This window comes from Vibrio alfacsensis (assembly GCF_019670485.1).
GTDB lineage: Bacteria > Pseudomonadota > Gammaproteobacteria > Enterobacterales > Vibrionaceae > Vibrio > Vibrio alfacsensis.
The window spans coordinates 2,191,519-2,652,891 of record NZ_AP024165.1 but is presented as its reverse complement, the minus strand read 5'-3'; the positions used below and the strand labels follow the sequence as shown (position 1 = coordinate 2,652,891).

Annotated in this window: 408 protein-coding genes, 12 tRNA genes, 1 other RNA gene, 6 pseudogenes and 1 riboswitch (2 of these 428 cut by a window edge); of the genes and pseudogenes, 276 read left to right on the top strand and 151 right to left on the bottom strand. The window is 44.7% G+C overall.

Annotated elements, in window-relative coordinates; all coding sequences use genetic code 11:
* From gshB to VA249_RS12130, 7 genes are all read right to left on the bottom strand, one after another.
* On the bottom strand, nt 1-208 hold the 5' portion of the coding sequence (gshB, locus tag VA249_RS12160) for a glutathione synthase (RefSeq protein WP_221068142.1). Its footprint begins 743 nt before the window's first position; 208 of the gene's 951 nt are visible here — the first part of the coding sequence; it begins with the start codon at nt 206-208; its stop codon lies beyond the left edge, outside the window.
* Nucleotides 209-222: 14 nt separating this feature from the next.
* Entirely contained in the window at nt 223-954 is a 732-nt protein-coding gene (gene rsmE, locus VA249_RS12155; RefSeq protein WP_221069946.1) for a 16S rRNA (uracil(1498)-N(3))-methyltransferase, read from the bottom strand.
* Nucleotides 955-1,089: 135 nt separating this feature from the next.
* Nucleotides 1,090-1,785, bottom strand: coding sequence for a deoxyribonuclease I (gene endA / locus VA249_RS12150; RefSeq protein ID WP_221068141.1), 696 nt, complete (start codon nt 1,783-1,785; stop codon nt 1,090-1,092).
* Nucleotides 1,786-2,039: 254 nt separating this feature from the next.
* A complete protein-coding gene (locus VA249_RS12145; RefSeq protein WP_221068140.1) occupies nt 2,040-2,537 on the bottom strand; it encodes a SprT family zinc-dependent metalloprotease in 498 nt (165 codons plus the stop codon).
* Between the two features lie 66 nt (nt 2,538-2,603).
* The gene (locus VA249_RS12140) at nt 2,604-3,401 is read right to left on the bottom strand and encodes a DUF2189 domain-containing protein (protein ID WP_221068139.1); all 798 of its coding nucleotides are present in this window, start codon (nt 3,399-3,401) and stop codon (nt 2,604-2,606) included.
* 284 nt (nt 3,402-3,685) lie between these two features.
* Complete coding sequence (metK, locus tag VA249_RS12135) at nt 3,686-4,840, bottom strand: methionine adenosyltransferase (RefSeq protein ID WP_128810146.1); 1,155 nt, start codon at nt 4,838-4,840, stop codon at nt 3,686-3,688.
* Between the two features lie 174 nt (nt 4,841-5,014).
* Nucleotides 5,015-5,209: a hypothetical protein gene (locus VA249_RS12130; RefSeq protein ID WP_128810147.1), complete on the bottom strand. Its 195-nt coding sequence runs from the start codon at nt 5,207-5,209 to the stop codon at nt 5,015-5,017.
* On the opposite strand from VA249_RS12130, the gene tkt reads away from it, so the two are divergent.
* Nucleotides 5,208-7,202: a transketolase gene (gene tkt / locus VA249_RS12125; RefSeq protein WP_221068138.1), complete on the top strand. Its 1,995-nt coding sequence runs from the start codon at nt 5,208-5,210 to the stop codon at nt 7,200-7,202. The two genes, VA249_RS12130 and tkt, sit on opposite strands and share 2 nt — an antisense overlap.
* Nucleotides 7,203-7,252: 50 nt before the next feature.
* Here tkt and VA249_RS12120 read toward each other — a convergent pair whose 3' ends face one another.
* On the bottom strand, nt 7,253-7,489 hold the full coding sequence (locus VA249_RS12120; protein ID WP_221068137.1) for a hypothetical protein: 237 nt from the start codon (nt 7,487-7,489) through the stop codon (nt 7,253-7,255).
* 199 nt (nt 7,490-7,688) lie between these two features.
* On the opposite strand from VA249_RS12120, the gene epd reads away from it, so the two are divergent.
* From epd to mscS, 4 genes are all read left to right on the top strand, one after another.
* Nucleotides 7,689-8,741, top strand: a complete 1,053-nt coding sequence (gene epd, locus VA249_RS12115; RefSeq protein WP_211915954.1) for an erythrose-4-phosphate dehydrogenase — start codon at nt 7,689-7,691, stop codon at nt 8,739-8,741.
* Between the two features lie 153 nt (nt 8,742-8,894).
* Nucleotides 8,895-10,058, top strand: a complete 1,164-nt coding sequence (locus VA249_RS12110; protein WP_221068136.1) for a phosphoglycerate kinase — start codon at nt 8,895-8,897, stop codon at nt 10,056-10,058.
* 152 nt (nt 10,059-10,210) lie between these two features.
* Nucleotides 10,211-11,287, top strand: a complete 1,077-nt coding sequence (gene fbaA / locus VA249_RS12105; protein ID WP_221068135.1) for a class II fructose-bisphosphate aldolase — start codon at nt 10,211-10,213, stop codon at nt 11,285-11,287.
* 493 nt (nt 11,288-11,780) lie between these two features.
* Entirely contained in the window at nt 11,781-12,647 is an 867-nt protein-coding gene (gene mscS / locus VA249_RS12100; RefSeq protein WP_128810152.1) for a small-conductance mechanosensitive channel MscS, read from the top strand.
* A 48-nt stretch (nt 12,648-12,695) separates the two neighbouring features.
* Here the strand turns inward: mscS and VA249_RS12095 are convergent, their stop codons facing one another.
* Nucleotides 12,696-13,178 carry a YbaK/EbsC family protein gene (locus tag VA249_RS12095; RefSeq protein ID WP_221069945.1) on the bottom strand — a complete coding sequence of 161 codons (483 nt, stop codon included), beginning with the start codon at nt 13,176-13,178 and terminating at the stop codon, nt 12,696-12,698.
* A 20-nt stretch (nt 13,179-13,198) separates the two neighbouring features.
* Complete coding sequence (locus VA249_RS12090) at nt 13,199-13,828, bottom strand: LysE/ArgO family amino acid transporter (protein WP_128810153.1); 630 nt, start codon at nt 13,826-13,828, stop codon at nt 13,199-13,201.
* 154 nt (nt 13,829-13,982) lie between these two features.
* On the opposite strand from VA249_RS12090, the gene VA249_RS12085 reads away from it, so the two are divergent.
* Nucleotides 13,983-14,879, top strand: a complete 897-nt coding sequence (locus tag VA249_RS12085) for a LysR family transcriptional regulator ArgP (protein WP_221068134.1) — start codon at nt 13,983-13,985, stop codon at nt 14,877-14,879.
* 202 nt (nt 14,880-15,081) lie between these two features.
* Nucleotides 15,082-15,777 (top strand): oxidative stress defense protein, encoded by a 696-nt coding sequence (locus VA249_RS12080; RefSeq protein ID WP_221068133.1) that lies wholly within the window; start codon nt 15,082-15,084, stop codon nt 15,775-15,777.
* Between the two features lie 111 nt (nt 15,778-15,888).
* Here VA249_RS12080 and serA read toward each other — a convergent pair whose 3' ends face one another.
* The 5 genes from serA to VA249_RS12055 form a co-directional block, all read right to left on the bottom strand.
* Nucleotides 15,889-17,118 (bottom strand): phosphoglycerate dehydrogenase, encoded by a 1,230-nt coding sequence (gene serA / locus VA249_RS12075; RefSeq protein WP_221068132.1) that lies wholly within the window; start codon nt 17,116-17,118, stop codon nt 15,889-15,891.
* A 257-nt stretch (nt 17,119-17,375) separates the two neighbouring features.
* Entirely contained in the window at nt 17,376-18,032 is a 657-nt protein-coding gene (gene rpiA, locus VA249_RS12070; protein WP_211915959.1) for a ribose-5-phosphate isomerase RpiA, read from the bottom strand.
* 52 nt (nt 18,033-18,084) lie between these two features.
* The gene (locus VA249_RS12065) at nt 18,085-18,684 is read right to left on the bottom strand and encodes a 5-formyltetrahydrofolate cyclo-ligase (protein WP_221068131.1); all 600 of its coding nucleotides are present in this window, start codon (nt 18,682-18,684) and stop codon (nt 18,085-18,087) included.
* Between the two features lie 4 nt (nt 18,685-18,688).
* Nucleotides 18,689-18,873, bottom strand: a non-coding RNA gene (ssrS, locus tag VA249_RS12060) — 6S RNA.
* An 8-nt stretch (nt 18,874-18,881) separates the two neighbouring features.
* Nucleotides 18,882-19,190, bottom strand: coding sequence for a cell division protein ZapA (locus VA249_RS12055; protein ID WP_128810159.1), 309 nt, complete (start codon nt 19,188-19,190; stop codon nt 18,882-18,884).
* Nucleotides 19,191-19,438: 248 nt separating this feature from the next.
* Between VA249_RS12055 and VA249_RS12050 the strand changes: the two genes are divergently transcribed.
* Genes VA249_RS12050 through VA249_RS12040 form a run of 3 tightly spaced genes read left to right on the top strand, consistent with a single transcriptional unit; the run spans nt 19,439 to nt 22,474 of the window.
* A complete protein-coding gene (locus VA249_RS12050) occupies nt 19,439-20,017 on the top strand; it encodes a YecA/YgfB family protein (RefSeq protein ID WP_128810160.1) in 579 nt (192 codons plus the stop codon).
* A gap of 41 nt (nt 20,018-20,058) precedes the next feature.
* Entirely contained in the window at nt 20,059-21,237 is a 1,179-nt protein-coding gene (gene ubiH / locus VA249_RS12045; protein ID WP_221068130.1) for a 2-octaprenyl-6-methoxyphenyl hydroxylase, read from the top strand.
* Nucleotides 21,238-21,265: 28 nt separating this feature from the next.
* Nucleotides 21,266-22,474 (top strand): FAD-dependent 2-octaprenylphenol hydroxylase, encoded by a 1,209-nt coding sequence (locus tag VA249_RS12040; protein WP_221068129.1) that lies wholly within the window; start codon nt 21,266-21,268, stop codon nt 22,472-22,474.
* 79 nt (nt 22,475-22,553) lie between these two features.
* On the opposite strand, the gene VA249_RS12035 is transcribed toward VA249_RS12040, so the two are convergent.
* From VA249_RS12035 to ygfZ, 3 genes are all read right to left on the bottom strand, one after another.
* Nucleotides 22,554-22,760 (bottom strand): DUF1107 domain-containing protein, encoded by a 207-nt coding sequence (locus tag VA249_RS12035; RefSeq protein WP_005449772.1) that lies wholly within the window; start codon nt 22,758-22,760, stop codon nt 22,554-22,556.
* Between the two features lie 620 nt (nt 22,761-23,380).
* Nucleotides 23,381-23,854, bottom strand: a complete 474-nt coding sequence (locus tag VA249_RS12030; RefSeq protein WP_128810163.1) for an aminoacyl-tRNA deacylase — start codon at nt 23,852-23,854, stop codon at nt 23,381-23,383.
* Nucleotides 23,847-24,815 carry a tRNA-modifying protein YgfZ gene (ygfZ, locus tag VA249_RS12025; RefSeq protein ID WP_221068128.1) on the bottom strand — a complete coding sequence of 323 codons (969 nt, stop codon included), beginning with the start codon at nt 24,813-24,815 and terminating at the stop codon, nt 23,847-23,849. The genes VA249_RS12030 and ygfZ overlap by 8 nt, the downstream gene beginning before the upstream one ends.
* Nucleotides 24,816-25,050: 235 nt before the next feature.
* Between ygfZ and VA249_RS12020 the strand changes: the two genes are divergently transcribed.
* Both VA249_RS12020 and VA249_RS24375 read left to right on the top strand, forming a co-directional pair.
* The gene (locus VA249_RS12020) at nt 25,051-25,311 is read left to right on the top strand and encodes an FAD assembly factor SdhE (RefSeq protein WP_128810164.1); all 261 of its coding nucleotides are present in this window, start codon (nt 25,051-25,053) and stop codon (nt 25,309-25,311) included.
* Nucleotides 25,271-25,702 carry a protein YgfX gene (locus VA249_RS24375; RefSeq protein ID WP_338062304.1) on the top strand — a complete coding sequence of 144 codons (432 nt, stop codon included), beginning with the start codon at nt 25,271-25,273 and terminating at the stop codon, nt 25,700-25,702. The genes VA249_RS12020 and VA249_RS24375 overlap by 41 nt, the downstream gene beginning before the upstream one ends.
* Nucleotides 25,703-25,728: 26 nt before the next feature.
* Here VA249_RS24375 and nadB read toward each other — a convergent pair whose 3' ends face one another.
* The gene (gene nadB / locus VA249_RS12015) at nt 25,729-27,336 is read right to left on the bottom strand and encodes an L-aspartate oxidase (protein WP_221068127.1); all 1,608 of its coding nucleotides are present in this window, start codon (nt 27,334-27,336) and stop codon (nt 25,729-25,731) included.
* Nucleotides 27,337-27,893: 557 nt separating this feature from the next.
* Here nadB and rpoE point away from each other — a divergent pair.
* The 11 genes from rpoE (at nt 27,894) to acpS (ending at nt 37,142) form a co-directional block, all read left to right on the top strand.
* On the top strand, nt 27,894-28,472 hold the full coding sequence (gene rpoE / locus VA249_RS12010) for an RNA polymerase sigma factor RpoE (RefSeq protein ID WP_128810166.1): 579 nt from the start codon (nt 27,894-27,896) through the stop codon (nt 28,470-28,472).
* Nucleotides 28,473-28,500: 28 nt separating this feature from the next.
* Entirely contained in the window at nt 28,501-29,127 is a 627-nt protein-coding gene (locus VA249_RS12005) for a sigma-E factor negative regulatory protein (protein ID WP_221068126.1), read from the top strand.
* Nucleotides 29,124-30,089, top strand: coding sequence for a sigma-E factor regulatory protein RseB (gene rseB / locus VA249_RS12000; RefSeq protein WP_128810168.1), 966 nt, complete (start codon nt 29,124-29,126; stop codon nt 30,087-30,089). Before VA249_RS12005 ends, rseB begins: the two co-directional genes overlap by 4 nt.
* On the top strand, nt 30,086-30,556 hold the full coding sequence (locus VA249_RS11995; RefSeq protein ID WP_221068125.1) for a SoxR reducing system RseC family protein: 471 nt from the start codon (nt 30,086-30,088) through the stop codon (nt 30,554-30,556). Before rseB ends, VA249_RS11995 begins: the two co-directional genes overlap by 4 nt.
* A gap of 153 nt (nt 30,557-30,709) precedes the next feature.
* Entirely contained in the window at nt 30,710-32,503 is a 1,794-nt protein-coding gene (lepA, locus tag VA249_RS11990) for a translation elongation factor 4 (protein WP_128810170.1), read from the top strand.
* A gap of 103 nt (nt 32,504-32,606) precedes the next feature.
* The gene (lepB, locus tag VA249_RS11985) at nt 32,607-33,506 is read left to right on the top strand and encodes a signal peptidase I (RefSeq protein ID WP_211915967.1); all 900 of its coding nucleotides are present in this window, start codon (nt 32,607-32,609) and stop codon (nt 33,504-33,506) included.
* 20 nt (nt 33,507-33,526) lie between these two features.
* On the top strand, nt 33,527-34,204 hold the full coding sequence (gene rnc, locus VA249_RS11980; protein ID WP_128810172.1) for a ribonuclease III: 678 nt from the start codon (nt 33,527-33,529) through the stop codon (nt 34,202-34,204).
* Nucleotides 34,197-35,159: a GTPase Era gene (gene era / locus VA249_RS11975; protein ID WP_128810173.1), complete on the top strand. Its 963-nt coding sequence runs from the start codon at nt 34,197-34,199 to the stop codon at nt 35,157-35,159. Before rnc ends, era begins: the two co-directional genes overlap by 8 nt.
* A gap of 130 nt (nt 35,160-35,289) precedes the next feature.
* Entirely contained in the window at nt 35,290-36,021 is a 732-nt protein-coding gene (gene recO, locus VA249_RS11970) for a DNA repair protein RecO (RefSeq protein WP_221068124.1), read from the top strand.
* Entirely contained in the window at nt 36,018-36,749 is a 732-nt protein-coding gene (gene pdxJ / locus VA249_RS11965) for a pyridoxine 5'-phosphate synthase (protein WP_128810175.1), read from the top strand. Before recO ends, pdxJ begins: the two co-directional genes overlap by 4 nt.
* A 12-nt stretch (nt 36,750-36,761) precedes the next feature.
* A complete protein-coding gene (gene acpS, locus VA249_RS11960; protein WP_221068123.1) occupies nt 36,762-37,142 on the top strand; it encodes a holo-ACP synthase in 381 nt (126 codons plus the stop codon).
* An 88-nt stretch (nt 37,143-37,230) separates the two neighbouring features.
* Here acpS and barA read toward each other — a convergent pair whose 3' ends face one another.
* Nucleotides 37,231-40,026 carry a two-component sensor histidine kinase BarA gene (gene barA / locus VA249_RS11955; RefSeq protein ID WP_221068122.1) on the bottom strand — a complete coding sequence of 932 codons (2,796 nt, stop codon included), beginning with the start codon at nt 40,024-40,026 and terminating at the stop codon, nt 37,231-37,233.
* 190 nt (nt 40,027-40,216) lie between these two features.
* Between barA and rlmD the strand changes: the two genes are divergently transcribed.
* From rlmD to rpoS, 13 genes are all read left to right on the top strand, one after another.
* On the top strand, nt 40,217-41,536 hold the full coding sequence (gene rlmD / locus VA249_RS11950) for a 23S rRNA (uracil(1939)-C(5))-methyltransferase RlmD (RefSeq protein ID WP_221068121.1): 1,320 nt from the start codon (nt 40,217-40,219) through the stop codon (nt 41,534-41,536).
* Between the two features lie 124 nt (nt 41,537-41,660).
* Nucleotides 41,661-43,880, top strand: coding sequence for a GTP diphosphokinase (gene relA, locus VA249_RS11945; protein ID WP_221068120.1), 2,220 nt, complete (start codon nt 41,661-41,663; stop codon nt 43,878-43,880).
* Between the two features lie 213 nt (nt 43,881-44,093).
* Nucleotides 44,094-44,885, top strand: a complete 792-nt coding sequence (gene mazG, locus VA249_RS11940; RefSeq protein ID WP_221068119.1) for a nucleoside triphosphate pyrophosphohydrolase — start codon at nt 44,094-44,096, stop codon at nt 44,883-44,885.
* Between the two features lie 157 nt (nt 44,886-45,042).
* The gene (locus tag VA249_RS11935; protein WP_221068118.1) at nt 45,043-46,683 is read left to right on the top strand and encodes a CTP synthase; all 1,641 of its coding nucleotides are present in this window, start codon (nt 45,043-45,045) and stop codon (nt 46,681-46,683) included.
* An 81-nt stretch (nt 46,684-46,764) separates the two neighbouring features.
* Nucleotides 46,765-48,066, top strand: coding sequence for a phosphopyruvate hydratase (gene eno, locus VA249_RS11930; protein ID WP_211915973.1), 1,302 nt, complete (start codon nt 46,765-46,767; stop codon nt 48,064-48,066).
* Nucleotides 48,067-48,410: 344 nt separating this feature from the next.
* Entirely contained in the window at nt 48,411-48,689 is a 279-nt protein-coding gene (ftsB, locus tag VA249_RS11925) for a cell division protein FtsB (RefSeq protein WP_128810181.1), read from the top strand.
* A gap of 4 nt (nt 48,690-48,693) precedes the next feature.
* Complete coding sequence (gene ispD / locus VA249_RS11920) at nt 48,694-49,401, top strand: 2-C-methyl-D-erythritol 4-phosphate cytidylyltransferase (RefSeq protein WP_221068117.1); 708 nt, start codon at nt 48,694-48,696, stop codon at nt 49,399-49,401.
* A 14-nt stretch (nt 49,402-49,415) separates the two neighbouring features.
* Nucleotides 49,416-49,892 carry a 2-C-methyl-D-erythritol 2,4-cyclodiphosphate synthase gene (ispF, locus tag VA249_RS11915; protein ID WP_025622860.1) on the top strand — a complete coding sequence of 159 codons (477 nt, stop codon included), beginning with the start codon at nt 49,416-49,418 and terminating at the stop codon, nt 49,890-49,892.
* Between the two features lie 46 nt (nt 49,893-49,938).
* Nucleotides 49,939-50,982 carry a tRNA pseudouridine(13) synthase TruD gene (gene truD / locus VA249_RS11910; protein ID WP_221068116.1) on the top strand — a complete coding sequence of 348 codons (1,044 nt, stop codon included), beginning with the start codon at nt 49,939-49,941 and terminating at the stop codon, nt 50,980-50,982.
* A complete protein-coding gene (gene surE, locus VA249_RS11905; RefSeq protein WP_221068115.1) occupies nt 50,982-51,758 on the top strand; it encodes a 5'/3'-nucleotidase SurE in 777 nt (258 codons plus the stop codon). Before truD ends, surE begins: the two co-directional genes overlap by 1 nt.
* On the top strand, nt 51,758-52,384 hold the full coding sequence (locus VA249_RS11900) for a protein-L-isoaspartate(D-aspartate) O-methyltransferase (protein ID WP_221068114.1): 627 nt from the start codon (nt 51,758-51,760) through the stop codon (nt 52,382-52,384). Before surE ends, VA249_RS11900 begins: the two co-directional genes overlap by 1 nt.
* Before the next feature lie 14 nt (nt 52,385-52,398).
* Nucleotides 52,399-53,322: a peptidoglycan DD-metalloendopeptidase family protein gene (locus tag VA249_RS11895; protein ID WP_221068113.1), complete on the top strand. Its 924-nt coding sequence runs from the start codon at nt 52,399-52,401 to the stop codon at nt 53,320-53,322.
* Nucleotides 53,323-53,402: 80 nt separating this feature from the next.
* Nucleotides 53,403-54,389 carry an RNA polymerase sigma factor RpoS gene (gene rpoS, locus VA249_RS11890; protein WP_221068112.1) on the top strand — a complete coding sequence of 329 codons (987 nt, stop codon included), beginning with the start codon at nt 53,403-53,405 and terminating at the stop codon, nt 54,387-54,389.
* Nucleotides 54,390-54,498: 109 nt separating this feature from the next.
* On the opposite strand, the gene mutS is transcribed toward rpoS, so the two are convergent.
* Nucleotides 54,499-57,060 carry a DNA mismatch repair protein MutS gene (mutS, locus tag VA249_RS11885; protein ID WP_221068111.1) on the bottom strand — a complete coding sequence of 854 codons (2,562 nt, stop codon included), beginning with the start codon at nt 57,058-57,060 and terminating at the stop codon, nt 54,499-54,501.
* Between the two features lie 84 nt (nt 57,061-57,144).
* On the opposite strand from mutS, the gene pncC reads away from it, so the two are divergent.
* From pncC to VA249_RS11800, 17 genes are all read left to right on the top strand, one after another.
* The gene (gene pncC, locus VA249_RS11880) at nt 57,145-57,627 is read left to right on the top strand and encodes a nicotinamide-nucleotide amidase (RefSeq protein WP_221068110.1); all 483 of its coding nucleotides are present in this window, start codon (nt 57,145-57,147) and stop codon (nt 57,625-57,627) included.
* A 200-nt stretch (nt 57,628-57,827) separates the two neighbouring features.
* Complete coding sequence (gene recA, locus VA249_RS11875; protein ID WP_221068109.1) at nt 57,828-58,868, top strand: recombinase RecA; 1,041 nt, start codon at nt 57,828-57,830, stop codon at nt 58,866-58,868.
* A 207-nt stretch (nt 58,869-59,075) separates the two neighbouring features.
* The gene (gene recX, locus VA249_RS11870; protein ID WP_221068108.1) at nt 59,076-59,543 is read left to right on the top strand and encodes a recombination regulator RecX; all 468 of its coding nucleotides are present in this window, start codon (nt 59,076-59,078) and stop codon (nt 59,541-59,543) included.
* A gap of 142 nt (nt 59,544-59,685) precedes the next feature.
* The gene (gene alaS / locus VA249_RS11865) at nt 59,686-62,283 is read left to right on the top strand and encodes an alanine--tRNA ligase (RefSeq protein WP_221068107.1); all 2,598 of its coding nucleotides are present in this window, start codon (nt 59,686-59,688) and stop codon (nt 62,281-62,283) included.
* Nucleotides 62,284-62,482: 199 nt separating this feature from the next.
* Nucleotides 62,483-63,670, top strand: coding sequence for an aspartate kinase (locus tag VA249_RS11860; RefSeq protein ID WP_221068106.1), 1,188 nt, complete (start codon nt 62,483-62,485; stop codon nt 63,668-63,670).
* A 92-nt stretch (nt 63,671-63,762) separates the two neighbouring features.
* On the top strand, nt 63,763-63,960 hold the full coding sequence (gene csrA, locus VA249_RS11855) for a carbon storage regulator CsrA (RefSeq protein WP_004415691.1): 198 nt from the start codon (nt 63,763-63,765) through the stop codon (nt 63,958-63,960).
* Between the two features lie 383 nt (nt 63,961-64,343).
* Nucleotides 64,344-64,435 (top strand) — tRNA-Ser (locus VA249_RS11850).
* A 36-nt stretch (nt 64,436-64,471) separates the two neighbouring features.
* Nucleotides 64,472-64,548, top strand: a tRNA-Arg gene (locus VA249_RS11845).
* A 29-nt stretch (nt 64,549-64,577) separates the two neighbouring features.
* Nucleotides 64,578-64,669, top strand: a tRNA-Ser gene (locus VA249_RS11840).
* 86 nt (nt 64,670-64,755) lie between these two features.
* Nucleotides 64,756-64,832: transfer RNA gene (locus VA249_RS11835), tRNA-Arg, on the top strand.
* Between the two features lie 58 nt (nt 64,833-64,890).
* A tRNA-Arg gene (locus VA249_RS11830) sits at nt 64,891-64,967 on the top strand.
* A 79-nt stretch (nt 64,968-65,046) separates the two neighbouring features.
* A tRNA-Arg gene (locus VA249_RS11825) sits at nt 65,047-65,123 on the top strand.
* 79 nt (nt 65,124-65,202) lie between these two features.
* A tRNA-Arg gene (locus VA249_RS11820) sits at nt 65,203-65,279 on the top strand.
* 79 nt (nt 65,280-65,358) lie between these two features.
* Nucleotides 65,359-65,435 (top strand) — tRNA-Arg (locus VA249_RS11815).
* 79 nt (nt 65,436-65,514) lie between these two features.
* A tRNA-Arg gene (locus VA249_RS11810) sits at nt 65,515-65,591 on the top strand.
* Nucleotides 65,592-65,670: 79 nt separating this feature from the next.
* Nucleotides 65,671-65,747, top strand: a tRNA-Arg gene (locus tag VA249_RS11805).
* 272 nt (nt 65,748-66,019) lie between these two features.
* Nucleotides 66,020-67,015: a transporter gene (locus VA249_RS11800; protein WP_221068105.1), complete on the top strand. Its 996-nt coding sequence runs from the start codon at nt 66,020-66,022 to the stop codon at nt 67,013-67,015.
* A 246-nt stretch (nt 67,016-67,261) separates the two neighbouring features.
* Here VA249_RS11800 and VA249_RS11795 read toward each other — a convergent pair whose 3' ends face one another.
* Genes VA249_RS11795 through VA249_RS11780 form a run of 4 tightly spaced genes read right to left on the bottom strand, consistent with a single transcriptional unit; the run spans nt 67,262 to nt 70,269 of the window.
* Nucleotides 67,262-67,828, bottom strand: a complete 567-nt coding sequence (locus VA249_RS11795; RefSeq protein WP_225923910.1) for a hypothetical protein — start codon at nt 67,826-67,828, stop codon at nt 67,262-67,264.
* A 23-nt stretch (nt 67,829-67,851) separates the two neighbouring features.
* Nucleotides 67,852-68,541, bottom strand: a complete 690-nt coding sequence (locus VA249_RS11790) for a C39 family peptidase (RefSeq protein ID WP_221068103.1) — start codon at nt 68,539-68,541, stop codon at nt 67,852-67,854.
* 5 nt (nt 68,542-68,546) lie between these two features.
* Nucleotides 68,547-68,876, bottom strand: a complete 330-nt coding sequence (locus tag VA249_RS11785) for a carbon storage regulator (RefSeq protein ID WP_128810198.1) — start codon at nt 68,874-68,876, stop codon at nt 68,547-68,549.
* A 22-nt stretch (nt 68,877-68,898) separates the two neighbouring features.
* Nucleotides 68,899-70,269 carry a dentin sialophosphoprotein gene (locus VA249_RS11780; protein ID WP_221068102.1) on the bottom strand — a complete coding sequence of 457 codons (1,371 nt, stop codon included), beginning with the start codon at nt 70,267-70,269 and terminating at the stop codon, nt 68,899-68,901.
* A gap of 566 nt (nt 70,270-70,835) precedes the next feature.
* On the opposite strand from VA249_RS11780, the gene VA249_RS11775 reads away from it, so the two are divergent.
* The 10 genes from VA249_RS11775 (at nt 70,836) to luxS (ending at nt 82,602) form a co-directional block, all read left to right on the top strand.
* Nucleotides 70,836-71,474, top strand: coding sequence for a helix-turn-helix transcriptional regulator (locus VA249_RS11775; RefSeq protein ID WP_221068101.1), 639 nt, complete (start codon nt 70,836-70,838; stop codon nt 71,472-71,474).
* Nucleotides 71,475-71,985: 511 nt separating this feature from the next.
* A complete protein-coding gene (locus VA249_RS11770; RefSeq protein WP_221068100.1) occupies nt 71,986-72,243 on the top strand; it encodes an oxaloacetate decarboxylase subunit gamma in 258 nt (85 codons plus the stop codon).
* 33 nt (nt 72,244-72,276) lie between these two features.
* On the top strand, nt 72,277-74,070 hold the full coding sequence (oadA, locus tag VA249_RS11765) for a sodium-extruding oxaloacetate decarboxylase subunit alpha (RefSeq protein WP_221068099.1): 1,794 nt from the start codon (nt 72,277-72,279) through the stop codon (nt 74,068-74,070).
* Between the two features lie 9 nt (nt 74,071-74,079).
* Nucleotides 74,080-75,210 (top strand): sodium ion-translocating decarboxylase subunit beta, encoded by a 1,131-nt coding sequence (locus VA249_RS11760; protein ID WP_221068098.1) that lies wholly within the window; start codon nt 74,080-74,082, stop codon nt 75,208-75,210.
* A 147-nt stretch (nt 75,211-75,357) separates the two neighbouring features.
* Entirely contained in the window at nt 75,358-76,308 is a 951-nt protein-coding gene (locus VA249_RS11755; RefSeq protein ID WP_221068097.1) for an NADP-dependent oxidoreductase, read from the top strand.
* Nucleotides 76,302-76,763, top strand: a complete 462-nt coding sequence (locus VA249_RS11750) for a YqaA family protein (RefSeq protein ID WP_221068096.1) — start codon at nt 76,302-76,304, stop codon at nt 76,761-76,763. The genes VA249_RS11755 and VA249_RS11750 overlap by 7 nt, the downstream gene beginning before the upstream one ends.
* A 9-nt stretch (nt 76,764-76,772) precedes the next feature.
* The gene (locus tag VA249_RS11745; protein ID WP_221068095.1) at nt 76,773-79,613 is read left to right on the top strand and encodes a M16 family metallopeptidase; all 2,841 of its coding nucleotides are present in this window, start codon (nt 76,773-76,775) and stop codon (nt 79,611-79,613) included.
* Between the two features lie 161 nt (nt 79,614-79,774).
* Nucleotides 79,775-81,343: a glutamate--cysteine ligase gene (gene gshA, locus VA249_RS11740; RefSeq protein WP_221068094.1), complete on the top strand. Its 1,569-nt coding sequence runs from the start codon at nt 79,775-79,777 to the stop codon at nt 81,341-81,343.
* Nucleotides 81,344-81,388: 45 nt separating this feature from the next.
* The gene (locus VA249_RS11735; protein WP_211915993.1) at nt 81,389-81,994 is read left to right on the top strand and encodes a transglycosylase SLT domain-containing protein; all 606 of its coding nucleotides are present in this window, start codon (nt 81,389-81,391) and stop codon (nt 81,992-81,994) included.
* An 89-nt stretch (nt 81,995-82,083) separates the two neighbouring features.
* A complete protein-coding gene (gene luxS, locus VA249_RS11730) occupies nt 82,084-82,602 on the top strand; it encodes an S-ribosylhomocysteine lyase (protein ID WP_221068093.1) in 519 nt (172 codons plus the stop codon).
* Nucleotides 82,603-82,721: 119 nt separating this feature from the next.
* On the opposite strand, the gene VA249_RS11725 is transcribed toward luxS, so the two are convergent.
* Both VA249_RS11725 and VA249_RS11720 read right to left on the bottom strand, forming a co-directional pair.
* Nucleotides 82,722-83,996, bottom strand: coding sequence for an HlyC/CorC family transporter (locus VA249_RS11725; RefSeq protein ID WP_221068092.1), 1,275 nt, complete (start codon nt 83,994-83,996; stop codon nt 82,722-82,724).
* Nucleotides 83,997-84,240: 244 nt separating this feature from the next.
* Nucleotides 84,241-85,035 carry a cytochrome C assembly family protein gene (locus VA249_RS11720; RefSeq protein WP_128810208.1) on the bottom strand — a complete coding sequence of 265 codons (795 nt, stop codon included), beginning with the start codon at nt 85,033-85,035 and terminating at the stop codon, nt 84,241-84,243.
* A gap of 213 nt (nt 85,036-85,248) precedes the next feature.
* Between VA249_RS11720 and ffh the strand changes: the two genes are divergently transcribed.
* The 5 genes from ffh (at nt 85,249) to rplS (ending at nt 88,828) form a co-directional block, all read left to right on the top strand.
* On the top strand, nt 85,249-86,628 hold the full coding sequence (gene ffh / locus VA249_RS11715) for a signal recognition particle protein (protein ID WP_128810209.1): 1,380 nt from the start codon (nt 85,249-85,251) through the stop codon (nt 86,626-86,628).
* Between the two features lie 209 nt (nt 86,629-86,837).
* Nucleotides 86,838-87,086 carry a 30S ribosomal protein S16 gene (rpsP, locus tag VA249_RS11710; protein WP_004410028.1) on the top strand — a complete coding sequence of 83 codons (249 nt, stop codon included), beginning with the start codon at nt 86,838-86,840 and terminating at the stop codon, nt 87,084-87,086.
* A gap of 27 nt (nt 87,087-87,113) precedes the next feature.
* Entirely contained in the window at nt 87,114-87,662 is a 549-nt protein-coding gene (gene rimM / locus VA249_RS11705) for a ribosome maturation factor RimM (RefSeq protein ID WP_128810210.1), read from the top strand.
* Between the two features lie 27 nt (nt 87,663-87,689).
* Nucleotides 87,690-88,433, top strand: coding sequence for a tRNA (guanosine(37)-N1)-methyltransferase TrmD (gene trmD / locus VA249_RS11700; protein ID WP_211915995.1), 744 nt, complete (start codon nt 87,690-87,692; stop codon nt 88,431-88,433).
* 41 nt (nt 88,434-88,474) lie between these two features.
* Nucleotides 88,475-88,828 (top strand): 50S ribosomal protein L19, encoded by a 354-nt coding sequence (gene rplS, locus VA249_RS11695; RefSeq protein WP_128810212.1) that lies wholly within the window; start codon nt 88,475-88,477, stop codon nt 88,826-88,828.
* A gap of 249 nt (nt 88,829-89,077) precedes the next feature.
* Here rplS and yacG read toward each other — a convergent pair whose 3' ends face one another.
* The 9 genes and pseudogenes from yacG to nadC form a co-directional block, all read right to left on the bottom strand.
* Nucleotides 89,078-89,272 (bottom strand): DNA gyrase inhibitor YacG, encoded by a 195-nt coding sequence (yacG, locus tag VA249_RS11690; RefSeq protein ID WP_211915996.1) that lies wholly within the window; start codon nt 89,270-89,272, stop codon nt 89,078-89,080.
* Between the two features lie 63 nt (nt 89,273-89,335).
* Complete coding sequence (zapD, locus tag VA249_RS11685; RefSeq protein ID WP_128810214.1) at nt 89,336-90,076, bottom strand: cell division protein ZapD; 741 nt, start codon at nt 90,074-90,076, stop codon at nt 89,336-89,338.
* 27 nt (nt 90,077-90,103) lie between these two features.
* Nucleotides 90,104-90,718, bottom strand: a complete 615-nt coding sequence (coaE, locus tag VA249_RS11680; RefSeq protein WP_221068091.1) for a dephospho-CoA kinase — start codon at nt 90,716-90,718, stop codon at nt 90,104-90,106.
* Nucleotides 90,719-91,588 (bottom strand): prepilin peptidase, encoded by an 870-nt coding sequence (locus VA249_RS11675; RefSeq protein ID WP_221068090.1) that lies wholly within the window; start codon nt 91,586-91,588, stop codon nt 90,719-90,721.
* A gap of 64 nt (nt 91,589-91,652) precedes the next feature.
* Nucleotides 91,653-92,144, bottom strand: a pseudogene (locus VA249_RS24325) (type II secretion system F family protein); the annotation flags it as partial.
* Nucleotides 92,145-92,206: 62 nt separating this feature from the next.
* Nucleotides 92,207-92,876: pseudogene (locus VA249_RS24320) on the bottom strand (type II secretion system F family protein); the annotation flags it as partial.
* Between the two features lie 33 nt (nt 92,877-92,909).
* Entirely contained in the window at nt 92,910-94,595 is a 1,686-nt protein-coding gene (gene pilB / locus VA249_RS11665; RefSeq protein ID WP_221068088.1) for a type IV-A pilus assembly ATPase PilB, read from the bottom strand.
* A 20-nt stretch (nt 94,596-94,615) separates the two neighbouring features.
* Nucleotides 94,616-95,068: a pilin gene (locus tag VA249_RS11660; protein WP_221068087.1), complete on the bottom strand. Its 453-nt coding sequence runs from the start codon at nt 95,066-95,068 to the stop codon at nt 94,616-94,618.
* Nucleotides 95,069-95,291: 223 nt separating this feature from the next.
* Nucleotides 95,292-96,179, bottom strand: a complete 888-nt coding sequence (nadC, locus tag VA249_RS11655; protein ID WP_221068086.1) for a carboxylating nicotinate-nucleotide diphosphorylase — start codon at nt 96,177-96,179, stop codon at nt 95,292-95,294.
* A gap of 92 nt (nt 96,180-96,271) precedes the next feature.
* On the opposite strand from nadC, the gene ampD reads away from it, so the two are divergent.
* The 5 genes from ampD to lpdA all read left to right on the top strand — a co-directional run bounded on the left by ampD (nt 96,272) and on the right by lpdA (nt 104,354).
* The gene (gene ampD, locus VA249_RS11650) at nt 96,272-96,829 is read left to right on the top strand and encodes a 1,6-anhydro-N-acetylmuramyl-L-alanine amidase AmpD (RefSeq protein WP_221068085.1); all 558 of its coding nucleotides are present in this window, start codon (nt 96,272-96,274) and stop codon (nt 96,827-96,829) included.
* Between the two features lie 395 nt (nt 96,830-97,224).
* Nucleotides 97,225-97,992 (top strand): pyruvate dehydrogenase complex transcriptional repressor PdhR, encoded by a 768-nt coding sequence (pdhR, locus tag VA249_RS11645; RefSeq protein ID WP_221068084.1) that lies wholly within the window; start codon nt 97,225-97,227, stop codon nt 97,990-97,992.
* A 53-nt stretch (nt 97,993-98,045) separates the two neighbouring features.
* Complete coding sequence (gene aceE / locus VA249_RS11640; protein ID WP_221068083.1) at nt 98,046-100,709, top strand: pyruvate dehydrogenase (acetyl-transferring), homodimeric type; 2,664 nt, start codon at nt 98,046-98,048, stop codon at nt 100,707-100,709.
* Between the two features lie 30 nt (nt 100,710-100,739).
* Complete coding sequence (gene aceF, locus VA249_RS11635; protein ID WP_221068082.1) at nt 100,740-102,665, top strand: pyruvate dehydrogenase complex dihydrolipoyllysine-residue acetyltransferase; 1,926 nt, start codon at nt 100,740-100,742, stop codon at nt 102,663-102,665.
* A gap of 258 nt (nt 102,666-102,923) precedes the next feature.
* Nucleotides 102,924-104,354: a dihydrolipoyl dehydrogenase gene (gene lpdA, locus VA249_RS11630; protein ID WP_211916006.1), complete on the top strand. Its 1,431-nt coding sequence runs from the start codon at nt 102,924-102,926 to the stop codon at nt 104,352-104,354.
* 164 nt (nt 104,355-104,518) lie between these two features.
* Here lpdA and VA249_RS11625 read toward each other — a convergent pair whose 3' ends face one another.
* On the bottom strand, nt 104,519-105,133 hold the full coding sequence (locus VA249_RS11625; RefSeq protein WP_128810226.1) for a LuxR/HapR/OpaR family quorum-sensing transcriptional regulator: 615 nt from the start codon (nt 105,131-105,133) through the stop codon (nt 104,519-104,521).
* A 323-nt stretch (nt 105,134-105,456) separates the two neighbouring features.
* Between VA249_RS11625 and hpt the strand changes: the two genes are divergently transcribed.
* Nucleotides 105,457-105,987 (top strand): hypoxanthine phosphoribosyltransferase, encoded by a 531-nt coding sequence (hpt, locus tag VA249_RS11620; protein ID WP_211916007.1) that lies wholly within the window; start codon nt 105,457-105,459, stop codon nt 105,985-105,987.
* Nucleotides 105,988-106,065: 78 nt separating this feature from the next.
* Here the strand turns inward: hpt and can are convergent, their stop codons facing one another.
* Nucleotides 106,066-106,734, bottom strand: a complete 669-nt coding sequence (can, locus tag VA249_RS11615; protein ID WP_221068081.1) for a carbonate dehydratase — start codon at nt 106,732-106,734, stop codon at nt 106,066-106,068.
* Nucleotides 106,735-107,008: 274 nt separating this feature from the next.
* On the opposite strand from can, the gene VA249_RS11610 reads away from it, so the two are divergent.
* The 3 genes from VA249_RS11610 to VA249_RS11600 all read left to right on the top strand — a co-directional run bounded on the left by VA249_RS11610 (nt 107,009) and on the right by VA249_RS11600 (nt 110,588).
* Entirely contained in the window at nt 107,009-108,679 is a 1,671-nt protein-coding gene (locus tag VA249_RS11610; protein ID WP_221068080.1) for a SulP family inorganic anion transporter, read from the top strand.
* 221 nt (nt 108,680-108,900) lie between these two features.
* A complete protein-coding gene (locus VA249_RS11605; protein WP_221069943.1) occupies nt 108,901-109,818 on the top strand; it encodes an ABC transporter ATP-binding protein in 918 nt (305 codons plus the stop codon).
* Nucleotides 109,818-110,588, top strand: coding sequence for an ABC transporter permease (locus VA249_RS11600; protein WP_128810230.1), 771 nt, complete (start codon nt 109,818-109,820; stop codon nt 110,586-110,588). The genes VA249_RS11605 and VA249_RS11600 overlap by 1 nt, the downstream gene beginning before the upstream one ends.
* A 127-nt stretch (nt 110,589-110,715) precedes the next feature.
* Here VA249_RS11600 and panC read toward each other — a convergent pair whose 3' ends face one another.
* The 7 genes from panC to sfsA form a co-directional block, all read right to left on the bottom strand.
* Complete coding sequence (gene panC / locus VA249_RS11595; RefSeq protein WP_211916010.1) at nt 110,716-111,624, bottom strand: pantoate--beta-alanine ligase; 909 nt, start codon at nt 111,622-111,624, stop codon at nt 110,716-110,718.
* 11 nt (nt 111,625-111,635) lie between these two features.
* A complete protein-coding gene (panB, locus tag VA249_RS11590) occupies nt 111,636-112,430 on the bottom strand; it encodes a 3-methyl-2-oxobutanoate hydroxymethyltransferase (protein ID WP_128810232.1) in 795 nt (264 codons plus the stop codon).
* A 24-nt stretch (nt 112,431-112,454) separates the two neighbouring features.
* A complete protein-coding gene (gene folK, locus VA249_RS11585; RefSeq protein WP_128810233.1) occupies nt 112,455-112,940 on the bottom strand; it encodes a 2-amino-4-hydroxy-6-hydroxymethyldihydropteridine diphosphokinase in 486 nt (161 codons plus the stop codon).
* A complete protein-coding gene (pcnB, locus tag VA249_RS11580; protein WP_420864268.1) occupies nt 112,937-114,298 on the bottom strand; it encodes a polynucleotide adenylyltransferase PcnB in 1,362 nt (453 codons plus the stop codon). The genes folK and pcnB overlap by 4 nt, the downstream gene beginning before the upstream one ends.
* Before the next feature lie 107 nt (nt 114,299-114,405).
* A complete protein-coding gene (gene gluQRS / locus VA249_RS11575) occupies nt 114,406-115,269 on the bottom strand; it encodes a tRNA glutamyl-Q(34) synthetase GluQRS (protein WP_221068078.1) in 864 nt (287 codons plus the stop codon).
* 109 nt (nt 115,270-115,378) lie between these two features.
* Complete coding sequence (gene dksA / locus VA249_RS11570; RefSeq protein WP_128810236.1) at nt 115,379-115,825, bottom strand: RNA polymerase-binding protein DksA; 447 nt, start codon at nt 115,823-115,825, stop codon at nt 115,379-115,381.
* Between the two features lie 137 nt (nt 115,826-115,962).
* A complete protein-coding gene (sfsA, locus tag VA249_RS11565) occupies nt 115,963-116,679 on the bottom strand; it encodes a DNA/RNA nuclease SfsA (protein ID WP_221068077.1) in 717 nt (238 codons plus the stop codon).
* 66 nt (nt 116,680-116,745) lie between these two features.
* Between sfsA and hrpB the strand changes: the two genes are divergently transcribed.
* The 4 genes from hrpB to acnB all read left to right on the top strand — a co-directional run bounded on the left by hrpB (nt 116,746) and on the right by acnB (nt 126,853).
* Nucleotides 116,746-119,214 carry an ATP-dependent helicase HrpB gene (gene hrpB, locus VA249_RS11560; protein WP_221068076.1) on the top strand — a complete coding sequence of 823 codons (2,469 nt, stop codon included), beginning with the start codon at nt 116,746-116,748 and terminating at the stop codon, nt 119,212-119,214.
* The gene (gene mrcB / locus VA249_RS11555; protein ID WP_221068075.1) at nt 119,207-121,597 is read left to right on the top strand and encodes a penicillin-binding protein 1B; all 2,391 of its coding nucleotides are present in this window, start codon (nt 119,207-119,209) and stop codon (nt 121,595-121,597) included. The genes hrpB and mrcB overlap by 8 nt, the downstream gene beginning before the upstream one ends.
* 87 nt (nt 121,598-121,684) lie before the next feature.
* Nucleotides 121,685-123,994 carry a patatin-like phospholipase family protein gene (locus tag VA249_RS11550; protein ID WP_221068074.1) on the top strand — a complete coding sequence of 770 codons (2,310 nt, stop codon included), beginning with the start codon at nt 121,685-121,687 and terminating at the stop codon, nt 123,992-123,994.
* Nucleotides 123,995-124,264: 270 nt separating this feature from the next.
* Entirely contained in the window at nt 124,265-126,853 is a 2,589-nt protein-coding gene (gene acnB / locus VA249_RS11545) for a bifunctional aconitate hydratase 2/2-methylisocitrate dehydratase (RefSeq protein ID WP_221068073.1), read from the top strand.
* Between the two features lie 88 nt (nt 126,854-126,941).
* Here the strand turns inward: acnB and VA249_RS11540 are convergent, their stop codons facing one another.
* The 3 genes from VA249_RS11540 to VA249_RS11530 all read right to left on the bottom strand — a co-directional run bounded on the left by VA249_RS11540 (nt 126,942) and on the right by VA249_RS11530 (nt 130,643).
* Nucleotides 126,942-128,075, bottom strand: coding sequence for a glycerate kinase (locus tag VA249_RS11540; RefSeq protein WP_221068072.1), 1,134 nt, complete (start codon nt 128,073-128,075; stop codon nt 126,942-126,944).
* Between the two features lie 17 nt (nt 128,076-128,092).
* Nucleotides 128,093-129,358, bottom strand: a complete 1,266-nt coding sequence (locus VA249_RS11535) for a GntP family permease (protein ID WP_128810242.1) — start codon at nt 129,356-129,358, stop codon at nt 128,093-128,095.
* A 133-nt stretch (nt 129,359-129,491) separates the two neighbouring features.
* Entirely contained in the window at nt 129,492-130,643 is a 1,152-nt protein-coding gene (locus VA249_RS11530) for a sugar diacid recognition domain-containing protein (protein ID WP_221068071.1), read from the bottom strand.
* A gap of 263 nt (nt 130,644-130,906) precedes the next feature.
* On the opposite strand from VA249_RS11530, the gene VA249_RS11525 reads away from it, so the two are divergent.
* The 6 genes from VA249_RS11525 to VA249_RS11500 all read left to right on the top strand — a co-directional run bounded on the left by VA249_RS11525 (nt 130,907) and on the right by VA249_RS11500 (nt 136,981).
* The gene (locus VA249_RS11525; protein ID WP_211916020.1) at nt 130,907-131,275 is read left to right on the top strand and encodes a YacL family protein; all 369 of its coding nucleotides are present in this window, start codon (nt 130,907-130,909) and stop codon (nt 131,273-131,275) included.
* 189 nt (nt 131,276-131,464) lie between these two features.
* The gene (locus VA249_RS11520; protein ID WP_005439398.1) at nt 131,465-131,803 is read left to right on the top strand and encodes a P-II family nitrogen regulator; all 339 of its coding nucleotides are present in this window, start codon (nt 131,465-131,467) and stop codon (nt 131,801-131,803) included.
* Nucleotides 131,804-131,828: 25 nt separating this feature from the next.
* Complete coding sequence (locus VA249_RS11515) at nt 131,829-133,058, top strand: ammonium transporter (RefSeq protein WP_221068070.1); 1,230 nt, start codon at nt 131,829-131,831, stop codon at nt 133,056-133,058.
* Between the two features lie 153 nt (nt 133,059-133,211).
* A complete protein-coding gene (locus VA249_RS11510) occupies nt 133,212-134,225 on the top strand; it encodes a Fe(3+) ABC transporter substrate-binding protein (RefSeq protein ID WP_221068069.1) in 1,014 nt (337 codons plus the stop codon).
* Between the two features lie 99 nt (nt 134,226-134,324).
* Nucleotides 134,325-135,950: an ABC transporter permease gene (locus VA249_RS11505; RefSeq protein WP_221068068.1), complete on the top strand. Its 1,626-nt coding sequence runs from the start codon at nt 134,325-134,327 to the stop codon at nt 135,948-135,950.
* Nucleotides 135,950-136,981, top strand: coding sequence for an ABC transporter ATP-binding protein (locus tag VA249_RS11500; protein WP_221068067.1), 1,032 nt, complete (start codon nt 135,950-135,952; stop codon nt 136,979-136,981). Before VA249_RS11505 ends, VA249_RS11500 begins: the two co-directional genes overlap by 1 nt.
* A 99-nt stretch (nt 136,982-137,080) precedes the next feature.
* Here the strand turns inward: VA249_RS11500 and VA249_RS11495 are convergent, their stop codons facing one another.
* From VA249_RS11495 to hemL, 14 genes are all read right to left on the bottom strand, one after another.
* Nucleotides 137,081-138,493 carry a phosphoglucomutase/phosphomannomutase family protein gene (locus VA249_RS11495; protein ID WP_221068066.1) on the bottom strand — a complete coding sequence of 471 codons (1,413 nt, stop codon included), beginning with the start codon at nt 138,491-138,493 and terminating at the stop codon, nt 137,081-137,083.
* Nucleotides 138,494-138,619: 126 nt separating this feature from the next.
* The gene (locus VA249_RS11490; RefSeq protein WP_221068065.1) at nt 138,620-141,028 is read right to left on the bottom strand and encodes a glycoside hydrolase family 94 protein; all 2,409 of its coding nucleotides are present in this window, start codon (nt 141,026-141,028) and stop codon (nt 138,620-138,622) included.
* A gap of 86 nt (nt 141,029-141,114) precedes the next feature.
* Nucleotides 141,115-143,034 carry a beta-N-acetylhexosaminidase gene (locus tag VA249_RS11485; protein ID WP_221068064.1) on the bottom strand — a complete coding sequence of 640 codons (1,920 nt, stop codon included), beginning with the start codon at nt 143,032-143,034 and terminating at the stop codon, nt 141,115-141,117.
* A gap of 2 nt (nt 143,035-143,036) precedes the next feature.
* The gene (locus VA249_RS11480) at nt 143,037-143,933 is read right to left on the bottom strand and encodes a glucosamine kinase nucleotide-binding domain-containing protein (protein ID WP_221068063.1); all 897 of its coding nucleotides are present in this window, start codon (nt 143,931-143,933) and stop codon (nt 143,037-143,039) included.
* Nucleotides 143,934-143,935: 2 nt separating this feature from the next.
* Nucleotides 143,936-145,675, bottom strand: coding sequence for a glycoside hydrolase family 9 protein (locus tag VA249_RS11475; RefSeq protein WP_221068062.1), 1,740 nt, complete (start codon nt 145,673-145,675; stop codon nt 143,936-143,938).
* Nucleotides 145,676-145,744: 69 nt separating this feature from the next.
* On the bottom strand, nt 145,745-146,740 hold the full coding sequence (locus VA249_RS11470; protein WP_128810253.1) for an ABC transporter ATP-binding protein: 996 nt from the start codon (nt 146,738-146,740) through the stop codon (nt 145,745-145,747).
* A 44-nt stretch (nt 146,741-146,784) separates the two neighbouring features.
* Nucleotides 146,785-147,768, bottom strand: a complete 984-nt coding sequence (locus VA249_RS11465; protein WP_221068061.1) for an ABC transporter ATP-binding protein — start codon at nt 147,766-147,768, stop codon at nt 146,785-146,787.
* A 2-nt stretch (nt 147,769-147,770) separates the two neighbouring features.
* Nucleotides 147,771-148,796: an ABC transporter permease gene (locus VA249_RS11460; RefSeq protein WP_221068060.1), complete on the bottom strand. Its 1,026-nt coding sequence runs from the start codon at nt 148,794-148,796 to the stop codon at nt 147,771-147,773.
* A 2-nt stretch (nt 148,797-148,798) separates the two neighbouring features.
* Entirely contained in the window at nt 148,799-149,785 is a 987-nt protein-coding gene (locus tag VA249_RS11455) for an ABC transporter permease (RefSeq protein ID WP_041058689.1), read from the bottom strand.
* Between the two features lie 170 nt (nt 149,786-149,955).
* Complete coding sequence (locus tag VA249_RS11450) at nt 149,956-151,638, bottom strand: ABC transporter substrate-binding protein (RefSeq protein WP_221068059.1); 1,683 nt, start codon at nt 151,636-151,638, stop codon at nt 149,956-149,958.
* Nucleotides 151,639-152,553: 915 nt separating this feature from the next.
* A complete protein-coding gene (locus VA249_RS11445) occupies nt 152,554-155,940 on the bottom strand; it encodes a response regulator (RefSeq protein ID WP_221068058.1) in 3,387 nt (1,128 codons plus the stop codon).
* A gap of 226 nt (nt 155,941-156,166) precedes the next feature.
* The gene (rsmC, locus tag VA249_RS11440; RefSeq protein WP_211916032.1) at nt 156,167-157,192 is read right to left on the bottom strand and encodes a 16S rRNA (guanine(1207)-N(2))-methyltransferase RsmC; all 1,026 of its coding nucleotides are present in this window, start codon (nt 157,190-157,192) and stop codon (nt 156,167-156,169) included.
* A gap of 107 nt (nt 157,193-157,299) precedes the next feature.
* A complete protein-coding gene (locus VA249_RS11435) occupies nt 157,300-158,385 on the bottom strand; it encodes an AI-2E family transporter (RefSeq protein ID WP_221068057.1) in 1,086 nt (361 codons plus the stop codon).
* A 398-nt stretch (nt 158,386-158,783) separates the two neighbouring features.
* Nucleotides 158,784-160,079, bottom strand: coding sequence for a glutamate-1-semialdehyde 2,1-aminomutase (gene hemL, locus VA249_RS11430; protein ID WP_128810258.1), 1,296 nt, complete (start codon nt 160,077-160,079; stop codon nt 158,784-158,786).
* A 237-nt stretch (nt 160,080-160,316) separates the two neighbouring features.
* On the opposite strand from hemL, the gene erpA reads away from it, so the two are divergent.
* The 3 genes from erpA (at nt 160,317) to VA249_RS11415 (ending at nt 165,034) form a co-directional block, all read left to right on the top strand.
* Nucleotides 160,317-160,658 carry an iron-sulfur cluster insertion protein ErpA gene (gene erpA / locus VA249_RS11425; RefSeq protein ID WP_211916035.1) on the top strand — a complete coding sequence of 114 codons (342 nt, stop codon included), beginning with the start codon at nt 160,317-160,319 and terminating at the stop codon, nt 160,656-160,658.
* A gap of 107 nt (nt 160,659-160,765) precedes the next feature.
* A complete protein-coding gene (locus tag VA249_RS11420) occupies nt 160,766-161,890 on the top strand; it encodes an efflux RND transporter periplasmic adaptor subunit (RefSeq protein ID WP_221068056.1) in 1,125 nt (374 codons plus the stop codon).
* A gap of 9 nt (nt 161,891-161,899) precedes the next feature.
* Nucleotides 161,900-165,034 (top strand): efflux RND transporter permease subunit, encoded by a 3,135-nt coding sequence (locus VA249_RS11415; RefSeq protein ID WP_221068055.1) that lies wholly within the window; start codon nt 161,900-161,902, stop codon nt 165,032-165,034.
* Nucleotides 165,035-165,065: 31 nt separating this feature from the next.
* Here VA249_RS11415 and VA249_RS11410 read toward each other — a convergent pair whose 3' ends face one another.
* Nucleotides 165,066-166,355, bottom strand: coding sequence for a peptidoglycan DD-metalloendopeptidase family protein (locus VA249_RS11410; RefSeq protein WP_221068054.1), 1,290 nt, complete (start codon nt 166,353-166,355; stop codon nt 165,066-165,068).
* A 129-nt stretch (nt 166,356-166,484) separates the two neighbouring features.
* On the opposite strand from VA249_RS11410, the gene tyrS reads away from it, so the two are divergent.
* Together tyrS and VA249_RS11400 are read left to right on the top strand one after the other, a co-directional pair.
* A complete protein-coding gene (gene tyrS, locus VA249_RS11405) occupies nt 166,485-167,672 on the top strand; it encodes a tyrosine--tRNA ligase (RefSeq protein ID WP_128810262.1) in 1,188 nt (395 codons plus the stop codon).
* A gap of 443 nt (nt 167,673-168,115) precedes the next feature.
* Entirely contained in the window at nt 168,116-168,961 is an 846-nt protein-coding gene (locus VA249_RS11400) for a magnesium transporter (protein ID WP_211916038.1), read from the top strand.
* On the opposite strand, the gene dacB is transcribed toward VA249_RS11400, so the two are convergent.
* Both dacB and VA249_RS11390 read right to left on the bottom strand, forming a co-directional pair.
* Nucleotides 168,940-170,364, bottom strand: coding sequence for a serine-type D-Ala-D-Ala carboxypeptidase (dacB, locus tag VA249_RS11395; protein ID WP_221068053.1), 1,425 nt, complete (start codon nt 170,362-170,364; stop codon nt 168,940-168,942). The genes VA249_RS11400 and dacB overlap by 22 nt on opposite strands.
* Before the next feature lie 117 nt (nt 170,365-170,481).
* Entirely contained in the window at nt 170,482-171,492 is a 1,011-nt protein-coding gene (locus VA249_RS11390) for a porin (protein ID WP_128810264.1), read from the bottom strand.
* 536 nt (nt 171,493-172,028) lie between these two features.
* Here VA249_RS11390 and greA point away from each other — a divergent pair.
* Nucleotides 172,029-172,502, top strand: coding sequence for a transcription elongation factor GreA (greA, locus tag VA249_RS11385; RefSeq protein ID WP_128810265.1), 474 nt, complete (start codon nt 172,029-172,031; stop codon nt 172,500-172,502).
* A gap of 69 nt (nt 172,503-172,571) precedes the next feature.
* Here greA and yhbY read toward each other — a convergent pair whose 3' ends face one another.
* On the bottom strand, nt 172,572-172,868 hold the full coding sequence (gene yhbY, locus VA249_RS11380) for a ribosome assembly RNA-binding protein YhbY (protein WP_009842966.1): 297 nt from the start codon (nt 172,866-172,868) through the stop codon (nt 172,572-172,574).
* Nucleotides 172,869-173,006: 138 nt separating this feature from the next.
* Between yhbY and rlmE the strand changes: the two genes are divergently transcribed.
* From rlmE to VA249_RS11295, 17 genes are all read left to right on the top strand, one after another.
* On the top strand, nt 173,007-173,636 hold the full coding sequence (rlmE, locus tag VA249_RS11375; RefSeq protein WP_128810266.1) for a 23S rRNA (uridine(2552)-2'-O)-methyltransferase RlmE: 630 nt from the start codon (nt 173,007-173,009) through the stop codon (nt 173,634-173,636).
* A 108-nt stretch (nt 173,637-173,744) separates the two neighbouring features.
* Nucleotides 173,745-175,724 (top strand): ATP-dependent zinc metalloprotease FtsH, encoded by a 1,980-nt coding sequence (ftsH, locus tag VA249_RS11370; RefSeq protein ID WP_221068052.1) that lies wholly within the window; start codon nt 173,745-173,747, stop codon nt 175,722-175,724.
* A gap of 52 nt (nt 175,725-175,776) precedes the next feature.
* Nucleotides 175,777-176,607 (top strand): dihydropteroate synthase, encoded by an 831-nt coding sequence (gene folP / locus VA249_RS11365; RefSeq protein WP_221069941.1) that lies wholly within the window; start codon nt 175,777-175,779, stop codon nt 176,605-176,607.
* A 20-nt stretch (nt 176,608-176,627) separates the two neighbouring features.
* Nucleotides 176,628-177,968 carry a phosphoglucosamine mutase gene (gene glmM, locus VA249_RS11360; protein WP_221068051.1) on the top strand — a complete coding sequence of 447 codons (1,341 nt, stop codon included), beginning with the start codon at nt 176,628-176,630 and terminating at the stop codon, nt 177,966-177,968.
* Between the two features lie 256 nt (nt 177,969-178,224).
* A complete protein-coding gene (gene secG / locus VA249_RS11355; RefSeq protein WP_128810268.1) occupies nt 178,225-178,563 on the top strand; it encodes a preprotein translocase subunit SecG in 339 nt (112 codons plus the stop codon).
* An 18-nt stretch (nt 178,564-178,581) separates the two neighbouring features.
* Nucleotides 178,582-178,665: transfer RNA gene (locus tag VA249_RS11350), tRNA-Leu, on the top strand.
* Nucleotides 178,666-178,721: 56 nt separating this feature from the next.
* Nucleotides 178,722-178,798, top strand: a tRNA-Met gene (locus tag VA249_RS11345).
* A 230-nt stretch (nt 178,799-179,028) separates the two neighbouring features.
* A complete protein-coding gene (rimP, locus tag VA249_RS11340; RefSeq protein WP_221068050.1) occupies nt 179,029-179,484 on the top strand; it encodes a ribosome maturation factor RimP in 456 nt (151 codons plus the stop codon).
* A gap of 36 nt (nt 179,485-179,520) precedes the next feature.
* On the top strand, nt 179,521-181,005 hold the full coding sequence (gene nusA, locus VA249_RS11335) for a transcription termination factor NusA (RefSeq protein ID WP_211916041.1): 1,485 nt from the start codon (nt 179,521-179,523) through the stop codon (nt 181,003-181,005).
* Between the two features lie 24 nt (nt 181,006-181,029).
* The gene (gene infB / locus VA249_RS11330) at nt 181,030-183,717 is read left to right on the top strand and encodes a translation initiation factor IF-2 (protein WP_211916042.1); all 2,688 of its coding nucleotides are present in this window, start codon (nt 181,030-181,032) and stop codon (nt 183,715-183,717) included.
* A 109-nt stretch (nt 183,718-183,826) separates the two neighbouring features.
* Nucleotides 183,827-184,243: a 30S ribosome-binding factor RbfA gene (rbfA, locus tag VA249_RS11325; RefSeq protein WP_128810271.1), complete on the top strand. Its 417-nt coding sequence runs from the start codon at nt 183,827-183,829 to the stop codon at nt 184,241-184,243.
* Entirely contained in the window at nt 184,243-185,187 is a 945-nt protein-coding gene (truB, locus tag VA249_RS11320) for a tRNA pseudouridine(55) synthase TruB (protein WP_211916044.1), read from the top strand. Before rbfA ends, truB begins: the two co-directional genes overlap by 1 nt.
* A gap of 150 nt (nt 185,188-185,337) precedes the next feature.
* Entirely contained in the window at nt 185,338-185,607 is a 270-nt protein-coding gene (rpsO, locus tag VA249_RS11315) for a 30S ribosomal protein S15 (protein WP_005380094.1), read from the top strand.
* Between the two features lie 320 nt (nt 185,608-185,927).
* Entirely contained in the window at nt 185,928-188,063 is a 2,136-nt protein-coding gene (pnp, locus tag VA249_RS11310) for a polyribonucleotide nucleotidyltransferase (RefSeq protein WP_128810273.1), read from the top strand.
* A gap of 175 nt (nt 188,064-188,238) precedes the next feature.
* Nucleotides 188,239-189,162 carry a lipoprotein NlpI gene (gene nlpI, locus VA249_RS11305; RefSeq protein ID WP_221068049.1) on the top strand — a complete coding sequence of 308 codons (924 nt, stop codon included), beginning with the start codon at nt 188,239-188,241 and terminating at the stop codon, nt 189,160-189,162.
* 99 nt (nt 189,163-189,261) lie between these two features.
* Nucleotides 189,262-189,675 (top strand): MarR family winged helix-turn-helix transcriptional regulator, encoded by a 414-nt coding sequence (locus tag VA249_RS11300; RefSeq protein ID WP_221068048.1) that lies wholly within the window; start codon nt 189,262-189,264, stop codon nt 189,673-189,675.
* 56 nt (nt 189,676-189,731) lie between these two features.
* A complete protein-coding gene (locus VA249_RS11295) occupies nt 189,732-191,078 on the top strand; it encodes an MATE family efflux transporter (protein ID WP_221068047.1) in 1,347 nt (448 codons plus the stop codon).
* A 141-nt stretch (nt 191,079-191,219) separates the two neighbouring features.
* Here the strand turns inward: VA249_RS11295 and VA249_RS11290 are convergent, their stop codons facing one another.
* The 3 genes from VA249_RS11290 to VA249_RS11280 all read right to left on the bottom strand — a co-directional run bounded on the left by VA249_RS11290 (nt 191,220) and on the right by VA249_RS11280 (nt 195,319).
* On the bottom strand, nt 191,220-192,098 hold the full coding sequence (locus VA249_RS11290; RefSeq protein ID WP_221069938.1) for a U32 family peptidase: 879 nt from the start codon (nt 192,096-192,098) through the stop codon (nt 191,220-191,222).
* Nucleotides 192,099-192,118: 20 nt separating this feature from the next.
* On the bottom strand, nt 192,119-193,132 hold the full coding sequence (gene ubiU / locus VA249_RS11285) for a ubiquinone anaerobic biosynthesis protein UbiU (RefSeq protein ID WP_128810278.1): 1,014 nt from the start codon (nt 193,130-193,132) through the stop codon (nt 192,119-192,121).
* 147 nt (nt 193,133-193,279) lie between these two features.
* Nucleotides 193,280-195,319, bottom strand: a complete 2,040-nt coding sequence (locus VA249_RS11280; RefSeq protein WP_221068046.1) for a putative bifunctional diguanylate cyclase/phosphodiesterase — start codon at nt 195,317-195,319, stop codon at nt 193,280-193,282.
* A 266-nt stretch (nt 195,320-195,585) separates the two neighbouring features.
* Between VA249_RS11280 and ubiT the strand changes: the two genes are divergently transcribed.
* Together ubiT and VA249_RS11270 are read left to right on the top strand one after the other, a co-directional pair.
* Nucleotides 195,586-196,113, top strand: coding sequence for a ubiquinone anaerobic biosynthesis accessory factor UbiT (ubiT, locus tag VA249_RS11275; RefSeq protein ID WP_164837146.1), 528 nt, complete (start codon nt 195,586-195,588; stop codon nt 196,111-196,113).
* Complete coding sequence (locus VA249_RS11270) at nt 196,097-196,600, top strand: GNAT family N-acetyltransferase (protein WP_221068045.1); 504 nt, start codon at nt 196,097-196,099, stop codon at nt 196,598-196,600. Before ubiT ends, VA249_RS11270 begins: the two co-directional genes overlap by 17 nt.
* Nucleotides 196,601-196,721: 121 nt before the next feature.
* Here VA249_RS11270 and VA249_RS11265 read toward each other — a convergent pair whose 3' ends face one another.
* Nucleotides 196,722-197,174, bottom strand: coding sequence for a hypothetical protein (locus tag VA249_RS11265; protein ID WP_221068044.1), 453 nt, complete (start codon nt 197,172-197,174; stop codon nt 196,722-196,724).
* Between the two features lie 63 nt (nt 197,175-197,237).
* Here VA249_RS11265 and VA249_RS11260 point away from each other — a divergent pair, with 63 nt between their 5' ends.
* The 10 genes from VA249_RS11260 (at nt 197,238) to deoD (ending at nt 207,317) form a co-directional block, all read left to right on the top strand.
* Nucleotides 197,238-197,636: a DNA polymerase III subunit psi gene (locus VA249_RS11260; RefSeq protein ID WP_221068043.1), complete on the top strand. Its 399-nt coding sequence runs from the start codon at nt 197,238-197,240 to the stop codon at nt 197,634-197,636.
* A 12-nt stretch (nt 197,637-197,648) separates the two neighbouring features.
* Entirely contained in the window at nt 197,649-198,104 is a 456-nt protein-coding gene (gene rimI, locus VA249_RS11255; RefSeq protein WP_221068042.1) for a ribosomal protein S18-alanine N-acetyltransferase, read from the top strand.
* 129 nt (nt 198,105-198,233) lie between these two features.
* Nucleotides 198,234-199,823, top strand: coding sequence for a peptide chain release factor 3 (gene prfC, locus VA249_RS11250; protein WP_211916050.1), 1,590 nt, complete (start codon nt 198,234-198,236; stop codon nt 199,821-199,823).
* A gap of 102 nt (nt 199,824-199,925) precedes the next feature.
* The gene (locus tag VA249_RS11245) at nt 199,926-200,093 is read left to right on the top strand and encodes a DUF5363 family protein (RefSeq protein WP_211916051.1); all 168 of its coding nucleotides are present in this window, start codon (nt 199,926-199,928) and stop codon (nt 200,091-200,093) included.
* Nucleotides 200,080-200,853 (top strand): TatD family hydrolase, encoded by a 774-nt coding sequence (locus tag VA249_RS11240; protein WP_221068041.1) that lies wholly within the window; start codon nt 200,080-200,082, stop codon nt 200,851-200,853. The genes VA249_RS11245 and VA249_RS11240 overlap by 14 nt, the downstream gene beginning before the upstream one ends.
* A 204-nt stretch (nt 200,854-201,057) precedes the next feature.
* On the top strand, nt 201,058-202,341 hold the full coding sequence (locus VA249_RS11235; RefSeq protein ID WP_221068040.1) for a NupC/NupG family nucleoside CNT transporter: 1,284 nt from the start codon (nt 201,058-201,060) through the stop codon (nt 202,339-202,341).
* A gap of 575 nt (nt 202,342-202,916) precedes the next feature.
* On the top strand, nt 202,917-203,693 hold the full coding sequence (gene deoC / locus VA249_RS11230) for a deoxyribose-phosphate aldolase (protein ID WP_128810285.1): 777 nt from the start codon (nt 202,917-202,919) through the stop codon (nt 203,691-203,693).
* Between the two features lie 99 nt (nt 203,694-203,792).
* Nucleotides 203,793-205,121 (top strand): thymidine phosphorylase, encoded by a 1,329-nt coding sequence (gene deoA / locus VA249_RS11225; protein ID WP_221068039.1) that lies wholly within the window; start codon nt 203,793-203,795, stop codon nt 205,119-205,121.
* A gap of 68 nt (nt 205,122-205,189) precedes the next feature.
* Complete coding sequence (locus VA249_RS11220; protein WP_221068038.1) at nt 205,190-206,410, top strand: phosphopentomutase; 1,221 nt, start codon at nt 205,190-205,192, stop codon at nt 206,408-206,410.
* Nucleotides 206,411-206,597: 187 nt separating this feature from the next.
* The gene (gene deoD / locus VA249_RS11215; RefSeq protein WP_128810288.1) at nt 206,598-207,317 is read left to right on the top strand and encodes a purine-nucleoside phosphorylase; all 720 of its coding nucleotides are present in this window, start codon (nt 206,598-206,600) and stop codon (nt 207,315-207,317) included.
* 93 nt (nt 207,318-207,410) lie between these two features.
* Here deoD and VA249_RS11210 read toward each other — a convergent pair whose 3' ends face one another.
* Complete coding sequence (locus VA249_RS11210) at nt 207,411-208,016, bottom strand: YtjB family periplasmic protein (protein WP_211916057.1); 606 nt, start codon at nt 208,014-208,016, stop codon at nt 207,411-207,413.
* Between the two features lie 90 nt (nt 208,017-208,106).
* Here VA249_RS11210 and serB point away from each other — a divergent pair, with 90 nt between their 5' ends.
* Nucleotides 208,107-209,087 (top strand): phosphoserine phosphatase, encoded by a 981-nt coding sequence (gene serB, locus VA249_RS11205; RefSeq protein WP_221068037.1) that lies wholly within the window; start codon nt 208,107-208,109, stop codon nt 209,085-209,087.
* A 92-nt stretch (nt 209,088-209,179) separates the two neighbouring features.
* Here serB and VA249_RS11200 read toward each other — a convergent pair whose 3' ends face one another.
* Nucleotides 209,180-211,528, bottom strand: a complete 2,349-nt coding sequence (locus tag VA249_RS11200; protein WP_221068036.1) for a PilZ domain-containing protein — start codon at nt 211,526-211,528, stop codon at nt 209,180-209,182.
* 149 nt (nt 211,529-211,677) lie between these two features.
* Here VA249_RS11200 and radA point away from each other — a divergent pair, with 149 nt between their 5' ends.
* Nucleotides 211,678-213,057 carry a DNA repair protein RadA gene (radA, locus tag VA249_RS11195; protein ID WP_221068035.1) on the top strand — a complete coding sequence of 460 codons (1,380 nt, stop codon included), beginning with the start codon at nt 211,678-211,680 and terminating at the stop codon, nt 213,055-213,057.
* A 202-nt stretch (nt 213,058-213,259) separates the two neighbouring features.
* On the top strand, nt 213,260-215,347 hold the full coding sequence (gene fusA / locus VA249_RS11190) for an elongation factor G (RefSeq protein WP_211916060.1): 2,088 nt from the start codon (nt 213,260-213,262) through the stop codon (nt 215,345-215,347).
* Between the two features lie 161 nt (nt 215,348-215,508).
* On the opposite strand, the gene VA249_RS11185 is transcribed toward fusA, so the two are convergent.
* Both VA249_RS11185 and chrA read right to left on the bottom strand, forming a co-directional pair.
* Nucleotides 215,509-217,200: an AMP-binding protein gene (locus tag VA249_RS11185; RefSeq protein WP_221068034.1), complete on the bottom strand. Its 1,692-nt coding sequence runs from the start codon at nt 217,198-217,200 to the stop codon at nt 215,509-215,511.
* A 249-nt stretch (nt 217,201-217,449) separates the two neighbouring features.
* A complete protein-coding gene (chrA, locus tag VA249_RS11180; RefSeq protein WP_221068033.1) occupies nt 217,450-218,589 on the bottom strand; it encodes a chromate efflux transporter in 1,140 nt (379 codons plus the stop codon).
* Nucleotides 218,590-218,703: 114 nt separating this feature from the next.
* On the opposite strand from chrA, the gene VA249_RS11175 reads away from it, so the two are divergent.
* Entirely contained in the window at nt 218,704-219,621 is a 918-nt protein-coding gene (locus tag VA249_RS11175; protein ID WP_221068032.1) for a LysR family transcriptional regulator, read from the top strand.
* Between the two features lie 203 nt (nt 219,622-219,824).
* Here VA249_RS11175 and ebgR read toward each other — a convergent pair whose 3' ends face one another.
* Nucleotides 219,825-220,829 (bottom strand): transcriptional regulator EbgR, encoded by a 1,005-nt coding sequence (gene ebgR, locus VA249_RS11170; RefSeq protein WP_221068031.1) that lies wholly within the window; start codon nt 220,827-220,829, stop codon nt 219,825-219,827.
* 405 nt (nt 220,830-221,234) lie between these two features.
* On the opposite strand from ebgR, the gene galE reads away from it, so the two are divergent.
* The 4 genes from galE to galM all read left to right on the top strand — a co-directional run bounded on the left by galE (nt 221,235) and on the right by galM (nt 225,848).
* Entirely contained in the window at nt 221,235-222,245 is a 1,011-nt protein-coding gene (galE, locus tag VA249_RS11165; protein WP_039986204.1) for a UDP-glucose 4-epimerase GalE, read from the top strand.
* Between the two features lie 167 nt (nt 222,246-222,412).
* Nucleotides 222,413-223,465 carry a UDP-glucose--hexose-1-phosphate uridylyltransferase gene (locus VA249_RS11160; RefSeq protein WP_009707482.1) on the top strand — a complete coding sequence of 351 codons (1,053 nt, stop codon included), beginning with the start codon at nt 222,413-222,415 and terminating at the stop codon, nt 223,463-223,465.
* Between the two features lie 111 nt (nt 223,466-223,576).
* Nucleotides 223,577-224,737 (top strand): galactokinase, encoded by a 1,161-nt coding sequence (gene galK, locus VA249_RS11155; RefSeq protein ID WP_221068030.1) that lies wholly within the window; start codon nt 223,577-223,579, stop codon nt 224,735-224,737.
* 52 nt (nt 224,738-224,789) lie between these two features.
* Nucleotides 224,790-225,848, top strand: coding sequence for a galactose-1-epimerase (gene galM, locus VA249_RS11150; protein ID WP_221068029.1), 1,059 nt, complete (start codon nt 224,790-224,792; stop codon nt 225,846-225,848).
* Between the two features lie 156 nt (nt 225,849-226,004).
* Here the strand turns inward: galM and VA249_RS11145 are convergent, their stop codons facing one another.
* Complete coding sequence (locus VA249_RS11145) at nt 226,005-227,003, bottom strand: substrate-binding domain-containing protein (RefSeq protein WP_221068028.1); 999 nt, start codon at nt 227,001-227,003, stop codon at nt 226,005-226,007.
* 185 nt (nt 227,004-227,188) lie between these two features.
* Nucleotides 227,189-227,740, bottom strand: coding sequence for a gamma-glutamylcyclotransferase family protein (locus tag VA249_RS11140; RefSeq protein WP_128810301.1), 552 nt, complete (start codon nt 227,738-227,740; stop codon nt 227,189-227,191).
* Nucleotides 227,741-227,963: 223 nt separating this feature from the next.
* On the opposite strand from VA249_RS11140, the gene VA249_RS11135 reads away from it, so the two are divergent.
* The gene (locus VA249_RS11135; RefSeq protein WP_221068027.1) at nt 227,964-229,148 is read left to right on the top strand and encodes an NnrS family protein; all 1,185 of its coding nucleotides are present in this window, start codon (nt 227,964-227,966) and stop codon (nt 229,146-229,148) included.
* 44 nt (nt 229,149-229,192) lie between these two features.
* Here the strand turns inward: VA249_RS11135 and mltC are convergent, their stop codons facing one another.
* The 3 genes from mltC to glpK form a co-directional block, all read right to left on the bottom strand.
* Nucleotides 229,193-230,308: a membrane-bound lytic murein transglycosylase MltC gene (gene mltC, locus VA249_RS11130; RefSeq protein WP_221068026.1), complete on the bottom strand. Its 1,116-nt coding sequence runs from the start codon at nt 230,306-230,308 to the stop codon at nt 229,193-229,195.
* A gap of 262 nt (nt 230,309-230,570) precedes the next feature.
* A complete protein-coding gene (glpD, locus tag VA249_RS11125) occupies nt 230,571-232,106 on the bottom strand; it encodes a glycerol-3-phosphate dehydrogenase (protein WP_221068025.1) in 1,536 nt (511 codons plus the stop codon).
* Between the two features lie 205 nt (nt 232,107-232,311).
* Nucleotides 232,312-233,832: a glycerol kinase GlpK gene (glpK, locus tag VA249_RS11120; RefSeq protein WP_221068024.1), complete on the bottom strand. Its 1,521-nt coding sequence runs from the start codon at nt 233,830-233,832 to the stop codon at nt 232,312-232,314.
* A gap of 207 nt (nt 233,833-234,039) precedes the next feature.
* Between glpK and VA249_RS11115 the strand changes: the two genes are divergently transcribed.
* Nucleotides 234,040-235,314 (top strand): cyclic di-GMP phosphodiesterase, encoded by a 1,275-nt coding sequence (locus tag VA249_RS11115; protein WP_221068023.1) that lies wholly within the window; start codon nt 234,040-234,042, stop codon nt 235,312-235,314.
* A gap of 51 nt (nt 235,315-235,365) precedes the next feature.
* Here the strand turns inward: VA249_RS11115 and VA249_RS11110 are convergent, their stop codons facing one another.
* Entirely contained in the window at nt 235,366-236,592 is a 1,227-nt protein-coding gene (locus VA249_RS11110; RefSeq protein ID WP_221068022.1) for a pyridoxal-phosphate-dependent aminotransferase family protein, read from the bottom strand.
* A gap of 210 nt (nt 236,593-236,802) precedes the next feature.
* The gene (allE, locus tag VA249_RS11105; protein WP_221068021.1) at nt 236,803-237,591 is read right to left on the bottom strand and encodes a (S)-ureidoglycine aminohydrolase; all 789 of its coding nucleotides are present in this window, start codon (nt 237,589-237,591) and stop codon (nt 236,803-236,805) included.
* A 230-nt stretch (nt 237,592-237,821) separates the two neighbouring features.
* Between allE and VA249_RS11100 the strand changes: the two genes are divergently transcribed.
* Complete coding sequence (locus VA249_RS11100; RefSeq protein ID WP_221068020.1) at nt 237,822-238,763, top strand: carbamate kinase; 942 nt, start codon at nt 237,822-237,824, stop codon at nt 238,761-238,763.
* On the opposite strand, the gene allS is transcribed toward VA249_RS11100, so the two are convergent.
* Nucleotides 238,749-239,678 (bottom strand): HTH-type transcriptional activator AllS, encoded by a 930-nt coding sequence (gene allS / locus VA249_RS11095; RefSeq protein WP_221068019.1) that lies wholly within the window; start codon nt 239,676-239,678, stop codon nt 238,749-238,751. The two genes, VA249_RS11100 and allS, sit on opposite strands and share 15 nt — an antisense overlap.
* Before the next feature lie 354 nt (nt 239,679-240,032).
* Here allS and fdrA point away from each other — a divergent pair, with 354 nt between their 5' ends.
* The 13 genes from fdrA to VA249_RS11030 all read left to right on the top strand — a co-directional run bounded on the left by fdrA (nt 240,033) and on the right by VA249_RS11030 (nt 255,423).
* Nucleotides 240,033-241,700, top strand: coding sequence for an acyl-CoA synthetase FdrA (fdrA, locus tag VA249_RS11090; protein ID WP_221068018.1), 1,668 nt, complete (start codon nt 240,033-240,035; stop codon nt 241,698-241,700).
* 9 nt (nt 241,701-241,709) lie between these two features.
* Entirely contained in the window at nt 241,710-242,978 is a 1,269-nt protein-coding gene (locus VA249_RS11085; RefSeq protein ID WP_221068017.1) for a YlbE family protein, read from the top strand.
* Nucleotides 242,979-243,027: 49 nt separating this feature from the next.
* Nucleotides 243,028-243,834 (top strand): oxamate carbamoyltransferase subunit AllH family protein, encoded by an 807-nt coding sequence (locus VA249_RS11080; protein ID WP_221068016.1) that lies wholly within the window; start codon nt 243,028-243,030, stop codon nt 243,832-243,834.
* Between the two features lie 133 nt (nt 243,835-243,967).
* Nucleotides 243,968-245,017, top strand: a complete 1,050-nt coding sequence (gene allD / locus VA249_RS11075; protein ID WP_221068015.1) for an ureidoglycolate dehydrogenase — start codon at nt 243,968-243,970, stop codon at nt 245,015-245,017.
* A gap of 42 nt (nt 245,018-245,059) precedes the next feature.
* Nucleotides 245,060-246,298, top strand: coding sequence for an allantoate deiminase (allC, locus tag VA249_RS11070; protein ID WP_221068014.1), 1,239 nt, complete (start codon nt 245,060-245,062; stop codon nt 246,296-246,298).
* Nucleotides 246,299-247,543 carry an MFS transporter gene (locus tag VA249_RS11065; RefSeq protein WP_221068013.1) on the top strand — a complete coding sequence of 415 codons (1,245 nt, stop codon included), beginning with the start codon at nt 246,299-246,301 and terminating at the stop codon, nt 247,541-247,543.
* 259 nt (nt 247,544-247,802) lie between these two features.
* On the top strand, nt 247,803-249,266 hold the full coding sequence (locus VA249_RS11060) for an allantoin transporter (RefSeq protein ID WP_221068012.1): 1,464 nt from the start codon (nt 247,803-247,805) through the stop codon (nt 249,264-249,266).
* A gap of 25 nt (nt 249,267-249,291) precedes the next feature.
* Nucleotides 249,292-250,002, top strand: coding sequence for a hypothetical protein (locus VA249_RS11055; protein ID WP_221068011.1), 711 nt, complete (start codon nt 249,292-249,294; stop codon nt 250,000-250,002).
* A 167-nt stretch (nt 250,003-250,169) separates the two neighbouring features.
* On the top strand, nt 250,170-250,655 hold the full coding sequence (locus VA249_RS11050) for an ureidoglycolate lyase (RefSeq protein ID WP_221068010.1): 486 nt from the start codon (nt 250,170-250,172) through the stop codon (nt 250,653-250,655).
* A gap of 46 nt (nt 250,656-250,701) precedes the next feature.
* On the top strand, nt 250,702-252,444 hold the full coding sequence (gene gcl, locus VA249_RS11045; protein WP_221068009.1) for a glyoxylate carboligase: 1,743 nt from the start codon (nt 250,702-250,704) through the stop codon (nt 252,442-252,444).
* 67 nt (nt 252,445-252,511) lie between these two features.
* Nucleotides 252,512-253,294, top strand: a complete 783-nt coding sequence (hyi, locus tag VA249_RS11040) for a hydroxypyruvate isomerase (protein WP_221068008.1) — start codon at nt 252,512-252,514, stop codon at nt 253,292-253,294.
* Between the two features lie 33 nt (nt 253,295-253,327).
* Nucleotides 253,328-254,215 (top strand): 2-hydroxy-3-oxopropionate reductase, encoded by an 888-nt coding sequence (gene glxR, locus VA249_RS11035; protein WP_211916093.1) that lies wholly within the window; start codon nt 253,328-253,330, stop codon nt 254,213-254,215.
* A 71-nt stretch (nt 254,216-254,286) separates the two neighbouring features.
* Nucleotides 254,287-255,423, top strand: a complete 1,137-nt coding sequence (locus tag VA249_RS11030) for a glycerate kinase family protein (RefSeq protein ID WP_221068007.1) — start codon at nt 254,287-254,289, stop codon at nt 255,421-255,423.
* A 205-nt stretch (nt 255,424-255,628) separates the two neighbouring features.
* Here the strand turns inward: VA249_RS11030 and dapD are convergent, their stop codons facing one another.
* From dapD to VA249_RS11005, 5 genes are all read right to left on the bottom strand, one after another.
* Complete coding sequence (dapD, locus tag VA249_RS11025) at nt 255,629-256,660, bottom strand: 2,3,4,5-tetrahydropyridine-2,6-dicarboxylate N-succinyltransferase (protein ID WP_221068006.1); 1,032 nt, start codon at nt 256,658-256,660, stop codon at nt 255,629-255,631.
* Between the two features lie 323 nt (nt 256,661-256,983).
* On the bottom strand, nt 256,984-257,967 hold the full coding sequence (locus VA249_RS11020; protein WP_221068005.1) for a GGGtGRT protein: 984 nt from the start codon (nt 257,965-257,967) through the stop codon (nt 256,984-256,986).
* 23 nt (nt 257,968-257,990) lie between these two features.
* The gene (locus tag VA249_RS11015; protein WP_005386501.1) at nt 257,991-258,683 is read right to left on the bottom strand and encodes an iron-sulfur cluster assembly scaffold protein; all 693 of its coding nucleotides are present in this window, start codon (nt 258,681-258,683) and stop codon (nt 257,991-257,993) included.
* 132 nt (nt 258,684-258,815) lie between these two features.
* Nucleotides 258,816-258,890, bottom strand: a riboswitch (Fluoride riboswitch).
* 156 nt (nt 258,891-259,046) lie between these two features.
* The gene (locus VA249_RS11010; protein ID WP_128810310.1) at nt 259,047-259,346 is read right to left on the bottom strand and encodes a YebG family protein; all 300 of its coding nucleotides are present in this window, start codon (nt 259,344-259,346) and stop codon (nt 259,047-259,049) included.
* Between the two features lie 147 nt (nt 259,347-259,493).
* Nucleotides 259,494-260,411 (bottom strand): LysR substrate-binding domain-containing protein, encoded by a 918-nt coding sequence (locus tag VA249_RS11005; protein WP_221068004.1) that lies wholly within the window; start codon nt 260,409-260,411, stop codon nt 259,494-259,496.
* 111 nt (nt 260,412-260,522) lie between these two features.
* Between VA249_RS11005 and VA249_RS11000 the strand changes: the two genes are divergently transcribed.
* From VA249_RS11000 to recD, 4 genes are all read left to right on the top strand, one after another.
* A complete protein-coding gene (locus tag VA249_RS11000) occupies nt 260,523-261,497 on the top strand; it encodes a TDT family transporter (RefSeq protein WP_221068003.1) in 975 nt (324 codons plus the stop codon).
* Between the two features lie 243 nt (nt 261,498-261,740).
* Complete coding sequence (recC, locus tag VA249_RS10995) at nt 261,741-265,214, top strand: exodeoxyribonuclease V subunit gamma (RefSeq protein ID WP_221068002.1); 3,474 nt, start codon at nt 261,741-261,743, stop codon at nt 265,212-265,214.
* A gap of 337 nt (nt 265,215-265,551) precedes the next feature.
* On the top strand, nt 265,552-269,190 hold the full coding sequence (gene recB, locus VA249_RS10990) for an exodeoxyribonuclease V subunit beta (RefSeq protein ID WP_221068001.1): 3,639 nt from the start codon (nt 265,552-265,554) through the stop codon (nt 269,188-269,190).
* Nucleotides 269,190-271,367, top strand: a complete 2,178-nt coding sequence (gene recD / locus VA249_RS10985) for an exodeoxyribonuclease V subunit alpha (RefSeq protein WP_221068000.1) — start codon at nt 269,190-269,192, stop codon at nt 271,365-271,367. Before recB ends, recD begins: the two co-directional genes overlap by 1 nt.
* 34 nt (nt 271,368-271,401) lie before the next feature.
* Here the strand turns inward: recD and VA249_RS10980 are convergent, their stop codons facing one another.
* Entirely contained in the window at nt 271,402-271,590 is a 189-nt protein-coding gene (locus VA249_RS10980) for a hypothetical protein (protein ID WP_128810334.1), read from the bottom strand.
* 242 nt (nt 271,591-271,832) lie between these two features.
* The gene (gene argA / locus VA249_RS10975) at nt 271,833-273,164 is read right to left on the bottom strand and encodes an amino-acid N-acetyltransferase (protein WP_221067999.1); all 1,332 of its coding nucleotides are present in this window, start codon (nt 273,162-273,164) and stop codon (nt 271,833-271,835) included.
* A gap of 162 nt (nt 273,165-273,326) precedes the next feature.
* Between argA and VA249_RS10970 the strand changes: the two genes are divergently transcribed.
* The 4 genes from VA249_RS10970 (at nt 273,327) to csdE (ending at nt 276,615) form a co-directional block, all read left to right on the top strand.
* The gene (locus tag VA249_RS10970; protein ID WP_223917779.1) at nt 273,327-273,770 is read left to right on the top strand and encodes a DUF2850 domain-containing protein; all 444 of its coding nucleotides are present in this window, start codon (nt 273,327-273,329) and stop codon (nt 273,768-273,770) included.
* A gap of 381 nt (nt 273,771-274,151) precedes the next feature.
* The gene (gene mltA / locus VA249_RS10965) at nt 274,152-275,255 is read left to right on the top strand and encodes a murein transglycosylase A (RefSeq protein WP_221067998.1); all 1,104 of its coding nucleotides are present in this window, start codon (nt 274,152-274,154) and stop codon (nt 275,253-275,255) included.
* Between the two features lie 101 nt (nt 275,256-275,356).
* Nucleotides 275,357-276,166 carry a tRNA cyclic N6-threonylcarbamoyladenosine(37) synthase TcdA gene (tcdA, locus tag VA249_RS10960; protein WP_211916104.1) on the top strand — a complete coding sequence of 270 codons (810 nt, stop codon included), beginning with the start codon at nt 275,357-275,359 and terminating at the stop codon, nt 276,164-276,166.
* Between the two features lie 20 nt (nt 276,167-276,186).
* Complete coding sequence (gene csdE / locus VA249_RS10955) at nt 276,187-276,615, top strand: cysteine desulfurase sulfur acceptor subunit CsdE (protein WP_221067997.1); 429 nt, start codon at nt 276,187-276,189, stop codon at nt 276,613-276,615.
* A 398-nt stretch (nt 276,616-277,013) separates the two neighbouring features.
* On the opposite strand, the gene csdA is transcribed toward csdE, so the two are convergent.
* The 4 genes from csdA to VA249_RS10935 form a co-directional block, all read right to left on the bottom strand.
* Entirely contained in the window at nt 277,014-278,225 is a 1,212-nt protein-coding gene (gene csdA, locus VA249_RS10950) for a cysteine desulfurase CsdA (protein WP_221067996.1), read from the bottom strand.
* Complete coding sequence (locus VA249_RS10945; protein ID WP_211916107.1) at nt 278,225-278,824, bottom strand: DJ-1 family glyoxalase III; 600 nt, start codon at nt 278,822-278,824, stop codon at nt 278,225-278,227. Before VA249_RS10945 ends, csdA begins: the two co-directional genes overlap by 1 nt.
* Nucleotides 278,821-279,711, bottom strand: coding sequence for a 2-dehydropantoate 2-reductase (gene panE / locus VA249_RS10940; RefSeq protein ID WP_221067995.1), 891 nt, complete (start codon nt 279,709-279,711; stop codon nt 278,821-278,823). The genes VA249_RS10945 and panE overlap by 4 nt, the downstream gene beginning before the upstream one ends.
* A 109-nt stretch (nt 279,712-279,820) precedes the next feature.
* Nucleotides 279,821-280,639, bottom strand: coding sequence for a nucleoside-specific channel-forming Tsx family protein (locus VA249_RS10935; RefSeq protein ID WP_221067994.1), 819 nt, complete (start codon nt 280,637-280,639; stop codon nt 279,821-279,823).
* 323 nt (nt 280,640-280,962) lie between these two features.
* Between VA249_RS10935 and VA249_RS10930 the strand changes: the two genes are divergently transcribed.
* The 4 genes from VA249_RS10930 (at nt 280,963) to VA249_RS10915 (ending at nt 284,268) form a co-directional block, all read left to right on the top strand.
* A complete protein-coding gene (locus tag VA249_RS10930; protein ID WP_128810341.1) occupies nt 280,963-281,559 on the top strand; it encodes an LON peptidase substrate-binding domain-containing protein in 597 nt (198 codons plus the stop codon).
* Nucleotides 281,556-282,932, top strand: a complete 1,377-nt coding sequence (locus tag VA249_RS10925; RefSeq protein ID WP_221067993.1) for a DUF4397 domain-containing protein — start codon at nt 281,556-281,558, stop codon at nt 282,930-282,932. Before VA249_RS10930 ends, VA249_RS10925 begins: the two co-directional genes overlap by 4 nt.
* Nucleotides 282,933-283,027: 95 nt before the next feature.
* Nucleotides 283,028-283,609: an RNA polymerase sigma factor gene (locus tag VA249_RS10920; protein ID WP_128810343.1), complete on the top strand. Its 582-nt coding sequence runs from the start codon at nt 283,028-283,030 to the stop codon at nt 283,607-283,609.
* Entirely contained in the window at nt 283,606-284,268 is a 663-nt protein-coding gene (locus VA249_RS10915; protein ID WP_221067992.1) for a ChrR family anti-sigma-E factor, read from the top strand. Before VA249_RS10920 ends, VA249_RS10915 begins: the two co-directional genes overlap by 4 nt.
* Nucleotides 284,269-284,435: 167 nt before the next feature.
* Here the strand turns inward: VA249_RS10915 and VA249_RS10910 are convergent, their stop codons facing one another.
* From VA249_RS10910 to VA249_RS10895, 4 genes are all read right to left on the bottom strand, one after another.
* Nucleotides 284,436-285,788 carry an AmpG family muropeptide MFS transporter gene (locus VA249_RS10910; RefSeq protein ID WP_221067991.1) on the bottom strand — a complete coding sequence of 451 codons (1,353 nt, stop codon included), beginning with the start codon at nt 285,786-285,788 and terminating at the stop codon, nt 284,436-284,438.
* Nucleotides 285,789-285,861: 73 nt separating this feature from the next.
* Nucleotides 285,862-286,407, bottom strand: a complete 546-nt coding sequence (locus VA249_RS10905) for a peptidylprolyl isomerase (protein WP_211916113.1) — start codon at nt 286,405-286,407, stop codon at nt 285,862-285,864.
* A complete protein-coding gene (locus VA249_RS10900; RefSeq protein WP_128810346.1) occupies nt 286,407-286,976 on the bottom strand; it encodes a YajG family lipoprotein in 570 nt (189 codons plus the stop codon). Before VA249_RS10900 ends, VA249_RS10905 begins: the two co-directional genes overlap by 1 nt.
* Before the next feature lie 114 nt (nt 286,977-287,090).
* Complete coding sequence (locus VA249_RS10895) at nt 287,091-288,248, bottom strand: methyltransferase (RefSeq protein ID WP_221067990.1); 1,158 nt, start codon at nt 288,246-288,248, stop codon at nt 287,091-287,093.
* Nucleotides 288,249-288,452: 204 nt separating this feature from the next.
* Here VA249_RS10895 and VA249_RS10890 point away from each other — a divergent pair, with 204 nt between their 5' ends.
* The 9 genes from VA249_RS10890 to nqrM all read left to right on the top strand — a co-directional run bounded on the left by VA249_RS10890 (nt 288,453) and on the right by nqrM (nt 296,524).
* Nucleotides 288,453-288,761, top strand: a complete 309-nt coding sequence (locus VA249_RS10890) for a BolA/IbaG family iron-sulfur metabolism protein (RefSeq protein ID WP_221067989.1) — start codon at nt 288,453-288,455, stop codon at nt 288,759-288,761.
* Nucleotides 288,762-289,221: 460 nt separating this feature from the next.
* The gene (locus tag VA249_RS10885) at nt 289,222-290,562 is read left to right on the top strand and encodes a Na(+)-translocating NADH-quinone reductase subunit A (RefSeq protein ID WP_128810349.1); all 1,341 of its coding nucleotides are present in this window, start codon (nt 289,222-289,224) and stop codon (nt 290,560-290,562) included.
* Nucleotides 290,563-290,565: 3 nt separating this feature from the next.
* A complete protein-coding gene (locus VA249_RS10880; protein WP_128810350.1) occupies nt 290,566-291,807 on the top strand; it encodes an NADH:ubiquinone reductase (Na(+)-transporting) subunit B in 1,242 nt (413 codons plus the stop codon).
* On the top strand, nt 291,797-292,582 hold the full coding sequence (locus tag VA249_RS10875; RefSeq protein ID WP_221067988.1) for a Na(+)-translocating NADH-quinone reductase subunit C: 786 nt from the start codon (nt 291,797-291,799) through the stop codon (nt 292,580-292,582). The genes VA249_RS10880 and VA249_RS10875 overlap by 11 nt, the downstream gene beginning before the upstream one ends.
* Entirely contained in the window at nt 292,582-293,214 is a 633-nt protein-coding gene (locus VA249_RS10870; RefSeq protein ID WP_005436651.1) for an NADH:ubiquinone reductase (Na(+)-transporting) subunit D, read from the top strand. Before VA249_RS10875 ends, VA249_RS10870 begins: the two co-directional genes overlap by 1 nt.
* A gap of 7 nt (nt 293,215-293,221) precedes the next feature.
* Nucleotides 293,222-293,818 (top strand): NADH:ubiquinone reductase (Na(+)-transporting) subunit E, encoded by a 597-nt coding sequence (nqrE, locus tag VA249_RS10865; protein ID WP_005436652.1) that lies wholly within the window; start codon nt 293,222-293,224, stop codon nt 293,816-293,818.
* Nucleotides 293,819-293,851: 33 nt separating this feature from the next.
* The gene (gene nqrF / locus VA249_RS10860) at nt 293,852-295,075 is read left to right on the top strand and encodes an NADH:ubiquinone reductase (Na(+)-transporting) subunit F (RefSeq protein ID WP_221067987.1); all 1,224 of its coding nucleotides are present in this window, start codon (nt 293,852-293,854) and stop codon (nt 295,073-295,075) included.
* A gap of 188 nt (nt 295,076-295,263) precedes the next feature.
* Nucleotides 295,264-296,268, top strand: a complete 1,005-nt coding sequence (locus VA249_RS10855) for an FAD:protein FMN transferase (RefSeq protein ID WP_221067986.1) — start codon at nt 295,264-295,266, stop codon at nt 296,266-296,268.
* A gap of 22 nt (nt 296,269-296,290) precedes the next feature.
* On the top strand, nt 296,291-296,524 hold the full coding sequence (nqrM, locus tag VA249_RS10850) for a (Na+)-NQR maturation NqrM (protein ID WP_005436655.1): 234 nt from the start codon (nt 296,291-296,293) through the stop codon (nt 296,522-296,524).
* Nucleotides 296,525-296,597: 73 nt separating this feature from the next.
* Here the strand turns inward: nqrM and VA249_RS10845 are convergent, their stop codons facing one another.
* Entirely contained in the window at nt 296,598-297,812 is a 1,215-nt protein-coding gene (locus tag VA249_RS10845) for a diguanylate cyclase (protein WP_221067985.1), read from the bottom strand.
* Between the two features lie 769 nt (nt 297,813-298,581).
* Here VA249_RS10845 and VA249_RS10840 point away from each other — a divergent pair.
* On the top strand, nt 298,582-299,508 hold the full coding sequence (locus VA249_RS10840) for a methyl-accepting chemotaxis protein (RefSeq protein ID WP_225927091.1): 927 nt from the start codon (nt 298,582-298,584) through the stop codon (nt 299,506-299,508).
* A gap of 380 nt (nt 299,509-299,888) precedes the next feature.
* Entirely contained in the window at nt 299,889-300,917 is a 1,029-nt protein-coding gene (gene dinB / locus VA249_RS10835) for a DNA polymerase IV (protein ID WP_242598069.1), read from the top strand.
* Nucleotides 300,918-300,930: 13 nt separating this feature from the next.
* On the opposite strand, the gene VA249_RS10830 is transcribed toward dinB, so the two are convergent.
* Nucleotides 300,931-302,856: a RecQ family ATP-dependent DNA helicase gene (locus VA249_RS10830; RefSeq protein WP_221067982.1), complete on the bottom strand. Its 1,926-nt coding sequence runs from the start codon at nt 302,854-302,856 to the stop codon at nt 300,931-300,933.
* A gap of 76 nt (nt 302,857-302,932) precedes the next feature.
* Here VA249_RS10830 and VA249_RS10825 point away from each other — a divergent pair, with 76 nt between their 5' ends.
* The 3 genes from VA249_RS10825 to VA249_RS10815 all read left to right on the top strand — a co-directional run bounded on the left by VA249_RS10825 (nt 302,933) and on the right by VA249_RS10815 (nt 305,792).
* The gene (locus VA249_RS10825) at nt 302,933-303,412 is read left to right on the top strand and encodes a GreA/GreB family elongation factor (protein ID WP_221067981.1); all 480 of its coding nucleotides are present in this window, start codon (nt 302,933-302,935) and stop codon (nt 303,410-303,412) included.
* 59 nt (nt 303,413-303,471) lie between these two features.
* Nucleotides 303,472-304,215: a YggN family protein gene (locus VA249_RS10820; protein WP_221067980.1), complete on the top strand. Its 744-nt coding sequence runs from the start codon at nt 303,472-303,474 to the stop codon at nt 304,213-304,215.
* Between the two features lie 212 nt (nt 304,216-304,427).
* Nucleotides 304,428-305,792, top strand: a complete 1,365-nt coding sequence (locus VA249_RS10815; protein WP_221067979.1) for a sodium-dependent transporter — start codon at nt 304,428-304,430, stop codon at nt 305,790-305,792.
* Between the two features lie 127 nt (nt 305,793-305,919).
* On the opposite strand, the gene VA249_RS10810 is transcribed toward VA249_RS10815, so the two are convergent.
* The 5 genes from VA249_RS10810 to tsaA form a co-directional block, all read right to left on the bottom strand.
* Nucleotides 305,920-306,111 (bottom strand): DUF4250 domain-containing protein, encoded by a 192-nt coding sequence (locus VA249_RS10810; protein ID WP_128810361.1) that lies wholly within the window; start codon nt 306,109-306,111, stop codon nt 305,920-305,922.
* A 2-nt stretch (nt 306,112-306,113) separates the two neighbouring features.
* Complete coding sequence (locus tag VA249_RS10805) at nt 306,114-306,317, bottom strand: YaeP family protein (protein ID WP_221067978.1); 204 nt, start codon at nt 306,315-306,317, stop codon at nt 306,114-306,116.
* Between the two features lie 111 nt (nt 306,318-306,428).
* Nucleotides 306,429-307,097, bottom strand: coding sequence for a tellurite resistance TerB family protein (locus VA249_RS10800; RefSeq protein WP_221067977.1), 669 nt, complete (start codon nt 307,095-307,097; stop codon nt 306,429-306,431).
* A gap of 163 nt (nt 307,098-307,260) precedes the next feature.
* A complete protein-coding gene (locus VA249_RS10795; protein WP_128810364.1) occupies nt 307,261-308,976 on the bottom strand; it encodes a proline--tRNA ligase in 1,716 nt (571 codons plus the stop codon).
* A gap of 110 nt (nt 308,977-309,086) precedes the next feature.
* Complete coding sequence (tsaA, locus tag VA249_RS10790; RefSeq protein WP_221067976.1) at nt 309,087-309,782, bottom strand: tRNA (N6-threonylcarbamoyladenosine(37)-N6)-methyltransferase TrmO; 696 nt, start codon at nt 309,780-309,782, stop codon at nt 309,087-309,089.
* A 360-nt stretch (nt 309,783-310,142) separates the two neighbouring features.
* Between tsaA and VA249_RS10785 the strand changes: the two genes are divergently transcribed.
* The gene (locus tag VA249_RS10785) at nt 310,143-311,729 is read left to right on the top strand and encodes an AbgT family transporter (RefSeq protein WP_221067975.1); all 1,587 of its coding nucleotides are present in this window, start codon (nt 310,143-310,145) and stop codon (nt 311,727-311,729) included.
* A 72-nt stretch (nt 311,730-311,801) separates the two neighbouring features.
* On the opposite strand, the gene VA249_RS10780 is transcribed toward VA249_RS10785, so the two are convergent.
* Nucleotides 311,802-312,245 (bottom strand): YaiI/YqxD family protein, encoded by a 444-nt coding sequence (locus VA249_RS10780; RefSeq protein ID WP_221067974.1) that lies wholly within the window; start codon nt 312,243-312,245, stop codon nt 311,802-311,804.
* Entirely contained in the window at nt 312,242-312,535 is a 294-nt protein-coding gene (locus tag VA249_RS10775) for a hypothetical protein (protein ID WP_221067973.1), read from the bottom strand. Before VA249_RS10775 ends, VA249_RS10780 begins: the two co-directional genes overlap by 4 nt.
* 897 nt (nt 312,536-313,432) lie before the next feature.
* On the opposite strand from VA249_RS10775, the gene VA249_RS10770 reads away from it, so the two are divergent.
* Nucleotides 313,433-313,918, top strand: coding sequence for a GNAT family N-acetyltransferase (locus tag VA249_RS10770; protein WP_164837242.1), 486 nt, complete (start codon nt 313,433-313,435; stop codon nt 313,916-313,918).
* Here VA249_RS10770 and VA249_RS10765 read toward each other — a convergent pair.
* Both VA249_RS10765 and VA249_RS10760 read right to left on the bottom strand, forming a co-directional pair.
* On the bottom strand, nt 313,878-314,177 hold the full coding sequence (locus tag VA249_RS10765; RefSeq protein ID WP_211916133.1) for a DUF3301 domain-containing protein: 300 nt from the start codon (nt 314,175-314,177) through the stop codon (nt 313,878-313,880). The two genes, VA249_RS10770 and VA249_RS10765, sit on opposite strands and share 41 nt — an antisense overlap.
* 13 nt (nt 314,178-314,190) lie before the next feature.
* A complete protein-coding gene (locus VA249_RS10760) occupies nt 314,191-315,228 on the bottom strand; it encodes a DUF3549 family protein (protein ID WP_221067972.1) in 1,038 nt (345 codons plus the stop codon).
* 76 nt (nt 315,229-315,304) lie between these two features.
* On the opposite strand from VA249_RS10760, the gene VA249_RS10755 reads away from it, so the two are divergent.
* Both VA249_RS10755 and truC read left to right on the top strand, forming a co-directional pair.
* Complete coding sequence (locus VA249_RS10755; RefSeq protein WP_211916135.1) at nt 315,305-315,619, top strand: YqcC family protein; 315 nt, start codon at nt 315,305-315,307, stop codon at nt 315,617-315,619.
* Nucleotides 315,620-315,624: 5 nt separating this feature from the next.
* Nucleotides 315,625-316,392, top strand: a complete 768-nt coding sequence (truC, locus tag VA249_RS10750; protein ID WP_221067971.1) for a tRNA pseudouridine(65) synthase TruC — start codon at nt 315,625-315,627, stop codon at nt 316,390-316,392.
* 95 nt (nt 316,393-316,487) lie between these two features.
* Here the strand turns inward: truC and VA249_RS10745 are convergent, their stop codons facing one another.
* The 3 genes from VA249_RS10745 to map form a co-directional block, all read right to left on the bottom strand.
* Nucleotides 316,488-316,871, bottom strand: a complete 384-nt coding sequence (locus VA249_RS10745; protein WP_128810373.1) for a DUF3461 family protein — start codon at nt 316,869-316,871, stop codon at nt 316,488-316,490.
* Between the two features lie 159 nt (nt 316,872-317,030).
* A complete protein-coding gene (gene glnD, locus VA249_RS10740; protein ID WP_221067970.1) occupies nt 317,031-319,655 on the bottom strand; it encodes a bifunctional uridylyltransferase/uridylyl-removing protein GlnD in 2,625 nt (874 codons plus the stop codon).
* A gap of 100 nt (nt 319,656-319,755) precedes the next feature.
* The gene (gene map, locus VA249_RS10735) at nt 319,756-320,634 is read right to left on the bottom strand and encodes a type I methionyl aminopeptidase (RefSeq protein WP_221067969.1); all 879 of its coding nucleotides are present in this window, start codon (nt 320,632-320,634) and stop codon (nt 319,756-319,758) included.
* Nucleotides 320,635-321,032: 398 nt separating this feature from the next.
* Between map and rpsB the strand changes: the two genes are divergently transcribed.
* From rpsB to VA249_RS10630, 21 genes are all read left to right on the top strand, one after another.
* Nucleotides 321,033-321,761 (top strand): 30S ribosomal protein S2, encoded by a 729-nt coding sequence (gene rpsB / locus VA249_RS10730; RefSeq protein ID WP_128810376.1) that lies wholly within the window; start codon nt 321,033-321,035, stop codon nt 321,759-321,761.
* A gap of 131 nt (nt 321,762-321,892) precedes the next feature.
* Entirely contained in the window at nt 321,893-322,738 is an 846-nt protein-coding gene (gene tsf / locus VA249_RS10725) for a translation elongation factor Ts (protein WP_128810377.1), read from the top strand.
* Nucleotides 322,739-322,943: 205 nt separating this feature from the next.
* Nucleotides 322,944-323,675, top strand: a complete 732-nt coding sequence (gene pyrH / locus VA249_RS10720; protein ID WP_010449750.1) for a UMP kinase — start codon at nt 322,944-322,946, stop codon at nt 323,673-323,675.
* Nucleotides 323,676-323,770: 95 nt separating this feature from the next.
* On the top strand, nt 323,771-324,328 hold the full coding sequence (frr, locus tag VA249_RS10715; protein ID WP_010449748.1) for a ribosome recycling factor: 558 nt from the start codon (nt 323,771-323,773) through the stop codon (nt 324,326-324,328).
* Nucleotides 324,329-324,423: 95 nt separating this feature from the next.
* Entirely contained in the window at nt 324,424-325,179 is a 756-nt protein-coding gene (locus tag VA249_RS10710) for an isoprenyl transferase (protein ID WP_211916139.1), read from the top strand.
* 12 nt (nt 325,180-325,191) lie between these two features.
* A complete protein-coding gene (locus tag VA249_RS10705; protein WP_221067968.1) occupies nt 325,192-326,034 on the top strand; it encodes a phosphatidate cytidylyltransferase in 843 nt (280 codons plus the stop codon).
* 51 nt (nt 326,035-326,085) lie between these two features.
* The gene (gene ispC, locus VA249_RS10700) at nt 326,086-327,291 is read left to right on the top strand and encodes a 1-deoxy-D-xylulose-5-phosphate reductoisomerase (protein WP_221067967.1); all 1,206 of its coding nucleotides are present in this window, start codon (nt 326,086-326,088) and stop codon (nt 327,289-327,291) included.
* Nucleotides 327,291-328,649 (top strand): sigma E protease regulator RseP, encoded by a 1,359-nt coding sequence (gene rseP, locus VA249_RS10695; protein ID WP_221067966.1) that lies wholly within the window; start codon nt 327,291-327,293, stop codon nt 328,647-328,649. Before ispC ends, rseP begins: the two co-directional genes overlap by 1 nt.
* Nucleotides 328,650-328,693: 44 nt before the next feature.
* On the top strand, nt 328,694-331,105 hold the full coding sequence (bamA, locus tag VA249_RS10690; RefSeq protein WP_128810381.1) for an outer membrane protein assembly factor BamA: 2,412 nt from the start codon (nt 328,694-328,696) through the stop codon (nt 331,103-331,105).
* Between the two features lie 13 nt (nt 331,106-331,118).
* The gene (locus tag VA249_RS10685) at nt 331,119-331,628 is read left to right on the top strand and encodes an OmpH family outer membrane protein (protein WP_164837150.1); all 510 of its coding nucleotides are present in this window, start codon (nt 331,119-331,121) and stop codon (nt 331,626-331,628) included.
* Between the two features lie 6 nt (nt 331,629-331,634).
* Nucleotides 331,635-332,666, top strand: coding sequence for a UDP-3-O-(3-hydroxymyristoyl)glucosamine N-acyltransferase (lpxD, locus tag VA249_RS10680; RefSeq protein ID WP_128810382.1), 1,032 nt, complete (start codon nt 331,635-331,637; stop codon nt 332,664-332,666).
* A gap of 157 nt (nt 332,667-332,823) precedes the next feature.
* Nucleotides 332,824-333,276, top strand: a complete 453-nt coding sequence (fabZ, locus tag VA249_RS10675) for a 3-hydroxyacyl-ACP dehydratase FabZ (RefSeq protein WP_009707417.1) — start codon at nt 332,824-332,826, stop codon at nt 333,274-333,276.
* Between the two features lies 1 nt (nt 333,277).
* Nucleotides 333,278-334,066, top strand: a complete 789-nt coding sequence (gene lpxA, locus VA249_RS10670; RefSeq protein WP_221067965.1) for an acyl-ACP--UDP-N-acetylglucosamine O-acyltransferase — start codon at nt 333,278-333,280, stop codon at nt 334,064-334,066.
* Nucleotides 334,067-334,291: 225 nt separating this feature from the next.
* Entirely contained in the window at nt 334,292-335,431 is a 1,140-nt protein-coding gene (gene lpxB / locus VA249_RS10665; protein WP_221067964.1) for a lipid-A-disaccharide synthase, read from the top strand.
* A gap of 9 nt (nt 335,432-335,440) precedes the next feature.
* Nucleotides 335,441-336,079 (top strand): ribonuclease HII, encoded by a 639-nt coding sequence (gene rnhB / locus VA249_RS10660; RefSeq protein ID WP_221067963.1) that lies wholly within the window; start codon nt 335,441-335,443, stop codon nt 336,077-336,079.
* 94 nt (nt 336,080-336,173) lie between these two features.
* A complete protein-coding gene (gene dnaE / locus VA249_RS10655) occupies nt 336,174-339,653 on the top strand; it encodes a DNA polymerase III subunit alpha (RefSeq protein WP_221067962.1) in 3,480 nt (1,159 codons plus the stop codon).
* Nucleotides 339,654-339,699: 46 nt separating this feature from the next.
* Nucleotides 339,700-340,659 (top strand): acetyl-CoA carboxylase carboxyl transferase subunit alpha, encoded by a 960-nt coding sequence (gene accA / locus VA249_RS10650; protein WP_221067961.1) that lies wholly within the window; start codon nt 339,700-339,702, stop codon nt 340,657-340,659.
* Between the two features lie 119 nt (nt 340,660-340,778).
* Nucleotides 340,779-342,113 (top strand): tRNA lysidine(34) synthetase TilS, encoded by a 1,335-nt coding sequence (tilS, locus tag VA249_RS10645; RefSeq protein ID WP_221067960.1) that lies wholly within the window; start codon nt 340,779-340,781, stop codon nt 342,111-342,113.
* A gap of 60 nt (nt 342,114-342,173) precedes the next feature.
* Entirely contained in the window at nt 342,174-342,488 is a 315-nt protein-coding gene (locus tag VA249_RS10640; RefSeq protein ID WP_221067959.1) for a c-type cytochrome, read from the top strand.
* 113 nt (nt 342,489-342,601) lie between these two features.
* Nucleotides 342,602-342,940, top strand: coding sequence for a nitrogen regulatory protein P-II (gene glnB / locus VA249_RS10635; protein ID WP_164837151.1), 339 nt, complete (start codon nt 342,602-342,604; stop codon nt 342,938-342,940).
* A 129-nt stretch (nt 342,941-343,069) separates the two neighbouring features.
* Nucleotides 343,070-343,915 carry an endonuclease/exonuclease/phosphatase family protein gene (locus VA249_RS10630; RefSeq protein ID WP_221067958.1) on the top strand — a complete coding sequence of 282 codons (846 nt, stop codon included), beginning with the start codon at nt 343,070-343,072 and terminating at the stop codon, nt 343,913-343,915.
* 27 nt (nt 343,916-343,942) lie between these two features.
* Here VA249_RS10630 and VA249_RS10625 read toward each other — a convergent pair whose 3' ends face one another.
* From VA249_RS10625 to gloB, 3 genes are all read right to left on the bottom strand, one after another.
* Nucleotides 343,943-344,629, bottom strand: a complete 687-nt coding sequence (locus VA249_RS10625; RefSeq protein ID WP_221067957.1) for a YIP1 family protein — start codon at nt 344,627-344,629, stop codon at nt 343,943-343,945.
* Complete coding sequence (locus tag VA249_RS10620; RefSeq protein ID WP_221067956.1) at nt 344,626-346,212, bottom strand: lytic transglycosylase; 1,587 nt, start codon at nt 346,210-346,212, stop codon at nt 344,626-344,628. The genes VA249_RS10625 and VA249_RS10620 overlap by 4 nt, the downstream gene beginning before the upstream one ends.
* Nucleotides 346,213-346,458: 246 nt before the next feature.
* A complete protein-coding gene (gene gloB, locus VA249_RS10615) occupies nt 346,459-347,217 on the bottom strand; it encodes a hydroxyacylglutathione hydrolase (protein ID WP_221067955.1) in 759 nt (252 codons plus the stop codon).
* 35 nt (nt 347,218-347,252) lie between these two features.
* Between gloB and VA249_RS10610 the strand changes: the two genes are divergently transcribed.
* A complete protein-coding gene (locus VA249_RS10610; protein ID WP_211916153.1) occupies nt 347,253-348,014 on the top strand; it encodes a class I SAM-dependent methyltransferase in 762 nt (253 codons plus the stop codon).
* A gap of 63 nt (nt 348,015-348,077) precedes the next feature.
* Here VA249_RS10610 and rnhA read toward each other — a convergent pair whose 3' ends face one another.
* On the bottom strand, nt 348,078-348,542 hold the full coding sequence (rnhA, locus tag VA249_RS10605; RefSeq protein ID WP_128810395.1) for a ribonuclease HI: 465 nt from the start codon (nt 348,540-348,542) through the stop codon (nt 348,078-348,080).
* Between the two features lie 58 nt (nt 348,543-348,600).
* Between rnhA and dnaQ the strand changes: the two genes are divergently transcribed.
* The 3 genes from dnaQ to VA249_RS10590 all read left to right on the top strand — a co-directional run bounded on the left by dnaQ (nt 348,601) and on the right by VA249_RS10590 (nt 351,183).
* Nucleotides 348,601-349,323 carry a DNA polymerase III subunit epsilon gene (dnaQ, locus tag VA249_RS10600; RefSeq protein ID WP_128810396.1) on the top strand — a complete coding sequence of 241 codons (723 nt, stop codon included), beginning with the start codon at nt 348,601-348,603 and terminating at the stop codon, nt 349,321-349,323.
* An 8-nt stretch (nt 349,324-349,331) separates the two neighbouring features.
* Nucleotides 349,332-350,582 carry a TIGR03503 family protein gene (locus VA249_RS10595; RefSeq protein WP_221067954.1) on the top strand — a complete coding sequence of 417 codons (1,251 nt, stop codon included), beginning with the start codon at nt 349,332-349,334 and terminating at the stop codon, nt 350,580-350,582.
* Nucleotides 350,583-350,919: 337 nt separating this feature from the next.
* On the top strand, nt 350,920-351,183 hold the full coding sequence (locus VA249_RS10590; protein WP_221067953.1) for a DNA polymerase III subunit epsilon: 264 nt from the start codon (nt 350,920-350,922) through the stop codon (nt 351,181-351,183).
* Between the two features lie 105 nt (nt 351,184-351,288).
* Here VA249_RS10590 and fadE read toward each other — a convergent pair whose 3' ends face one another.
* Nucleotides 351,289-353,733, bottom strand: coding sequence for an acyl-CoA dehydrogenase FadE (fadE, locus tag VA249_RS10585; RefSeq protein WP_221067952.1), 2,445 nt, complete (start codon nt 353,731-353,733; stop codon nt 351,289-351,291).
* A 357-nt stretch (nt 353,734-354,090) separates the two neighbouring features.
* Here fadE and lpcA point away from each other — a divergent pair, with 357 nt between their 5' ends.
* Both lpcA and VA249_RS10575 read left to right on the top strand, forming a co-directional pair.
* Complete coding sequence (gene lpcA, locus VA249_RS10580) at nt 354,091-354,666, top strand: D-sedoheptulose 7-phosphate isomerase (protein WP_128810400.1); 576 nt, start codon at nt 354,091-354,093, stop codon at nt 354,664-354,666.
* 60 nt (nt 354,667-354,726) lie between these two features.
* A complete protein-coding gene (locus tag VA249_RS10575; protein WP_221067951.1) occupies nt 354,727-355,572 on the top strand; it encodes a class II glutamine amidotransferase in 846 nt (281 codons plus the stop codon).
* A 394-nt stretch (nt 355,573-355,966) separates the two neighbouring features.
* Here the strand turns inward: VA249_RS10575 and purN are convergent, their stop codons facing one another.
* A complete protein-coding gene (gene purN, locus VA249_RS10570; protein WP_221067950.1) occupies nt 355,967-356,605 on the bottom strand; it encodes a phosphoribosylglycinamide formyltransferase in 639 nt (212 codons plus the stop codon).
* 164 nt (nt 356,606-356,769) lie between these two features.
* Nucleotides 356,770-357,810, bottom strand: coding sequence for a phosphoribosylformylglycinamidine cyclo-ligase (gene purM / locus VA249_RS10565; RefSeq protein WP_211916159.1), 1,041 nt, complete (start codon nt 357,808-357,810; stop codon nt 356,770-356,772).
* 178 nt (nt 357,811-357,988) lie between these two features.
* Between purM and upp the strand changes: the two genes are divergently transcribed.
* Complete coding sequence (gene upp / locus VA249_RS10560; protein WP_005445324.1) at nt 357,989-358,615, top strand: uracil phosphoribosyltransferase; 627 nt, start codon at nt 357,989-357,991, stop codon at nt 358,613-358,615.
* A gap of 129 nt (nt 358,616-358,744) precedes the next feature.
* Here the strand turns inward: upp and VA249_RS10555 are convergent, their stop codons facing one another.
* The gene (locus VA249_RS10555; RefSeq protein WP_128810404.1) at nt 358,745-359,998 is read right to left on the bottom strand and encodes a uracil-xanthine permease family protein; all 1,254 of its coding nucleotides are present in this window, start codon (nt 359,996-359,998) and stop codon (nt 358,745-358,747) included.
* A 235-nt stretch (nt 359,999-360,233) separates the two neighbouring features.
* Here VA249_RS10555 and VA249_RS10550 point away from each other — a divergent pair, with 235 nt between their 5' ends.
* Entirely contained in the window at nt 360,234-361,601 is a 1,368-nt protein-coding gene (locus VA249_RS10550) for a DUF2066 domain-containing protein (RefSeq protein ID WP_221067949.1), read from the top strand.
* 292 nt (nt 361,602-361,893) lie between these two features.
* Here the strand turns inward: VA249_RS10550 and VA249_RS10545 are convergent, their stop codons facing one another.
* The 4 genes from VA249_RS10545 to bepA are packed head-to-tail and all read right to left on the bottom strand — an operon-like array spanning nt 361,894 to nt 364,800.
* Complete coding sequence (locus VA249_RS10545; protein ID WP_221067948.1) at nt 361,894-362,349, bottom strand: DUF2069 domain-containing protein; 456 nt, start codon at nt 362,347-362,349, stop codon at nt 361,894-361,896.
* Nucleotides 362,350-362,408: 59 nt separating this feature from the next.
* Nucleotides 362,409-362,981, bottom strand: a complete 573-nt coding sequence (gene wrbA / locus VA249_RS10540) for an NAD(P)H:quinone oxidoreductase (protein WP_128810407.1) — start codon at nt 362,979-362,981, stop codon at nt 362,409-362,411.
* Nucleotides 362,982-363,332, bottom strand: a complete 351-nt coding sequence (arsC, locus tag VA249_RS10535) for an arsenate reductase (glutaredoxin) (RefSeq protein WP_221067947.1) — start codon at nt 363,330-363,332, stop codon at nt 362,982-362,984.
* A 16-nt stretch (nt 363,333-363,348) separates the two neighbouring features.
* A complete protein-coding gene (bepA, locus tag VA249_RS10530; protein ID WP_221069936.1) occupies nt 363,349-364,800 on the bottom strand; it encodes a beta-barrel assembly-enhancing protease in 1,452 nt (483 codons plus the stop codon).
* Between the two features lie 277 nt (nt 364,801-365,077).
* Between bepA and VA249_RS10525 the strand changes: the two genes are divergently transcribed.
* Both VA249_RS10525 and VA249_RS10520 read left to right on the top strand, forming a co-directional pair.
* On the top strand, nt 365,078-365,323 hold the full coding sequence (locus VA249_RS10525) for a sulfurtransferase TusA family protein (RefSeq protein ID WP_211916542.1): 246 nt from the start codon (nt 365,078-365,080) through the stop codon (nt 365,321-365,323).
* Nucleotides 365,316-366,389 carry an AI-2E family transporter gene (locus VA249_RS10520; RefSeq protein WP_128810410.1) on the top strand — a complete coding sequence of 358 codons (1,074 nt, stop codon included), beginning with the start codon at nt 365,316-365,318 and terminating at the stop codon, nt 366,387-366,389. Before VA249_RS10525 ends, VA249_RS10520 begins: the two co-directional genes overlap by 8 nt.
* A gap of 66 nt (nt 366,390-366,455) precedes the next feature.
* Here the strand turns inward: VA249_RS10520 and VA249_RS10515 are convergent.
* The 4 genes and pseudogenes from VA249_RS10515 to VA249_RS10500 form a co-directional block, all read right to left on the bottom strand.
* A pseudogene (locus VA249_RS10515) lies at nt 366,456-366,593 on the bottom strand (thioredoxin-dependent thiol peroxidase); the annotation flags it as partial.
* Nucleotides 366,594-367,127: 534 nt separating this feature from the next.
* A complete protein-coding gene (locus tag VA249_RS10510; RefSeq protein WP_176703610.1) occupies nt 367,128-367,754 on the bottom strand; it encodes a hypothetical protein in 627 nt (208 codons plus the stop codon).
* A 192-nt stretch (nt 367,755-367,946) separates the two neighbouring features.
* The gene (gene ltrA / locus VA249_RS10505; protein ID WP_176703910.1) at nt 367,947-369,419 is read right to left on the bottom strand and encodes a group II intron reverse transcriptase/maturase; all 1,473 of its coding nucleotides are present in this window, start codon (nt 369,417-369,419) and stop codon (nt 367,947-367,949) included.
* 593 nt (nt 369,420-370,012) lie between these two features.
* Nucleotides 370,013-370,228: pseudogene (locus VA249_RS10500) on the bottom strand (transposase); the annotation flags it as partial.
* Between the two features lie 235 nt (nt 370,229-370,463).
* On the opposite strand from VA249_RS10500, the gene VA249_RS10495 reads away from it, so the two are divergent.
* The 4 genes and pseudogenes from VA249_RS10495 (at nt 370,464) to VA249_RS10485 (ending at nt 372,176) form a co-directional block, all read left to right on the top strand.
* On the top strand, nt 370,464-370,700 hold the full coding sequence (locus VA249_RS10495; RefSeq protein ID WP_176703608.1) for a hypothetical protein: 237 nt from the start codon (nt 370,464-370,466) through the stop codon (nt 370,698-370,700).
* Nucleotides 370,701-370,724: 24 nt separating this feature from the next.
* Nucleotides 370,725-370,907 (top strand): annotated as a pseudogene (locus tag VA249_RS24110) (hypothetical protein); the annotation flags it as partial.
* Between the two features lie 125 nt (nt 370,908-371,032).
* Nucleotides 371,033-371,404, top strand: a complete 372-nt coding sequence (locus VA249_RS10490) for a hypothetical protein (protein WP_176703606.1) — start codon at nt 371,033-371,035, stop codon at nt 371,402-371,404.
* 376 nt (nt 371,405-371,780) lie between these two features.
* Nucleotides 371,781-372,176, top strand: coding sequence for a hypothetical protein (locus VA249_RS10485; RefSeq protein WP_176703605.1), 396 nt, complete (start codon nt 371,781-371,783; stop codon nt 372,174-372,176).
* 219 nt (nt 372,177-372,395) lie between these two features.
* On the opposite strand, the gene VA249_RS10480 is transcribed toward VA249_RS10485, so the two are convergent.
* Entirely contained in the window at nt 372,396-372,626 is a 231-nt protein-coding gene (locus tag VA249_RS10480; RefSeq protein WP_176703603.1) for a helix-turn-helix domain-containing protein, read from the bottom strand.
* Between the two features lie 83 nt (nt 372,627-372,709).
* On the opposite strand from VA249_RS10480, the gene VA249_RS10475 reads away from it, so the two are divergent.
* Entirely contained in the window at nt 372,710-373,270 is a 561-nt protein-coding gene (locus VA249_RS10475; RefSeq protein WP_176703601.1) for a hypothetical protein, read from the top strand.
* 43 nt (nt 373,271-373,313) lie between these two features.
* Here VA249_RS10475 and bcp (VA249_RS10470) read toward each other — a convergent pair whose 3' ends face one another.
* The 7 genes and pseudogenes from bcp (VA249_RS10470) to VA249_RS10440 form a co-directional block, all read right to left on the bottom strand.
* Complete coding sequence (gene bcp, locus VA249_RS10470; RefSeq protein WP_176703599.1) at nt 373,314-373,787, bottom strand: thioredoxin-dependent thiol peroxidase; 474 nt, start codon at nt 373,785-373,787, stop codon at nt 373,314-373,316.
* 114 nt (nt 373,788-373,901) lie between these two features.
* Entirely contained in the window at nt 373,902-374,399 is a 498-nt protein-coding gene (locus VA249_RS10465) for a bacterioferritin comigratory protein (RefSeq protein WP_176703597.1), read from the bottom strand.
* Complete coding sequence (locus VA249_RS10460) at nt 374,399-376,594, bottom strand: site-specific integrase (RefSeq protein ID WP_176703596.1); 2,196 nt, start codon at nt 376,592-376,594, stop codon at nt 374,399-374,401. Before VA249_RS10460 ends, VA249_RS10465 begins: the two co-directional genes overlap by 1 nt.
* Nucleotides 376,595-376,608: 14 nt before the next feature.
* Nucleotides 376,609-378,930, bottom strand: coding sequence for a hypothetical protein (locus VA249_RS10455; protein ID WP_176703595.1), 2,322 nt, complete (start codon nt 378,928-378,930; stop codon nt 376,609-376,611).
* Nucleotides 378,930-380,333, bottom strand: coding sequence for a tyrosine-type recombinase/integrase (locus VA249_RS10450; RefSeq protein ID WP_176703594.1), 1,404 nt, complete (start codon nt 380,331-380,333; stop codon nt 378,930-378,932). The genes VA249_RS10455 and VA249_RS10450 overlap by 1 nt, the downstream gene beginning before the upstream one ends.
* A 91-nt stretch (nt 380,334-380,424) precedes the next feature.
* Nucleotides 380,425-380,757: pseudogene (gene bcp / locus VA249_RS10445) on the bottom strand (thioredoxin-dependent thiol peroxidase); the annotation flags it as partial.
* 16 nt (nt 380,758-380,773) lie between these two features.
* Nucleotides 380,774-381,316 (bottom strand): glycine cleavage system transcriptional repressor, encoded by a 543-nt coding sequence (locus VA249_RS10440; RefSeq protein ID WP_221067945.1) that lies wholly within the window; start codon nt 381,314-381,316, stop codon nt 380,774-380,776.
* A 378-nt stretch (nt 381,317-381,694) separates the two neighbouring features.
* On the opposite strand from VA249_RS10440, the gene dapA reads away from it, so the two are divergent.
* Both dapA and bamC read left to right on the top strand, forming a co-directional pair.
* Complete coding sequence (gene dapA / locus VA249_RS10435) at nt 381,695-382,573, top strand: 4-hydroxy-tetrahydrodipicolinate synthase (RefSeq protein WP_128810413.1); 879 nt, start codon at nt 381,695-381,697, stop codon at nt 382,571-382,573.
* Nucleotides 382,574-382,639: 66 nt separating this feature from the next.
* A complete protein-coding gene (bamC, locus tag VA249_RS10430) occupies nt 382,640-383,659 on the top strand; it encodes an outer membrane protein assembly factor BamC (protein ID WP_128810414.1) in 1,020 nt (339 codons plus the stop codon).
* Nucleotides 383,660-383,823: 164 nt separating this feature from the next.
* On the opposite strand, the gene VA249_RS10425 is transcribed toward bamC, so the two are convergent.
* The 4 genes from VA249_RS10425 to VA249_RS10410 all read right to left on the bottom strand — a co-directional run bounded on the left by VA249_RS10425 (nt 383,824) and on the right by VA249_RS10410 (nt 386,331).
* Nucleotides 383,824-384,027, bottom strand: a complete 204-nt coding sequence (locus VA249_RS10425; protein ID WP_128810415.1) for a DUF2897 family protein — start codon at nt 384,025-384,027, stop codon at nt 383,824-383,826.
* Entirely contained in the window at nt 384,024-384,722 is a 699-nt protein-coding gene (locus tag VA249_RS10420; protein ID WP_221067944.1) for a M15 family metallopeptidase, read from the bottom strand. Before VA249_RS10420 ends, VA249_RS10425 begins: the two co-directional genes overlap by 4 nt.
* Before the next feature lie 106 nt (nt 384,723-384,828).
* A complete protein-coding gene (gene dapE / locus VA249_RS10415; protein ID WP_221067943.1) occupies nt 384,829-385,962 on the bottom strand; it encodes a succinyl-diaminopimelate desuccinylase in 1,134 nt (377 codons plus the stop codon).
* An 18-nt stretch (nt 385,963-385,980) separates the two neighbouring features.
* Nucleotides 385,981-386,331, bottom strand: a complete 351-nt coding sequence (locus tag VA249_RS10410; protein WP_221067942.1) for an ArsC family reductase — start codon at nt 386,329-386,331, stop codon at nt 385,981-385,983.
* Nucleotides 386,332-386,625: 294 nt separating this feature from the next.
* Between VA249_RS10410 and VA249_RS10405 the strand changes: the two genes are divergently transcribed.
* Nucleotides 386,626-386,913, top strand: a complete 288-nt coding sequence (locus tag VA249_RS10405) for a winged helix-turn-helix domain-containing protein (protein ID WP_128810419.1) — start codon at nt 386,626-386,628, stop codon at nt 386,911-386,913.
* Nucleotides 386,914-387,003: 90 nt separating this feature from the next.
* Here the strand turns inward: VA249_RS10405 and VA249_RS10400 are convergent, their stop codons facing one another.
* The gene (locus VA249_RS10400) at nt 387,004-387,336 is read right to left on the bottom strand and encodes a DUF4156 domain-containing protein (RefSeq protein ID WP_221067941.1); all 333 of its coding nucleotides are present in this window, start codon (nt 387,334-387,336) and stop codon (nt 387,004-387,006) included.
* A gap of 1 nt (nt 387,337) precedes the next feature.
* Nucleotides 387,338-387,685 (bottom strand): DUF2956 domain-containing protein, encoded by a 348-nt coding sequence (locus VA249_RS10395; RefSeq protein ID WP_211916173.1) that lies wholly within the window; start codon nt 387,683-387,685, stop codon nt 387,338-387,340.
* Between the two features lie 130 nt (nt 387,686-387,815).
* Between VA249_RS10395 and VA249_RS10390 the strand changes: the two genes are divergently transcribed.
* The 49 genes from VA249_RS10390 (at nt 387,816) to VA249_RS10150 (ending at nt 436,426) form a co-directional block, all read left to right on the top strand.
* Nucleotides 387,816-388,301, top strand: a complete 486-nt coding sequence (locus VA249_RS10390; RefSeq protein ID WP_128810421.1) for a DUF2919 domain-containing protein — start codon at nt 387,816-387,818, stop codon at nt 388,299-388,301.
* A 44-nt stretch (nt 388,302-388,345) separates the two neighbouring features.
* The gene (locus tag VA249_RS10385) at nt 388,346-389,248 is read left to right on the top strand and encodes a Dyp-type peroxidase (protein WP_221067940.1); all 903 of its coding nucleotides are present in this window, start codon (nt 388,346-388,348) and stop codon (nt 389,246-389,248) included.
* A 225-nt stretch (nt 389,249-389,473) separates the two neighbouring features.
* On the top strand, nt 389,474-390,607 hold the full coding sequence (locus VA249_RS10380; RefSeq protein ID WP_221067939.1) for a flagellin: 1,134 nt from the start codon (nt 389,474-389,476) through the stop codon (nt 390,605-390,607).
* Between the two features lie 263 nt (nt 390,608-390,870).
* Nucleotides 390,871-392,004, top strand: a complete 1,134-nt coding sequence (locus tag VA249_RS10375) for a flagellin (RefSeq protein WP_128810423.1) — start codon at nt 390,871-390,873, stop codon at nt 392,002-392,004.
* Nucleotides 392,005-392,294: 290 nt separating this feature from the next.
* Complete coding sequence (locus tag VA249_RS10370; protein ID WP_221067938.1) at nt 392,295-393,425, top strand: flagellin; 1,131 nt, start codon at nt 392,295-392,297, stop codon at nt 393,423-393,425.
* A gap of 75 nt (nt 393,426-393,500) precedes the next feature.
* A complete protein-coding gene (flaG, locus tag VA249_RS10365) occupies nt 393,501-393,935 on the top strand; it encodes a flagellar protein FlaG (protein ID WP_221069927.1) in 435 nt (144 codons plus the stop codon).
* Nucleotides 393,936-393,955: 20 nt separating this feature from the next.
* Nucleotides 393,956-395,959, top strand: coding sequence for a flagellar filament capping protein FliD (fliD, locus tag VA249_RS10360; RefSeq protein ID WP_221067937.1), 2,004 nt, complete (start codon nt 393,956-393,958; stop codon nt 395,957-395,959).
* Nucleotides 395,960-395,962: 3 nt separating this feature from the next.
* Nucleotides 395,963-396,268 carry a flagellar protein FliT gene (gene fliT, locus VA249_RS10355; protein WP_221067936.1) on the top strand — a complete coding sequence of 102 codons (306 nt, stop codon included), beginning with the start codon at nt 395,963-395,965 and terminating at the stop codon, nt 396,266-396,268.
* A 12-nt stretch (nt 396,269-396,280) separates the two neighbouring features.
* Nucleotides 396,281-396,691: a flagellar export chaperone FliS gene (gene fliS / locus VA249_RS10350; RefSeq protein WP_099079761.1), complete on the top strand. Its 411-nt coding sequence runs from the start codon at nt 396,281-396,283 to the stop codon at nt 396,689-396,691.
* 282 nt (nt 396,692-396,973) lie between these two features.
* Entirely contained in the window at nt 396,974-398,440 is a 1,467-nt protein-coding gene (locus tag VA249_RS10345; RefSeq protein WP_221067935.1) for a sigma-54 dependent transcriptional regulator, read from the top strand.
* 197 nt (nt 398,441-398,637) lie between these two features.
* Nucleotides 398,638-399,669, top strand: a complete 1,032-nt coding sequence (locus tag VA249_RS10340; RefSeq protein ID WP_221067934.1) for a sensor histidine kinase — start codon at nt 398,638-398,640, stop codon at nt 399,667-399,669.
* Between the two features lie 29 nt (nt 399,670-399,698).
* A complete protein-coding gene (locus VA249_RS10335) occupies nt 399,699-401,108 on the top strand; it encodes a sigma-54-dependent transcriptional regulator (protein WP_221067933.1) in 1,410 nt (469 codons plus the stop codon).
* Nucleotides 401,109-401,233: 125 nt separating this feature from the next.
* Complete coding sequence (fliE, locus tag VA249_RS10330; RefSeq protein WP_128810430.1) at nt 401,234-401,545, top strand: flagellar hook-basal body complex protein FliE; 312 nt, start codon at nt 401,234-401,236, stop codon at nt 401,543-401,545.
* A 15-nt stretch (nt 401,546-401,560) separates the two neighbouring features.
* Nucleotides 401,561-403,303 carry a flagellar basal-body MS-ring/collar protein FliF gene (gene fliF, locus VA249_RS10325; RefSeq protein WP_221067932.1) on the top strand — a complete coding sequence of 581 codons (1,743 nt, stop codon included), beginning with the start codon at nt 401,561-401,563 and terminating at the stop codon, nt 403,301-403,303.
* Nucleotides 403,296-404,351 carry a flagellar motor switch protein FliG gene (gene fliG / locus VA249_RS10320; protein WP_221067931.1) on the top strand — a complete coding sequence of 352 codons (1,056 nt, stop codon included), beginning with the start codon at nt 403,296-403,298 and terminating at the stop codon, nt 404,349-404,351. The genes fliF and fliG overlap by 8 nt, the downstream gene beginning before the upstream one ends.
* A 114-nt stretch (nt 404,352-404,465) precedes the next feature.
* Nucleotides 404,466-405,266, top strand: a complete 801-nt coding sequence (gene fliH, locus VA249_RS10315) for a flagellar assembly protein FliH (protein ID WP_221067930.1) — start codon at nt 404,466-404,468, stop codon at nt 405,264-405,266.
* Nucleotides 405,267-405,269: 3 nt separating this feature from the next.
* Nucleotides 405,270-406,589 (top strand): flagellar protein export ATPase FliI, encoded by a 1,320-nt coding sequence (gene fliI, locus VA249_RS10310; protein WP_128810433.1) that lies wholly within the window; start codon nt 405,270-405,272, stop codon nt 406,587-406,589.
* A gap of 6 nt (nt 406,590-406,595) precedes the next feature.
* On the top strand, nt 406,596-407,039 hold the full coding sequence (gene fliJ / locus VA249_RS10305) for a flagellar export protein FliJ (RefSeq protein WP_128810434.1): 444 nt from the start codon (nt 406,596-406,598) through the stop codon (nt 407,037-407,039).
* Nucleotides 407,040-407,328: 289 nt separating this feature from the next.
* Nucleotides 407,329-409,347: a flagellar hook-length control protein FliK gene (locus tag VA249_RS10300; protein WP_221067929.1), complete on the top strand. Its 2,019-nt coding sequence runs from the start codon at nt 407,329-407,331 to the stop codon at nt 409,345-409,347.
* Between the two features lie 100 nt (nt 409,348-409,447).
* Entirely contained in the window at nt 409,448-409,948 is a 501-nt protein-coding gene (gene fliL / locus VA249_RS10295) for a flagellar basal body-associated protein FliL (protein ID WP_221067928.1), read from the top strand.
* A gap of 7 nt (nt 409,949-409,955) precedes the next feature.
* Entirely contained in the window at nt 409,956-410,999 is a 1,044-nt protein-coding gene (gene fliM, locus VA249_RS10290; protein WP_211916184.1) for a flagellar motor switch protein FliM, read from the top strand.
* A gap of 102 nt (nt 411,000-411,101) precedes the next feature.
* Entirely contained in the window at nt 411,102-411,512 is a 411-nt protein-coding gene (gene fliN, locus VA249_RS10285) for a flagellar motor switch protein FliN (protein WP_128810436.1), read from the top strand.
* 1 nt (nt 411,513) lies between these two features.
* A complete protein-coding gene (gene fliO, locus VA249_RS10280; protein WP_211916185.1) occupies nt 411,514-411,927 on the top strand; it encodes a flagellar biosynthetic protein FliO in 414 nt (137 codons plus the stop codon).
* Nucleotides 411,914-412,783 carry a flagellar type III secretion system pore protein FliP gene (gene fliP, locus VA249_RS10275; protein ID WP_221067927.1) on the top strand — a complete coding sequence of 290 codons (870 nt, stop codon included), beginning with the start codon at nt 411,914-411,916 and terminating at the stop codon, nt 412,781-412,783. Before fliO ends, fliP begins: the two co-directional genes overlap by 14 nt.
* Nucleotides 412,784-412,810: 27 nt before the next feature.
* Entirely contained in the window at nt 412,811-413,080 is a 270-nt protein-coding gene (fliQ, locus tag VA249_RS10270) for a flagellar biosynthesis protein FliQ (RefSeq protein WP_128810438.1), read from the top strand.
* 8 nt (nt 413,081-413,088) lie between these two features.
* The gene (gene fliR, locus VA249_RS10265; protein ID WP_128810439.1) at nt 413,089-413,871 is read left to right on the top strand and encodes a flagellar biosynthetic protein FliR; all 783 of its coding nucleotides are present in this window, start codon (nt 413,089-413,091) and stop codon (nt 413,869-413,871) included.
* A gap of 24 nt (nt 413,872-413,895) precedes the next feature.
* Complete coding sequence (gene flhB, locus VA249_RS10260) at nt 413,896-415,026, top strand: flagellar biosynthesis protein FlhB (protein ID WP_128810440.1); 1,131 nt, start codon at nt 413,896-413,898, stop codon at nt 415,024-415,026.
* A gap of 203 nt (nt 415,027-415,229) precedes the next feature.
* Nucleotides 415,230-417,329, top strand: coding sequence for a flagellar biosynthesis protein FlhA (flhA, locus tag VA249_RS10255; RefSeq protein ID WP_221067926.1), 2,100 nt, complete (start codon nt 415,230-415,232; stop codon nt 417,327-417,329).
* A gap of 27 nt (nt 417,330-417,356) precedes the next feature.
* Nucleotides 417,357-418,946: a flagellar biosynthesis GTPase FlhF gene (flhF, locus tag VA249_RS10250; protein ID WP_221067925.1), complete on the top strand. Its 1,590-nt coding sequence runs from the start codon at nt 417,357-417,359 to the stop codon at nt 418,944-418,946.
* A 14-nt stretch (nt 418,947-418,960) separates the two neighbouring features.
* Entirely contained in the window at nt 418,961-419,848 is an 888-nt protein-coding gene (locus VA249_RS10245) for a MinD/ParA family protein (RefSeq protein WP_211916193.1), read from the top strand.
* A complete protein-coding gene (locus VA249_RS10240; RefSeq protein ID WP_128810443.1) occupies nt 419,841-420,575 on the top strand; it encodes an RNA polymerase sigma factor FliA in 735 nt (244 codons plus the stop codon). Before VA249_RS10245 ends, VA249_RS10240 begins: the two co-directional genes overlap by 8 nt.
* Nucleotides 420,576-420,619: 44 nt before the next feature.
* Nucleotides 420,620-420,988, top strand: a complete 369-nt coding sequence (gene cheY / locus VA249_RS10235; protein ID WP_020333593.1) for a chemotaxis response regulator CheY — start codon at nt 420,620-420,622, stop codon at nt 420,986-420,988.
* A gap of 120 nt (nt 420,989-421,108) precedes the next feature.
* Nucleotides 421,109-421,849: a protein phosphatase CheZ gene (locus tag VA249_RS10230; RefSeq protein WP_128810444.1), complete on the top strand. Its 741-nt coding sequence runs from the start codon at nt 421,109-421,111 to the stop codon at nt 421,847-421,849.
* Between the two features lie 9 nt (nt 421,850-421,858).
* A complete protein-coding gene (locus VA249_RS10225; RefSeq protein ID WP_221067924.1) occupies nt 421,859-424,150 on the top strand; it encodes a chemotaxis protein CheA in 2,292 nt (763 codons plus the stop codon).
* Nucleotides 424,151-424,179: 29 nt separating this feature from the next.
* Nucleotides 424,180-425,304 (top strand): protein-glutamate methylesterase/protein-glutamine glutaminase, encoded by a 1,125-nt coding sequence (locus VA249_RS10220; RefSeq protein WP_221067923.1) that lies wholly within the window; start codon nt 424,180-424,182, stop codon nt 425,302-425,304.
* An 8-nt stretch (nt 425,305-425,312) separates the two neighbouring features.
* Nucleotides 425,313-426,089 carry a ParA family protein gene (locus tag VA249_RS10215; RefSeq protein ID WP_211916197.1) on the top strand — a complete coding sequence of 259 codons (777 nt, stop codon included), beginning with the start codon at nt 425,313-425,315 and terminating at the stop codon, nt 426,087-426,089.
* Nucleotides 426,082-427,206, top strand: a complete 1,125-nt coding sequence (locus tag VA249_RS10210; protein ID WP_221067922.1) for a chemotaxis protein CheW — start codon at nt 426,082-426,084, stop codon at nt 427,204-427,206. Before VA249_RS10215 ends, VA249_RS10210 begins: the two co-directional genes overlap by 8 nt.
* A 35-nt stretch (nt 427,207-427,241) precedes the next feature.
* The gene (locus VA249_RS10205) at nt 427,242-427,736 is read left to right on the top strand and encodes a chemotaxis protein CheW (RefSeq protein ID WP_038864816.1); all 495 of its coding nucleotides are present in this window, start codon (nt 427,242-427,244) and stop codon (nt 427,734-427,736) included.
* A gap of 13 nt (nt 427,737-427,749) precedes the next feature.
* Nucleotides 427,750-428,241 carry a DUF2802 domain-containing protein gene (locus tag VA249_RS10200; protein ID WP_221067921.1) on the top strand — a complete coding sequence of 164 codons (492 nt, stop codon included), beginning with the start codon at nt 427,750-427,752 and terminating at the stop codon, nt 428,239-428,241.
* Between the two features lie 196 nt (nt 428,242-428,437).
* Entirely contained in the window at nt 428,438-429,055 is a 618-nt protein-coding gene (gene ccmA / locus VA249_RS10195) for a cytochrome c biogenesis heme-transporting ATPase CcmA (protein WP_221067920.1), read from the top strand.
* Between the two features lies 1 nt (nt 429,056).
* Complete coding sequence (gene ccmB, locus VA249_RS10190; protein ID WP_128810450.1) at nt 429,057-429,725, top strand: heme exporter protein CcmB; 669 nt, start codon at nt 429,057-429,059, stop codon at nt 429,723-429,725.
* 109 nt (nt 429,726-429,834) lie between these two features.
* Nucleotides 429,835-430,578, top strand: coding sequence for a heme ABC transporter permease (locus VA249_RS10185; RefSeq protein WP_211916201.1), 744 nt, complete (start codon nt 429,835-429,837; stop codon nt 430,576-430,578).
* 12 nt (nt 430,579-430,590) lie between these two features.
* Nucleotides 430,591-430,797, top strand: a complete 207-nt coding sequence (ccmD, locus tag VA249_RS10180) for a heme exporter protein CcmD (RefSeq protein ID WP_128810451.1) — start codon at nt 430,591-430,593, stop codon at nt 430,795-430,797.
* A complete protein-coding gene (gene ccmE, locus VA249_RS10175) occupies nt 430,794-431,279 on the top strand; it encodes a cytochrome c maturation protein CcmE (protein ID WP_211916203.1) in 486 nt (161 codons plus the stop codon). Before ccmD ends, ccmE begins: the two co-directional genes overlap by 4 nt.
* On the top strand, nt 431,276-433,258 hold the full coding sequence (locus VA249_RS10170; protein WP_221067919.1) for a heme lyase CcmF/NrfE family subunit: 1,983 nt from the start codon (nt 431,276-431,278) through the stop codon (nt 433,256-433,258). Before ccmE ends, VA249_RS10170 begins: the two co-directional genes overlap by 4 nt.
* 1 nt (nt 433,259) lies before the next feature.
* Nucleotides 433,260-433,814 carry a DsbE family thiol:disulfide interchange protein gene (locus VA249_RS10165; protein ID WP_221067918.1) on the top strand — a complete coding sequence of 185 codons (555 nt, stop codon included), beginning with the start codon at nt 433,260-433,262 and terminating at the stop codon, nt 433,812-433,814.
* Complete coding sequence (locus tag VA249_RS10160) at nt 433,811-434,296, top strand: cytochrome c-type biogenesis protein (RefSeq protein ID WP_221067917.1); 486 nt, start codon at nt 433,811-433,813, stop codon at nt 434,294-434,296. Before VA249_RS10165 ends, VA249_RS10160 begins: the two co-directional genes overlap by 4 nt.
* Nucleotides 434,296-435,513 (top strand): c-type cytochrome biogenesis protein CcmI, encoded by a 1,218-nt coding sequence (gene ccmI / locus VA249_RS10155; RefSeq protein WP_221067916.1) that lies wholly within the window; start codon nt 434,296-434,298, stop codon nt 435,511-435,513. The genes VA249_RS10160 and ccmI overlap by 1 nt, the downstream gene beginning before the upstream one ends.
* 133 nt (nt 435,514-435,646) lie before the next feature.
* Complete coding sequence (locus VA249_RS10150) at nt 435,647-436,426, top strand: MlaA family lipoprotein (protein WP_221067915.1); 780 nt, start codon at nt 435,647-435,649, stop codon at nt 436,424-436,426.
* Nucleotides 436,427-436,514: 88 nt separating this feature from the next.
* Here the strand turns inward: VA249_RS10150 and VA249_RS10145 are convergent, their stop codons facing one another.
* The 4 genes from VA249_RS10145 to VA249_RS10130 form a co-directional block, all read right to left on the bottom strand.
* On the bottom strand, nt 436,515-437,810 hold the full coding sequence (locus VA249_RS10145) for an outer membrane protein transport protein (RefSeq protein ID WP_221067914.1): 1,296 nt from the start codon (nt 437,808-437,810) through the stop codon (nt 436,515-436,517).
* Nucleotides 437,811-438,119: 309 nt separating this feature from the next.
* The gene (locus tag VA249_RS10140) at nt 438,120-439,403 is read right to left on the bottom strand and encodes an outer membrane protein transport protein (RefSeq protein WP_221067913.1); all 1,284 of its coding nucleotides are present in this window, start codon (nt 439,401-439,403) and stop codon (nt 438,120-438,122) included.
* A gap of 293 nt (nt 439,404-439,696) precedes the next feature.
* Nucleotides 439,697-440,431 (bottom strand): DUF3379 domain-containing protein, encoded by a 735-nt coding sequence (locus VA249_RS10135; protein ID WP_221067912.1) that lies wholly within the window; start codon nt 440,429-440,431, stop codon nt 439,697-439,699.
* A complete protein-coding gene (locus VA249_RS10130) occupies nt 440,424-440,930 on the bottom strand; it encodes a sigma-70 family RNA polymerase sigma factor (RefSeq protein WP_411912347.1) in 507 nt (168 codons plus the stop codon). Before VA249_RS10130 ends, VA249_RS10135 begins: the two co-directional genes overlap by 8 nt.
* Nucleotides 440,931-441,608: 678 nt before the next feature.
* Here VA249_RS10130 and fadI point away from each other — a divergent pair.
* Both fadI and fadJ read left to right on the top strand, forming a co-directional pair.
* Nucleotides 441,609-442,916: an acetyl-CoA C-acyltransferase FadI gene (fadI, locus tag VA249_RS10125; protein ID WP_221067911.1), complete on the top strand. Its 1,308-nt coding sequence runs from the start codon at nt 441,609-441,611 to the stop codon at nt 442,914-442,916.
* Entirely contained in the window at nt 442,916-445,030 is a 2,115-nt protein-coding gene (fadJ, locus tag VA249_RS10120) for a fatty acid oxidation complex subunit alpha FadJ (RefSeq protein ID WP_221067910.1), read from the top strand. The genes fadI and fadJ overlap by 1 nt, the downstream gene beginning before the upstream one ends.
* 243 nt (nt 445,031-445,273) lie before the next feature.
* Here fadJ and VA249_RS10115 read toward each other — a convergent pair whose 3' ends face one another.
* Together VA249_RS10115 and VA249_RS10110 are read right to left on the bottom strand one after the other, a co-directional pair.
* Nucleotides 445,274-445,525, bottom strand: a complete 252-nt coding sequence (locus tag VA249_RS10115) for a CG2 omega domain protein (RefSeq protein WP_221069925.1) — start codon at nt 445,523-445,525, stop codon at nt 445,274-445,276.
* Nucleotides 445,526-445,627: 102 nt separating this feature from the next.
* Nucleotides 445,628-448,489 carry an insulinase family protein gene (locus tag VA249_RS10110; protein ID WP_221067909.1) on the bottom strand — a complete coding sequence of 954 codons (2,862 nt, stop codon included), beginning with the start codon at nt 448,487-448,489 and terminating at the stop codon, nt 445,628-445,630.
* Between the two features lie 390 nt (nt 448,490-448,879).
* Between VA249_RS10110 and sixA the strand changes: the two genes are divergently transcribed.
* Nucleotides 448,880-449,344 (top strand): phosphohistidine phosphatase SixA, encoded by a 465-nt coding sequence (sixA, locus tag VA249_RS10105; protein WP_221067906.1) that lies wholly within the window; start codon nt 448,880-448,882, stop codon nt 449,342-449,344.
* Between the two features lie 139 nt (nt 449,345-449,483).
* Here the strand turns inward: sixA and smrB are convergent, their stop codons facing one another.
* Nucleotides 449,484-450,014 (bottom strand): endonuclease SmrB, encoded by a 531-nt coding sequence (gene smrB, locus VA249_RS10100; RefSeq protein WP_211916215.1) that lies wholly within the window; start codon nt 450,012-450,014, stop codon nt 449,484-449,486.
* A 61-nt stretch (nt 450,015-450,075) separates the two neighbouring features.
* Here smrB and prmB point away from each other — a divergent pair, with 61 nt between their 5' ends.
* Nucleotides 450,076-451,008 (top strand): 50S ribosomal protein L3 N(5)-glutamine methyltransferase, encoded by a 933-nt coding sequence (gene prmB / locus VA249_RS10095; protein WP_128810465.1) that lies wholly within the window; start codon nt 450,076-450,078, stop codon nt 451,006-451,008.
* A 253-nt stretch (nt 451,009-451,261) separates the two neighbouring features.
* Nucleotides 451,262-452,347 (top strand): chorismate synthase, encoded by a 1,086-nt coding sequence (aroC, locus tag VA249_RS10090; RefSeq protein ID WP_128810466.1) that lies wholly within the window; start codon nt 451,262-451,264, stop codon nt 452,345-452,347.
* A gap of 89 nt (nt 452,348-452,436) precedes the next feature.
* Here aroC and VA249_RS10085 read toward each other — a convergent pair whose 3' ends face one another.
* Nucleotides 452,437-453,060 carry a trimeric intracellular cation channel family protein gene (locus VA249_RS10085; RefSeq protein WP_128810467.1) on the bottom strand — a complete coding sequence of 208 codons (624 nt, stop codon included), beginning with the start codon at nt 453,058-453,060 and terminating at the stop codon, nt 452,437-452,439.
* Nucleotides 453,061-453,383: 323 nt separating this feature from the next.
* On the opposite strand from VA249_RS10085, the gene VA249_RS10080 reads away from it, so the two are divergent.
* The 3 genes from VA249_RS10080 (at nt 453,384) to VA249_RS10070 (ending at nt 454,844) form a co-directional block, all read left to right on the top strand.
* Complete coding sequence (locus VA249_RS10080) at nt 453,384-453,914, top strand: elongation factor P hydroxylase (RefSeq protein ID WP_221069924.1); 531 nt, start codon at nt 453,384-453,386, stop codon at nt 453,912-453,914.
* Between the two features lie 14 nt (nt 453,915-453,928).
* The gene (locus VA249_RS10075) at nt 453,929-454,192 is read left to right on the top strand and encodes a YfcL family protein (protein ID WP_128810468.1); all 264 of its coding nucleotides are present in this window, start codon (nt 453,929-453,931) and stop codon (nt 454,190-454,192) included.
* A 127-nt stretch (nt 454,193-454,319) separates the two neighbouring features.
* The gene (locus VA249_RS10070) at nt 454,320-454,844 is read left to right on the top strand and encodes an NADPH-dependent FMN reductase (RefSeq protein WP_221067904.1); all 525 of its coding nucleotides are present in this window, start codon (nt 454,320-454,322) and stop codon (nt 454,842-454,844) included.
* Nucleotides 454,845-454,978: 134 nt separating this feature from the next.
* Here the strand turns inward: VA249_RS10070 and mnmC are convergent, their stop codons facing one another.
* On the bottom strand, nt 454,979-456,997 hold the full coding sequence (gene mnmC / locus VA249_RS10065; protein ID WP_221067902.1) for a bifunctional tRNA (5-methylaminomethyl-2-thiouridine)(34)-methyltransferase MnmC2/FAD-dependent 5-carboxymethylaminomethyl-2-thiouridine(34) oxidoreductase MnmC1: 2,019 nt from the start codon (nt 456,995-456,997) through the stop codon (nt 454,979-454,981).
* 128 nt (nt 456,998-457,125) lie between these two features.
* On the opposite strand from mnmC, the gene fabB reads away from it, so the two are divergent.
* The 4 genes from fabB to VA249_RS10045 all read left to right on the top strand — a co-directional run.
* Nucleotides 457,126-458,337, top strand: coding sequence for a beta-ketoacyl-ACP synthase I (fabB, locus tag VA249_RS10060; protein WP_221067900.1), 1,212 nt, complete (start codon nt 457,126-457,128; stop codon nt 458,335-458,337).
* Nucleotides 458,338-458,655: 318 nt separating this feature from the next.
* Complete coding sequence (locus VA249_RS10055; protein WP_221067898.1) at nt 458,656-459,789, top strand: 4-phosphoerythronate dehydrogenase; 1,134 nt, start codon at nt 458,656-458,658, stop codon at nt 459,787-459,789.
* Complete coding sequence (locus tag VA249_RS10050) at nt 459,786-460,799, top strand: aspartate-semialdehyde dehydrogenase (protein ID WP_128810481.1); 1,014 nt, start codon at nt 459,786-459,788, stop codon at nt 460,797-460,799. Before VA249_RS10055 ends, VA249_RS10050 begins: the two co-directional genes overlap by 4 nt.
* A 199-nt stretch (nt 460,800-460,998) precedes the next feature.
* Nucleotides 460,999-461,373, top strand: partial view of a FimV/HubP family polar landmark protein gene (locus VA249_RS10045; RefSeq protein WP_221067897.1) — the 5' portion only. Its footprint extends 3,840 nt past the window's final position; 375 of the gene's 4,215 nt are visible here — the first part of the coding sequence; its start codon is at nt 460,999-461,001; the stop codon falls past the right edge of the window.

Sequence of the window (461,373 nt, the reverse complement as noted above, 5' to 3'; positions counted from 1 at the left end):
TGAATTCGTACCAACCGTTTGGATCTTCTTTTAGTTCTACTACTTTGGTATCTGCGATCGCTTTACCTTGGTCTAGGTGAAGGTCGTTCATTTCCATGTAGTGGATTTCGTAGCCGCGGCGTTGCGCTTCAAGCATCATGGCAAAGCTAGAGTCTTTTTTGATGTTAATGGACGAGATAGGGTCCATTACAATACCCATTTTGATCATTGTGTTTCTCCGTTTTAACCGAGATCGCCGAAACGAACTTGTAAAGCTGTAATTGCTGTCAGAGCTGCCGTTTCGGTGCGCAAAACGCGTGGGCCGAGCAGCGTCTCTTCAAATTGGTATTCGCGTGTCATGTCGATTTCATCTGCCGATAATCCACCTTCAGGGCCAATCAATAGGCGCACCTTTTCAACAGGTGTTGGCAGGGTGTTGATGGAATACTTTGCGCGAGGGTGCAAGTTCAGTTTTAAACCATCGTACTCTTCTTGGCACCACTCTTCTAAGCTCATGATTGGACGAATTTCTGGTACGACATTTCGACCACATTGCTCACAAGCACTTACTGCTATTTTTTGCCATTGAGCGAGTTTTTTCTCGAAACGTTTTTGATCTAGCTTGACTCCACAACGCTCAGAGATGAGTGGAGTAATGGTGTTTACGCCGAGTTCAACGGATTTTTGAATGGTAAACTCCATTTTATCGCCACGTGAAATCACTTGCCCTAGATGTAGATCTAGAGGCGACTCAATACTGTTATCTACACGCTCTGTAAGGTTAACCATGACACTTTTTTTGCTGACTTCACTAATAAGGGCAGGGAACTCTGCTCCGTTACCGTCAAAGAGCAGTACTTCTTGACCCTCTTTCATGCGAAGTACGCGCCCGATATGGTTTGCAGCGTCTTCACTTAAAGCAAGGGAGCCAAGTTGTGAAATGGTTTCTGGGTGATAAATTCGAGGGATACGCATCGTTTCGATTTCCTGCATACGCGAGTATTTAAACTCTAACATGGATGCTTTCTACCGAAAAAACAAGGGGCAAGAGGCGTGTAAATATCCACGCCTCGATTAGGTAATGGGCTAGTGCTCGTTTAAGTGAACAAATTACAGTGCACGGCAAGCTTCTTGAACAAATGGGTTGTGGTTGCCTTGGATCTTGGCAATACGTTCATCGCGTTTACATTCCCATTTATCGACAGGGTAGGTTTTGTTCCAGGCACTCATCAACTGGCTTTGTTGCTTGGACAGTTTGAAACCATATTCTTTGCTCATGTAAAGGTATGTTCGAGCAATAGAGCCTCGAGCACGATCGGGTGGCATTACCTTGCGTTGCTTGAAGTTGACCTGCATTTCACAGCGACCGTAGCTGACGCCGTCTATACCGTTCCATTGGCTGAAGTTGTAGTTCGAACGGTCACCGTTTACTTCACCAATCGCTGGTGTCAGGTTGTGGAGATCGGCTTCCATTGATTTGAATTGTTTGTCACGGCGAGAGCAATTCTTACGTCCGCCATCTTGCCAGCATTGTAGCTGGTGGCCGAATTGCCAAGCTGGGACCACATGTTCCCATTCAATGCGAGAAGCGCGGGTTTGTTGCTTGCGAACCTGATAGCCGCAAGAGGAAAGATCCGGAATGCCCTTTCGGCCCTGCCATTTGATGTCACAGCCACAGTAGAAACTTGTTGGATGATCGGCGTAGATTTTTACCGCTTCACGTTTGGCTGCGGAGAAAGAGCTAGGAGGCGCAGCAATTGCCGCACTAGAAAGCGCAAGTAAGAATAAAGAGAACAGGTATTTCATGATTAAAGTCTTTAAAAAGTATGACTTTACCAATTCTATCACGCAAAAATTAGTTTTAGTGATGAGTATGTTAACAATAGTGATTCAAAGAGAGAACCGAGTATGGAGTGTGATGCGCTTTTGATGAGCTGCTTTTGATGAGCTAAGTAAGAGAAATATGTTTAAGTATTTCAAAAATTGAAAATTAGGAGAATGGGTGATGAAAGATGCTAAGTGTAAAGAAAACAATTAAGTATAAAGAAACAAGCTAAGCGTTAAGAAAGCTGAGTTCCCGTAAAGCTCAACTTCTGGCGACATTTTTGACAAGAATATACCGCTTCTTTGCGGAGAACTTTATTGTGGCGTCGTATCGATAGTGGGTAAACCGTACAGGCGCAGCGGTACTCAAAGGTTTTACCTTGGACTGATGCGATATTAAAATTATGAGTGGTTTTAGCGGGGACGTTAAAGACGGCCTCCATAACACCTTGCCACTCTTTGCCGTGTGGCCTCACGCGACCATACACTTGATAGGTAACAAGATGTGCCACTTCATGAGGAATCACCTCTTGGAGAAAAGCCTTTGGGTTCTCTGAGAACAGTTTTGGATTTAAGCGAATCTCATTGAGTTGCAAATAAGCTTTGCCTGCCGCTTTGCCGCGAACACTAAAAGAGAGTGATGGCATGGGAAAAGAACGTTTGAATGCTTGTTCAGCCATCATGATGTAATCTGCCATCACTTGTTTGGCGTTATAGCTCAGTTCTATATCCACGACTTACCTCATTTAATCAACAAAAAGCCCCCGCGTGAGCGAGGGCCGGATCATAGCATCAGTTTTCTAAGGTGTGTGTTTTTTCTTAATGATGGCATGGTATGCATGCCAAGTACCGTAGCCTAAGATTGGCATCGTAAACAGCATACCAATACCATAAGTAGCAAAGCCAATTAAGATACCGCCACAAATAATCGCAGCCCAAACAATCATTGCAGGAATGTTGGATTTCACCGCGTTAAAGCTGGTAAATACGGCCGTCATCATATCCACGCGACGTTCCATCATTAAAGGTATGGAGAATGCGGAAATACTGAAAACCACACAAGCTAAAACAAAACCAACGAGCGAACCAATAACCAAGAAAGGTAAGAATTCAGTTAGCGGAGCGCCCTGTACAGATGGGTATAGAGCGTGAAGTAGGGCAGCGATACGCATCCAGAAAATCATGCATACTGCGAGCATTACCGCGAAAGCCCACTGCGATGTTGAGTTACGTCCGATGGCTTTCATTGAGTGGAATAAGCTGGGTTTATGCCCACGTTCTCTCTCCCAACTTGCATCATATAAGCCGAGTGCAAGAAAAGGCCCAATCAGCATATAAACGATAAGACTTGGCATCACGACGAGGTGGGTACCTTGCCACTGAACAAGGAGCACAATACCAATCGCTGCAGCCATAAAACAGATGCCGTAGAAAGCACTAATGATGGGCATTCGGACGAAGTCGTTCAACCCTAACGCTAACCAGTGAAATGGCGCGGTAAGGTTAATGGTATTGCAAGGGATGGTTCTAGCATATTCGTTGTCAGGGACTGCCTTATGTTTATTGTGGAAGTCTGACGGATTCACAGTACGAGGCATAATTCCTCCTTGATTTGCTCCCCTACGGGCTCAAATTCATCTTGAATGAAACGGACCGGATGCCTGACTGACGCATTATATGCCCCTCTAGCCACGTGAGTCTGCATCTTATTTCGAATAGTTATATGCATCGAGAAGTGCATTTAACATTACGTTAACTATTGATGGGGTTGGCGCAATTTACAAATAATTGCTGAAGTTTTGTTCGATGTAATGTGAAAGAGTGCAAATACAAAAAGCCCTCACCAAAAGGTGAGGGCTTAATTGATTCTTGCGAGATTTGATTATTTGATGCCAGCAAAATCGCGTAGAAGTTCAGCTTTATCAGTCGCTTCCCATGGGAATTCTTCGCGACCAAAGTGGCCGTATGCTGCTGTCTTCTTGTAGATTGGTTGAAGAAGGTTCAGCATTTCTTGCAGACCGTATGGACGTAGGTCGAAGAATTGACGAACGGCTTCAATGATGATGTCGTGTGATACTTTCTCAGTACCGAACGTTTCAACCATGATAGACGTTGGATCCGCCACACCGATAGCGTATGAAAGTTGGATTTCACAACGGTCAGCCATGCCTGCAGCTACGATGTTTTTCGCTACATAACGCGCTGCATATGCTGCAGAGCGGTCTACTTTCGATGGATCTTTACCAGAGAATGCACCGCCACCGTGACGAGCTGCGCCGCCGTAGGTATCAACGATGATCTTACGACCAGTCAGACCACAGTCACCCATTGGACCGCCAATAACGAAACGACCTGTTGGGTTAATGAAGAAGTTGGTGTCTTTGCTAATCCACTCTGATGGCAGTACTGGCTTGATGATTTCTTCCATAACCGCTTCACGTAGATCAGGTGTTGATACTGAATCACAGTGCTGAGTTGAAAGAACAACGGCATCGATGCCTACGATCTTACCTTGGTCGTACTGGAAAGTAACCTGAGACTTCGCATCTGGACGTAGGAAGTCTAGCTTACCGCTCTTGCGCACTTCAGCTTGCTTTTTCACTAGCAAGTGAGAGTAAGTAATTGGAGCTGGCATTAAAATTTCAGTTTCGTTCGTTGCGTAACCAAACATGATACCTTGGTCACCCGCGCCTTGCTCTTTAGGATCGGCTTTATCAACACCTTGGTTGATGTCTGGTGATTGCTTACCAATGGTGTTTAGAACAGCACAAGAGTTAGCATCAAAGCCCATGTCTGAGTGAACGTAACCGATTTCACGTACGGTTTCACGAGTCAGTTCTTCGATATCAACCCACGCAGAAGTTGTGATCTCACCACCTACCATAACCATGCCGGTTTTTACGTAAGTCTCACAAGCAACACGTGCCTTAGGGTCTTGCTCAAGAATAGCATCAAGAACTGCGTCAGAGATTTGGTCTGCGATTTTATCTGGATGACCTTCTGATACCGACTCAGAAGTGAACAGGTGCTTAGCCATGATAGCTCCAATCTAAAAGTTTACTCATGGCTAACTAACCCAAGCTGGCCACGAAAAATTCAATACTGTTTGTAGGTGTTTCTACATCTAGACGTCTATTTTAAATTTCCGTGTTCGAATTACAAGCTATTTTTCAGTTTGAATTCACACAGCATATTTCCCAAACGTTTGCTTTTAGTGTGGTGAATTTAAACAAAAAGCGGGATAACTAGAAAAAGATTGCGCTAAAACCTCAAAAATGGTGAGTAAAACGTTTGCAGTCGGATTTTTGCTTTGAGAGAATATTGCTCGCACTTTAACGCCCAACATGATTTGGGGTTGTGCCAACATTCCTTTATTAATTCGCTTAATGCACTCAGGAGCAGACATGTCTTCTCGTAAACATCTGGCTAATGCAATCCGCGCTCTAAGCATGGATGGCGTTCAACAAGCAAACTCTGGCCACCCAGGCGCACCTATGGGTATGGCTGATATCGCTGAAGTTCTTTGGCGTTCTCACCTAAATCACAACCCAGCAAACCCAGAGTGGGCTGACCGCGACCGTTTTGTTTTGTCTAACGGCCACGGCTCTATGCTGATCTACTCTCTACTGCATCTGAGCGGATACGAGCTGTCTATCGATGATCTTAAGAACTTCCGTCAGCTTCACTCTAAGACTCCAGGTCACCCAGAGTACGGCTACGCGCCTGGTATCGAGACAACGACGGGTCCTCTAGGTCAAGGCATCACTAACGCAGTTGGTATGGCAATGGCTGAGAAGGCACTAGCGGCTCAGTTCAACAAAGAAGGCCACGACATCGTCGATCACTTCACTTATGTGTTCATGGGTGATGGCTGTTTGATGGAAGGTATCTCGCACGAAGCATGTTCACTTGCTGGTACGCTAGGCCTAGGCAAACTGATTGCATTCTGGGATGACAACGGCATCTCTATCGATGGTCACGTTGAAGGTTGGTTCTCTGACGACACGCCTAAGCGTTTTGAAGCATACGGCTGGCACGTAATTCCGGCGGTAGACGGTCACGATTCTGAAGCAATCAATGCTGCAATTGAAGCGGCAAAAGCGGACCCTCGTCCTACGCTTATCTGTACTAAAACTATCATCGGCTTTGGTTCTCCAAACAAATCAGGCTCTCACGACTGTCACGGTGCGCCACTAGGTGCGGAAGAAATCGCAGCAGCACGTGAATTCCTAGGTTGGGAACACCCAGCATTTGAAATCCCAGCAGACGTATACGCACAGTGGGATGCGAAAGCAGCAGGAACTGAGAAAGAAGCAGCTTGGAACGCGAAGTTCGAAGCTTACGCAGCAGCTTACCCTGCAGAAGCAGCAGAGCTTAAGCGTCGTCTAAACGGCGAACTTCCTGCACAGTGGGAAGAGAAGACAAGCCAGATTATTGCTGACCTTCAAGCTAACCCAGCAAACATCGCATCACGTAAAGCATCTCAAAACGCACTAGAAGCGTTTGGTCAAATGCTTCCAGAATTCATGGGCGGCTCTGCTGACCTAGCGCCTTCTAACCTAACCATGTGGTCTGGTTCTAAGTCTCTAGAAGCGAACGACTTCTCTGGTAACTACATCCACTACGGTGTACGTGAATTCGGTATGACTGCGATCATGAACGGTATCGCTCTACACGGCGGTTTCGTTCCTTACGGCGCAACATTCCTAATGTTCATGGAATACGCACGTAACGCTATGCGTATGGCTGCTCTGATGAAAGTTCAGAACATCCAAGTTTACACGCACGATTCTATCGGTCTTGGCGAAGATGGCCCAACTCACCAACCAGTTGAGCAAATTGCTTCTCTACGTTTGACTCCAAACATGAGCACATGGCGCCCATGTGACCAAGTTGAGTCTGCAGTTTCATGGAAGCTTGCTATTGAACGTAAAGATGGTCCATCGGCACTTATCTTCTCTCGTCAAAACCTAGCGCAACAAGAACGTACTGCTGAGCAAGTAGCGGACATCGCGAAAGGTGCTTACATCCTGAAAGACAGCGATGGTAAGCCTGAGCTAATCCTAATCGCAACAGGTTCTGAAGTTGAACTAGCAGTGAAAGCAGCTGAGCAACTAACGGCTGAAGGTAAGAAAGTACGCGTTGTTTCAATGCCATCAACAGATGCATTCGACAAGCAAGACGCCGCTTACCGTGAATCTGTACTGCCATCAGACGTAACAGCACGTATCGCGGTAGAAGCGGGCATTGCTGATTTCTGGTACAAGTACGTTGGCTTTGACGGTCGCATCATCGGTATGACAACATTCGGTGAATCTGCGCCGGCTGACCAACTGTTCGAGATGTTTGGTTTCACTGTAGAAAACGTAGTGAACACAGCAAAAGAACTATTAGCGTAATTTAGCGCTAGAAATGAAAAACCGAGCGTTAGTGCTCGGTTTTTTTGTGCCTATTCAAATTCGTTTCCCCAGTTATCCTTCTCTTTGTGTCCACATTTCTTACAAGTGACATAACGATTCATATCGTAATAGTGGCCGCCGTTTATCAAGGTATGAGCCCAAAGCTTTAAGGTTCCAAGAATCGATTTATCCGCATCATAACGACTTGGTTTACGGACTAGCACCTCTGAGTGTGGTGTTTCTCTATTGCATCGCCTACAAAAGTGAGCGGCGGGAAAACCTGACATACGAATTTTCTTTTGGTGGTCAAACAAGGGATTAAAGTGTCAAGTGAAACACGTTGAGTCACTAATAAATATATTGAGGGGATGAATAGCTTGGGAAGTGAAAAGATAGTTTACCGCGAGGGAGATCACTTACTTAATGCGTTCTAACGTTCAATCAGTTACTATCTGTGACACGATTTTTTGGTGAGGCGAGGGAATCATGCTAAAGGTTGCGATCAATGGATTTGGGCGTATCGGTCGTAATGTACTGCGAGCAGTATATGAAAGCGGTAAGCATCAACAAATTAAGGTTGTTGCGGTCAATGAACTCGCACAACCAGAAGCCATGGCGCATCTTCTTCAATATGACACCAGTCATGGCCGCTTTGGAAAGAAAATCTCTCACGATCAAGAACACCTCTACGTTCATCATGGTTCTTGTCACCATGACAGTGGCGAATATGATTCCATTCGAATTCTTCACCTTGCCGAAATTGACCTGTTACCGTGGCGTGACTTAGAGGTTGATATTGTCCTCGATTGCACGGGTGTCTATGGCTCTCAGGCTGATGGGCAAGCGCATATAGAAGCTGGTGCCAAGAAAGTGCTGTTCTCACACCCTGGCGCGAGTGATATAGATAACACGATTATTTATGGTGTGAACCACGAAACCTTAAAAGATGAACATCGTGTTGTATCGAATGGGTCATGTACCACCAACTGCATTGTACCGATTATTAAAGTGTTGGATGAGGCATTCGGAATCGAGTCTGGAACCATTACCACCATCCATTCATCAATGAACGATCAGCAAGTCATTGACGCCTATCATAACGATTTAAGACGTACTCGAGCAGCCAGCCAATCCATTATCCCAGTAGACACCAAATTGCATAAAGGTATTGAAAGAATATTCCCGAAATTTTCTAACAAATTTGAAGCAATTTCGGTTCGCGTACCAACGGTAAATGTGACCGCGATGGATTTAAGTGTCACAATTAGTACAAATGTGAAAGTTAATGACGTAAATCAAACCATTGTTAACGCATCTCAGTGTACATTACGTGACATTGTTGACTATACTGAATCGCCACTTGTTTCTATCGATTTCAATCACGATCCGCACAGTGCGATTGTGGATGGAACGCAAACCAGAGTGAGTAATGGGCATTTAGTTAAAATGCTTGTTTGGTGTGATAACGAGTGGGGCTTTGCGAACCGGATGTTAGACACCGCATTAGCAATGCAAGCTTCTTCACAAGTGGATCAATAATGTTGAAGAAGCGATGGAGAAAATTTTTATTTCAAGCCTTGAAATAAATTAAACGTATCTCCATATCAGTAATCAGTTTGAAGAATTAACGGGCTTGGCAGGATTGCCGAGTTTTCAAAAACTTTAATTATTAAATATTTGAGAGGACACATCATGTCTGTAATCAAGATGACTGACCTGGATCTAGCAGGTAAACGTGTATTTATCCGTGCTGACCTTAACGTGCCAGTAAAAGACGGTAAAGTAACTTCTGATGCACGTATCATCGCATCTCTTCCAACTATCAAGCTATGTCTAGAAGCTGGCGCGAAAGTAATGGTGACATCTCACCTAGGTCGCCCAACTGAAGGTGAATACGCTGAAGAGTTCTCTCTACAACCAGTAGTTAACTACCTAAACGACGCACTAGATTGCGAAGTTAAACTAGCGAAAGATTACCTAGAAGGTCTAGAGCTAAACGCTGGTGAGCTTGTTGTTCTTGAAAACGTTCGCTTCAACAAAGGCGAAAAGAAAAACGAAGAAGAACTATCTAAGAAATACGCAGCACTATGTGACGTATTCGTAATGGATGCATTTGGTACGGCTCACCGCGCACAAGCTTCAACTCACGGCGTAGGCATGTTTGCTGAAGTTGCATGTGCTGGTCCTCTACTAGCAGCTGAACTAGAAGCACTAGGCAAAGCAATGAGCAACCCAGAGCGTCCTCTAGTTGCTATCGTTGGTGGTTCAAAAGTTTCTACTAAACTGACGGTTCTTGAATCACTATCTAAAATCGCTGACCAACTTGTTGTTGGTGGTGGTATCGCGAACACATTCATCGCAGCTGAAGGTCACAATGTAGGTAAGTCTCTGTACGAAGCTGACCTAGTTGAAACAGCACAAAAACTAATGAAAGAGTGTGCAATTCCAGTTGCGACTGACGTTGCTTGTGCAAAAGCTTTCGATGAGAACGCGGAAGCTGAAATCAAGAATGTTGCTGACGTTCAAGATGACGACATGATCTTCGACCTAGGTCCAGATTCAACGGCTGCTCTAGCTGAGATCATCGCAAACGCGAAAACTATCCTATGGAATGGTCCTGTAGGCGTATTCGAATTCAAAAACTTCGAAGCAGGTACTAAAGGTATCTCTGAAGCAATCGCTAAGTCTGCAGCATTCTCTGTAGCAGGTGGTGGTGATACGCTAGCAGCTATCGACCAATTCGGTATTAAAGCTGATGTATCTTACATCTCTACTGGCGGCGGTGCTTTCCTTGAGTTTGTAGAAGGTAAAGTACTTCCAGCGGTTGAAATGCTAGAAGCACGCGCAGCTAAGTAATATTCAGTAAAGCGGGAGACATCTCCCGCTTTCTTGTTTGCTGCAATGCGAAGCTAAGTCTGCTAGAATAGCCTCAGTTGTGAGCAAACGTTTGCAAGATTTTTAATTTAATAAGTTTTGTTTAAAAACGACAGATAAATAGGATTACATCCATGTCTAAGATCTTCGACTTCGTAAAACCAGGTGTTATCTCTGGCGATGACGTACAAAAAGTTTTTGAAGTAGCGAAAGAAAACAACTTCGCTCTTCCAGCAGTTAACGTTGTTAACACTGATTCTATCAACGGCGTACTTGAAGCTGCAGCTAAAGTTAAAGCTCCAGTTGTAGTTCAGTTCTCTAACGGCGGCGCTGCTTTCTTCGCTGGTAAAGGCGTGAAACTTGAAGGTCAAGGTACTCAAATCCTTGGTGCTGTTGCTGGTGCAAAATACGTTCACGCTGTAGCTGAAGCTTACGGTGTGCCAGTAATCCTACACACTGACCACGCTGCGAAGAAACTTCTTCCATGGATTGACGGTCTACTAGACGCGGGTGAAGAGTTCTTCGCTCAAACTGGTAAGCCTCTATTCTCTTCTCACATGATTGACCTTTCTGAAGAGTCTCTAGAAGAGAACATCGAAATCTGTGCTCAATACCTAGCGCGCATGGAAAAAATGGGTATGACTCTAGAATTTGAACTAGGTTGTACTGGTGGTGAAGAAGACGGCGTAGACAACTCTGATATGGATCAGTCTGAGCTATACACTTCTCCAGAAGACGTAGCTTACGCATACGAGAAACTAAGCCCAATCAGCCACCGTTTCACTATCGCGGCATCTTTCGGTAACGTACACGGTGTTTACCAAGCAGGTAACGTTGTTCTTACTCCAACTATCCTACGTGACTCTCAAGCATACTGTGCAGAGAAATTTGGTATCGCACCAAACGCTCTAAACTTTGTATTCCACGGTGGTTCTGGTTCAACTGAAGCTGAAATCAAAGAGTCTATCAGCTACGGTGTAATCAAAATGAACATCGATACTGATACACAGTGGGCTACTTGGGATGGTATCCGTCAGTACGAAGCTAAGAACCGTGATTACCTACAAGGTCAAATCGGTAACCCAACTGGTGAAGCTGCGCCTAACAAGAAATTCTACGACCCACGCGTATGGCTACGTGCAGGTCAAGAATCTATGGTTGCTCGTCTTGAGAAAGCTTTCGCTGACCTAAACGCAATCGACGTACTATAATTCGTCACATTAGATTGATTTTAAACCCGCTCATATGAGCGGGTTTTTTTGTGTCTGCATTTTGCTTATCGAATCTATATTTATCGTAAATCTGCGCTTTGTTCCCAAACGTTTTATCTATGCTGACTCTAAGTTTTGAATTTCGCTGATTGGTATAAATTGATGCGCTTTTTATATGCACTAGAGTGAGCTGAACAAAATTTTGTAGTCTGTTGCAACCTGGTGTCAAATGAATTAAAAAATGTGGCGAATTGTAATTTTGTTGCGTAATCTGTAACAGGTCAGCATCAATCACCTTTGGTAAGACACTGTTTTGCATCTCTTTGCAAAACTTTAACTTTGCAAAATGTTGGAATTGAGATATTGTGCCAAAATTCTGACGCAGTTCAGTAAAGTTATAACGAATTTACTTCAAATAAGAACGCATAAGAATTGCGATTCATATTTTATTAGCAACTAGATTGATATCTTTTTATTTTTGAGGATACAAATTATGGCAGGTGAATCGGTGAGCATCGATACCTCTTTGACAGAAGGTTTAAATGAAGCGCATTCATGGTTGAGCAATAACTCAGACCTATTAGTGCAGTATGGCATCAACATTATCTCAGCCGTACTGATTCTATTTATTGGTAACATCATTGTTAAAATGATTGCTAATAGCGTAGCGAAAGTGCTTGATAAGAAGAATATGGACAAGGCCGTTGTTGAATTTATTCACGGCATCGTTCGTTACCTTCTTTTAGTTATTGTACTTATTGCTGCACTAAGCCGAATTGGCGTTCAAACGGCTTCAGTGGTTGCGGTAATTGGTGCGGCAGGTCTTGCTGTTGGTCTTGCTCTGCAAGGCTCGCTATCTAACTTTGCTGCGGGTGTTCTTATTGTTGCTTTCCGTCCGTTTAAGTCAGGTGACTACGTAGAGATTGGCGGCGTGGCAGGCAGTGTAGAAGCGATTCAGATTTTCCAGACGGTTCTAAAAACACCAGATAACAAAATGGTAGTGGTTCCAAACTCTGGCGTAATTGGCGCACCTATTACTAACTACTCTCGTCACGCGACTCGTCGTGTAGACCTTGTAATTGGCGTGTCTTACAAAGCAGATCTAAAGCAAACTAAGCAGGTGATCCGCGAGACGCTAGAAAAAGACCCACGTATCTTAAAAGATCCAGATATGACGATTGGTGTGCTAGCTCTAGCTGACTCTTCAGTAAACTTCGTGGTTCGTCCATGGTGTAACACTGCTGATTACTGGGATGTTTACTTCGATTCTACTCAAGCAATCAAAGAAGCATTGGATGCAGCTGGCATCGAAATTCCATTCCCACAAATGGACGTTCACTTGAACAAAGTTGAAGCTTAATCACTTCGATTAAGAACATGAAAAAGCGAGGTGTTTTCCTCGCTTTTTTTATATCTCATAAAGGGGATTTTGGCCGGCTAAAAGTAGGCGTTTGAGTTCGTTGCCCGCAAAGCCAAAGGTAAAATTTGGTAAACCAGGGGTATAGAGCAATTCATCGTGCTGGTAGAGCCTGGTATCCACGATGATGATGATATGTTCTGGTAAGCCAATAGGGCAAACGGCTCCAGGCATACACCCTAACTGTTCAATCATCTCGCTATCAGGGCAAATCGATGGGCGCTTTCCTGTGATGATTTTTATGTGTTTTGCGTCCAAACGTGAGTCTTTATCAGTTAAGTACACGGCATAACCTTGTCCTTTTAACTTGAGGAAAAGACTTTTAGTGTGGGTGCCTGTCCATCCAAGCTCTGCTGCAACTTTGATGTCGGTTTCGAAGTCGAGAATGGCTTCATGTCGCCATTCTTGAAAAGGAATAGAGAGCGCGTTGAATCGCTCTCGATTGATTTGATAGATTTCTTGAAGTGACTTCATGTCGTGTTTCATTTCCATTCTTACCAATATTTTGTCAGCAGCTCGTTTGCAAGTACTGACGCAATAGTAAACATCATAACGGCTACTGCGATGTCGATGCCTTTTTTCACTTTCGGTTTTGATAGTGTAGGGCCTAGTTTCGCTGCGCCTAACGATAATGTATAGAACCAGACAAACGATGCCATAATGGTACCCATTGCAAAAGCGATACGATCGTTACCCTCAAATTGACCACCAATGGAACCTAAGATCACGACGGTATCTAAGTAAAGGTGCGGATTCAATACTGTGACAGCGAGTGCGCCAAGGATTACAGTACGGCGACCTCGTGCGACTACTTCACCTTTCGACTCGGATGCATCAGTAGGTTTGAGTGCGCTTTTTAGTGATAGTAAGCCGTAAATGCTTAAGAAAGCGATACCACCTAGCGTTACCGATGTAAGCAAAATTTCGTTTTGAGATAGGATAGCACCACCTCCAAAGATACCCAGAGAGATAAAGATCGTATCTAGAATGCTACAGATGGTTGCTGTTGTTAGATGATGTTGACGCTTAATACCTTGGTTAAGGACATATGCATTCTGCGCACCGATCGGAATGATCATCGTCGCACCTAATCCGAATCCTTGTAATAACACCCAAAAGCTCACAATACACCTCGAAAATCAGTTATAGAACAGCAGAGGAATGGAAGATATCGCTTTCATGTAAATAAGTATAATTAATGATTTTAATATATTATTAGCAATGCTTATTTAGTTAGATGTGCTTATTTGATTGAGTATTTATACGGAGGTAAAGCGCGTGCGAGGATTGGATTACAAATGGGTAGAATCGTTAGATGCGGTAGTGCACTTAGGCAGTTTTGAAAGGGCTGCAGAGCATTTGTTTGTTTCTCAATCAGCTATCTCTCAACGAATCAAACAGCTTGAAAAGTATCTTGCACAGCCCGTGCTTATTCGTGAACAGCCACCTAAACCCACTCCCATTGGAAAGAAATTACTCGGGCTCTATCGCCGTGTAAGGTTGCTTGAGCATGAAATTTTGCCAGAGCTAAAAAATGATACAACAACACGGCCTGTCCAGTTATCTTTAGCCACTAACGCTGACAGCTTAGCAACGTGGTTATTACCTGCTCTTCAAGATGTCATGAAACAGCGTCAAGTAGAGTTAAAACTGACGATATATGGCGAATCGCGTTCGATTGAAAAGCTGAAAAGTGGTGAAGTAGCCGGAGCTATAAGCCTAGAATCGCAAGCAATTTCCGGTTGTCGAGCGGATTATCTTGGACGTATTGATTACGTTTGTGTCGCGAGTCCGGAGTTTTATCAGCGCTACTTTATGGATGGAGTGAATAATCAGACGTTATTAAATGCACCAGCGGTTTCTTATGATCAATACGATGATTTGCATAAAACGTTTTTAACTGAACACTTTAACATTAGGCCTGACAGTGTTATCCACCACAACATCAGCAGTTCTGAAGCCTTTCTTAAGATGGCTTTAGCAGGTGTGGCCTATTGTTTGATTCCTCGCTTACAAATCACCGATGAGCTAGAAAAAGGCACTTTGATTGATATTACGCCCGGATTTTTGATGTCTTATCGAATCTACTGGCATCATTGGCAATTAGAAACAGGGGTACTGCAAGAAATATCTCAAGCGATTGTGGGGTATGCTCAAACGCACTTGCCGCAATAAGTTCCCTTATTTTCGATAACTTACCACGAAGTAACACAGTCAAAGTTGTGTTAGAAGTCGATGAAGATACTTGGATAATTATTAGAAGTTTCTATGATGAGGTTATAGAGTGTCACTCTGCCTCATCTAGAGCCCATCGTTAGGTATTCACCGTACGCTGGAGAGAGTGATCTTCGCCTTTCAATATGGATGGATGTATCAAATGAAACTGTCTTCAATTTTATTGGCTTCAGCACTGAGTTTTTCTAGCGCTTCTGTATTTGCTTACGATGTACCTAACTTTGCGCACGTTAACACGACAGGCTATGGAGAAGTTGTTGCCACACCTGATATGGCGACCTTTTCGGTAAAAGTGGTAGATACAACAATGACGGCGGAGCAAGCAAAGCAATCCGTCGACAAAACGGTAGAGACATTTCTGAATAGCTTAGCCGATGCGGGTCTATCAAAAGATAACATTACCAGCTCTAATCTGTACTTGGCGCCGCAATACCACTACCCGAAATCAGGGAAGTCTGAATTAGTAGGCTATCGTGCTTCTCGTAGTATTGATGTGACGGTAGAAGATCTAGCGAACTTAAATCAATACTTGGATATGGCTTTGAAAGCGGGCATCAACCAAGTCGATAACATCCAACTGAAAGTGAGCAATCAGGAAGAGTACCAACAAAAAGCACGCATGGCAGCGATTAAAGATGCTCAGAGTAAAGCGGCATCTTTAGCAACAGGTTTTGATAAGAAACTTGGGGATGTTTGGCAAATCAACTATAACCAAATGAATACTCGTCCAATTTTGTTGCGCTCAATGGCAATGGATGCAAAACAAAGCTCTAATAGCTACCAAGACTCGACACTGGTCATTCGCGACCAAGTGGATGTGGTTTACAAGCTCAAGTAATATCAGCCATAGCAAACAGCAGGTCATTCTGGCGGGTTATAACGCTTAGATAAAAGCAACAAGTAGAAAGGCAGGGGGTTCCCTGCCTTTTGTGTATTTTCCTATCAGTGATTAGTGAAGGATGCGAGCGCGAATGGTGCCCTCGATGCCTTTTAGTTTCACTAGTGCCTCTTCTGCACGAGAGGTTTCTACGTCGATCACAACATAACCAATTTCTGATGCTGTCTGTAGATACTGACCCGCGATGTTAATGCCCTCTTCTGCGAAGATGGTGTTAATTTGCGTCAGGATACCAGGGCGGTTTTTGTGGATGTGCAGTAGGCGAGAACATTCGCGATGCTCAGGCAATGATACTTCAGGGAAATTCACACTTGATAGTGTGGAGCCGTTATCTGAGTATTTCGCTAGCTTACCTGCGACTTCAACCCCAATGTTTTCCTGTGCTTCTTGCGTTGAGCCCCCAACATGTGGCGTCAGGATGACGTTGTCGAATTTTTGTAGTGGCGATTCAAATGAGTCTGCATTTGTCTGGGGCTCGACCGGGAATACATCAATGGCAGCGCCTGAAATATGTCCGGACTCTAAGCTATGACATAACGCTGGGATATCTACGACAGTACCGCGAGCGGCATTGATGAAAATCGCGCCAGGCTTCATGCGGGCAAACTCTTCTTCACCCATCATATTTTTTGTGTCTGGTGTTTCAGGGACGTGCAGAGAAATCACATCGCACTTATTGAGCAGTTCGCTCATCGTAAAGACTTGCGTTGCGTTACCGAGCGACAGTTTATTTTCAATGTCGTAGTAGTAAACGCGCATCCCTAAGTTTTCTGCAATGATCCCTAGTTGAGTACCAATATGGCCATAACCAATGATACCTAGACGCTTACCACGAGCCTCATAAGAACTATCTGCGCTCTTTTTCCACACTCCACGGTGTGCAAGTGCGTTTTTCTCTGGAATACCACGAAGGAGCAGCAGGATTTGACCCAGTACCAACTCTGCCACACTACGTGTGTTTGAGAACGGTGCATTAAAGACAGGCACACCACGTCGAGCAGCAGCGTTTAGATCGACTTGGTTGGTACCGATACAAAAACAGCCAATCGCAACTAGCTTGTTTGCCGCATTGATGACTTCTTCTGAAAGGTTGGTGCGGGATCGGATACCGATGAAGTGAACATCTTTGACTGCTTCAATCAGTTCGTCTTCAGAAAGGGAGCCTTTGTGATATTCAATGTTGCTGTAGCCAGCCGCTTGAAGAACTTCAACAGAAGATGGGTGAAGTCCCTCGAGCAAGAGGATTTTTATTTTTTCTTTATCCAGTGAAATTTTGGCCATTTTCTCGTCCTTAAAATGGAAAGGTGGGCTAATGTGGCGCACATAAAGCAAAACCATTAAAGAGGGAATAATTAACAGTTTTGTCGGAAGACAAACGTTTCCCTGTGCGTCTTCTGCTCAATAAAGTAGCAAAAAAAAATCGCTTTGGGTAAGAAAATTACGGAATAAGGTAGGCGTTTGTTAGAAAAGGGAAGAAAAAACGGTGCATTGAGCACCGTTTGTAATGAAATAACAGAAAACTTAAACCACTAAAGGAATTATTCTTCTATTTTTGCACCCTCTGGTGTGCCAGTGATAACCACATCTGCACCACGATGAGCGAATAAGCCAACTGTCACAACACCAGCGATGCCATTGATCTTGTCTTCCATCTCTTTTGGATTTGTGATTTGCATGTTGTGTACATCTAAGATCACGTTACCGTTATCTGTCACGACACCCTCACGGTATGCAGGATCACCACCAAGTTTCACTAATTCGCGAGCAACGTAAGAACGCGCCATAGGAATGACTTCCACAGGAAGAGGGAATTGGCCAAGAACGTCAACTGCTTTAGTGCCATCAACGATACAAACAAATTTGTTTGAGATAGCGGCTACGATTTTTTCACGAGTCAGTGCAGCACCGCCGCCTTTTATCATTTCGCGATCTGCGTTGATTTCATCTGCACCGTCAACGTAGATATCAAGCATCGCAACGTCATTGCACTCATATACTTCAATGCCAAGCTCTTTTAAACGCTCAGTTGAAGCAACAGAGCTAGAGACTGCGCCTTTGATGTCATCTTTGATACTGCCTAGGGCATCGATGAAGTGATTCACGGTAGAGCCAGTACCAACACCGACAATGCTGCCTTTCTCAACATATTTAAGCGCTGCCCAACCAGCCGCTTTTTTCATTTCATCTTGGGTCATGCCAATCTCCTGAATAGATGTTCGTTAACGTTTGCGGCGTGATTATAGCGGCTTATTTGGCACTTTCCCATTGCCAGATTTGGCTTGGAGTCACGATCTTAGGTAAAGGAACATCCCAATGTGCAGTAGGTAAAAGATCGACACGCTGACAATCGTGGGCAATACCAATAGGTTTTGCTCCAAGCCCGGTATTAAACCAGTGGGAAAGGGTGCGGTCATAATAGCCTCCACCCATTCCAAGGCGATGACCAAGGCTATCGAAACCCACTAAAGGCGTGCAGATTAAATCGAGTTCGTGGATAGGCTTAAGATGACGAATATCGAGCTTAGGCTCCAGAATGCCGTATTTGTTGTAAACCAATTGGTCATCGTGTAGATACTGTAAAAACAGCAAATGCCCTTTAGAGAATGGGTGGATCACAGGAAGATAAATGGACTTACCTTGTTGCCATAAGCATTCAATCAGTGGCTTGGTGTCAAGCTCACCATCAGCTGAGAGGTAAAGTGCGATGTGTTGAGCGCGTTGAATTTCAGGCAATTGTGAAAACTGAGTAATCAGATCGAGCCCAGCTTGGAACTGAGTGTCACTACACAGCGCATTACGCTTTTCACGAATAAGTTTGCGGAATTCTTGTCGAGATAGGTCTGACATAGAGGAATACCCCAGGGTGCCGTTGAGGATTATGGCCCTTGAACCAGCTGGTTCAAGGCGGATCAGCAATGATAACCGTAGGCTTCTCGGTACGAGCCAAGCTTGCTCAATAGCTATCAAGTACTAACCCTTTGGTATTGCTTATCGGCTCAGGGACTTAAATCCAACTGACAAACACCCCAGGGTAAATTTGGTATCTACTGCTGTCCTTGCGTTACTTTGCTAAGTGCGTTTTCTAAAGACGCGGTGAGCTTTTCCATTCGCTCCGTTATTTCTTGTTGCTGGCCACTCGATTCGTATGACTTGGTATGAAGTTCATAACAAATGTTCAGTGCCGCGAACGTTAATAGCTGAATTTCATTGGTTACCTTAGTACGTTCACTCATCTCTTGCAATCGGCGATCAAGATCTTTTGCCGCTGTCATCAGTGACTCTTCTTGCCCAGTTGGACAATTCACTCGTGTCATTTTGCCAAGGATTTCAACGTCGACCGCTTGATTGCTCATGATGAATAAACTCTATATTCGCGCTATCTAAGGCATTGCTTCATACAACTGCCGAGGAGGAAACTATAGAAAAACCGCTATTAAGATTCAAGCATTTCCCATCACAGAAAGAAAAATGGTGAAGTGATCACACAGGAATTGGACAAATTGAGCAATTCCTATCCAAAATTGAAATTGATAGCCGTTTCAGCCGACAGGGCTTGATGGTAGGATATGTCGTCTATTATTACGCAAAAATGAGCCGAGATATGAGTGAAATCACCCTTCCAGAATACCAAACCATTGCTGCCGAATTGAAATCAGCGAGCCTAGCTGTGACGCCTGCCGAATTACACGGCCTGCTTGTCGGTATGTTAAGTGGTGGATTGGCGATTAATGATCAAACCTGGCAGCCCATTCTTTTTGATTACACTAACGAGGGCATGGGATGGCCAGCAACGGCATTAGCGTGTGCGGATAGCGTTTTCAAAGTAACAGTAAGAGAGCTTACGGGCACCTCTATGGAACTGGAGTTTTTGCTGCCTGATGAACCTGGAGAAGAGGGTTTGTTTGCATTGGCTGATAGCTTGTCTGAGTTTGTTAACCACTTTATTTCAGGTCTTGGTTTAGCAGGCATTGCCCTAAATAAAGCATCTGATGATGCAAAAGAAGCCCTAGCGGATCTTGAAGAAATTGCTAAGTTGGGCATTGATGAAGATGACGATTTTGGTGAACAAGCTCAATTGCTAGAGCAAGTCATTGAGCATGTAAAAGCTTGCGTGTTAACCATTCATGCAGAGTTTGGCGCGCGCCCTGAAAGTAGCGATAGCCAAGCAACCATTCATTAATCAGTCCGATTTCATTTTTTGAATAGTTTCTAGAGGTTAGCATGATGCAATATGATGTTGTTATTGCTGGTGGCGCTATGGCGGGGGCAACGCTTGCGTTGGCGATTGAACATTTATCTAAAGGCACGCTCAATATTGCAGTCGTTGAACCTTTTAAAGTGCAGTCAGAGGGCCACCCAGGTTTTGACTCTCGCTCAATTGCACTGTCTTACGGCACGGTCAATATTTTACGTCATTTAAAACTTTGGCCAGCGATTGAACCTCATGCAACACCCATTGAACATATTCATGTTTCAGATCGTTCTCACGCGGGAATGACGGAAATTACCAAGCAAGACATTGGCATTGAAGCGCTTGGTTATGTGGTGGAACTAGCGGATGTTGGGCGTGTTTATCAAGGTTTATTCGAGCATAGTCAATCTATCACGCAGTTTTGCCCAAACTCGGTAGCCTCCGTTGAGCGGGAACAAGATAAGGTTCACATTGAACTCAGTGGCGGCGAAAAGTTAGAAGCAAAGCTTCTTGTCGCTGCGGATGGGGCCGTTTCTCAGTGTTGCCAGCAAATTGGTTTAGAGTTGTCTGAACACGATTTTGATCAAGTGGCGGTGATTGCCAATATAGTGACTCAGGAGCCGCATCAAGGTCGTGCTTTTGAGCGTTTCACGCCAAACGGGCCAGTAGCTTTGCTACCGATGAGTGACAACCGAATGTCACTGGTTTGGTGTTTGCGCCCAGAGGAAGCTAAAAGGGTTATGGCATTGCCTGATGGCGAGTTTTTAGAACGCTTACAAAATGACTTTGGATGGCGACTAGGAGCAATGAAAAAAGTCGGCCAGCGTGCGAGTTATCCACTGTTATTGCGTCATCGAAAACAGAATATATCGCATCGATTTGCCATCGTCGGTAATGCGGCACAAACGCTTCACCCTATTGCTGGACAGGGCTTTAACCTTGGCATTAGAGATGTGGCGTCACTGGCGGAAGAAATCGTCAAACAGAGTGATGACGTTGGTCGCTATCAAGGTCTAATGCGTTTTAGTGTGAGGCGTGAATCGGATCGTCAAGAAACCATTTGGCTAACGAGCTCTCTAGTGCATATATTTTCAAATGACTTACCCGCGATGCGAATAGGGCGTAATCTTGCTCTTGCAACGATGGATAACCTTTCTACTTTTAAGCAGCCGCTGCTACGCCATACACTTGGTATAGTGAAACGATGAACGGCAACGAATTAGGTAACAATAATCAATGATGCAAAGTGTAGATGTCGCCATCATCGGCGGTGGTATGGTTGGATTGGCATTGGCCGCCGCTTTTAAAGACAGTGATCTACGTGTGGCTGTCATTGAAGGCTCAGTGCCGGACGATACGTTGAATGAACTTCCGGATATTCGTGTATCAGCGTTGAGTCGCTCTAGTGAAACAATGCTGCGTAAACTCGGGGCGTGGCAAGGTATCGAGCAACGTCGAGCTTCCCCATACCAAGCAATGGAAGTGTGGGAACAAGACAGCTTTGCAAAAATAGCGTTTGATGCGCAAAGCATGGCGCAGCCAGACCTTGGTCATATTGTTGAGAACCGCGTGATTCAATTAGCGTTGTTAGAGCAAGTACAAAAGCTGGATAACGTGACGCTGTTTATGCCAGCACGCTGTGCAACGTTAGCCGTTGGTGAGCAAGAGAGCTGGCTAACGTTAGATAATGGCCAAGCGATGACCGCAAAATTGGTTGTGGGAGCCGATGGAGCGAACTCTTGGTTACGTAACCAAATGAATATTCCGCTTACGCGTTGGGATTACGGCCATAGTGCCTTAGTTGCGAACGTAAAAACAACGGATGCGCACGATGGCATTGCACGTCAGATTTTTACCCCAAATGGCCCGTTGGCTTTTCTACCGATGTCTGAGCCAAATATGTGCTCGATAGTGTGGTCTACTGATCCACTTCGTGCTGAACATCTATTGGCGATGGATGAACATGACTTTAATAAAGCACTAACCAGTGAATTTGACGTGCGTTTAGGCATGTGTGAAGTGATCGGCGAACGTGCGGCATTTCCTCTGAAGATGCGTTATGCACGTGATTTTGTGGTTGAGCGTGTGGCATTGGTTGGTGATGCCGCTCATACGATCCACCCATTGGCAGGGCAGGGTGTAAATCTTGGCTTATTAGATGCTGCGAGTTTGGCACAAGAAGTATTAGCACTTTGGAAACAAGGGCAAGATATCGGTACTAAACGGAACTTGCGTGGTTATGAACGTTGGCGCAAAGCAGAAGCTGCGAAGATGATTGCGGCCATGCAAGGTTTCCGAGATTTGTTTTCTGGTGACAACCCAGCTAAGAAATTCGTACGTGGTATTGGTTTGAGCCTAGCGGGTCAATTACCAGGGGCGAAAGATGAAATTATGAAACATGCGCTGGGCTTAAAAGGCAATTTACCAGAGCTCGCTCGTCAGTAAATGCTGCCATTGTTTCACCAAGCGAAAAACACAAAAAAGGCTGGTTGACCCAGCCTTTGTTATTTCATCGATGTTTTTGCTAAGCGTATGCGCATCTGAGCTTCATAATTTCTTGATTAATCTCTTTTACCGCCTGAAAGTGACGCTTCTCAGCTTTCTCTGGCAGCATTAACTTCCCGTTATCAAACTCGAACTTGCCGACTCCGTAAATATAGATTCTTCCCTTAAAAAGACGACTTATATGTTTAGCAATCATACCTGGTGTATAGCGCTTAAACAGTCTCATATTTACTTTTCCTTATCGTTTACCTAGCCAAGTGATTCTACGTTTTTCGAGTGAAAATTATTGTGACAGCAATAGTATTAAATGTAGGAGATAACTGCTGAGTTAGAGATTTGTGCTTTACTAGACAAAATTACAGCGCAATACCTCAAATAACGTGAGAGTTACCCCAAAAATATACGGTTAAAGGAACTTAAAACTCATTCTTTATACGTTACGGTGCGGTGGTGAGTTTGATTGGCTTAGAAACAAAGTTCGGTCTCTTAAGAAATGGTTTGGTCTCTTAAGAAATCGCTTGGTTTATGAAGAAGCTGCTTAGTTCATTGAGAAAGAGTTGGGTGGTTTAAAAAATAGAAAACAAAAAAAAGCCCGCAAAGGCGGGCGAATAGTCACAGATGCATTACACAAAAGTGGATAACTAACGTGCTGACGTTAGTCGATTCACTTTTTGTTGGTTAAGTGTTTGTTGAAAGCACAACCAACATAATCAGCATAGATGAGATTTTTATTTGTGACTATTTATGTTTTTAATGTGACTAAAAATTCTGGTAAAAATTACGATAGATATGAATGAAGTCACATTAGATTAGCGGTCTTGCATATTGTTGCATTTTTAACCGAAGTTAGCGGCAGATATCAGCCAAGGTTGGTTGACACAATTGGAGTAGATCATCGATAGACAGTGCAATACCCGCCATTCGATCTCCGCTACTGATGGTAATTTCTTTTTCTTCCAGTAGGCTTGGGTCAAAAACAATGGGCATATAACGTTTCAGCAATAGCGGGGTCACAGTCCCTACTTTGTACCCAGTAATGGCCTCGACATCCGCTTGATCTACACAGGTCATCCTGCGGCATTGTAATATCGCACGGACTTTCTTTGGGTCGACACTGCGATCTCCAGGGGCACAAGCCAGAGCATATTGATTGCCCATATCACGTAACAAAATGGCTTTAACCATTTGAGAAGCGCGAATGCCGCGTTGCTGGGCGGCATCCTCAATAGTTGTTGCTGGGCTTTGATGGGGCAGAAGACGAAACTCTATATTCTGATCCACCAAAAACTGCATCAAAGGGGTATGAATGGCATTACTCATCGTCAAGGCTGTATGGTAGCGCTGCGATTTCCCATTCACACTCTGGTTGGGCAACCAAACGTAGACGAGTGTCCTCGTCGAGGTTATTTGGCAATACGATTAGCCCCATCGCTTGGTTATCGTTGAATTGATAATGCGTTAGCAATGTACCCACTGAGCGCCAGTTTTCACCCACGCTACGTTCCAATTCAACTGCGCCCTCTTCCAACGCCTCTGAGGTTGTACCTCTCACAATATACATTGCACGTTTGTTCGTACCACGATACTTCGCGCGAGCGACCGTTTCTTGGCCTGTGTAACAGCCTTTAGTAAAGCTGATCCCTCCAAGTGCTTGTACATTGAGAGCTTGTGGGATGTGTTCATTTTGCGCTTGTGAACCGACGATCGGTAGCGCGGATTCAATATCGAAACGTGTCCAAAGTTCATGAGTGGTCAATGTAGCTTGGTTGTTATCAAGCAAAGTTTGTGTCGCTTCTTCCGTAAGAACCAGTAACCAACGGTTTGGTGCTGCTTTCACGGCACTACCGCCCTCAATAGAACGGACATCACCCGTTTCTGCACTTAAAGTAGAGATAAATGCATCCGCATTTTCACCGGCGACACCCAAAATGACATCGCTTGATTCTTCGATGGTCACTTTTGAAAACACGGCGTATTTTTTAATTTCTTTTAGTTCGACTTCAATGGCAGATTTTGGCTGAATCATGCCGTAACCATCGTTGTGATGGAACAAACGAAAGACACTCCACACTTTGCCTTTTGCATCACAATGGGCACCCAACGTTGATTGTGCTTTCTCAAGAGAGACGACATCGCAAGTGACTTGGCCATGAAGGTAAGACTTTTTATCATCTCCAACGATGGTAATCATGCCAAAGTTATCGAGTAGAGAGACAGATAACTCGGGTAGGGAGTCTTGTGTTGATAGGTTTAGAGGTGAAAAGCGAGTTTGCCATTCCATGATTCAATGCCTTTAGAAGATATTTTTCAACTATGTTAATTCCATAATCAGTATTTGTCAGCTTTCAATCAATCTGAGTCACTTGGGTAGGTTAGGGCGTTCGAGTGTCTTAATTATCAATTGCCATAAAGATTTGGAGCTACTTGGGTATATATTGTGACCCGCACACTAGTGGCGTTGCACATCCCTTGTTACACTCCGCACTAAGAACAAGACATCTATGAAGGAATACTGAATGTACACTGCGGAAGAAAAGGCACGTATTAAATGGGCTTGTCGTCGTGGCATGCTCGAGCTTGACGTGGTGATTATGCCGTTTTTTGAAGAGTGTTTTGATACGCTGACTGAGCAAGAACAGCGTGATTTCGTCTCTTTATTGGAATGTGATGATCCCGATTTGTTCACTTGGGTGATGGGACATGGTCGTAGTGAAAACCTAGGCCACGCTGCAATGGTTGATAAAATTGTCGCACATAACCTCAGTAAGGTTCGTTAACCTTACCGTTCACTCCTCACAATACGCCCAAGTTTTAAACGGCACGCTTCTTTTTGCTTTAACTTGGGCGATCGTTTTGTTGTCTCATGCCCCGCTAGTCATCTCTATTTATCTACTATTACTGATTATCAAAGCTCAAAGATGTGGTGGCTTTATCGCACCGTCCAGTCAAGGCAATTGGCATGTGCATCGCAATGGCATTGTTAGGCAAGATGAGAGCACATCTTTTATTACCAGCACTGATCTGTCTGTTCCAAGTATTAAAGTCACATTTGTATTGGCATCGAAAGATTCGATCACGATTTGGCGAGACAGTTGTCATGATGTCAAATATCGACAACTGTGTTTGATTTTACACCAGTGGAAAATGGGAGCCGAAGCTCCCGAATGATAAGCGTGTATCCTATCTGCTAAATGCTATTTGCTAGGTGTTAGGATGGTCGGGCCGCTATTTTCCAATTGATTTGGATAATCTAAGGTGTAATGCAGGCCTCGACTTTCTTTACGTTGCATCGCACAGCGAACCATCAACTCGGCGACTTGTAGTAGGTTACGCAGTTCTAATAAGTTATTTGAAACGCGGAAGTGACTGTAGTATTCGTGCGTTTCTTGTTGCAGCATTTGAATGCGGCGAAGCGCTCGTTCTAGGCGTTTGTCAGTACGAACGATGCCCATATAATCCCACATGAAAAGACGTAACTCATGCCAGTTATGCTGGATGATAACTTCTTCATCACTATTAGAGACTTGGCTTTCATCCCAGCAAGGAACACGAGCCGCTAATTTTGCATCTGCATGATGCGTTAAAATATCTTTTGCGGCAGACCAGGCATAAACGACACATTCCAACAAGGAGTTAGATGCCATGCGGTTCGCACCATGTAGACCTGTGTAGCTCACTTCACCAATCGCGTATAGATTCTTTAGATCAGTGTGACCGTTTTGGTCCACCATTACGCCACCACAAGTGTAGTGTGCGGCAGGAACAATTGGGATCGGCTCTTTGGTCATATCGATGCCTAAATCCATCAGTCGAGAATAGATAGTAGGGAAGTGCTTAGTGATGAAATCCGCTGGTTTGTGGCTGATGTCCAAGTACATGCAGTCTGCGCCTAGACGTTTCATTTCAAAGTCGATAGCACGCGCAACAACATCACGTGGTGCGAGTTCTTTGCGTTCATCGAAATCCGGCATGAAACGCGATCCATCAGGGCGACGCAGGTAAGCACCTTCACCGCGTAAAGCCTCGGTTAATAGGAAGTTACGTGCTTCTGGATGGAATAAGCAAGTTGGGTGGAATTGGTTGAACTCTAGGTTCGCAACACGGCAACCTGCACGCCATGCGATGGCAATACCGTCGCCTGATGATACATCCGGGTTAGACGTGTATTGGTAAACTTTAGAAGCGCCGCCAGTGGCAAGAACGACAAATTTTGCACGAACGGTTTCTACTTGCTCTGCATTACGGTTCCAGATGTAAGCACCGATCACCTTGTTTTTATCGCCACCGATTTTATCTTCAGTGATCAGGTCGAGTGCATTATGGCGTTCAAAGACATGAATATTTGGATGGTTATGAGCGTTATCTTGAAGCGAAGTTTGCATTGCCATGCCTGTTGCATCGGCGGCATGTAGAATTCGGCGACGACTGTGTCCACCCTCACGAGTCAGGTGATAACGTGGCTCATCATCCGAATCGTCTTCTTCTCGGTCGAATGGTACTCCCCCATCAATCAACCATTGGACGCACTCTTTTGAGTTTTCCGCGATGAACTTTACGGTCTCTTCATCACATATACCATCCCCAGCAATTTGGGTGTCTTCAACATGTGATTCGATGGTATCGGATTCATCGAAAACCGCAGCGATACCACCTTGCGCATAATAGGTGGCCCCTTCACTGCGAGTACCTTTGCTAAGTACAATTACCTTACAGTGATTGGCAACACGCAGAGCTAACGACAAGCCTGCTGCACCACTTCCCACCACTAATACGTCACATTCGTGATCACGATTTGTGTTCATATAACTTTTACAATCCCAAGCTAAGGTAACAAGGCTACCTTGTGTATATATTGCACATCATGTGCATTCCATTACTGCGATATCCATCGCCAAGCGCTAAGTTAAGTGAGCGTTCTATATCTCTGTAACTTTGGTGACTTAAGTCACTCTTATTGATATGCAGGTCAGTGACATGCAAATACTTCTTAAATCTATTTTAAATTGGATGGTGAATGGTTCTTCGGCATACCAATGAAAAGTAATAGTTTGTCAATGCCATTGCTTTTCTAGTGCCTACCCAGCACAATCTGGAGCAGACAATATTCATTATACCCATTTCCCCAATACTATGCTTGCTTGTCATTATTCGACTTAAGTCAAGCTAGAACAGGGATTTGGCTAGTGGCATCACACTGTGGAAAAACAATGATAAAAAATAAGAAAGTCATGGAACTTTCTTATTCATGTCACAGTCACAATAGTGCTCAAGTAAGCAGTGGTGTCAATACTACGTTTTGCATAATTAGTACCCATATCTGAGAAGAGTAGGGGCATAACAAATAGGAGTATCCGCTCGAATGAACGAGCAGCTGACCGATCAAGTATTGATTGAGCGAGTTCAGAATGGCGATAAGCAAGCATTTAATCTGTTGGTAATGAAGTACCAAAACAAAGTATGCAATCTTATTTCCAGATACGTAAGTAATCCTGGCGATGTTCCAGATGTAGCACAAGAAGCGTTTATCAAGGCTTACCGAGCTATCCCTAGTTTTCGTGGGGAGAGTGCGTTTTACACGTGGCTGTATCGCATTGCAGTGAATACTGCGAAAAATCACATTGTTGCACAAGGTCGTAGACCGCCAGCAACGGATGTCGATGCTGAAGAAGCTGAATTTTACGAAACAGGTAATGCGCTAAAAGAAATTTCGAACCCTGAGAACTTAACGTTGTCCAAAGAATTGCAACGGGTAGTGTTCAGTGCAATAGAAGCCTTACCTGAAGATTTAAAAACGGCAATGACTTTACGCGAGCTCGATGGCTTGAGTTATGAGGAAATTGCTGAAGTAATGGATTGCCCAGTGGGAACGGTACGATCTCGTATCTTCCGTGCTCGTGAGGCGGTGGAAAAGAAAATAAAACCTCTTTTACAGCGCTAGTACACAAGTGATAACTATGGTGAAAATAATGGCTGACAAAGAAAAACTTTCAGCGCTCATGGATGGAGAATTGGTCGATAAGGCTTTGATTCAAGAGCTAGAACAGGACCAAGAAAGCCGTGATGCTTGGCAAAACTATCATCTAATCGGTGATGTAATGCGAGGCGAAGCGCCAGCAAAACCTGAGTGGAATATTGCTGAAAGCGTAGCGTTAGCGTTAGAAGACGAACCTGCGCATCGTGCTATTGATTCACATAGTGCAAATGTGATTTCGATTCATGACGCACCAAAAGAGTCACAACCTGAACCGCAGCAAGCGAAACGCCAACTGCCAACATGGTTGACTCAGTTTGGTCAAGTTGCTGTTGCTGCTTGTGTCTCACTTGCGGTGATATTAGGTGTGCAGCAATACGGTGGTAGTGATCCAATGTCGCCACAGGTGGAACAACTCCCAGTGCTTCAAACGATCCCGTTTGCAGGCAGTGCAGAACCGGTGAGTTTGACGCGTGAATCTGTTGAGCGCTCTGTCGGTGAAGCAAATATGCAAGAGCAGCGTAAACGCGTTCATGCTATGCTTCGAGACTACGAACTTCAGCTACGAATTAACAGTGATGCCTCTCAGCAGGATGCACATCTGACTCCGGATATTGAATGAAAAAACTTCTGTTCAGCGCTTGCGCTCTGTTCAGTCTGATGTCTTCGCAAGCCTTTGCTGGTGATAAACCAGCGGAGGCTTTATTACATCAAATGAGCGAGGCGAGCAAAAATTTAAGCTATGAGCTCTCCTACATTCTTATTAAAAAGAACAGTATAGAACCTTTGCTGTATCGTCACGCGACTCATGGGGACGACCAATACGCGCATCTTGTGTATTTGAGTGGCCCTGTACGAGAAGTGATTCGTCGCGGCTCAGAAGTGAGTTACATTGAAACCGGAGCAGAGCCGTTTACGATTGAATCAGGCAAGATGGTCGCACCGATCATGCCAATGTTGAACACCAACATTGATGATTTAAATCTCTACTACGACTATGTTCAAGTTGGTCGAGCGCGTGAAGCGGGTGTTGCAACGCAAGTGCTGCGCATCGTTCCCAAAGATGGTTTACGTTACTCCTACATGTTGTGGATTGACGAAAAAAGTAAACTGCCGTTGCGTGCCGATCTCGTCGATAGAGACGGTGAAATGCTTGAGCAATATCGCACGATCTCATACACGGTGACCCCTCAAATTGCCGACCTGATGAGTGGATTGAAAGACGTTCAATTGCCGGCTGTACTAACAATGCCAAAAGGTGATATTGGTACGAGCAATTGGCACGTTGGATGGATACCTGCCGGCTTTCACCCAAATGAACTGAATCGCTACCGCATGGCAGTGACGGACCAATTGGTCGAAAGCCAAATGTATTCGGATGGGTTATTTAGCTTTTCTGTTTATGTCGCGAGCAAAGATGAGCATTCATTAAAAGGGCAATTGGTTCGCCAAGGCCGTCGTACTTTGCATAGTTTTGTTAGCGGCAACCATGAGATTTCGGTCGTGGGTGATATCCCACCGACAACGGCGCAGCGTATCGCTCAATCCGTGACGTTTAATGTTGCAAAGAGTGACGTGCAATGATGACTGCATTGGCTACCGTGACGGAAGTTCATCGTCACGGTAAGCATTACCATATTGATTTGAGTTGCGAGCAGCAAACCAGCTGCAGCAGTTGTTCATCGCAAAAAAGTTGTGGTACGGGCGTTGTTACTAAAGCCATTGGCAATAAATCGCTGTCATGGCATTTACGAACTGAGCAATCTGTCAAAGTCGGTCAGGTTGTCGAAATTGGTTTTCCAGAATCGAGCCTGATCAAATCAGCAATGGCGGTGTATCTTTTACCTCTATTTGGGTTAATCGTGGGGGCTCTTATTGGTCATTTGTTTTTTGCTCCTCTCATTGGAGGTGGCGAGGGAATGGTTATTCTCACTTCGGCACTATTTGTGTTAGGTGGGATGTTTGTCGCAAAACGCGTTTCCCGTCCTTTAGAAGAGGCGTCCAAAAAACAAGTCACACTTATTCGTATCCTTGGCGAGCCGATCCAATAGTTGCCCCCTCATTTCTGAGTCATTCCGGTATATACTTTAAAACAGGTGCGCCCGTTCACGAAATTGGGTAGAATCTGCCAACTTGATTGAAATGCCGTCAGCTGACGGCTTTCTTACTGTCCCTATTTGTAAAGAGTTAGTCACCCTAAATCTATGAAGCACATTCGTAACTTTTCGATTATCGCCCACATCGACCATGGTAAGTCGACCCTATCAGACCGTTTAATCCAAGTATGTGGAGGTTTAAGCGATCGTGAAATGGCCGCACAGGTTCTGGATTCTATGGATCTTGAACGTGAGCGTGGTATCACCATTAAATCTCAGAGTGTGACGCTAAACTACACCGCTAAAGACGGTGAAACATACCAGCTGAACTTCATCGATACTCCGGGACACGTTGACTTTGCGTACGAAGTATCACGTTCTCTAGCCGCTTGTGAAGGCGCGCTATTGGTGGTTGATGCAGGTCAGGGTGTAGAAGCTCAAACGCTCGCTAACTGTTACACCGCGATCGAAATGGATCTAGAGGTTGTGCCAATCCTTAACAAGATTGATCTACCTGCTGCGGATCCTGAGCGTGTAGCGGAAGAAATTGAAGAAATCGTTGGTATCGATGCAATGGAAGCAACCCGCTGTTCTGCGAAGACAGGTCTAGGTGTTGATGACGTGCTAGAAAATATCGTTTCAGCGATTCCGGCACCAGAGGGCGATCCAGACGCACCACTGCAAGCGTTGATCATTGACTCATGGTTTGATAACTACCTTGGCGTTGTTTCTTTGGTTCGTATTAAAAACGGCTCACTGAAGAAAAACGAAAAGATCAAAGTCATGAGCACAGGTCAAACTTGGGGCGTAGATCGTCTAGGTATCTTCACACCTAAGCAAGTCGATACTGATGTTCTTAATACTGGTGAAGTAGGTTGGGTGGTTTGTGGTATTAAAGACATCCTTGGTGCTCCTGTTGGTGATACGCTAACCCTAGCGAAAAACGGCAGTGAAAGCCCACTACCTGGCTTTAAAAAAGTAAAACCTCAGGTATATGCAGGTCTATTCCCAGTATCGTCTGATGACTATGAAAACTTCCGTGATGCGTTAGGCAAACTTAGCCTAAACGATGCGTCTTTGTTCTACGAGCCAGAAAACTCGGCGGCACTAGGTTTTGGTTTCCGTTGTGGTTTCCTTGGTATGTTGCACATGGAAATCATTCAAGAACGTTTAGAGCGTGAGTACGATCTTGACTTGATCACAACCGCACCAACGGTAGTTTACGAAGTTGAACAAACCAATGGCGATGTTCTGTATGTAGATAGCCCTGCTAAGCTGCCAGCCGTGAATGATATCGAGCACATTCGTGAGCCAATTGCGCGCTGTAATATCTTGGTACCAGCAGATTACCTAGGTAATGTTATTACCCTATGTGTAGAAAAGCGTGGTATGCAAGTTGATATGGTTTACCACGGTAACCAAGTTGCAGTGACATACGACATTCCGATGGCGGAAGTTGTTTTGGACTTCTTCGACCGTTTGAAATCAACGTCTCGTGGTTATGCATCATTGGATTACAACTTCCAACGCTTTGAAGAATCAAACATGGTTCGTGTCGACGTTCTATTGAACGGTGATAAAGTGGACGCGTTGGCGATCATCACTCACAAAGATCAAGCACAAAGCCGTGGTCGTTTGTTAGTTGAGAAGATGAAAGAGTTTATCCCTCGTCAAATGTTCGACATCGCAATCCAAGCGGCAATCGGTAACCACATCATCGCACGTTCGACAGTGAAACAGCTACGTAAGAACGTAATCGCGAAATGTTACGGTGGTGACGTGAGCCGTAAGAAGAAACTTCTGAAGAAACAGAAAGAAGGTAAGAAACGTATGAAGCAGATCGGTAACGTAGAACTGCCTCAAGAAGCGTTCTTAGCGATTCTTCACGTGGGTAAAGACTAGAGTTGAACTTTATCTCACTCTTGTCTGTCTTAAGACGTAGATAATAAAATAAGTGAAAGGGTTTCGGCTCTTTCACTTTCGTATTTTTAGATAAGGGAATTTAATGGCGAATACATTTTCACTGATCCTCGTTATCGTGACACTGATAACAGGTGTAGTTTGGCTACTTGAAAAACTGGTGTTTGCGAAAAAGCGTCAAGCCAAAGTTGCGGAAATCCAAGCTCAGACAGCTAATGGTTTGGATGCGGTGACACTTCAGAAAGTTGAAAGCCAACCTTGGTGGATAGAGAACAGCGTTTCTATCTTCCCTGTGATTGCATTCGTTCTTGTATTGCGTTCTTTTATCTATGAACCGTTCCAAATTCCATCAGGCTCAATGATGCCAACTTTGCTAGTCGGTGACTTCATCTTGGTGGAAAAATACGCGTATGGGTTGAAAGATCCAGTATGGCGTACTCAGTTAGTAGAAACTGGTAAACCTGAGCGTGGTGATATTGTGGTATTTAAGTACCCACCTCAACCAAACATTGATTATATCAAACGTGTTGTTGGCCTACCGGGCGATACTGTTCGTTACTCAGAGGGTAAAGATCTGTGTATCAAAACAAAAGGTGAGTCGGTTTGTAAGCCAGTGAAATTGAGCAATGTAGAGGAAAGCCCATTTATTCAAAACGGCATTCCTCTGATTCAAATGAACGAAAAGTTGGGTGACGTAGCCCATCAAATTTTGGTTAACCCACTGTCTCGAGATCGAGTGCAGAGCTACCAGCCACGTCCTGGCGTGAATGAGTGGGTTGTACCGCAAGGTCAGTACTTTGTGATGGGCGATAACCGTGACAACAGTGCTGATAGCCGTTACTGGGGCTTTGTACCAGAAGCAAACTTAGTCGGAAAAGCAGTCGCTATCTGGATAAGCTTTGAGTTTGAGCGCAGTGCAGACAGCGTTCTACCTTCATGGATTCCTACCGGTGTGCGTTTTAATCGCATCGGCGGTATTCACTAACCACTACATATCGAGAGAGTATGAATTCTCCAATTGATAAATTAGAGAGAAAGCTTGGCTATCAGTTTAATAATGCTGAGCTTATCCATCTGGCGCTGACTCACCGCAGCGCCAACAGTAAGCATAATGAACGTCTTGAGTTTCTGGGCGATTCAATTTTAAGTTTTGTCATCGCTGATGATTTGTACCATCGTTTTCCAAAAGTAAACGAGGGTGACATGAGCCGTATGCGCGCAACGTTGGTTCGCGGACACACATTGGCGGAACTGGGTCGTGAATTCGGTCTAGGAGATTATTTAAAATTAGGTCCAGGTGAATTGAAGAGTGGCGGATTCCGCCGAGACTCTATTCTAGCCGATGCGGTAGAAGCCATTATTGGTGCGATTTACCTTGATAGTGATCTTGAAGTTGTGCGTGGTATTGTACTGAGTTGGTACAACAGTCGTCTTGAGGCGATTAAGCCAGGCGTATCACAGAAAGATCCAAAAACTCGCCTACAAGAGTTCCTGCAAGGCAGAAGAAAACCACTGCCAGCTTACACAGTGACTAATATTAAAGGTGAAGCGCACAACCAAGAGTTCACGGTTGAGTGTGAAGTAGCAGGTGTGGATAAGCCTGTCATTGGTAAAGGCACCAGCCGCCGCAAGGCAGAACAAGCGGCTGCAGAAACAGCACTTGAGCAATTAACAAATGGCTGATAACGAATTCGATATCGATGCATATTTTGCATCACCTGGTGAGCAAAGTTCACCAGAGAACCAACATTGTGGCTTCATTGCTATTGTTGGCCGCCCTAACGTAGGTAAATCGACGCTTCTGAACAAAATTTTGGGTCAGAAAATTTCGATCACGTCACGTAAGCCGCAAACGACACGTCACCGAATTATGGGCGTGGATACGGACGGTGATTACCAAGCGATTTACGTTGATACACCAGGACTTCACATTGAAGAAAAGCGTGCCATTAACCGTTTGATGAACCGTGCGGCAAACTCCTCTCTGAGTGATGTAAACTTGGTGTTCTTCTTAGTTGATGGTACGCATTGGACCAAAGACGACGAGATGGTTCTGACTAAACTTCAAAAATCGAACTTCCCAGTTGTGCTTTGTGTAAACAAAGTCGATAACGTGCAAGATCGTAATGAAGTGATGATGCACATGGCAGACATGTCCAAGAAAATGGATTTTGTTGATGTTGTGCCAATCTCTGCGAAGCAAGGTAAGAACATTGACGTACTGCGTAAGCATGTGCGCGAGCACTTACCGAAAGCGACGCATCACTTCCCTGAAGAGTATGTAACAGACCGTTCTCAGCGTTTCATGGCGTCAGAAATCGTACGTGAAAAGCTGATGCGTTTTACTGGTGAAGAACTCCCTTACTCGGTAACAGTTGAAATCGAACGCTTCGATTACAACCCTGAAACCGACGGCTTCCACATCAATGCCTTGATTCTGGTTGAGCGTAACGGTCAGAAGAAAATGGTGATTGGTAAAGGTGGTGAGAAGATCAAGACCATTGGTCGCGAAGCACGCCTAGATATGGAAGAGTTGTTCGGTCGTAAGGTCTACCTTGAGACTTGGGTTAAAGTGAAATCAGGTTGGGCGGATGACGAACGTGCATTGCGCTCACTCGGTTACATTGACGACCTATAAGCTTGGTTACTCGGTAGCTTGGTAACGAAGAGACTTCGTTCCAACATCGACTAAAATGTAATATCGATTAGAATAAGGAGCCATTTGGCTCCTTATTTTTTATTCCACACTTGTAGGCACACAGATTGAAATGAGCAACCTGTCTTCAGAGGGGTTCCAACGTTGCTTTGTATTGCATCGTCGCCCGTACAGTGAATCAAGCTTGATCCTTGATGTTTTCAGCGAGGAGTATGGTCGTGTCACTTTGATGGCAAAAGGTGCCCGAGGTAAGCGTTCAAATTTGAAAGGTGCGTTACAGCCTTTTACCCCTTTATTGCTCAAATGGTCAGGTAAGGGTTCAATGAAGACTTTGCGTCAAGCAGAGCCTATTAGCCTTGGTTTACCTTTGAGTGGAATCCATCTTTATTCTGCGATGTATGTGAATGAGTTAATCGGTCGTGTACTGATGGCAGAAGTACCAATGCCCGCTCTATTCCACGATTATCTACATGCACTGACAGAGCTTGCTCAGTGTGATAATCCAGAGCCTGGATTACGCCGTTTTGAATTGGCACTGCTGTCTTCAATGGGCTATGGCGTCGATTTCTTGCACTGCGCCGGCACGGGTGAGCCTGTTGATCCTGATATGACCTATCGTTATCGAGAGCAAAAGGGATTCATCGCTTCAGTAAGGCGCGACAACCTGACATTTTTGGGTAATGAATTGATTGCGATTAGTGAACGGCGATTCGTCACTAAAGAACAATTAAAAGCGGCGAAACGCTTTACACGACAGGCATTAAAGCCGTATCTTGGCGGCAAACCTTTAAAAAGTCGTGAATTATTTATTCAGACATCCAGAGCACGGAGTAATGGAAAATGAGCTCAATCTACTTAGGCGTTAATATCGACCATATTGCCACTCTACGAAATGCACGTGGTACTAAATATCCAGATCCAGTGCATGCTGCAGAAATCGCAGAGCGCGCGGGCGCTGACGGTATTACCATTCACCTACGTGAAGACCGTCGTCATATCAATGATCGTGATGTACGCATCTTGCGTGAAACCATTCAGACTCGAATGAACCTTGAAATGGCAGTGACGGATGAGATGGTTGAGATTGCACTTCAAACTAAGCCTGAGTTCGTTTGTCTGGTACCTGAAAAGCGCGAAGAACTGACCACTGAAGGTGGTCTGGATGTGGTTGGCCAACTTGAGAAAGTGAAAGCGGCAACGCAAAAGCTAACCGATGCGGGCATCAAAGTCTCTCTGTTTATTGATGCTGACCGTCAACAGATCGATGCGGCAAAAGCTTGTGGCGCACCGTACATTGAGCTTCACACGGGTCACTACGCTGATGCGACTACAGAAGAAGATCAGCTTGATGAACTTAAGAAAATTGCGGCAGGCGCAAGCTACGCACACGATCTTGGTATCATCGTAAACGCAGGTCACGGTCTGACTTACCACAACGTAGCACCAATCGCGGCACTGCCAGAAATCTACGAGCTAAACATCGGTCACTCGATCATCGGTCGTGCGGTATTTGATGGCTTAGAAAAGTCGGTGGCAGAGATGAAAGCCATCATGGTTGCCGCGCGTAAATAATCAGATTTAAGTATGGCAATTTTAGGACTAGGCACAGACATTGCTGAGATTGAGCGCATTGAGAAAGCGCTCAGTCGAACTGGTGAGTCGTTTGCAAAACGTATATTGTCTGAGCAAGAAATGGCAAGATTTGCAGAGCTGAAACAACAAGGTCGTTATCTAGCGAAGCGTTTCGCAGCGAAAGAAGCGGCATCAAAAGCCTTGGGAACCGGTATCGCTAACGGTGTGACTTTCCATGACTTTACGGTTTCGAATGATGAGTTTGGTAAACCGGTGTTGATGTTATCTGGCGTTGCCAAGCAAATCGCAGAGTCGATGGGTGTGAACCACGTTCACCTATCGATTTCCGATGAACGTCATTACGCCGTAGCGACCGTGATCTTGGAATCCTAGCTCGCTTGATTGCGGATAAAATTTGAAGACGAAAAAGCCAGAGTCGATGCTCTGGCTTTTTTATCGGTGCGTTTTGCTAAGTTGCCGCTTACTGTTCGAGATAGAGCTTCGCGGTTGTAGTGACCTTAATCATCTCATCTTGTAACTCAAACATTTCCGGTTCGATTTCTTCAAGACTGGCTCCTGAACGTAGCGCTTGCTCTAGCGTTGCACACAGTGCTTTCAATCTCGGCACGCCGCAGTAGGAGCTACTGCCGTGCAACTTATGAATTACATGGATAAGATCGTCACGAGAAAAATCTTCTTGCTCTAACGCTTGATCGACGACTTCTTCAACCTCCGGGATAAAGCCAACCAGCATGCTCAGCATGTCTTTAGCTAAGTCTTCTTTATTGGCACTTTGTTTTAGTGCCGCTTGCCAGTCGATGATCACATCTTTTAGCTTAGGAGCAGGCAGGGGTTCAAAAGACTCTGTGATGTCTAAATAAGATGGTGTCAGTTTCTCTACTTGCTCTGAGCATGTATTTGGATTCCAATGTACGAGCACTTGTTGAAGTACGTGCTCTTCAATGGGCTTGGTGAGGTAGTCATCCATACCTGCGGCCAACAATCTGTCACGTTCGCCTGCCATTGCGTGGGCGGTGACAGCAATCACAGGTGTTTCTTTATTTAGCTCAAGTTCTTTAATGTGCTGACAAGCTGTTACGCCGTCCATTAATGGCATTTGGATATCCATAAAGATCAGGTCGTATTTCTTTTCTGTTGCAAGGTTCACAGCTTGCTGGCCATTGCTACATGCGGTTACCGTTTCGACGCGCTCTTTGAGCAGGGCAGAGATCAGCTTCAGGTTAGCAGGGTTATCGTCTACTGCCAATACAGATAGTGGGAGTCGTTCACTTTCAATAGTTTCGACGATCGGCGCAGGAACCTGAGGGGTTTCAACATGGTCAGAGATCAGACTTTGCAGCAATTTGCGACGTGATAGTGGCTTGGTTAGACATTGAATTTGATAGTCACTCATGACTTGGTCTGCCAACGCTAGTTCAGTACTTGGTGTTGCCATGATTACGCTTGGAGCCATCGATTTTGCTTGCTCAATCCACACGGTGACAGATTGCTCGTCGTAAGTTTGGTTTGCTGCCAAATTGAGGAGTACATAATCATAGTGTTCATGGCTTTCAGGCAGTGATGAACGGTAGGTAACCATCATTCCCTCTTCACTCAATATTTGCTGAGTGATAGAAGCTGCTTGCATATTTGGTTCAACCAACAGCAATTGCTTACCAGAAAGCAATTCAACTTCGATCAAATCGCTCATTGGCATGTCGGTTGCGTTTAAGCGCAAGGTGAACCAGAACGTAGACCCCTGATGAAGACGGCTTGTTAGGCTGATTTCACCGCCCATCTGGCTAACCAGTTTCTGGGTAATCACCAAACCAAGCCCAGTACCGCCATAACGGCGAGAAATACTCGCATCCGCTTGACTGAACGCTTGGAATAATTGAGCTTGCTGGCGCTCCGAAATACCGATACCGGTATCGCGTACCATGAATTGTAATTCGACCGAGTCACCAGACTGTGAACGCATCTCTACACTGATATCAATATTGCCGCGTTCGGTAAACTTAATCGAGTTTCCGACTAAGTTAGTTAAAATCTGTTGAATTCGCAGAGGGTCACCGACGACGCCTGGTGGAATTTTTGGGTCCACTTTCAGCGTAATTTCTAACCCTTTTTCGTGAGCGCTGGTGGCTTGCAAATTCACCACTTCCTCTAAACTTTCACGGAAGTTGAAAGGAATATTTTCTAGCGCCAGTTTGCCTGCTTCGAGTTTTGAAAAATCGAGTATGTCGTTGATGATATTAAGTAGATTATTGGCAGATTTCTCTATCGTCTGCAGGTAATCGGTTTGACTATTAGAAAGCTGAGTTTTGAGCATCTGACGAGTAAAACCAATCACCCCATTGAGTGGCGTACGAAGTTCGTGAGACATGTTTGCCAAAAACTCTGATTTTACCCGCGCAGCTTCTTGAGCGCGTTTCTTCGCTATGTCCAACTCCACGTTTTGGATCTCGAGCTGTTCAAGGGTTTCACGCAAGTCTGAGGTCGCTTGATCGATACTGTGTTGCATCTCTACGTGGTATTCCGACAGCGAGACGGCCATGGCGTTGATGCCATTTTTAAGTTGATCGAGCTCGCCGTGCATTTTCCCCTCAATTCGCACATCCAGATGACCGCGACGAATTCTATCCACGACATTCTTCATATGAGTGATCGGCTGAGTGACGTCGTGCATCAAGCGAGAGGCAAACACACTCGCTAAACCAAGCCCTAAAATGAGAACGAGAAAAGCGGAGAATACTTCTTGATATTGCTGAAGACGAAGTGAAGATAGATCCATCTCAACAGCAATATAACCGATGGCTTTTGTACCTTGATTGTCGGCAGACAGTTCTGATAGATAATGACCCTCAGATAAGATAGGCACACGTAGAATCAGAGAGTGTTCAAATATTTCTGAGTTGCCCAATTGAGGGATAGGCTTATCTTTTGGGAACGTCAGCGCTTCAAAATTTGGATGGAAGTTTGAAGTTACGAAGAGTTCGTGATTTTCATCGAAGACCGCAATACTACGAACTAAATTCGAATTTTTCCGGTGTGCGTAACTGATCAATCGGCGGACCGCTTCTCTGCTTTCGGATAAAAGGTGCGTTTCACTGGCAATAGCAAGCGGTTCGATGATGCTATTACCGGTGTTGATGACTTGCTTCTCGAGATCTTGATAGCGGTTAAATGAAAAAAATCCGCTTAGTAATAAGCCAATTATTAGTGTCGGAGCGAGAGTTAGGGTAATTACACGAGCTCGTAAGCCATATCTGGTCATGTTATCTGATTACATTGGGGTCTGGATATGGGAAAATAACGGCATAACTCTCAAGCTTTCATTAGCAATACGAGAAAAATTGACGTTACCGGATAAACGGTAAGCATAATCAAGTCATTCGCATCACACAACGGCCTCAATCAAGAATAGTGAAGCTGTTGGGCAATTAGATAAAAATCAGGCACAAAGCATGGCACGAATCTTTCAACCTAAAAAGAAAACGCAACTGAATACTCGTCACCAAGCGGTGAGCGTGGAGCGTTTGGATCATCATGGCGCAGGCATTGCCTACATTAATAAGAAACCCGTATTTGTTGATGGTGCGCTGCCAGGCGAAGAAGTGGTAGCTCAATTGGTCGAAGAAAAGAGCAAATTTGCTCGAGGCAAATTGATCAAAGTGCTTAAACCAAGTGATGCGCGTGTCGAGCCATTTTGTCCGCACTATCATGAATGTGGTGGCTGCGACTTACAGCATCTGAATTATGACCAACAATTGACGCACAAGCAGCAAACATTGCGTCAGTTGATGCGAAAATTCGCGGGCAGCGATATCGAGTTAGAAGCACCAATTTTAGGTGCTTCATTAGGTTATCGTCGTCGTGCTCGTGTGAGTTTATTCGTCGATAAAAAGACACGCCAGCTGCATTTTGGTTTCAGAAAGAAGCAAAGTAAGCAAATCGCTCAAGTGACCGACTGCCCAGTTTTGGCCCCAGAATTGAATGTGTTACTGCCTGAAATATACTCGGCGTTAAAGGCGTTTAAGAAGCCAGAACAACTTGGTCACGTAGAATTGGTTCTGGGTGACAGTGGTCCATGCATTACGCTGCGTCATTTGAGCAAGTTGACAGAAGAAGAAACCAATACACTGGTGGAATTAGCAAAGCGTCATCATGCATCGCTTTATCTGATGCCTGAAACGGACCAGCTAGATTTGGTTGAGGGTGACACGCCTTTTTATCAAGAAGTGGGTGTGAAAGTGCCATTTACGCCAAATAACTTTATTCAAGTAAATCAAACTGTGAATCAAAAAATGGTTGCACAAGCAGTAGCGTGGTTAGACCCTCAAAGCGATGAGCGAGTGTTAGATTTGTTCTGTGGTTTGGGTAATTTCAGCTTACCAATCGCAAAAAAAGCAAAGCATGTGGTTGGTGTCGAGGGTGTGGCTGAAATGGTAGAAAAGGCGGCAAACAACGCATTATTGAATCAAATCAATAACGCACAATTTTATCACGCTAACCTTGAACAAGATTTTGAGGGACAAGCGTGGGCAGCGGAGCAGTTTGATAAAGTACTGCTAGACCCTGCACGCGCGGGTGCGAGCGGGATCATTGATCAAGTTTCAAAACTTGGCGCACAGCGTGTAGTTTATGTTTCTTGTAATCCTGCTACCCTTGCTAGAGATAGTCAGAGCTTACTGGATCAAGGCTACGCATTAACCAAATTAGGTATGCTAGACATGTTTCCTCATACCAGTCATCTAGAATCGATGGCGCTATTTGAAAAGTCTTAACTTTTAATGTTTTGGTTACTTACTTGTGGTGAGTGGCCAAAAAGCCAACGCATAACGCGGGGCACTAGAACTAACCTGGATGGTGTTAGTCAAACCACACAAATATAATAATTAGGATGATGAGATGGTTGCGGTAAGAAGCGCGCATTTAAACCAAAATGAACAGTTTGAACTTGAAAGCTGGGTGGCTAGCCTAGGACAAGACAAGAACATATCAAAACGTTTAATCGAAGTGTATCGTGACTGCCAATCGATGTTGGCAGACAGCGAACAGGCTGAGCTTTTGTTATGGCGTGGACGAGAGATGATCGAAATATTGATCACCTTATCCATGGACAAAGCGACCTTAGTCGCTGCGCAACTGTTTCCTTTGGTTTCGAGCGGTGCTTTTGATAGAGAGTTGCTAGAAGAAAAGTACAGCAAAGAGATCATGAAGCTGATCGATGGCGTTGAAGAAATGGCCGCCATCGGCCAACTGAACGTCACCATGGAGGGTGGCGCGGCATCCTCTCAAGTGGATAACGTTCGTCGAATGTTGCTCGCGATGGTGGATGATTTCCGTTGCGTGGTCATCAAGCTGGCAGAGCGTATCTGCAATTTGATTGAAGTTAAAAAAGCGCCGGACGAAGTTCGTCGTGCAGCGGCAAAAGAATGTGCAAACATTTATGCTCCTCTGGCAAACCGCCTTGGTATTGGTCAGCTGAAATGGGAAATCGAAGATTACGCTTTCCGCTACCAACAATCAGAAACCTACAAGCAAATCGCGAAGCAATTGGCTGAGCGTCGTATTGTCCGTGAACAATACATCAAAGACTTTGTCGACGACCTTACTCAAGAAATGACCGTATGCGGCATCAACGCAGAAGTCAGTGGTCGTCCAAAGCACATCTACAGTATCTGGCGCAAAATGCAGAAGAAGAGTCTGGCGTTTGATGAATTATTTGACGTGCGTGCGGTACGTATCATCGCTGACAAACTTCAAGACTGTTATGCCGCTCTAGGTGTGGTTCACACCAAATACAAACACTTACCAAGTGAGTTCGACGATTACGTTGCGAACCCGAAGCCAAACGGCTACCAATCTATCCATACCGTGATTCTTGGTCCCGAAGGCAAGACCATTGAGATCCAGATCCGCACCAAAGAGATGCACGAAGATTCGGAACTGGGTGTTGCTGCGCACTGGAAATACAAAGAAGGGGCGAGTACTCGAAGTGGTTACGATGAGAAGATCACATGGTTGCGTAAACTGCTCGATTGGCAAGAAGAGATGTCTGACTCCGGTGAGATGTTGGATGAGCTTCGTAGTCAGGTATTTGATGACCGTGTCTATGCCTTTACCCCACGCGGTGATGTTGTTGATCTGCCTATGGGAGCGACACCGCTTGATTTTGCTTACCACATTCACTCAGAAGTGGGACATCGTTGTATCGGCGCAAAAGTGGCGGGTCGTATCGTACCATTCACCCATAAACTGCAAATGGGCGATCAAGTCGAGATCATCACTCAGAAAGAACCTAACCCATCTCGAGATTGGCTGAACCCATCGTTAGGTTTTGTTACTTCAGGCCGCGCGCGTGCGAAGATCAACGCATGGTTTCGCAAGCAAAGCCGTGAGAAGAACCTAGAAGCAGGCCGTGAAATTCTCGAACATGAACTGGTGAAAATTGGTGCGACACTTAAAGACGCGGAGCATTACGCGGTGAAGCGTTTTAATGTGAACAGTGCCGATGAACTCTATGTCGGGATTGGTAGTGGTGATTTGCGTATCAATCAAATTGTCAATCACATCAATGCGTTAGTTAATAAGCCGACCGCAGAGGAAGAAGATAAGCAAGCGCTTGAAAAGCTGCAAGAAGCAGAGAGTAAAGCACCCGCTCAAAGCCGACCACAAAAAGATGCGGTTGTCGTAGAGGGGGTTGATAACCTGATGACGCATCTAGCGCGTTGTTGCCAGCCGATCCCAGGTGATGAGATCTCAGGTTACATCACACAAGGTCGAGGTATCTCAGTGCACCGAAGTGACTGTGAACAGCTTGAAGAACTTCGTCACCATGCGCCGGAACGTATCATTGATACTGTATGGGGGGGAGGTTATGTTGGTTCATATATCCTAACCGTTCGCGTAGAAGCGATGGAACGTAGTGGTTTACTAAAAGACATCACCACTCTGTTTGCTAACGAGAAAATCAAAGTCACCAGCATGAAGAGTCGCGTTGATTACCGCACGCAAATGTCGATCATGGACTTCGATCTCGAAGTGACAAACTTGGAAGTGTTCTCGCGAGTGTCAAAACGAGTCGAGCAGATCAAGGATGTCATGTCGGTGAAACGCTTAGGCTAACTTTCACGTCGTACTTGTCACTTTTACTGCGTTAACTGCGTTTTCTTGCTCCAGCACATAGGCGAGCTATGTTCAGGAGTCGCGAAAACTTGTTGCCTTGTCAAAGTAACAATTACTTAGTGAAAGCCGCTGAGAAAATAAAATAATGTAGAAGGTGAGTGGTTTTGACTGCTCACCTTTTTCTTTAGATAGAAAGGTTTAAAGGAACAGAAAATGAGTCATCCAATTGAACAGTTAGAACAAATCATGGTGAAGCTGCGGGATCCAGAGAGCGGTTGTCCTTGGGACTTGAAGCAGACGTTCGACTCTATTGTTCCTCACACCATTGAAGAAACTTATGAAGTGGTGGATGCCATTCAAAATCGAGATTGGCACAACCTCAAAGAAGAGCTAGGGGATTTGCTTTATCAGGTTATTTTCTATAGTCAGTTAGCAAAAGAACAGAATCTGTTCGATTTTTCGGATGTGGTCGATGCCGTGAATGAAAAGCTGACTCGTCGTCATCCGCATGTTTTTTCTCAAGTTGAGTTTGCCTCTGAAGACGAAATTAGTGCCAACTGGGAAGCGGAAAAAGCAAAAGAAAAAGCACAAGTAGGCAAAGCGGAAGAAAGTATTCTAGACTCAATACCAAACTCTCTACCTGCGCTTTCTCGTGCTACAAAAATTCAGAAAAAATGCGCGAAGTATGGTTTTGATTGGGACTCGTTGGGACCAGTGGTAGAAAAAGTTCAGGAAGAAATTGAAGAGGTCATGGAAGAGGCACTTCAAATTACGCCTGATGAAGCCAAGGTTGAACTTGAGTTAGGGGATTTGTTATTTGCAACGGTAAACCTATCTCGGCACTTAGGTAAAGATCCCGAAGTGGCCTTGGCGAAAGCAAATTTGAAGTTCTCAAAGCGTTTTAAAAGTGTAGAAGCTAAAGTGGCCAAAAAAGGTAAGCAACTAAAGGACTTCAGCTTGATTGAGCTAGATTCAATGTGGGATGAAGTTAAAAGGGAAGAATAGGGCGAAATTCGCATGAACACTCGACTTTGATTTGAAGCAAAAAATAAAAAATTGCGGTGTGATAGATTTCACGTTGTGGCGTTAAGGAGCTTCTGGTATATTTTCGTCCCGTCCAGAAGCACTCCATTTCCCTCATTCAACCAATTTCAGGTTAAACATGACGACAAATTACATTTTTGTTACTGGCGGGGTTGTATCCTCTCTAGGTAAAGGTATTGCAGCAGCATCTCTTGCGGCTATTCTAGAAGCTCGTGGTCTTAAAGTGACTATGATGAAGCTTGACCCTTACATCAACGTTGATCCAGGCACTATGAGCCCAACTCAACACGGTGAAGTGTTCGTTACGGAAGATGGCGCAGAGACTGACCTTGACCTTGGTCACTACGAGCGTTTCATCCGCACTAAGATGACCAAGCGTAACAACTTCACTGCTGGTCGTGTTTACGCAGACGTACTTCGTAAAGAACGTCGCGGTGATTACCTAGGTGCAACCATTCAGGTTATCCCTCACATCACTAACGCTATCAAAGACCGTGTAATTGCAGGCTCTGAAGGCCATGATGTTGCTATCGTTGAAGTGGGTGGCACAGTTGGTGATATTGAATCACTACCATTCATGGAAGCGATTCGTCAGCTTGCTGTAGAGCTAGGCCGTGAACGCGCAATGTTCATGCACCTAACACTCGTTCCTTACCTAGCAGCTGCAGGTGAAGTGAAAACGAAACCAACTCAGCACTCTGTTAAAGAGTTGCTATCTATCGGTATCCAACCAGATATTCTTGTTTGTCGCTCAGATCGTATGATCCCAGCGAACGAACGTAAGAAAATTGCGCTTTTCTGTAACGTACAAGAAAAAGCAGTTATCTCAATGAAAGACGTAGATTCTATCTACAAGATCCCTCAGTTAATCAAAGCTCAAGGTCTAGATGATCTTGTGTGTGCTCGCTTTGGTATCAATGCGCCAGAAGCTGATCTGTCTGAGTGGGAACAAGTAATTTACGAAGAAGCGAACCCAACTGGTGAAGTAACTATCGGTATGGTCGGTAAATACATCGAACTACCTGATGCATACAAATCAGTAAACGAAGCACTGAAACACGCAGGTCTTAAGAACCGTCTGAATGTTAAGATTCAGTACGTTGATTCTCAAGATGTAGAGAACAAAGGCACTGAGATCCTAGAGGGTCTAGACGCAATCCTTGTTCCTGGTGGCTTCGGCGATCGTGGTATCGAAGGTAAGATTCGCGCAGCACAATACGCTCGTGAAAATAATGTACCTTACCTAGGTATTTGTTTGGGTATGCAAGTGGCACTGATTGAATACGCGCGCAACGTAGCGGGTATGGAAGGTGCACATTCAACAGAATTTAACAAAGACACGAAGTACCCTGTGGTAGGTTTGATCACTGAATGGGTTGATGGCGAAGGTAAAGTTGAAGAACGTACCGAAAAATCTGACCTTGGTGGTACTATGCGTCTTGGTTCACAGCTGTGTCATCTAGAAAAAGGTACAAAAGCTCGTGAACTATACGGCAACGCGACAATCCATGAGCGTCACCGTCACCGTTATGAAGTGAACAACAATCTTCGTCCGCAAATCGAAAAAGCGGGTCTGAAAGTATCAGGCCTATCTGCAGACAAGAAACTGGTAGAAGTAATTGAGAACCCAGCTCACCCATGGTTCGTAGCGGCTCAATTCCACCCAGAGTTCACGTCAACTCCGCGTGATGGTCACCCATTGTTCGCAGGTTTCGTGAAAGCAGCTGGTGAATACCAGCGCGGCGATTTCGAGAAGTAAGTAAGGAATACGGGCAGTAACGTAAGCTGTGTTGCTGCCTTTAATTTTGACATTATATATTCAACGAGAAGGAAACATTCAATGTCTAAGATCGTTAAAGTTCTAGGTCGTGAAATCATCGACTCACGTGGTAACCCAACTGTAGAAGCTGAAGTACACCTAGAAGGCGGTTTCGTAGGTATGGCGGCAGCTCCATCTGGCGCATCTACTGGTTCTCGCGAAGCTCTTGAGCTACGTGACGGTGACAAATCACGTTTCCTAGGTAAAGGTGTTCTTAAAGCTATTGAAGCTGTAAACGGCCCAATCGCTGAAGCTCTAGTTGGTAAAGACGCTAAAGACCAAGCTGCAATCGACGCAGTGATGATCGAACTAGACGGTACTGAAAACAAATCTAAATTCGGTGCTAACGCTATCCTAGCGGTTTCTCTAGCAAACGCTAAAGCAGCAGCTGCTGCTAAAGGCATGCCTCTATACGAGCACATCGCTGAATTAAACGGTACTGCTGGTCAGTTCTCTATGCCTCTACCAATGATGAACATCATCAACGGTGGTGAGCACGCTGACAACAACGTTGACATCCAAGAGTTCATGATCCAACCAGTTGGTGCTAAGACTCTTAAAGAAGCTCTACGTATCGGTGCAGAAGTATTCCACAACCTAGCTAAAGTTCTTAAGTCTAAAGGCTACAGCACTGCAGTTGGTGACGAAGGTGGTTTCGCTCCAAACCTTAAGTCTAACGCTGAAGCGCTAGAAGTTATCGCAGAAGCTGTTGCAGCTGCTGGTTACGAACTAGGTAAAGACGTGACTCTAGCTATGGACTGTGCAGCATCTGAGTTCTTCGACAAAGAAGCTGGCATCTACAACATGAAAGGCGAAGGTAAAACTTTCACTTCTGAAGAGTTCAACCACTACCTAGCTGACCTAGCTAGCAAGTTCCCAATCGTTTCTATCGAAGACGGTCTAGACGAGTCTGATTGGGCTGGCTTCAAGCACCAAACTGAACTACTAGGTGACAAGCTTCAACTAGTTGGTGACGACCTATTCGTTACTAACACTAAGATCCTAGCTGAAGGTATCGAGAAAGGCATCGCTAACTCTATCCTAATCAAGTTCAACCAAATCGGTTCTCTAACTGAGACTCTAGCTGCAATCAAGATGGCTAAAGACGCAGGTTACACAGCTGTAATCTCTCACCGTTCAGGCGAAACTGAAGATGCAACTATCGCTGACCTAGCAGTAGGTACAGCTGCAGGTCAAATCAAGACTGGTTCTATGAGCCGTTCTGACCGTGTTGCTAAGTACAACCAACTAATCCGTATCGAGGAAGCTCTAGGTGAGCGCGCTCCTTTCAACGGTCTTAAAGAAGTGAAAGGTCAAGCTTAATTCTTAATTGAATTAATCGCTTAACTTAAAGCTTTTAAAACACCCTGCTTCGGCGGGGTGTTTTTTTATCTGTTTTTTTATGATGAATGAAGGCTCATGGTGGGCACTTTCCTCTTCCCCTCTAATGATGGCAAAGAAACGGTCTTAAAGAAGTTAAAGGCCCATCATACCGATCTATCAGTAATGCACGAACGCTTCAAAAAACATCTCGATTGTGTAGAGTGTTTTGTTTTTGATTTAGGAAGAGATACTGAGTTATCTTCTTCTCCCCTAGAGGCAACTTCGCATTTGTGCTATATATGTCTCCTTATTAACCCCCTCCGGAACAGAATGTTAGCTGCGATATGCGAATCTTTGTAATAGCCCTTACGTTACTGTTTGGCTGGCTTCAATATACCCTTTGGTTTGGCAAAAACGGGGTATCAGATTACTACACAGTAGAGAATGAGATTGAAGTTCAACAGCAAGTGAACAGTAAGCTTCAAGCCCGCAATAATGAAATGTTTGCTGAGATCGATGATTTGAGACAAGGTCTAGATGCGATTGAAGAGCGCGCTCGCCATGAGCTTGGGTTAGTCAAAGATGGCGAAACGTTCTATCGGATGATTGGTGAGGAAAAGTAATTTGATGTCTAGTTGCTCATCGTCTTATGTAGCCATCGTTCCTGCGGCTGGAGTTGGTAGCCGCATGAAAGCCGATCGCCCTAAACAGTATTTGTTGATTGCTGACAAAACGGTTCTTGAACACACTGTAGAGAAACTCCTTTCTCACCCCAAAATTTCTAAGGTTGTTGTCGCGATTACTGATGGCGACCCATACTACCCTGAGTTGCCGATTGCTCATCATCCAGACGTGATTCGAGTCGCGGGTGGCAAAGAAAGGGCGGACTCTGTGCTATCAGGGCTAAACTATGTAGATACACAGCTTGAGTGTGATTGGGTATTGGTACACGATGCCGCAAGACCTTGTGTTTCAATTTCCGATATTGACCGTTTGATTGCGGTTTGTAGTCAACATCCAACTGGTGGCATCCTTGCATCTCCAGTCAGAGATACAATGAAGCGAGCGAACGCAGCACAAGATATTGACCATACGGTAGACAGAGAAGCACTGTGGCATGCACTGACCCCACAAATGTTTCAAACTCAACAGCTTACTCGAGCATTGGCTGACGCATTAAAACAAGGTGTAACCATTACAGACGAAGCCTCTGCGATAGAATGGTTAGGTGAGAAGCCAGCACTGGTCCAAGGGAATGCGAACAATATAAAAATCACTCAGCCAGAAGATCTCGCGTTAGCCGAGTTTTATCTAAGCCGTGAGCGCGGCGAGTAAAGAAAGGATAGAAAATGATTCGAATTGGTCATGGTTTCGACGTACATAAATTTGGTGGCGAAGGCCCAGTGATTATTGGTGGCGTGGCCATTCCTTATGAACAAGGCCTCATTGCGCACTCAGATGGTGATGTCGCGCTTCATGCATTAAGCGATGCGCTATTGGGCGCGATTGCTGCTGGCGATATTGGCCGTCATTTCCCTGATACCGATGATAAGTGGAAAGGTGCAAACAGTCGTGAATTGTTGAAAGACGTCTACCGCCGAGTTAAAGAACAAGGCTACCGATTGGGTAACGCAGATGTGACCATTATGGCTCAAGCGCCAAAAATGGCACCGCACATTGATGCAATGTGCGCCGCTATTGCCGAAGATTTGGAAACCGACATTAGTAATATCAATGTAAAAGCAACGACGACAGAACGTCTTGGTTTTACTGGACGCAAAGAAGGCATTGCAACGGAAGCAGTTGTACTTCTCTTTAAGCAATAACCTAGCAATTTGCTCCTAAGAGCTGCAGTAGCAGCGGAAAAAGATCATGTCAGACATTTTATCATCATTCGCTTACCTAACTGGTAAGCCTGTAGCATCAGCAAAAATTAAAGCACAACCAGAGCATTTCCAAGTACGTGAAGACCTTGGCTTTGCCTTTACTGGTGAAGGTGAGCACCTGATGGTGCGTATTCGTAAAACCGGAGAAAATACCAGCTTTGTTGCAAACGAATTAGCAAAAGCTTGTGGCGTGAAGTCGAAAGACGTTAGCTGGGCCGGTCTTAAAGATCGCCACGCAGTGACCGAGCAATGGTTAAGTGTTCACCTACCAAAAGGTGAGACACCAGATTTTTCTGAGTTCTTGGCGCAATATCCGAGCATTGAAATTATTGCCACAGATCGTCACAACAAAAAGTTACGTCCAGGTGACCTAGTAGGGAACGAGTTTGTGGTTACCTTGTCTGAGGTGAGTGACGTGGCCGATGTTGAGCAACGTCTTGAAAAAGTGAAACAAGTTGGTGTGCCAAACTACTTTGGCAGCCAGCGTTTTGGTAACGATGGCAACAACCTTGAAGAAGCGCGTCGATGGGGGCGTGAAAACGTTCGTACACGTAATCAAAACAAACGCAGCATGTACTTATCTGCTGCGCGCTCTTGGATCTTCAACCATATTGTTTCTGCTCGTTTAGAGAATGGTGTATTTGATAAATTCATCGATGGTGATATTGCACAGACCCAATCTGGCACTCAACTCATTGATGCAAGCAACATTGCAGAGCTACAAGCTCAACTGATGCAAGGTGAGGTCTCTATTACAGCTGCACTTGCTGGCGATAATGCGCTGCCTACCCAAAGTGATGCGCTGGTATTAGAGCAACCGTTTTTAGATGAAGAACCTGATTTAATGGCGTTGATCCGTGGTAACCGAATGCGTCATGACCGACGTGATATTGCGCTTAAGCCGCAAGACTTAACTTGGACGGTTGATGGAAACAACATCACGTTGACATTCTCACTTGACGCAGGTTCATTTGCTACCTCAATCGTGCGAGAGTTGGTTAACGAAGAAAAAGTAGAAAGAGAGTATTAATGAAACCTGACTCACTTGACGCAAAGCCTTTAAGAGTTTTACTCAGCAATGATGACGGCGTTCATGCTCAAGGCATTCATGCTCTTGCTGATGAGTTAAAAGCCATTGCAGAAGTGACCATTGTCGCACCGGATCGAAATCGTTCTGGTGCGTCCAATTCGCTGACATTAGAGCAGCCATTGCGCGTAACAGAGATTGCCGATAGAACATACTCAGTTCAGGGCACGCCAACAGACTGTGTGCATTTTGCGCTTAATGAGCTAATGAAAGATGATCTGCCCGATCTTGTGTTATCTGGCATTAATCATGGCGCTAACCTTGGGGATGATGTGCTGTATTCTGGTACGGTTGCCGCAGCGATGGAAGGTCACTTTCTTGGTGTGCAGGCCATTGCGTTTTCGCTCGTCGGCAAACAGAATTTCCAATCAGCAGCAAAAATAGCACGTCGATTGGTTGAACAACATTTGCAGCGTCCTATTCCAACCAATCGATTATTGAACGTGAACATACCAGATCTCTCACTCGATGAACTTGGTGAAATAGAAGTGACTCGTCTAGGTGCTCGCCACCACGCTGAAAGTATGATTAAACAGAAAGATCCACGCGGTCATGACATTTATTGGTTGGGGCCTCCAGGCAAAGAGCAAGATGCTGGTCTGGGGACAGACTTTAATGCGATTGAACAGGGGCGAGTATCTATTACCCCATTGCAAGTCGATCTCACCGCTCATGAATCATTGCGAGCAATGGATAGTTGGTTAAAGGAAGAGAAATAATGAGTAACCCACATGCTGACCGGTTGATAGCATTTCTTATCTCCAGTGGCATTACGGATCAACGTGTATTGGATGCCATCTATCGATTACCCCGAGAAAGTTTTGTCTCGCAAGCGATGATGCATCAAGCTTACGATAACAACGCATTACCCATTGGTCAGGGGCAAACTATTTCTCAGCCTTACATTGTGGCAAAGATGACAGAGTTACTTGAACTTAAGCGGGAGAGTAACGTTTTGGAAATTGGCACTGGATCAGGCTATCAAACCGCAGTGCTTGCTCAGATTGTTGAGCATGTATACTCGGTAGAGCGTATCAAGTCTTTACAATGGGACGCAAAGCGACGCCTAAAACAACTGGATATCTACAATGTTTCAACGAAGCATGGAGACGGTTGGCTAGGCTGGGAAGCGAGGGGACCATTTGATGCCATTATCGTTACCGCAGCGGCAGAAAGCATTCCCCAAGCACTGTTAGCTCAGCTTAACGACGGTGGAAAAATGGTTATCCCTGTTGGTGAAGAAGAACAGCAATTATTAAAAATAGAACGAAAAGGTGAACAGTATCTTTCTACCGTTGTGGAAATGGTAAGATTTGTACCACTCGTTGCAGGTGATTTGGCTTAAGGGTTTTACACTAGGTGAATAGTTTATTACGTCGTTTTTCTATTATCTGCTTACTCGCTGCAGGACTTATTGGTTGTGCAGCGCACTCACCTGCGCCGGTTTCTAGTCTCAATAAAGATTATTCTAGCGTTGAACGAGGCAGTTATAGAGGCAGTTACTATGAAGTAAAGAAAGGAGATACGCTTTATTTTATAGCCTACGTCACAGATAGAGATGTAAAAGAACTAGTTCGTTACAATGATTTGACAGCACCTTACACGATCTTTCCTGGCCAAAAACTAAAACTTTGGGCTCCGAAATATGTCTCCCCTAAATTTGGGCATAAAGTGGAACCCGTTGTTGTTCCTGTAGTTGCAAAGGAACCTGCACCAGTGAGCAAGTCAACTACGGTTGCGAAGTCGTCGAATTCAAGTAAAAGCTCTACTCAACAGCCTATGAAGACGACGGCCAATGTCGTAAAAAAACAGCCGCCAAAGACGGTTGAACAATCCAAATCAAAGGAGTATGTTGGTACAAAAGTTAACCAAAATGTCAAACCAAAGCCGCCAGTGACCACCGCGAAGAATGATAAAGTATCAAAGTGGTTGTGGCCGACAAAAGGGAGAGTAATTAGTAACTTCTCAGCGGGAGAACAGGGAAATAAAGGCATTGATATCGCAGGGCAGCGGGGTCAATCCATTGTTTCAACCGCTCCAGGCACAGTGGTCTACTCGGGTAATGCGCTACGAGGTTATGGCAATCTTATTATAGTGAAGCATAACGATAATTATTTAAGCGCATACGCACACAATGACAGACTGCTGGTGTCAGAAGGACAAAGTGTTACAGGCGGGCAAAAGATTGCAACTATGGGTAGTTCAGGATCTAAATCCGTCAAACTGCACTTTGAAATTCGCTATCAAGGTAAATCAGTCAATCCTAAACGCTATTTGCCTTAAAACTTTGAACAACAACTTGCGAAATCATTTAGCGACATATTGAGTTGTAATGTCTTGCTAACTCGCCAGGGGGAGGCGTTATGAGTATCAGCAACACAGTAACCAAAGTTGAAGAGTTCGGTTATGACAAAACGGCAGTGCAAAGCACAGCAAGCGAACTTGAAAAAACTCCGTCTAAAGAAACTAAAACGGTTGTACGCGAAGAGCTTGACGCGAGCAACAAAAGCCTAGATGCCACACAGCTGTATCTTGGCGAGATAGGTTTCTCTCCGCTACTTACTGCAGAAGAAGAAGTACTCTATGCTCGTCGCGCGCTTCGAGGCGATGAAGCTGCGCGCAAACGAATGAACGAGAGTAACTTGCGTCTTGTGGTTAAAATTTCTCGTCGATATAGCAATCGTGGTTTAGCGCTGCTCGATCTTATTGAAGAAGGTAATCTTGGTTTGATCCGTGCGGTAGAGAAGTTTGACCCAGAGCGCGGGTTTCGTTTTTCTACTTATGCGACATGGTGGATCCGTCAAACTATCGAACGCGCATTGATGAACCAAACTCGCACGATTCGCCTACCAATTCATGTTGTGAAAGAGCTAAACATTTATCTGCGCACCGCGCGCGAACTCTCTCAAAAGCTCGATCATGAACCAACGGCAGAAGAAATTGCCGCACAGTTGGATATCCCTGTTGAAGATGTCAGTAAGATGCTGCGTCTGAACGAACGTATTAGTTCGGTTGATACACCGATTGGTGGGGATGGAGAAAAGGCTCTCCTCGACATTATCCCAGATGTAAGCAACTCTGATCCGGAAGTATCAACGCAAGATGATGACATTAAGTCTTCATTGATCCATTGGCTAGAAGAGCTGAATCCAAAACAGAAAGAAGTGCTAGCACGTCGTTTTGGTCTGCTTGGCTATGAGCCATCAACACTTGAAGAAGTGGGACGTGAGATTGGTTTAACGCGTGAGCGTGTTCGTCAGATACAAGTTGAAGGTTTGCGTCGATTACGCGAGATTTTGATCAAACAAGGTCTGAATATGGAAAACCTATTCAACGTAGAAGACGACTAAAAATAGACACCTCAAGTAGAGGCGAGTTTAGAACAAACAAAGGCTATGGGGGACCATAGCCTTTTTGCGTTTTACTGTATTTTTGCGTTTTACTAGATAACTTCAGAAGCTAGAGCATCTTCTTCAAGCGGTAAAGTTCTTCCAGTGCCTGACGCGGCGTTAAGTCGTCAGGATCGATGTTCGACAGAGCTTGCTCTACATCACTTGGCTCTGGGATCAGGCTTAATTGATTCGCTACATCTACCGCGCTAGGGCGCGGAGAGTCTTTGCCTTGGCCTAATTGCTCAAGCTGAGAGAGCTTCATACGAGCGTTTTTTATCACTGGTTTCGGAACGCCCGCTAAACCAGCAACGGCTAGACCATAAGACTTGCTTGCTGCACCTTCTTGAACTGCGTGCATAAAGGCAATGCTGTCACCATGTTCAACCGCATCAAGGTGAACGTTGGCTAGGTTTGGCAGTAGGTTTGGTAGCTCAGTCAATTCGAAGTAGTGGGTCGCAAACAGCGTCATTGCACCAATCTGTGTGGCAAGCCATTCAGCACTTGCCCACGCCAAAGAAAGACCGTCATAAGTACTGGTACCGCGACCGATTTCATCCATTAGCACCAAGCTGTTTTTGGTAGCGTTATGAAGAATGTTTGCTGTTTCGGTCATCTCCACCATGAAAGTAGAGCGACCAGATGCTAAATCATCAGACGCACCGATACGGGTAAAGATGCGATCCAAAGATCCGATATGAGCTGATTCTGCAGGTACGTATGAACCAATGTGAGCCATCAAAGCGATCAACGCAGTCTGGCGCATGTAGGTCGATTTACCACCCATGTTTGGACCGGTGATGATCAGCATCTTACGGTTTGAGCTAAGCTCGATTGGGTTTGCGATAAAAGGTTCGCTCGTTACTTGCTCTACGACCGGATGACGACCTGCTTGAATGGTGATGCCCGCTTCTTTGTCTAACGTTGGGCGGCAGTAATCAAGTGAATCGGCACGTTCGGCTAGGTTTTGTAGTACGTCTAACTGAGAAATCGCCGAAGCAAGGTTTTGCATCTTCTCAAGATTTGGCATCAACAGATCAAATAGCTCTTCCCACAGTTTTTTCTCAACTGCTAGCGCTTTCGATTTAGAGTTTAGTACCTTATCTTCATGCTCTTTCAGTTCAGGGATGATGTAGCGTTCAGCGTTTTTCAGCGTTTGTCGACGCACATAGTGTGGTGGAACAAGATGGCTTTGGCCACGGCTGACTTGAATGAAGAAACCGTGTACGGCGTTGTAACCAACTTTTAGCGTATCGATACCATGACGCTCACGTTCATCCGCTTCGAGTTTTTCCAGATACTCGGTTGCACCATCTGCGAGTTTTCGCCATTCGTCGAGCTCAGCATTATAGCCCTCAGCAATCACGCCACCCTCGCGAATAACCACTGGCGGGTTTTCTTTAATTGCTCGCTCTAACAAATCACAAACATCGTCTATTGGAGCGGCGAATTGAGCCAACTTAACCAAGTATGGATGTGCTAGGGAAGAAGTAATCGATTCAAGCTCAGGCAGCTGTTGCATCGCATGGCGCAGACGGGCCATATCGCGAGGACGTGCAGATCGAAGCGCCAAACGAGCAAGGATACGTTCAATATCACCAATCTGCTTGAAGATAGGCTGAATGTCGCTGAACAAGCTTTGATCTTTGATCTCACCAATTGCATCTAGGCGATTATTCAACGTATCTACACAGCGCATTGGTTGGTGCAACCAACGCTTTAGCATCCGACTACCCATTGGCGTTGAACAGTGGTCCAAAACTGCTGCGAGAGTATTGTCTGTACCACCAGATAAGTTTTGAGTGAGTTCAAGGTTACGTCGCGTCGAAGCGTCGAGAATGACGGAGTGATCTTGACGGTCGTAGGTCAATGAACGAATGTGCGGCAGGGCAGTACGCTGGGTGTCTTTTACATATTGGATCAAACAACCAGCGGCGCATAACCCAAGGTTGGCTTTTTCTACGCCAAAGCCAACGAGATCTCGTGTTCCGAATTGCTGATTTAATTGTTGTTTGGCGGTATCGAGTTCAAATTCCCATACTGGGCGACGACGATTACCATTTCGGCTCGACATCAAGTGAACCGCTTCAAAATCTTCTGGGAACAAAAGCTCACGTGGTGCAGTACGTTGAAGTTCTGCTGCCATTGCTTCTTCAGTTTCAGGCTCAACCAACTGGAAGCGACCCGAAGTTACATCCAATGTCGCGTAACCGAATTTACCGTTATGTTGGTAAATGGCGGCAATCAGGTTGTCGATGCGCTCAGATAACAGCGCTTCATCAGTTACAGTACCTGGTGTAACAATGCGTACGACTTTACGTTCAACCGGGCCTTTACTTGTCGCGGGATCGCCGATCTGTTCACAGATCGCGACAGATTCCCCTAGCTGAACAAGTTTTGCTAAATACCCCTCAACCGCATGGAATGGAACACCAGCCATTGGGATAGGCTCACCTGCCGACGCACCGCGTTTGGTCAACGAAATATCCAGCAATTGAGATGCACGCTTCGCATCATCGTAGAAGAGTTCGTAGAAGTCGCCCATGCGGTAAAACAGCAAGATTTCAGGGTTCTCAGCCTTTAGCTTGAGATATTGCTGCATCATCGGAGTGTGTTTTTGTTCAGCTTTCACAGGTAAGTACTTTTGTTTATTTCCGTAGCGGCTTAGGATACGTGAAACCCTATCAAGTAAAAAGAGACAAAGGGCATTTTGACGATGGAAAGAACCACAAAATTGAGTGCAGATTTAGGGGCGTTGCTGACTAAGTATTCTCACGTGCTAACCACGGCAGAATCGTGTACTGGCGGTGGGGTTGCCACTGCGATTACCGATATTGCAGGTAGTTCAGCTTGGTTAGATCGTGCATTCGTGACTTACAGCAATGAAGCAAAAATAGAAATGCTGGGTGTGCAAGCTTCAACATTAGAAGCCTATGGTGCTGTGAGCGAACCTGTTGTGATTGAAATGGTTCATGGTGCGTTGAAAAACTCGAATGCAACGATCGGGGTCTCGATCAGTGGGATCGCTGGGCCAAGTGGCGGCAGTATAGAGAAACCCGTAGGGACGGTCTGTTTTGCTTTCGCTGACAATCAAAGTTGGCAACTGGTTGAAACTATGTATTTTACTGGTGATCGTGCACAAGTTCGCAAAAAAGCAGTGGAACATGCACTGACTCAGCTGCATCAGCATCTTAGTTAAAATTTCTCAATTTGCCTTAGCCCAACGTTGATAAGGGCTAGAGCAAATCGTTGCTTTGTGTAAGCCAATTTTTTTTCATACAGGTATAGACACTGTATGAATCAACAGTATAATAACTTTCATTGCTGAGCAGTTATTCTGCTTAAGAAAAATGAATTACGATTCATCGCCCAAAGAAGATGAATAAATCGGAGAAAGTAATGGACGAGAACAAACAGAAAGCGCTCGCCGCTGCGCTAGGTCAAATTGAAAAGCAATTCGGTAAAGGCTCTATCATGCGTCTTGGCGACAACCGCACAATGGACGTAGAAACCATTTCAACGGGTTCTCTTTCTCTTGATATCGCTTTGGGTGCTGGTGGCCTGCCAATGGGTCGTATCGTAGAAATCTACGGTCCAGAATCTTCAGGTAAAACAACATTAACACTAGAGCTTATTGCCGCCGCGCAACGTGAAGGTAAAACTTGTGCGTTTATCGATGCAGAGCACGCGCTAGACCCGGTATACGCGAAGAAGCTTGGTGTTGATATCGACGCACTGTTAGTTTCTCAGCCAGATACGGGTGAGCAAGCTCTAGAGATCTGTGACGCACTGGCACGTTCTGGTGCTATCGACGTTATGGTTGTCGATTCAGTAGCCGCACTGACACCAAAAGCAGAAATTGAAGGTGAAATGGGCGATAGCCACATGGGCCTTCAAGCTCGTATGCTTTCTCAAGCAATGCGTAAGCTAACGGGTAACCTAAAACAGTCTAACTGTATGTGTATCTTCATCAACCAGATTCGTATGAAGATTGGTGTGATGTTCGGTAACCCAGAGACAACTACAGGTGGTAACGCACTTAAGTTCTACGCTTCTGTTCGCCTAGATATTCGCCGTACTGGTGCAATCAAAGAAGGTGATGAGGTTGTTGGTAACGAAACTCGCATCAAAGTGGTTAAGAACAAGATTGCTGCCCCGTTTAAAGAAGCAAACACGCAAATCATGTACGGTCAGGGTTTCAACCGCGAAGGTGAATTGATCGACCTAGGCGTGAAGCACAAGCTAGTTGAAAAAGCAGGTGCTTGGTACAGTTACAATGGCGATAAGATTGGTCAAGGTAAAGCGAACGCTTGTAACTACCTACGCGAAAACCCTGAGATTGCTAAGACTATCGATACCAAACTTCGTGAAATGTTGCTTTCTCCGGCACTCCCTGATGCGCCAGAATCAGATGAAAAATCAGAGCAAGAAGAGTTTTAATCTTCTGATTGAATCATATTGAACAAAGCCCTGCTATGCGGGGCTTTGTTGTATCTGCTGAAATCAAAGTAGAAAAAACAAAGGGCAGATTTATATCAATTAGGGTAGGCAAACGATCAGAACTCGCGCCCTTAGCAAGCTAGAGTGAACGATTATTTACTACGATTGTTATAGAGTCTGTATAGCAAAAACAGTTTTAGGATCATCATGTACCAAAAGCGTCAAGCGCCGACTCTATCTAGCAAAGAAGCGGCTATCCAATTATTGAGCCGTCGAGACCATGGACAATACGAGTTATACCAAAAGTTGGCTCTAAAGGGTTATGAAGAGACAGACATCGACGCGGCCATTAATTTTTGTCTCGACCATCATTATTTGGATGACCTGCGTTATGCCAAAAGCCAAGTACGTCAGCATGTTTATAAAGGTCACGGCGAGCGCCGCATTCGTCAAGAACTTAATCAAAAACGTGTCGCGGAATCGATCATTGATATGGCGATGGCAGAAGAGCCGCAGGACTGGTTTGAATTAGCAAGAATGGCAGCTGAGAAGAAATTTAAAGGAATCAAAGCCAAAGACCAGAAAGAGTACGCTAAACAGGTGCGATTTATGCAATATCGTGGCTACAGTTTTGACCAAATCAGCTATGCACTGAGCTTTGAGGACGAAGATTAGCGATGAATGGTTCACGCTGATTTTTGTTTTGCTTCAAATTTTTTCTTCTAGCTCCTCTTTTCCGCAAGAAAACTAGTCGTAGCTGATTGCATGATCTACAATACGGCAAAATTCTAACTCGACTATTTTCAGGAAGAGCTGCATGTACATGAGCACTGATGAGGTTCGTAACGCGTTCCTCAAGTTCTTTGAAAGCAAAGGACACCAAATCGTAGAAAGTTCATCGTTAGTTCCACATAACGACCCAACACTGCTGTTCACAAACGCAGGTATGAACCAATTTAAAGATTGCTTCCTAGGCTTGGAAAAACGCGCCTACACTCGAGCAACTACGGCTCAACGTTGTGTACGTGCTGGTGGTAAGCACAATGACCTGGAAAACGTTGGTTTCACAGCTCGTCACCACACGTTCTTTGAAATGCTAGGCAACTTCAGCTTTGGCGATTACTTCAAAGAAGACGCCATTGCTTTCGCTTGGGAATTCCTAACAGAAACGCTTAAGCTGCCAGCAGACCGTCTACTAGTAACAATTTACGAAACAGATGACGAAGCATTCGATATCTGGAACCAAAAAGTAGGTGTTCCTGCAGACCGAATTATCCGCATTGGCGATAAGAAAGGTGGTAAGCCATTCGAGTCAGATAACTTCTGGCAAATGGGTGACACTGGTCCTTGTGGTCCATGTACTGAAATCTTCTATGATCACGGTGAGCACATCTGGGGTGGTCGCCCTGGTACTCCTGAAGAAGATGGTGACCGTTTCATCGAGATCTGGAACAACGTCTTCATGCAGTTCAACCGTCATGCTGATGGCACGATGGAGCCGCTACCAAAACCGTCTGTAGATACCGGTATGGGTATTGAGCGTATCTCTGCGATCATGCAGGGCGTTCACTCTAACTACGAAATCGACGTGTTCCAAGCGCTGATCAAAGCAGCAGCTGAAACGATTGGCTATGAAGACCTATCAAACCAATCGCTACGCGTTATTGCTGACCACATCCGTTCATGTTCATTCCTGATCGTTGATGGAGTTATGCCTTCAAACGAAGGTCGTGGTTACGTTCTACGTCGTATCATCCGTCGTGCAGTTCGTCACGGTAACAAGCTGGGCGCACAAGGTGCATTCTTCCATAAATTGGTTGGTGTACTAGCTGACATCATGGGTACGGCTGGCGAAGAGCTGAAGCGTCAACAAGCTGTGGTTGAAAAAGTATTGCGTATCGAAGAAGAAAACTTCGGTCGTACACTTGAACGCGGTATGGCGATTCTAAATGAAGCGTTAGATAACATTTCTTCGCAAGGAACCGACGGTAAAGTACTCGACGGCGAAACCGTCTTCAAACTTTACGACACTTACGGCTTCCCAGCTGATTTAACTAACGACGTTGCACGTGAGCGTGAGTTCGCTATCGACGAAGAAGGTTTCGAGAAAGCGATGGAAGAGCAGCGTCAACGTGCGCGTGAAGCTGGTAACTTCGGTACTGACTACAACGCGGCAATCAAAGTTGATACGCAAACAGAATTCTGTGGTTACACAGGGACTAAGGGCTCTAGCTCGGTAGCAGCGATGTTCGTTGAAGGCAACGAAGTAGAGTCACTATCTGCAGGCGACAAAGCCATCATCGTACTGGGTGAAACACCTTTCTACGCTGAGTCAGGCGGTCAATGTGGTGACGCTGGTGAAATCCGTACTGAGTTTGGTGTGTTCCGTGTAGAAGACACGCATAAACTAGGCAATGCGATTGCGCACCACGGTGTGATGGCGGAAGGCGTTCTAGCGAAAGGTGATGAAGTTGCAACGATCGTTGACGCTGAGCGTCGCGCAGCTATATCTCTAAACCACTCAGCAACGCACTTGCTGCATGCAGCACTTCGCCAATTGCTTGGTGAGCACGTTACGCAGAAAGGCTCGCTAGTAAAAGCTGACGGCCTGCGTTTTGACTTTTCTCACCTAGAAGCAGTAACGGCGGCAGAACTAAAAGAAGTTGAGCGCCTAGTGAATGCTCAAATTCGTCGCAACCATAAGATTGAAACCAATGTGATGGACATTGAGTCTGCTAAGAAGAAAGGCGCAATGGCATTGTTTGGTGAGAAGTACGATGACGAAGTTCGCGTACTATCAATGGGCGACTTCTCAACAGAGCTTTGTGGTGGTATCCACGCATCTAACACAGGTGATATTGGCCTATTCAAGATCGTCTCTGAAGGCGGTATTGCAGCAGGTATTCGTCGTATCGAAGCGGTAACGGGTGAAGGTGCGCTAGACGCAATCGAAGCTCAAGCGGCTAAGTACGAAGAGAAACTGGCTGAATCAGCACAGAAAGCGAAATCTCTAGAGAAAGAAATCCAAAAACTGAAAGACAAGATGGCTGCAGCAGAAAGCGCAAACATCATGGGTAAAGTTCAGGATATCAACGGTACTAAAGTACTGATCGCAGCTCTAGAAGGCGCGGATAACAAGAACCTACGTACTATGGTTGATGACATCAAAAACCAAGTAGGCAGCGGCGTTATCCTTCTTGCAAACGTGAATGACGATAAGATCGGCTTGATCGCTGGTGTGACGAAAGACCTAATCGGCAAAGTGAAAGCGGGTGACCTAGTTAAGATGGTTGCTGAGCAAGTTGGCGGTAAAGGCGGTGGTCGCCCAGATATGGCGCAAGCGGGTGGTACAGATGTTGCTGCACTACCGCAAGCGATTCAGTCTGTTCAGCCTTGGTTAGAAGAACGTCTATAATCATTTAAACATAATTTACGCTCAATCAAGCTTGTTTGATTGAGCGTAATTTTTTTTTGGAACCAAGTGGTTTAATTGACGTTATCTTGACCAAGTTACCGATGTGATTTGGTTTTTGTTGCAACGACTGCTTATATCATTAGCTCAATAGAGTATGAGTAGTCTGAATGAGACTTTGATCTTGGGAAGGTGAAAACAGGTGAAAAAGCCCCTTATCGTGCAAAAATTTGGTGGAACCTCAGTCGGTTCAATTGAAAGAATCCATCAGGTTGCAGAACACATCATTAAAGCAAAGAATGATGGAAATCAAGTTGTCGTTGTTGTATCTGCTATGTCAGGTGAAACAAATCGCTTGATGGATCTCGCGATGCAAGTAGATAGCGTTCCAACAGCTCGTGAGCTTGATGTATTACTAGCGGCTGGCGAGCAGGTTTCTATGGCACTGTTGGCGATGGCTCTCAATAAGCTAGGCTGTGCGGCACGCTCACTCACCGGAGCTCAAGCAAACATTGTGACGGATAATCATCATAATGAAGCTACGATTACTCACATTGATACAACCGCAATTTTGGAACTGCTTGAGCAAGACCAAATTGTTATCGTTGCGGGCTTCCAAGGTGTGAATGAAAATGGGGATATCACCACATTGGGGCGGGGCGGTTCGGATACGAGTGCCGTCACATTGGCAGGTGCATTGAACGCGGATGAATGCCAAATTTTTACCGACGTTGATGGGATTTATACTTGTGATCCGCGAGTTGTAGAAAACGCGCAAAAAATGCCAGTGATTGACTTTCCATCAATGGAAGCAATGGCGAGTCGTGGCGCGAAAGTCCTACACTTACCCTCTGTTCAGTATGCGTGGAAAAACAACGTTCCTTTACGCGTACTGTCAACATTTGATGTCAATGAAGGTAGCTTAGTTAAAGGTGAATCTGGTCATCATGCGATCTCTGGTATCGCAATCCAACGAGATCTTGCCTTTATTGAAGTTGATAATGAACATTTATCTAGCGTGACAAAACAATGTCAAATGTTAGGAATCGACATTTGGAATGTGATCGATGAAACAGAACGAACAGGTATCATGATAAAACAAGATGCATGTGCCAAGTTGGATCTGGTGTTCAGCGACAAAATCCGTAATAGTGAAGTGGTAAGCATGCTTACTGCAGTCGGGTTAGAAGCCAATGGAATGGTAGAACATGCTCGTGATTTGTTAGCACAGCGAGATATTATCGTCAATTTCTGTGCAGTAGAAGCACTCACTATGATGCTGGTCTTATCTCCTGAAAATGTGGACTCAGCAGCAAATATTCTTCATGATGCTTACATTTCATCCAGTGAAGTATTGAAGATTCAGCAAAAACATGCCTTTTTAGGCTAATTTTCCGTAACAAGGTAGTTTACGAAAATATAACTTTTGTTGGATAATAGCTTAGTAGCAAGAAAATTTAGAGATTACTCAAGGAGCAAAGAATGCTAATTTTGACTCGCCGTGTAGGCGAAACACTTATGATTGGTGATGAAGTTACTGTAACTGTACTAGGTGTTAAAGGTAACCAAGTGCGTATCGGTGTTAACGCTCCGAAAGAGGTTTCTGTTCACCGTGAAGAAATCTACATGCGCATTCAAGCTGAAAAGGGCAATGGAAACGTTGCTTCAGGTAACTACTAAGCCGCTCCTAGATATAGAGCTTAGTTTGAATGTAAAAGGCTAGCCAATGGGCTAGCCTTTTTGGTTTCTGGTTTTGCAATTTGTGAACTAAGAGCGATATTTTGGGTTTGGGTAGCTCCTCGATCTAAGCGCCAAGAAACTGAAAGCGGTTTGGCCTAGATAATTTTTAATAGAATTTCGTTGAATTGTGCTATTCACAGATACTTGGGAATTAATGTTATTTTTTAAGAGAAGACTCTCTTTTTTTCATCACAATAGAGTGATAAAGTTTGTTTTATGATCACTTTGATTAAAACCTCAACGCTTAAACGTTTTTTGCGTTTTTTTTCAAAGAAAGTGTTTGACATATTTTCGGTAAAACGTAATATGTGCCTCCGCAAGACGGTGAGGTGGCCGAGAGGCTGAAGGCGCTCCCCTGCTAAGGGAGTATACGGTTTATCCCGTATCGAGGGTTCGAATCCCTCCTTCACCGCCACTCTTGCAACGTTGAGAAATCAACACAAAAAAATGTGCGTCCTTAGCTCAGCTGGATAGAGTACCTGGCTACGAACCAGGCGGTCGGAGGTTCGAATCCTCCAGGACGCGCCATATCTCTTCGGAGATATAACAATGAAAACGGTGAGGTGGCCGAGAGGCTGAAGGCGCTCCCCTGCTAAGGGAGTATACGGTTTATCCCGTATCGAGGGTTCGAATCCCTCCTTCACCGCCATTCATTGATTGGCCATTGGCCTTTTTTTTGTTTCGTAAGAAATAAAATGTGATATGCTTCACAGCTTCTTTAGCAAGAAGAATTGCGCGTCCTTAGCTCAGCTGGATAGAGTACCTGGCTACGAACCAGGCGGTCGGAGGTTCGAATCCTCCAGGACGCGCCACTATTTAATAATTCGTTTGATAAACGGGTTATACAAAGTAAAATATAAAGATTATTGCGCGTCCTTAGCTCAGCTGGATAGAGTACCTGGCTACGAACCAGGCGGTCGGAGGTTCGAATCCTCCAGGACGCGCCACTCTTTAGGGTTTCTTCTTACACGATAGGAATCCTGATATTGATACTTGTTACTAAACAAGGTTGATGTCGAAAACTGCGCGTCCTTAGCTCAGCTGGATAGAGTACCTGGCTACGAACCAGGCGGTCGGAGGTTCGAATCCTCCAGGACGCGCCACTCTTTAGGGTTTCTTCTTATACGATAGGAATCCTGATATTGATACTTGTTGTTAAACAAGGTTGATGTCGAAAACTGCGCGTCCTTAGCTCAGCTGGATAGAGTACCTGGCTACGAACCAGGCGGTCGGAGGTTCGAATCCTCCAGGACGCGCCACTCTTTAGGGTTTCTTCTTACACGATAGGAATCCTGATGTTGATACTTGTTGTTAAACAAGGTTGATATCGAAAACTGCGCGTCCTTAGCTCAGCTGGATAGAGTACCTGGCTACGAACCAGGCGGTCGGAGGTTCGAATCCTCCAGGACGCGCCACTCTTTAGGGTTTCTTCTTACACGATAGGAATCCTGATGTTGATACTTGTTGTTAAACAAGGTTGATATCGAAAACTGCGCGTCCTTAGCTCAGCTGGATAGAGTACCTGGCTACGAACCAGGCGGTCGGAGGTTCGAATCCTCCAGGACGCGCCACTCTTTAGGGTTTCTTCTTACACGATAGGAATCCTGATATTGATACTTGTTGTTAAACAAGGTTGATGTCGAAAACTGCGCGTCCTTAGCTCAGCTGGATAGAGTACCTGGCTACGAACCAGGCGGTCGGAGGTTCGAATCCTCCAGGACGCGCCACTTATTAAAAGCCTCGCTTATTGCGAGGCTTTTTTGCATCTGCCTTCTCCAAATGTAGTTCTTGTTCTCTCTCCCTACGCTTTCTTTTGTGGCCGAATTTTGATGGATATCCACTTTGGATGTAATTCGCCTTTTCTCAATGCTTTTGTTCTAAGAAAACCGAAGTTATTCATGCCAACACATTGCGAAATAAAGAAAATTGACCTAATCGTTTATATACCCTGCACCCCAAGATTACTTGGGAATAACTACCATTAAGAAAGGATGCTTCAATGATAGGTAAGATATTGACGAGTGGTGCGTTAGGAATGTTATGTGTGGCTCAAGTGGCCTCTGCTGCCGAAGGGGATGACGTACCACAACGAGCACAAACGGTGGGGGACGTCATAGACCGTCCTGGCGTGCTTACGCCGAAAGGAACGTGGTCATTCGACTCATCATTCAACTATACGCAAAACTCCTCAAATAAGGTCTCTGTGGTTGGTTATACCGTGTTGCCAACGCTTATTGTTGGGCGTATTGAAGTGAGTGATGCTGATCGAACGACGATGACCTTTGGTTTGACGACTCGTTATGGCCTTACTAATGCGACTGAGCTGGAATTTAGATTACCGTATGTTTATCGCAATGATCAGCTTTCAGTCCGTCCGATTCAAGATGGTTCCAATGATGATGTGATTAACACGACGATTGATGGTGGTGGGTTAGGGGATCTCGAATTCGCGATACGTCACCAATTTAATTTTGAAAGCGCCCCTTATTGGATTGGTGGCTTTCGAGTTAAGTCGGATACTGGCCGTTCCCCTTATGATGTATCTATAGATCAAGGTAGTAATTCGTTCAGTGACGTGCCAACTGGTTCCGGTTTTTGGAGCTTTGAGCCCAGTGTGACGATGATCTATCCAACCGCACCCGCCGTGTTGTTTGCTAATGTTAGTTATATTTATACATTAAAGGATACGGTGTCGACAGGCGATTCCAAGGTTGACATCGACCTTGGCGATACTATTTCACTATCCGGAGGAATGGGGTTTTCTGTCAATCCCAGTTTGTCTTTTTCTTTAGGGTTGAGCCATAAAACGATCTTAAAAAGTAAAATAAACGGGTCGACTTCGGATGAAGCGAAGTTACTTCAACTTGACTCATTCACGTTTGGTGTTAACTATGCATTTAACAAAAAAACGTCAATTAATGTAAGTGCTCAAGCGGGATTAACCGAAGACACGCCAGATTTTCAGTTAACGATTCGGGTTCCGTACAACCTTTAGGGCAGGGAATGCTGCGATATCAAAATGGCGATGAATGTAGCACTGACATCTCACATGTTGACATCTTACATATTAGGGCTTAGGAACGCCGAGGCGAAGACAAAGACAAAGAAAGATGGAAGCGAAAGACAGTTAGCTTGTTATCCATCGCCTGAGGATGAGCGGGGGGGCGAAGTCGAAAGTTTGATTTGTCGCAGAGAATAAATTGTCGCTATTATTCCCATTTGTTCAGTGATTTTGATTTATTCAGTGGTTGAGTAAGGCATCTTCTAGTCGCTGATTATTTCGAATTTGCTGCATTACACCACTGACTTGGGCATCGATATCAACAAGTGTATTTAATCCGATCACGCTGTTATCGGTGGTGTTTTGAATGATGTTAATGATGCTTGAGTTGATAAGTTCAGAGCTGATAATGGTAGGACTCTGTGGGGCAGACATATCAGGGCTATTCGATGTACTGTCACCAATAAGATTGCCATCGCCAAATTGAATGATATTTACGATACCTTGATCAAATTGTTCACTGTTGATCGAACCAGAACCATTTATGGCGTGGATATTGGTTAGGTTACCATTTTCAATGACTAAGTTCGCGATGGTAGTATTTAGTAGACTTTCACCATTGATAGTTGTTGAGATGCTCAGGCCAATATTGATCACGTAGTCGTCTGCAACTTTAAATCCGCCGCGATATTGAGATAAAGCCTCGTTTGTCACAGGCTTGAGTGCGTCAATCGACAAGCTATCGGCTTTAGTCAATAAACTTAACATAGCGGTGATAAGTACTAGCGTTACTTTTATTAAGCTCATGCCCATCTGCCTCCCATGTTTGTCTATCTGTAGTTAAAGTTCTCACCGTCAATAGGTAGAGAATTACTAAATACACCTAAAGATCCACGTTCGATACCGTTTCCCAGTGGTGGTGAATGGTAAATTGAAAAGTCATCGTCAGTGATGAAACTTGTTCGCCCGATTTCTGCTTCATTTCGAACTAATAGCACAATGCCTTGGTAGTATTTTTCAAATTGTTCGACTTTCATGACCATTGTGCCCCGAGAGGGATCGCCCAATATAACAGAGTCATTATTCATCCCCCTGATCACGACAAAATGCATGTAGCCGTCAAAGTTCACCAATGTGATGCCGGGCACCCCAAGCTTTTTGATCTTCTCTAACCCAATCTGAAAACCGTCAGAATTTAGACCGAGAGAAGCAAGGTGGACTTTCATATCAAGAAGAGAGAATCCTTTTTCTTTGATTTTTTCTTTATCACCTCTGTCGTACATACTTTGAAAAATCTGCTCTTCCGTAGATGGCGCTTTATAGTGGTAGGTCAGCAATGAAGCCAGTGCAGCCGAGCCACAACTGAAGTCGTACTGTTGACGAAACACATCTCCAAACACAATTTCTTTGTAGCTCTTTACGGGCACAGAGTAATGCGCTCTATGAGGAAGAAACTCTAAAGCACTGGCTGATGCTGAAATTGCCAGCATCAGCCAAGTGAGGTTATGAACTAATTTCATAGTATTTACTTGAGTGTCAGGTTAACGACGGTTGAGTTCTGGATAAGTACGTTATTCCCAGTATTTTGAATCACGCTCGATATCCCTGAACTGTCTGCGAACGCACCTGGAGATAAAATATTATTTCCGCTAATGGTGTTATTGGCGACGTTATCTGACGATATCCCATAAACATCTGATTCGGCATAGACAAGGTCAAGATCGATATCGACATGTTGACCACCTCTTGCTTCACTCATTGTTTCGAGACTAACACTTTCGTCAGACAACGTTATCTCATCAGCGTTGGCGGAAACGGCAATTATCATACCCAAGGTACACAGTGCCAAACGCATCGCTTTCTCCTAATAATGCTCATTAGTCGCCAGTAAAGACACTCGCATTGGTTGCTACAGATTGTTGAATCAGTGCATTACCGCCAGCGCTTTGTGCCACAGTGGTAATACCCGCTGCGCTACCCATACCGCCTAGGTTATTCACATTATCAACACGAACAGTAGAATCTTTGTCCATTGCTGAGTAGTTAACCGACGTTGAACTAACAGAGCCCATCACTTCAGAGTTTGCAACGACCATATCAGTGTCGATTTCTAGCGTGTTAAAGCTATTCGCAGTGTTAGTGCTTGAATTGCTGTTATCGCTATTGTCGTTGAAGCTATTCGCGATGCTATTGTCACTGTTGTCACTGTTATCGCTGTTATCGCTGTTGTCGCTGTTGTCGTTAAAGCTACTAGCGATACTGTTGTCGCTGTTATCACTGTTGTCACTGTTGTTACTGTTATCGTTATGACTATTAGCTGTAGCAGTGTTCACACTCGAGTTCGAGTTATCACTGTTATTACTGTTGTCATTGGCGTTACTAGTGCTGTTGTCATTGTAACTGTTAGCAGTATTCATACTCGAATCTGAGTTGTCGCTGTTGTTACTATTGTCACTATTGTTGCTGTTGTCATTAGCGTTGCTAGTGCTGTTATCGTTGTAACTGTTAGCAGTGTTCATACTCGAATTTGAGTTGTCACTGTTGTTGCTGTTGTCATTCGCGTTATTGGTACTATTGTCGTTGTAACTGTTAGCGGTATTCATGCTCGAATTCGAGTTGTCATTGGCATTACTCGTACTGTTGTCATTAGCATTGTGAGTGCTGTTGTCGTTGTAACTACCATTCGTACTCGCGTTAGAGTTGTCGCTATTGTTACTGTTATCACTGTTATTGCTGTTGTCACTATTATCGTTGAAGCTATCAGCAAGGCCTAGTGATTGGGTGTTGCTGTTGTCGTTAGCATTATGAGTGCTGTTGTCATTTGCGTTGCTTGTACTGTTGTCGTTGTAGCTCGCATTAGTACTTGCATTTGAGTTGTCGCTGTTATTGCTATTGTCGTTAGCAGCAGTAGCGCTATTGTCATTGTAACTAGCGTTAGTACTCGCATTTGAGTTATCGCTGTTATTGCTGTTGTCATTAGCATTACTAGCACTATTGTCGCTGTTGTCATTAAAGCTATCAGCAAGACCTATCGACTGCATATTGCTGTTATCGCTGTTGTCACTGTTATTGCTATTGTCACTATTGTTACTGTTGTCATTCATGCTATCAGTGACTGAAAGCGTGTTAGCACTGTCATCCCACTGATTGTTATTTTTGCCATCATCGACATCATTGTTAGCTAATGCATTACCACTCAATAAAATCGCCGACATTGCGATAGCAAGCCCTGTCTTGTTAAGCGTCATAATTGATCACTCCGTTTCCTGTATTCCTGTTTAAAAATGACTGCATGTAAACTTCTTGCTGCCTCTTTTGGCTTGGAAGCGCTGGAAGTATAGGAATAAGATCAATAGGCAGTTTCTCAATAATGAGAAAAGTTACTGCTCAGCTGATTGAATAAGGTAGGCCTATATTTCTTTCGTATATGAAAGCGTTTTATAGTCATCAAGTTAGGTAGGCGGGTTTGGTTAAGAATGCTTCGAGTATGAGTTTTGAACGGTAAAAAGGTTGAAAAAGTACGTACGTTGAAAGCTTTAGGGCAATCTGTTTTAAACGCATTTGTGGTTTGCGGCGTGTGGTTTAGAAAAAGCCCTTATTTATAACAAGGGTTTAGTAAATAAAAGCATGAGATTGACTGATTGTGGCAAGGAATATGGTAGGCCTTTCTAATGTATGTCTTTGTTGTTTCCTTGTTATAAAGTCAGACTGAGGTGCTATATTTCATCTATTGATTTCTATTATGGTTAAAACATAAACGTAATGTTCGGCGCCTGGAGGGAAGTGGTAAAAGTGCCGACAAGATGGAGGATACATGGGAACAAAATACCTTCTCCTACTTGCAGAAAATAACTTACAAACCAGTTTGATTGCGAAGCAGCTTTCATCAATAAGCGAAGTGAAAATAACAATTTGTTTGCCACAAGAAGCGGTGTTTCGTAGCCACAGTATTAACGTGGATTTAGTGTTTATCGATTACGACTACATGCTGCAATTGGAATCAACAAATTGTCTACCAGATTTTGATCTCTTTGGTTGGCCATTGATGATCCACAACGTACCAGGTGACCAAGTAGATAACCAGTTACTGCGTTGGAAATTACTAAAGGGTATTTTATTGCGTGATGCATCCGTCGCGCACATCAGTGAAAGTGTGGGGTATATTTTTAAAGGGGGCCTTTGGTTGCCGAGAAGTTACTTAGAGACACTGATCAATAACTATCGCCATTCAAATGTCGTGATGGAATGTCATCATGATGATTTAACTAGTCGTGAAAGGCAAATTTTGGAATTGCTTGCCTACGGTATTTCGAATCAGCAAATCGCTTCGCAATTGTTTTTGTCTGAGAGTACGGTTAAAAGTCATATTTATAAACTATACAAAAAGCTCGATGTTCATTCACGGCATGATGCTATCAAGATGGTTAGAATGAATGGAGGGCTAACTACCTAGTGAATGTGTTTAAAACAGCGCGCAATAGAGGGCTTTTGGCGGTTTATTCAATGCGTAATTAGTCATGTGGCATTAAATGGAACTATTATTCTATTTTATTGAGAAGAGAATCTTTTCTGATAACATTCTTCGCCCCACCTTAGCCTTTCTTTTCAACTCAGTATTGCTGTCGTCTAATGTTGCGCGTCTGTTTTGTGTGAGTTAAATTTGTGTATATTTCTGTTTTTGTTTCACTTTTTTTGTTTGTGTTCGTTTGGGTTTTGAAATCCGAATCGCAGTTTTTGTCATTACTTTCATTTAATGTGGTTATATGTTGAACAATGCCATTGAGAAAGAGGATTTTCTCTCGAAATGTGATCTGGGTGGTGAATAAATAGTCAAAATTTGAGGTTATTTAGAAGCTTCCTTAAACAAAATTGACAAAATTTAACCAATCGAGATAATCCATTGATCGGGATTTAACGTTATTAAAGTCCTGCGTATTGTCAGGATGACAAAGAAAGGAAGCAACATGACAAATATAGGAAGCCTGCTAGTAGATGCGGCCACCCTGATGATCACAGGGATGACAGTCGTATTTATTTTCCTCACTATTCTCGTTTATCTCGTTCGGCTACTGTCTAAATTGGTACCAGAAGAAGTACCTGAGCCGATCGCAGCACCAAAAACAAATACCAATATTCAATCAACCTCTTCCGCTGTTAGTCCACAAGTAGTGGCGGCGATCTCGGCTGCGATTCATCAGCATCGTGCCGCGGTTGCGAAGTAGCCGAAAGATAGGATTAAAAAGGAGTTTAAGAGCATGTCTAAACCACTAGCTATTACCGATGTGGTCCTTCGTGACGCCCATCAGTCCCTATTTGCTACGCGTATGCGTATCGAAGATATGCTGCCTATCGCAGCTGAGTTAGATAAGGTTGGTTATTGGTCTTTAGAGACCTGGGGGGGAGCGACGTTTGATGCGTGTATTCGTTTTTTAGGAGAAGACCCATGGGATCGTCTACGTGAATTGAAAAAAGCAATGCCGAACACGCCAATGCAAATGTTACTTCGTGGGCAAAACCTTTTGGGATACCGCCATTATGCTGACGATGTCGTCGAGAAGTTTGTGGAGCGTGCTCATGCTAACGGTATGGATGTTTTCCGTATTTTTGATGCGATGAATGATGTACGCAACTTTCAGACTGCGGTCAAAGCTGCGGTAGATGTTGGCGCTCACGCTCAAGGCACGTTGTCGTATACGACAAGCCCGGTACACAATGCCGATACTTGGGTCGACCTCGCGAAACGCCTAGAGGATCTAGGTTGTCACTCTCTATGTATTAAAGATATGTCTGGCCTGCTTAAACCTTATGAAGCAGAAGAGTTGATCACACGTATTAAAGCTTCATGTGATGTCCCATTAGCGCTGCACTGCCATGCAACAACAGGTCTATCGACGGCAACAGCGGTGAAAGCCGTTGAAGCAGGGATCGATATTCTTGATACCGCCATTTCTTCGATGAGTTGTACTTATGGCCATACACCAACAGAAACGGTTGTTGCGATGTTGCAAGGTACGGAGCGCGACACGAATCTAAAACTTGAACAACTTGAGCCTATTGCCGCTTATTTCCGTGATGTTCGCAAGAAGTACGCGAAGTGGGAAGGGCAGCTAAAAGGTGTCGACTCTCGCATTCTTATTGCCCAGGTTCCTGGTGGCATGCTTACTAATATGGAAGGTCAGCTAAAAGAGCAAGGTGCTGCAGATCGCCTTGATGAAGTTTTAGAAGAGATTCCACGCGTACGTGAGGATCTCGGTTTCATTCCTCTTGTGACACCGACGTCTCAGATCGTGGGTACTCAAGCAGTGATCAACGTTCTGACTGGTGAGCGCTACAAGAGCATCACTAAGGAAACGGCGGGAGTACTAAAAGGTGAATATGGCGCGGCGCCAGCTCCTGTGAATGCAGAGCTGCAAACAAAAGTACTTGATGGCAAAGAAGCGATCACATGTCGTCCTGCTGATTTGCTTACCGCAGAAATGGAAACGCTAACGGTTGATCTGATGGAAAAAGCACAATCCGATGGCATTAAGTTAGCAAGTGAGCGTGTTGATGATGTGTTGACCTACGCACTGTTCCCTCAAGTTGGCTTGAAGTTCTTGAAAAACCGTGGAAATCCAGATGCATTTGAGCCAGCACCTACAGTAGAAGTCGCCAAACCTGTTGCTGCGCCAGCGACTCAGCCTACCGCTGGTGGTGTGGAGACATACAGTGTACGTGTTGATGGGCAAGTGTATGAAGTCGAAGTTGGTCCTCAAGGGCAGTTAACTTCCGTTACGCCAAGCTCAGCGTCTGCCCCTGTTCAATCTGCTGTGCCTGCGGTTCAAGCAAACAGTGCCGCAGAAGCAATCCCGGCTCCTCTTGCAGGGAACATTTTTAAAGTCAATGTTCAACCGGGAGCGGAAGTTGCGGAGGGGGATGTTCTTTTGATTCTTGAAGCAATGAAGATGGAAACAGAAGTTCGTGCCGCTCGTGGAGGCGTGGTGCAAGAGTTAAATGTGAAAGAGGGAGATGCAGTTACAGTTGGCTCTCCTCTTCTGAGTCTGGCGTAAGGGAGCATCATGGACGGATTGATGACCTTATGGTCAGAAACGGGGATCGCGAACTTTGAGTTCGGCCAAATCTGTATGATGTTAGTTGGCTGTACTTTGCTGTTTTTGGCGATCAAAAAAGGCTTTGAGCCACTGCTATTGCTACCAATTGGTTTTGGTGCCATCTTGGCGAATATCCCAAATGCTGGTTTTACAGAGCCGGGCGGTCTGCTGTATTACGTTTATTACATAGGGATCGAATCGGGCGTGTTCCCGCTCTTGATCTTCATGGGCGTAGGTGCGATGACCGACTTTGGTGCTTTGATCGCGAACCCGAAAACGCTTTGGTTAGGTGCAGCTGCCCAGTTTGGTATTTTCGCTACCTTGTTTGGCGCGATCTTATTGAACTATGTGCCGGGTATGGAGTTTTCCATGGCGGATGCTTCGTCTATCGCGATCATTGGTGGTGCAGATGGCCCTACTGCGATCTTCCTTGCCAGCAAGCTTTCTCCAGATCTACTTGGTGCGATTGCCGTGGCAGCATACAGCTACATGGCGTTGGTGCCGATTATTCAGCCACCGATCATGAAAGCATTGACGACGAAAGAAGAACGCCAAATCAAAATGGCTCAGTTACGCCATGTTGGTAAGTGGGAAAAAGTGCTGTTCCCGCTAGCGGTGTTACTCATGACGATTTTGTTCTTACCGTCTGCGACACCATTGGTTGGAATGTTCTGTTTAGGGAATTTGATGCGTGAAGCGGGTGTCGTGGATCGTCTCTCTAAAACCGCACAGAATGAGCTAATTAATATTGTCACGATCTTCTTAGGTCTTGGCGTCGGTTCTAAGCTACAAGCGGAACAATTCCTCAACTTAGAAACACTAGGTATTTTAGGGCTCGGTGCTGTGGCTTTCAGTATTGGTACTGGGTCGGGCGTTCTGATGGCGAAGCTTCTCAATAAGTTTTCTAAAGAAGACATTAACCCTCTTATCGGTGCAGCAGGCGTTTCTGCAGTACCGATGGCGGCACGTGTCGTGAATAAGGTTGGTTTAGAAGCAAACCCACAGAACTTTTTGCTGATGCACGCAATGGGTCCTAACGTTGCTGGCGTACTGGGGTCGGCTGTCGCTGCTGGTATATTGTTAGCATTGGTTGGTTAATCGGAATATTAAAGAGTCTGGTGGGAAATCGGCGACATAGAATTATCCACCAATTTACAAATTGACGATTAACTTCGATAAACAAAATGGTTTATAGTCAAAGGGATGCTTTCGCATCCCTTTTTGTTTTCTCTCAGGGAATGGGTTATGGAACACAAACAGATAGCGATTACCAAGTTCGGCGATGCCGACGTTCTTGCGATTCAAACGACGTCAACACCAATACCTAAAGCGGGGGAAATCCTCGTAAAAGTTGCCTACTCAGGCATCAATCCTATCGATGTAAAAACACGTGCGGGATTAGGATGGGCGGCTGCACAGAACAAAGACAATTTACCTTGGGTGCCCGGCTATGATATTTCAGGCAAGGTTGTCTCTTGTGGTGAGCAGACGTCACGTTTTGAAATCGGTGATGCTGTGGCAGGCTTTATCGGCTTTCCTGTTCGCGGTGGCGGCTATAGCCAATACATTTGTGTTCCAGAGTCCGAACTCAGCCGTGTGCCAAATACGGTCACGCTCGAAGCTGCAGCGGTTTTACCTTTAGCGGGTCAAACCGCAGCTCAAGCGCTAAGCAAAGCCAACGTCACAGAGGGGGATCGAGTGTTGATTCTAGCCGGTGCTGGTGGCGTTGGGCACCTCGCTGTTCAAATCGCGGTAGCGACCAAAGCGGAGGTTTTTACAACGTGCAGTGAACGAAATTTAGACTACCTCGCAACGCTGGGCGCACATGCAGTGAACTATCAATTTTCGCCAGTGTCAGAACGTGTTGAAGATGTAGACGTGTTGATTGATCTTGTTGGCGGCGATGCGGCACTGGATGCACTGAAGTGTCTAACAGACAATGCGCGAGTTATCACTGTTCCGACAATTACCGCTGAATTGATTTGTGAAAAAGCAAAATTACTTGGTTTTGAAGCCAGTGGGATGTTGGTTGAGCCAGACCGTGAGCAACTCGATACCTTACTTTATATGGTTGGGGTCGGGCTGCTGAAAACTGAAGTACAACACGTCTATCCGTTCAATGAAGTAGCTGAGGCTCACAAGCAAGTTGAATCAGGACGGACGCGAGGCAAGATCTTGCTTGATATGACATGTTAGAGGCATTCAATGCTGCCTTTGAAAACCTAGCATTATGGTTTTCTGATTCTGCATTGTGGGTATTGTTCATGACTGGATTTCTCAGTGCCACCTTACTACCGGGTGGCTCTGAAGCAGGATTGATCGCAACCCTTTCTTTAAACCAGTATTCCGTATCTTCTATCATCATGGTTGCCACGATCGGTAATACCCTTGGCGGCTTAACTAATTATTGGCTCGGTTTGTGGATTCCGAACAAAACGCAAGATGAGAAGTACGGCCATACCGCGTTGAAGTGGCTATCGAAATACGGTTACTGGGGGTTGTTTTTTAGCTGGTTGCCTGTGATTGGTGACCCGCTATGTTTAGCGGCAGGATGGTTAAGGATGAAATTTCTGCCGTGTTTAGTACTTATATTTTTAGGCAAAGCGGCAAGATATAGCTTGTTAGCTGCCATCTATCTCGGATTATTTTAAGGAAAGCGCATGAGAATGTTTTGGGTTGGTGCGTGTTCACTGCTAGTGATCACGGGCTGTGCATCAAACGCTCCGGTATCATTACCGGATGGTGTTACTTTTGTCGAATCGTCGAAAGCAGAAGATGGGAAAGTCAAAATCCCATACCAGAAATATCTACTGGATAATGGTCTCACGGTGATTCTGGCGCCAGAAAGTTCAGACCCACTTGTACACGTTGACGTCACCTACCATGTAGGCTCTGCGCGTGAGGATATCGGAAAATCAGGCTTTGCTCACTTCTTTGAGCATATGATGTTCCAAGGTTCTGAAAATGTCGGTGATCAGCAGCACTTTAAAATTATCACTGAAGCGGGTGGCACACTTAACGGTACCACTAACCGTGACCGCACTAACTACTTTGAAACTGTGCCGGCGAACCAGTTAGAAAAAATGTTGTGGCTTGAGTCAGATCGCATGGGCTTTTTGCTTGATGCCGTATCGCAACATAAGTTTGAAATTCAACGTTCAACCGTTAAGAATGAACGCGCTCAACGTTACGATAACCGTCCATATGGTTTGATTTGGGAGCGCATGGCAGAGGCCTTATACCCAGAAGGGCACCCATATTCATGGCAAACCATCGGCTATGTTGAAGATCTCGATCGTGTCGATGTCAACGATTTGAAAGCATTCTTCTTACGTTGGTATGGCCCAAATAACGCGGTCATCACCATTGGTGGTGATATCGACGTTAAACAAACGCTTGATTGGGTAAATAAATATTTTGGCTCTATCCCTCGTGGTCCTGAAGTTGAAAATGCACCGAAACAACCTGCGAAGCTAGAAGAGAGTAAGTACATTACGCTGGAAGATCGAATTCAACAGCCTATGGTCATGATCGCATGGCCAACCACCTACAGCGGTGAAGCGAGCCAAACGTCACTTGATACTCTATCAAGTGTGCTGGGTAGTGGTACGAATAGCGTGCTATACCAAGACTTGGTGAAAACACAAAAAGCGGTAGATGCTGGTTCTTTTCATGACTGTGCAGAGTTGTCGTGTAATTTCTACGTTTACGCCATGGGAGACTCTGGCGACAAAGGCGATCTTACTAAGTTGTATGATGAGTTGATGGCATCGCTGGATAAGTTTGCCAAAGACGGCGTAACCAAAGATCGCCTTGAACAATTGAAAGGCAAAACGGAAGCTGATGCGATTTTTGCTCTAGAAAGTGTGAAAGGTAAAGTAACGCAACTGGCGTCGAATCAAACATTCTTTGGTAAACCGGATCTGATTGAAGAGCAACTTGAACAGCTTCGTGCGGTGACGCCTGAATCCGTAGAGAAAGCATACAGTGATTTCATTCAAGGTAAGAACAAGGTAACGCTGAGCGTTGTGCCACGTGGTAAGACCGAACTTGCGGTAAAACCTGCCACTTTCGTTACACCAAAACGGACATTGCCGGAATACGAAAAAATCACCGATGATCAGTTAGCCTACCGTCGTGCCACGGACAACTTTGATCGTTCAGTGCAGCCATCAGTTGGTGCACCAGTTGAAGCGACAATGCCTAAACTGTATGACATTCAATTTGGCAATGGCTCTAAATTACTTGGTACAGTGAGTAATGAAACGCCAACCGTAATGATGCAATTTAGCCTGCCAGCGGGTACTCGTTATGTCGATAAAGGTAAAGAAGGGCTTGCTCAGCTGACTGCTGCGATGCTTCAAGAAGGGACGACTAAGCGGAGCGTGGAGCAAATTCAAGCAGAATTAGATAAGCTTGGCAGCGTTATTTCTGTTGATGCTTCAGGTTACACGACGGACATTAGCGTATCAGCATTAGAGAAGAATCTAGCATCCACACTTAACATTGTTGAAGAGATGCTATTATCACCAGCATTTAAGCAGGAAGACTTTGCCCGCGTCAAAATGCAAGCGCTAGAAGGGCTTGTTTATGAGCAGCAAAATCCGAGTTGGATGGCAGCACAAGCAAGTCGACAAGTGCTTTATGGAGACTCTGTATTTGCCCGACCTCAAGACGGTACACAAGCAGGTTTAACCGCACTGACGTTAGATGATGTTCGTGAGTTTTATACTCAGCACTACACACCGAAAAATGCTCAGATCATCGTCGTTGGTGATGTAAGTAAAGCCGAACTTGAAAAACAACTGACGTTTTGGGCGAATTGGGAAGATGAGGCTAACCCAAGCTACGATCCACAAAGCATTGCGCCTTTAGGTGAGCAAAAAATTCATCTGGTTGATAAACCAGGGGCGCCGCAGAGTGTGGTGATGTTGGTACGTCAGGGAATGCCTTATGACGCAACAGGTGATTTCTACCTTGCTCAATTAGCAAACTTTAACTTGTCTGGTAACTTCAATAGCCGCATCAACCAAAACCTTCGTGAAGATAAAGGCTACACTTATGGAGCCTTTGGTTACTTCTCAGGAAATGTGGAAACTGGCTCTGTTGTCTTTACTGCTCAAGTGCGTGCAGATTCAACCGTTGAGTCTATTATTGAGTTCGAAAATGAGCTTAATGAGTACTCTCAAGCTGGTATGACGGATGATGAGTTGAAATTTATGCGACAAGCAGTCGGTCAAAAAGATGCGCTGAAATATGAGACGCCAACACAGAAAGGCAAACTTATCAGTGATATTTTGAAATACGATTTAGACCAAGACTATTTGCAGCAACGAAATGCCATCGTCGATACCGTTGATAAACGGACACTGGATGCGCTTGCGCAAAAATGGTTTGACCCGAACGACTATCAAATCATTGTTGTCGGGGATGCGAAATCACTTCGTCCTCAACTAGAAAAGTTAGGGAAAGACGTGGAAGAGCTTGAAATCATTCGATAGAGCACACATTTAATAGCGGAGAGGAGACTCTCCGCTATTCGTTTCTGACTAGATAAATGACTTTTTGATGGGTTATTTATCTAGATGGATTACATATCAATAACTTAGCTTTCACTTGCCATGATGTAAGTGACCTGCTCCCAATATAAGCGAACCTCATTTTGACTGATTTTGCTGCGCGACTAAAACAAGTTGCATCAAACCCGGAAGTATTTACGCAGTTTGGACGCGGTGTTGAGCGAGAAACCTTGCGCTATCGTCAGGATGGACACCTAGCAACAACGCCTCATCCTGAGGGGTTGGGCTCAGCGTTCACAAACAAATGGATTACGACAGACTTTTCTGAGTCTCTACTGGAGTTTATTACGCCGGTGTCGCATGAGATCCCTGAACTGATGGGGCAATTAAAAGATATCCACCACTTCACGCAAACTAAAATGGGTGAAGAAAAAATGTGGCCACTTTCCATGCCATGTTTTGTGGGGAGCGAAGATGATATTCAGCTTGCTCAATACGGATCATCAAATTCAGCCAAAATGAAAACGCTTTACCGTGAGGGGCTAAAACGCCGTTACGGTAGTTTGATGCAAATTATCTCTGGTGTGCACTTTAACTTTTCTTTCCCTGAATCATTCTGGGATGCACTGCATGGTGAGCAAGATGAAGACACGCGTCAAGAGACAAGATCGGCGGCTTACTTTGCTTTGATTCGTAACTACTACCGCTTTGGTTGGATGATTCCATACTTCTTTGGTGCATCTCCGGCGCTGTGTGGTTCTTTCATTCAAGGTCGCGAAACGGATCTGCCATTCGAGAGCGTAGGTGGCACATTATACCTCCCAAAAGCGACCTCGTTGCGCTTGAGTGATCTCGGTTACACCAATAGTGCGCAAAGTGTACTTAAGATTGGCTTTAACAGCATCGAGCAGTATCTTGATGGTTTGAGTGATGCGATTCGTCGTCCATCTGAAGAGTTTGCAAAGATTGGAGTGAAAGAGAATGGTGAATATCGCCAACTTAACTCAAATATTCTGCAAATTGAGAATGAACTTTACGCCCCAATTCGTCCCAAACGCGTAACGAAGAGCGGTGAAAAACCTTCTGAAGCATTACAGCGTGGCGGTGTGGAATACATTGAAGTTCGTTCTCTCGACGTCAACCCATTTAGTGCTGTTGGCGTAAGTGAAGAACAAGTTCGCTTCCTCGATCTGTTCTTAACATGGGCAGCATTGTCAGATTCCGACCCAATGGATGGTTGCGAACTTGAGTGCTGGCGTGATAACTGGAACAAGGTCATTGTATCTGGTCGTGAGAAAGGCTTAATGCTGCAAATTGGTTGTCAAGGTGAGCGTTTGTCTCTGCAAGACTGGGCGCATCGAGTGTTTGCTGAATTACGTCAAATTGCGGTCGAGATGGATGCGGCAACAGGCGGAAGTGCCTACCAAGCTGTATGTGAAAAATTAGAAGAGTGGATTGATAATCCTGAATTAACGATCTCTGGCCAAATTTTAGAACTTACAAAAGAGTATGGTGGTTTAGGCAAAGTAGGTTGTGCGTTAGGCATGAAATTCCGAGAGGAAAACTTAGCCCACGGTTATGAACAATATTCAGAAGCCATGATGGAAGCGGAAGTGAGCGCTTCAGTTGAGAAACAGCAACAAGCCGAGCTGAGTGACACATTGTCATTTGATGAGTTTCTTGAAGACTACTTTGCGTACCTGAAAAAATAACACCAATGCTTACCTAAATAGGTATAAACATAATAAGGACAGGGATTGGACATTAAGCCGTTAGTGGTGTCTGTGCTTGGGAGCGTATTGTTAGCTGGTTGTGCTACTGCGCCCCCAAAACAACAGGACAACCTATGTGAAATATTCCGCGAAAAATCGGGTTGGTATGACGATGCCAAAGACATGGAAGAAGAATGGGGAACCCCAATTAATGTCGCCATGGCGATTATTAAGCAAGAGAGTAGCTTCCGTCATGATGCCAAACCACCCAAAGATTATATCCTTGGCTTTATCCCTTGGGGGAGAGTAAGTAGTGCTTATGGTTATGCACAAGCTCAAGACCCTGCTTGGGAAGACTTTCAGAAAGCAACGGGTCAAGGTGGTTCACGTACCAACTTCGATGACTCAATGATGTTTGTTGGTTGGTATACCCACGAAACGCGTCGCCAATTAGGCATCTCGTTGTGGGACCCATATAACCAATACCTTGCTTATCATGAGGGGAGAGGTGGTTATAAACGAGGAACATATAAGAGTAAGCCGAGTTTGGTAAAGGTCGCAAGGCGAGTTGAACAAACCGCAAAAACGTATGGCTGGCAGCTTAAGCAGTGCCGCCAAGAATTAGAAAACAGCAGTAGCTGGTTCTTTTAACTCCAAATAGTCGAGTTGAGGAATAAATGGAAAGCAATGCCAATGCCTCAATATGTTGAGTGTTGGTGGTTACAACCAGGAGAGACGTAATGCCTTTATTAGACAGTTTTACCGTAGATCACACTCGTATGCATGCCCCAGCGGTTCGCGTGGCAAAAACAATGCAAACTCCAAAAGGGGATACGATCACAGTCTTTGATTTACGTTTTACCGCCCCAAACAAAGACATTCTTTCTGAGAAAGGGATCCATACGTTAGAGCACTTGTATGCTGGCTTTATGCGCAATCACCTAAATGGTGACCGCGTTGAAATCATTGATATTTCGCCAATGGGCTGCCGTACAGGTTTTTACATGAGCCTAATTGGTACGCCTTCAGAGCAACAAGTGGCTGACGCTTGGATTGCAGCAATGGAAGATGTGCTAAAGGTTGAGAGTCAAAATAAAATCCCAGAGCTGAATGAATACCAATGTGGTACGGCTGCGATGCATTCATTGGATGAAGCAAAGCTAATCGCGCAGAATATTCTTGATGCGGGAGTTTCAGTCAACAAGAACGATGAACTTGCTTTACCAGAATCGATGTTGAAAGAACTTCGTATTGATTAAGCACTATCAGGTTTACTGAATATCAAGTTTGAATAGCTACAAATTTGAATAACAGAGAGCCTGACACATTGTCAGGCTCTTTTTGTACTTGGTCCTGTTTTGTTCTTTGCTTAGTCAGGCTAGCTGCTCTTTTTAAGTTTCGGAAAAACTTTGACAAGTTTTATACGGTTTTCCTCGATGTTGACGATTTCCATCGGGTGGCCGGCAACATGCACACTCAGGTGGCTTTCGGGAATGTCTTCTAAATGCTCAAGGATCAGACCATTAAGCGTTCTTGGGCCGTCAGTAGGCAGCTTCCACTTCAAGCCTTTGTTGATGTCACGGATATTCGTACTCCCCTCTATCAAAAAGCTCCCATCACCTTGGGGAGTAATTTCCTCAGAAAGACTTGGTGCGATAGAGGTCGTGAACTCGCCAATAATTTCTTCCAAGATATCTTCTAATGTGACGAGACCATTGATGTCACCATATTCATCAACAATGAGGCCGATACGCTGTTTGTTGCGCTGGAACTTCAACATCTGAACATTGAGAGGTGTTCCCTCAGGAATGTAGTAAACCTCATCCGCCGCTCGCAATAAGGTTTCTTTAGTGAACTCGTTTTTTTCTAACATCAAACGATAGGATTCACGTAATCGTAGCATGCCGACGACTTCGTCAATTTGATCACGATAGAGAACAATGCGGCCGTGTGGAGAGTGAGTTAGCTGACGAACGATCGATTTCCAATCATCGTTTATATCAATGCCAGTTATCTCATTTCGAGGCACCATGATGTCATTTACAGTGACGTGTTCTAAGTCGAGAATAGATACCAGCATGTCTTGGTGGCGTCGAGGAATAAGACCTCCGGCTTCATTAACGACGGTACGCAACTCTTCCGAGCTCAAGTGATCTTCCGTGGCGTGATCGGCTTTTACACCAATTAAACGGATAAAACCGTTGGTAATGAAGTTGACGAGCATTACCAGTGGTGACAGCACTTTCATCAGTATCGTCAGGAGGATACTACTCGCATAGGATACGCGTTCGGGATAAAGGGATGCGATCGTTTTTGGTGTGACTTCTGCGAAGACTAAAACCACCATGGTCAGTGCACCTGTTGCTATCGCCACACCTAAATCACCATACAAACGCATGCCTAAGATGGTTGCGATAGCAGAAGCAAGAATATTAACGAGGTTGTTGCCGATAAGAATGAGACCAATAAGGCGATCGGGCCGGTCGAGAAGCTTTTCGACTCGCCTTGCCCCTTTATGCCCATTATTGGCTAAGTGCTTTAAGCGGTAGCGGTTCAAAGACATCATCCCTGTTTCTGAACCTGAGAAGTAACCTGATATGACGATCAGACACGCGAGTAGCGCAAATAAGATACCCGTAGATATGTCGTCCAAAACGCTGCAGTTCCTTGTATGTGTTTATTTAATTTATGACCGACCATGGTCACTTCGTCAATGAGCTTTATTCAAGTATTGTCTATCTAAGTGCTATCGAGCTAAGTGTCGAGTTAGGTGCTCTCAAGAGAGCCGTTTATCAAAATCACAGAGATAAGTAAGCGTTACTCTATTTTATTTGCAGGCCAATATAAAGGATAAGGAGCACAAGGCTCCTTATTTATTCTATTTAGCCGATAAAGCATCAGCTTAAAATGATCTCTTTCACAAATCGACTGCCGAAGTAGGCTAATGTGAGCAGGGTAGCTCCGGCAACGGCAAACCATGTTACCTTTTTGCCTCGCCAACCTTTGCGGTAATGGCCCCAAAGCAAAACAGAGTAGACAATCCAAGCAATGAAAGACAATACGCCTTTATGAGCCTTGCCTTGAGCAAACATATCATGAACAAAACCAAATCCCGTAATGAGTGTTGCAGTGAGCAACAGGTTCCCGATCATAATGATTTTAAACAACTGACGTTCTACCATCATGAGAGGGGGCAAATTGGGATTGATTGCAAGAGATTGCTTTGTTTTCAGTTTGTGATCAAGCCAAGCGAGTTGAAGTGCATACAAAGCGCCAATCGTTAGTGTGGCATATGAGAACAGCGCAAAAGATATGTGGATGAGCAGTTTAGGATCGTTTTCTAAGTGCTTGATGAAAGTACTTGGCAAAAATGTCGCTGCGGTTAAGTTAATCGCGGCAAAGCTATAAACGACGGGCAATAAAAACCATAAGCGGTTCTTTAACATCGCTACGCTCATCACTAGCGAGATAATAAAGCTAATGAGTGATGCGACATTAAGAATGCTGAGGTTCTGTCCATAGCCGTGAAAAATCAAATCACCCAAAATCCAAGCATGAAAGACAAGCGCGCATGCCGCACTGGCAAACACGGTTTTTACTTTGATGCCAGACTGCTGAGAGAGTCCGGGTATAATGGTCGCAATCGCCAAGACGTAAAGAATGGCCGCTGCGATGGCAATTAAGCTATCCATGAATCCTAAAGGTAGTTGTGCTCTGTGGTGAAAATTATACCTTGCATTGGACGTTGGGGCTATGCCGAATGCCTCAACAATCATGAGAGATGAGATATTGAAATTCATAAGCTTGCCCACGATATAACAATAGACAAGCTCAACGGGTATGACTGTGACGTTGGCTAAGGTATACTCACACTAATTAATCGCCATTTTAGCGAAGAGACAAAGATGTTTGAGAATTTAACGGATCGATTATCCAAAACGCTGAAGAATATCAGTGGCAAAGGTCGTCTGACTGAAGACAACATTAAAGAAACCCTACGCGAAGTTCGCATGGCCCTACTTGAGGCAGACGTTGCGCTTCCTGTTGTACGCGAATTCGTTAATCGCGTAAAAGAAAAAGCGGTCGGCGTAGAGGTATCTAAATCACTGACGCCTGGTCAAGAGTTCATCAAGATCGTTCAAGCAGAACTTGAAGCGGTAATGGGTGAATCTAACGAGGCGCTTAACCTAGCCGCCCAGCCGCCAGCAGTACTATTAATGGCGGGCCTACAAGGTGCGGGTAAAACCACATCGGTAGGTAAATTATCTAAGCTGCTTAAAGAGCGTGATAAGAAGAAAGTTTTGGTTGTATCTGCCGACGTTTACCGTCCAGCTGCGATCAAACAGCTCGAAACACTCGCATCAGACATTGGTGTGGATTTCTTCCCATCTTCACCAGATCAAAAGCCAATTGATATTGCGAATGCGGCAATCGACCACGCGAAGAAGAAATTCTATGACGTATTGATTGTCGATACAGCGGGTCGCTTGGCTATCGATGAAGAAATGATGGGTGAAATTAAAGATCTTCACTCAGCGATTAACCCTGTAGAGACACTGTTCGTTGTTGATGCAATGACGGGTCAAGATGCGGCGAACACAGCAAAAGCGTTCGGTGATGCGCTACCGCTAACTGGTGTGATTCTGACGAAAGTGGATGGTGATGCACGTGGTGGTGCCGCGCTATCGGTACGTCATATTACAGGCAAACCAATTAAATTCTTGGGTGTGGGTGAAAAGACCGATGCATTAGAACCATTCCACCCTGATCGTGTTGCATCGCGCATTCTAGGTATGGGTGACGTACTGTCACTGATTGAAGACCTACAGCGCAATGTTGACCATGAAAAAGCAGAGAAGCTAGCGAAGAAGTTCAAAGAGAAGAAAGGCTTCGACCTTGAAGACTTCCGTGAACAGCTAGGTCAAATGCAAAACATGGGCGGCATGATGGGCATGCTAGACAAGCTACCAGGTATGTCTCAGCTGCCATCGGATGTAAAAGATAAAGTTGACGATAAGATGTTCAAGCAAATGGAAGCAATCATCAGCTCCATGACAATGAAAGAGCGTCAACGCCCAGAAATCATCAAAGGTTCGCGCAAAAAGCGTATCGCAGCGGGTTCTGGTGTTCAGGTTCAAGACGTTAACCGTCTACTGAAACAGTTTACCCAAATGCAGAAGATGATGAAAAAAATGCAGAAAGGCGGCATGAAAGGCATGATGCGCAATATGCAAGGCATGATGGGCGGAATGGGTGGCGGTGGCTTCAATCCATTTGGTCGTTAATCGATTGCCTAGACTTTAGTTTCAGGGTGTTAGCTGCATCACAAACTTAAATTTTAATTTATGTTGGCGAAAAAGTAGCTAAACCCCTTGCATTGAACCGGGATAAGAGTAAAATTCCGGAGCTTTATTTTGGCACGAGACCCCAGACTGTTTCATTCATAAATGGTTTTTGGGGTTAATTTTATTTTTGAGAAAGCAAAGAGGACGACATGGTAACCATTCGTTTGGCACGTCACGGCGCGAAGAAGCGTCCATTTTATCAAATCGTAGTTGCGGATAGCCGTAACGCAGCAACTGGCCGTTTCATCGAGAAAGTTGGTTTCTTTAACCCAACTGCACAAGGTCAAGAAGAAGGTCTACGTCTAGATCTAGACCGCGTTAACCATTGGGTTGGTCAAGGCGCGTCTCTATCTGACCGCGTTGCTAAGCTAGTTAAAGACGCTCAAAAAGCGGCTTAATTCTTACTAAGAAGTAGAAATTAGCTTATGTCGATGAAAGGTAAAGAAACAATGAGTGACAATAGAATTGTTGTAGGCAAGTTTGGTGCTACTTACGGCATTCGTGGTTGGCTCAAGGTTTTTTCCTACACAGACAATGCTGAGAGCATTTTCGATTACAGCCCTTGGTTTGTTAACCAAAAGGGTTCGTGGGTTGAGTACAAAGTTGAAAGCTGGAAACGTCATGGCCAAGGTTATGTCTGTAAACTAGCTGAATTAGATGTTCGTGAAGACGCACAACTGATGACGAACTTTGAAATTGCTATTGACCCTGCGGTACTACCTGAATTGTCAGAAGATGAATTCTACTGGCGCGAATTGTTTGGGATGCAAGTGGTAACCAATAAAGGTTACGATCTGGGTGTCGTTTCTGACATTCTAGAAACTGGCTCAAACGATGTTTTGGTGGTTAAAGCAAATCTTAAAGATGCTTTCGGGCAGAAGGAACGATTAATTCCGTTCCTTGAAGAGCAAGTGATCATCAAAGTTGATCGCGAAGCTCAACGGATCGAAGTTGACTGGGATCCTGGATTCTAATCTCCAAAATTACAGAGCGAGATAAACATGTGGGTTGGCGTAATTAGCCTTTTTCCTGAAATGTTCCGTTCTGTTACTGATTTTGGGGTAACAGGTCAAGCGGTTAAAAAAGGTCTTTTGTCTATTGAGACTTGGAATCCTCGAGATTTCACTCATGACAAACATCGCACTGTCGATGACCGACCTTACGGTGGTGGTCCTGGTATGTTAATGATGGTTCAGCCTTTGCGCGATGCCATTCATACCGCGAAAGAAGCCTCACCGGGTAAGACGAAAGTCATTTACCTCTCTCCTCAAGGTCGCAAGCTCGACCAGAAAGGGGTTGAAGAACTGGCAACGAATGAGAATTTACTTCTTATTTGTGGTCGTTATGAAGGGGTAGATGAGCGCATCATTCAATCTGAAGTCGACGAAGAATGGTCGATTGGGGATTTTGTGATGACGGGTGGTGAGATACCAGCCATGACGTTAATCGATTCTGTCTCGCGGTTTATTCCGGGGGTACTAGGGGATTTCGCGTCAGCAGAAGAAGATTCTTTTGCAAATGGCTTGTTAGATTGCCCTCACTATACGCGTCCTGAAGTGTTAGATGGCAAAGAAGTACCAGCGGTACTGATGTCAGGTAACCATAAGGATATTCGTCACTGGCGACTAAAACAGTCGTTAGGCCGTACTTGGCTAAGAAGACCAGAGCTCCTGGAAAACCTAGCTCTGACTGACGAACAGGAACAATTACTTGCTGAGTTCATCAGTGAACATAACGCAAAGTAACCTAATTTATTTAGTATCAGTTTATTCTAGGAATTTATAAAATGAGTAACATCATCAAGGCTCTTGAAGAAGAGCAAATGAAGCAAGACCTACCTAAATTTGCACCAGGTGACACTGTTGTAGTTCAAGTTAAGGTAAAAGAAGGTGAACGTGAGCGTCTACAGGCTTTCGAAGGCGTTGTAATCGCAATCCGTAACCGTGGTCTTCACTCTGCTTTCACTGTACGTAAGATCTCTAACGGTGAAGGTGTTGAGCGTGTATTCCAAACTCACTCTCCAGTTGTTGATAGCATCGAAGTTAAACGCCGCGGTGCAGTACGTCGTGCCAAGTTGTACTACCTACGTGAGCGTTCTGGTAAGTCAGCTCGTATTAAAGAGAAACTTGCTAAGAAGTAATGCTATAACTAGCGTTCTCATAGTAAATAACGGGGTCGAGCAATCGACCCCGTTTTTTTGTTTGTAATTTGTAATATCAATATTCCGCGCGATTTTTATGGTCTAAACCATCAGCAACGCTTTGAAAGCTATATTTCTCGATTAACTATATTTCTCGACCAACTCAATTGCTCGATTAACGAGCAATAAAAAAGGCTGATGCGTATACATCAACCTTTCTCTCATTATAAATGCTCCACATCTAGCGCATTAATATGGGTCTTCAGACCAACCATCGCTATCTGACATATCGGGTGCGCCAGCAATGGTATTTTCTTCATCTGCCCATTCACCAAAATCAATCATTTGGCACTTTTTACTACAGAAAGGGCGATGAGGACTTTGCTCTCCCCATTCTACATCAGCACCACATTGTGGGCATGGAACGACAGTAATTTTAGACATCGTCAATCGTCCTGTTTGTTAAGGTGTATAAAGACAGTATGGAAATAGTAGTGCGATTATCGTTTAGCTACAAACGGCAAGTTCAAATTCAATATCTTGGCTGCACGCTTGGCCACTTTCAAAAGCGATAAATTTAATCGCAAAGCGGTTTTTATGGCCGGAGATCATTGGGTAGACGCCGTATTCCATTGGGATATGTAAGCGAAGTATATTGGCTTCGTCAGCATCACTTTGAAAAAAACCAGCACGAGCAATTTGGGCTTTAAAATGGCCAGTTTCACGCGTGAGCTTCAACCAAAGGTTTAGCGCATCAGAGAGTGGTTTCAAACTCCCTTGCCACTTCGCGGCATCATGCTTTTTCCGCTCGATTGGTAGGTGTAACCAATAATGCAGCGCTGGTAAATCGAAACAGCAAGAACCACCAGGTAGGTTAAAACGTTGGCGAATAGAACTCAAAAAGCGATCTTCTTTGAGTGACTGACCAAATCGCTCTGCATTCATTAATTGGCTATGAATAGCATCAATATCACGCAGTAAGGCAGTCAGTGCTTCTTGATCTACACCCTCGACATTGAACCAATTACGGTAAGTGAGGCGTTGCTTTTCTAGATCTTTAGCTAGTTCACTTTTGAGTTGAATTTGCTCAAAGATCTCGACCATATCGAAAAGGGCACGAAAGAATAGCTGATACTGATGGTTATCGGTAAAGCCTGAGGCTAAGTGAGCCTGACGCAACAAAGACTCAACTCGCAAATAGATGCGAGTTTTTTCATTTAAAGGATGTTCAAATTTGTGCGTGGTCATCGACATAAGCCTTGGTTAGAATCCCCTCTATTCTGACAGATTTTTCTTACATATGGCTAGGTACTTTTGGTGTAAATCTGTGATTTGAAGCAAAAGATTAGGGTCATTTGGGTTGTTCTTAACCACATCGTCAGCCAGCGCGAGCCTTTGTTCACGAGATGCTTGAGAGGCTAAGATCGCACAAGCTTGTTCTTCACTAACGTTGTCGCGTTTCACGGTTCTTGAAATCTGTGTTTCGGCGGCTACATCTACCACAAGCACACGATCACACAAACTATCTAATTTATTTTCAATGAGTAAAGGCACGACTAAAAGAGCGTATTCTGATGTGACCTGTTGCAAATCCTCGATCATCTTTTCACGAATAATTGGGTGTAATAAAGCATTAAGCCAAGCTTTTTCTTCTGGATTGGAAAAGATACGCTCGCGTAGCTTCGATCTATCGAGAGTTTGATCGCTTCTAACAATGTCTTTACCAAAGTGATGAATAATCGCATTGAGACCAGGTGTCCCGGGTTCAACGACTTCTCGGGCAACGATATCAGCATCGACAATATCAATGCTGAACTGTTGCTTAAACAAGTTTGCAACGGTGGTTTTTCCGCTGGCAATACCGCCAGTTAACCCAATAACAAAAGTCATTTACACTCCTAAAATTGACGTAAAGTACCAGTTTAGAATTTGTTCACCCCAAATTAGGCTTACCCAACCTGCTATTGCTAGGTATGGGCCGAATGGAAAAGCTTTTTCGATACCTTGTTTTTGCAAACGTAATTGAATAAGACCAAAAATGATGCCGACAACCGATGAAAGCAAAATGATCATTGGGAGTGATTGCCAACCTAACCAAGCTCCTAACGCGGCGAGTAACTTGAAATCACCATATCCCATTCCCTCTTTACCTGTTAGGAGTTTGAACCCCCAATAGACACTCCAAAGGCAGAGGTAGCCGGCGATCGCACCAATGACGGCATCTTGTAAACTAATAGGACTAATACCAGTGAGCGCAAGCGCAATGCCTGACCACATTAAAGGTAAGGTCAGGTGATCTGGCAGCAACATGGTATCAAGATCGATAAATGTGGCGGCAATGAGTACAAAGGTAAAGAAAATTAATGCGATGGTGAAGTAGCTAAAACCGAAGTAAAACGCGAGAAAACCCGAACAGAGCGCGGTGAGAAGTTCAATGAGAGGGTAGCGCACGCTAATCGAAGATTGGCAGTTGTGGCATTTTCCTTTCAATAATAACCAGCTAATCACGGGAATGTTGTCTCGAACACGAATAGGCGTGCCGCATTGTTGACAAGAAGAGCGTGGAATACTAAGAGTTAGCTTCTCTTTTGGTGGTTCTATTTTGTATTCAGGAAAAGATTCCGCACACTCGTGTCGCCATTCGATTTCCATGATTTTTGGTAGGCGATAAATAACAACGTTGAGGAAACTTCCCACGATTAAACCGAAAATCGTGGCAAATACAACGAATAGCCATGGGTAGTACAGGAATACTTCCATATCTTTCTCTTGAACAATTGACCAAATTAGCAAGATGCTGTTTTGATGGGATTAAAGCTGCATTCTATCCCAATACGCTCATTAAGTTAAAGATAGGGAGGTACATTGCAGTAACAAGACTGCCTACGACAACCCCGAGAAAAACAATGAGTAGAGGCTCTAAAATTTTACTCAAATTATCGACGGTATTGTCGACTTCAAACTCATAAATGGCCGCCACTTTGTTTAACATATCATCCAAGCGTCCGGATTCTTCACCAATCATCACCATTTGTAGCACCAATTCAGGAAATACTCCGCTATTTCGCATGGCAATATACAAGGGCATCCCTGCTGCTGTATCGTGATAAATGTCATTAATTGCGAGTTGGTAATGAAGGTTACCTGAGGTTTTAGCCGTGGTTTGTAAGCAGAGCAGAATAGGGATCCCTGAACTGAAGCTCGTCGAAAGCGTTCGGCTGAATTTAGCAATGGCGGCTTTAGATAACACGGGACCTAAAATGGGAAGCATTATACTGATACGCGCAATCAATAGCCGGAATGATTGAGAGTGCTGGCTTGCGAAACGTGAAGTGATAGCTAAGCTAATGCATCCTAAACCAATATACACTCCCCATTTTTGCGTCCAAGCAGACACCAATAGTACTATCTGAGTAAATAGCGGTAACTCTGCGCCAAAGCCTGCAAACATCGTTTCGAATTCCGGAATTACTTGGGTCAACATCAAATAAGAGACAGCAAGCGCTGCGAATACGACCATCGCTGGATAAATTAAGGCTTTGATGACTTTTGAGCGCAACTGTTCGCTTTTTTCTCGATAAGTGGCGAGACGTTCGAAAACAAGAGGTAAGTTACCCGATTGTTCACCTGTGGCGATTAGATCGGTATAAAATGGATCAAAATGCTTGCTGGTGTTATGCATGGCTTTTGATATTGGGGTTCCGGCTTCTATCGCTCGAGTAACACTGAGCAGAATCGACTTCATTTCTGCTTTTTTATGGCTTTCAGCGACAAGGTGTAATGCTTGAACAATGGGAACTCCTGTTATTAGCATGGTCGAAATCTGACGGGTAAAAGCTGTGATATCTTTACCTTTTACACGCTGGGTTAATTTCTTAAGCAAAGAGATACGACGCTTTTTTAGTTTTCTGACTTTTATGTGTTGCGCAGCTAAGCGTTCACGAACTTCGAATTCAGTAAGAGCAAGAGTATGCCCAGAGGTTCTCTTTCCGGAGCTATTAATGCCTTTCCAGAAATAGTTGCTCAGTTGTAAATCTTTGTTTTTCATAAGTTAGGCAGCGGTTGGTTTATGCTTTACACGTTAAAAGTGGAGGACACGTTTTAACTCACTCAAGCTGGTAACCCCTTGCCGAAGTTTTTCTACCCCTGACATTTGTAGGGTTTGCATGCCATTTGCGATCGCGAGCTTTTCTATGTCGTGTATTGATGCGCCTGTCATGAGTGCTTCAGATAATGACTCGTCAAAATGCATCATCTCGTAGATCCCTGTTCGTCCTAAATAACCTTGTGTACATTCATTGCAGCCATCTGGGTTTGCTTGATAAATAAGATCGGTCGAAACGATGCCAATGTGCCGTAGTTGAACATCGAATGGTTGAGGGATTTTACAATGGGAACACAGTATTCTCACAAGACGTTGAGCAATGATTAAACTTAGTGATCCTGCGAGATTAAATCGTTCAACGCCCATGTTCGATAGCCGTATGATTGTTTCAGCCGTTGAGTTTGTATGAAGGGTTGATAACACTAAGTGGCCAGTCTGAGAGGCCTTGATTGCATTCTGAGCTGTATTGAGATCTCGGATCTCCCCAAGCATGATGACGTCGGGATCTTGTCGCAAAAAAGCTCGCAGAGCTTCGGAGAACCCAAAGCTGATTTGGGGCTGGACTTGAACCTGGTTAATGCCGGGTAAGTTGATTTCAACTGGATCTTCTGCTGTAGCAATATTGATTTCTGGCTTGTTGAGAATGTTGAGGCCAGTGTAAAGCGATACCGTTTTCCCACTGCCAGTCGGTCCCGTGATGAGTATCATTCCTTGAGGCCGTTGCAGTGCATTTAAATACAGCTGTTTTTGATGTTCATTATAACCGAGCTTATCAACGTCTAAATTGTTGGAATTACTGTGAAGCAGACGCAAAACGAGCTTTTCACCAAACAAGGTTGGCAGCGTGGACACGCGTATATCAATGGCCGTTTCTTGGTTGAGTTTGAGCTTGATGCGCCCATCTTGAGGTAAGCGTCGCTCAGAGATATCGAGTCTTGATAGGATTTTTATACGGGCAGAAAGCCTGCGACTTAGGTGGCTAGGAGGTTGTTGGCTTTCTACTAAGATGCCATCACAGCGTAAACGAACTCGGTATCGCTTTTCATAGGGTTCGAAATGTATGTCCGAGGCAGACTTTCGTACGGCGTCTAATAAGATCTGGTGGATATAGCGACTTACCGGAGAATTGTCTTGGCTCAGATCTTCAATGTGCTCAATTTCTTCTTGGCTGATGTCGACGAGATTGGCGAGTTCTTCCTGGTTGATCTCCTTTAATCCTGACTTTTCTTGAATGATGGCGCGGCCATATAAGCGCCGAATCGCAGCGGCGAGTTCTCTGAAATCCGCAAGAACTAACTCAACTTGCAATCCTGTTGCAAAACGAAAGTCATCTTCAGCTTGAAAGTTGGTAGGGTCAGAAACCGCCAGCATGAGTGTATTGTTAGTTTGGCTAAGTGGTAGCGCATTGTGCCGAGTAATGAGATCGCGAAGCCCCAGTTTTTGACACAGTGCCGCATACTCGTATTGGTGAAGAGTGGTACGCGATAAACCAAATATTAGGCTCAACTGCTCCGTTATTTGATCTGCTTGAAGAAAGTCACTGGTAACCAAAGCTTCTGATACGGAGAGACCAGAAGCGATGGTTTGTTGGGTTAAGGATTCTTCTTGAGCTAGGGTGATTATTCCGGCTTGGCGAAGAATCGCTAGGAGGTTGGTTTGCATATCGTGAGACAATATTTTCACTAAGATTTGCAGGTTTTGGGAAGTAAAGTACTCTCAACGGCAGAGGTCGCTCCAGACGCAGTGCAAGTCCATCCTCCATTGATGTTTCTTACCAACGCAAAGTCGTTGCCGGCTAACTTGGGACTGGAGTCTGTGGCAAAAGTAAACCTGATGGAGCCAGACGCGGATGATGCATCTGGCTTAAATGCGATTGTGCCTTGGGGGATGAAACTTGGTACTCCTAACGCTGAAGATTCTGATGCTGCTGGAAATGCACCATACTCAGCGGTATACGCTTCAACATTGGTTTTTACTCCGGTCATTAACGATAACGCAGCGGCTACTTCAGCTTTTGCGACATACTTTTGATATTGAGGTATCGCGACCATAGCCAATACACCAATTACAGCGACAACCATCATTAGCTCAATGAGCGTAAAGCCTTTTTGCTTCATGTGTTTATTCGTTCTCATTACTTTTCCTTAAGTACAAGTGAAAGATCTTGCATGTAATCGGTGGGAAAAAGTAATGGACGCAGACAGGATTAAAAATGATAAGGGTAGGTGGGTACGAGGGAACTAATAGTCTTTAATAAGCTATTGCAATAAATACACAAGGTTTTGCGAGGGGTGTTGATCGCGGAGAATTAAAAAAGAGAGCGATGAGGCTCTCTTTCTTCTTGCTTTGCAGGGCGGTCTATTTAAAACGCATTGAAAGGTCTAAGGCTTTTAAGTGCTTTGTGAGCGCGCCTACAGAGATATAATCGACGCCGGTTTCAGCGTACTCTGCGATGGTTTCTAGGGTCACATTACCTGAGTTTTCTAATGCGGCACGACCTGCGTTGATTGCTACCGCTTCACGCATCATATCGGTAGTAAAGTTATCTAACATGATGATATCTGCCCCAGCTTCGATAGCTTCTTTTAATTCATCTAGGCTTTCTGTTTCGACTTCAACAGGCTTTCCAGGATTTAACTCTTTTGCCGTCGAGATAGCTTGAGTGATGCCACCACATGCAATGATGTGGTTCTCTTTAATTAAGTAAGCGTCGAAGACACCAATACGGTGGTTAAAACCACCACCACATGCCACTGCATATTTAAGTGCGCTACGTAGACCTGGAATAGTCTTGCGCGTATCTAATAGACGACACTCAGTGTGAGCAATTTTTTCTGCGTATTCTGCTGTGATGGTCGCGCAACCTGAAAGGGTTTGGATAAAGTTCATTGCGTTGCGCTCGCCTGTTAACAGATCACGAGCAGGTCCTGTTAGCGTGCAAAGTGTTTGGTTTGGTTCTACCTTATCGCCATCGTTCACGTGCCACTCAATGGTGACTTTTCCACCCAGTTGCTTGAATACTTCATCTGCCCATGCTTGACCACAGAACACACCGTGCTCGCGCGTGATGATGGTTGCAGTATTAATAGCGTCAGCTGGGATAAGCGATGCGGTGATGTCTTTATCGGCATCCAATGTGCCACCTAAATCTTCTTTTAGGGTATCGGCCACGGCACGCGTGATTTCTAGCGGAAGTTGTTGTTTTAGGTATTCTAGGCGTTCTTGGCTGTTGTGTGTGTTCTTCATCGCAAATCTTGTCTTGAAAGGGAGATGGCAACGAATGATACTCTCCGGTGGCAATAATTTCAGCAGTTAATTTGCAAAGTAGAGAGGTTGGTATGGGCCTAAAAATTGACAATGGATGGTTAATGCAAGCGAAGCATATACCGTCTCCATTTTTTGATGCGCGTTTGGATAAAGAAGATATCTCTCTGCTGGTGGTCCATAACATCAGCTTACCGCCAGGCCAATTTGGTGGTCCTTATATAGAAGAGTTTTTTACTGGCAATTTGGACCCTAACGAGCACCCATTTTTTGAGGTAATTCACAAAATGGGGGTGTCGGCACATTGTTTGATTAAGCGTGATGGTGAGATTGTTCAGTTTGTTTCTTTTCTAGACCGAGCATGGCACGCTGGGCAATCAAGCTTTGCTGGCCGTGAACGTTGCAATGACTACTCGATTGGTATTGAGTTAGAGGGCACCGAATTTGTTGCTTATACAGAGGAGCAGTATCAATCACTTACAGCGTTGACCCAAGCTATTATGCACTCTTATCCTCAAATCACCTTACCTAGAATCACTGGGCATCAGTATATTGCTCCCTTGAGAAAAGCGGATCCTGGTCTAAGCTTTGACTGGATAAAGTACCGAGGGCAGTTAAAACGCGGTTTGTAGCAAAATTGTAAGTGACACTCGAGATTATTAATAAGGCATACATTTAGGTATGCCTTTTTTGAATCTGACAAAAAATTTCATTTGTTAATAAATAACAACACATTTTTATGATTGTGTCGGTTTGGTGCAAATGCAGCACAGAAATTTCGTCTTTTTCTGAATTAATTGATCAAAAAAGTCTCATGAACCGCAAAGTGGCTGTTCTTTTTTTGTAATTGGTAAGACCAATTTTATTGCTGTTTTAATGTTCATTTGTTATCAGGGTGTTGGCTCGCGCCCTGTTCTATGATTTAGGTCAACTTTTGGCTGGACAGTTGCGTTTTAATTATGTTAATTTCTGCATCAACTTAAAATTGGTATGACCAATTACCTGCAAGAGTAGAAGAACGATAAATATGGCTTATCAAAGGATTCGTCAGCCAAAACTCTCTGATGTTATAGAACAAGAGTTGGAAAGGTTGATTGTGGAAGGAACACTCTCTCCGGGGCAACAATTGCCACCAGAGCGCGAACTCGCCAAACAGTTCGATGTGTCTCGTCCATCTGTCCGTGAAGCCATTCAGCGTTTGGAAGCGAAGCGCTTGTTGACTCGCCGTCAAGGCGGTGGAACATTCGTTAGCGAAAACATCTGGAAAAGTTTTTCAGATCCGCTGCTGAATTTATTGTCTAGCCACTCAGAGACGCAGTTAGACCTACTTGAGTCGCGCCACGCGATGGAAGGGATTTCTGCGTACTTTGCAGCATTGCGTGGTACCGATGAAGATTTTGTTCGTATTCAGGCGTGCTTGAATCAGATCAGTGAAGAGCAAAAAGGCGACAACGTTGAAGCAGAAGCGGCGGCAGTTATGCAGTTCCTTATTGCTCTAACAGAAGCAGCACACAATGTTGTGTTACTTCATATCGTTCGTAGCCTTGCGCCTTTACTAGAGCAAAATGTTCTACAAAATTTGAAATTACTACACCGCCGTGAAGAAGTGGTGGAGAAAGTAAGTAAGCACCGAGCTAATATTGTGGATGCGATTGTTTCTGGTCAGCCGGAAAAGGCGCGTGAAATGTCTCACTCACATTTGGCTTATATCGAAGAAACATTGTTGGATTTGACTCGAGAAGAGTCTCGACGAGAGCGTTCTCTGCGTCGAATTCAGCAAGGTAACGAATCTTAAACAAGAAACGGTTACTTAATAAGTAGATCCAACCAACAGAAGGATAGATCGCCATGTCTGACATGAAGCATGACGTAGACGCATTGGAAACTCAAGATTGGCTACAAGCTCTTGAATCCGTTGTTCGTGAAGAAGGTGTAGAGCGTGCACAGTTTTTGCTAGAAACTGTTCTAGAAAAAGCACGTCTAGACGGCGTTGATATGCCAACTGGCATCAACACAAACTACATCAATACCATTCCAGCAGCGCAAGAGCCAGCTTACCCTGGTGACACAACGCTTGAACGTCGTATTCGCTCAATCATTCGCTGGAACGCAATCATGATCGTATTGCGTGCTTCTAAGAAAGACCTAGACCTAGGTGGTCACATGGCTTCTTACCAGTCAGCGGCAGCGTTCTATGAAGTATGTTTCAACCACTTTTTCCGTGCTCCAAATGAGACGGACGGTGGCGATCTAGTTTACTACCAAGGTCACATCTCTCCTGGTATCTACTCTCGTGCATTCGTTGAGGGTCGTCTAACTGAAGAACAGCTAGATAACTTCCGCCAAGAAGTGGATGGTAAAGGTATCCCTTCTTACCCGCACCCTAAACTGATGCCTGAATTCTGGCAGTTCCCTACTGTATCTATGGGTCTTGGTCCGATCTCTGCGATCTACCAAGCGCGTTTCCTTAAGTACCTAGAAGGTCGTGGTCTTAAAGATACTTCAGCGCAACGTGTATACGCGTTCCTAGGTGACGGTGAGATGGATGAGCCAGAATCACGTGGTGCAATTTCTTTTGCTGCTCGTGAGAAGCTAGACAACCTATGTTTCCTAATCAACTGTAACCTACAGCGTCTAGATGGCCCTGTAATGGGTAACGGTAAGATCATTCAAGAGCTTGAAGGTCTATTCAAAGGTGCAGGTTGGAACGTAGTTAAAGTTATCTGGGGTAACAACTGGGATGCACTACTAGCTAAAGATACGACTGGTAAGCTACTACAGCTTATGAACGAAACGATCGATGGCGACTACCAAACATTCAAATCTAAAGATGGTGCATACGTACGTGAGCACTTCTTTGGTAAGTACCCTGAGACGGCTGCACTTGTTGCAGACATGACTGACGACCAAATCTTCGAACTGAAGCGTGGTGGTCACGATTCTTCTAAGCTGTACGCTGCGTTTAACAATGCAAAAGAAACAAACGGCAAGCCAACAGTAATCCTAGCTAAGACGGTTAAAGGTTACGGCATGGGTGAAGCGGCGGAAGGTAAGAACATCGCTCACGGTGTTAAGAAGATGGACATGACTCACGTACAATACCTACGTGATCGTCTAGGTCTACAAGACATTCTTTCTGATGAGAAAGTAGCTGAACTGCCTTACCTAAAACTGGAAGAAGGTTCTGCTGAGTACGAATACCTACATGCTCGTCGTAAAGCACTGAAAGGTTACACGCCACAGCGTCTGCCTAAGTTCACACAAGAGTTCAAAGTACCTGAGCTAGAAGAGTTTGCTCCTCTACTTGGTGCTCAGAAGCGTGAAATCTCAACGACGATGGCTTACGTACGTACGTTGAACATCCTACTTAAAGACAAGAACATCGGTAAGAACATCGTTCCTATCATCTGTGATGAAGCGCGTACGTTCGGTATGGAAGGTCTATTCCGTCAAGTGGGTATCTACAACCCACACGGTCAAGAGTACACACCTGAAGATAAAGGCATCGTTTCTTACTACAAAGAAGCGACATCTGGTCAAGTTCTTCAAGAAGGTATCAACGAACTAGGTTCAATGGCATCTTGGGTTGCTGCTGCTACTTCTTACAGCACAAACGATCTGCCAATGATCCCGTTCTACATCTACTACTCAATGTTCGGTTTCCAACGTATTGGCGACATGGCATGGCTAGCAGGTGACCAACAAGCTCGTGGCTTCCTACTAGGTGCTACAGCTGGTCGTACAACACTGAACGGTGAGGGTCTACAGCACGAAGATGGTCATTCGCACATTCAAGCGAACACTATCCCTAACTGTATTTCTTACGACCCAACATTCGCTTACGAGCTAGCAGTAATCATGCAAGATGGTATCCGTCGTATGTACGGTCCTGAGCAAGAAAACATTTACTACTACCTAACAGTAATGAATGAAAACTACGCAATGCCAGCAATGCCAGAAGGCGCTGAAGAAGGCATCCGTAAAGGTATCTATAAGCTTGAGTCTCACGAAGGTGCTAAGGGTAAAGTTCAGTTGATGAGCTCGGGCACGATCATGAACGAAGTACGTAAAGCAGCGACTATCCTAAGCGAAGAGTATGGCATCGCATCTGATGTATTCTCTGTAACATCGTTCAACGAGCTTACTCGTGACGGTCAAGACGCAGAGCGTTACAACATGCTTCACCCAGAAGCTGAAGCGAAAGTACCTTACATCACAACAGTACTTGGTAAAGAGCCTGTAATCGCAGCAACTGACTACATGAAGAACTACGCAGAGCAAGTACGTGCGTTCGTTCCTGCTGAGTCTTACAAAGTACTGGGTACTGATGGTTTTGGTCGCTCAGACAGCCGTGACAACCTACGTCGTCACTTCGAAGTGAACGCAGGTTACGTGGTAGTTGCAGCCCTAACAGAACTAATGAAACGTGGTGAAGTTGAGAAATCAGTAGTTGTTGAAGCGATTAAGAAATTCGATATCGACACTGAAAAAACTAACCCACTTTACGCTTAATACAGCGCTTAACTAGAAGGTAAATAAGCAATGGCAATCGAAATTAATGTACCTGACATCGGTGCGGATGAGGTTGAAGTTACTGAGATTCTTGTAAGCGTTGGCGACAAGGTTGAAGAAGAACAATCTCTAATCACTGTTGAAGGCGACAAAGCTTCTATGGAAGTTCCAGCGTCTCAAGCAGGTATCGTAAAAGAAATCAAAGTTGCGGAAGGCGATTCTGTAACAACGGGTTCTCTTATCATGATTTTCGAAGCTGAGGGTGCCGCTGCAGAAGCGGCTCCTGCGGCAGCTCCAGCAGTTGAAGCTGCACCAGTTTCAGCTCCTGCAGCGGCAGAACTAAAAGAAGTTAACGTTCCTGATATCGGTGGCGACGAAGTAGAAGTTACTGAGATCATGGTTAAAGTTGGCGATGCAGTAGAAGAAGAGCAATCACTTCTAACTGTAGAAGGCGACAAAGCTTCTATGGAAGTACCAGCACCATTTGCAGGTACGGTTAAAGAGATCAAGATTGCTGAAGGTGATTCAGTAACAACTGGCTCTCTAGTAATGGTATTTGAGGTGGCTGGCACTCCGGTGGCTGGTTCAGGCGCAGCGGCTCCAGCCTCTGTTGCAGAGGCAGCACCTGCAGCGGCTCCAGCAGTAGCAGCAGATAAAGAAGTAAACGTTCCAGACATCGGCGGTGACGAAGTAGAAGTTACTGAGATCATGGTTAAAGTTGGCGATACAGTAGAAGAAGAGCAATCTCTAATCACTGTAGAAGGCGACAAAGCTTCGATGGAAGTACCAGCACCATTCGCAGGTACCGTTAAAGAGATCAAGATTGCTGAAGGCGATTCAGTAACGACTGGCTCTCTAATCATGGTATTTGAGGTGGCAGGCACTCCGGTAGCAGGTGCAGCTCCTGTTGCAGCACCAGCTCAAGCAGCGGCACCAGCTGTAACTCCAGCTCCAGCGGCAGCATCTGCTCCAGCAGTAAAAGCTGAAGCTCCTGCAGCAAATGATTTCCAAGAGAATGGTGACTACGCACATGCGTCTCCAGTTGTTCGTCGCCTAGCTCGTGAATTTGGCGTTAACCTATCTAAGGTTAAAGGTACTGGTCGTAAGAGCCGTATCCTGAAAGAAGACGTTCAAGCTTACGTTAAAGATGCACTTAAGCGTCTTGAGTCTGGCGCAGGTGCAGCAGCATCTGGCAAAGGCGACGGCGCAGCACTTGGTCTACTTCCTTGGCCAAAAGTTGACTTCAGCAAGTTTGGTGAGACTGAAGTTCAGAAACTGTCTAAGATCAAGAAGATCTCTGGTGCAAACCTACACCGTAACTGGGTGATGATCCCTCACGTTACACAGTGGGACAACGCTGACATCACTGAGCTAGAAGCATTCCGTAAAGAGCAGAACGCAATCGAAGCGAAGAAAGACACTGGCATGAAGATCACTCCTCTTGTGTTCATCATGAAAGCGGTAGCGAAAGCACTTGAAGCGTTCCCAGCGTTTAACTCTTCACTTTCTGAAGATGGCGAAAGCATCATTCTTAAGAAGTACGTGAACGTAGGTATCGCAGTAGATACACCAAACGGTCTTGTTGTTCCTGTATTTAAAGACGTGAACAAGAAAGGCATCTACGAGCTATCTGAAGAATTGATGGTAGTATCGAAGAAAGCACGCGCTGGTAAGCTAACAGCAGCTGATATGCAAGGTGGCTGTTTCACTATCTCAAGCCTTGGTGGTATCGGCGGTACAGCGTTTACGCCAATCGTTAACGCGCCAGAAGTGGGTATCCTTGGTGTATCTAAGTCTGAAATGAAGCCAGTATGGAATGGTAAAGAGTTCGAACCACGCCTACAGCTTCCACTGTCTCTATCATACGACCACCGTGTGATCGATGGTGCTGAAGGTGCGCGTTTCATCACTTACCTAAACGAGTGTCTATCAGATATCCGTCGTCTAGTTCTTTAATTAAGAATAGACACTAGAGAGGCGGCAATTTTGCCGCCTCTGTTAATAGAATTATCGGACAATTGGATGCTGGAGCAGCATTGTTTCACTGTCGAATTGTTGTCTAGCTCACAGGCTAAATTGATTTACTTTTCACACCATTAACATCTCTGTAAACTGATGACGGTCTGAAAATAACAGTTTATAACGAACTGACTTTAAATATAAAGAATCGATACTCACTCAGCCTGTTAGGGATAATGACTACAAGAGGTCAAAATGAGCAAAGAAATTAAAGCCCAAGTTGTTGTACTTGGTTCTGGTCCTGCCGGTTACTCCGCTGCATTCCGCTGTGCGGACTTAGGTCTTGAAACAGTACTTATCGAGCGCTACAGCACTCTAGGTGGTGTATGTCTTAACGTGGGTTGTATCCCATCTAAAGCGCTTCTTCACGTTTCAAAAGTTATTGAAGAAGCGAAAGCGATGGCTGATCACGGTGTCGTTTTTGGCGAACCACAAACAGACATCAACAAGATCCGCATCTGGAAAGAGAAAGTTGTTAATCAACTGACTGGTGGTCTTAGCGGTATGGCTAAGATGCGTAACGTGACTGTCGTAAACGGCTACGGTAAATTTACAGGTCCTAACTCTATTCTTGTAGAGGGCGAAGGTGAAGCAACAACCGTTAACTTCGACAATGCGATCGTAGCGGCTGGTTCTCGCCCAATCAAACTGCCATTTATCCCGCATGAAGATCCTCGTATTTGGGACTCAACTGACGCACTAGAGCTGAAAGAAGTACCAGGAAAACTGCTTATCATGGGCGGTGGTATCATCGGTCTAGAAATGGGTACGGTTTACCACTCTCTAGGTTCTCAAGTAGACGTAGTTGAAATGTTCGATCAAGTTATCCCAGCGGCGGATAAAGATATCGTTAAAGTTTACACTAAGCGTATCAAGAACAAATTCAACCTAATGCTAGAAACGAAAGTAACAGCAGTTGAAGCGAAAGAAGACGGCATCTATGTTTCAATGGAAGGCAAGAAAGCACCAGCAGAAGCTGAGCGCTACGACGCGGTTCTAGTTGCTATCGGCCGTGTGCCAAACGGTAAGCTAATTGACGGTGAAAAAGCAGGTCTTGAAATTGATGACCGTGGCTTCATTAACGTTGATAAGCAAATGCGTACAAACGTACCTCATATCTTTGCTATCGGTGATATCGTTGGTCAACCAATGCTTGCTCACAAAGGTGTGCATGAAGGTCACGTTGCGGCAGAAGTTATTTCTGGTAAGAAGCACTACTTCGACCCTAAAGTTATTCCATCAATCGCTTACACTGAGCCAGAAGTGGCATGGGTTGGTAAGACTGAGAAAGAAGCGAAAGCTGAGGGCATCAACTACGAAGTGGCAACATTCCCATGGGCAGCATCAGGTCGTGCAATCGCATCTGACTGTGCAGACGGTATGACTAAGCTAATCTTCGATAAAGAAACTCACCGTGTAATTGGTGGTGCTATCGTTGGTACTAACGGTGGTGAACTGCTTGGTGAAATTGGCCTAGCAATCGAAATGGGTTGTGATGCTGAAGATATCGCACTAACTATTCACGCTCACCCAACTCTACATGAGTCTGTGGGTTTAGCCGCTGAAGTGTTTGAAGGTTCAATTACTGACCTGCCAAACAAAAAAGCAGTGAAAAAGAAAAAGTAACTGCACTTAAAGACCTGATGTCTTGAAGATGTAATGATAAAGGCCGCTGATTCATCAGCGGTTTTTTTGTTTTTAAGGTTTATGAATCCGATTCTTGGAGAAGAAAAAAGCTCACCATATTGATGAGCTTCGTTTCGTGATTAACAGATGTTTAGCGTTCGCACTTAGTGCTCATGTTTATAAATACAAAGCATATTTAGGTAAGAGGCGGTAAGCGTCGCCAGTTCGCTATCATTACTGGTTCGATTGGCTTGGACGAACAACGAGTAACAAATACCATTGAACAGGTTTGCCAAGTGTTCTGGCTCATGCTGATCGCAGACTTCACCTCGCTCAATGGCTTTAATGAACATGTTTTGAACTAACAGTTGGTTCGTTCTATTTGTAGAGACAAATAGAGGCCAAACCTCATCACGCGTCGATGCGCTCCATTCAAACCATACTTTCTGCCAATGACAGTCTTGACTCACTAACTCAAGCATCGCGTTGGTAATATTTGAGATATTTTCGCGAGCATGCAGATCTAAATCGATATTGTCAGATAAGAAGTTAGAGTATTGACGAACAACATGATTTAGTACTTCATCAACCAAGTCTTCGCGAGTTGGGAAGTAATTAAAAACTGTTGCAACAGAAACTTGAGCGATATCTGCGATATCGGCATGGCCACCGCGACCAATGCCACGGCGTGCGAATACTTCTAACGCAATTTCCATAAGTTGCTGTTTACGTTTTAGTGGGGAAAGCCTAGTGCGAGGTCTCTTCGCGATTGAATCCATATCCATTATCCTTGCCATTTGAGTTGATATTTGTCTCAGGGGTTTACCCCTAATTGATTGTTATAATAGTTACTTAAACCGACAATGAGTGTAATGGTGCATATGGTTAAGGTCAATATCTTGTGGTTACTTTATAGACAATAATGTCATTGTGGATGCTTAATTTACGGATGAAAGTTTCAAAAATAAGACGTTTACCCCACTATTCTCAGAACTTGGATGGCTCTTTCCACCTTTTGTGCAGGGTGTTACACTAGATGTTGTAAGACAAGGTGATCGTTTGCGTACGACCAACCTCAACCCACAAAATAATTGAGCACAGTATGAAACATACAATAGAAGTAATGATTTCTGAGCAAGAAGTTCAGGATCGTATTCGTGAATTAGGCAAACAAATCACAGAGCATTACCAAGGCAGTGAAGATCTTGTAATGGTAGGTTTGCTACGTGGTTCATTTGTATTTATGGCCGATTTGGCTCGCGCAATCGAACTGACTCACCAAGTCGATTTTATGACAGCTTCTAGCTATGGTAACACCATGGAAAGCTCTCGTGATGTACGTATTCTGAAAGATCTTGATGATGATATTAAAGGTAAGGACGTACTGATCGTTGAAGACATTATTGACACCGGTAATACGCTAAATAAAATTCGTGAAATTCTTTCACTACGTGAGCCAAAATCTATTGCGATTTGTACGCTTTTAGATAAGCCATCTCGCCGTGAAGTTGAAGTACCAGTTGATTGGTTTGGCTTCGCTATCCCTGATGAATTTGTTGTTGGTGTGGGTATTGATTACGCTCAAAAATACCGTCATCTACCATTCATCGGCAAGGTTGTACCACAAGAATAAATGCCGATATCGTCAGCATAACAGACAGATAATAAAAAGCGCCGCTTGATTTCAAGCGGCGCTTTTTTAATGATTTATTTATCGACAAAGCAATTTCTTGTCGTCATTTAATATGGCAGATAATGCTTTTTGATACGACGCTTCAACGGTTTCTTGTGAGTGAGAACGAACGCCTAAGTATTCGAGTCGTCCGTCTTCTATACCATATACAACACCATGGATTTCGACTTCTTGGTCGCGTTCCCACGCGTTTTGCATAATGGTTGAATTGCCAAGGTTATAGACTTGTTCTGCGACGTTGATTTCACCAAGTTTGTCGGCGCGATCTTCAGGAGGCATTTGGTCTAGGTAAGTACGGTGTTTAAAGTAGATGTCACGAATGTGGAGTAACCAGTTGTTGATGAGTCCAAGTTGAGGGTTATCGATCGCAGCGTTTACACCTCCACAGCCATAGTGACCACAAACAATAATGTGCTTTACTTTAAGAACATCAACAGCATATTGCACAACGGAAAGGCAGTTAAGATCGGTGTGAATGACTTGGTTGGCGACATTACGATGAACAAATAATTCACCAGAGAACAGTCCGGTTAATCGCTCGGCAGGTACGCGACTGTCGGAACATCCAATCCAAAGAAAATCGGGTTTTTGGCCCTCTGCGAGTTTAGCAAAATATTCTGGACGATCAGATTTGATCTCTTCTGACCATTTCGAATTGTTTTCGAATAACTGTTTAATTTCCGGCATCTGACAATCTACTTCCCTAAAAATGAAAAAACCAACCTCTTGCCAATAAAGCGATCAGCGCCGTAACTATACACAATGTTACAAATTCAATCTCGTTAAATATTTGTCCAAGATGACTCATCTGACGAGTTCTCGCTGTTAAAATCATAAATTGTGCAGACATCATTCGCAAACTGAATAATCCTAAAGTATTAAGAGCTTTTTTGGTTTTTTTCTTTATCGAAATATTTGGTAAATTGAACGTATTTTGTTTTTATTGCAGGGAGCAAGCGGGATGTTCGGTCATCGCTTTAAGGATATCAATTTAAAAGGGGATGTATTTGGCGGTGTGACAACGGCCATTATTTCACTTCCCCTTGCGCTGGCATTTGGTGTGGCCTCAGGAGCTGGAGCAGAAGCAGGTTTATGGGGGGCGATTATGGTGGGGCTATTTGCCTCGCTGTTTGGTGGCTCTAACACTCTGATTTCTGAGCCAACTGGCCCAATGACGGTCATTATGACCGCAGTTTTGACCAGCATGATGGCAAAATACCCAGAAACAGGCATGGCAATGACGTTCACCGTCGTCATGATGGCAGGGGCGTTCCAGATTATTCTTGGCACCTTGAAGTTAGGAAAATATGTCACCCTAATGCCATACAGCGTGATATCGGGTTTCATGTCAGGTATTGGCGTGATCCTTATCATTTTGCAACTCTCTCCTTTACTCGGTCATGCTGCTCCCTCTGGCGGCGTTATAGGTACACTTTCTGCGTTACCTGAAACTATTTCAACGCTCAAATTTAGTGAGTTGTTTTTAGGCTTGCTGACGCTTGGTATTTTGTTCTTTTTTCCAAAACGGTATCGAAAGTATGTTCCAGCTCAGTTAGTTGCATTAGTCGCGGTAACGTTGCTTTCTGTCATTTTGTTCGATGTTGATGACATCCGCCGAATTGGTGAGATTCCAGCAGGCCTCCCATCGTTAGTGGTGCCACATATCGATCCAGCGATGTTTACTGAGATGGTGATTGATGCATTGGTTCTTGGCACCTTAGGCTGTATTGATACCTTGTTAACTGCCGTTATCGGAGACTCATTGACGCGTAAAGAACATGACTCGGATAAAGAACTTCGAGGTCAAGGATTGGCAAATATGATTTCTGGCTTGTTCGGTGCTTTACCTGGCGCGGGGGCCACAATGGGGACCGTCACCAATATTCAAGTTGGCGCTCGTTCTCCATTGTCAGGCGTGATACGAGCATTGATTTTAGCGCTGGTTGTATTGGTGGCAAGCGGCCTGACTGAGCCGATCCCGATGGCAGTGCTGGCAGGTATTGCGGTTTATGTCGGGTTTAACATTCTTGATTGGAGCTTTATTCAACGAGCACATAAAGTTAGCTTTCCCGGCATGGCAGTGATGTATGGCGTAATGCTATTGACGGTATTTGTTGATTTGATTGTTGCGGTTGGTTTAGGTGTGTTTATTTCTAATATCATCATCATTGAGCGCTTGAGTCGTGAGCAAGCTCGCCAAGTGAAAGCGATCAGTGATGCAGATGAAGACGATGTACCACTGACGGATAGCGAAAGAGGGTTGTTGGATCGTGCGAATGGCAAGGTGTTGTTCTTTTATTTATCGGGGCCAATGATCTTCAGTGTATCAAAGGCCATCTCTCGTCAGCACTCCAGTATCTCGGACTACGAGGTGATGATCCTGGATTTAACTGATGTACCGATGATTGATGTCACCGTGGGCCTTGCGTTAGAAAATGCCATTAAAGATGCTCTAGATGCCAACTGTGAAGTGTACTTACTTTGTCCAAATCAACGAACGCGAGAACAACTAGAAAAATTCCATGTGATTGATCTAGTGCCGGATGAGAACACCTATAAGTTCCGCTATGAAGCATTGAATGCAGCGGTGAAGCATGTGGAAACCGATGAGCATCAGATGTTGGTGATGTAAATAAAGTTCATATTTTTAAAACGCTACAGAATTTATTCTGTGGCGTTTTTTTTTGTATCCCAGTTATTTCTAATTTTATGGAAGGTTTAATTGTATTCATCGTCATTCAACGATAAACTAAATTAACTTCATTGCAATACGTGGTGTTTATGGAGTCAAGATGAACTCCCGCTCAGGTATTTGCATTTATGATTCATCAACAGATGGCAGCGATTAAAGCAATGTACGCATTAGAAATTGAACAGCTTCGCAAGACGTATGCGGGCGGATTTGAAGCGTTGAAAGGCATTAGCCTAAAAGTAGAAAAAGGTGACTTTTATGCGCTTCTCGGACCGAATGGTGCAGGTAAATCGACCACAATTGGCATCATATCTTCTTTAGTCAATAAGACCTCCGGCACAACAAAGGTATTTGGCTACAACATCGACACGCACCTTGAATTGGCAAAACAAAACCTTGGTTTGGTACCTCAAGAGTTTAACTTCAACCAATTTGAGACGGTTGAGCAAATTGTGATGCAGCAAGCGGGTTATTACGGGGTGTCTAAAACGCTGGCGAAAGAGCGCGCAGAAAAGTACCTCAGCAAACTTGATTTGTGGGAGAAGCGGAAAGAGCGTGCGCGTAACTTATCTGGTGGTATGAAGCGCCGTTTAATGATTGCTCGCGCGTTGATGCATGAACCACAGTTGTTGATCCTTGATGAACCAACCGCAGGTGTTGACATTGAATTGCGCCGCTCAATGTGGGATTTCTTAAAAGAGATTAACCAACAGCAGGGTATTACCATCATCCTAACAACGCACTACCTTGAAGAAGCGGAAATGTTGTGTCGCAACATCGGTATCATCAATAAAGGTGAGTTGATTGAGAACACCACAATGAAAGCTCTTCTGGGTAAACTTCGTGTTGAAACTTTTATCTTAGATGTTGAGTTTGAGGGTGAAATGCCGAAATTAGAAGGCGTGAATAGCCAAATGATGGTGAACGGTTCTTTAGAAATTGAACTCGATAAGAGTCAAGGGTTGAACTCAGTGTTTAGCCAGCTTTCTGAACATGGTGTTAAAGTGCTTTCAATGCGCAATAAAGCAAACCGTTTGGAAGAACTTTTTGTCAGCATTGTTCGTGGGGGTAATCAATAATGTATAAGTTGTATTGGACGGCGTTCTGCAGTCTTCTGACAAAAGAAATTAACCGCTTCACTCGTATTTGGGTTCAGACGTTAGTTCCGCCAGCGATCACCATGACGCTCTATTTCATTATATTCGGCAGCTTGATTGGTTCCCGTATCGGTGAAATGGGTGGCTTTAGTTATATGGAATATATAGTGCCTGGTCTGATCATGATGTCAGTGATCACCAACTCCTATTCAAACGTTGCGTCTTCATTTTTTAGCTCAAAATTCCAAAGAAACATTGAAGAGTTGCTGGTGGCTCCTGTGCCAAACTACATCATCATTTTGGGCTTTGTGATGGGGGGCGTGGTACGTGGTCTGCTGGTTGGCACTATCGTGACATTTGTATCCTTGTTCTTTGTTGATTTGCAAGTGGATCACTGGGGGATCATCATTGCTACGGTCTTTATGACGTCGGTGGTATTTTCACTTGGTGGTTTAATTAATGCGGTTTATGCAAAAACGTTCGATGACATTTCGATCATCCCAACATTTGTTTTGACGCCACTGACTTATTTAGGCGGGGTATTCTATTCAATTAGTCTGTTGCCTGAATTCTGGCAGGGTGTATCTAAGCTAAATCCAATCGTATACATGGTGAACGCATTCCGTTACGGCTTTTTAGGTGTTTCAGATGTGGGTATCGTGACTTCATTTAGCGTATTGTCTGTATTTGTTGTTGCGCTTTATGCTGTAGCGCATTACTTGGTAACCAAAGGCATCGGCTTGCGTTCATAGTCAGTGCATTAAGCCTGTACACAAAAAGCAGTTATAAAAAAGGTCGACACAGTGTCGACCTTTTTGTTTTTATTTACGAATTCGATATTTACATCCATCGTAGTGAATAGCGAGTCATTGTCGCTTATTATTCTGCGTTTGCTGATTTATTCGCTTCACTAGATTCAGCGTCGTCTTTGCTTTCAACAACCATATCAACCGTTTGGTTATCAATTAGACGAGCCTTACCTAAGAATGCAGACATCAAAATAACAGCTTGAGTTGTTTCAGCTGTGATTGCTTGTAGTGTGCGAGCATCACGGATGAAGATTTCATCAGGCTGTAGACCTGCTGCACGCAACTGGTCGCTTGCGTCTTCAATTACGGAAGCGTAGTCGTCACGACCACCACGCATTGCACTGCTGATCCAACGCATGGTACGTGCAAGCACAGGAGCACGTTGACGTTCATCAATCGTTAATAGCCCATTACGTGAGCTCATCGCTAAACCGTCCATTTCACGCACGGTTGGTACGCCGATGATCTCGATGTCCATCGCCAAGTCATCGACCATCTTACGAATCACGGCCAGTTGTTGGAAATCTTTTTCGCCAAAACAAGCGACATCAGGTTGAACGATGTTGAACAGTTTGTTTACGATGGTTGTTACGCCACGGAAGTGACCTGGACGAGAGGCACCTTCAAGCATGGTAGACAAACCAGGTACGTCAACAAAGGTTTGTTTATCCAGACCCTCGGGATAGATAATTTCAGGTGTTGGTGTAAATACCAGCTCCACCCCTTCACCACCAAGCTTACTCAAATCATCTTCAAGTGTGCGAGGGTAGTTATTTAAATCGTCTGCACGTTCAAACTGCATCGGGTTTACAAAGATGCTTACGACAACGATATCGGCGTATTCACGCGCTTTACGAACAAGCGTTAAGTGGCCATCATGCAGGTTGCCCATTGTTGGGACAAATGCCACTTTACGGCCTTCACGTTTGAACGTTTTAATTTGTTCACGAATTGCCGAAATTTCCGCAAAAGTTTGCATGCACTTATCCTCTAGGCAATAGTATGAGCTTCGTCTGGGAATGCACCGCTTTCGACATCAGCCATGTATTTTGATACTGCTGTGCGCATATCGCCTGTTTCAGCAAGGAAGTTTTTCGAGAATCTTGGCATGTAGTTGGCTGAAATACCGAACATATCATGCATAACCAGGATTTGGCCGTCAGTCACATTACCCGCACCAATACCAATTACTGGAACGTCAAGTACTTGAGTAATACGCGCGGCTAATTCAGCAGGAACGCACTCGAGTAAAACAATTTGTGCACCCGCTTCTTGTAGAGCCAGCGCATCTTTAACCATGCGATCGGCTTTCTCTTGATCACGGCCTTGTACTTTGTAGCCGCCGAAGATGTTAACTGATTGAGGTGTTAGACCAAGGTGAGCACATACAGGTACAGCGCGCTCAGTTAGCATTTTAACGGTATCAACTAACCAATCGCCGCCTTCGATTTTTACCATGTTTGCACCAGCACGCATTAGCGTTGCTGCGTTCTCACACGCTTGCTCTGGCGTTGCGTAGCTCATGAATGGCATATCAGCCATTAATAGACAGTTTGGGCTGCCTGCGCGTACACAGCGCGTGTGATAAGCGATATCTTCAACAGTTACAGGTAATGTATCGTTTTTACCTTGTAACACCATGCCTAGAGAGTCACCAACCAGTAATACTGGCATTTCCTGGCTTTCAAAAAGTTGGGCAAAGCTTGCATCGTAAGCTGTTGAAGTAGCAAATTTACGACCTTCTTGTTTCCACTTGATTAGGTCGTTGATGGTCATTTTTTTCATTGTTTTATCCTCACAAGGAGTTGGCTATGACTGCCAAATATTGAGGCCGTTACGATCTACTTTTGTCAGTAGTGTCGACACCTCGGTCCCATCTGGGAGTTGTAAACTTGGTGCAATTTCCGCAAGAGGGTAGAGTACGAACTCGCGCTCTCTCATTCCATAGTGTGGAACTGTCAGTCTTTCGGAATTAATCACCTCATTGCCGAACAGTACAATATCAAGATCCAGTGTTCTTGGACCCCAACGTTCTTCTTTTCGGACACGCCCTTGTTCTTGCTCGATAGCTTGTGTGCAATCAAGCAGCTCAAGAGGCGTCAAATTCGTGTTTATAGCGACAACCGCATTAATGTAATCCGGTTGATTTTGCGGACCCATTGGTGTGCTGCTGTATAACGAAGAAGCGGCCACAAACTCAGAATTTGGTAGTGACTTGATAGCTTCTATCGCTTGCTTAGCTTGGCTGACAGGATCAGCCAAGTTACTGCCTACCGCAATGTACGCTGTAATCATGATTTCGACTTGCTCTTTTTCTTGCGATAGGTTTTTCGGCGTCGCTGGCCTGAGCCTGGTGACTGGCTATCGAGATCGTTTGCCATAGCTTGGCGCATTTCTCGGCCTGCATTTTGAAAAGTTTCCCACCACTTGGCAAGCTTCTGAGTGTCGCCACCCTCAATTTCACCGCGCATTTCAAGAAAATCAAAGCCAGCTCTAAATTTATTGAGCTCCATTAGACGGAATGCTCGTTTACCGTTACGTCGTGGCAGACGTAATTGTAATTGCCAAATTTCACGAATGGTGGCGGTATGACGGCGAGGAATTGCGATGGTTCGTACTTGCTCATCAAGAATGATATTACTTGCTTCCATTACGGCATCGTAGTGACACAGGTTGCGCTGTTCCATTAGCTTGTCTGCTAATGCGCACAGTGGATACCACAACATTGCAGCAAACATAAATGCAGGGTTAATACGTTTACCGTCATCGATACGCATATCCGTAGAGTCCAATACTAAATCAAGCATTTGCTCCGTATGGGATTCGTAATCTTCAGTGAAGTGCTCTGAAATAGAAGGGAACAACTGTTGGAATAAGTTGTATTCGCGCAGCAGGTGGTAGGTTTCTAAACCATGACCTGACTGAAGCATTTTCAGTGATTCTTCAAATAGACGAGCAGATGGGATGTCACGTAGTAATGGCGCCATCTCTTCAATCGGAGCTGCTGTGTCTTCTTCAATATCAAAATCAAGTTTTACTGCGAAACGAACTGCGCGCAACATACGTACAGGATCTTCGCGGTAACGAGTTTCAGGATCACCAATGAGACGAATCAGGCGATCTTCGAGGTCTTCGATACCACGCGCGTAGTCGTGAATCGAGTAGTCCGCGATGTTGTAGTACATCGAGTTTATCGTGAAGTCTCGGCGCTCAGCATCTTCATCAACCGTGCCATATACGTTATCGCGTAGCAGCATGCCTTCTTTTGACTGTTGAGAGATGTTCTTGTTTTGTTGTTCTTGGTGGTGACCACGGAAAGTGGCGACTTCAATGATGTCTCGGCCAAACATAATGTGTGCAAGGCGGAAACGACGACCAATCAAACGGCAGTTTCTAAACAGCTGTTTGATTTGTTCTGGTGTTGCGTTGGTCGCAATATCAAAGTCTTTTGGCTTTTGTCCAAGCAGTAAGTCTCGAACCCCGCCACCCACAAGAAAAGCATCGAAACCAGCACCGTTTAGTCGGTATAGCACTTTCAGTGCATTGTCACTGATTTGCTTACGCGAGATGTTGTGCTCTTCACGAGTAAGTACATTGAGAGCGAGTTCTGGAATTGTGGCCGGTTCGCTTGTTGTATAGTCGTTTGTATTCATGTGCATCTGGCAATAACTGGGTTTAGTCCAATTTTGCGTTGGTTAGTTCTTAAGCCGCTAGGGCCAATTTTGCGCCTAATGATAGCCTACGCAGTGCCATTTGAGAATCACGGCGTGATTTCAATCTCGACTGGAAGTTGTTTTACCTGCCAATTTTCGCAGCCCCAACGTAGAATTTCGTCTATGTTAGCGGCGTTTAACTCTTTAGGAATGTGGAAGCCTAAAAAGGTCATTGCGCGCAGTAAAGTAGGCTTTGGATCATTGACATCAATGGCCGTAGCATGATTTTGCTTTGAAAGCTTATTACCGTTTGTGTCCATTGCTAACGGTAAATGTAAGTAACTGACTTCAGGTTGTCCAAGTATTTGGTACAGGCTTATTTGGCGCCCCGTAGGTTCAATGAGATCTGCACCACGTACGACTTCGGTAACACCTTGATCGATATCGTCCAATACTACCGCAAGATTGTAGGCAAATAAGCCATCTCGACGTTTAATAATGAAATCTTCATTTATTAGAGCTTCAGGAATGCTCATTTGACCATGCCTTTGGTCGATAAAATGGCTGATGGGCTTCGTCATTTTTAGACGAATTGCCCCCTCTTGCAAGTTCTTGTTTCGACAAGTGCCTGGGTAGTAGCCACCGTGTTCTTTGATTTGCTTACGAGTGCATTGGCAATAGTAGGCGTCACCATTTTTCAACCAAGCATCGATTTGTGCTTGGTATAGGTGATGACGTTGGCTCTGATAAACGATCTCTCCATCCCAATGTAAATGATAGGCTTCTAAGGCTTGAAGAATGGCTTCTGATGCCCCCTGCATTTCTCTTGGGGGATCAAGGTCTTCGATGCGAACTAGCCAAACGCCATGGTTGGCTTTTGCTTGAAAGTAGCTACCTAGTGCAGCAACGAGTGAACCAAAATGTAATGGGCCTGATGGGGATGGGGCAAATCGACCTACATAGCGTGTCATGCGTGTATCTCGAAAATTATTACGTAATATTATAAACTTAACGTTACAAAACTAGTTAAAACAAAAAGGGAGCCTGAGCTCCCTTTCAATAATCATAATGCGTGGTTGATTAACCTTGCATTTGTTTTTCTTTGATTTCTGCAAGTGTTTTACAGTCGATACAAAGATCAGCTGTTGGACGAGCTTCAAGGCGACGAACGCCAATTTCTACGCCACATGATTCACAGAAGCCGAAGTCGTCATCCATGATTTTGTCTAACGTCTTCTCAATCTTTTTGATCAAGCGGCGTTCACGGTCACGGTTACGCAGTTCTAAGCTGAACTCTTCCTCTTGAGAGGCACGGTCAACTGGATCTGGGAAGTTTGCTGCTTCGTCCTGCATATGGTGTACAGTGCGACCGACTTCTTCCCTGAGTTGATTACGCCAAGCTGTTAAGATTTTTGTAAAGTGTTCAACCTGCTCTGGCGACATGTATTCTTCACCAGGCTTTTCCTGATATGGCTCCACACCAGCAATGGCTAGGATGCCTATGGTTTTTTTCTTTGATTCTGGCATACAGCATCTCCTACTTACACCTAGTCAACTGCTACGCAGTCAATTTAAGGCGGGTATCTATAGCAAAAAGAGGCGGTGCAAGCAATCACTGAATAGCAAACTTATCGTCATTGTGAAGATGACATCATTTTTTCTCATTAATTGATAAAATCAACATCTGAAACAAGTTTGATTTCAGTATTACTCAGTTCGGCTTTGTAGCAGAGAACTTCCACGCCCGCGTCTTGTGCTTGTTTTAGTAACATTGAATATTTCGCGTCTATATGGTGCGCCGCGGATACTTTTTCAATGCCTGAATGTAAAACAGTGAATAAAAGTATGGCTCTACTTCCATTTTGTGCCATTTCTGTGAGCTCTCGCAGGTGCTTTTGTCCCCGAGTGGTCACGGCATCAGGGAAATAACCTTGTCCCGAGGCGTTCTGCTCATCAAGTAAGGTGACGCTCTTTACCTCTATATAACACTTCGGTTTGTCGCTTGCGCTGAGCAAGATATCAATTCGGCTATTTTCACTGCCATATTTAACTTCAGTTTGAAGTGCGTCATATCCAGAGAGCTCTGAAATGACATTATTTTCAATTGCTTCTATTGCTAATTGGTTGGCTCGTGCGGTATTAACACAGATTTTATGCCCTTGGGTCGTTTCACTCAGTTCCCAACTATTAGGATATTTACGTTTGGGGTTATCTGAGGTGGAATACCAGACCGTATTACCCGATTCAGCACAACCAGTCATGGCCCCAGTGTTGGCACAATGGATTGTACGGGTTTCACCATTATCTAGTTCGATATCGGCAAGGAAGCGTTTGTAGCGTTTTAGCAGAGTTGCTGACTCTAGAGCGGGTTTGAATTGCATTTGCTTATTTAGCCAAGAAGGTTTTTATGTACAATGTGGCCAACATTACCACATAGGGTCTTACCTTTGTCACAATTGCCGATTGAAGCCGTGATGCCGCAATTACTTAAGGCGGTAAAAACGCAACATCAAATTATTCTTAAAGCTGCGCCTGGTGCAGGTAAGTCAACCTACTTCCCGTTACAGCTTTTGTTAAACCAATCTGTGACAGGCAAAATTGTGATGCTTGAACCTCGTCGCCTTGCTGCTCGTAATATAGCGCGTTATTTGGCACAGCAACTTGGCGAGCAAGTCGGTGGTCGCGTGGGTTACCGCGTGCGTGGTGAGACAAAGGTGAGCCATCATACACAGTTAGAGATTGTGACAGAGGGGATCATGACTCGCATGATCCAAAATGACCCTGAACTTAATGGGGTCGATTTATTGGTCTTCGATGAGTTTCACGAACGTAGTATTCACGCAGATACGGCGTTGGCATTCAGCTTAGAAGTTCAAGAAGCGTTGCGAGATGATCTAAAAATCGTCGTGATGTCGGCAACATTAGACCAAACTGCATTGCAAGCACTGTTGCCAACGGCTGCTTATATTGAGTCGGATGGCCGCAGTTTTGATGTTGAAACGCGTTACTTACCGTTGGGAAACAATGATCCTCTGCCGACGTCGATGGCAAAGACAATTGAAAGTCTGATGCAAAAAGAGTCGGGATCGTTATTGGCTTTTCTTCCCGGTGTAGCGGCGATCAAACAGGTTGAAGAGCGTTTATCACATCTGCCTGATAACGTAGAAGTGTGCCCTCTTTATGGTCAACTCAGTTTTGCGGAACAACAAAAGGCAATTTCGCCAGCGGCTATAGGTAAGCGTAAAGTAGTGCTAGCGACCAATATTGCTGAAACGTCCTTAACGATTGAAGGCATTCGTTTGGTGGTTGATTCGGGATTAGAACGAGTCGCTCGTTTTGATTTAAAAAATGGTCTAACACGCCTGGAACAAGTGCGTATTGCGCAGTCTTCCGCGATTCAACGTGCCGGCCGTGCTGGTCGTATCGAAGAGGGAGTTTGTGTTCGCTTGTATTCTGAAAGTCAGTTAAAGCAGCAGCCCCAAGTACCACAACCTGAAATTCTTCATTCAGATCTTGCCAGCTTAGTCATGGAGTTGGCGTTTTGGGGAGCGGGTGATATTTCTGAGCTCAAGTGGCTTGATGTTCCATCGACCGCTGCACTTTCTCAGGCTAAGCAATTGTTAGTCTCTTTGGGCTTGCTGACCGAACAAAACCAACTAACGTCAGAGGGAAAAATCGCACATGAACTGGGTGTTGAGCCTCGTTCTGCGGCAATGTTGATTCAGGCGCAGTATTCCGGTGAAAAAATGCTAAATACCGCGCTCGCTGCCGTCGCCCTTATTGAAGAGCCTGAACGTAACGTGACGAATGTTGCCCACAGTTTACACCGTTGGATGTCGGGCGCGCATTCGAAAAAAGCGATACTAATTAAACGCGCTCAAACATTGGCGCATAAGCTAGACACCGCATTTAGCTTGAAAGATGTTGATGAGCAAGCGTTTCCATTGGTGTTGAGTTTGGCATTTCCAGATCGCATTGCCCAACAACGAGTGAACCAATATGGCCGCTTTACACTTGCAAATGGTCATGGTGCAGAGTGCCGTGCTGAAGATGTGCTTGGTGGTTGCGAGTATTTGGTTGCCATTGATTTGATGCGTTCACACTCCAACTCTAGCCAGGTTAATTTGGCATGTGAGCTAGATATTCATGCCTTACAAGATACGTTTGAGTCGCTATTTTCTTCGCAAGACGTTGTTGATTGGGATGAAAAAAAGGGACGGTTGGTTGCAGAACGACAAATTAAACTCGGACAATTGGTGATCAAGCGAGAAGTGATGCCAAGTCCGGGTAAAGAAAAAATGACACAAGCTTTACTCACTTATGTCCGTCGTCAGGGCTTACAGAGTCTAAACTGGACTCCAGCAGCGACAAACCTGTTAGAGCGGATCCGTTGTGCAGTGGCGTGGTTGCCAGAACAAGCTTGGCCAAGCTTTGATGAGGCAGGTTTACTCGATAATTTGGAAATGTGGTTAGAGCCTTATATGAGTTCGGTGTCATCGGTAAAAGATCTGACAAAGGTGAACTTGATCGAAGCGCTTAATGCTCGATTGGGTTGGCCCTTAAATCAAAACATCGATGAATGGTTGCCTGAAGAATATCATCTACCAACGGGCTCTAAAAAGCGCATTCGTTACCAGTTTGGTCAAGAACCGGTCCTTTCGGTACGCATGCAGGAAGTATTTGGTGAAAGTGGATCGCCAACCGTTGCGCTTGGACGAAAGCGCATGGTGTTAGAACTGTTGTCACCAGCACAGCGACCGCTTCAAGTTACCTCTGATTTGGCTGCGTTTTGGGCGGGAAGCTATAAAGAAGTGCAAAAAGAAATGAAAGGGCGTTATCCAAAACACGTTTGGCCAGACGACCCTGCAAATCATGTTGCGACGACAAAAACAAAAAGACAATTAAATAATGACTGATACAAAAAAGCCTAGCGTGAAAAAATCGCCAGCCAAAAAAGCAACGCCAAATAAATCGACAACGGCAAAAAGCAGCAGTGCGAAACGACCAAAGCGATCACCATCGAAAAAACCAAGCGGTGAGAAACGCTCTTGGCTGAAAACTATCTGGTCATTCAGTTGGAAAGCTGGCGTAGCGCTGGCTGCAGTATTGGTATTTGTCGGTATTTATTTAGATAGTGTGGTGAAAGATCGCTTTGATGGTCAGCTTTTTGATCTTCCAACTGTCGTCTATGCCCGTATTTTAACGTTGAGTCCAGGAGAAAACATTTCCGTTAAAGAAATGCGCAATGAATTGGACGTGTTGAATTATCGTAAGGTGAGTCAACCTCGTTATCCCGGGGAGTATTCTTCTTCTTCAACTCGCATAGAGTTGATCCGTCGTCCGTTTGAGTTTAACGATGGGCCAGAGCCAGATCGCCACGTTATGCTGCATTTCTCTGATAGTGGTTTGCAACGGATTCAATCTTTGGAGTCGAAAGGGGATCTTGGTTACTTGCGTATCGAACCTAAGATGTTGGGTATGCTGGAAAAAGATCAAAATGAACAGCGTTTATTCTTACGTCGCGATCAATTTCCGGAGATTTTGGTCGATGCGTTATTAGCAACGGAAGATCGTGATTTTTACCAACATGATGGCGTGTCACCACTGGCTATTGGTCGTGCGCTTGTAGCCAATATTAAAGCGGGGCGCACCGTTCAAGGTGGCAGTACTCTGACTCAGCAGTTAGCCAAAAACCTATTTCTTACTCGTGACAAAACCTTATGGCGTAAAGTACGTGAAGCGTATATTGCGTTGATCTTGGATTATCGCTACAGCAAAGACCGAATTCTTGAAGCGTACCTAAACGAAGTTTATTTAGGCCAAAGTGGTGGTGATGCGATTCACGGTTTTGGCTTGGCATCGCGTTACTACTTTGGTCAACCGATTCAAGAGCTGCGTATTGATCAATTAGCGATGCTGGTGGGCATGGTCAAAGGCCCATCTTACTACAATCCAATTCGTTATCCTGAACGCACCAAAGAACGACGTGACTTGGTTCTGCGTTTGCTTATGCAACAAGATATGTTAACCGCAGAGCAATATGAACAAGCGGTTAATCGTCCATTGGATACGCAAAGTAAGCCGCGTATTGCCAGTCGTCAGCCTGCTTACTTCCAACAGCTAAACATTGAACTGAAAGAGAAAGTGGGTGATAACTTTAAGTCGGATACTGGTTTACGATTGTTTACCTCGTTGGATCCGGTTTCACAAAGTAAGTTGGAAAAAGCCATCGCGAAGAAAGTCCCAGAGCTTGCGCAACGAGCGGGTAAAGAGCTAGAAGCGGCTGCGGTTGCGGTTGATCGCCATAGCGGTGAAGTTCGAGCAATGGTGGGAGGTAAGCGAGTCGGGTATGAGGGCTTCAACCGGGCTTTGAATGCAAGCCGTCCGATAGGCTCTTTGGTCAAGCCGGCTATTTATTTAACGGCGTTAGAGCAGCCAGAGAAGTATAACTTAGCGACAACATTGCATGATACGCCATTGAGTTTAAAAGGCAGTAAGGGGACGGTTTGGTCGCCTCGAAACTTTGACCGTAAATTCCGTGGCGATGTGCCTTTGTACTTAGCACTGGCAAAGTCATTGAATGTACCAACGGTTCGATTGGGTATGCAACTTGGTATTCCTGAAGTCTCCGATACGTTGGGACGGTTGGGTGTTGATAAGCAAGAGATTCGTCCTGTCCCATCGATGTTCCTCGGCGCATTTTCGTTAACACCGTTTGAAGTCGCACAGATGTACCAAACACTAACCAATTCAGGGAAACGAGCGAAGTTGTCGGCGTTGCGCTCCGTTATCGATATGGAAGGCAATGTATTATACCAATCATTGCCTAAATCCTCGCCAGCAGTCGATGAGCAAGCGGCTTGGCTAACGACTTATGCGATGAAGCAAGGTGTTGCTCAAGGAACGGGACGTTTCTTACAAAGTCAGTTCGCATGGGCGGCATTAGCCGGGAAAACGGGTACCAGTAATGATAGTCGAGATAGTTGGTTTGTCGGAATTGATGGCCGAGAAGTAACGACAATTTGGCTTGGCCGAGATGATAATAAATCGACGAAATTGACGGGTTCTAGCGGTGCTTTACGCGTTTATGCAGAATACTTGCAACAACGCATACCTGAACGATTGGATTTACCTTGGCCAAGAGAAGTCACTACATTGGGCTTTCAGAAGACGCCTCAAGGGGCATTAGAAATGAATTGTCGTAGTGAGTATAAGCTGCCAGTTTGGGATAAAACGGGCCAAATCAAACAACAATGTGAGAAAAAGTCTAACTGGTTGAACAAGTTATTTGATTGGTAAAATGTTCAAAAACATCATCGCTGACTTGTGCAGTTGCTGAATTCTTAGTACAAGTAAGCGTTAAAGGTTCAGTAAAGGAAGAAAGGAATGTTCAGAAAGTCGACATTATGTCCATGGCAGTGCAAGGTTGCGCTTTGGATCTGCTCCTTTTTGATAGCAACCCCTTCCTTTGCGAAACATGAAGATCCGTCGCGCCCGAAAGTCGCCGTTGTATTGGCTGGTGGAGGCGCAAAAGGTGCCGCTCATATCGGTGTCTTAAAAGCGCTTGAAGACATGCATATTCCGGTCGATATCATTACTGGTACGAGTATGGGAGCCTACGTTGGTGGCTTGTATGCCACGGGCATGAGCGCGGATGAAATCGAAAGTTTTATTTATAGCGTCGATTGGAATAGCGGTTATCGAGACCGTGTCGACCGCAGTCAACGTCGCGTTCGCGACAAAGAATACGAAGACCGTTACCAAATTAACACTGATCTCGGCTTAAGGTTTGGGGAAGTTCGTTCACCAACGGGGGTTGTTCAAGGCCAAAATATGTTACGTATTTTGCGTGAAACCACCGGTAATTTAGGCCGTTTTAAATCCTTTGATGATCTCGCGATTCCATACCGCTCGGTTGCGACGGATATTGTCGAATTAGAAGAAGTGGTATTGGATAACGGCTATCTGGTTGACGCCATGATGGCTAGTATGTCGGTACCGGGTGCTCTCCCTCCTTATGAACTCAATGGACACATGCTCGTTGATGGCGGCGTGGTCAATAATATGCCTGTTGATATCGCTCGTTCGATGGGAGCAGATATCGTGATTGCGGTCGATATCAGTACCGATTACAAAGACAAAGAAGACTTTACAGGCTTGTTTGTCGTTGCCGATCAGCTATCCAATTATCTGGTTCGTCGCAGCACTCAAGAGCAAGCGAAAACACTCAAAGATGATGATGTTTATATTCGACCTGATGTCGGTCAAATGGAAACGGTTGATTTTGACAAGATGCCAAATGCATTTAAGTCAGGGTATGACATCACGATGAAGTTGAAATCAAGACTTGAAGCATTGAGTGTTGAAAGCTCTGATTACCAAAAATACATCGAGCACAAACAAGATGTCCGAAAAGCGATGCAGTACGGTGATGAACGCGTTGTTGATCAGATCGTGATTGTCAACAACACGCACTATAGCGATGTATTGCTGACAAACCGTTTAGAGCTTGATGCAGGAAGACAACTCACCACGGAAGAGATCGAAAAAGCCGTCGAAAATTTGTATGCGCTCGATCGCTTCGAGTTGATCACTTATCACTTTGAAGAAATAGAGGGCGTAAACCTACTTGTCTTTGAAGTGAATGAGAAGTCATGGGGACCGAATTACCTTAACTTTCGCTTTTTCCTTGAAGATGATTTCAATACGGACAGTCAATATGGGATTGGTGTTTCTGCCAACTTTACCGACTTGAATTCGCACGGTGCAGAATTGACCGTTAATGTAGACATGGGAACGGATAAACTGATAGAGGCAGAGCTCTACTCTCCGGTTCTATCTAGCCAAGAGTTGTTTGTCTCTGGTCGCGTGAACTACAACAATGAAAACCGTAACTGGCCGGTTAATGATTTTGAAAATCCAGATATCAGTTCGGTCTATGATTTTCTTCCGGTCTCTTATACGGAGTTCACTACCGACCTTGCCGCTGGTGTGCAACCAACGTTATGGCAAGAGTTCCGAGTGGGCGGGCGATACACGAAAGGCGAGATTGAGGCCTCTACCTTTGCCTCTGCGGGGCATTTTGATTATGAACGTTTAGGCGTGTTCGCAAAATACCGACTCGATACGCTGGATGATTTTGCCTTTCCTACGCGGGGTATGTTGATTGATTTAGATTACTTAATCTCTCATGACAAGAGCCCAGAAAGTTTTCAACTTGGCAATCCTGATAAGGATATTGAAGATACGGTCTATGAAATTACCGCGCGTTTTAAAGGTGCGTTGACACACAGCCGTCATACTTTAGTCGGTCAGGCAGAATACAGTGTTGTTGAGAGTAAAAATTCTTCTATTCCTCTCGACCCACGAGAGCTCGGTGGTTTTTTAAACCTATCTGGAATTCCAAGAAACAGTCTTATTGGTCAAAACCTATTTTTCACCAGCTTAGTGTATCGCTATAAATGGATGGAGAATGATTTTGGATTGTTCCAAGCCCCAGTTTATCTGGGAGCATCGTTGGAGCATGGTGGTGTTTGGTCAGATAACAATCTGAAGCTAAATGATGCACCATTGTATAATGCGGCGTCCGTATTTTTTGGCGTTGATTCACCTATTGGCCCCATTATGTTGGCTTACGGTCGTACAGAGGAAAGTTTGGATGCTGTGTACTTGATCGTTGGAACATCATTTAAATAAAAAGGTAAAGAGCAGCAAAATCTCTGCATATTTAGCCAATATTCACCGGACTTTAGTCGTAAGTTGCTATGTTGGTCAAAGTGGGGAGATTTTAATTTAAAGTTAAATTTGCTATTCTGTCGCCCACAGTTTGGCCTCTACGGCGCTGTTTCTCAATCAAGAATTGAATGAAAACAAGGGCAATGGAGAGCCAAGTTTCCAAGGATGTTCACTCCTTTACTTTAACAATAGTAATTAATAAAGGAGGAACCGCAATGAGAGGAAAAAGTCGTGCTTGAAGCCTACCGTAAACACGTCGAAGAGCGTGCTGCCGAAGGAGTTGTTCCTAAACCGCTAGACGCGGAGCAAGTTGCTGGACTTGTTGAACTTCTGAAAAATCCCCCACAAGGTGAAGAAGCGTTTATTCTTGACCTACTAGAAAATCGCATTCCACCAGGTGTCGATGAAGCTGCTTATGTAAAAGCAGGTTTCCTGACTGCAGTGGCTAAAGGCGAAGTGGCATCACCATTGGTAAGCCGTGAAAAAGCGGCAGAACTGTTGGGTACTATGCAGGGTGGTTACAACATTGCTCCACTTGTTGAGTTCCTTGATGATGACATGCTTGCTTCAATTGCAGTAAAAGCGCTGTCTCACACACTACTTATGTTTGATGCTTTCTATGATGTAGAAGAGAAAGCCAAAGCAGGCAATACATTTGCACAACAAGTCCTACAATCTTGGGCTGATGCTGAGTGGTTCACTTCAAAAGAGAAAGTCGCTGAAAAGATCACCGTTAAAGTCTTTAAAGTAACGGGTGAAACTAACACGGATGATTTATCTCCAGCACCAGATGCTTGGTCTCGTCCTGATATCCCAGTACACGCGAAAGCGATGCTGAAGATGGAACGTGATGGCATCGTGCCAGATCAGCCAGGCAGCGTTGGTCCTATTAATCAAATTGAAGAGCTGCAAAAAGACGGTATCCCTCTTGCCTACGTGGGTGACGTTGTTGGTACGGGTTCTTCACGTAAATCTGCAACGAACTCAGTGCTTTGGTTTATGGGGGAAGATATCCCATTTGTACCAAACAAACGCACGGGTGGTATTTGTTTAGGCGGTAAGATTGCCCCAATCTTCTATAACACGATGGAAGATTCTGGCGCGCTACCAATTGAGTTAGACGTACAGAACATGAATATGGGGGATGTGATTGAAATTTACCCATATGAAGGCGTTGTCCGTAAAAACGATGAAGTGATCTCTCGCTTTGAACTAAGCAAAGTGTTGCTTGATGAAGTTCGTGCTGGTGGTCGTATTCCACTGATCATCGGTCGAGGTCTAACAAGCCGTGCTCGCGTATCATTGGGTCTGGAAGAAACAGACCTATTTGCTAAGCCAGTTGACCCTTCGGCATCTGACAAAGGCTACACACTCGCTCAGAAGATGGTGGGTAAAGCATGTGGCGTTGAAGGTGTACGTGCAGGTCAATATTGTGAGCCTAAGATGACGACGGTTGGTTCTCAGGATACGACGGGTCCTATGACGCGTGATGAGCTAAAAGACCTTGCTTGTCTGGGCTTTTCAGCAGACCTAGTCATGCAGTCATTCTGTCATACATCGGCATACCCGAAACCAGTCGATGTAAATACGCACCACACGCTACCTGATTTCATCATGAACCGTGCTGGTGTATCGCTGCGTCCTGGTGATGGTGTTATTCACTCATGGCTAAACCGTATGCTGCTGCCTGATACTGTCGGTACAGGTGGTGACTCACATACGCGTTTCCCTCTAGGTATCTCGTTCCCTGCGGGTTCTGGACTCGTCGCGTTTGCAGCGGCAACAGGTGTTATGCCGCTAGATATGCCAGAGTCGATCTTGGTACGTTTCAAAGGTGAAATGCAGCCAGGTATCACGCTACGTGACCTTGTGCACGCCATTCCTTACTACGCTATTCAACAAGGTCTATTGACGGTTGAGAAAGCAGGTAAGATCAACGAATTCTCTGGTCGAGTGCTAGAAATTGAAGGTGTTGAACATCTAACGGTTGAACAAGCATTTGAGCTTTCGGATGCGTCAGCAGAGCGTTCGGCTGCGGGTTGTACAGTTAAACTGTCTCAAGAGTCGGTTGAAGAATACCTAAACTCAAACATTACTATGCTTAAGTGGATGATCTCTGAGGGATACGGTGACCGCCGTACTATCGAGCGTCGTATCACCGCGATGGAAGAGTGGTTGGCAAACCCTGAGTTGATGGAAGCGGATGCAGATGCGGAATACGCGCACATCATTGAAATCGACCTAGCGGATATTCATGAGCCAATTCTATGTGCACCAAACGATCCAGATGATGCGCGTCTTCTATCAGAAGTACAAGGTACGCAAATTGATGAAGTGTTCATTGGTTCTTGTATGACAAACATTGGTCATTTCCGTGCGGCAGGTAAATTACTTGAGCAGTTCGGTGGTCAACTGGATACTCGCCTATGGGTCGCACCACCAACGAAGATGGACCGTGATCAGTTAACGGAAGAGGGTTACTACGGCATTTATGGTCGTGCGGGTGTTCGTATCGAAACGCCGGGATGTTCTCTATGTATGGGTAACCAAGCTCGCGTAGCAGACAAAGCAACGGTAATGTCGACGTCTACTCGTAACTTCCCGAACCGTCTAGGTACAGGAGCGAATGTCTACCTATCTTCAGCAGAACTTGCCGCTGTGGGTGCAATTTTAGGTAAGATTCCAACCAAGGAAGAATACTTAGAGTATGCGAAGCAAATTGATGCAACGGCTGCAGACACTTACCGTTACTTGAACTTCCATAAGATGGACCAGTACACTAAGAAAGCGGATGAAGTGATCTTCCAAGAGCCTGCATAAATGTTATGCGAATAATAAAAACCGCTGAACATTCAGCGGTTTTTTTATGGCAACAGTTTTACAACTCAGTTCACTGAGTCGAGAAGTATTAAAGTTTTACTTGCAGCAGAGCTGCGACATTTCGTGCAGTTAACTCGATATTCTGAGCGGCTTCTACTAACGCTGTTGGGAGATCGACGGAGCGGTTAACGACAGCAAAGACTGCGTCAATACCGTGTTCGTGTACAACGCCACAATCTTGCGTTAAACAGCCAGCGATACCGATGACAGGCACGTTGTGTTTTTTCGCGGTGCGAGCAACACCAATAGGCGTTTTTCCATGGATCGTTTGGCTATCAATACGACCCTCACCTGTGATCACCAAATCGGCATCAGCAACCACATCATTTAAGTGAACAGCATCCATCACAATTTCGATGCCAGGGCGCAATTCTGCTTGGAGCAATCCCATTAAAGCAGCGCCTAAACCACCTGCTGCGCCTGCGCCTGCACGCTCTAACACATCTTGACCAAGCTGAGCTTTGATTACGCCAGCGTAGTGCGCCAAGTTGCTATCGAGTAATGCCACCATCTCTGGTGTTGCCCCTTTTTGTGGACCAAACACTTGTGATGCACCTTGCTCGCCGCACAGTGGGTTATCAACATCACATGCGACTTCTAAGCGCACGTTAGCAAGGCGAGAGTCAAGGTTGCTCATATCGATGGTATGAAGTTTACTTAGCTCACCACCACCAAAACCTAGCGATTGGCCAGATTCGTCAAGCAGACGGATACCCAGAGCTTGCGCCATTCCAAGGCCACCATCATTGGTAGCACTACCACCGATGCCTACGATAATGTGCTCAACACCTTTATCGAGTACCGCGTTGATCAATTCACCAGTACCAAATGTAGTGGTGATAAGTGGGTTACGTTTTGCAGGTTCCACGAGGTGGAGACCGGAAGCGGCGGCCATTTCGATGATGGCTGTTTTACCATCCCCCATTAACCCATAGAATGCAGTAACTTGTTCGCCAAGTGGACCAGTGACGCAGTGTTCAATGATCTCGCCGCCTGTAGCATCAACCAAAGATTGAACCGTACCCTCACCACCATCTGCCATTGGCAATTTGATGTATTCTGCATTAGGAAGAACTTGCTTGAAGCCTTGCTCAATAGCAATGGCGACATCCATCGCACTAAGACTTTCTTTGTATGAATCTGGAGCAATAATAATTTTCATAGTAATACCTTAACGCCTTAAACAAACAGACCAAACACACCGAACATCATGGTAGACACGAATGCGATCATCAGACCAACCGCCGATTCATAAGGGATGAGCTTAAGACGCTCACGAATGTCCATATGAACGGCCCCGCCGGTTGCGTGGAAGAAGCTGCCATGAGGCATGTGGTCAAGTACGGTTGCACCTGAATGGATCATTGCTGCGCCAGCAAGTGCTGGAACGCCTAATTCTAGAATGGTGTGACTAAATACACTTGCGGCTACCGCAGTACCTGCTGTGGTTGATGCGGTTGCAAGTGACATCATGGCACCAGAGATAGGCGCAAGTAAGTAAGATGGCAAACCAGAAGCGGTCAGGATTTCAATCAAGCCACCTTTAAGACCAGAATTGGCAATAATGCCGGCCAATGTACCTGTACCAAGCAACATCACCGCAACCGGCGCCATACGGCTTAAACCAGAAACCGCGAAGTGGTTGGTGTCATTAAAACGACCCATAACGACAGCACCAATAAAGCCACCAAGAGGAAGGGCAATCAGTGGATCTACGTTAATGCCTGCAATCGGGCGCAATGCAAGTAGCGCGATTGCGACCAGTGGTGCCACGATAGCGGCGCCGAATGTCGGTAGCTTAGAGTGATCAACAGAGACAACTTCATGGGCTTGTACCATGCTGCCTTTATTTGTTAGACGTTTTGCGATGATGTACGCCAAGGCAAGACCAAATAGTCCTGGTACGACGCCTGCCGCCATAACCGAAGTAAGCGGGACATTGAATGCATCCGCGGCAGCAATAGCATTCGGGTTTGGTGACATCACGTTACCCGCTTTACCACCGCCAACCATTGCAAGAAGAATCGCGGTCTTAGAAATGTTGGCTCGTTGGGCTATCGCAAGAGCGATAGGAGATACCGTAATAACAGCAACGTCAACGAACACACCAACAGCCGTTAGAATCAGCGTTGCTAGCGCGAGTGCCAGTAAAGCTCGTGTTTCGCCCACTTTCTTTACAATGGTTTCGGCAATAGACGTTGCGGCACCAGACTCAATCAGCACGCCAGCAAGTACACCAGCCGCAAGAATGCGTAGAACCGCGGTTACGATGCCTTGAGCACCACCAATCATGAGAGAGACGGTATCAGTGAGTGATACACCACCAACAACACCACCGACTAGAGCACCGATGATCATTCCGTATGCAGGTGGAACTTTACGTAGGATAAGCGCTATCGCAACCACTAGCGCAGCCAATGCGCCAAGCGTAGAGACTTCAGCCATTTTTTGTTTCCAATTTAGTTTTGAGAATTATTTTGCCCGCACTATAGGGGGATGCTTTGGATCGTCTTTAGATTGAACAACAAATATTCTGCCGGAAACACGTGCGTTTTTGTGCGCGTGCACAAATTGCTAATTAATGGCGCAGTAAGTTCAAAGCAAGGTAAAGGTGCAATTTGTCATCTAAGTTATTGATATTTAGCTTAGTAATCTTTTCTATTTGTTCTAGTCGATAGCGTAGAGTATTACGGTGGATATGCAGCATTTGGCTTGTTTGATAAGCGTCACAGTTTTGAGCAAAATATGCTTTAAGGGTTTTTACTAATGTTCCCTTGGTGTCTTGTTTCATCAATAAATCGAAAGGTTCTCTTAGTTGTTCAACTTTCCATGACTCTTCGAACAGGCTGCTGAGAAGAACGGGTAATCGATGATTTTGATAGAAAAAGACCTCGCCATTTTGGCTATGTACAGATTCTAAAGTGAGTTTGGCCGTTTGATACGATTTACTCAGTCCATCACTTCCTTCAAAATAATCTCCCAAAGCGATACGAATCTTAAATTTTCCTAATTGTCGTACACGTTTTAGAAGTTTTGTGACTCGCTTGCGTTCATTCTCAACGGACCAGCCGTTCTTGCTCAGTTCTATAGGTTTAAGTACCACGACCTCATTGGCGGATACCGATAAAATACCGACCAGATTGTCACGCTCAGGGAACTCTAAAAGATGCACGAGTTGCTGCAAGTGTGCGAGTGACAACGGGGTCTTGTTTTCATCAGGCATGACTTGGACGATAGCTGCAATTCGAGGCTTGCTAAGATCAAGTTCGAGCCTTTCTCCGATTAGCCGAATGGCATCATTATCGATTTGCGCACCTTGAATCAGCTGCATCACCAGTTCTTCTCTGTGGCGTTTGTGCCACTCTACTTGTGACATGAGTGCTGCTTGCTCAACAATAAGCTCCGCCGTCATCTTTACTAACTCACCATACTGGTGCACTTGGTCTGGTTCGCCAGATATACCAATGGTGCCAATAATTCTATCTTGGTAGATGATCGGGAAGTTGATACCGGGCTTGACGCCTTTGAGGTGTTCGGCGGTTGCTGAGTCAATGGCGACAACGCGATGTTCTGCAATAGCAAGGATCGCCCCTTCATGACGCTGGCTGAGTCGTGCTGGATCGCCGGAACCAATAATGCGGCCCAATTCGTCCATGACGTTGACAGAATAAGGGATGATCTTCATGGTACGCTCGACAATCTGTCTTGCGATGGTTTCATTTAGCTGCATAACAAGCTTATTTAAGGTGCAAAACGCGCAAGATACCACTAGGTTCTTGGCGGGACAATCGTATAAAAGGTGTTCGACAAGGTATTATCTTCAGATAAAGTATGCAGTGAACCCAAAGTGATACTTGCGTTTGAAAGTTAGCGGGGTAGACTTCGCCCATTAATTACCTTTGTTCAGCAGAAAGCATTTTCTGCCGTAGAAAGGTGGTAACAATAAAATTGAATGGGTGACGATTCGTCTGACCAGAGTTAAAGAGCACTACGATGGAATTTGAATTTATTCGTAATACGCTGATGGGCGAATATTACGTAAAATGCAGTATGGGGCATGAGATTGTTGGTCGTTGGCTGCAAGAAGAAATCGGCAAAGACCCTGCAAAAATTGCACAAGTTGAAGCTTTAATTGATCAGGCATTTTCTTCGCCATCTCAAGAGCATAGACTGACTGGTGCAGAAATAAGTTTAATGATCCTCGATGATGAAGTTCTGGTGCAAGAAAATGCACTGAGTCACGATTATGAAGTCGAGATGGAAACTGAATTCGATTTCTACAATGCCGAGAGCACGGCGAGTTGCGGTATTGAGGACTTTTGTTCTTTGATTGAGCAATGGAAAGACTTTTTGAACATTTAATGCACAGTTTTGGGTAGTCTCACTGACATTGCCTTATATTTGTGAAAAGGGCGCACCGACTTGGTGCGCCTTTTTTTGTTTATAAGTTTTAATTTTTGTTTAAGTTCATATAAATCAATGAGATAAAAAGTTGGCACGCCGCTTGGATTAATAAAACTGTTTCAGGATGAAAGCTGCGGAGAAGAGTCAATGAAAATCATTAATGCCATTATAAAACCTTTTAAGTTAGACGATGTACGTGAAGCATTGGCTGATGTTGGTATTGAAGGGATGACAGTATCAGAGGTGAAAGGTTTTGGTCGTCAGAAAGGTCACACGGAGCTATACCGTGGCGCGGAGTATCAAGTCGACTTTCTACCAAAAGTAAAACTAGAAATTGCAACCCATGCAGACAATGTGGAACGCGTGGTTGAAGCCATCACTAAAGCGGCTCAAACCGGCAAAATTGGTGATGGTAAGATTTTTGTCTACGACCTAAACCAAGCGGTACGTATTCGTACTGGTGAAATGGACGCAGAAGCACTTTAAGAATTCAAGGGATTGGAGAATTATCATGGAATTAACAACTACGGTAACCGAATTACGTTACGCACTCGACACCTTTTTCTTCCTCATTTCTGGTGCGTTGGTCATGTGGATGGCAGCAGGCTTTGCCATGTTAGAAGCGGGCTTAGTTCGCTCTAAAAACACAACAGAAATACTAACTAAAAACATCTGTCTTTATGCAATCGCTTGTACCATGTTCCTATTGGTCGGCTACAACATTATGTACGTTGATAATGGCGAAGGCGGCTGGTTACCATCATTTGGTACATTAATTGGCACACAAGGTGAAGGTGCAGACCACTCTTTAGAGTCGGACTTCTTCTTCCAAGTAGTATTTGTTGCAACAGCAATGTCAGTGGTTTCTGGTGCGGTTGCAGAGCGTATGAAGCTTTGGTCTTTCCTTATCTTCTCTGCTGTGTTGACGGCGTTCATCTACCCAATGGAAGGTTACTGGACGTGGGGCGGTGGTTTCCTATCAGAAGCAGGCTTTAGTGACTTCGCAGGCTCAGGTATCGTACACATGGCCGGTGCTTCAGCAGCATTAGCGGGCGTACTATTACTGGGTGCGCGTAAAGGTAAATACGGCAAAAATGGCGAAATTTACCCAATTCCAGGTTCAAATATGCCTCTCGCTACATTGGGTACGTTCATCCTTTGGTTTGGTTGGTTCGGTTTCAACGGCGGCTCTCAACTCATGGTTTCTGACTTTGAGAATGCGACAGCAGTAGGTCAAATTTTCTTGAACACTAACGCAGCGGCAGCGGCAGGTGCAATTGCAGCACTATTCGTATGTAAAACAACGTGGGGTAAAGCGGATCTAACGATGATTCTGAACGGTGCGCTTGCAGGTCTTGTTGCAATCACGGCTGACCCTCTATCACCATCACCGCTTTATGCTGTGGCAATTGGTGCGGTATCTGGTGCACTAGTGGTATTCAGCATCATTGGTCTAGACAAGATTAAGGTTGATGACCCAGTAGGCGCTATCTCTGTTCACGGTGTGTGTGGTTTCTTTGGTCTGATGGTAGTACCACTGAGTAATGGTGATGCAACGTTTGGTGCACAGCTTCTAGGTGCAGCAGTTATCTTTGCTTGGGTATTTGGTGCAAGCCTAGTGGTATGGGCAATCTTAAAAGTAACCATTGGCATTCGAGTTTCGGAAGACGAAGAGATGGAAGGGATGGATATGCATGACTGTGGTGTTGGCGCTTACCCAGAGTTCGTTACTGTAAAATAGCGGACATATTGAAACAATTAGTTACAAACCAAACGTTCAACAACCTGCTCGAAAGAGCAGGTTTTTTTGTGTCACATCATTGTTTTCTTGTTGAACATGCATATAATAACGCAACTGATAAACGTTATCATTAGCATGACAAGGGATTAACCAATGAAAAAACTGCTAACTCTTTCAGCGATTACTTGCGCTACTCTGGCTCCAACAGCAATGGCTGCTGAAGAAGTGAACGTCTACTCTTACCGTCAACCTTTTCTAGTTGAGCCTATGTTCAACGAGTTCACTAAAGAAACGGGTATTAAAGTAAATGTGAAGTTTGCGAAAAAAGGTCTAGCAGAGAAGTTGGCTCAGGAGGGCGAATACAGCCCAGCTGACGTAATCCTTACTACAGATATTAGCCGTCTAGCGGAACTGACGAACAAAGGTCTTGTTCAAAAGGTAGACAGCAAAATCATCGAAGAAAACGTACCTGCACAGTACCAAGATAAAGAGAACGAGTGGTTTGCTCTGACTCTACGTACTCGTAACGTTTACTCTTCACGTGACCGTGTTGGCAAACTAGGTAACGACTTCAACTACGCGGATCTAGCGAAGCCAGAATTTAAAGGCAAAATCTGTACTCGTAGCGGTAAGCACCCTTACAACGTATCTCTAGTATCTTCAATGATTGCACACCACGGTGAAGCAGAGACAAAAGAATGGCTAGAAGGCGTAAAAGCGAACCTAGCTCGTAAGCCTCAAGGTAACGACCGTGCTCAAGTTAAAGCAATCAAAGAAGGCTTGTGTGACGTTTCTCTAGGTAACAGCTACTACCTAGGTAAGATGGTTAACGACAAAGAGCAAAAAGCTTGGGCTGATGCGGTATATATCAACTTCCCTAACCAAGAGACTACAGGTACGCACGTAAACATCTCTGGTATGGCGATGGCGAAATTCTCTCCAAACAAAGACAACGCTGTGAAGCTAATGGAATTCCTAACGGGTGACAAAGCGCAGCAAATGTACGCAGAAGTAAACTACGAGTACCCAGTAAAAGAAAGCGTTAAGCGTTCTGAGCTTGTGGAGTCTTGGGGTGACTTCTCCGCGGATAAGATTTCTCTAGACGATATTGCAGCAAATCATGAAGCGGCAATTAAGTTGCTAGATGAAGTGAAATTTGACCTTTAATTCCATGTGGGGGTATAACTATACCCCCATTTGATTAAAGGATATGAGATGTATTTGCACCTGCATTTGTGTTTCATAAAGCCTTGCAGTATTTAGGCAATGAAGAATAAACATTCTCTATGGAAAACCAGTAGTGGGGCTATCACCTTGTTACTGGTTTTGCCGATCTTAGCGATCTTCTATACCGCCATTGGCGAGACGGATGACTTGTTTGCACATTTGATGTCGACGGTCATGCCAACCTATATCTATAACACTGTTGCACTGACAGCGGGTGTGATGTTCCTTTCTTTGATTCTCGGTATTCCAAGTGCTTGGTTTATGGCGATGTGTAAATTGCCAACTGAGAAGTGGTTGCAGTGGGCCTTGGTTCTACCGCTTGCCATGCCAGGTTATATCATTGGCTATATCTTTACGGATTGGTTTGATTTTGCCGGACCGATTCAAATCTTTTTACGTGATATAACGGGTTGGGGGCCTGGCGACTATTGGTTCCCAGATATTCGAACTTTAAGTGGTGCAACTTTTGTTCTTTCTCTGGTTCTTTACCCATATGTTTACCTGCTGTGTCGTGCAGCATTTATGGAACAGAACGTTTCCTTGCTGCAAAGTGCTCGCCTACTAAAGTGTTCTCCTTGGGAAAGCTTTTGGCGTATTTCGTTACCCTTAGTTCGACCATCTATCGCGGTTGGCTTGTCTCTTGTCGCGATGGAAACCATTGGTGATTTCGGAACAGTCAGTTACTTTGCGGTGAATACGCTGACAACCGCGGTTTACGATACCTGGCTTGGTTACTCAAACTTAAATGCAGCGGCGAAGATTTCAGCAATGATGTTGATGGTGGTTGTGCTTCTGCTCAGCGCGGAACGCTACAGTCGCCGTAAACAGAAGCTTTTCCAAAGTCAATTTAACAGCCATGAAGAGTTTCGTTATGAGTTAAAAGGTTGGCAGAAATGGGGGGCGTTGATTTGGTGTTGGGGTTTGGTTGCTGTCGCGTTTGTTTTCCCACTGTTACAGTTAATTGATTACGCTATTACTTACTTTGCTCAGAGTTGGACACCAGAATTCCGTGAATATGCATGGAACAGCTTGGTGGTGTCAATCGTGGCTGCAATCATTGGTGTTGCAATTGCCTTGATTGTGAATTTTAGCCAGCGAGTTAACGGTGGTCGTTCGAGTTTGGCATTTATGCGTTTATCCTCTATGGGGTATGCGGTTCCGGGAACGGTACTTGCGATCGGCGTGATGGTGGCGGTGTTGTTTATGGATCACCGTGTGAACGATTTTGCTAAAGCGATGGAGTGGAGCAGACCTGGGCTGATTTTCTCTGGCTCAATGTTTGCGTTGATCTTCGCTATGGTGGTGCGTTTCTCTGCAGTCGCCATTGGCAGCGTGGAAAGCAACTTGAATAAGATTTCTCCATCATTAGACATGGCCTCTCGAACCATGGGCTGTACGCCGAATACCATGTTATGGCGAGTGCATTTCCCATTGGTAAAACGCGGTGCATTGATCGCCGGATTATTAGTGTTTATTGAGTCGATGAAAGAGCTTAATGCTGCACTGTTGTTGCGTCCATTTAACTTTGAAACCTTGGCGACGTATGTATATAACTTTGCCTCGGACGAGCATTTAGAGCTTGCTGCTCTGCCGGCTGTATTACTGGTTCTTGTTGGGTTGATCCCGCTTGTTGTTGTAAATCGTTCACTGGAGCAAAATCACTGATGAGCTGCGCATTATCTATTCAAAACTTAACTTGTCAGTATGACGCTCAAACAGTACTTGAATCATTGTCTCTTGAAGTGGAACAAGGCCAGATTGTTTGCCTACTTGGTGCGAGTGGGTGTGGTAAAACAACTCTACTTAAGGCAATAGCGGGTTTGTTGCCTCTGAGCTCAGGACAAATGAGTTTAAACGGTGTCACGATTGATGACGGTGAAAATTGGCTGCCACCCGAGCAACGTAACATCGGTATGATCTTTCAAGATTATGCACTGTTTCCTCACTTGACGGTGGCAGAGAACATTGCCTTTGGCCTAAAAAATGAAAGCGCTCAACAGAAGTTACTCAAAGTAGAAGAGATGTTGGGTTTGGTTCACCTAAAAGGCTACGGCGATCGTTACCCTCATCAGCTGTCTGGTGGTCAGCAGCAGCGTGTGGCGATTGCTCGTTCGCTTGCTTATAAGCCAGATTTACTGTTGCTAGATGAGCCGTTTTCTAATATTGATACCCAAGTTCGTCACGAGCTGATCGGTGAGATTAGAAAGATCTTTAAAGAACAGGGTGTTACTGCAATTTTTGTTACGCACAGTCGTGAAGAGGCGTTTGCGTTTGCCGACAAAATGGCCGTTATGAATCGAGGTGTGATCGAACAGTATGGAACGGCTTCAGAGCTTTACTATCAGCCATCGAGTAAGTTTGTTGCCGATTTTTTAGGTGGTGGAAGTTATTTGGCTGCCAAACGTATTTCTGACAGCGAATTCGAAACGCAGCTTGGAGTGATAGAAGCGAATACGCAGCAAGAGATTCTAATTGGTGCGGAATGTTCTTTGTTACTTCGTCCACAGCATGTCCAAATTGAAGCGGATAGTGAAAGTGCAGTCAAAGTGTTAGAACAGCACTTTATGGGTGATCACTGCCGTTACATTATTGATGTGAATGGTGACCGTTTATTGGCGACTTCCGCTCAAGCGCTTAATGTCGGTGATAATGTGACGGTGAAAGTAGAAACCCAAGGAGTGTTGGCATTTGCTTAATCAACAACTCAGTAGCGAAAAGAGATAAAAAGGCCCGGCAGTCATGCCGGGCAAGTGTTCTTCACCTATAGGTTTGTGCTTGGACAGGCACAAGGCCAGTTATAAAGACAAGAAGTCTTTAAACTGTTGAAGAACACGTTCCGCAGTGTCCTTATCTTGCATTTCTGCAAAAATTCGTAGCAGTGGCTCAGTACCTGAGAAGCGCGCAATAATCCAACCGCCATTCTTGAAGTACACTTTCGCACCATCTTCGTAGCTGACTTTTTCAATTTCAAACTCAAACTCAGGCAACTGCTTTTCAACATAAATCTTATTGAACAGTATTTCTTTTTGTGCAGGTTTGAACTTGCAATCGCCCTCTGCCATGTAGGCATAGCCGTACTTGCCGTAGATTTCGTCCAGTAACTCAGATAATTTCTTGCCAGTGACGGAAATCATTTCTACCAATAAGCTTGATGCGAATACGCCATCTTTACCTTTGATATGGCCGCGTATCGTTAAACCACCAGAGCTTTCACCACCGATCAGTGAGTCATCCGCTTCCATTTGCGAACTGATGTGCTTAAAGCCTACGGGTACTTCAAAGCACTTTTCACCGTGATCGGCTGCGACTTTATCGAGTAGGTGCGTGGTTGCGATGTTACGTACGACAGAGCCTTTCCAACCTTTGTACTCTAGTAAGTAGTAGTAAAGTAGAAGTAGCACTTCATTTGGGTGAATAAAGTGGCCCTTTTCGTCGATAATACCTAAACGGTCTGCGTCACCATCGGTTCCGATACCAATGTCATAACCCTCTTGTTCGACAAGGTGCATTAGGCGATAGAGTGTTGCTGCGCTTGGTGATGGCATTAAGCCACCAAAATCCGGGTTTTTACCATCGTTGATGACATCAACTTCACAGCGACCATTGATCAGCACGGTTTGCAGCGCATTTTTCGCCACACCAAACATAGGGTCGATGAGAACACGTAGATTCGCGCGCTTGATCGCTTCAATATCGATGAAGTCGATGATTGAATCGACAAATGCATTCATTGGGTTAATGATGTTGATTTGCTTATCTTCAACGGCTTGATCAAAATCGACACTTTTCACATCTTGCGCGGTGAGTGTCGCAATTTGAGTTTCGATCTTTTGTGTGATGATTTCGTCTGCATCACGGCCACCTTCGATGAACACTTTTATGCCGTTGTAATCAGCAGGGTTGTGTGAAGCCGTAATACAAGCAGAATAAGCACAGTTCATCTCTTTAGCTTGAAACATCACGATAGGGGTTGGAACAAACTTGTCGATAAAGCTCACCGCGATGCCGTTTGCTGCAAGAACCTCTGCAAACCAACGACCTGCTTTGTCAGAAAGAAAGCGACGGTCATAGCCGATAACAAAGCCGCGATCCGCGACGGATTCGTTGTTGGTAATGTTTGCCACTGCTTGAGCAACTAAACGTACATTATCTTTGGTGAACTCCTCACCGATAAATGCACGCCAGCCACCAGTACCAAATTTGATCATAATTCGATCCTCGATAAGAGCGGCATCCCACCGCTTCTCAAATCTTTGCTAGCGAACCGATGCACTTATCAAACTTAAGTGCATCGGACAAATCAAAAGGGGGAGAAATACTCTCCCAAAAGATGATTAACCCAGAGTTACGATAACTTCGTTTATTGAACCTTCCGCTTGAACTGGTACAGATGCACCACTTACAGCTTCACCGTTTACGGTAATCGACTTAACGCCTTTGCTTACTGAATCAGGGTTTACGACTTTGATGTTGTACGTTGCACCTAACCATTGACGAGTCACTTCGAAGCCTGGCCAGTTCGTTGGGATACATGGATCGATAGTAAGACCATCGAAGCCGGTACGCACACCAAGGATAAAGTTGGTTACGGCGAAGTAAGCCCAACCAGAGGTACCTGTTAACCATGGGTGGTTTGCACGACCGTGGTCTTGGTGGTCACGCCCCATGATGAACTGCACGTATGAGTAAGGTTCTGCAATACGTTTTTCGATGATGTCGTTCTGGTTGTATGGGTTCAGTGCGTCGTAGAACTTCATTGCACGGTCACCACGACCCAATTTTGCTTCTGCTACCCAAGCCCATGGGTTTGGATGTGAGAAGATAGCGCCGTTCTCTTTTACGCCTTGGTAAACGCGAGTTACGAAACCGATGTCATCGTTTGGTGTTGCGAATGATGGTGAGTTTAGGTGCAGGCCGTATTCAGAGAACAGGTTCTCATCGACTGCGTCCATCGCTTTCTCACCGCGCTCTTGAGATACCGCACCTGAAAGTACCGCAAGCGTGTTTGACTCAAGGTGTACTCGGCCTTCCGCTTGTTGCGCTGTACCGATCTTGTCGCCATTCTTTGTCAGACCACGGATGTACCAACCACCCTCATCGTCCCAAAGGTGCGTTTCACACGCCTCGCGAACGTTAGCTGCCATTTCAGTATATTTCTCAACATCGGCTTCTTTGCCTAGGTATTTCGCTAGGTCGATGAACTCTTGCAGTGCCCAGAAGTGCAGGAACGACACCATTGACGATTCGCCACCACCTAGGTTTAGACAGTCGTTCCAGTCTGCGCGCAAACCTTTACAGATACCGGTTTGACCCACGTATTCAGCAGAGAAGTCTAGCGCCGCTTTCATGTGGTCATAAACCGTTGCATCGCCACCATCTGCGTAAGGGATCACTTCGTCGAAGAAGCTATGTTCACCCGTTTCCATCACGTACTTACAGATGGTTGGGACTAGCCATAGGTGGTCATCCGAACATGTGTCTTCGATACCGTGAATCTTGTCTTCATCAGACGGAGTAGGAACAACTGTTGGTGATTTTGATGGTTTAACATCGGCTTTCTCAGGATCGAACCAATCTGGATCGAATAGGTGTAGACCGTAACCCGCTTTCACTTGGCCACGCAGTAGGTCAACGATGCGTTTGCGCGTCATTGCTGGGTTAGCGTGAGGAACTGAGATCGCATCTTGCGCTGTATCGCGGTAACCAAGACCAGTACGACCGCCCACTTCGATAAATGAAGCAAAGCGAGACCACACCACACACGTTTCGGCTTGGTATAGCGTCCAAGCATTGATCATGGTGTCTAACCCTTCGTTTGGTGATTTCACTTGGAACTTGCCACAACGCTCATCCCAGTGTGCTTTAATACCCGCAAATGCATTGTCGACTTCTGCAAGGTCTTGGTACTTAGCACGTAGACGGTCACCGTTGCCTTTACCGATACCTAGAATGTAAGCAAAACGAACTTCTTCACCTGGTTGGATGGTGAATTGCTTGTGCAGAGACCCACAGTGGTTGTAACACGTTTGCGCGGTGTTGAAGCACTTACCTTGTTCTACCGCTAGTGGGTTGGCTTCATCACGGTATAGACCTAGGAAGCTGTCGCGCTGACCGTCGTATGAATCTGGGTCAAACGTTGACGCTAGGTAGTAAAAGCCTTCGAAATCGTTGGTGTTGTAGTATAGGTCGTATTCAATCACGCCTTCGTTGTATGACGTACCAGCTGAGTACAGCGACATCTGATGGTTCTGGTTATCAGATTGAATGTGGCTGAACGAGAACTCAACAAATGAGAATGCGCTGATCGTACGTGGCTTGTCAGAGGTGTTCTTAATCACAACATCCCAAATTTCCGCGTCTTCGCCTTTTGGTACGAATAGCGTTTTCGTTGCTTCGATACCATTGTAGTCACATTTAAATTTCGAGTATGACAAACCATGACGAACTTCGTAGCTTGCTTCATCAAGGCTTTTTGCGACTGGTTGCCATGAAATTGACCAGTAATCACCCGTCTCATCATCACGCAGGTAAACATAATGTCCAGGGCGATCAAACGTAGCATTCGGACGGAACTTAGTAACACGGTTGTATTCTGGAGAGTTGTAGAACGAGTAACCACCCGCGTTATGTGAGATAACCGTACAGAACTTTTCAGTGCCTAGGTAGTTAGTCCAAGGCGCTGGTACGTCAGGGCGAGTGATGACGTATTCACGATTCTCGTTATCGAAATAGCCGTATTTCATTGATGTATTTCCTTTTTACTAAACTGCACCTGCAGTCAAAAAATTTATAATCTTTTAAAGCGTGATGTGTTGGCATCACACTGATATTACTTCCACGGTTTACGGTAATTTACGCCCTGCAAGTCGAGCAGAGGTAGGTGTCCTTTCAAACGTGATAAATAGTCAGTCCAATCGCGGTGTTGTTTTTCAGTCCAACATGCTTCTGCCATAGCCGTCAGGCGAGGGAAAATCATGTAGTCCATGCGCGATGGGTTGTTGATGATTTCGCACCATAGAGCGGTTTGAATGCCCCAAATGCGTTTTCTGATTGGGTCGTCAGCAGGGATTTCCGCTAACGGTTCGTAGTTGTATGCCTTTTCTAATGGCAACGGGTTTGCCCAATCGACGCCAGGCTCTTCTGGTGCGTAGTCTTGGGTCATATCCAAATAAGTGGTTTGTGCTGGTTGCAGCACCACATCAAAGCCTTGGCGAGCACAGTTCAATGCCGCTTCTTCGCTTAACCATGAGTAAATAACGGTATCTTTGCTGACCTTGTTGCCGTGTTGAGCTTCTTCCCAACCCAGCATGCGTTTACCCAGTTTGCGCAGTTTATCTTCTGCATGACGCAGGAAGTGACCTTGCAGCTCTTTGTAGTCGGTGTAACCCAATTGCGCCATTAGGGCTTGGCAAGCGGGGCTCTTTGACCAAACGCCATGTGGCACTTCATCAGCTCCAATATGCACATAAGGTGCAGGGAACAATACCGCTACTTCTTCCAATACCTTGTCGATAAATTCATAGCTGCCCGGTAGAGCAGGATTGATAACGTTGTCGTTATAGTGCTGAATGCTACGGTATTCGGTGGTGTCGTCTGCTTCAACCAACAGGTGAGGTAGCGACTTGATCGCCGCGCGACAGTGCCCAGGAACGTCAATTTCAGGAATGATCGTAATGCCACGTTGTTCGGCAAACGCGATAACATCTTTGATTTCTTCTTGCGTATAGAAGCCGCCGTAGCGCTGAGATAAATGCGTGTATTGTGGTTCGAGAGTTTCACCAACGCCACGCCATGCACCAACATCGGTAAGCTGAGGTAGTGATTTGATTTCGATGCGCCAGCCCTCATCGTCAGTGAGGTGCCAATGGAACGTGTTAAACTTGTAATGCGCCAGTAAATTGATCAAGCGTTTCACTTGCTCTATTGAATGGAAGTGTCGCGCGCAGTCGAGCATCATGCCACGGTATCGAAAACGAGGACTGTCTTTAATTGTGCAGCACACTGCATCCATGGTATTGCTTTCTTCATCGCGCTTGATGAGTTGTAATAACGTTGCACATGCGTGGGTAAATCCAGATGAAGATCCCGCTTCGATCTTAATAGAGGCTTGTGTCACTTTGAGTTTGTATGCTCCCTCATCAAGCGTTGGATTGCTCTTAAATAAGATCTTTCCGCTATTCGATGACGCGATTTCAAATTGGTGAATTCGTTTAAGCTCTTCCAGTAACCACTCTTTTGCGGTGCTAGCTAAATCGGTGTAGGTTGCAATGCCAACTTGCTCATCAAAACGAAATGAATGATCATTGATTTCGATATGATTTGGTTTTGGCAATAGTGGTTGTGCATGAGAATCACTTGGCGGAATATCGCAGCGCTCTTTGTATGGTGATGCTAAAACGATAGGCGTGACATCAACGTTTGCACGTTGTGATTGACCATCAACGATAAAATCGACGGTTGCTTCATTGAAGCCATCAGAGTAATAGCGGAAAGGATTCGAACCAATACTAAATTCGCAGTAATAATGATGGTTTGCTTCAAGTACTTGTCTCTCGGGTTTGAGAGTACAGAAACTGCCAATTTGTGTTAACTGGCCGTTTGAAACACTGCCCGGAAGAATGTAACGATCAAACGCAAGAGTTAAACCCCACTGAACGAGGTCTTGATCACTTAAGTTATGAAAAGTCAGACCAAAGCGGCAGTTTTGTTTTTGTTCAGATAGGACGACTAGATCAACTCGATATTCCATATTCACTCCTGCTCAACATTAACCGAGTAAAGGTTATGTTCTGGTTTGCCAGCAAACATAATTGCCCCATCGATGGCATCAAATTCGGGCTCAACCACCCAGTGTTGAACTGGCGGAGATAGCCAGCGCAAAATTCGCTCTGCGATACTGCCCATCAAGCAAATGCGCGTTGCACCGCGTTTATTGAGAGCGACTAAGAACATTTCAATATCTGCTGCGGTTTGTTTGAGCATTTCTATCGCCAACGTATCGCCTTGTTCTGCGTGTTGGAAAACTGCAGGGGAAAACTGACCATAGTCTCGTGGCAATGCTGTTTTAGACCAAGCGACTATGTTGTCGATATCATTTTTAAAATGTGCCATTACGTGCGTTGTTAACGGTGTTTTTTCACGAATGCCATCTTCTGCAAGTAAAACTTGTTGAATTAGACGTAGCCCCATAACGGCACCGCCACCTTGATCCGAGATTGGAAATTCACGACCGCCAACAACATGCTGCTCAAGTCCTTTCAGGTAAATGCCACAAGAGCCGGTTCCTGCAATCATGATTGCGCCATCCTTACCATTGTGGGCGCCGATGCACGCACCATAGGCATCGGTATTGAGTGTCATGCTGGCGAATGGGTGCTCTAAAGCCATGAATGCTTGCCAGGAGGTTTTATGTTCTGCGCCTGCTAGCGCTAAACCTACATGCATAGAAGAAAAATCGGATTGAGTCAGGCCGCCTTGTTCTGCTGCAGAAGCAATAGATTCAATAATCGACGCCATTGCGATTTCCGCGCCTAACATGATGTTTGCGCTGCCGCTTTTCGCTTCGCCAATGACGGTGCCTTGAGCATCTTTGATGCGGGCACGACATGACGTGCCTCCGCCGTCGATTCCAACAAAATACATCCCCATGATTATTGCTCCTCGAATGCGTTAGAATCAGCAAGCATGGAAATGTGCTGAGCTTGGCTCATTATTGCTAATAGATACCATGCCCCATGCGGGATCCACTGTTCACCCCAGCGCCAGTTTTGAAGCATGTCGTCTTTCTGTGCTGGTGGATTAAAGGCGATGTCCTCTTCGTCTTCAAAGCCTGCAGTGATGCCATTGCACACACCGCCTTTAGCGTTGAAGAAGCCGTATTGAGGGAGGTAGTCTGGGTTGTTGCGCCCATGGCCGTCCAACATACACATGTCGTATGGGTTTAGACCAACAATCCAGTTAATCGAATCTTGAGCAAGAGCTGAGAGCTGTTGTTTTAATTGATCTGATACAACGTGTGGTTGCGCCACATAAGCCATGGTTGCCAGTGAACCTAGGCGGGCATTCTCACCTTGCCACCAGTATCCAGACTCATTGTTGTGTGCCACAAAGAACGCATCACGTTTCGCTTCATCTACGCCTTTTACGTATTGGCGAGGGTAGCCAAATGGGTTGGTCACTTTGTTGGTGATAGAGACTTCAAATTCACACGCTAGAGTAATGATTTGTTTGACTACCGATGCGCGCTCAGAGTCGTCTTCGATGGTTAAGTATTCACATAGTGCGATAACGGGAAGCCCCGCTTCTGCTGCATGGAAGTAAGGTCGACTGCCATCTTGATTAGCACTCCAAAAGTGTTGAATGTTCTCATCACTTGTTTGGCGAGTTGAAAGACGTTTTGCCCATACGCGGCTTTCATCTAGGTAACGCGCCTCTTTGGTGGTCTTGAATAGCTCTACAGCGGCAAGAAGCGCACAGTATTCATCAATGATGTTCTCTTCACCATCGTTTAAGTATTGGGTGTTGCACTCTTTTAGATGCCAATAGCCGTTTTCTGCGGCATTACGATATTTTTGTTGGTCAAACTCACCGTGAGCATCTAAACGAGCGGCTGATGCTAATGCTGCAATGCTAATGCCTGCACCTTGGCGATAACCTGCTTGGTAATCATCAAATTTGTGGCCTAACTGGGTTTCATAAGCGCAGATTTCGCGTTGGGTAGTGTCTTTACTCCACTTGTCGAACACCGTCATGTAGAAGAAACCTTTTTCGTTTTGCATACGAACAAGAAAATCTGCACCGAACAGAGCCTCTTCGATAAGACGTGTTGCAGTGAATTTAGCCAGTTTCTCGTTGTCTTTTAGTAGAGACAACCCTTTCAACATATTCCAAACCACCATTGGGGTTTGCTGTGGGTTCAGGTAGTTCGCATAGGACAAGTGACTAAGATATTTGCTGACATCGCCAGAAGCGTCATACCAACCGCCGTGAACATCGGCAGTTTCGTTTGAATTTAGCAGTGGGGCTTGATGATCTTGTTGATCGAAAATACCGCCACAGCGCTGGGATTTAAAGTAGTGGATCACATCAGACAGAGTGTGATCGAGGAGAATATGTTCACCGATCTCAAAGTGAGATGAGCGTAAATGATCGAAACGAAGATAATAGTTACCTGGAGTGTTAAATGAAGAAAAGTCGATGAGGTAGAAATGACCTTGATGCCAGTTCGCTACTTTGCCTTGCTTCTCAACCGTTAGAGTCGCAACCGTTTGATGACTATTGGCACAAACCAATAAAGCAGTATAAGAAGACAGACGTGATCGGCTCGTCTGGATGACCGCTTTCTTAGGGCCTAGACGCTCATAACCAATGTGGTTAGTCAGTAGCAGCATTCAATTTCTCCAGGGGAACAAATAATACAAAGAAGAAGTGGGTCAGGTTTAGCCTGACCCTAGTAGTTATTAATTTTCAAATAAGTAACAACGAACAAAGTGATTGTCTGACAACTGAGTAACAGCAGGCAGTTTCTCTCGGCACTTGTCGGTAGCATGAACACAACGTCCAGCAAATGGGCAACCCACAGAGTCAGGTGTCCAGAGAGGGATATCCCCTTTGTTGCCTTTCAATTTTTCATGAATGGACTTAGATGGATCTGGCACGGCAGAAACTAGCAGTTGTGTATATGGATGCTGAGGATCGTGGATGATTTCCTCTGTATCACCCCATTCAACCATGTGACCCACGTACATTACGGCTAAGTCTTCTGCGATGTAACGTGCAGTTGCGATGTCATGGGTAATGTAAAGTAGAGACATTTGCTTCTCAAACTTCATTTCTTCCATCAGGTTAAGAACACCTGCACGAATTGATACATCAAGCATGGATGTTGGTTCATCGGCCAGTACTACCTCGGCCCCTACTGCGATATTGCGAGCTAAGTTCACACGTTGACGTTGTCCACCAGAAAGCTGGTGAGGGAATTTTTGCGCCGTCTCTTTTGGTGGGATAAGACCTACTTGTTCTAGAAGATCATACACGCGCTCTTCTAGCTCTTTTTTGTTGCCCGGTGATACTTTTTTATGAATCAACAGTGGGCGAGCAATGTGGTGGAAAATATTGTGCGTTGGGTTAAGTGACCCAAACGGGTCTTGCCATACCATCTGCACGCCTTCACGGTAGGTCATCAGATCGTGTTTCGATGTGATGTCCTGAATATCGCGGCCCTTGTATTCAATGATGCCATCGGTAGGGGCATACATTTTTGCAATCATTTTAGCTGTGGTTGATTTGCCTGAACCTGATTCCCCCACCACTGACAAACCGCGGCTTTTGTACATTTTGAAAGATACATCGTTGATTGCACGCATCTTAGTTTGTTTGATTGAGTTACTGTTCAAAGGGAAGTCTTTAACGACATTCTTACCTTCAATCAGCAGTTCGCCGAGTTGTTTGCTCATAATTCTCTCCAATGTAATTTTGTTCTTAGCGTAAGGTGTTTGTTTTAAACCTTAGCTTGAGCAATGGTTTGGCCGTATAAATGACAGTTCGAGAAACGACCTGCTTCGATTTCGCGCAGTTGTGTCGGAACTCGTGTACAAGCTTCGTGAACGCGGTCACAACGAGCTTGGAAACGACAACCTTGAGGGATCTCTAATAGGTTCAAAGGGTTGCCTGGGATACCTGTCAATTTGGTTTTCGGGCCGGTTAATGGAGGGAAAGAGCTACCCAAACCTTTCGTGTAAGGGTGGTAAGGACTTTCCAAAATTTGCTTAGATGGTGCAACTTCAATTAATTCACCAGAGTACATAATGCCGATGCGATCTGAGAACTCGACCATCAACGATAAGTCATGGGTGATGAATAGAATTGAGAAACCAAACTCTTCTTTTAATGCATAAATTTTTTGCAGAATCTCACGTTGAACCACTACGTCTAGTGCCGTTGTTGGTTCATCCATGATGATCATCTTAGGGTTTAGCGCTAACGCAATTGCGATAACCAAACGTTGACGCATACCACCAGAAAACTGGTGTGGGTAGTCATTTAGACGGCTAGGGTGGATATCAACGATTTCCAGTAATCCCTCAGCTCGTGTTTTCGCTTGTTCACGAGTCATGTTGGTATGGCGCATGATCACGTCGCAGAATTGTTCTTCCATATTCAGAACAGGGTTCAATGCGTTCATGGCACTTTGGAATACCATCGACATCTCACTCCAGCGAAAGGACTGCATGCGTTCATCGCTGTACTGAAGGATATTCTCACCATTGAAGATAACCTCACCACCAGTGATAAACGCTGGCGGCTTGTGAAGGCGCATTAGCGAGAATGCAACGGTTGATTTACCACAGCCTGATTCACCTGCTAGGCCGAATACTTCACCTGGCGCAATGTCGAAGCTGACGTTATTACAGGCGCGGACATCGCCCGCATCTGTAATGTAGTCTACGCATAGGTTACGGATAGAAATTAGTGGTGCAGTCATGATTATTTATCTCCGCTCCATAGTGCATTTTGTGGTGCCAATTCTGGCTCACGTTCTTTCTTATCTTGTGCTGCCATTTTCTTCCAGCGCTTCATGCCTTTGTGAGAACGAAGCTGTGGGTTAGCAATTTCATCGACTGCGAAGTTCAGTAGAGCAAGGCCAGTAACCAATAGAGTTAATGCAATACAAGGTGCTAGTACTTCCCACCATGCGCCGATAAGCATCGCTGATGAAGTCTGTACGTTGTACAGCATGATGCCCCAACTGATGGTATTGGCATCGCCTAGACCTAGGAACGAAATTACCGCTTCGGTGTTGATTGCTAGCATTACTGAACCGATGAAGCTTGCACCAACGATTGGGATTAGGTTTGGCAAAATCTCAACGAAGATGATGCGAATAGGAGACTCACCCAGTACTTCTGCGGCTTTAACGAACTCTTTTTCTCGTAGTGCCATGGTTTGAGCTCGCACAACACGTGCACCCCAAGCCCAGGAAGTACCGGCGATAATCAAGGCAATGGTGAGCGGCCCAGCCTCCCCGATAAACGCAGCGAGTACGAACAGTAGCGGTAACTGTGGAATAACCAGCATGATGTTCATTGCCGCGCTCAGTACGTCATCGACACGACCGCCGAAGTAACCTGCTGAGATACCAATAACGGTTGCTAGGAAACACACGATGATACCCGCACCAAAACCCACACCTAGAGATACTCGAGCGCCGTAAGCAACTTGAGACCAGATGTCACGACCCATACGAGACGTGCCCAGTACGTGGTCCGCTTTTTTCGACATCAGCAGGGTACGACGGTCGTCTGCTAGGTTTTTCGCAACCCAGCCATCCGGGTTATTTTGTGCTTGTTTTACAACAAAACCAGGGTATTCATGTGGGTTACCAGTGCGCTTATCTGGCGCATGTTGAGTAATCAAAGGTGCAGCGACTGCTACAAAGATGAATACCGAGATAATTGCCAAACCAACACGTGCGAACGCGTTACCTAAAATCAGTTTAAATAGTTCTTTCATGATTATTTGCCTCCCTTACGTAGGCGAGGGTCTAGAATCATGTACAGCATGTCAGCCATTAGGTTGAAGCAAAGCATGAACATCGTCATGATGATGAGCTGACCTTGAAGTACTTGGTAGTCACGTGCGTGAATTGCGTTAAGAAGAACCGTACCTAGACCTGGGTAGTTGAAGATCATTTCGATGATTAGCTGACCACCGATTGCCATACCTAGAGACATTGAAAGTGCGGTGACACTTGGTAGTAGTGCGTTACGAGCTGCGTAGTTGAATACCACTCGGTTTTCGCTCAGCCCCTTACCTTTTGCCATTGTGATGTAATCTTCAGCAAGTAGGTTGATCATGTTGTTACGCATGTTTACTAGGAAGCCACCAATCTGAACAATCGTCGCACAGAACAATGGAAGGATTGCGTGATAACCCACGTCTTTTAGGAATTCCCAGTTTGTCCAATCTGGCACGGTACCTGGGGTGTATGCGTAACCCGATGGGAACCACTTTAAGCCGATAGCAAAGATGAACAGTGCTAGCATCGCGATAACCATTTGTGGAATCGCTTGAATGATCAGAGTGCCTGGCGTTACAAATGCGTCGTATCGGCTACCACGTTTCCAAGCCGCGAAGATACCGAGTACAGAAGCAATCGAGAATGAAAGTACAACAGCGGTACCTGCTAGGAATAATGACCAACCAAATGCGCCACCTAGTAGAGAGTTAACTGAAAGCGGGTAGAACTGGATAGAAGTACCTAGCTCCCAGCTTAGAATGTTTTTGATGTACGACAGGTACTGAATGTAAATTGGACCATCTACGAACCCCAGCAGTTCTTTCATTGCTGCAATTCGCTCTGGTGTTACCTGTACTGATGCGTTAGCAAACATCATGGTAACTGGGTCACCAGGCATTGCTCGCGGAATAATAAAGTTTAACGTCGCTGCAACTAAGAGCGCGACAAGATAGAACGACAAACGTCTTAAAAAATAACCCATAACTCACACCTTACTCACCCAGATTTTTTCCCTGTTTCTGGTTTCAGGTCGCTCCTAGCGAAATTTAGAGCGAAAAATCCCCTGACGACGAGCGCCATATGTTGGTTTGGTCACAAGGAGATTTTTATAGGCGGCACACGGGATGTGTGCCGCTAGAAATGAACTTCTACTTATTTAACTGGTTTTAGGTCCAATACGTGAAGTAGACGCTCTGGGATACCAGCCCAAATGTTTGGACGGCCCTTAGGATTTTCTTCGTTCCACCAACCAGTGAAGCGAGTTGTGTTGTATTGGTACATGTAAGCACCAGACAATACAGGGATAGTCACTTGGTCTTGAGCGATGATTTGCTGAATACCGTGAGCGATTTCTAGCTGTTCTTGCTTATCAGCTGTTTTGTAGAAGCTGTTTAGAAGACCATCTAGCTTTTCGTTCTTGTAGAAGTGCATCGCGAAACGAGGCATACCGTCGCCAGACTGAAGTGCTGAGTTGTAAGCACTGTTCCAGTAAGTGTATGGGTCTGCACCGTGGAAGTAGTTGGTGTATGCTACGTCGTATGTACCTTCAAGCATTGCTTGGTTATACACAGAGAAATCTGGTGTACGAGCACGAGCTTTGATACCAACTTCGCCCAACTGTTCAACCGCGAGTTGTACTGTGTTGTTGAAGTCTGTCCAACCGTTTGGTGATTGAATTAGAAGCTCGAAAGACTTGCCAGATGGCGTGTCAACGAAGCCGTCTTTGTTTACGTCTTTGAAGCCCGCTTTCGCTAGAAGTTTCTTCGCACCTTCAGCATTGTATGAGTTGTAACCCTTGTACTTGTCATGAGTCTTTTCGTCAGACCAAGCTTCGAATGCGTAGCCAAGGCCTGATGCAAAGTCATTCACAGTACCGCCACCGTAGAACGCGATATCGATAATAGTTTGACGGTCAAGAGCCATAGAGAATGCGCGACGGAAGTCAACGTTAGTTAGCGCTTCGTTCTTCGCTGCATCTGGGTTTTTAAAGTTCACTACGAACGCTTGAGTACCTGCAGGCGGGTACCAGTAGTGATGTTTAGGGCTCGCTGCTGCGTAAGTACGGTCGATGTCTGGAACGAATGAAGAAGTCCAGTCCATTTCGCCGTTAACAACTTTACCCAGGAACTGGTCGTTGTTTGCAATTTGAGGAACACGTAGACAGTCAACGTCTAGGTTCGCTGCATCCCAGTAGTTCGGGTTTTCACACTGGATGTATAACTGCGGAGTGAAAGTGTCGATCACTGTGAACGGACCAGAACCCACTGGATTTTCGTTAGTGAATGTCGCTGGATCTTTTACTTTGCTCCATACATGCTTAGGTACCACTGGTACTCTAGCAATTTCGTAAGGAACGTTAGAGTTTGCTTCAGTTAGGTTGAACTTAACTTGGTGATCGTTAAGTTTTTCTACGCTGCTAACCCATGAGTTGATACCTGATTGATCGAGCTCTGGCTTCTCTTTAACTAGGTTAAAAGAGTAAACTACGTCATCAACGCTAAACGCTTCACCATCAGACCATTTTACGCCTTTACGAATATCGAAAATTACGCTTTTTAGGTCATCTGCCATTTTGAAGTTTTCTGCTAGACGAAATACTGGTGTGTTACCATGCATTTCGTTGAAAACAACGAGAGGCTCGTAAATAAAGTCAGTCGTTGTGTGCAGGTTAGTTGCACCCAAGAAAGGGTTAAAGTTACGAACAAAAGTTGTAAACTCTTTAGGGTGGATAGTCAGTTCACTGCGTTCAGCGGCTGTAGCTACTGATGCAAAACCGGTCGTAGCCGTTGCAATAATTGCTGTTGCTAGTGCTGTTTTTTTAATATTGGCAAGCATAGCTGTTCCTTACTATTTGCTTTCATTTCACTAATGGAATAATGGATTAACATTCTCTAAGACCCACCTCTTCATCACTACACTATATCTATTTGCCTGTAGCTTCTAAGAGTGGCCTGTAGGCCTTAGGCACGGTTAAGAAAACACCTTATCAGTAAAATAATCAAATTCGTTTCCCGTTAAAAACGTTAAAAACATAGCAAGTTACGTTATAAACGTTATTTTGCGCTTTTTTTGTACGCTTGTGGCTAAGTTTTGAACATTGAACTGCGTCGCAATATGTTTCCATGTGAAAAGTACGTGTTAGTTATTACTAACCTTTGAGGCCTTTTATTTTAATGGTTTCTATTGTTTTTGAGTCATTGTCGATCTAGCTCACACGTCAAAAGTACGTTAATTATTTAAATAAAATTTAATCTGCCGTTCTGTTGTGATTGAGTTCGCAATCTCTACCAATTGTCAGCCAAACTCTGTTTTGAAACTCAAATATGGCCAAATGTCGCGTAAAAACGGCGGTGAGGATTATGCTTTTTTTAACTAAAAAAGGAAGTGTGTTTCGTTGCGTTGGCTAAAGCGATTGGGGTAAATCTATAGTGAGGAACTCTCTGAGTTGAGAATACTTGTTTCATGTATTAGGAGCTCTTTATATCATGCCTTAAGAACGTTTTAGGTACACAATCTAAGTAATTACCTTGCCAGGTGTGGTTGGTCTATCGTTGATAAGGAGGAGGCTTCGCAGCCAGCAACCTCAGAAGGAGATTGATTTGTAACGTTTGCTTGAAACGTACTTATTGTATGTGCTTACTTATTGAGTGCTGCTTTGTTGGTGAAGAAGAGTGATCCCATGCTATATGAGATGATAGATAAAAAATACCCCACCAGATTGGTGGGGTAGGATGCGTATGTTATGAAAGATTAACTGGTAAGCAATCTTTGTAACTTGTCTCGTTGGGCTTCTATATGAGCACGCTCTGGACTTTGGTCCTTACAATGCTCAAGAATGAATTCGATAGAGCTTAGTACCGTTCGCCAGCGTGGCGTTTTAGGTAGCGTTTCAATGCGCATATATTTATCGAGCGTACGAGTTTGTAGCGTACTTCGGTCGAGATAGACACGCCACAAACCACTTTGTTCTGCAAAAGCGAATTTGGTTTCTCCGGTTGCGGATTCCCAATAATCAAGGGCGTGCGACATAACATCGACGAGTACTTCACGCATGAGCTCTTGTTTGTCCTTTTTACTGCCCAATGCTTTATCTGCAAGACGAGTAAATTCTCCACCAAGCTCTTTCAATTTTTGAAGTTGGTCCTTGTCGCCATCGAATGCATAGCTCGACAGTACTTCAACGGCAGTTTCCAAATTGTGGATACGCGCTGCATTTGCCCCACCGCCGACGTTAAATATATACATGACGTCTAGACCAGAACCCTCAGGAAGTTTAAGGATGTCTGCTTCAATATTTTGACGAATATCTTCAACGTATATATCGACCTTACCGCAGTAATGTGGTTGCTTTACTGTTAGGTATTTCGGCGCGATTAACTCATCTGCCGAAGATCGTCTGAGCTGCTCCAAATTTCGTCTAAACAGCTTACATGCGGCTTCATTGGCAAAACGCACACGTTGGTCTTCGCGCAAGCAAATGATGGCTTCAGGAGCGGATTCTAGTTGTTCAAGTAACCGTCCTTGCGTTTCTAGTAAGCTTGCTTCAATCTGTGCTCGTTGTCGGAGTTCGGACTCTAGGAGTTTATTCTCGACATGACGCATTTCTGCTTTACTTGCCGTTAGGTGGGCCTGAATCCGAGCAGCAAGCTCTTGTTTATTAAATGGCTTTGATAGGTAATCATTGGCACCGGCTTCAAATCCACGAACACGGTCTTCAGTTTGATTCAGAGCGGTGAGCATAATGATTGGCAGTTCGGCATGATCGTATGTTTTACGCAATTCACTACAAACTTGATAGCCGCTCATTCCCGGCATCATGATATCGAGTAATAAGAGTTCAGGCTTTTCCTGTTCGATTAACGTTAGTGTATCAGGACCATCAGAAACGGTACGTACTCGGTAGCCTTCTAATCGTAAGAAGCTTTCTAACACGCGTAAGTTAACGGGTTCATCGTCGGCCACATAAAGAAGAGGGCCATCAGGATTTTCTGGTAGAGAAAGATCGTTGTTGCTGTCCATGTTAATTTCAGGAATTTGGAAATGTCCTCGAGCAGCAAGGCTTTCAGTGGCTTCAATTTCTGCTTCCGTAGCCAGTGGCAGAGTGAAACTAAATGTCGTCCCGACCATTGGCTGGCTGCTCACATAGAGTGACCCGCCCATTAACTCAATCAATTGACGGCTGATTGATAGCCCCAAACCAGCACCTTGACGGTAACGGCTGGTATCTTGTCCTGCTTGGATAAGCGGTTCAAAAATATGCTCGAGGTGTTCAGCTGGAATACCTTGGCCAGTATCGACCACTTGAACTCGGACTTGCTCATCAATGACATTGGCCGAGATGACGATTTTCCCCTCAGAGGTGTACTTGATCGCATTGCCGATCAAGTTATACAGCACTTGCTCTAAGCGCTGAGGATCGGCTGAAACGGCTTTTAAATCAGCTGGAACTTGATTGATGATTCGGATGGTTTTGTTTCCAAGTAAATGATTTGAAAGCTCAAGCACCAAGCGAGTGGCACTCGCAAGGCTAACCGCCGACTTTTGGATATCCATGCTGCCATAACGCATTTTGTGGTAATCCAATAAATCATCTACGAGGTTTGCCAAGCGCTGACCACTTTTAATGATGATATCCAGTTGGTACTTTTGGCTTGCTGGAATGGCACCATTTGCTCCCGAGACTAGGGTTTCTGCAATTCCTACCATCCCGTGTAGTGGCGTACGTAATTCGTGGGACGTCGTTGCTAGGAACTCATCTTTGAGTTTGTCTGCCAATTGCAACTCTTCGTTTTGCTTTTGGATCAGCTTGATGTTGCTCTCTAGCTCTTCGTTTTGTTGCTTGATGGTTTGGATCTTCTCGCGAATAGAACGTTGCATACGCTCAAAACTAATGGCTAGACGGCCAATTTCATCCTTGCGTTTGGTATTAAATGTGGTTTCGTCTAGATCACCTGCGGAAACCTTTTCAGCAGCCCACGTTAATTTGAGTAGAGGAGAAGTAATGAAGTTAGACAGGTAATGTGATGCAATGACTACTAGAACAATAGCGATAAGCATTGCAATAACGAATAGCTTTTCTAGCTGATGAACGCGATAAAAAGCTTCTTTTTCTGGTAGTTGAACCACCAATGCCCAAGTGATTCCTCGGGTTTGGATAGGCGCAAATGCGGCGATAAATTCTTCGCCCGCCCCATTTTTGTAGGTTCCAACGTTTGTTTGACCAGCAAGGGCTTTATCCACGACTTCCAAGCTGTTTTGAATATCTTGTTGCTTGGTGTTAATGGTTCGAGGTTGATGGTTGCTACCAACTAAAAGGGTATTGATGGATGAATCACGGTTGATATCAGCAACAAGCTTGGTGATGCCATTATTTGGTAGGCGGAACATGGCATAACTGTGTAGGTAGCCTTGTTGTACAATAGGTGCACCAAGCCATGCGACTTGTTTTCCATTTTCTAAATCAAAGTCAGACACGACTACGGGGGTATAGTCTTCATTGATTTTTCGGCGAGCACTGACATCTTCAGATAGGCGCTTAAACGTCTTACCCAATGCGGTATCTTTGTATGGGCCGCTTAGTAAGTTAGTGCCATAGTTGTCGTCTTTGTTGATTGAATACGTGACGTTCCCATCAATGTCGACCAATAAAATATCGTTGAAATCTGAGCGCTTGAGTAATTCTAGATAAGCCCAGTGGTAGCGCTTATGGAGCAGACGATAGCGTTCACTGCCAACGTAATCTGAAGATTCAGGCAAAATCGAGGTTTTGATTTGGTCGCCACTGCCTTTAATGTAACGCTGTTGAGCGTTGTGTCTTGCGCTTTCGATATCTTGCCCCAAGCGACTAAATGCATTAACCAGACCGTAGAATCGTCCACCGCTGGCATAAGCTAATTCTGAACGCACAAAGCCCATTACTTCGGTTTCTTGCGCTGCGAAGTAATCGATGATTTGCTGCTGCTTGGTATCACGAACTGAAAGAAGGTGCGATGTGCTCTGTTCTTCAAGATCTTTAGTGTGAGATTGCAGGAAGAAGATCGCCGTGATCGTCAGGGGCGTAATACTTAGAACCAAAAAGGCGGTCATTAGCGTACTTTGTAGACGCTTAAATTTCTGCTTTTTGTAGAATTTAAACATGAATAAGATTACAACTCATAAAAGGGCAGTGGCCAATAAGTGGGGCTTGCCGAGGTTCTCGTTAAAAACGGATAAGGCATTAAACTCAATAGAATTAACAAAATTAACGAGTTTTTTTTCTTTGACAAGAAAGTTAAGTGTAAAGCGTGGTGAAAGGCGCAGTTTTTTGCTGAGCTTGATGTACTTTAGGCAAATTTGCGCAGGATTTCGCCTGCGCAGCAAGGGATTACGACTTTTTAGCGTAGTAGATAGAGAACTTGGTAGTCTTATTTAGTGTCTCGCAATTGTTGAATGCTTTCTCAATAATTGGTGGATATTTTAAGAAGTTGTTCGCAACAATGACCATTTCACCATCGCGAGTCATATGGTGAGGTGCTTGACCTAGAAGTGTTTCAGCTGCGTTGTAATTTGTGTCGAGACCACTGTGAAATGGTGGGTTACTGATGATAAAGCGATAATCGTTTGAAGCATCTGAATAAATGTCTGACGCAAACACATGCCCCGTTAACCCGTTAGCTTCTAGCGTTGCTTGGCTAGAGGTAATCGCATAAGCGTTGATGTCACACATTTCAATCACGATCTCTGGGTTTGCTTTCGTCATAAATGCGCCGAGTACGCCTGCGCCGCAACCAAAGTCGAGAACTTTGCCAGATAGCTTAGGCAGGGTTTCAAGCAGCAAACGACTACCCAAATCAAATTCACCATGACTGAATACGCCAGGAAGGCTCTTAACCGTCAGCGATTGTTCACCTAACGTTACAACATAAGACTTAAACCAATCCGCTTGATTAAAAGGCTTTGGCTCGTTAAGGCAAGTGCCCCAGTAGAATGAACAGCGACGAGCAGAGTCGTATTTGTTTACAGGACCATATTCTTTGAACATTTTCTCAATGCTCTTCACCCCAGAGCGGTTTTCACCAACGACGACGATTTCGGTGTTGATACCAAGCTTCGCCATCAGCATGGCAAGTAAATATTCTGCTTCTGCTTTTGCTTTTGGCCAGTACAACAACACCATGTCTGCTTGAGTATCAATATCAAATTCTGAGCCGAAGTGGCTTCTAATTTTGTCAGAGCTGCGAATTTGACGGAAATAGCTGTAGTTAGAAGTGAACACTTCGACAGACTCACAGTGATTGACTAATTCCAGTGGGAATAAGTCTTCAACTTCACCTGCAACTAAAACGTGTTTTCCGTTGAAATACTCGAGTTGGCGCTGAGCTATTTGGCTAGGAGCGATATAAGCAGACATAAATTTGGTTCATCAGAAAATAAGTTGGGCCAGATTTTCGCACAATCTGGCCCAAGCTTGAAGCAATTAACGTGTACCCAGAACTCCGGCACTACTGACCGATATTTCTAGGTGTTATCTTGTTGGTTAAGGAAGTCTTTAAACTCTTCTTCGTAGATATTGAATAAGACCATGGTGACGGCAAAGATCAACGGACCATAGATCAATCCAATTAAGCCAAACAGGTGCAAACCTCCTAATAGTGAGAAGAAGATCATTAACGTGTTCATTCCCGCACTGCCTTGCATTAAAAGTGGGCGCAATAAGTTATCAATAGAACCAACAATGATCACACTCCAAACAGTAAGGAAGATTGCCCAAGTTGTATCGCCAGTCAGGAATAAATAGATGGCTGCTGGGATCCAGATTAATGCCGTACCGACGACTGGTATGAAAGAGGCAAAGCCCATCATCGTTCCCCAGAACAAGCCAGGGAACCCGGCTAGCCACATACCGATACCACCTGCAAAACCTTGAGCGATTGCCGTTAAGAATGAGCCCATTACAGCAGATTTAGAAACTTGCTCGATTTCTGTCAGAATTTTATCTTCTTGGCTACGTGAAAGCGGCAAAATATGGCGCAGCGCTGAAATGATTTTATCGTGATCGCGAAGTAGGAAGAACAAGACGAACAGCATTAGGAAGAAATCCATCAAGAAGTTCGTGGCGTCACCTAGGATCTTTGCACTAATGGCCACAAGGTTAGAACCAAAGCTTGTGGCGAACTGACCAATTTTTTCTGCAATAGCCTGAGGTTCAATTTTGTCAAAAGGTAAGTATTCATTTACAAGAGATAAACCTTTGACTACCCAAGGATGTTGGAAGATGTCTTGAATGCCGCCATTCGAAACCCATTGATAAGTATTTTGTGAAAACACTGACCCTTGTTGAACAATTGCAGCAAATACAAATAACAATGGAATCACGATAATAAAAGTGAGTACGATACATGAAAGTAGTGACGCCATGTTTTGGTGGGTAGGCATCTTTTTCTCAAACCATTCATGAATTGGGAACATGAGTAGTGAGATGATGAAAGCCATAACGATTGAGTTGATGTACGGTTCAACCAGCAAATAGCAGGCAAAAGCAGCGGCGAGGAGTGCAACGACTAGCACTCGGTGACTCGACGTGATTTTTACATTATTCGGCATAGGATTAATCCAACTTACGGATGATTTGTGTTTACGCCTTATACCACAGCGCAAAATCTTTAATACTTTGCACCGACAATTCTTTCAAGCTTATGACAGAGTTGAATTAGAACGGCGCCATTGACCTTGTTATAATGACCACAATTCAGGCGGTTATCAATCAAGAGATCAAAAAATGGGTTGCTGTGGCAAAGATAAGGCGTGTCAAACTGATACAAAGACCAAACGCATACCATGGTTTGGAATTGTGCTTGGTATGATAGTTATTCTAGTGTTCGTTAACTGGAAATAGGCATTAAAAAAGGACCGAGATGGTCCTTTTTCTGTATTGCATTTTGTATTGAATTGAGCGCTATGGCTTTCGCGTTGTTTTGCTAAAAGCGCCTAATTCAGTCAGCTTATTTCGCTTCAGATGCAATGATAGCGAAACAGCGATCAGCCGCTTCTAATGTGGCATCAATTTCTTTTGAGCCGTGAGCAAGAGAGGTAAAGCTTGCCTCGAATGCTGATGGTGCAAGGTAGACACCGTGCTCTAGCATTAGGTGGAAGAAACGTTTGAAGCGCTCGACATCACACTTAGTGACGTCTTCATAACAAGTCACGCTTTCTTGTTCAGTAAAGAAGAAGCCGAACATGCCGCCTACTTGGTTTACAACAAGTGGAACGCCGTGTTTGTCTGCAAGTGTTTTGAAACCATTTGCAAGTTGTTTTGTTTTTGCTGCTAGGCGTTTCTCATTGCCTTCTTCTTTTAGCAAATTCAAACATGCAAAGCCTGCTGCCATTGCCACAGGGTTACCAGATAATGTGCCCGCTTGGTACACAGGGCCTGTAGGAGCAATGTATTGCATAACTTCTTTGCGACCACCAAAAGCGCCAACTGGCATACCACCACCGATCACTTTACCTAGCGTGGTGAGGTCTGGCTTGATGTTGTAGTGAGCTTGAGCACCGCCAAGTGCTACGCGGAAACCGGTCATTACTTCATCGAAAATCAGAAGCGCGCCTTCTTGGTCACAGATTTCACGTAGACCTTCGTGGAAGCCAGCTACTGGTGGGATACAGTTCATGTTGCCCGCTACTGGTTCAACGATGATACACGCAATTTCGCCTTTATTTGCAGCGAACAATTCACGTACAGATTCAAGATCGTTAAATGTTGCTGTTAGCGTGTGTTTAGCAAAGTCAGCAGGTACGCCTGGAGAGCTTGGTTGGCCAAGAGTTAGCGCGCCAGAACCAGCTTTTACTAATAGGCTGTCTGCATGGCCGTGGTAGCAGCCCTCAAACTTCATGATTTTGTCGCGACCAGTAAAGCCACGAGCAAGACGGATCGCACTCATGGTTGCTTCAGTACCAGAGCTTACCATGCGAAGTTGTTCCATCGATGGCACAAGTTCAGAGACCAATTCGGCCATCGCAATTTCCATTTCAGTTGGCGCACCGAAACTTAGACCGCGTTGAGCCGCGTTGATTACAGCTTCACGGATCACTGCATGGTTGTGGCCAAGAATCATTGGGCCCCAAGAACCTACGTAGTCAATGTACGCTTTACCATCGGCATCAAAAATCAGGGCACCGTCTGCTCGTTCGATAAATAGCGGAGAGCCGCCAACACCGTTGAATGCACGAACTGGTGAATTCACACCGCCAGGAATGGTTTTCTGAGCCTTTTGATATAGCTCTGATGATTTGGTCATGGGATTATCCTCTGTTGATTGCTCGGACCAAGTGGGGCGCATTGTACCTAGCTAATCTCAAGTTAGAAACGTTTTGCGTAATTTATGTGGGTGTAAACAATGTAAACTTACTCTGTTTTAAAGAATCGACGGTGAATACTTGAACGAGTTGGTCAGGTATTGGATAATCGCTCTAATTAGCAAAAATTTGACGTCTTGCTACAGGCTTGACGCATTACACGAGTGAGAGAGGTCTTCGTGAGCGAAGTGAACGTACCATTATCTTTTTCTGATGCTGCTGCATCCCGCGTTAAGACGCTGATCGCAGAAGAAGAAAACCCAGCACTAAAATTGCGCGTATACATCACGGGTGGTGGCTGTAGCGGTTTCCAATACGGCTTTACTTTTGATGAAAATGTGAACGAGGGGGATACAACAATCGAAAACAGTGGCGTAACACTGGTTGTTGACCCTATGAGCCTGCAATACCTTATTGGTGGCGTAGTTGATTACACTGAGGGTTTGGAAGGGGCGCGCTTCTTCGTCAATAACCCGAATGCAACAACCACTTGTGGTTGTGGTGCATCATTTAGCGTGTAATGAATACGACAACAGGCAGCCAATTGGCTGCCTGAGTTTTACGTAGCAGGAAGATTCGTAAACGCACTTTACCGACTGATTTGGTAAAGATTATAAAAGGACTTTGTATGTCAGGATTTTCCTTGGGACGACATATTGTTGGGCGTCCATGGCTTGTCTCCCTTACTCTAGTTATTATTCTCGCTGTTTGGCTCGCAATGGGTCAGCTAAATGCGCAAGATGATCCGCCTCCATCTTCGTCAACACCATCCTCCCAATCTGACGAAACTCCCGTCGCTAAAGTGATGTTTGATACTTTTGTCGCTCAGTCCACCAGTAAAACCATAGAGCTCTATGGTCGCACTGCCCCGAATCGTCAAGCGCGTTTAGGAGCGGAAGTGGCAGGAAAAATTATTCGGTTGAATGTCAAGAAAGGCCAAACAGTAAAGCAAGGGCAAGTTATTGCCAATATTGATGAGCGTGATCTGGATATTCAACTCAAGCGTGCTAAAGCCATGCTGAGCGTAAAAGAAAAAGAGTTCAAAGCCGCACAATCTCTTAAAAACCGAGGCTTACAGGGCGAAGTTGCATTTGCGACAGCTCAAGCGGCATTGGTGGATGCAAGAGCTAACTTGAGTAATGTTGAGACTGCGCTCAAAAATACGAAAGTAAGAGCGCCATTTAACGGCATTCTCGACCACAAGTTTATTGAGGTAGGAGACTTTGTTGGTGTCGGTGACCCTATCGCAACAGTGATTGATTTAGAAAAGTTGATCATTGAGGCCGACGTCAGTGAGCGTCACATTCAGTATCTTAAAGAGGGGCAAAAGGCCGATATTCGCACCATTGATAAAGTTCATCATGAGGGGAATATTCGTTACATCGGTCGAGTTTCCTCTTCTTCTACCAATACATTCCCGATTGAAATCGAAATCGATAACAGTCAACACGATATGTCAGCAGGCATCAGTGCCGAAGTTACCCTTGCGCTAAGTGAGGTCTCTGCAATTAAAGTGACCGCAGCAATGTTGGCATTGGATGAGGAGGGGAACCTAGGCATCAAAACCTTGCGTGACCAACGTGTTCACTTTATCCCGATTCAACTCGTCAAAGCAGAAAATGATGGGGTTTGGTTGTCTGGATTGGGCCAGCAAGTGGATATTATCGTATTGGGGCAAGGCTTTGCTCGAGATGGCGATCTTGTCATGGCGACCAAGGTGAGTGACATCACTGACGCTGCCAATCAACAATAAGGAGAGCATATGTTTGCGTTGATTGATGCGGCGTTGTCGCGTGCACGTACCATGCTAACGTTGTTGGTGATGATTTTGATCGCTGGTGTTGTCACTTATATCACGATCCCCAAAGAATCGAGCCCTGATATTACGATCCCTATTATTTACGTGTCGGTTGGGCACCAAGGGATCTCACCGACAGATGCTGAGCGATTACTCGTTAGGCCGATTGAGCAAGAGTTACGCTCAATCGAGGGGGTTAAGGAAATGACGTCAATTGCTTCTGAAGGGCACGCGTCTGTGACCTTAGAGTTCAGTGTTGGCGTGGACTTAGCGGAGGCAATGGCTGATGTGCGAGATGCGGTGGATCTTGCGAAGCCAAAGCTACCTGCAGATAGTGATGAGCCCACCGTCAATGAAGTCACTTTTGCCTCGGAAGAACCGGTTCTTACGGTTGTGCTTTATGGTACCGTTCCTGAACGCACGTCGGTACAGATCGCGCGAGCATTACGAGATAAGCTAGAGAGTTTTCGTCAAGTTTTAGAAGTGGATATCGCGGGTGATCGAGAAGACATTGTTGAAATCGTCGTCGATCCTCTGCTGATGGAGAGTTATGGTTTAGATCAGGCAGATATCTATAATTTAATTGCCTTAAACAACCGAGTCGTCGCCGCGGGGTTTGTGGATACCGGTTATGGGCGTTTCTCCGTAAAAGTTCCCTCGGTGTTTGATTCATTAAAAGACGTGCTCGAATTACCGATCAAAGTCAGTGGGAAAGAGGTCATTACGTTTGGTGATGTCGCGACGGTACGCCGTGCATTTCGCGATCCTGAAAGTTTTGCTCGTTTAGACGGTGAGCCTGCGATTGTTTTGGATGTAAAAAAACGAGCGGGAGAAAACATCATTGATACGGTTGATCTTGTTAAGCGAGTCATCGCCGAGGGGCAAAAACGACCGGATTGGCCGAACAACTTGCAAGTTAAATACACTTGGGATCAGTCCGATGATGTGAAACTGATGCTGAGCGATCTGCAAAATAACATCCTTTCGGCCATCATTTTGGTGGTCATTGTCATCATCGCCATATTGGGCGTTCGAACGGCATTATTAGTTGGTATCTCGATTCCGGGCTCATTCTTAACGGGTTTGTTTGTTCTTTCCGTGTTTGGACTCACCATTAACATAGTGGTGCTGTTTGCATTGATTATGGCGGTGGGGATGCTGGTGGATGGTGCCATAGTTGTCACTGAGTTTGCTGACCGGCGAATGCAAGAGGGCGTACAAAGAAAACAAGCATACCGAGACGCGGCAAAACGAATGGCTTGGCCGATCACGGCTTCAACCGCGACAACGTTGGCGGCGTTTGCACCATTGCTATTTTGGCCCGATATTACGGGAGAGTTCATGAAATACTTACCGTTGACGTTGATCGCAACCTTAAGTGCTTCATTGATGATGGCGCTTCTTTTTGTACCGGTCATTGGCGGGATCATTGGCAAACCACAAGTGGTGAGTGCGCAACGCAAACAGCAGATGGTGGATTTACACAATGGTGAATTTCACAAAGCTACAGGAATCACCAAACTTTATTATTTGACGCTCTCTATCGCTTTGAAGCATCCACTTAAAGTGTTACTCAGCGCAATATTACTTGCTTCAGGGGTGGGTTACACCTACAGCAAAGCTGGACTTGGGGTGGAGTTTTTCCCTGAAGTTGATCCTGCATTCTTTACCGTAAAAGTGCGTTCTTATGGCGATCTTTCTATTAAAGAAAAAGACACCGTGATGCGTGAAATTGAGCAAGTGATGCTCGGACATGACGAATTTGAAAGTGTTTATACGCGCACGGGTTCAGAATCAAACAGTGGTGATGAAATCGGCCAAATTCAGATTACGCCCGTTGATTGGCAGTATCGTCGCCAGGTTAAAGTCATTATCGAGGATTTAAAACAGGTAACTAACCGTTTCTCTGGAGTGGAGTTAGAGTATAAATTTCCAGATGCCGGCCCACCTGTTGAGCACGATCTTGTCATCGAAATGTCGGCGCAAAATGCCAGTATTGGAATGCTGGATGGTGCTGCCAAGTTAGTGCGTTATTGGGCTGATAAAAACCCAGCACTAACCAATTTAAGTGATACAACGAATAAAGAGGGTATTGATTGGCAAATCGATATCCGCCGAGATGATGCCTCTCGTTTTGGTGCTGATGCAACACTGGTCGGTAACACAGTGCAGTTTGTGACAAATGGGCTAAAAATCGGTGATTATTTGCCAGATGATGCGGATGAAGAGGTCGATATATTGGTGCGCTATCCTCAAGACAAGCGCGATATTGGCCGCTTTGATCAGTTACGAGTCAAAACGGCGGCAGGTCTTGTGCCGATCACCAACTTTGCCCAGATTCTGCCGGATCATAAGCAAGACTCAATCCGACGTGTAGATGGGCAACGGGTTATCAATATCAAAGCCGATATGGTCGAGGGTTATAACCTAGCCTTAGAGTTACCTAAGATAAGTGCAGAGATTCAAAAACTTGATCTGCCTGCTGGCATTGAGTTTAAGATTCGTGGTCAAAATGAAGAACAGGAAAACTCATCTGCGTTTTTACAAACGGCGTTCTTGATTGCATTAGGGGTCATGGCACTCATATTGATTACGCAATTTAACAGCTATTACCAAGCCTTTTTGATTCTGAGTGCGGTGCTGTTTTCGACAGTTGGTGTCTTTGCTGGATTACTCATTTTGCAAAAACCTTTTGGTATCATCATGTCAGGAATTGGGGTGATAGCATTGGCTGGCATTGTGGTAAACAACAACATTGTGTTGATTGATACTTACAATCAAATGCGCAGACGTGGTCTAGAGAAGAAAGACGCTATTTTGCGTACTGGGGTACAGCGTTTACGTCCTGTACTACTGACCACAGTAACCACAATTTTGGGATTGTTACCGATGGTGCTAGAAATGAACATCGACTTAATCAATCAAAAAGTTGAGTTTGGCGCGCCGAGTACGCAATGGTGGTCTCAATTAGCGAGTGCTGTTGCTGGTGGATTGGCGTTTGCCACGGTGCTCACGTTGGTATTAACACCTTGTTTACTGATGTTAGGTCGTGAGCACAACATTGATGATCCTGAAATAGAAACAAAAGAGGCAGCTTAGGCTGCCTCTTGGTTTTGAATTTGTGGGACGGTTATTTCATTGCGAGCAATTTGCTGTAACGGTCCAGTTTTGCCATGCTGATTTTAGCGTTTGCCATGAACGTTTGTTTCGCTTTACCTGTCAGAGATTTTGACTGCGGTAACTTAACCGTTCTGGCATTTTTATGTACGCCATTGACCAGGAATTCGTAGTGTAAATGCGGTCCTGTTACGCGACCTGTGCCGCCCAATGTACCGATGGTTTGGCCTTGCTTTACGCGTTGGCCTGTTTTTACGAGTCGCTTAGTCAAGTGCAAGTACTTGGTAATATAGGTATTGCTATGTTTGATAAAGACATAGTTACCGTTGAACTTGTTGTACGCTGACTTTTGTACGATACCGTCACCAGCTGCCCAGATCGGTGTGCCAACGGGAGCGGCATAATCAGTGCCTCGGTGAGGGCGAACTTTTCCTGTAACAGGATGGAGGCGACGAGGGTTGAAGTTTGACGTGACTCGGCGGAAATCCAGTGGTGCCCGCAAGAATGCTTTCTTCATTGCTCGACCATTTTCATCGTAGTACTTGCCGCTTTTCTCATCTAAAATGGCTGTGAACGTGTCACCTTGGTTTTTAAATACCGCCGCAATAATTTTACCACGGCCAATCACTTCACCCTCAACCACTTCTTCTTGGTAAAGCACTCGGAAAGAGTCGTTTTTACGAATGTCTAATGCAAAATCGATGTCCCAACCAAAGATACCTGCTAGTTCCATGATTTGATTTGCGTTTAATCCCGAAGCGATCCCCGCGTTCCAGAAATTGGATGTAATGGTTGCTTCCGCATAGTTATATTGGTGATCCACCTCTTTCTTATCCACTTCAGAGATGTATTTATCACCTTGTAGCTTGATGCGGAATGTCTCAAAAGCATTCAATGTACGTTTTAGCTGAATAAAGTCGTTGTTCTCATCAAACCCGAACTGCAGTTGGTCTCCTGGGCGTAGACGAGTGAGTTGGTCTTTAATTTCTTTGTCAGAAGTAATCAAGTCATGCAAGAGGCGCGGAGACAAACCGACGCGATTGAATAAGACCGCTGCACTCTCACCATTTTTGATTTTGTAAGTCTCCCAACGTAAAACGGATGGAAGACTGGAGGACTCACTTCTTACAGGGGATTCGATAGAAATCGGTACCGAGTAATGCTGACCGACTTGAAGGCGGCTTTGCTGCGGGTCGAGGTCTTGCGGATCAGGCAAAAAGAATAGTGCAAAGATGATGAGGGCACTAAACAAGCCGATCAATACTTTATGCAAGAGTGGAAGTCTGACAAAAATTGAATGCATGGGTACTTGATTGCTAAATTAAACGTAAAAATTGACAACTACCTAGTCTAACGTGTTTCAAAATGCATCGCTATTCAAGTAAGATGTTCAGCTATTATATTTTTGCCAAATCTGTGGGAGTGAACAAGAATGGCGAGCATTGAAGCTGCATTAGCCGAGATTAAGCGCGGTGTTGAAGAGCTGATTCCAGAAGAAGAGCTGATCGCAAAACTAAAAGAAGGCCGTCCTCTACGTATTAAGTTAGGTGCCGATCCAACAGCACCTGATATCCACTTAGGCCATACGGTTATTTTCAATAAGCTTCGCTTGTTCCAAGAACTAGGCCATGAAGTGACGTTCCTAATCGGTGACTTCACTGCAATGGTAGGTGATCCAACAGGCAAAAACACGACGCGTCCACCACTAAGTCGTGAAGATGTTCTACGCAACGCAGAAACGTACAAAGAGCAAGTATTTAAGATTCTTGATCCAGCTAAGACTAAAATTCAGTTCAACTCTGAATGGCTATCTGAGCTTGGTGCAGAGGGTATGATTCGTCTTGCTGCTAACCAAACCGTTGCTCGTATGCTTGAACGTGATGACTTTAAAAAGCGTTACGCTGGTGGTCAACCAATCGCAATTCACGAATTCATGTACCCGCTATTGCAAGGTTGGGATTCTGTTGCGATGGAAACGGACGTAGAGCTTGGTGGTACAGACCAGAAGTTCAACCTACTAATGGGTCGTGAACTGCAAAAATCTCACGGTCAAAAACCTCAAGTTGTTCTAATGATGCCACTTCTAGTTGGTCTAGATGGCGAGAAGAAGATGTCTAAATCTTCAGGTAACTACATCGGTATCAGCGAAGCACCAAGCGAAATGTTTGGTAAGATCATGTCTATTTCTGACGATCTAATGTGGAGCTACTACGAGCTACTGTCTTTCCGTCCTCTGGAAGAGATTGCACAGTTCAAAGCCGACGTGGAAGCAGGTAAGAACCCTCGCGATGTTAAAGTGCTGCTAGCAAAAGAAATCATTGCTCGTTTCCATAGTGAAGCAGATGCTGATGCGGCTGAACAAGAATTCGTGAACCGTTTTGCTAAGAATCAAATTCCTGATGAAATGCCAGAGTTTGATTTCGATGCGGGCACACCAGTAGCAAACCTACTGAAAGAAGCGGGCCTATGTGCTTCTACTTCTGAAGCAATGCGCATGGTTAAGCAAGGCGCAGCGAAGATGGAAGGCGAAAAAGTTGCAGATGCCAAGTTTGCTCCTGAAGCAGGCACTTACGTATTCCAAGTGGGTAAACGTAAATTCGCTCGTATTACTATTAAGTAATTAACACGTATTACTATCAAGTAATTAATAAGTGTTCCAAATGAAAGCGCCCAATGGGCGCTTTTTTTGTATAAAAATTTGGTTAAACCGTAACGGATTGACTGCAAAAATTGATTAACTTTGCTACTATACGCGCGTTGCCAGATGGGCAACATTATTGGAGATTTACATGAATAATACCGACCATCCTCCCAGTTGTTGGGTGAGTAAGATAAAGGGAGTGAAATAACCCTCTTCGGTATTGGCGATCTCCGTCTTACCCAAGTGGTGAGGCATCTTTTCACATTTTCTTCTCGTTATTTCCTCCTTACATTCTGAATAGACAGTGCTTTTGCATTGATGATTTCATTCGCCTTGAATTTCTTAATCATTGAAAACTGACGCGAATGATGCGTTGCGTGCGTTGTCGATGGTCGTTACCAATGCCAATCGGGAGATTCGCCATGACGGTAATGAACAACACTTTTATTGAAACAACACCAAACTTTTCAGAAGTCGAAATTGGTGCAGCTCGTAATGCGTTTTTGCAATATGAGCAAGAGCAGCAGCTACATTTACTGACCATCATGCCGATTGATGAGGCGGTCGGCATTTTGAAGCACTGCTCAGTTGGTTATGTAAACAGTCTTATTGCTCAACTTGAGCAAGCAGGATTTGATAAGCGAGCTCGGCACTATGCACATCAACTAGGTTTGCATATTTCTGAAGTTGATACGCCAGACGGTTATCTTTCTACCAGTGTGTTAGGGCATGTTAAGCAGCGTATTGGCTGGATTATCGCACTTGCATTGTTAGGGATCGTTTCAGGCCTTATTATCGCTCAGTATGAAGATACGCTAAGCCAGTTAGTTTTGTTGGCGGTTTACATGCCGGTGATCGCAGCCGCGGGTGGTAATACAGGGACACAAGCGGCAACGTTGGTGATTCGTGCTCTTGCAACGGGAGAGTTAAAGAAACGCCAATGGCTAGAAGTGCTTTGGAAAGAAAGCCGCGTTGCACTTTTCATTGCATTAGCGATCAGCATTGTGATGGTAGGGCGTATTATGCTGTTTAGCGGCAGTCAGTCTACAGGTGGCTTTGCACTTGAAGATATTGCCCTTGCTATTGCCGTTGCGCTGTTTATACAAGTGACGATATCCACAACACTTGGTGGTTTATTACCTATTGTGGCAAGAGCTTGTAAACTGGACCCAGCCGTATTAGTGAGTCCAGTATTGGCATCCATTGTGGATATATCTGGGATGTGGATTTACTTTACAGTGGTGAACTACTTCTTAGGTATTGCCTGACTAAAACTCACAATATCTTGATAGAACAGTTTCTCAAAACGCGTGATAGGGGCGATAGCAGGTTTGTTGTCGTCCCTTTTTTCTGGGAAATAGTCCGATACAAACTGGACAAACAATGTATTTGGCTGCCCATTTTTGTCTAGTCCGTATCCCGCCATATTGTATGTGCCATATAACGATCCACTTTTTGCTATGAGTTGGCCTTTGATTGGGGCTTTACGCATGCTCTGGCGGTACTGAAGTGTGCCTGACTCGCCTGATTTTGGCATGATGGCGATCAGATTCAATTCTTTTTCATGTTGCCAAATGTACCGTAGGATCTGAGCCATAGAAGTAGCAGAAATACGGTTGTTTCGTGACAAACCGGAGCCGTCCTCTAAGCGGGCATTATGAATGTCGACACCTGTATTGGCAAAAATGATCTGCTTAATGGCTTCTGTGCCATTGGTAAAGCTCCCGGGTTGAAGAAAGAACTTAGCACCAAGCGTTTTCGTGAGAGTGTCAGCAATCAAGTTGTCAGATCGTTTTAACATTTCATCGAGCAGTTGTGGTAGCGGTTTAGACTTGTGCATTGCTAGCAGTTTTCGTTCTTTGCTCGGCGCTTTGCCTATCCGAATATCACCACTAAGTTTGATTCCAACTTGTTTTAATAATTTTTCCAACTTTTGACTGGTATAGTTTTCTGGATCTTGAACCGCAAATTTGAGGGGAAGTGGTTTATCTCCACGGTCAACTAAACAGCCAGTCAGTTCATATTGGTTGTTTGGGTTGGCGATTAGGTCTAAATCACAATGACGGCTTTTTTGAACACTTCTAGAAACGGTTTGCACACGAGTGGTGACATTTATAGGTTGATGTTCAGGAACATAGACACGCGTAGTGCCATTCTTATTGGTATAAATAGAGGCTTGAACGCAATTATCGTTTAATGTGATGGCAGAGGCTGGTGCACTGTAGCATACGCCTAAAATGTCCCAAGGCCAGCCGACAGCACGGTGGTATCCCGTAAACGCGCTGTTATCGAGCCACAAATCGCCTTTGATATGCTTTAAGCCATTTTTCTTTGCGCGAGTGAGGAGATTTTTTAAATCTTGTGTCTGAAGGGTTGGATCGCCAGAAAAGGTGATGACAGCATCTGTACTGGAGCTTTCTATAGCAGTTCGAAATGCGAATGTGTTGCCAAGCTCAAGTTTTGCAGCCAGTGCCGTGACGATTTTTAACGTGCTTGCTGGTGGGAAGTATTGGCTTGTTGGTTGTATTCCGGTTAGCTCGCTTTGGTCGTTAAGTTTTTCGGCAATAAGGCTAACACGCACCCCCTCAGGCAATACTTCCTGATGAGGGTAAGCGGAAATAGATGCAGAAAAGAGACTAAAAAGCAGTACAGCGGGCCAACGTAGATGCATAGTAATTTTTGATAGTATGGGTTATGTAATTGAGTATATACCGAAAATTCACAGAATTCTGGATATAAAAAATGCCCGCAAGATGCGAGCATTTTATCTTTAATTCATGAGACTGAATTAGAAGTCGTAACGTAGACCTAGAGCTAGCTCGTCTTCTGCGTCAACTTTAGATGCTTTAGTGTTACCACCAACTTTACCTAGAGTATCGCCAGAGTCGATTAGGTTGAAGTTGTACGATACGTAGCCGCGGAAGTTAGGCTGGAAGTAGTAAGATGCATCAACAGCGAAGTTGTTTGCAGACGTTTCGTTGTTCGTTTCTGCATTGTTGTACGTTGTTGTGAATACAGTTTGACCTAGAGTGTAAGCACCGGCTAGTTCGTAACCTGTGTAATCGCCATCTTTTTTCGCTTTTTCGCCGTCAGTAAATACACCTGCGAAGTATAGATCGCTGATAGTGTAAGATGCAGCTAGCATGTACTCATTTGCATCGCCTTGGTCTGCGTAACCAGCACCTAGGTTAATACCAGTGTCAGCTAACGCATAAATAGCAGATAGTGAGTAGCCATCTTCACCGTTGTCAGTGTATTTAGCTTCAGGAGTGTTTGGATCAACGATCTCACGGTCAGCAAAACGGTAGCTTGCTTTAACCGCTAGGTTTTCGAATTGGCCTTTGTATGCAAGCATGTTGTCTGCACGGTCAGCGACTGCAAGTTTGTCTGCTGCAGTGTTACCTGCGTAAGCCATGATATCTGTGAAGTCTGTGATAACACCTAGTGCGCCATCGTTTTTACCGTAAGTTACTTCACCGAATGCGCCACCAAGACCAGCGTATGCGTAACGAGTGTCTAGATTGTTGCTGCCGCTATCTACTACACCTTTATCAGCTGTAGTGAACTCACCTTCCCAGAAACCAACACCGTATAGGTTGTCGTTGATTGCTTGAGTACCAAGGAAGTTTAGACGGATACGAGATTTGTCTGCTGCATCGCCATCTTTCATAGATAGACGAGCTTCAGCACGACCACCCATCTCTAGAGAAGTGCCATCTTGGTTGTAAAGTTCCGCTGCGTTAACACCTGTTGCAATAGCTGCTGCAGATACAGAAAGAGCAATTAGAGTCTTTTTCATCTTATTAGTCCTAGTTCGCTGTCCATAATCATTGTTTTATGGGGAGAGTTGTTCTCTCTCAAGTTTTCGCTATGTGCATAGTTTTATTCGGTAAAAATTATCCGTAACAGTTAAAGCTACGCCACAGCAACTTGCCGGACATGTTTTACTGCTAAAGTTTCATGATGAGTTAGTAAAATGATATAAATCCAAATAATGAACACTGTTCGATTTTTATTGTAGGGTGTTTAAGTTGTTGTATTTAAATGGTTATTGTCGTCGTGAGATTGCTCTGACATTGATTACTTTTTACCTTTATTTATGTTTTCGATGTAATGAACACTGTTTGTTTTCAATAAAATGAGACAATGATTAATGTGGATATTGATTCATTTGGTGGTTTAATTTCACCTTAACCGCAGCAGATTCGAATTAAGGTGATTTCACTGAGGAGTTTGTTTAAACTAAGTGAAACAACTCCTTGAACGTACTACCCAGCTTCGATAGCCGGGTGGGCTTTTTTTGTCCAAAGACACCTTTGGCCTTGAGGTTATATAATGGAAAAAGTTCCTATGACACTGCGTGGCGAGCAGCTGCTACGTGTAGAACTAGAACGTCTACTAAAGCTTCGTCCGCAAATTTCAGAAGCAATTGCAGAAGCGCGTGAGCTTGGTGATTTGAAAGAAAACGCGGAATACCACGCTGCACGCGAAGAGCAGGGGATTTGTGAAGCACAAATCCGTGATATTGAATACAAGCTATCTGTTGCTCAAGTTATCGACGTAACTAAAATGGATAACACTGGCAAGGTAATTTTTGGTTCAACAGTGACACTGATTGATTGTGATACTGATGAAGAAAAAACTTACCAAATCGTTGGTGATGATGAAGCAGACATCAAAGCAGGTCGAATTTCAGTAAGCTCACCTATCGCTCGTGGCCTTATTGGCAAAATGGAAGGTGACGAAGTTGCTATCCAAACACCTGGTGGTGCAAAAGATTTCGAAATCGACAGCGTTGAATACATCTAATTGGTATTCGATAGATGCAAAAAAGGTCGCCAATGGCGACCTTTTCTTATTCCAAATAGTAAGTAGGAATTACTTACGAGGAATTTCGATTTTACGCTCTTCAGACTGACGGAATAGTACAAGTACTTTACCAATAGTCTGAACTTTTTCAGCGCCCGTCTCACGTACGATAGCGTCGATGATTAGCTGTTTTGTCTCACGATCTTCTGATGCAACTTTAATTTTGATCAGTTCGTGATGGTTTAGAGCGATTTCAATTTCTGCTAGCACGGCTTCTGTAAGTCCATTTGCGCCCATTAGCACAACAGGTTTTAAACTGTGAGCCAGGCCTTTAAGGTGCTGCTTTTGTTTGGTGCTTAGGTTCATTACGCGGCCAATTTTCTTTAATATAAGGGTTGAAAAAAGCTATTTTAACGCCATCTATTGCTGAAGACTATAATTTATTGAGTAATAGGTTGGACCTATTAAAACAATAGCTCCTATTTGTGCCTTGTTGGGATTAAAATGAGTAAACAAAAACATTCAGCGAGTTCTGGTCGTTGGTTGAAAGAACACTTTGATGATAAATACGCAAATGAAGCTCGTAAAAAAGGTTACCGTTCGCGTGCTTACTTCAAAATTGATGAAATCCAAACGAAAGATAAACTGTTGAAACCAGGAATGACCGTGGTCGATCTAGGTGCAGCACCAGGAGGATGGTCTCAATATGCTGCTAAGATTGTAGGTGACAATGGTCAAATCATTGCATGTGACTTGTTGCCAATGGATCCCATTGCTGGTGTAAGTTTCTTGCAGGGTGACTTTCGTGACGATGCGGTTCTAGAGGCATTGTTAGACAGAATTCAACCATCTATGGTTGATGTCGTGATGTCTGATATGGCACCTAATATTGCGGGTAACAACTCAGTTGATCAGCCACGCGCTATGTATTTAGTTGAATTAGCTTTAGATATGTGTCGACAAGTTCTAGCACCTAATGGTAGCTTTGTGGTAAAGGTTTTCCAGGGTGAAGGCTTCGACGAGTACGTTAAAGAAGTCCGAAACATGTTTAAAGCCGTAAAAATCAGAAAACCAGACTCATCGCGAGCTCGCTCACGAGAAGTCTTTGTTGTAGCCACTGGTTACAAAGGTTAACTATTTCGCTCGTTTAGAGCATGGTTAACACTATAGCTACAGCTTATAAACTGTAGTACCCTACCTTTAATTACAATTAGTTATCGAGAGGCTGACACCTTGAGTGACATGGCAAAAAATTTAATTCTGTGGCTTGTTATCGCTGTCGTGTTGATGTCGGTATTCCAGAGCTTTGGCCCTGGAGAGAGCAATGGCAGAACCGTGGATTACACCACGTTTGTACAGGAAGTTGGCCAAGGCCAGATTCAAGAAGCAACTTTTAAAGACGGTGAAATTAGTTTCGTTCGTCGTGGCGGTGGTGCCAAAATGGTCACCTACATGCCGGTGTACGATCAGAAGCTTCTAGATGATCTAATTAACCAAAATGTAAAAGTACAAGGTACGCCTCCTGAAGAGCAGAGCTTACTCGGTACTATCTTCATCTCTTGGTTCCCTATGATCTTACTGATTGGTGTGTGGATTTTCTTCATGCGTCAAATGCAAGGCGGTGGCGGTAAAGGCGCTATGTCCTTCGGTAAGAGTAAAGCTCGTATGATGAGCGAAGAGCAAATCAAGACAACTTTTGCTGACGTTGCAGGCTGTGATGAAGCAAAAGAAGATGTCAAAGAACTGGTTGATTACCTACGCGATCCAAGCCGCTTCCAAAAGCTGGGTGGTAAGATCCCGACAGGTGTTCTAATGGTCGGTCCTCCAGGTACTGGTAAAACGCTTTTAGCGAAAGCCATTGCTGGTGAGGCAAAAGTACCGTTCTTTACTATCTCTGGTTCTGACTTCGTAGAAATGTTCGTGGGTGTTGGTGCATCTCGTGTGCGTGACATGTTCGAACAAGCAAAGAAAGCGGCACCTTGTATTATCTTTATCGATGAAATTGATGCGGTAGGTCGCCAACGTGGCGCAGGTGTTGGTGGTGGTCACGATGAACGTGAACAAACCCTAAACCAAATGCTGGTTGAGATGGATGGTTTCGAAGGTAACGAAGGTATCATCGTTATCGCGGCAACTAACCGTCCTGACGTATTGGACCCTGCGCTATTGCGTCCTGGCCGTTTTGACCGTCAAGTGGTTGTTGGTCTTCCAGACGTACGTGGTCGTGAGCAGATCCTTAAAGTACACATGCGTAAAGTGCCTCTAGCGGGTGATGTAGAACCATCACTAATTGCTCGTGGTACACCGGGTTTCTCTGGTGCTGACCTTGCTAACCTAGTTAACGAAGCCGCACTGTTTGCTGCTCGTGGTAACAAACGCAACGTATCAATGGTTGAGTTTGAATTAGCGAAAGACAAAATCATGATGGGTGCAGAGCGCCGCTCAATGGTGATGTCGGAAGACGTAAAAGAGTCAACGGCTTACCATGAAGCAGGTCACGCGGTTGTTGGTCGTCTAGTGCCTGAGCATGATCCAGTGTACAAAGTGTCGATCATTCCACGTGGTCGTGCGCTAGGTGTCACTATGTACTTGCCAGAACAAGATCGTGTAAGTATGTCGCGTCAACACCTAGAGTCTATGATTTCTAGCTTGTACGGCGGCCGCTTAGCTGAAGAACTGATCTACGGTGCTGATAAAGTTTCAACAGGTGCTTCTAACGATATTGAGCGTGCGACTGAAATCGCGCGTAAGATGGTAACGCAATGGGGCTTCTCAGAAAAACTTGGTCCTCTTCTTTACGCAGAAGACGAAGGTGAGGTGTTCTTAGGTCGTAGCGTGACTCAGACGAAACATATGTCTGATGACACAGCGAAGCTTATTGATGATGAAGTTCGTAATATCATCGATCGCAACTATGACCGTGCGAAGAAAATCTTGGAAGATAACATGGATATCATGCATGCGATGAAAGATGCGCTAATGAAGTATGAAACCATTGATGCTGGCCAGATTGATGACCTGATGGAACGCAAAACTGAGATTCGCGAGCCAGCTGGCTGGGGGGATAACCCAAGCAATAAGTCTGATCGCGATGATACGCCAAAAGCGCAACCTGAAGTAAAAGCTGAAGAGACAAAGGCTGAAGCAGAAAAACCTGCTGAACAAACAGCTTCTCAAGAAGCAACTTCTAGCGACGTTCCAGAAAAGAAAGATTCAGAATAACGCTAACAGATAGTAATAAACCCCGAGTTCGCTCGGGGTTTTTGTATTTATGATGATTATTAAAGCAAACAATAAATCTCTCGACCTTTCCCGTCCTCATGTGATGGCAATTCTCAACGTGACGCCTGATTCATTTTCTGATGGCGGAAAATACAACTCTCTCAATAGCGCATTACTCCAAGCAGAGAAAATGATTAACGCTGGTGTCAGTATCATCGATATCGGTGGTGAATCAACTCGTCCTGGTGCACCAGACGTTGAGTTGGAAGAAGAACTTCAACGTGTCATTCCTGTTATCAAAGCGATTCGAGAAAAATACGACGTATGGATTTCTATCGACACAAGTAAGGCAGAAGTGATGCGCCAAGCCATTGAGGCAGGCGTGGATATCATTAATGATGTGCGAGCCTTACAAGAGCCAGGTGCATTGGCGGTTGCGGCAAAAGCCAACTTGCCCATTTGCTTGATGCACATGAAAGGGCAGCCTCGAACAATGCAAGCTAACCCTCAATATGATGATCTCATGAGTGATGTGGCTGAATTTCTTCAAGAACGTATCGCAGCATGTGAGGCGGTGGGGATTGATAAGTCTCAACTTATTCTTGACCCTGGTTTTGGCTTTGGCAAAACCATTGAACACAATTATCATATGCTGGCTCATCTTGATAAGTTTCATGAGTTTGGTTTGCCAATTTTGGCGGGGATGTCTCGTAAGTCGATGATTTTTAAATTACTTGATAAACCAGCTGCCGAGTGTATGAATGCGAGTGTCGTCTGTGCCACTATTGCTGCAATGAAAGGGGCGCAGATCATTCGAGTTCACGATTTTGAGCAAACCATTGAAGCAATGAAAGTTGTCGAAATGACGAAAAATAATATTTAAAAAGAATTAAGGAAAGTTTTATGTCTGATAAAAGACGTTACTTTGGTACAGACGGTGTACGTGGAAAAGTTGGGCAATACCCAATCACACCAGATTTCGTACTTAAGCTTGGCTGGGCGGCTGGTCGTGTACTAGCAAAACAAGGCACAAAAAAGGTTATTATCGGTAAGGATACCCGTATCTCTGGCTACATGCTGGAATCTGCTCTAGAAGCAGGTCTTGCGGCTGCGGGTCTAAAAGCGACGTTTACCGGTCCTATGCCGACGCCTGCAGTGGCATACTTAACTCAAACGTTTCGTGCAGAAGCGGGAATTGTGATTTCTGCCTCTCACAACCCGTACTACGACAATGGTATCAAATTCTTCTCATCAGAGGGCACGAAACTGCCTGATGATATCGAGCTAGCGATTGAAGCTGAGCTAGACAAAGACATTGAGTGTGTTGAATCCTCTGAGTTAGGTAAAGCAACGCGTCTAAATGACGCTGCGGGTCGCTACATTGAATTTTGTAAGGGAACCTTTCCATCAGAGCTTAACCTAGCAAAACTGAAGATTGTTGTGGATTGTGCACATGGCGCGACATATCACATTGCTCCTAATGTATTCAAAGAGTTAGGTGCTGAAGTCGTGGCGATGGGTGTCGAGCCGAATGGTATTAACATCAATGATGAAGTTGGTGCGACAGATGTACGTGCGTTACAAAAACGCGTTGTTGAAGAGCAAGCTCACTTAGGTCTTGCATTTGATGGCGACGGCGACCGTATCATCATGGTTGACCACCTTGGTAATAAGGTCGATGGCGACCAAATCGCTTACATCATTGCTCGTGATGCGTTGCGTCGTGGCGAGCTAAAAGGCGGTGTAGTGGGTACGTTGATGACCAACTTGGGCATGGAAAATGGCCTAAAACAGTTGGGCATTCCATTTGTGCGTGCGGCAGTTGGTGACCGCTACGTGATGGAACAACTGTTGGCAAAAGGTTGGAAGATCGGCGCAGAAAACTCGGGTCATGTTATTTTGTTAGATAAAGTGACAACTGGTGATGCAATTGTAGCTGCACTTCAAGTTCTCGCTTCTGTTGTTGGTAGTGATATGTCCTTGCACGATTTGTCTCAAGGCATGACGCTTTATCCACAAGTGCTAGAGAATGTGCGTTTTTCAGGTGATAGCAACCCACTGGAAGCTCAAGCAGTGTTAGACTCTGTCGCAGAAGTGGAAGCTGTACTCGGTGAGAAAGGGCGAGTACTTCTTCGTAAATCAGGTACTGAGCCACTTCTTCGCGTGATGGTAGAGGGCGAAGACGCTGAGCTGGTACAGTCGTCAGCGCTAAAAATCGCAGATGCGGTTAAAGCAAACTGCTAATCGAAAATTACTACTCGCAATGTAAATTGAGTTTGTGATGTATCTCGAATGTAGAATAGAAAAGGGCATCTTTTGCCCTTTTTTTGAGCGCTTAATGCGTTAGTGCTGATTTTTTGCGAATTTTCCCTTGTCAGCGTTACTGGCTTTCGCTAGTATTGCTCCGCCTCCCGTTAGGAGGTCGCTAGCCTTGTTCATGAATAACAAAGAGTATTTTTGAACGGCGCTGGCTCAACAATTTGGAACATAGGTGGAAAAAATGTTTTCAGTTCTACTTGTGATTTACCTGTTGGCAGCGCTTGGTGTGATTGGCCTTGTGTTGATTCAACAAGGTAAAGGCGCAGATATGGGAGCCTCGTTCGGTGCAGGTGCTTCAAACACAGTGTTTGGCGCTAGCGGCTCAGGTAATTTCTTAACCCGAACAACTGCTATTTTAGCAACCGTATTTTTTATCGTTAGCTTGTTACTTGGCCGTATGTCAACGCACACGACTGAGTCACAATGGGTAGACCCAACGTTAGGTCAGCCAGTTGTAGAACAAGTTAAAGATGCAGCGAGTGAAGTTCCAGCACCAGCTGGTGATGAAATTCCTCAATAAGCTGTAAAGGTTTATGACGCCGAGATGGTGAAATTGGTAGACACGCTAGCATGAGGTGCTAGTGCCTTTGGTGTGAGGGTTCGAGTCCCTCTCTCGGCACCATGTATTTACAAACTTGTAAATCGCCTGTTTGAGCGTATAATGCTCAGCAAGTCGGACGCGGGGTGGAGCAGCTTGGTAGCTCGTCGGGCTCATAACCCGAAGGTCGTCGGTTCAAATCCGGCCCCCGCAACCAATCTCTTCTTTCTTTAGGAAGAATAGAAAGGTTGGCAAGTTTGCGCAGTGCTAACCATACTGCGAGTTAAGAACAGCATTGTTGGCTATTCTTAACGTATCAGGGTCCAGCAGCATAAAACCCCGACTTTCGGGGTTTTTTGTTATCTGAGTTTTTATAATTTAACTCAGAATGTTGCTTGGTTTTTTGATTGGGCTCTGAGCCCTTTTTTTGTTTCTGGAGTGGTTCAAATGACTGGTTTAGAAAGACAACTTACTGAAATGCTTGAAGCGCCAGTAGCGGCATCAGGCTATGAGTTAGTTGGATTAGAATTCATTCGTGCAGGCGCGCACTCAACGCTACGTATTTACATTGATCATGAAAATGGCATTAATGTGGATGACTGTGCAGAAGTTAGCCACCAAGTGAGTGCAGTATTAGACGTTGAAGATCCAATTTCTGTTGCTTATAGCTTAGAAGTGTCTTCTCCAGGTTTAGAAAGACCACTTTTCAAAGCAGCACATTACGAGCAATTTATTGGTCACGAGGTCAGCATCGTTTTGAAGATGGCTGTGGCAAACCGTCGCAAGTGGAGTGGTATTATTCACGGCGTTGATGGTGAGACAATAGCGGTTATGGTTGAAGGGCAACAAGAAGAGTTTGCTCTAAGCAACATTTCAAAAGCTAACCTGATCCCTAAATTTTAGTTCCCTAAAAAAGTTTAAGCTTAGAGGCTAAATACAATGAGTAAAGAAATTTTAGCGGTAGCAGAAGCGGTATCGAACGAAAAAGCGGTACCTCGTGAGCGTATCTTTGAAGCTCTTGAGATTGCTCTAGCGACTTCTACAAAGAAAAAGTACGAAATCGAAATCGATGTACGTGTTGCTATTGACCGCAAAACAGGTGAGTTCGTTACTTACCGCCGTTGGTTGGTTGTTGAAAACGTAGAAAATCCAACAAAAGAGATTTCTCTTGAAGCGGCACAATACGACGACGAAACTGTTCAACTGGGCGATTTCATCGAAGACGAAATCCAATCAGTAACGTTTGACCGTATTACTACGCAAACTGCTAAGCAAGTTATTGTACAGAAAGTACGTGAAGCTGAACGCGCACAAATCGTTGAGCAGTTCATCGACAACGAAGGTGATTTGATCACTGGTGTTGTGAAAAAAGTAAACCGTGAAACTATCGTACTAGACCTTGGTAATAACGCGGAAGCTGTGATCCTACGTGATGACCAACTTCCTCGCGAAAATTTCCGCCCAGGTGACCGTGTACGTGGTCTGCTATACAAAGTTGCACCAGAAGCTCGTGGCTTCCAACTTTTCATCACGCGTTCTAAGCCAGAAATGCTAGCAGAGCTATTCCGTGTAGAAGTGCCAGAAATCGCTGAAGAAATCATCGAATTGAAAGGTGCTGCACGTGATCCAGGTTCTCGTGCTAAAATCGCAGTAAAAACAAACGACAAGCGTATTGACCCTGTGGGTGCGTGTGTTGGTATGCGTGGTGCACGTGTACAAGCGGTTTCTGGTGAGCTTGGTGGTGAGCGCATTGATATCGTGCTTTGGGATGATAACCCAGCGCAATTCGTTATCAATGCAATGGCTCCTGCAGACGTTGCATCTATCATCGTTGATGAAGATGCGCACTCTATGGATATCGCTGTAGAAGCTGATAACCTAGCACAAGCAATCGGCCGCAGCGGTCAAAACGTACGTTTGGCGTCTCAACTAACGGGTTGGGAACTAAATGTAATGACGGTTGCAGATCTTCAGAAGAAACATGCTGAAGAATCTCAAGCATCTATCGAAAACTTCATGAAGTATCTAGATATCGAAGAAGACTTTGCTCAACTACTTGTTGAAGAAGGCTTCTCTACTCTAGAAGAAGTGGCATACGTGCCAGTAAATGAGCTTCTTGAAGTTGACGGTTTAAATGAAGAACTTATCGAAGAGCTTCGTAGCCGTGCGAAAGATGCGTTAACAACAATTGCACTTGCACAAGAAGAATCTTTTGATGGTCTAGAGCCAGCAGAAGACCTACTAGGCTTGGATGGTCTAGAGCGCGAGATGGCATTTAAATTGGCAGCGAAAGGTATTGCAACACTAGAAGACCTAGCTGACCAAGGCATCGATGATCTAGAAGGCATCGATGGTCTAACCGAAGAGCGTGCGGGTGAGCTAATCATGGCAGCTCGTAACATCTGTTGGTTCGGCGAAGAATAATATTTTCAGCAAGGAGGAAGCGGCATGACACAATTAACAGTTAAAGCACTGAGTGATGAGATTGGTACGCCAGTCGACCGCTTGATTGAACAACTTGCTGACGCTGGCATGAATAAGGCGAGCTCTGACAATGTTACTGATGAAGAGAAGCAGAAGCTTCTCTCTCATTTGAAAAAAGAACACGGCGATAAATCAGGTGATTCTGAGCCGACTCGTCTAACTCTACAGCGTAAAACTCGTAGCACATTGAGTGTTAATGCGGGTGGCGGTAAGAGTAAAGATGTTCAAGTAGAAGTGCGTAAGAAGCGCACATATGTGAAGCGCAGCACTATCGAAGACGACGCAAAACGTGAGGCTGAGGAAGTAGCAAAGCGTGAAGCTGAAGAGCTTGCGAAGCGTGAGGCTGAAGAACAAGCCAAACGTGAGGCTGCAGAGAAAGCACAGCGCGAAGCCGATGAAAAAGCAAAACGTGAAGCGGATGCAAAACGTGAAGCTGAAGAAAAGGCAAAACGCGCACAAGCTGATAAGGCTAAGAAAGACATGAATGCAAAAAATGCGGATGCTAATACGCAAGCGAAGAAAGATGCTGACGAGCTAAAGCGTCGTCAGGAAGAAGAAGCCCAACGTAAAGCTGAGCAAGAAGCCGCAAAACTTGTAGAAGAAGCGCGTAAACTTGCTGAAGAAAACGAAGCTCGTTGGACTGAAGAAGAAAAGAAAAAGAAAGAGCTAGAAAACTCTGACTACCATGTAACGACATCATCGTACGCTCGTGAAGCGGAAGATGCAGCAGATCGTAGCTCAGAAGCTGGCCGTCGTAAGAAGAAGAAAAAAGCTTCTAACCGCAACGATGACAACGAGCGCGGTGGTCGTAACCAACGTGGTGGTAAAGCTCGTAAAGGTAAACTTGCTAAACCAACATCAATGCAACACGGTTTCGATAAATCGGCAACGGTAGCGAAGCAAGATGTTGTTATTGGTGAGACTATTGTTCTTTCTGAACTAGCTAGCAAGATGTCGGTTAAAGCGACAGAAGTTATCAAAGTGATGATGAAGATGGGCGCTATGGCGACTATCAACCAAGTGATTGACCAAGAAACAGCAGCACTTGTTGCTGAAGAAATGGGTCATAAAGTTGTTCTTCGTAAAGAGAACGAACTGGAAGAAGCAGTACTATCTGACCGTGACACTAACGCAGAATCAGTGCCACGCGCTCCAGTTGTTACCATCATGGGTCACGTTGACCATGGTAAAACGTCTACACTTGACTACATCCGTCGTACACACGTTGCATCAGGCGAAGCGGGTGGTATTACACAGCACATTGGTGCTTACCACGTAGAAACTGAAAACGGCATGATCACGTTCCTTGATACCCCTGGACACGCGGCGTTTACTGCTATGCGTGCTCGTGGTGCTCAAGCGACAGATATCGTTGTACTTGTTGTAGCTGCGGATGATGGTGTAATGCCACAAACAATCGAAGCGATCCAGCACGCTAAAGCGGCAGGCGTTCCTCTGATTGTTGCAGTGAACAAGATCGATAAAGAAGATGCGAACCCAGACAACGTTAAGAATGAGCTAGCTCAATACGACGTAATCCCTGAGGAATGGGGCGGTGAGAACATGTTTGTTCACATCTCTGCTAAACAGGGTACAAACATCGATGGTCTTCTAGAAGCGATCCTTCTTCAGTCTGAAGTTCTTGAACTTACTGCTGTAGCAGAAGGTATGGCATCTGGTGTGGTTGTTGAATCTCGCCTAGATAAAGGTCGTGGTCCAGTTGCAACCGTACTTGTTCAATCAGGTACGCTACGTAAAGGCGATATCGTATTGTGTGGCCAAGAGTACGGCCGCGTTCGTGCAATGCGTGACGAATTAGGTAAAGAAATTACAGAAGCTGGTCCATCTATCCCTGTAGAGATCCTAGGTCTTTCAGGTGTGCCATCTTCAGGTGACGAAGCAACAGTAGTACGTGATGAGCGTAAAGCACGCGAAGTAGCAAACTACCGTGCTGGTAAGTTCCGTGAAGTGAAACTTGCTCGTCAGCAGAAATCTAAACTAGAGAACATGTTCTCTAACATGACTGCTGGTGAAGTTGCTGAGCTAAACGTAGTTCTTAAAGCAGACGTACAAGGTTCTGTGGAAGCGATTGCTGACTCACTACTAAAACTGTCTACTGACGAAGTGAAAGTAAACATCGTTGGTTCTGGCGTTGGTGGTATTACAGAAACTGATGCAGTACTTGCAGAAGCTTCTAACGCAATCATACTTGGCTTTAACGTACGTGCTGACGCATCTGCTCGTCGTGCTATCGAAAATGCAAGTGTTGATCTACGTTACTACTCAATCATTTACCAATTGATTGACGAAGTTAAACAAGCAATGGGCGGTATGCTTGCTCCAGAATTCAAGCAAGAGATCATTGGTCTTGCTGAAGTACGTGACGTGTTTAAGTCACCGAAACTGGGCGCAATCGCTGGTTGTATGGTTACTGAAGGTCTAATCAAGCGTAACAACCCAATCCGCGTTCTACGCGACAACGTTGTTATCTACGAAGGTGAGCTAGAATCACTTCGTCGCTTTAAAGATGACGTTCAAGAAGTTAAGAATGGCTATGAGTGTGGTATCGGCGTTAAGAACTACAACGACGTTCGCGTAGGCGATCAGATCGAAGTATTCGAAATCGTTGAAATCAAACGTACTCTAGACTAATTGACTAATATTACTAAATGTCTAGAAGACAAATAGTAATGGGTTGTTGAATACACCATGGGGGGCTGGCTTGACCATCCCCCCATTCTTTCTATGTAAGAGAATGAATATGTCAAAAGAATTTAGCCGCACGCAGCGTGTTGCACAACAGCTGCAAAAAGAACTTGCGATGATCCTTCAGCGCGAAGTTCGTGACTCTCGTTTGGGTATGGTAACTATCTCAGATGTAGAAGTATCTCGTGACCTTGCTTACACAAAAGTATTTGTTACTTTCTTATGTGTTGGTGAGCAAACGCCTGAATCATGCCTAGCAGCTTTACGTGAGCATGAAGTTCATATTCGCATGATGTTAGGTAAGCGTATTCGTTTACGCTTAACACCAGAAATCCGCTTCTACTACGACAACACGCTTGTTGAAGGTATGCGTATGTCTAACCTAGTATCTGAAGTCGTTAACGAAGACAAGCGCAGACAAAAAGATGCTGGTCGTGAAGACGATCAAACACAGGCTGGAGAAGATAGCTAATGGCTCGTCGTCGTAAAGGTCGTCCAATTAATGGCGTTATCTTGTTGGACAAACCAACAGGTATCTCTTCAAATGATGCACTGCAAAAAGTAAAGCGTATCTACTTTGCTGAGAAAGCAGGTCATACGGGTGCATTGGACCCACTAGCGACGGGCATGTTGCCGATCTGCTTAGGCGAAGCAACCAAGTTTTCGCAATTTTTGTTAGATTCAGATAAACGCTACCGCGTGATTGCTAAGTTAGGCGAACGTACAGATACGTCTGATTCTGACGGCGAAGTGGTAGAAACACGTCCAATCGATGTTGATTTAGCAAAACTCGAGTCATGCATTGATACATTCCGTGGTGAATCTGACCAAGTGCCTTCCATGTTTTCAGCATTGAAATACCAAGGTAAGCCACTATACGAGTACGCTCGTAAAGGTATCGAAGTACCACGCGAATCTCGCAAGATTACAGTATACGAAATCGTACTTCATCGCTTTGAGGGTGATGAAGTTGAGATGGAAGTTCACTGCTCAAAAGGCACTTACATCCGTACTATCGTTGATGATCTTGGTGAAATGCTTGGCTGTGGTGCACACGTGACAATGTTGCGTCGTACTGGTGTTGCTAAGTATCCATACGAAAAAATGGTGACACTTGAACAGTTAAATGAACTGTTAGAACAAGCTCATCGTGATGAAGTAGCGCCAAAGGAACTGCTTGATCCGTTGTTGTTGCCAATGGACACAGCCGTAGAAGATTTGCCTGAGGTAAATTTAAACGCGGAGCTAACCGACCTTGTGCAGCATGGTATGCCTGTTCAGGTATTTGGTGCGCCAGCAGGAACGCCAATTCGTATGACTTCTGGTGAAGACAAGTTGTTTATTGGCGTTGCTGAATTGAACGATGATGGGAAAGTGGCACCAAAACGTTTGGTGGTTTTCCGAAACGAAGAGTAACTTCGTTTAGTTCAAGAAAATACCGGCTTTTGTGCCGGTATTTTTATATTGCGTGAGTTAGGAAACTTCCCTATAATTCGCGCTTCGCGTAGCGGCTGAATCAGAGATTGGCTGCTACAATTTTAAACCTACTCTTATTAGGAGAGAATTATGTCTCTGAATGCAGAAACTAAAGCAGCAATCGTAGCAGAATACGCACAAGGCGAAGGCGACACTGGTTCACCAGAAGTTCAAGTAGCTCTACTTACAGCTTCTATCAACCACCTTCAAGGTCACTTCAAGGCTCACAAAGGCGATCACCACAGCCGCCGTGGTCTTCTACGTATGGTTTCTCGTCGTCGTAAGCTTCTAGATTACCTAAAAGGTAAAAATCTAGCTCGCTACCAAGACCTAATCAAGCGTCTAGGCCTACGTCGCTAATAAGCGACTGCATAGCAGTTTGTAAAAAAAAGGGGCTTTATGCCCCTTTTTTGTTGCCCCTTACTTATTTTGGCTGCTATAGCTTAGCCAAATCACACTTATGCCGTTATACTACACGCGGCTAAATCTCGTTTAGAGGTTTTAATCAGCTCAATACATTACAGTCAACCACGTCGACCAAAAGGTCGCGACTATTAAAAATGCACTTCAGTTTGACTCAGTCCATTTTTACTAGTCGCGATTCGTAATGCTTTGAGTGTCTATTAACACATTCTGAGATTTTTCTATTCATAGAGAAAAATTAGAAACAAGGAATAACAATGTTCGAAAAACCAGTTGTTAAAACGTTCCAGTACGGTAACCACACAGTTACCCTAGAAACTGGCGTTATCGCTCGCCAAGCTACAGCAGCAGTAATGGTTACAATGGACGATACAGCAGTATTCGTTTCAGTTGTAGGTAAGAAAGAAGCAGTTGCGGGTCAAGATTTCTTCCCACTAACTGTAAACTACCAAGAGCGTACATACGCTGCAGGTAAAATCCCTGGTGGTTTCTTCAAGCGTGAAGGTCGTCCTTCTGAAGGTGAAACGTTAACGGCTCGTCTAATTGACCGTCCAATCCGTCCACTATTCCCAGATGCATTCAAAAACGAAGTTCAAGTTATTGCAACAGTAATGTCTGTAAATCCAGACGTTCAACCTGACATCGTAACGATGATCGGTACTTCTGCTGCGCTTGCTATTTCTGGTATTCCGTTCAACGGTCCTATCGGTGCAGCACGTGTTGGTCACATTAACGGCCAACTAGTACTAAACCCAAGCAATACTGAGCTAGATGCATCTAAACTAGACCTAGTGGTTGCAGGTACAGAATCAGCAGTACTAATGGTTGAATCTGAAGCAGACAACCTAACTGAAGAAGAAATGCTAGCAGCGGTTGTTTACGGTCACGACCAACAACAAGTTGTTATTAATGCGATCAACGAATTCAAAGCTGAAGTAGCAACACCAGCTTGGGATTGGGTAGCTCCTGAAGAGAACACAGCACTTGTAACTAAGATTGCTGAACTAGCAGAAGCTAAGCTTGTTGAAGCGTACCAAATCACTGAGAAGATGGCTCGTTACGATCGCATTCATGAAATTGCAGCAGAAGTAAACGAAGCGCTACTTGCTCAAGATCCTGAAGCGGATACAAAAGAAATCCACACTATCTTCCACGATCTAGAGAAGACAGTGGTACGCCGTAGCATCATCGCTGGCAACCCACGTATCGATGGTCGTGAGAAAGACATGGTTCGTGCGCTAGACGTACGTACTGGCGTTCTTCCACGTACTCACGGTAGTGCGCTATTCACTCGTGGTGAAACACAGGCGATCGTTACAGCGACTCTAGGTACACAACGTGATGCTCAAATCATCGATGAGCTAACTGGTGAGCGTAAAGATCACTTCCTACTACACTACAACTTCCCTCCATACTGTGTAGGTGAAACTGGTTTTGTAGGTTCTCCTAAGCGTCGTGAAATCGGCCACGGTAAACTGGCTAAGCGTGGTATCGCTGCGGTAATGCCATCTGTTGATGAGTTCCCATACACAGTACGTGTAGTATCAGAAATCACAGAATCTAACGGTTCTTCTTCAATGGCTTCTGTATGTGGTACTTCTCTTGCTCTTATGGACGCAGGTGTGCCAATCAAGTCTTCTGTTGCTGGTATCGCAATGGGTCTTGTTAAAGAAGGCGACGACTTCGTAGTTCTTTCTGACATCCTAGGTGACGAAGACCACCTTGGTGATATGGACTTTAAAGTAGCAGGTACTCACACAGGTATCACAGCACTTCAAATGGACATTAAGATCGAAGGTATCACTAAAGAGATCATGCAAATTGCGCTTAACCAAGCTCAAGGTGCACGTAAGCACATCCTATCTGTAATGGATGAAGCAATCTCAGGCGCTCGTGATGACATTTCTGAGTTCGCTCCGCGTATTCACACAATGAAGATCAGCGCAGACAAGATCAAAGACGTTATCGGTAAAGGTGGTGCAGTTATCCGTGCTCTAACTGAAGAGACAGGTACAACTATCGAAATCGAAGATGACGGTACAATCAAGATTGCAGCAACAGAAGGCGCTGCAGCGAAAGAAGCAATTCGTCGTATCGAAGAGATCACTGCTGAAGTTGAAGTAGGCCGTATCTACACAGGTAAAGTTGCACGTCTAGCTGATTTCGGTGCATTTGTAACGATTCTTCCAGGTAAAGACGGTCTAGTACACATTTCTCAAATTGCTGAAAAACGCGTTGAGAAAGTATCTGACTACCTAGCGGAAGGCCAAGAAGTTCAAGTTAAAGTGCTTGAAATCGACCGCCAAGGCCGTGTACGTCTAAGCATGAAAGAAGCGGTTGAAAAGCCTGCTGAAGAAGCGGCTATTGAAGCACCTGAAGCGAAAGACGAGTAATAAAGTCATCGACTTTGGTCTTTTATTAGCTTAAGAGGCTGAAAGCGTGCTATAAAAGGGGAGCAATATTGCTCCCTTTTTTTGTGCTTGTTCTGTGCGTTTGTTTACATTTGTCTATATAAGACGAACGCATTACCGAGCAATCTTACGGCGGTCTAAACAGGAGTCCCAATTAGTGAAATGGTTTCAAACCGCAAGTTTATGTGTGGCGTTCGCGCTGACTGGGTGTGTGAATACCGCTCAGCACTCAACTGAACAGTGGATTTACCCTCCGATGGCAGTACCTCTTCAACCGAGTGTGCAGCAAGAGGTCCAGATCGCTCGTCTTTCTCAGTTGCTGCAACGTCCTGACCTGAGTGATGAAGTACGAGCAAAGATGCACTTTGAGCGTGGTAATTACTATGACAGTGTCGGATTGCGTGACCTAGCTCGTTTGGACTTCAACCAGTCTTTGCAATTGAACCCCGCTCAGCCAGATATCTTCAACTTACTTGGAGTGTTCTTTACTCAAGTCGGTGAGTTTGATGCGGCGTATGAAGCTTTTGACTCCACTTTAGAACTTGCACCAGAAAACTCTTATGCAGAGCGAAACCGAGCAATTGCGCTTTACTATGGTGGTCGTATCGAGCTTGCGTTAGAAGATATGACCAAGCATTATCAAGAGATGCCGAGCGATCCATTTCGCGCACTCTGGCTCTATATTATTGAGGCAGAGCAGAACCCTAAACAAGCTAAGGCCAATCTTCAACAGCGTTACCAACGCGATCGTAGTGAAGAATGGGGTTGGGTTTTAGTTGCCATCATGTTGCGTGATGTGTCGGATGAAGCCGCATTGAAAGCGATCATGGAGGGCACTCGTGAGAATTATCGCCTTGCTGAGCGCCTAACAGAAACGTATTTTTACCTAGGTAAGCGCTACCGTTTAGAGGGGAATGTGGCAGACGCTATATCGCTATACAAATTAGCCATTTCTTTCAATGTGTATGAGTATGTCGAGCATCGCTATTCTTTTATAGAGTTAACTCAAATATATGAGCAACTTCAACAAGAGCAATTAGCTAAGCTCAAAGCCGAACAACAGGCAACAGAGCAAGAATAATTGAAAGCCGCCATGTTATAAGGCGGCTTTTTTGTGCTTGAACGTTTTAAAGTTAAAATTTAAAATAGTTAGCCTAGCTAACTAAATGAATAAAACTTGATGGCATTAGAGAAAAGTCTGATTGATCTTGAGCGTTTTTGCGCGAAAGCGTGGCGTGTTTACGCAAAAGAAGATCCCCTTTCAAATCTCAGCTTCAATGAGTTCGATTATTTGCGTGTTATTCACGTGAATCCACAAGGTATTCGCATCACCGATTTGGCGGAGGAACTGCAAGTCACTAAGCCGTCGGTTTCGAATATGGTGGATCGTTTAGAAAGAAAAGGCCTTGTTAAGCGGGTTCCGTGTAATGAAGATGCGCGAGCTAAGCGTGTTATTTTGACGGAAGAGGTGATTGAAGATATGTCCTTGGAACAGGTTGTCTATAAGGATATCTCTGCACAAATGACGCGAAAACTTAGCGAGCAAGAAACCATGCAATTGAAAGCGCTATTGAACAAAGCGCTTGGAAATTGAAGTAATAATATTATTTTTGTCTATTTAGTTAGCCTTGCTAACTATTGAAGGTACAGATGCAAAACTCAATTTATAAACAGTTTTGGAAATACACCATTCCGACTGTTGCAGCAATGCTTGTAAATGGACTCTATCAAGTTGTGGACGGCATATTTATCGGTCGCTACGTTGGTGCCGATGGGCTAGCGGGTATCAATATTTCTTGGCCAATTATCGGCTCGATTCTGGGTATTGGTATGATGGTTGGGGTAGGCACTGGTGCACTCTCATCAATTAAACAAGGTGAAAAAGATAGCGACGGCGCGAAACGCATTCTTTCTACAGGCTTATTGCTGCTTGTTGCACTGATGCCTATGGTTGCAATGATTCTGTATTTCTTTGCTGATGATTTTATCCGCTGGCAAGGTGCAGAGGGCCGAGTTTATGACCTTGGTCTTCAATACTTACATGTGTTAAGCGTAGCTTGTGTGTTCTCCTTAGGTTCGATTGCCGTTCCGTTCTTATTGCGTAATGATGATAGTCCCAACCTAGCCACTATTTTAATGGTGATTGGTGCCATTATTAATATCGTTTTGGATTATGTTTTCATTGCGTTACTTGATTGGGAACTGACAGGTGCAGCCATTGCGACCGCTCTTGCGCAGATGGTAGTAACCATTCTTGGTGTTGGGTATTTCTTTACCTCGAAAGCAAAAATGCGGTTGACGGTCAGCGACTTAAAGATGCAGTTTGATGTCATTCCTAAGATTGTCACGATCGGTACTTCTAGCTTCTTTATGTATGCCTACGGCGCAATGATGGTGGCATTTCATAACAGTTTGTTCGCGCAACATGGCAGCGCACTGCTTATTGGCGCCTATGCCATTTTGGGCTACATAGTGACGGTTTATTACCTGATTGCAGAGGGTATCGCTAACGGTATGCAGCCACTAGTGAGTTACAACCATGGTGCTCGCAATCAAGACAATATTCGTAAACTGCTTAAGATCGCGATGGGGACATCAGTACTCGGCGGCGTGGCGTTTGTTATTTTGATGAACATTTTCCCATACGAGTTTGTCTCGGTGTTTAACAGTTCTGATCAAGATCTTATTGATAGTGCGGTAGTTGGGATTCGTTTACACATGTTTGCCTTGTTCTTGGATGGTTTCTTAGTGGTTGCTGCGGCGTACTATCAATCGGTTAACAAAGGCAGCAAAGCGATGTTTGTGACGATAGGAAATATGCTGGTTCAACTTCCATTCCTATTCATTATGCCAAAGCTCTTGGGCGTGACAGGTATTTGGATTGCGTTCCCACTGTCTAATATTGCGTTAAGTTTGGTGGTATTTACCATGCTATGGCGTGATATTAAGAAGCTAATGAATCAGAGTTCGGTTGAATCAGCGGTTCACGTGTCTTAGTAGCGAACAGTTAGCTATTCATAATTAGCTATTAACACTTAGCTATTAACTATTGTTAAAAGCAGTAAAAAAGTAGCAGCAACGAAAAAGCGAGGTTAGTGCCTCGCTTTTTTTTATTGCTTTGATAGTTGTGAGAAGTGGTTAGATGTTCTTCACTTCTAGACCCGCAAGTTGATGCCAGTAGCCGTTACATTGACGGTCCTGAATCTTCTCAGGGTTTGTTCCTTTCTCATTTGAGCGGAAACGGTCAAGCTCAGAGAAGGTACTGATGCCTAATGGACTTAGACGAACTACATCAACTAGGCCTTCCATACTTGGTAGATCGTTGATGAGGTTGTAGCAGTAACCGGATTGGGTTTGAATACCATTAAGGTTAAAGACTTCTTGGCCCTCTTGGCTGCTTACTTGAATGCCGGTAGGGTACTTAATACAACACGTTTCACAATCATCTTTCGCACGGTTTTCTGCCCGAGCCGTAAAGCAGCGTGCAGAGTAAGCCAATGGTAGGTAACCATGGCTAAATACTTCCACTTCAAACTTGTTGCGAATGCCCAGTTCATCACATTGAATGAGTGTGTTGCTTAACCATTCGCGAGACAGTTCTACAGGCATACACCAGCGAATCATGCCTTGTTTAAGGAATAAATTGAGTGTGTGCGCATTGTACGTGTTCACTGCTGGTCCAACGATGAATGGTACTTTGTGTTCAAAAGCCAGCTGAACACCTGATACGTCGTTTGCTTCAATGGCGAAGTCACCGTTGTCGATGTACTTCTTCATGATGTTCACTTCGCTCGGCGCTTCGAGCAGCGCCATTGTTGAAAGCACCACTTGCTTGCCAGATGCAGACAGATCTTTTGCAATATCAAACCAGTGCGTAGGTTTCATCTCACGACGCTTCGAACACACGGTTTCACCTAGGTAGATGATATCGGCTGAACTTTGTTTTGCTTGCTCGTAGAATGCTTCTACATCTTGCTTTGGCCAAAAATACAATAATGGGCCAAGTGCGTATTTCATTGAATTATCCATCTTAACCTCTATTGCCATTTGCGGTGGTAAGCACCCAGTGTCGTTTGCGTGCCTTCCGATACATTCGCCAGTGCAGCATCCCATGCGGCTTCTACGTGGTAAGCTTCAGGGTTCGCTTGGTAACGATCGATTGCTGCGCGCCAGGTACGCGTGACTTGCTCTACATAAGCAGGACTGCGCTGACGGCCTTCAATTTTCACTGATGCAACGTTTGCTGCAAACAGCTCTGGTAGCATCGATAGGGTATTTAGGCTCGTTGGTTCTTCTAGCGCATGGTAACGTTTTTTCTCACCATCAATTTCTGCATCAAAACGGCCTTTACACAGTGTAGGATAACCTGCATTTTCGCCAGCGCTGTAGCGGTCAATTAGGATGTCATTTAAACGAGACTCTAGACCTTGTTCGGTTTCTTGCCAGCGTACGTACTTCGCAGGAGAGCATGCGCCTACCGTATTTGGCGATTCACCCGTCATGTATGATGAGAGGTAACAACGCCCCTCTGACATGATGCATAGGCTACCAAAAGCAAATACTTCAAGCTCAACATCACTCGTCATATTACGTGATAACTGTTTTACTTGATGGATAGACAATACGCGCGGTAATACAACGCGTTTTACATTGAAGTTCTGTTTATAGAAGTCAATCGCCGCAACGTTTGTCGCAGAGGCTTGGACAGAAAGGTGCAGTTCAAGCTCAGGGTATTTGCGAGCGGCGTATTCAAGTACCGCGATGTCAGCCACGATAAGGGCATCGACACCAAGAGCGGCCGCGTTATCAACGGCGTTAGTCCAACGGTCAAAACCATTCGGGTGTGCAAATGTGTTTAACGCTACGTGGATTTTCTTATTGCGGTCGTGAACATATTGCACCGCTTTTTCAAGCTTTTTGCCATTAAAGTTCAGACCCGCAAAGTGACGAGCGTTTGTATCGTCTTTGAAGCCGATGTATACGGCGTCTGCACCGCAATCAATCGCGGTTTTTAACGCAGGCAAGTTACCCGCAGGACACAAGAGTTCCATATGCTCACAATTTAGAGAGAAAAAGATGCCCGCATTTTATGAAGAATTGTGAATAGCGAAATTGACCTAAGTTAGGTTTAGCTCAATAAAGTGAGAATTTACCCCTTGGGATTAAGGGGTAACGCTCAGATTTTGCAGAAACTGAGTTCAGTTTTTATGTCGACGGTTCTGTGCAAACAGTTCTTCAACTTCATGTTTAGGTTGTGGTCGGTGAAAATGGAACCCTTGTATCGAGTTGCATTGCAGATTAGAGAGTAGTGTCGCTTGTTGGTGCGTTTCTACCCCCTCGGCAACCACGGTTAAGTCGAGAGATTTTCCGAGGTTGATGATGTTCTCAATCACCGTCACTTGTTTTGGCAACGTGTCGATGTCGTTAATAAATGCGCGGTCAATTTTGAGTTCATCAATAGGAAATCTGGCAAGATAAGAAAGTGATGAGTAACCAGTACCAAAATCATCAATGGAGAGGTCAAAGCCCAGTTTTTTAATCGCATTGAGCATTTGTAGAGTATGGTCACTGTCGCTCATTACGGCGCTCTCAGTGAGCTCAAAAGTGATGCAGCTTGGGTCCAACTCTGTTGTGCGAAGCAACTTTTCCATGAAATCAATGAGCTGAGGGTTACCAAATTGTTCCGGAGACAGGTTTATTGCTACACGGCCAGGTAGGATCCCTTGTTGTTTCCAACGTTTTACCGTGTTAAATACATCACGCATGACCACCTTACCAAGGTGTTCAATCAACCCCGCGCGTTCTGCTACGGGAATAAATGCGCCAGGGCTAATGTACCCCTCGACTGGGTGTTTCCAACGAACCAACGCTTCCGCACCATTAATGCTGAAATCGCGCGCGTTCACTTTTGGCTGATACCACACCTCTAACCCATTTTGTTGCAGTGCTTTTTGTAGTTCGATTTCCAGCCATAAGCGCATTCGAGCTTCTTTGTTCATTTGATCGTTGAATTTGATCAGACGGTTTCGGCCCCGATCTTTCGCTTCGTACATTGCCGTATCGGCATTTTGTAACAAGATACGGGCATCTTGACCATCTTCTGGATAACGAACACTGCCGATAGAGCAAGCGAGGCGTTTTGTGAAATGGTGTAAATCAAAGGGTTGGTTGATCAGAGCGATAATGCGTTCAGACAGTGTTTCTGCCATGAGGTTATTCTCGGGCTCAGGCAGGATAATGCCGAATTCATCCCCACCAAGGTGGCCAATAATCGCTTGAGTGGGTAGCGAGCGCTTAAGGCGAGCAGAAACTTCTTGAATGACTTTGTCACCAATATGATGACCAAGCGAGTCATTGATATTTTTAAAGTTGTCGATATCGAGGTAAAAAACAAGCAGGGGCGTTTGGCTTTTAATGAGCTGCTCCAGCCGCTTGGTAAAACCAAAGCGATTATAAAGTTTGGTTAAACTATCGATATGGGCATCTTCAGAAGCCGTGGATGAAAGTGCTTTTGGGGCATCATCGGCATCTTGAATAAGAATAATCTGGGACTCATTCCCTAAAATGGCAGTGTGGTCGGCATGCAAACGTACTTTTCGTTCGAACCCGCACCGTGCGCTGGTTAAACATAAAAAAGGCTTCTCTGAAAGCAATGAGCTTATTGGATGACTAAAGACTTTTTTGCTGTTTTCATCAATGAATAATCGAGAAACTTCTTCTCCGAGTAATTCATGAGGGGAATTTAAACCAAGGAGACGGGCCGATGCAGGGTTGGCCGAGATGATGATGTCGTCTTCAACGAGTAGCAATCCGTCAGGTAGAAGGCGAGTGAGTTTTGCAAACTTTGTTTCGGATTCTTCTAGCGAGCGAACTAAAATCTGTTTTTCTGATGTATCGACGGCATGAAAAATAACAAAACGGATTTCATCGCTTTCTTTCACGGGAGAAAGACTAAAATGTAGGCTGGTTTCTAGATCGGTTTCATCAAGGGTGATTTCTGCTTCAACGTGATCGCCTTTAAATGCGCGGTCATAGTAGGGAGAGAGCTTGGCATAAAAGGCTTCTCCTAAGACTTGTTTGTCATTGAGCCCAACAAGTTCGTCTTGATTGAGGCCTGCAATATCACAATAGCGTTCACTCACCATCCGATAACTGTGTTTGTTATCAAGAATGGCAAAAAAGAATGGGCTATTTGAGGTAAGCGTTGCAAACCAATGTTGTAATTGTTGGGAAGGCATTAAGGGGTTACCGATCTCCAATGAGCCTGATTATTCGTCCGTGTAATAAAAACGCTATTTTGATAACTATAACTTTGAACCATACGTTATAAAAGCGTTTCTCGATGTCTCAGCGTCAATAATTCAGACAAGGTCAAAAAATCGACGCAACAGTTGGCGTAACCGCCCATTTCTAAAACAAATAGTTTTCTTGATACATAACAGGTACTGGTATTACTCTATTGCGTAAGATAAACAACCTTATGACAAAGTAACGGATAATTAGCGTGTTAAACAAGATTCGCAGTCAACTAGTAAAGAATGCAGCTTCAATTTTGCGATCTCCAGTCCAGTTATTGCCGCAAACTGTTCAGAAAAAAGCCTTGTTAGAAGGGCTTAAAATGGTATTCAAAGAAGCCTTGGAAGATGGCGATTTTGAGTTTCTTGAAGATAAGTGGCTAAAAGTAGCAATTAAAGACTTGAACTTAGCTTGGTACATTAGTTACCAAGATGAGAAGTTGGTGGTAGCAGATAAGCCCGTTCAAGAAGATGTGAGCTTTAGTGGCAACCTCAATGATTTGGTGTTGATTGCGGGCCGTAAAGAAGACCCTGACACGCTGTTCTTCCAACGTCGTCTTTCTATTGAAGGTGATACTGAGCTTGGGTTAGAAGTGAAGAACCTAATGGACAGTGTCGACTTGGAGCAACTACCGAAAACCATGCAAGTGGCACTGAACCAATTGGCAGATTTTGTCCAAAAAGGTGTCCAAGAACCAGTGCAAGAAAGCGGAGTGAAGAATGCTTATTCGAACTGAGGCACCGGCAGACATTTTAACGATCGATCGTCTTCTTAAGCAGACATTCCCAACGGAAGCCGAAGCGAATTTGGTAATGCGTTTACGTGAAAATGGTAAACTTACTTTGTCTTTGGTGGCATGCACCGATGAAGGTGAAGTCATTGGTCACGCGCTGTTTAGCCCAGTGACCTTGAACGGTGAAGATTTGTCGTGGCAGGGGCTTGCACCCTTGGCTGTACATGAAGATTTCCGCCGTCAAGGTATTGCTGCTGAGATGATCAAAGAGGGTTTTGATTCTCTGCGTGATTTCGGTTACCCAGTTTGTGTCGTACTAGGCGATCCTGATTACTATGCACGTCAAGGCTTTAAAGCAGCAGAAGAGATGGGCTTTGATTGCGCATGGGAAGTGCCCCAAGGTGCGTTCCGCGTAGCAGAATTGGCAGAAGGTCAGTGCGACGGGCGTTCTGGCCGTATCGATTATTCACCAGAGTTTGCTGATTTATAATCACGAAGATTGAATTACAAAGCCCGCAGGAAATAGCGGGCTTTGTTTTTGAGACTTAGATTTTAAGCAGAACTGGTTTTTAAGTATGCTCTGTTTTGATTACTAACAGAGGAAAAGTGATCTAATCTTGCTCTTGGAGGCGCTTTTTGCCCCAAATTTCGATTTTTGCTTTTTTACTTACACCAGCTGCATTGAGTGTCATGTTGCCCCAGCTTTTGTACTCCATATCAATACGCTTGAGTTTGGCATCTTCAGAGCCTGGTAAAGTCCAAGCTCGTGTTGACATGCCTTTAGTCAATGTTCCCGTCATGGTTTTAAGCTCTTTCTCACTACCATCAGTCATGATGACTTTCATGTTTTTGATGTTCATGGTGCCTTGAATGCACTTCATCTTGATTTTGCTGAACTGGCGATTTTTAAATAGACCGTTGAGCTCTACAGTATCTGTCTCGTTTTGAAAGTTAACGGTTTTTTGAGCAATCAGTTCCCAGTTATCATCATTGTTCTTAGCAAACGTAACGAAGCTGGTGGTCGAGATTAGCAGTGCAATAGTGATTGTTTGGAAAAGCTTCATAACACCTCTGACTTTACATGCGATTATTTGGTAGCATTGCCTCGTTCAATTAGGTGACAAAAAATGTCAATAAACGAGAAACAGTATTTAAATGAAATGGGGATCAGCACATGGGAGTTGATCCATCCAGATAGGTTGGAAAACTATCAAGTGCCAATGTTACGTTTGCAAAGTTCTTGTAAACTCCTATTGGTTTCACCAATGTGTCCAGAAAATGAGACAGCATTGATGTTTGAGCGGGTGCTAAAAAGTATCAAGCTCTCACTTGATGATGCGCTGCACCTAGAGCCAGAGCGTTTATCATCTTTGGGTGAACATGATTTGGAATGGGTGTGGTTTGCTGGCTGTGAGGCCGATATGAGTATTAATGCTAAACAGCTGACTTCGCCGCTGTTAAAAGACATTGATGGTAACAACGAACAGCGCCGCGCCTTATGGCAGCAGATTTGTTCATATTCTTAATGGAGCAGACGCGTGACGATTGAAATTACAACGATGAGCGCTGAACACTTAGATCAAGTATGGCAAATTGAACAACAGGCTCATACTCATCCTTGGGCCGAGTCGCTCGTTCGTGACTTATCTAGCCGAGGTGCATGTCATCATGTGATGACGGATGCAGGCAAGGTGGTGGGTTACTTTTATGGGCAGAATATTGTCGGTGAAGTGACCTTGCTTAATATTGCTATTGCACCGAGTCAGCAAGGGAAAGGATTGGGACAAAAGCTGCTTGATGCCTTTCTAGATTACTGCGAACAAGCCAAAGCTGAGAGTGCTTGGTTGGAAGTGCGTGAAAGCAATTTGCCCGCTATCCATATTTACGATCAAGCTGGTTTTAATGAGGTGGACCGTCGTTACGGTTATTACCCAGCCAAAACAGGTAATGGTAAAGAAGATGCGATAATCATGAGTTATCTCTTCTTCTATTAAGACTCCTTTATCAGCATTAAGGAAAGTTGCCCCTAGCGCAATAATAGGGGACAATACCGCGCAATATTGAATCAAAAAAGCTTGCTTTGTTTTTAAGCAAGTATCCAGACATCAAAGAAGATCAATTTCATGTCAAATACACCTTTTCTAGGCGAAGTTTCTAAACGTAGAACATTCGCTATTATTTCTCACCCGGATGCGGGTAAAACCACCATTACTGAAAAAGTACTGTTATTCGGAAACGCAATCCAAAAAGCAGGTACGGTTAAAGGTCGTGGTAACGCACAGCACGCAAAATCAGACTGGATGGAAATGGAAAAGGAACGTGGTATCTCGGTTACTACTTCTGTGATGCAGTTCCCTTACAATGATTGTCTGGTAAACCTACTTGATACTCCTGGACACGAAGACTTCTCGGAAGATACTTACCGTACACTGACTGCGGTTGACTCGTGTTTGATGGTTATCGATGCGGCGAAAGGTGTCGAGGATCGTACTCGTAAGTTAATGGAAGTTACGCGTCTTCGCGACACGCCAATCGTGACTTTCATGAACAAACTGGACCGTGACGTTCGTGATCCAATGGAAGTATTGGACGAAGTTGAAAACGAATTGGGCATGATGTGTGCGCCAATCACTTGGCCAATCGGTTGTGGTAAAGAGTTTAAAGGTGTTTACCACATTCACCGCGATGAAACGGTTCTGTATGAATCAGGTCACGGCCACGAGATCCAAGAAGTACGCATCATCAAAGGTTTGGATAACCCAGAACTTGATGAAAAAGTCGGTGAGAGCCTTGCAGAAAGTGTACGTGAAGAGCTTGAGTTGGTCATGGGCGCATGTCCAGAGTTTGATCTTGAGTTGTTCTTAAAAGGTGAGTTGACACCAGTTTACTTTGGTACGGCATTGGGTAACTTCGGTGTAGACCACATGCTAGATGGCCTGACTGAGTGGGCGCCTGCGCCGAAAACTCGTCAAGCGGTTGAGCGTGATGTAGAAGCAACAGAGGATAAGTTCTCTGGCTTCGTATTTAAGATCCAAGCAAACATGGATCCTAAACACCGTGACCGCATTGCATTTATGCGTATTGTATCAGGCACGTACACGCAGGGTATGAAGATGAACCACGTTCGTCTTGGTAAGCAAGTCAGTATCTCTGATGCGGTAACTTTCATGGCTGGTGACCGTTCGCGTGCTGAGAATGCTTACGCAGGTGATATCATCGGTTTACATAACCACGGTACGATCCAAATTGGTGATACGTTTACCCAAGGTGAATCACTGAAGTTCTCTGGTATTCCAAACTTTGCACCGGAGCTATTCCGTCGTATTCGTCTAAAAGATCCATTGAAGCAGAAGCAGCTACTTAAAGGCTTGGTTCAGCTGTCTGAAGAAGGGGCGGTACAGGTATTCCGTCCACTACAAAACAACGACCTAATTGTAGGTGCAGTTGGTGTGCTTCAGTTTGACGTGGTTGTGGCTCGTTTGAAGTCAGAATACAACGTTGAAGCGATCTACGAGGGTGTTAACGTTGCAACAGCACGTTGGGTTGAGTGTGGTGATGCGAAGAAATTGGACGAGTTCCAACGCAAGAACCAAGCGAACCTAGCGCTAGATGGTGGTGATAACCTCACCTACATTGCACCGACAATGGTTAACCTAAACCTTGCGCAAGAGCGTTTCCCTGATGTTGATTTCCGTGCGACGCGTGAACACTAATCAATACGAAACTGCTCGATAAAACAAATTAGATTCGAAGCCGCCCTTAGCTATACACTTAGCTCAGGGCGGCTTTTTATTTGGCGTAGGGAAAGGTGAGAAATGAATTGGTTTAAGAAAGGACTCAAACGCTACGATGATTGGTGTAAAGAGATGGGGTTAACGCCGGATCAAAAACGCAGTTGCGTGCCGTATAAAAAAGATCCAGCACATGAAACATTCACTACCCATAAGAAAGCGCAAGAGAAGTCGAAAAATGAAACTGTTTGATACTCACTGCCATTTTGATTTTGATGTGTTCCAAGATGATTTTAGTCATCACTATGAACTGGCTCGTGAGCAAGGAGTGGAGCGCATATTGATTCCCTCAGTAGGGCCAAGCAATTGGTCTCGCATTCAAACGATAGCCAACCAATATCCGGGTATTTACTACGCCTTGGGTTTTCACCCTTACTTTCTCCAGCATAATTTTGAGCAACACTTAGCGGAATTGGATCGGCAGTTATCACTAGCCGGTGAGCAGTGTGTCGCAATTGGAGAGTGTGGTTTAGATTTTGCCACCAATGTTCCTGTCGATCTTCAAGAACGAGCTCTTGAGTTGCAGTTTGAGTTGGCGCGAAAATTCAAACTGCCCGTCATTCTTCATAGTCGAAAAGCACACAATCGACTTATTCAAATGGTCAAAACGGCAAAATTACCTAAAGGTGGCGTGCTGCATGCTTTTTCTGGCAGTTATCAGCAGGCGATGGAATGGGTTCGATTAGATTTTTTTATCGGTGTTGGTGGCATTATTACTTACCCAAGAGCCAATAAAACACGTGAGGCTATTCAAAAGTTGCCGCTTAAACACATGATTATAGAAACAGATGCCCCTGATATGCCTATATTTGGCTATCAGGGGGAACCGAATCATCCGGCCAAAGCTATTCATGTGTTGAATGAGTTGTCTCAATTACATACGCTTAACAAGCAAACGGTTGCGGCTCAGCTGTGGGAAAATAGCAATTCTGCTTTTTCTATATGTGAATAAAATCTAAATATGCTGTTTAAAATAGAAAACGTTTTCCTTTTGATTGTGATGTTCGTCACAAAAGGGGGTAAATCAATGATGAAGCCAATAGGAAAGTGTGAACGTAGCATTACTTTTATTGATTTTGCATGAGTATAATTGGCCCCGCTTTATAGCTCCATTTTGTAACACGCCAATAAATAACTTATAAGGAAGTCATAAACTATGAGCCTGTTTATGAGCCTAGTCGGTATGGTAGTGCTTATTGCTATTGCATTTGCATTTTCTAATAACCGCAAAGCTATCAACTTAAGAACCGTGGGTGGCGCATTTGCTATCCAATTCGCATTAGGTGCATTTGTTCTTTATGTACCTTGGGGCCGTGATCTACTAAACGGTTTCTCTACTGGTGTTTCTAACGTTATCAACTACGGTAACAACGGTTCATCATTCCTATTCGGTGGTCTTGTTTCTGACAAGATGTTCGAAGTATTCGGTGGCGGCGGTTTCATCTTCGCATTCCGCGTTCTTCCTACTCTGATCTTCTTCTCAGCACTGATTTCTGTTCTTTACTACATTGGCGCAATGCAGTGGGTTATCAAGATTCTTGGTGGTGCACTACAAAAAGCGCTAGGCACTTCTCGTGCGGAATCAATGTCAGCAGCTGCTAACATTTTCGTAGGTCAAACTGAAGCACCTCTAGTTGTTCGTCCATTCGTACCAAAAATGACTCAATCTGAGCTATTCGCAGTAATGTGTGGTGGTCTAGCATCTGTAGCTGGTGGTGTACTAGCAGGTTACGCTTCAATGGGTGTTCCTCTAGAGTACCTAGTAGCAGCGTCATTCATGGCAGCACCTGGTGGTCTACTATTTGCTAAGATTCTTCACCCTGAGACAGATAAGCCTCATGAAGATATCGAAGAAGCAATGGACGGTGGCGACGACAAACCAGCTAACGTAATCGACGCAGCAGCGGGCGGTGCGGCTTCTGGTCTACAACTTGCGCTAAACGTAGGTGCAATGCTAATCGCATTCGTAGGTCTAATTGCTCTTATCAACGGTATGCTAGGTGGCATCGGTGGTTGGTTCGGTATGCCTGAACTAACACTAGAGCTGATCCTAGGTTATGCGTTCTCTCCACTAGCATTCCTAATCGGTGTTCCTTGGGACGAAGCAATTGTTGCAGGTTCTTTCATCGGTCAGAAACTCGTTATCAACGAATTCGTTGCTTACTTGAACTTCACACCTTACCTAGGTGAAGGCGCTCAAGTTGTTGCGGCAACTGGTGAAGTAATGTCTGAGAAGACAACGGCTATCATCTCATTCGCACTATGTGGCTTCGCGAACCTTTCTTCTATCGCGATCCTACTTGGTGGTCTAGGTAGCCTTGCACCAAACCGTCGCTCAGATATCGCTCGCATGGGTATTAAAGCCGTTCTTGCTGGTACGTTGTCTAACCTAATGGCAGCGACTATTGCAGGCTTCTGCCTTAGCCTTGCAGCTCTTTAATTAGAATCGGTTCTTAATATATAGACGCCGTTTTAAATCATGCCCTGTAGCAAGAAATTGCTGCGGGGCATTTTTCGTTTTTAGGCCTATAAAATTGACTGGACAGAGCTCGACGTTAACGGCTTGTTCCGTTGATGGAATAGGACTGAAATTTTGAGATACAAACCGTTTGCGCTCTATTTGGTGCTACAGTTTTGCGGTGAAACTCTATAATGTAGTACTCATGACGTTGTGGTTATGATGATGATTTAATCACAAAGTGAATATTACGTATTCGATGGGCAAATGAATTGCCCTCCAATATCACATCTTTAAAGCGTTTTACTGTGTGATGTGATATTAAAGACACCGCAATCATAGATTGTTGTGCCATAGGCCAAACTGGTACTGTGCGGTGACAAGGATAGCAATTGGCATATGACTTTCGCTGACTATGCCGAGTCTTCAAGGAACCAAGTCCGTTCATTAATAGACTGATTAGCCAAATTTTCACACACTGTCTGCTTCTTGATTATAGTTAGAGAGTTGATGTGAGGCTAAGCAGTGAATTTTTTGAATATTGATCGGAGATAGAAATGAGCGATTTAAAAGCAGCAGCGCTACGTGCACTTAAACTAATGGACCTAACTACGCTAAATGATGACGACACTGATGCAAAAGTGATCGCACTATGTCATGACGCGAAATCTGCGGTAGGTAACACAGCTGCAATCTGTATTTACCCTCGCTTTATTCCTATTGCTAAGAAGACACTTCGTGAGCAAGGTACACCAGACGTTCGTATTGCAACCGTAACGAACTTCCCACACGGTAACGACGATATCGAAATCGCAGTGGCAGAAACAAAAGCAGCAGTTGCTTACGGTGCAGATGAAGTAGACGTAGTTTTCCCATACCGCGCTCTAATGGCGGGTGATGAGAAAGTGGGCTTCGAACTTGTTAAGCAATGTAAAGAAGCTTGTGGTGATATCCTTCTTAAAGTGATCATCGAAACGGGTGAACTTAAAGAAGAAGCACTAATCAAGAAAGCATCTCAAATCTGTATCGAAGCGGGTGCTGACTTCATTAAAACTTCAACGGGTAAAGTGCCAGTAAACGCAACACCAGAATACGCACGTATGATGCTTGAAGTGATTCGTGATATGGGTGTTGCAGAATCTGTTGGTTTCAAACCTGCAGGTGGTGTGCGTACTGCTGAAGATGCAGCAGCATACCTAGCGATGGCTGACGAAATCCTAGGTGACAACTGGGTTGATGCTCGTCACTACCGTTTCGGTGCGTCTAGCCTGCTAACAAACCTACTAAATACATTAGAAGTATCGGACCAAGTCGCTGATCCAACGGCGTACTAATTCCAAAAAAAGCGTCTGAAAGGTAGCACCAAATTGGGTGCTACCTAACCTCTTCTATCCTACTTTTACCATGGCTCATTATGAGCTTGGGAGGCACTAATGTATTTACCACAAGAAATTATCCGTAAAAAACGTGACGGCGAAGTTCTAACCGCTGACGAAATCAATTTCTTTATTCAAGGCGTGGCAAATAACAGCGTATCTGAAGGTCAGATCGCCGCTTTTGCTATGACTATCTTCTTCAATGAAATGACGATGCCAGAACGTATCGCACTAACCTGTGCAATGCGTGATTCGGGCATGGTTATCGATTGGAGCCACATGAACTTTGGTGGTCCAATTGTCGATAAGCACTCTACTGGTGGTGTGGGTGATGTAACTTCTCTCATGCTTGGTCCAATGGTAGCGGCATGTGGTGGTTTCGTACCTATGATCTCTGGCCGTGGTCTTGGCCACACTGGCGGTACGTTGGATAAGCTTGAGTCTATTCCTGGTTACAATATCACACCGACAAACGACGTGTTTGGTCAAGTGACTAAAGACGCAGGTGTCGCGATCATTGGTCAAACCGGTGATCTTGCACCAGCGGATAAGCGTGTTTACGCGACTCGCGATATCACAGCAACAGTAGACAACATTTCTCTGATCACGGCGTCGATTTTATCGAAGAAGCTTGCTGCAGGTCTTGAATCTCTAGTCATGGATGTAAAAGTAGGTTCTGGTGCATTTATGCCAACTTACGAAGCGTCTGAAGAGCTAGCAAAATCTATCGTTGCGGTAGCAAATGGTGCTGGTACAACCACAACCGCTATCCTAACAGACATGAACCAAGTGCTGGCTTCTTCTGCGGGTAACGCAGTAGAGGTACGCGAGGCGGTTCGTTTCCTTACAGGTGAATACCGTAACCCTCGTTTACTTGAAGTAACCATGGCTTCATGTGCTGAAATGTTAGTGCTTGGCAAACTTGCTGAGAACACAGAAGACGCACGTGCGAAGCTAATGGAAGTGCTTGATAATGGTAAAGCGGCAGAATGTTTTGGCAAGATGGTTGCGGGACTTGGCGGCCCTGCAGATTTCGTTGAAAACTACGATAATTACCTAGAAAAAGCAGAGATTATTAAGCCTGTATACGCAACCGAAACGGGCATCGTTTCAGCAATGGACACACGTGCCATTGGTATGGCTGTGGTTTCTATGGGCGGCGGTCGTCGTGTAGCAACAGACGAAATTGACTACGCGGTTGGTTTTGACAACTTCATTCGTTTAGGTGAAGTAGCAGACAGTGACAAACCTCTTGCGGTTATCCATGCTCGCACAGAAGCGCAGTGGGAAGAAGCGGCAAAAGCACTTCGCAGTGCAATCACTGTGGGTGGTGAGTACACGCCAACACCAGAGGTTTACCGCCAAATCCGTGCAGAAGATCTTTAATTGAATAAGTAATGACACAAGGCCTACTCAACCATAATTAGACGCCGAGTGGGCCTAAGGAACGAGCAATGAAAAGAGCATTTATTTTAGTACTAGACTCATTCGGCATCGGCGCAGCTGCAGATGCAGAACAATTTGGTGATGTAGGTTCTGACACACTAGGTCACATCGCTGACCAATGTGAACAAGGCTTAGCAGATAACGATCAGCGTAAAGGCGCGCTTCGTCTTCCAAATCTATCTAAACTAGGTCTGGCAATGGCGCACAAAGAGTCAACAGGTCGCTTCGCACCTGGCCTAGACGCAGACGCTGAAATCATCGGTGCATACGGTCACGCTGCAGAGCTTTCTTCAGGTAAAGACACACCGTCTGGTCACTGGGAAATCGCAGGTGTGCCTGTTCTGTTTGATTGGGGTTACTTCACTGACAAAGCAAACAGCTTCCCGAAAGAACTGACTGACCGCATCCTTGAGCGTGCGGGTCTTGACGGTTTCCTAGGTAACTGCCACGCATCTGGTACTCAAGTTCTTGACGATCTTGGTGAAGAGCACATGAAGACGGGTCTACCAATTTTTTACACGTCAGCGGATTCGGTATTCCAAATCGCATGTCATGAAGAGACTTTCGGTCTAGATCGTCTGCTAGAGCTTTGCCAAATTGCACGTGAAGAGCTAGAAGATTACAACATCGGTCGTGTTATTGCGCGTCCATTTGTTGGTGCAGGTAAAGGTCAATTTGAGCGTACGGGTAACCGTCGTGACCTTTCTGTTGAGCCGCCATCAACTACGGTTTTACAAAAACTTGTGGAAGAAAAGCAAGGTAACGTTGTTTCTATTGGTAAGATTGCTGATATCTACGCAAACTGCGGCATCACTAAGAAAGTGAAAGCGACAGGTATCCCTGCATTGTTCGAAGCAACGCTAGAGCAAATCAAAGAAGCGGGCGACAATACGATCGTATTCACTAACTTTGTCGACTTCGACTCAGCTTACGGTCACCGTCGTGACGTAGCAGGGTATGCCGCTGCACTTGAGTACTTCGATGGTCGCGTCAACGAAGTGCTGGATATTATGGAAGAAGACGATGTACTTATCCTAACGGCTGACCACGGTTGTGATCCAACATGGCCAGGTACTGACCATACTCGTGAACACATTCCAGTGATTGTTTATGGTAAGAAAGTGCCAGCGGGCTCATTGGGTCGCCGTGACAGTTTTGCGGATATCGGTCAAACATTGGCAACGTACTTCGGTACTTCTCCAATGGAATACGGTAAGAACTTTCTATAATAAATAAGCTATTGAAAACTGGGAGCATGATTGCTCCTAGTTTTATGTTCGCAGTACTAAACCTATCTAAATAATTGGATTATTTACTTATCTAGATAGGTATTGGAATACTGCTTGTCAAAATCATATCAATCTAGTCCATTCCTCCATTAGAGGGGAACGCTAGAGACAGGTTAAGGAATAAAACATGGCAACTCCACATATCAACGCAGAAATGGGTGCTTTCGCAGACGTCGTTCTAATGCCAGGCGACCCGCTACGTGCAAAATACATCGCTGAAACTTTCTTAGATGATGTTGTTCAAGTATGTGATGTTCGTAATATGTTTGGTTACACAGGTACTTACAAAGGCCGTAAGATCTCTGTAATGGGTCATGGTATGGGTATCCCATCATGTTCAATCTACGTGACTGAACTGATCAAAGATTTCGGCGTGAAGAAAGTGATCCGTGTAGGTAGCTGTGGCGCTGTGAACGAAGACATCAAAGTACGTGATGTTGTTATCGGTATGGGCGCATGTACAGACTCTAAAGTGAACCGCATTCGCTTCAAAGGTCATGACTTTGCAGCAATCGCTGACTACAAAATGGTTCGTGCAGCAGAAGAAGCAGCAAAAGCGCGCGGCGTAGACGTAAAAGTCGGTAACCTATTCTCAGCTGAACTATTCTACACGCCAGATCCAGAAATGTTCGACGTGATGGACAAGTACGGCATTGTAGGTGTTGAAATGGAAGCGGCTGGTATCTATGGCGTTGCAGCGGAATACGGCGCGAAAGCTCTGACTATCTGTACTGTTTCTGACCACATCAAAACAGGTGAGCAAACGACATCAGAAGAGCGCCAAAACACGTTTAACGATATGATGTTGATTGCACTTGACTCTGTACTGCTAGGTGATGAAGAGTAATCTTCTCCGTTAACGCATTTATTAAATAAAACAGCCCGCATCTTGCGGGCTGTTTTTTATTCGAAACAAAGTAATCAGTTCTGTATTGCACTACTATTTGGTCAAAAGTAGGTTCTCACCTTTTTTACGGCGAATGGGCTCTCTACGCAAAAGCATAATGAACAACATACCACACGCAAAACTCATTAGTACCATCATGTACATGTAACGATCGCTTTTACGGTAGTGGTGATCAGAAATCGCGGTGACACGACCAGTTTCAAAGGTCACTCGTACATACCCAATGATTGTGCCATCGGATAAAACCGGCTCGACCAATTGTTGGCGACCAATTGAAGCTGTAGCTAATGGAGTATCAAGCCCTAGTACTTCTCTTACAGAAAGCGCTTCTTCGCTGGATGCCAAACGCACACCTTGCGCACTATAAATCGTGGCATCGAATACTAATCTATCTTGAGCCAACTGATTGGTTAAAGCGAGCAGGCGCTCCTGATCTTTGTTGACGATCATTTCACTGGCTGACAAAGAGGCTTGTGAAATCAGTACTCTTGTCAGGGTTTCAAGTTGCTGCGCTTGAATTTTTTCATTGCCTTTACTTATCACGACACTGTTTTTGATAGTAAAGAACAGCATTAACCCGAGTAGGATTAACGCTAGAATTCGTAGGGCGTTCCTAGCGGAGAACAAGGATTCACTCATGCGTTGACTCGTCCATTCAAAATAAAACAAAGACTTGCCTTTTTAGCTTGTTAAGGTAACGTTTTAGCAAAGTCATAAGGGATTATATACATGGACGCGCCAAAAAGCTTGCCAATCAAAAGGCATACCACACTTTTAAATCGATTCCCCGAAACGCGCTTTGCAACACAGCTGGATAAGTCAAAAGCGACTTGGATTGTGTTTGCTGAGCTTCTGTCGCCTCGTCATTTTGATGATATTGATTTTTTCACGGGCTGTTATAACCCTATATTAGATATGTGGAAAGTCGGGCAGTACGAAGTTGCTTTGATGGCAGGGAGCTTAACATCGGAGCACGAAACCATTCTTCAGGGGTTAGAGGTCGATTATGCCGATCTTAACGAAGTTCCGGATTTGTCGTCACCGGGTCTGATTGTGTTTGATATGGACTCTACGGCAATTCAAATTGAGTGCATTGATGAAATCGCCAAACTTGCTGGTGTGGGTGAAGAAGTCGCGAAAGTGACCGAACGCGCGATGCAAGGTGAGCTCGATTTCGAGCAAAGTCTCCGCCAACGTGTGGGGAAACTGAAAGGGGCCGATGAAGCGATTCTCGAGCAGGTACGAAGCCAACTGCCATTAATGCCGGACTTCGAAGCGTTAATTACAACCTTCAATGCATTGGGTTGGAAGACGGCGATTGCTTCTGGTGGCTTTACTTACTTCTCCGACTTTATTAAAGACAAAGTGGGACTGGATTTTGCACAATCCAACCAACTGGAAATTGTCGATGGCAAATTGACGGGGGAAGTGCTTGGCGATGTCGTTGCTGCGCAAACCAAGGCTGACATTTTGGTGGAATTAGCAGAAGAGTATGACATTGAGTTGCACAATACTGTTGCGGTGGGTGATGGCGCGAATGATTTGGTGATGATGTCCGCTGCTGGACTAGGCATTGCTTATCACGCGAAAGCAAAAGTTGAAGCGCAAGCGCAAGCATCGGTTCGGTTTGCTGGGCTTGGTGGTGTGTTGTGTATTCTTTCTGGTGCACTCGTGAAACAGCAAAAAATTAGCTGGAAACCGAAGCCATAATATTCAGCAATGAATATTTCGATGGAAAAACACCGCCAAGTTCGGCGGTGTTTTTATTGCGTTAGATTGTCTTATTCTTTTGAGATGAATCGTTAATCGGTCAACTCCAACCTAACAACCACTTCTTCAGTAATATCTTCAAACTCACAGTACCCAATCAATGCGGTTAGCTCTTTTTCGAGTTTGCTGGCCTGATGGACACCAAGTTGTATTAACTCACTCAAATCTCGTTGTAGCATTGAAGTCATTGGGTCAAAAATGGGCGCCGTTGAGACTCGTATTGCATAGAACTCGCCCATCATGCGTGCTTTCTTAATATAGTTGATGCGCTCTTTTATATTCTCAAACTCTTGAGGTAACTTTGATTCTACTTCCGTGATCGTATCGCCAACTTTAGAGACCCGTGTGTAAATATCCTGATGCTTGGCTCTTGCGCCATCGATTCGCTTGATTGGCTCGGCGATGAGAGTACTGGATCGCCCTTTAAATAAAGGATCCAGTGAAAACTGCTGATTGTGCCCAAGTCGTGCGTATAACTCGATGTGTTTTGGTAGCGGGAAGTTGACACCAATGATTGGGGTTTTCACTGAAGAAACCGCACTCTTGGTAATAAACACCGGAGTCGTTAATGTTCTAGAGAGCAAAACACTATGCAACCGCTCAAGCAGTGAGTTAGTAGGCAATATCTCTTTTTGAGGTAACAACTTATCTTGATTGTGTTCAATGATGCGATTAAAGAAAGCAATGACTCGCATGGTTTTACTGTATTCATCGATCATGAGTTGCACATCATGGCCATCAGGACTGATCCGCACCACTTTGTATGGCACTGCAGAAAGAGGTAGTTGCTTGTCGTACAGTTGCAGTTCTCTAAAATTGATCAGCACTTCTTCGCCTACGCGCAGCAACATGGGCTCATCCAAGTGGATGTTAAGCCCTCGCTTGGAAAGATCTTTGGTATATCCGCCCAATTTTGCTTGGTTAGATTTCAAAACGAGTGGCGTTTTAAATCGGTAGCGAGGCTCTTTTCTTCGTGATTTTGCATCGAAGTAAATGCCCTTTGGTGAACCAATGATTTTACGTGGGTGTCGAAATGCGTTGAGTGTATTTGCTGCCAGTCTTGGTTTCTCAGTGAGTAAATAATCTTGCGCAGACTCGTTATCCGCGATTTCTTGCAAAATTCCGATATGTGAAAGCGATTGTGAGCAGCAGTTAAACTCAACGGAGAGCGTGGCAATATCGTCTTTTTCTTGCTCAGAAAGCTCGAAGATTGAGAGGCGGAACGCTCGCCAACTTGGCCTTTTAGCCCCTAGATGCCAAAACAATTGACGTTGCTCTCGTGTGGCTTCTGGTCGAAGCATCGAGTAGAAATACGTTTTATCATTATGCTCATGCGTAAATGAGTAAAGGACGTTTGTCGTCCCTTTTGCGCCTTGGCGAATGAGATCAGACATTCTTTGCTGATTAAACAGAGAGCCTAATACTTGTTGGTTACGCTCGTCATGCCAGTACTGCCAGAGTTGTTGGTTGTTTGGCGTGAGCATTGCCAGTTTTAATTCAGTACCCTCAAAAAACAGCGGTAGATTGCTGGTGTGCTTGAGGGCCATATGTTCATAGCCACGTGTACGAGCGCGAATAATCTTGTCTTGATTATCATGTCGGATACGTTTTGCCGTGCTATTGAGAGCTTCATCGATCACTCGTTCGATGATTTTAGTTTCGGTTAGTCGGATGGTTCTAAGATAGAGGACCGCATTATTTTCATAGCAGTCATCAACCGCAAGAACGCGATAGGAGAGAGGCTCCTCAAGGCCGGAAACCTGTGACTTGCTGGCGAACTCTGTGAACGTGACTTGGATGACTTCGCCCAAGTTGTATTTAAATGCGCTTGGGACTTTGAATTTTGCCCCAGAACAAGACAAATCGATACTTAGCGCGTGGATCAGTTGACCTTTCTGGCGCGTAATTTCGACTTGAGATTGTACTTTTAAGCGTTTTTCTTGTCGTTTTAAGTCATAGCCTAAATGGATGGGCTCAGCTAAAAATGGGCTTTCCGGATCGGTGAGCGGCTTCGCTTCTTTTTGATGCGTGTTTTGGCTGAGCAGACGAAAACTATTGTGGGTATTGATCAACGACTCCCACATACCCTCAGTATAACGGCCATATTTTTCAAGGTTTTTATGGTACGCGTTAAATGCAACGTCATCTAGCCAGTGTGATATCCCATCTAAAAGATATTGACGGCACTCACCATTCACGCGGCCTCGAAGGTCGACGCTTTTGGTGCAAGGAGCCATCACACGATTGAGTTCCATTTTCACCAGTAACTTTGTTGATGGCGGTTCGCTTTCTGTCAGTTGGCTGAGAACGAAATCGAAGTCATCGGCACCGTAAGTGGGAATAAGTCGTTCAGCGAGCGAGAGTATTTCAGATTGCTGCATGATTTCTGTTAGAGTATGTCGTTATTTAATTTGTATCGGCTAAACCTAGCAAAGCTTGAGTATATCAATAGTTATCACTAGGTAGGCACTGGCGTAGCAGTGTTTGGTCACATTTGTTGAAAATATTGAGTGTTTAAAATCGAGGCATCATGGCGAAAGCAAAACGAGCGTATGTTTGTAATGATTGTGGCGCAGACTTTCCACGTTGGCAGGGACAATGTAATGCGTGTGGCGCGTGGAACACGATTACTGAAGTTCGAATTGCTGCGTCTCCAACCGTTGCCCGCAATGAGCGCTTAAGTGGCTATGCAGGTTCTGCAACCGAATCAAGAGTGCAGACGTTGTCTGAGATTGACTTGCAAGAAGTGCCTAGGTTTACCAGCGGCTTTAAAGAGTTAGACCGAGTACTTGGCGGCGGTGTTGTCCCAGGAGCGGCCATTTTGATTGGTGGTAGTCCTGGTGCAGGTAAGTCGACCTTACTACTGCAAACGATGTGTTTATTATCGTCACAAATGCCAACGTTATATGTCACGGGTGAGGAATCACTCCAGCAAGTTGCGATGCGAGCTTCTCGTTTGGGTTTACCAAAAGACCATCTAAAGATGCTGTCAGAAACCAATGTCGATAAAATTTGCCAGATAGCAGAGAAAGAACAACCACGCATCATGGTCATTGACTCGATTCAGGTTATGCATGTTTCTGACGTTCAGTCCTCTCCGGGGAGTGTCGCACAGGTCCGTGAGTCCGCAACCGCTTTGACGCGTTACGCAAAGCAGAATAACGTTGCCGTGTTTATTGTTGGTCACGTAACAAAAGATGGTACGTTGGCGGGGCCTAAAGTACTTGAACACATCATTGACTGTTCCGTTTTATTAGATGGTGGAACAGACAGTCGATTCCGAACGCTACGCAGCCACAAAAACCGCTTTGGTGCGGTAAATGAGTTGGGTGTATTTGCAATGACAGGGCAGGGCTTAAAAGAAGTCAGTAACCCATCAGCGATCTTCCTCTCTCGAGGAGAAGAAGAAACATCGGGTTCATCTGTCATGGTCGTTTGGGAGGGGACTCGTCCACTACTGGTCGAAATTCAGGCGCTGGTGGATTACTCTCAATTAGCGAACCCTCGCCGAGTTGCGGTAGGCCTAGAACAAAACCGCCTGTCACTATTATTAGCGGTACTGCATAAGCACGGCGGTCTGCAAATGGCCGATCAAGATGTGTTTGTGAATGTGGTTGGTGGCGTAAAAGTGACCGAGACCAGTGCAGACCTTGCATTAGTCATGGCGCTATTATCCAGTTTTCGTGATCGTCCTTTACCAAAAGATGTGGTGGTCTTTGGTGAAGTTGGCCTAGCGGGAGAGATTCGTCCTGTACCAAGTGGTCAAGAACGTTTGAATGAAGCTTTCAAGCATGGCTTTAAGAAAGCGATAGTTCCGGCGGCGAACATGCCAAAAGGTGGCATTTCAGGAATGCAGATTCATGGCGTGAAGAAGCTCTCAGAGGCGATAGAAGCGTTTGATGAGTTGTGAGTTGCTATTAAGTTAGGCACTCATAATCGTTGAATGGCGAAAAACTGGGATTTTTCACCGCAAAATACTACACTTGGCTATTGTTTTGGGGTAGATTCCCCCGCTAAATATTTTTTATCCATAGCCGCACGCGAGGGTATCAGTCTTGACAGAATGTGATATACTCTGCGCGCACTTTATACCTTATTAACAGAGTAAGACAATGACTGATTTATCAAAATACAGAAACATTGGTATTTTTGCTCACGTAGACGCGGGTAAAACTACCTCTACAGAGCGTATCCTTAAGCTAACTGGTAAAATCCACAAGATCGGTGACACTCACGACGGTTCAACTACTACTGACTTCATGGAGCAGGAAGCTGAACGTGGTATCACAATCCAGTCTGCTGCTACTACTTGTTTCTGGAACGATCACCGCCTAAACATCATCGATACTCCTGGACACGTTGACTTCACAATCGAAGTTTACCGTTCTCTAAAAGTACTTGACGGTGGTATCGGTGTATTCTGTGGTTCAGGTGGTGTTGAGCCTCAGTCTGAAACTAACTGGCGTTACGCGGACGAGTCTCACGTATCTCGTCTAATCTTCGTTAACAAACTAGACCGTATGGGTGCTGACTTCTTCAAAGTTGTTGACCAAGTACAAAACGTTCTAGGTGCTACTCCACTAGTTATGACTCTACCAATCGGTATCGAAGATGACTTCTGTGGTGTTGTTGACGTACTAAGCCAAAAAGCTTACATCTGGGATGACTCAGGTCTTCCAGAGAACTACGAAGTTCAAGATATTCCAGCTGATCTAGTAGACCAAGCTGCTGAATACCGTGAAATGCTAATCGAAACTGCTGTTGAGCAAGACGATGACCTAATGATGGCTTACATGGACGGCGAAGAGCCATCTCTAGAAGACATCAAGCGTTGTATCCGTAAAGGTACACGTGACCTAGCATTCTTCCCAACTTACTGTGGTTCAGCGTACAAGAACAAAGGTATCCAACTTATTCTTGACGCAGTAGTTGACTACCTACCTTCTCCAACAGAAGTAGATCCTCAACCACTAACTAACCCAGAAACTGGTGAGCCAACTGGCGAAGTTGCAACTGTATCTGCAGACGAGTCACTAAAAGCGCTTGCGTTCAAGATCATGGACGACCGCTTCGGTGCACTAACGTTCATCCGTATCTACGCTGGTAAGATGAAGAAAGGTGACACGATCCTTAACTCAGCTACTGGTAAAACTGAGCGTATCGGCCGTATGGTTGAGATGCACGCGAACGAGCGTAACGAGATCGATTCAGCACAAGCTGGTGACATCATCGCAGTTGTTGGTATGAAGAACGTGAAGACTGGTCACACTCTATGTGATCCTAAGCACGAATGTACTCTTGAGCCAATGATCTTCCCAGAACCAGTAATCTCTATCGCTGTTAAGCCTAAAGATAAGAACGGTTCTGAGAAAATGGGTATCGCGATCGGTAAAATGGTTGCAGAAGATCCATCATTCCAAGTTGAAACTGACGAAGATTCAGGCGAAACCATCCTTAAAGGTATGGGCGAACTTCACCTAGACATCAAAGTTGATATCCTGAAGCGTACTTACGGCGTTGAGCTAGAAGTAGGTGCTCCACAGGTAGCTTACCGTGAAACTATCACTCAAGCAGTTGAAGATAGCTACACGCATAAGAAACAGTCTGGTGGTTCTGGTCAGTTCGGTAAGATCGACTACCGTATCCGCCCAGGGGAGCAAGGTTCAGGCTTCACGTTCAAATCAACAGTTGTTGGTGGTAACGTACCTAAAGAATTCTGGCCTGCAGTTGAGAAAGGTTTTGCTAGCATGATGGACCACGGTGTTCTAGCTGGCTTCCCAACTCTAGACGTAGAAGTTGAACTATTCGACGGTGGCTTCCACGCAGTTGACTCTTCAGCTATCGCTTACGAAATCGCTGCTAAAGGCGCATTCCGTCAGTCTATGCCTAAAGCTGGCGCGCAACTTCTTGAGCCAATCATGAAAGTTGACGTGTTCACTCCAGAAGATCACGTTGGTGACGTAATCGGTGACCTTAACCGTCGTCGTGGTATGATCAAAGACCAACAAGCTGGTACTACTGGCGTACGTATCAAGGGTGATGTACCTCTATCAGAAATGTTCGGTTACATCGGTACTCTACGTACTATGACTTCTGGCCGTGGCCAATTCTCTATGGAATTCTCTCACTACAACCCATGTCCAAACAACGTGGCTGAGCAAGTGATTGCAGAAGTTAAAGAGCGTAACGCTAAGAAGTAATTCTTAAGTTAACTCTAAGATATCAAAGCCCCACCTAGTGTGGGGCTTTTTCATATCTTAAATCGAAATATGAGTCGCACTGCACCAATATAGAAACTGCGTATGGCGCATAAAAAAACGCCCCGAATATAGGAGCGTTGATTATGTTTCTGTACAGTGGATTAAAGATCTTCTTCCCACACGACCAATTCGCCTTTTGGCCAGTTATGACCAATCTCATGATACTTTTGCTCTAGGACGTGGCGTTTGATCTTCAGGGTAGGGGTCAAAATACCATTTTCGATGCTCCAAGGATCTTGGATCATCAATACCCCTTTGATCTGCTCATGAGACTCTAACTCCTGGTTCATTCTTGAAATGACTTTGCGGGTTGTACGAGCATAGCGCTCTTTATCAAAGTGAGGGAAATCATGCGGAACCACCAAAAGGATCGGCGCAGGTAAGCCTAAACCAATCAAACACATCATTTCAACGCGGCTGTATTCGAAAAGCTTTTTCTCGATAGGTACTGGCGCAACAAATTTGCCTTTGGCGGTTTTAAAGGTGTCTTTTTTACGACCTTGGATGGTTAAGTAGCCATCAGCGTCAATTGCGCCGATATCACCAGTATGCAGCCAACCGTCGGAATCAAATGACTCTTGTGTCGCAATGTCATTTTTGTAGTAACCAGAAAAGAGCCCCTTGCTGCGAACCATGATCTCTTCATCTTCGGCAATCTTGAGTTCGATGCCAGGGCCAGCATTACCAACGGAGCCAATCTTGTCGGCTCTGAATGGATAATTAATGGTGCTATAGGCAAAAGATTCGGTCATTCCCCATGCTTCAGTAATATTTAGGCCGACACTTCGGTACCATTCGAGCAAAGCAGGTGAGACTGGAGCTGAACCACAACCTAGGACTCGCGCTTGATCCAAACCAAGTCCATCGGCCAATTTCTTCTTAATTAGCGTATTTACAAATGGGATTTTGAGCAAAATGTTCAGTTTCTTCTGCGGTAACTTATCTTGAATTCGTTGCTGGAATAGTGTCCATAAACGTGGAACCGAGATAAACAGGGTTGGGCGATGCATTTTGACATCTTCAATAAAGGTATCGAGTGATTCCGGAAATGCTGTCATAACACCACCTCGAATCGATGAACCGAAAATGTAAACACGCTCAGTGATGTGGGCCAATGGCAGATAAGAAAACAATCGGTCATTTTCTTGAATACCAATGTGATTGATGAGCTGTTGTACAGACCAGTTGAATGCACCATAAGTAAGCATTGCGCCTTTTGGTAAGCCTGAAGTGCCTGATGTATAAACGAGAGACATCAATTTATCGTCGTAGTGCTGTGGGCGTTCAGTACTTGGCTCGGCATTAGCAATCAGCTGTTTGAACTGATATTGGCAGTTTGGCGCAGTGTCATAAGGCAATGCAATACTGATGACGTCTGGTAAGGCGTCAATGACTTGCTGCGTCGCCTTAGGATCATCGAGTTTACCCCCAATGATGATTTTACTTTCGCTATGGGTGAGGCAGTATTCGATCGTATCGGCACCAGCGGTTGGGAAGATCGGCACGCTGACGTAATCCCCGAGCATCATCGCTAAATCGCAAATAAACCACTCGGCACAGTTTTTAGATACCAACGCAACCTTGTCACCGGGTTGTGCACCTAAATTACGTAGAGCACTGACCAGTCGAAGCGCTTGGTCTGCCACTTCTGCAAACGTAAATTCTACGAATTGGCGATTGATGATTTGCTTTAGGTAAACCTCATTTGGACGTTCCTCTGCCCATTTAAGGATCATTTCGTTCGGTGGCGGGAGAGCGCAACCAGCAGGATTTTCTAGATTAGGCTGATTCATTGTAGATGACTCCATGTCTTCTCTCGTGTGGCTTTATAGTTGTTAATATATTGTTAACCTTAGCATGTTAACTCATTCGACGGGAATGGATTTTGATGAATTCTGTGGAGAAGATAGTGTTCGGGATGCAAATAATTGCTATCAAGGGGAGATGCAAGAATATTCATCGCTGAGCATTAGAGGCGTGTATTGTGGACAATGTATAAGAGGGAAAGCGCATGCGATTATTGTGCATGCGCTTAGAAGAGTTTAAATCATGCCAGTGATGATGCCTGCCGCCACAAAGAACACGATCATCCACAATACAGATAGGTTAAGTTTCTTATGTAAATAGAAGCCAGAGATGACGAGTGCGATATCAATAGGAGCGATAACCGCACTGCTAAATACGGGTTGGTAAAGCGCTGCCAGTAGCAATCCAACCACCGATGCGTTGACACCGCTAATTGCCCCTGATACTGCAGGTTTACCAGCTAAAGCTTGCCAGTTTTTTAGCACGCCCAGTAGCAACAGGAAGCCTGGTAAGAAGACGCCTAATGTTGCAACCAACGCGCCTAAGATAGGTGTATCAGACAGTTCATAACCGATGTAAGTCGCAAACGTAAACATAGGACCAGGAACGGCTTGCGCAGCCGCATAACCAGTTAGGAATGCATCTTGACTTAGTTGATCGCCAACAATGTTTTGCAGTAGCGGAAGTACGACGTGACCACCACCAAACACCAAACTACCGGCTTGGAAGAAGTCGCTAAATAGCCCAAGCATTGGCAGGGAATGAGCCACAAACGGTAAACCAATCAGAAGTACCGCGAACAGTGCCAATGGTGCAATAGTTGGTTTAAAAGGTTCGGCAGGTGCTGCCGATTCTTTCTTTAAATACTGCGTACCAATTAAGCCTGCTACAACCAGTACGAGCATTTGAGTCATGATGCTTGGCGCTACCAATAACGCAATCGCGGTTGCCACACATAAGCCGGCTGTTAGCTTGCTTTGACAGAAGTTTTTGTACATCCCCCAAGTCGCATCAGCCACAACCACGACCGCAAGCAATTTCAAACCGTGAACGATGTTTTGGAACAATGCAGTATCGGTGATCTGGCTGCTTACCATCGCAAGCGCCAACATGATGATGACAGATGGTAGGGTGAAGCCCAGAAACGCCATGCATGCGCCGCCTAAGCCACCGCGTTTATAACCCAGAGCAAAGCCGACTTGGCTAGAACCTGGACCGGGTAGGAACTGACTTAATGCCACGATTTGTGCGTATTCGCTGTCATCAATCCATTTGAGTTTTTCAACGAACGTTTGGCGGAAGTAACCGATGTGCGCTGCAGGGCCACCGAAACTGATCCAACCAAGCCAAAAAAAAGTTTTAAAAATGGTAAACATGTTGAGCCTGTTAAATCTCCAATAAGACTGCCTCTAATGTAAAAAATGTACTAAGATGATTCAAATTAATAGTTTTAATTTCATCTATGAATGAAATGGGATGGTGGCTATTCTATGAAAGATGATATCCAGTGGCGTAATATCGATCTAAATCTGTTAGTGACCTTTTCTTATCTTTATCGTCATCGCAGTGTGAGTCTGGCAGCAGAAAAAAGCTTCGTTAGCCAGTCGGCTATGAGCCACAGTTTACAGCGTTTGAGGGGGTTGTTTGACGACCCATTGTTTGAGCGAAAAGGCCACAAAATGGAGCCAACGGAGCACGCACATCACATCGCGCCAACCGTACACCATTTACTGGACTCGATTGCTAAAGATTTACTGACTAAATCGGTTTTTCAACCCGAGAACTATTCAGGTGTTTGTCGTATCGGTTTGACCGATTACGCTGAATTTATCTTTGCTCCTAAGCTATACGATGCCATCCGACAGCGCGCACCAGAAGCGCAGATCAGCTTTATTAATGTCAATCGAAGCAACTACATTGCGATTACTGAGAACGATAAACTCGACGTGATAATTGGTAGTATGCCCGTGCTCGATGACAACTTTGAGAGTCAGTATCTCTATACCGAAAAACACGTGTGCTTGTGTGATAAACGTGTTTTAAAAGGTGAGTGTGAATTGTCGATTCACGCTTTTGCTAACATTGAGCAGGCCTTGGTCAGTCCTGATGGTAGTTTAAGTACTCAGGTCGACAAAAAGCTCGCCGAGTATGGATTGAGTCGTAAAGTGACGGTTGCCTCGCGCAATTTTCTTACTATTCGAAATTTACTCAAACAGCGTGAACTGATCGCGATTGTTCCAGAGAAAATGGCGTTGTCGGATGGTTTTTCTGACGATTTAGTGACCGTGAAGCCGCCTATTGCTGTCGCTGATTTTGATATTGCGATGCTGTGGCATACCAGTCGAAATAATGAAGATAAAGGATTGTGGCTACGGGAATTAGTCGCAGAAATTGTTACGTCCAACTAGCTTATATAGAAAATGATTCCCTAAACTTAGCTGTGAAAACGTTTAACTTTGGTGTAGTCGATTGTTATATCAAGGATGTGGAATGAGAGAGATGGTCAACAACTTCGTCTTTATTGAAGTAAAAAACGCAAGTAAAACACGAAAGTGACCACTTGAAAGGAAAAATAAAAAGCACTGAAATTTCAGTGCTTAATAGAAAAAGTCTATTCGAATTCTGACGATGGCTTGGTTGTGCCTCGCAGTTTTAATTTACTTGGCACGTAAACTTTGAGTGGAGTTTCTCTTTTGTCTCGATACTTTTCGATCAACAAGTTCACGCCCTGTGCGCCCATCATTTCAGAGTGAATACGGACCGTAGAAAGAGGAGGGAACGTAAAACATGCTGTTGGAATGTCATTGAGGCTGATCAACGCAATATCTTTTGGAATGTTTAACCCAAATTCATGAATAGCTCGCAACACGCCAATCGCTATTGGATCAGAAGCAATGAATAGCGCTTTTGGGAAATCACCTTTGGCAAGCATTTCTTTTGTTAGGTTGTAACCTGATAAACTGGATAAGTCTCCACGATAAACATCGGTTTCAGCTACCACACCTTTTAGTTTGCCGTATTCCACAAATGCGTTTTCACGCATGTCTGGTGTGCCACTCTCACGTTGACCACCGATAAAACCAATCCGTCCATAGCCTTGCTGAAGATAAAATTCGATTACTTGCTTACTGATATGATAAAGGTCGACATCAACGCAGTCGTAGGTGCTATCATCATCGGAGAAGTCTATATAGCAAATGCTGTCAGCAAGACGCTTTGGTAATTTGCTGATGGTGCTGTCATCCGTTTTTCCAACTAAAAGAACGCCAGTAATCTTTTGCGTTTCGACATCAATCTCACTGTGGTAGCAATTGGTGAGTGTTATGCCTAACTTGTCACATTGAGCTTCGATCCCGTGTCGAATTGATAAGTAGTATGGGTCATTCACTTCAGCATCTTGCTTATAGTTATACAAGGCTAAGAAGTGGTGTTTTTGTTTCGCCTCTTTGGTGCTTTTTTTTGAGCTGCCAGTACGGTACTCAAGTTTTTCAGCAATATCTAAAATGCGGCGTTTGGTTTCTTCTTTAACGCTTAACGTTGGGTCGTCATTCAACACGCGTGATACGGTTGCAAGTGAGACGCCCGCTTCAGTAGCAATATCTTTTAACGTTGCCATTTACTCTTCCCGAAAACAAAATTCACCATCCTTTTAAGATTAATGGGTTAGTAATTGTAACCCGCGGCTTAAAGCAAAATAAACTTTTAGTAAAACAGCATATTTCATTAAATTACAACTAAGTTTTGGATAGTGAGAGCTTTATACCCAAGCATCTTGAGGTTACTTGGGTATGTTCATTTATCTCGTCTTTACTTTAACTGAAACTTTGCCATTTAGCGCGCTATTTTGTGATTTTGTGGAAACGTTTACACTATTTGAGTTTGATCACGGATTTAAACCGGATTTGATTGGTAGACTTCTAGGCAGTTAAGAAATGGACGGTGTCGCTAATAGTTGGTTAATTAGGCTCAGCTAACCATTAGCGTCTAACTGAGCATCGGCAGCAACAGTGGAGAAGCAGAAGTGAAAGTTCTTGTCACAGGCGGTATGGGATACATCGGCAGTCACACATGTGTACAGATGATTGAAGCAGGTATGGAGCCAATCATTGTCGACAACTTGTGTAATGCCAAAGTGGAAGTGTTAAGCCGCATTGAAGCGCTAACCGGTAAGCAGCCGGCTTTCTACCAAGGTGACATTCGCGATGAAGCCTTTTTGGACTCAGTATTTGCCAAGCATGACATTCAAGCTGTGATTCACTTTGCTGGCCTGAAAGCGGTGGGCGAATCTGTCGCGAAACCATTGGAATACTACGACAACAATGTGAATGGCTCATTGGTGTTGGCGCGCAGCATGCGTAAAGCGGGCGTGAAAAGCATTGTATTTAGCTCATCGGCAACGGTTTACGGCGATCCTGACATTGTGCCGATTACGGAAGACTCTCCAACGGGGGCGACCACTAACCCATACGGTCGCAGCAAGTACATGGTGGAAGAGTGCTTGAGCGATTTGTTCAACGCAGAAAACGACTGGAGCGTGACTTTGCTGCGCTACTTCAACCCAGTTGGTGCGCATCCATCGGGCACCATGGGTGAAGACCCTCAGGGCATCCCGAACAACTTGATGCCGTTTATCGCGCAAGTGGCAGTAGGCCGCCGCGAAAAACTGTCGGTATTTGGCAATGACTACCCAACGCCGGATGGCACAGGCGTGCGTGATTACATCCACGTGATGGATTTGGCTGACGGCCATATCGCAGCGCTGAAATCGGTAGGTGAAAAAGCCGGTTTGCACATTTACAACCTAGGTACGGGCAAAGGCTCTAGCGTGCTTGAGATGGTAGAAGCGTTCGCAGCGGCTTGTGGTAACCCAGTGCCTTACGAACTTTGTCCTCGTCGTCCAGGTGACATTGCAGAATGCTGGGCAAGTACAGATAAAGCGGAGCGAGACCTTGGCTGGAAAGCGACGCGCAGTGTTGCTGAAATGACGGCTGATACGTGGAAGTGGCAGTCAAATAACCCGCAAGGTTACTAAAGAATTAGAGATTCCAGACATCTCATGCCTCGATTCTGGAATGACAACGTTGAGCTATGAACTTTGTCATTCCCTAGAGCGAGGGACGAGCGGAGTAGGGAATCTCTAGCAAGCAGATTGATGAATTTTGGTTCTGACACCAAAAGCGAAAAAGTTGAGTAAGTAAGATGTCGAATGTTGAATTTAACCCAGTGGATCACCCACACCGTCGTTACAACCCTCTAACGGGTCAGTGGATTTTGGTGTCACCGCATCGTGCAAAACGCCCTTGGAGTGGCGCTGATGAGAAACCTGCGATTGATGAGCTACCAAGCTACGACGAGAAGTGTTTCCTTTGCCCGACCAACGAGCGTATTTCTGGTGATGTAAACCCAGACTACCAAGGCACGTACGTGTTCCAAAATGACTTCGCAGCACTGATGGTGGACTCTCCAGATGCGCCTGAGTCAGACAACCCACTGTTCAAAACTCAAGGTGTACGCGGGTTGAGCCGAGTGATCTGTTTCTCGCCTGATCACAGCAAAACTTTGCCTGAGCTACCGGTCGACAAAATCCGTGGCGTGATTGACACGTGGAATGATCAAATCGAAGAGTTGGGTAAAGACTACGTTTGGGTTCAAGCATTCGAGAACAAAGGTGAGACCATGGGTTGTTCTCAGCCTCACCCACACGGTCAAATCTGGGCAAACAGCTTTTTGCCAAACGAAATCGAGCGCAAAGAACACAACTTAAAAGCTTACTACCAAGAGCATGGCAGCAACTTGCTGGTGGATTACGTGCAAGCTGAACTTAAAGATGGTTCACGCACCGTGGTTGAGACCGAACACTGGGTTGCTGTTGTTCCTTACTGGGCGGCGTGGCCATTCGAAACCATGCTACTTCCTAAAACGCACATTCGTCGAATGAGTGAGCTAACCGATGAGCAACGTGATGACCTTGCGGTTGCAATCAAAAAGCTAACCAGCCGTTACGACAACCTATTCCAATGCTCTTTCCCTTACTCAATGGGCTGGCATTACGCGCCGTTCTTTGAAGAAGGTACCGATATTGACCATTGGCAACTGCATGCATTGTTCTACCCGCCACTGCTACGTAGTGCAACGGTTCGTAAGTTCATGGTTGGTTATGAAATGTTGGCAGAAAGCCAACGCGACCTAACCGCAGAACAAGCGGCACAGCGTCTGCGTGACCTAAGCGATGTGCATTACAAAGAGCAATAACGCCTCAAAGTAGATTGATAACGAATAACGGGATAGCGCGACTTTACAGATAGAAAGTTAGGCTCAACGCGCTATCCCAATACCAAATTTATAATTTAAGAGAACGTCCCTATGTCTGATCTAATCCAAAATGTGAAAACTTCTTTTGAACAAGTGCTGGGTTACGCGCCAAGCCACATTATTCAAGCCCCTGGTCGTGTAAACCTGATTGGTGAGCACACTGATTACAACGATGGTTTTGTACTGCCATGTGCGATCAACTACCAAACTGTTGTGGCGGCAGCGAAGCGTGAAGACAACTTAGTACGCGTAGTTTCTGTGGATTACGGCAATGCCGTTGATGAATTCGACATCACGCAAGAAATCACATTCCAGCAAGACAAAATGTGGGCGAACTACATTCGCGGTGTAGTGAAGTGTCTTCTTGCTAGTGGCTACCAATTCTCTGGTGCGGATATTTCTGTTAGCGGTAACGTGCCTCAAGGTGCGGGTTTAAGCTCGTCTGCAGCGTTGGAAGTCGTGATTGGTCAAACATTCAAAGTGCTGTTCAATCTAGAAATCAGCCAAGCGGAAATTGCGCTAAACGGCCAACAAGCAGAGAACGAATTCGTTGGTTGTAACTGCGGTATTATGGACCAAATGATTTCGGCAGAAGGTCGTGAAAACCACGCGATGCTATTGGATTGTCGTAGCCTAGAAACTGAAGCGGTATCAATGCCGGAAGACATGGCGGTGGTGATCATCAACTCAAACAAAAAACGTGGCTTGGTAGACAGCGAATACAACACGCGCCGTGAGCAGTGTGAAGAAGCTGCACGTATTTTCGGTGTGAAAGCATTGCGTGATGTGACCATTGAACAGTTCAACGAGAAAGTCTCTGAGCTAGACGAAATGGTCGCAAAACGTGCTCGTCACGTCATCACAGAAAACGACCGCACGGTAGAAGCGGCGCAAGCACTTCGCGCGCACGACATGAAGCGTATGGGTGAACTGATGGCTGAGTCTCATGCTTCTATGCGTGATGATTTCGAAATCACAGTTAAAGAAATCGATACGTTAGTTGAGATGGTGAAAGAAGTGATTGGTGAGCAAGGTGGCGTGCGCATGACGGGCGGTGGTTTTGGTGGTTGTATCGTTGCAATTGTACCGCCAGCATTAGTTGACGAAGTGAAAGCAACGGTAGAAGCGAAGTACCAAGCAGCAACGGGTCTAAAAGAATCCATCTACGTGTGCCAAGCGAAAAACGGCGCTGGTTTAGTCGAAGTACTTTAAGTGCAAAATTGCTTTAAGTTCAAAGTGCTTTAAGACGCAGTAGGAGCGAGAGATGACTGAGCCATTAGCTATCACCATGACACAGCAGGCCGCCTTTGATGGCGTGCCTGCCAACGTGGTCGAACTGAAAAATAACACAGGCATGAGCGTTACCTTTATGGATATTGGCGCGACATGGCTGAGTTGTCGTTTACCTTTGGCGTGCGGGGAGTTGCGAGAAGTGCTTCTCGGAGTGGGGACTATGAGGAGTTTCATAGAGCAACCGTGTTACATGGGAGTAACGGTTGGTCGCTATGCAAACCGCATCGCCAATGGTCTTTTTGAGGTGAATGGTGAAGTCTTTCAGGTTTCAACTAACCAAGCGGAAAATAGTCTACACGGCGGAAAAGAGGGCTTTGATAAACGTCGTTGGAAGATTGAGTCTCACTCGAATCAGCAAGTGACATTCTCTTTATTGTCTGAAGATGGCGACCAAGGCTTCCCAGGGAATCTTCAAGTGCAAGTGACGTACACACTGACTGACGATAATCACGTCAGCATTGCGTATTTCGCTAAAACAGATAAAGCAACGCCGGTGAATCTGACTAACCATGCTTACTTTAATTTGTTAGGCGCAGAAGCAGACTTAGACTGTCGCTCTCATCGCTTGACGATCTACGCAAGTCAATACTTACCAACCACTGACGTTGGCATTCCGCTTGGTGAATTGCAAGATGTGAAAGGCACTGGATTTGACTTTAGAAGTGAAAAACCAGTTTCAGAACACTTCTTACAAGATGAACAGCAGATTGCCGCCAAAGGGTATGACCATAGCTACCTATTTGATGCTCATCGTGATGTTTCAAAACCGGTTGCGTTGGTGGTTTCTCCTGATGAAAAAGTGCACCTGTCAGTGGTGACAAACAAGCCTGCAATGCAATTGTACACGGGCAATTGGCTAGCTGGCGCACCAAATCGATGTGGCGGTGAATATAACGATTACGCGGGTCTGGCGTTAGAAACGCAGTTTTTACCAGATTCGCCAAACCATGCTGAGTGGGCGCAGCCAAGCTGTATTCTTGAGCCTGAACAAGAGTACCGCTTCTGCACCACTTATCAGTTTGCTTTTTGAGTAAATAGCGTAATTTTTGAGCTTTTGGGTTGCGGTAGGCTTTGAGCTTGCAGTAGGTCAAATGCTCACCAGTTGCGATAAAGTAAAAAAGCTCTGTCACTTTGGTGGCAGAGCTTTTTCTTTCTGGTCTGTCAGGGATTTGATTAGAACAATACCTTAATGACGATCCACCGAGTTACGACGAACCAAAGTCGGACTAAAGATGATAGTGTCATCTTCCACTTGTTCATCACGTGATAACGCCAAGGCCAAACGAGCGGCTCGCTCTGCCATCATTTCGATTGGGTAACGAATCGTGGTCAAACTTGGATTGACGAAGCGAGCAATTAAGCCATCGTCGAAGCCAACCATGGACACTTTTTCCGGCACGTCGATGCCGTTTTGGTCTAACGCCGCCAGAGCCCCCGCCGCCATGTAATCATTGTAAGCGACTACCCCGGTTATCGGCAGTGATTTGGTCAGCAGATTGGTCATGGCTGTTTCGCCGCCGTCACTGTTTGGCTCGCCATATTCGACATAGCTTTTTGATAGCTCGATATTGTGATCTTTCAGTGCCGCTTGGTAACCTTGTAAACGCTCGTCGGTATCTTCGATGTCATGCGATGACGCGATACAAGCGATCTTGGTATGGCCATGACGAATCAAATATTCTGTTGCTAGGTACGCACCTTTGCGGTTATCGAGAGAGATACAACGCTCCGCAAGTTCTGGAATGTTTCGGTTGATGAGCACCATCCCTTTCACTTCTTTGGCGTACCCGATGAGCTCATCATCAGACAAGCCTTTAGAGTGAATCACAATCGCTTCACAGCGACTGTTGATCAAAAGCTCCAACGCTTGGCGCTCATCTTCTGGGTTGTGGTAGCCATTACCGATCAAAATATGCTTGCCGTTCTCTCGAGCCACGTTGTCAACGGACTTCACCAAAGTGCCGAAGAACGGATCGGAGACATCACCGACAAGTACGCCCATCGTATTGGTACTTTGGTTAACTAGCGCACGTGCTGCGGCATTAGGACGGTAGCCCAGTTTGCTCATTGCTTGCGTCACTGCATCGATAGAAGATTGGCTTGCTTTCGGTGATTTATTGATCACGCGAGAGACGGTCGCGACCGATACACCAGCTTCTTTCGCGACATCCTTGATTGTTGCCATGAGGGACCTTTCGTAGGCTAAAAGTATTGACCAGAGTATTAAACACCTATTGTGTAATAAGTGCAATTTGATGTGTAATTTTGTTTTCTATAGCTGGTGGTTAATACTTGTAATTATTAGCTTTATTTTAATGTAAACGTTATCTCTTTATGGCTTTTATTTGTAATGTTGTTTTGATTCTAACGCTATGAATACAGAACAATAAATTTGTCTATCAGTTCATAATGGTGATCCTGTACGCCAGCAAGATTGCCGTATTTAGGCTGGTGGCGATCATTCTCTTTTGTGTGATGCCAACCAACAGTGTGGCGAACGAAGTGCTCTGCAAAGGCATGAGAAACATCTAAGCACCCAGCCATCACGGTATCGACGTAACTTTGCATGATTGGGCTAAGTGAGCAGGGTGGTTGTGGATCGTTTTTTACATAAACCCAGATAGGAAGATCAGAATCAAATGCGATGCTGGCGTCTATCTGTTCCGGACGTATTTGAATACGATGGTAACCACGCTCACGACGGTCAAATTCAGCCAGTGCTTCATCATTGACCTCAAGTAGCACGCCATTGACTTGCCCGTCACCTTCATTGACCACCAAAGGTGACAAAATATAGCTATCGTCGATTTTACCCCAGTAGCGCACCAGACCATGAGCGATGACGGGAATGGCTTCACCAGTTTGCCCGGTTAATTGGCGAGAGGCAGAGTTTATTAAGCTGCCATAGCCGAAAATATACATCTCATTGTTTCCTATGTTTCGACGAATCTGATGCATTCAGTTATACCCAAAACCAATTTACCCGGCAACTTTACTCACCCGCCCATTTGGAAAAGAATGAATGATGAGCTCTACTTTTAAAGGATAGTTCACCCTATAACATGTATTTTTTATACATGTTTATGATAAGATCGCTGACGTTGAATTTTTAGACAGTGCTTAATAGGTACGAAAGGGCATCACAATGCTGAATATTACTGATAAAAAAGTGGAAGAAAAAATCCCTGCATGGCTGCGATTAGGGTTTAGGCCATTTTTCTTATTTGGTTCGATTTACGCCATTGTCGCGATTGCGCTATGGGTATGGATGTTTCAAACTGGTCAACCCAGTTCACTGAGGGTGCCTGCATTATGGTGGCATGTGCACGAAATGCTATTTGGTTTCTCGATGGCGATCGTCGTTGGCTTTGTTCTCACTGCGGTTCAGAACTGGACGGGGATTAATGGCACCAAACATTACACGTTGCTTGCCCTATTTTTGCTTTGGCTTATACCAAGAATCTTGCTTTGGACGCCAGCTCCATTGTGGTTAACAAGTAGTATTGAAGCGCTATTTTTATTGTTTGTCGCTTACGAAGTGGGCATTCGTGTCTACCGTTCGAAAGGCTGGCGAAACTTGTTTTTTGTGCCGTTATTCTTGCTCGCGATCTTTGCTAATTTTGCAAGTTATGCCACGGTGAAAGGCATGCCACCTTTTACATCTTCAGCCGTGTGGCAAGCCATGCTTTGGTGGTTTACTTTGTTGTTATCTGTGATGGGGGGACGAGTCATTCCGTTCTTCACAGCTCGCCGTTTTGAATTTGAAAAAGCTCAGCCTTTGGTATGGTTAGATTGGATGGCCAATTTACCACTGGTTATGCTTTTCGTTTTGAGCTTTTTCCCTGTGACATTCGCTGAACTAGGTCAGCCTCTGATGTTATTTGCAGGAATGGCCCAATCGGTTCGATTCTTACGTTGGAAGCCTTGGCTAACATTAAAAGAGCCTTTAGTGTGGTCTTTGCATGCTGCGTATGCGTGTTTGCCACTCAGCTTAATATTGCGAGGTGGGTGGGATAATGCATTTGCGAGTCATAACTTAATCCATTTGTTTGCAATTGGGGCATTAGGTGGATTGATTCTGGCAATGATTACTCGCGTTACGATGGGGCATACAGGGCGTATGATTTATAAAGGTCCAAATATGAGCATAGCGTTTATTGCGATCATTGCCGCCGCGTTGACTCGTAGTTTAGGTGTGATTTTTAACCCATCCAATATGTTGCTTTGGATTGATATCAGTGGCGGATTATGGATTCTTGCTTTTGGTATGTTTGTGTGGCGATTAGGCATTATGCTGATTACTCCACGTGTGGATGGGCATCCTGGTTAATGCGCAAAGCAAAAGGGCTTGGATAATATCAAGCCCTTGAGAGGTTAAATATTCCCTTCACTAAAATCTTTTTGGAAGTAGAGCACTTTTTGTAGATAGCGCCTTGCTTCTCCTTTCGGATGCTGTGTTGTTAGCGCATCATAAACTTGAGTGGGATTGAGGCTGTTTAGCTCATTCATCGCGCGTTTTCGATCGCTATCAAAAGTGGATAGCACACCACCTGTCCCGCCGTTATAAGCAGAAATCATACTAAAATGTTTAGATGTTGGATGCTTAACGTCTTTCAAGTAACGATTTTTCAATATGTAGAAATACGCAGCCCCCGTATCAATGTTATTTGCTGGATCAAACAAATACTCTTTGGTCGGGATGCCTGGTTTGTTCTTTACTAAGTTGAACACGTCTGCACCGGCTGTCTTTGGGATAACCTGCATCAAACCGTATGCGCCAGCGTGAGAAACGGCGTAAGGGTTAAAACTGCTTTCCGTTTTGATGACGGCGAAAATCAGATCTTCTGGCAAACCATAGCGTTTTGCTGCATCACGGACTAAACCCGCGTATTGATACTCACGCTGTTCTAGATGGTCTTTGACCATAGTGATTTCCACGTAGTAAGCATGGCCTCGTTGGATGGTTTTCTTTTGCAATTTATTGTCGATGAGGTAATCCGCATAACGGTTTGCACGCCATTCCCATTCAATCGGCTTTCCATCATGATCTAACACTTGTCCTAGCAAAAAAGGCTTGCCGCGTAACACCGCATCTTTGTCGCTAAACAGTTCCGCGTGAGCAGGATCGGCTGGCATTAATAAGGTTTGGACGATGGCATGTTGCAATTTCTCTGTCGGCTGATATTGGGAAATCGTGGAGACGTAAATTTTTCCTGCTTCGAAATCGATATGAGCTCGAGTATTGTAGCCATCGAGATATTTAACGTATCGATGCTTACCAGCTTCAACAAACTCATCTTCCCCCCAGCGATCTTTTGCTTTATCAGCGATGTAAGCTAATAACTGCTTAATATTATCGGCATCGGAAGTGCTTGGTGGTTTGACGTATGGTGGGACGTAATCATCACAAGAACACGGTGGTGTTGGTTCTTCTGGAGCAAGAGAACATCCGCCTAACAAAAGCAGGCTAAGTAACAGAGATTTCTTCATCGGGTACCGATTTATTTTGAGGTGATGGGCAAATGCCAACTGAAGAAAATAATAAGTAAGACTGCTAATTGCCTGAAATCAAAACTTTTTGTTATCTCGATAGAAGATGCTTATATTTGAGAAATTGCTCGTGTTACAGAGCTAGCCTGCGAGTGGCAGACCTGATCCTTTTATCTCATGGTTAGGCGTGTAGTGTGGTAATGACGCATCTTACTATTTTACCATCAAAACACGTAACTTAACCGTTAAAACACTTAACCTCCTAACCAACTTGAGAGAGATTTACGACTTTCTGCTGCAATCTCGTCTTGAGATAATCGGCTAATGCGTGTTTTTCTTTATCGCTCAGGTAGAGCCCCAACTTAGTGCGACGCCACAAGATATCTTCATCGGTGAGCGCCATTTCATGGTCCATCAAGTAATCAATCTCACGTTGATATACCCCATGAGCTTGTTTAGAAAAGCAACATCCCAGATCTTCTTCGCTGGCTGCCTCGGCTAATATCTGCCAGGTCTGAGTACCAAACTGAGTGACGTAGCGCAGCAGTAAAGATTCTGAGACCCATGGGTAGTGTGCATGAATTTGTTTTGCCAATTGTTCTCGACTGCAGCTGAAGTTTCCTCCTGGGAGAGATTGGCTCGCGGTCCAATCTTTCCCCATACTTGGAAAATAGGGTGCCAATTTATTCAAGGCAGCTTCACCAAGCTTTCGGTAGGTCGTGAGCTTACCGCCAAAGACCGACAGCAGAGGGGCGTGGTCATCACCGGCATCAAGCTCTAACGTATAGTCGCGTGTAATCGCTTGTGGAGAGTCTGATTCGTCATCACACAATGGGCGCACACCACTGTAATGCCAGACCACATCATCTCGATTCAACTGGTGGACAAAATGCTGGTTAACAATATCGAGCAGATAATCAGTTTCATTATCAGTAATCGTGACATCGCTTGGGTTGCCTTGGTACTCCACATCGGTTGTGCCAATGATGGAAAACTTATCCAGATAGGGAATCATGAATACGATTCGATGGTCTTGGTTCTGGAGAATATAGGCTTGAGGCTCATCATGGATACGAGGAACCACAATGTGTGATCCTTTAATTAATCGTATATTGCGTGGGGATTGTTGTGCTAAACCATCGTCAAAGAACTGTTTGACCCAAGGCCCTGCGGCATTGACCAATGCTTTTGCTTTACACTCGAATCGTTGGTTGGTCATCTCATCATGAACTGTGACATGCCAACTTCCGTTCACGCGCTGTGCTTTTTCTACGCGGCAGTAGTTACGTACTTCCGCATGGTGCTCTTTTGCTGAAAGAACGTTAAGAAGTACTAAGCGGGCATCGTCGACCCAACAGTCTGAATACTCAAACCCGATTTTCATTTCTGGTTTCAGTAATCCTGATTGTGCGAGATTAACGGTTTTGCTTGCAGGGAGAGTGGTTCTTCGACTTAAGTTGTCATAGAGGAATAAACCACAGCGAATCATCCAGGCGGGGCGTAAAAAAGGGCGATGTGGCAAGCGAAATCGCATCGGCCATGCCACATGGGGCGCTTTACGCAAGAGCACTTCGCGTTCAGCGAGGGCCTCAGAAACCAAGCGAAATTCATAGTGCTCAAGGTAGCGTAAGCCGCCATGAATTAACTTCGAACTGGCAGAGGAAGTGGCAGAGGCAAAATCATTCGCTTCAAATAGACCAACACTTAAACCGCGTCCTGCTGCATCGGCCGCAATGCCAGCGCCATTGATACCACCACCAATGACAATCAGATCAAACACACGATCGTTTAGATGCATAGCCAGTCCCTCCTATAGCTTAGTTTTACATTAACAAGCTTATACTGTGGATGACGAGCTATGCATCACAATCAGAAAAAAGTCCCAAAACTAACAAGTTATAAAACAAAAACTGATTGGGCCTTAGCTCAACGATTGTGTCACTTGTTTGTAGTGATTGCTTGTGATGAATTGCGTTCAGCCGCCACTCATCGCACGGATTTGTTTATTCATCTTCGTCGTGCATCTTTGCCCACGTTTGAACGCATTTAACCGCGCGTTTCCAACCTTTGTATCGGCGTTGACGCTTTTCTTCATCTTGGTTGGGGTCAAATTGGCGATCTAGCTCGGCTTTGTTTTTTACTTCTTCAATGCTATCCCAATAGCCAACCGCGAGCCCGGCTAAGTAAGCGGCACCTAAAGCGGTCACTTCAGTCACTTTAGGGCGAAGTACCCGGGTGTTTAACACGTCGGATTGGAATTGCATTAAGAAGTTATTCTCGACTGCCCCACCATCGACACGCAAACTTGCCAGTTCGATGCCAGAATCGGCTTGCATGGCGTCGAGTACATCTCGAGTTTGATAAGCAATACCCTCTAAGGTTGCCCGAATAATATGGTTGGAATTCACTCCTCGAGTGAGGCCAAAAATAGTTCCTCTTGCGTAGGCATCCCAATATGGCGCACCGAGGCCTGTGAAAGCGGGCACAACATAAACACCATTTGATGAATTAACTTGAGTTGCGAAGTATTCGGAGTCCTTGGTGTTGCTGATAAGCTTCAGTTCATCACGTAGCCATTGAATCGATGCACCTCCCATAAAAACGGCGCCTTCGAGCGCATAAGTAGGATCACCTTTTGGTCCACATGCGAGTGTGGTCAGCAGTCCGTTTTGGGAGGTTACTTTTTCTTTTCCTGTATTCATCAATAAGAAACAGCCAGTACCATAGGTATTCTTTGCCTGACCTGCTTTCACACACATCTGACCGAATAATGCTGCTTGCTGATCACCAGCAATACCGGCTATAGGAATGTGGGTACCGTCTTGACCGCCAATGTTGGTTTCGGCATAAATTTCGGATGAGCGCTTAACGCTTGGCATCATGGAACGAGGGATATTGAGCTCGGAAAGAAGGGTATCGTCCCAATCTAGCGTATTTATATTAAATAGCATGGTGCGAGATGCATTAGTGTAGTCCGTGACGTGCGCTTCACCTTGCGTCATTTTCCATACCAGCCAAGTATCCACCGTACCAAACAATAAATTGCCCGCTTCGGCTTCTTCTCGTGCTCCAGGAACATGGTCTAAAATCCATTTTACTTTGGTGCCAGAGAAGTAAGGATCGAGCACCAACCCGGTATTTTCACGGATGTAATCTTCTAACCCTTTAGCTTTTAGCTCTTCACAAATAGGGGCTGTTCGGCGACATTGCCATACGATGGCGTTGTAAACAGGGATGCCAGTTTCTTTGTTCCAAACAATGGTGGTTTCACGTTGGTTTGTTATGCCAATAGCCGCAACTTGATCACTACGAATCCCGGTTTTACCTAACGCTTCGATAAGTGTGGCGCTTTGGGTGGCATATATTTCCATCGGATCATGTTCAACCCAGCCCGCTTGAGGATAAATTTGTGCGAATTCACGTTGGGAAACATTCACAATGTTTGCATCATGATCCAAGATGACCGCGCGAGAGCTGGTGGTACCTTGGTCAAGAGCAATGATGTATTTGGAATTACTTTTCATACTGTTGTCTTTTTTGTTTTGTATACCTAAGTCACCTCGTTTGAAGTCACTTGGGTATATACCTAACGGTATTGTACTGATTTCATGTGCTTAGCTCATCAAAACGTTGAACAGAGAATGCAAAAAGAGTGAGCTAATCCCTTAATAAAGGTAGTATACGCCATTGATATGGAAGTGCTTTTTTAAGATTCTTGATACGAAACCACAATGAAAGTAAGACTTGAAATAGAACAGTTAAGGATTGGGCATTATATTTACCTGCCACTAAAGTGGGGACAGCACCCATTTTTACTGAATTCATTCAAAATTAAGAGTGATGAGCAGCTACGGATTATTAAACGTCTGGGGTTGAAAAGCCTAACCATCAATGCCCTCAAGAGCGATGTCTTTGAAGAACCCACAACCAAGCCGCAATCTGCAGAACAGGGGGCTAAACTAAGTAGCAATGAGAGCGAGCCTCCTCTTCAACCACTAAGTGAAGATTTGTTCGAAGAATTGTGGTCAAAAAAGAAAGAAAGCCGTGATCAATTAGCAGCCATTGAAGATCGCATCTGCCGCTCTAAACAGGCATTTGCGAACACGCTTAACGATGTGCAGAAAGTCTTTGATCAAGAAGAACTGGCGAATAATCCTAGTATTAGCCAGTCACTCTCCATTGTGAATACCATCTATAAGAGCATAAACAAAGAGGGCAACAGCACCATTCACTTGATGAACGAGGCTTCTGGTCACAATCGGCTTCATTGTCACTCACTCAATGTTTCTCTGCTGTCTGTTTTGATTGGCCAAGCAAAAGGGTTTAGTGCTAAACAGTGTCAATTGGTTGCCTTTGCGGCGTTGTATCATGACATTGGTAAACTGAAGTTGCCGAGCAGTTTGTTAGAAAAATCGCAACCGCTGGATGACGATGATCAGCAACGGCTGTATTCGCACCTTGATAAGAGCCTAAAGATGGGGGAAAGGATCCCTAACTTCCCAGAGGCTGCGCTAAAGGTGATCGGTCAACATCACGAATTGAATGATGGTTCTGGTTACCCGAAAGGTTTGAAACGAGAAGCTATTAATCCGCTGTCGCGAGTGCTCATTTTAGCGAATACTTATGACAATCTTTGTAATGGTATTAATCACCAATACAGCCCTCACAAGGCGTTAACCTATCTCTATAACGAGCGACGTGAACAGTACGATGTGAATGATGTTATGGCATTGATTAAAGTTGTTGGTGTGTACCCACCGGGAACCATTGTCCAACTTTCTGATCATCAAATTGGCGTGGTTATTTCAACAAACGAAGCAGCAAGATTGAGTCCATACGTACTGGTTTACGATCAGCAAGTGCCCCGTGATGAAGCCGCGATCATTAATATTGCAGAATATGACCTGAGTATTAACAAGATTCTGGATGCAAGTGAGTTAACGCTCGATCAGTATCATTATCTAAACCCGTCATCGCAAACGACATACTTTATTGATGTTGAGTGATGTTGATAAGCCCCATGATGTAAATGTTATGGGGCCTTTGCTGCTTTGAGACTAGTAATATTGGATTGCGGCAGAAACCGCTTCTCCCAAATGAATTGGAGCGTTATGGCGAGATAACACAGCTTCTAAAGCAGCCAGTGTGGTGAGTACCGTTTCTTGACGTGCGTTATATCCCATCGTGCCGATTCGCCAAATCTTTCCTTGCAGATGACCAAAAGAAGTTCCGATTTCGATACCAAAACGATGTAATAGCTCAGTTCGGACTGACTCACCATCGATATTGTTGGGAATATAAACCCCCACAACGTTGTTCATTTTGTATTTTTGATTGCCAAACAGCGTTAACCCCATCGCCTCAAGGCCGCTTGCCATCGCTTCACCCGCTTGACGGTGACGTGCAATGACATTCTCTTGCCCCTCTTCGAGGAATAGCTGTGCGCACTCTCTTGCCGCATAGAGCATGGAAGTTGCTTCAGTATGGTGATTGAGTCGTTCACTGCCCCAGTAATCAAGAATCATTGGTAAATCAAAATAATTAGAACGAATAAATGGACGATCGCCATCGTTGTGCTTATCGGTTCTTATTCCTTTTTCTACCTGTTTTCTTCGATTGATGTGTTCGACAAAGCGATCACTTAGAGTAATTGGTGCGCTTCCAGATGGGCCGCCTAGGCATTTTTGTAGGCCTACAGAAACCGCATCAAGATGCCATTGATCGACCAACAATGGGTTCCCGGCAACTGAGGCCGTAGCATCACAGTAAAACAACACATCATATTTTCGACAAATACGGCCAATTTCTTCTAATGGCTGATTCATCGTGGTGGAGGTATCACCTTGGACCGTTGCGACTAACTTCGGTTTACTAATGCGGATAGCATCCTCCACTTGTTGTGGATCACAGACTTGCCCCCAAGGGATATCAATGGTTGTAATTTCCGCACCGACTCGTTGCGCTATTTCGCACAACAAATGTCCAAATCGACCAATCACAGGGATAAGAATTTTATCGCCAGGTTCTAAAATTGAGACCAAAACGGCTTCTATACCAGCTCTTGCGGTACCATCAATCAAAAGCGTTGCAGAGTTTGTCGTATTAAACACCTGCCTATATAAACTCTGAGTTTGGTTCATATACCGTGTCATTGCGGGATCGTATTGGCCGATAAGCGCTGCTGACAGAGCCTGATGAACACGAGGGTAAGCATTGATCGGTCCGGGTCCCATTAACATTCTTTGCGGGGGAGATAAGGTTTCGAATAGCTCAGTTTTTGGCATTAGTAATGAGTCCTTAGCCATATAAAATTTATGGTGTGGAAAAAATGGTCAAAATTGGGAGATATGAAATTATAGAATCATGAAGTTGGCTTTTGTGTCTTTGATATAACGTAGATAATTTGAATTATGTAATTATTTTTTCTTTTCTCAACATGATTATAAAAAAAGGAAGCCAAATGGCTTCCAAAAATATAAAGGAGCAAACCAGAATTACATTTCTACATCTCGGTTACAGTCTTTTGAGTAAATATAGCTGAACTCTTCGTCTCGGCCGACAGCGTAACAGGCTTGTGGGGAGTATGCGGCCATAAACAAATAATCGCCTTTTTTGACCGGAACCCATTCATTATCGAAGTTGTACACACCCTCACCAGACAACACCAATGCGCCATGCTCTTGAACATGAGTTTCAATGTAACCATGGCATGCTCCAGGCTTAAATGTGAGAACATGGAAGTTCATATCGAATCCTAAATCAGTTGGCAGTAGGTCTTCGACAATGACATCTTCCATCCCCTCATAATGGATTTTATCCAAGTGATTACGGTGGTTTATCACGACTTTTGGTGCATAACCATCGATGGTTTGATAGCGGCGTTTGTAAAGAAATGCTTGGCTGTCTTGCATATCATTATCATTGATAAAATGCAGTAAAACACCAGGGGGACAATATACATATCCTCCCTCAGTCAATGTGTTATTTTTACCCTCGATTTTGATGGTGACTTTCCCTTTGGTGACGTAGAAAAATGTTTCGATTGATTCACCACCAAATCCTTGTTGGTTTTGCCCATGTGCATGCAAAGTGACAAGGTAATCGACAAAACTCGCACCGAGCTTTGGCGAAGATAAAATAGTTACGTCACAATGTTCAAATCCTGGCAGTGTATTTTTTACCAATCCATCTGGCGGTAAAACTGCATAATTATCTTTTTTTATGATTGCTCGACTTTGTAATAAGTCAGAAACATATCCAGTATTATTGTTTAAGTAACCCATAATAAACCTATTAATCTAAAATTTTCCAAATCATTTTATGCACTAAAAATTATAAAAATGTGATCTGTGTTGTTGTAATTACACCGTCAATGGAAATTTAATTTTTTGCTTTTCATTATGTGAAAATATTTTAGAAACTAAGCATATGGTTAGATACAAACAGAAAATAAAATAGAATTGACGTTCAAAGCTTATTGTTGATTCATGTTTTTACATTTCCAGGTGTTTGTATGATAAAGAAAAAAATTGTTATTGCTTTAGGTGGTAACGCAATGATCAAAAGAGGTGAAAATATTTCTTTTGAAAACCAGATGAAAAACATTAATAGTGCAGCACGCTTTATTGCTCAGCTTAGCCATGAATATAACATTGCGATTGTTCATGGAAATGGGCCGCAGGTGGGGTTATTGGCGCTACAAAATAATGCCTATACCGAAGTTCCTGCCTATCCATTAGATGTCCTTGTGGCTGAAACTCAAGGGATGCTTGGATATATGTTAATGCAATCTCTCCAGCAGCAAGGGTTACAGGATGTGAGTTGTGTTTTAACTCGAGTAGAAGTTGAGAAGAATGACCCTGCTTTTGTAAATCCTACCAAATTTATTGGCCCTGTTTATCTGGCAGACCAACAATCACAGTTAGAGCAACAACATGGTTGGATCTTGAAAGCTGATGGTGAATTTATTCGTCGCGTCGTGCCATCCCCATCCCCAGTACAAGTGCTTGAAGCTGGGCAAATTACGCGTTTATTAGACGATAACCACACGGTTATTTGTTGTGGTGGCGGTGGGATGCCAGTCGTTCATAGTGACTTGGGCTATCAAGGCGTTGAGGCTGTGATCGATAAGGACTTAGTAGCATCAATGCTTGCTGAACAAATTAATGCTGATTATTTGCTGATTCTTACTGATGCTGATGCGATCTATACGGACTGGGGCACTCCGCAACAGAAAGCGCTACGCGATGTCACTATAGAGCAGATTCGACCTTTTGCTGTGCCGGATGGCGCGATGGGGCCGAAAGCTGAAGCGGTGATTCAATTTGTTGAAAACACGGGATGTCTTGCATTTATCGGGGCGCTCAAAGATGTAGACCAAATACTAACGGGAGAAAAAGGGACATGTATTCGGTCTCATGCCCCTGTAACAACTGGTCGATCATTGGTCGTGTAGTTGATCGATGTTTTTCAAAAAACCTTGAGTGATCGGGTGACCGTTATTGAATAGATCGATTATCCATTGAGTCACCTGCCCTGAACTGTCGCGACGCCATCCCAAAGATAAGGGGGATGGCGTTCTACTCCACTGTACTTTTCGTTCTACTAGTTTTCCTGACTCAACGAGTGGTGTCGCAATATTCGTTGGTAAAAAACCAATACCTGAACCATTGATATGACAAGCAACTTTTGTTGAAAGAGCAGGGACTTTTATTTCTTTTTGCTCTCTCAATAACCACGCTGTGCGTTTATTAATATGCTGTGACGTATCTTCAATATTAATGGCAGGATAATTACGTAACTGTGACTCTTTCAATGTTCCTTGAATTGAACTTAACGGGTGATTAGGTGATAGCACAAATGACCAACTCAGCTTCCCTAATGGCTTGGTGTGTACTGAGTGATCAATGGTATCCATTCCAGGAACCCCAATGGCTAGATGATAATCATTGTTCAATAAATCATCCCAAACCCCCATATAAACGGCACTAGAGATACTAATTTGAGTAAAAGGAAATGCTTGATGGAGAGCAAGAATGAGGGAAGATACAGAAGCCTCATCAAACAGTAAATTATTGATGACAATGTTTACGTGGCGCTCAATACCATCATTAATCTGTTGGAGCTCATCAGGAATAGCATTCATCCAGTCTAGCCATTTATGACAATGACTGAGTAAATGCTCACCTGCTTCTGTTAATTGTACGCTTCTCGTTGTCCGTAAAAATAACGGGGTTTTCATGTCCTCTTCGAGAACTTTTATCCGGTAGCTGATTGCTGCAGGAGTCTTGTGTAGAGCTTCTGCGGCTTTTGAAAAATTTGAGTACTCAGCGACTTTCATAAATGAGCGAATGGTTTCTTTATCTAACATAATCTTTCGGTTGTGATGTTTTATTTCATATTATCGCGCTTAAAAGAAAAAAGTTGTGATTAAAGATCTCAAAACAAAAAATAATTAAATAACGAATAAAACTTTAATAATGAAAAGCTTATTGTAAAACTTGTTTTAATAATTGAAGTTAAAAAATATTTCTTTGCATTGGTTAAACTTTAAAGCAATGAAGTTATTTTTTAAAAAAATATAACAATAAATTCAGTGTGATATTGGTCAAAAATATAATCGACGATCTTAAATAATCTATACGTAAATTCATTCTCACACATACATGAGAAACTCATATTTAGAGTTTTATTTACAATAATTGGGATTTAAAGGTGGTCGTCAATGATCCAAGCATTTATTAAAAAAGGGAGTTTTCAAGACTCGGTAAGCTTGATGCTTATCTCTCGACAACTCAGTGGTAGTGAGGGGGTAGAAGAAGTCTCAGTAATGATGGGGACGCCGGCGAATAAGGCTCTATTAGATGCAACGGGTTTATGGCATCCAATGTTTGATGACGCAACGCCAAATGATATCTGTGTGGCGGTTAGAGCAAAAGAAACGAATGAACAACAAGATGTTCTCACCATGATTTCTGAGCAGCTAGAGAAAGTGTTAGCGGAAATTTCTCAAGCTAGCCAAACAGGCGCACGTTTACCAAAAGCCCGACGTTGGAAAACGGCACTTGAAAAGCAACCGGATAGCAATTTGGCACTGATTTCTGTCGCCGGTGAGTACGCTGCGAGTGTCGCTCATGACGCGCTAGACAATGGCCTGAATGTCATGATGTTTTCTGACAATGTCTCTGCGCAAGAGGAGCGAGAGTTAAAACTTCGGGCCAAGCAAAAGAACTTAATTGTGATGGGGCCGGACTGTGGTACGTCAATCATTGCAGGAGCACCACTGGCGTTTGCGAATGTTATTCCAAACGGTGGCATTGGAATCATTGGTGCATCTGGTACTGGTATTCAAGAACTCGCTTCTCAAATTGCGTTATCCAATCAAGGCATTTCACATGCGATTGGTCTTGGAGGCCGAGATTTATCTGAAGAGGTTGGCGGAATCAGTGCATTAACTGCTTTACAAATGTTTGAGCATGACATGGGCACTCGTGTTATCGCATTTGTTTCAAAGCCACCGTCTCCTGCTATTGAGCAACGAGTCTTGACTGCGATGAAAGCCCAATCTAAGCCTGTTGTTGCACTTTTCCTTGGCACGCGTCGAGCTCAAGCTCGTGACGAAAATGTATTCTTCGCCAACAGTATTGCAGAAGCAGGTCGACTGTCTGCCATGTTGGCGAATGTACAAGATATTAAGCGCGTGCTTCCCACTGTGTCGGGAACCAAAATTCTTGGTCTATACGCGGGAGGAACATTAGCCGCAGAAGCTGCTTTGCTGTTGGCAGAAAACCAATCTCTGACCATTGATGAGACGCATGACAAAGGGGTGATGCTCAATGATTCAGGTCATCTAATCATTGACTTAGGTGATGACTTTTACACTCGTGGGCGTCCACATCCGATGATAGACCCGACCACGCGTAATCTAGAAATTCAAAACCGTTTAGCGAATGAAGATATTGGTGTGTTATTGCTTGATGTTGTTATTGGATTTGGTGCAACGCCAGACCCTGCTTCTCAGCTTATTGAAGCTATTCAACATATCCGAGGTCAGAGAGAAAAACCAATTAACGTTATCGCAACGGTTACGGGGACTGATCAAGATCCTCAAAGTCGAACGCAGCAAATTCAACGTCTGTTAGAGGGCAATATTTCCGTTGTGAACAGTCTAGAAGAAGCAATTTTACTTGCCGAAAGCTTGATTTCTCAGGAATCACTTCAAGTACAGGACCTCCAAGATTCCTTATTTGACGGCGTTAAGGTCATCAATATCGGATTAAAAAGTTTTGCGGAAGATTTGCAAGCCACCAGTACCCCAGTCGTGCATTACCAATGGTCTCCAATTGCCGGTGGTAATCCGGAACTATCTCGTCTACTAAAACAAATGCAATAGGATACAAAAATGTACGCATCTATTAATGAAGCCAATGAGGCTGTAATCGAAAAAATCAAGAGCGCTCGTCCTTTTTGGGTGGACGTGGCATTTGCTGGTGATGTTATCCCTTGGCTAAAAGCTGGCAAAAATCTATTACATGCAGGACCAAAAATCACTTGGCCTGAAATGACGGGCCCGATGCAAGGTGCTTGTATTAGCGCTTGTTTATACGAAGGATGGGCGAAAACAGACACAGAAGCCATTGCATTACTGGAATCTGGACAAGTTGGTTTTGAGCCATGTCACCATCATAACGCTGTTGGTCCAATGGGTGGCATCACATCGGCAAACTTCCCGATGATTGTCGTGCAAAACCAAACAGATGGTAACTTTGCATACTGCAATATGAATGAGGGTATTGGCAAAGTGATGCGCTTTGGTGCGTACGGAGAAGAAGTGCAGCAGCGCTTGAAGTGGATGCGAGAAGAGTTGATGCCTGCATTGAAACAAGTGCTCGCTAATACTGAGCAAGGAATTGATCTGGGAGCATTGATGGCTCAAGGCGTCACAATGGGGGATGAATTCCATCAGCGTAATATCGCTACCTCTGCCCTCTTGCTGCGTACGCTTGCTCCGAAACTGGCACTGCTTGATCTTGACAAAAATGTCATGTCTCGCGTGTTCAATTTCTTGAGTATTACGGATCAGTTCTTCTTGAACCTTGCGATGGCATTCTGCAAGTGTGCGATGGATGCGGGCGCGCAGATCAAAGCCGGTTCTATTGTTACAGCAATGACTCGCAACGGCAAAGAATTTGGTATTCGTGTGAGTGGACTCGGAGACCAATGGTTCACTGCACCGGTAAATACACCAGAGGGATTGTACTTTACTGGTTATTCTCAAGAGCAAGCTAACCCAGATATTGGTGATAGCGCTATTACGGAAACTTACGGCATTGGTGGTGCCGCGATGGTTGCTGCCCCTGGAGTGACACGATTTGTTGGCGTTGGCGGGGTGGATGTCGCCTTAGACATATCAGAAGAGATGTGTGAAATCTTTGTCTCTCAGAACTCCTTACTTCAAATACCGTCATGGAACTTCCATGCAGCGTGTCTAGGGCTTGATATTCGAAGCGTTGTTGAAACGGGGATTACACCAATCATCAATACAGGTATCGCTCATAAAGAGGCGGGTATTGGTCAAATTGGTGCGGGAACAGTGAGAGCGCCTCTTGCTTGTTTTGAAAAAGCACTGCAGGCATTGGCGTGTGAACTTGGCCTAGAAGTCGAAGCATAAATTTAACTAGGGCGTAGTGATAGGCTGCGCCCAAATATAAGGATGTGCTATGGGTGGAGAAGCATTAGCCTTTAGTTACTCAGCACCATATTCTCGCGGTGTTTTGCAGTTCATTGGTAGCGGCCGTGATGTATTGAATTTTTTAACTCAAGATCGAGAGGTTCTCTCATTGCACCGCCAAGGTTCCAATATGAGTCCGTCCGGATGGAGCCTTTCATCTTATTGGTTTGAACAGTTTAAAGCGACGCTGGTGGGTCAAGAGCCTATCGAGTTAGATGAGCAAGGGCTCCGATCTGGCTCATGTCTAATTAAGCGAGGGCAAAATGGGAGATGGCTTAGCGTAAATGGTCGAAAACCTGTTCCGTATAAGGCCCTATTTCAAAATCTTTGTATTGTTGAGCAGGAAACTGGCCTATATGGCCCTTTAGGAACGATCGTAAGTCGCCAAGATCTTACCCCTTTTTCTGCATTTATCGAACAGTTAGATCTTTGGAGAGCGGGCAGCGTTCCCTGTTGGTCTTCACTTATTGGTAGGGGACCCGGACTGACACCAAGTCATGATGACATGCTCATTGGAATGTTGTTTGGCGCTTATCTTTACAATAGTGCAGCTGCGCGAAGGCTATTACCAAGTACTTTGGACATACATCAGTTAACAACAAGTGTGAGCCATGGATACTTGAGTCAAGCAAGCAAAGGTTATTTTGCTCAACCACTGCTTAATATCTCGCTTGAGAATATAGATAAATTACACAATAGCATCTCAGATTTACTTGATTGTGGTCACCATTCTGGTGCGGATTCTTTACTTGGTCTGTGGATTTTTTTGCATTACATCAAAGAATCAAAATTATAAAAAACGACTTAATTTTAATAATCAGATATCTAAAAATTACTTTCTAAATAGTAAGAGTTTAAATACTTCACAACTCAATATTCCAACTTTAGATAGAGTAATGAAATAAACATTGTTATGGAGATGTTATATAATGAACCTGTCCAAAGAGCAGCTTCACAATTTAATTAAAAATAAAGTGATATTAGCTGGATTATTGGAAGAACACGCTAATGTTGTGGCTGACGTTCTCGTATTTGCAGATTTGAGAGGTATACACTCACATGGTGCGGTTCGTGTTGAGTATTATGCTGAGCGTATTAGTAAGGGCGGTATTACTCAAAAGCCTAACTTTAACTATCAAGAAACGGGTCCATGTACTGCCGTGTTAGATGCGGATAATGGTGTTGGACACTTTGCAGCAAAATACGCAATGGAGAAAGCCATAGAAATGGCAAAATCTAAAGGCGTGGCAGTTGTTGGTATTCGTCGAATGAGCCATAGCGGTGCATTAGGGTATTTTACAAAGATGGCAGCAGAGAAAGGATTGGTCGCTTTATCAATGTGTCAATCCGATCCAATGGTTGTCCCATTCGGTGGTAGCGAAATTTATTATGGCACAAACCCAATTGCATTTTCTGCGCCTGCACCCAATGGAGAAACGGTCAATTTTGATATGGCCACGACTGTACAAGCGTGGGGTAAAATCCTTGATGCTCGTTCGAGAAATAGCGCTATTCCAAATGATTGGGCGGTTGATTCCGATGGCAACCCAACCACAAATCCCCATGATGTTCGTGCTCTGCTTCCTATTGCGGGTCCAAAAGGCTACGGGCTTATGATGATGGTCGACATGTTATCAGGAATTCTTCTTGGTCTGCCTTTTGGTAAGCATGTGAGTTCTATGTATGACGATCTCTCAAAAGGTCGAGATTTAGGCCAATTGCATATTGTTATTAACCCTGAGTTTTTTACAACATCGAAATCTTTTATTGAATCAATTGGGCAAACAATAAAAGAGCTTAATGCCATCACACCAGCGGCCGGATTTAATGAAGTCTTATACCCGGGACAAAATAGTGAGTTGGTTGAAAAAGAAAGCTTAGAAAAAGGTATTGAAATAGTAGAAGACGTCTATCAATACTTAGTATCAAGTGAAATATATATAAACTCTTATGATCATAAGTCAGCTTTCAATGGTTAATTAACAATAAAGTTAAATGTAGAGATAAATTGGATGGTCATAATGAATATACTTAAAGAAAAAGTTCTAGAAACGTCAAAAATCATAAGCAAATATGGATTTAATGAAAGTTGTGGGATGACTCGATTGCTTTATAGCAAAGAGTGGATAGGTGCACAAAATAGACTATTGAGAATGTTTGAAGAAAGTGGTCTAGAGTCGTACTCAGATGATATTGGTAATATCTATGGTCGTATCTTAGGTTCTAAGTATCCGGACCAAATTATTATGTCTGGTTCTCATATTGATACGGTTGTCAACGGGGGAAATTTAGATGGTCAGTTCGGTATTGAAGCAGCCTATTTAGCTATGCAGTATCTATATGAACAGCATGGACAGCCACTGCGTACTTTGGAAGTGGTTTCTTTGGCGGAAGAAGAAGGCAGCCGATTTCCCTATGTGTATTGGGGCAGTAAAAATGTCGTTGGCTTAGCAAAAAAGCAAGATGTTGAATTCCTTGTTGATAATGATGGTGTCAATTTTGTAGAGGCAATGCATAGCTGTGGATTCGATTTTAACCAAAGTAAAGGAAAGCAGAAGGATATCCGCGCATTTGTCGAATTACACATTGAACAAGGCAAAGTCCTAGAGACAGAAAATAAGCAGCTTGGAATAGTGACAAGTATTGTCGGTCAGCGTCGATACTCCGTTACTTTAACAGGAGAGTCCAATCATGCAGGAACGACACCGATGGGGTACCGTAAAGATACGGTGTATGCATTTAGCAAGTTTTGTTCGCAATCAATAGACAAAGCGAATGTGGAGGGAGACCCTTTAGTTCTGACTTTCGGTAAAGTTATACCATCGCCGAATACGGTAAATGTTGTGCCAGGAGAGTTAACCTTTTCGATTGATTGTCGGCATACATGTAAAGAAGCACTTACAATCTTTACGGATCAGATCATTGCCGATTTAAGATTAATATGTGATGAACTAGAAATTGAGTGTTCTGTTGATTTATGGATGGATGAAGATCCAATTCCTATGGATCTAGGGTTGGTTGAGCTTATAGAGAAGCAATTAAAGCACAATAATGCGAATTACAAGATCATGCATAGTGGCGCTGGGCATGATGCACAGATTTTTGCACCAGTAGTTCCAACCGCAATGCTTTTTGTGCCTAGTATTTCAGGTATTAGTCACAACCCTAAAGAGCATACGCATCTGGCTGATCGAGTAGTAGGTGTTAAGGCCCTCGCTGATATTCTTTATGAACTCGCTTATAAAGAATTGGGGGATTAAATGAAACATAAGAAAGAAACTCAAGATTCATATTGGAAAGTTTTGGTTTTAATACTGTGTTTTGGTTGGGTTGCTATCTGGATATATAGAACAGTATTAACACCCATATATCCTGAAATTCAAGCAGCGTTTGGGGGCATAAGTGATACAGAGATTGGACTCATTTCTACATTTTATTTTTCTGCATATTGCGGTGGACAAATACCAGCTTCCCTATGTGTAGAAAGGAAAGGTCAAAAGTTTACGTTATTGGTGGGATTCAGTTTATTTTCATTTGGCACACTGGTCATAGCTAATGCCAATAGTATGGTATTAGTCTATGGTGGATCGTTATTTTCAGGATTAGGCTGTGCTTCATTCTTTTGCTCTGCTTATTCGCTTTCAGGACAAAACGTACCTGAAAAAAGGCGTGCACTTGCTTCAGCAGTAGTAAATAGTGGCTGCGCGTTAGGTATGGGCATTGGTTTGATAGGCTCTAGCGTATTAGTCAGAAATATGGGAATGCCTTGGTATGATGTTCTATATGTTTCGGCTGCCATTATTATTATTATGGCCATTGTGTTTGCCTTGATGATAAAAAATGGAAAAACAACGAAGCATGAACCTAGACAAGCAATAACTCCAAATGAAAACGCCAATAAAGAAAAAAAATCTCTATTTAGTTCACAACTTATAGCTGCGTATTTTGTGTATTTTTGTACGTGCTATGGTTACTACATGATTGTAACTTGGCTTCCTAGCTTTCTTCAATCTGAACGTGGTTTTGAGGGGGCTGCGATTGGTGGCGCATCCGCTTTAGTTGCGGTAGCCGCAGTACCTGGTGCGATATTTTTCAGTTCGTTTGTAGATAAATACCGTCATCAAGCTGTACGAACAGTTATCTTGTTAGAAATAGCGGCTGCGATAATGCTGACATGCGCAGTGATTGCTCCTAATACTTGGGCTCTGATGCTTTGCCTTGTTATTTATGGCTTTTTAGGGAAAATGGCGCTAGATCCCATCTTAATTGCTTTTGTTACAGAAAGGGTACCTACCGCGCGTCTTGCTAGAGCATTAGCGATTTTCAATCTTTCCGGGATGAGTTCATCGATTATCGCCCCACCAATAACGGGATTTATATCAGATGTGACAGGATCAAAAGCGATAGGTTTTTATCTTTCATCTGGCCTATTAATAATAGGTGCAATTACATTTACATTTATATGCCTCAGGCGTTATAGCCATTTGGAAAGACAGCAAGCATAAAATAAAGACCAGCCAAGTGCTGGTTTTTTACTATTTACTTGATACATGCTTTTGCTAAAGAATTAATATCAACGCTAAGTCACAGTAAGATTATGATGTAGGTAGTATATTCTATTAAATTATTAGATTAAATTTAACAAAATATTGAGTGCTTTCAAAAAAAACAATTTTTTCTTAATAGCTAGCTACCATTCAATAAAATATTTTTCCTCTATGGATATATTGTCTTTGGTTTCTAAAAATTAACAAAGAGGCATATATGAGTGAAATAAATTCTGAGTTGATCAGTAAATATCGTTCTCGAGGCTATAGTGATGACATGTTACCAAAGCCAAAAGAAAAAAGAACTTGGGGAACATTTAATTACTTTACTTTATGGCAAGGCTCTGTTCACAATATACCAAGCTATATCGCGGTAGGTGGGTTTCTTACACTAGGTTTAAGTATGTTCGGACTTATGACAGCTATTATTATCAGTAGTTTGGTTATAGCTGCAGCAATGGTCCTAAATGGTTTAGCAGGCTCAAAATATGGTGTTCCATTTGGAATGTTGCTACGAGGTTCGTACGGAGTAAAAGGAGCTTTATTACCGGGTACTTTACGTGGTGGTGTTGCTTCAATTATGTGGTTCGGCATTATGAACACTGCAGGTACTGGAGCAATGCTTATTTTAATTGGAAAGTTTTGGCCAGCTTTCTTAGACATTGGTAGTGGCTCAACAATCCTTGGTCTTGGTATCCCATCAATGATTGCTTTTTTGGTTTTTTGGGCAATAAATATGGTAATCGCATTTTATGGTGGTGATATTCTTAATAAATTTACAGCAATACTAAATCCTTTAATTTGGCTAGTATTTGGTGGATTAGCAATTTGGGCGGTTTACCAGGCTGGGTTAAGCAATATTCTCAATTATGTACCGCAACAAGTTCAGACTGATGGTAATGCATTATTCAAGTTCTTTATTGTTATTAACTCTTTAGTTGCAGTATGGGCGTGTCCAGCTGTAGGTAATTGCGACTTTACTCAGTATGCTAAGAGTGACCAAGCACAAGCGAGAGGTCAAACGTTAGGATTCTTTGTAGCTTATACACTATTTGCAATAACAAGTGTCATGATATTAGCAGGTGCAAGTATCCATTATGGTATTGATACTTGGAACGTCCTTGAAATAGTGAATAAATTTGATGGATGGTTTATTCCTGCATTTGCGAGTATTGTGATATTAATGACAACTATATCTACTAACGCAACGGCAAATATCATTCCAGCTGGATACCAAGTAGTAGCCCTTTTCCCTAAACTTACTTACCGACAAGGTGTAATGATCGCTGGTGTTATTAGTGTAATTATCTGCCCATGGAAGTTAATGGAAAGTCAAGAAAGTTTGTTTATGTTTTTAAACATCATTGGTGCGATGTTAGGTCCTGTTCTAGGTGTTATGCTCGCACATTATTTTGTAATAATGAAAGGTGAGGTTGACTTAGAAACATTATACACTAAACCAGGACAATATAATTACTATAAAAATGGTTACAATTCATTAGCTTTTGGTGTGACAATAATTGCTGCCTTTGCTGCCATTATTGGTGAGTTTGTACCATTCCTTAAGCCTTTATCTCAGTTATCATGGTTTACTGGTGTATTTATTTCTTTTTCACTATATGCACTTTTAACTAAGAGAAAGATGACAAAAGTACAAATTACAACAGCAACACCTAACTAAATTGCACTATGTGGCAGGATTTATAATGAATAATAAATACCAATTATCGTGGAATGAAGATTATTCGTCTGAAAATGATGAGATAATACTCAAAATAAAAAATGCAGTTAGTAAATATAATGAAAATTTTGAACTTGAACATCAATGTGAATATAAATACGGACTAGATGTTTGTAATTCAATGGGTGGGATTGTTAATACTGCTGTTGTTACCGGGAATGAGAAAAACAGATTAAATAATTGTTCTCTCAATGCTGTTGGATTGGCAACAAGACAACCTACCCACTTAGTTGAAGCCAATGCAATGGCAATGTTGAGAAATCGAGACTATTTTTTCTGGAGTAAATACGTACAGCCAGTCGAAGACCAAATTAAGTACATTTCACTATATCTGTCTATTCTTGCTGAAGAAAGAGGGTTTACGCTTTTTAATCCCCAAGGTAGTCAATGGTTTTCGCTGGATCAAGATGACATTATCTCATGTGAAGCTTATAAAGAGATGGAAGAGTATGAGAGTGGAACGAGATTTATTATTGGTGTAGGTCAGCTTGATGAACTCATAAGGGATAATAGCCATTATATTTATGGTGAAAAGGTCGGTGATAAGTTGATTTTTATTGATGGTCAGACAAATTTATTTTTAAACATCGAACCGACTTTTTTTAAAGATAAGTTTAACTTTTCGCATATAAACATTCCATTAGTTACAGGTATGATGTACTGGGCGTTAACATAGGTTGAAATATTAAAAAAAAGGGCTGTTACAGCCCTTTTTTAATTGTTGTTATATTAACTTATCTAATTTATCAAAACCTTTTTTATATAGTTTTGTTTTTCTTTTTTGTTTTGTTTTTTTGTAATTAAATATACCTAAGATGATTTGTTTTATAGGTAATTTTAATTATGAAAATTCTAGAGTTAGAACCCCTAACAAAAAGTGGATTTGAACCATTTGGTGAAGTTATTGAAACAGAAGAATCTGATTTTTTCTTTATTAATAGTGAATCAGGTCAGCGTTTTCATGGCTTGGGTGAAGTCAGTGTCGAAGATGATACTAACCCTTTGATCAGTATTGTCAGAGCGAAAGGTGTCAGTTCTTCAATAAAAATTGATTTACTTGAAAAACACCCAATTGGTAGCCAAGCCTTTTTTCCACTAAATGGCGAGCGATTTATTGTTGTTGTTGCTGAGGGTGGTGACGAAGTTGATGAAACCACAATTAAAGCATTTGTTAGTAATGGTAAGCAAGGCGTGAATTACCGACAAAATGCGTGGCATTACTTGTTATTTGCTTGGAATAAAGATACGGACTTTTTAACAGTTGACCGAGCTGGAGAAGATAACTGTATTGTTCGTCATTTGTCAGAAGAATTCATTATTCAACTGTAATGAATATATTCAGTTGAAAAATAATAAATAAGTTTGGAGAAGTATTATGGCTAAGATGAGAGCGATTGAAGCGGCTGTTTTGATCATGAAAAAAGAAGGGGTTAAGGTCGCATTCGGTGTTCCTGGTGCTGCGATCAACCCTCTATATGCGGCATTGAAAAAACTAGGTGGCATCGAGCATGTTCTGGCTCGTCACGTAGAAGGCGCGTCGCACATGGCAGAGGGTTACACTCGTGCTAAAGATGGCAATATCGGTGTGTGTATCGGTACGTCTGGCCCAGCTGGTACAGATATGATCACAGGTCTTTATTCTGCGTCAGCAGATTCAACGCCGATTCTTACCATTACTGGTCAGGTACCAACAGCGAAGCTTCACAAAGAAGACTTCCAAGGTGTCGATATTGAGGCTATTGCAAAGCCTGTGACTAAAATGTCGGTGACCATTCGTGAAGCTGGCCAAGTTCCTGGTACTTTCCAGAAAGCATTTTACGAAATGCGTTCCGGTCGTCCTGGTCCGGTACATATCGATTTACCAATGGATGTTCAAATGGCTGAAATCGAGTTCGATATCGATTTGTATGAGCCATTAGAACCACACAAGCCAAAAGCAACTCGAGCTCAAGCAGAGCGCGCACTACACATGCTAAACGCAGCCGATAAACCGATTTTGGTTGCGGGTGGTGGCATCATTAACGCTGGTGCATCTGCACTACTACAGCAGTTTGCAGAAATCACTGGGGTCCCTGTTATTCAAACGCTACGTGGTTGGGGCACAATCTCTGACGATCATGAACTGATGATTGGCCGGATGGGCTGTCAAGCAGGCCATCGTTACGGTAACGCTTCTTACCTAGAGTCTGACTTTGTATTTGGTATCGGTAACCGCTGGGCAAACCGTCACACTGGCGCAATTGAAACTTACACTAAAGGCCGTCAATTTATTCACGTAGACATCGAGCCAACACAAATTGGCCGTATCTTTGGCCCAGATCTTGGCATTGTGTCAGATGCAGGTGAGGCGCTTAAAGTATTTGTTGAAGTTGCTCAAGAGATGCAAGCACGTGGCGAATTAAAAGATCGCTCAGCATGGCTAGGTGAGTGTCAGGAACGTAAGCGCACTATGTTGCGTCGTACCGATTTCGACAACAACCCTATTAAACCTCAACGTGTATACCAAGAAATGAATGAGGTCTTTGGTCCAGAAACGCGTTATGTCGCCACCATTGGTAACGCGCAAATCGCAGCGAACCAGTTCTTACACGTGCACCGTCCTCGTCATTGGATCAACTCATGCCAGGCTGGTCCTCTAGGTTGGACAATGCCTGCTGCGCTGGGTGTAGTAAAAGCCGACCCTACGACTCCTGTTGTTGGCGTTTCTGGTGATTATGACTTCCAATTCTTGATGGAAGAGTTGGCGGTAGGTGCGCAATTCAAACTGCCTTATATCCATGTCCTAATCAACAACGCTTACTTAGGTTTAATCCGTCAATCTCAGCGTGCATTTGAGATCGACCACTGTGTGCAACTGGACTTTGAAAACATCAACGCGCCAGAAGTTAATGGCTACGGCGTTGACCACGTGTCTGTAGTGGAAGGTCTTGGCTGTAAAGCGATTCGTGTCTTCAACCCAGAAGATATTCAACCAGCACTGCGTAAAGCTCAAGCATGGCTCAAAGAGTTCCAAGTTCCAGTGGTTGTGGAAGTGATTACTGAGCGCGTGACCAATATCGCAATGGGGCCTGATATCGACAAAGTGGTCGAGTTCGAAGAAACCATCGATTTGGATTAATAGCTAACTCAGTCTCCTCCACGTTTGTTCGTGGGGGAGGCATCAACAAATATTCTTGGAGTGACTTATGCCTAAACTAGCTGCCAATCTTTCTATGTTGTTCACGGAATACGATTTTATGGACCGTTTTGAAGCGGCATCCAAAGCGGGATTCCGTGGTGTTGAATACCTCTTCCCATACGATTATGACGCTCAAGAGATTGCGGCAGAGTTGTACCAATTTGGTCTAACTCAAGTGCTGTTCAATTTACCGGCTGGTGATTGGGCCAAAGGAGAGCGCGGTATCGCTTGCCATCCTGACCGCATAGGGGAATTCCGCGCAGGCGTGGATAAAGCGATTCGTTATGCCAAAGCATTGAACTGCCAACAAGTGAATTGCCTTGTGGGGATTAAACCAGTGCATGTTTCTGAAGAAGAAGCGTTTCAAACCGTGGTTGAGAATCTGAAGTTTGCGTCCGAAAAGCTCAAAGCGGAAGGCATTCGTTTGATTATGGAAGCCATTAACACGCAAGACATGCCGGGCTTCTTTATCAATAGTACAGAAAAAGCACTGCGCATTGTGGCAGAAGTGGGCGAAGCCAACCTTGGTTACCAATACGACATTTACCACATGCAAATTATGGAAGGCAATCTGGCTCGTACGCTGAAAGATAACCAATCAACCATTGCGCATATTCAGCTTGCGGATAACCCAGGGCGTCATGAGCCAGGGACTGGTGAAATCAATTACCCATTCCTACTTAAGCACATTGACGATATTGGCTATCAAGGCTGGATCGGCTGTGAATATGTGCCAGCAAAAACTACCGAAGCGGGCCTCGGCTGGCTAAAAGAATACAACCTAATTTAATTGCGTAAAGAATTGAGAATCGGAGATAGAAAAATGGCGAATATCGGTTTTATCGGTACAGGTATCATGGGCAAGCCAATGGCGAAGAACCTGCAAAACGCAGGTCATACCTTGTACTTCTCTGAGCACTTTGAAGCCGCTCCAGCAGATTTACTTGGCGACAACGGCTTTGCAGCGCCAACCCCTGCAGCAGTCGCTGAAGCGTGTGAGTTCATTATCGTAATGGTGCCAGATACACCACAAGTTAACGACGTACTATTTAGTGAAATTGGCATCGCTCATGGCCTTGCGAAAGACAAAGTTGTGATCGACATGAGTTCAATTTCACCTATTGCGACCAAAGAGTTCGCTAGCAAAGTAGAAGAACTAGGCGCATTTTATCTCGATGCACCAGTATCTGGCGGTGAAGTCGGTGCGATTAACGGTACGCTATCAATCATGGTTGGCGGTCGTGACGAGATTTTTGAACGCGCGAAACCTTTGTTCGAGATCATGGGCCAAAATATCACTTTAGTTGGCGGTAATGGTGACGGTCAGACTTGTAAAGTCGCGAACCAAATCATTGTGGCTTTGAACATTGAAGCGGTTTCAGAAGCGCTTGTTTTTGCTTCTAAAGCGGGCGCAAATCCAGCGAAAATTCGTCAAGCTCTAATGGGTGGTTTCGCATCATCTAAAATTCTTGAAGTTCACGGCGAGCGCATGATTAACGGTACGTTCGATCCTGGTTTCCGTATTTCGCTACACCAAAAAGATCTCAATCTTGCTCTTGAAGGGGCTCGAGCACTGAACATCAATCTACCTAACACAGCAACAGCGCAAGAACTATTCAATACCTGTGCATCACTAGACGGTTCAAACTGGGACCACTCTGCGATGATCAAAGCACTGGAACACATGGCAAACCACTCGATTCGTGGTTAATGGCGCTAAGGCCACTACTGTTATTGGATGCTAATGGGCCAGAGATTCTGGCCCTTTTTTAAGGTGAGACTATGAAAATAATTATCGCCCCAGACTCATTTAAAGAGTGTTTGTCTGCGAAAGAAGTGGCGAACGTGATTGCCGAAGGGATTGTTTCAGAAATACCGAATGCTGAGTGTGTTTGTATTCCCGTCGCTGATGGTGGTGAGGGTACGCTAGAGGCATTGGTTGACGCAACGAATGGACGAGTGATCCCAGTTGAGGTTACTGGACCTCTTGGTAATGTCGTAAATGCGCAGTTCGGTGTCCTTGGCGATCAACAAACGGCTGTTGTGGAAATGGCTTCTGCATCCGGGATCGAACTGGTGGCGCCTTGTGATCGTAACCCCCTAAAAACCACAAGTTTTGGTACTGGTGAGTTGATCAAGCGAGCATTAGAAGAAAACATCACGAAAATTATTGTCGCAATTGGTGGCAGTGCAACAAACGATGGTGGCGTTGGCATGCTCCAGGCGCTTGGCGTGAAATTTACACGAGAAGATGGCCGCGAGATTGGTTTCGGTGGTGGTGAACTGGGTAACATCGCGCATATTGATATCTCAAATTTAGATCCTCGATTGCAAAATGTAGAGATCTTAACAGCTTGTGATGTCGATAACCCTTTGACTGGTGAAAGAGGCGCTTCTGCTGTTTTTGGTCCACAGAAAGGAGCGACACCAGATATGGTTGAAGCACTAGATGCAAACCTGCGTCATTATGCAAATTGTATCCAGTCTACGATTTCTCGTGATATTGAGTTTGAAAAAGGAGCGGGTGCGGCAGGAGGCATGGGCGCTGCGCTGCTTGCGTTCCTCAACGCTCGATTGATGCCGGGCATTGACATCGTGTTGGATACGGTTGAATTCGAGCAAAAGCTGATGGGGGCAGATCTTGTCATTACTGGAGAGGGGCGTATTGATAGCCAAACGATCCATGGCAAAACCCCGGTAGGCGTTTCACGATTAGCGCAAAAGCACAACATTAAGACCATAGCTTTAGCCGGCAGTGTGGGTGAGGGTATCGATGTGTTAAAAAGCGCGGGCATTATTGCGTGTTTTTCAATCGTACCAACACCGTGTGAGCTCAGTGAGGCCATTGCGGCAGGGCGAGAAAACCTGTTTAAAACAGCGAAACAACTGGCGGGCGTGGTTGCTCACTTTAATAAGTGATCGCGTCAAACAGAAGGGCAGTTAATCGAATTGCAATCAAGCTAGAAATTGCGAGTATCTGATTTTCGAGTACAAAAATGGCTCTGTTCTCTTCGTTCTTTACATTAAAGGAACGATGAGCAGAGCCATTTTTTCGTTAAGTTCCCGCTAAATAGCAGCGGCATCATTTGTATAGAGCTTAGAGCTTAGAGCTTAGAGCTTAAACTTAGTTGTTTTTGTGTAGCTCAGCATTCAGTTCAACCGCGCTCTTGTTTGCAAGACACTCGATTTGACCAGTTACAGAGTTACGACGGAACAGTAGGTCAGAAACACCAGCAAGATCGCGTGCTTTCACTACTTCCACTTCTTGGCCCGCAGAATCTAGCATGCGTACTTTAGAACCAGCAGTTACGTATAGACCTGATTCGATAGTACAGCGGTCACCCATTGGGAAACCAAGACCTGCGTTCGCGCCTAGTAGAGAGTTTTCACCGATAGAAACTACAACTTTACCGCCGCCAGATAACGTACCCATGATAGATGCGCCGCCGCCGATGTCAGAGCCGTTACCAACTACTACGCCAGCAGAGATACGACCTTCAACCATGCTCACGCCAGTTGTACCCGCGTTGAAGTTGATGAAGCCTTCGTGCATTACCGTTGTGCCTTCGCCAACGTGTGCGCCAAGACGTACGCGAGAAGTGTCAGCGATACGAACGCCAGTTGGTACCACGTAGTCTACCATTTTAGGGAACTTGTCTACGCAATCTACGCTTAGTGCACGACCCGCTAGGCGAGCTTCGATTTGACGCTCTGCCAGTTCAGGTAGATCGATTGGACCTTCGTTAGTCCATGCGATGTTGTGTAGTAGACCGAAGATACCGTCTAGTACCGTGCCGTGTGGTTGAACTAGGCGGTTAGAGATAAGTTGAAGCTTTAGGAAGCCTTCAGCAACGCTTTGTGGCTGCTCGTCAGTGGCAAGAATAACCAGTACGAGTGGTTGTGCTGATTCTGCTGCTTTTGCTGCGAAAGACGCGTTTGCTGCATCGCCGTTTGCTTCAAATGCTGCTGCCAGTTCTGCGCTTTGTGCTGCAGAGATCTCGATAGCTTGGTTGCCTTGCTCGTAACCTGCTACTGCTGCTAGTGCGTTAACAAGCGCTTCGCTTGGGTTAAGAACTGGGTTTGGGAAAAACGCTTCGATGATTTTGCCGTCGCGGTTTTTAGTTGCCGTACCAAAGGCTAGAGAGAAGAAAGCCATAGTTGATCTCCATGTGTTGAGTCTTGTGTCTCGTCTGTTCACTGACAAGAAATAATTAAGTTGTCAGTCATCATAAAGAGAGTGTTGGGGAGTTTAAAGAGGGGAAATGGAGAAAGTCTGTAGATGGATACCTTTTGTCTTTTCAGAGATATGTTTGTCTGATGAGAAATGTGTCGCAAAAGCCTTCTCAGACCGATTTGGGGTAAAGACAAAGTGAAGTTGGAAAAGGGGCATAGCAAAAAATAAGGGGAGGACCGAAGTCACTCCCCCTACACTGGGTTTGTTGGATTTAATCGCTTTGGATAGAAAGCGATTAAATCGGCTTAAAGGCTAAGTTCACCGACGGCTACGGCAAGTGCAACAGTTGCACCTACCATTGGATTGTTGCCCATACCGATGAAGCCCATCATCGCTACGTGTGCAGGTACTGAAGAGCTACCCGCGAATTGCGCATCGGCGTGCATTCGACCCATGGTATCTGTCATGCCGTAGGATGCAGGACCTGCCGCCACGTTATCTGGGTGTAGAGTACGACCAGTACCACCACCTGATGCCACAGAGAAGTAAGGCATGTCTTCACGGTTACGCTCTGCTTTGTAGATACCCGCAACTGGGTGTTGGAAGCGAGTCGGGTTGGTTGAGTTACCTGTGATACTCACATCCACTTGTTCTTTATGCATGATAGCCACACCTTCACGTACATCGTCTGCACCGTAGCAAAGGATCTCACCACGTGGACCTTGGGAGAAACGGCGACGTTCTACTTCCACTAACTCACCAGTTTGGTAGTTGTATTGAGTGCGTACGTAAGTGAAACCATTGATGCGTGAGATTAGGTAAGCGGCGTCTTTACCCAAACCATTCAAGATAACTTTCAACGGATTTTTACGTGATTTGTTCACGTTCAATGCGATTTTGATTGCGCCTTCTGCCGCTGCGAATGACTCATGGCCCGCAAGGAAAGCAAAACAGCCACTTTCTTCATTCAATAGACGAGCCGCCAATGCACCGTGACCGATACCCACTTGGCGTTGTTCTGCGACGCTGCCTGGTTTTGTGCACGCCTGAAGACCTTCACCGATGATGTTTGCAGCTTCTTCTGCTGTTTTTGCTCCGCGGAAAATCGCCAAAGCAGTGCCTAGCGTGTAGGCATCGGCAGCGCTTTCAAACGCGATAGGTTGAGTGTCCATCACTAGTGCTTTAGGGTCGATACCACGATCCATACAGTATTGGTAAGCCTCTTCCAGAGAAGAAAGTTGCATTTCGTCTAATGTGCGACGTACAGATTCAGTAATTGGAGTGTTCATAATCTCTTTCCTCTTGGTGGCAATTATTGTTGGCGTGGGTTGATGGTAGTTACGGCTTCGTCAAAACGACCGTAAGTCCCCGTTGCTTTGTCTGCGGCTTCTGCAGCAGATACGCCTTCGTTGATGGCTTTCATCATCTTGCCGAGATTGAGATATTGGTAACCAATCACTTCTTTGTTTTCGTCTAGCGCGAGTTTTGTTACGTAGCCTTCAGCCAACTCCATGTAACGCACGCCTTTTGCTTTAGTTGAGTAACTAGTACCCACTTGGCTACGTTGAGTTTGACCAAGGTCTTCCAGTGCCGCGCCAATTTCCAAGCCGCCTTCAGAGAAAGCAGATTGAGTACGACCGTAAACAAATTGAAGGAAGATTTCGCGCATCGCGACGTTGATAGCATCACATACCAAGTCGGTATTCAGTGCTTCAAGAATGGTTTTGCCAGTTAGGATTTCTGCAGCCATCGCGGCTGATTGAGTCATGCCTGAACAGCCGATCGTTTCGATCAAAGCTTCTTCGATGATGCCGTTTTTGACGTTAAGAGTCAGTTTTGCTGCGCCTTGTTGAGGAGCACAAGCGCCAACGCCGTGGCTAAGACCAGAAATCGCGATAACGTCTTTTGGATTGATCATTGCGCCTTCAACAGGGATCGGTGCAGATGCATGAAGATCGCCGCGTTGAATCGGGCACATTGATTGGATTTCGTGTGAGTATTGCATAATGTTTTCCCAGTGTATTTTTAATTTTTGAGAAAACAGGGGCGGGGTTGGAGAAGAGTTGAATTGCTCACTACAGAACTCTTGCTTTCACAATATAGGTGGAAGCATTTCCAACAGGGCTAACCTGTTTTCGTTTCTGTAGGAGTCATTAGCTTTAAAGCGGTTCGAACCTTTCGATTCCGGTGGTACCCCATCACCGTACCGATTTAGATTAGATCTAAGTCACACTAATCTGCAACATGAAATTTAGAGCAATTTGGGATATTAAATCGGTTCTTTATATTTCTAGAGATATATGGCGATAAATAAATGACATAAAAAAACGCCGCACGGTGCGACGTTTTTTCTAAACAAATGAGAGGCTTATGCAGCGTCTTCTTGTTCGCTATTTTCTTCAACAGCTTCAAGCTTTTTCGCTTTCTTTGGGGTAGGGCGACGTTTTGCGCCTAGAGCGTAAAGCACTTCTTCTTTGTTTTGCGCAAGGAACATAGCAAGATCTTCTTGCTTGCTTTCGTCTTCTAGAACATCACTTTTACCTAGCAGAGCGAACAATTCGTCCGCCATATCCAGCATCTTATCGTATGCGTCAGCTTCCGCTTTAGAGGTAAAAGTCATTTTCTCTTCTCCATTGCGTTCTACCACGTACTTGACGATTACAGCCATGGTGTTGGTCCTCTAACTTGATGAATTTGTACTGGCTGTTTATACAGTTTTTAACCAGTTAAGTCTAGCGGCACTCTTAAGATTGAGAACCATGTATAACTAAGTGACCAGCATTTGAACTGTCTATCTCGAACTATCTATTTTGAGCTAGTCACCTTTTAGGAGCGGGTTCTCTGGTCGCTCCCAATCTCGGCAGAACTCAATGAACGTGCGTAGCAGTGGGCTTTGGTATTTCTCTTTATGCACTAGAATCCAAAATCGACGCTTCATGTCTAACGGCATTTCAACCATCTTAACCCGACCATCTTGAATGGCGTGATCCGCTGATAGACGAGATAAACAGCCAAGTCCTAGCCCCGCAGAAACAGAGTTGATTAATGCTTCAGTTGTATTGAGTTGGAAAGCTTCGTGCCAATGCTCAATGCGCGGTGCAATGACACGCATGAAAAACTCTCGAGAGCCCGAGCCTGCTTCACGTAAAATCCAGTCACTATTCTCTAAGCTAGCAAGTCCATTTATTCCTTTGTTCGCATAGGGGGAATCGGGCGCACAGATGACGCACATCTCATCTTCACTAAATTGAGTTGAATGCAGTTCAGGATGGAGCGTCTTTCCCTCAATGAGTGCAATGTCGAGTTCGTAATCTGTCAGCATGTCGCAGATTTGTGCTGAGTTGGAGATAAACAAACTTTGCTGCTGGTGGTGGGTTTGATGTCTAAAGTCACTGATCAAATAAGGTGCGACTTGGTTGCCGATGGTATCGCTAGCCCCGATACGCAATTCTCCTGATAAGGTTAAATCCCCATCGAAGATTGTCTCAATATCGTTTGCGCGGCTAAGTAACTCATCGGCAAGGGGTAAGAGCTTATGTCCTTCTTGGTTTAGGATCAGGCGGTTATTCACTCGGTCAAACAGATGATGACCAATTTGTTTCTCCAATTCAGACAGCGCCATGCTTACCGCGGCTTTAGAAAGGAACAGGCTTTCAGACGCTGCTGTGAGCGTCTTATGCTGGGTAATGGTGGTGAAAACTTTAAGCTGTTTAAGAGAAATATGACTGGCCATGAATTTCCGTTAAGTAATATTGAACGTATGTTCTAAATAATTAGATATATTGGAACGAAGTGCAAGTGTAAGATACATCCCATAGAAAGTTAGCCTGATTTCGAGGTCGTCATGATTCAAAGAACAAAAGCAAAAGTAATGGGAGCACCAACCCCAATGGCGGGTTTAGCGCTTGGTATTGCGAGCTTAGGCTGGAGTTGGGAAAACTTCGCTGAATTACATGGCTATGGACAGTGGATAAGCGCGGGTATTGCAAGTGTATTACTCGCAATCTTGGCGATTAAATTTCTTTTTCACAACCATCTGTTGAGACAAGATCTCGCGCACCCAGTGGTCGGCAGTGTTGTTCCAACGTTTGCGATGGGCACCATGGTGGTATCCGCCTCTCTTGGACACTTTTTCCCAATTGTAGGTAATGTATTGTGGTTAGCCGCAGTAGCGCTGCACATTGGATTCCTTGTGAGCTTCTTGTATCACCGCGCGAAAGATTTTGAGCTTCACCACATGGTACCAAGCTGGTTCGTACCACCAGTGGGTATTATCGTTGCTGACGTATCATTCTCTGGTAACCCAGCACTAGCACCGATTGCGCATGGTGCATTGGTGTTCGGTATGGTCGCTTACGCAGTGATGTTACCAATTATGATTTACCGTTTCATGTTTACCCATGAGATCCCAGATGCTGCGAAACCAACCATGGCAATTTTAGCGGCACCAGCGAGTCTATCGTTGGCTGGCTACTTAACCGTTACAGCAACCCCATCGCCAGTGATTATTGCTCTACTATTTGGTATCGCAGTATTGATGACAGCCATCATTTACTTGGCGTTCTTCAAATTGTTAAGACTGCCATTTAGTCCAGGTTACGCAGCGTTTACTTTCCCAATGGTGATTGGTGCGACGGCTCTATTTAAAACAGCGAATTGGATGGAGGCAAACGGCCTTGCTGCTCAATATGTACATCAAGTTCGTGGTTTAGCGGGCGTAGAGCTTATCGTTGCAACAGTAGTAGTAAGTTATGTGGCATTTCAATACATCAATAACTTGCTAATTAAACCTCGCTTGGTAGTGGCTCATCATGCTTAAATTATTGGCTCACCACGCTTAAGTTGGGTCTTAGTATTTGGCCCCATGGTTGCTGACCATGGGGCTTTTTAGTTTTGTACGATCTCTCTTTAAGGTGTTTTTGTTTGACGTTAAGGTTGGAATCTCACCACTCTTTGCATAATTTCTAACCTTTTGTTATTTAAGCTATCGAGATCGCTGCGGGTTTATTTTGGGCTGTGCTAAGCTTGCTAGCAGTTTCCAACGGCGTTCGGTGCTCATACTTTGTTTACTGTCTATCACTCCAACCAGGTCGATGTTCTTAAGTCACTTCTTGTCGAACTGATTCGCATTAATCCATTAGAAAATCCATTTGAAAAAGAGCAAATTCTGGTGCAGAGCCCGGGTATGTCTCAGTGGTTAAAAATGGAATTGGCAAAAGAGTTTGGTGTTGCCGCGAACTTAGATTTTCCCCTGCCAGCGACGTTTATCTGGGATATGTTCACCCAAGTTTTGCCTGATGTACCAAAGCGAAGCGCATTCAATAAAGAGTCGATGACGTGGAAATTAATGCACTTGCTCCCAGGCTTACTACACGACGATGCATTCGAACCATTAGCTCGCTATCTTCAAGATGACAACGACAACTCTAAGTTGTATCAACTGGCCGAGAAAATCGCCGATATTTTCGATGGTTATTTGGTGTATCGCCCAGAATGGATTGCAAGCTGGGAAGCGGGACAAACCGTCGCTGAACTTGAAGATGAACACCCGTGGCAGCCGATTTTGTGGCAAGCACTGTACGATCATACTGTGACGTTAGGGCAATCACCTTATCATCGTGCCAATCTGTATGAACACTTTATTGATACGCTTGAGAGCTTTAACGGTAACTTCGACCATCTGCCGAAACGTCTTTTTGTGTTTGGCATTTCGTCATTGCCGCCACGCTACATGGATGCCCTAAAAGCCATTGGTGAACATATCGATGTGCATTTGATGTTTACTAACCCTTGTCGTTACTACTGGGGTGAAGTCCGTGACCGTAAATTCCTAGCGCGGTTAGCAGCAAAACATCGCCAGCACGTGGTGTGGCAAGAAGACCATTCTGAAGTACAAGGTGAGAGTGAGCAGCTAAAAGGGTCACTAGAAGAAAACGTGATTGATGAACTGCATACCGATGTGGTGGGCAATAGCTTATTGGCTTCGATGGGTAAGCTAGGGCGTGACAATATGTATTTGTTATCGCAACTAGAATCCCATGAGATTGAAGCTTTCGTTGATGTCGAGCGCGACAGTCTGCTCCATCAACTGCAAGCAGACATTCTTAACCTAGAAGAGCACCAAGACGACCAGCAAATCGACAGCAGTCAGCACAAACAAGTGGTGAGTTTGGGTGATAAATCGCTCAGCTTGCACTCTTGTCATAGCCCAATGCGAGAAGTGGAAGTGCTGCACGACCAGCTTTTGGCGATGTTCGATGCCGACCCAACACTGAAACCGCGCGACATTATTGTCATGGTGGCGGATATCAATGCCTACAGCCCTGCGATTCAAGCGGTATTCGGCAACGCCCCCGGTGAGCGATTTATTCCTTATTCGATCTCAGACCGAACGGCTGATCAAGAAAGCCCGATTTTGGCAGCGTTCATGCAATTAGTGAATTTACCTAATACGCGTTGCTTAGCATCTGAGCTATTAGAGCTGTTAGAAACGCCTGCTATTTTGAAGCGATTTGATCTCAGTGAAGATGACTTCTTACAAGCGAAACGTTGGGTGGAAGAGTCGGGTGTTCGCTGGGGATTAGATGCGAATACAGGCTGTGAATTTGAATTGCCAGAAACCCGCCAAAACACATGGCAATTTGGTATCCAGCGTATGTTATTAGGTTACGCAATGCCAGAATCTTCCGGTTTGTTTGAAGCGCAAGAGGGTAGTCTCTCGCCATACAACGAAGTGCAAGGTATGGGCGCAGAACTTGCCGGCAAGTTAGCCCATTTTATTCAACAAATTAGCCAGTATCGCAGCAAACTTTCCCATGTTCAGTCGATTGATGCATGGCGTGAAACCTTGGTGGCGATGTTGGATAGCTTCTTCTCTGTTGAGCTGGAGGGGGAAATGGCGCTCAAGTCCATTCGAGATACCTTAAGCCAACTGAAAGAACAGCTAACCGATGCGGCATTTGATGATGCCTTGTCGCCTTCTATTGTCAGTCAGTATCTACAAAACAAGCTGTCAGGAACACGGGTCAGCCAGCGTTTCCTTGCTGGACAAGTGAACTTCTGTACTCTGATGCCGATGCGCTCGATCCCATTTAGAACCGTGTGTCTGCTGGGTATGAACGATGGGGTCTACCCGCGCTCAATGCCACCAGAAAGTTTTGACTTAATGACAGGGCGCACGAAACCGGGCGACCGTTCACGCCGAGATGATGACCGTTACCTATTCTTAGAAGCCGTGCTGTCTGCGCAACAAAGTTTGTACATCAGTTACGTTGGGCGTTCTATTCAAGATAACACCGAGCGTGTGCCGTCCGTGTTGGTGTCTGAGTTGATGGAATATTGCCATCAGAACTATTGCCTAGATGGTGATCAAGACCAGCCAGTCGATGATTCAGGCGATAAGCTACTCAACGAGTTAGTGAATGTGCATGCAATGGTGCCATTCAGCCCAAGCGCATTCCAAGGTTCTCATTCAAGCTATGCCAAAGAGTGGATTCCAGCGGCGTTGACCCAAAGCAGTCAATGGCAAGGTCATGCACGCCGTGAGTTTAACCGCGCATTGGATAATTACTTGCTTGGTGCGACTTTCCCCATTGAGTTGGATTTGGTTGAATTGCAACGTTTCTGGCGCTTGCCAGTGCAGTATTTCTTTAACCGCCGTTTGAAAGTGATGTTCGAGCCACCATTGCCTGTGATGGAAGACGATGAGCCATTCGTTTTAGGCGGCTTAGAAAGCTACCAAATGCGTGATGAACTACTAGAAACCTTGCTCGAAACCGCCATTACCCAACCGTCCGCAAAAGCAGATGTACTCAAGCACTTTATGAGTGAGCAACGCGCACAGGGCAAATTACCGGTTGGCGCATTTGGTGATATCGAGTTTGAAACCAACCGCGTGCAAGCGGAAGAGCTGGTGGATAAGTTGGCGTTCTTATCCGGCGCACCGCAAGACGATTTAGAAATCGACCTTACCTTTGATGTGCTTGGTGAAGGAAAAAACATCCGTCTAACCGGTTGGCTAACTCAATGCTATCAGTCCGGTTTGATTCGCTACCGCAGCGGTAAAATTCGTGCGCAGGATTACCTTGCTGCATGGATTGATCATCTTGCTATGTCTGCCTCTGGTCACGCTAGAAAGACCCACGTTATCGGTTATGACCGCAAGGAAGGCGCGGTGCATTTAGTTTACCCAGCAATGGCAGATGCGGTACAAGCAAAACAACTTCTTGCTGAATTAGTACGTTTGTTTTTTGAAGGCATGACCAAACCATTGCCATACTTCCCGAAAACAGCACTGGCGTGTGTTGAGGCGGGCTTTAGTCGTGGCCACTGGGTTGATGACGAAGAGAAATCGCTGAAGAAAATGGCGGATGCATTCAATGATGGCTACATGAGTCCAGGCGAAGGAAATAACGTGTATATTTCGCGTATTTGGCCAGCTTGGAATGATGAGCTAGCGGCAGAAGTTCGCATGCTGACCGCATTGGTTCTTCAAGGCGCAAGATTGGCGGCGATGGATGCCGATGATGAAAAGTAAGTTGGATTATTTAGATAAAGAAAAGAGTAGGGTGGCCGCCAGAAAATCATTATTTTTTGTAGGGCGTTCGCTGTACGGCCACAAGGTCAGAGGGACCATGATTCTTTTGAGTGTAGCGGCCTGTAAGGCTTGGCTTATCTCGTGAGGCGCATACTAACGGTACTCCCAAATGATAACCGTGAGTGAGATCGCACAAAGGTCTAAACATTCCAACCTATTAGATAGATTAATAGAATTTTTAACGATAGATCACATTATAGGATGTGTTGATCTTTAGAAGCGATTTGCCTTTGAATATCAGCACGTTCTTGTTGAATACTTGGAGAGATTCAGCGTTATGGCGCAAATGTCAGTTCCAACTCCACTGCAAACCATGACTTTTCCATTGCATGGTGCAAGGCTAATTGAAGCATCGGCGGGTACGGGTAAAACCTTTACTATTGCGGGTTTGTACCTGCGACTCCTGTTAGGGCATGGCAGTGCCGACACAAAACATCGCGTGCCGTTGACCGTGGATCAAATTCTGGTGGTGACCTTTACCGAAGCCGCAACGGCGGAGCTGCGTGATCGTATTCGTGCTCGTATTCACGATGCGAGGATCGCATTCGCTCGCGGTCAAAGCTCAGATCCCGTTATCCAGCCTTTGCTCGAAGAAATCGAGGATCATAAACAAGCTGCTGAGATCCTATTGCAAGCCGAACGCCAAATGGATGAAGCAGCGGTCTACACCATTCACGGTTTCTGCCAACGCATGCTGACGCAAAACGCCTTTGAATCCGGTAGCCGTTTCAACAATGAGTTTGTGACGGACGAAAGCCATCTTAAAGCGCAAGTGGTTGCCGATTACTGGCGTCGCAACTTCTACCCTCTGCCATTTGCTTTGGCTGGAGAAGTGCGTCAACTCTGGGGCTCGCCATCGGATCTGCTGTATGAGATCAGCAACTACCTCACGGGTGCGCCTTTGACTCTTTCTGTTCCGGCAATGCAAGGCAGCCTTGCCGACTTGCATGAGCAAAATTTAAAGCAGATTGATGGATTGAAAGCCCAATGGCGTGATAGCCAAGATGATTTCCTCGCGCTGATTTCAGACTCTGATATCAACAAACGCAGCTACACCAAAAAGTCTCTACCGACGTGGTTAGAAGCCGTCAATGCATGGGCAGCGACAGAAACTACGGGGTATGACTATCCAGATAAGCTGGAGAAGTTCGCACAAAATGTGTTACTTGAGAAAACCCCAAAAGGCACCGCGCCGCAGCACCCTGTGTTTGAGGCGATTGAAGCTTTCCTAGCAAACCCAATCAGTTTAAAAGCGCCGCTATTAGCTCATGCGATTGAGCATTGTCGCGTGATGCTGGCAAAAGCAAAAAATCAGAAGCAATGGTTGTCATTTGATGACTTGCTGACTCAGCTTTCTGCCTCGATTGATACCGATGAAACTGCATTGCTGACAGAGCGTATACGCACGCTTTATCCGGTAGCGATGATCGACGAGTTCCAAGATACCGACCCACTGCAATACAGTATTTTCAGCCGCATTTATTTGGATAATCCTGAGTGCGGTTTGTTTATGATCGGCGACCCGAAACAGGCTATTTACGGTTTCCGTGGTGCGGATATCTTTACCTACATCAAGGCGCGTAACCAAGTTAGTGCTCACTACACGCTTGGCACTAACTGGCGCTCAAGTGCCGATATGGTATTGGCAGTGAACCAGATTTTTGCTCTACCAGATAGCCCGTTTATTTATGACTCCGACATTCCATTCCATTCCGTGGATTACAGCCCAAGTGCTGACAAACGCGTTTGGACCATGGGTGGTCAAAAGCAACCTGCACTGACTTATTGGTTGCAAGAAGCGGAGGATAAACCTCTGCCAAAAGGTGAATACCTTACCGCTATGGCAGAAGCGACAGCAAGCCAAATTCAAACTATTTTGACCGCAGCGCAACAAGGTCAAGCGTGTCTGGTCAATGGCGAGAAGCAGAAGTCAGTCAAAGCGGGCGACATTGCGGTGCTGGTACGAACGGGTAGCGAAGGTCGCATGGTCAAACAGGCGTTAGCCGACCAAGGCATTGCCAGCGTGTACCTTTCTAACCGTGATAGCGTGTTTACTAGCTCTGTCGCGCAAGACTTACAGCGTTTGCTGCAAGCGGTATTAACGCCAGAAAACGATAGAGCATTGCGTGCCAGCCTAGCATCAGAATTGTTCGCTCTGGATGCTGCTAGTTTAGACGCGCTTAATAACGACGAAACCGTATGGGAAAACGCGGTTAACGAGTTCAAAGAATACCGAAAGCTTTGGGTGCAACGTGGTGTATTACCTATGCTGCGAGCGGTGATCAGTAAACGCCATATTGCGGAGCGTCTGCTAGAAGAAGGGGCGAGCTCACAAAGCGAAAACGGTGAGCGAGTACTTACCGATTTGATGCACATTGGTGAGCTATTGCAGCAAGCGAGTAACGAATTGGACAGTGACCACGGTTTGCTGCGTTGGTTAGCGCAATCCATCAGCGATGCAGCGCACGGGCTAGGAGGCAGCGATGACCAAATTCAGCGTTTGGAATCAGAGCGTAACTTGGTGCAAATCGTCACCATTCACAAATCAAAAGGTCTGGAATATGACTTGGTTTTCTTACCATTTGTGTTTGGTTACCGAGAAGCAAGTGAAGCCAAATACTACGACGCTGAGAACGATCGGACTGTGCTTGATATCTCGGGCAATGATGCGTCGTTAAAACAGGCAGATAAAGAGCGCTTAGCTGAAGACTTGCGCCTTATCTATGTAGCGCTAACGCGTGCCGTGTATGCCTGCTTTATTGGTGCTTCACCACTACGCAATGGTCGCTCAACCAAAGAGCCAACCGGCGTTCATCACAGTGCGATTGGTTACTTGGTGCAAAATGGTCAAGAGGGCGGCATCAACGACCTGTTTGTAGGGTTGAAGAAGCAACAAGAGAATCTCGATAGCGTAGTGATTTGTGACCCTCCAAAGCAGCACGATGAGATGTATGTTGCGGAGCAAACCGAGCTGGAAGCGTTGACAGCCAAAGAGCTACAAAACCCGATTGATAGAAACTGGCGCATCACCAGTTACTCGGGCTTGGTTAAGCAAGGTTCCCATCATGCCGAGCATGACGCGACGATTGAAATCACCGGCTTTGATATCGACTCTTCAGAAGAGCAAGATGAAGCGGAGTTGGTTGAGCCAGAACGCTCTATCTTCAACTTCCCGCGTGGCGCACGTCCGGGTACTTTTCTGCACAGCTTATTTGAGGAAATTGAGTTTACTCAACCAGCGACGACGGAAGAGAACACCCACATCATCCTCGGTTTGATGGAAAGCGAACAGCTTGATGAGGAATGGCTGCCAATCCTGCAACAGTTGATTGATACCGTGCTGGCAACGCCTCTGGATAGCAAAGCACTACTGCTCAATCAAAAAGGCCCGGCACAACGTTTGGTTGAGATGGAATTCTTACTGCCGATTGAAGTGCTATCTGCACCAGCATTGAATCGTGTGATTCAACGTCATGATCCGCTGTCTGCTAAAGCGGGCGATCTGGGTTTCCAAACCGTGCAAGGCATGTTGAAAGGCTTTATTGACTTGGTGTTTGAGCACCAAGGCAAATACTACGTCCTCGACTGGAAATCGAACCACTTAGGCGATGATGTGTTCCACTATCATGGCGATGCGTTGAAGTCGGCGATGGCGGATCATCGCTATGATCTGCAATACCAAATCTACGCTTTGGCACTGCATCGTTTCTTACGCAGCAGATTGCGAAATTATGATTATGAACAGCACTTTGGTGGTGTTTATTACCTGTTCTTACGTGGTATGGATGGGCAAAGTGATCACGGCATTTTTTCTGCCAAGCCAACCTTTGAATTTTTACAAGAGATGGATCATTTGATTGATGGTCAAGCACCTGACACGCGATCCAGTGAATCGGGTCAGATGGAGTTAATTTGATGAAAACCAATGATCTTCTTTCTGCACAAAACAGCCCTGTGGCAACACCAGATCTAGTAGCAACGCCAGATCTATTGGCAACTTTAGAATCGTTAGCGAGTAAAGGTGCGATTCGTCAACTGGATTTCCAATTCGCGCGCTTTATCTATTCGCAAGTTGAGCAACAAGCGAACAGCCAAGAACTGGCATTTATTGCTGGCGTGGTCAGCAGTGAATTAGGGAAAGGACACATCTGTTTACCTCTGTTTGATAGCCAAGGGCAACCAGCAGATTTTGCCAGTAAGCTCGGTCTGTTCGGGGAGTCTGCGCTGACGCTTAATACTCAGCTGCAAGGCGTTAACTGGGTTGAGCTTCTGCAAGCGTCGCCTTTGGTTGGTGCTCAAGGTGAAGCCTTGCCAATGATGTTTGATGGTGAGCGTCTCTACTTGCATCGTTACTGGCACTATGAAGTGACGTTGGCGGACAAACTCAACCAACTCAGTGCGGCTGTAAACCTTCAGCCTCAAGAGTTCACACGTTTGTCTGAGTTGCTGCATCATTTATTCGCTCGTCAGTACCACTTTCTGTTCAATGCGTTAGCTAAATCGGCAGAGGCAGGAACCAGCAACCAAGTGCTACGCCAGCAGCTAGTCTGTGACCATTTGGATGTGGTCACTGTAGACAGTCTCGATTGGGCTGCAATTGATACGGCAGTCAACCAAGCGAAACAAGTGCACGATCTGCAAGTGCTGGACAAGCTTGTGCCGTTGTCAGCTTGTGTTAACTGGCAGAAGGTCGCGGCAGCGGTGGCACTGACGCGTCGTTTTGCGGTGATTTCCGGTGGTCCGGGTACGGGTAAAACTACTACGGTAACCAAACTGCTTGCCGCATTGATTGAGCAAGCAGGACAAGAGAAAAACCTCACCATCAAGCTGGTGGCGCCAACAGGTAAGGCGGCAGCACGTTTGACGGAGTCTATCGGTAAAGCAATTCAAGAGTTGCCAGTGGAGCCTGAGCTTAAAGCGAAAATTCCAACCGAATCGAGCACTTTGCATCGACTACTGGGCGCGATCCCAAACAGTGCAGAGTTTCGTCACAACAAACAAAATCCGCTACACCTCGATATTTTAGTGGTGGATGAAGCCTCCATGGTCGATCTGCCGATGATGTACAAAGTCGTCGATGCGCTACCAAAACACGCACGTTTGATTCTTCTGGGAGATAAAGACCAATTGGCATCGGTAGAAGCAGGTGCGGTGCTAGGTGATATCTGTTCGTTCCACGCATTTGGCTTTGGTAAAGATCAGGCGTCTGCGGTCGCGAAGTTAACAGGCTTTGACACTTTGGCGTACAGCACCAACAGTAATGCTTCGATTGCCGATAGCTTATGTATGCTGCAAAAGAGTTACCGATTCGATGCTCGCTCTGGTATCGGCCAGCTAGCAAAAGCGGTCAACGCTGGCTCAGCCGCAAAAGTAGACGACGTTTGGAATCGTGATTTTGCTGATATCGAGCATTTCGCATTGAGTAGCCAAAATTACAATCAGATGATGCAGACTTTGGTCTCCGAATATGGTTGTTATCTAAAACGCATCGGTCAGCAAGAGATTGACCAGAAGACTGGAGACCCAGAAACGTTGACCCACAAAGCCAAAGCCGTGCTGGATACCTTTAACCAATGTCGCTTGTTGTGTGCCATTCGTGAAGGTGATTTTGGTGTGACAGGTTTAAACCAACGCATTGAAAAAGCATTAGCAGCACGTAAGTTGATTCAAACCCAAGACGAGCTTTGGTATCACGGCAGACCAGTGATGGTCACGCGTAATGATCATGGCTTGGGATTGTATAACGGTGATATCGGCATTTGTATGCGAGACGAAAGCGAAAGCGAACCGCGTCTTAAGGTGTTCTTTGAACTGCCAGATGGTAGCGTGAAGTCGGTGTTGCCAAGCCGAGTGCCTGAGCATGAAACCGCATATGCGATGACGATCCATAAATCGCAGGGCAGTGAGTTTGAGTACACGCTGATGATTTTGCCGCCAGATTTCAGTCCAATCCTTACTCGTGAGCTGATCTATACCGGCATTACTCGCGCGAAGAAACGCCTTGCGATGTACGCTGAGATGAATGTTCTCAAACGTGGCATCAAAGTGAAAACCACTCGAGCGAGTGGGTTGGTCTCTCGCTTATCTAGTTAAAACAAAAAGACCGAGCACTGTGCTCGGTCTCTGTTCATTCAAGTCTAGAAAATGCATTAGTAAAGGAGACGCTTTTTATCTTGTACTGCTGTTGATAAGCCAGAATAAAGTCTTTGATAGCGTCATTGACTGGAAAAACACAGTGTACATCTAACCCCTCAAGAAAGTGGTTATCGGCCATATCCCAGAAGCTTTGTAGCGAGTTACAAATGATGGTTCTCATAACAGTGCTCATCTTATTTGTTTAAGAATAACAGCTGTCCTTGATGTGTCATGCAGGTGGTAATCACGATGCAGTTTAGGGTGCGAAGAATTTGCACCTAGATCCATGATTGATTAAGTAATGTACAATCAACGCGTAAATTATAAACAACGACATGCACATTGAAAAGGGAAAATTGGTCATCAATTATATGTAATGCATTGCATTATATTTTTAAATAAAAGCTACTATAGCGAGTGATGCTAGACATCTAACGCAAGAATTTTGGATTTTCTTTGAAAGTTATATAAGCCTTGTTTTGCTCCGGGTAGATAATCCACACTCACTTCATAAAACCCTTGCTCTCTAAACCAATGTAAGCTGCGCGTAGTCAGTACGAATATTTGGCTTATGTTGTCGAGTTTGGTGCGGTGCTTCATGTAATTGAGTAACATTTGTCCTCGGTTGCCATCCCGATAATCAGGATGAATCGCCACACATGCCATTTCAGCTTTTCGTTCTTCAACATATGGGTATAACGCCGCACAACCGATGATTAAGCCATCCTTTTCGATAATGGTGAATTTTCCAATTTCTTGTTCAAGTTGTTCACGAGATCGGCGAACTAATACACCTTGCTCTTCAAGTGGGCGGATCAAATCTAAAATGCCCCCAATATCATCGATGTTTGCTTGGCGTACTTGTTCGGCACTCGCCATCACGACTTGTGTACCGATACCATCAAGAGAGAAGAGCTCCTGTATCAAAGCGCCATCCATTTTGTAACTAATTAGGTGGCTACGAGGTACTCCAGCGCGGCAGGCGGTCACTGACCCTTTTAAGAAACGAAGCGTGCCAGAGTGGTAATCAGAATCGTTGATTTCTGTGAGTGTGCTGATGACTTGTTCTGCTTCTGTAGGGAATAGCTCTGCAATTGCATTGCCCTCGTCGTTAATAACACCTTGCTCTGAACAAAAGCCGATTAATTTGTCGGCTTTGAGTTTGATAGCAACTTGAGTTGCGACCTCTTCTGATAATAAGTTGAAACACTCACCTGTGACCGAGCTTGCGATGGGACCGAGCAAGACAATTGAACCTTGATTGAGCGTGCGATGAATGGCATCAACATCAATACGACGTGTACGGCCGCTATGGCAATAGTCGACACCATCATCAACTCCGAGAGGCTGTGCTATGACAAAGTTTCCGCTGACCACGTTGAGTTGTGTACCAGCCATCGGAGTGTTACTGAGACTCATAGAAAGCCGCGCGGTAATGGCTAATTGAAGTTGTCCAGCTGCTTGCATAACTACCGAAAGTGCGGCTTCATCAGTAATTCGTATGTTTTTATGATATGGCGTAGTAAGGTTTTGTTTTTCAAGAAGTTGGTTTATTTGAGGGCGAACACCGTAGACTAAAACGATTTTTATTCCTAGGCTATGCATTAAAGCAATGTCATTGATAATATTACCAAAATTTTTATCAGCGATCGCCTCGCCACCAAGCATAAGCACCATCGTTTTTCCACGGTGAGCGTTAACATATGGGGTTGATTGACGAAATCCTTTTACAAGGGCAGTACTACGAATCTTCACTACCACAACTCCTTTGCGTATTTATGTTGTTATTTTGTCTTTTTATTCAAGTGTTCGCAAGGTAAATTTTGGAATGAATAACAAATATCAATAGGATGGCACTTTTTTATTTGATGAATGAGGAACTATAATCGACCCTCTTATAAAATTATGTAAAAGACCATGACGACTGCTGTAAAACCTCGCCTCGAAAAAGCTCAAGAAAGCTCAGACAAATCAATGATCCGTAAGTGGATAGAACGCTCACTAATGCTCAGTGCGATTGTTGGGAGTATTGTTGCGTTTATGCTTTATGGAGACTTGATTGCTCGCTATATCAATCCACCTATTGATGAGTCGATTGTTTATGGTAAGTGGATTGAGCAGGATGTTGCGCCGTATGCAAGAGAAGAGTTTGTTTTAAGCTCAGGAGGAGTGGCGGTTAATGGGGCTATTGTCGCAACCGAGTTTGAATTTGATGGTGATTCTTTGTCTTACAAAGTGGGTTCAACGGTTCGTAAGTTTGAATTTATCAACCAACAGCATTCAGAAATGAAACTCGATTCCAATGCTCACTATTTGCCGGTGTTTCGTATTGAAGGCCACACACAACGTTCCGTTCGCTGACGACATTTAGTTAGTCAGCCGCCTTTGTTTGCATTATCGTTCTTTTTGAAAGTCGATTCGTTTTTATGGGCCAATGTTTCTTCGAACCAATGTCTTCTTAGAATCAATCTCTTCTGAGGGGCAAAGTTTTCGTAGAACTAATCTTGTCTTAGAACCAGTATTTTTTAGAACCAGTATTTCTTAGAGCTAATGCTTTCTAAGATCTAGGCGTTCTCATCACCCAAGTGAATTGAGACAACTTTGGTCGATGGGGTTAAGTGAATGAATTGACAGCAACCAACACTTTTTCCTTATTACTGATACACTTTGTCGCAGCTTTTCAATTGCGTCTGTCGCATTTGTTTGCCATCCTTTTGCTATCTTCTATTACGGAAAAGACACGTGTTAAAAAAACTCATTCCTGTTATTTCATTAAGTCTATTATTTGGCTGTGCCCAACAAAATGATTTGGCCCAGCAATATTTGGATGGCGAATTTCCTCAAGTTTTAAATAAAGTGGATGTGGTTGAGTCGAACAAACCCCGCGACTTTACAGAGTTTAATAAGCAAGCTGAACAGGTTGTGACTAAGTCACCAAGAATGGCAAAAATGTATCAGCCTTTGTATGAGAAGTTGAGTGAATGGGCATTGCAAAGCGGTGATACCAGTGCGTTAAGTGCATACGGCATTCAAGCTGCCCAACTCGGTGGCGGTGATAAAAAAGGTAATGTTCTATTTACTGGCTATTTTTCACCAGTGATGGAGTTGCGTCATGAAGCCAATGAGACGTACAAGTATCCGGTTTATGGTATGCCGAATTGCAGTGCAGATTGCCCAACCCGTGCAGAAATCTATAGTGGCGCGCTAGACGGTCAAGGCTTGGTACTTGGTTATGCTCCAAATCGAATTGATCCTTTCATGATGGAAGTTCAAGGTAGCGGTTTTGTTCACTTTGAAGATGACGATACTTTGGAGTACTTTGCTTACGCAGGTAAAAACAATAAAGCTTACGTCAGCATTGGTCGAATTCTGATTGAACGTGGTGAAGTACCACGTGAAAAAATGTCGCTTAAAGCGATTAAAGAATGGGTAATGGCCAACGATGAAGCAACGGTACGTGAACTATTAGAGCAAAATCCATCTTATGTGTTCTTTGCGCCGCAAGCGGATGCGCCGGTAACCGGTTCAGCAGGTATTCCACTATTGCCAATGGCATCGGTCGCGGGCGATCGCTCAATTCTACCGATGGGTACGCCAATTCTTGCAGAAGTCCCGTTATTGAATGTTGATGGGACATGGAGTGGGGCGCACCAACTTCGTCTTCTTATTGTGTTAGACACGGGCGGAGCGGTAAAGCAAAACCATTTAGACCTTTACCATGGTATGGGGCCACGTGCGGGCACAGAAGCGGGACATTACAAGCACTTTGGCCGTGTGTGGAAGCTAGGCTTAGAAAACACCCCAACGCAAGCACCTTGGGCTTTACCACCAGAAAAGTTACAATAAATTCCTAGTGAGAGAATCCACTCTCCTTATCTAGACATTTCCTCAAAGAGTGCGTATAAATCGCACTCTTTGTTTTTCTATCGATCATCTGGAACTTCAATATGCGTGAACTCGATACTCCGGCCTCTGACAGCTATAACCAACGTTTTGGTGGCACTCGTCGTCTCTACGGTAACAGCGAAGTAGACATTCTTCGCGCTGCACACGTGTGTGTGATTGGCATTGGTGGTGTGGGTTCATGGGCTGTTGAAGCACTTGCTCGTACTGGTATTGGTGAACTGACGCTTATCGATATGGATGACGTGTGTGTAACGAACATTAACCGTCAAATCCATGCGATGACAGGTACGGTTGGTCAAAGCAAAATCGAAGTGATGGCAGAACGCGTTAAGCTGATTAACCCAGAATGTAAGGTGAATCTAATTGATGATTTCATTACGCCAGATAACCAACATGAATATTTGAGCAAAGATTTCGATTACGTGTTGGATGCGATCGACAGTGTGAAAGCAAAAGCATCGCTATTGGCTTACTGCCGCAGTAATAAGATCAAGGTGATCACCACAGGTGGTGCCGGAGGTCAAACCGATCCAACCCAAATTATGGTGGCGGATCTGACCAAGACTATCCAAGACCCACTGGCGAAGAAGATCAAAGACACCTTGCGCCGTCATCATAACTTCCCGAAAAATCCTGCACGTAAGTTTGGCATCGATTGTGTGTTCTCTACGGAACAATTGAAGTACCCACAAGCGGATGGTTCCGTGTGTGGCGTGAAATCGACAGCAGAAGGTCCAAAACGCATGGACTGTGCGAGTGGTTTTGGCGCAGCTACTGTCGTGACAGCAACGTTCGGTTTTGTTGCGGTATCACGGATCGTTGAAAAGTTGATTCAAAAGTACAAGAAGTAATTCAGAGAAGAGAGCGCGTCATGACTGACTTTCCTGCATCGCCATTTGGCATTGATATCACCAGTGAAGACATTGTTGCAACTATGCAGCAATTTAAAGGTTGGGAAGACCGTTATCGCCAAGTGATTCAGTGGGGTAAAAAGCTGCCACCAATGCCAGAAGAACTTAAATCAGAGCAAGTCACCGTGTCTGGTTGTGAAAGCTTAGTGTGGCTAGTCAGCAAAGAACAAGATGGGGTATGGCACTTCTGCGCTGATTCTGACGCGCGTATCGTTCGTGGTCTGATTGCCTTGGTGATGGCAGCTTACGATGGTAAAACTGCAGCGCAAATTCAAGGGTTTGATATTGATGCTTACTTTGAAAAGCTTGGTTTAATCGCTCACCTAAGCCCTTCACGTGGTAACGGTTTAAAAGCGATTGTTGAGCAGATCAAAACACAAGCTCAATAAGAAAAGGGACGATTTAAAGATCCTAGGTTGATAGGGCCTAGGATCCTAGGAAAGTACGTTGGGAGCTTTGTGCGTTTCGTTGACTATTGAGAGATGTGTGGAATACGGAGCGCTTTGCTTCTCGATAACAGAAAAAATACTTTCGCAATAACGTCCTTCCAGCGAGCCTTAGCGAGACTAGGAATCTAGCTCCTACACGCAATTTAGCCTCGATTCATCACCTTTGTGTCCTCAAATTCGACCCGCAGATTCTGAATCACGTTCGTTCCTCACTGTTCAGAATGACAGCTGTGTTTTCCAACTAAAAAGACTACGTAATCCAAGATATTAGGCCCTAGGAACCTAGGACCTACTTTTAAACCTAGTACCTATCTTTAAACCGAAGACCTGCCAGTTTCCTAAAGCATATCGACCGCTTTCTCGACCGCTGCAATCAGCCTCTCAACATCTTCTAACGTATTGTAGATACCAAAAGAAACGCGCACCGTGCCTTTGACGTTAAGTGCATCCATCAGAGGGTGAGCACAGTGATGCCCGGCGCGAACGGCGATACCTTGTTGATCGAGCAGCGTTGCAATGTCTTGGTGGTGAACACCATCCATTACAAACGTCAGCACTGAAGCGTTAGGCTGGTAACCAAGAATTTGGATATCATCTAACTGGCGCAGCGCTTGGTAAGCTTTGTCTTGCAGAGTATGCAGATGCGCCTCTACTGCACTTCGGTCGAAGCCTTGATACCAGTCGATGGCTTTCGCTAGGGCAATCGCACCAGCCACGTTCGGTGTACCCGCTTCAAACTTACCCGGCAAGGCAGAGAATGTCGTTTTCTCAAATGAGACTCTCTCAACCATTTTACCGCCGCCGTGCCATGGTGGCATCGCTTCTAAAAGTTCAAGTTTGCCATACAGCACGCCGATACCAGCGGGAGCGTAAAGTTTGTGGCCAGAGAATACGTAAAAATCGACATCTAATTCAGCCAAATTAAGTGGCTCGTGTACGATGCCTTGCGCACCATCGACAACCACAACCGCACCTACTTTATGGGCTAAAGCAATGATTTTCTCGACAGGTTGACGAGTGCCGGTCACATTTGTAATTTGCGCACAAGCGACGATCTTACAACGCTCCGATAATAGTGTCTCAAACGCGTCGATGTCGAACTGGCAACTCGATGTCATCGGAACCTTAATGATCGTTGCTCCCGTCTGTTCTGCAACAATCTGCCAAGGTACGATGTTTGCGTGGTGTTCCATCTCACTAATCAGGATTTCATCACCCGCTTGGAGTGTACTTCGGGCGTAAGTTTGCGCGATTAAGTTCAGCGCTTCTGTTGCACCGCGAGTCCAAATGATTTCTTTTGAGTTGGTTGCCCCAATAAACGCTGCTACGGTCTCACGAGCGGCCTCAAATTGGCTGGTGGCATTCGCGGTTAGGCTATGACTGCCGCGATGCACATTGGCGTTTTGTGCGCTGTAATAACGGCTGATGACATCAATCACGCATTGTGGCTTTTGAGTCGTCGCTGCGCTATCGAGATACACCAAAGGAACGTTGTTTACTTCTTGATTAAGGGCTGGGAACTGCGCGCGTACGGCATTGATATCAAACATTATTCATCACCAAGTTCGTGATAATGAAGAGTAGGAAGAGTGACCATAGGCTCAGCCACGGTCCACGCATGCTCTTTACCGGAAAGCTTAATGATGATCTCCATTGCAAACTCGAGCGCAGTACCTGGCCCCTGACTGGTGAGCAAGTTGTGGTTTATATCCATAGTGACGCGTTTTGCACGCCATTTATCTTTAGGAATATGGGATTGAAAGCTAGGGTGGCAAGTCATTAACGCTTCTGGATAAAGATCATGATGTTGCAGTACTACAGCGGGCGCTGCGCAAATCGCTGCAACGAGCTTACCCTCGTACATGTGCTGTCTAATGATTTCTATCATAATGGTGCTATCACGGAATGTCTCAGCGCCACCGACACCGCCAGAGAGAACAATGGCATCAAACTCGTCATCAGCAATATCAACCAATTTACAATCGGCCGTTAAGGTGACACCACGCGAGGCTTTCATTGTCAGCGCGCCATCGAAATCGGCACTTGCGACCGTTACGTCATAGCCAGCACGAACCATAATATCGATAACGGTCACGGCTTCCATTTCTTCCGTACCTGGTGCAATAGGAACTAAGATCTTTTTGTTCATTGTTCTGTCCAGCTTTGTTCAATTTGTTTGAGGCATTGATAGAGTTTGGCATTCTCTGGTGTATTTATTTGATGCTTTTTGGCCGCTTGTAATAAATAGCCGGTAATAAAGTCGATCTCGGTACGACGCTTATGAAAAATGTCTTGCCTCATAGAAGAGTAGTTCGCTGCCGTCGCGTTAACCACTTGCATAATGGTGCGATGCAACGTGTCAAAATCCGTGACGATCGCTTCTTTATTCATCACCTCAACCAATTCGTGAGTGATGGCTTCTAATAAAGATGAATATTGTTCTGCGGCAAGCTCACCATTTTTACATTGATGAATGGCGGTCAGCGGGTTAATAGCGCAATTGATTGCAAGTTTGGTCCACAAGGCGGAATGGATATTTGGGTTCCAATTCACGCTTGGTAGGGCGTGATTCATGACATCTTGCAAGAAATCACACTTTGCTCCCTTAGCATTAAATCCACCGACTTGTGTGTATCCATGACCGGTGTGCAATACTTGCTGCTTGGTAGGCTTGTAGGCGCCATGCGTTGTCGTCGCAACCACAATCGGATTGTCGCTTAACTTCGACTCTAACCATTCTGCGGTACCCATACCATTATGCATTAGCATTACGATGGTATCTGCGTTGATGTGTGGCAAAAGAAGTTCAATTGCAGATTCAACTTGCCAAGCTTTTACCGTGATTAAAATCAAATCAGCCTCTTGCAAAGAGGAAATGCTTTGATTGGAATAAGTGGTAAACGGAGCATCATCCAGTTGAAGCGACAACTCGCTCTCTGAGGTACGCCCCCACAATGACACGTGGTGTCCAGCTAGCTGAAATTTTGTTGCCCAAAGAGAGCCAACCGCTCCTGGACCAAGGATGAGAATATTCACCAAACGCTCTCAATAAAAAGGTTTGCTGCAAGGATAATGAGGGAAAAAAGGAAAGCAAATAAAAATGGCGCCAAGCGGCGCCATTTTTGGGGGAAACTTATTGGTTCAATTAGAACTTGTAAGTTACAGCTACGTAGTGAGCTACACCTGAAGATTCAAACTTCACGTCATTACCAGGAATGAATGGTACGTCTTCACCGTCAGCAAAACCGTATACGTCGTTGTATAGTTTTAGACCGTAACCGACAGCGAAGCGGTCTGAGTGCCAGTAGATACCGTTGTACATTGCACCGCCGTGGCTAGCTGTTGAGTATTCTTCTTTCATACCAAATTGGTAATCAATGTAACCTTGGTAAGAAATGAATGAACCGTTCTCGAAGAAGTAGAAAGGTTTGAACCAGTTAGTCGAGATTTGGAAACCGTTCCAGTCTTTCTTGTTTGAATCGTATGTGCTGTATAGGTTTAGGCCCATTTTACCAAACCATGGCATATCGATGTCTGAACCAAGACCGATTTTCTGTAGGTTTACACCACCTTTACCGCCGTCCCAGTTGATTTCAGATGCGATGTAAGTTTCTAGCACAGGACCGAAAGATAGGTCTTTACCAGTTACAGCATCTAGAGACATGCGAGGCGCAAACTTCATGAAAATTTTATCGCCGTTAGCTTTGTCGCTGCTTTTGCTTGAAGTTAGGTTGAATACATCAACGTAGCCGTAAAGGTCGAAAATACCAGAGCGACCGCCAAATTCCATCTCTAGGTAATCGTGAGTAGACTCTTGCACGCCTTTTTCATTGAAGGCACCCATGATGTTGAATTGCATCCACTTGTAATCGTTCTTGTGGATATCGCCGTCAGAGTAATCTGCCGCCATAACTGGAGCTGATGTAGCCGCTAGTAGGCTCAGAGCTAAAAGTGATTTACGCATAAGGGGACTCTCTATGTTTGTAATGATTCAGAACACGCAATCTTCGCTGCGCTTTCCAATTGGCGGGAATAATAGCGATAAAAATCTCAAATGAAAGTGATAAACGGTGCAAAAATAAAGATTTTTGGTGATGTATGTCACGAAACTAATTAATCCCATGGAACTTTTCGGTTGTTGCATTGATTTGCACTAATTATGTGACTTGTGTCGTTTGCGCAAGCGTTTTTATGATTTTTTAAGCCACTCGATTAACCAACAGAAACAGTTAGTGATCTGATTTGTGTCCTCTCCGTAACACTCTATGAATCAAAGAGGACGTTTGAATGAATGAAGTCATGTTATTTCCACTCACTTCGGTTGTGTTGCCTGAGGGCAAGATGAACTTACGCATTTTTGAGCCGAGATATAAAAGAATGGTGAAAGAATGCAGTATCCAAAATAAGGGCTTTGGAGTTTGTCTTGTTGGAAACTCAGAAAACTCGAAAGCAGTGGGAAATGTTTCTTCAATCGGTACTTTGGTCACTATCGTAGATTTTGAAATACTTAGTGATGGTCTTCTTGGCATTACAGTCGTTGGAGAAAAACGTTTTTCTGTAAAACGTGTGAGAGCCGATTCGGATGGTTTGCGCCATGCCGATGTGGAGTGGTTAGAAAATTGGGAGGGACCTATTTCTGCTCCTCCTTTTACCGATCTCAGTCAGCAACTTGCACGTATTTACACACGTTTTCCTCAACTTGGTGGCCTCTACCAGCATCGATTTTTTGATGATGTGTCATGGGTTACGCAGCGTTGGTTAGAAATTCTACCACTCGACAGCGCGCTGTTTGAAAAGTTAGTTGGTGCGCATGATTGTTTGCCTGCACTGCAATTCCTGAACGATGCCATAGAAACCCCACACCAAAGAGAGACTTGGATATGAATGGATTGACAAAACTCACTGTGACGTTGTTGGCCGCACTGGGCTTAACGGCTTGTAACTCAGATAGCGACACAGACACTATAGACTTTACGAGCTTGCAAGCAGTGCACGCCTCTGCCGATGCCCCTTTAGCGAATGTATGGATTAATGATGAGGCCGCGTTAGAGGGCGTTGATTATGGCGTTGGGTCAGGGTACGTCTCTCTTCGAGAGGGTATGAATTCGGTACAAGTTGACGTGCAATTACCGGGTGGTGAAACAACCACTGTTATTCCAAAAACGACACTTGAACTAGATTCCGATCTTAAATACACCGCGTTTGTTGTTGGCTCTGCGGTTGATGGTTCTGCAACACCAGTGGAACCATTGATTGTCACTCGAAGCGATGATGCGATGGCCGATCCAAATAGTCTAGACGTTCAAGTCGTACATGCGGCTGCGGGCGTTCCTGAGGTGAATGTGTTCGTTACTGAGCCAGGGGCCGATTTAATGACAGCGTCTCCTGTCGCTACTCTTGATTACAAAGGCTTTACCGATGTCATCAATATTCCTAATGGCGACTACCAGATTAGATTGGCATTATCGACAGACACAACTAATACTCCAGTGTTTGATTCCGGTCCGGTGAGCTTAACGGCCAATAGTGAGTTAACCGTTGCCGCAATAAATAAAGGTGGCTCGGTGTCTGAATCTCCAGTGAAGCTACTCGTACTTGATGGAACAGGATCTTCAACCATTTTAAGCGCGGGCGATAGCTTTGGGGCGAGAGATGGTGTTGGTTTATCTGAGTTGAGAGTTGGGCATTTAGTGGATGGCGCACCAAACGTTGATGTATTGCTAGATGGCAATACTGTGTTGTCTGATGTGATGTTTAAGGATATCTCTGATTATCTTCCCGTCGCCGCTATGTCATACAACGCAAGTGTGGTTGCTGACGGCGTTGCAGATCCAATTATTGATGCTGAAGTCACCTTTGAATCAGGGAAAACTTACAGCGTTTATGCGGTCGGTATGGTTTCACCGTCTATTGCTATAGAGCCTCTCGTCGTAACCGATGTACGACGCGCTGTTGCAACGAGTGCTATCTTAAATGTAACGCATGCTGCATCGAATCCGGCAGCGGCGAGTGTTGATGTGTATCTCACTACGACGCAAGATATTTCTGAAAGTGATCCAGCGATAGCGGATTTTGCGTATAAGCAAAGTGTGCAGAATATTTACGTTGCGGCAGGTGATTACTATGTCACCGTGACGGCACCTGGCGATAAAACGCCGGTTATTGGGCCAGCGATGCTTCCCCCACTAGAAGATGGCATGATTTATCAAGCGATAGCGATAGATGATAACGGTGGATTCGGTTTGTTGGTGAAGTGAGCCTCATCATAAATATGGGCGTTGCTCGTTGAAAATAATCGAACTTGGATGAAAAGGGAGGAGGACTCTCCTCCCAAACTTTAAGGCTGAAGAATATGAATGAAAGCCCGCAAAAATTAGGGCGAAGCGACTGGAATGCTTATATGAATAAAGTAAAAGCACGAGACAAAGACGCTTTTGCTTTCGTATTCCGTTTTTATGCGCCTAAGTTGAAACAATTTGCCTATAAGCATGTGGGCAATGAACAGGTTGCTTTAGAGATGGTTCAAGAGACAATGGCAACTGTCTGGCAAAAAGCTCACCTTTATGATGGAGAGAAAAGCGCACTATCGACATGGATATACACCATCATTCGTAATCAGTGCTTTGATTTGCTGAGAAAGCAGAAAGGTAAAGATTTACATATCCACTCTGATGATATTTGGCCATCGGAATACTACCCGCCGGATCTCGTGGATCACTACTCTCCCGAGCAAGATATGCTAAAAGAGCAAGTGGTTAAGTTTTTGGATATCTTGCCTAAAAACCAGAGAGATGTACTACGGGCAGTGTATCTAGAGGAAATGCCCCATCAGCAAGTCGCGGAGCTGTTCGATATTCCTCTTGGCACCGTTAAATCGCGCTTGAGATTAGCGGTAGAAAAACTAAGGCATTCGATGCATACGGAGCAACTATGAACAAACACCCAGATAACAATTTGTTAGAGGCCTATGCTTCAGGAAGTATTGATGCAGTTTCTGGTTTAGTGGTCGCAACCCATTTGGAAACCTGTCCCCACTGTCGTGCACGTGTCAATCAAATAGAAGCATCACAAGGCCGTGATGTCGCCAATGATATTCCGGCTGACTATGACCCTACTTTTGACTATATGCTTAGCGATATCATCAATTCAGAGCCAACCCGTGATGATATTATTATCAGAGAAGTCGCCTCGGTAAGCGTTGCAGGTAAAACTTTTCAACTTCCTAAAACGTTGAGTCGGTATACTGACTTAGTCGGAGATTGGAAGAGTTACGGTGGGAAAGTATTCAGTTCCCAATTGGATTTCGGAGAAGAGGCAAGGGTAAACTTGATGTACATTAATCAAGATGTGCAGATACCTCAACATACACACAAAGGCCTCGAATCTACGCTAGTGTTGCACGGTGGTTTCAGCGATGAAGATGGCCATTATGAAAAAGGTGATCTTTTAGTTAGAGATGCTTCTGTCAAGCACAGCCCATTCACGAAATCGGGTGAAGATTGTTTGTGCCTGACCGTGCTGACTGAGCCGATGATATTCACGCAAGGTGTCGCGAGAATCTTCAATTTGTTCGGTAAAGGGATGTACCCATAAGTGCGACGTTAGTGTGAAACAAACGCTTTTGATTTCCTCCATGTAAAAAACCACCGTTAAGCCGGTGGTTTTTTGATGGAGGTGACTTTTTATGGTGGCGAAATGGTTTTTCGCAAGCGGCGAGTCCTTTATGAACAGACTGTTTTTGAGCAAGTAGCAACTTATGCTCAGTGCTTGTGTCTCGCTTTCTCTAGTAAGTCAGTGAAGTAATGCCTTAATGAATACAGCATGACAAGGCTTGGTATAACCATTAACGCGGTCAAAATAAAGAAAGCCGTCCAGTTGTCTAAATAGTCCACTAATTCGCCACTAAATGAAGCAAGGGTAGTACGCCCGAAGTTACCTAACGATGCAAGCAAAGCATACTGTGTTGCCGAAAAAGCTTGCCCGGTTAATATGGTTAGGAACGAAACAAATGCGACGGTAGAGAATGCTGTTGTAAAGTTATCGACAATAATCGTTGCTAAGAACAGGTGTTCATTTGGGCCGACTTTGGCGATCCAAGCAAACATCAGGTTGCTAGCTGCCATGGCAATGCCACCGATCATTAAACCGCGAACGATGCCAAATTTAACATTGAACATGCTGCCAACCAGCGTGAAGAGCATTGTTGCGCCCCAACCGATCAATTTGGAGTAGTGGCCAATCTGCTCATTGCTAAAGCCAATATCTTTATAGAATGCAATCGACATTCTTCCCAAAAAGGCCTCGCCAATCTTAAATAGAAACACGAATAGCAGTAGGGTGATGGCAACCCGAACGCCGTTTCGGTTAAAGAAATCTAGGAAAGGTTCAACAACCGTTACGGTAAACCAGGCAGCGATTTTAGAACCTACTACTTCTTCATGGCGTTGTTCGGCTTGATGCTGAAGTTGCTCTCGTTGGGTTTTTGGCTCGCCAACCAACAGCGTAAAAATCATAAGCAATACAACGACCATTGCCATACCATAGTAAACGCCATTCCAGCCAATACTATCGGCGTTAATGAATGCCAAATAGCCAGGAAGAGAATAGCCAGTCCACCAACCAATAACGGCCATGGCTGATGCTTGGGGCAGCTTTGATTCTTCAGATTTTGGGAAAGTATCAATACGGAAAGCGTCAATAGCAATATCTTGAGTGGCTGACGCGGTAGCGATACAAAGCGCAAGAAGTGATGCAAAGATCAAGTTCTCTGCCGGATTCACGCCTGCAATAAATATGGTCGCAATAAGGACGATGCTCTGGCAAAGAAAAATCCAGCTGCGGCGTTGGCCCAATAAGCGGTTTAGCAAGGGCAATTTTACGCGGTCAACTAAAGGTGCCCACATAAAGTTAATGGCATAGACAGCAAATACGCTACCAAAGTAACCAATCGCAGAGAGAGTTAGGCCCGAATCTTTTAACCAACCGGACATATTCGAGCCAATCAATACCCACGGGAAACCGCTTGAACAGCCCAGCATGAAAACCCAAAGTAGGCGTTTATCAAGGTAACTTTTTACTGTTTCCAACCAAGTGATGGAGGGCAGAGAAGACATAAATCAATCCGTTAACATAGAGCGGCTAAAAAGAGAAAGCCCCTCGAATTTTCAAAGGGCTTTTGGGGTATGTTTACTTCAGCAATGTTGCCTTGGTAATCACAATTTGTTTTTCTGGGACATCTTGCATACGACCAAAAGATGTCGTTGGTTGTTTCGCCATTTTTTCAATGACATCAAACCCTTCAACAACATGACCAAATACGGCGTAACCTGGTGGGCGAGCACCGTAGTTTAAGAAATCATTATCGGTTAAGTTAACAAAAAACTGTCGCGTAGCGGAATCAGGTGCATTGGTACGCGCCATTGCAATGGTTGCGCGGTCGTTATTTAAACCGTTATTGCCCTCATTTTTGATAGGTGCGTAGGTTTTAACCATTTGCATGTCTTGATTAAAGCCACCGCCTTGAGCCATAAAGCCAGGGATAACACGATGAAAAATAGTCCCTTCATAGCTACCATCTTCTACATATTTTAGGAAGTTAGAGACAGTGATCGGTGCTTTTTCTTGGTTTAGCTCAACGGTAAAATTGCCCAGTGTCGTTTCAAATGCGACTTTTGGCCCGGCAAATACGCTACAGCTAAGTAGTGCCAAAGATAGAATCGCTTTACGTAACATTAGAATCGCTCCTGCATGTACTGACGTAACTCAGCGTCGTTTGCTATCTCTTTAAGCGTAAGCGCAACGACATCATTCAACGTTTGCTCGATGTCCGCGTCAGAAGCGCTTAGTGTGCCAGAACGTTTTGCCGTACCAGTGAAAGTTTTTACGAGTTTCCCTTGAGGTGTCTCTGCTGTAATTTCTAGCACGACCTTGGCATCCATTTCATTCTCCATAACAGAGTGTTTAACGTTTACCAATGCTTCTTGTACTTCAAGTTCGATACTGTTGTTGCTGTTTAAGTCAGAATGAAAGCCTTGTGAAGACAATTGTTTTTCAAGTGCTTCTTCTAATGAGATTCGCAAGTTCTGCTTCGCATGGAGAGGCAGAATGTTTGAACGGCCGTTATCCACGAGCGCAACGTATTGTGCTGCACGAACATCTTTACTCGTTAGGCTGTAAGTTTTGCCTTGAACAATAGGATTTGTACTAAGTGTTGTTTCTGGCATTAGATTCAGTTGTGGCTGCTGAGGCGCTGAACATGCAGCAAGCAGAGCAACCGAAGCGGCGAGTACCAGTTTTTTCATTTTGTTATTTCCTTTTCAACATGTTGCTAGGGCAAGTTGGTTCAACTAGTTACCATCATGACATTGATGCTGATGGCTTCACTAAAAATATGTTCATACCCTGAAATCAGGGGGTTATAGTGCTGCGCTTAATTTAGCAGGATTTTTTACAGCCTGTAAAATGACAAACTTATTGTTTGAAGCGATTAATTTCACGTTTTTATCGCCGAATAGGCGCTTCAATTTTGCATCATAGCCGAGGTGGCGATTACCGATGACAAGTAATTTACCTTGACGGTTTAGGGTTTGTTTAGCATCACAAAACATTTGCCATGCAATGTGGTCAGTAATGGCTTGTTGCTGATGAAATGGTGGGTTGCACATAATTAGGTCAGCACTATCGGGTTTGAAATCATCCAAACAGTTATTAGCAATACACTGAAAATCAATATCACTGCCTAAGTTATCCGTCAGGTTTTGTTTTGCTGATTCTACCGCCATGAAACTTTCATCAATACAAGTAAGACGTGCATTTGGATTGAGCTGGCCCACTTTTACCGATAGAACGCCATTCCCACAACCTAGATCAATGATGTGCTTGATGCTTGGATCTTTTGGTAAGTGTTGCAGCATAAAGCGTGCTCCTAAATCCAAGCTTTCACCAGAATAAACATTTGGCAGGTTCTTGAGTTGAATGTTTTCGCCATCCACATCCCAGACTGTCATCGGGTCGACATCAATGATTGGTTTGCTATTGGCATTGGAAAAAACTAAACGATGTTTTTTCCACGCAAGCGATGTCTTGGTTTCACCTAGGTACTTCTCAAACAGTTTGAGTGTTGAGGTGTGAATCTCTTTCGCTTTATTGACTGCGATAATTGGGCAAGACGCTGGTAGTGACTTACGTAATTGGCTCAACAACCAAACGAGGTGACGATTGCTTTTCGGTAATTGCAGCAAAACAATATCGGTATTGGCAGGAATGTCGTCCATGGTGGTGAGAAAGCCGACACGGTTGCAGTGATTTAACTCTAAATTCTTTTGTGCGCCTTTATGTGAGATAAATGAATCACTCACAAACGTGACGTTATGTCTTTGGGAAAACCAGCAAGCAAGCGTGCCAAAGTTATCATTAATAACAACGATGTTTTGATTGTCAGGCAGTGCAAGCTCTTCGACATGATTGATGAGATATTCATCACCCGCGTCCCACGCTTGAAGAGTTTCGTTTGAGCGTTTTGGAAAGCGGTGAAGCTCTAGGCTTCTATCGTGAAGATTCAGTTCGGTTTTCATAGATAAACGTTGGTTAAGTTAAAAACGAGAGACGATTGTCGCAAATGATGCGTCCTCAAGATACAAAAAGCTGTCAAAATTCCTGATTTTGGCTTGCTTTTTGTTTGTAGGAACGGTGACAGGTGTAAAGTAATGCCAGTTCTAAGATTTAATTTGCAAAACTAGAGTATATACTTACCGGATTGGTATTGATGAGGACGAAATATGATCCAAGAAATCATAGAAAAGAAACTGCATGGTGAGTTGCAACCTGATTATCTCAAGGTGATTAATGAAAGCTACATGCACAACGTACCGCCTGGTTCAGAGAGCCATTTTAAGGTGATTGTTGTGAGTGATGTGTTCGCTGGATTGCGTTTGATTGGCCGTCATCGTCAAGTACACCAAGTGCTTGCTGATGAGTTAGACAATCACATTCACGCACTGGCGATTCATACATATACGCCTGATGAATGGAAGCTTGAGCAAGATGGTGCGCCAGATAGCCCAATGTGCATGGGTGGTGGACGTTAAGTTCGATTAAAACAACGACTTGAAAAGATGGCCTCGGTCATCTTTTTTGCTTTGTAATGTTCGAAACGTATAACGAGAACTTTATAAAAATCGTTAACAGCGTTTCAACAAATGAATAGAAATTAATGCATGTTTCAAACCATGAATAAGTGATTCTGGATGGTACAAAAGAGGGGCTGACATTTGTGCGATGGCTCAAACTTATGACTATTCTTTAACCTTTTAACGCGGTTTGGAGCGAAATAAAAGCACTATTACTGTTATTGGTCATGGCATCAAGTTCCGAAAAAATGCTAGACTACGGCACCTGATAGATCTGTCCAAATTACTGTGACAAGATTTTTAATAGGATGTTGCGATTTTGGCGTTTAAAACATCGCCAGAACCGGACACTGATGTCGTGTCTAAAAGTTACGCAATCAAAAGAATCTTTTTCCCGATAAAAGTAGTGCAAGTGCGTATGATTACAATAAAGAAGGGCTTGGATCTTCCTATCGCAGGAACTCCATCCCAGGTGATTAATGATGGTAAGACCATCAAAAAAGTCGCCTTGCTTGGCGAAGAGTACGTTGGCATGCGTCCTACCATGCATGTCCGCGTTGGTGATGAAGTGAAAAAAGCGCAAGTTCTTTTTGAAGACAAAAAGAACCCTGGCGTGAAGTTCACTGCACCAGCAGCCGGTAAAGTGATCGAAGTTAACCGTGGCGCTAAGCGTGTACTTCAATCTGTAGTGATTGAAGTGGCAGGCGAAGAGCAGGTGACATTTGATAAGTTCGAAGCAAGTCAACTAGCTGGTCTAGATCGCGAAGTGATCAAGACTCAACTGGTTGAATCTGGCCTTTGGACCGCTTTCCGTACTCGTCCGTTCAGCAAGGTTCCAGCAATCGATTCTGCTACAAAGGCTATCTTTGTAACTGCGATGGATACTAATCCACTCGCAGCTCAGCCTGAGTTGATCATTAATGAACAACAAGAAGCATTCGTTGCAGGTCTAGACATTCTTTCAGCCCTGACAGAAGACAAGGTTTACGTATGTAAATCTGGCACGAGCTTGCCACGTTCTTCTCAGTCTAACGTAGAAGAACACGTCTTCGATGGCCCTCACCCAGCAGGTCTTGCTGGCACACACATGCATTTCCTATACCCAGTAAATGCACAAAACGTGGCTTGGAGCATCAATTACCAAGACGTTATCGCGTTAGGTAAGCTATTCCTAACTGGCGAGCTATGTACAGACCGTGTTGTCTCTCTAGCTGGTCCAGTTGTCAACAACCCACGTTTAGTTCGCACTGTTGTAGGTGCTTCGTTAGAAGACCTAACTGACAGCGAATTGATGCCTGGTGAAGTTCGTGTGATCTCTGGCTCGGTACTGTCTGGTACTCAAGCGTCTGGTCCACATGCTTACCTTGGTCGTTACCATCAACAAGTTTCTGTGTTGCGCGAGGGGCGTGACAAAGAGCTGTTTGGTTGGGCTGTACCTGGTAAAAACAAATTCTCGATTACAAAATCTTTCCTTGGTCACGTTTTCAAAGGTCAGTTGTTCAATATGACAACATCGACTAACGGTAGTGACCGTGCAATGGTTCCAATTGGCAACTACGAGCGTGTAATGCCACTTGATATGGAACCAACATTGCTACTTCGTGATCTATGTGCAGGTGATACTGACAGTGCGCAAGCACTTGGTGCACTTGAACTGGATGAAGAAGATCTAGCATTGTGTACCTTTGTATGTCCTGGTAAATACGAGTACGGTCTGCTACTTCGTGAATGCCTAGATACCATTGTGAAGGAAGGGTAATCCATGCTTAAAAAATTCATAGAGGATATCGAGCATCATTTTGAACCAGGCGGCAAACACGAAAGATGGTTTGCACTGTACGAAGCAGCGGCGACGCTTTTCTACACGCCAGGTCTAGTAACAAAACGTAGCTCGCACGTCCGTGATAGCGTTGACTTAAAACGTATCATGATCATGGTTTGGTTCGCGGTTTTCCCAGCAATGTTTTGGGGTATGTACAACGCGGGTGGCCAAGCGATTGCAGCACTTAACCACATGTACGCTGGTGAGCAACTAGCGACAGTTATCTCTGGTAACTGGCACTACTGGCTAACAGAAATGCTTGGCGGCACCATCGGTGCTGAGTCGGGCGTTGGCAGTAAGATGCTACTAGGTGCGACTTACTTCCTACCTATCTACGCAACGGTATTTATCGTTGGTGGTTTCTGGGAAGTGCTTTTCTGTATGGTGCGTAAGCACGAAGTTAACGAAGGTTTCTTTGTTACTTCTATTCTATTCGCGCTTATCGTTCCACCAACGCTACCTCTATGGCAAGCGGCACTAGGTATCACATTTGGTGTTGTTGTTGCTAAAGAGATCTTCGGTGGTACAGGTCGTAACTTCTTGAACCCTGCACTTGCAGGTCGTGCGTTCCTATTCTTTGCTTACCCAGCTCAAATCTCTGGTGACTTAGTATGGACAGCGGCCGATGGCTTCTCTGGTGCTACAGCACTTAGCCAATGGGCTCAGGGTGGTAATGGTGCGCTGATCAATAACATCACTGGCGCGCATATCACTTGGATGGATGCTTTCATCGGTAACATTCCTGGTTCAATTGGTGAAGTATCGACTCTGGCTCTAATGATCGGTGCGGCGATGATCGTTTACATGCGAATCGCTTCATGGCGCATTATTGCGGGTGTAATGATCGGTATGATTGCAGTGTCGACGTTGTTCAACGTAATCGGCTCTGACACCAACCCAATGTTCAACATGCCATGGCACTGGCACCTAGTACTAGGTGGTTTTGCATTCGGTATGTTCTTCATGGCAACGGACCCTGTATCAGCTTCATTCACCAACGGTGGTAAGTGGTGGTACGGTATCCTAATCGGTGCAATGTGTGTGATGATCCGCGTAGTTAACCCAGCTTACCCTGAGGGTATGATGCTGGCGATTCTATTCGCGAACCTATTCGCACCTCTGTTCGACCATGTGGTTATCGAGAAGAACATCAAGCGGAGACTAGCACGCTATGGCAAGTAATAACGACAGCATTAAAAAGACGCTGGGTGTTGTTATCGGGTTGAGCCTTGTTTGTTCAATCATCGTATCAACAGCAGCAGTAGGTCTGCGTGATAAGCAAAAAGCTAACGCTGTCCTAGATAAACAATCAAAGATTGTAGAAGTTGCTGGCATTGACACAGACGGTAAAAAAGTACCTGAGCTATTTGCTGAGTACATTGAACCTCGTCTAGTTGATTTCAAAACAGGTGACTTTGTAGAGAAAGCGGAAGATGGTTCTACGGCAGCGAACTACGACCAACGTAAAGCAGCAAAAGATCCAGCTGAATCTATCAAGCTAACGGCTGAAGAAGACAAAGCTAAGATCCTACGTCGTGCTAACACAGGTATTGTTTACCTAGTGAAAAGCGGTGATGGAGTATCTAAAGTTATCATCCCTGTTCACGGAACAGGTCTTTGGTCAATGATGTACGCATTCGTTGCGGTTGAAACTGACGGTAACACTATTTCTGGTATTACTTACTACGAGCAAGGTGAAACTCCTGGACTTGGTGGTGAAGTAGAGAACCCAGCATGGCGTGCTCAATTCGTTGGTAAGAAACTGTTTGATGAAAACCACAAACCAGCAATCAAGATTGTTAAAGGTGGCGCTCCAGCAGGTTCTGAACACGGCGTTGATGGCCTATCTGGTGCGACACTAACTGGTAACGGTGTTCAAGGTACATTCGACTTCTGGTTAGGTGACATGGGCTACGGTCCTTTCCTAGCAAAAGTTCGTGATGGAGGTCTGAACTAATGTCTAGCGCACAAAACATTAAAAAGAGCATCATGGCGCCGGTGTTGGATAACAACCCAATTGCGCTGCAGGTTCTTGGTGTATGTTCTGCTCTTGCAGTAACAACTAAACTAGAAACAGCATTTGTAATGACACTAGCGGTAACATTTGTAACTGCACTGTCGAACTTCTCTGTTTCTTTAATCCGTAACCACATTCCTAACAGTGTGCGTATCATCGTTCAGATGGCAATCATCGCATCTCTAGTAATCGTGGTAGACCAAGTGCTTAAAGCATACTTATACGATATCTCTAAACAGCTATCGGTATTCGTAGGTCTGATCATTACGAACTGTATCGTAATGGGTCGTGCAGAAGCATTCGCGATGAAATCTGCGCCAATCCCATCTCTAATTGATGGTATCGGTAACGGTCTTGGTTACGGCTTCGTTCTTATCACTGTTGGTTTCTTCCGTGAGCTATTTGGCTCAGGCAAACTATTTGGCCTAGAAGTACTACCTCTAGTGAGCAACGGTGGTTGGTACCAGCCAAACGGCCTGATGCTACTTGCACCATCAGCATTCTTCTTAATCGGTTTCATGATCTGGGCTATCCGCATTATCAGACCTGAACAAATCGAAGCGAAGGAGTAAGGACGTCATGGAACATTACATCAGTCTGCTAGTTAAATCGATTTTCATCGAAAACATGGCACTGTCTTTCTTCCTAGGTATGTGTACTTTCCTTGCCGTATCTAAGAAAGTTAAGACCTCTTTCGGTCTGGGTGTTGCAGTTGTGGTAGTACTCACTATCGCGGTTCCTGTGAACAACCTAGTTTACAACCTAGTTTTGAAAGAGAACGCGTTAGTTGAGGGCGTAGACCTTAGCTTCCTAAACTTCATCACCTTCATCGGTGTAATTGCAGCACTTGTACAGATCCTAGAGATGGTTCTTGACCGTTTCTTCCCTCCTTTGTACAACGCGCTGGGCATCTTCCTACCGCTGATCACAGTAAACTGTGCGATCTTCGGTGGTGTATCTTTCATGGTACAACGTGACTACAACTTTGCTGAATCTGTTGTTTACGGCTTCGGTTCTGGTGTGGGTTGGATGCTAGCGATCGTCGCTCTTGCAGGTATCCGTGAGAAGATGAAGTACTCAGACGTGCCTCCTGGTCTACGTGGTCTAGGTATCACGTTCATCACTGTAGGTCTAATGGCGTTGGGCTTTATGTCTTTCTCTGGTGTTCAACTGTAAGTCGGGTAAACCGCAACAATTAAGGAATAGTCAATGGACATTATTCTTGGTGTAGTGATGTTTACTCTGATCGTACTTGCGCTAGTACTAGTGATTCTATTCGCTAAGTCAAAGCTTGTACCAACAGGTGACATTACAATTTCTGTGAACGATAACCCTGAATTGGCGATCGTTACACAACCAGGTGGTAAGCTACTAACTGCGTTAGCGGGTGCTGGCGTATTCGTATCTTCTGCTTGTGGTGGCGGTGGCTCTTGTGGTCAGTGTCGCGTAAAAGTTAAATCAGGTGGTGGTGACATCCTACCTACCGAGCTTGACCATATTACTAAAGGTGAAGCGCGTGAAGGTGAGCGTCTAGCGTGTCAGGTTGCAATGAAAACTGACATGGACATCGAACTTCCTGAAGAAATCTTCGGCGTTAAGAAGTGGGAATGTACGGTTATCTCTAACGATAACAAAGCAACATTCATCAAAGAGCTTAAGCTACAAATTCCAGATGGCGAATCAGTACCTTTCCGTGCTGGTGGTTACATCCAGATTGAAGCACCAGCTCACCACATTAAGTACGCTGATTTCGATGTACCTGAAGAGTATCGTGAAGATTGGGACAAATTTAACTTGTTCCGTTACGAGTCTAAGGTAAACGAAGAAACAATCCGTGCTTACTCAATGGCTAACTACCCAGAAGAAGAGGGTATTATTATGCTAAACGTGCGTATCGCTACGCCGCCGCCTAATAATCCTGACGTACCACCTGGTATCATGTCATCGTTCATCTGGTCTCTAAAAGAAGGCGACAAGTGTACGATTTCTGGTCCATTCGGTGAGTTCTTCGCGAAAGACACTGATGCTGAAATGGTATTCGTTGGTGGTGGTGCAGGTATGGCCCCAATGCGTTCTCATATCTTCGACCAGCTAAAACGTCTGCACTCTAAGCGTAAGATGTCATTCTGGTACGGTGCTCGTTCTCGACGTGAAATGTTCTACGTAGAAGATTTCGACGGCCTAGCGGCTGAGAATGACAACTTCGTTTGGCACTGTGCATTGTCTGACCCTATGCCAGAAGATAACTGGGATGGTTACACAGGCTTCATTCACAATGTTCTTTACGAGAACTACCTACGTGATCACGAAGCGCCAGAAGACTGTGAATACTACATGTGTGGTCCACCTATGATGAACGCGGCTGTTATCGGCATGCTAAAAGATCTAGGTGTAGAGGATGAGAATATCCTTCTAGATGACTTCGGTGGTTAATTCCTCCAAGTGATTGAATCTATGGCTAGCTCTCTAAGAGCTAGCCATTCTTTTTTGTGAATGACAAAATGATATTCAACAGTTGATATAGGAAATCGGTTTGTCTTAAGAGAACCCATTTTCCATATCAATTCATACCAATATCGCTGATTAGGGAAATTGGTATTAACAACAATTGGAGTAAACAAGTGAAAAAGTGGCTTGTTGCATTCGCTTCTCTATTGATTTTGGCTGGCTGTGAACAGTCTGCAGATCAAATTCATTTAAGTGGCCCAACGATGGGAACTACTTACAATATCAAATACATTGAGCAAGATGGCTTACCTTCACCTGAAGCGCTTCAAACAGAAATCGATCGCCTACTTGAAGAAGTGAACGATCAAATGTCGACTTACCGTGAAGATTCAGAGCTTAGCCGTTTTAATCAACATGAAACGAGTGAACCATTTGAAGTATCACCGCAAACCGCAACGGTTGTGAAAGAAGCGATTCGCCTAAATGGTCTTACTTTAGGCGCTCTCGATGTTACCGTTGGTCCTTTGGTTAACCTTTGGGGTTTTGGCCCTGAAGCTCGCCCAGATGTTGTACCATCAGATGAAGAACTTGCAGCTCGCAAAGCGAACACCGGTATTCACCACCTTTCGGTCGAGGGGAACAAGATGTCGAAAGATATCCCGAACCTTTATGTTGATCTCTCAACGATAGCAAAAGGCTGGGGTGTGGATGTTGTTGCGGATTACCTGCAATCAGAGGGGATTCATAACTACATGGTTGAAGTCGGTGGTGAAATGCGTCTAAAAGGTATTAACCGTGAGGGGGTGCCGTGGCGTATTGCGATTGAAAAACCAACCGTAGATGAGCGCTCAATTCAGGAAATTATTGAGCCAGGTGATATGGCAATTGCAACAAGTGGTGACTATCGTAATTACTTTGAGAGCAATGGTGTGCGATACTCTCACATCATCAATCCGCAAACAGGTAAACCAATCCACCATAAAGTGGTATCGGTTACGGTATTGGATAAATCGTCGATGACGGCCGATGGTCTTGCAACTGGCATCATGGTGTTAGGTGAAGACAAAGGTATGCAAATCGCAAATGACAACAACATTCCAGTTTTCATGATAGTGAAAACGGATGATGGATTTAAAGAGCTGGCTTCTGAAGCATACAAGCCGTTCATGAAGAAATAACAACCGAAGTGAGTATGTTCTTATGAGTACATTTCTAATTACTTTTGCTGTTTTTGTTGCGGTGATTGCAGCGATGGCAGTGGGTTACATCTTTCAAAAGAAAGTGGTAAAAGGCAGTTGCGGTGGCCTTGGCGCAGTAGGCATTGAAAAAGTATGTAATTGCCCTGAACCATGTGATGCACGTAAGAAACGTGAAGCTCGTGAAGCAGCACGTGCGGAAAAGCTTGCTGCATGGGAAAAAGACCGCATTGCTTAATCTGTAATGGTTAAAATAGAAAACCCAGCCTTGTGGCTGGTTTTTTTTTGGAGCAATTTAGTAGAAAAAGTGTCTACTGGTAAATAGTCTGATTTCGACCATTTTCTTTTGCTTGATACAAGCGATCATCTGCGACTTTAATTTGTTGGTCGAGGTTGTCGAGTGCTGTTGATACACCAATACTGATCGTTATCTGAATTTCTTCGTCTTGGTATGGTATCGGCGTTTTCTCTACTCGTTGCCTCATTTGCTCTAGGCGTGTGACAAATTCCTCATAGTGATCGCATGCTTGAATACAAAACTCTTCTCCACCAAATCGAGCCACAACATCATCTGGGAAATAAATTTTTAAGATGTTGGCGACCATGACGAGTGCAGCGTCTCCACCATCATGGCCATAGTTGTCGTTCACTTTCTTAAAGAAATCGATATCAAGCATCGCAATATTGCGTTTTTCGCATCCCCCACACGCTTGACCAAACAAGAAACGTCGATTCCACAAACCGGTGAGGGAATCTTGGTTTGCCATCCGGTACAACTCAGAAGTAGCTTCTTTCATATCTAAGATTTGATGAACTCGGCAAAAGAACTCTTCTTGGTTAAAAGGCTTGTATAAAAAGTCATTTGCGCCAGCTTTTAGAAAACGGGCCGTCATTGTGTGGTCATCGCTACCAGAAATACCAAGAATCGCCAGTTGGTTCTTATCAAAATTCTGGCGTAGTTCTCTGATCATTGTAATGCCATCTTTGGTTGGCATGTCGTGGTCAGTGAGGACTAAAGTGATATCAGGGTTCTGCTCGATTAATTCAATCGCTTGCTGACCATTCTCAGCTTGGAGTGTTTGCAGATATTGATGCTCCAGCAGTTGCACCACGTGATGACGCACCACCATGGAGTCATCCACGACCAAGCACTTATGGTTGTGGTTGTTTGTCAGTCGCCTAATTAATGGAAGAAGGTAGGAGACAGAAGCCATGCTGTCTTTTAATAAATAGTCTAGCACGCCCTTAGCTAGCATTTGTTCACGGATCTCTTCTTGAAACATCGCAGTCAGTACAATGACTTTATGTTGATGAGAAAGTAAAAGATCGATGATTTCACCGTCTTGGGCATCAGGTAAACAATAGTCTAATACGGCGCACAGCAGGTCTTGCTGAGAGTTTAAAATGGCTTGTGCTTCTGAAAAGTTCTCTGCTGCAATGATTTCATACCCTGCTTGCCCTAAGATTTGTTGCAGATAATTTCGAAAGGCGCGACTGTCTTCGACAATCAAAATTTTGTTACTCAAAAAAGTGTCCTTACTTTTGTATAGTGCAACCCCGAGCATACTGTTCGTATATGCATTCGCATTATCTTGATGTTCGGTTTTGCGATAACCTTATATTGTTAAGCTTTCTCGCTAATGGAATCAATAATAATCAACAGTTTTATTAATGCTATGAAAATATGTCTAACTTTGGCTCCGAATAACACTATTTAGGTATAAGAACATTGTTGAACTTTAAGTATTCTTAATGTCTTTTTACAGTACTAACTAGTTCGAGTAGCTTATGACAAACAACAATTTACTTTAATCGCAACGACAAAAATACAACGTAGAACGAAAGTCGTTATATCGGTAAGGTGAATGTGTGTTTTGTTCAAAGCAGTAAAAATGAGTTAAATATCACGCTCTGGATGGGGTTTGTGTTTTGTATGTAATAAAAGGTCTTTGTTTGTGTAGTGAATAATGGCAAGTTATGTTGTATTTATTCGCAGGCTAGACACTTAATATCATAGGTTAAAAATGAGGAGCGATGGCTTAATCGGTTATTCTTATTTTTAATTTATTTTGCTGAGAAAACTTTGTATGAAAAACGTTCGTTGATCGGATCGACGAATATGAGCGATATGCGTTCAATTTGCAGATGGATGGATTGCGTTACAGATAGTGTCTATAATTTAAAAATTGTATAAAAATGAACCTAAAAATCCTCTCTGTTTTAACTATCATGGTATGTATTACCATGCCGTTGATTTATTCAACTAGTATAAGTATCGATGTAAAGTTAGCCAGCATGTTGAGTGCATTCTTGGCATCATTGGTTGTTGTGTTATCTACGATTCTTATTCGGACTCAACTCAAGCTAAATGAAATTAACGCGGGCCTTAGCAATCTCCTTGATGAACTGCATGCCTCCTACCAATCTTTTAATCTTAATTTAGACAAGAATGTTAAGGACACTGAGCAGTGCTTTCTTGATCTTGAACAAATATCTGCTTCAACAGTAGAGTTGTCTTCAACGTCACAAAGCGTTAGCCATGAAGCTTCAGTCGCCAAAGATGCAACTGAACAAGTGCTGAGAGATCTATATAAAGGTCGTCGTTTGATGGAATACGACAGTCAGATTGCTATGCAAGTGTTCACCTCGATTGAACATTCTGTGCCGATTTTTAATAAACTTTTTGAATGTTCAAATGACATCAATTTGCTTTTGGATACCATCAACCAAGTTTCTAACCAAACGTCATTATTGGCGCTCAATGCCTCTATTGAAGCCGCAAGAGCGGGTGAGCATGGTAAGGGATTTTCCGTCGTTGCCAGTGAAGTGCGTAAGTTGTCGATGCAGACTCAACAGAGTACATCGGTAATAAAAGAAACCGTAGAAAAGCTCAATGCTTACAGTACGAAAGCGCAAGATCATATTACTAAGAACCAAGCGATCATCAAAAAGTCGTTTGCACTTTCTAAGCATTTAAATGAAGCGTTCGAGAGTATTAATGTAAGTACGCAAAAATTGGCGGCAATTAACTCTGTCGTACATGAAACATCTACTAGCCAAACCGTGGTGACTCACGATTTATCCTCCCGAATAGAAGATGTGTATAGCAAACTCGATAACAGTCTAGCGAATGCAAAAGCGAACCAAGAAAAGAATGCGTACACGAGTACGATGATTATCGGAATGAAGCAATTTCTACACGATAAACAGGTTGAGCAATAGCATTTTTGATTAGTGCGGAGATGGTCGCGCGGCATGTGATATAGCCATGCCGTGCTTCTATACCCAAGTCAGCTCGCCCTTTGGGAGCGTGTCATTGAAACAATGTCATCGTCAAACAACTTAGAAAAAGCTAGCTATTACGCTTCGTTGCTTTCTTTCTTATTCCGGTAAACAGGGAATCACTGGCAACGCTCTGAATCCTGCATCTTGAAGTCACTTGGGTATAACAAGCTTATCTTCAAGCTAGACTTACCAATGGTTACTTATCACAAACTTCGATCTTTATTTTGAGAAGTGCATCATAGTATACTGTTTTTTTAAACAGTGTGTTTTGTGTATTGAGCGTGCAAGAACGAGTAAGAAAAATTATTCACGTTGATATGGATTGTTTTTATGCCGCGGTGGAAATGCGCGACAACCCGAGCTATCGGGGGGTACCACTTGCTGTGGGCGGTCATGAAAAGCAACGTGGCGTGATCAGTACGTGTAACTATGAAGCGCGCAAGTTTGGCATTCGAAGTGCGATGCCAACAGCGCGTGCACTCCAACTTTGCCCGAATTTGCTCGTTGTTCCGGGACGAATGCATGTTTATAAACAAGTCTCACAACAAATCCGCGCCATTTTCGAACGTTACACACAAATCATCGAACCTCTTTCTCTAGATGAAGCATACCTTGATGTTACAGACTCCACCGCTTGTCGAGGGTCTGCCACACTGATAGCAGAGTCCATTCGTAAAGACATACACACGGAGTTGGGGTTAACTGCCTCTGCTGGGATCGCACCAATAAAGTTTTTAGCTAAAGTCGCGTCTGACATGAATAAGCCGAATGGTCAGTTTGTGATTACGCCAAGTCAAGTTCAGGAAGTCGTTGATAAGCTGCCTCTGGAGAAGATTCCTGGGGTTGGCAAAGTGAGCTTGGAGAAACTGCACCAAGCGGGCTTCTATTTATGTGAGGACATCAAAAACAGTGACTATCGTGAGTTATTACGTCAGTTTGGGCGGCAAGGTGCATCACTATGGAAGCGCAGCCATGGCATTGATGATCGAGAAGTGGTTGTGGAGCGAGAGCGCAAATCGGTTGGCGTAGAGCGTACGTTTAGCGAAAACATTTCGACCTATGATCAATGTTGGCAAGTGATAGAAGAAAAGCTTTATCCTGAACTAGAGAAGCGCTTGGAAAGAGCCAGCCCAGATAAATCAATCATCAAGCAGGGGATCAAGGTAAAGTTCGCAGATTTCCAACTGACAACCATTGAGCATATACATCCACAACTGGAGTTGGACGACTTTAAGGCTTTGCTAAGGGATATTCTAAAACGCCAAAATGGCAGAGAGATCCGCTTGTTGGGCTTGAGTGTGATGCTCAAGCCCGAAGAACAAGCTCGTCAATTGAGTTTCTTCTAGGCTTGAGCTTCTTCTAGGATCGTGCCACTTCAACGTGTTGCAATACTTGAGAGAAAGAGGTATTTGCCATAGCGCCATAACCTTGAAGCTTGCTTGCTTTAAGTCGAGCAATGATAGGAGTGCTGATCCCACATAGAAAGCGAGCTACGGCTTCATTGCTGATGGCGCTAGGTGAGAGTTGAACAAACTCATTTACCCATGCTTTCAGATGAAGCGTTTCTGGTTGCTCATGTTGCGTTTGAGGGAATGTCGCCACTTCTCCACGACATACCGAGCAATGACCACATCGTGTAGGCGCATCATGGTCGGCAAAGTAGTGAGCCAACTGATGGCTTAGGCAATCAGACGATTGGAACAGGTTCAGCATAGTGTGAATACGTTCGATATCTTTACGTTCTTTTGATTGAAATAGCTCAACTAATTGTTCGGTGAGTGCGTCTTGGCTCTGAGTTGCAGGCAATACGGAATAAACATCCGTGAGTTGTTTACTTTCTAATTCAATCCAGCCGTTTTGATGGAAGTAGTCTAAAGCAGCAACCACTCGGCTGCGTTCAGATTGATAGTGCATCCATAGGGCTTCTAAATCTACCTGGCACCAGATTTTTGCTTTGGTCGAACACGTGAAAATGGCCTCGACAAACTGACGACGCTCACCTTGGAACTGGTTGAGAATAAACTGTTGATCTTGCAAAAACTTAAATCGGTATTCAGCAAAGTAACTGTACTTCGCTTTAATAACGTCCGCTAATTCAAGATAAACGAGTAAGGTCTTAAGTGGTAATTGGCGAATATTGCTGTCACGAGAAAGGCGCAGTGCGATCATTTCCCATTGAGGCGTATTTTCTCGAATCTGCTCTAAGACATACTGGATGGCGCTTGGCTCTGGGGTATCGCCGTACACAAAATTTTCAAGTACGGTTAAGCCCGACGTATTTCCTAACAAGATGCATTCAGATCGTTGACCATCACGCCCTGCGCGTCCGATTTCTTGCGCGTAGTTTTCGATGGATTTTGGCAAATCAAAATGAATCACGCGGCGAATGTCGGATTTATCGACACCCATACCAAACGCGATGGTTGCAACAATGCAGTCGATTTGAGAGTCCATAAACTGCTGTTGGATTTTCTCACGAATGTCGCTCTTCATACCTGCGTGGTAAGCGTGAGCATTGATGCCCAAACGGATCAGTGAGTTGGCAACTTGCTCTGCGGTTTGCTGTTGAGTTACGTACACGATACTTGGCAGTTTAGGCTCCGCAGCAATAATGTCATTCAGTTGAGTTTGTTTGTTTTCTTCATCGCAAGGCAACACAGAAATATCGAGGTTAGGGCGATAGAAACCGGTGACGGTGATATGCTCGTTGTCGATGCTAAACTTCTTCTGCATATCTTCAATCACCGCCGGTGTTGCGGTGGCGGTTAGCAGGAGTGATTGAGAGATGTTGAGCTCACGTTGGTACTGAGGCAATTTAAGATAATCGGGACGGAAATTATGCCCCCACTCTGAGATACAGTGTGCTTCATCCACCACCATCAAAGAAATAGGAATTTGACGAATGAATTCACGAAAGCGTTCGTTCTTGAGTCGCTCTACAGAAATCATCAACACTTTTATATGACCACTCTTAACTCCAGCCATGACTTGCTGTGCTTCTTCTCTACTTTGACTGCTGTCGATAGAGGCGGCTGCAATCCCTTTACTTTGTAAAAAGCTGAGTTGGTCTTTCATCAACGCCAATAGAGGGGAAATGACCAACGTGAGATGCGGTAACTGTGTCGCTGGGAGTTGGTAGCAAAGTGACTTCCCGGAGCCTGTTGGGAAGATAGCAGCAGCAGAGTGTCCGTTCATTACGGCGTCAATAACAGGTTGCTGACCTGGTCGTAAGGCATCAAAACCAAACACGGATTGAAGTGTTTGCATAAGCGAGCCACTTTGCATAATAAGGAAACCTTTCTTTGATGGTAAACTGGGTTACATTAACACACCATGAGTGCGAAACGCGCGTCCTAAAAGTATGAACAAACCTGAGTTAGTCCAAATAATCATTAAACACTTAGAAGACAAACTTCAAATTGCTTATGCCTCGACCCAACGAGCCATTGATGCTGCCACAGATGAAGAAACTGTACCGGAGCATAAATACGATACGTTAGCGCTTGAAGCGTCTTATCTTGCGCATGGGCAAGCGATGCGTGTTCAAGAGAGTGAAGAAGAGCTTCGTCAGTACCGTTCGTTAGTCATTCGTGATTTTTCTGATTCTGCGATTGCTGTGGGTGCTTATGTCGAGCTTATTGATGAGCATGATAATGAAAAGGCCTTTTTCGTTGGCCCATGTTCTGGCGGGTTAACGGTTCAGTGGCAAGATAAAGAAGTCTTTGTTCTTACTGCTCAATCGCCTCTCGGGCGTGCTTTAATGCGTAAAGAGGTTGGCGAAGAAATTACCGTGGCCATTGGTGATAAAACAACCTGTTATGAAGTTGTGGCGATTTTCTGACATCGTATTTATTGCTGGTTGTTATAGTTATAAAGAATATTGTGATAGAAGAGAACGTAATGAAGAAACTGCTCACATTCTCATTGTTGATGGTTAGTGCAAGTAGCTACGCGGCCCAGTGTCGTATTGATATAAATAATGAAGTACGTATGGATGGTCAAAACCTCGAAATTGTCCATGCTAATGGTGAAAAAGCGGTGGTTGATGAAGAGAATAACTTATTCATCAAAGGTGAATTGATAGAGCTTGATGCCGATCAGAAAGCCGCTATCGAAGACTATCGTGAGAAAATGAATGCCTATATCCCACAAGCTAAGCAATTGGCCAGTGATGGTCTGGCTTTAGCGAACGATATTATTGACGATATTGCGGTTAGTTTAGATGCCCCAGATGCTTTTGATAATGTGAAGGCCGCCGCCAAAGCGTTCTTTGCGGATGTAGAGTCTCGTTATTACAAAGATGGTGATTTTATTCTACCAGCAGACAGTTTTGACTCGATGACAGAATCATGGACAGCTGATTTTGAAAAAGCACAAGAGATTTTCAACAAAGAATTCTTAACGAGCGCTTTTGATGCATTGTCTGCCAAGATGAAAGAAGAGGGTGGTTTGAATTTAACGGCGCTCTCTGAAAGCATGACAGAGTTGCAAGCGAAAGTAGCTCAACGTTTGGCTGAACACTCTAAAGAAGTAGAGCAGCAAGCCGAGGGTCTATGTGATTCGTTGGATGAAATGGCGGATCAAGAGCAAGATTTGCTCAAGAAGATTCCAGAATTGAAAGATTATCAAGTCTTTACTATCTGATGGTTTTGATCGTTTCCAGACCACGTATAAATAAACCGCTGAGTATGCTCAGCGGTTTTTTTGTTTTAGTTTGAGGGGTTTATAGCAGTTTACAAATGTTGTTGAGGATAAGCGTGCTGATTGTCGAGTAATTAACCTAAATTTTCTTGTCGAATGGGGGATATTGCTATAATGTACTAGCTCACTAGTTCGTTGATATGTGTGTGAGTAGTATGACACAACAAACCTCTTCTCAACCTCGTGAGCATTTTGGCTCGCGTCTTGGATTTATCTTAGCCGCTGCAGGAGCTGCCGTTGGTCTAGGAAATATTTGGGGGTTTCCAACCCAAGCTGCGAGTAATGGCGGTGGCGCTTTCTTACTTGTTTATTTAGTGATGATTCTTATTGTTGCTTTTCCAATGCTTGTGGTTGAAATGGCGATTGGTCGTCATGGCCAAGCAAACCCGGTTGATAGTATGCGCTCTCTTACTGACAGCCCTGCTGGTAAAAAGCTTGGTGGTATTGTTGGTTGGATTGGCCTGAGTGTACCAAGCGCAGTGCTGGCGTTTTATTCGATTGTTGGTGGCTGGTTGATCTGCTTTATGCTAGGTGCCGTTACCGACATCATGGGAATGGAAGCCGCAACCCAGTGGTTGAAAGGCTTTAGTGTGGAACGCAACCTTTTTGGTACGATCATCTTTTATGTTCTCACTATTTTGATTGTGCAAGGCGGCGTGAAACAGGGTATTGAGAAGTGGTCAACACGTTTGATGCCAGCGCTGTTTATTCTCTTCGGTTTGCTGTTCGTCTACATCATGACGCAAAACGGTGCGATGGAGGGGTTGAAGCATTACTTAGTGCCAGACTTTGAAAAAGTATGGGATCGAAAACTTATCCTTGCTGCAATGGGTCAAGGCTTCTTCTCGCTGACCATTGGTGGTTGTTCAATGCTGATCTACGGCTCTTACTTAAGTAAGAAAGAGAACCTACCTAAGATGGCCATGAACGTGACGATGGTGGATACTGCGGTTGCTTTCATTGCCGGTCTTGTTGTCATGCCTGCTATGTTTGTCGCGATGCAAAAAGGCGTACAAATTTACGCGGAAGATGGGTCATTACTCAGTTCAGATACTCTGGTATTTACGGTTTTACCATTGATGTTTGATAGCTTAGGCTTACTTGGTCAACTGTTCTCAATCGTATTTTTCTTGCTACTGACGATTGCGGCACTCACATCGTCAATTTCGATGCTTGAATGCCCAGTTGCACTGGTGGGCGAGCGCTTTAATACCAAACGCAGTACAACAAGCTGGGTGTTAGGTGCATTGATTGCACTGTTCAGTGTGGTTATCGTGTTTAACTTCGGCACACTGTTTGGCATGGTTGCTACTATCGCAACGCAATATCTACAACCAATGGCGGCACTGTTGTTCTGTCTATTTGGTGGTTGGGTATGGAACCGTCACTCAAAAATTAAAGAGCTTGAGCAAGGCTGTCCTGAGTTCACACAAGGCTGGTTTGGTAAATTGTGGCCGGCCTACGTGAAGTTCGTTTGTCCGGTGCTTGTGGCTACCGTGATCTGGGCTTCATTCGGCTAATTAACGCTAGTCATAACCTGTCCTCAATGTGTAAACAGTTTTGAGGAGGGGAGATCACAAAAGAAAAGGGCTTGATGATAACTCATCAAGCCCTTATTTTATTTGCTATTTCGACGGTTCGTTAAGATTAACGGAACTGACCAGCATCGGGTAAAAAATCAAAACCCGCAGATGCCAATTTTGCTTCAAGTGCTGCGCGATCGATTTCATAGAACGTAGCCAACTTATCTAGATCGCCACCAAAATCATCACGAAGTTTCATGTTGACGATGCTCATCAGCATGATCGGATCCATCGATTCAAAGTTTGCTAAGTTCATCGCTAGTCCTCAAAATCTGAAATGAGCAGGTTGGCCGCCGCAAATGCAGCTTTTTCACGAACATCTTTCGGTAGTGATTCATCCGCTGCCACATCGTTCAGTGTTTTCACTGCACATGAAATTGCTTGAGGAATGTAGCCTTGATCGCCACTACCGATTTGAGCGTAAAGCTCACGAACCAAATCACAACAGCCGTATACTTGCATGTTTTCTTTCCACTAAATGATAACTTATCTCAATATACACATAGCCGTTTTGAAACTCAAAGCAGAGCGTTGTTTTGGCTCAAATTCACAGGCAATTTGAGTAAAATTACATCATTTTAATTGCGCTTCTAGTTGATAAGTCACTTCGGGAGATAGATTCAACTGTTTCGCAAGCTCTTGTAAATAAGCCTTTTCCATGAAGTTTTGCTCATCAGCCACAATCAGAGAGGCAAGATAAATCTCTGATGCCTGTTGTGGAGACGTTGCTAAACGCGCAATTTCCGCAGGATCGAGAGGTTTGTGTAGCTCTTGATGAACGAGCTGTCTTACGTGATCGTCTGCGCCCATTTCCGTCAGTGCTTGTTCGATGCGAGCCATTTCTTCTTGGTCAACATGGCCATCGGCTTTTGCTGCACCAATCATGGCTTTGAGGATCAGTTTGGCGTGTTTATTATCCTCTGGGTCAAAGGCTTCGCTGACGCCTTGTGTATCTTGTTTGGCTTGCCAATCGTTGTAGACTTTGTAAGCCAGTGCGCCAAGGGCCGCTGCACCGCCGACTTTAAGTGCGCCAGTGCCCATTTTCTTCGCCATTTTTTTGCTCTTTTTTGAGCCCATCAGCATACCGATAAGACCACCGCCAATCGCGCCTGCCCCAAGGGTTTTCAGTTGGCTAGAACTTGAGGACGATTTGATATTGCTGGTCTGCTTGCTGAGCGCATCGGCACCTTGCTTGAGCAAGTCTGATTTGAGTGCTTGATTAAGAAGATTTTTTAGATCCATAGCTGAACTCCTTACTAGATTGAATCCAGTGTAAGGTGATGAATCTGAATAAAAGATTAACGGAGGCAATCAATTCTACCTTTGCCGCAATAAAAAAGGGCTGACCGAAGCCAACCCTTTTGAATATTAGTAAATGACGTTGAATATCAGAGAGTAACGTGGATTACTTTAGCTGAGCTTTAACGTGCTCAACGATATCAGCCATCGCTACTGCTGTTTTCTCACCGCTACGACGGTTCTTGTATTCGAAGTTACCCTCGTCCATGCTGCGGTCACCAATCACGATAGTGTGAGGGATACCGATCAGTTCCATATCAGAGAACATAACACCTGGGCGTTCTTTACGGTCATCGAATAGCACTTCGATACCCATAGCTGTCAGCTCAGCGTATAGCTTCTCTGCTGCTTCTTGAACGCGCTCAGATTTGTGCATGTTCATTGGAACGATAGCAACTTGGAAAGGTGCTAGTGCGTCTGGCCAGATGATGCCGTACTTGTCGTGGTTCTGTTCAATCGCAGAAGCAACAACACGTGATACACCGATACCGTAACAACCCATCTCTAGGATCACGTTCTTACCGTTAGAGTCTAGAACACCACAGTTCATCGCTTCAGAGTAAACATTACCTAGTTGGAAGATGTGGCCAACCTCGATACCACGCTTAAGCATGATAGTACCTTGACCACATGGGCTTGGGTCACCTTCTACGACATTACGTAGGTCAGCAACTTGACCAAGCTCTACATCGCGACCCCAGTTGATACCGAAGTAGTGTTTGCCATCAATGTTCGCGCCAGCGCCAAAATCGCTCATTACTGCAACAGAGCGGTCAACGATGAATGGTAGCTCAAGACCAACAGGACCTAGTGAACCTGCGCCCGCACCGATTAGCTCGCGCATTTCTTCTTCTGTTGCCATCTCTAGAGGAGAAGCAACTTCAGCTAGGTTTTCTGCTTTGATTTCATTCAGCTCGTGGTCGCCACGGATGATCAGTGCAACAATCGGTGCTTCGATTTCATCTGAAGCTTTAACGAACAGAGTTTTAACCGTTTTCTCGATTGCTAGGCCATGTTGTTCAACCAATTCCGCGATTGTTTTTGCGTTTGGCGTGTCAACAAGCGTCATCTCTTGAGTTGGCTGTGCACGTTCAGTTGCAGGTGCAACCGCTTCTGCTTTTTCAATGTTTGCCGCGTAATCAGATTCTGTCGAGAATGCGATTAAGTCTTCGCCGCTTTCAGCTAGAACGTGGAACTCTTGAGAGCCGTTACCACCGATAGCGCCAGAATCAGCCAGTACTGGACGGTACTCAAGGCCCATACGGTCAAATGCTTTGCAGTAAGCATCGTGCATCGCTTGGTAAGATTTCTCTAGGCCAGCTTTGTCGATATCAAAGCTGTATGCATCCATCATGCAGAATTCGCGCGCGCGCATCACGCCAAAACGTGGGCGGCGTTCATCACGGAATTTTGTTTGGATCTGGTAAAGGTTAATTGGAAGCTGCTTGTAAGAGCTTACTTCGTTACGAACCAATGCAGTGATCACTTCTTCTGCTGTTGGGCTAAGTACAAACGGACGAACATGGCGGTCAGTAAAGCGAAGCAGTTCAGGACCCATCTTCTCAGAGCGGCCTGTTTCTTCCCATAGTTCAAACGGCTGAACAACGGGCATCAAAGTTTCGATTGCACCTGCATTGTCGATTTCTTGACGAACGATGTTTTCGACTTTACGCAGTACACGTAGACCAGTAGGCAGCCAGGTGTATAGACCTGAAGCCAGCTTACGGATCATACCCGCACGTAGCATGAGCTGGTGGCTCACTACTTCTGCGTCGTTTGGAGTCTCCTTCAGAGTAGAAAGAAGATAATTACTGGTACGCATTAAATTTATCCGTTTATTAAAGTTAAATACTCAAGTCGCTATGAACAAGAGCATGAGGATCCCAATAGGGAAAATTGTTAGCCGCTTATAATATCAGCCAAATGGCTTTGTCAAAAGCTTTCGATCGCAGTAACTGATATTAAGTTTTCGTTGACGGTAAACTTCACGTTTAGATTGAACAAATTTACCGCATATTCTTTACTGTCTGGTTTGTTTTTCTTATAAGCAGGACGAGGATCTTGGGCGAGAACTTGTTCAATCACCGTTTTTACATACTCGGTGTCGCTATGCTTGTTTAGCACGGCTAGTGCAGGAGATGAAAAGCTCACGGAGCAAGTTTCAGGTTCGTTATCTGCATAGCCACCTTGTGCTGTAGGAATGGAATCTGAATAGGGAATGTAGGGTTTAATGTCGATGATCGGCGTGCCATCAACTAAGTCTACGCTACCAAGATCTAAATATATCTGGTCGCCCTTTTTGGATATGCCTTGTACTTCGACTGCCGACATTCCAATACCGTTAGGTCTGAATGTAGAACGCGACGCAAATACACCAATGCGTTCATTTCCTCCTAAACGAGGAGGTCGAACGGTTGGTTTCCAACCAGCTTCCAAGTTTTGGTCAAACAAAAATAGCAACCACACGTGAGAAAATAACTCTAGGCCACGCACGGCTTCTGGGCTATTCGCACTTCCGGTAAGTCTCACGCGCGATTTTGCCGCAGGGACTAATCGTGGTTGACGAGGAACAGCAAACTTCTCTTTATAAGGGCTTTCAATAACGCCAATAGGTTCGATGGAATACATGATTTGTGTCTTTCACTGAGGTTTAGGGAGAAAGTATCACAAATTTTACTTGGATTACTGGTTAAGGGTGAAGAATGTACTGAGGCCTTTGTTGTTTGTTTGTTTGTTTGTTGTTTGCTGATAGTCGAATGAGCTGTACCATCGCGCCAGCTTATTAATGTTAGTAACTTATAATTCCGGGTTATATTTGTTATCTAGGTGATATAACTGTATTTTTGTCAAAAATTGGCTATAAATTCGACGTGCGCTTACATTTTGTAACCTTTTGAACTTTAACTTAACCCTTGTGTCGAGTACCCTGCGCAAGCTTTGTGACATTTTTGTCACAATTGCGCAGGAATAAATACAAGGAGGGAACAGATGAGTTCATCTGCTTCAATGAAACAAAATTCACCAAAGAAGCCGCTATTTACGCGTTTTCTAGATACTGTCGAATATTTGGGGAACCTTTTACCCCACCCAATCACGCTTTTTGCCATTTTCTGCCTTGCGATCCTAGTTATGTCGGGTATCGCGGGTTATTTTGAGGTTTCTGTTGTTGATCCTCGCCCAGAAGGTGCTCCTGGTCGTGCGGCAGACGGTATGATCCAAGTGGTCAGTCTGTTGAACGCCGACGGCCTGCAGTTGATCGTTACAAATCTAGTGAAGAATTTTGTAGGCTTCGCACCATTAGGTACCGTACTGGTTGCAATGCTTGGTGTTGCCATTGCAGAACATTCTGGACTACTTTCTGCTGCAATGCGTGGCCTAGTAATGGGCGCTTCTCAGCGCATGGTTACGGTAACGGTAGTTTTCGCTGGTATCATTTCAAACACGGCTTCTGAGCTTGGCTATGTGGTGTTGATTCCACTCGCGGCAATGCTGTTCCACTCTCTAGGTCGTCACCCACTTGCTGGTCTAGCTGCCGCGTTTGCTGGTGTATCTGGTGGCTATTCTGCCAACCTACTTATCGGTACGGTTGACCCACTGCTGTCAGGTATTACTGAAACCGCAGCACAGATGATTGACCCAACTTACACCGTTGGTCCTGAAGTAAACTGGTACTTCATGTTTGTTTCGACGTTCTTCATCGCGATTACCGGTGCATTTGTTACTGAGAAAATCGTTGAGCCAAAACTTGGCAAATACAATGATGAAGAGGCGGCTGAAGACTTATCTCAAGATAAAATGGGTGGTCTGACTGACGTAGAGAAGAAAGGTCTTAAACTGGCGGCTATTGCAGTATTGGCTGTTTCTGCACTACTAGCATGGACGATTGTTCCTGCTGATGGTGTTCTACGATCTGATGCAGGCACGGTTGCAGGCTCTCCATTCCTGAAGAGTATTGTTGCGTTCATCTTTGTGTTCTTCGCAGTACCGGGCTTTGTTTACGGTCGCGTTGTTGGCACGATGAGAAATGATCGCGACGTGATTGATGCCATGTCGAAGTCAATGTCTTCAATGGGCATGTACATCGTACTGGTATTCTTTGCTGCGCAATTTGTTGCTTTCTTTAAGTGGACGAATTTTGGTCAAGTATTCGCGGTAGCGGGTGCAAGCTTCCTACAAGAAATTGGTCTAACTGGCCCAATGCTGTTCTTTGCTTTCATCTTAATGTGTGGGTTCATCAACTTGATGATTGGTTCGGCATCAGCGCAGTGGGCAGTAACTGCACCAATCTTTGTACCAATGCTAATGCTAGTCGGTTACGCACCTGAAACGATTCAAGCGGCTTACCGTATCGGTGACTCAACGACGAACATCATTACACCGATGATGAGCTACTTCGGTCTTATCCTTGCGGTAGCAACACGCTACATGAAGAACCTAGGTATCGGTACGTTAATCGCGACCATGTTACCTTACTCTATTGTCTTCATTGTTGGTTGGAGTGTGCTGTTCTACCTATGGGTATTCGTATTCGGTCTGCCTGTAGGCCCTGGTGCGGCAACGTACTACACGCCTTAATGAGCAATCTCACTCTGCTAAAACAAAGCCTGCATTCGTTGCAGGCTTTTTGTTGTTTAGAGCGCTTGGGCGCTAGCGTTTTGCAAGAATTCGGTCGAGGTGATTGGCAAATTCACGGCGCTCTGTTTGAGATAAAGCCGCCGGACCACCCGTTTGGATGCCACTAGAACGCATAGTCTCCATAAAGTCACGAATGTTTAAACGTGCTTTGATGGTATCTTTCGTGTATAGCTCGCCCCGAGAACTTAGTGCGAGCGCGCCTTTGCTGATCACTTCATCCGCAAGGGGGATATCAGAAGTGATGACTAAATCGTTGGCTTCAACGCGACGCACGATTTCATTATCGGCGATGTCAAAGCCAGCAGGTACTTGAAGAGTGTGAATGTTCGCCCGCTTAGGTACAGGCACAAGGTGGTTAGCTACAAAAGTGCAATCAACACCGGTTCGCTCAGCAGCACGAACGATAGTTTCGCGGATGACTTTCGGACACGCATCCGCATCTACCCATAATTTCATGATGTTTTCTCACTCAGTTGTGCTTCTAATCGTTCAATACGATCGAGTAGTTTTGCGACGGTATTTTCTAGAACAGTAATACGGTCATCTTCTTTTGGTGTTTGCAGTGCCACTTCGATTTTAGGAACGCCATTTGCGTTCTTCCAGCTCTTGATTGTCGCAATCAGTGCAGGCATTGGTACTGGTGTTTTCATTCGAGCTTTAACCAGTGCTACGGTTGGCTCTTTACCTTGCTGCTGTAGCTGTTCCATCACGGCTTCCAGCTCTTTAGTGATGTCTTGAGTTAACATAATTTGTCCCTACTAAAATGACTTTTATCATCATACTTCGCACGACTTATTTTGGCGAATGGCAATTTCGGTAGAGCCTTGTGCGAGATCTCTTACACAGGTTGTGAGAGAAAACGATTTCGTCATCAACCAAATAGAAAATAAAGAATCTAAATGTATGAAATATAAGCATTTAACATATTTTTAACCAAAATTTTCGACAAAAGATTCTCTAAGGTAGATTGAGATTTAAAGGGAAAAGCGTAAATTAAACCTTGTCGGCAGGAAGCAGACACGGAACAGGAAAGCACCAAGGATTTGGTTATCGTCAGGAAGACGATTTGGTTATTCAGGATGAGTGATCAAGCAAGGAGCGTAGGACATTGTAAGGATACAATCATCAATAGGATGTTGATGACTAAGGATAGACAATGGACCCCTCATAGGATTGAGGCAAGGACAGCATCAGGAAGATGCAAGGGACACCGCTCAAGGAACAAGTGATGCGCGCTAACGAGGATTGTTAGCTATCAGGATGATAAGGACACCGCTAGGACGGCGACGTAAGGACCAAGCTGACGGATTCAGCCACTATTATGGATGATGCATGGAGCACTAATTAGTAGCCGGACTGCTGCGAGTAAGACTATGGCCCCGATACGTTTGTGTCGGGGCCTTTCTTATTATTGACGCTTTTATAAATCTAACCAATTGAAAGTCGTCATGTCACATTATTTATAAAATCCTCATAACACTGAATAAAAAACAATCCAGATCAAGTTTCTTTCCAACCAGTTGGTTTAACTTTCGGCTTCTCAAAGGCGTTATGTGCTGCAGTTAAGGCATATTGCTTATCTACTGTAGATAAATGAAGTTTGCTGTAATCAAGGAATAGATGTGACCATAGTAACCAGAAGAATGCTTCTTCTACCCTACAATGAGTCGTTGCAACTAGAGTTCGTGATGTTGAATTGCTGTGCTAAAAACCGCGCAGAATTGAACGGACCTCATACTGTGTCTTCTGCCAAACAGTTGTTTGAGAAGATTCTGGATGATGAACATGTCTACAGCATGGCTGTACTTGAGAGTACAAGCCGTGATTACATGGGACATGTGTTTATTTCTAACTTGGATCATGAACCTGAGCTAGGTTTTATCTTTGATAAAGCTTATTGGGGTAAAGGGTTAGCGACAGAAGCGTTAAAGGCGTTTTTTCCAAAAGCATGCCGTGAGTTAGGGCTGCACAGAGTCAAAGCGAACGTGAACAGTCACCACGACGCGTCAATGATTGTGTTGGAAAAAATAGGATTTACAAAAAAACGGGAGAATAAGGACCTGTATGGCCCTTATTTTGAAATGGAATTTACAAGCGATGTGGCGGTAGGTGAAAGTTCTGCGGCCTAAACCCAACCATGGTTAATTGTCCTTGGTAACAATCATCACCAAGCGATGAAAACTCAAACTGATAGATTGTATGCCAACGCCAGATTCCCTCTGGCGTTTTCAGTTTATGCGCACCAAAAGCCATGCTCACCAACTGCAGATCTAACTGTTCGCATTTTCGCGTGATGGCTGCTTTTGCCAACTCGGATTGACGTCGTTGCTGCCAAAACAGAAAGCAGAAAAAGCATAGCCCTAATATGGCGAGAAGGTCTCCAATCATTTTGAATCCTTGACTATCCTTTTGTGGCTTGCTGCAGTTTGATGAGCGCAGTCGTCAGTTCTTCTGATGGACTTGAATGCAAGAGTGGTAGCAATACCATTCTCAGCTCTGGCAGCATAACCAAATCAGCAAACAATTGGTTAAATAGGGCTTGGTTACCGGTTTGAGCCAGACGCAGTAAAAATTGCTCAGCAACATTTGCCTCTGCCAATAGATGCCAAGTACGACCCGCAATACCAATAAGCACTTCTTGGTGGCTCAGACGTGGGCTTGCCAAGATGGTTTTCAATATTGGTAGAGATGTCTCAACTGGAGCACCAGCCAGTGCACGCATCAATGCAGATAACAAGAATAAGTCAGGTTCGTTACTATCCATTTCTCGTTGCGCTTTTTCTGCGATACGTTCAGCTAAACGATCTTGCAAATCCACATGTTCTAACGCGCCAAGTAAGGCGTAGAGTGGCTCATTTGGTAAGTGATTTAAAGCCTTTCGCAATGTCACACCATTTTGCTCTTTGCCAAGACGCGCTGCCATATCTGTGATGCCCTGCAGACCGACGGTTTGCCAGTTCTCCCAGCCTAGGCCACCAGTGAAGTAATGCTGAGTATGCTCGTAATATTGGCTGGTGGGTAAACCTAAGTTCGCGCGCACTTGGCTGTGGAATACCGCCATTTTTTCTTCAGCAGGTTTGAAAGTGTATGGATTGTTTGAAAGCTTTTGCTGTTGTTCTTCCGAGATATCTGCGCTGAGGCGAGTACCCATGGCTTCAATGACGTATTTGATGAAGTTACCAATATCGGATTGCTTTAATAAACCACGCTCATCCAACTCAAACTTCAGAAACCAAATCCAAGGCTGCTTTTTTTCATTCCAATAGGCGATCGCTAAGTGCGCTTTGCGCTGCATTGGGAATGGGTAAGGACATTGACCTTTTTCTACATCGGCAAAAAGCGATGGATCGATGGTTTTGATTCGACGACCGAGATCAAAGATCTGATATTCGCAGTGGCTGTTGCTGAGTAACTGGGTGAGGGTATGAATATTTTCCATTAAATACGACATCCTAACGTTCTTTTCACAAGAAATGGTATCATTCTCGGCTAATTCAAGGTTCGAGACAGAATTAATGGCAACAAACACCCAATTGGTCGACTTACTTCAACAACTTGAGGCGCAATTGCAGCAACATGAACTTTGGCAGCAAACGAAGCCATCGGCACAAGCCCTGCAAAGCTCTGAGCCTTTTGCAATTGATACATTGCACCCGCATGAATGGTTACAGTGGATTTTTATTGCAAGGATGCGAGCGTTAGTAGAAAGCTCGCAGCCTTTGCCAAGTGGTTTCTCTATCGAACCTTACTTTGCAGAAGCATGGAAACAAGAGCCGCATTACGCTGAGCTGCTCGTGACCATCCGAACCATCGACGAACTATGTAAGTAATCTTAATGTCAGAACAAGAAACATCACACGTTGTTGCTCCAGTGGAGTTGGAGATCGTATATCAGGATGAGTACTTTGTCGCAGTGAATAAGCCTGCCGGTATGTTGGTGCATCGCAGCTGGTTAGATAAGCATGAAACGCTTTTCGTAATGCAAACACTGCGTGACCAAATTGGGCAACATGTATTTCCTTTGCATCGTTTAGATCGTCCAACTTCAGGTGTACTGGTGTTTGCGCTTTCGAGTGAAGTGGCATCGCAAGTTATGCCAATGTTTGCTGAGCATAAGATGGAGAAAACCTATCACGCGATCGTTCGAGGCTGGATAGCCGAAGAGGGGGTGCTGGATTACGCACTTAAAGTGGAGCTTGATAAGATTGCAGACAAGTTTGCCTCGCAAGAGAAAGAAGCTCAAGACGCTGTGACGGCTTACAAGCCTCTGGCGAAAGTGGAAGTGCCTTACTCAACAGGTAAGTTCCCAACGACGCGCTACTGTTTGATGGAAATGAAGCCGAAGACAGGTCGAAAACACCAGTTGCGTCGACATATGGCGCACCTACGTCATCCTATTGTCGGGGATACCACTCATGGTGATGGCAAACACAATAAGCTGTATCGCACCGAATTTGACTCACATCGTTTGTTGTTGCATGCATCAGAGTTGCGTTTTGTTCATCCGTTTACGAACGAAGAGATCGTAATGAAAGCGGGTATTGATGAAACTTGGCAACAACTGTTTGCTCGATTTGAATGGGATAAATCGCTGCTAAAATAACGCACGTAGATTGCTCAGTGTACACGAGAGATAAAACGAGAAAGGGGGGGGATATTCATATCCCCCCCTTTTTTCTCTTTGAGAAATGAAATGGTTTACTTAAGCTTTTCTAGATCGGCTTCGATCTCGGCGATCTTACTCGAAACCACTTTTTCTAGATGACGAAGATCGGACAGAATTTTTTCTTTTACATCGACTTCTGCTGTTTTCACTGGCTTAGTGATCTTGTTTAACTCGTCGATCACTAAGGTCAAGTTGCGGTTTATTTCCGTAATTTCTTTGTACTTGTGGCTGCCACTGTCAACCAACACATTCTTCACTTGGCGTGGGTATTTAAATTTTACGCTTTTAGCGAAGAACTCACCTTTTTGTTTGTGGAAGTATATTTTGAGGACGTCTTTATGAGCTTCTTGTCGAAGGGAATAACGTTCAATCTGCTTTGGGTCGTGGATGCCCAAACCAGTGAGGTGTGGATACATAGGCTACCTCTGTCTAGTCACTAGAATAAGTCTTCTTTGTAACTGTAGCAGCCCATATTTGAGCTAGATAGCTGATATTTAGTCAAATTGCTCAACTTGTGGGCAAGATCGCTCTCGTTCTTGCCCACCGATATTTTACAAAAGAAAAGTGCCCCTTTGCTATGCAGAAACCGAATCGGCTAACCGTTCAATCAACATTTCGCGTAGCTCTTCTTGCTGTTCTTCACTCAAGCGTCCACCTGCATCACTCGTCAGAATAAACAAGTCTTCGGCGCGTTCACCAATGGTGGTGATCTTCGCGGCGTGCAAGTTAATGCCTAAATCTGCAAAAGTACGTCCGACTTTAGCGAGTAAGCCTGGTGTGTCTAGGGCGACAAACTCCATCAGCGTGCGTTTTTTACCTTTGGTGGGTAAAAAATCGACTTTAGTTTTTACGTGAAAGTGCTGAAGTTTATGTGGCGTTCGACGAGTCTTGATCTTTGTTGGACGGCCGTCTTCGAGGACATGCGTGATGTGTTTGCTGACTGCACTATGACGAGTTTCATCAATGACATTACCATGGTGATCGAGAACCATGAATGTATCCAGCACATGGCCATCTTTGCTGGTCATGATTTGGGCGTCATGAACATTGAAGTTTCGGCGATCGAGCTCCGCTACGACGGTTGCAAATAGTGCGGGTTGATCTTTGGTATAAACGAACACTTCAGTGCCGCCACGAGTGGCTTTTTTGCTGATCAGAACGAGCGGTTTAGATGGGTCTTCCATGCGCAGTAAATTTTCACAATGCCATGCAATCTGCTTGTGAGTATGACGCAAGAAATAATCGGCTTTGAAGCGCTGCCATAACACTTCAATTTCACGGGCAGAGAACCCCTCTTTGCGAAGTAAAGCTGATGCCATCTGTTGGTTATGTCGGATGCGTTCACGCACATCTACGGGGTTTTCTAATCCTCGGCGTAGGGCTCTCTGAGTGGAATAGAACAGCTCAGCAAGCAATGTACGTTTCCAACTGTTCCAAAGTTCGGGGTTAGTCGCGCAAATGTCGGCGACTGTCAAACAGACCAAGAATTCAAGGCGCTCTTCATCTCGAACTTGTTTTGCGAATTCAGTGATCACATCTGGATCGTATATATCACGGCGCTGCGCCGTTACCGACATAATTAAGTGATGACGTACCAACCAGCTAACCAGTTTTGCTTCGGGTTTCGATAAGCCGTGCTCAATACAAAAATCGTAGGCTTCGCCTTCACCAATGACAGAATGATCGCCGCCTCTGCCCTTACCAATATCATGGAAAATAGCAGCAAGAATCAACAGCTCTTTTTTCTGGATGCGAGGGTAAATTTCGCAGCATATGGGATGCTTATTATGGTTTTCTGCATAGCTGAATGTGTTGATGTGTTTAAGTAAGCGAACGCTATGTTCATCGACCGTGTAGACATGGAATAAATCAAACTGCATTTGACCAACAATTTGACTCCACTGCGGTAAATACGCGGCAAGAACGCCCAAACGGTGCATTAAGCTAAACGCTTTGTGAAGGGCGTTCGGGTGTCGACACAGAGTCATGAATTTTTCGCGGGCTTCTGGAATGGTATGCAGAAACTTATTTAAACGACGACGTGCCGTGCGAAGTTGGCGAAGAGTAGGCGGGCTGACTCCCTCAATGCTTGAGTCGTTTGCAATGTGAATAAACATATCCAGAATGGTTTCTGGACGCGCTTGAAACAGTGCTGGCTTACGCGCTTCAATTAACGAACCTCGACGTTGAAAGTCTTCATCAATGATTTCAGCATCTTGTGTTGCGCCACCATTGATGATCGCTTGGTCGAATAATTTGAGCAGCATTTTGTTGAGTTCTGAGACACGACGGAGGGTGCGGTAGAACTCTTTCATCATCATTTCTACGCCGCGGTTTCCCTCCCCAATGTAGCCTAGGTGCTCAGCAACTTGGGCTTGATGAGCAAAGGTTAAGCGGTTGTCGTAGCGGCGCAATTCAATATGAAGCGCAAAACGAACACGCCACAAAAAGTCTTGGCATTCAACTAGTTCACGGTATTCGGCATCGGTTAAGAACCCAAAACGGCTCATTTCAAGTAGCGTCGTGGCACCAAAATGGCGGCGAGCCACCCAGCTTAAAGTATGAATGTCTCGTAACCCACCAGGTGTCGATTTGATATCTGGCTCTAAGTTATAGGTGGTGTCATGGTAGCGGGCGTGGCGCTCACGTTGTTCCTGAATTTTGCCTTGGTAAAAGGTTTCACTAGGCCAAAAAGAATCTGATAGCACCACATTTTTTAGGGCTTGGAATGTATTTTCACTGCCGCAAAGCAGCCGCGCTTCTTGTAAGTTAGTGGCTACCGTGAGATCTGAGCGACCGATCTCTGCGCATTGTTCAACAGTGCGTACGGCATGCCCAACTTCAAGTCTCAAATCCCACAAGAGGGTGATGAATTCACTGATTTTGGCTTCCAGTGCATTTGGCAGGCGATGGTTCGATAAGATCAGAATATCAATATCGGATAGAGGGTGAAGCTCGCCACGTCCATATCCACCGACAGCAATCAACGAAATGTTGTGAATATCATTGAAACCAAAGTGTTGCCATAAACGGTTAAGGAGCAAATCCATATATTCAGCACGCGACAACACGAGGTTAGTCACCGGGTGATGATTAAGAAATTCTTGCTTTTGATATGAACTGAATTGTTCGAGTTGTTGTTTAAGTTCGCCGACATTGATTTGCTCATCGGTAAACGTGAGAGGGGACTGAAGTGTCATATTTGCTATCCGTGCAAGCTAAACCTATTAGCAATCTAACAAATTTGATGCTGATAAAAAATATCCCCGCACTGGCGGGGATAGTAATAGATAGAATTGATTAGATGTTTTTCATAAAGCGAGGAATGGTGTCATCACTACGAAGAGTGAACACTTCACAACCTTCTTTAGTCACCACGATGGTGTGTTCCCATTGCGCTGAGTTTTTGCCGTCGCCAGTGTAAACCGTCCAGTCGTCTTGTACGTCAACAGTACATCCGAACTTACCTGCATTGATCATTGGTTCAATAGTAAAGCACATACCTTCTTTCAATACGCGGCGATCTTTGTTCTTGTAATGCACCACTTGAGGCTCTTCATGGAACTCATTACCAATACCGTGGCCACAGAAATCTTTAACAATCGAGAACTTATTGCGAGGGTTGTTCTTGTTGTTGTCTTTGATGTATTTCTCGATAGCAGTACCGATGTCACCAACTGTCGCACCAGGCTTAACTTGACGCATACCGATGTATAGCGCTTCTTGGGCAACCATACATAGGCGCTTGTTCGCAGGTGATACTTCACCCACTAGGAACATTTTTGATGTATCACCATGGTAACCTTGTGGACGAACACTTAGGTCAGCATTTTCATCGTCAGGAATGATAACCGTAATATCGACGTTGATGATGTCGCCATCTTTCAAAACCGCAGGTTTCATTTGGCCATTTGCACCCATTTCATCTTCTGCAGCGGGAATGCCGTGACAAACGATGTGGTTGATAGAGGTACAGATTGATTTAGGGAATCCATGGTAATCAAGCGGTGCAGAGTATGCGCCTCTCTCTAGAGCGTAATCGTGACAGATTTGGTTTAGCTCGTCTGTCGTTACACCAGTTTTGATGTACGGTTCGATCATTTCTAGAACGTCTGCGGCTAGCTTGCCCGCAATACGCATGCGTTCGATTTCTTCAGCAGTTTTAATCTTGATTGACATTGGCTTTCTCTACTTATTCGTAAGCACGTGAACGTGCGAATGAGCGCATTCTATCAGACATATTGCACGGAACCCAAGTCGGTTCAGAATATGCGTTTCGCTTTCTTTGTATTAGAAGACCGAATTTGTTCATGAGTAACGCGGGGTATTTGATGAACAAGAGAGATTGTAACAAACAATTTTTACTAGCCATGTTGGGCTAAAATATGGTATAAAGCGCGCCGGAATCGAGGGTTGTTCTCTTCATTTATCTTTAGATTAATGGCGAAGCGGCTTTCTTCCGAATAACTTTTTATCTTTAAATCACACACATTCCGTCACATGTTCCGGGGTGCTGAGCAGAAGCTTGGTCGGAATTATGGGGGATGTGGAGGCCTAACCCCATAGAGGATTTTAAAATGGCAACTGTATCAATGCGCGATATGCTGAAAGCTGGTGTTCACTTCGGTCACCAAACTCGTTACTGGAACCCAAAAATGAAGCCATTCATCTTTGGTGCTCGTAACCGCGTTCACATCATCAACCTAGAAAAAACTGTACCAATGTTCAACGAAGCTCTAGCTGAACTAGCTAAAGTTGGCGAGAAGAAAGGTAAAGTTCTATTCGTAGGTACTAAACGCGCTGCATCTGAAGCTGTTAAAGAAGCTGCTATCGCAAGCAACCAATACTACGTTAACAACCGTTGGTTGGGCGGCATGCTAACGAACTACAAAACAGTTCGTCAATCTATCAAGCGTCTAAAAGAATTCGAAGCACAAGCACAAGACGGTACTTTCGAAAAACTAACTAAGAAAGAAGCTCTAATGCGTACTCGCGAAATGGAGAAGCTAGAGAAATCTCTTGGTGGTATCAAAGATATGGGCGGCCTACCAGACGCTCTATTCGTAATCGACGCTGATCACGAGCACATTGCAATTAAAGAAGCTAACAACCTAGGTATTCCAGTTTACGCTGTGGTAGATACTAACTCTAACCCAGATGGCGTTGACTACATCATCCCAGGTAACGACGACGCAATCCGCGCTGTACAACTATACCTAAACGCTGCTGCATCTGCAGTAACTGAAGGCCGCAACAAAGACGTTGCAGTAGTTGCTGAAAAAGACGGTTTCGTAGAAGCTGAATAATAGCGGCTCTGCGTCACACTTAGTCTATGTGAAACCTTGTTGTAGCATAGATTGAGTTATAGTTAGCAATGGGGGCCGACAATGTAGGCCCCTGTTTTTTACCTTATTTCGAACCAAACGAGGAATAGAGAATGGCAACTGTAACTGCTGCTCTAGTTAAAGAACTTCGCGAGCGCACTGGCGCTGGCATGATGGAATGTAAGAAAGCGCTTGTAGAAGCAAACGCTGACATCGAACTAGCAATTGAAAACATGCGTAAATCAGGCGCAGCGAAAGCAGCTAAAAAAGCTGGTAACGTTGCAGCTGAAGGCGCAATCATCATCAAAGAAGAAAACGGCGTTGCTGTTCTTCTTGAAGTTAACTGCCAAACTGACTTCGTTGCTAAAGACGGTAACTTCACTGCATTCGCAGAAGAAGTTGCAGCTGCAGCTCTAGCTTCTAAAGCTTCTGTTGAAGAGCTTCAAGCTCAATTCGAAGAAGCTCGCGTAACTCTAGTAGCTAAGATCGGTGAGAACATCACTATCCGTCGCGTACAGTACGTTGAAGGTGCTGCAATCGCTTCTTACCGTCACGGTGAGAAAATCGGTGTAGTTGTTGCTGGTGAAGGCGATGCTGAAACTCTTAAGCACGTTGCAATGCACGTAGCTGCTTCTCGTCCAGAGTACGTAAACCCATCTGACGTACCTGCAGACGTAGTTGCTAAAGAGCGTGAAGTTCAAGTTGAAATCGCTATGAACGAAGGCAAGCCAAAAGAAATCGCAGAGAAAATGGTTGAAGGCCGCATGAAGAAATTCACTGGCGAAGTTTCTCTGACTGGTCAAGCGTTCATCATGGAACCTAAAAAATCTGTTGGCGAAATGCTAAAAGAAAAAGGTGCTTCAGTTGCTACATTCGTTCGCCTAGAAGTTGGTGAAGGTATCGAGAAAGCAGAAGGCCTAAGCTTCGCAGAAGAAGTAGCACTAGCTCAAAAAGGTTAATCCTTAGCGAATTGTGCAAAGATTAGACCGTGGCCTTGGCTGCGGTCTTTTTATGAGCAAAGGGCGATGCGCTACATTAACATTTGCCTTGTTCAACTTAGATTTACTGTGATCAATTTAGATTTGCCGTGATCAATAGCTATAAGAACCTTTGTATCTATTTATGACTGTTAATCAACAACTCTCTTTTTGGAAGGTAAACTCCATGACTACGAACCCTAAACCAGCGTATCAACGTATTCTATTAAAACTGAGTGGTGAAGCTCTTCAAGGCGAAGAAGGTTTCGGTATTGATCCTGCGGTTCTTGATCGTATGGCTCAAGAAGTTAAGGAGCTGGTTGAACTAGGTGTTCAAGTTGGTGTTGTAATCGGTGGTGGTAACTTATTCCGTGGTGCAGGTCTTGCAGAAGCAGGCATGAACCGTGTTGTTGGTGACCACATGGGTATGCTTGCAACGGTAATGAATGGCCTAGCAATGCGTGATGCACTTCACCGTGCATACGTAAACGCTCGCGTAATGTCTGCAATTCCTCTAAAAGGTGTGTGTGACGATTACAATTGGGCAGACGCTATCCGTGAACTTCGCCAAGGCCGTGTTGTGATTTTCTCAGCAGGTACTGGTAACCCATTCTTCACAACAGACTCTGCGGCGTGTCTACGTGGTATCGAAATTGAAGCTGACGTAGTTCTAAAAGCAACAAAAGTTGATGGCGTATTTACGGCTGACCCTGTAGCAAACCCAGACGCAGAGCTGTATGATAAGCTATCTTACGCTGAAATTCTGGATAAAGAATTGAAAGTAATGGACTTGGCTGCGTTCACTCTTGCTCGTGACCACAAAATGCCAATCCGCGTATTTAACATGAACAAGCCAGGCGCACTACGCCGCGTGGTAATGGGTGAAGCTGAAGGCACTTTGATCTGCGCTGACGCGTAAATCTCAATGCCATTCAACTATTGTAGAGTGGCATTCTGCTTTGCTTAAGCCCCTTAGGCTTTCTTCAGGAAAGATGACATTTTTAAGGTGAAACCGTGATTAACGAAATCAATAAAGACGCGCAAGAGCGCATGGACAAAAGTGTTGAAGCGCTAAAGAACAACCTTTCTAAAGTTCGTACTGGCCGCGCGCACCCAAGCCTACTATCTGGTATCTCTGTAGAATACTACGGCGCTGCTACTCCTCTTAACCAAGTCGCTAACGTTGTTGCTGAAGACGCTCGTACTCTAGCAATCACAGTGTTCGACAAAGAGCTAACGCAAAAGGTTGAGAAAGCGATCATGATGTCTGACCTTGGTCTAAACCCAATGTCTGCTGGTACTATCATTCGCGTTCCACTTCCACCGCTAACAGAAGAGCGTCGTAAAGACCTAGTTAAAATCGTTCGTGGTGAAGCAGAAGGCGCTCGTGTTGCTGTACGTAACATCCGTCGTGACGCAAACAGCGATCTAAAAGGTCTTCTAAAAGACAAAGAAATTTCTGAAGATGAAGATCGTAAAGCACAAGACGAAATTCAAAAACTAACTGACGTAGCCGTTAAGAAGATCGATGATGTTCTTGCTGCGAAAGAAAAAGAGTTGATGGAAGTTTAATACTCCACCTACATCACTGTTGGAAAACGCTGTGCTCACAGCGCAGCGTTTTTTTGTGTTAGTCTATCCAACTGATGGAACTCACTTAACTCCCTATGCAAAATTCTCAAGCCTTCTCTGATTCCCTCCCGAAACATATTGCCATCATTATGGACGGTAATGGTCGTTGGGCTAAGTCCAAAGGAAAACCTCGCGTATTTGGTCATAAAAAAGGCGTTAACGCTGTTCGTAAGACCATCGCAGCTGCATCGAAACTTGGTATTGATGCGGTCACATTATTCGCATTTAGTAGTGAAAACTGGCGCCGTCCTGAAGAAGAAGTCGGTCTGCTAATGGAACTATTTATTTCAGTATTATCCAGTGAAGTGAAGAAACTGCACAAAAACAACTTACGTTTGCGTGTTATTGGTGATATCAGCCGTTTCAGTGATCGTTTAAGAGGCAAAATTGCGGAAGCGGAAGCCTTGACGGAAAGCAATACTGGGATGGTGATTAATATCGCGGCTAACTACGGTGGAAAGTGGGATATCACAGAGGCGGCAAAAGCGTTAGCGTCGAAAGCGCGTAACGGTGAGATCCGTATAGAAGACATCAATGAGCAGTTGATTACCCAGCATCTGACCATGGCTGATCTACCAGAAGTTGATCTTTTGATTCGTACCAGTGGTGAATGCCGCATTAGTAACTTCATGTTATGGCAAATGGCGTATGCAGAAATGTACTTTACTGAGGAGTACTGGCCAGATTTTGATGAAGATAGCCTAGTTGAGGCTGTCACTTGGTTTATTAACCGAGAGCGTCGTTTTGGCTGTACGGGTGAGCAAGTCAAAGCATTGATGGCTGCTCAATAAGGACTAGTTAGTTTGAAACAGAGAATAATAACCGCACTAATTTTAGCTCCCCTAGTTATTTTAGGTATTTTTAAATTACCCCTAATGGGCTTTATTATCGCGTTAGCAGCGATAACGCTATTAGGATTTTGGGAGTGGACACAGTTCACAGAGAGCAACTCACGCATTGCGGCATTGGTTCCAGCTGTGGTTGTAACCGGATTGAGCTTTTTGTTTATTTCCCCAGATGTGACAAACCTTAACCATCTTACTTTTTCGCATTACACCGTTTTAGGACTTGGTTTTATCTGGTGGATTGTTGCAAGTGGTATGGCGATTACCTACCCGAAGACCACTAATCTATGGCAACGCAGTAAAGCGCTTCGTCATGTATTTGGCTTTTTGACCCTGATTCCATTCATGTGGAGTGTGATCATTCTTAGAGCGTCTGATATTTCAGTGGATCCATACCACGGCGCAAAATTAGTGCTGTATGTTTGTTTCTTGGTATGGGCTGCAGATAGCGGTGCTTACTTTGCCGGTAAGAGCATGGGTAAGCGTAAAATGGCACCAAACGTCAGTCCAAATAAGACCATTGAGGGTTTAATTGGTGGCATTATAGCAGCACTGGTTGTGGGCTGGTTATTCGCAGGCTGGTTCGATATCCAATTTACCAGCCCTGTACATATGGTCATCATCACGTTAGTTACGGTGGTTATTTCAGTGCTTGGTGACTTAGTGGAAAGCATGTTTAAACGTGTTTCTGGTATTAAAGACAGCAGTAACATCATTCCAGGCCATGGCGGTATTCTCGATCGAATCGATAGCTTAACCGCCGCATTCCCAGTATTTGCTCTTCTCTACTACGTATTCTAATTTATCGGGAGCGGCATCGTCGCTCCTGAGTTTTTCTAACGGTCTTACATCATGCAAAATTTAACGATTCTTGGTGCAACAGGCTCAATCGGTGCAAGCACACTTAAAGTGGTTGAACAAAACCCTGAGCAGTTTTCAGTCGTCGCATTAGCGGCAAGCACGAACGTTGATAAAATGGTTGCGCTGTGCCGTAAATGGCAGCCTAAGTACGCCGTGATGGCGGATAAAGCGGCAGCAACGGCGTTGAAATCCGAACTAGCATCAATTGCGCCAAATACGGAAGTACTCGGTGGTATTGATGCACTTTGTCATGTCGCTTCGCTAGAAGAAGTCGATAGCGTGATGGCAGCAATCGTAGGTGCAGCAGGTTTATTGCCGACGATGGCAGCCGTGAAAGCGGGTAAGCGCATTTTGCTTGCGAACAAAGAAGCTCTGGTTATGTCAGGGCAACTGTTTATCGATGCCGTAGCAGAACATGGCGCAGAATTGCTTCCTGTGGACAGTGAGCACAACGCTATATTCCAGTGCCTTCCACAGCAAGTTCAGACTAATTTGGGTCGTTGTAACCTTGAAGAGCATGGTATTTCTTCTATTCTGCTTACTGGCTCGGGCGGTCCGTTCCGTTATACCGACATTGCAGAGTTAGACACAGTGACACCTGCACAAGCGATAGCTCACCCTAACTGGTCAATGGGGCCGAAAATTTCGGTCGATTCCGCGACCATGATGAATAAAGGCCTTGAGTACATTGAAGCAAAATGGCTATTCAATGCAGCTCGCGAGCAGCTAAAGGTGATCATTCACCCACAATCAGTTATCCATTCAATGGTGCAATACCGTGATGGTTCTGTATTAGCGCAGATGGGTGAGCCTGACATGGCGACACCAATTGCCCTTACTTTGTCTTACCCATCACGTGTAGATGCGGGTGTGAAACCGCTTGATTTTACCCAAGTTGGTGAGTTGACCTTTCTACAGCCAGATTTTGCCCGTTACCCTTGTTTGAAGCTGGCGATCGATGCGTGCTATGAGGGGCAACATGCGACGACGGCTTTGAATGCGGCGAACGAAGTTGCTGTTGATGCTTTTCTGAATAATCGTCTTGGTTTTACAAATATCGCTCGCATCAATGAGGCGGTATTGAACAAAATCATTGCAAACCATAAAACTGAGAATGTGAATAGCTTGGAAAGCTTAATAGAGCTAGATAGAATGTCACGAACTATCGCCTTAGAACTATTACGTGAGCGTAGCTAATGACTGGTATTTTATGGAATTTGGTTTCTTTTATCGTTGCATTGGGCATTTTGGTTGCTGTGCACGAATTTGGTCATTTTTGGGTTGCGCGTCGATGTGGCGTTAAAGTCGAAAAATTCTCTATTGGCTTTGGTAAGTCGATTTGGAGCAAAGTGGGCAAAGATGGGACTGAATACAGTATTTCAATGATCCCACTAGGCGGCTACGTCAAGATGGTGGATAGCCGTGTTGATGAAGTTCCTGAAAATGAAAAGCACATGGCTTTTGATCAGAAGCCACTTTGGAAACGCACATCGATCGTTGCTGCGGGTCCTATCTTTAACTTCTTATTTGCAATTGTGGCATATTGGTTCGTGTTCCTTATCGGTGTGCCCGCAGTTAAGCCAGTAATTGGTGATATTACGCCCAATTCAATCGTTGCTAAAGCAGGAATTGAATCCGGGATGGAACTAAAATCTATCTCTGGCATCAAAACACCGGATTGGGAATCGGTTAATATGGGGCTTATCTCCCATATTGGTGATGACTCTATGACCATCACTTTGTCTTCAGCTGACGAAGTGGGTTCAGAGGTCACCAAAACATTAGATATCCGAGATTGGAAGTTTGATCCTGAAACCGAATCTACGATGCAATCTCTCGGCTTCAAACCCTATACTCCTGAAATTTTCACGGAGTTAGCACAGGTTAGTGAGGGTGGCGCCGCTGAAAAAGCAGGATTGCTTGCCGGTGATGAAATCATCGACATGGGTGGTCAAAAAGTAACGAGTTGGAATGATGTGGTAGAAGCCATTCGTTCTAATCCGGAAACGCCAATTGATGTTGTTGTATTACGTCAAGGCGAAGAGCGACGATTCACATTGACACCAAGTAGCCGTGAGCTAGCTAACAAACAGGTCGTTGGCTTTGCAGGTATCGCACCTGAAGTCGCAGAATGGCCAGAAAGTTATCGCTTCGAATTACAGTTTGGTGTATTCGAGTCTATTGGTAAAGCCGTAGACAAGACCGGACAAGTTATTGGGCTGACAATTAGCATGTTGAAAAAGCTAATTGTTGGTGACGTTGGTTTGAACAATTTGAGCGGACCAATTTCAATTGCGAAAGGCGCAGGAGCAACCGCCGATTACGGTTTGGTTTACTTTTTAGGTTTTCTGGCACTAATTAGTGTTAACCTAGGTATTATCAACCTCGTCCCGTTGCCAATGTTGGATGGTGGCCATTTGCTGTTTTTTGCAATAGAAGCGATTATCCGACGCCCAGTGCCTGAAAAAATACAGGAAATGGGCTATCGAATTGGTGGTGCGATTATATTCGCGCTGATGGCGTTGGCGCTATTTAATGATTTTACTCGTCTGTGATAGTTCAGAGACACAAGCAGTAGCAAGGAATAATTAGAACAAGTATGGCGATTAAGCGAATTCTATTTGCAAGTTTACTGGCGACCAGTGTATCCGCAAATGGAGCAGAGAACTTTGTAGTTCAAGATATTGAAATCGATGGATTACAGCGTGTGGCACTAGGTGCTGCATTGCTGAAAATGCCTGTACGTGTCGGTGATACTGTTGACCAAGGTGATGTCGCAGACATCATTCGCGCATTGTATGCATCGGGTAACTTTGAAGATGTAAAAGTGCTGCGTGATGGCGGTATTTTGGTTGTTCAAGTAAAAGAACGTCCTACCATCGCTAGCATTTCATTTTCAGGCAATAAAGCAATCAAGGACGAGCAGCTACAAGAAAACCTGAACGCTTCAGGCGTTCGTGAAGGTGAAGCGCTTGACCGTACGACGCTTAGCAACATTGAAAAAGGCCTTGAAGATTTTTACTACAGTGTTGGTAAATACAATGCGACAGTAAAAGCCGTTGTAACCCCATTGCCTCGTAACCGTTCTGACTTGAAGTTTGTCTTTACTGAAGGCGTATCGGCAAAAATTCAACAAATCAACTTTATCGGCAATGAAGTCTTTTCTGATGAAGATCTTCTGTCTCGTTTTAACCTTAACGTAGACATTCCGTGGTGGAACTTCTTGGCGGATGACAAATATCAAAAGCAAGTGCTTGCTGGTGATATTGAAGCGTTGAAGTCTTACTATCTTGACCGTGGTTACCTGAAGTTTAACGTCGATTCGACACAAGTGGCGATTTCCCCTGACAAAAAAGGTGTATACATTACGCTTGGTATAGAGGAAGGGGATGTTTACACCGTTAAAGACGTGAAGTTCCGTGGTAATTTGATCGGTGAAGAAGCGACGCTAGAAAAGCTGGTTCCATTTGAAGATAACGAAACTTACAACGGTTCTCGTGTGACTTCGATGGAAGAGGGCATTAAACGTGTGCTTGGTGAATCTGGTTACGCCTATCCACAAGTGAATACGATCCCTGAGTTCGACGATGAGAACAAACAAGTTTCTCTTATCGTTAACATTGATCCTGGTAACCGTATCTACGTTCGTGATATTCGCTTTACAGGCAATAACTCAACCAAAGATGAAGTCTTGCGCCGTGAAATGCGTCAGATGGAAGGCAGTTGGTTAAACTCGAAATCAATCGAAACGGGCAAAACGCGTCTAAATCGTCTTGGGTTCTTTGAAAACGTTGAAGTTCAGACGGTTCGTGTCCCAGGCAGTGATGACCAAGTTGACCTGGTCTACACAGTTAAAGAAGCAAACTCAGGTAGTGTTAACTTTGGTGTCGGCTACGGTACAGAATCTGGTGTGAGCTTCCAAGTCGGCTTACAACAAGATAACTTTATCGGTACTGGTAATCGTGTTGGTATTAACGCGATGATGAACGATTACCAGAAAAACGTGAGCTTAGACTACCGCGATCCATACTGGAACTTAGATGGTGTGAGCTTAGGCGGTAAGATCTTCTATGATGAGTTTGAAGCATCTGAAGCCGGTATTATCGACTATACCAACCAAAGTTATGGTGCGAGTTTGACATGGGGTTTCCCTTTTGACGAACTGAACCGTTTTGAGTTTGGTGTCGGTTACACACATAACAAGATTGGTAACGTACCAACTTACGATCAGGCAGCTAAATTTGCACAAAGTATCGGCCAGCCAGATGGTGACATCAATACTAATGACTTTGACGTCAACGTTTCTTGGACTCGCAATAACTTGAACCGCGGTTATTTCCCGACAGCGGGTAACCACCAACGCGCATTCTTTAAGGCGACGGTTCCGAGCTCTGATGCTCAGTACTTCAAGATGCAATATGACGTACGCCAGTACATTCCACTCACCAAGAAGCATGAATTTACGCTATTGATGCGTGGCCGCTTGGGTTATGGTAATGGTTACGGTAAAACGGATGGTAACGATAACGTGTTCCCATTCTATGAAAACTACTACGCAGGTGGCTTTACTACGTTGCGTGGCTTTGGTTCAAACAGTGCTGGTCCACGAGCGGTATACACGGATAACTCCGGTGCATGTGGTAACAACGGCTGTATTACCGCAACAGAAGATTCAGTAGGTGGTAATGCGGTAGCGTTGGCGAGCCTTGAATTGATCGTCCCAACGCCGTTTGCTTCGGACGAAGTACGCAGTCAGATCCGTACGAGTATCTTCTTCGATATGGCAAGTGTTTGGGATACTGAGTTCGATTACAACAAAGCAGGCGCTGTGACTGGCGATAAGTACTACTACGATTACTCTGATCCAAGTAACTATCGTTCATCTTATGGTGCAGCGTTGCAGTGGATGTCTCCAATGGGGCCACTGGTTTTCTCACTAGCGAAACCAGTTAATAAATTTGATGGTGATGATGAAGAATTCTTCACATTTACTATCGGTAGAACTTTCTAAAGAGGAATATATTTTGAATAAAATGATCAAAGCGGCTGGGATTGGCCTTGTTGTACTGGGTTCTTCAATGTTTGCTAATGCTGCAGAAGCAGCTCAGAAAATCGCTTATGTAAACACAGCTCAGGTTTTCCAAGCGCTTCCTCAACGTGAAGTTGTTCTACAAAAAATGCAGAAAGACTTCAAAGGTAAAGCAGACGAGCTGAAATCAATTCAAGCGAAAGCTAAGACTAAAATTGAGAAACTTCAGCGTGATGGCGAACTTCTTGGCCAAGACGAGATTGAGAAACTGCGTATTGATATCGCTAAGCTAGACAGCGAATATAAAGTAAAAGCTCAGGCACTAGAAAAAGCGAGTGCACGTCGTGAAGCTGAAGAGAAAGCGAAACTATTCCGTACTATTCAAGATGCAGTGAAGAAAGTAGCCGATAAAAAAGGTTACGACCTAGTTATTGATATCTCATCACTTCAATACGGTAAACCAGAATACAACATCTCTGAAGATGTTATTAAAGCTCTAAAATAAGACGTTATGAAAACATTAACATTAGCCGAGTTGGCAACAATTACCGGGGGCGAACTATTTGGTGATCAGTCACTTGTAGTGAGTCGTGTAGCTCCGATGGACAAAGCACAAGAGGGTGATGTTACTTTCTTGTCTAACCCCAAATACGCTAAGCACCTTTCAGAGTGTAAAGCGACGGTCGTCATGGTGAAAGCCGATCACAAAGATCAGTGTTCTGGTAACGCGCTTGTGGTTGCAGACCCTTACGTTGCTTTTGCTCGTGTTGTTCAAGCAATGGACACGACACCAAAGCCTGCTGATGAGATTGCACCAAGTGCTGTGATCGCAGCAGACGTGAAGATGGGTGCAAACGTAGCAGTCGGTGCGAATGCTGTCATCGAAACGGGTGTAGAACTCGGCGACAACGTAAGCATTGGCGCAGGTTGTTTTATCGGTAAGAACGCGAAGCTTGGAAACAATACTAAGCTTTGGGCTAATGTTACGGTTTATCATGAAGTTTCTATGGGCGATGACTGCCTCGTTCAATCTGGTGCAGTCATTGGCTCTGATGGTTTTGGCTATGCAAATGATAAAGGTGAGTGGATCAAAATTCCTCAGCTTGGCTCAGTACGCATCGGTAATCGTGTTGAAATTGGTGCATGTACGACGATTGACCGTGGTGCTCTAGAAGACACGATTATCGAAGACAATGTCATTCTAGATAATCAGCTTCAAATCGCGCATAACGTGCAGATCGGATATGGTACTGTGATGCCAGGTGGTACTATTGTTGCCGGCAGCACCAAAATTGGTAAGTACTGCCAGATCGGCGGCGCGTCGGTTCTGAACGGTCACATTACGATTGCAGATGGAGTCGCTATCACCGGTATGAGCATGGTTATGCGGAGTATCGACGAGAAAGGCTTGTACTCATCAGGTATTCCATTGCAAACAAACCGTGAATGGCGTAAAACCGCGACTCGAGTGCATCGCATCGACGAGATGAATAAACGCTTGAAAGCCGTTGAAAAACAGCTGGAACCAAAAGAAGAATCTTAATTCCGAATAAAGACTCGCGAAATGCGAGTCTTTTTCTTCTATAATGGCGCGCTATAATCACCAAGCTGGTACATCCTTTGCAGGACATTTCCTGAATCGGTGGCATTTGCCGCTACCTACCATCTTGGTTGTTGAGAATTGATATAGGAAGACGACTTTGACTACTGAAAAGAAAACGATGAACATCTCTGAAATTCAAGAGCTACTACCTCATCGCTACCCATTCTTATTGATCGACCGAGTGATTGACTTCCAGGAAGAGAAGTACCTTCACGCGATTAAAAACGTGTCGGTTAACGAACCTCAGTTCACAGGTCACTTTCCACAACTGCCAGTATTCCCAGGTGTGCTGATCCTAGAAGCAATGGCTCAGGCAACAGGTTTGCTTGCATTTAAATCATTTGGTGCGCCAACTGAAAACGAACTGTACTACTTTGCAAGTGTTGACGGCGCGAAGTTCCGTAAACCAGTAGTGCCGGGCGATCAGATGATTATTGAAGTCGAATTTTTGAAAGAGCGTCGCGGCATCGCTGCATTTAAAGGTGTGGCGAAAGTTGATGGCGAAGTAGTATGTTCAGCTGAGCTGAAGTGTGCTCGTCGAGAGTTTTAATATGATTCATGAAACCGCTAAAATCCACCCTGCTGCGGTGGTAGAAGAAGGCGCAAAAATCGGCGCAAACGTGACCGTAGGCCCATTCACTTATATCACTTCAACAGTGGAAATTGGTGAGGGCACAGAGATCATGTCCCATGTCGTAATTAAAGGCCATACGATAATTGGTAAAGATAACCGCATTTTTCCACATGCTGTGATTGGTGAAGAAAACCAAGACAAGAAATACGGTGGTGAAGATACAACGGTTGTTATCGGTGATCGTAACGTAATTCGCGAAGCTGTTCAGGTTCATCGTGGCACCGTTCAAGATAAAGCAACCACGGTTATTGGTGACGATAACTTGCTTTGTGTTAATGCACATATCGCACACGATGTTATTGTTGGTAACCATACTCACATTGGCAACAATGCGATCCTTGGCGGCCACGTAACTGTTGAAGATCACGCAGGTGTTATGGCACTTTCTGCGATTCACCCGTTTTGTACCGTTGGTGCATATGCTTATGTGGGTGGTTGCTCTGCCGTGGTTCAAGACGTACCAGCATACGTACTTGCGCAAGGTAACCATGCAACGCCATTTGGTTTGAACTTGGTAGGCCTAAAGCGCAATGGTTTTGAAAAGCCAGAGATTCGTGCGCTACAAAAAGCGTACAAAGAGATTTACCGTTCAGGTAAGACTTTGGAAGAGGTAAAACCTATCCTTGCTGAAATGGCACAAGAGTGGCCTGCAGTGAAGCGTTTCTCAGACATTCTGGAAACCACGGAACGTGGCATTATTCGTTAATCAACGAATGAGCGATTAAATTGAAAAGATCGCGCCCAATTTGGGCTGCGGTCTTTTTGTGTTTTATGGATAGTGTAATACTCATCATAGTAATGCCCATTGTAGTAAATAATGGCTCATTCTAGCTTGCTCTTACGCTAGTTTTGGCCGCTAACTTATAGTGATTACTTACTGTAATAGGTATAAACCGTTATCCATAGCGCATAGGAAAATGACGAAGTAGATATGGAAAGACCATTACGTATCGGCATCATTGCCGGAGAACTGTCTGGCGACACGCTAGGTGAGGGCTTTATTAAAGCAGTTAAGCAGCAGTACCCAAATGCAGAATTTGTCGGTATTGGTGGGCCTAAGATGATAGCTCAAGGTTGTGAGTCTCTATTTGATATGGAAGAGCTTGCCGTAATGGGACTGGTCGAAGTCTTAGGTCGTCTTCCGAGATTGCTTAAAGTAAAAGCAGAGCTTGTTAAGTATTTTACAGAGAATCCGCCGGATGTGTTCGTGGGGATCGATGCTCCAGATTTTAACTTACGTGTTGAGCTAGATTTAAAGAACGCGGGTATTAAAACGGTGCATTACGTTAGCCCGTCAGTTTGGGCTTGGCGACAAAAGCGCATTGTTAATATCGAAGCGGCAACAAATCTTGTTTTGGCTTTTTTACCTTTTGAAAAAGCATTCTACGATAAGTTCAACGTACCGTGTGAGTTCATTGGTCATACTCTGGCCGACGCAATCCCGTTGACGTCAGAAAAAGCACCAGCGCGCGAATTACTAGGCTTAGAACAAGACAAAAAATGGTTGGCAGTACTACCAGGTAGCCGTGGAAGTGAGTTAAAAATGCTTTCTGAGCCGTTCATTGAAACCTGTAAGTTACTGCATCAAAAATTCCCTGATTTAGGCTTTGTAGTCGCTTTGGTGAATCAAAAGCGTCGCGCTCAATTTGAACAGGCTTGGAAAGAATTCGCACCAGAGTTGGATTTTAAGCTGGTGGATGATACCGCCCGTAATGTGATTACGGCGTCTGACGCCGTGATGTTGGCTTCAGGCACCGTCGCGTTAGAGTGCATGTTACTTAAACGCCCGATGGTGGTGGGTTACCGTGTCAATGCAGTAACGGCATTTTTAGCCAAGCGTTTATTAAAAACAAAGTATGTCTCATTACCTAATATTCTTGCAGATACGGAGTTGGTGAAAGAATACTTACAAGAAGAATGCACTCCAGAAAACTTGTTCAATGAAGTGTCTCGTTTACTAGAGAGCGACAACCAAGAAATGTTGGATAAGTTTACTGAAATGCATCACTGGATTCGCAAAGATGCGGACCAACAAGCCGCAAGCGCGGTTCTAAAACTGATTAAAAAATAGAGATTTACCATGGCTGTAAAACCAAAAACGACCAAAGCAAAAGTAGAACTACCACCGTTTGAATATCCGCAAGGCTATCATCTGATCGCGGGTGTTGATGAGGTAGGGCGTGGTCCTTTGGTGGGTGATGTCGTTACCGCGGCGGTTATTTTAGACCCGAATAACCCAATTGAGGGCTTGAACGATTCTAAAAAACTCAGTGAGAAAAAACGTCTTGCGTTATTGCCTGAGATTAAAGAAAAAGCATTAGCCTGGGCGGTGGGGCGCTGTTCTCCAGCCGAGATTGATGAATTGAATATTCTTCAAGCGACGATGGTCGCCATGCAGCGTGCGATTGCTGGTTTGAATGTTCAACCTGATTTAGCACTCATTGATGGCAACCGTTGTCCAGACTTGCCAATGGATGCTCAAGCCGTCGTGAAAGGCGATTTGCGTGTTGCCCAGATCAGCGCAGCTTCGATCATCGCTAAAGTCGTTCGCGATCAAGAGATGGAAGAACTAGACAAACAATATCCACAGTTTGGTTTTGCTAAGCACAAAGGTTATCCGACCAAAGCGCATTTTGAAGCCATTGAGCAGCATGGTGTGATCAGTGAGCACCGTAAGAGCTTTAAACCGGTAAAGAAAGCACTTGGTATTGAAGATTAAGCGGTTTTCACAATGATAAACTCGGTCTTCTTAAGTTAGAATTCCTAATAAGATATAGAACTCCCAACACCATATAGTTAGACGGTACCTGTTAATGTCAGATCCTAAGTTCGTTCACCTTCGAGTCCATAGTGATTATTCAATGGTGGATGGTATCAACAAAGTTCCACCGCTTGTTAAGAAAGTTGCTGAGCTCGGTATGCCAGCGATGGCGTTAACAGACTTCACCAACTTATGCGGTCTGGTGAAATACTATGGTACAGCGCATGGCTGTGGCGTAAAACCAATCATCGGTGCAGATTTTAAAATGCAATCGGATGAGTTTGGTGAGGAGCTGACACAATTAACGGTATTAGCAGCAAACAACACTGGTTATAAAAACCTAACGTTGTTGATTTCTAAAGCTTATCTCCGTGGTCATGTTCAACATCAACCAGTTATTGATAAAGCATGGCTTGCTGAGCTTTCTGAGGGGTTGATTGTTCTTTCCGGCGGAAAAAGTGGTGAGCTGGGTAAAGCGTTACTAAAAGGCAACCGAAAGCTTGTTGAAAGTTGTGTTGAGTTTTACAAGCAGCACTTTGCGGATCGTTTTTACTTAGAGTTAATTCGTACTGGCCGACCAGACGAAGAAACCTACTTACATTTTGCGGTGGAATTGGCGGAGAAAGAAGATCTACCTGTTGTTGCGACGAATGAAGTGGTATTCATCAGTGAAGACTTGTTTGATGCCCATGAAATACGAGTTGCCATTCATGATGGCTATACTTTAGAAGACCCTCGTCGTCCCAAGAATTACAGTACGCAACAGTATTTACGTAGTGAAGAAGAGATGTGTGAGCTGTTTGCTGACATCCCTGAAGCGCTAGAAAACAGTGTTGAAATCGCAAAGCGTTGTAACGTGACAGTGCGTCTTGGCGAATACTTCCTGCCGGCTTTTCCTACGGAGGGGATGGAAGAGACCGAGTTTTTGGTCATGAAATCTCGCGAGGGATTGGAAGACCGCCTTGAATTTCTATTCCCAGATGAACAAGAACGTCTGAAACGACGTCCAGAATATGATGAGCGTTTGCAAATTGAGCTCGACGTAATCAACCAAATGGGATTCCCAGGTTACTTCTTGATCGTAATGGAGTTCATCCAGTGGTCGAAAGATAATGCGATTCCAGTTGGCCCTGGTCGAGGTTCTGGTGCAGGTTCATTGGTGGCATACGCGCTAAAAATTACGGATCTTGATCCACTCGAATATGATTTGCTATTCGAACGTTTCTTGAACCCAGAACGTGTATCGATGCCCGATTTCGATGTCGATTTCTGTATGGATAAGCGTGACCAAGTGATTGATCACGTGGCAGAAATGTACGGTCGTGATGCGGTATCTCAGATCATCACTTTCGGTACCATGGCGGCAAAAGCGGTTATTCGTGATGTTGGTCGTGTTCTTGGCCATCCATTTGGTTTCGTTGATCGTATTTCCAAGTTGATCCCACCAGACCCGGGCATGACACTGGAAAAAGCGTTCAAGGCAGAGCCAGCGTTGCCTGAGTTGTATGAAGCCGACGAAGAAGTGAAAGAGCTTATCGATAAGTGTCGTATCCTTGAGGGTTGTACGCGAAATGCCGGTAAGCACGCTGGTGGTGTTGTAATTTCACCAACCACGATCACCGACTTTGCGCCAATTTATGCAGACTCGGAAGGACATTTCCCTGTTACTCAGTTCGATAAGAACGACGTAGAAACGGCCGGCTTAGTCAAATTTGACTTCTTGGGGCTGCGTACACTCACTATCATCGACTGGGCGCTTGGATTAATTAACCCACGTTTAGAGAAAGAGGGCAAAGCGCCCGTTCGTATCGAATCGATTCCATTGGATGATGCAGCGTCATTCCGGTTACTGCAAAATTCGGAAACGACCGCGGTATTCCAGCTTGAATCTCGCGGCATGAAAGAGCTGATCAAGCGTCTTCAGCCAGACTGTTTCGAAGACATCATCGCACTGGTGGCGCTGTTCCGTCCGGGGCCGCTTCAATCGGGCATGGTTGATAACTTTATTGACCGTAAACATGGCCGAGAGGCGATTTCATATCCAGATGAAAAGTGGCAACACGAGTCGCTTAAAGAAATTTTAGACCCAACTTACGGCATCATCTTGTATCAAGAACAGGTTATGCAGATCGCGCAGGTACTGTCTGGTTACACGCTAGGTGGTGCGGACATGCTTCGCCGTGCGATGGGTAAGAAAAAGCCAGAAGAAATGGCGAAGCAGCGTGCGACGTTCGAAGATGGCGCCGTTGCCAATGGCGTCGATGGCGAGCTGGCGATGAAAATCTTCGACTTAGTAGAGAAGTTCGCGGGTTACGGCTTTAACAAATCGCACTCAGCTGCATATGCTCTGGTTTCTTATCAAACCCTTTGGCTTAAGATGCATTATCCAGCTGAGTTTATGGCAGCGGTAATGACCGCCGATATGGATAACACTGAAAAAGTAGTCGGTCTGGTTGACGAATGCCTGCGCATGAAACTCACCGTATTACCGCCAGATATCAACTCAGGTTTATACCGCTTTAACGTGGATGAAAATGGTGCGATTGTCTACGGTATTGGCGCGATTAAAGGTGTCGGTGAGGGGCCGATTGATGCGATTTTAGCGGCACGAGAAAAAGGCGGTCACTTTAAAGACCTGTTTGATTTTTGTGCGCGAATTGACCTTAAAAAAGTCAATAAACGTGTTATTGAGAAATTGATTTACGCGGGGGCTCTTGATCGATTAGGGCCGCATCGTGCAGCATTGATGGCATCATTGAATGACGCGGTAAAATCGGCAAGCCAACACCATCAAGCGGAGGCCTTTGGTCAAGCTGATATGTTTGGTGTATTAACCGATGCACCAGAAGAAGTTGAGCATAAATACACCCAAGTTCCACCTTGGCCAGAAAAAGTATGGCTAGAGGGAGAGCGTGAGACGTTAGGCTTGTATTTGACGGGGCACCCCGTTAACGCCTATATCAAGGAACTAAATAAGTACGTCAGCTGTCGACTTAAAGACGCGACACCAACACGTCGCGATCAATCAGTGACTATTGCTGGCTTAGTTATTGCCGCTCGAGTGATGACAACCAAGCGCGGTACGCGAATTGGTCTGATGACTTTAGATGACCGAAGCGGTCGAATGGAAGTGATGTTGTTCTCAGATGCGCTCGATAGATATGCAGAACTTCTCGAAAAAGATAAAATTTTAGTGGTTTCCGGACAGGTCAGCTTTGATGACTTCAATGGTGGCCTTAAAATGTCGGCGCGTGAAGTTATGGATCTGGGTAGTGCACGTGAAAAATATGCACGAGGTTTATCGGTATCGATTGATGCCAACCAGATTAACGATAAATTCTTTTCCGAATTTTCCCGTATTTTGGAACCTCATAAAGCCGGAACCGTTCCAGTCAATGTATACTACCAGCGTGCCGACGCCAGAGCGCGGTTAACATTGGGCACCGAGTGGCGTGTAACGCCGAGTGATACATTGCTAGACGATTTAAAACAGTTACTTGGCAAAGACCAGGTAGAACTCGAATTTAACTAAAAATTCAGCGTAATACGTTAGACGCTGAGTAAAAAAGGATTCATAGATGAGCCTAAACTTTCTTGAATTTGAAAAGCCAATTGCAGAGCTAGAAGCGAAAATTGAAGCATTACGTGACGTTTCTCGTCATGGTGGTGATTCTGCAATTGACCTTGATAAAGAAATCGAACAGCTTGAGAAGAAAAGCCTAGAACTTAAGAAAAAAATCTTCAGTGATTTAGGTGCATGGGAAACAGCTCAACTGGCTCGTCACCCTTTACGTCCATACACTTTGGACTACATTAAGCATGCGTTTGATGAGTTTGATGAACTGGCGGGTGACCGCGCATTCGCAGATGATAAAGCGATTGTTGGTGGTATTGCACGCTTAGACGGTCGTCCTGTGATGATCATCGGTCACCAAAAAGGGCGAGAAACCAAAGAAAAAGTGAAGCGTAACTTTGGTATGCCTAAACCTGAGGGTTACCGCAAGGCACTTCGTTTGATGCAAATGGCGGAACGTTTCAATATGCCAATCATCACATTCATCGACACAGCGGGTGCATACCCTGGTGTTGGTGCGGAAGAGCGCGGCCAATCTGAAGCCATCGCAACGAACCTTAAAGTGATGTCTGGTCTTAAAGTGCCAGTGATCTGTAACGTTGTTGGTGAGGGCGGTTCAGGTGGTGCATTAGCCATTGGTGTGGGTGACTATGTGAACATGCTTCAGTACTCAACGTACTCAGTAATCTCTCCTGAGGGTTGTGCATCTATCCTATGGCGTGATTCAGATAAAGCACCTCAAGCGGCAGAGGCTATGGGTCTAACGGCACCTCGCCTTAAAGAGCTTGAACTGATCGACGAAATCATCGAAGAGCCACTTGGCGGCGCCCACCGTGATCACGCTCAGATGGCTGCAAATATGAAAGCGAATCTGCTTCGTCAGCTTGAAGATTTGGAACAGCTTGATCAAGAGACGCTTCTTGAGCGCCGTTATCAACGACTAATGAACTATGGTTATTGTTAAACATAGGTTACTGCTAAATCGAGTTATAGCGAAGCGTTAGCTGAACTCTTGCAAGATAACAGATAAAATAGAAAGGGTTGGCTTAATGTCAGCCCTTTTTTGTACCTATTGGATCGCTTATGGAATCGCTATATCAACACTTTGCTAGTGTACTGGACAGATATTACCAGCCTAATACGACATTACCATCGACGCCCAAGATAGTATTAGCATTCAGTGGTGGCGTAGATTCTCGTTTATTACTTGAGTTACTTCGTCGATACCAACAGGCCCAATCTATTGCGTGCCATGCGGTGTATGTACATCACGGATTAAGCGCTAATGCAGATGCTTGGGCGAGCAAATGTCTTTTATGGGCAGAAGATGCGGGCATCTCTTGCTCAGTGGAGTATGTCAGTCTTGATCTTTCCTCCGGAGAAAGTGTTGAACTTCTTGCGCGTGAGGCTCGTTATCAAGCGCTCGCTAAGTACGTAAATACGGGTGATTTACTTTTAACAGGCCAACATGCAGATGATCAAATTGAAACGTTTTTGTTGGCATTGAAACGCGGCAGTGGGCCAAAGGGGCTGTCTTCCATGGCTGAAAGTATGGCTTTTTCACGAGGGCAGATCGTTAGGCCATTATTGTGCGTTAAGCGTGAGCAAATAGAAGCAGTGGCACATCAACTTGGCCTTGAATGGGTCGAAGACGAAAGTAATCAAGATACACGCTATGACAGAAACTTTCTGCGTCATCGAGTGGTTCCTGAACTTTCACAACGTTGGCCGAGTATTCATCAGTCGGTGCTGCGCAGTGCGAGCTTATGTGCCGAGCAAGAAACACTGCTTGATGAGTTGCTCAACACCGCTTTTGAATGTGCATTGCTAAACGATTTAAGCCTGAGTATTGAGGCGTTGGCACCCCATAGCTCTCTTGCTCGAGCACGATTAATTCGGATGTGGTTAGCAAAGCTAAATGCCAATATGCCAACGCAGGTGCAGTTAAATTTGATTTGGAATGAGGTTGCATTGGCGCAACAAGATGCGAACCCAAAGCTACAACTTAAGCAGGGTGAAGTTCGCCGCTTTCAAAAACGATTATATTGGGTGACAGAAACAGCAGATGTCACTATGTGGCAAAGCACAATCCAAACGGATTTACCCGTAGTTCTTCCTGAACGGTTAGGGGAGTTAACGCTGTGTTCGACATCTAATGAGGCCAATATTGCATTACCGTCTAAACCAGAATTGCTCACAATTACTTTTAATCCTGAGGGGTTATCGGCACATCCAAGTACACGCAACCACAGTCGTAAGTTAAAAAAGCTATTTCAAGAATACAATGTCCCTAGCTGGCTACGCAGACAGACCCCTATTTTAATGTATCAAGATCAGGTGGTTGCCGTGGCGGGGTTGTTTGTAGATCAAGCGTTTAGTGGCAAAGATTGTGAACTTATCTGGCGTAAGTCATTGTAATTCATGCCACAATGCCGGGTATAAAAACAGCTACTTAAATAAAAGCGATTAGGTGAAGCAATGAAGAAAATAATCACGGGCGCAATGGTGGTGCTAACCATGTTGAGTGGGCAAGCACTGGCTGCTGGAGATGCAGGAGCAGGAGAAGCGAAAGCTGCATTGTGTTCTGCTTGCCATGGCGCGGATGGTATCGCGGTGATTCCTGGTTATCCAAATCTAAAAGGGCAGAACGAGCAATACCTAGCAAGCTCAATTAATGCGTATAAGCAAGGTCAGCGCACAGGTGGTTTAGCTGCGGTTATGCAAGCTCAAGCCAGTTTGCTTTCTGATGCTGATATTGCAAACTTGGCTGCGTATTACGCAAGCCTGAAATAGATATAAAGCTCGTAGAGAGTTAGGATTTTGAATCGCTTGGCGACGACAAGCATTGAATGTTGTGACACGCTAACCGATAATATGCGCAAACGATTGAAGCTTAAGGGATGAACATGAAAAAAATTGAAGCGATTATCAAACCATTCAAACTGGATGATGTTCGAGAAGCATTGGCGGAAGTAGGTATCACAGGGATGACGGTCTCTGAAGTGAAAGGTTTTGGTCGCCAAAAAGGTCATACTGAGCTTTACCGTGGTGCGGAGTACATGGTCGACTTTCTACCAAAAGTGAAGTTAGAAATTGTTGTGACTGAAGACATGGCAGATAAGTGTGTTGATACCATTGTTGATACCGCTCAAACTGGAAAAATTGGCGATGGTAAGATTTTCGTTACCGATGTAGAACGCGTAGTGCGTATCCGTACGGGTGAAGAAGACGAAGACGCAATCTAACGAGCATCTATATAGAATTAAGATTTCACTACAACATACAGTGAAAAATTGATTAAGCTAAAAGGGAGTCCGAGGTGGCTCCTTTTTTATTCATTCAAGTCTATCTTTGTTCTGTATTTAGGGCGGTCTATGTTTAAGCGCTTATTTATTGCGGTGGTTTTTCTTAGCTTAGCGGCGGTGTTCGCTTTTCAGCTTATTTTTATTGTGCCGGAGCAACCTCAAATTATTACCCAAACAGGGAGCAGCATTACTCAAAACGTTCGTTGTATGGAGTTTAACCAGCCGAAAGCACTCGATGAAGATGGTGAGCTAAACATATTGGTATGGAATATCTACAAGCAGAATCGAGATGATTGGCGATCAGCTTTAGATACATTTTCTGCTAATAAACAGTTACTTCTTTTGCAAGAGGCGAGTCTTACCGACACGTTTAAAGATTGGCTGGTGGATGGTCATTGGGTGAGTAACCAAGTGACGGCATTTAAAGCGTTAGGCAGTGGTGCTGGTGTGATCAGTATTGCGAAACAAGAGCCTATTCTGGCATGTGCTTACACGTCTAAAGAACCATGGTTGCGTCTGCCTAAGTCAGCGTTGTACAGCAAATATCAGCTTAGCAATGGTGAGACTCTAGCGGTAGTAAATATTCATGCCATTAACTTTACGGTTGGAACCGACGAATACACATCTCAGATTTCTGCGATGGAGCGTGTATTGAATGAGCATAAAGGACCGATTTTATTTGCAGGAGACTTTAATAGTTGGAGTGAAGAGCGGGTGACCGCAATGAAGAAAGCATTGCTCAAGGCAGATTTACAAGAAGTTAAGTTTGCTCAAGATAATCGGACTCAATTTATTACAGGCTTACCATTAGATCATGTGTTTTATCGTGGGTTAACTCTTAAAAACGCAAAAGCGCCGCAGAGCGACGCTTCTGATCATAATCCATTGTTGGTGTCGTTTACGCTTAACGAATAGCATGGACTATGCTAGTCGAGTAACGTATTAAGCGATAACGATGTACAACGCCCAAATTACGTAGAACGCAATCCAAGGCAGGCTCGCAATGACAAGTGCCTGTCCGCGTTCAAACTCTGTCCAAGTTAGAACCACGCCATAGCCCAATACAATGTACCAAGGCAGCAGTAGCGGTAGTGAGCTAGCAAAGTGCGACCACTCGTTGGTCAAAGGCAGTTTTAACAAGCCATTTAGGCTGTTCAGATCGGCGGCGTATGTCATCACCTGACCGTGTTTCAGAAGCAGACTGGCGTAGCTTGCGACATCACCTAATACCGCTGGGAATAAGATTGCAGAAGAGGCTGCAAACCATTTCCAGTAACCGTACTGCTGTTTGCTTGCTTTGGTCGCAAGGAAGAACCACAACGCCAAAAGCAGCAGAGTCGCAAAGCGGTTGAACACGTCATTAATGATCGCACTTGCCATCAACGTATTTGGCTCTAACAGTTCAACTTGTTGAGGGTCGATCTGTTGGAATTGAACCGCCAGTTGCTCACTTAACCAAGTGAAATCCACATTCGAGAAATAGGCCCCCCAGAATAGGAATGGGCTTATCATCAAAAAGATGAAAGGTTGCCATCCCCAGCCTCCACGCTGATAGAGCGCCAAGAAGCAAGATGTTGGAGATCGGAAAATATCCAACAGCATGACAAGCGGGTTGCTCGATGGGTTCATACACTTACCTTAGTTACGTCAACATACAACTTAAGCTTTTGACCTGGTTTTAGGTACTTCTGCTTTTGAAGAGAGTTCCATTTCACGATGTCGTTGCCCTTCACCTTAAACTTGCTCGCAATACCGCTGATGGTGTCGCCTGAGCGTACGTTGTAGAACACAGTTCGAATAATCGCGCCTTTGTCAGAGTTCTTCCAGATCACCAGTTTTTGACCCACGCGCAAGGTGTCTCTTGGCCCCATACCGTTCCATTTAGCCAAAGACTGATGGGAAACCTTGTTCTCTTTTGCGATAGACCACAAGCTCTCACCAGACTGCACAACATGAGTAAGCTTAAATTGACCGCGCGCTTGAGATTGTGTTTTTTCTAGTCGGTTCTCCGCGGTTAGAGCGTATTTAGCATCGTCTTTTGTTGACGTTGGGATCATTAAGTACTGACCAACGCGAATATTGTTGTTTGATAGCCCGTTTGCGCGCTGAATAACTTTGGTTGTCGTACCGTACTTTTGAGCCAACAGACTTAGCGAATCGCCCGATTTCACTTTATAGCGTGCGACTTTTACCCCTTTACCACGGTTCTTATTTACTTGAGCAAGAAACTGGTCTTTTTTCTCAATTGGAATAAGGAGCTGGTGGGGGCCATTAGGCGCTGTCGACCATTGGTTGTACGCTGGGTTGTAGCTTTGCAGCTCTTTTACACCAATACCGGCATAATCCGCTGCAATTGCAAGATCAAGCTGCTCTTTTGGATCCACTTGAGTCAGGACTGGTTTATTCGGAATCGCTGGAATGTCGATGCCGTATTTTTCTTGGTTTGCCACGATGTCAGCAAGCGCAAGTAACTTCGGCACATAGCTGCTGGTCTCTTTTGGAAGATCTAAAGAAAAGAAGTCCGTTGGCTTACCGAGTTTTTTATTCTTACGAATTGCGCTTGATACACGACCACCGCCGCTATTGTATGCCGCAATAGCATGTGCCCAGTTGCCATCAAAACGTTTGTTTTGTTGTAGAAGATAATCAAGCGCGGCATCTGTAGACGCAACCACATCGCGACGACCGTCGTACCAGTAGTTTTGTTCAAGTCCCATCATTTTGCCGGTTCCTGGAACAAATTGCCAAAGACCAGCCGCACTACCGTGAGAATAGGCGAATGCATCAAACGAGCTTTCTACGACAGGTAGAAGCGCTAGCTCCATCGGTAGACCACGCTCTTCAATACGCTTGGTGATCATGTATAAAAACGGCTGCGCGCGTTCAGATACGGTACGAAGATGGCTCGGATGCTTCAAATACCAAGTGCGGTAATAGTCGATTTTTTTGTTGTTAGGGATGTCCATGTCCAATTGCATAGCGATGCGTTGCCATACATCCTCTTGATCCTGAGGCGCAATCACTTTAGGAGTCGCTGTCACTGCTTCTTTTTTAGCAAGCGGCTTCTTAGAGGTGTCTGCCTGAGCGTTATCTTGCTTTGCAATCTGCTCAGATTTATTGGTTTCTTGGGTTGGAGAATTAGTTGTATCTGATTGTGTCAATTGACAGCCAGATAGCAACAATACCAACGCCAAACTGTACTTCAAACGCATGGGGTTAGCCTATTGAGGGCCTGTTTATCTGCCAGAAATACCACGAATATAAAAGTGTGGTAGGCAAGATAATAGACATCGATTTCTAAACAAATTAAAACGGCGAATAAACACCGAATGTGCATTAGGGCGAAATGCAAACAGATTTATATTAGCCCTAAACGCAATAGAAGCGCCAAAGGCGCTTCTATTAAAAATGAGCTGAAGATAATACTTGTGCGGAACAAAGATACAAGTAAAAGTTGGTTAAAATTCGTTCTTCCACTCACGCAGAGCTGCAAAAACCGAGCATGGATCGCTATTTTCGATGCGGTTCGCCACGGATTTGACTATTTCAGGATTTGTAGTACGCAAAAATGGATTAATCCACTTTTCCTTTCGGAGCGTTGTCGGCACCGTTGGAATGTTGAGAGCGCGTAGGCGATTCACATCATCTCGGTATTGGCGTAAGTGTTCATTGTCTGGTTCTACTGCAAGAGCAAAGGCGACATTACTTGCTGTGTATTCGTGAGCGCAGAAAATTTCGGTTTCTTCAGGCAGTGCAGAGATCTTACTCAGGGATTCGAACATCTGTTCGTGTGTGCCCTCAAATACGCGTCCGCAGCCCGCTGAGAATAGCACATCACCACAGAACAGCTTTCCATCGCCTACGTAGCCAATGTGACCTAACGTATGGCCAGGCAGCCCTAGCACCATAAAGATTTCGCCAAACAGATCGAGTTTGTCTCCCTCTTCCATCGCATTCGTGAGCGTTGGAATGGGTTCCGCTTTTGGCCCGACGACCGCTACATGTGGATAAGCGCGAACTAAATCTGGAACGCCACCAATGTGATCGTTGTGGTGGTGTGTGATTAAGATTGCCTCTAAAGTTAACTCGTGGGCCACTAAATAGTCTAATACCGGTTGAGCATCGCCAGGGTCGACAACGGCACAACGCTTATCGCTATTTTGTATCAGCCAGATGTAATTATCGTTAAATGCAGGTATGCTTTTGATCTGTAACACGATTCGTTCTCCGTCACCCAATTAGCAGGTGGTAAATGAAACCAGCACTCAGCAACAAAACTATGGCACACCCATCGACGTGGTCAGAAATGAACAATGGCCCATGGGTGCTTGAGTCAATCCAAACCCGACTAGATGAATGGTGTCCGAGACTGTTCGGCTACCACATGCTTAAATTGGGCGGGTTGAGCTGTGAGCTAACCAGTTGTAGTTGTAACATTCAACACCAAGTTAACGTAGATATCCAGAACCCGTTGCATAATGTGATTGCAGATGGTTACGAATTGCCCTTTTTAGAAAAAAGCTTTGATGTTGTCGTGCTCGCACATCAGCTTGACTATGCAAGTGATCCTCACCGTCTACTTCGAGAAGTTGATCGGGTGATGATGGATGATGGCTATCTCATTCTTACGGGGTTCAACCCCATTAGTCTCACTGGCCTAGCCAGTTTATTGCCGTGGCGAAAAAATAACCTGCCGTGGAGTGGGCGAATGTTCACATCAAACCGCATTAAAGACTGGTTAGGAGTATTAAATTACCAAGTGATTCATTGCGATCGTTACGCCTTGTTTCCAATGACGCGTTATAAAACCATGTGGACATGGCTAGAAAACAGTTTGGGCGATTGGGCATCACCTGCGGGGAGTTTGTATTACATCGTTGCTCGTAAAAGAACATACCCTCTCAAACCCATTAAGCCGCATTGGCGCATGAAGAAAAAACTGACGCCAATAAGAGTGATGAATCGAGAGGGTAGTACAGCGAGAAAGACATCAAGTAAAGCGCTTGAGCCTTAAGTAAGGTCTCTGCGAATCTTAAGCACTACATTAAACGTTAAGTTCTGTATCGAGCATTAAGATCTAACTAGGTTGATAACCAGTATCTTCCTCGGTTGGGTTCTCGGCAGCTGCGCGAGCAATTTCGTCACAGATTTCGTTTTCACGATGGCCTGCGTGGCCTTTTACCCATTGCCAATCGACTTGGTGGCGCGCGGTTTCTTTATCTAACGCTTGCCATAAATCGGCATTTTTTACCGGTTTCTTATCTGCCGTTTTCCAACCACGTTTCTTCCAGTTATGAATCCACTGTGTGATGCCTTGGCGCACATATTGGCTATCTGTGGTGAGGGTAACTTGGCATGGCTCTTTGAGTGTTTGCAGCGCAACAACAGCGGCTAACATTTCCATGCGGTTATTGGTGGTTAGCGTGTAGCCTTTGGCAAGCGTTTTTTCCGTTTGCTTATAACGTAAAACGATGCCGTATCCACCTGGGCCAGGATTTCCTAAACAAGATCCGTCTGTGAAAATCTCAACGTGTTTGGTCATATTTTTGGTACTATTAGCCGAATCATTTAATAAAGCATAGTCTGACACACATAACCTTATGAATACCAGCAGCAATTCTGAACATAATCGTATTGTCGTTCTCGATACCGAAACCACAGGTATGAACTTAGAGGGCGGCCCGCACTACATGGGACATCGCATTGTAGAAATTGGTGCCGTGGAGATCATCAACCGTAAGTTGACTGGTCGTCATTTTCACGTTTACCTCAAACCCGATCGTGAAATTCAACCAGATGCGATTAATGTTCATGGTATTACGGATGAGTTTCTTGTCGACAAACCTGAATATGCCAGTGTTCACAAAGAGTTTTTAGACTTCATCAAAGGCGCTGAACTGGTTGCTCACAACGCGCCCTTCGATACCGGCTTTATGGATTATGAGTTTGAAATGCTCGATCCAACCATCGGTAAAACGGAAGACTTCTGTAAGGTGACCGATACCCTTGCCATGGCGAAGAAAATCTTCCCTGGCAAACGAAATAACCTCGACATATTGTGTGAGCGCTACGGCATAGATAACTCTCACCGTACACTCCACGGGGCATTACTCGATGCGGAGATTCTAGCGGACGTTTACCTACTGATGACGGGTGGGCAAACTAATCTAGAATTCAATGCCAATAAAAAAGAGGGTGAAGCAGAGGGAATTCGTCGTCTTGAAGGAAGAAAAGCGCTAAAGGTTTTGCGTGCAACTGCCGATGAAGTAGAAGCACACCAGAAAAGACTAGAACTGGTGAGCGACTGTATTTGGCAGCATTAGGAGAAGCTATGTTGAGGGCTTTATCGGTCGCGCTCTTAGCGATTTGGAGTTGTTTTGCGTTTGCCGCAAATGAGTCCGCCATGTCTTTGTTGGATAACCGTTTTCGTGTCGACTCGACGATCGAACAAATCACCTTTTTGGTATATCGTGAACAAAGCTCTCAACCTGTCGTACTGGTGCGCCCTGATGGTAAAAAATATTACGCGTGGGGCACGTATGATAATGTGCGTTGGTATCAAGAGTCTTCTTTAGACATCATCTCTGTCGATAATCCTATGCCTGGTCCGTGGCAAGCGGTAGGCAAGGTGACACCAAAAAACAACATCCGATTGCTTTCACATCTTAAGCTTAATACGGATGTATTCCCGACGCGCCTTTACCAAAATGAGGCGCTCAAATTTACCGCCCAATTAACCTCAGATGATAAACCGCTGGTACTGCGTGATTTTCTTGATCGCGTAAACCTGCGTGTCACCTTTACCAAGTTTGTAGAAAATGAAGATCAGTTAATTAAAGAGGCGCGTCCTGTTCCAATGGTGATTGGTGAATTTGCGGACGACGGCCGAGATCTTGATGAAAGAGCAGGGGACGGTATTTTTACGGTCCAACTACCCATTGATATCGAGCCAGGAAAATATCGTGCACGTATTACTTCGGGGAACGGAGTCTTTTTGCGAGCACAAGAGCAAGTGGTTTTGGTTTACCCATCACCTATCTCTCGTACTTTCATTCAATCGCGTGATGCTAACCAACCTCATCAGCTGGTGGTCAGTGGTGAGCAGGGTATGATAGAACCGGGTTCTATTGCGGTGAGTATTGAGCAAGCGGCCCCAGATGGCTTTATTAGCTACAGCCAAGGTCAAGTCTCGCCTGATGGCAGCAAAACCACACTGAAAATGGATAATGACCCAGAACTTGGTAAATACTCGTGGCATGGTGAAGTGTTTGCCACTGATTTGGCGACAAAGCGTGCTCTGGTATTCCCAATTCAAGAACAGAGCTTTAGCGTGGTTGACGATGTCGATCTGGAGGCCGCCCGCAAAGCGAAAGAGGCACAGCTCGCAGAGCAACGTCGTATCGAAATGGAAAAACGCATCATTGCTGAGCGTGAAGCCAAGCGTCAGCGCAATATGATCATTATCGCAGTTGGTAATGTTGTTGCTCTTATTCTTGTTTTGTTACTGTGGTTAGTGTGGAGCAAGCTCAAAGCTAAGCGTGCATCCATCCCAGAGATGCAACTGGAACTGCCTAAGAAGTAGGGCGCAAGAATTTAGATTCTGAATCACGTTCGTTCCTCACTGTTCAGAATGACGGAAATTTAGGCACACTGTGCGTGTAGTCACTTGATAAATTAAAATAAACCGTCATTCTAGCGAGCTCCAGCGAGACTAAGAATCTATTGTTAGTGTGCTGGGGCGTTGGTTTCTTCACCCTCCACAGAGTGCTCGGCAATAGGTTCTAGTACGCACATACAATCACTTCGCTGTTCCTTTACATATCTATGCTAAACTCACGCAATCAGCTATATGAATGACTCATCATTTGTTTACCTGAGGGGAGCAATAGGGCTGCCATATATTTTGTAAAGGTATAAAAATGAGCAAATTAAGTTCGGCTGAACGTAAAGCACGTGATAATGAGCGTTTCTCGCAGCGCGTCAGTGAACGTCGTGAGAAAGGCGAAGATGTCGTAGCGTACGCATTGGCTAATAAAAAAGCAGTGAAGTTTCTGACCAAGTCAGAAAAGAAAGCACTGAATGAACGTAAAGCAACGCTTCAAGAAGAGTTAAAGCTTAAAGAGCAAGAAGAACTGCGCAGAATTGAACAGTCGTTTATCGTTGAAGACAATAACGAACAATAAATGCTTCTTTGCTAACACCGTGTTGTGCTTAGCAGAGATTCAATAAAAAACGGGAGCCTCGGCTCCCGTTTTGCTTTTCTAACGTTTATTCAAGCTTGTGTCTGCTTAGGCGACGTTTTCCATCTGAGGGTAGAGTGGTTTCGCTGCCAGTAGTTCTGGCTCAAAATCGTCTACGTTGATGGTATCTAAGCGATGTTGCTCCGCTTCTCTCAGTAGCTCTGCCTCTTCTAGGGTGATCAGACCTTGCTCTAACCCCTCTTGTGCAATTATATCCAAGCGCAGGAACGGACGGCGTTTGCCTTGTGCTTTACATACTTTGTCAAACACAGGTTCCGCTTGAAGAATCACAGACAGTGCCAGCTCAATCTTACCTGCTGCATTGTGCTCAGTGGGTTCTAGATACTGACCACGACCGATGCGTGAACGCGTTGCACTTGGCGTTTGAAGAATGCGCGCGACTTTGCTGTCGAGTTTATCACTTGGTGCCTTACGTACACGGCCAAATGGCATGATCAATACGCGCAGTGCTCGACCAATCACTTTATTCGGGAAGTTTGCGAGGAACTCATCAATTGCCGCTTCAGTTTGTTTCAAGCTGTCTTGTAGGCCCCAATGGACAAGTGGCAAGTCTTCTACAGGACGGCCATCTTGCTCAAAGCGTTTTAATGCTGCTGAACTTAGGTAAAGTTGACTTAGAATATCACCAAGGCGTGCAGACAAACGTTCTTTGCGTTTCAGCGAGCCGCCTAATACCGCCATCGAGATATCTGATAGCAAAGCTAGGTTTGCGCTATAACGGTTCAATTGCTGGTAGTAACGTTTCGTCGCGTCTTTTGTTGGTGATGTTGAGCCAAGACCGTCACTTAGGCCAAACCAAATACTGCGAACTAGGTTACTCATGGTAAAGCTCACGTGACCCGCTAGCGCTTTGTCGAATTTATCGACGGCATCACCGGCATCAGAGTAGGCAGCATTCATTTCTTCTAGAACGTATGGGTGGCAACGAATCGCACCTTGGCCAAAGATGATCATAGAACGTGTTAGAATGTTTGCACCCTCTACCGTTACCGCAATTGGGGCGCCCTGGTAACCACGCGCTAGGAAGTTCGATGGGCCCAAACAGATGCCTTTGCCCCCAACGATATCCATTGCGTCAATGATGCTTTGCTGACCACGGTGGGTACAGTGGTATTTCACGATTGCGGAGATAACCGATGGTTTTTCACCTAAGTCGATACCTGCAACGGTTAGGTTACTTGCTGCATCCATTACGTAGGCATTACCGCCCAAGCGTGCAAGAGGCTCTTCAACCCCTTCCATGTGTCCAATCGGTTGCTTGAACTGACGACGAATACGAGAGTATGCGCCCGTTGCCAGTGCTGCAGTTTTGATGCCGCCGGTAGAGTTTGAAGGTAGCGTGATACCACGACCAACCGATAGACACTCAACCAGCATACGCCAGCCTTGGCCAGCCATTTTCTCACCACCGATGATGAAGTCCATTGGTACGAAGATGTCTTTACCGCGAGTTGGACCATTTTGGAATGGTACGTTAAGCGGGAAGTGGCGGTTACCAATCTCAACGCCTTTAAGGTCAGTTGGGATTAGAGCACAAGTGATACCAAGATCTTCTTGATTGCCTAACAATCCCTCAGGGTCACGCAGTTTAAAGGCAAGACCAAGCACGGTCGCAACAGGCGCAAGCGTAATGTATCGCTTGTTCCATGTCAGGCGCATACCGAGAACTTCTTTCCCTTCCCATTCTCCTTTACAAACGACACCAAAATCTGGGATCGAGCCTGCATCAGAACCGGCTTCCGGACTGGTGAGAGCAAAACAAGGGATCTCTTTACCCTCGGCAAGACGAGGTAGATAGTAATTTTTCTGTTCTTCTGTTCCATAGTGTTGCAATAACTCACCCGGACCTAACGAGTTAGGCACGCCAACGGTTGAAGACAATACGCCGGATACGCCAGTCAGTTTTTGTAACACCAAAGATTGAGCATAAGCTGAAAATTCTAGACCACCGTATTTCTTCTTAATGATCATGGCAAAAAATTTGTTGTCTTTGAGGTATTGCCATACTTCTGGAGGTAAATCGGCAAGTTCATGCGTCACTTGGAAATCGCTTACCATCGCACATACTTCATTTACCGGGCCATCGAGAAACGCTTGCTCTTCTTTGCTTAGCTTAGGCGCTTTGATGGCGTGAAGCTTTTGCCATTCAGGTTTGCCTTTAAACAACTCCGCTTCCCACCACACCGTACCTGCATCCAATGCTTCCTTTTCCGTTTGAGACATCGCAGGAAGCACTTTTTTAAATAACGTCAATGCTTTTCGGCTGATCAGCGATTGGCGAATACCAGAAATGGCAAACACGGCAACGGCAAGTACGTAAAGAGACCAACCAATGATGCCCACTGGGCCAACAATAGTCAGTGCTACCATCGTTGCTGTGAGCAGGCTGATGGATTTGACGAGTGACATTCTGTGGTAGAGCGCAATGCCTAACACGATTGTCATCGTTAAGATTGAGAGCAAGATGTCCATATGTATTTTCCTTTTCAGACTTTATTAAAGTTGTACGTCTGTATTTTGGTAAGAGGTCTAACCAGTTCATTAAGTGTAATCAAAATATTAATAAAATGTAAAACCCAAAGTTGGATAAAAAGTGATCTCAGTAGAGTTAAAATTCTAAAGTTGGGATTTGAGTGGTGATTTCGTCGCCAGTTAACCAGTTTATGCTGCGGTTCAATTTAAATCTGTTGCTTCGCTATCGACACTAATTCTCGTTTGTGGGTAAACTCAGAGTAATGAAATGTTAGATGCACGATTTGCATCGGAACAATTTGCTCGGTGAGAGGCTTAGTCTCTTCGCTGAAGCTGAAATAATAAAGAGAACGTCTTATGTACCAAGATCTGATTAGAAGTGAATTAACAGAAGCTGCTGAAGTTCTGAATAAGTTTTTAAGTGATGATCACAACATCGCGCAAATTGAAGCTGCAGCAAAAATGATTGCCGACTCCTTTAAGCAAGAAGGCAAAGTGTTGTCATGTGGTAACGGTGGCTCTCATTGTGATGCGATGCATTTTGCTGAAGAATTGACAGGCCGTTACCGTGAAAATCGTCCTGGTTACGCGGGTATTGCGATTTCAGATCCAAGCCACCTTTCATGTGTAAGTAACGACTTTGGTTACGATTTCGTCTTTTCTCGTTACGTAGAAGCGGTTGGCCGTAAAGGTGATGTGTTGTTTGGCCTATCAACATCGGGTAACTCAGGCAACATTCTTAAAGCGATCGAAGCGGCGCAAGCGAAAGGGATGAAGACCATCGCACTTACTGGTAAAGATGGTGGCAAAATGGCGGGTCTGGCAGATATTGAAATCCGCGTGCCGCATTTTGGTTACGCAGATCGTATTCAGGAAGTGCACATTAAGATCATTCACATCATCATTCAGTTGGTTGAAAAAGAGATGGAATAAATTTGACTTCGAGGTCGAAATATCGATCTCGTCGTTTTGAGGTAAGGAGTTCGTTAAACCATGTGTGAATTGCTCGGAATGAGCGCAAATGTCCCGACGGATATTTGTTTCAGTTTTACAGGATTGATGCAGCGCGGCGGCCGCACAGGGCCACACCGTGATGGTTGGGGAATTACTTTCTATGAAGGGAAAGGGTTTCGCACATTTAAAGATCCAAACCCAAGCTGTGACTCAAAAATTGCTGAATTGGTGCAAAACTATCCGATAAAAAGTCGTGCCGTGATCAGTCATATTCGTCAAGCAAACCGTGGTGGGGTGAACTTAGAAAATACCCACCCGTTTACGCGAGAGCTTTGGGGGCGTTACTGGACGTTTGCACATAATGGTCAGCTAACTGATTATCAAGACTTGCAGACTGGGCGTCATCGTCCGGTAGGGCAAACAGACAGTGAGTTGGCTTTTTGCTGGTTACTCAAACAGATGGAAGATATGTATCCAGAGCCTCCACAGGATATGGAGTCTGTATTTATCTATGTAGCGGCGTGTTGCGATAAGTTGAGAGAAAAGGGTGTGTTTAACATGCTACTTAGCGACGGTGAGTTTGTGATGACTTACTGTACTAATCATCTTTACTGGATCACTCGTCGTGCGCCATTTGGTAAAGCTGCGCTATTAGATGAAGATGTCGAGATTAACTTCCAAGAAGAGACGACGCCACACGATGTGGTTTCAGTGATTGCGACTCAACCACTTACAGGTAACGAGACATGGCAGCGCATGAAGCCGGGTGAGTATGGGTTGTTTCATGTTGGTGAGATGGTGCTCAATAATGCAAAGGCGTTAGCGGATGTCCCATTTGCTGCGCCGAAGCCGGGTAACCAAGCTCCGACTGATCCATTGGAGTGATGGTTTCTGATACTGAATACTTAAATAAAGCTCGCTTAGTCGCGAGCTTTATTTTTTGCGTTTTAAACCGAGGACGGATACGGATGAGCATTCTTACTTCCTAGTGTGCTAGTAGTAGATTCCTAGTCTCGCTAAGGCTCGCTGGAATGACGTAACTAATTGAAGTGAATTCTACTTTTTACCGACTGCGTCATTCTGAACGACGAGGAACGAGTCAGATTCAGAATCTACTATCCGAGTGTTGTATTGCTAAGTTGGTTTCAGGGACTTTTTAGGTTGTTGGTTTTGGCTTCTAGTCTGACTACGGCTTTATTGAACCAAGCTTATAAGATTTAAAATAACAAAAGGCAGCCTGTGATGGTTGCCTTTTGTGTTTGTCGTTTGGAATTGAGCGTTACTCGGTGGCGTAGCCGTGTTCACCAAGCTCAAAACCATCGAGGTACGCTTTGCCATCTCTCATTGTTAGTCTTTCATCTACTAACCATTTTGTGACCATAGGGTAAATGGTATGCTCTTGCGTTTGTACACGAGCGGTAAGAGCATCAGCATTATCATCTTCAAATACAGGCACTTTGGCTTGCAATATTACTGGACCGCCATCGAGCTCTTCTGTAACAAAATGAACGCTAGTGCCGTGCTCTTTGTCACCGGCATCAATAGCGCGCTGATGAGTGTTTAGGCCTGGATACTTTGGCAGAAGGGATGGGTGAATATTGATCATCTTACCTAAATAGTGTTGAACAAACGCACTGCTAAGAATGCGCATATAGCCGGCGAGGACAATCACATCAGGTTGGTATTCATCGATTTGTTTCATCAACTCAGCATCAAATTTTTCGCGAGATTCGAATGCGTTAGGATTGATAAAGTGACCGTTCACATCAAAAAGCTTTGCACGCTCTAAACCATAAGCTTCTGCTTTATTGGAGAACACAGCTGCGACTTGTGCATTTGGCATGTTGGCTTCACAGGATTCAAGTATTGCTTGTAGGTTGCTGCCATTACCAGAAATGAGGACCACGATGTTTTTCATGATGTTGTGACTGCCTTATTTGATGTTGTGATTGGTATTAGTCTTGCAGACTGGAGATGTGTAGAGATTAAATTACCTACTATTAGAATGGTTTTCGATGTTCCAGATAGCAGAATGAGGACATAGTGTCCTCATTCATGTCTTTATGTAGCGCAACTCACAAGTTATCGGATTTCAACTTGCTCTTCATTTGCTTCAGCTTGAGCGATTTCACCAATCACCCATGCGTTTTCGCCTTCTTCTTTAAGTAGGGCTACGGCTTCGTCTGCTTGGTCTTTTGGTAGAGCGACGATTAGGCCAACACCACAGTTGAAAGTACGGTACATTTCATGTGTGGTCACGTTGCCTTTTTCTTGTAGCCATTGGAAAATGATCGGCCATTCCCAGCTGCTACCATCGATAACGGCTTTGGTGCCATCAGGCAGTACGCGTGGGATGTTTTCCCAGAAACCACCACCCGTGATGTGAGAAATCGCGTGGATGTCGTGCTTCTCAATCATCTTAAGTGCTGATTTGATGTAAATTTTAGTCGGTTCTAGTAGGTGTTCACCGATAGTGCGACCTGCTAGCTCTTCGTTCTTATCTGCGCCAGAAACTTCAAGGATCTTGCGGATTAGAGAGTAACCGTTAGAGTGTGGACCGCTTGAGCCAACTGCGATTAGTGCATCGCCTGCTGCTACTTTCGTACCGTCGATGACGTCTTCTTTCTCTACTACGCCAACACAGAAACCTGCAACGTCGTAATCTTCACCTTCGTACATACCTGGCATTTCCGCCGTTTCACCACCGATAAGTGCACAACCTGCTTGAACACAGCCATCAGCAATACCAGAAACCACGTCTGCCGCAGTATCAACGTCTAGTTTGCCAGTCGCATAGTAATCTAGGAAGAAGAGAGGCTCTGCACCTTGCACGATAAGGTCGTTAACACACATTGCCACAAGGTCAATACCAATGGTGTCGTGCTTGTTCATATCCAAGGCTAAGCGAAGTTTTGTTCCTACGCCATCAGTGCCCGAAACCAGTACAGGTTGTTTGTATTTCGTTGGTAATTCACAAAGGGCACCAAAACCACCAATACCACCCATCACTTCAGGGCGACGAGTACGTTTAACCGCACCCTTAATACGATCCACAAGCGCATTGCCTGCATCAATATCTACACCAGCATCTTTGTAGCTAAGAGAAGAGTTATTACCACTCACAGGGAAGTCCTCGGTATTAAGTTGGATATGAAAACGGCGCTATTCTAACAGTGCTTAAATATAGATAGCAAACGTTTGCGTAAGTTTTTTTCTTTAGCTCGCCATCCTGATCTCCCTTAAAAAATCATGTATAATCTGAAAGTTTGTTTAAATATTGTCACAAAAGCCGGAGATGGAAATGAAAGTCGTTGAAGTTAAACACCCTCTAGTAAAACACAAAATTGGTCTAATGCGAGAAGGTGATATCAGCACGAAGCGTTTTCGTGAGTTAGCAACCGAAGTCGGTAGTCTTCTAACTTATGAAGCGACAGCAGACTTTGAAACAGAAAAAGTAACCATTGAGGGTTGGAATGGTCCTGTAGAAGTAGACCAAATCAAAGGTAAGAAAGTGACTGTAGTGCCAATCCTGCGTGCAGGTCTAGGCATGATGGATGGTGTTCTTGAGCATATGCCAAGTGCGCGTATCAGCGTTGTTGGTATTTACCGTGACGAAGAAACACTTGAGCCAGTACCTTACTTCAACAAGCTTGCTTCTAACATCGATGAGCGTATTGCTCTTGTTGTTGACCCAATGCTTGCTACGGGTGGCTCTATGATCGCAACGATCGACCTTCTAAAAGAGAAAGGCTGTCAGGCAATCAAAGTTCTTGTTCTTGTTGCGGCTCCTGAGGGCATCGAAGCACTAGAAAAAGCCCACCCAGACGTTGAGCTATACACAGCAGCAATCGATGAGAAGCTAAATGACAAAGGTTACATCGTCCCTGGTCTAGGCGACGCTGGTGACAAGATCTTCGGTACTAAGTAATTCTCTGATATTTTGTTACGATTGAATAGATAAAACAAAGGCTTGGTTTTCACCAAGCCTTTTTTATTCTCTATGATTGATATTCTTATCGAACAGCAAACACGGCCAATGGAATGACCGCGCAGCGGATTACTTCGCTTTTTCTTCTTCCATTTGTGCGTTATCAACGACGTGGTTTTCACCTAAGTCGTTTGGAAGCACAAGGTTAAGAATAATCGCTACGATACCACATAGGCTGATGCCTTGAAGGCTGAATTCGCCAATACCAAAAGCCATACCACCGATACCAAATACAAGCGTCACTGCGACAATCACAAGGTTGCGAGATTTGTGAAGATCCACGTTGTTTTTGATCAATGTGTTGAGGCCGACGGTAGCGATAGAACCAAATAGTAAAATCATGATGCCGCCCATTACAGGCACAGGAATCGTTTGTAGCATCGCGCCTAGTTTACCAACAAGAGCAAGCACGATTGCCGTAATTGCAGCCCAAGTCATGATCACTGGGTTAAACGCTTTGGTCAGCATTACCGCACCGGTTACTTCGCTGTAAGTGGTGTTAGGTGGCGCGCCGACCATAGATGCTGCAATTGTCGCGATCCCGTCACCCGCGATAGTGCGATGAAGACCTGGCTTCTTAAGGTAGTTTTTGCCCGTTACGTTAGAGATAGCCAGCATGTCACCGACGTGCTCTACCGCAGGGGCAATTGCAACAGGAATCATAAATAGAATCGCATTGATGTTGAACTCCGGCGCAGTAAAGTTCGGCATTGCAAGCCATGCAGCTTGAGCAACAGGGGTAAAATCTACCACTCCATACATCAGTGACACGGAGTAACCCGCCACAATACCACCTACAATAGGCACTAACTTTAAGTAGCCTTTAGCAAAGACGCTTAATGCGATAGTTGTAAGCAAAGAGACCGCTGAGATGACGAATGCGGCATCCCCGTTGACCAGTTGTACAGCGCCATCGCCTGATTTACCAATGGCCATGTTTACTGCGGTTGGTGCAAGACCTAGACCGATCACCATGATCACCGGGCCAACAACCACTGGAGGCAAAATTTTGTGGATAAAGCCAACACCACGAACTTTAATCATTGCTCCAAGTGCAACATACACTAAACCTGCCGCCATTAGACCGCCCATGGTTGCACCGATACCCCAAGTTTGGATACCGAACATGATAGGAGCAATAAAAGCAAAAGAAGAAGCAAGGAAGATTGGAACAGAACGTTTAGTGATAAGTTGGAAAAGGAGAGTACCAACACCAGCACCGAATAGCGCCACGTTAGGATCGAGGCCAGTAAGCAGTGGCACAAGCACGAGAGCACCGAAAGCGACAAAGAGCATCTGAGCGCCTTGTAACGCGTTTTTCATAATTATTCCCTATTCAAAGATACGCAGACAAATCCGGCGAATATTAGCATTCAGCAATCGATTGCAATGTAGCCTAGATCAAACTTTTGCATTGAATTATAAGGTGAGCGAATGTTTTGTTGCATTAGCGTTCATTAAATTGGACGGAATATAAACAATTTACTCAGCACGGTTCTTGCTCGCCGTTTGATAGTTGCTTATCATGCGGGTTCTTGTTTAGAGGATTAATAAAACTATGCGCTATTTAGCTCTCTTATTGGTAGGTTGGTTGTCTCTTCCTGTTTATGCACTGACTCAGGTAGATATCTATCGCGCAGAAGTAGCGATCGACGGTGAGCAAAAAGATGGGGAGTCTTTGGCTCGTCAACAGGGTATGAAAGATGTGATTGTGCGTGCAACCGGCAGCCAGTCCTCCCTTAGTAACCCAGTGATTGAGAAAGCCGTTGGAACAAGTTCACGTTATATTTCTCAACTCAGTTATGGTCAAGTAGACGGTCAAAATAGCTTGAAGATGCTATTTAATAGCGATCAAATTCGCTCACTGCTGACCCAAGCACAGTTACCATTTTGGTCTGCTAACCGGGCGAATATTTTGGTTTGGTTAGTGGAAGAGCATGGGTATGACCGCACCATTACTTGGGAGCATACTGAATCTCCAACTGTTGCAGCGTTACGCTCTGCAGCAGAAAACCGTGGCTTACCGATTACAATGCCAGTGGGTGATATTGATGATGTGACGGGCGTGAGTATTTCTGACTTGTGGGGCGGCTTTATTGATCCTATTAGTCAAGCGAGTCAACGCTATCCTGTCGATGCCGTTCTCGTTATTCGAGTGCAAGGTGATAGTATTCGTTGGTCGTTGTATGATCAGTCTCCATCTAAGATTGTTGAGTCACAAATGTCTCCTCGTAGCGGCTCTGCATCAGGAGCGAACGCGATGACCGCAATGATGAACGGTATTGCTGATTACTATGCGACGAAAAGTGCAGTTATTGTGTCTAGCGAGTCTTCAGAATCGATTGATGTGAAAATATTGAATGTGTCATCAGCGAGAGATTTCTTCAATTTGGAGAATGCGCTGACGCAACTGAATTCTGTCGCATCGACGGAAATCAAACGCGTACAAGGTAATGAGGTGACGCTGAAAGTGCATCTGTTGGCATCGCAGCAAGCATTTGAGCAAGAAGCCTCTGCGATTTCGCAACTGATGGTGTTTGATGACCCATTAGGTGAAGAAGATAACGTTGCTCATGAGCCTGTTTCTCAGCCTAAAGCAGAAGATACATTGCCAGAAGAAGTGGTATCTGTCGATGGCGCTGCAACTGAAGCATCAACATCTGATGCTACTGCCTCTGACGTAGCAACCACTGAACTCGCAGCCTCTGATGTGACAGAACCATCGGTTCTGGAAAACTCGGTAAACAAAGTTGCACAAGAGCCTGTAGAAGCCGTGACGTTACAACCAGCAGTGACTGAGCCAGTGAAAGAAACGTATGATCTCATTTACGAATGGCGAGCCCTTGCTCGTTCTTTACCTCAACCAGACCTGAAACCAGTCCCACAGCAAGCATCAGAACTGGAGCTTGAAGATAACTTAGGTTGAGGGATAATTAGCCGATCTCATTGAGACACAATAAAAGAGTCGCGTGATGCGACTCTTTTTGTATCGTTTCATCTTGTAAATACACGACTGCATTTCTAATGCACGTTTGTTTTCTAATGCACGATCGTTTTCTAATGAACGATAGTTTGCTAACGCGCGATTGTTTACTAACGCACTAGCATTAAGATGAGTATCTTATTCTTAATGCTAGTGCGAATATGACAAAAGTGTATTTGGCTAATTGCTATTTGGTGAATTGCTATTTATCTTAATTGGCAGTTTGCCTGAATCGTTATTTGTTTAAGTCTTTGTTTTTGAACTTGGCTTTTTCTTCTTTTTCCACTTGAGATAAGCGTTTGAGTTTCAGACCCAGTTCTTTACCTCGAGCGCGAGCGAACAAAATATTACCTACAAAACCCAACGTCGTGAGTAACAATTCAACCGCAGCGAGCCAACGTTCGCCATCATCAACATACAAGATGGTCAGCGCATGCAAAAAATAGAGCATCAGGACAAAGTTAGCCCAAGCATGTGTGTAAGGCTTGCCTGCTAGGATACCTGGCAGCGGTAATAGCAGGGGAATACACCATGCGACAGCTAACGTAGTGCTGTTGAGATGTGGGTGAGGAGAGAGGGCAAGTTGCCATATTGCAACCCAAGCCAATAATGCCCAATTGCCGAATAACGCCATATAGCGGTAGGTTTGGGTTTGTGTGCTAAGCGGTGGTTGGTCAATAGTGTCAGACATCGATTTACTTATCCTTGAGCTTATACCGTTGCGAGAACCCCTAAGAGCCCTGGCGGGTATTACTGACTTCCTTTGAGCTTTTGCGCTGCAGTTGCCAGTCGTTTTCCTAATTGCTGAGCGAGACGAACCTCTTCTGGCGTAAGCGTCGATTCTTGTCCCACGCTACTTGCGCCATAGGGCGTGCCACCTGATTGTGTGGTGTGCAGTTCTGGCTCTGAGTAAGGTATTCCCAATATCATCATGCCATGATGCAAAAGCGGGAGCATCATACTTTGTTGTGTGCTTTCCTGACCACCATGCATTGATGATGAAGACGTAAAGACACAAGCCGGTTTATCGATAAGCTCACCACTCACCCATAAAGGCGTCGTTTGATCCCAAAAGTGCTTAAGTGGGGCCGCCATATTGCCAAACCACACAGGGCTGCCAAAGGCGAGTCCGTCACATTGCTTCAGCTCTTGTAGAGTAACAATTGGATCAGAAAGGGGATGTGAGTTAGGTGACAAATCTTCAACTGTTCGTAAAATCGCTTCACAATGGGGAGTCGATTCAACTCCCCTTGCGATCTGTCTTGCCAGCTGTTTTGTCGAGCCGTGGCGGCTGAAGTACAAAATGAGGATCTGGCAATCCATCTATAGAATTTCCAAAACTTGCTCTGGCGGACGACCAATTTTTGCTTTGCCGTTTGCAACGACAACTGGACGTTCAAATAGTTTTGGGTTTTGTGCCATTGCTTCGAAAAGTTGCTCATCAGAAACAGATGTTTCACCAAGCGCAAGCTCTTTGTAAATGTCTTCTTTGGTACGCATCATTTCGCGTACTGAAGCGAAACCAAGCTGAGCATAAAGCGCTTTCAGTTGTTCAACATTAAGCGGTGTATCAAGGTATTTAACCACTTCTGGTGTCACACCGTTTTGCTCTAATAATTCGAGTGTTTGACGGCTTTTTGAGCAACGTGGGTTGTGATAAATCACGACTGACATGGTTTTCTCCATTTCGTTATTGTAATGCCATGAATCGATCTCTTTGGATCATTAATTGGTCAATACGAGCATCGTATCGTGCCTGTTGTAAACTGCCTAAATCCGCAATTTTACTTGCTTCGGTATAAAGTTGAATGGCTTTATTCCAGTTTGCTTGCAGAGCTAAAATTTCAGCTCGTGCAGCAAGCTCTTCATCATTAATTCCTAGATCATGATTGCCTTTTGCCAGTAAGTGCCAACCATTGATGTCCTCAGGGTAATCGTGTGTGTATCGTTGTAATAGGCGTACGGCGTCTTCGAATTTGTTTGCTTCTAGCAGTGCATTCGCATAGTTGATGGTGAGCACCGTATTCTGCGGATTACGTTTTAACGCTTTGGTTAGCATATCGACGGCTTTTTGTGGCTCTTTCTTCTCGATATACAAATCACTCATCGCATCAAGGTAAAATGGATTCCCTGGATCTTGTTGTAGTAATTTGGTTAACAATGGTTCCGCTTCACTCAGGCGTTTATTGTCGAGATGCACCAATGCCCGTCCATAATCGAAAGAGGCCGCGATATCTGGGGACGCTTTTTTCTGTGTCCTATCAAACCAACTCATTGCCGCTTGTCCGTCGATATTGGCATAACGTGCGACAATACGAGCTCTGGTTAGATGATAATCTATCGATGGCATGATACGCATTGGAGGATAGGCTTGAGCTCGTGCTCGACTATCAGTGATACGATCTTCTGGTAGTGGGTGCGTTAACAGCATTGGTGGTGGCTTACTCGCGTAGCGATATTGGTCAGCTAAGCGGCCAAAAAAACGAGGCATGGCTTGAACTTCAAACCCCGCCTTTGCGAGTGTCGCGATGCCAAAGCGGTCGGCTTCTTTTTCGTTCGAACGTGTGTAGTTGATTTGGCTTTGCATGTTGCCTGCCGTTGCCGCCGTGATGGCTGCCATGCCGGCTTGTGGTGAGGCAATGGAAAGCAGTAACCCTGCAGCAAGCGCCGCCATGGTTGCAGGAGAACGACGTGCTTGTTCTTCCATGCTTCGTGCAAGGTGACGTTGAGTGACGTGGGCGATTTCGTGCGCCACAACCGATGCAAGTTCACTCTCTGTTCGGGCATGTAAAAACAGGCCTGAGTGCAAGGCGACATAACCACCGAAAAATGCAAACGCGTTGATATTGCGATCGCGAATCATAAAGAAGTGGAATGGCGTTTTTACATCATTGGCATTGGCGACCAGGCGATGACCTAAGGAGTCAATGTATGCGTTAATAACCGGATCGTTGACGATAGGGCTACTGGCTCTTAGCATACGCATGTAAGCATCACCAAAGATAAGCTCTTGGTCTATCGTTAAAGTGCCTCCGGCTGCGGTACCAATATCTGGAAGATCTAGGCTGTTCGCGTAGGTCGTCGGTGTACTGAGTGCGGCTGCCAGGCAAATACAAACTAGCGATCGAGTGCGTTTCAACATACGGTGTAAAGATTCTCCAAAATACCGAATATGAGGTGAGTCATGTTCATATTTTCTCATCCCTCATACTTTGTGGTCATCCTATAGGATGAATATGCTAGCAGTAAGACCCAAAATAAACGAATTGGTTTCGTAAATTATTGCAGGCAACGCATTGAATTATGAATATTAACGTCATTTATGTATACGTATAAATCACATGAGAAATGCTAGCACCAGCTCAAAAAGCCGTTACAATACCACCCTATCATAAGTGCAGAGCAATACAATGGAATCCATGTTACTTGATTTGCGTGAGCAGCGCTGCCCAATGGCATTGTTGCTTGCTAAACGTCACGCTGCCGATGCGTTTCAAGGAGAAACTCAGCAGTGCTCCCAGTTGATTATTCAAGTAGTGGACAATAGTTCTAAGCAAGATATCGTGAAGTATTTGCGTTCTCAGCAATTCACCGTAGAGTGTGAGTTCACAGGCGAATATTTCACCTTGACCGTTATTAATAAGGAAGCCCCTAACAATGCTTGAGATGGTAACTCGTTGGTATAAGCGACGCTTTTCAGACCCACATGCCGTGAGCCTAGTAGCGATCCTGCTTTTCGGCTTCATCACTATCTATTTTTTCGGGCATTTAATTGCGCCTTTGCTCGTTGCGATTGTTTTGGCCTACTTACTTGAGTGGCCAGTCACACAAATGTGCCGCCTAGGGGTACCTCGAACACTTGCCGTTGTCACCGTTATTTTGATTTTTATTGGCTTGATGTTGATCGCCGTGTTTGGCTTGGTGCCAACCATTTGGACTCAGGTCGGTAACTTAATTAACGATATTCCCAATATGTACAATGGGCTGCAAAAGTTTATTGTTAAGCTGCCGCAGCGTTACCCTGAACTGGCAAATCTCGAAATCGTAGAAACGGTGGTGACGAACGCAAAGAACCAAGCTATCGGTTTGGGGGAAAGTGTCGTTAAGGGTTCACTCGCATCTCTCGTCAGTTTAGCGACGTTGGCAGTTTATTTGATCCTTGTTCCTTTGCTGGTGTTCTTCTTATTAAAAGACAAAGAAGAGATGCTGAGTATGGCAAGTGGCATCATGCCAAAAAACCGTAAGCTAGCGAATAAAGTTTGGCATGAGATGAATGAGCAAATCTCGAATTACATTCGCGGTAAAGTGTTAGAAATTTTGATCGTGGGCAGTGTGAGTTATGTGACGTTTGCGATTCTGGACTTACGTTATTCAGCATTGCTCGCGGTAGCGGTTGGTTTATCTGTGTTGATTCCTTATATCGGTGCAGCCGCTGTGACAGTGCCAGTTGCGATTGTCGGTTTGTTCCAATGGGGGCTCTCACCGCAGTTCTACTGGTTGCTGGTGGCATACGGCATTATTCAGGCGCTAGATGGAAATGTATTGGTGCCAGTACTGTTTTCTGAGGCAGTAAACCTCCACCCTGTAGCGATTATTGTGGCTGTGTTGGTATTTGGTGGTTTGTGGGGCTTTTGGGGCGTATTTTTTGCAATCCCATTAGCGACATTGGTGAAAGCGGTCTGGAATGCGCTGCCAAGTACAGAAGAGCACCCACCTATACAACAAGAATAAGCGCCACAGTTATTTTATCAATAAGCCCAGCGATTGCTGGGCTTATTGATGTTAACGTGGTGGCAATTACGCGTTTTCATTCAGGTAGTTGATCACGACTTCGTGGTGATCTTTGGTTTTGAACTTGTTGAATACGTGTTCGATCACGCCGTCCTCGTTGATCAGGAAACTGATGCGGTGAAGTCCGTCGTACACTTTACCCATGCCCTCTTACCCTTGGAAATTCTTTAAGACTAAATTTATGACAATTTGCAGAAAAATCTATCTCTAACAGTATTTTAGGGTAATAGTTTCTCATTTTGAATCTCAAGCATAGCAGTTGTCATAATTTTTTGTAAATCGGGCTGATTTTGATGATTTTCCAAGTGCAAATTTGTCATAAAAGCTAAGGTGTTGCTATAAGGTGAAGTGATAGTCAATGCGATGGGATCGCTTGGTGATCACACACATATACAATTGCCACCCAGCTCACTTTTGGACAAAAGTGCGTTACGGAAAATCGAATGTTAACGATCCATGAATAACAACTGGTATTGCAAAGGAAAAAGAATAGGCGGTAAGCGTCTTGAAGAGTCTGGACAGTCTAGGTCATTATATTCAGAGTTCAGTATTGATGATGCAAATCAGTGTTACGTATTAGTATTCAATTCAATTAAAGCAGACTCTACAACAGAGTGAATTTCTCACTTCATCGTATTTAATAGCAAACAAACCTATTTGATGCCCCGCGCTACTACATTACGTGAGCTCAAAGTCTGAAAATGTAATTAAACAATCCCGCGGCAGTTGATATCCATTTATCTTTCCACCCTCAATTACGCCAGTCATGGAACCAATAAAAGTGTTGTTAAAATCATCATCATCAATCCTGATTGTTGTGATTTTTACCTCGTAGCCCTCAAACGGCAACCATTTTAATTCCTTATTAACGGCACAAATTGCAATGCGCAAAGCTTCGTCAATTCCAGAAACTTTCGAGCCATTAACTTTGATGATGGAATTAAGCTTTGATGCTTCTATAGCCTCCTTAAACTCAGCTTTAGTTGTATCAGAAAACATGAAATTGTCTTGAGACAGCGCAAAATCGATGCAGGAAATCATTTCAGCTCTGACATTGTCTACACTATCCAACCCCTTACCAATTTTAAAAAGCCCATCAGAACAGCATTTTTTAAGATTGTATAACGCATATCTATTTTTCGCGTTAAATTCCTCTATTGCCACCCTCGCTCTCTCCTGTGCACTTGAGGCTCTCGCTCTTGGGCATGTTCCCCATTTACTCGAATAAACTATGTTGTGGTTTTTTGGTGGCGTTGGTGTTTTATGGATAAACACTGGTATATCTAAATTTTTTTTATTGCTCATACTAACCCTAATTATCGCCTATACCCAAACCATTATTAACTTATATCACACACAATGAGCTAGTCATGATAGCTCATTGTTGTCGGGTGGACGACACTTGTTACCAAGTGCCGTCTCCCTGAGAACCCAGCGTGCAACTTTCACTGCACTAGGCTCAAGCCTCTACAAAGGCATCAAATGATACCCAGCAACTTATAAAGCAGTGAGAGCAGGTTCAATCCAAGAATTACGAGCTAGCCTTTTGTGTTTTCTCTTTCCCAAGTATTCTTGGTATTGAGGGTCAAAAGGAGTCGCTGCGCTTCGGATTTTCACATGTCTTTCTATTGGCACTTTAGCTATCTGGAAAAGATTAAACTGGCAATCCATATCCTTTATCTTCTGCCAACCGTGAAACTGCCATTGGCCTTTTCGGTTGATGAAGTATTTCAAGGCGATCCAAGATCTAGATTTTGTTGGATGTCGCCTTTTAGCCCAATGCCATAACGCTTGAAATAGTCCGTGACCGACATATCTGAATACCTGCTTAGCTACGCAGTGGCGATAATAGTTCGACCACCCTCTAAGCTTTGGGTTAATCAGTTTGATAAGGTCGTTCACCGGTAGGGTAACGTGCTTTTTGATGAGTCCGCGCAAGTTACTTAGGAACGTCAACGTGTTGGCCTTGCTCGGTTTGATGAGCAGTTTTCCTTTGTACTTCCTATGGTTGAACCCAAGAAAGTCAAAACCGTCGTTGATGTGAGTAATATGCGTTTTCTCTTCGGATAACGTTAAGCCTCGTACCGCTAAAAAGTCAGCAATCAATGGTTTGATATCGTTCTCCAACACTTCCTTTGAAGCGCAGGTGACGACGAAATCGTCGGCATATCCAATAAAGTTAGCTCTTGCGCCTTTCTTAAGCGCAGTAGACTTAATGCGCTGTTCGAGACCCGATAACGTCATCAGCATCAAGGTGGGGGATATAATCCCGCCTTGAGGCGTGCCTTCGTCGGTGTCGTAAAACAGCCCTTTGTTTACAAAGCCTGACTTAAGCCATTGCTCCAACATCCGTTTATCGATGGCGATGTTATCCATCAGCCACTGATGCCCGATTTTATCGAAGCAAGCTTTGATGTCTCCTTCAAGAACCCATTTAGCAGATCGCTTTAGGGCCAAACATTTGAAACATTGACTGACAGCGTCAGCCGTGCTGCGATTTGGTCTAAAACCATAACTATTAGGGTCGGCAAGCGTTTCGGACACAGGTTCTAATGCTAGAAGATGAAGAGCTTGTTGGGCTCTGTCAATCATGCATGGAATACCCAGTGGCCTGAGTTTACCGTTCTTTTTGGGGATGTAGATACGCTTGAGTGGTTTTGCTTGATAAGCTTTCCGACTCAGTTGATTTGCTGCTTTCATACGACGCGTGTCTGTGTTCCAGACAACGCCGTCTATTCCAGGCGTTTTACTGCCTTTATTTTGAGAGACTCGCTTAACAGCAAGAAGTTTTGCTGAGCGAGAGTGAGTCAGTATCCACTGCAATGCTTTTGCTTTGCCGTGCTTACCGTCTCTAGTTGCCTTTGCGATACGCATTTGAAGCTTTAAGACGTTTGCCTCTACGGCCTTCCAGTTAATGGATTGCCACTGTGCACTGTCAGAAGATGCACTAATCTCATTCGAAATCATCATTTGCTTTTCTTCCTTAATAAAGTTCTTCAAACTCTCTCGCAACGAGAGACCAGTTGGAAGTGGGCTCACTTTCGTGACCAGACACAAGTCTGTATCTGCATCGTTACAATGCAGCCTTTGCTTTTTCCAACCTCCTCTACCTGCATCACTATCGGCCACTGCGGCTTTCCCATAGGGAGTGATACAGGCTTACCGTGTTTCACATGTTGCGTGATGTTGGGTTAGATGCCCGCTATGATGCGGAGAGTATATTGATCACGAAAGAGTACTGTCCAACCTCTTTCCTACTCTCGATGCCTTTTGGCCACAGCGTATAAACCACTTCCGCTGCTCATAATATAACGCACCTTATACGGATTCACGTGTGTTCATCATACCAACTCCCTAGCACTCACCCAATTTGTGGTTATCAGGAAGGACCTTGTCTCACGATTTAGTCCCCGACAGACTGTCAGGCCCGTCTTCGTTACATTGTCAGGCTCGCTGCTTTATTCAGAGCCCTAGGGTCAACTGGTGATACAGTTGGTTCACTCATTAGGCGGTGAACAACGCTTCATGCAACCTCACGTCGCACGAACAGAAATCATTTAGATCAGTGCTCTCAATGGCATAGAAAAAATGCGTTTCACCATAAGTGCGGTAGTAATGGCTAAGTCGCTAAATCGACGAGGTCTACCACGCTTGCTTTGTTTGTTTTGCTTCCACTCAGCGATCGCTTCCTCATCAATCCAAAAGGTCAGAGAACCATGGTTGATTAAGGCTTTATTGTACTGCTTCCAGTTAGTTGTTTTGTAACGAGGTTTAGGCATGAGGCTACGACGACTGATGGGGATAGTCTTCTTGATTTAGTTCCATCGATTTAAGCAACAAAGCCACTTAGCTTATGTTAGATTCGTGCAACGAGCCTTACGTTAAATCCAATTACTCCATCGAAAATATTTTTCTAAAAGAGAAATGACAGGTAAAATAAAAAGCTAAATTAATTAGTTTGTACTCAACGTAAAGTTGAACATCCGAACAAAGTTTAACTGAGGTCATTTATATATGAGTAAAAGAGATTTTATAAATTATTTAGAGTGTGAATTTTTACACTACCAAAATTTAACAGACGATTGTAGCCGCAAGGAAAAAAAACAGTTTATCAATGGATTAATGAAGGCATCTCGTTTTTTTGGTGTTAGCTACGATGAACTAAACACCATAGTGAATACTCACAGTAAGGTAAGTGAGCAATCTGATAATTACCTGGACATTCCTGCATTCATCAGACAGGCGAAATAGACTAATACCAATTAAAAATTTGTGAAAGGTTCTGATTTACGTGAAGTTAGTGATGACGAGATATCCCTCGCTATGGCGAGAATAAATTACAGACCAAAGAAGTGTTTAGGCTTTAAACAGCCAGCTGTGATATTCAAAAAATATGCATGGCTGCTAAATTTGGAAGTGTCGCACTTCGGACTTGAGTTCGGGATTATTACTATATGAAGCAATGATTTCTGTAATTTTATGTGAAATAAATAATCAGTTATTTAAATAGTCATTATGAGTAATTTAATAAAACAGTAATTATTATTACATTCTAATGCTTTTATTGTGCCTGGAGAACAATTATGTCTTGGGAATATTTAGTCGTTAATTTCGAAGTCTATTTAGATGATGAGCTCGACACGATGATCTCTATAGAAAAAATACCAGAAAGAATATCATCTATAACCGAAGAAGAATATTATGAAGATCAAATGGTGCAAACCATACTTGATTATATAGGTATAAAAGGTTGGGAGCTTATATCTATTTTGCCTATGTCTAATAATATTTTTTCATATACATTTAAAAAATCACTCGATGATAATGTATTTGTTAATGAAGAAGATATCGAAGAAGAAACTTCTTATTACAATGATGATTCGAGTGAATATTGGGATGAATCTGTATCTGATGCTATAGATTTTAGTAGAAGCGGGCTTGGTTCAAAATTTTAAGATCCTGTTAATCTGTCTCTTACACACAAATCCCTAAGCTACAGCTTGGGGATTTTTTTTGAACTAATTTTACATTTCATGATCTGATCTAAATTGTCACGAACCGTACCGTCCTCTACAGCATTGTAAGCTAAGGCAGAGCTAACAAGTCTTTCAAAGCTTCGTCAGGTATGACATCAATGCCTTTTTGCAACCTCGACACAAGTCACTTTTATAACTTAAAAGCACATAGAAAATAAGTAGAAGCCAAATCTATTCTCCATTTGACACCTTTTTAAAGCTATTGTACTGTTGAAAAAATAGAAGTGTATAGATTGAGTATAGAAGTTGCTTCTATGCTATATGCAGGGCCATTTTTCATATTATAGGAGGTTGTATGGCTATAGAACTACTCATTAGGCTCACTGATGAAGATTTATCTCATGTTACGCTGATCGCTAATAAGCAAGGAGTATCTATTGAAGAGGCATTAAGTTTGTCTCTTCAAAATCAGGTTAAAGCACAAATCGCGAAAGATGAGGAGGTAAAAAAGGTGGATCAAAGTCGCTTAATGAACACAGCATTGCATAATGCATTTATGTTAGATGAAGGCACGGAGTTTTCTCTTACGGAACTCCTTGGTGAAGCGTGGGCTCAAGTAGAGAGCCCTAGAGCTTTTGGGCGTAGTTTCAGGAAAGAGTTAGAATCACTGGAAATTGGTCTGTTATCACATAAGACAGTAGATAATAAGGCCATTTATAAGCGGACAGACATAGGTGAAAAACCTGATTAATAGCCCCAACTTACTCGACACTCGTTCTATACACCACGAATGAAGGCTTGCCAGTTGCAGATCTTCTTCGTTGTTCAGCCCAGAAATTGATATTAGAAAAAATATAGCAAATTATCACTCATGTATTGCAAATGAGCTTTAACTCTAACGTGAAATGGGGCAGAAATGAGCTTTTACTCTAACGAGTAAAGGGGCATAACCTTGTTAGGTTCGACAAGACTATGGTGTATCGCTCTTTCGCATACTTGGCAGGAGATCTCTAGCATCACACTCTAATGCTTCAGCTATTTGGTACAGTTTCTCTAGAGTGATATTCACTTCACCGCGCTCAATCCTCCCCACATAACTTCTATCAATATTTGCGAGCAATGCGAGCTTGTCTTGAGAAATATGCTTTTGCTTTCTCATAGCTACCAAATTGATACCAAGTTTCTTTGCTAAGTCTTTCATTTTTGTTCAGCTTCAAATGGAAGACTATCTGATCTTGATGCAGATATAGCCACGGACTATAATCCTCAAAAGTGCTGATTTTTATGATGAAAATGACAAATACTAAAAAACACCGCATCAATAGGGATGTTTATGAGGCCCTTGCTCCTAAAGAGCTTCAAAGCTTTACAGTAAATGACGTTCGTAACTCACTACGTAATACCTCAGCTGAATATTCTGATCCTTTGTCGTTGAGGGTGTTTGTTGCGCGAGAAGTTAAAAAACTAGTAGATGCAGGTGTTGTGATTGGCTTAGGGAACCAGCGGAATCGTATTTATCATAAAACGCCTCTGTTTTATGAGATCGACTTCTATCTGACACAGAGAAGATATCGCAAAAAGAAAAGCGGTGGGGCAGAGAAAGAAGCGGTTATCGAGTTGCTTCAGTATGAGAAAAATAACCTGGAACGGGAGCGCTCTACCATTGAAACTGAAGTTGAAGAGTATCAACTTCTGATCGAGCGAAGTGAAGAGTTGGGAGTCTTACTGTCACCTTTGTTGCAAACAGCTCAAGACAAGTTGTCAGGAATAGTTACGCGGCTAAATGTTAGAACTCAAGCGATTAATCTTATAACGGAAATGAAACGAGAAAGCCCAACTGTTTGACTTTACCTCTTACCAGTTGGGCTGTGTTAGATTTTAATTCGGTTTACGATTTTTGTTGTCCATTTAAGTAGTTTAGAACGACTTCATGATGATCTTTGGTTTTGAACTTGTTGAATACATGTTCGAGATTACCAGACTCATCGATAAGGAAGCTTGTACGAACCACGCCCATATTCTCTCGACCCATGAACTTTTTGAGCTGCCAAACACCGTACTTTTCACATACAGTGTGATTTTCATCGGCTAACAGCGTGAAGTTGAGCTCTTGTTTATTGATAAAATTAGTAAGTTTTTTGGGTGTGTCAGGGCTGAGACCCAGAACAACAACGTTATGAGCATCTAGTTCAGTTTTAGTGTCACGAAGACCCTGAGCTTGGACAGTACAGCCAGGCGTCGAAGCGCGTGGGTAAAAGTAGAGCAGAACTTTCTTTCCTCTTAACTCGGAGAGCGTAATTGGGTTGCTGTCTTGGTCGTTTAATGTGAAATCTGGAGCGATTTGCCCTGCTTCGATAGCCATGGATTATCCTTACTTTCTTTAATTTACTCTGAAATGAGTTTTCTTATTATCTTAACGTCTAGTTTGATCTATGCTTGATAGTGTTGTCTAGTGGTAACGGCAAACGAGGTTTAGTTACTTTCTAAAATGACCTTCGACGATGTTATCTGGTCTGGCATTAACCACCTTATCCATCGCTTTCTCTCGTTCACTTTCATGTAACATATCCATAAGCTCTTGAACGACTTTTACGTGAGTGGCTGCTTGAGCAGCTAACGCATCCTGATGGTTTTGTGCTTCGCCGTAATACTCTTCTTTTAAATTCTTCTCTCTTATTTTCTCGCTTCTGATTGACTTTATTTCTTTTAGAAGTATTTCAATAGGGGAATCACTTGTTTCATCCTGAGCAACCTGTACTTCTAATGATTTGTTTTTTATCATCAGAATGACGTCGTTGTGTCTTCTGAGTGCGCCAACGGAAAGGCCTGCTTCTTTTTCAACATTGCTATTGTTGATTTTAAGCTTGCCCTTTCGCGCTTTATTACGCAGCTCTCTCGATGTTAACTTTGCTACATCACCGCTCAGCAGCCTTTCTAATGCGTCAATTAGCTTCTTTTTTGTTGTCTGTGACATTATGAAAAAACTCCAAATGGGATGAGTAAGTCCCTAACTTCATTAGGAAAAACGACAGGCTCATAGTCGATACCTAAATCACTCATAATACGTTCTGCCGCTTGAACTTTAATATAAGACTCAGAGGCAGTTTGAGGAGTGAGTTCATTATTTTCAATATCGTAAAGCATGTGAATTTCAGCTTCTTTACGCTTTGCTTCAGCAAATACGGCATCCACGATGTAGTCATTCTTGCAATCTACGCACTCAATTAGGTTAATAAGTGTTCTTAAGCCACATGTGGTTGAAGTGCAATATATCCCAGGCGCTACGGCATGAAGGTGCCGTTTTTTATTTCGAATTTGCTTTTTCCAGAAGTTAAGAGTAAGCATGTCATTATCCACTTTGTCTGTGAATAAGTTACGGTTTGTTTTGGTTATGCTTTTAGCAAACTCTTTGCCTTTACCGCCTGCAATTTTTTCCTTGTTTGCCAATTTTTCATAGATACTCAAATAGACACGGGCTTTTTGGTCGATTCGTTCCTCATCAATTTCGTTCGCAAGTGTCTTTTTCTTTTGTCTGATTTTTTGAAACTTACTGGCATTTTTAGCGTAATGCCGCGTCATTGCCATAGATACATGACTGAACTGTTGTTTGAGTTGTGGAAAGTTACAAAGCTCGTAACCAATTAAATAGTAAGCAAAAGAGCGGCGAAGTTGGTGTGGCGTAAACTCGTAATTGCTACCCAATTCAAACGATAAATTGGGGTCAGATACTTTTAGGTCAGTTAGGTCTTCATTGGTTAGCGCAAGCTCTTCACGCAAAGCATTTTTGAACCAAGCCATAGAGTATTTTCCTATTGATGCTTTGCCTACTTTACTGAAATCTTCTGTTGTTTTATGAAAGAAAGATTGTGAGCTTGAGTCCCTTTTTCTAAGTGGCGTATGCAGCGCTTGCAGGACTTCATAAGCTTTCATACCAATTTCAGTGGTGACAAACTCATCTTGTATTGATTGAGAGCCTTTCACTGTCTTTGATAGGTTTGCATGGATAACGTATATATTTTGGCGGTCAATGATATCTTTCGTGCAGCCCTGAACCGTGTTCAGACTATACATTTCATCGCCTCTCATTCCTGTACGAGCCATTAATCCCCATAAGCAGCCACCATTAAGCATTTTAAAAAGTGATTGAGCCTCTGTTCGATTGGTGATTGTCCACTGCCCAATCGTTAGCTGTCGTTCGCTGTGGAATTTATCTATATATTCGCTTTTTATCTGTGGCTTATGAAGTTGTGCGAGAGCCAGTACTTCTTCTTCATTTGGAGAGCGAAGTGCAGTGAAGGCTTGTTGAAAAGCCGTGGTGCGCTTTTTATTTCTTTCTCCCGATTTGACTAAATACCATGTAATACCACCGTTTTTTTGTCTAGCGTCACCACTGACCAGATACTTAGCATAACCTACATAGGCTTTTTCAAAATAGGTGGTAATGTAATCTGCCAGTTGCTCTAGCTCATGACGAAGAGCGTAAGCTTCATTTATCACCTCCTCTGACTTTTGAAGCCCCATATAGTAGAGCCTTTGTGGAATGACGGTATATTGCTTAGCTTCTTTAAGAGTTAAACCAAAATCTGAGGCGGTAAGTTTTTTATTTAGGTTAACCTTAAAGGGCAACCCCCTAGCTTCTAAATAAAGGCGATTTAACCCGTTGTAAATTTTTTCTCTTTCAAAGTCGATATCGGTAAAGTCTGTTAGCACCCAGGTTTCGAGTTGGTCAAAGTCAAGCGCAGACAACGTATTAATCCCTTCATTTAAGAGCGGGTTGATGACTTTTTTTAGATCATTTAGCGCCTCATAAAGAGTGCAAAAGGAATGGTCATGAGGTGAAAGCCACATCATTTTAAGTATGAGCACTTTAAGTTCATTTTTTAGGTTGCGCTCAACCACTCTACCATCGTTAGTAAACTCTAGTGTGTAGAACTTCTTTGGTTGCGGCTCAATGTGAGACTGCAAGTTTCTCCATGCCTCATCATCGGCAATTTTACCTAATGATTCACCAGTCACCGTAAAGCCTATATCAAGAGCTTCGAGTTCATCCCAATCGCCGCGCTCAATCGCTGGCTTTAACACATCTATTAAGTAATTAGTATGAGCGCCAATGTTTTGTTGCGCTTTAAGAAGCTTGTTTTGGTGCTCTAGGTCAGAGATTTTTATCATGTGAGCCTCCGTAACTACATAGATAGAATTGCATGGTCGATGGATACTCTTGGATGACGACCTTGGGTATTGAATTTTTTCATGGCTTCATCGAATACATCGTTACTTGCCTCATCTAGCGTACACTCAAACGCTTTGATTTTTTCTAGTGCATCCCCTTTCGAGTCAGGGAACATATCAAGCCCTTCCTTCAAAACATCGATGTATGAAATGAGTTTATAGATAGCGTCAACTTCATCTAACGCTTTGGCAGATTGGCACTTGTGGCACATATCAAACTCGGCGCAAGGTAAGTCTGCGTCTAGCGCATAGTTCGTTTCTCGCTGTGTATTCTTACCGTCAATCATAGCTTGCTTCCCATCACAAACTATTCCGTTGGGGTTGGTTTTACGCTTTTTCTCACTTTCCTCGTATGTCAGCATCGGAATGCCGCGCCTTTTAGCAACAGCATCTTTTGCTTTCTCTAAGTCATTATCAAAGAGGTTTTCGATAACTTCGATACCCTGAGAGAGAATGACTTTATTAAGTGATGGAAGCCCATTTATGTAACTTCTCTCTATTGTGTCTCGCTTGTTTTGGAGCAAGCTTTGAACGGCTTGAACCCCTCCCTCCGCATAGGCTTGATTACTGCTCATTTCTCGCCAGCGACTTGATTGAAGAGAGAGGTAGTAATGGTTGGGTTCAACAGACCAACGTTTCATGAGGTTGGCTGAAATAGGGCTAATACCTTCCCAATCATAAGGAATATTATTGGAGGATCTTGTTAAAAGTAGTCGTTTGTATTTCTTAGCCTGTTTGTTTGCTTTTTCTTTCGCATACCGCTCTATATCTTTAATAAGCGTTAAATCACAAGCAGGGGCTTTGAAGTATCCTGTTTCGCCACTTCTATACTTAAAAGAAACGGTAACATTGCCATCGCTATCAATCTCGGAATAGGTGAGCGGAAGTAAAACCCCTTTATACGGTAAGTCTGTGTAGCAAGATAAAATGCAGTAGGCGCTGTTGGTTGCTCCTTGTCCTGCCTTAGTTTTGGAAACTTCCTGCACTTCTTTATGAACAACCGTGCGACCTAAATGATTCGTAACCTTTTTTAACGTGATGGATTGCTGATTTCGGTAGGTGTAAAACAACTCTTTAAACCAAGGTAGATTACCCGCCCGGTGGGGAGATAACAGGTGTAGTTTGTTGACGAGAGCCTTATTTAGTTCTCGCAAATTAAAGGCATTACTGACTTCTGAGTTATTATTGAGAGTGAAAAGCAGTTCAGAGCCATCTTCACTGTTGCCGTAGAGCTTGGATAATCGTTCTAATAGTTTTATAAACTTTACGCCATCACGCTTATTAACGTCAAATGACTCACCCACTAATAGGGCATCGACTTCGTTGCTTGATCGAGGCTTATAGCTTGAAACCTTGACTACTTGCAGGCTCTTATCTCGATCTTCGGTATGAACATGAATTGGGTGGGCAATGTTTCGAATGTTGCTGTCGTTCTGTGAGGTAAAAAAGCACATTAAATGATATGCGGCACCCATCGTAAGGTTGAAGGCCGCGCCAGCATTAACAGCGGTGCCATTTTTGCTTGCAAATCGCGTTTCCAATGATGTCGGGATATGGAGAGTTTCCTCATGCAAGCCAAGACTAATGATAAGCGGCAGAGTTTCGGGTAAAAGCGTATTGTTTTCTTTAGCAGCAATGAGTTGTGGCGCGAGAGTGAAAAATAATGTATCTAATCGAGTGACCAGAAGCGTTTCTTCATCATCTGAGTACCCCTTAAATGGCTCATTTTCTCTTGCAAACCCTCGATGATGCCTAGCCCAATCGGAAACCGGCAAACCGCACCATTCAAGCGCTGTGCGAAGGGTTGAAAGTACAGTTGAAGCGCTTGACTCTTTCTTGCTTAACTCATCACCATGATTGTATTCCCACAGGCGTTTTGAAGGGGTAAACATCTTGATACGATGTCTTAACTCGCCATCGTTGCCTGCATACTTCAAATAGCCACTTTCGGAGAATGGGTCAACTTTTAGTGCATCACAAAAAGCAACGTAGGCGCGTAAACTCTCGTAGCATCCTGTGACGCTTGTTGCTGACTTGCCATTGCTGACATATTGATGAGCTTTTTTGCAAAAAGACCTGATAAATACGGTTCGGTTGCCTATTTTTTTGTTTTCTTTGTTACTCCCAAAATACAATAGGTGAGAAACATCGAACAGCTTTACTCTAGTTTCTCTAGTACCTTTATAAGGAATATCAAGATTCAAAGGAACAACATTTTGATTGTTCCGCACATGCTTGACGGCTTTGGACTGTTTTGCGATTTTACTTTTCGCCATTACGACCAACCTCCGTTGATTTTGAGGTTTTTGGCTTTAGCCATGTTGATTTGGTCGTCCAGCTTGTTCATATACTTAATGTACTTTTCTGTTATTGAGGTGCTTGAGTGCCCCATTAACTCCTTCAGCTCATCCATAAGGTAGTCATAGCCAACATCACGTTCTTTTGACTCATTCCAGAGCCAATGGGTTGCAAAGGTTGAGCGTAAATCGTGAATACGGTAATACCAAGAACGATCCACTTCGCGTATGCGTCTTCGCAGCTTCGAAAAATCCGTTTCTAAAGTATTGACCGAGTAAGGTTTCCCTTTATTTGAAAGAAATAGGTATTCTATGGTATCTGTTTCTTTGCCTGATTGAATAAGGTCATTACGTTTGTTTAGCTTTTTAAGCCGTGCATGACTCTCTTTATATATCTCTAGCTCTTCGTACAGTGTAATTGGAACTTCAACGATACGAGGTTTACTGCCTTTCGTACGAGTAATTTTGAACGGTACTACATCTAAATCACTGCAGTCTGCTATCCCGATGTCACTGGAGGGGAAGTGAGTGGCTTCATCAATTCTAAGCCCTGCCTCGAGACATAGGCGAAAGATTAAATTTGCCGCTTTTGGGAGTGAAGTTGCATGCTCATTAAATATAGCCTTGTGCTCGGGGTGCATCGGCTTAAGCTTTTTATAAGCGGGAGTAGTATCTTTTTTAGGAAACATTCTCATAATGTTGGAGGTTTCATTAGAATGTTCAGAGCCTGGCTTTGTATGAGCCAACATATCGTGATGATTTAACTCATAATGCCTTGTCCTGGTTGTGTAGTGGGTTACAACATTCTGATCATTATTTGGGATGTAGCCGTATTTTTGCATCCATTTATAGAACCCAATCACTGCACTCATATAACTCTTAGCGGTAGATAGGCTTAAAGCCTCGTCGCCATTAGAACCTTCAATATTTTTGCAGTTTGCAAGTAAGAACTCGGCAAACCGCCAAGGTACACCTTCTTCTTCATACTTGGACAGAGTTTTATAGGTTAGGTATTCAGGCGGTATTTCATAACCATCTTCATCCACTTGTGAGTAGTGGGTGGAGTCTAGATAACGAGTAAAAGCTAACAAGCCTTTCGCGATTGAGCCAGTGTCTTTGACTGCAGCTTCCCCACGCAATTTGGATACGAGGTACAGAGATTGTGGATAAACAATAGTCCCATCAGGGGCAATGATGATATCTGTTTTCTTTAGGCGTGATTTCAGGTTGGAAGGAGAAAGGTAAGGGGAATGCGTCACTTCTCCAGTGTCGATATCGATATTTGCATAGTTTTGTAGCTTCGCTAATGTATCCACCTCTATGGAAAGAAGCCAATAGTCGTCGTAAATATCAAAACTCTGTTTTTCATGCGTTCCTATCACAAGACAACCCTCGATATGTTAGCCACATATCAAAGATAGTTTTGTCATAAAAAAAATCCAAGGTTTTATGTCATAAAAAATTTCTAAGGGTGAACTTCTTTTCACCCCAAACACCAAACTGTTCTGCAACAGCATGATCTTCATCTGAAAGTAGCGTGAAGTTAAGTTCGTCGCGTTCAATGAATTTACCAAGGCGTTTAACTGGATCGATACTGACCCCTAACACCACAACATTGTGAGCATCGAGCTCCGCTTTTACGTCACGAAGGCCTTTGGCTTGTGTCGTACACCCTGGTGTCATTGCCTTCGGGTAAAAGTAAAACAGAACTTTTTTACCCTTGAAATCACCAAGTGATACCGTGTTTCCATCTTGGTCGAGCAAAGAGAAAGCTGGGGCTGGCGTTCCTGCTGTCAGCGTATTCATTATTATTTTCCTTTACTTATAATGTGTTTTTAATGAAATTGAGAGAACCTTGTACGTTGAGCGACTGACAAAGTTCATCAAAATCCTCTTGAAGTTGCATCAGATTGCAATCCGCACTAACGGAGGTCGTAATCGCAATGTGAAATTGGTCTGCATCGAGTTGTACTTTTGATTTGCTGATTGTTTGTGCGCTCAGAGAGTCGATTCCGATGTGCTTATCGGCAAAAAACTGAGTAAATTTTTCAGTTAATCCCATACGATCTTCAGATTCTATGAATACTTCAACGGTGTAGCTGCTATCGAGAAGTTCATGATAGGAAGTTCGCTTCATCATTGTGATGAAATCATGTTCTTGGCCGAGTAAAGGCAACTGGGTTTCTACCCGTGTAATGTTGCTTGCGTTGCCAGTGAGTAGCATGATGAGGGTAAATTCATTACCAAAAATAGCGATACGGCTATCTATAATATTGCAGCCTGCGTGAGTGACGAGCTTAACCACTTGGTTACAAATGCCCGGACGATCCGTTCCAACTGCTGTAAGTACCAGATGTTGCTTCATAAATGAGCTTCTTGTCCTTTTTCCAATAGGCCGATATTAGCACAGAACAATAATAGAAATGTCGAGCGAGTTCTTTTTTTAAACGAGTTGTTCTAAACCCGGTACCTGAAGTCACTTGGCGATACACTATTTAACTCAATACTGACTTCCAATCAGAAGCTAAAGAGTATATTCCGCGCCTTATTTCGCATCGCTTGCGATAGGGCAGTTGAGTTCATGTTAAGGCTTAGAATTCAGCCAAATAGAACAATTAAGTTGCTAGACCTCTAACAACTGATAATTATTCATTCATTTGTACTTTGTAAGCGCCTTTACACACTTGTGTTTTTCAATCGCATTACAGTACCATGCAGAAAGAGATAAATGAGGGAGATGAACATGTTTTCAGGAAGTATCGTAGCGCTGATTACACCATTTAAACCTGATGGTGAAGTGGACCTAGAGGGTCTACAAAAGTTGGTTGAATACCATATCGAAGCTGGTACAGACGGTATTGTGGCAGTCGGCACGACAGGTGAGTCGGCAACCCTAACCATCGAAGAGCATGTAAAGGTCGTAAACAAAACTGTCGAATTCGCCGACGGCCGTATCCCAGTGATTGCTGGTACGGGAGCCAATGCAACCCATGAAGCAGTGACATTCAGTAAATTACTGGCGGATTCTGGAATCGCAGGTTACCTGAGTGTGACGCCTTACTACAACAAACCATCTCAAGAGGGTTTGTTCTTACACTACAAAGCGATCGCAGAAGCAAGTGACGTACCTCTAATTTTGTACAATGTACCGGGTCGTACTGCAGTAGATTTGTTACCTGAGACTGTGGCACGTTTGTCAAAGCTTGATAATATTGTGGCACTTAAAGATGCAACCGGTGATTTAAGCCGAGTTGCACTTCATCGTGAACTTTGTGGCGAAGATTTTATCTTACTAAGTGGCGATGATGCGACAGGCCTTGAGTTTGTAAAACTTGGCGGCAATGGCGTTATCTCGGTAACGAACAATATCGCAGCTAAAGACATGGCAGATATGTTCCATTTGGCAAGTGAAGGTAAGTACGACGAAGCAGAAGTCATTAACCAACGTTTAATGACATTGCATAAAAATTTATTTGTTGAATCAAGCCCAATGCCAGTTAAGTGGGCAGCACATAAGCTGGGTTTGATTGATGAAAATAGTCTGCGTCTGCCTTTGACTCCGCTTTCTGAAAAATCAGAGCCGATTGTGGAACAAGCGTTGACTGACGCCGGTATTTACTAAGATTGAGATATTAGGATTGAAGTTCATGCTGAGGGTAAGTTTGCCCTCAGTGTTTTAGGAGTATAAATGAAGCTTTCAAGCCAGTTAGTGTTAAGTTCACTAGCTGTATTCGTGTTGACTGCCTGTTCAGGTGCAGCTAACCAACGTCGTCAAGCAAAGGACGATTTCGAGTATTTGAATACGCCGGCCCTGGAAGAGTGGAATGTTCCAGCCGATGCGCAACGTCAGTACTATCCAAATTATACGATTCCGCAAGGTAGCTACACGGGTGGTATCGGTAAACAAGTGGATATTCGTCCACCACAACAAGTTTTAGAGCTTATCCCGGGTGCGCGTCTTGATCGAACTAGCGATGGTGAAATCATGCTTTGGCTACTACGCAAAGACGAACTGGATAAAGTTTGGCAAACCGTTCAAGACATGGTGGCAAACAACAAAATACCCGTTGAAAACCAAACGGATTCGCGTATCGAAACGGGTTGGGTGACGTGGAACTCTCCAGATGAAGATGTTGAGATCGGCAGTCGCTATGAAATCACTCGTACCGAAGCAAATGGTCGTCATGGTTTTAAAGTGAACTTGATTGATTGGCGCGAGGGTAACCAAGTTACAGAAGTAACGCGAACTAACCGTGAGCGTTACAATGTCTTCATGACAAACCTGGTGACCGCTCGTTATGACCAGCAGGTTCGTGAAGAAGCTGAGCGTAAAGCGCAAGAGCTTGTTAAACATATCCCAATCACGATGGGTAAAGATCGCAGTGGTCTTCCAGTGATCATTGCTCGTACTCCATACAATACCTTGTGGCAACGTGTCCCAAATATCTTGCCTAAGATGGGCTTTAAGATTGAAGAGCGTAGCCAATCTCAAGGTACGGTTTCGGCGGTTTATGCTTCGCCAGATGATGAGTTTTGGAATGATATTGGCGTGAAGCCGATTGACCTCGGACCAGGTAAGTACACGTTCTTACTCGGTGACTTAGGTAACCGTACGTCTATCAACATCACGGATTCGTCAGGCAAACCGGTAGAAGAAGAATTCTTGAAATCACTAGAGCCAGTATTGGCTGCCGTTGTGAAAGAATAATTCGGACCACACTGATAAACACGTGTTATAAACAAAAGGGACCAATCGGTCCCTTTTTTGATGGAGTTTTTTTGGGGGCCTGTTTTTGAATAAGACCGAGGTTCTGAATAACAGCGAGGTTTTGAATAACAGCGAGATGCGAAATGGCAACGAGATTCGGAATATTAACGAGAGTCTTCGTTCTTCTCGTTTTTATCGCCATAGCGCTCTTTATCCAGTTTGTTCAGTTTATCTAAATCGTTCTTGCGACTTTTATCCATCTGACCAAACTTCATTTTTGCGGTGTATTTTAGTGCAGCAATGTTACCCACTACGATGCTCAGCACTATGATGATAATGACCCAAGGGTTGGTTAGAATTTCAATCATAGAGCCTCCGGCGGCGTGATATTGTGAATGAACTGGGTGACGACCTTATCCAAATTATTCAGTATGACATCAATCCCTGCAATGTTATCGATTCGGTTTTGCATCATTAACTGGTTTTTTAGTGCTTCAGGTGTCAGACGAGTGAGGCATTGTTGTCCTATCGCTTTATGACTGATGTGCCAAGGTTCAATGGCGACACCACCCAAATCTTGTCGGTAAGGGAAAAAGAAGCCAAAGTGGTCGAGATGTTTCTCCAACCATTGATAGAAAGCCAACTGGTGACCATCGAGGTACTCCCATGGTTCCAACTTTAATTGAGTATCAGCGGGTAGTAAGTTACGCGCATACACATCAAAATCGCATCCCCAATGATGACGACTGCCTCCAGGAAGAGCAGACCAACGAAGAATCGCCATCAGTTTTTCCTCATCATTGAGTTCCGCTTTGTTTAAAGGTTGGGAATCAGAATCGAGGATCGTTAACTCACCAGAAAACTTACCGTTCCAGATTGCTTTCTGACGATTGAAGTCACGAAAGCCACTGGCGATTTCCATCTTAAAGCCAGCCTTGGCCGCGGCTTCTATCATCTTTAACAAATCGTCAGTCACTCCAGGGTGAAGCATAAATGCTTTTTGACCCACTAAAGTGGATTGTAGATGCGAATCGGTGATCCCGGTGAGTTGCTCTGGTGTCATGGTGTTCTCGTCATTTCAGTTATACCCAAGCGCCAACGTGGAGCTTGGGTAGTACCAACCGCAGTCATTCCTTGGTCAGTTTAGTTTGTGATAACGCAACGGTTTGTTATGCCAGCAAGTGTTTCAAAGTGTTCTCATACATATCGGTTAACTTTTCTAGATCATCGATTTTCACGCATTCGTTTACTTTATGAATGGTGGCGTTTACCGGACCAAGCTCGACTACTTGACCACCCATGCGTGCGATAAATCGACCATCAGACGTACCGCCTGTCGTGAGAAGCGCAGGCTTCGTGCTGTTTACTTCATCGACTGCCGCTACAACAGCGTCAAGTAATGCACCAGTGTCGGTGAGGAACGGGTCGCCATTAAAAGTCCATTTTAAGTCGTAGTTTAAATCATGCTTGTCGAGCGTCTGCGTAATGCGTTCAACGATGATGTCGTTGCTGAGTTCGGTGCTAAAACGCAGATTAAACTGAACATTAAACTCACCAGGGATCACGTTAGATGCGCCAGTACCAGCAGAAACATTCGGGATCTGGAAGCTGGTAGGTGGGAAGTAGTCGTTACCTTGATCCCATTCAGTCGTAGTAAGTTCATAAATGGCTAACAGTGACTGATGCACAGGGTTGTTCGCAAGGTGAGGGTATGCCACGTGACCTTGAGTGCCTTTCACGGTCAAATCGCCAGTGATGGAGCCACGGCGGCCATTTTTCACCACGTCACCCACGACTTCTGTACTCGAGGGTTCACCAACGATACACATATCAATGTTCTCGCCACGCGCCATGAGTGTTTCTACAACGCGAACGGTGCCGTTGATAAATGGCCCTTCTTCATCAGAAGTGATTAAGAAACCAATTGAGCCGTTGTGGTTCGGGTTTTGTTCGATGAAACGTTCAACCGCGACAACCATACATGCCAATGACCCTTTCATGTCAGCAGCGCCGCGACCATGCAGATAACCATCAATAATGGTTGGTTCAAAAGGAGGCGTGTCCCATTGCTCTAATTTACCGGCGGGAACAACGTCCGTGTGGCCAGCAAAAGCAAATAACGGAGCTTGTGTGCCACGGCGAGCCCAAAAGTTCGTTGTGTCTTCAAATACCATGACTTCTACTTCAAAACCGATCGCTTTGAGTCGCTCGGTCATTACTTCCTGACAGCCTGCATCTTCAGGCGTTACAGATTGGCGGCTTATTAGGTCTTTAGCGAGTGCCAGTACTGGACTGTCTGTCATCCTTGAGAGTTCCTTTCATTAAGAGTTAAAAATGGTCGCGTATTGGTCTGCTTTGAAACCAATGAATAGTTGGTCTTCAACTTTTATAATTGGGCGCTTAATCATGGCAGGATTTTCTACCAATAAAGTGATGGCCGTTTCAGGATTGAGTGAATCTTTCTGTTCTTGCGAAAGTTGACGGTAAGTGGTGCCACGCTTGTTCAATACTTGTTCCCAGCCAAGTGCGTTACAAAATTCTGTAACCAGTGCGGCATCGATCCCTTGCTTACGGTAGTCATGAAAATCAAAGGTGATATTTTCTGCTTCTAACCACTTTTTGGCTTTTTTGATGGTGTCGCAATTTGGGATGCCGAACATAGTGACTGTCATATTTTTTCCTTTTTTCGTGGTGCTTTACTTTATCGATAGATTCGATTTAAGCATTGTTTCTTGTTGTTTGAGCATCCTACCAAGAAGCAATCAAACTGACAAAAGGCGGATTCGACTAATTCTTTCGATTGTGTTTCTGCGATGTTGCACCTTTTGGTTAATTTCCCATGTTATCGCGTCAACAACAGTAAAAAATGCGGTAAATTCGACGAGATAAGTCGACTTATTGATCAAACTCAACATCTCGTAGGACAAAAAGGAAATAATAAATCAGCACAATTTTTGGAGGTGTCAATGGAGTTGAGTCCTGTTTTTGCGAGGCGTTTGTATTTGGCCTTATTGGTGGAAAACCTAGAAAGGCCGAATGTGCCAAAATTGATTGAGAAAACGGGGTGGCCTCGTCGTACGATTCAAGATGTACTTAAGGCATTACCGGGTATCGGCATTGAGCTGATTTTTGTTCAAGATGGCCGACGTCATAATGACGGCTATTATCAGCTATCTGATTGGGGACCATTTGACAGTCAATGGGTGCTCGATCGGGAGAGAGATATCGTTAGTAGCCTTGGATTTCGTGCATAAGCCAGCATTAGCTGGCTTTTTTAATGGCTGTAATCACCTAGCCTTGATTCATTTGATCACTTTAGCGATAAGAGCGTAGGGAAATGGGTCTTATTGGCAGCGGTAGGCGATACCAATGACGCTAAAGGAAGTGACGAAGTCTTGAGGTGAAATCATAAATACCGTATCGGCACCAATTTTCATTGCAGTGTTTTTAAGATCGTTCATTGCACCTTGCATCATCGCATCGTTGGTATAAAACAGATAACTGTACCAATGCCCCTCACTCCCTGTAATTTCACTGATGTACTCACATTGAGTCGGATTAAACTGGCTATCAATTCGCATCTCTACCATTGAACTTTGTTCGAGAGGTTGTGTTGTTGGTGTAGCACAACCCCCGATGCTTAACGCGATGCATCCAATCATCACATTACGAATCATATTATTTCCCCATCATGATGTAAGCGGCAAATCCAACCCAGCTCAATACCAATAACCCCCAAGGGAGCAGTGTGGATTTGCTTGTTGGGATTTCGCTTGTGTCTTCGTTTATTGCCGTGACTGGTTCGTTTTGACGCAGTTTTTCTTTTTGCTGCTTTTTCTTTGCTTTGTCAGCTTGGCGATTACGTTCTTTCTGTTGCTTCTTGTATTGAGCAATCCCTTTTTCAATGCCTTGGGCGATCAGCTTTGTTTGCTCTTTAGTTTGACCTTGTTTTTGTGTTGCTCTGGCAATTTTCATCGCCTCAGTTTGGGTTTCTTGGGACGGTACTGGCGTGCTGTTCTTCTTCATCGTTTTTCTTATATTGCGGTAAATCTAAACTTAGTTTACCTGTCAAACAGGATGAAATGAACAACCGTTGTGTTGCAACTCTAGACCGATCGGTTAAAGTGACGTTTTACAAAACTAAGAAGACAATATTGTGCGTTACTCATTTGATCAATACGACGCTCATGGATTTTTAAAAGCGCCCATTTTTGTATGGTTAGGTTGGATATTTTTAGCTCGCTCATGGGTGGTATTTGCCATGGCTGGAGTGAGCAGAGATAGTGGAAGCAAAATTCTTGCAATGGTGTACCCTGACTCAAGCACCTTGTATTTGGGCTTGTCGATTGGCATTCCGAGTCTATTACTGATGTGGCTTATGGGGTTACGCCACCCAGATCGTGGATGGGTGAACCAAATTATGCAGCACGGTCGTGCGATGACTTTGATCTTGTGCGGTATTCAATTGGCTCAGAGTATGTATCATGTCTATCTCGAACATGGTGTATTCAATTGGGCGAACGCGCTTACGATTACCTTGTTAAGTTGGTTTATAATCTATCTTCTAAATGGAAGGTGGGTAAAAGACTGTTTCCAAGTGCCACATCTTGAGCACAGTGAACCGCAGCCATCAAAAAATTAAGAACAAAAAACTCCCGCATGGGGCAAAGTATAGAGGATATCTCAATGTCACAAGCTCAAACGGCGATCGTGCCTGAAGCAGGACCATTTGCACTTTACACTCAGCTAAAAGTAAACCAAAACCGTGAACAGGTATTGGAAAAACTGAAAGCACTTCCTGAGCTAGTTAAAGAGCTTAATACGACCCAACCAGGAGCGGACTTAACCCTTTCAATCGCATTCACTAAGTCGTTCTGGCAACACCTAAACATGCAAATGCCTGACGAGTTGATCGATTTTACACCGCTCGGTGAGGGCGAAGTGATTGCACCTGCAAGCGATGTTGATGTGTTGATTCACTGCCACTCAACACGTCATGACTTACACTTTTATGTTCTGCGTAAGTTCTTAACTGACACTGCAGAAGACGTGACAGTTGTTGATGAAACATACGGTTACCGTTATTTAGATGCTCGTGATATGACTGATTTCATCGACGGTACCGAAAACCCGAAAGGTGACGCACGTGCGGATGTTGCTTTGGTTAAAGACGGCGCATTTGCTGGTGGTAGTTACGTGATGGTGCAACGTTTTGAACACAATCTTCCTGCATGGAGCCGTTTGAATGTATCCGCACAAGAGAAAGTCATTGGCCGCACTAAACCCGATTCAATTGAGTTAGAAGACGTACCAGCAGCATCTCATGTGGGTCGTGTTGACATTAAAGAAGAGGGTAAAGGTCTTAAAATTGTTCGCCATAGCTTGCCATACGGCACAGCAACAGGCGCGCACGGGCTGTTGTTTATTTCTTACTGTAATACCATTCACAACATCAAAGTGATGCTAGAAAGCATGTACGGTGTGACGGATGGTAAGACTGACCAACTGCTTCGTTTTACTAAAGCGGTAACCGGTGCGTACTTCTTTGCGCCATCACAAGAAATGCTTGCAGAGCTAGCGATCAAATAATCGCAATCCAAATGCTTTTAAGCCCTCTACCAAAGAGGGCTTTTTAGTATTCGTTACCCTTGTGTTACGCCTATATCTTTGTCTCTAGTTCTATTTCTGTCTCTTGCTTTATGTTGCTCTCTCGCCCTATCTCACTCTCTAGCAATATTTAAAATAAACACTAAACCTTTGGCTAACGTGGTCGATAAATACACAAAGCCTTAATTCGTTTGGAGTGTGTATCTCGTGGCGATCACCGTTAATACTAATGTTTCAGCACTGGTTGCACAGCGCAACTTGAGCAATGCAACAGACATGCTGAACCAATCCATGGAGCGTTTGTCTTCAGGGAAGCGTATTAACAGCGCAAAAGACGACGCAGCAGGTTTGCAAATATCCAATCGCTTGCAATCGCAAATGCGAGGGCTGGATGTCGCAGTACGAAATGCAAACGACGGAATCTCCATCATGCAAACTGCCGAAGGCGCGATGGATGAAGTCACCAATATCATGCAACGTATGCGTGATCTTTCTTTGCAATCTTCTAACGGCTCTAACAGCAATGCCGAACGGTTAGCTTTGCAAGAAGAAGTGAGCGCGCTTAATGATGAACTCAACCGAATTGCAGAAACGACCTCTTTTGGTGGGCGTAAATTGCTCAATGGCAGCTTCGGTCAATCATCGTTTCAAATTGGTGCCACTTCCGGTGAGGCTGTTCAGGTTGAGTTGAAGTCAATGCGTACCGATGGTATCGAGATGGGCGGCTTTAGTTACGTCGCGAATGGGCGTGCAAGTTCAGATTGGCAAGTCAAAGATGGTGTGAATGAGCTGAGCATGTCATTTACCAATCGTGCTGGCGAGGTGGAAACTATTCAAATCAATGCGAAAGCAGGTGATGATATTGAAGAGCTTGCTACTTATATTAATGGTCAAACTGACAAAGTCACGGCATCTGTCAATGAAAAAGGGCAGTTGCAACTCTTTATGGCTGGTGTAGAAACGTCAGGTACTATGGCTTTTTCTGGTGATTTAGCAAGTGAACTGGGGTTGCAACTAAAAGGTTACGACGCGGTCGATAGTCTGGATATTACTTCAGTAGGGGGAGCACAACAGGCGGTTGCGGTGTTAGACACGGCTATGAAGTATGTAGACAGCCATCGCGCAGAGTTAGGCGCGTATCAAAATCGCTTTGACCATGCCGTCAATAATCTTGAGAATATCCACGAAAACGTCGCAACCTCAAACAGTCGAATCCAAGATACTGACTACGCCAAAGAAACCACACAAATGGTGAAGCAGCAGATCTTGCAACAAGTCAGCACCACGATTCTTGCACAAGCAAAGCAGGCGCCAAATCTAGCACTAACGCTACTGGGCTAATCAATAACGTGACGTGATTTTTACGTAAAAACAGCCTTTATCGACAATTCCAAACGAAGCTTTAGTAAAAAAAGAAAGTTTTTTTGCTTTTTTATCCGCTTCATCACGATTTACCTGCCAAACAATTTTTTTTCAAAAAAATCTTAAATTTTTCCTAAAGAAACCAAGAAGTGCGCCGTTAATAAAAATAACTTTGAGAGAACTACTTGGTTTTCCGAGACGTCGGAAACCGCTACATCGGAAAATCAATTGGAGAAATCACCATGGCAGTGAATGTAAACACAAACGTATCAGCAATGACCGCTCAGCGTTACCTAAATAGCGCAAACTCAGCACAACAAACGTCAATGGAACGTTTGTCTTCAGGTTCAAAAATCAACAGCGCAAAAGATGACGCTGCGGGTCTTCAAATTTCGAACCGCTTGAACGTGCAAAGTCGTGGTCTTGATGTGGCCGTTCGTAACGCGAACGATGGTATCTCTATTGCACAAACGGCTGAAGGTGCAATGAACGAGACAACCAACATTCTGCAACGCATGCGTGATCTTTCTCTACAATCGGCAAACGGCTCAAACTCAAAAGCAGAGCGTGTTGCGATTCAAGAAGAAGTAACCGCGCTAAACGATGAGCTAAACCGTATCGCTGAAACGACCTCTTTTGGTGGCAACAAGCTACTAAACGGCACGCACGGTTCTAAATCTTTCCAAATCGGTGCGGACAACGGCGAAGCTGTGATGCTTGAGCTAAAAGACATGCGCTCAGACAACAAAATGATGGGTGGCTTGAGCTACCAAGCAGAAAATGGCAAAGACAAAAACTGGAATGTCGCTGAGGGTAAAAATGACCTTAAAATCAGCCTAAAAGACAGTTTTGGTCAAGAGCAAGAAATCAGCATTAACGCGAAAGCGGGCGATGACATCGAAGAGTTAGCAACTTACATCAACGGTCAAACGGATCTAGTAAAAGCATCAGTAGACCAAGATGGTAAACTGCAAATCTTTGCTGGTAACAACAAAGTTGACGGCGAAGTGTCTTTCTCTGGCGGTCTATCTGGTGAGTTGGGCTTCGGTGAAGCGAAGAACGTAACGGTAGATACGATTGACGTAACCTCAGTGGGTGGCGCACAGGAATCTGTAGCTATCATTGATGCGGCACTAAAATACGTAGACAGCCACCGCGCAGAGCTAGGTGCTTTCCAAAACCGTTTTGATCACGCAATCAACAACCTAGACAACATCAATGAGAACGTGAATGCGTCGAAGAGCCGTATCAAAGATACCGACTTTGCGAAAGAAACGACTCAAATGACCAAGTCACAAATTCTATCGCAAGCGTCAAGCTCAATCCTTGCGCAAGCGAAACAAGCGCCAAACTCAGCGCTAAGTCTACTAGGCTAATTGGTCCAGTAAGAGAACCTAATTGGCTCGTGGTGAGAGATGAGCGAGTAAACCCAGCTTCGGCTGGGTTTTTTTCTGTCTGAATTCAGAGCGAGTATTTCTTTTGTGAGTTGGGGATGTTTGAGTTGCATCACACTTCAGTAAGTAGCAGAAAATAATCGCAAAAAAATAAAAATTTTTCCTAAAGGATATGGATTGGTCGCCGTTAAAGGGATTGAGAGAAATAAGATGTACCTAAGTGAGGTGAGAGACACGACGGTGCATCAATCAAAGCCTTAAGGAGATCAACTATGGCGATTAACGTTAATACTAACGTTTCTGCGATGACCGCACAGCGTTACCTAAACCAAGCGGCTGAAGGTCAACAAAAATCAATGGAGCGTTTGTCTTCGGGTTATAAAATCAATAGCGCGAAAGACGATGCTGCAGGTCTACAAATTTCTAACCGTTTGAACGCACAAAGCCGTGGTCTAGACATGGCAGTGAAAAACGCGAACGACGGTATTTCTATTGCACAGGTTGCTGAAGGTGCAATGAATGAATCCACTAACATCCTACAACGTATGCGTGACCTATCGCTTCAATCTGCGAACGGTTCAAACTCAAAATCAGAACGTGTAGCGATCCAAGAAGAAGTGACAGCGCTTAACGATGAACTAAATCGTATCGCTGAAACAACCTCTTTCGGTGGTAACAAACTTCTTAACGGTACTTACGGTACTCAATCTTTCCAAATCGGTGCGGACTCAGGTGAAGCAGTCATGCTGTCTATGGGTAACTTGCGTTCTGATACTTCGGCAATGGGTGGTAAGAGCTACGCAGCAGAAGAGGGTAAAGACGCGTCTTGGACTGTTGGTGAAAAAACTGAACTAAGCATGAAGTACACGACCAAGCTTGGTGAAGAGAAAGAACTGACGATCAACGCAAAGCAAGGCGATGATATCGAACAGCTAGCGACTTACATCAACGGTCAAAGCGAAGATGTAAAAGCATCGGTTGGTGAAGACGGCAAGCTACAAGTATTTGCGGCTTCTCAGAAAGTAACGGGTGACGTTGAGTTCTCTGGCAACCTAGCGGGCGAGATCGGTTTCGGTAAAGCAAAAGACGTGACGGTTAAAGATATCGATGTCACTACTGTTGCTGGTTCTCAAGAAGCGGTTGCTATCATCGATGGCGCACTGAAATCAGTCGACAGCCAGCGCGCGTCTCTTGGTGCATTCCAAAATCGTTTCGACCATGCAATCAGCAACTTAGACAACATTAATGAAAACGTTAATGCGTCTAACAGCCGCATTAAAGATACCGATTACGCGAAAGAAACGACGTCTATGACTAAGTCGCAAATTCTTCAACAAGCAAGTACTTCAATTTTGGCTCAAGCGAAGCAGTCACCATCTGCAGCGCTAAGCTTGTTGGGCTAACCGGTTTTACTTAGCTGATTTATTCACCTAAGCGATAGATCGTTCGTTAGCCCATAAGGTGGAAGGGAGATTATGATGGAAATACCCTCATATACATCGAACATCCAGCCTTACGGTGAACCGAATGGCACAAAAGTTGCTAAACAAAATGGCAGCGGCATAGGTACGCCTAGCGCGAGTACTTCAAACGGTCCACTTTCTCCTGAAAAAGTGAAAGGGGCCGAGCACGACTTCTCTGTTAAAGCCGCATTAGAAATGGCGGACACCCGTCATGAGCTTAACAGAGAAGAACGTGAAAAAATGGTGGCACAGATGAATGAGTTTGTGAACGCCATGAACAAGGGAGTATCGTTTCGTATCGATGAAGAATCGGGGCGAGACGTAGTGACGATTTTCGAAGCCACGACTGGTGACGTGATTCGTCAAATCCCTGATGAAGAAATGCTTGTGGTATTGCGTCGCCTAGCTGAGCACACAGCCAACAGTGGTTTGTTGGTTGAAAAAGTGTAAGTCGTTTTTGAGGTGATTTAATGAGTTTAAGCCCTTTGGGGATGTCTGGCGGCATGGATATTAATGCCATGGTCAGCAAAATTGTAGATGCCGAGCGGGTACCAAAGCAGCAAAGCATCAACAACGAGCGTGCGACAATAGATGCCAGCATCAGTGCCTACGGGCGACTTAGAGAATCATTGGATACGATGAAGAACCTCATGGCGAATTTTCGTCAAGAGAAAGCCTTTGCGGTTCGTACTGTTGAAACAACAAACGACAGCATTGTATCTGCCACTGCAACGACGGATGCCATAGCCGGTAAGTATGCTATCGATGTGTTGCAGCTTGCTCAGAGCCACAAAGTCGCTTCTGATGTTTTACCTGAAGATGCGAAGTTTGGCCCTGGTAAGCTGCAGATTTCACTTGGTGATGATGATTTTAACGTTAACGTTCCATCTCACGCTAAGCTTGTGGACGTTGTGCGTGGAATTAATGGCGCGAAAGATAACCCTGGCGTCCGAGCATCACTCATCAATGATGTTGATGGGCCACGTTTGATCCTTGCTTCGAACTTATCGGGAAAGGACCACCAACTTAAAGTCAGTGTCGATGCCCAAGCTGGCAATCCTCTGAAACATTTCGAATATAAGACACTGGAAGAGCGAGTGAATGCGCTTGAAGAAGCTCGTGAAGCGGCAGAAGCCGTGTTAGGGCCACTCAAGGCAGAACCAACCACAGTAGAACAACCTAGTCAGCTGGATGCCGACGGCAATCCTCTACCTCCTCAAGACCAGAAAGCGGCAGATCAAGCCACAGAAAATACATCAAATGAACCGATTTCTTCTTATGGTTCAGCAGCAGCCAAGGCGGCTCAAGAGGCAATAGACAAAGCGAATCAACGTGCAGGAATGCGCCCGCAGGACAGTATCCCCGGCTGGACGGAAACCGCTTCTGGAACGTTGTTGGATTCGTACCGTATGCCAGAAATTGAACTGGATGAAGCGGCGATTGCAAAAGCTCCTGACGTTCCTGGTTGGAATAATACAGCATCTGGCACCTTGGTGGATTCTTACGTCACGACAAAAGAAGCCAAGCAGCAGCTCGAACAAGAAAAAGCAGACATCGAGCAGAAAATTGCTAGTGACAAGCAACAACTTGATGAAAAGGTCGAGCGCGGTGAGCTCACCGAAGAACAAGCCAAAGAGATGCATCGTTCTAAGCTAAAACCCGAAGAACGTGAACGCTTAGAAAAAATCGATGTCGCAGAAACAAAAATTGCAGAAGCACAGAAGTCATTTGAAGCCTATTTAGGTATGACGCAAGTTCAAGCTGGCCAGGATTCGATGGTGATGCTTGATGGTGTTGCGCAGTTATCTAGCCACAACAACGTGATAGAAGATGCGATTGAGGGGGTAAACCTCACGATCAAAGGCAAGTCAGAAGCGGGTAAACCGCCAGCTGAAATTGGTGTTGAGTATGATCGTCAAAGTGTGCGTGCCGATATAGAAACGTTTGTGTCTGCCTATAATGCGTTCTACCAAACATCCAAAGCACTGGCGAGTGTCGACCCAACGACCGGTCAGCGTGGTCCATTAGCGGGCGATAGTACCGTGCGAAGTGCTGATGCGAGATTGAAATCTGTTTTCTCTACCAATATCGACAAAGCGCCGGAAAATTTAAAATCATTGACAGAGTTTGGCATTACGACCACACGTCAAGGGACACTCGAAATCAACTACGACATGCTCGACCGCCAGTTGAATAACAACTTCAATGAGCTGGAAAAGTTCTTCGGCGGTAACACAGGCTTCGCGAAACGTGTAGAAGATGCCATTCACGGTATTACCGGAATTACGGGTAGTATCCGCACACGTGAAAAAAGCCTGACAGAGCAAAATTATCGACTTAACGATGATCAAGTCGCATTGGATCGCCGAATGGACGGTCTTGAAAAACGTACCCATGCGAAATTTGCTGCGATGCAAGATGCGACGGGTAAAATGCAAGGTCAACTTGGGGCGTTAATGAACGCAATCGGCTAATGAATGGAAACTGAACTCCAAAAAATTAGTGATATTGATCAACTAATAACGCAACACCTAGAAAAAGATGACTTTAATGCTGAAGAAATTCTTCACTTGGTCGATATCAGAGAAAGCTTATTAGAAAGTCTGTTATCCAGTGCAGAGAGTAATCCATTGGTTAAGCAGCAAGTAGAGTGGCAAGACTTGCTTACTCGAACCAAAAAAATTGTTGAGCTGATGCAAGTAGAGACCTCGAATGTTGGAAAAGAACTTCACAAGTTCCGTTATGGTCAGCGCTCGCTTCAGCAGTACAAAAAATTTATTTAGAAGAGGAATACTATGCGCGGTTCTTTGCAAGCATACAAAAAGGTATCAGTCGACAGTCAGCTAAGCGCGGCTTCTCCGCACAAAGTGATTCAAATGCTGATGGCTGGTGCGATTGAACGCTTAATTCAAGGTAAAGCGGCAATGCTTGCAGGAAACATTCCTGCGAAAGGTGAACGCCTAGGGAAAGCATTAGACATTATTATTTCTCTTCGTAGCTGCCTTTCTATGCAAGATGGTGGTGAGATTGCATCTAACCTAGATGCTTTATATGAGTTTATGATCACTCAGATCTCTGCTGCGAACCATAAAAACGACCCTCAGCCAATTGATGATGTGATTGATATCATTCGTGAAATCAAATCAGCGTGGGATCAGATTCCTGCGGAATATCACAACTTAACAGCAGCCGAAGTGGGAATTTAATATTCAAAACAAAACTTTATAAACTAAGTTTTGTTTATAAGCGATTGTACGTTTAATTCGTGAGTAAAGTTACAATCGAGCTCACACCGCACCATTGCTTGGTTGCCTTATTTTTTTATTCAAATAAAATAGAAGCCATTAGTAGCCCTAATGGCTTTTTTTGTTGCTGATTTCCCTAATTATCTATCACTAATTGAGAGACGGTGTTCCTTTCTCATTTCCAATAGTGCAAATCAAGGTTTGGCCGCAACGCACCCGAAATAAAGGCAATCATTCTTACTTATGCAAGGTTTGGCAAAGCTGCTTGTAATTGATGACGATGCTCCAAGTCGTCTAAATATAAGCAATATATTAGAATTTGTTGGAGAGAGTTGCGAAGCAGTCAGTACTGACCAGCTTGGTGATGTAGACTGGTCCGGAGTATGGGCTGGCTGTATCATAGGCAACGTATCTGCGGGGCGTGCAGCGACAACATTGATGGCTCATCTAAGACAAGCGCACCATATCCCTTTGCTTGTTTTGGGGCCTTTCCCTCTATCGGTTGATGATCTACCTAACTTTGTTGGTGAATTAGAGCAGCCACTTAACTATCCACAGTTGAGTGAGGCGTTACGTCATTGTAAAGACTTTCTTGGACGCAAAGGCGTCAACGTTGTAGCAAGCGCTCGTAAGAACACCCTTTTCCGTAGTCTTGTTGGTCAAAGCCGTGGTATTCAAGAAGTTCGTCATTTGATCGAGCAAGTTTCTGGCACAGAAGCGAATGTATTGATCCTTGGTGAGTCTGGCACGGGTAAAGAAGTGGTTGCGCGTAATATTCATTACCATTCTGCATACCGTAATGGACCATTTGTGCCAATTAACTGTGGTGCCATTCCTCCTGAGCTTTTGGAGAGCGAACTTTTTGGCCATGAGAAAGGTGCATTTACTGGTGCGCTGACTTCTCGCAAAGGCCGTTTTGAGTTGGCAGAGGGTGGTACGATCTTCCTTGATGAAATTGGCGATATGCCGATGTCAATGCAAGTGAAATTGCTGCGTGTTCTTCAAGAGCGATGTTTTGAACGTGTGGGTGGCAACACGACGATTAAAGTGAACGTTCGTGTTGTTGCTGCAACGCATCGTAACTTAGAAACCATGATCGACGACGGCACATTCCGTGAAGATCTGTTCTACCGTCTCAATGTATTCCCAATTGAAATGCCAGCGCTTAAGGCTCGTAAACAAGACATTCCATTACTTCTTCAAGAGCTGATGACTCGATTAGAAGCAGAAGGTGGTCAGCCGATTTGTTTTACGCCACGGGCAATAAACTCATTGATGGAACATAATTGGCCAGGAAATGTTCGTGAACTTGCGAATCTAGTAGAGCGCATGATCATTCTTTATCCAAACAGTCTGGTGGATGTCAATCACTTACCAACGAAGTATCGCTACAGTGATATTCCTGAGTTTCAGCCAGAAACCAATCCATTTACGTCTGTTGAAGAACAAGAGCGTGACGTTTTCCAAGATATTTTCTCCGAAAACTTCAGCTTTGATACTCAAAGTGATCTCGACCACAACGTAAATGCCCCACAAGGCCTACCACCAGAGGGATTGAACCTCAAAGAGCTACTTGCAGATCTAGAAGTGAACATGATCAGTCAGGCGCTTGAAGCCCAAGGTGGCGTGGTTGCTCGTGCCGCGGATATGCTCGGAATGCGCCGCACCACATTGGTCGAGAAGATGCGCAAATACAACCTGCATCGTTAGACATCACGCTTATTTGCCTTTCTATATTCAAAACCCGTACCTTGCGGGTTTTGTTGCTTATGCATGTGTCAACTTATTGTCGCTGGCTAACTGATGGTCTCTAACTAACTGATTGATAAAATTGTAAAAATGTTTGGTATATAAATTGCTTGTTTAGCTATTTAGTTGTTAAATGGCGATATTTCGACAGGCAGTACATGGACAATAACACCAACCAATCCCATCTCGATTCGGTAGAAAATCAAGTAGAGCGATACAAACAAGTATTGGATGTGATGCCTGCAGGGGTGATCTTACTTGATACACATGGTGTTGTTCGTGAAGCAAACCCAGAAGCGCACCGAATTCTTGAGATTCCGTTAGTGAACGAAAAGTGGTTCACCATTATTCAAGCGGCTTTTGATCCGCGTGAGGATGACGGACATGAAGTTTCATTGCGTAATGGTCGTAAAGTGCGTTTAGCAATCTCGGCTTCGACGACCGGGCAATTGATACTGATCACGGATTTAACGGAAACGCGGTTATTACAGTCACGCATCAGTGATTTGCAGCGTTTGTCTTCTTTAGGTCGGATGGTTGCCTCATTGGCGCATCAAGTGAGAACGCCACTATCGAGTGCAATGTTGTACGCCTCTAACCTTGCCGCCCCAAATCTTCCACCAGCAACGAAAGATCGATTTCAAAGCAAATTAATGGATCGACTGCACGATTTGGAAAAGCAGGTAAATGATATGCTGCTTTTTGCCAAAGGTGGTGATAATAAAGTCATTAAGCCATTTAGCATCGCTCAGTTGGTTGCCGAATATCAGCCAATGGTCGAAACCGCGTTGAAGAACAATAACATTGACTACTTCCTTGAAGTCGAAGAAGAGCAGACCGAGCTGCTTGGCAACGCAAACGCCATTGCATCAGCACTAAGTAACTTAGTGATGAATGCGATTCAAATGTCAGGAAAAGAATCGCAAATTGATGTTTTTTTTCGTCCGGTGAACGGTGAATTGCGCATTTCTGTGCAAGACAGCGGCCCGGGCGTACCAAAAGAACTACAAGCCAAAATTATGGAGCCATTTTTCACCACACGTTCTCAAGGAACGGGGTTGGGGCTCGCGGTAGTTCAGATGGTTTGCCGTGCCCATGACGGTCGATTGGAACTTATTTCAGAGCAGGGTGATGGAGCCTGCTTTACGATGTGCATTCCGCTAGAGCGAGTGCAAGCAGAAGCGCAGTAAGCGGCTTTTGCGATAACAGGAGAATCATAATGGCGCAAAGCAAAGTGCTGATCGTAGAAGACGATGAAGGTCTTCGTGAAGCCTTGGTCGATACTCTGGCTCTGGCAGGGTACGAATGGTTAGAAGCGGATTGTGCAGAAGACGCATTAGTGAAACTGAAGTCGAACGCAGTGGATATCGTCGTTTCTGATGTACAAATGGCAGGCATGGGCGGCTTAGCGCTGCTTCGCAATATCAAACAGAATTGGCCAAATTTACCGGTTCTTCTAATGACGGCGTACGCAAACATAGAAGACGCCGTTTCGGCAATGAAAGAGGGTGCGATTGATTATATGGCGAAGCCATTTGCACCTGAAGTTCTGCTCAATATGGTGAGCCGTTATGCGCCTATCAAAAGTGATGATAACGGTGATGCGGTCGTAGCAGATGAAAAAAGCCTGCGTCTTCTTGCTTTGGCAGATAAAGTCGCGCGCACCGATGCAAACGTTATGATCTTGGGCCCAAGTGGTTCCGGTAAAGAGGTGATGTCTCGTTACATCCATAATGCTTCTCATCGTAAAGATGGCCCTTTTGTCGCCATCAACTGTGCGGCTATTCCAGACAACATGTTGGAAGCGACCTTATTCGGATATGAGAAAGGGGCGTTTACCGGTGCGGTACAAGCGTGTCCGGGTAAGTTTGAACAGGCACAAGGCGGTACGATTTTGCTGGATGAAATCAGTGAAATGGATTTAAGCCTACAAGCGAAATTACTGCGCGTATTACAAGAGCGCGAAGTGGAACGTTTAGGGAGCCGTAAGAGCATCAAGCTGGATGTGCGTGTGCTTGCAACGAGTAACCGTGATTTAAAACAGTATGTGTCAGAGGGTAACTTCCGTGAAGACTTGTACTACCGCTTAAATGTTTTCCCAATTTCGTGGCCAGCACTTTGCGAGCGTAAAGGTGATATCGCACCGCTTGCAACGCATCTTGCGGAGCGCCATTGCAGCAAGATGGGCATGCCAGTGCCAAAAATTTCTGATGTTGCATTGGAGAAGCTACTTCAATATCCATGGCCGGGTAACGTTCGTGAATTAGACAACGTGGTTCAACGTGCACTGATTTTGAGTGAAAACGGTGACATTGATGCAGAACATATTTTGCTAGAGGGTGTAGATTGGCAAGATGCGAGCAGTCTTCAGCATGTTGTTCAAAATGCTCATGTCATTGTGCCGGATGTTAAACCGGTTGCTCAAGCGGAATCGATTAACCGCGCTGCGGCTGGGGGGGAGGGGCTTGGTGGGGAGTTGCGCGATCAAGAGTATGCCATCATTCTAGAAACCTTGATTGAGTGTAACGGCCGCCGTAAAGAAATGGCCGATAAATTGGGTATCAGCCCACGAACGTTGCGCTATAAACTCGCCAAAATGCGTGATGCAGGTATCGATATTCCGGCTTAGTCGCGACATGCGTAGCCATAAGATTAAAGAGTGGTTAAACTGCAACGTTTTTGTCTTATGGCACGCTAATTGCTGTGTCAAAAAACAGTTTTATTAATAGTCAAAGTTTTGGCTTAGAGGTGACAATGAAAGTTGATGGTATTCAAGCAGAAATGCGCGCCATGATGGTTGGGGCAACGAATGCAACGCCAGTTGGAACAGGCGCACAAGTTGGGGCAGATTTTGGTGATCTGCTCACTAAAGCCATCAATAATGTCAACTCACTTCAAAAAACATCAGGTGATCTTCAAACACGTTTTGACCGTGGCGATGCAGATGTCTCTTTATCTGACGTAATGATTGCTCGTAACAAATCCAGTGTTGCTTTCGAGGCCACTGTCCAAATCCGCAATAAACTCGTTGAGGCTTACAAAGACCTCATGAACATGCCAGTGTAATTTTAGGTAATAAGTGTGGCAGACAAGTCTACAGATTTAACCGTTAGCAATGGTGGCTCAGATGGCGCACTGATTGCGAGCTCCGATCTTGACGTTGAAGGGCAAAACCCTGATCTCGAAGAGCGCAGCGCTTCCAAATTTGATATGGCCGTAGGTGACCTCGATTTACTTCGACAAGTCGTACTCGTGCTTTCAATCTCTATCTGTGTTGCTTTGATTGTGATGCTGTTCTTTTGGGTAAAAGAACCAGAGATGCGCCCGCTTGGTGTGTATGAGACAGAAGAGCTGATCCCTGTACTGGATTATCTCGACCAGCAACAGATCAATTACAAGCTTGATGGTAACAATGTTTCCGTTGAGTCGAGTGAATATAACTCGATTAAACTTGGGATGGTGCGCGCTGGTGTAAATAAACCAACAGAAGCTGGCGATGATATCTTATTGCAAGATATGGGGTTTGGTGTATCTCAGCGTTTAGAACAAGAACGATTAAAGCTCAGCCGCGAGCGCCAACTTGCACAAGCCATTGAAGAAATGAAGCAAGTCCGTAAAGCTCGAGTGTTGCTTGCATTACCAAAGCACAGTGTCTTTGTTCGCCATAATCAAGAAGCGTCTGCCTCCGTTTTCTTAACCCTGTCGACAGGCGCTAATCTTAAGCAAGAGGAAGTGGATTCTATCGTTGATATGGTGGCCAGTGCGGTACCAAGCATGAAGACGTCACGTATCACGGTAACAGATCAACATGGCCGCTTATTGAGTTCTGGTTCGCAAGACCCAGCATCGGCTGCGCGCCGTAAAGAACAAGAATTAGAGCGAAGCCAAGAGCAGGCACTGCGTGAAAAAATCGACTCAGTATTGTTGCCGATTCTTGGTTTTGGTAATTACACGGCACAAGTGGATATCCAGATGGATTTCAGTGCAGTTGAGCAAACACGTAAACGCTTTGACCCGAATACGCCCGCCACTCGCAGCGAATATGCCTTGGAAGATTACAACAACGGCAATATGGTGGCAGGTATCCCTGGGGCATTAAGTAACCAACCCCCAGCAGATGCATCTATTCCGCAAGATGTTGCTCAAATGAAAGATGGTTCGGCGATGGGGCAAGGCTCGGTTCGCAAAGAATCGACGCGAAATTTTGAGCTTGATACCACCATCAGTCATGAACGTAAACAGACCGGAACGTTGGCACGTCAAACCGTATCGGTTGCGATCAAAAACCGTACTCACGTTAATCCAGACACCGGTGAAGTGACTCATACGCCAATGTCGGAAGCTGAAATCAATGCGATTCGTCAGGTTCTTATTGGCACGGTTGGCTTTGACGAGTCTCGCGGTGACTTGCTGAACGTACTAAGCGTGAAGTTTGCTGAGCCAGAAATGGAGCAGTTGGTTGAGCCGCCGATTTGGGAGCACCAGAACTTCAGTGAGTGGGTGCGTTGGTTCGCAAGTGCATTGGTGATTATTGTGGTTGTCCTTGTGCTTGTTCGCCCAGCTATGAAGAAACTGCTTAACCCTGCTGGCAGCGATGAAGATGAAATGTATGGACCAGATGGCCTACCAATTGGCGCAAATGGCGAAACCAGCTTGATTGGTAGCGATATCGAGGGCAGTGAGCTGTTTGAATTTGGTTCGAGCATCGATTTGCCAAACCTACATAAAGATGAAGACGTATTGAAAGCGGTTCGTGCACTGGTTGCCAATGAACCAGAGCTTGCGGCTCAAGTAGTGAAAAACTGGATGAATGACAATGGCTAACGACATCGTAGCGCAAAATGGTAACGGCGCAGGTTTGCCGGTTGAGTTTGATGCTTCAACCATCACTGGTGAAGAAAAAGCAGCGATTTTGCTGTTAAGTCTCAACGAACAAGATGCTGCAGGCATTATCCGTCACTTAGAACCAAAACAGGTTCAACGTGTAGGTAGTGCCATGGCGCGAGCAAAAGATCTTAGCCAAGAGAAAGTCTCTGCGGTGCATCGCACATTCTTAGAAGACATTCAGAAATACACCAATATTGGTATGGGCAGCGAAGACTTTATGCGTAACGCCTTGGTGGCAGCATTAGGTGAAGACAAAGCCAATAACTTGGTGGACCAAATCCTATTGGGAACTGGTTCAAAAGGTCTGGATTCATTGAAATGGATGGATCCACGTCAAGTGGCAAGCATTATTGTCAATGAACACCCTCAGATCCAAACCATCGTATTGTCCTACTTGGAAGCGGATCAATCAGCGGAAATTCTTTCTCAGTTCCCAGAGCGCGTGCGTTTGGATCTGATGATGCGAATTGCTAACCTAGAAGAAGTTCAGCCATCAGCACTGGCCGAGCTGAACGAAATCATGGAGAAGCAGTTTGCAGGTCAAGCAGGCGCACAAGCTGCGAAGATTGGCGGCTTGAAAGCTGCAGCAGAAATCATGAACTACCTAGACAACAACGTCGAGGGAATCTTGATGGAGCAGATTCGCGACCAAGACGAAGACATGGCTACACAAATCCAAGATCTCATGTTCGTATTCGAGAACCTGGTGGAAGTGGACGACCAAGGTATTCAGAAATTGCTGCGTGACGTTCCTCAAGACGTTCTGCAACGTGCGCTTAAAGGTGCCGACGACTCTCTACGTGAGAAAGTCTTCAAGAACATGTCAAAGCGTGCCGCTGAGATGATGCGTGATGATATCGAAGCAATGCCACCAGTTCGTGTTGCAGACGTGGAAGCGGCGCAAAAAGAAATCTTGGCGATTGCTCGTCGTATGGCCGATGCAGGTGAAATCATGCTGTCTGGCGGCGCAGACGAGTTCTTATAATCTCTTTAGCGTTCTTCATTGCAGTGAAGAACGCTGACTCCCTCCTTTCCTCACCAATCACTTGTTACGATTGGTGTAATAGAACGTGTAATCACAATAAACGGTAGACGACTCATGGTTGGCGATAGAAAACGTGGATTTATCCGTCCTGATGAAGACGATGCGATGATCGAACCTCAACGTTGGGGTTTGCCGGATTATGGTGAGCCTAAAGCAAAGCAAGCCAAAGAAACCGCCTTTAATTACGACCCTGGTTGGGTACCTAGCTTCGATGAGCCAGAAGAAGAACAAGCATTCGAACTCACCGAAGAGCAGATTGAACTGATCAAGCAAGGTGCCTATCAAGAGGGCTTGTATCAAGGTCAAGAAGCGGGCTTTAAACAGGGCTATGACAAAGGCAAAGAAGAAGGTCTACAAGCAGGACATGCAGAAGGTCTTGAAGCTGGTAAAGCGGAAGGGGTGACTGCGGGTCAAGAATATATTCAACAGCAAGTTGAAACATTCATGAACTTAGCGAATCAATTTGCGCAACCCTTGGAGCTTATGAACGCTCAGGTAGAAAAGCAATTGGTCGACATGGTGCTTTGCTTAGTGAAAGAAGTCGTGCACGTTGAAGCACAAACCAATCCTCAAATTATCTTAGATACTGTCAAGCAGTCTGTGGAAGTATTACCAATTTCTGGGCATCCAATTACGTTGCATTTGCATCCAGATGATATCGCGATTATTCGTTCTGCTTATGGTGAAGAAGATCTGGATTGTCGCAATTGGACGTTGGTTTCCGAACCATCTCTGAACCGTGGAGATTTGCAGATTGAAGCGGGAGAATCGAGCATCAACTACCGCATGGAAGAACGCATCAAAAGCGTGTTGAACAGCTTCTGTGGAGCGAACCGCCATCAAGGAGGCGAGTAGCGAATGCTAGCTTTAGCGGACCGTCTAAAGAACTATAAGGTAGAGGGATTAACGACGCGTCCCGTTGCGTCTGGCAAACTAGTTCGTGTGGTTGGTTTAACCTTGGAGGCAACCGGATGTCGAGCCCCCATCGGCAGTTTGTGTCTCGTAGAAACCATGTCCGGTCATATGGAAGCCGAAGTTGTGGGCTTCTCAGGCGACAATCTTTTCTTAATGCCAAGTGAACAGATCACGGGCATCTTACCGGGTGCAAAGGTGACGCCACTAACCAGTGAAGCGGGCCTGCCTGTTGGTATGGAACTGCTTGGCCGAGTGATTGACGGCGTAGGGAATCCACTCGATGGTCTTGGCCCAATCTACACTGAACAACGTGCTTCTTTTAATGCCGAGCCTATTAACCCATTGGCACGCAAGCCTATCTCTGAGCCACTTGATGTCGGTTTAAAAGCTATCAATGGCTTGCTGACGGTTGGCAAAGGTCAGCGTATCGGTCTGTTTGCGGGTTCTGGTGTAGGTAAGTCGGTGACATTAGGCATGATGACTCGTGGTACTACCGCACAAGTGGTGGTGGTAGGACTGATTGGTGAGCGTGGACGCGAAGTAAAAGAGTTTATTGAAGAAATTTTAGGTGAAGAGGGACGTCGTCGCTCTGTCGTGGTTGCCGCGCCAGCGGATGCTTCTCCTTTGATGCGTTTAAAAGGCTGTCAAACTTCATTGACGATTGCGGAATACTTCCGTGACCAAGGCTTAGATGTATTATTGCTGATGGACTCGTTAACCCGTTTTGCTCAGGCGCAGCGTGAAATCGCGCTGTCTGTTGGTGAGCCTCCTGCTACCAAAGGTTATCCGCCGTCGGTGTTTGCGAAATTGCCGGCGCTGGTGGAACGAGCAGGTAATGGCAGTCCGGAACAAGGGTCAATCACGGCTTTCTTTACGGTTCTCACGGAGGGGGATGATCTTCAAGACCCAATCGCAGACGCGTCTCGTGCGATCCTTGACGGCCACATTGTGTTATCGCGAGAAATGGCGGATGCAGGTCATTACCCTGCTATTGATGTTGAAAAATCAGTCAGCCGTGTGATGCCGCAAATCACCACCGAAGAACATGTTCTTATGTCGAAAGCGGTGCGTCAGGTTCTGTCTATTTGTCGTAAGAATCAAGATTTGGTGTCGATTGGTGCATACAAGCCAGGCACCGATCCGGCCATCGATGGCGCATTTACGCTTAAACCAAGATTGGATGATTACTTACAGCAACGCATGAAAGAATCGGTGCCATACGATATGTGCGTCAACATGCTAAGAAACATTCTGGGCGGTTAATCGTAAATGGAAAATGCAATGGATTTCCTGCTCGAGCAGGCGAAAGAACGAGAAGACCAAGCTGTATTAGCCCTCAATAAAGCGCGAACAGAACTGGATGATTACTATCGTCAAGTTGAACAAATTGAAAAGTACCGATTGGATTATTGCCAACAGTTAGTCGATCGCGGAAAGGGAGGCTTAACGGCCAGCCAGTATGGCCATTTAAATCGTTTCTTGACTCAATTAGATGAAACCTTATCTAAGCAAAAACAAGCAGAAAACCACTTCAAATACCAAGTTGAAAACTGCCAAGATTACTGGCTGAACATGCGTAAAGAACGCATGTCGTATGAGTGGATGATCGAAAAACGAGCCAAAGAAAAACAGGCATTAGAAGCCAAACGAGAACAAAAGCAAATGGATGAGTTCTCTACCTTGCTTTATAGCCGTAAACCAAGGCCATTTTAAGTCACTATTTTAATCTGAAGCGTTTTTGTCACTCGCGATGATCTGTTGAGCGTGATGTTGATATCGTCAGAAAAACATCAGTTAGGTTTGGCGTGATTTTTGCAAAATCTTAGAAGAAGTGACGTTTGCAATAGATTGTTGAAGCAAGTGCGTCATACAATTTTTCGCTATGAAGTTTGCACCGTTGTAAATGTTAGCCTTAGTCAGTGGCTAAGCCAGCGATGTCTTTTTGCCTTTGAATCAACTATGACCGCACTGAGAGTGTGCTGTTTTCACCGAGAGTTTCTTTATGAACGTGAATTTGTCCAATGTATCAGCGACTAATAAGGCTTCCAGTATGGAGTCTTCAAATAAAGCTGCTGCAGAAAGCACAGAGAGCAAAGGGTTCTTTGAAGCTTTCGCGGATGTGTTTACCGGTTCACAGAAGTCAGAAAAAGTGAAGGCGCAATCTAACACTCAACCTCAGGCTGAAAGCGCAGTAGCCGATGATGCTGAAGCTCAAGCTTCCCAAACAGAAGAAACGCATCACACAAGTTTGAAAGCCTCCTCTAGCGAGGGGAACGTTGACGCAGCGTCTACCGATGCGTCATTAGATGGCGCTTTGTTGACCAAAGCTCAAAGTGAAGATGGACAGGTTCCAGCAGGCGCTTCTGACGCAAGTGACTTGGACAACAATGCTTCGAAAAACAACGCCTCGGCAAACAACGCCTCAGAAAACAAAGTCTCGGAAATCAATGTTTCGGACAGTGATGATGTCAAAAGTGCGATGGGTGAGGGGCAAGCGTTACTTGGGCGTATTCAACAAGCTAACCAGACACTGAATGACTCTGGTACTGCTAAAAGCGGCACTACTCAAAGCGGCAATGATTTGCCAGTGAGCGTTGAATCAATGGCGGCGAAATCTGATATCACAGAACAACAAGTCAACGTACAAGGTGATTCTGCTGAAATAGCGAGTGCAGGTTCAATGACAGGTTCTTCAGTACTAAACAACCCTGTTCAGACGGAGCAGTCACCGCCATCAAGCCACGCAACCTCAACTGATGCTGTTGAGCTTCAAACCAGTGGTTCTGCTTTACGTTCAGAGAGTTCATCTGATGGCGTTAACTCAAGTTCTGCTACTGATAAAGCAGCGCAAATTGATTGGAATAACTCAAGTGCACAAGCTGCACACACCCAAGCGACGTTAAATGCAACGACACAGGTCGCCATTAACGGACAGTTGGTAACACAAGGTTCAGATGCTGCGATGCTCCCTGATGCTGATTTGATTGCTCAAGGTGGTGCGTTGGCATTACCGCGTGTTTCACTCAATGAACTTGAAGTCATCGATACGAAATTAGCTCAGGGTGAACCTCTTTCTGCTCAAGAGTTAGACATTATCGAGGGCTTAAAAACGGGCACGATGCTCGCGGACATTCCACCTCAAGAATTTGCTCAATTTGTGGCATTGCCAAATGATGTAAAATCGGCAATGGCAGAGCACCAAGCAGCGCGTATGACGGCTTCGACATCAACTGCTACACAACAAATGCAAAACGTCACCTTGCAAGGAAATGCACAAGCAAATAGTACGCAAAATGGGGTGACTTCGAATACTGATAAAGCCGCAATGCCAGAATCGTTGACCGCCGGCAACCAGAACGCAGCTGCGATAAATTCGATGTCGCAACTGGCTTCCACCCCAGAGCAAAATAAAGCGGTGATGGGGGCGAGTCTAGCGGCGAGTGCGTTGAAGTCTGCGGCAAATCAACAAGATAAAAATGAATCACAGCATGGTTTAGCTGGGCAAATTCAAGCTGCGGTAGGGCAACAAGGAGTGGCGGCTCAGCAACAAGCTCGAGTGGATGCTGCGCAGCAAGCTCAACTGCCATTGCAGTTAACTAAGGAACTGGCCAACGACCAAGTCGCGGAAAAAGTCCAAATGATGATGTCGAAGAATTTGAAGAACCTCGATATTCGACTTGATCCGCCAGAGCTTGGTCGCATGCAGATTCGCATGACGATGAACAACGATATCGCGAATGTGCATTTCACCGTAGCCAACTCACAGGCGCGTGATTTGATAGAACAAACCTTACCTCGCTTAAGGGAGATGCTTGCCCAGCAAGGTATGCAATTAGCCGATTCATCGGTACAGCAGCAAAGCAGTGGTCAACAGCAAAGACAGTATGCGGCTTCAGAACAGCAGGGGCAGGGAACGTCAGGTCGAGGATTCGCCCAAGCGGGAGATGAAAACGTCGATAGTAATGTGAATCTTGATTTGAATGTGTCTACAAAGCGTGATGGAATCAGTTTCTACGCCTAAAATGGCCACTCGAATGCGATGATAGAAATACTTTGTCCAACCCGCCAATTGGCAAAATTGAATGAATCATAACGAAAAATAAGCAGATAAAGAGAACGTAATGGCAGAAGAGCAGCTACAAGGCGCGCAGGCCGCAAAAGGAAAAAGCAAGCTACTGATCATCATTATTGCCGTAGTGGTATTACTGATTGGTGGTGGTGCAGCCGCTTTCTTTTTGATGGGATCAGATGCACCAGCGCAAACTGAACAAACTCAGCAGGCACAAGCGGCAGCGACCGCTCAACCTATTGCTTATGTAAACATCCCACAGCCATTTATTTTTAATGTGACGGGGGACCGTCGCGATAGATTAGTACAGATCAAAGCACAATTGATGGTGCGAGGCAGTGAAAATGAGCAATTAGCTCGCTATCATTCCCCACTGATTGAGAGCTCGTTGTTGTCTACGTTTGCCTCTGCAACGGTAGAGCAACTGCGCTCTCCGACTGGCCGTATTGAGTTGCGTGACCGCGCTTCAGATGACATCAAAGCGGCGCTAAGTGCAGCAGTGGGTAAGCCAGTGATTGAAAAAGTACTATTTACAGATTTTGTAATTCAATAGGTAAAACGTGACCGATCTATTAAGCCAAGACGAGATTGATGCGCTTCTGCACGGGGTGGACGATGTTGATGACATTGATGAGCCCTTAGATAATGACAATGATAGTGCGATCAGTTTTGATTTTTCATCTCAAGACCGGATCGTACGTGGTCGCATGCCGACGCTCGAGCTTATTAATGAGCGTTTTGCACGACATATGCGCATTAGTCTCTTTAATATGCTGCGCAAAACCGCTGAGGTTTCGATCAACGGTGTGCAGATGATGAAGTTTGGTGAATATCAAAATACGCTCTACGTCCCAACCAGTTTGAACATGGTACGTTTTCGTCCATTAAAAGGCACCGCGTTGATCACGATGGAAGCGCGACTGGTGTTTATTTTGGTGGAGAACTTCTTCGGTGGGGATGGTCGTTTTCATGCCAAGATCGAAGGGCGAGAATTTACGCCAACGGAACGTCGTATCATCCAATTATTGCTAAAAATTGTTTTCGAAGATTACAAAGAAGCATGGTCGCCAGTGATGGGGGTTGAGTTCGAATACCTAGACTCAGAAGTGAACCCAAGTATGGCGAACATCGTCAGCCCGACGGAAGTGATTGTCGTAAGCTCATTTCATATTGAAGTGGATGGCGGTGGCGGTGACTTCCATGTTGTTATGCCGTATTCGATGGTTGAGCCTATCCGAGAATTACTTGATGCGGGTGTTCAGTCCGACAAGATGGAAACCGACGTACGTTGGAGCTCCGCACTGCGCGAAGAGATCATGGATTGCCCAGTGAATTTCCGAGTCAACTTATTGGAAAAAAACATTTCTCTGCGCGATTTGATGGAGCTGCAACCGGGTGATGTTATTCCCATTGAGATGCCGGAGCACGCAACGATGTTCATCGAAGATTTGCCGACTTATCGCGTTAAGATGGGGCGATCTGACGATAAAATGGCGGTGCAGATCTCTCAAGAAATTGAGCGACCGCATGTGGTAAAAACCGATTTAGCGTTCTTGAGCAAAGACATTATGACTGAGCTTGAGAATGATGATGCAGACGATTAGATACCCTTACCAATTGACCCACTAGGTTTTTGTTGAAAGAAACATTCTTTTGAGAAAGCCTATTTAGCATGGCAAAGGTAAGGTTTAAAACAGGATATAAAAATGCAACCGAGTGATGACCAAAGACTCGCAGACGAATGGGCTGCCGCGCTTAGTGAAGACCCATCAGCACCGATGATTGATGTGGATGAAGTATTAGCGGCTCCGTTAGAGGAGTTAAGAGATACCTCAAGCCCTATCTCTGATGATGAGCGCCGCAAACTGGATACCATCATGGACATTCCAGTGACTATCTCAATGGAAGTAGGCCGTTCGCAAATCAGCATCCGTAACTTATTGCAATTGAACCAAGGTTCGGTCGTGGAACTGGATCGTTTAGCGGGTGAATCACTGGATGTATTGGTGAACGGGACACTCATCGCTCATGGTGAAGTGGTTGTCGTCAACGACAAGTTTGGTATTCGTTTAACGGACGTCATTAGCCAAACCGAACGAATTAAAAAGCTGCGTTAACATGAGCCATTCAATCAAAACTCGATTGAAGCAAATAACAGGAGCACTGAGCTTAATGCTGAGTGCTCCTTATGCATTTGCTGCTGCACCAACCAGTCTCGACTTAGCGACTACCTTGGGTTCTTTGGTATTGGTCATTGGTGTTATTTTGCTTTTGGCATGGTTGTTAAAACGTATGCAAGTGCCAGCAATGGGACAGCAAAAAGGATTGCGTATCATCAATCAACTGCCTGTAGGTACAAAAGAGCGCATTGCTGTAATACAGGTCGGTGAAGAGCAATTTTTAGTCGGCATTACCAGTCAATCGATTCAGACCTTAGCCAAACTAGAAAAGCCATTGAAAGAGGATGAGTTGGCGACAGGTGCTTTTGCCAGTCAATTTAGCCAACTGATAAAAAAACATGATAAAGGGTAATTCAATTCGCCTCGTGCTCAGCATGTTTGTGCTGCTAGCAGGAGTGCTGTTTTCTTCGCTTTCTTTTGCTCAGACTGAGGCATCCCCATCGCCATCTAACTTGGCTCAGGGCGACAGCGTGACCGTAAAAGCAATGGAAAGTGACTCGGGGGCGAGTCGCTCTATGTCAGTGACAAACGGCACGGGTATCCCCGCCTTTACCATGACCACTAACGCCGATGGCGGTGAAGATTACTCGGTTACGTTACAGATCCTAGCCTTAATGACCATGTTGGGTTTCTTGCCTGCAATGGTGATTTTGATGACCTCATTTACACGTATTGTGGTGGTGATGTCGATTTTGCGTCAGGCAATGGGTTTGCAACAAACGCCATCAAACCAGGTGATCATTGGTATTGCTCTTTTCTTGACTTTTTTCATCATGTCCCCGGTTTTAAATGAGATTAACGACAAGGCTGTGCAGCCGTATCTGAATGAGCAAGTGACGGCGCGAGAAGCGTTCGATGCCGCGCAAGTACCAATGAAAGCGTTCATGCTCAAGCAAACTCGGATTAAAGATCTGGAAACATTCGTCAATATGTCGGGAGCGCAAGTGACGAACCCAGAAGATGTTTCTATGGCGGTGCTTATTCCTGCCTTTATCACCTCTGAGCTAAAAACGGCATTCCAGATTGGCTTTATGCTGTTTTTGCCATTTTTGATTATTGACTTAGTTGTGGCTTCGGTTTTGATGGCGATGGGTATGATGATGTTGTCACCGATGATCGTGTCATTGCCGTTCAAGTTGATGCTGTTTGTGTTGGTGGATGGTTGGAACCTAATTCTATCTACGCTCGCCGGCAGTTTTGCCCTTTAGATTGGCATAAAGAGAAGAGGGTAGGACATGACTCCAGAAATGTTTGTCGAGCTATTCCGTGAAGCGCTGTGGTTAGTGCTCATCATGGTGTGCGCCATTATCATTCCAAGCTTATTGATTGGTCTTGTGGTCGCTATTTTCCAAGCCGCAACCTCCATTAACGAACAGACATTGAGTTTCTTGCCGCGTTTGATTGTCACGTTACTGGCCTTGATGTTATTCGGGCATTGGATGACGCAAATGATGACCGAATACTTTTACGGTTTGATCGAACGTCTACCTCAGGTTCTGTACTAGAGTCTCGTATGGAATACCCAACTGATATTGTTCTCGACTGGATAGCAAACTATTTTTGGCCCTATACCCGCATTTCAGCCATGTTGATGGTGATGACGGTGACAGGGGCACGGTTTGTCTCGCCTCGAATTCGACTTTATCTTGGGCTCGCGATTACTTTTGCTGTCATGCCGGCCATTCCTGCCGTACCACAAGATCTAGAATTGCTCTCTTTTCGTGGTTTTATCACGATTGCAGAGCAGATCATTATTGGTGTCGCGATGGGCATGGTGACTCAATTTATCATCCAAACTTTTGTTTTGTTAGGTCAGATTCTTGGTATGCAATCGAGTTTGGGTTTCGCCTCAATGGTTGACCCAGCAAACGGGCAGAATACGCCATTGCTTGGTCAGCTCTTTATGTTTTTAGCCACGCTGTTCTTTTTGGCCACAGATGGGCACTTAAAGATGCTGCAATTGGTGGTGTTCAGTTTCAAAACATTGCCGATTGGCTCGGGCACCTTAAGCGCGGTCGATTATCGTGAATTGGCAAGCTGGCTTGGGATCATGTTTAAAACGGCATTGAGCATGTCACTATCCGGCATTATTGCATTGCTAACAATTAACTTGTCATTTGGTGTGATGACGCGTGCGGCACCGCAGTTGAATATCTTCTCGCTTGGTTTTGCTTTTGCACTCATGGTGGGTTTGTTGCTGTGTTGGTACATTTTGGCGGGTTTATACAGCCATTATGAAATCTTTTGGTCGGTGGGTGAGGAGCAGATTTGCCGCCTCATTCGCTTGGAATGTTAGGTTAGTAAACCCTAGGAGACTGGTTTGGCAGAGTCAGACGGCCAAGAACGCACCGAAGAAGCCACCCCCCGACGGTTACAACAAGCCAGAGAAAAGGGACAGGTTGCTCGGTCTAAAGAGTTAGCTTCCGCTTCCGTGTTGATTGTTGGCGCGGTGGCATTAATGTGGTTTGGTGAATCTCTCGCACGCTCATTGTTTTCTATCATGAGCCGCTTATTCGATCTTCAACGAGAGGAAATTTACGACACAGGCAAATTGTTTGATATTGCCGGTGGTGCGATGGTGGATTTATTGCTGCCACTGTTTCTGATCTTGGTGACGTTATTCGTTGCTGCGCTCCTTGGTGCGGCAGGGGTGGGCGGCGTGAGCTTCTCTGTTGAAGCGGCGATGCCGAAGTTGTCCAAAATGAATCCGCTTAGTGGCTTAAAACGTATGGTCGGTATGCAGAGTTGGGTAGAACTGCTCAAATCCATATTGAAAGTTGGGCTAGTGACGGGCGTGGCCATTTACTTGATACAAGCATCCCAAGCGGATTTGATTCAGTTGAGCATGGATGTGTACCCGCAGAATATCTTTCATGCGCTCGATATCTTGCTCAATTTTGTCTTACTGATCAGTTGCTCATTGTTGATTGTGGTAGCCATCGATATACCGTTTCAGATCTGGCAGCATGCTGACCAACTAAAAATGACCAAGCAAGAGATTAAAGACGAGTACAAAGAAACAGAGGGTAAGCCTGAAGTTAAAGGTCGTATTCGTATGCTCCAGCGTGAAGCGGCTCAACGTCGAATGATGGCAGACGTCCCGCAAGCGGATGTTATCGTCACTAACCCAGAACACTTCTCTGTGGCGTTGCGATACAAGCAAAAAACTGATCGCGCGCCCGTTGTTATTGCTAAAGGCACTGATCACATGGCGATGAAAATTCGAGAAGTTGCCCGTGAACATGACATCACCATTGTGCCGGCTCCGCCATTGGCTCGTGCGCTGTATTACACGACCGAATTGGAACAAGAAATACCAGATGGCTTGTTTACGGCTGTGGCTCAAGTGCTCGCATTTGTCTTTCAGCTCAAACAATACAGAAAGCGGGGCGGGCAGAGACCAAAACTTAATGATTACGATTTGCCGATACCTCCTGAGCATCGTCATTGATTTGGGTTATAACTAACGAAAATTCAGGTGTTTGATGCTTATTTGAGTAATTAGTCATTATTTTGGCGTTTGATCTGGTACATAGATTGCTTAGAGCCAATGAATCAATAAGAATAGATGAACTTTTAATTCTAAACCGTCGCGTAATATCAAGAAATTACATCAAATACGCATTCCTCTGACCGATTGAGAACTCTCGCAGTATGAAGTTAAGCCTGCCTTTTGCAGATAAATTGCCACGAATTCCACAGCGCTCCATGCCTGCTATTGGTGCGCCGGTTATGGTTTTGGCCACCCTTGCGATGGTGGTGCTACCGATACCTGCATTCCTGCTGGATTTATTCTTCACATTTAACATCGCCCTCGCTATGGTCGTGTTGTTAGTGACCGTTTACACCCGTCGCCCACTCGACTTTGCTGCATTCCCAACGGTATTGCTTATCGCAACCTTGCTTCGCCTCGCTTTGAACGTTGCCTCGACTCGTGTGGTATTGCTCCATGGTCATGAGGGGGGCAATGCGGCAGGTAACGTAATCGAAGCCTTTGGTAGCGTTGTTATTGGTGGTAACTATGCGGTCGGTTTAGTGGTATTCCTTATCTTGATGATCATTAACTTTATGGTTGTGACCAAAGGTGCCGGACGTATTTCAGAGGTAAGTGCTCGCTTCACCTTGGATGCGTTACCAGGTAAACAGATGGCCATCGATGCGGATTTAAACGCAGGCTTAATCGATCAAGAACAAGCGCGAACTCGCCGATTTGAAGTGACCAAAGAAGCCGACTTCTATGGTTCGATGGATGGTGCGTCTAAGTTTGTAAAAGGCGATGCGATAGCGGGTATTCTTATTCTATTTATTAATATCATCGGCGGTTTGTCGATCGGTATGGCGCAATATGGTTTGGGTTTCGGCGAAGCAATGCAAATCTATACCTTACTCACCATCGGTGATGGCTTGGTTGCTCAAATTCCGTCGTTATTACTTTCGATTGCGGCTGCAATGATGGTAACGCGTCAAAATACCGATGAAGACATGGGTGAACAGCTGATATTTCAGATGTTCGATAACCCAAAAGCGTTGATGATCACGGCGATTATTATCGGTGTGATGGGTATCGTGCCAGGGATGCCACATTTTTCTTTCCTATCGTTGGCAGCAGTGGCTGGTGGCGCCGCATATTGGCTAGACAAAAGGCAGAAACAGAAAGCAAAAGAGCCTGCTCTGCCAGTTAAAGCCGAAGATGGCAGTGAACCGATTTCTCAACGAGAGCTTTCATGGGATGACGTACAACCTGTTGATATCATCGGCCTTGAAGTGGGTTACCGTCTGATCCCATTGGTGGACCGCGATCAGGGTGGCGAACTGCTTGAACGTGTTAAAGGGGTACGTAAGAAGCTGTCTCAAGATTTTGGTTTTCTTATTCCTGCGGTTCATATTCGAGATAATTTAGAGCTCACCCCAAACAGTTATCGCATTACCCTGATGGGTGTTGCGGTTGGCGAAGCCGAGATTCGCCCAGATCAAGAACTTGCGATCAACCCTGGCCAAGTCTACGGCATGATTGAGGGTGAACCGACGATTGATCCTGCTTTTGGCTTAGAAGCGGTGTGGATTCGAGAAGAGCAGCGCGAGCATGCACAAGCGCTTGGTTATACTGTCGTAGATTCTTCTACGGTACTCGCCACCCATTTAAGCCAACTACTGACGAACAACGCCTCTCAACTGCTTGGCCATGAAGAAGTGCAAAACCTCATGGAGATGCTAGGCCGAAGTGCACCTAAATTGGTCGAAAGCTTCATTCCCGATCAATTGCCTTTGGGTGTTGTGGTTAAAGTGTTGCAGAACCTACTCAACGAAGCGATTCCAATTCGTGATATTCGCACCATTGTTCAAACTTTGGCAGAGTACTCAAGTAAGAGTCAAGAACCTGACATTCTTACGGCTGCGGTTCGTATTAGCTTGAAACGTCTAATTGTTCAGGAAATCAATGGTATAGAGCCAGAATTGCCTGTTATTACTCTTATTCCTGAACTGGAACAAATCTTGCATCAAACAATGCAGGCGTCAGGTGGCGAGTCTGCTGGTATTGAACCTGGACTTGCAGAGCGAATTCAAGCATCTCTGAGTCAAGCCACACAAGAGCAAGAACTGAAAGGAGAGCCTGCAGTTCTGCTGACTTCTGGTGTATTGCGTTCGACGTTAGCAAAATTTGTCAAAAACACGATACCCAATCTCCGAGTGTTGTCTTATCAAGAAATACCGGATGAAAAACAGATCAGAATTGTGCAAGCCGTGGGTAATTAGCCTGCGTAGTATAAATGGATTCATAGTTTGAAAATTAAACGATTTTTTGCCAAAGATATGAGAACGGCGCTACTCCAAGTGAAAGAAGAACTTGGTGCAGAAGCGGTGATCATGTCGAATAAGAAAGTGGCAGGTGGTGTCGAGATCGTTGCAGCGATTGATGGTGAGTCCAACGCATCCCCAGCAATGCGAACAGCAGCATTGCCAAATCGTGCTGCCGCTCAACCTAATCGTTACAGTGAACATCGTCAAATGTCATCATCGGCGGCGGAGCGTTTTCAAGACCGCCGATTGGATAATGATAGATTAAGCCTGACTGCCAGTAATGAAAAATCGGGCTCGATGACGCAGCGTTTTGCTAACATGCTCAAGCAATACAGCGGATCTGGCGCTGAGTCTGATGATCATGTGGCAGAGAATGAGGACTCTTTGTCTGCTTTGCTACAACGCCAAAACAAACACCGTGAAAGCTATCAACAAGAGAGCTACCCACAGCAAGACAGCTATCAGCAACACGACAGGCAGCAACAGAGTCGACATCAAGAAAGTCGACATCAAGAAAGCCAAGCTCCGTATCCATCGGACTCCCCATTAGCGAAGTTGATTGCTCAAGATAATCGTTTTGAACGCGCGACGCCTAAGCTTGATCCAACGCGTTACGATCGTCGTCGCCCGTCGGATGAGCGTGATGAGTCAAACAACGAGCTAGAAAACATGCGCGAAGAAATGACATCCATTCGTCGTTTACTCGAGCACCAAGTGTCTGGTTTGATGTGGCAAGAAGTCGAGCGTCGTGAACCGTTACGAGCGATGTTGATAAAACGTCTTGAGCGTATGGGGGTTTCACCGGAGCTTGCCGATCAAATGGCGTGTTATATTCCGGAAGACACCAAGCCGGCTCGTGCGTGGAAAGCGTTACTGTCTTTAGTCGCAGACCAAATTAGCACACCAAAGCAAGATATTTTAAAACGTGGCGGCGTTGTTGCCCTGCTTGGCCCTACGGGGGTTGGCAAAACAACGACGGTTGCAAAGCTCGCAGCGCGTGCTGCAATGGAATACGGTGCTGACAATGTCGCACTGGTTACAACCGATACCTATCGAATTGGCGCACATGAGCAACTCTCCATTTATGGAAGAATTATGGGCTGTCCTGTAAGAGTTGCTAAAGATTCTAATGAGTTAGCCGATGTTATATATCAGCTAAGGAACAGAAGACTTATTTTGGTTGATACGGCAGGTATGGGGCAACGAGACGTCAGACTCTCCGAACAGCTTGATACTTTAATGCAAGAAAGCGGTGAAGTGATTCACAGCTACCTTGTTTTGCCCGCGACCGCACAACGTCGAGTTCTGCAGGAAACGTTGGATCATTTCCGACGCATACCACTGTCGGGCTGTATTTTGACTAAGCTTGACGAATCGTTAAGTTTGGGCGAATTCATCAGCGTGGTGATTCAGAACGCAATGCCAGTAGCGTACATCGCTAACGGTCAGCGCGTACCAGAAGACATTGTGATAGCACAACCAAAATACATGATTGCGAAAGCAAATGAACTGTTAGAGAAGTCGACAGAGAACGAACCTCACTTTTGGAACAGTGACAACGAAGGACTCTAGGGCGGCGGACTACTATGACTGAGAATATGATACACGATCAAGCAAGCGGCCTCCGTCGCTTAACACAACCATCATTAACGAAAGTAATCGCGGTTACTGGCGGTAAAGGTGGTGTGGGCAAATCAAACGTAACACTGGGTCTGGCGATCTGTATGGCTCGCCAAGGCAAAAAAGTGATGGTTCTCGATGCTGACCTTGGCTTAGCCAACGTTGATGTGATGCTCGGAATTCGTTCAAAGCGCAATTTAGGCCATGTACTTGCGGGTGAGTGTGAGCTCAAAGATGCAATTGTAGAAGGTCCTTATGGCATAAAGATCGTTCCTGCAACGTCGGGTACTCAAGCCATGACAGAGCTTTCTCCTGCTCAGCATGCTGGACTTATTCGTGCATTTGGTAGTATCGAAGACGAGATGGACGTACTGCTCATTGATACCGCAGCGGGCATCTCAGACATGGTGATCAGCTTTTCACGCGCAGCACAGGAAGTGGTGGTGGTCGTTTGTGATGAACCGACATCCATTACTGATGCTTATGCGCTGATCAAACTGTTGAGTAAAGATCATCAAGTTCAGCGCTTCAAAGTTGTTGCAAATATGGTCAGAAGCTACCGTGAAGGCCGAGAATTATTCGCAAAATTGACATTAGTCACAGAGCGCTTCTTGAATGTCAGCCTTGAACTCGTAGCATGTATCCCATTAGATGATAAAGTACGTCAAGCTGTAAAAAGACAAAAGATCGTCGTGGATGCGTTCCCGCGTTCACCGGCTGCTTTAGCGATCAGCTCTTTAGCAAGTAAGGCATTGACTTGGCCATTACCGAAGACACCGAGTGGCCATTTAGAGTTTTTTGTCGAGCGACTACTAAACCGAACTGAATTCACAGAGGACCCTTTTGGTGAATAAAGCGATGACCTATAACCAACGTGGCAAATTGAATAGCCAACAGGCATTCATAGAACGCTACTCTGTGTTGGTTAAGCGTATTGCTCACCACCTGTTAGGCCGTTTACCGCCGAGTGTTCAGGTAGAAGATTTAATTCAGGCTGGCATGATCGGTCTTATCGAAGCTCAGCAGAATTATGATGCGTCTAAAGGTGCGAGCTTTGAAACTTATGCGGGTATCCGAATTCGCGGTGCGATGTTAGATGACATTCGCAAAGGCGATTGGGTCCCTCGTTCTGTTCATAAGAACAATCGTGAAATTAACCAAGCGATAGCAGAGCTGGAAGGCATTCTAAATCGTGACCCATCTGATGCAGAAGTAGCAGCACATCTTGGTATGACACTAGACCAATATCATAGTGCGATTACTGATATAAGCTGTTCAAAATTAGTGGGAATTGAAGATTTAGGTGTATCTGATGATGTGATCTCACCGGCGGACGAAACCGATGATAGCAACCCATTTAAAGGGGTCGCAGATGAATCGTTTCGAAAAGCACTGGTTGAATCAATAAAACAGCTTCCAGAGCGTGAAGCTTTGGTTCTTTCGCTTTATTATGACGAAGAACTCAATTTAAAAGAGATTGGCGATGTGTTAGGTGTAAGCGAATCTCGCGTAAGCCAAATATTGAGTCAAGCGATGCAACGTTTACGCACCAAGCTCAGTGCGTGGACACAAAACGATTAAAACACTGATATTGCGATTCAGTGGAGGCAATTTTGAATAAAAATATGAAGATCCTTATTGTTGATGACTTCTCAACAATGCGCCGTATTGTTAAAAACCTACTTCGTGACTTGGGTTTCAATAACACTCAGGAAGCGGATGATGGTTTAACTGCATTACCAATGCTGAAAAAAGGTGACTTCGATTTTGTTGTGACTGATTGGAACATGCCAGGAATGCAGGGTATCGATTTGCTTCGACACATCCGTGCTGATGCAGAGCTAAAGCATCTTCCAGTACTTATGATCACAGCAGAAGCAAAGCGTGAGCAGATCATCGAAGCGGCTCAAGCAGGTGTTAACGGCTACATCGTTAAGCCATTTACAGCCGCTACGCTAAAAGAAAAACTAGAGAAAATTTTTGAACGTTTATAACGATCTATTTTGCTTTGTTGCTCGGGCTATCACTCCAAATTCTTAATATAAAAGGATGGCTCGTTTGACGCTGAAAAAAGTCAAATAAGAAAAGATAAACGTATTAAGGGTCTATTCAGGATGATCTCACTAGAGCAGGCGAAGTCGCTCGTTCAGATGCTAGAACAAGGGGAGCAAGAGCAAGCTAACGCACTTGTTGCCTCGTTATATGAAGGTCAAGGAAATCCGATGTTGCAAGAAATCGGAACATTAACCCGCGATCTTCATGACTCACTAAAACAGTTCAATCTTGAACAACGCATGACAGAAATTGCAAGAGATGAAATCCCAGATGCAAGGGATCGTCTGCAATATGTGATTGAGAAAACCGAACTGGCTGCAAACCGAACCATGGATGCAGTGGAACGCTGCTTACCTATCGCAGATAACCTACACGAGTGCCTTCAGCAAGTTCGTCCTCAGTGGAACGAACTTATGCATGGACGCATTGAATTAAGTGACTTTAAAGCGCTTTGTTACCGTATCGATGAGCTTTTAGTTCAAGTCGAGGGTGACAGCACCGAGTTGCGTGGTCAATTGACCGAAATTCTAATGGCACAAGACTTCCAGGACTTAACTGGCCAAATCATTCGTCGCGTGATTACGCTCTCCAATGAAGTGGAAGATCGCCTGGTTGAGATATTGACCGTCTTTTCTGGCAATAAAACAGAACAAGATGCTCAAGTTTCGCCACGACCATCAGATAAAAAGAGTAAACAATCAAGCGAAGCTGAAGGCCCGATTCTTCATCCAGAACTTAGGGAAGATGCGGTTTCATCGCAGGACGAAGTTGATGACTTATTGTCCAGTCTTGGATTTTAAAGGTAACGTATGAGCTACGATTTAGATGAAGATATTCTTCAGGATTTTCTGATTGAAGCTGGAGAGATTCTCGAGCTGCTTTCTGAGCAATTAGTCGAACTGGAAAACAACCCAGAAGATAAAGATCTCCTTAACGCGATTTTCCGAGGTTTCCACACCGTGAAAGGCGGTGCTGGTTTCTTATCATTAGGTGAGCTGGTGGATACCTGTCACGGTGCTGAGAACGTGTTTGACGTGTTGCGAAACGGTCAGCGCTCGGTGACGGCAAGTTTGATGGATACCATGCTTAAAGCACTTGATACGGTGAATACGCAGTTTCAAGCAGTGCAAGACCGTGAGCCTTTAGAAGCGGCGAATCCTGCATTGTTAGAAGAGTTACATCGTTTATGTAAACCTGAGTCTGAAGATGAAGCAGTGGTGGCTTCATCACCGGTTGTTAGCTCTGCTCCTACCATTGAAGAACCTGAGATTATCGAACCGATGGTGTTTGATTCAATCACGGATAAGCCTGCAACAACGACGAATGCAAGTGTAGGTTCAGTCGATGAAATCACACAAGATGAATTCGAGAAACTGTTAGATGAGCTGCATGGTAAAGGTGCGGCTCCGGGTGCTTCTGCGCCAAGCATTTCGGTGGAACCCGTTCAAGTAAGCGCTCCAACGACAGAAAGCGGCGACATTACGGACGACGAATTTGAACGCCTTTTGGATGAGTTGCATGGTGTAGGTAAGAGTCCATCGGCTTCAACGATCGCGCCAGTAGAGCCACCAAAAGCGCCAGAGCCAGTTGCGCCAGTGTCGTTTACATCAGATGACAGTGATCTGATGACGGACGAAGAATTTGAAAAACTTCTCGATGAATTGCATGGGGCGGGTAAAGGTCCATCAATTGAGGAGCTTGATTTCGCGACTAAACCTGCATCGGCAAATTTTGAGTCTGAAGCACCTCAAGTTGCTCCAACACCAAGCGCTCCGGCTCCGAGTTCTCCTAATCCGAGTTCTCCTAATTCGAGAGCACTAACGCCAAGTCCTGCTGCAGCGCCTCAGACTCCAAAGCCTGAAGCACAGCCTGTTGCCGTAAAAGAAGAAGCGAAAGCGGCACCCGCTGCGAAAAAGCCACAGGCAGAAGCGACAGTGCGAGTGGATACTTCGACGCTAGATACCATCATGAACATGGTCGGCGAATTAGTATTGGTTCGTAACCGTTTACTGAGCCTCGGTTTGAATAGCAACGACGAAGAAATGGCGAAAGCCGTCGCAAACCTTGATGTGGTTACCGCCGATCTTCAAGGTGCGGTAATGAAAACGCGCATGCAGCCAATCAAGAAAGTCTTTGGCCGCTTCCCTCGAGTGGTTCGTGATTTGGCGCGTAACTTAAATAAAGACATCGTGCTTGAAATGCGTGGTGAAGAGACCGATCTAGATAAAAACCTCGTTGAAGCGCTCGCGGATCCATTGATTCACTTGGTGCGTAACTCGGTAGACCACGGCATTGAAATGCCAGATGACCGAGTAAAAGTAGGGAAATCTCGTACGGGTAAAGTCATTCTGTCTGCATCGCAAGAAGGTGACCATATTGAACTTGCTATCGTTGATGATGGCGGCGGTATGGATCCGAACAAACTTCGTGGCATTGCGGTTAAGCGCGGCATGATGGATGAAGATGCGGCTGCGCGTCTGACAGACAAAGAGTGCTTTAACTTAATTTTTGCACCAGGCTTCTCAAGCAAAGAGAAAATTTCTGACATCTCTGGCCGTGGTGTTGGTATGGACGTGGTAAAAACCGCGATCAATACCCTAAATGGCTCGATTGATATTGATTCTGAGCTTGGTAAAGGCACTAAGATTACGATCAAAGTTCCGTTGACCTTAGCGATTTTACCAACGCTGATGGTCGGTGTCGGTGGGCATCCATTTGCGCTCCCTCTAGCATCAGTGAATGAGATCTTCCATTTAGATTTGAGCCGTACCAACGTTGTTGATGGTCAGTTGACGATCATTGTTCGTGATAAGTCGATTCCATTGTTCTACTTGCAGAACTGGTTAGCGGCAAAATCACCACGCGTTCAAGAACGTGCCGGACATGGTCATGTCGTGATTGTACAGATTGGCAGCCAACGTGTTGGATTTGTAGTGGATACCTTAATTGGTCAAGAAGAAGTGGTGATCAAACCGCTAGACAATCTACTACAAGGAACGCCGGGTATGGCGGGTGCGACGATCACCAGTGATGGTCACATTGCGTTGATTCTCGACGTGCCAGATCTACTTAAGCAATATGCTGCAGCGTCGCGCATTTAAGCGCGGCGAGCAGTTAAAAAAGGAACAAAATGGCGATTAAAGTATTAGTCGTTGATGATTCGAGTTTTTTTCGTCGTCGCGTTAGCGAAATCATCAACTCAGAATCGCGCCTAGAAGTGATTGACGTTGCGGTAAACGGTAGAGAAGCGGTAGAAAAAGCCAAAGCTCTTAAACCGGACGTTATCACGATGGATATCGAGATGCCTGTCATGGATGGTATTACTGCCGTCCGTGAAATTATGGCGGCGTCTCCAACGCCAATATTGATGTTTTCGTCACTAACTCACGATGGAGCGAAAGCAACACTTGATGCGCTTGATGCTGGGGCTTTGGATTTCCTACCGAAAAAATTCGAAGACATTGCTCGCAATAGAGAAGAAGCCGTCTCTTTATTGCAACAGCGCGTGATTCAAATTGCCGCTAAACGTGCATTTATGCGCAGGCCTGCATTGAGAAGTGCACCAACACCAAGTTCGATAACTCGACCGTTGGCATCACGAGCGGCAGCAACGTCGGCACATTCGTCAACGTCGGCTCCAAGTCGTCCTATGGCAATGAAGTTTCGTGCATCAGGTAAGCGATACCAACTAACAGCGATTGGCACTTCTACAGGTGGACCTGTGGCTTTGCAAAAAATTCTGACTCAGTTGCCAGCGAATTACCCGCACCCAATCGTGCTTGTTCAGCATATGCCAGCAACGTTTACGGCAGCATTCGCGAGTCGTTTGAATACGCTTTGTAAGATTCAAGTGAAAGAAGCAGAAGACGGTGATGTTTTACGTGCCGGCGTTGCATACCTTGCTCCAGGCGGTCAGCAAATGATGATCGATGGTCGCCCAGGAGCCGCTCGTATTCGCATCATCGATGGTGGTGACCGCATGAACTACAAACCATGTGTCGATGTAACGTTTGGTTCTGCAGCGAAAGTCTATGGTGACAAAGTTCTGTCGATGGTTTTGACAGGTATGGGTGCCGATGGCCGTGAAGGTGCGCGCATGCTGAAATCTGCTGGGTCGACGATTTGGGCTCAGGACGAAGAAAGCTGTGTGGTATATGGTATGCCTCAAGCTGTCGCCAAAGCAGGGATCTCAACTGAAGATTTACCTCTCGACCGCATTGCAGAGCGCATGTTGGTTGAAGTGGGATTGGCTTAGGAAAAAACATGATCGTTTGGAGTGTAGCGAACCAAAAAGGTGGCGTGGGCAAAACAACGTCGACAGTCACACTGGCTGGATTATTGAGCCAAAAGGGACATCGCGTACTGATGGTCGATACCGACCCGCATGCGTCACTGACGACGTATCTTGGGTATGATTCTGACACCGTTGCTTCCAGTCTTTTTGATTTATTTCAGTTAAAGACATTTTCGCCGGAAACAGTGAAGCCTTTGATTCTGAATACAGAATTGGATGGTATGGACATTATTCCTGCGCACATGTCTTTAGCAACGCTTGACCGTGTCATGGGTAATCGTAGCGGGATGGGGTTGATTTTAAAGCGTGCACTTCAAGCAGTTTCTCAAGATTACGATTATGTATTGATTGATTGCCCACCGATCTTAGGCGTCATGATGGTCAATGCATTGGCGGCAAGTGATCGGATTTTGATTCCGGTGCAGACCGAATTCTTGGCCATGAAAGGTCTGGAGCGCATGATCCGTACTTTGACCATCATGCAGAAGTCACGCCCGGATGGTTTTAAAGTCACGATTGTTCCAACCATGTACGACAAGCGAACAAAAGCATCGTTACAGACATTAACGCAACTGAAAAAGGATTACCCAAATCAGGTGTGGACGTCTGCCGTGCCAATTGATACCAAGTTCCGCGATGCCAGCTTGAAGCATTTACCTGCGTCGCATTTTGCTTCTGGAAGCCGAGGCGTCTTTGCATACAAGCAATTGCTGATTTACTTGGAGAGGCTTGCGTTCGATGAGTAGCCACGACGTACTTTCTAGTGAACAGGCGTTGGACGATTACTTCACAGCACTGCTTGGTGAAGAGGTCGAGGTTGTTGAGCCTGAAAAAGAGCGAGACACGGTTGCACAAACGTTATCATCTGCAGAGCCAGAGCCAGAGCCAGAGCCAGAGCCAGAGCCAGAGCCAGAGCCAGAGCCAGAGCCAGAGCCAAAACTACAGTTAAAATACGCAGAGCCTGAATCTTATCAGTTCAGCGATATGTACGCGCCTGCATTAGAAGCGCCAAATCTGGAAGACGTACAGCGACTACTGAGTCAACTTGAATCGATCAATCCAGCGATTGAGCTTGATTTTTCGGCTGAATCGCAACCCGTTGAACCTGACACGAAAGTCGAGGTTCACGTTGCAGAAATTGAAGAAATTCAAGATTGGAACATTGAAGAAGCGCCAGCGTATTCGACAGAGGCCGACCTGCCAAATCTAGAGCTCAAGTTTGATCTAGAATCAAAGCTAGAACTAGAGACTAAGCTTGAGACAGAAACTAAGCCTGAGTCAGAAACTAAGTGGGATACTGTTGAAAGCGTTGCATCCATTGTTGATATCGACGTTGAGGCGCAACATGAATTGTCTCCAAAATTAGAGACACAAGCAGGGGCGTCAGTCCCTCTCTCATGGGAAAACACGCAACGTACGCAAGATTTTCAAGTGCTGTACTTTGATGTGAATGGCGTTACTTTTGCTGTCCCGCTTGATGAGCTGGGTGGGATTCACCGAATTACAGAGCTCAATCACTTAATTGGCCGTCCGGCTTGGTATCTCGGTTTACAAACTGGACGCGAACAACAATTCGATGTTGTGGATACGGCAAAATGGGTGATGGCCGACAAACTTGTTGGTGAAGAGTACAAAGAGAATTACCAATATGTCGTCATGCTAGGAGAAAGCATGTGGGGGCTGGCAAGTAACCAGTTAATGGGAACGGAAACCCTCAATATCGACAAAGTTCGCTGGCGTGAGCAAGCAGGAAAGCGCCCTTGGCTAGCGGGCATGGTGAAAGAAAAAATGTGTGCTTTAATTCATGTCCAAGCACTAATAGACATGCTAAACGCTGGTTTAGATGTAAAATCAATGAATTAGATTTTGGTCGGGAACGACATTAACGAGGATTAACTATGTCTCAAGCTTTTGAAGTTGAAGTGAAGAAAGATACATCGAACGACGAGGTTCTTCAGTGGGTGACGTTCCAACTAGAAGAAGAAACGTATGGCATCAACGTGATGCAAGTTCGTGAAGTGCTTCGCTACACAGAGATTGCTCCAGTTCCAGGTGCGCCTGATTATGTGTTAGGTATTATCAACCTACGTGGTAACGTGGTAACGGTTATTGATACACGTTCACGCTTTGGCCTTATGGAAGGTGAAGTAACGGATAATACGCGCATTATTGTGATTGAATCTGAGCGCCAAGTGATCGGTATTCTGGTTGATAGCGTGGCCGAAGTGGTTTACCTACGTTCATCTGAAATAGATACCACACCATCTGTTGGTACCGATGAAAGTGCTAAGTTCATTCAAGGGGTGAGCAACCGTGATGGTAAGCTACTAATCCTAGTTGATTTGAATAAACTGCTTTCAGATGACGAATGGGATGAGATGGCTCATCTATAAAGGTTATTAAATCATGGCTGAAGATACATTTCACTCTTTACCATTGTTCATCGGTGGCCTTGTTTTTGTTTTCTTTGCATTACTCCTGCTTCAGTTACGGATACGTGCCGGGTTTCAAAAGCAGTTGGATCAGCAACGTGCACAAGCGCGAAATGCGGAAAAAGAGGCACAAAAACTCAATAAGCAATTATTGGAAGTGCGTTCAGTTGTTGTCGGCCTAGGTCAAAAAGTCACAGAACAGCAAGATATCATGCAACATCTTAGCGAGCGTATTAGAGAGCTAGAGCATGCAGATACGGATGGACGTTTGTACAGCCGAGCGAGCAAAATGGTCCAACTTGGTGCTGATATCAATGAGTTGATTGAAGAGTGTGAGCTACCAAAAGCAGAGGCGGAACTGATGTTGTCTTTGCAGAAAAAACTCGCAGGAAAAGAAAAAATTCCACCGCTTACCAGCCAACCACTTGATGTCCCATCTTACCCTTCACGAGGGCGAGGACGTTAAAGAGAAAAAGAAGCTTCGGCTTCTTTTTTTATTTCTAAAATATAAACTTATAACCATTTGTGGTTAGTTTTATTGTAATGTGACAACAAGTTAACAAAAACTCACGAAGTTACATAGTTCATCGCTTTCTTATTCTGTTTTGTCACAACTAAGCTGTGCTAATATAGCGCCTCGTTCATTTTTTAGTTGATGCCCTATGTTAGAAGTCTCTAACCTTACTGCGATCCGCGATGAAAGGATCTTGTTCGAAAATCTGCAGTTTGAAATTAAACCTGGAGAACTCGTCCAAATAGAGGGACGTAATGGCACAGGGAAAACAACATTGCTACGTATCGTAACCGGATTAGGCGATAGAGAAGAGGGCATCATCAAATGGAAAGGTGAATTGATCGAGAAAGCTCGCGATGTTTTCCATCAAGATTTGCTTTTTTTAGGACACCAAACTGGCGTGAAGCGAGAGCTTACCGCGCTAGAAAATCTGCGTTTTTATCAATCTATCCATAATAATCGCTCTTCAGATGAAGAAATCTTTACTGCACTCGCTCAAGTGGGGCTAGCTGGAAGAGAAGACGTGCCTGTCGCACAACTTTCTGCAGGGCAACAGCGACGAGTTGCGCTAGCCAGACTTTGGTTGAGTAACCAAATTTTATGGATTTTGGATGAACCTCTTACCGCAATTGACAAACAAGGTGTGAAAGTTCTTGAATCCCTGTTTGCTCGTCATGCAGATAATGGTGGCATCGTCGTGTTAACCACACACCAAGATATGTTTGCAGATAGCACGAAACTTAGAAAAATTAAGCTAGGTGATTGAGATGATATCTTCCATGACCACCATTATCCGCCGTGAGTTGCTGATCGCATTTCGTCGTCAGGCCGATATTCTAAACCCGCTGTGGTTCTTTATTATTGTTATCACTTTGTTCCCATTGAGTATTGGTCCTGAGCCAAATTTGTTAGCACGTATTGCTGCGGGCATTGTTTGGGTTGCTGCATTGCTCTCTGCGTTATTATCATTGGAGCGTCTATTTCGCGATGATTTCCAAGATGGTTCGCTAGAGCAAATGATGCTAATGCCAATCCCTTTGCAACTTGTTGTTCTTTCGAAGGTCATAGCTCATTGGTTGTTAACGGGGTTACCACTTATCTTGATCAGCCCACTGTTGGCCGTATTACTTTCTCTTGATTTTAATACTTGGTTGTCTGTGGTTCTGACGTTAGTGATCGGCACGCCAGCACTGAGTTTTATCGGTGCAATTGGAGTGGCATTGACCGTTGGATTGCAAAAGGGCGGCGTACTTTTGAGTTTGCTGATTCTTCCGCTCTACATTCCAATTTTGATTTTTGCGACATCTGCAATTGATGCTGCAGCACTGGGTATGGCGTATAACGGTCAATTGGCAATTTTAGGCGCGATGTTGATGGGGGCAATGACATTGACTCCATTTGCGATCAGTGCGGCATTAAGAGTTAGTGTTAATTAACTCAATAAAGAGCGTCTTAGTTGGCGTTTGATCAAAGAATTATTATTAAAGCACTGCTACGGTCCCGGCCCTCTGGATAGTGTCCCTGAAGTAAGAGCGAGAATTAAACATGTGGAAATGGCTCCATCCTTATGCCAAGCCAGAAGCAGCTTATGATTTAAGTGGTAAGTTTCTCCCTTGGTTTTCTGTATTGGCCTTAGTCTGCTTATCGGTAGGTACGGTATGGGGGCTTGCGTTTGCTCCATCGGATTACCAGCAGGGCGACAGTTTCCGAATTATTTATATTCACGTCCCTTCCGCCATTTGGTCGATGGGCGTTTACATGTCGATGGCGATTGCTGCATTTATTGGCCTAGTGTGGCAAGTTCGACTTTCTAACATGGCTGCACTAGCAATGGCGCCGATTGGTGCGGTGTTTACCTTTATTGCTTTGTTAACGGGAGCAATCTGGGGTAAGCCGATGTGGGGCACATGGTGGGTTTGGGATGCACGTTTAACATCTGAACTAATTCTTCTATTTTTATACCTTGGTGTGATCGCGCTTTACCATGCATTTGATGATCAAAAAACAGCGGCAAAAGCGGCGGGTATTTTAGCGATTGTTGGTGTGGTTAACCTACCTATTATTCACTTCTCTGTGGAGTGGTGGAACACGCTTCACCAAGGGGCAACAATTACAAAATTTGAAAAACCATCTATCTCAGCAAATATGCTTTGGCCGTTGCTATTGAATATTTTTGGCTTTGCGTTTTTCTTCGGTGCAGTCACGATGGTGCGTTTTAGAAACGAAATTATCAGCAAAGAGAGCCACCGACCTTGGGTGCGCAAACTTGCTACCGAAAAAGCGCAGTGAGGGAATTGAATTATGCATTTTGAAACGCTAAGCGATTTATTTGCCATGGGTGGCTACGCGTCATACGTGTGGAGCGCATTTGGTATTACCTTTTTATCTATGATCATTTTGTTGGTTTCGAGTCTTCGTCGAGGAGATGCGTTATTGAAAGAAGTTCAAGCAAAAATTGATCGTCAAACGCGCATTGACGCGGCGAAAAATATGGAGAACACCTTATGAACCCGAGACGTAAAAAGAGGCTAGGTATTATTTTAGCCATTTTTATCGGTATCAGTGCCACGGTTGGTTTGATGCTTTATGCACTTAACCAAAACATGGATCTCTTCTATACGCCGACAGAGCTTGTTAACGGTAAGCCTGATGGCAGCAAGCCAGAGGTTGGTCAACGTCTGCGTATTGGCGGTATGGTTGTAGAGGGTTCTGTTCGCCGTGATCCTGAGTCTCTAAAAGTTCTTTTTGATTTGCACGATGTTGGTCCGAAAGTGACGATCGTTTACGAGGGGATTCTTCCTGACTTGTTCCGTGAGGGGCAGGGCATTGTTGCTCAAGGTGTTTTAGAGAATGCAACAACAGTAAAAGCGTTCGAAGTTCTTGCGAAACACGATGAAGAGTACATGCCACCAGAGATCGCAGAAGCGATGAAGAAAACGCATGAACCTTTGCAATACACAACCGAACAGAAACAAGGAAGCGGCCAATGATTGCTGAAATCGGTCACTTTGCCCTCATTTTATCGCTTGCGATGGCGGTGCTATTAAGCATTCTGCCGTTATGGGGAGCATCAAACAACAACACAATGCTGATGAACACAGCACGACCACTATCATGGTCGATGTTCATTATGCTGTTTTTCTCATTCGTCATCTTGTGTTGGGGTTTTTATACTAACGACTTCACGCTGCAATATGTTGCGAGCAACTCAAACAGCCAACTTCCTTGGTACTACCGTCTAACTGCGGTTTGGGGCGCACACGAGGGTTCATTGTTGCTTTGGGTTCTTATCCAAGCCGCATGGACGGTAGCCGTTGCGACTTTTAGCCGTGGTATGCCACAAGAATCGGTTGCACGAGTACTCGCTGTAATGGGTATGATCTCAGTCGGTTTCTTACTGTTTATTATTTTGACTTCAAACCCATTCTTGCGCACGTTGCCATTCTTCCCGGTAGACGGTCGAGACTTGAACCCTCTGCTTCAAGATCCTGGTTTGATCGTTCACCCTCCAATGCTATACATGGGTTATGTTGGCTTCTCGGTTGCTTTCTCGTTTGCCATTGCCTCTTTAATGACGGGTCGTCTTGATACGGCTTGGGCACGCTGGTCTCGTCCTTGGACAACCGCTGCATGGGTATTCCTAACACTCGGTATCGCACTAGGCTCTTGGTGGGCATACTACGAACTTGGCTGGGGTGGCTGGTGGTTCTGGGATCCAGTGGAAAATGCATCATTCATGCCATGGCTAGCGGGTACAGCATTGATGCACTCTCTAGCAGTAACGGAAAAACGCGGTACATTTAAAGCTTGGACTGTACTACTGGCGATCTCTGCATTCTCGCTAAGTTTGCTCGGTACGTTCTTGGTTCGCTCTGGTATTTTGGTCTCCGTACACGCGTTTGCCTCTGATCCATCTCGCGGTATGTTCATTCTGGGCTTCCTAGTGTTCGTTATCGGTGGTTCTTTATTGCTGTTTGCTGTTAAAGGTGCAGCGGTTCGTGTACGTGGCAACTTCGATTTAGTATCACGTGAAAACGCATTACTAGCTAATAACGTTCTGATTATCGCAGCGCTTGTGGTTGTCCTTGTCGGGACGCTATTGCCATTAGTTCATAAGCAAATTGGTCTTGGTTCGGTTTCTATTGGTGCGCCATTCTTTGACATGCTATTTGCTTGGCTGATGATGCCATTTTCATTCTTGCTAGGTATCGGTCCGCTGATCCGCTGGAAACGAGACAACTTATCTAAGCTTGTTAAGCCAATGATTGTTTCTGGCATTTTGTCTTTCGGCTTAGCCGCAGTTTGCGTTTACTTGTTCGCAGATTTCTTCTCAGTCATGGCTTACATTGGTTGGGTAATGGCAATCTGGATCATCTCGATGCACGGTTTTGAGCTATACGAACGCGCAACGCACCGTCATAGTTTTGTTGAGGGCGTACGTAAACTACAACGCAGTCACTGGGCGATGATGTTAGGCCACATTGGTCTTGCTGTTACCGTTATTGGTATTGCGATGGTGCAAAATTACAGCATCGAGCGTGATGTTCGTCTGGCTCCTGGCGAGCACTTTAAGATTTACGGTTACGATTTTTACTTCTCTGGTCTACGCGATAAAGACGGTCCGAACTACGATGGTTACATCGCAGATTTTGAAATCACTAACGATGGTAAATATGTGAATACCCTCCATGCGGAGAAGCGTTTTTACCGTACTGCGAAGTCAATGATGACCGAAGCGGCAATCGATCGAGGCATCACTCGCGACTTATACATTGCGATGGGTGAGCGTTTAGATGATAACCGTTCTTGGGCTGTACGAATTTACTACAAACCATTTGTTCGTTGGATCTGGGCTGGTTCTTTGATTATGTCTCTAGGTGGTGCTTTAGCTATCTCGGACAGACGTTACCGCTTTCGTAAAACAACGAAGAAAGACGGACAATCAAAGCTAGCGGAGAAGGAAGCATAATATGAATAAGAAAGTCTTATTTATCCCGTTGGTGGCTTTTATGGTTTTGGCGGGCATCTTCGCAACTCAGTTGGTTCGCAACCAAGAGGGCGATGACCCAACGAAACTAGAGTCTGTACTTGTTGGCAAACCCGTACCGGAGTTTCACTTAGAAGACTTAGCGGAACCTGGTAAGCAATATGACCAGTCGATTTTTAAGGGCGAACCTTTGCTACTTAATGTTTGGGCAACGTGGTGTCCAACCTGTTACGCAGAACACAAGTACCTAAATGAATTGGCGGGCAACGGCGTGAAGATCATCGGTATGAATTATAAAGATGATCGTAATAAAGCGATTGGCTGGTTGAATGATCTTGGCAACCCATACCTGATTAGTCTGTTTGATGGCAGCGGTATGCTTGGTCTGGATCTTGGTGTATACGGCGCACCGGAAACGTTCGTTATCGATGCAAATGGAGTCATTCGTTACCGTCATGTTGGTGATGTCAATCCACGCAATTGGGCGGAAACTCTAGAACCGCTTTATACCCAATTGGTTGAGGAGGCGAAGCAATGAAAAAGTTTCTCTTAGCCGCTTTCGCCGCGATGACATTTTCGATTGCTGCTCATGCAGCGATCGAGGTGTATGAGTTTGATAATTTGCAGCAAGAGCAGCAGTTCAAAGAGCTAGGGCATACCTTACGCTGCCCTAAATGTCAGAACAATACGATTTCAGACTCTAATGCTGAACTCGCGCAAGACTTACGTCATAAGGTTTATGAAATGACCAAAGAGGGTAAGTCTAAAGACGAGATTGTCGATTACATGATTGCTCGTTACGGCAACTTTGTGACTTACAATCCTCCGTTTACTATGGCGACTGCCATTTTGTGGCTTGGTCCATTTGCGGTTGTTTTAGGTGGTTTTGGCTTGATCGTACTACGTAGCCGCAAGTCAAAGGCGCTGGCTGCACAAGATAGTGAAGAAGAGTGGGACGCAGAGAAAGAAGCGCGCCTTAAATCACTACTTGAAGAAGAGAATAACGGAGATAAGAAGTAATGACTCTATTTTGGATTGCTACCGTTGTTCTTACGCTTGTCGCATGTGCACTGATTGCATTACCGATACTCAAGCAAAAAGCCAACAACGATGAAGTGTTGCGTGATGAGCTAAACAAAGCGTTTTATAAAGACCGTCTTTCAGAACTTGAAGAAGAAACCGATGAAGGTTTGGTTGAGAGCCAAGATGAATTGATTTCTGATTTGAAGCAGTCTTTGCTAGATGACATCCCAAGTGAAAAAATACAGGGTGAAACCAAAGTCTCACCAATGGCGGTTTTGATTCCATCTGTAGTGCTGACGGTGGCATTGAGCTATGGCTTGTACTTCAAGTTTGGCGCATCACAAGATGTGATTCAATGGCAAGAAGTCACTTCTAATCTTCCTGAGTTGTCTAAGAAGTTGATGTCTGCTTCTTCTCAGCCATTAAGCGAAGATGAAATGTCTGATTTGTCTTTGGCATTGCGTACTCGTCTGCATTACCAACCAGAGGATTCTACGGGTTGGTTATTATTAGGGCGCATTGCGCTAGCAAATCGTGATGTAACCACCGCCATTGATGCGATGGAGAAATCGTACAAGTTGGATCCGAAAGATCCTGATGTTCAGCTTGGTTACGCACAAGCCCTTATGTTGTCACAAGACGATATGGATCAAGCGACGGCACGTTCATTACTTGGCAAACTGATGCAGCAAGATTACGTTGATTTACGTGTCTTCTCACTGCTTGCGTTTGACGCATTTGAACGTCAAGATTTCCCTGCGGCGATTAAGTACTGGGGCATCATGCAGCAAATGATTGGTCCTGAAGACAGTCGTTATGAGATGCTAGGTCGCAGCATTGAAAGTGCGCGTAAGCAGATGGGCGAAGCCGTTTCTCCAGATAAGAGTGTTGCAGTCACGATTAATGTGGCACCGGAAGCGCAATTGGATCCCAATGCAGTGCTTATTGTGTCTGTTCATCGTGCTGATGGTTCGCCAATGCCAGTGGCAGCGGCTCGTTACCCGTTAGGCACATTCCCTCGTACTGTGGTACTTGACGATGGCAACTCGATGATGGAAGGGCAAAAACTTTCTTCGTTAGACAAGCTTTTGGTACGAGTGCGTGTCGATTCTGATGGTAACGTTGCAACGCGTGATAAAGATTGGCACGGTGAAAGCGAAGCGGTTGAGTTTGGTCAGCCAGTTGACGTGACGATTGATAAACAGTATCAATAATTCACGTTCGACTCTGATATATGACACTTTGTGATTATCAGGTCGGATTTGTGGTATGACTAAGACCGATCGAGTAGAATGATTAAGGCCAGCATTAGCTGGCCTTTATTTTAATAGTCGTATGGAACACAGAATGTATAACAAGGGTAAATCCATCTTGTTGTTGCTGTTTGCAGTTGGGCTGGCAGGGTGCTCAACCGCACCAGACAAAGCAGTAACAGAAGACAATGAAACAAATCAGACGACTGCGGGTGTTTATGATCCGTTAGAAAGCTTTAACCGTGCGATGTGGGATATCAACTACGATTATCTAGACCCATACTTGGTTCGCCCCGTTTCACTTGCGTATGTTGGGTATACGCCCGTTCCAATTCGTTCTGGTATCGCTAATTTTCTCGCAAACTTAGATGAACCAGCGAGCGTGGTGAACAACCTTATCATGGGTAACGGCGGCAAAGCGGTCGATCATTTCAACCGTTTTTGGATTAACTCGACGTTTGGTATTTTTGGGGTGTTCGACATTGCAACCGCCGCTGGTATTACCAAATATGACAACAAAGCGTTTAGTGATGCGATTGGTCACTATGGGGTTGGCAATGGGCCATACTTTATGATTCCAGGCTATGGTCCGTATACCTTGCGCGAGGTGACGGATACCGTTGATGGTTTATATCCGGTATTGTCATATGTAAACTTCTGGGCTGGCTTAGGCAAGTGGGCGCTAGAGGGGATGGAGAAACGTGCTTTATTGGTGCCACAAGAAGCTCAACTGGAAACCTCACCAGATCCATACGTACTGACGCGTGATGTGTATATTCAGAGGCAAGACTTTAAGGCCGAAATCAACAATACGGATGACGTCGATGAAGATGAAGAAGCGTACTTAGATGAGTATCTAGAAGAAGATTTCTGATTACACAATAAGTAACAAGAATTCGTATCAAACAAAAAGGCTTAGCGTTCGCTAAGCCTTTGTTTTATCAAGTAGTTCTATTCGAAAATTAGAACGTGTAGTTCGCTTGAACACCAATTAGCCACACGTTGCCCGTCACTTCACCTTCGAATTTACCACCGAATGCTGCGGCAGCGTTGTCAGAAGAATCACGAGGCTCGCTGATTGGTGCATCTTTAGCAAAGATGTAAGTAAAACCAGCGTCTAGAGTTAGGTTCTTAGACCATTCGTAACCTGCGCCAACACTTAGCCATACGCGGTCCGTCTCTGGAATTGTTGTAGTACGGTATTTGTCATCAACGGCTGACATATCGTAAGCAACGCCAGAGCGCAGCGTCCATTTTTGGTCAAGTTGATAGGTTGTACCTACAGCAAAGCGGTAGTTGTCTTTCCAATTTTCAGTTTTTACTAATTGGTCTGATTTATCGCCAAACTCCGGAATATTAGCCACTAGCTCTTTAAAGCTGCTCCAATCTGTCCAGTTGATGCTAGTGTGAATCGCAAGTTGATCATTTAGTTGGTGTAAGCTTGCTAGTTCTGCGGTAGCAGGGAGTGTTAGTTCCATTGAGCCGTTGTAGCGTGGTTTAACAACTGGCGCTACAAGATTGAAGCCTAGACCTTCCGCATGTCCTTGAAGATTTAATTCAACTTCAGATTTGTAAGCAAAACCAATGCGATTGTTGTCATTGATTTGCCACGCAGCACCGATTTGCCAACCCCATGCTTTGTCGTCACCTTCCATATACTTAAGTGTTTTGCCAGCTAGTGGTTTCATTTGAGGAGGCATGACAGCGCCAATACTACCATCCGCCATGATGTAACGAACACCACCACCAATGCTTAGTTGTTCGTTCAGTTTGTAGGCCGCATTTAGGTTTGCTTCCATCGAGAACACACTCGCTTGGTTACCAAAGTTTGCCGCGGCAAAATCTTTACCTAGATCGGTTTCCATGCCGTAGTTGGTGCCAAGTGCAAAACCAACCGCTAGCTTGTCATTGTATTGATGAGAAAGGTAAAAGTTTGGAATGATGGCATCATGGGCAAAGTCGTGTGAGCTTGCTGGATGCGGTCCATCGATGTAAGTCGATGTGCCATCTACATCAATATTTGGGTTTACATAAATCGCACCAACAGACACCTGTGTACCTTCTAGGTAAGTCAGCATTGCAGGGTTGCGCCATTGTGAGCTTGCATTATCTGCCATTGCTGCTTCGCCTGCGTATGCACGGCCTAGACCAGTTGCAGAGTATTCTGCAAGTTGGAAACCAGCCGCATTGGCGATACCAGAAGCGCTAAGTAGGCTGAATGCCACTGCTGTAGATAGGAGAGTCTTGTTGGTTTTCATTGTAATGTTCGCTGAGTAATTTATAACGTGGAGCGAAAGTTTACGCCTAGAGTTATTACTTTAAAAATGAGATTCCGCCATTGGTTGTTTTTTGAAATATATAACTATTAAATCTAAATTTTTTGGCATATAAAACTAATCGTAACGGGAGTGTAAAGAAATTTCAGCGAACAGCTGTGAGGTATAAAGGTGGTTTTTGATTACACTTGTACGCTTAAATACAGTGAATGGAATTGAATAGATAAGAAAAAAGGCTGGAATACCAGCCTTTTATATAGAGAGTGCTTATATTAGCTATCAGCGCTAAGCTTAGAAGCTGCGGCTGTATTGTAAGCCGAATAGAATTGCGTCAGCGTGAGTCGTTGCAGAAATACTACTTACTGCGATACCACCAACGTTAGTATCTTCATTTACTGAAACGTCATCACCCATTAGGTAAGTGAAACCAAAGTCAACGTTAGATTTAGTGTCGATGTGGTAAGTAAAGCCTGCAGACAACCACTGACGATCGGAATCTGGTACAGAAATTGATGTCACTTGATCTTGCGCACTTGTGTCGTACATGTAACCCGCACGCAGTGTCCAATCGTTGTTTAGGTAGTAAGTACCACCAATCGCGTAGTGCCAACCATCTTGCCATTGGTAATCTTTGTTATAATTACCTGTAAGAAGTGAGTCTTTAAGGTTTTTAAACTCGATTTGGTCAAATGCACCCCAACCGATGTATTGGATCGAGTAGTGAACTGCGAATTTGGTGTCTTCAATTTTGTGATAACCAGAGAACTCAGCCATATCTGGTAGAGGCAGAACGATTTTTTGACCTTTATCGTCTTTCGCTTCAAATTCAGGGCTGTAACGGTAAGAGAAACCAAAACGGTTGTTTCTATCTAGCTCAAATACAGTACCTACGTTGAAACCGACTGCAAAACCATCAGCTTTATCCACGTCAAGTAGAGGAACACCTGGAGATATTGGACCTAGTGTTGGAAAGCCTTCGCCGGCCACACGTTTCATTGTGCCTTGACCATAGATTAAATCTAACCCAGCACCGAAGCTCCATTGGTCATTCAAGCGGTATGAGCCCGCAAGACCAAAGTTGAAGCTCTTCACGTCCGTAAGACCACCGTATTCAGCGGCAACATAGTTGTCAGAAAATTCTGTTTTTGTACCAAAGTTTGAGTAAGCATTCACACCCCAAGCAAATTTTTCATTAACAGGGACAATGAGGTGGATGTTGGGCGCAATTGATGTTCCGCCTACGTCATCAGTGTTAGCAATATCTTGAGGTGGGAATACGTTTGGAGCAGCTTGGCAGCCTGCGCCACAGTATTTAGCATCTTTCACTTCGATAAGTGAAGTAATGCTTTCAAAACCAAGAGATAGCTCAGTTTTATCAAATAGAGCCATTGCTGCAGGGTTACGTGCCATTACAGAGGCATTATCTGCAATTACCGCATCACCTGCGAATGCACGACCGATACCAGTCGCTGATTGTGCGTTTAGCTGGAAACCAGCTGCCATTGCTTGACCAGATGCCATTGCAACCGTCACTGCTAGGAGAGTCTTCTTGAACAGACGCGTATTCTGAGTCATTTCTTATTCCTTATTAATTTCGTCTCTTTGGACGATAAGTTGAGCTTTTGCTCAGTGGCGCAGATAGTAGTATTAAGATTAATAAAGACAAATCCGACCATTGGATAAAATTGAATAAAAATTGCGGAAATGATGTCTAACTGCGGGGATATTGCATCTAAAGTGCATAAATTAGAGTTATAGCTCTAAATGTAAGAGGTGTGGTGAATGTTTTGGCGGTGAATAATAAGAAAACGCCATCAAGTTTCTAACTTTGATGGCGTTTAATGACTGTTCACGGACATTAAGGAATTTTAGGACATTGGTTTGATGAGAGGGAGGATCTTAGCTGCAATAGCTTTTACATCTTCACCTTTCTCACCAACAAGAATCATGCTTGTGTTGCCTATTGGCTCCACGACCCCCGTCATCCCATCTTTATTAAATGCTTTTGCGTTGTCACTTTCTATCCCTGTTAAGAACAGAGTGACTTTGCCATATTGCCCCTGGAAAACCATGTGTAATGCATTGGAATCACCGAATCCGCAATGATTGAGGTAATACACGTGGTAAGGAAATCCATTGGTAAACTGGTAATCAAACGGTGACATTTTGGCGTTGATTTGTGCGCTCGGAACGTTTTCATCAAGGTGGCGAATAAACGCTTCTTCATGAACGACATGCTTAATGGCAGTATCGGCTAAGCTTGCTTGTGCCGGTGAAACGATGAGACTTCCCCAGTTTATTTGACCGACCAGCAACCCCGCAGTAAACGCAACTGATGCCGCCAATGCCATGGCTTTGCGAGCAAAGTTTGGTTTAAGGATTTTCTCATCATCTAGCGCGCTCGATGTTTGGCTGAACAAGATCTTATCTGCTAAGTCTTCCGGCACATCGATGTTCATGGCTTGTTTAATTTTTAGGTCGAGATCCAAAACGTCGTCAACAAACTTACTGTTCGTTTCGTTTTCAGCCATCACTTGTGATAGCGCTTCGTCTTTTTGTTTTGGATCCGACAAAATACGACGACGAAATTCTAAATCATCCATTCTTTTGTCCTCTTTGAGTATTTTGAGAATCCAACATCTCTTTTAATTGATTACGTGCTCGGAAAAGGCGAGTCATGACCGTGTTTTTGTTGAGCTCTAAGATCTCTCCGATCTCTTCACCGCTGAACCCTCCAACAACTTGCAAGAATAGCGGTTCACGATAATCCACATCCAGCTTCATGATCTGAGCTTGTAGCCATTCCTGTTGATGATGAGGATCATCGTTGACTTTGGCATCATTGCCATAATCATCGATATCCACCAAATCAAATTGTTTTCGTTCAAATCGGCGAGCATTTTCTCGTCTTAATATGGTGATAAGCCAAGATTTCGCTGCTTTTTCATCTTGAAGACTGTCGAGTGACTTCCAAGCGCGCAAACAGGTTTCTTGCACTAAATCTTCTGCAATCGCTTTATCTCGACATAGCCAGTAGGCATAGCGATATAAATCTCGGTGATAGCCTCTAACGAGCGCTTCGTATTTTCTTTGTCTGTCCATATCAGAGTTGACCGGACTGTCGGAATTTTTCTTTCCGAATATTTTAAAAATTGCCACAGGAGCCTCCGTCTTGCTCTGTGAGGTCTAAAATACTGACCGACATCCATACCATCAATTTTGTGTGCTCGTGATATACCAAACCATTTTTATTAAATTTGTTCGTATGGGTTGCTTTGGTTGAGCACATTTATAAATGATGCCACCGAAAAGGGCATAATCACCATAAAATTGATCTATTTCAAATTTTGTCACAGTGAACGAGTTATAGTACATCTTGTCATCTAGTTAGTCATTACGACTGACATGTTGAGCAAGATGACACTTCCTTTTGAAGGCTGACTTTACTTTCTCCTAATCAGGAAACTGATTACTTTACAATTGGCGTACGTTAATTGTTTTATAGATATTCCGACCACACAACTTTGTGTGGTTTTTTTTTGCTTCCATTTTAGCTTTCCACGTGCTCACCCCAATCAAATTTCACGTAATCTCTAACCTAACCTAACCTAACCTAACCTAACCTAACCTAACCGCCACTCCAGTCACTTGTGTCTTTTGAAAACCGAGAACAAGAACAATACAACTACTTGCTTCACGTTTATTTAAACGCACGTTTGATAATTTTAACAAGTTGATTACAATGCATGAGGTCAGACCTCTTGTATTTAAGGAGAAACAATGGGCAAGCAGGAAGTGAAAACACGCCATGGTGAACGTGTTGCTATTGTCGCAGGGCTTCGAACCCCCTTTGCTCGTCAAAGCACGGAATTTAGCCAGGTGCCAGCGGTCGATTTAGGCAAAATGGTAGTGAGTGAAATGCTTGCTCGCACCGATATCGATCCTAAGTTAATTGAACAGGTTGTGTTTGGACAGGTAGTTCAGATGCCAGAAGCGCCAAACATTGCACGCGAAATAGTGCTAGGCACAGGAATGAATATCCATACCGATGCTTACAGTGTGACACGCGCGTGTGCGACCAGTTTTCAAGCGGCCGTGAATGTGGCGGAAAGTATCATGGCTGGCACCATTGATGTTGGTATCGCTGGTGGTGCGGACTCTTCTTCTGTATTGCCAATTGGCGTGTCGAAAAAACTTGCTGCGAACTTACTCGCTTTAAGTAAAACCAAAACATTAGGTCAAAAGCTTAACATTCTTAAAAATCTGAGCTTCAAAGACTTGATGCCAGTTCCTCCTGCTGTTGCCGAGTATTCCACTGGCCTTTCAATGGGGCAGACCGCAGAGCAAATGGCCAAGTCCCATGGCATCACCCGTGCCGAACAAGATGCATTAGCGCATCGTTCTCACACTCTGGCTTCTCAAGCGTGGAAAGATGGCAAGATCCAAGATGAAGTCATGACAGCATTCCCTGAACCATACAAAAAATGGATCTCAGAAGACAACAACATCCGTCATGACTCCACACTCGAAGGGTACGCTAAACTTCGCCCAGCATTTGACCGTCAATATGGCAGTGTGACGGCTGCAAACAGTACGCCGTTAACTGATGGTGGTGCGGCTGTTATGCTCATGCGCGAGGGCAAAGCGAAAGAGCTTGGCATGGAGATTCTAGGCTACATCCGTGGCTATGCATTCTCAGCGATTGGCGTGGAAATGGACATGCTAATGGGCCCGACATACGCAACGGCAAAAGTGCTAGAGAATACCGGCTTGGAGCTTTCAGATCTGACACTTATTGATATGCATGAAGCTTTTGCGGCCCAAGCTCTGGCGAACGTGAAAATGTTCGCGTCAGATGAATTTGCACAAGAACATTTAGGGCGTTCAAAAGCGATTGGTGAAATCGACATGGACAAGTTCAATGTTCTCGGGGGCTCAATTGCTTATGGTCACCCGTTTGCTGCAACAGGGGCGCGTATGATGACGCAAACCCTACGTGAACTAAAACGCCGTGGCGGTGGCCTAGCATTGAATACCGCATGTGCCGCAGGTGGTCTTGGTGCAGCAATGATTCTGGAGGTTGAGTAATGAGCGAGCAAAATGCATTTAGTCTAAAAATTGATGAACAAAACATTGCTTGGCTTGCCATCGATGTTCCGAATGAAAAGATGAACACCTTGCAAGCGGCGTTCGCTGATGAGATGAAAGAGATCTTCGCTCAACTCAAAGACAGCTCCAACGTGAAAGGCATGATTGTTTACTCATTAAAACCGGATAACTTTGTGGCCGGAGCCGACGTTCGTATGCTTGATGCGTGTACAACAGCAAGTGAAGCGGAAGCATTAGCTAAACAAGGTCAAGATTTATTCCAGCAGCTTTCCGATTTGCCTTATCCGGTCGTCGCTGCGATCCATGGCCCTTGTCTTGGTGGTGGCTTAGAATTAGCGCTTGCGTGTGATTACCGTGTGTGTACGGATTCGGATAAAACCCGATTAGGCTTGCCAGAAGTGCAGCTAGGTTTGTTACCAGGATCAGGAGGCACACAGCGTCTTCCTCGTTTAATTGGTTTACTTCCATCGCTGGATCTCATCCTAACCGGTAAGCAACTTCGTGCTAAAAAAGCAAAAAAACTTGGTGTGGTTGATGCCTGTGTTCCTGAGACGATTTTGCTTGATGTCGCGACGCAGTTTATTGAAAAAGGAAAGAACAAAGGCAGTAAAAAACAATCAACCAAAGAAAAATTGGTATCAGGAAGTGGGTTAGGACGTAAGTTTGTTTTTGAACAAGCGGCGAAAAAAGCGAATGAGAAAACACGTGGAAACTACCCAGCAATGCCAGCCATACTCGAAGTTATTCAGCATGGTTTAGAAAAAGGTTTTGCTCAAGGCCAAGAGTTAGAGGCAAAACGCTTTGGTGAGCTAGTGATGAGTTCAGAGTCAAAAGCACTGCGCTCGATCTTTTTCGCAACCACAGAAATGAAGAAAGAAAACGGTACGGATGCTGAACCAGCATCTATCCGCAAAGTTGGAGTGTTGGGTGGCGGCCTAATGGGGGCGGGCATCAGTCATGTCTCTGTAGCTAAAGCAAAAGTACCTGTACGAATCAAAGATGTGAGCAATGATGGTGTACTCAACGCGTTAAATTACAACTACAAGTTGTTTGAAAAGCAGCGTAAGCGCCGCATTCTTTCAAAAGCGGATTTACAAGCGAAAATGCTACAACTTTCCGGGGGCGTAGACTTTACGAGCTTTAATCACATTGATGTGGTTATCGAAGCCGTTTTTGAAGATCTCGACCTTAAGCAACAAATGGTGGCGGACATAGAAGCCAACGCTAAGTCTGAAACCATCTTTGCAACCAATACGTCCTCATTGCCAATACATAAAATTGCTGAGAAAGCAGAGCGACCAGAAAACATTGTGGGTCTGCACTATTTCAGCCCGGTAGAAAAGATGCCGTTGGTTGAAGTTATCCCGCATGAAACCACCTCGGATGAAACCATATCTACAGTGGTGGCGTTGGCGAAAAAACAAGGTAAAACGCCAATCGTGGTTAAAGATAAAGCAGGCTTTTATGTGAACCGCATTCTTGCGCCTTACATGAATGAAGCGGCGCATATCTTGTTGGCAAATGAGCCAATTGAGCAGTTAGATGGTGCACTTCTGGATTTTGGTTTCCCTGTTGGGCCAATCACACTGCTGGATGAAGTCGGGGTGGATATTGGCGCGAAGATCATGCCAATTTTGGTCAAAGAGCTAGGTGAGCGTTTCCAAGGCCCAGATGTATTTGACACGTTACTCAATGATGGTCGTAAAGGGCGTAAAACCGGTAAAGGCTTCTATACCTACAAAGGTAAGAAAAAAGAAGTGGATAAATCCGTGTATAAACTACTTAACTTAACGCCAGAATCAAAATTGAGTGATACTGACATCGCACTGCGTTGTGTGCTGCCGATGCTAAATGAGGCGGTACGCTGCTTGGATGAGGGAATCATTCGCTCTCCGCGTGATGGCGATATTGGTGCAATTTTTGGTATTGGCTTCCCACCGTTTCTTGGCGGCCCATTCCGTTACATGGATCAATTCGGTTTGAAAGAACTGGTTGAGAAAATGAATGAGTTTGCATCGAAATACGGCGATCGTTACGCACCATGCGACGGTCTTTTGACTCGCGCAGGTGAAGAACGTAATTTTTACGAATAAGTGAGTTCTCTTTAAAGCATGATACAAAAGGCTAGCGGGTTGCTAGCCTTTTTTTGATAACGCAACATGCCACATCAATTGTGTTCAATAACTGGTTATTCTCGCTTGTTATAGTTATAAAGTACGAGGGCTTCATTTAAAATTACGATTGTAGACCACTATGTATCGAAAGTTTCAGTCTCGTTTTCAAGTGTTTTTTCTATACTAACTTTGAGCACTTACTCGCTGTTATTGGCAGCAATATTACTTTTTCTTGTCTTTTTTATCTTTATCATGGCCTTTGCCAGGGTTGTCATTACCATGCACGCTAGCGTTGCCTTTGTGGTCTTTGCCGTGCTTTTTAGATGAGCAGTCGTCAGACTTTACGGATACGTTGTCACCATCTAAACGTAAACAGTCTTCGCTCAGTTCAAAACCATCCCCTTTAATCGTAATGTCAGCATAAGCTGGTGCAAGTGGCATTAACATCGCAGTCAGTAAAAGTAGTTTTTTCATCATATTCTCGTGCTTGCGTATAAATTGAACAATGTAATTAAAGCAGAAGCGTATCTTTGATGTTTACCATTTTACGCCACAGTTAGTATCAGATATTCCCATTTACCCAAGTCCGGTATCTTTTGGTCGCAGCTGAAACTCGTCTATTGAGCCGATTTCTTGCCCAAGATTGATGCGCGGTGCATCTTCGTGAGCGATACCTTGGGTGTGCATTATTAAGCGGTTGGCAGTGCGAGGTTTGAGTTCATTCACGACAAATCGAATCATATCGCTGCGAGATAAGGTTTTAAGTTCTTCTAACACCTTCTCACGTTGATTAAATTCCGAGTCTTTGTTACCAATAGCGACCCATAGACGCTGTGCTCTGCCTCTTAGAGTGGTGTCTGGTGTGGCAATTTGGTTCCAAAGCCCTCGTTTACTACTGTGCCATTGGTACTCATTGAGCTCTAGCAGCACCATATAAAATGCGTTTAAGAACTCATCAATAGACGTTACCAGTTCGGCAGGTGCTGCATTTGGTGACTGCACATAGAGCACAATACCCGGATGACGATTTAATGGCATATTGCCTGTCCCAACCATATAGCCCAATTGTTGCTTGGTTCTAATTTCGTGGAAAAACGTTGCCGACATTAGATGGTTTGCTAGCGAGTACAATGCAATATTTCGTGGCTCTGTATTGGTACATTGGTAATAAAGAACCACCGCTGAATCTTGCTGATTGCAATTCACTTCACGCTGGAAACTGCCGCTACCACCAAGCATCACCAATGGACGTAGGGCTTCTTCATAGCGTTGCTCTTTCACTCGTAACGCATTCTTCAGCGTGGTCGCCATGTCATGGGCTTGCTGACGTTGCCAATCGCCATAGACGAACATTTCCACATGTAATTCTGCCAAAATGGATTCAACAAACACGGAAAGCTCATCCACTTCGATTTCTTCTAGCGCTTCAACGAGCGTGGCATAGGGTGGGTTGTTCGGTTGCAGTAACCCCGTTAATGCGTTAAAAAGCTGTGAAATCGGGCGATCTTGAGACGAATTTCGCCAATTTCGTAATAACTGCTGCTTAATCGTTTCGAAGCGAGTTGGGTTGAACTCTCTCGCGGCAAAACGCTGTAAAATCACTTCCAACAGTTGAGGTAGCTTCTGACTAAAACCGGATAGTGTGAGCGTTACGCCCCCTTGGTGAGCGTACATGTTGTAGCCCATCCCCGCGATTTCTGCTTGATAAGTTTCTTGAGCGAGGGAGTCCAAGAACATCTCAACACAAAGTCGGGTTTTCACGATGTTCTTGGGTGAGGCGACAGCATGTGAGCTATCAATGGCGACGTACAATACACCTTTGGGCACTCGGAACTCGTCATCCTGTAAGTGCCAAAGTCGGAACCCCTCCAAATCTTCCACTAACTCGGGTAATGTTCCGCCATTTTCAAATGGGCGAGGGTCGAGTTCGTAACAAATGTACGGGTTTTTTTCTGGTAAAAGAAATTGCCAACTTGGATCAATCTGTTGATAGAAGCGTCGTTGTTCGGCACTAAATGCAGTGACAGAGTAAGGTGTGAAGTACCATTGCGCGGTGCGGTTATATTTAAGATTTTTCGCAATCAATGTTGCACGCACGTTTTCAACGCTTAGGTACTGTAATAGTGACCGTTGTAGTTCGTCATCATACCTTGCCATTTTGTAGTCACCATACATAGTGTCTTCTGGCAAATAATGCTGCATGTTGATCACGAGATGACTGACTAAATCGAGCGGTCGAGAGGCTTCTTGAAAGCGGAATGCCGATTCAAGCACGGCTTGCTTTTCAAGATAACGCCATTCATTCATGCCATCTTGTTTGATCATTGAAAGGTATTGGAACACAGCCTGAATGATGTCATCGACATGTTCCAATCCTACTGGAGTAAGCGTACAACTGACCGTGAAATCGCGATAGTTGCTGCCACTTGCTCCCCCGCCGGCAGACAGAGAAGTAATCCAACCTTTGTTTTTCAGTTGCAGCATTAAACTGCCGTCGCCCTCATAACCAAGTAAGTGAGCAAAATAGGAAAGGGGTTTTATGCTGTAGTATTGATCCATCCCCGGCATAGGGAACGTTAAAATGAGTTTACGAAACTCTTTGACCGGTTCGACTTGAATCAAAATGCCTGTGCTGCCCAGAGTTTCATCTGAATTACCTGGGATACTATCTGCCTTTCCTTGGGTACTCCCTGAACCTCTTTGGTCACAAGCTGAATCTTTTTGGACACAAATAGGTACGTCAATGGTTTTTCCACGCAACTGATGGTTGGTAATGCCAGCAAACATGTGCTCTACCCAAGCCTGTAATTCATCAAGCGATTGTGGGCCGAATAACGTTAGAGTCATTAAGTCAGCGGAATATTCATTGCTATGAAAGTGGACAATTTCATCACGAATTGATTGTCCATCGCGATCGCCCAATGTTTCTAAGTTGCCCACGGAGAACTTAGCAAATGGATGATCTGGGTTTACGATCTCTTTGTTGACTTGGTAGAGGCGGCGAGAATCATCATTGAGTTTTAATTTGTACTCAGATTCTACGGCTTGACGTTCTTTATCGAGCGCTTCTTCGTTGAATAACGGTGCGGTAAAAAATTGACTGAATCTGTCGAGTGCGATTTCAAAAGCGTTTGGATTCACATCGAAGAAAAAGCAGGTGTGCTCTGTACCTGTCCACGCATTGTTTGTTCCACCATGCTGGCTAATATAGCTTTGAAATTCGCCTACTTTGGGGTATTTTTCCGTACCCAAAAAAAGCATGTGCTCTAAATAGTGGGCAAGACCTTGACGATCGTCGGGATCATCAAAGTGTCCTACATTCACTGCTAATGCTGCTGCCGACTGTTGAGCCGTGTCGGAATGAATCAGCAATACGCGCAGAGCGTTACTTAACGTAATGTAGCGGTATTGATTTGAATCGTTTGGACTTAAGTGCACGATGCGTCTCCAAGTTTCGCATTACAGTCATTATGATCCCCATATGGGGACGGTGCAAAGTTTGCGCTTACGCAAGTACGCTTTGCTGAATTTTTGCTATTTGTATGTGTACTAAACCTTGGTATGTGTCGACTAAACCGCGGTAAGTGCACAAAACAGCCCGATGGTTGTGTTTGGGTGGGCTATTTGAAGGAATGCACTGAGTTCATGTCATCTTCGTAGAATGTGATGAACTGAGTATATTCTTTTTAATAGATTGTTAAGAAAGTCGCTATCTTTGGCAAGCGAATTGATATAATTAACCAATAAATATATCAGTATTTTAGCCCAACTTTTTATAAAAGATAGCAGTCAACCTTTTGGTAGCGTTAGCTATCCATAGGAAATAACATGAAAATATTTATTTTGCGTCACGGTGAAGCCGAGCATTTTGCTGATACCGATGCAGAGAGAGTGCTGACTTCAAGAGGCCGAGCAGAATCAGAAGCCGTCGCTAGAGCTTGCAAAGAGCAAGGTTTTGCCTCTTTTGATAAAGTGCTGGTCAGTCCTTACATTCGTGCACAGCAAACATGGCAAGAGATTAGTGTCCATTTTTCGTCGGCAAGCATTGTTACGTGTGACGACATCACACCTTATGGCCAGTCTGACCAAGTCTTTGATTTTGCAAATGCACTGATTGAAGTGGAAGAGCTAGATTCGCTTCTTTTCGTTTCTCACTTACCATTGGTTGGCTATCTCACGTCTGAATTTGTGAAAGATATGACGCCTCCGATGTTCCCAACCTCTGGTTTGGTTTGCATTGAGTACGATCCTAAAACACAAAATGGCGAAGTGTTGTGGCACATCACGCCTTAAATCGCGCTGGGTGTACTAAACAATCCTGTACTTGAAAATTAAACAGGTACGTGAAAATTAAACAGGTACTTGAAAATTAAAAGGCAGGAAAATCCTGCCTTTGTCATTCTTATATCTCGGTCGTTTTTTCTGCTTAGTATTATTTTTCTGGAATAGAGAGTAAGACTAAGAGTGCGCCATCACCGCCAAATTCAAGTGGTGCTTGGTGAAATGCCATGACATCTGGGTGTTGAGCTAGCCATAGTGGGGCTTTCTGCTTCAATATGTGCTTACCAATACCGTGTTGAACACACGCACAGTGCACTTCATTTTTTATGCAATAGGCAATCATCGCGCCTAGTTCACGTTTTGCTTCTTGTTGTGTCATGCCGTGCATATCAAGGAATACGTCAGGAACGTACACCCCACGACGTAGACGTTTCACTTCATAAGTGGATACGTCATCACGGGCATAGCGAGTTGGCCCCTCTTCATTTAAAAGTGGGACGAATTCGTCGGAAAAGTAAAATTCGGAGTCACTCGCTTCTCGGCTAGAACGCTTGATTTCTTTTTGCTTAGAATTTTTTTTTGGTTGCTGGATTATGGTATCCTGTCGCAACTTTTTTACGCCCTGTACTGCATCCTGAAATAAGGCGAAATCGTCATCGTGTTCGGTGTCTTTTTTGCTCATTAGGTAAACAATTTCATTTTTACAATTTATGGCAGTATTGTAGCGCTTTTCGGAGGCAATTTTGGATAAGATTTTTGTAGAAGAAGCGGTATCTGAGCTACATACCCTTCAAGATATGATTCGTTGGACAGTAAGTCGCTTTAATGCAGCGAACTTGTTCTTCGGTCATGGTACTGACAACGCGTGGGATGAGGCCGTTCAGCTAATCCTACCAACGCTATACTTGCCGATCGATGTGCCTCCGCATGTATTAAGTTCTCGTTTAACCACGAGCGAGCGTTTACGTATTGTTGAACGTGTAGTAAAACGCATTAACGAACGTACACCAACGGCGTACTTGACGAATAAAGCGTGGTTCTGTGGCCTTGAGTTCTTTGTTGATGAGCGTGTACTTGTGCCACGTTCACCAATCGGTGAGTTGATTCAAGCAGAATTCCAGCCTTGGTTGATTGAAGAGCCAACTCGCATTATGGACCTATGTACAGGCAGCGGCTGTATCGCGATCGCGTGTGCACATGCGTTCCCAGATGCAGAAGTGGATGCGATTGATATTTCAACTGACGCACTGCAAGTGGCTGAGCAGAATGTTCAAGATCACGGCATGGAGCAGCAAGTGTTCCCAATTCGTTCAGATTTGTTCCGTGATTTACCAAAAGAGAAGTACAACCTGATAGTGTCGAATCCGCCATACGTGGACGAAGAAGACATGAATAGCTTACCAGAAGAATTTACGCACGAGCCTGAACTTGGCCTTGCTGCTGGTACGGATGGTTTGAAACTGGTTCGTCGTATTCTTGCTAATGCACCAGATTACCTAACGGATGATGGTATCTTGATCTGTGAAGTGGGTAACTCAATGGTTCACATGATGGATCAATACCCAGAAATTCCATTTACTTGGATCGAGTTTGAAAATGGCGGCCATGGCGTATTCATGATCACTCGTGACCAGTTGGTTGATTGTGCAGAAGAGTTCAAACTGTACAAAGACTAAGTCTGCACAAACAAGCCTGTAGAAACAAGTCTGTAAAAACCGACCAAGCGAAACAAATAATAAAGACACCGAGCCATGCGCTCGGTGTTTTTTTATCTGCTTGTCACGAATTCCGTCAATTTAAGGACTTTTGTTTTTTCAGTAAAAACAGGCTTTACATCAAAACGTAATGACGCCACTATGATTCTACGAAGAATTGATAAGCAGTTGCACTTTTAGCTAAAGAGTGCGGCGACAATAATTTGAGGAAGTAATGGCAGGAAACAGTATCGGACAACATTTCCGCGTAACCACGTTCGGGGAAAGTCACGGTATCGCACTAGGATGTATCGTAGACGGATGCCCTCCAGGGTTGGAAATTACAGAAGCGGATCTACAAACGGATCTAGATCGTCGCCGTCCTGGCACATCTCGTTACACGACACAGCGTCGAGAGCCAGATGAAGTCAAAATCTTATCGGGTGTGTTTGAGGGTAAAACGACAGGTACATCAATTGGTTTACTGATTGAAAACACCGATCAACGCTCTAAAGATTACTCAGACATTAAAGATAAGTTCCGTCCGGGACACGCTGATTACACTTACCATCAAAAATATGGCATTCGAGATTATCGAGGCGGCGGCCGTTCGTCAGCTCGAGAGACGGCAATGCGTGTTGCTGCTGGTGCTATTGCGAAGAAATACCTGAAAGACGAATTTGGTGTTGAAGTTCGTGCTTACCTGTCACAAATGGGTGATGTTTCCATTGATAAAGTCGATTGGAATGAAATAGAAAACAACGCGTTTTTCTGCCCTGATGCCGACAAAGTAGATGCTTTTGACCAACTGATTCGTGACTTGAAAAAAGAAGGCGACTCTATTGGTGCGAAAATTCAAGTGGTCGCAACCAATGTTCCTGTTGGACTCGGTGAACCCGTTTTTGATCGCCTAGATGCTGATATTGCGCACGCTCTAATGAGTATCAATGCGGTGAAAGGGGTTGAGATTGGTGACGGTTTTGATGTGGTCAAACAAAAAGGCAGTGAGCACCGCGATCCGCTCTCTCCTGATGGTTTTGGTAGTAATCATGCCGGGGGGATCCTTGGCGGAATTTCTACAGGTCAGGATATTGTTGCGAACATCGCACTTAAACCTACATCAAGCATCACAGTACCGGGTGAGACCATTACTAAAGATGGTGAGCCAACGCAATTGATTACAAAAGGGCGTCACGACCCATGTGTGGGCATTCGAGCCGTGCCTATTGCTGAAGCGATGCTGGCAATTGTCGTTATGGACCACTTGCTACGCCATCGTGGTCAAAACCATGGCGTACAAACCGAGACGCCAAAGATTTAAGTTTGTATCTTAACTCGATATAAAACAAAGGCTGCTCAACGAGCAGCCTTTTTAATTTTAGTGCGTTTCTTGAAACACTTGGATTCGAATTAGTGAATCGACCCTTCGGTTTCCAAATTGAAAGATGGCAGACGCCATTTAAATCGAACCGCTGCCATACGCAGCATGTAACCTGTAATTAAGGTAACAATCGTTGCCGTTACATCTGGTACGTTGAACTCTAAAAGCGTTAAGTAAAGACCTGATGCAATCAGGGCGACAGAAGCATACAGCTCTTCGTGCAATACGAGTGGTGTTTGACGACAAATTAAATCGCGCAGCAAACCACCGAATACACCCGTTACCAAAGCAGAAACCATGCAGATACCAGGATGCAGGCCCATCCCAATCGCGACTTTGGTACCGATAATGCTAAATACAATCAAGCCTAGCGCATCCAAACGAATAAACAGGCCTTTTAGTTTAATAACCCATTTTGCAAGGCCGGTAGTCAACACGCCAGCGACACAAGTGATCGCAAGAAACTCAGGGTTTTTCACCCAGCCTAACGGGTAGTGGCCAAGCAGAATGTCACGCACGGTGCCACCACCGATTGCTGTCGCACTTGCAACCAACATAACACCAAACCAGTCCATTTTTCTTCGACCAGCACTTAATGCACCAGTCATGGCTTCAGCTGTGATACCGATGATATACAAGACACTTAGCAGCATAGGAGACACCCAAAAATCAAAATGCACTGCGATTTCGCTTGATGATTTAGCGAGCAGTGGCAAAACTTACAAACAAGATTTGAGCAATTTGATGGCCCAACCCCAAAAAATGGCACTTAAATGACGAAAAATTCGCCATTGTTCCACTTAAAATAAGGCGTGAGTTTAGTGGGAAATGTGATCTGTGACGAATGAGAAATTATATGGAGAAAGCGGTTTTCAGATTAACTGAGCTAATAACCAAAGCTGTTGTGCATCTTTACCTAACCTAGAAAAACGGCGACAATGCATCTTGCCTATCAATTTGAAGTACAGAATCGATGATCTCCCACGAATACCAAGACCTTATCACCATTTTTAACGATACCTTTCTTGAGTCTTTTAATACCCAATTAGAGCTCGGGGGGGATGAGCCAATTTACCTGCCAGCTGATGAGTTACATCCGCATCATCGGATTATTTTTGCTCGTGGCTTCTATGCATCGGCATTACATGAAATTGCACATTGGTGTGTTGCTGGCCCTGAGCGCCGTTTGCTTGAAGATTTCGGCTACTGGTATGAACCGGATGGTCGTACTGCAGAAGTGCAAGCAGAGTTCGAAAAAGTAGAGATTCGTCCTCAAGCTTATGAGTGGATTTTGGCAAAAAGTGCTGACTTCCCTTTTAATGTCAGTTGTGACAACCTACATGGCGATTTTGAACCCGATAGACTGGGCTTTATGCATAAGGTTCATCATGAAGTGCTAGGTATTCTAGCTGCGGGTCTTCCGCCGCGTGTTCAAATGCTGTCTGATGCGTTGCGCGCTTTTTATGATATCCAACCTTTGGAAAAGTCAGATTTTATTGTTAAGTAACCCTGAGAAACAACATGATTATTGAATTTGAAGAAAAACTTCTAGAGTTGATTGATGCTCGTATTGAAACGGCATCAGATGATGAATTGTTTGCTGGTGGTTACTTACGTGGTCACATTTCCCTTTCTGCGGCTTCTTGCGAGGAAGAGGGCATTAGTGATGTTGCTGAATTAAAGTCTCGCATTGAAATTAGCTTAGATCATGCTCGTTCAGAATTGACGCCAGCAGATCGTGTGATTGTCAATGATTTGTGGCAAGAGCTTCAAGCGCAAGCATAATGATGCAGTGCGCGTGAAATAGACTCATTCAAATTATTTGAATCTCTCCTTAAAATTTTTGTGGTTGTAGCATGTTGGTTTGCCTCTTATTCTAATTGTTAGAGAAAGCAAACACAGGACTACAACCATGAAAATTATCGCATTCGGTGCTTCAACCAGCTCTACATCTATCAATAAAACACTGGCCACTTTTGCGGCAAATCTTGTCGACGGTGCAGAGGTTCAGGTATTGGACCTCAATAGCTACAATGTCCCTCTATTTAGTGAAGACAAAGAGAAAGAAATTGGCCAAGCCGATGGTGCAAAAGCATTTTTGAATGATATTGCATCGGCGGATGCGATAGTCGTTTCATTTGCAGAGCACAATGGCTCTTACTCGGCGGCATACAAAAACCTATTTGATTGGTCGACTCGTATCGAGCGCAATGTTTTCCAAAACAAACCAGCAATCTATCTTGCTACGTCACCGGGTCCTGGTGGCGCACAGACGGTGTTAGCAGCCGCAACGGGTTCCGCACCGTATTTTGGTGCAGAGGTTAAAGCTTCTCTTTCTGTACCAAGCTTCTATGACAATTTTGATTTAGAGACTGGTGAGTTCCGCAATGCAGAAATTGCTGAGCAGTTAAAAGCAGTCGTTGCTGCGTTGAAATAAGTGATAGATAAAGCTCTTTTCGTTTCGAGAGCAATGCAAAGTTTAACGCCTTAGTCATGGTCAATAATGACTAAGGCGTTTTTATGTTCGGGTATGAGACCGTATTGTAGAGCGGTGTTTTATAGGTTAGTCGCTTATAGCTCAGTAATCGCCTTACCTTTGCGCAGCTTCCTTACCCACATACGACTTGGATGCAGCTCAGTTAGCACATCTACAGGCAATGGCAATGGGTCGCCACAGATTTGCGATGCCAACACTTCTGCCATTAGAGGTGCTGAGCTTAACCCGCGTGAGCCTAAACCCAAGAAACAGAATAGGTTAGGGAACTGGTGAATCGCTTCAACGTCTTGTTCTTGTTGATTTTGCAGATCCACATATTGCGTTTTGATGGTTTCAAAGTCACCTATGTTACCAACAAACGGCAGATGATCTCGGCTAACACAGCGAATGCCTTGGCGTGACAAGTTGCCTGAGGTATCCACTTCTTTCGTCCAAGTTTGATTCGGTAGACACTTCACCAATTTCTCTGCATTGTCTTTTTGTGCTTCTTCGTCAAACTCGTAGTCTAGGTGACTGCGGTCGTAACTTGCACCGATGCACAAATGTTGATTATTTGGGTTAACAGGCGTCATATAACCGTCGTAACACAGCACGGTTTTCAGCTTAGACAGTGTTTCCGTTGCTGGTGCGTGGCTAACTTGGCCTTTTACCTGGCCCATTGGTAGGTCCGCCGTTTGGCTTAGTGTTTGGAATTCACTGCCGTTAGCAACCACCACGGTTGAGTGCTCAAAGCGTTGACCATTCGTTTTTAATGTCCAAAGCTGACGCGCTTCATCCCAATCTAGCGACTCGATCTGATGCTCGAATTTTGCTTCAAAAAGGTCAGTCTGTTCTAGCTGAGAAATCAAACCGCGGGTGAGTTCAGCAGGACATAACCAGCCTCCAAGAGGGTAGTGAACCGACGCCATATCAATCGGTAGGCCAATCTTCTCGGCCGTCTCTTCAGCCGATAGCTTATGAATCAACTCAGGAGTAAAGTTACCCCCGAGCATCTTCTCCAGTTTTTCTGCGGATTTGTCATCCCACATCAGTTGAGTGATGCCACACCAATCGTGATCAAATTGGATGTCTTGTGCAGCTTGGTCAATAAACTGACGGGCAAACAAAAAGCCTGGAGCAAACACGCGGGAAACGCCTTTGTGAGGGCCATTTAATAATGGGTACACGGCACCTTGACGATTGCCCGATGCAGCCTCAGCAGGTTGAGCATCTTTGCAATAAAGCGTCACATTCTGACCACGACGAACCAGCGTTTTAGCTAGAGTAGCACTGGCGATGCCGCCACCAATTATTGCAATGGATTCATGGTTGCTCGACGCGGTGCGGTTGAACCAAGGCAAATGGTTTGAATGTGCTTCACGCTGTTCCATTGAACCGGCGATCATTTCGCGTTTGGTTCCAAAGCCTTTGACTTTCTTCATCGCAAAGCCGGCTTCGTTAAGACCCCGACGCACAAAGCCCGCGGCAGTAAAAGTTGCGACCGTACAATCTTGTTTCGCCAACTTTGCCATGCCATTGAAGAGATTTTGATTCCACATCTCTGGGTTTTTACTTGGTGCGAACCCGTCAAGGAACCAAGCATCAATCAAACCTTGCTCCTCATAAGGAACAAGTGGCATGCAGTCTTTGATGTCACCAAACCAAAGGTCGAGCGTGATAGTACCGTCTTCCAAAACAATTCGATGACACTCAGGCACAGCGGCTGGGTAGTGTTGTTGCAGCTTTGCGGCGAGTTCTGCCAACTCTGGCCAAGATTGGTGTGCTTTTTGTAAGTCAGCTTTGCTTAATGGGTATTTCTCAAAGCTAACAAAATGCAGTTCTTTTAGTGTTGCTTCTGGATATTCACGACGAAATTCGGTAAACCATTGCCATACAGCTAAGAAGTTCAACCCTGTACCAAATCCGGTTTCACCAATAACAAAGCGTCTTTGGTCAAACTCCTGCCATCTTTCCGGGAGATGATTTTGTTTGAGGAATACGTAGCGCGTCTCTTCAAGACCGTTTACATTGGAGAAATAAACATCATCAAATTGGTCAGAAACTGGCGTACCAGCTTCATTCCATGCAAGCTCAGCGTTTTTAATCGAAGTCATAATGGTGCAAATATGTGATTTGGCGCAGTTAGAATTCCCCGATTGTACGAATTTATGGGAAAGCTGACCACTTTTGTTGAATATCTTAGTTATCATCTAGCGGATTTTGAAATTATAGGAATGTCATAATGAAACGAGTCGTAATCACCGGTATGGGTATTGTTTCAAGTATCGGTAACAACGTTGAAGAAGTTCTTGCGTCTCTAAAAGCGGGCAAATCTGGCATCACAGCATCTGAGCAGTTCAAAGAACACGGTCTGCGTTCGCAGGTTTGGGGTGATCTTAAAATCAACCCTGCAGAGTTGATTGACCGTAAGCAGATGCGCTTTATGGGTGATGCGGCCGCTTATGCATACCTATCAATGCAGCAGGCAATTGAAGACGCAGGTCTAACAGAAGAGCAAGTATCGAATGACCGTACAGGTATCGTTGCGGGCTCTGGTGGTGCTTCTGCATTAAACCAAACAGTCGCAACAGATACGATGCGTGCGAAAGGCGTTAAACGCGTAGGTCCTTACATGGTGCCACGTACGATGTCTTCAACAGTATCAGCGTGCCTGGCAACACCATTTAAGATTCGTGGTGTGAACTACTCAATGAGTTCCGCATGTGCAACCTCTGCACACTGTATTGGCCATGCAATGGAACTTATCCAACTTGGTAAGCAAGACATAGTATTTGCTGGTGGTGGTGAAGAGCTAGATTGGTCTCAAACTATGATGTTTGATGCGATGGGCGCACTATCAACTAAATACAATGAAACACCAGAAAAAGCATCTCGTACTTACGATGCAGACCGTGATGGTTTCGTTATCTCTGGTGGCGGCGGTATGTTAGTTATCGAAGAGCTTGAACACGCACTAGCACGTGGCGCGAAAATCTACGGTGAGATCGTTGGTTACGGCGCGACTTCTGATGGTTACGACATGGTCGCTCCATCAGGTGAAGGCGCAATCCGCTGTATGAAGATGGCAATGCAAGACGTAGATAGCATTGATTACATCAACACACACGGTACTTCAACGCCAGTAGGTGACGTGAAAGAGCTAGGCGCTATCCAAGAGCTATTCGGTGATAACAGCCCAGCAATCTCTGCGACAAAAGCAATGACTGGTCACGCACTAGGCGCTGCTGGCGTTCACGAAGCAATTTACTCAACACTAATGCTAGACAATAACTTCATCGCACCAAGTGTGAATATCTCTAACTTGGATGAAGCAGCACAAGGTCTAGACATCGTAACAGAAGCTCGTGAAGCAGAGCTAACGACTGTTATGTCAAACAGCTTTGGTTTTGGTGGTACAAACGCAACATTGGTCATCAAAAAGTACCAAGCGTAAGAGCGATTCAAAGCTAACTGAATTTGTTGGTCGGATTTTTGCTGTGATTTCCCATGTGGCATAAACGGACCAACAAACCAGTTTCCAGAGCTTGATCAGGTTGACTGATCGAACAGACGCAGACTCTATCCCAAGGAGAGCGGGATAGGATCCTTTTGTTCTGGAACGTTGCCCGGCTAATTTAGCCGGGCTTTTTCTTTTCTAAATCTCGCCCTAGGTATATTTCTTGAGATTTTGTGGGAAAAGGGCACAATCATTCTAATTTCGCTTCTTGCGAACAAACAAACTCACAAAAATGGACCTTAAAACGCTGGCGTTATGAAAATTATTGTTGATGAAAACATGCCGTACGCTGAAGAACTTTTCAGCCAACTCGGGGAAGTGATCTTAAAACCGGGCCGTACCCTTACTTCTGATGACTTAGTGGATGCTGATGCCCTGATGATTCGCTCTGTCACTAAAGTAAATGCAGAGCTGATCAGCAAAGCCAACAAGCTTAAGTTTGTCGGTACGGCAACGGCCGGTATGGATCATGTCGATCAGGCTCTTTTGAAAGAGAGAGACATTTTCTTCACCGCAGCGCCAGGTTGTAACAAAGTAGGTGTCGCGGAATACGTATTCAGCGTCATGATGGTTCTAGCACAGCAGAAAGGTTTCTCTGTCTTTGATAAAACCGTTGGCATTGTTGGAGCTGGCCAAGTGGGAAGCTACCTTGAAAAATGCTTGAAAGGCATGGGCATTAACGTGCTTATCAACGACCCATTCAAACAAGAAGAAGGTGATTCTCGTAGCTTCACACCACTACAAGAGCTCATTGAAACGTCAGATATCATCACGTTGCATACTCCAATCACTAAAGAGGGGCCGCATCCAACGCATCATTTGATTGATGAAATGGTGCTAAATGGTCTTCGTAGCGATCAAATTCTTATCAATGCAGCACGCGGTCCGGTTGTTGATAACCAAGCGCTGAAGCAACGTTTACTGAAAAACGATGGCTTTACTGCCGCATTAGATGTATTTGAATTTGAACCAGAGGTTGATATGGAGCTTCTGCCTCTGCTAGCATTCGCAACCCCTCACGTTGCAGGCTATGGTCTGGAAGGGAAAGCTCGTGGTACGACAATGGTTTTCAACAGTTACTGCGAGTTTCTAAATAACGAATTACATGCGCATGCCAGCGATTTACTGCCAACCGCGCCTGTCCCTACTATGGTTTTGGACAGAGCATGGGATGAAGCAACGCTGCACAACATCACACAGTTGATCTATGATGTGCGTAAAGATGACGCGCTTTTCCGTCGTGAAATCAGTAAGCCAGGCTCATTTGACCTGATGCGTAAAAATTACTGGGATCGTCGTGAATACAGCGCTGTCACGCTAGTGGGGACAGAAACATGCAATCTTGCTCCATTGGCAGAATTAGGTTTTCAGGTTGAGGTAAGTCAATGAGCCAACAATACAATGTTGCCGTATTAGGTGCGACCGGCGCGGTCGGTGAAACAATTTTGGAAGTGCTTCAAGAGCGCAAATTTCCTGTAGGTGAAATCTTCCTGTTGGCAAGTGAGCGCAGCGAGGGTAAGACTTACCGCTTCAACGGTAAAACCATCCGTATCCAGAACGTGGAAGAGTTTGATTGGTCTCAAGCACACATTGCGCTTTTCTCAGCGGGCGGAGAGCTATCAGCAAAATGGGCGCCAATTGCGGCAGACGAGGGCGTTATTGTTATCGACAACACCTCTCACTTCCGTTACGAGTACGATATTCCTTTGGTTGTGCCAGAAGTCAACCCAGAAGCTATTGCTGAGTTTCGTAACCGCAATATCATTGCGAACCCGAACTGTTCAACCATCCAAATGCTGGTGGCGCTAAAACCAATTCATGATGCGGTAGGTATTGAACGTATTAACGTTTCAACTTACCAATCGGTATCTGGTGCAGGCAAAGGCGGTATTGATGAACTTGCAGGTCAAACAGCGAAGCTACTGAACGGTATTCCTGCAGATAAGAAGCAATTCTCACAACAGATCGCGTTTAACTGTATTCCACAAATCGATCAGATGATGGAAAACGGCTACACCAAAGAAGAAATGAAAATGGTGTGGGAGACGCAAAAAATTCTTAACGACCCATCAATTACTGTGAACCCAACTTGTGTTCGAGTGCCAGTATTCTATGGTCATGCAGAAGCGGTTCATGTAGAAACGCGTGCTCCGATCGATGCGCAAGAAGTGATTAATCTGCTTGAGCAAACTGAGGGCGTTGAAGTGTTCCACGGTGAAGACTTCCCGACACAGGTTCGTGATGCAGGTGGCAAAGATCATGTGATGGTCGGCCGCATCCGTAACGACATTAGCCATCACAGTGGTGTGAATTTATGGGTTGTTGCGGATAACGTGCGTAAAGGTGCGGCAACGAATGCGGTACAAATTGCAGAATTGTTGATTCGTGATTATTACTAAGTAGTGTTTGCTTTTTCATTCAAGGCCTCGCATTAAGCGGGGCTTTTTTGTACGAATGGGGCAAATTTGTGTGAGATTAGTACGAATATGGTGAGAGCCACACATTTTTTACCCTCAAAGCTATAGTTTTGCGTGCTATATCCGATATATTTAACCGATCACCATTTCAAATTGTTACTAGCACCAAACTGAGCCTTCTATGCGTCAAAATTATAAGCGTTTATTAGCAACTCTCGTTCTAATCAGCGCTACTCAGACATCGTCAGTGGTTCAAGCCGAAGGAATTCGACTTGTAGGGCCCTCTGGTGAAGTACAAACATCTCCAAGCTATGCTGAGGAGATTGAAAGAGCGCTACCAACGCCTCCTGAAAATGACCAGCCATCGCGCTTTTTTGGTCCAACAGATGGAAACGAGACTCTATGGTCTATCGCTTCTCAATTGCGACCGTCTCGTCAGGTTTCCGTACAGCAAACGCTACTTGCCATTTATCGAATTAACCCTCAAGCGTTTGAAAATCAAAATATCCACGAGCTTATTCCTGGAAGTCGTTTACGTGTCCCATCTTTAGATCAG

Excerpts from the sequence above, each read along its gene's own strand:
- nusA (WP_211916041.1), top strand. The coding sequence starts at position 179,521 with ATGAGTAAAGAAATTTTAGCGGTAGCAGAAGCGGTATCGAACGAAAAA.
- pyrH (WP_010449750.1), top strand. The coding sequence starts at position 322,944 with ATGACTACGAACCCTAAACCAGCGTATCAACGTATTCTATTAAAACTG.
- fliH (WP_221067930.1), top strand. The coding sequence starts at position 404,466 with ATGGTTGGCGATAGAAAACGTGGATTTATCCGTCCTGATGAAGACGAT.
- VA249_RS12055 (WP_128810159.1), bottom strand. The coding sequence starts at position 19,190 with ATGAGCAATCAAGCGGTCGACGTTGAAATCCTTGGCAAAATGACACGA.
- dapD (WP_221068006.1), bottom strand. The coding sequence starts at position 256,660 with ATGGCTTTCTTCTCTCTAGCCTTTGGTACGGCAACTAAAAACCGCGAC.
- rlmD (WP_221068121.1), top strand. The coding sequence starts at position 40,217 with ATGGCACGAATCTTTCAACCTAAAAAGAAAACGCAACTGAATACTCGT.
- sfsA (WP_221068077.1), bottom strand. The coding sequence starts at position 116,679 with ATGCAATTCAAACCCGCTCTAGAGTCAGCAACTCTGCTAAAACGCTAC.
- tkt (WP_221068138.1), top strand. The coding sequence starts at position 5,208 with ATGTCTTCTCGTAAACATCTGGCTAATGCAATCCGCGCTCTAAGCATG.
- dapA (WP_128810413.1), top strand. The coding sequence starts at position 381,695 with ATGTTTTCAGGAAGTATCGTAGCGCTGATTACACCATTTAAACCTGAT.
- lpxB (WP_221067964.1), top strand. The coding sequence starts at position 334,292 with ATGGAAAGACCATTACGTATCGGCATCATTGCCGGAGAACTGTCTGGC.
- glxR (WP_211916093.1), top strand. The coding sequence starts at position 253,328 with ATGGCGAATATCGGTTTTATCGGTACAGGTATCATGGGCAAGCCAATG.
- VA249_RS11525 (WP_211916020.1), top strand. The coding sequence starts at position 130,907 with ATGGAATTTGAATTTATTCGTAATACGCTGATGGGCGAATATTACGTA.
- lpxA (WP_221067965.1), top strand. The coding sequence starts at position 333,278 with ATGATTCATGAAACCGCTAAAATCCACCCTGCTGCGGTGGTAGAAGAA.
- VA249_RS11450 (WP_221068059.1), bottom strand. The coding sequence starts at position 151,638 with ATGCTTGCCAATATTAAAAAAACAGCACTAGCAACAGCAATTATTGCA.
- aceE (WP_221068083.1), top strand. The coding sequence starts at position 98,046 with ATGTCTGACATGAAGCATGACGTAGACGCATTGGAAACTCAAGATTGG.
- VA249_RS10130 (WP_411912347.1), bottom strand. The coding sequence starts at position 440,930 with ATGGACAGACAAAGAAAATACGAAGCGCTCGTTAGAGGCTATCACCGA.
- VA249_RS11290 (WP_221069938.1), bottom strand. The coding sequence starts at position 192,098 with ATGAAATACGCACTTGGCCCATTATTGTATTTTTGGCCAAAGCAAGAT.
- ffh (WP_128810209.1), top strand. The coding sequence starts at position 85,249 with ATGTTTGAGAATTTAACGGATCGATTATCCAAAACGCTGAAGAATATC.
- rpoS (WP_221068112.1), top strand. The coding sequence starts at position 53,403 with ATGAGTATCAGCAACACAGTAACCAAAGTTGAAGAGTTCGGTTATGAC.
- VA249_RS11135 (WP_221068027.1), top strand. The coding sequence starts at position 227,964 with ATGCTGAATATTACTGATAAAAAAGTGGAAGAAAAAATCCCTGCATGG.
- map (WP_221067969.1), bottom strand. The coding sequence starts at position 320,634 with ATGTCAATCAAGATTAAAACTGCTGAAGAAATCGAACGCATGCGTATT.
- fliE (WP_128810430.1), top strand. The coding sequence starts at position 401,234 with ATGAAAGTTGATGGTATTCAAGCAGAAATGCGCGCCATGATGGTTGGG.
- VA249_RS11260 (WP_221068043.1), top strand. The coding sequence starts at position 197,238 with ATGTCAATAAACGAGAAACAGTATTTAAATGAAATGGGGATCAGCACA.
- VA249_RS10930 (WP_128810341.1), top strand. The coding sequence starts at position 280,963 with ATGAATGAAGTCATGTTATTTCCACTCACTTCGGTTGTGTTGCCTGAG.
- VA249_RS11160 (WP_009707482.1), top strand. The coding sequence starts at position 222,413 with ATGTCGAATGTTGAATTTAACCCAGTGGATCACCCACACCGTCGTTAC.
- fadE (WP_221067952.1), bottom strand. The coding sequence starts at position 353,733 with ATGGACATCTTGCTCTCAATCTTAACGATGACAATCGTGTTAGGCATT.
- rsmC (WP_211916032.1), bottom strand. The coding sequence starts at position 157,192 with ATGTCTGCTTATATCGCTCCTAGCCAAATAGCTCAGCGCCAACTCGAG.
- bepA (WP_221069936.1), bottom strand. The coding sequence starts at position 364,800 with ATGTTGAAACGCACTCGATCGCTAGTTTGTATTTGCCTGGCAGCCGCA.
- VA249_RS10225 (WP_221067924.1), top strand. The coding sequence starts at position 421,859 with ATGAGCTACGATTTAGATGAAGATATTCTTCAGGATTTTCTGATTGAA.
- nqrM (WP_005436655.1), top strand. The coding sequence starts at position 296,291 with ATGAGTACATTTCTAATTACTTTTGCTGTTTTTGTTGCGGTGATTGCA.
- VA249_RS11775 (WP_221068101.1), top strand. The coding sequence starts at position 70,836 with ATGGGAACAAAATACCTTCTCCTACTTGCAGAAAATAACTTACAAACC.
- VA249_RS10170 (WP_221067919.1), top strand. The coding sequence starts at position 431,276 with ATGATTGCTGAAATCGGTCACTTTGCCCTCATTTTATCGCTTGCGATG.
- VA249_RS10510 (WP_176703610.1), bottom strand. The coding sequence starts at position 367,754 with ATGAGCAATAAAAAAAATTTAGATATACCAGTGTTTATCCATAAAACA.
- barA (WP_221068122.1), bottom strand. The coding sequence starts at position 40,026 with ATGACCAGATATGGCTTACGAGCTCGTGTAATTACCCTAACTCTCGCT.
- VA249_RS11010 (WP_128810310.1), bottom strand. The coding sequence starts at position 259,346 with ATGGCTGTAATCGTCAAGTACGTGGTAGAACGCAATGGAGAAGAGAAA.
- infB (WP_211916042.1), top strand. The coding sequence starts at position 181,030 with ATGACACAATTAACAGTTAAAGCACTGAGTGATGAGATTGGTACGCCA.
- VA249_RS10780 (WP_221067974.1), bottom strand. The coding sequence starts at position 312,245 with ATGAAATTATGGGTAGATGCGGATGCGTGTCCGAAAGTCATCCGCGAA.
- panC (WP_211916010.1), bottom strand. The coding sequence starts at position 111,624 with ATGCAAACTTTTGCGGAAATTTCGGCAATTCGTGAACAAATTAAAACG.
- fliO (WP_211916185.1), top strand. The coding sequence starts at position 411,514 with ATGAGCCATTCAATCAAAACTCGATTGAAGCAAATAACAGGAGCACTG.
- fabB (WP_221067900.1), top strand. The coding sequence starts at position 457,126 with ATGAAACGAGTCGTAATCACCGGTATGGGTATTGTTTCAAGTATCGGT.
- VA249_RS11900 (WP_221068114.1), top strand. The coding sequence starts at position 51,758 with ATGAGTAACCCACATGCTGACCGGTTGATAGCATTTCTTATCTCCAGT.
- VA249_RS10895 (WP_221067990.1), bottom strand. The coding sequence starts at position 288,248 with ATGAAAACCGAACTGAATCTTCACGATAGAAGCCTAGAGCTTCACCGC.
- upp (WP_005445324.1), top strand. The coding sequence starts at position 357,989 with ATGAAAGTCGTTGAAGTTAAACACCCTCTAGTAAAACACAAAATTGGT.
- truB (WP_211916044.1), top strand. The coding sequence starts at position 184,243 with ATGGCTCGTCGTCGTAAAGGTCGTCCAATTAATGGCGTTATCTTGTTG.
- VA249_RS11515 (WP_221068070.1), top strand. The coding sequence starts at position 131,829 with ATGGAATTAACAACTACGGTAACCGAATTACGTTACGCACTCGACACC.
- VA249_RS10890 (WP_221067989.1), top strand. The coding sequence starts at position 288,453 with ATGATCCAAGAAATCATAGAAAAGAAACTGCATGGTGAGTTGCAACCT.
- VA249_RS10610 (WP_211916153.1), top strand. The coding sequence starts at position 347,253 with ATGAAACCAGCACTCAGCAACAAAACTATGGCACACCCATCGACGTGG.
- VA249_RS11935 (WP_221068118.1), top strand. The coding sequence starts at position 45,043 with ATGACGACAAATTACATTTTTGTTACTGGCGGGGTTGTATCCTCTCTA.
- VA249_RS11780 (WP_221068102.1), bottom strand. The coding sequence starts at position 70,269 with ATGACGCTTAACAAGACAGGGCTTGCTATCGCAATGTCGGCGATTTTA.
- VA249_RS11390 (WP_128810264.1), bottom strand. The coding sequence starts at position 171,492 with ATGAAAAAGACTCTAATTGCTCTTTCTGTATCTGCAGCAGCTATTGCA.
- VA249_RS10215 (WP_211916197.1), top strand. The coding sequence starts at position 425,313 with ATGATCGTTTGGAGTGTAGCGAACCAAAAAGGTGGCGTGGGCAAAACA.
- mltC (WP_221068026.1), bottom strand. The coding sequence starts at position 230,308 with ATGAAGAAATCTCTGTTACTTAGCCTGCTTTTGTTAGGCGGATGTTCT.
- VA249_RS11200 (WP_221068036.1), bottom strand. The coding sequence starts at position 211,528 with ATGCAGCAATCTGAAATACTCTCGCTCGCTGAACGACTTATTCCCACT.
- VA249_RS11115 (WP_221068023.1), top strand. The coding sequence starts at position 234,040 with ATGAAAGTAAGACTTGAAATAGAACAGTTAAGGATTGGGCATTATATT.
- VA249_RS11065 (WP_221068013.1), top strand. The coding sequence starts at position 246,299 with ATGAAACATAAGAAAGAAACTCAAGATTCATATTGGAAAGTTTTGGTT.
- VA249_RS12030 (WP_128810163.1), bottom strand. The coding sequence starts at position 23,854 with ATGAGTAATGCCATTCATACCCCTTTGATGCAGTTTTTGGTGGATCAG.
- VA249_RS10775 (WP_221067973.1), bottom strand. The coding sequence starts at position 312,535 with ATGTTAACTCAAGACATCACTAAAGAGCTGGAAGCCGTGATGGAACAG.
- folP (WP_221069941.1), top strand. The coding sequence starts at position 175,777 with ATGATTATTAAAGCAAACAATAAATCTCTCGACCTTTCCCGTCCTCAT.
- VA249_RS10810 (WP_128810361.1), bottom strand. The coding sequence starts at position 306,111 with ATGAACTTAGCAAACTTTGAATCGATGGATCCGATCATGCTGATGAGC.
- VA249_RS10230 (WP_128810444.1), top strand. The coding sequence starts at position 421,109 with ATGATCTCACTAGAGCAGGCGAAGTCGCTCGTTCAGATGCTAGAACAA.
- VA249_RS11800 (WP_221068105.1), top strand. The coding sequence starts at position 66,020 with ATGATAGGTAAGATATTGACGAGTGGTGCGTTAGGAATGTTATGTGTG.
- VA249_RS10620 (WP_221067956.1), bottom strand. The coding sequence starts at position 346,212 with ATGCGTTTGAAGTACAGTTTGGCGTTGGTATTGTTGCTATCTGGCTGT.
- pcnB (WP_420864268.1), bottom strand. The coding sequence starts at position 114,298 with ATGAATACAAACGACTATACAACAAGCGAACCGGCCACAATTCCAGAA.
- VA249_RS10760 (WP_221067972.1), bottom strand. The coding sequence starts at position 315,228 with ATGGAAAATATTCATACCCTCACCCAGTTACTCAGCAACAGCCACTGC.
- fliS (WP_099079761.1), top strand. The coding sequence starts at position 396,281 with ATGCGCGGTTCTTTGCAAGCATACAAAAAGGTATCAGTCGACAGTCAG.
- VA249_RS10815 (WP_221067979.1), top strand. The coding sequence starts at position 304,428 with ATGACACAACAAACCTCTTCTCAACCTCGTGAGCATTTTGGCTCGCGT.
- zapD (WP_128810214.1), bottom strand. The coding sequence starts at position 90,076 with ATGACCACGCACAAATTTGAACATCCTTTAAATGAAAAAACTCGCATC.
- serB (WP_221068037.1), top strand. The coding sequence starts at position 208,107 with ATGGACGCGCCAAAAAGCTTGCCAATCAAAAGGCATACCACACTTTTA.
- VA249_RS11995 (WP_221068125.1), top strand. The coding sequence starts at position 30,086 with ATGATGACTGCATTGGCTACCGTGACGGAAGTTCATCGTCACGGTAAG.
- VA249_RS12110 (WP_221068136.1), top strand. The coding sequence starts at position 8,895 with ATGTCTGTAATCAAGATGACTGACCTGGATCTAGCAGGTAAACGTGTA.
- ccmB (WP_128810450.1), top strand. The coding sequence starts at position 429,057 with ATGATATCTTCCATGACCACCATTATCCGCCGTGAGTTGCTGATCGCA.
- hpt (WP_211916007.1), top strand. The coding sequence starts at position 105,457 with ATGAAACATACAATAGAAGTAATGATTTCTGAGCAAGAAGTTCAGGAT.
- recB (WP_221068001.1), top strand. The coding sequence starts at position 265,552 with ATGGCGCAAATGTCAGTTCCAACTCCACTGCAAACCATGACTTTTCCA.
- dksA (WP_128810236.1), bottom strand. The coding sequence starts at position 115,825 with ATGCCAGAATCAAAGAAAAAAACCATAGGCATCCTAGCCATTGCTGGT.
- VA249_RS11220 (WP_221068038.1), top strand. The coding sequence starts at position 205,190 with ATGAAAAGAGCATTTATTTTAGTACTAGACTCATTCGGCATCGGCGCA.
- accA (WP_221067961.1), top strand. The coding sequence starts at position 339,700 with ATGAGCCTAAACTTTCTTGAATTTGAAAAGCCAATTGCAGAGCTAGAA.
- VA249_RS11605 (WP_221069943.1), top strand. The coding sequence starts at position 108,901 with ATGTACGCATTAGAAATTGAACAGCTTCGCAAGACGTATGCGGGCGGA.
- rpiA (WP_211915959.1), bottom strand. The coding sequence starts at position 18,032 with ATGACCCAAGATGAAATGAAAAAAGCGGCTGGTTGGGCAGCGCTTAAA.
- lepB (WP_211915967.1), top strand. The coding sequence starts at position 32,607 with ATGGCGAATACATTTTCACTGATCCTCGTTATCGTGACACTGATAACA.
- VA249_RS11240 (WP_221068041.1), top strand. The coding sequence starts at position 200,080 with ATGAAACTGTTTGATACTCACTGCCATTTTGATTTTGATGTGTTCCAA.
- VA249_RS10545 (WP_221067948.1), bottom strand. The coding sequence starts at position 362,349 with ATGTCTGACACTATTGACCAACCACCGCTTAGCACACAAACCCAAACC.
- rpsB (WP_128810376.1), top strand. The coding sequence starts at position 321,033 with ATGGCAACTGTATCAATGCGCGATATGCTGAAAGCTGGTGTTCACTTC.
- gcl (WP_221068009.1), top strand. The coding sequence starts at position 250,702 with ATGGCTAAGATGAGAGCGATTGAAGCGGCTGTTTTGATCATGAAAAAA.
- truD (WP_221068116.1), top strand. The coding sequence starts at position 49,939 with ATGTCAGACATTTTATCATCATTCGCTTACCTAACTGGTAAGCCTGTA.
- VA249_RS10800 (WP_221067977.1), bottom strand. The coding sequence starts at position 307,097 with ATGGATCTAAAAAATCTTCTTAATCAAGCACTCAAATCAGACTTGCTC.
- ispC (WP_221067967.1), top strand. The coding sequence starts at position 326,086 with ATGCAAAATTTAACGATTCTTGGTGCAACAGGCTCAATCGGTGCAAGC.
- cheY (WP_020333593.1), top strand. The coding sequence starts at position 420,620 with ATGAAGATCCTTATTGTTGATGACTTCTCAACAATGCGCCGTATTGTT.
- VA249_RS10520 (WP_128810410.1), top strand. The coding sequence starts at position 365,316 with ATGCTTGAGATGGTAACTCGTTGGTATAAGCGACGCTTTTCAGACCCA.
- VA249_RS10070 (WP_221067904.1), top strand. The coding sequence starts at position 454,320 with ATGAAAATTATCGCATTCGGTGCTTCAACCAGCTCTACATCTATCAAT.
- metK (WP_128810146.1), bottom strand. The coding sequence starts at position 4,840 with ATGGCTAAGCACCTGTTCACTTCTGAGTCGGTATCAGAAGGTCATCCA.
- VA249_RS11500 (WP_221068067.1), top strand. The coding sequence starts at position 135,950 with ATGAGCTGCGCATTATCTATTCAAAACTTAACTTGTCAGTATGACGCT.
- bamC (WP_128810414.1), top strand. The coding sequence starts at position 382,640 with ATGAAGCTTTCAAGCCAGTTAGTGTTAAGTTCACTAGCTGTATTCGTG.
- dapE (WP_221067943.1), bottom strand. The coding sequence starts at position 385,962 with ATGACAGACAGTCCAGTACTGGCACTCGCTAAAGACCTAATAAGCCGC.
- pdxJ (WP_128810175.1), top strand. The coding sequence starts at position 36,018 with ATGAGCTCAATCTACTTAGGCGTTAATATCGACCATATTGCCACTCTA.
- VA249_RS11755 (WP_221068097.1), top strand. The coding sequence starts at position 75,358 with ATGGAACACAAACAGATAGCGATTACCAAGTTCGGCGATGCCGACGTT.
- fliD (WP_221067937.1), top strand. The coding sequence starts at position 393,956 with ATGAGTTTAAGCCCTTTGGGGATGTCTGGCGGCATGGATATTAATGCC.
- VA249_RS11400 (WP_211916038.1), top strand. The coding sequence starts at position 168,116 with ATGACGGTAATGAACAACACTTTTATTGAAACAACACCAAACTTTTCA.
- dacB (WP_221068053.1), bottom strand. The coding sequence starts at position 170,364 with ATGCATCTACGTTGGCCCGCTGTACTGCTTTTTAGTCTCTTTTCTGCA.
- VA249_RS10525 (WP_211916542.1), top strand. The coding sequence starts at position 365,078 with ATGTTACTTGATTTGCGTGAGCAGCGCTGCCCAATGGCATTGTTGCTT.
- fliR (WP_128810439.1), top strand. The coding sequence starts at position 413,089 with ATGGAATACCCAACTGATATTGTTCTCGACTGGATAGCAAACTATTTT.
- VA249_RS11770 (WP_221068100.1), top strand. The coding sequence starts at position 71,986 with ATGACAAATATAGGAAGCCTGCTAGTAGATGCGGCCACCCTGATGATC.
- mnmC (WP_221067902.1), bottom strand. The coding sequence starts at position 456,997 with ATGACTTCGATTAAAAACGCTGAGCTTGCATGGAATGAAGCTGGTACG.
- recX (WP_221068108.1), top strand. The coding sequence starts at position 59,076 with ATGTACCAAAAGCGTCAAGCGCCGACTCTATCTAGCAAAGAAGCGGCT.
- VA249_RS11610 (WP_221068080.1), top strand. The coding sequence starts at position 107,009 with ATGTTCGGTCATCGCTTTAAGGATATCAATTTAAAAGGGGATGTATTT.
- VA249_RS11185 (WP_221068034.1), bottom strand. The coding sequence starts at position 217,200 with ATGAATCAGCCTAATCTAGAAAATCCTGCTGGTTGCGCTCTCCCGCCA.
- VA249_RS10745 (WP_128810373.1), bottom strand. The coding sequence starts at position 316,871 with ATGTATCCACACCTCACTGGTTTGGGCATCCACGACCCAAAGCAGATT.
- VA249_RS10840 (WP_225927091.1), top strand. The coding sequence starts at position 298,582 with ATGTTGAGTGCATTCTTGGCATCATTGGTTGTTGTGTTATCTACGATT.
- VA249_RS10595 (WP_221067954.1), top strand. The coding sequence starts at position 349,332 with ATGTTGAGGGCTTTATCGGTCGCGCTCTTAGCGATTTGGAGTTGTTTT.
- VA249_RS11080 (WP_221068016.1), top strand. The coding sequence starts at position 243,028 with ATGGGTGGAGAAGCATTAGCCTTTAGTTACTCAGCACCATATTCTCGC.
- sixA (WP_221067906.1), top strand. The coding sequence starts at position 448,880 with ATGAAAATATTTATTTTGCGTCACGGTGAAGCCGAGCATTTTGCTGAT.
- rsmE (WP_221069946.1), bottom strand. The coding sequence starts at position 954 with ATGCGTATCCCTCGAATTTATCACCCAGAAACCATTTCACAACTTGGC.
- VA249_RS11535 (WP_128810242.1), bottom strand. The coding sequence starts at position 129,358 with ATGGCTGAAGTCTCTACGCTTGGCGCATTGGCTGCGCTAGTGGTTGCG.
- fliL (WP_221067928.1), top strand. The coding sequence starts at position 409,448 with ATGGCAGAAGAGCAGCTACAAGGCGCGCAGGCCGCAAAAGGAAAAAGC.
- ebgR (WP_221068031.1), bottom strand. The coding sequence starts at position 220,829 with ATGGCAACGTTAAAAGATATTGCTACTGAAGCGGGCGTCTCACTTGCA.
- recD (WP_221068000.1), top strand. The coding sequence starts at position 269,190 with ATGAAAACCAATGATCTTCTTTCTGCACAAAACAGCCCTGTGGCAACA.
- VA249_RS10885 (WP_128810349.1), top strand. The coding sequence starts at position 289,222 with ATGATTACAATAAAGAAGGGCTTGGATCTTCCTATCGCAGGAACTCCA.
- VA249_RS10905 (WP_211916113.1), bottom strand. The coding sequence starts at position 286,407 with ATGTTACGTAAAGCGATTCTATCTTTGGCACTACTTAGCTGTAGCGTA.
- deoD (WP_128810288.1), top strand. The coding sequence starts at position 206,598 with ATGGCAACTCCACATATCAACGCAGAAATGGGTGCTTTCGCAGACGTC.
- smrB (WP_211916215.1), bottom strand. The coding sequence starts at position 450,014 with ATGAGCAAAAAAGACACCGAACACGATGACGATTTCGCCTTATTTCAG.
- VA249_RS11060 (WP_221068012.1), top strand. The coding sequence starts at position 247,803 with ATGAGTGAAATAAATTCTGAGTTGATCAGTAAATATCGTTCTCGAGGC.
- VA249_RS10925 (WP_221067993.1), top strand. The coding sequence starts at position 281,556 with ATGAATGGATTGACAAAACTCACTGTGACGTTGTTGGCCGCACTGGGC.
- VA249_RS11485 (WP_221068064.1), bottom strand. The coding sequence starts at position 143,034 with ATGGAATATCGAGTTGATCTAGTCGTCCTATCTGAACAAAAACAAAAC.
- csdE (WP_221067997.1), top strand. The coding sequence starts at position 276,187 with ATGACTGACTTTCCTGCATCGCCATTTGGCATTGATATCACCAGTGAA.
- fliN (WP_128810436.1), top strand. The coding sequence starts at position 411,102 with ATGCAACCGAGTGATGACCAAAGACTCGCAGACGAATGGGCTGCCGCG.
- VA249_RS10150 (WP_221067915.1), top strand. The coding sequence starts at position 435,647 with ATGTATAACAAGGGTAAATCCATCTTGTTGTTGCTGTTTGCAGTTGGG.
- fliJ (WP_128810434.1), top strand. The coding sequence starts at position 406,596 with ATGGAAAATGCAATGGATTTCCTGCTCGAGCAGGCGAAAGAACGAGAA.
- aroC (WP_128810466.1), top strand. The coding sequence starts at position 451,262 with ATGGCAGGAAACAGTATCGGACAACATTTCCGCGTAACCACGTTCGGG.
- deoC (WP_128810285.1), top strand. The coding sequence starts at position 202,917 with ATGAGCGATTTAAAAGCAGCAGCGCTACGTGCACTTAAACTAATGGAC.
- VA249_RS10825 (WP_221067981.1), top strand. The coding sequence starts at position 302,933 with ATGAACAAACCTGAGTTAGTCCAAATAATCATTAAACACTTAGAAGAC.
- VA249_RS10335 (WP_221067933.1), top strand. The coding sequence starts at position 399,699 with ATGGCGCAAAGCAAAGTGCTGATCGTAGAAGACGATGAAGGTCTTCGT.
- VA249_RS10875 (WP_221067988.1), top strand. The coding sequence starts at position 291,797 with ATGGCAAGTAATAACGACAGCATTAAAAAGACGCTGGGTGTTGTTATC.
- wrbA (WP_128810407.1), bottom strand. The coding sequence starts at position 362,981 with ATGGATTGCCAGATCCTCATTTTGTACTTCAGCCGCCACGGCTCGACA.
- aceF (WP_221068082.1), top strand. The coding sequence starts at position 100,740 with ATGGCAATCGAAATTAATGTACCTGACATCGGTGCGGATGAGGTTGAA.
- allE (WP_221068021.1), bottom strand. The coding sequence starts at position 237,591 with ATGGGTTACTTAAACAATAATACTGGATATGTTTCTGACTTATTACAA.
- VA249_RS11600 (WP_128810230.1), top strand. The coding sequence starts at position 109,818 with ATGTATAAGTTGTATTGGACGGCGTTCTGCAGTCTTCTGACAAAAGAA.
- VA249_RS10205 (WP_038864816.1), top strand. The coding sequence starts at position 427,242 with ATGTCTCAAGCTTTTGAAGTTGAAGTGAAGAAAGATACATCGAACGAC.
- VA249_RS10400 (WP_221067941.1), bottom strand. The coding sequence starts at position 387,336 with ATGATTCGTAATGTGATGATTGGATGCATCGCGTTAAGCATCGGGGGT.
- VA249_RS11480 (WP_221068063.1), bottom strand. The coding sequence starts at position 143,933 with ATGGGGATGTATTTTGTTGGAATCGACGGCGGAGGCACGTCATGTCGT.
- csdA (WP_221067996.1), bottom strand. The coding sequence starts at position 278,225 with ATGTTTGATATCAATGCCGTACGCGCGCAGTTCCCAGCCCTTAATCAA.
- recO (WP_221068124.1), top strand. The coding sequence starts at position 35,290 with ATGAGCAACCTGTCTTCAGAGGGGTTCCAACGTTGCTTTGTATTGCAT.
- alaS (WP_221068107.1), top strand. The coding sequence starts at position 59,686 with ATGTACATGAGCACTGATGAGGTTCGTAACGCGTTCCTCAAGTTCTTT.
- VA249_RS10550 (WP_221067949.1), top strand. The coding sequence starts at position 360,234 with ATGCGCTATTTAGCTCTCTTATTGGTAGGTTGGTTGTCTCTTCCTGTT.
- rnhA (WP_128810395.1), bottom strand. The coding sequence starts at position 348,542 with ATGACCAAACACGTTGAGATTTTCACAGACGGATCTTGTTTAGGAAAT.
- VA249_RS11210 (WP_211916057.1), bottom strand. The coding sequence starts at position 208,016 with ATGAGTGAATCCTTGTTCTCCGCTAGGAACGCCCTACGAATTCTAGCG.
- rseB (WP_128810168.1), top strand. The coding sequence starts at position 29,124 with ATGAAAAAACTTCTGTTCAGCGCTTGCGCTCTGTTCAGTCTGATGTCT.
- VA249_RS11445 (WP_221068058.1), bottom strand. The coding sequence starts at position 155,940 with ATGTTTAAATTCTACAAAAAGCAGAAATTTAAGCGTCTACAAAGTACG.
- VA249_RS11785 (WP_128810198.1), bottom strand. The coding sequence starts at position 68,876 with ATGCGTTTGGCACTGTGTACCTTGGGTATGATAATTGCCGTTTCCGCC.
- hyi (WP_221068008.1), top strand. The coding sequence starts at position 252,512 with ATGCCTAAACTAGCTGCCAATCTTTCTATGTTGTTCACGGAATACGAT.
- ccmI (WP_221067916.1), top strand. The coding sequence starts at position 434,296 with ATGACTCTATTTTGGATTGCTACCGTTGTTCTTACGCTTGTCGCATGT.
- rlmE (WP_128810266.1), top strand. The coding sequence starts at position 173,007 with ATGAGTAAACAAAAACATTCAGCGAGTTCTGGTCGTTGGTTGAAAGAA.
- VA249_RS10425 (WP_128810415.1), bottom strand. The coding sequence starts at position 384,027 with ATGATTGAAATTCTAACCAACCCTTGGGTCATTATCATCATAGTGCTG.
- relA (WP_221068120.1), top strand. The coding sequence starts at position 41,661 with ATGGTTGCGGTAAGAAGCGCGCATTTAAACCAAAATGAACAGTTTGAA.
- VA249_RS10945 (WP_211916107.1), bottom strand. The coding sequence starts at position 278,824 with ATGAACAAAAAGATCTTAGTTCCTATTGCACCAGGTACGGAAGAAATG.
- ccmA (WP_221067920.1), top strand. The coding sequence starts at position 428,438 with ATGTTAGAAGTCTCTAACCTTACTGCGATCCGCGATGAAAGGATCTTG.
- VA249_RS11420 (WP_221068056.1), top strand. The coding sequence starts at position 160,766 with ATGTCAGGATTTTCCTTGGGACGACATATTGTTGGGCGTCCATGGCTT.
- fadJ (WP_221067910.1), top strand. The coding sequence starts at position 442,916 with ATGAGCGAGCAAAATGCATTTAGTCTAAAAATTGATGAACAAAACATT.
- fusA (WP_211916060.1), top strand. The coding sequence starts at position 213,260 with ATGACTGATTTATCAAAATACAGAAACATTGGTATTTTTGCTCACGTA.
- nadB (WP_221068127.1), bottom strand. The coding sequence starts at position 27,336 with ATGAACACAAATCGTGATCACGAATGTGACGTATTAGTGGTGGGAAGT.
- VA249_RS12040 (WP_221068129.1), top strand. The coding sequence starts at position 21,266 with ATGATGCAAAGTGTAGATGTCGCCATCATCGGCGGTGGTATGGTTGGA.
- VA249_RS10640 (WP_221067959.1), top strand. The coding sequence starts at position 342,174 with ATGAAGAAAATAATCACGGGCGCAATGGTGGTGCTAACCATGTTGAGT.
- prfC (WP_211916050.1), top strand. The coding sequence starts at position 198,234 with ATGTCAAATACACCTTTTCTAGGCGAAGTTTCTAAACGTAGAACATTC.
- VA249_RS11030 (WP_221068007.1), top strand. The coding sequence starts at position 254,287 with ATGAAAATAATTATCGCCCCAGACTCATTTAAAGAGTGTTTGTCTGCG.
- VA249_RS11490 (WP_221068065.1), bottom strand. The coding sequence starts at position 141,028 with ATGAAATACGGCTATTTCGATAACGAGAATCGTGAATACGTCATCACT.
- VA249_RS10555 (WP_128810404.1), bottom strand. The coding sequence starts at position 359,998 with ATGAAAAACGCGTTACAAGGCGCTCAGATGCTCTTTGTCGCTTTCGGT.
- tsaA (WP_221067976.1), bottom strand. The coding sequence starts at position 309,782 with ATGTATTCCATCGAACCTATTGGCGTTATTGAAAGCCCTTATAAAGAG.
- VA249_RS10395 (WP_211916173.1), bottom strand. The coding sequence starts at position 387,685 with ATGAAGAAGAACAGCACGCCAGTACCGTCCCAAGAAACCCAAACTGAG.
- lpcA (WP_128810400.1), top strand. The coding sequence starts at position 354,091 with ATGTACCAAGATCTGATTAGAAGTGAATTAACAGAAGCTGCTGAAGTT.
- VA249_RS12065 (WP_221068131.1), bottom strand. The coding sequence starts at position 18,684 with ATGTCAGACCTATCTCGACAAGAATTCCGCAAACTTATTCGTGAAAAG.
- VA249_RS11750 (WP_221068096.1), top strand. The coding sequence starts at position 76,302 with ATGTTAGAGGCATTCAATGCTGCCTTTGAAAACCTAGCATTATGGTTT.
- acpS (WP_221068123.1), top strand. The coding sequence starts at position 36,762 with ATGGCAATTTTAGGACTAGGCACAGACATTGCTGAGATTGAGCGCATT.
- VA249_RS10630 (WP_221067958.1), top strand. The coding sequence starts at position 343,070 with ATGTTTAAGCGCTTATTTATTGCGGTGGTTTTTCTTAGCTTAGCGGCG.
- allD (WP_221068015.1), top strand. The coding sequence starts at position 243,968 with ATGAACCTGTCCAAAGAGCAGCTTCACAATTTAATTAAAAATAAAGTG.
- VA249_RS11435 (WP_221068057.1), bottom strand. The coding sequence starts at position 158,385 with ATGCCGAATAATGTAAAAATCACGTCGAGTCACCGAGTGCTAGTCGTT.
- VA249_RS10900 (WP_128810346.1), bottom strand. The coding sequence starts at position 286,976 with ATGAAAAAACTGGTACTCGCCGCTTCGGTTGCTCTGCTTGCTGCATGT.
- VA249_RS10765 (WP_211916133.1), bottom strand. The coding sequence starts at position 314,177 with ATGATTGGAGACCTTCTCGCCATATTAGGGCTATGCTTTTTCTGCTTT.
- glpK (WP_221068024.1), bottom strand. The coding sequence starts at position 233,832 with ATGAAAAGTAATTCCAAATACATCATTGCTCTTGACCAAGGTACCACC.
- rnc (WP_128810172.1), top strand. The coding sequence starts at position 33,527 with ATGAATTCTCCAATTGATAAATTAGAGAGAAAGCTTGGCTATCAGTTT.
- pncC (WP_221068110.1), top strand. The coding sequence starts at position 57,145 with ATGGAAAGAACCACAAAATTGAGTGCAGATTTAGGGGCGTTGCTGACT.
- VA249_RS10075 (WP_128810468.1), top strand. The coding sequence starts at position 453,929 with ATGATTATTGAATTTGAAGAAAAACTTCTAGAGTTGATTGATGCTCGT.
- VA249_RS11510 (WP_221068069.1), top strand. The coding sequence starts at position 133,212 with ATGAAAAAACTGCTAACTCTTTCAGCGATTACTTGCGCTACTCTGGCT.
- glnB (WP_164837151.1), top strand. The coding sequence starts at position 342,602 with ATGAAAAAAATTGAAGCGATTATCAAACCATTCAAACTGGATGATGTT.
- VA249_RS10160 (WP_221067917.1), top strand. The coding sequence starts at position 433,811 with ATGAAAAAGTTTCTCTTAGCCGCTTTCGCCGCGATGACATTTTCGATT.
- VA249_RS12050 (WP_128810160.1), top strand. The coding sequence starts at position 19,439 with ATGAGTGAAATCACCCTTCCAGAATACCAAACCATTGCTGCCGAATTG.
- VA249_RS10495 (WP_176703608.1), top strand. The coding sequence starts at position 370,464 with ATGAGTAAAAGAGATTTTATAAATTATTTAGAGTGTGAATTTTTACAC.
- rplS (WP_128810212.1), top strand. The coding sequence starts at position 88,475 with ATGAGTAACATCATCAAGGCTCTTGAAGAAGAGCAAATGAAGCAAGAC.
- VA249_RS10785 (WP_221067975.1), top strand. The coding sequence starts at position 310,143 with ATGAGTTCATCTGCTTCAATGAAACAAAATTCACCAAAGAAGCCGCTA.
- VA249_RS11415 (WP_221068055.1), top strand. The coding sequence starts at position 161,900 with ATGTTTGCGTTGATTGATGCGGCGTTGTCGCGTGCACGTACCATGCTA.
- VA249_RS11055 (WP_221068011.1), top strand. The coding sequence starts at position 249,292 with ATGAATAATAAATACCAATTATCGTGGAATGAAGATTATTCGTCTGAA.
- VA249_RS10210 (WP_221067922.1), top strand. The coding sequence starts at position 426,082 with ATGAGTAGCCACGACGTACTTTCTAGTGAACAGGCGTTGGACGATTAC.
- ftsB (WP_128810181.1), top strand. The coding sequence starts at position 48,411 with ATGCGAATCTTTGTAATAGCCCTTACGTTACTGTTTGGCTGGCTTCAA.
- tsf (WP_128810377.1), top strand. The coding sequence starts at position 321,893 with ATGGCAACTGTAACTGCTGCTCTAGTTAAAGAACTTCGCGAGCGCACT.
- VA249_RS11245 (WP_211916051.1), top strand. The coding sequence starts at position 199,926 with ATGAATTGGTTTAAGAAAGGACTCAAACGCTACGATGATTGGTGTAAA.
- VA249_RS10475 (WP_176703601.1), top strand. The coding sequence starts at position 372,710 with ATGATGAAAATGACAAATACTAAAAAACACCGCATCAATAGGGATGTT.
- fliG (WP_221067931.1), top strand. The coding sequence starts at position 403,296 with ATGGCTAACGACATCGTAGCGCAAAATGGTAACGGCGCAGGTTTGCCG.
- folK (WP_128810233.1), bottom strand. The coding sequence starts at position 112,940 with ATGATTACAGCGTACATTGCGGTAGGCAGTAACTTGGCTGATCCTGTC.
- VA249_RS10480 (WP_176703603.1), bottom strand. The coding sequence starts at position 372,626 with ATGAAAGACTTAGCAAAGAAACTTGGTATCAATTTGGTAGCTATGAGA.
- fliP (WP_221067927.1), top strand. The coding sequence starts at position 411,914 with ATGATAAAGGGTAATTCAATTCGCCTCGTGCTCAGCATGTTTGTGCTG.
- yacG (WP_211915996.1), bottom strand. The coding sequence starts at position 89,272 with ATGTCTAAAATTACTGTCGTTCCATGCCCACAATGTGGTGCTGATGTA.
- VA249_RS11020 (WP_221068005.1), bottom strand. The coding sequence starts at position 257,967 with ATGAACACTCCAATTACTGAATCTGTACGTCGCACATTAGACGAAATG.
- VA249_RS11410 (WP_221068054.1), bottom strand. The coding sequence starts at position 166,355 with ATGCATTCAATTTTTGTCAGACTTCCACTCTTGCATAAAGTATTGATC.
- ygfZ (WP_221068128.1), bottom strand. The coding sequence starts at position 24,815 with ATGGAATGGCAAACTCGCTTTTCACCTCTAAACCTATCAACACAAGAC.
- VA249_RS12120 (WP_221068137.1), bottom strand. The coding sequence starts at position 7,489 with ATGTCAGGTTTTCCCGCCGCTCACTTTTGTAGGCGATGCAATAGAGAA.
- fliI (WP_128810433.1), top strand. The coding sequence starts at position 405,270 with ATGCTAGCTTTAGCGGACCGTCTAAAGAACTATAAGGTAGAGGGATTA.
- VA249_RS10575 (WP_221067951.1), top strand. The coding sequence starts at position 354,727 with ATGTGTGAATTGCTCGGAATGAGCGCAAATGTCCCGACGGATATTTGT.
- VA249_RS11465 (WP_221068061.1), bottom strand. The coding sequence starts at position 147,768 with ATGACTGCACCACTAATTTCTATCCGTAACCTATGCGTAGACTACATT.
- rnhB (WP_221067963.1), top strand. The coding sequence starts at position 335,441 with ATGGCTGTAAAACCAAAAACGACCAAAGCAAAAGTAGAACTACCACCG.
- secG (WP_128810268.1), top strand. The coding sequence starts at position 178,225 with ATGTTTTCAGTTCTACTTGTGATTTACCTGTTGGCAGCGCTTGGTGTG.
- VA249_RS11745 (WP_221068095.1), top strand. The coding sequence starts at position 76,773 with ATGAGAATGTTTTGGGTTGGTGCGTGTTCACTGCTAGTGATCACGGGC.
- coaE (WP_221068091.1), bottom strand. The coding sequence starts at position 90,718 with ATGACTTTTGTTATTGGGTTAACTGGCGGTATTGCCAGCGGAAAAACC.
- VA249_RS11790 (WP_221068103.1), bottom strand. The coding sequence starts at position 68,541 with ATGAAATTAGTTCATAACCTCACTTGGCTGATGCTGGCAATTTCAGCA.
- VA249_RS10135 (WP_221067912.1), bottom strand. The coding sequence starts at position 440,431 with ATGGATGATTTAGAATTTCGTCGTCGTATTTTGTCGGATCCAAAACAA.
- panB (WP_128810232.1), bottom strand. The coding sequence starts at position 112,430 with ATGAAAAAAATGACCATCAACGACCTAATCAAGTGGAAACAAGAAGGT.
- allC (WP_221068014.1), top strand. The coding sequence starts at position 245,060 with ATGAATATACTTAAAGAAAAAGTTCTAGAAACGTCAAAAATCATAAGC.
- ccmD (WP_128810451.1), top strand. The coding sequence starts at position 430,591 with ATGCATTTTGAAACGCTAAGCGATTTATTTGCCATGGGTGGCTACGCG.
- pnp (WP_128810273.1), top strand. The coding sequence starts at position 185,928 with ATGTTCGAAAAACCAGTTGTTAAAACGTTCCAGTACGGTAACCACACA.
- VA249_RS10375 (WP_128810423.1), top strand. The coding sequence starts at position 390,871 with ATGGCAGTGAATGTAAACACAAACGTATCAGCAATGACCGCTCAGCGT.
- VA249_RS11470 (WP_128810253.1), bottom strand. The coding sequence starts at position 146,740 with ATGAGCAAACAACTCGGCGAACTGCTGATTGAAGGTAAGAATGTCGTT.
- VA249_RS10385 (WP_221067940.1), top strand. The coding sequence starts at position 388,346 with ATGTCACAAGCTCAAACGGCGATCGTGCCTGAAGCAGGACCATTTGCA.
- VA249_RS10970 (WP_223917779.1), top strand. The coding sequence starts at position 273,327 with ATGACGACTGCTGTAAAACCTCGCCTCGAAAAAGCTCAAGAAAGCTCA.
- VA249_RS10465 (WP_176703597.1), bottom strand. The coding sequence starts at position 374,399 with ATGTCACAGACAACAAAAAAGAAGCTAATTGACGCATTAGAAAGGCTG.
- VA249_RS11295 (WP_221068047.1), top strand. The coding sequence starts at position 189,732 with ATGCAAAACTCAATTTATAAACAGTTTTGGAAATACACCATTCCGACT.
- VA249_RS11100 (WP_221068020.1), top strand. The coding sequence starts at position 237,822 with ATGATAAAGAAAAAAATTGTTATTGCTTTAGGTGGTAACGCAATGATC.
- VA249_RS12130 (WP_128810147.1), bottom strand. The coding sequence starts at position 5,209 with ATGTCTGCTCCTGAGTGCATTAAGCGAATTAATAAAGGAATGTTGGCA.
- nqrE (WP_005436652.1), top strand. The coding sequence starts at position 293,222 with ATGGAACATTACATCAGTCTGCTAGTTAAATCGATTTTCATCGAAAAC.
- VA249_RS10460 (WP_176703596.1), bottom strand. The coding sequence starts at position 376,594 with ATGATAAAAATCTCTGACCTAGAGCACCAAAACAAGCTTCTTAAAGCG.
- VA249_RS10245 (WP_211916193.1), top strand. The coding sequence starts at position 418,961 with ATGACTGAGAATATGATACACGATCAAGCAAGCGGCCTCCGTCGCTTA.
- VA249_RS11265 (WP_221068044.1), bottom strand. The coding sequence starts at position 197,174 with ATGAAGCTTTTCCAAACAATCACTATTGCACTGCTAATCTCGACCACC.
- VA249_RS10200 (WP_221067921.1), top strand. The coding sequence starts at position 427,750 with ATGGCTGAAGATACATTTCACTCTTTACCATTGTTCATCGGTGGCCTT.
- rseP (WP_221067966.1), top strand. The coding sequence starts at position 327,291 with ATGACTGGTATTTTATGGAATTTGGTTTCTTTTATCGTTGCATTGGGC.
- truC (WP_221067971.1), top strand. The coding sequence starts at position 315,625 with ATGTCAGAACAAGAAACATCACACGTTGTTGCTCCAGTGGAGTTGGAG.
- tilS (WP_221067960.1), top strand. The coding sequence starts at position 340,779 with ATGGAATCGCTATATCAACACTTTGCTAGTGTACTGGACAGATATTAC.
- galK (WP_221068030.1), top strand. The coding sequence starts at position 223,577 with ATGTCTGATCTAATCCAAAATGTGAAAACTTCTTTTGAACAAGTGCTG.
- luxS (WP_221068093.1), top strand. The coding sequence starts at position 82,084 with ATGCCTTTATTAGACAGTTTTACCGTAGATCACACTCGTATGCATGCC.
- hemL (WP_128810258.1), bottom strand. The coding sequence starts at position 160,079 with ATGACCAAATCATCAGAGCTATATCAAAAGGCTCAGAAAACCATTCCT.
- gluQRS (WP_221068078.1), bottom strand. The coding sequence starts at position 115,269 with ATGACACGCTATGTAGGTCGATTTGCCCCATCCCCATCAGGCCCATTA.
- VA249_RS10455 (WP_176703595.1), bottom strand. The coding sequence starts at position 378,930 with ATGGCGAAAAGTAAAATCGCAAAACAGTCCAAAGCCGTCAAGCATGTG.
- rimM (WP_128810210.1), top strand. The coding sequence starts at position 87,114 with ATGTCGATGAAAGGTAAAGAAACAATGAGTGACAATAGAATTGTTGTA.
- VA249_RS10820 (WP_221067980.1), top strand. The coding sequence starts at position 303,472 with ATGAAGAAACTGCTCACATTCTCATTGTTGATGGTTAGTGCAAGTAGC.
- can (WP_221068081.1), bottom strand. The coding sequence starts at position 106,734 with ATGCCGGAAATTAAACAGTTATTCGAAAACAATTCGAAATGGTCAGAA.
- rpsP (WP_004410028.1), top strand. The coding sequence starts at position 86,838 with ATGGTAACCATTCGTTTGGCACGTCACGGCGCGAAGAAGCGTCCATTT.
- radA (WP_221068035.1), top strand. The coding sequence starts at position 211,678 with ATGGCGAAAGCAAAACGAGCGTATGTTTGTAATGATTGTGGCGCAGAC.
- rimP (WP_221068050.1), top strand. The coding sequence starts at position 179,029 with ATGACTGGTTTAGAAAGACAACTTACTGAAATGCTTGAAGCGCCAGTA.
- VA249_RS10710 (WP_211916139.1), top strand. The coding sequence starts at position 324,424 with ATGCAAAATTCTCAAGCCTTCTCTGATTCCCTCCCGAAACATATTGCC.
- deoA (WP_221068039.1), top strand. The coding sequence starts at position 203,793 with ATGTATTTACCACAAGAAATTATCCGTAAAAAACGTGACGGCGAAGTT.
- glmM (WP_221068051.1), top strand. The coding sequence starts at position 176,628 with ATGTCTGATAAAAGACGTTACTTTGGTACAGACGGTGTACGTGGAAAA.
- VA249_RS11495 (WP_221068066.1), bottom strand. The coding sequence starts at position 138,493 with ATGATCAAATTTGGTACTGGTGGCTGGCGTGCATTTATCGGTGAGGAG.
- VA249_RS11085 (WP_221068017.1), top strand. The coding sequence starts at position 241,710 with ATGTACGCATCTATTAATGAAGCCAATGAGGCTGTAATCGAAAAAATC.
- VA249_RS10755 (WP_211916135.1), top strand. The coding sequence starts at position 315,305 with ATGGCAACAAACACCCAATTGGTCGACTTACTTCAACAACTTGAGGCG.
- lpdA (WP_211916006.1), top strand. The coding sequence starts at position 102,924 with ATGAGCAAAGAAATTAAAGCCCAAGTTGTTGTACTTGGTTCTGGTCCT.
- rbfA (WP_128810271.1), top strand. The coding sequence starts at position 183,827 with ATGTCAAAAGAATTTAGCCGCACGCAGCGTGTTGCACAACAGCTGCAA.
- ccmE (WP_211916203.1), top strand. The coding sequence starts at position 430,794 with ATGAACCCGAGACGTAAAAAGAGGCTAGGTATTATTTTAGCCATTTTT.
- fliQ (WP_128810438.1), top strand. The coding sequence starts at position 412,811 with ATGACTCCAGAAATGTTTGTCGAGCTATTCCGTGAAGCGCTGTGGTTA.
- surE (WP_221068115.1), top strand. The coding sequence starts at position 50,982 with ATGAAACCTGACTCACTTGACGCAAAGCCTTTAAGAGTTTTACTCAGC.
- VA249_RS11005 (WP_221068004.1), bottom strand. The coding sequence starts at position 260,411 with ATGGCCAGTCATATTTCTCTTAAACAGCTTAAAGTTTTCACCACCATT.
- VA249_RS10490 (WP_176703606.1), top strand. The coding sequence starts at position 371,033 with ATGTCTTGGGAATATTTAGTCGTTAATTTCGAAGTCTATTTAGATGAT.
- VA249_RS10115 (WP_221069925.1), bottom strand. The coding sequence starts at position 445,525 with ATGAAAAAACTACTTTTACTGACTGCGATGTTAATGCCACTTGCACCA.
- chrA (WP_221068033.1), bottom strand. The coding sequence starts at position 218,589 with ATGTTTACCATTTTTAAAACTTTTTTTTGGCTTGGTTGGATCAGTTTC.
- VA249_RS10405 (WP_128810419.1), top strand. The coding sequence starts at position 386,626 with ATGGAGTTGAGTCCTGTTTTTGCGAGGCGTTTGTATTTGGCCTTATTG.
- ispF (WP_025622860.1), top strand. The coding sequence starts at position 49,416 with ATGATTCGAATTGGTCATGGTTTCGACGTACATAAATTTGGTGGCGAA.
- ubiU (WP_128810278.1), bottom strand. The coding sequence starts at position 193,132 with ATGGAACTCTTGTGTCCTGCGGGTAACTTGCCTGCGTTAAAAACCGCG.
- bamA (WP_128810381.1), top strand. The coding sequence starts at position 328,694 with ATGGCGATTAAGCGAATTCTATTTGCAAGTTTACTGGCGACCAGTGTA.
- fadI (WP_221067911.1), top strand. The coding sequence starts at position 441,609 with ATGGGCAAGCAGGAAGTGAAAACACGCCATGGTGAACGTGTTGCTATT.
- tcdA (WP_211916104.1), top strand. The coding sequence starts at position 275,357 with ATGCGTGAACTCGATACTCCGGCCTCTGACAGCTATAACCAACGTTTT.
- VA249_RS11145 (WP_221068028.1), bottom strand. The coding sequence starts at position 227,003 with ATGGCAACAATCAAGGATGTCGCGAAAGAAGCTGGTGTATCGGTCGCG.
- rpsO (WP_005380094.1), top strand. The coding sequence starts at position 185,338 with ATGTCTCTGAATGCAGAAACTAAAGCAGCAATCGTAGCAGAATACGCA.
- fliT (WP_221067936.1), top strand. The coding sequence starts at position 395,963 with ATGGAAACTGAACTCCAAAAAATTAGTGATATTGATCAACTAATAACG.
- glpD (WP_221068025.1), bottom strand. The coding sequence starts at position 232,106 with ATGCATCTAAACGATCGTGTGTTTGATCTGATTGTCATTGGTGGTGGT.
- VA249_RS11795 (WP_225923910.1), bottom strand. The coding sequence starts at position 67,828 with ATGAGCTTAATAAAAGTAACGCTAGTACTTATCACCGCTATGTTAAGT.
- fdrA (WP_221068018.1), top strand. The coding sequence starts at position 240,033 with ATGATCCAAGCATTTATTAAAAAAGGGAGTTTTCAAGACTCGGTAAGC.
- era (WP_128810173.1), top strand. The coding sequence starts at position 34,197 with ATGGCTGATAACGAATTCGATATCGATGCATATTTTGCATCACCTGGT.
- mrcB (WP_221068075.1), top strand. The coding sequence starts at position 119,207 with ATGACTGATACAAAAAAGCCTAGCGTGAAAAAATCGCCAGCCAAAAAA.
- VA249_RS11280 (WP_221068046.1), bottom strand. The coding sequence starts at position 195,319 with ATGCCTTCCCAACAATTACAACATTGGTTTGCAACGCTTACCTCAAAT.
- VA249_RS11050 (WP_221068010.1), top strand. The coding sequence starts at position 250,170 with ATGAAAATTCTAGAGTTAGAACCCCTAACAAAAAGTGGATTTGAACCA.
- VA249_RS11520 (WP_005439398.1), top strand. The coding sequence starts at position 131,465 with ATGAAAATCATTAATGCCATTATAAAACCTTTTAAGTTAGACGATGTA.
- VA249_RS10830 (WP_221067982.1), bottom strand. The coding sequence starts at position 302,856 with ATGCAAAGTGGCTCGCTTATGCAAACACTTCAATCCGTGTTTGGTTTT.
- glnD (WP_221067970.1), bottom strand. The coding sequence starts at position 319,655 with ATGACACTTCAGTCCCCTCTCACGTTTACCGATGAGCAAATCAATGTC.
- fbaA (WP_221068135.1), top strand. The coding sequence starts at position 10,211 with ATGTCTAAGATCTTCGACTTCGTAAAACCAGGTGTTATCTCTGGCGAT.
- ltrA (WP_176703910.1), bottom strand. The coding sequence starts at position 369,419 with ATGATGATTTCGAATGAGATTAGTGCATCTTCTGACAGTGCACAGTGG.
- purN (WP_221067950.1), bottom strand. The coding sequence starts at position 356,605 with ATGAAAAACATCGTGGTCCTCATTTCTGGTAATGGCAGCAACCTACAA.
- VA249_RS10085 (WP_128810467.1), bottom strand. The coding sequence starts at position 453,060 with ATGCTGCTAAGTGTCTTGTATATCATCGGTATCACAGCTGAAGCCATG.
- epd (WP_211915954.1), top strand. The coding sequence starts at position 7,689 with ATGCTAAAGGTTGCGATCAATGGATTTGGGCGTATCGGTCGTAATGTA.
- ftsH (WP_221068052.1), top strand. The coding sequence starts at position 173,745 with ATGGCAAAAAATTTAATTCTGTGGCTTGTTATCGCTGTCGTGTTGATG.
- VA249_RS10915 (WP_221067992.1), top strand. The coding sequence starts at position 283,606 with ATGAACAAACACCCAGATAACAATTTGTTAGAGGCCTATGCTTCAGGA.
- VA249_RS10770 (WP_164837242.1), top strand. The coding sequence starts at position 313,433 with ATGCTTCTTCTACCCTACAATGAGTCGTTGCAACTAGAGTTCGTGATG.
- eno (WP_211915973.1), top strand. The coding sequence starts at position 46,765 with ATGTCTAAGATCGTTAAAGTTCTAGGTCGTGAAATCATCGACTCACGT.
- VA249_RS11300 (WP_221068048.1), top strand. The coding sequence starts at position 189,262 with ATGGCATTAGAGAAAAGTCTGATTGATCTTGAGCGTTTTTGCGCGAAA.
- bcp (WP_176703599.1), bottom strand. The coding sequence starts at position 373,787 with ATGGCTATCGAAGCAGGGCAAATCGCTCCAGATTTCACATTAAACGAC.
- mscS (WP_128810152.1), top strand. The coding sequence starts at position 11,781 with ATGGCAGGTGAATCGGTGAGCATCGATACCTCTTTGACAGAAGGTTTA.
- ampD (WP_221068085.1), top strand. The coding sequence starts at position 96,272 with ATGGGCCTAAAAATTGACAATGGATGGTTAATGCAAGCGAAGCATATA.
- VA249_RS10935 (WP_221067994.1), bottom strand. The coding sequence starts at position 280,639 with ATGCGTAAATCACTTTTAGCTCTGAGCCTACTAGCGGCTACATCAGCT.
- VA249_RS10440 (WP_221067945.1), bottom strand. The coding sequence starts at position 381,316 with ATGAAGCAACATCTGGTACTTACAGCAGTTGGAACGGATCGTCCGGGC.
- VA249_RS10220 (WP_221067923.1), top strand. The coding sequence starts at position 424,180 with ATGGCGATTAAAGTATTAGTCGTTGATGATTCGAGTTTTTTTCGTCGT.
- VA249_RS11540 (WP_221068072.1), bottom strand. The coding sequence starts at position 128,075 with ATGAAAATTATTATTGCTCCAGATTCATACAAAGAAAGTCTTAGTGCG.
- rpoE (WP_128810166.1), top strand. The coding sequence starts at position 27,894 with ATGAACGAGCAGCTGACCGATCAAGTATTGATTGAGCGAGTTCAGAAT.
- VA249_RS12035 (WP_005449772.1), bottom strand. The coding sequence starts at position 22,760 with ATGAGACTGTTTAAGCGCTATACACCAGGTATGATTGCTAAACATATA.
- oadA (WP_221068099.1), top strand. The coding sequence starts at position 72,277 with ATGTCTAAACCACTAGCTATTACCGATGTGGTCCTTCGTGACGCCCAT.
- nqrF (WP_221067987.1), top strand. The coding sequence starts at position 293,852 with ATGGACATTATTCTTGGTGTAGTGATGTTTACTCTGATCGTACTTGCG.
- VA249_RS11475 (WP_221068062.1), bottom strand. The coding sequence starts at position 145,675 with ATGCTGCTACTGACTAACCACATTGGTTATGAGCGTCTAGGCCCTAAG.
- lepA (WP_128810170.1), top strand. The coding sequence starts at position 30,710 with ATGAAGCACATTCGTAACTTTTCGATTATCGCCCACATCGACCATGGT.
- galM (WP_221068029.1), top strand. The coding sequence starts at position 224,790 with ATGACTGAGCCATTAGCTATCACCATGACACAGCAGGCCGCCTTTGAT.
- VA249_RS10340 (WP_221067934.1), top strand. The coding sequence starts at position 398,638 with ATGGACAATAACACCAACCAATCCCATCTCGATTCGGTAGAAAATCAA.
- dnaE (WP_221067962.1), top strand. The coding sequence starts at position 336,174 with ATGTCAGATCCTAAGTTCGTTCACCTTCGAGTCCATAGTGATTATTCA.
- VA249_RS10370 (WP_221067938.1), top strand. The coding sequence starts at position 392,295 with ATGGCGATTAACGTTAATACTAACGTTTCTGCGATGACCGCACAGCGT.
- greA (WP_128810265.1), top strand. The coding sequence starts at position 172,029 with ATGGAAAAAGTTCCTATGACACTGCGTGGCGAGCAGCTGCTACGTGTA.
- flhA (WP_221067926.1), top strand. The coding sequence starts at position 415,230 with ATGAAGTTAAGCCTGCCTTTTGCAGATAAATTGCCACGAATTCCACAG.
- VA249_RS11110 (WP_221068022.1), bottom strand. The coding sequence starts at position 236,592 with ATGCCAAAAACTGAGCTATTCGAAACCTTATCTCCCCCGCAAAGAATG.
- VA249_RS10055 (WP_221067898.1), top strand. The coding sequence starts at position 458,656 with ATGAAAATTATTGTTGATGAAAACATGCCGTACGCTGAAGAACTTTTC.
- recA (WP_221068109.1), top strand. The coding sequence starts at position 57,828 with ATGGACGAGAACAAACAGAAAGCGCTCGCCGCTGCGCTAGGTCAAATT.
- allS (WP_221068019.1), bottom strand. The coding sequence starts at position 239,678 with ATGTTAGATAAAGAAACCATTCGCTCATTTATGAAAGTCGCTGAGTAC.
- VA249_RS10980 (WP_128810334.1), bottom strand. The coding sequence starts at position 271,590 with ATGAGAACCATCATTTGTAACTCGCTACAAAGCTTCTGGGATATGGCC.
- VA249_RS10625 (WP_221067957.1), bottom strand. The coding sequence starts at position 344,629 with ATGAACCCATCGAGCAACCCGCTTGTCATGCTGTTGGATATTTTCCGA.
- VA249_RS11660 (WP_221068087.1), bottom strand. The coding sequence starts at position 95,068 with ATGAGAACGAATAAACACATGAAGCAAAAAGGCTTTACGCTCATTGAG.
- VA249_RS11460 (WP_221068060.1), bottom strand. The coding sequence starts at position 148,796 with ATGAAAGAACTATTTAAACTGATTTTAGGTAACGCGTTCGCACGTGTT.
- VA249_RS10050 (WP_128810481.1), top strand. The coding sequence starts at position 459,786 with ATGAGCCAACAATACAATGTTGCCGTATTAGGTGCGACCGGCGCGGTC.
- ispD (WP_221068117.1), top strand. The coding sequence starts at position 48,694 with ATGTCTAGTTGCTCATCGTCTTATGTAGCCATCGTTCCTGCGGCTGGA.
- VA249_RS11140 (WP_128810301.1), bottom strand. The coding sequence starts at position 227,740 with ATGTATATTTTCGGCTATGGCAGCTTAATAAACTCTGCCTCTCGCCAA.
- VA249_RS10145 (WP_221067914.1), bottom strand. The coding sequence starts at position 437,810 with ATGAAAACCAACAAGACTCTCCTATCTACAGCAGTGGCATTCAGCCTA.
- VA249_RS10870 (WP_005436651.1), top strand. The coding sequence starts at position 292,582 with ATGTCTAGCGCACAAAACATTAAAAAGAGCATCATGGCGCCGGTGTTG.
- arsC (WP_221067947.1), bottom strand. The coding sequence starts at position 363,332 with ATGTCAGTCGTGATTTATCACAACCCACGTTGCTCAAAAAGCCGTCAA.
- VA249_RS10920 (WP_128810343.1), top strand. The coding sequence starts at position 283,028 with ATGAATGAAAGCCCGCAAAAATTAGGGCGAAGCGACTGGAATGCTTAT.
- VA249_RS12080 (WP_221068133.1), top strand. The coding sequence starts at position 15,082 with ATGAAACTGTCTTCAATTTTATTGGCTTCAGCACTGAGTTTTTCTAGC.
- VA249_RS10410 (WP_221067942.1), bottom strand. The coding sequence starts at position 386,331 with ATGACAGTCACTATGTTCGGCATCCCAAATTGCGACACCATCAAAAAA.
- VA249_RS10880 (WP_128810350.1), top strand. The coding sequence starts at position 290,566 with ATGCTTAAAAAATTCATAGAGGATATCGAGCATCATTTTGAACCAGGC.
- pilB (WP_221068088.1), bottom strand. The coding sequence starts at position 94,595 with ATGCAAACCAACCTCCTAGCGATTCTTCGCCAAGCCGGAATAATCACC.
- nadC (WP_221068086.1), bottom strand. The coding sequence starts at position 96,179 with ATGAAGAACACACACAACAGCCAAGAACGCCTAGAATACCTAAAACAA.
- yhbY (WP_009842966.1), bottom strand. The coding sequence starts at position 172,868 with ATGAACCTAAGCACCAAACAAAAGCAGCACCTTAAAGGCCTGGCTCAC.
- VA249_RS10185 (WP_211916201.1), top strand. The coding sequence starts at position 429,835 with ATGTGGAAATGGCTCCATCCTTATGCCAAGCCAGAAGCAGCTTATGAT.
- csrA (WP_004415691.1), top strand. The coding sequence starts at position 63,763 with ATGCTAATTTTGACTCGCCGTGTAGGCGAAACACTTATGATTGGTGAT.
- lpxD (WP_128810382.1), top strand. The coding sequence starts at position 331,635 with ATGAAAACATTAACATTAGCCGAGTTGGCAACAATTACCGGGGGCGAA.
- dnaQ (WP_128810396.1), top strand. The coding sequence starts at position 348,601 with ATGAATACCAGCAGCAATTCTGAACATAATCGTATTGTCGTTCTCGAT.
- VA249_RS11550 (WP_221068074.1), top strand. The coding sequence starts at position 121,685 with ATGTTCAGAAAGTCGACATTATGTCCATGGCAGTGCAAGGTTGCGCTT.
- mazG (WP_221068119.1), top strand. The coding sequence starts at position 44,094 with ATGAGTCATCCAATTGAACAGTTAGAACAAATCATGGTGAAGCTGCGG.
- VA249_RS12095 (WP_221069945.1), bottom strand. The coding sequence starts at position 13,178 with ATGAAGTCACTTCAAGAAATCTATCAAATCAATCGAGAGCGATTCAAC.
- VA249_RS11175 (WP_221068032.1), top strand. The coding sequence starts at position 218,704 with ATGAAAGATGATATCCAGTGGCGTAATATCGATCTAAATCTGTTAGTG.
- VA249_RS11000 (WP_221068003.1), top strand. The coding sequence starts at position 260,523 with ATGATTCAAAGAACAAAAGCAAAAGTAATGGGAGCACCAACCCCAATG.
- VA249_RS10420 (WP_221067944.1), bottom strand. The coding sequence starts at position 384,722 with ATGACACCAGAGCAACTCACCGGGATCACCGATTCGCATCTACAATCC.
- VA249_RS10140 (WP_221067913.1), bottom strand. The coding sequence starts at position 439,403 with ATGACTCAGAATACGCGTCTGTTCAAGAAGACTCTCCTAGCAGTGACG.
- tyrS (WP_128810262.1), top strand. The coding sequence starts at position 166,485 with ATGGCGAGCATTGAAGCTGCATTAGCCGAGATTAAGCGCGGTGTTGAA.
- VA249_RS11720 (WP_128810208.1), bottom strand. The coding sequence starts at position 85,035 with ATGGATAGCTTAATTGCCATCGCAGCGGCCATTCTTTACGTCTTGGCG.
- VA249_RS11505 (WP_221068068.1), top strand. The coding sequence starts at position 134,325 with ATGAAGAATAAACATTCTCTATGGAAAACCAGTAGTGGGGCTATCACC.
- VA249_RS10345 (WP_221067935.1), top strand. The coding sequence starts at position 396,974 with ATGCAAGGTTTGGCAAAGCTGCTTGTAATTGATGACGATGCTCCAAGT.
- VA249_RS10805 (WP_221067978.1), bottom strand. The coding sequence starts at position 306,317 with ATGCAAGTATACGGCTGTTGTGATTTGGTTCGTGAGCTTTACGCTCAA.
- VA249_RS11675 (WP_221068090.1), bottom strand. The coding sequence starts at position 91,588 with ATGGAAGTATTCCTGTACTACCCATGGCTATTCGTTGTATTTGCCACG.
- VA249_RS11625 (WP_128810226.1), bottom strand. The coding sequence starts at position 105,133 with ATGGATTCAATCGCGAAGAGACCTCGCACTAGGCTTTCCCCACTAAAA.
- VA249_RS12005 (WP_221068126.1), top strand. The coding sequence starts at position 28,501 with ATGGCTGACAAAGAAAAACTTTCAGCGCTCATGGATGGAGAATTGGTC.
- VA249_RS10795 (WP_128810364.1), bottom strand. The coding sequence starts at position 308,976 with ATGCGTACCAGTAATTATCTTCTTTCTACTCTGAAGGAGACTCCAAAC.
- VA249_RS10485 (WP_176703605.1), top strand. The coding sequence starts at position 371,781 with ATGGCTATAGAACTACTCATTAGGCTCACTGATGAAGATTTATCTCAT.
- VA249_RS10910 (WP_221067991.1), bottom strand. The coding sequence starts at position 285,788 with ATGTCTTCTCTGCCCTCCATCACTTGGTTGGAAACAGTAAAAAGTTAC.
- VA249_RS11015 (WP_005386501.1), bottom strand. The coding sequence starts at position 258,683 with ATGCAATACTCACACGAAATCCAATCAATGTGCCCGATTCAACGCGGC.
- VA249_RS10300 (WP_221067929.1), top strand. The coding sequence starts at position 407,329 with ATGAACGTGAATTTGTCCAATGTATCAGCGACTAATAAGGCTTCCAGT.
- flaG (WP_221069927.1), top strand. The coding sequence starts at position 393,501 with ATGGAAATACCCTCATATACATCGAACATCCAGCCTTACGGTGAACCG.
- VA249_RS11760 (WP_221068098.1), top strand. The coding sequence starts at position 74,080 with ATGGACGGATTGATGACCTTATGGTCAGAAACGGGGATCGCGAACTTT.
- VA249_RS12140 (WP_221068139.1), bottom strand. The coding sequence starts at position 3,401 with ATGCCTCGTACTGTGAATCCGTCAGACTTCCACAATAAACATAAGGCA.
- VA249_RS11270 (WP_221068045.1), top strand. The coding sequence starts at position 196,097 with ATGCTTATTCGAACTGAGGCACCGGCAGACATTTTAACGATCGATCGT.
- dinB (WP_242598069.1), top strand. The coding sequence starts at position 299,889 with ATGGATTGTTTTTATGCCGCGGTGGAAATGCGCGACAACCCGAGCTAT.
- VA249_RS10165 (WP_221067918.1), top strand. The coding sequence starts at position 433,260 with ATGAATAAGAAAGTCTTATTTATCCCGTTGGTGGCTTTTATGGTTTTG.
- trmD (WP_211915995.1), top strand. The coding sequence starts at position 87,690 with ATGTGGGTTGGCGTAATTAGCCTTTTTCCTGAAATGTTCCGTTCTGTT.
- endA (WP_221068141.1), bottom strand. The coding sequence starts at position 1,785 with ATGAAATACCTGTTCTCTTTATTCTTACTTGCGCTTTCTAGTGCGGCA.
- VA249_RS11455 (WP_041058689.1), bottom strand. The coding sequence starts at position 149,785 with ATGGGTTATTTTTTAAGACGTTTGTCGTTCTATCTTGTCGCGCTCTTA.
- pdhR (WP_221068084.1), top strand. The coding sequence starts at position 97,225 with ATGGCTTATCAAAGGATTCGTCAGCCAAAACTCTCTGATGTTATAGAA.
- VA249_RS11530 (WP_221068071.1), bottom strand. The coding sequence starts at position 130,643 with ATGCAGCTAAATGAAACCATCGCAAGACAGATTGTCGAGCGTACCATG.
- serA (WP_221068132.1), bottom strand. The coding sequence starts at position 17,118 with ATGGCCAAAATTTCACTGGATAAAGAAAAAATAAAAATCCTCTTGCTC.
- VA249_RS12020 (WP_128810164.1), top strand. The coding sequence starts at position 25,051 with ATGTACACTGCGGAAGAAAAGGCACGTATTAAATGGGCTTGTCGTCGT.
- ubiH (WP_221068130.1), top strand. The coding sequence starts at position 20,059 with ATGATGCAATATGATGTTGTTATTGCTGGTGGCGCTATGGCGGGGGCA.
- VA249_RS11235 (WP_221068040.1), top strand. The coding sequence starts at position 201,058 with ATGAGCCTGTTTATGAGCCTAGTCGGTATGGTAGTGCTTATTGCTATT.
- VA249_RS10590 (WP_221067953.1), top strand. The coding sequence starts at position 350,920 with ATGAGCAAATTAAGTTCGGCTGAACGTAAAGCACGTGATAATGAGCGT.